Annotated in this window: 396 protein-coding genes, 2 tRNA genes and 3 riboswitches (1 of these 401 only partly in view); of the genes, 246 read left to right on the plus strand and 152 right to left on the minus strand. The window is 64.0% G+C overall.

The features are described 5' to 3' along the window. Positions 1-379: 379 nt before the first annotated feature. Together AC3G2C_RS06290 and glpK are read left to right on the plus strand one after the other, a co-directional pair. Positions 380-934 (plus strand): TIGR00645 family protein, encoded by a 555-nt coding sequence (locus AC3G2C_RS06290; RefSeq protein ID WP_488384269.1) that lies wholly within the window; start codon positions 380-382, stop codon positions 932-934. A gap of 91 nt (positions 935-1,025) precedes the next feature. Continuing rightward, positions 1,026-2,525, plus strand: coding sequence for a glycerol kinase GlpK (gene glpK / locus AC3G2C_RS06295; protein WP_488383776.1), 1,500 nt, complete (start codon positions 1,026-1,028; stop codon positions 2,523-2,525). A 55-nt stretch (positions 2,526-2,580) separates the two neighbouring features. Here the strand turns inward: glpK and AC3G2C_RS06300 are convergent, their stop codons facing one another. After that, entirely contained in the window at positions 2,581-3,516 is a 936-nt protein-coding gene (locus tag AC3G2C_RS06300; RefSeq protein ID WP_488383777.1) for a carbohydrate kinase family protein, read from the minus strand. 260 nt (positions 3,517-3,776) lie between these two features. On the opposite strand from AC3G2C_RS06300, the gene AC3G2C_RS06305 reads away from it, so the two are divergent. The 13 genes from AC3G2C_RS06305 to AC3G2C_RS06365 all read left to right on the plus strand — a co-directional run bounded on the left by AC3G2C_RS06305 (position 3,777) and on the right by AC3G2C_RS06365 (position 17,559). Next, on the plus strand, positions 3,777-4,823 hold the full coding sequence (locus AC3G2C_RS06305) for a rod shape-determining protein (protein ID WP_019463564.1): 1,047 nt from the start codon (positions 3,777-3,779) through the stop codon (positions 4,821-4,823). Positions 4,824-4,849: 26 nt separating this feature from the next. Beyond that, a complete protein-coding gene (mreC, locus tag AC3G2C_RS06310; RefSeq protein ID WP_488383778.1) occupies positions 4,850-5,866 on the plus strand; it encodes a rod shape-determining protein MreC in 1,017 nt (338 codons plus the stop codon). Next, on the plus strand, positions 5,863-6,351 hold the full coding sequence (gene mreD, locus AC3G2C_RS06315; protein WP_488383779.1) for a rod shape-determining protein MreD: 489 nt from the start codon (positions 5,863-5,865) through the stop codon (positions 6,349-6,351). The genes mreC and mreD overlap by 4 nt, the downstream gene beginning before the upstream one ends. A gap of 6 nt (positions 6,352-6,357) precedes the next feature. After that, a complete protein-coding gene (mrdA, locus tag AC3G2C_RS06320) occupies positions 6,358-8,388 on the plus strand; it encodes a penicillin-binding protein 2 (protein ID WP_488383780.1) in 2,031 nt (676 codons plus the stop codon). Beyond that, a complete protein-coding gene (gene rodA / locus AC3G2C_RS06325; RefSeq protein WP_488383781.1) occupies positions 8,385-9,503 on the plus strand; it encodes a rod shape-determining protein RodA in 1,119 nt (372 codons plus the stop codon). Before mrdA ends, rodA begins: the two co-directional genes overlap by 4 nt. Positions 9,504-9,592: 89 nt before the next feature. After that, positions 9,593-10,606: a lytic murein transglycosylase B gene (gene mltB, locus AC3G2C_RS06330; RefSeq protein WP_488383782.1), complete on the plus strand. Its 1,014-nt coding sequence runs from the start codon at positions 9,593-9,595 to the stop codon at positions 10,604-10,606. Further along, positions 10,603-11,538 carry a septal ring lytic transglycosylase RlpA family protein gene (locus AC3G2C_RS06335; protein ID WP_488383783.1) on the plus strand — a complete coding sequence of 312 codons (936 nt, stop codon included), beginning with the start codon at positions 10,603-10,605 and terminating at the stop codon, positions 11,536-11,538. The genes mltB and AC3G2C_RS06335 overlap by 4 nt, the downstream gene beginning before the upstream one ends. Positions 11,539-11,598: 60 nt before the next feature. Further along, positions 11,599-12,831 (plus strand): D-alanyl-D-alanine carboxypeptidase family protein, encoded by a 1,233-nt coding sequence (locus AC3G2C_RS06340; protein WP_488383784.1) that lies wholly within the window; start codon positions 11,599-11,601, stop codon positions 12,829-12,831. A 13-nt stretch (positions 12,832-12,844) separates the two neighbouring features. Beyond that, the gene (locus AC3G2C_RS06345) at positions 12,845-13,135 is read left to right on the plus strand and encodes a DUF493 family protein (protein ID WP_488383785.1); all 291 of its coding nucleotides are present in this window, start codon (positions 12,845-12,847) and stop codon (positions 13,133-13,135) included. A 115-nt stretch (positions 13,136-13,250) separates the two neighbouring features. Continuing rightward, positions 13,251-13,919, plus strand: a complete 669-nt coding sequence (gene lipB / locus AC3G2C_RS06350) for a lipoyl(octanoyl) transferase LipB (protein ID WP_488383786.1) — start codon at positions 13,251-13,253, stop codon at positions 13,917-13,919. Between the two features lie 10 nt (positions 13,920-13,929). Then, complete coding sequence (lipA, locus tag AC3G2C_RS06355) at positions 13,930-14,928, plus strand: lipoyl synthase (protein WP_488383787.1); 999 nt, start codon at positions 13,930-13,932, stop codon at positions 14,926-14,928. 26 nt (positions 14,929-14,954) lie between these two features. Beyond that, positions 14,955-17,204 (plus strand): carboxy terminal-processing peptidase, encoded by a 2,250-nt coding sequence (locus AC3G2C_RS06360; protein ID WP_488383788.1) that lies wholly within the window; start codon positions 14,955-14,957, stop codon positions 17,202-17,204. Positions 17,205-17,355: 151 nt separating this feature from the next. Further along, entirely contained in the window at positions 17,356-17,559 is a 204-nt protein-coding gene (locus AC3G2C_RS06365; protein WP_488383789.1) for a hypothetical protein, read from the plus strand. A 154-nt stretch (positions 17,560-17,713) separates the two neighbouring features. Here AC3G2C_RS06365 and AC3G2C_RS06370 read toward each other — a convergent pair whose 3' ends face one another. Next, the gene (locus AC3G2C_RS06370) at positions 17,714-19,456 is read right to left on the minus strand and encodes a M1 family metallopeptidase (RefSeq protein WP_488383790.1); all 1,743 of its coding nucleotides are present in this window, start codon (positions 19,454-19,456) and stop codon (positions 17,714-17,716) included. A gap of 166 nt (positions 19,457-19,622) precedes the next feature. On the opposite strand from AC3G2C_RS06370, the gene AC3G2C_RS06375 reads away from it, so the two are divergent. Next, on the plus strand, positions 19,623-20,228 hold the full coding sequence (locus AC3G2C_RS06375) for a DUF4126 domain-containing protein (RefSeq protein WP_488383791.1): 606 nt from the start codon (positions 19,623-19,625) through the stop codon (positions 20,226-20,228). A gap of 62 nt (positions 20,229-20,290) precedes the next feature. Here the strand turns inward: AC3G2C_RS06375 and AC3G2C_RS06380 are convergent, their stop codons facing one another. The 4 genes from AC3G2C_RS06380 to AC3G2C_RS06395 form a co-directional block, all read right to left on the minus strand. After that, complete coding sequence (locus AC3G2C_RS06380) at positions 20,291-21,670, minus strand: leucyl aminopeptidase family protein (RefSeq protein WP_488383792.1); 1,380 nt, start codon at positions 21,668-21,670, stop codon at positions 20,291-20,293. A 121-nt stretch (positions 21,671-21,791) separates the two neighbouring features. After that, positions 21,792-22,484, minus strand: coding sequence for an HAD family hydrolase (locus tag AC3G2C_RS06385; RefSeq protein WP_488383793.1), 693 nt, complete (start codon positions 22,482-22,484; stop codon positions 21,792-21,794). A 14-nt stretch (positions 22,485-22,498) separates the two neighbouring features. After that, a complete protein-coding gene (locus AC3G2C_RS06390; RefSeq protein ID WP_488383794.1) occupies positions 22,499-23,722 on the minus strand; it encodes a LysM peptidoglycan-binding domain-containing protein in 1,224 nt (407 codons plus the stop codon). Positions 23,723-23,971: 249 nt separating this feature from the next. After that, positions 23,972-25,342 carry a Do family serine endopeptidase gene (locus AC3G2C_RS06395; protein ID WP_488383795.1) on the minus strand — a complete coding sequence of 457 codons (1,371 nt, stop codon included), beginning with the start codon at positions 25,340-25,342 and terminating at the stop codon, positions 23,972-23,974. Between the two features lie 350 nt (positions 25,343-25,692). Here AC3G2C_RS06395 and AC3G2C_RS06400 point away from each other — a divergent pair, with 350 nt between their 5' ends. The 5 genes from AC3G2C_RS06400 to AC3G2C_RS06420 all read left to right on the plus strand — a co-directional run bounded on the left by AC3G2C_RS06400 (position 25,693) and on the right by AC3G2C_RS06420 (position 30,924). Then, the gene (locus AC3G2C_RS06400; protein WP_488383796.1) at positions 25,693-27,840 is read left to right on the plus strand and encodes an adenosylcobalamin-dependent ribonucleoside-diphosphate reductase; all 2,148 of its coding nucleotides are present in this window, start codon (positions 25,693-25,695) and stop codon (positions 27,838-27,840) included. A gap of 40 nt (positions 27,841-27,880) precedes the next feature. Then, on the plus strand, positions 27,881-28,555 hold the full coding sequence (locus AC3G2C_RS06405) for a histidine biosynthesis protein HisIE (RefSeq protein WP_488383797.1): 675 nt from the start codon (positions 27,881-27,883) through the stop codon (positions 28,553-28,555). A 240-nt stretch (positions 28,556-28,795) separates the two neighbouring features. Next, positions 28,796-29,527: a TSCPD domain-containing protein gene (locus AC3G2C_RS06410; protein WP_488383798.1), complete on the plus strand. Its 732-nt coding sequence runs from the start codon at positions 28,796-28,798 to the stop codon at positions 29,525-29,527. 122 nt (positions 29,528-29,649) lie between these two features. Further along, positions 29,650-30,117, plus strand: a complete 468-nt coding sequence (locus AC3G2C_RS06415) for a biosynthetic peptidoglycan transglycosylase (RefSeq protein ID WP_488383799.1) — start codon at positions 29,650-29,652, stop codon at positions 30,115-30,117. A 90-nt stretch (positions 30,118-30,207) separates the two neighbouring features. After that, a complete protein-coding gene (locus AC3G2C_RS06420) occupies positions 30,208-30,924 on the plus strand; it encodes a hypothetical protein (RefSeq protein WP_488383800.1) in 717 nt (238 codons plus the stop codon). Positions 30,925-30,988: 64 nt separating this feature from the next. Here the strand turns inward: AC3G2C_RS06420 and AC3G2C_RS06425 are convergent, their stop codons facing one another. After that, positions 30,989-31,990, minus strand: coding sequence for a restriction endonuclease (locus tag AC3G2C_RS06425; RefSeq protein ID WP_488383801.1), 1,002 nt, complete (start codon positions 31,988-31,990; stop codon positions 30,989-30,991). Between the two features lie 542 nt (positions 31,991-32,532). Between AC3G2C_RS06425 and AC3G2C_RS06430 the strand changes: the two genes are divergently transcribed. Beyond that, positions 32,533-33,063: a DUF6630 family protein gene (locus AC3G2C_RS06430; protein ID WP_488383802.1), complete on the plus strand. Its 531-nt coding sequence runs from the start codon at positions 32,533-32,535 to the stop codon at positions 33,061-33,063. A gap of 69 nt (positions 33,064-33,132) precedes the next feature. After that, on the plus strand, positions 33,133-33,621 hold the full coding sequence (locus AC3G2C_RS06435) for a hypothetical protein (protein WP_488383803.1): 489 nt from the start codon (positions 33,133-33,135) through the stop codon (positions 33,619-33,621). A 168-nt stretch (positions 33,622-33,789) separates the two neighbouring features. Here AC3G2C_RS06435 and AC3G2C_RS06440 read toward each other — a convergent pair whose 3' ends face one another. The 3 genes from AC3G2C_RS06440 to AC3G2C_RS06450 form a co-directional block, all read right to left on the minus strand. Continuing rightward, entirely contained in the window at positions 33,790-34,632 is an 843-nt protein-coding gene (locus AC3G2C_RS06440; RefSeq protein ID WP_488383804.1) for a restriction endonuclease, read from the minus strand. Positions 34,633-34,707: 75 nt separating this feature from the next. Beyond that, complete coding sequence (locus tag AC3G2C_RS06445) at positions 34,708-35,211, minus strand: DUF2938 domain-containing protein (RefSeq protein WP_488383805.1); 504 nt, start codon at positions 35,209-35,211, stop codon at positions 34,708-34,710. A 4-nt stretch (positions 35,212-35,215) separates the two neighbouring features. Beyond that, positions 35,216-36,043 (minus strand): class I SAM-dependent methyltransferase, encoded by an 828-nt coding sequence (locus AC3G2C_RS06450; protein ID WP_488383806.1) that lies wholly within the window; start codon positions 36,041-36,043, stop codon positions 35,216-35,218. Positions 36,044-36,112: 69 nt separating this feature from the next. Between AC3G2C_RS06450 and AC3G2C_RS06455 the strand changes: the two genes are divergently transcribed. Together AC3G2C_RS06455 and AC3G2C_RS06460 are read left to right on the plus strand one after the other, a co-directional pair. Beyond that, the gene (locus tag AC3G2C_RS06455; RefSeq protein WP_488383807.1) at positions 36,113-36,547 is read left to right on the plus strand and encodes a helix-turn-helix domain-containing protein; all 435 of its coding nucleotides are present in this window, start codon (positions 36,113-36,115) and stop codon (positions 36,545-36,547) included. A gap of 112 nt (positions 36,548-36,659) precedes the next feature. Continuing rightward, on the plus strand, positions 36,660-36,848 hold the full coding sequence (locus AC3G2C_RS06460) for a hypothetical protein (protein WP_488383808.1): 189 nt from the start codon (positions 36,660-36,662) through the stop codon (positions 36,846-36,848). Positions 36,849-37,252: 404 nt separating this feature from the next. Here AC3G2C_RS06460 and AC3G2C_RS06465 read toward each other — a convergent pair whose 3' ends face one another. Continuing rightward, positions 37,253-37,945 carry a hypothetical protein gene (locus AC3G2C_RS06465; RefSeq protein WP_488383809.1) on the minus strand — a complete coding sequence of 231 codons (693 nt, stop codon included), beginning with the start codon at positions 37,943-37,945 and terminating at the stop codon, positions 37,253-37,255. Between the two features lie 763 nt (positions 37,946-38,708). Here AC3G2C_RS06465 and AC3G2C_RS06470 point away from each other — a divergent pair. From AC3G2C_RS06470 to AC3G2C_RS06485, 4 genes are all read left to right on the plus strand, one after another. After that, complete coding sequence (locus AC3G2C_RS06470; protein WP_488383810.1) at positions 38,709-49,337, plus strand: ESPR-type extended signal peptide-containing protein; 10,629 nt, start codon at positions 38,709-38,711, stop codon at positions 49,335-49,337. Between the two features lie 74 nt (positions 49,338-49,411). Further along, complete coding sequence (locus AC3G2C_RS06475; RefSeq protein WP_488383811.1) at positions 49,412-51,346, plus strand: S8 family peptidase; 1,935 nt, start codon at positions 49,412-49,414, stop codon at positions 51,344-51,346. Positions 51,347-51,514: 168 nt separating this feature from the next. Continuing rightward, positions 51,515-52,297: a PhzF family phenazine biosynthesis protein gene (locus AC3G2C_RS06480; protein WP_488383812.1), complete on the plus strand. Its 783-nt coding sequence runs from the start codon at positions 51,515-51,517 to the stop codon at positions 52,295-52,297. Between the two features lie 328 nt (positions 52,298-52,625). After that, positions 52,626-53,396 (plus strand): ribosome small subunit-dependent GTPase A, encoded by a 771-nt coding sequence (locus AC3G2C_RS06485; RefSeq protein ID WP_488383813.1) that lies wholly within the window; start codon positions 52,626-52,628, stop codon positions 53,394-53,396. Here AC3G2C_RS06485 and AC3G2C_RS06490 read toward each other — a convergent pair whose 3' ends face one another. Together AC3G2C_RS06490 and AC3G2C_RS06495 are read right to left on the minus strand one after the other, a co-directional pair. Next, the gene (locus tag AC3G2C_RS06490; RefSeq protein WP_488383814.1) at positions 53,397-54,908 is read right to left on the minus strand and encodes a class I adenylate-forming enzyme family protein; all 1,512 of its coding nucleotides are present in this window, start codon (positions 54,906-54,908) and stop codon (positions 53,397-53,399) included. A 232-nt stretch (positions 54,909-55,140) separates the two neighbouring features. Continuing rightward, positions 55,141-55,968, minus strand: a complete 828-nt coding sequence (locus AC3G2C_RS06495) for an endonuclease/exonuclease/phosphatase family protein (protein WP_488384270.1) — start codon at positions 55,966-55,968, stop codon at positions 55,141-55,143. A gap of 208 nt (positions 55,969-56,176) precedes the next feature. On the opposite strand from AC3G2C_RS06495, the gene AC3G2C_RS06500 reads away from it, so the two are divergent. The 4 genes from AC3G2C_RS06500 to AC3G2C_RS06515 all read left to right on the plus strand — a co-directional run bounded on the left by AC3G2C_RS06500 (position 56,177) and on the right by AC3G2C_RS06515 (position 59,330). Beyond that, positions 56,177-56,716, plus strand: coding sequence for a GNAT family N-acetyltransferase (locus AC3G2C_RS06500; protein WP_488383815.1), 540 nt, complete (start codon positions 56,177-56,179; stop codon positions 56,714-56,716). Positions 56,717-56,745: 29 nt separating this feature from the next. Continuing rightward, positions 56,746-57,141 carry a GFA family protein gene (locus AC3G2C_RS06505; RefSeq protein ID WP_488383816.1) on the plus strand — a complete coding sequence of 132 codons (396 nt, stop codon included), beginning with the start codon at positions 56,746-56,748 and terminating at the stop codon, positions 57,139-57,141. Positions 57,142-57,309: 168 nt separating this feature from the next. Next, entirely contained in the window at positions 57,310-58,992 is a 1,683-nt protein-coding gene (locus AC3G2C_RS06510; RefSeq protein ID WP_488383817.1) for a methyl-accepting chemotaxis protein, read from the plus strand. 134 nt (positions 58,993-59,126) lie between these two features. Then, the gene (locus tag AC3G2C_RS06515; RefSeq protein ID WP_488383818.1) at positions 59,127-59,330 is read left to right on the plus strand and encodes a hypothetical protein; all 204 of its coding nucleotides are present in this window, start codon (positions 59,127-59,129) and stop codon (positions 59,328-59,330) included. A gap of 84 nt (positions 59,331-59,414) precedes the next feature. Here AC3G2C_RS06515 and AC3G2C_RS06520 read toward each other — a convergent pair whose 3' ends face one another. From AC3G2C_RS06520 to AC3G2C_RS06535, 4 genes are all read right to left on the minus strand, one after another. Beyond that, positions 59,415-60,185, minus strand: a complete 771-nt coding sequence (locus AC3G2C_RS06520; protein WP_488383819.1) for a hypothetical protein — start codon at positions 60,183-60,185, stop codon at positions 59,415-59,417. A gap of 251 nt (positions 60,186-60,436) precedes the next feature. Continuing rightward, entirely contained in the window at positions 60,437-61,648 is a 1,212-nt protein-coding gene (locus AC3G2C_RS06525) for a CHASE2 domain-containing protein (RefSeq protein WP_488383820.1), read from the minus strand. Between the two features lie 24 nt (positions 61,649-61,672). Beyond that, positions 61,673-63,346 (minus strand): FecR family protein, encoded by a 1,674-nt coding sequence (locus AC3G2C_RS06530; protein ID WP_488383821.1) that lies wholly within the window; start codon positions 63,344-63,346, stop codon positions 61,673-61,675. Positions 63,347-63,529: 183 nt separating this feature from the next. Next, a complete protein-coding gene (locus AC3G2C_RS06535) occupies positions 63,530-66,295 on the minus strand; it encodes an ATP-binding protein (protein ID WP_488383822.1) in 2,766 nt (921 codons plus the stop codon). Between the two features lie 199 nt (positions 66,296-66,494). On the opposite strand from AC3G2C_RS06535, the gene AC3G2C_RS06540 reads away from it, so the two are divergent. From AC3G2C_RS06540 to AC3G2C_RS06555, 4 genes are all read left to right on the plus strand, one after another. Beyond that, on the plus strand, positions 66,495-67,124 hold the full coding sequence (locus tag AC3G2C_RS06540) for a response regulator (protein WP_488383823.1): 630 nt from the start codon (positions 66,495-66,497) through the stop codon (positions 67,122-67,124). 415 nt (positions 67,125-67,539) lie between these two features. Further along, positions 67,540-67,800, plus strand: coding sequence for a GlsB/YeaQ/YmgE family stress response membrane protein (locus AC3G2C_RS06545; protein WP_488383824.1), 261 nt, complete (start codon positions 67,540-67,542; stop codon positions 67,798-67,800). 20 nt (positions 67,801-67,820) lie between these two features. After that, on the plus strand, positions 67,821-68,264 hold the full coding sequence (locus tag AC3G2C_RS06550) for an SRPBCC family protein (protein WP_488383825.1): 444 nt from the start codon (positions 67,821-67,823) through the stop codon (positions 68,262-68,264). 203 nt (positions 68,265-68,467) lie between these two features. Further along, positions 68,468-69,583, plus strand: coding sequence for a GGDEF domain-containing protein (locus tag AC3G2C_RS06555; RefSeq protein WP_488383826.1), 1,116 nt, complete (start codon positions 68,468-68,470; stop codon positions 69,581-69,583). 68 nt (positions 69,584-69,651) lie between these two features. Here AC3G2C_RS06555 and rho read toward each other — a convergent pair whose 3' ends face one another. Next, a complete protein-coding gene (rho, locus tag AC3G2C_RS06560; protein WP_488383827.1) occupies positions 69,652-71,433 on the minus strand; it encodes a transcription termination factor Rho in 1,782 nt (593 codons plus the stop codon). Between the two features lie 151 nt (positions 71,434-71,584). Further along, the gene (gene trxA / locus AC3G2C_RS06565) at positions 71,585-71,911 is read right to left on the minus strand and encodes a thioredoxin TrxA (protein ID WP_488383828.1); all 327 of its coding nucleotides are present in this window, start codon (positions 71,909-71,911) and stop codon (positions 71,585-71,587) included. Between the two features lie 453 nt (positions 71,912-72,364). Here trxA and rhlB point away from each other — a divergent pair, with 453 nt between their 5' ends. The 11 genes from rhlB to AC3G2C_RS06620 all read left to right on the plus strand — a co-directional run bounded on the left by rhlB (position 72,365) and on the right by AC3G2C_RS06620 (position 86,792). Beyond that, complete coding sequence (rhlB, locus tag AC3G2C_RS06570; protein WP_488383829.1) at positions 72,365-74,080, plus strand: ATP-dependent RNA helicase RhlB; 1,716 nt, start codon at positions 72,365-72,367, stop codon at positions 74,078-74,080. 122 nt (positions 74,081-74,202) lie between these two features. Beyond that, positions 74,203-74,880: a cell division ATP-binding protein FtsE gene (gene ftsE / locus AC3G2C_RS06575; RefSeq protein ID WP_488383830.1), complete on the plus strand. Its 678-nt coding sequence runs from the start codon at positions 74,203-74,205 to the stop codon at positions 74,878-74,880. Positions 74,881-74,900: 20 nt separating this feature from the next. Then, entirely contained in the window at positions 74,901-75,863 is a 963-nt protein-coding gene (gene ftsX, locus AC3G2C_RS06580) for a permease-like cell division protein FtsX (RefSeq protein WP_488384271.1), read from the plus strand. 134 nt (positions 75,864-75,997) lie between these two features. After that, positions 75,998-76,840: a response regulator gene (locus AC3G2C_RS06585; protein WP_488383831.1), complete on the plus strand. Its 843-nt coding sequence runs from the start codon at positions 75,998-76,000 to the stop codon at positions 76,838-76,840. After that, positions 76,837-77,538, plus strand: a complete 702-nt coding sequence (gene ung, locus AC3G2C_RS06590) for a uracil-DNA glycosylase (protein ID WP_488383832.1) — start codon at positions 76,837-76,839, stop codon at positions 77,536-77,538. The genes AC3G2C_RS06585 and ung overlap by 4 nt, the downstream gene beginning before the upstream one ends. 185 nt (positions 77,539-77,723) lie before the next feature. Continuing rightward, on the plus strand, positions 77,724-78,581 hold the full coding sequence (rpoH, locus tag AC3G2C_RS06595) for an RNA polymerase sigma factor RpoH (protein WP_488383833.1): 858 nt from the start codon (positions 77,724-77,726) through the stop codon (positions 78,579-78,581). A gap of 109 nt (positions 78,582-78,690) precedes the next feature. Next, entirely contained in the window at positions 78,691-79,383 is a 693-nt protein-coding gene (locus tag AC3G2C_RS06600; RefSeq protein ID WP_488383834.1) for a response regulator transcription factor, read from the plus strand. Next, on the plus strand, positions 79,380-80,813 hold the full coding sequence (locus AC3G2C_RS06605) for a sensor histidine kinase (RefSeq protein ID WP_488383835.1): 1,434 nt from the start codon (positions 79,380-79,382) through the stop codon (positions 80,811-80,813). The genes AC3G2C_RS06600 and AC3G2C_RS06605 overlap by 4 nt, the downstream gene beginning before the upstream one ends. 136 nt (positions 80,814-80,949) lie before the next feature. Continuing rightward, positions 80,950-84,153, plus strand: coding sequence for an efflux RND transporter permease subunit (locus tag AC3G2C_RS06610; protein ID WP_488383836.1), 3,204 nt, complete (start codon positions 80,950-80,952; stop codon positions 84,151-84,153). Beyond that, positions 84,146-85,342 (plus strand): efflux RND transporter periplasmic adaptor subunit, encoded by a 1,197-nt coding sequence (locus AC3G2C_RS06615; RefSeq protein WP_488383837.1) that lies wholly within the window; start codon positions 84,146-84,148, stop codon positions 85,340-85,342. Before AC3G2C_RS06610 ends, AC3G2C_RS06615 begins: the two co-directional genes overlap by 8 nt. Beyond that, on the plus strand, positions 85,329-86,792 hold the full coding sequence (locus tag AC3G2C_RS06620; RefSeq protein WP_488383838.1) for an efflux transporter outer membrane subunit: 1,464 nt from the start codon (positions 85,329-85,331) through the stop codon (positions 86,790-86,792). Before AC3G2C_RS06615 ends, AC3G2C_RS06620 begins: the two co-directional genes overlap by 14 nt. Positions 86,793-86,891: 99 nt before the next feature. On the opposite strand, the gene tal is transcribed toward AC3G2C_RS06620, so the two are convergent. The 4 genes from tal to AC3G2C_RS06640 form a co-directional block, all read right to left on the minus strand. After that, complete coding sequence (gene tal, locus AC3G2C_RS06625; RefSeq protein ID WP_488383839.1) at positions 86,892-87,881, minus strand: transaldolase; 990 nt, start codon at positions 87,879-87,881, stop codon at positions 86,892-86,894. After that, positions 87,871-89,181 carry an NAD(P)/FAD-dependent oxidoreductase gene (locus tag AC3G2C_RS06630; protein ID WP_488383840.1) on the minus strand — a complete coding sequence of 437 codons (1,311 nt, stop codon included), beginning with the start codon at positions 89,179-89,181 and terminating at the stop codon, positions 87,871-87,873. Before AC3G2C_RS06630 ends, tal begins: the two co-directional genes overlap by 11 nt. A 55-nt stretch (positions 89,182-89,236) precedes the next feature. Beyond that, positions 89,237-91,405 carry a primosomal protein N' gene (locus AC3G2C_RS06635; protein ID WP_488383841.1) on the minus strand — a complete coding sequence of 723 codons (2,169 nt, stop codon included), beginning with the start codon at positions 91,403-91,405 and terminating at the stop codon, positions 89,237-89,239. 473 nt (positions 91,406-91,878) lie between these two features. Next, positions 91,879-92,997 carry a DUF3667 domain-containing protein gene (locus AC3G2C_RS06640; RefSeq protein ID WP_488383842.1) on the minus strand — a complete coding sequence of 373 codons (1,119 nt, stop codon included), beginning with the start codon at positions 92,995-92,997 and terminating at the stop codon, positions 91,879-91,881. 127 nt (positions 92,998-93,124) lie between these two features. Between AC3G2C_RS06640 and AC3G2C_RS06645 the strand changes: the two genes are divergently transcribed. Both AC3G2C_RS06645 and sppA read left to right on the plus strand, forming a co-directional pair. After that, a complete protein-coding gene (locus AC3G2C_RS06645) occupies positions 93,125-94,492 on the plus strand; it encodes an MATE family efflux transporter (protein ID WP_488383843.1) in 1,368 nt (455 codons plus the stop codon). 107 nt (positions 94,493-94,599) lie between these two features. After that, positions 94,600-96,465, plus strand: coding sequence for a signal peptide peptidase SppA (gene sppA, locus AC3G2C_RS06650; RefSeq protein WP_488383844.1), 1,866 nt, complete (start codon positions 94,600-94,602; stop codon positions 96,463-96,465). Between the two features lie 64 nt (positions 96,466-96,529). Here sppA and AC3G2C_RS06655 read toward each other — a convergent pair whose 3' ends face one another. Both AC3G2C_RS06655 and AC3G2C_RS06660 read right to left on the minus strand, forming a co-directional pair. Then, positions 96,530-97,357, minus strand: a complete 828-nt coding sequence (locus tag AC3G2C_RS06655) for an ABC transporter ATP-binding protein (protein ID WP_488383845.1) — start codon at positions 97,355-97,357, stop codon at positions 96,530-96,532. A gap of 48 nt (positions 97,358-97,405) precedes the next feature. Beyond that, positions 97,406-97,624 (minus strand): hypothetical protein, encoded by a 219-nt coding sequence (locus tag AC3G2C_RS06660; protein ID WP_488383846.1) that lies wholly within the window; start codon positions 97,622-97,624, stop codon positions 97,406-97,408. Positions 97,625-97,724: 100 nt separating this feature from the next. Between AC3G2C_RS06660 and AC3G2C_RS06665 the strand changes: the two genes are divergently transcribed. After that, the gene (locus AC3G2C_RS06665; protein ID WP_488383847.1) at positions 97,725-98,507 is read left to right on the plus strand and encodes an SDR family oxidoreductase; all 783 of its coding nucleotides are present in this window, start codon (positions 97,725-97,727) and stop codon (positions 98,505-98,507) included. A 296-nt stretch (positions 98,508-98,803) separates the two neighbouring features. On the opposite strand, the gene AC3G2C_RS06670 is transcribed toward AC3G2C_RS06665, so the two are convergent. From AC3G2C_RS06670 to AC3G2C_RS06680, 3 genes are all read right to left on the minus strand, one after another. Beyond that, the gene (locus tag AC3G2C_RS06670; protein ID WP_488383848.1) at positions 98,804-99,019 is read right to left on the minus strand and encodes a hypothetical protein; all 216 of its coding nucleotides are present in this window, start codon (positions 99,017-99,019) and stop codon (positions 98,804-98,806) included. Positions 99,020-99,580: 561 nt separating this feature from the next. Then, positions 99,581-100,219, minus strand: a complete 639-nt coding sequence (locus tag AC3G2C_RS06675) for a DUF4124 domain-containing protein (RefSeq protein WP_488383849.1) — start codon at positions 100,217-100,219, stop codon at positions 99,581-99,583. A gap of 27 nt (positions 100,220-100,246) precedes the next feature. Then, positions 100,247-101,191 (minus strand): DegV family protein, encoded by a 945-nt coding sequence (locus AC3G2C_RS06680; RefSeq protein WP_488383850.1) that lies wholly within the window; start codon positions 101,189-101,191, stop codon positions 100,247-100,249. A gap of 582 nt (positions 101,192-101,773) precedes the next feature. On the opposite strand from AC3G2C_RS06680, the gene AC3G2C_RS06685 reads away from it, so the two are divergent. The 3 genes from AC3G2C_RS06685 (at position 101,774) to AC3G2C_RS06695 (ending at position 107,730) form a co-directional block, all read left to right on the plus strand. Continuing rightward, positions 101,774-102,565, plus strand: coding sequence for an AMP nucleosidase (locus tag AC3G2C_RS06685; protein WP_488383851.1), 792 nt, complete (start codon positions 101,774-101,776; stop codon positions 102,563-102,565). Between the two features lie 346 nt (positions 102,566-102,911). Beyond that, on the plus strand, positions 102,912-105,809 hold the full coding sequence (locus AC3G2C_RS06690) for a TonB-dependent receptor plug domain-containing protein (protein WP_488383852.1): 2,898 nt from the start codon (positions 102,912-102,914) through the stop codon (positions 105,807-105,809). An 85-nt stretch (positions 105,810-105,894) separates the two neighbouring features. Then, positions 105,895-107,730 (plus strand): tetratricopeptide repeat-containing sulfotransferase family protein, encoded by a 1,836-nt coding sequence (locus AC3G2C_RS06695; protein ID WP_488383853.1) that lies wholly within the window; start codon positions 105,895-105,897, stop codon positions 107,728-107,730. Positions 107,731-107,880: 150 nt separating this feature from the next. Here AC3G2C_RS06695 and AC3G2C_RS06700 read toward each other — a convergent pair whose 3' ends face one another. Then, complete coding sequence (locus AC3G2C_RS06700; RefSeq protein ID WP_488383854.1) at positions 107,881-109,440, minus strand: tetratricopeptide repeat-containing sulfotransferase family protein; 1,560 nt, start codon at positions 109,438-109,440, stop codon at positions 107,881-107,883. 56 nt (positions 109,441-109,496) lie between these two features. Beyond that, positions 109,497-111,077 (minus strand): sulfotransferase, encoded by a 1,581-nt coding sequence (locus tag AC3G2C_RS06705; protein WP_488383855.1) that lies wholly within the window; start codon positions 111,075-111,077, stop codon positions 109,497-109,499. 157 nt (positions 111,078-111,234) lie between these two features. Here AC3G2C_RS06705 and AC3G2C_RS06710 point away from each other — a divergent pair, with 157 nt between their 5' ends. Continuing rightward, on the plus strand, positions 111,235-112,560 hold the full coding sequence (locus AC3G2C_RS06710; protein WP_488383856.1) for an aspartyl/asparaginyl beta-hydroxylase domain-containing protein: 1,326 nt from the start codon (positions 111,235-111,237) through the stop codon (positions 112,558-112,560). A 13-nt stretch (positions 112,561-112,573) separates the two neighbouring features. On the opposite strand, the gene AC3G2C_RS06715 is transcribed toward AC3G2C_RS06710, so the two are convergent. Then, positions 112,574-113,497, minus strand: a complete 924-nt coding sequence (locus AC3G2C_RS06715; RefSeq protein ID WP_488383857.1) for a sulfotransferase family protein — start codon at positions 113,495-113,497, stop codon at positions 112,574-112,576. A gap of 190 nt (positions 113,498-113,687) precedes the next feature. Between AC3G2C_RS06715 and AC3G2C_RS06720 the strand changes: the two genes are divergently transcribed. Then, positions 113,688-114,650, plus strand: coding sequence for a quinone oxidoreductase family protein (locus tag AC3G2C_RS06720; protein ID WP_488383858.1), 963 nt, complete (start codon positions 113,688-113,690; stop codon positions 114,648-114,650). Positions 114,651-114,663: 13 nt separating this feature from the next. Here the strand turns inward: AC3G2C_RS06720 and AC3G2C_RS06725 are convergent, their stop codons facing one another. Genes AC3G2C_RS06725 through AC3G2C_RS06735 form a run of 3 tightly spaced genes read right to left on the minus strand, consistent with a single transcriptional unit; the run spans position 114,664 to position 116,407 of the window. Beyond that, positions 114,664-115,578, minus strand: coding sequence for an ion channel (locus AC3G2C_RS06725; RefSeq protein WP_488383859.1), 915 nt, complete (start codon positions 115,576-115,578; stop codon positions 114,664-114,666). Positions 115,579-115,634: 56 nt separating this feature from the next. Then, entirely contained in the window at positions 115,635-116,138 is a 504-nt protein-coding gene (locus tag AC3G2C_RS06730; RefSeq protein ID WP_488383860.1) for a YgjP-like metallopeptidase domain-containing protein, read from the minus strand. Then, positions 116,135-116,407 (minus strand): hypothetical protein, encoded by a 273-nt coding sequence (locus AC3G2C_RS06735; RefSeq protein WP_488383861.1) that lies wholly within the window; start codon positions 116,405-116,407, stop codon positions 116,135-116,137. The genes AC3G2C_RS06730 and AC3G2C_RS06735 overlap by 4 nt, the downstream gene beginning before the upstream one ends. A 73-nt stretch (positions 116,408-116,480) precedes the next feature. Here AC3G2C_RS06735 and AC3G2C_RS06740 point away from each other — a divergent pair, with 73 nt between their 5' ends. The 3 genes from AC3G2C_RS06740 (at position 116,481) to AC3G2C_RS06750 (ending at position 117,630) form a co-directional block, all read left to right on the plus strand. After that, positions 116,481-116,924, plus strand: a complete 444-nt coding sequence (locus AC3G2C_RS06740) for a PIN domain-containing protein (protein WP_488383862.1) — start codon at positions 116,481-116,483, stop codon at positions 116,922-116,924. 74 nt (positions 116,925-116,998) lie between these two features. Further along, a complete protein-coding gene (locus AC3G2C_RS06745; protein ID WP_488383863.1) occupies positions 116,999-117,415 on the plus strand; it encodes a hypothetical protein in 417 nt (138 codons plus the stop codon). 26 nt (positions 117,416-117,441) lie between these two features. Next, positions 117,442-117,630, plus strand: coding sequence for a CPXCG motif-containing cysteine-rich protein (locus tag AC3G2C_RS06750; RefSeq protein WP_488384272.1), 189 nt, complete (start codon positions 117,442-117,444; stop codon positions 117,628-117,630). Positions 117,631-117,669: 39 nt separating this feature from the next. On the opposite strand, the gene pncA is transcribed toward AC3G2C_RS06750, so the two are convergent. Further along, positions 117,670-118,368, minus strand: coding sequence for a bifunctional nicotinamidase/pyrazinamidase (pncA, locus tag AC3G2C_RS06755; protein ID WP_488383864.1), 699 nt, complete (start codon positions 118,366-118,368; stop codon positions 117,670-117,672). Between the two features lie 192 nt (positions 118,369-118,560). Here pncA and AC3G2C_RS06760 point away from each other — a divergent pair, with 192 nt between their 5' ends. Beyond that, a complete protein-coding gene (locus AC3G2C_RS06760) occupies positions 118,561-118,932 on the plus strand; it encodes a hypothetical protein (protein WP_488383865.1) in 372 nt (123 codons plus the stop codon). A gap of 63 nt (positions 118,933-118,995) precedes the next feature. Continuing rightward, positions 118,996-120,198: an MFS transporter gene (locus AC3G2C_RS06765; protein ID WP_488383866.1), complete on the plus strand. Its 1,203-nt coding sequence runs from the start codon at positions 118,996-118,998 to the stop codon at positions 120,196-120,198. Here the strand turns inward: AC3G2C_RS06765 and cls are convergent. Together cls and AC3G2C_RS06775 are read right to left on the minus strand one after the other, a co-directional pair. Next, the gene (cls, locus tag AC3G2C_RS06770) at positions 120,195-121,598 is read right to left on the minus strand and encodes a cardiolipin synthase (RefSeq protein WP_488383867.1); all 1,404 of its coding nucleotides are present in this window, start codon (positions 121,596-121,598) and stop codon (positions 120,195-120,197) included. The two genes, AC3G2C_RS06765 and cls, sit on opposite strands and share 4 nt — an antisense overlap. 76 nt (positions 121,599-121,674) lie before the next feature. Next, positions 121,675-122,604, minus strand: a complete 930-nt coding sequence (locus AC3G2C_RS06775; protein ID WP_488383868.1) for a LysR family transcriptional regulator — start codon at positions 122,602-122,604, stop codon at positions 121,675-121,677. A 99-nt stretch (positions 122,605-122,703) separates the two neighbouring features. Between AC3G2C_RS06775 and AC3G2C_RS06780 the strand changes: the two genes are divergently transcribed. After that, positions 122,704-123,954: an MFS transporter gene (locus tag AC3G2C_RS06780; protein WP_488383869.1), complete on the plus strand. Its 1,251-nt coding sequence runs from the start codon at positions 122,704-122,706 to the stop codon at positions 123,952-123,954. A gap of 77 nt (positions 123,955-124,031) precedes the next feature. After that, entirely contained in the window at positions 124,032-125,045 is a 1,014-nt protein-coding gene (locus AC3G2C_RS06785) for a zinc-binding alcohol dehydrogenase family protein (RefSeq protein ID WP_488383870.1), read from the plus strand. 82 nt (positions 125,046-125,127) lie between these two features. On the opposite strand, the gene AC3G2C_RS06790 is transcribed toward AC3G2C_RS06785, so the two are convergent. Together AC3G2C_RS06790 and AC3G2C_RS06795 are read right to left on the minus strand one after the other, a co-directional pair. Continuing rightward, the gene (locus tag AC3G2C_RS06790; RefSeq protein ID WP_488383871.1) at positions 125,128-126,495 is read right to left on the minus strand and encodes an FAD/NAD(P)-binding protein; all 1,368 of its coding nucleotides are present in this window, start codon (positions 126,493-126,495) and stop codon (positions 125,128-125,130) included. A 30-nt stretch (positions 126,496-126,525) separates the two neighbouring features. After that, entirely contained in the window at positions 126,526-127,104 is a 579-nt protein-coding gene (locus tag AC3G2C_RS06795) for a cysteine dioxygenase (RefSeq protein ID WP_488383872.1), read from the minus strand. A 215-nt stretch (positions 127,105-127,319) separates the two neighbouring features. On the opposite strand from AC3G2C_RS06795, the gene AC3G2C_RS06800 reads away from it, so the two are divergent. Beyond that, on the plus strand, positions 127,320-127,601 hold the full coding sequence (locus tag AC3G2C_RS06800) for a hypothetical protein (RefSeq protein WP_488383873.1): 282 nt from the start codon (positions 127,320-127,322) through the stop codon (positions 127,599-127,601). Positions 127,602-127,683: 82 nt separating this feature from the next. Here the strand turns inward: AC3G2C_RS06800 and AC3G2C_RS06805 are convergent, their stop codons facing one another. Beyond that, positions 127,684-128,343, minus strand: a complete 660-nt coding sequence (locus AC3G2C_RS06805; RefSeq protein WP_488383874.1) for an energy transducer TonB — start codon at positions 128,341-128,343, stop codon at positions 127,684-127,686. 173 nt (positions 128,344-128,516) lie between these two features. Continuing rightward, positions 128,517-129,344, minus strand: a complete 828-nt coding sequence (locus tag AC3G2C_RS06810) for a universal stress protein (protein ID WP_488383875.1) — start codon at positions 129,342-129,344, stop codon at positions 128,517-128,519. Positions 129,345-129,641: 297 nt separating this feature from the next. On the opposite strand from AC3G2C_RS06810, the gene AC3G2C_RS06815 reads away from it, so the two are divergent. From AC3G2C_RS06815 to AC3G2C_RS06825, 3 genes are all read left to right on the plus strand, one after another. Then, on the plus strand, positions 129,642-130,076 hold the full coding sequence (locus AC3G2C_RS06815) for a hypothetical protein (protein WP_488383876.1): 435 nt from the start codon (positions 129,642-129,644) through the stop codon (positions 130,074-130,076). 129 nt (positions 130,077-130,205) lie between these two features. Beyond that, a complete protein-coding gene (gene trhA, locus AC3G2C_RS06820) occupies positions 130,206-130,874 on the plus strand; it encodes a PAQR family membrane homeostasis protein TrhA (protein ID WP_488383877.1) in 669 nt (222 codons plus the stop codon). After that, positions 130,871-131,242 (plus strand): TfoX/Sxy family protein, encoded by a 372-nt coding sequence (locus AC3G2C_RS06825; protein WP_488383878.1) that lies wholly within the window; start codon positions 130,871-130,873, stop codon positions 131,240-131,242. Before trhA ends, AC3G2C_RS06825 begins: the two co-directional genes overlap by 4 nt. Before the next feature lie 33 nt (positions 131,243-131,275). Here AC3G2C_RS06825 and AC3G2C_RS06830 read toward each other — a convergent pair whose 3' ends face one another. Both AC3G2C_RS06830 and AC3G2C_RS06835 read right to left on the minus strand, forming a co-directional pair. After that, complete coding sequence (locus tag AC3G2C_RS06830; RefSeq protein WP_488383879.1) at positions 131,276-133,042, minus strand: DUF885 domain-containing protein; 1,767 nt, start codon at positions 133,040-133,042, stop codon at positions 131,276-131,278. A 148-nt stretch (positions 133,043-133,190) separates the two neighbouring features. Further along, the gene (locus tag AC3G2C_RS06835) at positions 133,191-133,673 is read right to left on the minus strand and encodes a DUF456 domain-containing protein (protein WP_488384273.1); all 483 of its coding nucleotides are present in this window, start codon (positions 133,671-133,673) and stop codon (positions 133,191-133,193) included. 187 nt (positions 133,674-133,860) lie between these two features. On the opposite strand from AC3G2C_RS06835, the gene AC3G2C_RS06840 reads away from it, so the two are divergent. Next, a complete protein-coding gene (locus tag AC3G2C_RS06840; protein ID WP_488384274.1) occupies positions 133,861-134,436 on the plus strand; it encodes an RIO1 family regulatory kinase/ATPase domain-containing protein in 576 nt (191 codons plus the stop codon). Positions 134,437-134,471: 35 nt separating this feature from the next. Here the strand turns inward: AC3G2C_RS06840 and AC3G2C_RS06845 are convergent, their stop codons facing one another. Then, the gene (locus tag AC3G2C_RS06845; protein ID WP_488383880.1) at positions 134,472-135,371 is read right to left on the minus strand and encodes a LysR family transcriptional regulator; all 900 of its coding nucleotides are present in this window, start codon (positions 135,369-135,371) and stop codon (positions 134,472-134,474) included. Between the two features lie 120 nt (positions 135,372-135,491). Here AC3G2C_RS06845 and AC3G2C_RS06850 point away from each other — a divergent pair, with 120 nt between their 5' ends. Beyond that, positions 135,492-136,094, plus strand: coding sequence for a short chain dehydrogenase (locus AC3G2C_RS06850; protein WP_488383881.1), 603 nt, complete (start codon positions 135,492-135,494; stop codon positions 136,092-136,094). Between the two features lie 43 nt (positions 136,095-136,137). Here AC3G2C_RS06850 and AC3G2C_RS06855 read toward each other — a convergent pair whose 3' ends face one another. The 3 genes from AC3G2C_RS06855 to AC3G2C_RS06865 form a co-directional block, all read right to left on the minus strand. Beyond that, positions 136,138-136,914, minus strand: a complete 777-nt coding sequence (locus AC3G2C_RS06855; RefSeq protein ID WP_488383882.1) for a ferredoxin--NADP reductase — start codon at positions 136,912-136,914, stop codon at positions 136,138-136,140. Between the two features lie 275 nt (positions 136,915-137,189). Next, positions 137,190-139,370, minus strand: coding sequence for a sensor domain-containing diguanylate cyclase (locus tag AC3G2C_RS06860; protein WP_488383883.1), 2,181 nt, complete (start codon positions 139,368-139,370; stop codon positions 137,190-137,192). A 224-nt stretch (positions 139,371-139,594) separates the two neighbouring features. Continuing rightward, positions 139,595-140,320, minus strand: coding sequence for a hypothetical protein (locus AC3G2C_RS06865; RefSeq protein WP_488383884.1), 726 nt, complete (start codon positions 140,318-140,320; stop codon positions 139,595-139,597). A gap of 788 nt (positions 140,321-141,108) precedes the next feature. On the opposite strand from AC3G2C_RS06865, the gene dusA reads away from it, so the two are divergent. From dusA to AC3G2C_RS06885, 4 genes are all read left to right on the plus strand, one after another. Further along, positions 141,109-142,089, plus strand: coding sequence for a tRNA dihydrouridine(20/20a) synthase DusA (gene dusA / locus AC3G2C_RS06870; protein WP_488383885.1), 981 nt, complete (start codon positions 141,109-141,111; stop codon positions 142,087-142,089). 97 nt (positions 142,090-142,186) lie between these two features. Further along, positions 142,187-142,504 carry a PepSY domain-containing protein gene (locus AC3G2C_RS06875; RefSeq protein ID WP_488383886.1) on the plus strand — a complete coding sequence of 106 codons (318 nt, stop codon included), beginning with the start codon at positions 142,187-142,189 and terminating at the stop codon, positions 142,502-142,504. Continuing rightward, positions 142,504-143,196 carry a response regulator transcription factor gene (locus AC3G2C_RS06880; RefSeq protein ID WP_488383887.1) on the plus strand — a complete coding sequence of 231 codons (693 nt, stop codon included), beginning with the start codon at positions 142,504-142,506 and terminating at the stop codon, positions 143,194-143,196. Before AC3G2C_RS06875 ends, AC3G2C_RS06880 begins: the two co-directional genes overlap by 1 nt. Positions 143,197-143,200: 4 nt before the next feature. Further along, on the plus strand, positions 143,201-144,580 hold the full coding sequence (locus AC3G2C_RS06885) for an ATP-binding protein (protein ID WP_488383888.1): 1,380 nt from the start codon (positions 143,201-143,203) through the stop codon (positions 144,578-144,580). 21 nt (positions 144,581-144,601) lie between these two features. Here AC3G2C_RS06885 and AC3G2C_RS06890 read toward each other — a convergent pair whose 3' ends face one another. Both AC3G2C_RS06890 and AC3G2C_RS06895 read right to left on the minus strand, forming a co-directional pair. Next, entirely contained in the window at positions 144,602-145,366 is a 765-nt protein-coding gene (locus tag AC3G2C_RS06890; protein ID WP_488383889.1) for a M90 family metallopeptidase, read from the minus strand. Positions 145,367-145,378: 12 nt separating this feature from the next. Then, positions 145,379-145,621 carry a hypothetical protein gene (locus tag AC3G2C_RS06895; RefSeq protein WP_488383890.1) on the minus strand — a complete coding sequence of 81 codons (243 nt, stop codon included), beginning with the start codon at positions 145,619-145,621 and terminating at the stop codon, positions 145,379-145,381. Positions 145,622-145,935: 314 nt separating this feature from the next. On the opposite strand from AC3G2C_RS06895, the gene AC3G2C_RS06900 reads away from it, so the two are divergent. The 9 genes from AC3G2C_RS06900 to AC3G2C_RS06940 all read left to right on the plus strand — a co-directional run bounded on the left by AC3G2C_RS06900 (position 145,936) and on the right by AC3G2C_RS06940 (position 152,705). Next, positions 145,936-146,907, plus strand: a complete 972-nt coding sequence (locus AC3G2C_RS06900) for a biotin--[acetyl-CoA-carboxylase] ligase (protein WP_488383891.1) — start codon at positions 145,936-145,938, stop codon at positions 146,905-146,907. Next, positions 146,904-147,662, plus strand: a complete 759-nt coding sequence (locus AC3G2C_RS06905; RefSeq protein WP_488383892.1) for a type III pantothenate kinase — start codon at positions 146,904-146,906, stop codon at positions 147,660-147,662. Before AC3G2C_RS06900 ends, AC3G2C_RS06905 begins: the two co-directional genes overlap by 4 nt. Before the next feature lie 36 nt (positions 147,663-147,698). Beyond that, positions 147,699-148,451 carry an SPOR domain-containing protein gene (locus AC3G2C_RS06910; RefSeq protein ID WP_488383893.1) on the plus strand — a complete coding sequence of 251 codons (753 nt, stop codon included), beginning with the start codon at positions 147,699-147,701 and terminating at the stop codon, positions 148,449-148,451. 51 nt (positions 148,452-148,502) lie between these two features. After that, positions 148,503-148,578 (plus strand) — tRNA-Thr (locus AC3G2C_RS06915). Positions 148,579-148,964: 386 nt separating this feature from the next. Continuing rightward, the gene (locus AC3G2C_RS06920; RefSeq protein WP_488383894.1) at positions 148,965-149,372 is read left to right on the plus strand and encodes a rhodanese-like domain-containing protein; all 408 of its coding nucleotides are present in this window, start codon (positions 148,965-148,967) and stop codon (positions 149,370-149,372) included. Positions 149,373-149,380: 8 nt separating this feature from the next. Then, the gene (gene rocF, locus AC3G2C_RS06925; RefSeq protein WP_488383895.1) at positions 149,381-150,295 is read left to right on the plus strand and encodes an arginase; all 915 of its coding nucleotides are present in this window, start codon (positions 149,381-149,383) and stop codon (positions 150,293-150,295) included. Between the two features lie 34 nt (positions 150,296-150,329). After that, a complete protein-coding gene (locus AC3G2C_RS06930) occupies positions 150,330-151,688 on the plus strand; it encodes a tryptophan--tRNA ligase (protein ID WP_488383896.1) in 1,359 nt (452 codons plus the stop codon). Between the two features lie 30 nt (positions 151,689-151,718). Beyond that, a complete protein-coding gene (locus tag AC3G2C_RS06935; RefSeq protein ID WP_488383897.1) occupies positions 151,719-152,045 on the plus strand; it encodes a hypothetical protein in 327 nt (108 codons plus the stop codon). A gap of 18 nt (positions 152,046-152,063) precedes the next feature. Next, positions 152,064-152,705, plus strand: a complete 642-nt coding sequence (locus AC3G2C_RS06940; RefSeq protein WP_488383898.1) for a DUF6348 family protein — start codon at positions 152,064-152,066, stop codon at positions 152,703-152,705. On the opposite strand, the gene AC3G2C_RS06945 is transcribed toward AC3G2C_RS06940, so the two are convergent. Further along, positions 152,699-154,417 carry a SulP family inorganic anion transporter gene (locus AC3G2C_RS06945; RefSeq protein ID WP_488383899.1) on the minus strand — a complete coding sequence of 573 codons (1,719 nt, stop codon included), beginning with the start codon at positions 154,415-154,417 and terminating at the stop codon, positions 152,699-152,701. The two genes, AC3G2C_RS06940 and AC3G2C_RS06945, sit on opposite strands and share 7 nt — an antisense overlap. Before the next feature lie 54 nt (positions 154,418-154,471). Then, entirely contained in the window at positions 154,472-154,855 is a 384-nt protein-coding gene (locus tag AC3G2C_RS06950; protein WP_488383900.1) for a VOC family protein, read from the minus strand. 182 nt (positions 154,856-155,037) lie between these two features. On the opposite strand from AC3G2C_RS06950, the gene AC3G2C_RS06955 reads away from it, so the two are divergent. Next, a complete protein-coding gene (locus AC3G2C_RS06955; protein ID WP_488383901.1) occupies positions 155,038-155,442 on the plus strand; it encodes a globin in 405 nt (134 codons plus the stop codon). Between the two features lie 592 nt (positions 155,443-156,034). Here the strand turns inward: AC3G2C_RS06955 and AC3G2C_RS06960 are convergent. From AC3G2C_RS06960 to pdhA, 3 genes are all read right to left on the minus strand, one after another. Further along, positions 156,035-157,423, minus strand: coding sequence for a dihydrolipoamide acetyltransferase family protein (locus AC3G2C_RS06960; protein WP_488383902.1), 1,389 nt, complete (start codon positions 157,421-157,423; stop codon positions 156,035-156,037). Between the two features lie 156 nt (positions 157,424-157,579). Then, entirely contained in the window at positions 157,580-158,560 is a 981-nt protein-coding gene (locus AC3G2C_RS06965; protein ID WP_488383903.1) for an alpha-ketoacid dehydrogenase subunit beta, read from the minus strand. A 3-nt stretch (positions 158,561-158,563) separates the two neighbouring features. Further along, on the minus strand, positions 158,564-159,649 hold the full coding sequence (gene pdhA / locus AC3G2C_RS06970) for a pyruvate dehydrogenase (acetyl-transferring) E1 component subunit alpha (RefSeq protein ID WP_488383904.1): 1,086 nt from the start codon (positions 159,647-159,649) through the stop codon (positions 158,564-158,566). A 205-nt stretch (positions 159,650-159,854) separates the two neighbouring features. On the opposite strand from pdhA, the gene AC3G2C_RS06975 reads away from it, so the two are divergent. Together AC3G2C_RS06975 and AC3G2C_RS06980 are read left to right on the plus strand one after the other, a co-directional pair. Beyond that, positions 159,855-160,709 carry a tryptophan 2,3-dioxygenase gene (locus tag AC3G2C_RS06975; RefSeq protein ID WP_488383905.1) on the plus strand — a complete coding sequence of 285 codons (855 nt, stop codon included), beginning with the start codon at positions 159,855-159,857 and terminating at the stop codon, positions 160,707-160,709. Between the two features lie 114 nt (positions 160,710-160,823). Next, a complete protein-coding gene (locus tag AC3G2C_RS06980; RefSeq protein WP_488383906.1) occupies positions 160,824-162,317 on the plus strand; it encodes a peptide MFS transporter in 1,494 nt (497 codons plus the stop codon). A 60-nt stretch (positions 162,318-162,377) separates the two neighbouring features. Here the strand turns inward: AC3G2C_RS06980 and AC3G2C_RS06985 are convergent, their stop codons facing one another. Next, positions 162,378-162,866, minus strand: a complete 489-nt coding sequence (locus tag AC3G2C_RS06985; RefSeq protein ID WP_488383907.1) for a MarR family winged helix-turn-helix transcriptional regulator — start codon at positions 162,864-162,866, stop codon at positions 162,378-162,380. A gap of 79 nt (positions 162,867-162,945) precedes the next feature. Between AC3G2C_RS06985 and hppD the strand changes: the two genes are divergently transcribed. After that, the gene (gene hppD / locus AC3G2C_RS06990; RefSeq protein ID WP_488383908.1) at positions 162,946-164,043 is read left to right on the plus strand and encodes a 4-hydroxyphenylpyruvate dioxygenase; all 1,098 of its coding nucleotides are present in this window, start codon (positions 162,946-162,948) and stop codon (positions 164,041-164,043) included. A 49-nt stretch (positions 164,044-164,092) separates the two neighbouring features. Here hppD and AC3G2C_RS06995 read toward each other — a convergent pair whose 3' ends face one another. Then, the gene (locus AC3G2C_RS06995; RefSeq protein WP_488383909.1) at positions 164,093-164,488 is read right to left on the minus strand and encodes a DUF5362 domain-containing protein; all 396 of its coding nucleotides are present in this window, start codon (positions 164,486-164,488) and stop codon (positions 164,093-164,095) included. 106 nt (positions 164,489-164,594) lie between these two features. On the opposite strand from AC3G2C_RS06995, the gene hmgA reads away from it, so the two are divergent. The 4 genes from hmgA (at position 164,595) to tpx (ending at position 169,030) form a co-directional block, all read left to right on the plus strand. Beyond that, on the plus strand, positions 164,595-165,893 hold the full coding sequence (hmgA, locus tag AC3G2C_RS07000; RefSeq protein WP_488383910.1) for a homogentisate 1,2-dioxygenase: 1,299 nt from the start codon (positions 164,595-164,597) through the stop codon (positions 165,891-165,893). 63 nt (positions 165,894-165,956) lie between these two features. After that, a complete protein-coding gene (locus AC3G2C_RS07005; protein ID WP_488383911.1) occupies positions 165,957-166,943 on the plus strand; it encodes a fumarylacetoacetate hydrolase family protein in 987 nt (328 codons plus the stop codon). Between the two features lie 113 nt (positions 166,944-167,056). Next, positions 167,057-168,454: an oxygen-independent coproporphyrinogen III oxidase gene (gene hemN / locus AC3G2C_RS07010; RefSeq protein ID WP_488383912.1), complete on the plus strand. Its 1,398-nt coding sequence runs from the start codon at positions 167,057-167,059 to the stop codon at positions 168,452-168,454. A 75-nt stretch (positions 168,455-168,529) separates the two neighbouring features. Next, a complete protein-coding gene (gene tpx / locus AC3G2C_RS07015) occupies positions 168,530-169,030 on the plus strand; it encodes a thiol peroxidase (RefSeq protein WP_488383913.1) in 501 nt (166 codons plus the stop codon). 230 nt (positions 169,031-169,260) lie between these two features. Here tpx and azu read toward each other — a convergent pair whose 3' ends face one another. Beyond that, on the minus strand, positions 169,261-169,710 hold the full coding sequence (azu, locus tag AC3G2C_RS07020; protein WP_488383914.1) for an azurin: 450 nt from the start codon (positions 169,708-169,710) through the stop codon (positions 169,261-169,263). Positions 169,711-169,896: 186 nt separating this feature from the next. Continuing rightward, on the minus strand, positions 169,897-170,910 hold the full coding sequence (gene gap, locus AC3G2C_RS07025) for a type I glyceraldehyde-3-phosphate dehydrogenase (RefSeq protein WP_488383915.1): 1,014 nt from the start codon (positions 170,908-170,910) through the stop codon (positions 169,897-169,899). A gap of 191 nt (positions 170,911-171,101) precedes the next feature. Between gap and AC3G2C_RS07030 the strand changes: the two genes are divergently transcribed. The 5 genes from AC3G2C_RS07030 to AC3G2C_RS07050 all read left to right on the plus strand — a co-directional run bounded on the left by AC3G2C_RS07030 (position 171,102) and on the right by AC3G2C_RS07050 (position 176,041). Beyond that, positions 171,102-171,572, plus strand: a complete 471-nt coding sequence (locus AC3G2C_RS07030; protein ID WP_488383916.1) for an OsmC family protein — start codon at positions 171,102-171,104, stop codon at positions 171,570-171,572. Positions 171,573-171,648: 76 nt separating this feature from the next. After that, positions 171,649-172,458 carry a S1/P1 nuclease gene (locus AC3G2C_RS07035; protein ID WP_488383917.1) on the plus strand — a complete coding sequence of 270 codons (810 nt, stop codon included), beginning with the start codon at positions 171,649-171,651 and terminating at the stop codon, positions 172,456-172,458. 405 nt (positions 172,459-172,863) lie between these two features. Continuing rightward, complete coding sequence (gene pyk, locus AC3G2C_RS07040) at positions 172,864-174,336, plus strand: pyruvate kinase (RefSeq protein WP_488383918.1); 1,473 nt, start codon at positions 172,864-172,866, stop codon at positions 174,334-174,336. Between the two features lie 80 nt (positions 174,337-174,416). Further along, positions 174,417-174,866 (plus strand): energy transducer TonB, encoded by a 450-nt coding sequence (locus tag AC3G2C_RS07045; RefSeq protein WP_488383919.1) that lies wholly within the window; start codon positions 174,417-174,419, stop codon positions 174,864-174,866. 167 nt (positions 174,867-175,033) lie between these two features. Next, positions 175,034-176,041 carry a class I fructose-bisphosphate aldolase gene (locus AC3G2C_RS07050; protein ID WP_488383920.1) on the plus strand — a complete coding sequence of 336 codons (1,008 nt, stop codon included), beginning with the start codon at positions 175,034-175,036 and terminating at the stop codon, positions 176,039-176,041. Between the two features lie 77 nt (positions 176,042-176,118). Here AC3G2C_RS07050 and AC3G2C_RS07055 read toward each other — a convergent pair whose 3' ends face one another. Further along, entirely contained in the window at positions 176,119-176,724 is a 606-nt protein-coding gene (locus tag AC3G2C_RS07055; protein ID WP_488383921.1) for an outer membrane beta-barrel protein, read from the minus strand. A gap of 267 nt (positions 176,725-176,991) precedes the next feature. On the opposite strand from AC3G2C_RS07055, the gene tkt reads away from it, so the two are divergent. After that, positions 176,992-178,995 carry a transketolase gene (gene tkt / locus AC3G2C_RS07060; RefSeq protein ID WP_488383922.1) on the plus strand — a complete coding sequence of 668 codons (2,004 nt, stop codon included), beginning with the start codon at positions 176,992-176,994 and terminating at the stop codon, positions 178,993-178,995. 211 nt (positions 178,996-179,206) lie between these two features. Beyond that, positions 179,207-180,223, plus strand: coding sequence for an alpha/beta hydrolase (locus AC3G2C_RS07065; protein WP_488383923.1), 1,017 nt, complete (start codon positions 179,207-179,209; stop codon positions 180,221-180,223). 48 nt (positions 180,224-180,271) lie between these two features. On the opposite strand, the gene AC3G2C_RS07070 is transcribed toward AC3G2C_RS07065, so the two are convergent. Genes AC3G2C_RS07070 through AC3G2C_RS07080 form a run of 3 tightly spaced genes read right to left on the minus strand, consistent with a single transcriptional unit; the run spans position 180,272 to position 183,014 of the window. Beyond that, positions 180,272-181,147: a LysR family transcriptional regulator gene (locus AC3G2C_RS07070; protein WP_488383924.1), complete on the minus strand. Its 876-nt coding sequence runs from the start codon at positions 181,145-181,147 to the stop codon at positions 180,272-180,274. 56 nt (positions 181,148-181,203) lie between these two features. After that, entirely contained in the window at positions 181,204-181,836 is a 633-nt protein-coding gene (locus AC3G2C_RS07075; protein ID WP_488383925.1) for an HAD hydrolase-like protein, read from the minus strand. Continuing rightward, positions 181,836-183,014 carry a phosphoglycerate kinase gene (locus tag AC3G2C_RS07080; protein WP_488383926.1) on the minus strand — a complete coding sequence of 393 codons (1,179 nt, stop codon included), beginning with the start codon at positions 183,012-183,014 and terminating at the stop codon, positions 181,836-181,838. Before AC3G2C_RS07080 ends, AC3G2C_RS07075 begins: the two co-directional genes overlap by 1 nt. Positions 183,015-183,150: 136 nt before the next feature. Between AC3G2C_RS07080 and maiA the strand changes: the two genes are divergently transcribed. Both maiA and AC3G2C_RS07090 read left to right on the plus strand, forming a co-directional pair. Continuing rightward, positions 183,151-183,816 carry a maleylacetoacetate isomerase gene (gene maiA, locus AC3G2C_RS07085; protein WP_488383927.1) on the plus strand — a complete coding sequence of 222 codons (666 nt, stop codon included), beginning with the start codon at positions 183,151-183,153 and terminating at the stop codon, positions 183,814-183,816. A gap of 7 nt (positions 183,817-183,823) precedes the next feature. After that, entirely contained in the window at positions 183,824-184,204 is a 381-nt protein-coding gene (locus tag AC3G2C_RS07090; RefSeq protein WP_488383928.1) for a hypothetical protein, read from the plus strand. A gap of 7 nt (positions 184,205-184,211) precedes the next feature. Here the strand turns inward: AC3G2C_RS07090 and AC3G2C_RS07095 are convergent, their stop codons facing one another. After that, positions 184,212-185,327: a PilT/PilU family type 4a pilus ATPase gene (locus AC3G2C_RS07095; protein WP_488383929.1), complete on the minus strand. Its 1,116-nt coding sequence runs from the start codon at positions 185,325-185,327 to the stop codon at positions 184,212-184,214. Between the two features lie 83 nt (positions 185,328-185,410). Between AC3G2C_RS07095 and AC3G2C_RS07100 the strand changes: the two genes are divergently transcribed. Both AC3G2C_RS07100 and AC3G2C_RS07105 read left to right on the plus strand, forming a co-directional pair. Further along, positions 185,411-185,998 carry a DUF4398 domain-containing protein gene (locus AC3G2C_RS07100; protein WP_488383930.1) on the plus strand — a complete coding sequence of 196 codons (588 nt, stop codon included), beginning with the start codon at positions 185,411-185,413 and terminating at the stop codon, positions 185,996-185,998. Continuing rightward, a complete protein-coding gene (locus tag AC3G2C_RS07105) occupies positions 185,995-186,606 on the plus strand; it encodes a hypothetical protein (RefSeq protein WP_488383931.1) in 612 nt (203 codons plus the stop codon). Before AC3G2C_RS07100 ends, AC3G2C_RS07105 begins: the two co-directional genes overlap by 4 nt. A gap of 25 nt (positions 186,607-186,631) precedes the next feature. Here AC3G2C_RS07105 and AC3G2C_RS07110 read toward each other — a convergent pair whose 3' ends face one another. Next, on the minus strand, positions 186,632-186,880 hold the full coding sequence (locus AC3G2C_RS07110; protein WP_488383932.1) for a hypothetical protein: 249 nt from the start codon (positions 186,878-186,880) through the stop codon (positions 186,632-186,634). 132 nt (positions 186,881-187,012) lie between these two features. Between AC3G2C_RS07110 and AC3G2C_RS07115 the strand changes: the two genes are divergently transcribed. The 3 genes from AC3G2C_RS07115 to glmS all read left to right on the plus strand — a co-directional run bounded on the left by AC3G2C_RS07115 (position 187,013) and on the right by glmS (position 190,733). Continuing rightward, entirely contained in the window at positions 187,013-187,240 is a 228-nt protein-coding gene (locus AC3G2C_RS07115) for an HP1242/YdcH family protein (protein ID WP_488383933.1), read from the plus strand. Between the two features lie 156 nt (positions 187,241-187,396). Next, on the plus strand, positions 187,397-188,767 hold the full coding sequence (locus tag AC3G2C_RS07120) for a pyridoxal-phosphate dependent enzyme (RefSeq protein ID WP_488383934.1): 1,371 nt from the start codon (positions 187,397-187,399) through the stop codon (positions 188,765-188,767). Between the two features lie 136 nt (positions 188,768-188,903). Continuing rightward, positions 188,904-190,733 carry a glutamine--fructose-6-phosphate transaminase (isomerizing) gene (glmS, locus tag AC3G2C_RS07125; protein WP_488383935.1) on the plus strand — a complete coding sequence of 610 codons (1,830 nt, stop codon included), beginning with the start codon at positions 188,904-188,906 and terminating at the stop codon, positions 190,731-190,733. 67 nt (positions 190,734-190,800) lie between these two features. Here glmS and AC3G2C_RS07130 read toward each other — a convergent pair whose 3' ends face one another. The 6 genes from AC3G2C_RS07130 to AC3G2C_RS07155 form a co-directional block, all read right to left on the minus strand. Next, a complete protein-coding gene (locus tag AC3G2C_RS07130; protein WP_488383936.1) occupies positions 190,801-192,213 on the minus strand; it encodes a mannose-1-phosphate guanylyltransferase/mannose-6-phosphate isomerase in 1,413 nt (470 codons plus the stop codon). A 5-nt stretch (positions 192,214-192,218) separates the two neighbouring features. Beyond that, positions 192,219-193,157, minus strand: coding sequence for a dTDP-4-dehydrorhamnose reductase (rfbD, locus tag AC3G2C_RS07135; RefSeq protein WP_488383937.1), 939 nt, complete (start codon positions 193,155-193,157; stop codon positions 192,219-192,221). After that, complete coding sequence (gene rfbC, locus AC3G2C_RS07140; protein WP_488383938.1) at positions 193,154-193,711, minus strand: dTDP-4-dehydrorhamnose 3,5-epimerase; 558 nt, start codon at positions 193,709-193,711, stop codon at positions 193,154-193,156. The genes rfbD and rfbC overlap by 4 nt, the downstream gene beginning before the upstream one ends. After that, the gene (gene rfbA, locus AC3G2C_RS07145; RefSeq protein ID WP_488383939.1) at positions 193,708-194,595 is read right to left on the minus strand and encodes a glucose-1-phosphate thymidylyltransferase RfbA; all 888 of its coding nucleotides are present in this window, start codon (positions 194,593-194,595) and stop codon (positions 193,708-193,710) included. The genes rfbC and rfbA overlap by 4 nt, the downstream gene beginning before the upstream one ends. Further along, entirely contained in the window at positions 194,592-195,662 is a 1,071-nt protein-coding gene (gene rfbB, locus AC3G2C_RS07150) for a dTDP-glucose 4,6-dehydratase (RefSeq protein WP_488383940.1), read from the minus strand. Before rfbB ends, rfbA begins: the two co-directional genes overlap by 4 nt. A 95-nt stretch (positions 195,663-195,757) precedes the next feature. Continuing rightward, positions 195,758-196,597 carry a sulfotransferase family 2 domain-containing protein gene (locus AC3G2C_RS07155; RefSeq protein ID WP_488383941.1) on the minus strand — a complete coding sequence of 280 codons (840 nt, stop codon included), beginning with the start codon at positions 196,595-196,597 and terminating at the stop codon, positions 195,758-195,760. 255 nt (positions 196,598-196,852) lie between these two features. Here AC3G2C_RS07155 and AC3G2C_RS07160 point away from each other — a divergent pair, with 255 nt between their 5' ends. From AC3G2C_RS07160 to AC3G2C_RS07225, 14 genes are all read left to right on the plus strand, one after another. Then, complete coding sequence (locus AC3G2C_RS07160) at positions 196,853-198,031, plus strand: trans-sulfuration enzyme family protein (protein ID WP_488383942.1); 1,179 nt, start codon at positions 196,853-196,855, stop codon at positions 198,029-198,031. An 85-nt stretch (positions 198,032-198,116) separates the two neighbouring features. Further along, positions 198,117-198,941: an ABC transporter permease gene (locus AC3G2C_RS07165; RefSeq protein WP_488383943.1), complete on the plus strand. Its 825-nt coding sequence runs from the start codon at positions 198,117-198,119 to the stop codon at positions 198,939-198,941. Then, positions 198,931-200,349 carry an ABC transporter ATP-binding protein gene (locus AC3G2C_RS07170; protein WP_488383944.1) on the plus strand — a complete coding sequence of 473 codons (1,419 nt, stop codon included), beginning with the start codon at positions 198,931-198,933 and terminating at the stop codon, positions 200,347-200,349. The genes AC3G2C_RS07165 and AC3G2C_RS07170 overlap by 11 nt, the downstream gene beginning before the upstream one ends. A gap of 3 nt (positions 200,350-200,352) precedes the next feature. Further along, complete coding sequence (locus AC3G2C_RS07175; protein WP_488383945.1) at positions 200,353-204,426, plus strand: methyltransferase domain-containing protein; 4,074 nt, start codon at positions 200,353-200,355, stop codon at positions 204,424-204,426. Positions 204,427-204,515: 89 nt separating this feature from the next. Further along, positions 204,516-205,451, plus strand: a complete 936-nt coding sequence (locus AC3G2C_RS07180) for a GHMP family kinase ATP-binding protein (RefSeq protein ID WP_488383946.1) — start codon at positions 204,516-204,518, stop codon at positions 205,449-205,451. Then, positions 205,436-206,035, plus strand: coding sequence for a D-sedoheptulose-7-phosphate isomerase (locus tag AC3G2C_RS07185; RefSeq protein WP_488383947.1), 600 nt, complete (start codon positions 205,436-205,438; stop codon positions 206,033-206,035). The genes AC3G2C_RS07180 and AC3G2C_RS07185 overlap by 16 nt, the downstream gene beginning before the upstream one ends. Continuing rightward, complete coding sequence (locus AC3G2C_RS07190; RefSeq protein ID WP_488383948.1) at positions 206,022-206,738, plus strand: nucleotidyltransferase family protein; 717 nt, start codon at positions 206,022-206,024, stop codon at positions 206,736-206,738. The genes AC3G2C_RS07185 and AC3G2C_RS07190 overlap by 14 nt, the downstream gene beginning before the upstream one ends. Continuing rightward, the gene (locus AC3G2C_RS07195) at positions 206,735-207,292 is read left to right on the plus strand and encodes a D-glycero-alpha-D-manno-heptose-1,7-bisphosphate 7-phosphatase (protein ID WP_488383949.1); all 558 of its coding nucleotides are present in this window, start codon (positions 206,735-206,737) and stop codon (positions 207,290-207,292) included. The genes AC3G2C_RS07190 and AC3G2C_RS07195 overlap by 4 nt, the downstream gene beginning before the upstream one ends. A gap of 114 nt (positions 207,293-207,406) precedes the next feature. After that, positions 207,407-208,948: a hypothetical protein gene (locus AC3G2C_RS07200; RefSeq protein WP_488383950.1), complete on the plus strand. Its 1,542-nt coding sequence runs from the start codon at positions 207,407-207,409 to the stop codon at positions 208,946-208,948. 192 nt (positions 208,949-209,140) lie between these two features. Then, on the plus strand, positions 209,141-210,250 hold the full coding sequence (locus AC3G2C_RS07205; RefSeq protein ID WP_488383951.1) for a DegT/DnrJ/EryC1/StrS family aminotransferase: 1,110 nt from the start codon (positions 209,141-209,143) through the stop codon (positions 210,248-210,250). Further along, positions 210,235-211,224 carry a glycosyltransferase family 2 protein gene (locus AC3G2C_RS07210; protein ID WP_488383952.1) on the plus strand — a complete coding sequence of 330 codons (990 nt, stop codon included), beginning with the start codon at positions 210,235-210,237 and terminating at the stop codon, positions 211,222-211,224. The genes AC3G2C_RS07205 and AC3G2C_RS07210 overlap by 16 nt, the downstream gene beginning before the upstream one ends. After that, positions 211,221-212,078 (plus strand): WxcM-like domain-containing protein, encoded by an 858-nt coding sequence (locus tag AC3G2C_RS07215; protein WP_488383953.1) that lies wholly within the window; start codon positions 211,221-211,223, stop codon positions 212,076-212,078. Before AC3G2C_RS07210 ends, AC3G2C_RS07215 begins: the two co-directional genes overlap by 4 nt. Before the next feature lie 46 nt (positions 212,079-212,124). Then, positions 212,125-212,904 carry an acyltransferase gene (locus AC3G2C_RS07220; protein ID WP_488383954.1) on the plus strand — a complete coding sequence of 260 codons (780 nt, stop codon included), beginning with the start codon at positions 212,125-212,127 and terminating at the stop codon, positions 212,902-212,904. A 57-nt stretch (positions 212,905-212,961) separates the two neighbouring features. Next, the gene (locus tag AC3G2C_RS07225; RefSeq protein ID WP_488383955.1) at positions 212,962-213,342 is read left to right on the plus strand and encodes a GtrA family protein; all 381 of its coding nucleotides are present in this window, start codon (positions 212,962-212,964) and stop codon (positions 213,340-213,342) included. 439 nt (positions 213,343-213,781) lie between these two features. On the opposite strand, the gene AC3G2C_RS07230 is transcribed toward AC3G2C_RS07225, so the two are convergent. The 7 genes from AC3G2C_RS07230 to AC3G2C_RS07260 all read right to left on the minus strand — a co-directional run bounded on the left by AC3G2C_RS07230 (position 213,782) and on the right by AC3G2C_RS07260 (position 222,490). Continuing rightward, positions 213,782-214,714: a class I SAM-dependent methyltransferase gene (locus AC3G2C_RS07230; protein ID WP_488383956.1), complete on the minus strand. Its 933-nt coding sequence runs from the start codon at positions 214,712-214,714 to the stop codon at positions 213,782-213,784. Between the two features lie 126 nt (positions 214,715-214,840). Then, a complete protein-coding gene (locus AC3G2C_RS07235; RefSeq protein ID WP_488383957.1) occupies positions 214,841-215,260 on the minus strand; it encodes a hypothetical protein in 420 nt (139 codons plus the stop codon). Between the two features lie 74 nt (positions 215,261-215,334). Further along, complete coding sequence (locus tag AC3G2C_RS07240) at positions 215,335-216,747, minus strand: sulfotransferase family protein (protein ID WP_488383958.1); 1,413 nt, start codon at positions 216,745-216,747, stop codon at positions 215,335-215,337. Positions 216,748-216,909: 162 nt separating this feature from the next. After that, entirely contained in the window at positions 216,910-217,854 is a 945-nt protein-coding gene (locus tag AC3G2C_RS07245; RefSeq protein ID WP_488383959.1) for an electron transfer flavoprotein subunit alpha/FixB family protein, read from the minus strand. 21 nt (positions 217,855-217,875) lie between these two features. Beyond that, positions 217,876-218,622: an electron transfer flavoprotein subunit beta/FixA family protein gene (locus tag AC3G2C_RS07250; RefSeq protein ID WP_488383960.1), complete on the minus strand. Its 747-nt coding sequence runs from the start codon at positions 218,620-218,622 to the stop codon at positions 217,876-217,878. A gap of 96 nt (positions 218,623-218,718) precedes the next feature. Next, positions 218,719-220,800: a glycosyltransferase gene (locus AC3G2C_RS07255; RefSeq protein WP_488383961.1), complete on the minus strand. Its 2,082-nt coding sequence runs from the start codon at positions 220,798-220,800 to the stop codon at positions 218,719-218,721. Positions 220,801-220,888: 88 nt separating this feature from the next. Further along, a complete protein-coding gene (locus tag AC3G2C_RS07260; protein WP_488383962.1) occupies positions 220,889-222,490 on the minus strand; it encodes an electron transfer flavoprotein-ubiquinone oxidoreductase in 1,602 nt (533 codons plus the stop codon). 191 nt (positions 222,491-222,681) lie between these two features. On the opposite strand from AC3G2C_RS07260, the gene AC3G2C_RS07265 reads away from it, so the two are divergent. Together AC3G2C_RS07265 and AC3G2C_RS07270 are read left to right on the plus strand one after the other, a co-directional pair. After that, positions 222,682-224,079, plus strand: a complete 1,398-nt coding sequence (locus tag AC3G2C_RS07265; RefSeq protein WP_488383963.1) for an amidase — start codon at positions 222,682-222,684, stop codon at positions 224,077-224,079. Between the two features lie 19 nt (positions 224,080-224,098). Next, complete coding sequence (locus AC3G2C_RS07270; protein ID WP_488383964.1) at positions 224,099-224,728, plus strand: alpha-ketoglutarate-dependent dioxygenase AlkB family protein; 630 nt, start codon at positions 224,099-224,101, stop codon at positions 224,726-224,728. A 6-nt stretch (positions 224,729-224,734) separates the two neighbouring features. Here the strand turns inward: AC3G2C_RS07270 and AC3G2C_RS07275 are convergent, their stop codons facing one another. The 4 genes from AC3G2C_RS07275 to AC3G2C_RS07290 are packed head-to-tail and all read right to left on the minus strand — an operon-like array spanning position 224,735 to position 228,255. Beyond that, on the minus strand, positions 224,735-225,361 hold the full coding sequence (locus AC3G2C_RS07275) for an ABC-type transport auxiliary lipoprotein family protein (protein ID WP_488383965.1): 627 nt from the start codon (positions 225,359-225,361) through the stop codon (positions 224,735-224,737). Further along, the gene (locus tag AC3G2C_RS07280; protein WP_488383966.1) at positions 225,358-226,296 is read right to left on the minus strand and encodes an MlaD family protein; all 939 of its coding nucleotides are present in this window, start codon (positions 226,294-226,296) and stop codon (positions 225,358-225,360) included. The genes AC3G2C_RS07275 and AC3G2C_RS07280 overlap by 4 nt, the downstream gene beginning before the upstream one ends. Position 226,297: 1 nt before the next feature. Next, a complete protein-coding gene (locus AC3G2C_RS07285) occupies positions 226,298-227,116 on the minus strand; it encodes an ABC transporter ATP-binding protein (RefSeq protein WP_488384275.1) in 819 nt (272 codons plus the stop codon). After that, the gene (locus tag AC3G2C_RS07290; protein WP_488383967.1) at positions 227,110-228,255 is read right to left on the minus strand and encodes an MlaE family ABC transporter permease; all 1,146 of its coding nucleotides are present in this window, start codon (positions 228,253-228,255) and stop codon (positions 227,110-227,112) included. The genes AC3G2C_RS07285 and AC3G2C_RS07290 overlap by 7 nt, the downstream gene beginning before the upstream one ends. A gap of 198 nt (positions 228,256-228,453) precedes the next feature. Here AC3G2C_RS07290 and cysD point away from each other — a divergent pair, with 198 nt between their 5' ends. From cysD to AC3G2C_RS07320, 6 genes are all read left to right on the plus strand, one after another. Continuing rightward, a complete protein-coding gene (cysD, locus tag AC3G2C_RS07295) occupies positions 228,454-229,356 on the plus strand; it encodes a sulfate adenylyltransferase subunit CysD (protein WP_488383968.1) in 903 nt (300 codons plus the stop codon). Beyond that, the gene (cysC, locus tag AC3G2C_RS07300) at positions 229,356-231,230 is read left to right on the plus strand and encodes an adenylyl-sulfate kinase (protein ID WP_488383969.1); all 1,875 of its coding nucleotides are present in this window, start codon (positions 229,356-229,358) and stop codon (positions 231,228-231,230) included. The genes cysD and cysC overlap by 1 nt, the downstream gene beginning before the upstream one ends. Positions 231,231-231,400: 170 nt before the next feature. Further along, on the plus strand, positions 231,401-232,501 hold the full coding sequence (gcvT, locus tag AC3G2C_RS07305; protein ID WP_488383970.1) for a glycine cleavage system aminomethyltransferase GcvT: 1,101 nt from the start codon (positions 231,401-231,403) through the stop codon (positions 232,499-232,501). A 100-nt stretch (positions 232,502-232,601) separates the two neighbouring features. After that, positions 232,602-232,997, plus strand: coding sequence for a glycine cleavage system protein GcvH (gene gcvH / locus AC3G2C_RS07310; protein WP_199100916.1), 396 nt, complete (start codon positions 232,602-232,604; stop codon positions 232,995-232,997). A 575-nt stretch (positions 232,998-233,572) separates the two neighbouring features. Beyond that, entirely contained in the window at positions 233,573-234,220 is a 648-nt protein-coding gene (gene metJ / locus AC3G2C_RS07315; protein ID WP_488383971.1) for a met regulon transcriptional regulator MetJ, read from the plus strand. 329 nt (positions 234,221-234,549) lie between these two features. After that, positions 234,550-235,584: an energy transducer TonB gene (locus AC3G2C_RS07320; protein ID WP_488383972.1), complete on the plus strand. Its 1,035-nt coding sequence runs from the start codon at positions 234,550-234,552 to the stop codon at positions 235,582-235,584. Positions 235,585-235,693: 109 nt separating this feature from the next. Here AC3G2C_RS07320 and AC3G2C_RS07325 read toward each other — a convergent pair whose 3' ends face one another. Continuing rightward, positions 235,694-237,016 (minus strand): serine hydrolase domain-containing protein, encoded by a 1,323-nt coding sequence (locus tag AC3G2C_RS07325; protein ID WP_488383973.1) that lies wholly within the window; start codon positions 237,014-237,016, stop codon positions 235,694-235,696. A gap of 314 nt (positions 237,017-237,330) precedes the next feature. Continuing rightward, positions 237,331-238,917 (minus strand): GMC family oxidoreductase, encoded by a 1,587-nt coding sequence (locus tag AC3G2C_RS07330; RefSeq protein ID WP_488383974.1) that lies wholly within the window; start codon positions 238,915-238,917, stop codon positions 237,331-237,333. Positions 238,918-239,012: 95 nt separating this feature from the next. Between AC3G2C_RS07330 and AC3G2C_RS07335 the strand changes: the two genes are divergently transcribed. Continuing rightward, a complete protein-coding gene (locus AC3G2C_RS07335) occupies positions 239,013-240,335 on the plus strand; it encodes an NTP/NDP exchange transporter (protein ID WP_488383975.1) in 1,323 nt (440 codons plus the stop codon). A gap of 1 nt (position 240,336) precedes the next feature. Here the strand turns inward: AC3G2C_RS07335 and AC3G2C_RS07340 are convergent, their stop codons facing one another. The 3 genes from AC3G2C_RS07340 to mtgA all read right to left on the minus strand — a co-directional run bounded on the left by AC3G2C_RS07340 (position 240,337) and on the right by mtgA (position 242,615). Continuing rightward, complete coding sequence (locus AC3G2C_RS07340; RefSeq protein WP_488383976.1) at positions 240,337-240,765, minus strand: CBS domain-containing protein; 429 nt, start codon at positions 240,763-240,765, stop codon at positions 240,337-240,339. 93 nt (positions 240,766-240,858) lie between these two features. Further along, on the minus strand, positions 240,859-241,812 hold the full coding sequence (locus AC3G2C_RS07345; protein ID WP_488383977.1) for a glycosyltransferase family 2 protein: 954 nt from the start codon (positions 241,810-241,812) through the stop codon (positions 240,859-240,861). A 65-nt stretch (positions 241,813-241,877) separates the two neighbouring features. Beyond that, positions 241,878-242,615: a monofunctional biosynthetic peptidoglycan transglycosylase gene (mtgA, locus tag AC3G2C_RS07350; RefSeq protein WP_488383978.1), complete on the minus strand. Its 738-nt coding sequence runs from the start codon at positions 242,613-242,615 to the stop codon at positions 241,878-241,880. 149 nt (positions 242,616-242,764) lie between these two features. On the opposite strand from mtgA, the gene hslO reads away from it, so the two are divergent. Then, positions 242,765-243,664 carry an Hsp33 family molecular chaperone HslO gene (gene hslO / locus AC3G2C_RS07355; RefSeq protein WP_488383979.1) on the plus strand — a complete coding sequence of 300 codons (900 nt, stop codon included), beginning with the start codon at positions 242,765-242,767 and terminating at the stop codon, positions 243,662-243,664. A 73-nt stretch (positions 243,665-243,737) separates the two neighbouring features. Here the strand turns inward: hslO and AC3G2C_RS07360 are convergent, their stop codons facing one another. Then, positions 243,738-246,638, minus strand: coding sequence for a bifunctional diguanylate cyclase/phosphodiesterase (locus tag AC3G2C_RS07360; protein WP_488383980.1), 2,901 nt, complete (start codon positions 246,636-246,638; stop codon positions 243,738-243,740). Positions 246,639-246,894: 256 nt separating this feature from the next. On the opposite strand from AC3G2C_RS07360, the gene AC3G2C_RS07365 reads away from it, so the two are divergent. Beyond that, positions 246,895-247,815 (plus strand): hypothetical protein, encoded by a 921-nt coding sequence (locus AC3G2C_RS07365; RefSeq protein ID WP_488383981.1) that lies wholly within the window; start codon positions 246,895-246,897, stop codon positions 247,813-247,815. 73 nt (positions 247,816-247,888) lie between these two features. Here AC3G2C_RS07365 and AC3G2C_RS07370 read toward each other — a convergent pair whose 3' ends face one another. The 5 genes from AC3G2C_RS07370 to AC3G2C_RS07390 form a co-directional block, all read right to left on the minus strand. Then, positions 247,889-248,791, minus strand: coding sequence for a DUF4097 family beta strand repeat-containing protein (locus AC3G2C_RS07370; RefSeq protein WP_488383982.1), 903 nt, complete (start codon positions 248,789-248,791; stop codon positions 247,889-247,891). A gap of 19 nt (positions 248,792-248,810) precedes the next feature. After that, a complete protein-coding gene (locus AC3G2C_RS07375; protein ID WP_488383983.1) occupies positions 248,811-249,254 on the minus strand; it encodes a hypothetical protein in 444 nt (147 codons plus the stop codon). Further along, a complete protein-coding gene (locus tag AC3G2C_RS07380; RefSeq protein ID WP_488383984.1) occupies positions 249,251-249,799 on the minus strand; it encodes an RNA polymerase sigma factor in 549 nt (182 codons plus the stop codon). The genes AC3G2C_RS07375 and AC3G2C_RS07380 overlap by 4 nt, the downstream gene beginning before the upstream one ends. A gap of 126 nt (positions 249,800-249,925) precedes the next feature. Further along, positions 249,926-251,707, minus strand: a complete 1,782-nt coding sequence (locus tag AC3G2C_RS07385; RefSeq protein WP_488383985.1) for a phosphoenolpyruvate carboxykinase (GTP) — start codon at positions 251,705-251,707, stop codon at positions 249,926-249,928. Between the two features lie 240 nt (positions 251,708-251,947). After that, positions 251,948-252,526 carry a TetR/AcrR family transcriptional regulator gene (locus tag AC3G2C_RS07390; RefSeq protein ID WP_488383986.1) on the minus strand — a complete coding sequence of 193 codons (579 nt, stop codon included), beginning with the start codon at positions 252,524-252,526 and terminating at the stop codon, positions 251,948-251,950. 125 nt (positions 252,527-252,651) lie between these two features. On the opposite strand from AC3G2C_RS07390, the gene AC3G2C_RS07395 reads away from it, so the two are divergent. The 3 genes from AC3G2C_RS07395 (at position 252,652) to AC3G2C_RS07405 (ending at position 256,644) form a co-directional block, all read left to right on the plus strand. After that, positions 252,652-253,542 (plus strand): alpha/beta fold hydrolase, encoded by an 891-nt coding sequence (locus AC3G2C_RS07395; RefSeq protein WP_488384276.1) that lies wholly within the window; start codon positions 252,652-252,654, stop codon positions 253,540-253,542. A gap of 43 nt (positions 253,543-253,585) precedes the next feature. Continuing rightward, positions 253,586-256,057 carry an acyl-CoA dehydrogenase gene (locus AC3G2C_RS07400; protein WP_488383987.1) on the plus strand — a complete coding sequence of 824 codons (2,472 nt, stop codon included), beginning with the start codon at positions 253,586-253,588 and terminating at the stop codon, positions 256,055-256,057. A 116-nt stretch (positions 256,058-256,173) separates the two neighbouring features. Then, complete coding sequence (locus tag AC3G2C_RS07405; protein WP_488383988.1) at positions 256,174-256,644, plus strand: hotdog fold domain-containing protein; 471 nt, start codon at positions 256,174-256,176, stop codon at positions 256,642-256,644. Between the two features lies 1 nt (position 256,645). On the opposite strand, the gene AC3G2C_RS07410 is transcribed toward AC3G2C_RS07405, so the two are convergent. From AC3G2C_RS07410 to AC3G2C_RS07445, 8 genes are all read right to left on the minus strand, one after another. Then, positions 256,646-257,641 carry a diguanylate cyclase domain-containing protein gene (locus AC3G2C_RS07410; protein ID WP_488383989.1) on the minus strand — a complete coding sequence of 332 codons (996 nt, stop codon included), beginning with the start codon at positions 257,639-257,641 and terminating at the stop codon, positions 256,646-256,648. Continuing rightward, positions 257,638-258,207, minus strand: coding sequence for a chemotaxis protein CheB (locus AC3G2C_RS07415; protein WP_488383990.1), 570 nt, complete (start codon positions 258,205-258,207; stop codon positions 257,638-257,640). Before AC3G2C_RS07415 ends, AC3G2C_RS07410 begins: the two co-directional genes overlap by 4 nt. Position 258,208: 1 nt before the next feature. Beyond that, positions 258,209-259,075: a CheR family methyltransferase gene (locus tag AC3G2C_RS07420; RefSeq protein WP_488383991.1), complete on the minus strand. Its 867-nt coding sequence runs from the start codon at positions 259,073-259,075 to the stop codon at positions 258,209-258,211. Beyond that, positions 259,072-262,722 (minus strand): response regulator, encoded by a 3,651-nt coding sequence (locus tag AC3G2C_RS07425; protein WP_488383992.1) that lies wholly within the window; start codon positions 262,720-262,722, stop codon positions 259,072-259,074. Before AC3G2C_RS07425 ends, AC3G2C_RS07420 begins: the two co-directional genes overlap by 4 nt. Positions 262,723-262,816: 94 nt before the next feature. After that, positions 262,817-263,737 carry a CPBP family intramembrane glutamic endopeptidase gene (locus tag AC3G2C_RS07430; RefSeq protein WP_488383993.1) on the minus strand — a complete coding sequence of 307 codons (921 nt, stop codon included), beginning with the start codon at positions 263,735-263,737 and terminating at the stop codon, positions 262,817-262,819. Positions 263,738-263,881: 144 nt separating this feature from the next. Further along, positions 263,882-265,483 (minus strand): peptide chain release factor 3, encoded by a 1,602-nt coding sequence (locus AC3G2C_RS07435; RefSeq protein WP_488383994.1) that lies wholly within the window; start codon positions 265,481-265,483, stop codon positions 263,882-263,884. Positions 265,484-265,600: 117 nt separating this feature from the next. Further along, positions 265,601-266,263 carry a M24 family metallopeptidase gene (locus tag AC3G2C_RS07440; protein WP_488383995.1) on the minus strand — a complete coding sequence of 221 codons (663 nt, stop codon included), beginning with the start codon at positions 266,261-266,263 and terminating at the stop codon, positions 265,601-265,603. Between the two features lie 46 nt (positions 266,264-266,309). Continuing rightward, the gene (locus tag AC3G2C_RS07445) at positions 266,310-266,666 is read right to left on the minus strand and encodes a DUF1304 domain-containing protein (protein WP_488383996.1); all 357 of its coding nucleotides are present in this window, start codon (positions 266,664-266,666) and stop codon (positions 266,310-266,312) included. 253 nt (positions 266,667-266,919) lie between these two features. Here AC3G2C_RS07445 and AC3G2C_RS07450 point away from each other — a divergent pair, with 253 nt between their 5' ends. From AC3G2C_RS07450 to AC3G2C_RS07465, 4 genes are all read left to right on the plus strand, one after another. Next, complete coding sequence (locus AC3G2C_RS07450) at positions 266,920-267,708, plus strand: hypothetical protein (protein WP_488383997.1); 789 nt, start codon at positions 266,920-266,922, stop codon at positions 267,706-267,708. A 126-nt stretch (positions 267,709-267,834) separates the two neighbouring features. Continuing rightward, positions 267,835-267,951: riboswitch (SAM riboswitch) on the plus strand. 85 nt (positions 267,952-268,036) lie between these two features. Next, positions 268,037-269,065 carry a homoserine O-succinyltransferase MetX gene (gene metX / locus AC3G2C_RS07455; protein WP_488383998.1) on the plus strand — a complete coding sequence of 343 codons (1,029 nt, stop codon included), beginning with the start codon at positions 268,037-268,039 and terminating at the stop codon, positions 269,063-269,065. 35 nt (positions 269,066-269,100) lie between these two features. Then, entirely contained in the window at positions 269,101-270,309 is a 1,209-nt protein-coding gene (metB, locus tag AC3G2C_RS07460) for a cystathionine gamma-synthase (RefSeq protein ID WP_488383999.1), read from the plus strand. After that, entirely contained in the window at positions 270,306-271,388 is a 1,083-nt protein-coding gene (locus tag AC3G2C_RS07465) for a homoserine dehydrogenase family protein (RefSeq protein ID WP_488384000.1), read from the plus strand. The genes metB and AC3G2C_RS07465 overlap by 4 nt, the downstream gene beginning before the upstream one ends. Positions 271,389-271,460: 72 nt before the next feature. Here AC3G2C_RS07465 and AC3G2C_RS07470 read toward each other — a convergent pair whose 3' ends face one another. The 3 genes from AC3G2C_RS07470 to AC3G2C_RS07480 all read right to left on the minus strand — a co-directional run bounded on the left by AC3G2C_RS07470 (position 271,461) and on the right by AC3G2C_RS07480 (position 277,071). Then, the gene (locus AC3G2C_RS07470) at positions 271,461-273,068 is read right to left on the minus strand and encodes an APC family permease (RefSeq protein ID WP_488384001.1); all 1,608 of its coding nucleotides are present in this window, start codon (positions 273,066-273,068) and stop codon (positions 271,461-271,463) included. A 296-nt stretch (positions 273,069-273,364) separates the two neighbouring features. Beyond that, the gene (locus AC3G2C_RS07475; RefSeq protein WP_488384002.1) at positions 273,365-274,747 is read right to left on the minus strand and encodes an L-serine ammonia-lyase; all 1,383 of its coding nucleotides are present in this window, start codon (positions 274,745-274,747) and stop codon (positions 273,365-273,367) included. Positions 274,748-274,899: 152 nt separating this feature from the next. After that, positions 274,900-277,071 carry a TonB-dependent siderophore receptor gene (locus AC3G2C_RS07480; protein WP_488384003.1) on the minus strand — a complete coding sequence of 724 codons (2,172 nt, stop codon included), beginning with the start codon at positions 277,069-277,071 and terminating at the stop codon, positions 274,900-274,902. A gap of 200 nt (positions 277,072-277,271) precedes the next feature. On the opposite strand from AC3G2C_RS07480, the gene AC3G2C_RS07485 reads away from it, so the two are divergent. Further along, positions 277,272-277,508, plus strand: coding sequence for a glutaredoxin family protein (locus AC3G2C_RS07485; protein WP_488384004.1), 237 nt, complete (start codon positions 277,272-277,274; stop codon positions 277,506-277,508). Positions 277,509-277,549: 41 nt separating this feature from the next. On the opposite strand, the gene AC3G2C_RS07490 is transcribed toward AC3G2C_RS07485, so the two are convergent. Genes AC3G2C_RS07490 through AC3G2C_RS07500 form a run of 3 tightly spaced genes read right to left on the minus strand, consistent with a single transcriptional unit; the run spans position 277,550 to position 279,323 of the window. After that, complete coding sequence (locus AC3G2C_RS07490; protein ID WP_488384005.1) at positions 277,550-278,128, minus strand: YceI family protein; 579 nt, start codon at positions 278,126-278,128, stop codon at positions 277,550-277,552. After that, positions 278,125-278,706 (minus strand): cytochrome b, encoded by a 582-nt coding sequence (locus tag AC3G2C_RS07495; protein WP_488384006.1) that lies wholly within the window; start codon positions 278,704-278,706, stop codon positions 278,125-278,127. The genes AC3G2C_RS07490 and AC3G2C_RS07495 overlap by 4 nt, the downstream gene beginning before the upstream one ends. Further along, a complete protein-coding gene (locus tag AC3G2C_RS07500; RefSeq protein ID WP_488384007.1) occupies positions 278,703-279,323 on the minus strand; it encodes a YceI family protein in 621 nt (206 codons plus the stop codon). Before AC3G2C_RS07500 ends, AC3G2C_RS07495 begins: the two co-directional genes overlap by 4 nt. Before the next feature lie 405 nt (positions 279,324-279,728). Here AC3G2C_RS07500 and AC3G2C_RS07505 point away from each other — a divergent pair, with 405 nt between their 5' ends. After that, positions 279,729-283,304, plus strand: a complete 3,576-nt coding sequence (locus AC3G2C_RS07505; RefSeq protein WP_488384008.1) for a hybrid sensor histidine kinase/response regulator — start codon at positions 279,729-279,731, stop codon at positions 283,302-283,304. 4 nt (positions 283,305-283,308) lie between these two features. Here the strand turns inward: AC3G2C_RS07505 and AC3G2C_RS07510 are convergent, their stop codons facing one another. Both AC3G2C_RS07510 and AC3G2C_RS07515 read right to left on the minus strand, forming a co-directional pair. Continuing rightward, on the minus strand, positions 283,309-283,731 hold the full coding sequence (locus tag AC3G2C_RS07510; RefSeq protein ID WP_488384009.1) for a DNA polymerase III subunit chi: 423 nt from the start codon (positions 283,729-283,731) through the stop codon (positions 283,309-283,311). Positions 283,732-283,810: 79 nt separating this feature from the next. Beyond that, on the minus strand, positions 283,811-285,301 hold the full coding sequence (locus AC3G2C_RS07515) for a leucyl aminopeptidase (RefSeq protein ID WP_488384010.1): 1,491 nt from the start codon (positions 285,299-285,301) through the stop codon (positions 283,811-283,813). 216 nt (positions 285,302-285,517) lie between these two features. Here AC3G2C_RS07515 and lptF point away from each other — a divergent pair, with 216 nt between their 5' ends. Next, entirely contained in the window at positions 285,518-286,615 is a 1,098-nt protein-coding gene (lptF, locus tag AC3G2C_RS07520) for an LPS export ABC transporter permease LptF (RefSeq protein WP_488384277.1), read from the plus strand. After that, positions 286,615-287,715: an LPS export ABC transporter permease LptG gene (lptG, locus tag AC3G2C_RS07525; RefSeq protein ID WP_488384011.1), complete on the plus strand. Its 1,101-nt coding sequence runs from the start codon at positions 286,615-286,617 to the stop codon at positions 287,713-287,715. Before lptF ends, lptG begins: the two co-directional genes overlap by 1 nt. Before the next feature lie 36 nt (positions 287,716-287,751). On the opposite strand, the gene AC3G2C_RS07530 is transcribed toward lptG, so the two are convergent. Then, positions 287,752-289,509 carry a glucan ABC transporter ATP-binding protein/ permease gene (locus AC3G2C_RS07530; protein WP_488384012.1) on the minus strand — a complete coding sequence of 586 codons (1,758 nt, stop codon included), beginning with the start codon at positions 289,507-289,509 and terminating at the stop codon, positions 287,752-287,754. A 142-nt stretch (positions 289,510-289,651) separates the two neighbouring features. Here AC3G2C_RS07530 and ltaE point away from each other — a divergent pair, with 142 nt between their 5' ends. After that, complete coding sequence (ltaE, locus tag AC3G2C_RS07535) at positions 289,652-290,665, plus strand: low-specificity L-threonine aldolase (RefSeq protein WP_488384013.1); 1,014 nt, start codon at positions 289,652-289,654, stop codon at positions 290,663-290,665. A gap of 247 nt (positions 290,666-290,912) precedes the next feature. Here ltaE and AC3G2C_RS07540 read toward each other — a convergent pair whose 3' ends face one another. The 4 genes from AC3G2C_RS07540 to AC3G2C_RS07555 all read right to left on the minus strand — a co-directional run bounded on the left by AC3G2C_RS07540 (position 290,913) and on the right by AC3G2C_RS07555 (position 293,979). Continuing rightward, positions 290,913-291,221, minus strand: coding sequence for a putative quinol monooxygenase (locus AC3G2C_RS07540; RefSeq protein ID WP_488384014.1), 309 nt, complete (start codon positions 291,219-291,221; stop codon positions 290,913-290,915). A gap of 37 nt (positions 291,222-291,258) precedes the next feature. Continuing rightward, the gene (locus tag AC3G2C_RS07545) at positions 291,259-292,071 is read right to left on the minus strand and encodes a helix-turn-helix domain-containing protein (RefSeq protein WP_488384015.1); all 813 of its coding nucleotides are present in this window, start codon (positions 292,069-292,071) and stop codon (positions 291,259-291,261) included. A gap of 10 nt (positions 292,072-292,081) precedes the next feature. Next, positions 292,082-293,335: a polyhydroxyalkanoate depolymerase gene (locus AC3G2C_RS07550; RefSeq protein ID WP_488384016.1), complete on the minus strand. Its 1,254-nt coding sequence runs from the start codon at positions 293,333-293,335 to the stop codon at positions 292,082-292,084. Positions 293,336-293,469: 134 nt separating this feature from the next. Beyond that, complete coding sequence (locus AC3G2C_RS07555) at positions 293,470-293,979, minus strand: RDD family protein (protein WP_488384017.1); 510 nt, start codon at positions 293,977-293,979, stop codon at positions 293,470-293,472. A 636-nt stretch (positions 293,980-294,615) separates the two neighbouring features. On the opposite strand from AC3G2C_RS07555, the gene AC3G2C_RS07560 reads away from it, so the two are divergent. Further along, positions 294,616-295,089: a hypothetical protein gene (locus tag AC3G2C_RS07560; RefSeq protein ID WP_488384018.1), complete on the plus strand. Its 474-nt coding sequence runs from the start codon at positions 294,616-294,618 to the stop codon at positions 295,087-295,089. 13 nt (positions 295,090-295,102) lie between these two features. Here AC3G2C_RS07560 and AC3G2C_RS07565 read toward each other — a convergent pair whose 3' ends face one another. Further along, a complete protein-coding gene (locus tag AC3G2C_RS07565) occupies positions 295,103-295,567 on the minus strand; it encodes a hypothetical protein (protein ID WP_488384019.1) in 465 nt (154 codons plus the stop codon). Between the two features lie 222 nt (positions 295,568-295,789). On the opposite strand from AC3G2C_RS07565, the gene xerD reads away from it, so the two are divergent. Together xerD and AC3G2C_RS07575 are read left to right on the plus strand one after the other, a co-directional pair. After that, positions 295,790-296,701 carry a site-specific tyrosine recombinase XerD gene (gene xerD, locus AC3G2C_RS07570; RefSeq protein WP_488384020.1) on the plus strand — a complete coding sequence of 304 codons (912 nt, stop codon included), beginning with the start codon at positions 295,790-295,792 and terminating at the stop codon, positions 296,699-296,701. Positions 296,702-296,813: 112 nt separating this feature from the next. Then, on the plus strand, positions 296,814-297,575 hold the full coding sequence (locus AC3G2C_RS07575; protein ID WP_488384021.1) for a disulfide isomerase DsbC N-terminal domain-containing protein: 762 nt from the start codon (positions 296,814-296,816) through the stop codon (positions 297,573-297,575). A 57-nt stretch (positions 297,576-297,632) separates the two neighbouring features. Here AC3G2C_RS07575 and AC3G2C_RS07580 read toward each other — a convergent pair whose 3' ends face one another. The 7 genes from AC3G2C_RS07580 to pgmB all read right to left on the minus strand — a co-directional run bounded on the left by AC3G2C_RS07580 (position 297,633) and on the right by pgmB (position 311,170). Beyond that, positions 297,633-299,042, minus strand: a complete 1,410-nt coding sequence (locus AC3G2C_RS07580; protein WP_488384022.1) for a sigma-54-dependent transcriptional regulator — start codon at positions 299,040-299,042, stop codon at positions 297,633-297,635. 78 nt (positions 299,043-299,120) lie between these two features. Then, on the minus strand, positions 299,121-300,176 hold the full coding sequence (locus AC3G2C_RS07585; RefSeq protein WP_488384023.1) for an alpha/beta hydrolase: 1,056 nt from the start codon (positions 300,174-300,176) through the stop codon (positions 299,121-299,123). Continuing rightward, positions 300,173-301,882 (minus strand): trehalase family glycosidase, encoded by a 1,710-nt coding sequence (locus AC3G2C_RS07590; protein WP_488384024.1) that lies wholly within the window; start codon positions 301,880-301,882, stop codon positions 300,173-300,175. Before AC3G2C_RS07590 ends, AC3G2C_RS07585 begins: the two co-directional genes overlap by 4 nt. Positions 301,883-301,891: 9 nt before the next feature. Next, complete coding sequence (locus AC3G2C_RS07595) at positions 301,892-304,177, minus strand: glycoside hydrolase family 65 protein (protein WP_488384025.1); 2,286 nt, start codon at positions 304,175-304,177, stop codon at positions 301,892-301,894. A gap of 34 nt (positions 304,178-304,211) precedes the next feature. Beyond that, complete coding sequence (locus tag AC3G2C_RS07600; RefSeq protein ID WP_488384026.1) at positions 304,212-305,477, minus strand: MFS transporter; 1,266 nt, start codon at positions 305,475-305,477, stop codon at positions 304,212-304,214. Positions 305,478-305,569: 92 nt separating this feature from the next. Continuing rightward, entirely contained in the window at positions 305,570-308,110 is a 2,541-nt protein-coding gene (locus tag AC3G2C_RS07605) for a TonB-dependent receptor (RefSeq protein ID WP_488384027.1), read from the minus strand. Positions 308,111-308,140: 30 nt separating this feature from the next. Next, positions 308,141-311,170, minus strand: coding sequence for a beta-phosphoglucomutase (gene pgmB, locus AC3G2C_RS07610; protein WP_488384028.1), 3,030 nt, complete (start codon positions 311,168-311,170; stop codon positions 308,141-308,143). A gap of 382 nt (positions 311,171-311,552) precedes the next feature. Here pgmB and AC3G2C_RS07615 point away from each other — a divergent pair, with 382 nt between their 5' ends. Further along, positions 311,553-312,566: a LacI family DNA-binding transcriptional regulator gene (locus AC3G2C_RS07615; RefSeq protein WP_488384029.1), complete on the plus strand. Its 1,014-nt coding sequence runs from the start codon at positions 311,553-311,555 to the stop codon at positions 312,564-312,566. A gap of 2 nt (positions 312,567-312,568) precedes the next feature. Here AC3G2C_RS07615 and AC3G2C_RS07620 read toward each other — a convergent pair whose 3' ends face one another. After that, entirely contained in the window at positions 312,569-314,206 is a 1,638-nt protein-coding gene (locus AC3G2C_RS07620) for a sensor histidine kinase (RefSeq protein WP_488384278.1), read from the minus strand. A 307-nt stretch (positions 314,207-314,513) separates the two neighbouring features. Between AC3G2C_RS07620 and sucC the strand changes: the two genes are divergently transcribed. Both sucC and sucD read left to right on the plus strand, forming a co-directional pair. After that, the gene (gene sucC, locus AC3G2C_RS07625) at positions 314,514-315,677 is read left to right on the plus strand and encodes an ADP-forming succinate--CoA ligase subunit beta (protein WP_019464615.1); all 1,164 of its coding nucleotides are present in this window, start codon (positions 314,514-314,516) and stop codon (positions 315,675-315,677) included. 14 nt (positions 315,678-315,691) lie between these two features. Further along, entirely contained in the window at positions 315,692-316,567 is an 876-nt protein-coding gene (gene sucD / locus AC3G2C_RS07630; RefSeq protein WP_109124142.1) for a succinate--CoA ligase subunit alpha, read from the plus strand. 155 nt (positions 316,568-316,722) lie between these two features. Here the strand turns inward: sucD and AC3G2C_RS07635 are convergent, their stop codons facing one another. Then, positions 316,723-317,274, minus strand: a complete 552-nt coding sequence (locus AC3G2C_RS07635) for a hypothetical protein (RefSeq protein ID WP_488384030.1) — start codon at positions 317,272-317,274, stop codon at positions 316,723-316,725. Positions 317,275-317,541: 267 nt separating this feature from the next. Next, complete coding sequence (locus AC3G2C_RS07640) at positions 317,542-318,438, minus strand: LysR family transcriptional regulator ArgP (protein WP_488384031.1); 897 nt, start codon at positions 318,436-318,438, stop codon at positions 317,542-317,544. A gap of 102 nt (positions 318,439-318,540) precedes the next feature. Here AC3G2C_RS07640 and AC3G2C_RS07645 point away from each other — a divergent pair, with 102 nt between their 5' ends. Both AC3G2C_RS07645 and AC3G2C_RS07650 read left to right on the plus strand, forming a co-directional pair. Further along, complete coding sequence (locus tag AC3G2C_RS07645) at positions 318,541-319,158, plus strand: LysE/ArgO family amino acid transporter (protein ID WP_488384032.1); 618 nt, start codon at positions 318,541-318,543, stop codon at positions 319,156-319,158. A 60-nt stretch (positions 319,159-319,218) separates the two neighbouring features. Next, positions 319,219-320,850, plus strand: coding sequence for an NAD+ synthase (locus AC3G2C_RS07650; RefSeq protein ID WP_488384033.1), 1,632 nt, complete (start codon positions 319,219-319,221; stop codon positions 320,848-320,850). A 111-nt stretch (positions 320,851-320,961) separates the two neighbouring features. Here the strand turns inward: AC3G2C_RS07650 and AC3G2C_RS07655 are convergent, their stop codons facing one another. Then, complete coding sequence (locus AC3G2C_RS07655) at positions 320,962-321,801, minus strand: outer membrane protein assembly factor BamD (RefSeq protein ID WP_488384034.1); 840 nt, start codon at positions 321,799-321,801, stop codon at positions 320,962-320,964. Positions 321,802-321,871: 70 nt separating this feature from the next. On the opposite strand from AC3G2C_RS07655, the gene rluD reads away from it, so the two are divergent. From rluD to AC3G2C_RS07675, 4 genes are all read left to right on the plus strand, one after another. Further along, on the plus strand, positions 321,872-322,849 hold the full coding sequence (rluD, locus tag AC3G2C_RS07660) for a 23S rRNA pseudouridine(1911/1915/1917) synthase RluD (RefSeq protein WP_488384035.1): 978 nt from the start codon (positions 321,872-321,874) through the stop codon (positions 322,847-322,849). Positions 322,850-323,010: 161 nt separating this feature from the next. After that, entirely contained in the window at positions 323,011-324,351 is a 1,341-nt protein-coding gene (locus tag AC3G2C_RS07665) for a hypothetical protein (protein WP_488384036.1), read from the plus strand. After that, positions 324,344-325,090 carry a peptidoglycan editing factor PgeF gene (pgeF, locus tag AC3G2C_RS07670; protein ID WP_488384037.1) on the plus strand — a complete coding sequence of 249 codons (747 nt, stop codon included), beginning with the start codon at positions 324,344-324,346 and terminating at the stop codon, positions 325,088-325,090. The genes AC3G2C_RS07665 and pgeF overlap by 8 nt, the downstream gene beginning before the upstream one ends. Before the next feature lie 136 nt (positions 325,091-325,226). Beyond that, on the plus strand, positions 325,227-325,757 hold the full coding sequence (locus AC3G2C_RS07675; protein WP_488384038.1) for a hypothetical protein: 531 nt from the start codon (positions 325,227-325,229) through the stop codon (positions 325,755-325,757). Between the two features lie 46 nt (positions 325,758-325,803). Here AC3G2C_RS07675 and otsA read toward each other — a convergent pair whose 3' ends face one another. The 3 genes from otsA to otsB are packed head-to-tail and all read right to left on the minus strand — an operon-like array spanning position 325,804 to position 329,781. After that, positions 325,804-327,195 carry an alpha,alpha-trehalose-phosphate synthase (UDP-forming) gene (gene otsA, locus AC3G2C_RS07680; protein WP_488384039.1) on the minus strand — a complete coding sequence of 464 codons (1,392 nt, stop codon included), beginning with the start codon at positions 327,193-327,195 and terminating at the stop codon, positions 325,804-325,806. Next, entirely contained in the window at positions 327,195-329,006 is a 1,812-nt protein-coding gene (locus tag AC3G2C_RS07685) for a glycoside hydrolase family 15 protein (RefSeq protein ID WP_488384040.1), read from the minus strand. Before AC3G2C_RS07685 ends, otsA begins: the two co-directional genes overlap by 1 nt. After that, complete coding sequence (otsB, locus tag AC3G2C_RS07690) at positions 328,978-329,781, minus strand: trehalose-phosphatase (protein WP_488384041.1); 804 nt, start codon at positions 329,779-329,781, stop codon at positions 328,978-328,980. The genes AC3G2C_RS07685 and otsB overlap by 29 nt, the downstream gene beginning before the upstream one ends. A 196-nt stretch (positions 329,782-329,977) precedes the next feature. Between otsB and clpB the strand changes: the two genes are divergently transcribed. From clpB to AC3G2C_RS07845, 31 genes are all read left to right on the plus strand, one after another. Continuing rightward, on the plus strand, positions 329,978-332,560 hold the full coding sequence (gene clpB, locus AC3G2C_RS07695; RefSeq protein WP_488384042.1) for an ATP-dependent chaperone ClpB: 2,583 nt from the start codon (positions 329,978-329,980) through the stop codon (positions 332,558-332,560). Between the two features lie 97 nt (positions 332,561-332,657). Next, a riboswitch (cobalamin riboswitch) is annotated at positions 332,658-332,897 on the plus strand. A 112-nt stretch (positions 332,898-333,009) separates the two neighbouring features. Next, on the plus strand, positions 333,010-334,857 hold the full coding sequence (gene btuB, locus AC3G2C_RS07700) for a TonB-dependent vitamin B12 receptor (protein ID WP_488384043.1): 1,848 nt from the start codon (positions 333,010-333,012) through the stop codon (positions 334,855-334,857). 62 nt (positions 334,858-334,919) lie between these two features. Then, positions 334,920-335,507: a hypothetical protein gene (locus tag AC3G2C_RS07705; RefSeq protein ID WP_488384044.1), complete on the plus strand. Its 588-nt coding sequence runs from the start codon at positions 334,920-334,922 to the stop codon at positions 335,505-335,507. After that, a complete protein-coding gene (gene cobO, locus AC3G2C_RS07710) occupies positions 335,504-336,133 on the plus strand; it encodes a cob(I)yrinic acid a,c-diamide adenosyltransferase (RefSeq protein WP_488384045.1) in 630 nt (209 codons plus the stop codon). Before AC3G2C_RS07705 ends, cobO begins: the two co-directional genes overlap by 4 nt. Positions 336,134-336,141: 8 nt before the next feature. Beyond that, positions 336,142-337,440, plus strand: coding sequence for a cobyrinic acid a,c-diamide synthase CobB (locus AC3G2C_RS07715; RefSeq protein WP_488384046.1), 1,299 nt, complete (start codon positions 336,142-336,144; stop codon positions 337,438-337,440). Further along, positions 337,437-338,363, plus strand: coding sequence for an adenosylcobinamide-phosphate synthase CbiB (cbiB, locus tag AC3G2C_RS07720; protein WP_488384047.1), 927 nt, complete (start codon positions 337,437-337,439; stop codon positions 338,361-338,363). Before AC3G2C_RS07715 ends, cbiB begins: the two co-directional genes overlap by 4 nt. Further along, complete coding sequence (gene cobD / locus AC3G2C_RS07725) at positions 338,356-339,354, plus strand: threonine-phosphate decarboxylase CobD (protein WP_488384048.1); 999 nt, start codon at positions 338,356-338,358, stop codon at positions 339,352-339,354. Before cbiB ends, cobD begins: the two co-directional genes overlap by 8 nt. After that, positions 339,351-340,829: a cobyric acid synthase gene (locus AC3G2C_RS07730; protein ID WP_488384049.1), complete on the plus strand. Its 1,479-nt coding sequence runs from the start codon at positions 339,351-339,353 to the stop codon at positions 340,827-340,829. The genes cobD and AC3G2C_RS07730 overlap by 4 nt, the downstream gene beginning before the upstream one ends. Next, positions 340,817-341,344 carry a bifunctional adenosylcobinamide kinase/adenosylcobinamide-phosphate guanylyltransferase gene (gene cobU / locus AC3G2C_RS07735; protein WP_488384050.1) on the plus strand — a complete coding sequence of 176 codons (528 nt, stop codon included), beginning with the start codon at positions 340,817-340,819 and terminating at the stop codon, positions 341,342-341,344. The genes AC3G2C_RS07730 and cobU overlap by 13 nt, the downstream gene beginning before the upstream one ends. Positions 341,345-341,356: 12 nt before the next feature. Then, positions 341,357-342,403, plus strand: coding sequence for a nicotinate-nucleotide--dimethylbenzimidazole phosphoribosyltransferase (cobT, locus tag AC3G2C_RS07740; RefSeq protein ID WP_488384051.1), 1,047 nt, complete (start codon positions 341,357-341,359; stop codon positions 342,401-342,403). Then, positions 342,400-342,978 (plus strand): histidine phosphatase family protein, encoded by a 579-nt coding sequence (locus AC3G2C_RS07745; protein ID WP_488384052.1) that lies wholly within the window; start codon positions 342,400-342,402, stop codon positions 342,976-342,978. The genes cobT and AC3G2C_RS07745 overlap by 4 nt, the downstream gene beginning before the upstream one ends. After that, positions 342,975-343,700 carry an adenosylcobinamide-GDP ribazoletransferase gene (locus tag AC3G2C_RS07750; RefSeq protein ID WP_488384279.1) on the plus strand — a complete coding sequence of 242 codons (726 nt, stop codon included), beginning with the start codon at positions 342,975-342,977 and terminating at the stop codon, positions 343,698-343,700. Before AC3G2C_RS07745 ends, AC3G2C_RS07750 begins: the two co-directional genes overlap by 4 nt. A gap of 126 nt (positions 343,701-343,826) precedes the next feature. Continuing rightward, the gene (locus AC3G2C_RS07755) at positions 343,827-344,120 is read left to right on the plus strand and encodes an FmdB family zinc ribbon protein (RefSeq protein WP_488384053.1); all 294 of its coding nucleotides are present in this window, start codon (positions 343,827-343,829) and stop codon (positions 344,118-344,120) included. A 125-nt stretch (positions 344,121-344,245) separates the two neighbouring features. After that, positions 344,246-344,812 carry a DUF3011 domain-containing protein gene (locus tag AC3G2C_RS07760; RefSeq protein WP_488384054.1) on the plus strand — a complete coding sequence of 189 codons (567 nt, stop codon included), beginning with the start codon at positions 344,246-344,248 and terminating at the stop codon, positions 344,810-344,812. Positions 344,813-344,941: 129 nt separating this feature from the next. Continuing rightward, positions 344,942-346,714: an aspartate--tRNA ligase gene (gene aspS, locus AC3G2C_RS07765; RefSeq protein ID WP_488384055.1), complete on the plus strand. Its 1,773-nt coding sequence runs from the start codon at positions 344,942-344,944 to the stop codon at positions 346,712-346,714. A gap of 157 nt (positions 346,715-346,871) precedes the next feature. Continuing rightward, complete coding sequence (locus AC3G2C_RS07770; RefSeq protein WP_488384056.1) at positions 346,872-347,510, plus strand: esterase/lipase family protein; 639 nt, start codon at positions 346,872-346,874, stop codon at positions 347,508-347,510. Between the two features lie 95 nt (positions 347,511-347,605). Beyond that, on the plus strand, positions 347,606-348,340 hold the full coding sequence (locus AC3G2C_RS07775) for a YebC/PmpR family DNA-binding transcriptional regulator (RefSeq protein ID WP_488384057.1): 735 nt from the start codon (positions 347,606-347,608) through the stop codon (positions 348,338-348,340). 39 nt (positions 348,341-348,379) lie between these two features. Beyond that, positions 348,380-348,898, plus strand: coding sequence for a crossover junction endodeoxyribonuclease RuvC (ruvC, locus tag AC3G2C_RS07780; RefSeq protein ID WP_488384058.1), 519 nt, complete (start codon positions 348,380-348,382; stop codon positions 348,896-348,898). After that, complete coding sequence (gene ruvA, locus AC3G2C_RS07785) at positions 348,898-349,497, plus strand: Holliday junction branch migration protein RuvA (protein ID WP_488384059.1); 600 nt, start codon at positions 348,898-348,900, stop codon at positions 349,495-349,497. The genes ruvC and ruvA overlap by 1 nt, the downstream gene beginning before the upstream one ends. A 3-nt stretch (positions 349,498-349,500) precedes the next feature. Next, on the plus strand, positions 349,501-351,402 hold the full coding sequence (locus AC3G2C_RS07790; protein WP_488384060.1) for a potassium transporter Kup: 1,902 nt from the start codon (positions 349,501-349,503) through the stop codon (positions 351,400-351,402). Positions 351,403-351,501: 99 nt separating this feature from the next. Next, a complete protein-coding gene (gene ruvB, locus AC3G2C_RS07795; protein ID WP_488384061.1) occupies positions 351,502-352,551 on the plus strand; it encodes a Holliday junction branch migration DNA helicase RuvB in 1,050 nt (349 codons plus the stop codon). Continuing rightward, positions 352,544-352,972, plus strand: coding sequence for a tol-pal system-associated acyl-CoA thioesterase (gene ybgC / locus AC3G2C_RS07800; RefSeq protein WP_488384062.1), 429 nt, complete (start codon positions 352,544-352,546; stop codon positions 352,970-352,972). Before ruvB ends, ybgC begins: the two co-directional genes overlap by 8 nt. A gap of 37 nt (positions 352,973-353,009) precedes the next feature. After that, positions 353,010-353,699 carry a protein TolQ gene (gene tolQ, locus AC3G2C_RS07805; RefSeq protein ID WP_488384063.1) on the plus strand — a complete coding sequence of 230 codons (690 nt, stop codon included), beginning with the start codon at positions 353,010-353,012 and terminating at the stop codon, positions 353,697-353,699. 3 nt (positions 353,700-353,702) lie between these two features. Then, a complete protein-coding gene (gene tolR, locus AC3G2C_RS07810; RefSeq protein WP_488384064.1) occupies positions 353,703-354,140 on the plus strand; it encodes a protein TolR in 438 nt (145 codons plus the stop codon). Beyond that, complete coding sequence (tolA, locus tag AC3G2C_RS07815) at positions 354,137-355,081, plus strand: cell envelope integrity protein TolA (protein WP_488384065.1); 945 nt, start codon at positions 354,137-354,139, stop codon at positions 355,079-355,081. The genes tolR and tolA overlap by 4 nt, the downstream gene beginning before the upstream one ends. Further along, positions 355,078-356,406, plus strand: coding sequence for a Tol-Pal system beta propeller repeat protein TolB (gene tolB, locus AC3G2C_RS07820; protein WP_488384066.1), 1,329 nt, complete (start codon positions 355,078-355,080; stop codon positions 356,404-356,406). Before tolA ends, tolB begins: the two co-directional genes overlap by 4 nt. 250 nt (positions 356,407-356,656) lie before the next feature. After that, positions 356,657-357,163: a peptidoglycan-associated lipoprotein Pal gene (gene pal / locus AC3G2C_RS07825; RefSeq protein ID WP_199100308.1), complete on the plus strand. Its 507-nt coding sequence runs from the start codon at positions 356,657-356,659 to the stop codon at positions 357,161-357,163. Between the two features lie 104 nt (positions 357,164-357,267). Next, complete coding sequence (gene ybgF / locus AC3G2C_RS07830; protein ID WP_488384067.1) at positions 357,268-358,074, plus strand: tol-pal system protein YbgF; 807 nt, start codon at positions 357,268-357,270, stop codon at positions 358,072-358,074. 10 nt (positions 358,075-358,084) lie between these two features. Next, complete coding sequence (queE, locus tag AC3G2C_RS07835) at positions 358,085-358,777, plus strand: 7-carboxy-7-deazaguanine synthase QueE (protein WP_488384068.1); 693 nt, start codon at positions 358,085-358,087, stop codon at positions 358,775-358,777. A 156-nt stretch (positions 358,778-358,933) separates the two neighbouring features. After that, a complete protein-coding gene (gene queC / locus AC3G2C_RS07840; RefSeq protein WP_488384069.1) occupies positions 358,934-359,623 on the plus strand; it encodes a 7-cyano-7-deazaguanine synthase QueC in 690 nt (229 codons plus the stop codon). A gap of 80 nt (positions 359,624-359,703) precedes the next feature. After that, a tRNA-Lys gene (locus tag AC3G2C_RS07845) sits at positions 359,704-359,779 on the plus strand. Positions 359,780-360,229: 450 nt separating this feature from the next. Here the strand turns inward: AC3G2C_RS07845 and AC3G2C_RS07850 are convergent. Together AC3G2C_RS07850 and AC3G2C_RS07855 are read right to left on the minus strand one after the other, a co-directional pair. After that, positions 360,230-360,382 carry a hypothetical protein gene (locus AC3G2C_RS07850; protein WP_488384070.1) on the minus strand — a complete coding sequence of 51 codons (153 nt, stop codon included), beginning with the start codon at positions 360,380-360,382 and terminating at the stop codon, positions 360,230-360,232. A 96-nt stretch (positions 360,383-360,478) separates the two neighbouring features. Continuing rightward, complete coding sequence (locus tag AC3G2C_RS07855; RefSeq protein ID WP_488384071.1) at positions 360,479-361,915, minus strand: sensor histidine kinase; 1,437 nt, start codon at positions 361,913-361,915, stop codon at positions 360,479-360,481. 446 nt (positions 361,916-362,361) lie between these two features. On the opposite strand from AC3G2C_RS07855, the gene AC3G2C_RS07860 reads away from it, so the two are divergent. Continuing rightward, on the plus strand, positions 362,362-362,883 hold the full coding sequence (locus tag AC3G2C_RS07860) for a DUF3617 domain-containing protein (protein ID WP_488384072.1): 522 nt from the start codon (positions 362,362-362,364) through the stop codon (positions 362,881-362,883). A 63-nt stretch (positions 362,884-362,946) separates the two neighbouring features. On the opposite strand, the gene phnD is transcribed toward AC3G2C_RS07860, so the two are convergent. Beyond that, positions 362,947-364,014: a phosphate/phosphite/phosphonate ABC transporter substrate-binding protein gene (gene phnD / locus AC3G2C_RS07865; protein WP_488384073.1), complete on the minus strand. Its 1,068-nt coding sequence runs from the start codon at positions 364,012-364,014 to the stop codon at positions 362,947-362,949. A 189-nt stretch (positions 364,015-364,203) separates the two neighbouring features. Next, positions 364,204-364,902, minus strand: coding sequence for a LuxR C-terminal-related transcriptional regulator (locus AC3G2C_RS07870; RefSeq protein ID WP_488384074.1), 699 nt, complete (start codon positions 364,900-364,902; stop codon positions 364,204-364,206). A gap of 256 nt (positions 364,903-365,158) precedes the next feature. On the opposite strand from AC3G2C_RS07870, the gene AC3G2C_RS07875 reads away from it, so the two are divergent. After that, the gene (locus AC3G2C_RS07875) at positions 365,159-367,006 is read left to right on the plus strand and encodes a type VI secretion protein IcmF/TssM N-terminal domain-containing protein (protein WP_488384075.1); all 1,848 of its coding nucleotides are present in this window, start codon (positions 365,159-365,161) and stop codon (positions 367,004-367,006) included. 21 nt (positions 367,007-367,027) lie between these two features. On the opposite strand, the gene AC3G2C_RS07880 is transcribed toward AC3G2C_RS07875, so the two are convergent. The 4 genes from AC3G2C_RS07880 to AC3G2C_RS07895 all read right to left on the minus strand — a co-directional run bounded on the left by AC3G2C_RS07880 (position 367,028) and on the right by AC3G2C_RS07895 (position 372,096). Beyond that, positions 367,028-368,872 carry an ATP-binding response regulator gene (locus tag AC3G2C_RS07880; RefSeq protein ID WP_488384076.1) on the minus strand — a complete coding sequence of 615 codons (1,845 nt, stop codon included), beginning with the start codon at positions 368,870-368,872 and terminating at the stop codon, positions 367,028-367,030. Between the two features lie 155 nt (positions 368,873-369,027). After that, complete coding sequence (locus AC3G2C_RS07885; protein ID WP_488384077.1) at positions 369,028-369,747, minus strand: TVP38/TMEM64 family protein; 720 nt, start codon at positions 369,745-369,747, stop codon at positions 369,028-369,030. Next, positions 369,744-370,301 (minus strand): nucleoside deaminase, encoded by a 558-nt coding sequence (locus tag AC3G2C_RS07890; RefSeq protein ID WP_488384078.1) that lies wholly within the window; start codon positions 370,299-370,301, stop codon positions 369,744-369,746. Before AC3G2C_RS07890 ends, AC3G2C_RS07885 begins: the two co-directional genes overlap by 4 nt. 25 nt (positions 370,302-370,326) lie before the next feature. Continuing rightward, a complete protein-coding gene (locus AC3G2C_RS07895) occupies positions 370,327-372,096 on the minus strand; it encodes a glutamine--tRNA ligase/YqeY domain fusion protein (protein WP_488384079.1) in 1,770 nt (589 codons plus the stop codon). Positions 372,097-372,573: 477 nt separating this feature from the next. Between AC3G2C_RS07895 and purL the strand changes: the two genes are divergently transcribed. From purL to AC3G2C_RS07915, 4 genes are all read left to right on the plus strand, one after another. Further along, positions 372,574-376,434, plus strand: a complete 3,861-nt coding sequence (gene purL, locus AC3G2C_RS07900; protein WP_488384080.1) for a phosphoribosylformylglycinamidine synthase — start codon at positions 372,574-372,576, stop codon at positions 376,432-376,434. A gap of 45 nt (positions 376,435-376,479) precedes the next feature. Then, a complete protein-coding gene (locus tag AC3G2C_RS07905; RefSeq protein WP_488384081.1) occupies positions 376,480-377,226 on the plus strand; it encodes a hypothetical protein in 747 nt (248 codons plus the stop codon). 81 nt (positions 377,227-377,307) lie between these two features. Next, positions 377,308-378,219: a glycosyltransferase family 2 protein gene (locus AC3G2C_RS07910; RefSeq protein WP_488384082.1), complete on the plus strand. Its 912-nt coding sequence runs from the start codon at positions 377,308-377,310 to the stop codon at positions 378,217-378,219. Continuing rightward, on the plus strand, positions 378,216-379,115 hold the full coding sequence (locus AC3G2C_RS07915) for a DMT family transporter (protein WP_488384083.1): 900 nt from the start codon (positions 378,216-378,218) through the stop codon (positions 379,113-379,115). Before AC3G2C_RS07910 ends, AC3G2C_RS07915 begins: the two co-directional genes overlap by 4 nt. Before the next feature lie 136 nt (positions 379,116-379,251). On the opposite strand, the gene AC3G2C_RS07920 is transcribed toward AC3G2C_RS07915, so the two are convergent. The 4 genes from AC3G2C_RS07920 to AC3G2C_RS07935 all read right to left on the minus strand — a co-directional run bounded on the left by AC3G2C_RS07920 (position 379,252) and on the right by AC3G2C_RS07935 (position 383,429). Further along, positions 379,252-379,767 (minus strand): DUF2127 domain-containing protein, encoded by a 516-nt coding sequence (locus AC3G2C_RS07920; RefSeq protein ID WP_488384084.1) that lies wholly within the window; start codon positions 379,765-379,767, stop codon positions 379,252-379,254. 313 nt (positions 379,768-380,080) lie between these two features. Beyond that, positions 380,081-380,647, minus strand: coding sequence for a hypothetical protein (locus AC3G2C_RS07925; RefSeq protein ID WP_488384085.1), 567 nt, complete (start codon positions 380,645-380,647; stop codon positions 380,081-380,083). Between the two features lie 500 nt (positions 380,648-381,147). Further along, on the minus strand, positions 381,148-381,342 hold the full coding sequence (locus AC3G2C_RS07930) for a YbdD/YjiX family protein (RefSeq protein WP_488384086.1): 195 nt from the start codon (positions 381,340-381,342) through the stop codon (positions 381,148-381,150). Positions 381,343-381,353: 11 nt separating this feature from the next. After that, the gene (locus AC3G2C_RS07935; protein ID WP_488384087.1) at positions 381,354-383,429 is read right to left on the minus strand and encodes a carbon starvation CstA family protein; all 2,076 of its coding nucleotides are present in this window, start codon (positions 383,427-383,429) and stop codon (positions 381,354-381,356) included. Between the two features lie 204 nt (positions 383,430-383,633). Between AC3G2C_RS07935 and def the strand changes: the two genes are divergently transcribed. The 14 genes from def (at position 383,634) to AC3G2C_RS08005 (ending at position 397,696) form a co-directional block, all read left to right on the plus strand. Then, positions 383,634-384,173 carry a peptide deformylase gene (gene def, locus AC3G2C_RS07940; RefSeq protein ID WP_488384088.1) on the plus strand — a complete coding sequence of 180 codons (540 nt, stop codon included), beginning with the start codon at positions 383,634-383,636 and terminating at the stop codon, positions 384,171-384,173. 204 nt (positions 384,174-384,377) lie between these two features. Continuing rightward, the gene (locus tag AC3G2C_RS07945; protein ID WP_488384280.1) at positions 384,378-386,348 is read left to right on the plus strand and encodes an OPT family oligopeptide transporter; all 1,971 of its coding nucleotides are present in this window, start codon (positions 384,378-384,380) and stop codon (positions 386,346-386,348) included. 258 nt (positions 386,349-386,606) lie between these two features. After that, positions 386,607-389,150, plus strand: coding sequence for a bifunctional lysylphosphatidylglycerol flippase/synthetase MprF (gene mprF, locus AC3G2C_RS07950; RefSeq protein WP_488384089.1), 2,544 nt, complete (start codon positions 386,607-386,609; stop codon positions 389,148-389,150). Further along, on the plus strand, positions 389,147-389,932 hold the full coding sequence (locus AC3G2C_RS07955; RefSeq protein ID WP_488384090.1) for an AcvB/VirJ family lysyl-phosphatidylglycerol hydrolase: 786 nt from the start codon (positions 389,147-389,149) through the stop codon (positions 389,930-389,932). The genes mprF and AC3G2C_RS07955 overlap by 4 nt, the downstream gene beginning before the upstream one ends. Before the next feature lie 37 nt (positions 389,933-389,969). Beyond that, positions 389,970-391,124: an acyltransferase family protein gene (locus tag AC3G2C_RS07960; RefSeq protein ID WP_488384091.1), complete on the plus strand. Its 1,155-nt coding sequence runs from the start codon at positions 389,970-389,972 to the stop codon at positions 391,122-391,124. Between the two features lie 186 nt (positions 391,125-391,310). Beyond that, positions 391,311-391,979 (plus strand): RNA polymerase sigma factor, encoded by a 669-nt coding sequence (locus AC3G2C_RS07965; RefSeq protein WP_488384092.1) that lies wholly within the window; start codon positions 391,311-391,313, stop codon positions 391,977-391,979. Then, a complete protein-coding gene (locus AC3G2C_RS07970) occupies positions 391,972-392,205 on the plus strand; it encodes a RebB family R body protein (protein WP_199099734.1) in 234 nt (77 codons plus the stop codon). The genes AC3G2C_RS07965 and AC3G2C_RS07970 overlap by 8 nt, the downstream gene beginning before the upstream one ends. Positions 392,206-392,459: 254 nt before the next feature. Then, positions 392,460-392,921: a hypothetical protein gene (locus tag AC3G2C_RS07975; protein WP_488384093.1), complete on the plus strand. Its 462-nt coding sequence runs from the start codon at positions 392,460-392,462 to the stop codon at positions 392,919-392,921. A 40-nt stretch (positions 392,922-392,961) separates the two neighbouring features. Further along, positions 392,962-395,097 (plus strand): hypothetical protein, encoded by a 2,136-nt coding sequence (locus tag AC3G2C_RS07980; RefSeq protein ID WP_488384094.1) that lies wholly within the window; start codon positions 392,962-392,964, stop codon positions 395,095-395,097. A 24-nt stretch (positions 395,098-395,121) separates the two neighbouring features. Further along, a complete protein-coding gene (locus tag AC3G2C_RS07985; RefSeq protein WP_488384095.1) occupies positions 395,122-395,349 on the plus strand; it encodes a hypothetical protein in 228 nt (75 codons plus the stop codon). A gap of 25 nt (positions 395,350-395,374) precedes the next feature. Further along, positions 395,375-395,869, plus strand: a complete 495-nt coding sequence (locus tag AC3G2C_RS07990) for a hypothetical protein (protein ID WP_488384096.1) — start codon at positions 395,375-395,377, stop codon at positions 395,867-395,869. Between the two features lie 71 nt (positions 395,870-395,940). After that, entirely contained in the window at positions 395,941-396,267 is a 327-nt protein-coding gene (locus AC3G2C_RS07995; RefSeq protein WP_488384097.1) for a RebB family R body protein, read from the plus strand. Positions 396,268-396,347: 80 nt separating this feature from the next. Beyond that, positions 396,348-396,662 (plus strand): RebB family R body protein, encoded by a 315-nt coding sequence (locus AC3G2C_RS08000; RefSeq protein WP_199099729.1) that lies wholly within the window; start codon positions 396,348-396,350, stop codon positions 396,660-396,662. 272 nt (positions 396,663-396,934) lie between these two features. Next, the gene (locus AC3G2C_RS08005) at positions 396,935-397,696 is read left to right on the plus strand and encodes a Crp/Fnr family transcriptional regulator (protein WP_488384098.1); all 762 of its coding nucleotides are present in this window, start codon (positions 396,935-396,937) and stop codon (positions 397,694-397,696) included. Between the two features lie 17 nt (positions 397,697-397,713). Here AC3G2C_RS08005 and pyrF read toward each other — a convergent pair whose 3' ends face one another. The 3 genes from pyrF to ettA form a co-directional block, all read right to left on the minus strand. Further along, a complete protein-coding gene (gene pyrF, locus AC3G2C_RS08010) occupies positions 397,714-398,526 on the minus strand; it encodes an orotidine-5'-phosphate decarboxylase (protein WP_488384099.1) in 813 nt (270 codons plus the stop codon). 44 nt (positions 398,527-398,570) lie between these two features. Next, on the minus strand, positions 398,571-399,140 hold the full coding sequence (locus tag AC3G2C_RS08015) for a hypothetical protein (RefSeq protein ID WP_488384100.1): 570 nt from the start codon (positions 399,138-399,140) through the stop codon (positions 398,571-398,573). Between the two features lie 61 nt (positions 399,141-399,201). Beyond that, complete coding sequence (gene ettA / locus AC3G2C_RS08020; RefSeq protein WP_019464029.1) at positions 399,202-400,863, minus strand: energy-dependent translational throttle protein EttA; 1,662 nt, start codon at positions 400,861-400,863, stop codon at positions 399,202-399,204. Positions 400,864-401,072: 209 nt separating this feature from the next. Between ettA and AC3G2C_RS08025 the strand changes: the two genes are divergently transcribed. Further along, positions 401,073-401,936: a DUF817 domain-containing protein gene (locus AC3G2C_RS08025; RefSeq protein WP_488384101.1), complete on the plus strand. Its 864-nt coding sequence runs from the start codon at positions 401,073-401,075 to the stop codon at positions 401,934-401,936. An 8-nt stretch (positions 401,937-401,944) separates the two neighbouring features. Here AC3G2C_RS08025 and AC3G2C_RS08030 read toward each other — a convergent pair whose 3' ends face one another. From AC3G2C_RS08030 to AC3G2C_RS08040, 3 genes are all read right to left on the minus strand, one after another. Next, positions 401,945-402,940, minus strand: a complete 996-nt coding sequence (locus AC3G2C_RS08030) for an aldo/keto reductase (RefSeq protein WP_488384102.1) — start codon at positions 402,938-402,940, stop codon at positions 401,945-401,947. A 226-nt stretch (positions 402,941-403,166) separates the two neighbouring features. After that, on the minus strand, positions 403,167-403,760 hold the full coding sequence (locus AC3G2C_RS08035; RefSeq protein ID WP_488384103.1) for a TetR/AcrR family transcriptional regulator: 594 nt from the start codon (positions 403,758-403,760) through the stop codon (positions 403,167-403,169). A 2-nt stretch (positions 403,761-403,762) separates the two neighbouring features. Beyond that, positions 403,763-404,842: an alpha/beta hydrolase family protein gene (locus tag AC3G2C_RS08040; protein WP_488384104.1), complete on the minus strand. Its 1,080-nt coding sequence runs from the start codon at positions 404,840-404,842 to the stop codon at positions 403,763-403,765. A gap of 137 nt (positions 404,843-404,979) precedes the next feature. Between AC3G2C_RS08040 and glyA the strand changes: the two genes are divergently transcribed. The 5 genes from glyA (at position 404,980) to AC3G2C_RS08065 (ending at position 409,964) form a co-directional block, all read left to right on the plus strand. Further along, positions 404,980-406,233 (plus strand): serine hydroxymethyltransferase, encoded by a 1,254-nt coding sequence (glyA, locus tag AC3G2C_RS08045; protein ID WP_488384105.1) that lies wholly within the window; start codon positions 404,980-404,982, stop codon positions 406,231-406,233. A 108-nt stretch (positions 406,234-406,341) separates the two neighbouring features. Beyond that, on the plus strand, positions 406,342-406,863 hold the full coding sequence (nrdR, locus tag AC3G2C_RS08050) for a transcriptional regulator NrdR (RefSeq protein ID WP_199099715.1): 522 nt from the start codon (positions 406,342-406,344) through the stop codon (positions 406,861-406,863). Positions 406,864-406,941: 78 nt separating this feature from the next. Further along, the gene (gene ribD / locus AC3G2C_RS08055) at positions 406,942-408,048 is read left to right on the plus strand and encodes a bifunctional diaminohydroxyphosphoribosylaminopyrimidine deaminase/5-amino-6-(5-phosphoribosylamino)uracil reductase RibD (RefSeq protein WP_488384106.1); all 1,107 of its coding nucleotides are present in this window, start codon (positions 406,942-406,944) and stop codon (positions 408,046-408,048) included. Between the two features lie 33 nt (positions 408,049-408,081). Further along, entirely contained in the window at positions 408,082-408,951 is an 870-nt protein-coding gene (locus AC3G2C_RS08060; RefSeq protein WP_488384107.1) for a phytanoyl-CoA dioxygenase family protein, read from the plus strand. After that, entirely contained in the window at positions 408,948-409,964 is a 1,017-nt protein-coding gene (locus tag AC3G2C_RS08065) for a Gfo/Idh/MocA family protein (protein WP_488384108.1), read from the plus strand. Before AC3G2C_RS08060 ends, AC3G2C_RS08065 begins: the two co-directional genes overlap by 4 nt. Before the next feature lie 44 nt (positions 409,965-410,008). Here the strand turns inward: AC3G2C_RS08065 and AC3G2C_RS08070 are convergent, their stop codons facing one another. After that, complete coding sequence (locus tag AC3G2C_RS08070) at positions 410,009-411,019, minus strand: zinc-dependent alcohol dehydrogenase family protein (protein ID WP_488384109.1); 1,011 nt, start codon at positions 411,017-411,019, stop codon at positions 410,009-410,011. A gap of 87 nt (positions 411,020-411,106) precedes the next feature. Between AC3G2C_RS08070 and AC3G2C_RS08075 the strand changes: the two genes are divergently transcribed. The 11 genes from AC3G2C_RS08075 (at position 411,107) to AC3G2C_RS08125 (ending at position 424,447) form a co-directional block, all read left to right on the plus strand. After that, entirely contained in the window at positions 411,107-412,018 is a 912-nt protein-coding gene (locus AC3G2C_RS08075) for a LysR family transcriptional regulator (protein WP_488384110.1), read from the plus strand. A 115-nt stretch (positions 412,019-412,133) separates the two neighbouring features. Beyond that, a riboswitch (FMN riboswitch) is annotated at positions 412,134-412,302 on the plus strand. A 133-nt stretch (positions 412,303-412,435) separates the two neighbouring features. Then, positions 412,436-413,077, plus strand: a complete 642-nt coding sequence (locus AC3G2C_RS08080) for a riboflavin synthase (RefSeq protein ID WP_488384111.1) — start codon at positions 412,436-412,438, stop codon at positions 413,075-413,077. A 117-nt stretch (positions 413,078-413,194) separates the two neighbouring features. Next, positions 413,195-414,286 (plus strand): bifunctional 3,4-dihydroxy-2-butanone-4-phosphate synthase/GTP cyclohydrolase II, encoded by a 1,092-nt coding sequence (gene ribBA / locus AC3G2C_RS08085; protein ID WP_488384112.1) that lies wholly within the window; start codon positions 413,195-413,197, stop codon positions 414,284-414,286. Between the two features lie 88 nt (positions 414,287-414,374). Continuing rightward, on the plus strand, positions 414,375-415,334 hold the full coding sequence (gene ldcA / locus AC3G2C_RS08090; protein WP_488384113.1) for a muramoyltetrapeptide carboxypeptidase: 960 nt from the start codon (positions 414,375-414,377) through the stop codon (positions 415,332-415,334). Between the two features lie 46 nt (positions 415,335-415,380). Then, positions 415,381-415,842, plus strand: coding sequence for a 6,7-dimethyl-8-ribityllumazine synthase (gene ribH, locus AC3G2C_RS08095; protein WP_488384114.1), 462 nt, complete (start codon positions 415,381-415,383; stop codon positions 415,840-415,842). Beyond that, a complete protein-coding gene (gene nusB / locus AC3G2C_RS08100; protein ID WP_488384115.1) occupies positions 415,842-416,288 on the plus strand; it encodes a transcription antitermination factor NusB in 447 nt (148 codons plus the stop codon). Before ribH ends, nusB begins: the two co-directional genes overlap by 1 nt. Continuing rightward, on the plus strand, positions 416,288-416,827 hold the full coding sequence (locus AC3G2C_RS08105; protein WP_488384116.1) for a GNAT family N-acetyltransferase: 540 nt from the start codon (positions 416,288-416,290) through the stop codon (positions 416,825-416,827). Before nusB ends, AC3G2C_RS08105 begins: the two co-directional genes overlap by 1 nt. A gap of 93 nt (positions 416,828-416,920) precedes the next feature. Next, entirely contained in the window at positions 416,921-417,901 is a 981-nt protein-coding gene (gene thiL / locus AC3G2C_RS08110; protein WP_488384117.1) for a thiamine-phosphate kinase, read from the plus strand. After that, positions 417,898-418,392, plus strand: a complete 495-nt coding sequence (locus tag AC3G2C_RS08115; protein WP_488384118.1) for a phosphatidylglycerophosphatase A family protein — start codon at positions 417,898-417,900, stop codon at positions 418,390-418,392. The genes thiL and AC3G2C_RS08115 overlap by 4 nt, the downstream gene beginning before the upstream one ends. A gap of 369 nt (positions 418,393-418,761) precedes the next feature. Then, positions 418,762-419,328, plus strand: coding sequence for a hypothetical protein (locus tag AC3G2C_RS08120; protein WP_488384119.1), 567 nt, complete (start codon positions 418,762-418,764; stop codon positions 419,326-419,328). A 1,189-nt stretch (positions 419,329-420,517) separates the two neighbouring features. Beyond that, positions 420,518-424,447 (plus strand): ESPR-type extended signal peptide-containing protein, encoded by a 3,930-nt coding sequence (locus tag AC3G2C_RS08125; RefSeq protein ID WP_488384120.1) that lies wholly within the window; start codon positions 420,518-420,520, stop codon positions 424,445-424,447. A gap of 165 nt (positions 424,448-424,612) precedes the next feature. Here AC3G2C_RS08125 and ahr read toward each other — a convergent pair whose 3' ends face one another. Beyond that, the gene (gene ahr / locus AC3G2C_RS08130) at positions 424,613-425,629 is read right to left on the minus strand and encodes an NADPH-dependent aldehyde reductase Ahr (protein ID WP_488384121.1); all 1,017 of its coding nucleotides are present in this window, start codon (positions 425,627-425,629) and stop codon (positions 424,613-424,615) included. A 151-nt stretch (positions 425,630-425,780) separates the two neighbouring features. On the opposite strand from ahr, the gene AC3G2C_RS08135 reads away from it, so the two are divergent. From AC3G2C_RS08135 to AC3G2C_RS08240, 22 genes are all read left to right on the plus strand, one after another. Next, entirely contained in the window at positions 425,781-426,749 is a 969-nt protein-coding gene (locus tag AC3G2C_RS08135; protein ID WP_488384122.1) for a potassium channel beta subunit family protein, read from the plus strand. A 137-nt stretch (positions 426,750-426,886) separates the two neighbouring features. Continuing rightward, complete coding sequence (gene bla / locus AC3G2C_RS08140) at positions 426,887-427,777, plus strand: subclass B3 metallo-beta-lactamase (RefSeq protein WP_488384123.1); 891 nt, start codon at positions 426,887-426,889, stop codon at positions 427,775-427,777. Positions 427,778-427,847: 70 nt separating this feature from the next. After that, the gene (hemP, locus tag AC3G2C_RS08145; protein WP_488384124.1) at positions 427,848-428,066 is read left to right on the plus strand and encodes a hemin uptake protein HemP; all 219 of its coding nucleotides are present in this window, start codon (positions 427,848-427,850) and stop codon (positions 428,064-428,066) included. A 175-nt stretch (positions 428,067-428,241) separates the two neighbouring features. Continuing rightward, on the plus strand, positions 428,242-428,820 hold the full coding sequence (locus AC3G2C_RS08150; protein ID WP_488384125.1) for a hypothetical protein: 579 nt from the start codon (positions 428,242-428,244) through the stop codon (positions 428,818-428,820). 193 nt (positions 428,821-429,013) lie between these two features. Further along, positions 429,014-430,285 (plus strand): efflux RND transporter periplasmic adaptor subunit, encoded by a 1,272-nt coding sequence (locus AC3G2C_RS08155; protein WP_488384126.1) that lies wholly within the window; start codon positions 429,014-429,016, stop codon positions 430,283-430,285. 21 nt (positions 430,286-430,306) lie between these two features. Beyond that, positions 430,307-431,029, plus strand: a complete 723-nt coding sequence (locus AC3G2C_RS08160) for an ABC transporter ATP-binding protein (protein WP_488384127.1) — start codon at positions 430,307-430,309, stop codon at positions 431,027-431,029. Positions 431,030-431,090: 61 nt separating this feature from the next. Beyond that, positions 431,091-432,404 (plus strand): ABC transporter permease, encoded by a 1,314-nt coding sequence (locus AC3G2C_RS08165; protein ID WP_488384128.1) that lies wholly within the window; start codon positions 431,091-431,093, stop codon positions 432,402-432,404. 10 nt (positions 432,405-432,414) lie between these two features. Next, complete coding sequence (locus tag AC3G2C_RS08170) at positions 432,415-433,647, plus strand: ABC transporter permease (protein WP_488384129.1); 1,233 nt, start codon at positions 432,415-432,417, stop codon at positions 433,645-433,647. A 77-nt stretch (positions 433,648-433,724) separates the two neighbouring features. Beyond that, on the plus strand, positions 433,725-435,038 hold the full coding sequence (locus AC3G2C_RS08175; RefSeq protein WP_488384281.1) for an ABC transporter permease: 1,314 nt from the start codon (positions 433,725-433,727) through the stop codon (positions 435,036-435,038). Between the two features lie 15 nt (positions 435,039-435,053). Continuing rightward, on the plus strand, positions 435,054-436,283 hold the full coding sequence (locus AC3G2C_RS08180; protein ID WP_488384130.1) for an ABC transporter permease: 1,230 nt from the start codon (positions 435,054-435,056) through the stop codon (positions 436,281-436,283). A gap of 31 nt (positions 436,284-436,314) precedes the next feature. After that, entirely contained in the window at positions 436,315-437,619 is a 1,305-nt protein-coding gene (locus AC3G2C_RS08185) for an ABC transporter permease (RefSeq protein WP_488384131.1), read from the plus strand. A 10-nt stretch (positions 437,620-437,629) separates the two neighbouring features. Beyond that, positions 437,630-438,853, plus strand: coding sequence for an ABC transporter permease (locus tag AC3G2C_RS08190; RefSeq protein WP_488384132.1), 1,224 nt, complete (start codon positions 437,630-437,632; stop codon positions 438,851-438,853). 88 nt (positions 438,854-438,941) lie between these two features. Continuing rightward, positions 438,942-440,264: an ABC transporter permease gene (locus AC3G2C_RS08195; protein ID WP_488384133.1), complete on the plus strand. Its 1,323-nt coding sequence runs from the start codon at positions 438,942-438,944 to the stop codon at positions 440,262-440,264. Positions 440,265-440,275: 11 nt separating this feature from the next. Then, positions 440,276-441,487 carry an ABC transporter permease gene (locus AC3G2C_RS08200; RefSeq protein WP_488384282.1) on the plus strand — a complete coding sequence of 404 codons (1,212 nt, stop codon included), beginning with the start codon at positions 440,276-440,278 and terminating at the stop codon, positions 441,485-441,487. Between the two features lie 94 nt (positions 441,488-441,581). Beyond that, a complete protein-coding gene (locus tag AC3G2C_RS08205) occupies positions 441,582-443,384 on the plus strand; it encodes a DUF885 domain-containing protein (protein ID WP_488384134.1) in 1,803 nt (600 codons plus the stop codon). 69 nt (positions 443,385-443,453) lie between these two features. Continuing rightward, positions 443,454-444,251: a Do family serine endopeptidase gene (locus AC3G2C_RS08210; RefSeq protein ID WP_488384135.1), complete on the plus strand. Its 798-nt coding sequence runs from the start codon at positions 443,454-443,456 to the stop codon at positions 444,249-444,251. A gap of 90 nt (positions 444,252-444,341) precedes the next feature. Further along, positions 444,342-445,679, plus strand: coding sequence for a sigma-54-dependent transcriptional regulator (locus tag AC3G2C_RS08215; RefSeq protein WP_488384136.1), 1,338 nt, complete (start codon positions 444,342-444,344; stop codon positions 445,677-445,679). A gap of 78 nt (positions 445,680-445,757) precedes the next feature. After that, positions 445,758-446,066 (plus strand): hypothetical protein, encoded by a 309-nt coding sequence (locus AC3G2C_RS08220; protein ID WP_488384137.1) that lies wholly within the window; start codon positions 445,758-445,760, stop codon positions 446,064-446,066. Positions 446,067-446,094: 28 nt separating this feature from the next. Continuing rightward, positions 446,095-447,477, plus strand: a complete 1,383-nt coding sequence (locus AC3G2C_RS08225) for a sensor histidine kinase (RefSeq protein WP_488384138.1) — start codon at positions 446,095-446,097, stop codon at positions 447,475-447,477. A 66-nt stretch (positions 447,478-447,543) separates the two neighbouring features. Continuing rightward, complete coding sequence (locus AC3G2C_RS08230) at positions 447,544-448,494, plus strand: SPFH domain-containing protein (protein ID WP_488384139.1); 951 nt, start codon at positions 447,544-447,546, stop codon at positions 448,492-448,494. Positions 448,495-448,506: 12 nt separating this feature from the next. Next, the gene (locus tag AC3G2C_RS08235) at positions 448,507-448,953 is read left to right on the plus strand and encodes an NfeD family protein (protein WP_488384140.1); all 447 of its coding nucleotides are present in this window, start codon (positions 448,507-448,509) and stop codon (positions 448,951-448,953) included. A 414-nt stretch (positions 448,954-449,367) separates the two neighbouring features. Next, positions 449,368-450,642 (plus strand): threonine/serine exporter family protein, encoded by a 1,275-nt coding sequence (locus tag AC3G2C_RS08240; protein ID WP_488384141.1) that lies wholly within the window; start codon positions 449,368-449,370, stop codon positions 450,640-450,642. A 236-nt stretch (positions 450,643-450,878) separates the two neighbouring features. Here the strand turns inward: AC3G2C_RS08240 and AC3G2C_RS08245 are convergent, their stop codons facing one another. From AC3G2C_RS08245 to AC3G2C_RS08255, 3 genes are all read right to left on the minus strand, one after another. Next, a complete protein-coding gene (locus AC3G2C_RS08245) occupies positions 450,879-451,205 on the minus strand; it encodes an H-NS histone family protein (RefSeq protein ID WP_488384142.1) in 327 nt (108 codons plus the stop codon). A 375-nt stretch (positions 451,206-451,580) separates the two neighbouring features. After that, positions 451,581-453,278 carry a proline--tRNA ligase gene (locus AC3G2C_RS08250; RefSeq protein WP_488384143.1) on the minus strand — a complete coding sequence of 566 codons (1,698 nt, stop codon included), beginning with the start codon at positions 453,276-453,278 and terminating at the stop codon, positions 451,581-451,583. Between the two features lie 295 nt (positions 453,279-453,573). Continuing rightward, positions 453,574-454,014 (minus strand): DUF4124 domain-containing protein, encoded by a 441-nt coding sequence (locus tag AC3G2C_RS08255; RefSeq protein WP_488384144.1) that lies wholly within the window; start codon positions 454,012-454,014, stop codon positions 453,574-453,576. A 109-nt stretch (positions 454,015-454,123) separates the two neighbouring features. Here AC3G2C_RS08255 and pssA point away from each other — a divergent pair, with 109 nt between their 5' ends. From pssA to rimI, 3 genes are read left to right on the plus strand one after another with little or no spacing between them, the layout of a single operon-like run. Continuing rightward, positions 454,124-454,897, plus strand: coding sequence for a CDP-diacylglycerol--serine O-phosphatidyltransferase (pssA, locus tag AC3G2C_RS08260; RefSeq protein ID WP_488384145.1), 774 nt, complete (start codon positions 454,124-454,126; stop codon positions 454,895-454,897). 1 nt (position 454,898) lies between these two features. Next, on the plus strand, positions 454,899-455,378 hold the full coding sequence (locus AC3G2C_RS08265) for a hypothetical protein (RefSeq protein WP_488384146.1): 480 nt from the start codon (positions 454,899-454,901) through the stop codon (positions 455,376-455,378). A 6-nt stretch (positions 455,379-455,384) separates the two neighbouring features. Beyond that, a complete protein-coding gene (gene rimI, locus AC3G2C_RS08270) occupies positions 455,385-455,864 on the plus strand; it encodes a ribosomal protein S18-alanine N-acetyltransferase (protein ID WP_488384147.1) in 480 nt (159 codons plus the stop codon). Positions 455,865-455,915: 51 nt separating this feature from the next. On the opposite strand, the gene AC3G2C_RS08275 is transcribed toward rimI, so the two are convergent. After that, a protein-coding gene (locus AC3G2C_RS08275; protein WP_488384148.1) for a valine--tRNA ligase crosses the window boundary here: on the minus strand, positions 455,916-458,472 show its 3' portion. Its footprint extends 251 nt past the window's final position; 2,557 of the gene's 2,808 nt are visible here — the last part of the coding sequence; its start codon lies beyond the right edge, outside the window; the stop codon is at positions 455,916-455,918.

Genomic DNA, 458,472 nt, shown 5'->3' on the forward strand with positions numbered 1-458,472 from the left:
GAAACGCAGCTGCGCCGATGGTAGTGTGAATCCTCATGCAAGAGTAGGTCACCGCCAGGGTCTTTATCCCTCAAACGCCTTCCCAATCGGGAAGGCGTTTGTCTTTGCGCGCTCCTAAAATGTTCGACGATCTCGACAATTGGCGCGCCGGTGGCGCGGAGGACCGCGACGAGCCTCAGCGGGGATTCGGCGGTGCGCCAATGCTCTTAGCGCCACGCGCGATACGAACCTATACGCGAGTCTGATTTCATCGCGACCGGGTTCCTGCTCTGACACGCACGGTGTGGGCTTTCCACGGCCTGAACGCCGCTTCGTCCGAGCACGTTCGATCACGCAAGAATTTGCGATCATGGGCGATTATTCGCCCGACATGACGCACATGACGACTCCATCCAAGGGCCGCCCGGGCCCACTCCCTTATCTGATTTTTTCTTCACGCTGGCTGCAGTTGCCGCTGTATCTCGGCTTGATCGTCGCTCAGGCGATTTATGTGGTGCAGTTTCTGCGTGAGCTATGGCATCTGGTCGACGCAACCTTGCTTGGTCACTTGGGCGATGGCGTCACCGCGGAGAGCGCGGAAACCACCATCATGCTCACAGTGCTTGGCCTGATTGATGTGGTGATGATCTCCAACCTGCTGGTAATGGTGATCGTGGGCGGTTACGAGACCTTCGTGTCCCGCTTGAGGCTGGAAGGGCACCCTGATCAGCCCGAATGGTTGTCGCATGTAAATGCCACGGTGCTGAAGGTCAAGTTGGCCATGGCCATCATCGGCATTTCGTCGATCCACCTGCTGGCCACCTTCATTAAGGCCGATACGCTTAGTTCACAGACGATCATGTGGCAAGTGGTGTTGCACTTGGCATTTGTGGTGTCGGCGATTGCCCTGGCGTACATCGATCGCATCATGCAACCACCTCAGGCTCACCATTGAATCTCAGCCTGCGTCGCGTCTGCGCGCGTCGCAGTAGGTCGATAGTTGTTGCTACGCTTGTCGCCCCTCCCCAAAGGCCGGAGCGTACGACGTGGAGCGGCGTTACATCCTTTCGCTGGACCAGGGCACCACCAGTTCCCGCGCGATCCTGTTCGACCACGCGGGCACCGTGGTGGGGACGGCGCAGCGGGAATTCGCGCAGATATTCCCTCAACCTGGTTGGGTGGAGCACAACCCGCGGGACATTCTCACCAGTGTTCTGGTGACCGTGACCGAGCTCCTGGCCAATACGCGCGTGGAACTGGCTGAGATCGCGGCCATCGGCATCACCAATCAACGTGAAACCACTGTGGTGTGGGATCGCGCAACCGGCGAGCCGATTCACAACGCGATCGTGTGGCAGTCGCGCCAAAGCGTGGAGATCTGCGAACAGCTCGCGCGCGACGGCCTGGATGGACTAGTCCGCGAACGCACGGGTTTGTTGATCGACGCCTATTTCTCGGCGACCAAGCTGCGTTGGATTCTCGATCACGTGGACGGCGCCCAGGCGCGGGCGGAGCGTGGCGACTTGTTGTTCGGCACGATCGACAGTTGGTTGATCTGGAATCTCAGCGGCGGGGCTGCACATGTCACGGACGTGAGCAATGCGGCGCGCACCTTGTTGTATGACATCCATCGTCGCCGGTGGGACGATGATCTCCTGCATGCGTTGCGTATTCCCCGAGCCATGCTGCCAGAGGTGCGCTCCAGCAGCGAAGTCTATGCCCACACGGCGCCGGCCCAGTTCTTCGGCGCGCGCATCCCCATTGCCGGTGCAGCGGGTGATCAGCAGGCCGCCTTGTTCGGTCAGGCGTGTTTTGAACCGGGCATGGCCAAGAACACCTACGGCACGGGTTGCTTCATGCTGATGCACACCGGTACGCAGGCTACGGTATCGAGCCACGGTCTGCTCACCACCATTGCCTGGCAGCTGGGTGACCGCGTGGACTATGCGCTGGAGGGCAGCATCTTTGTCGCGGGCTCGGTGATTCAATGGCTGCGCGATGGCTTGCGTATGCTCGGCAAGGCCAGCGATTCCCAGGCGTATGCAGAGCGCGTTGCATCCAGCGATGGCGTGTATATGGTGCCGGCGTTCGTCGGCCTCGGTGCACCGTATTGGCGCAGCGACGTTCGCGGTGCCGTTTTCGGGCTAAGCCGGGGCACCAGCAAGGAGCACTTTGTGCGCGCGGCATTGGAGTCGATGGCCTACCAGTCACGTGATGTATTGACTGCGATGGAGGCCGATGCGGGCATCACACTCACCGAGTTACGCGCGGATGGTGGTGCCATTGCCAACGATTTCATGGCGCAGTTCCAGAGCGACATGCTCGGCGTCCCGGTATTGCGTCCGCGTGTGCAGGAAACCACGGCGCTAGGGGCTGCGTACCTGGCGGGGCTTGCTGTGGGCTACTGGCGCGATCGCGGAGAAATCGCCGGCTTGTGGCAAATGGATCGTCGTTTTGCGCCGCAGATGCAGGAAGACGAGCGTGCGCGCTTGTATCGTGGCTGGCAGGACGCGGTGCATGCCACGATGGGCTTTCGCGTGACCTGAAACGGCAAGGCCCCGCTATCGGGGGCCTTGGTATTGCGTGTGTGTTCGATCAAGCTTAGTCGAGTGCGTAGCCGAATTGCTGCTGGAATTCGGCAGCGAACTGCGCGTAGTCGAAACGCTGGTTCTGCGTGCCCGGGTGCTCCACCTTCAGCGCGCCCATCAGCGACGCCATACGGCCGATGGTCGGCCAGTCCTTGCCTCCCATGATGCCGAAGATCAGGCCAGCACGATATGCGTCGCCGCAACCGGTGGGGTCGATGACCTGGCGTTCGCGTGCGGCGGGAATTTCATGCACGGTACCATCAGTGTGGATCAGCGACCCACGCGGGCCCTGCGTCACGATGTAAGCCTTCACGCGCGAGGCGATGTCTTGCGCGCTCCAGCCGGTGCGTTGCTGCAGCAACTGGGACTCGTAATCGTTGACGATGACATAGGTAGCCTTCTCGATCATCGAGCGGAACTCTGCGCCGTCGAACAACGGCATCGCCTGGCCCGGGTCGAAAATGAAGGGCACGCCGCGCGCGTGGAACTCGTCCACGTGCTGCAGCATGGCATCGCGACTGTCCGGTGCCACGATCGCAAAGCTGATCTCCGGAATGTCGCGCACGTGGTTTTCGTGTGCGCTGAGCATGGCGCCCGGATGGAAGGCTGTGATCTGGTTGTTGTCCAGGTCCGTGGTGATGAAGCACTGCGGCGTGAACTGGTCCTCGAACTCGCGCACGTAGTCCAGGCGGATGCCGCACTTTTCCATGTGCATGCGGTACGGACCGAAATCCTGGCCCACCGTGGCCACCGGCACCGGGTCGGCACCCAACAGCTTGAGGTTATAGGCGATATTGCCGGCGCAACCGCCGAATTCGCGGCGCATCCGCGGCACCAGGAACGACACGTTCAGGATGTGCACCTGATCGGGCAGGATGTGGTTCTTGAACTGGTCCTGGAACACCATGATGGTGTCGTAGGCGAGCGATCCGCAGATGACGGCAGACATGATGCGAGGATGTTCCCTGGCAGATGAACGGACAGGCCGGGTAACGGGCGGACCCGCCCGGCTCAAAGTTCCAGATCATACCTTTATTGGGCCCGGCTCGCGACTTTCTTGCGACCATGGAGGGCACAAGGATGATCCCAAAACACGCATATCATCGCGTAGGAAAAGGCTTTCTTAACGAGATTGTCCTTGCGATACGGGGGTTTACTGACTAGACTGGCGCGCTTACTTTTTAGCCACAGCCGGCGCGCGGCGGACCCATGTTCAAGAAGTTTCGCGGATTTTTCTCCAACGACATTTCAATCGACCTTGGCACGGCCAATACCCTCATTTACGTGCGGGGCCAGGGCATCGTCCTGAATGAACCGTCGGTGGTAGCGATCCGCCAGGATCGTGGCCCGGGTGGCCCGCGCGCAGTGGCCGCCGTCGGTAGCGACGCCAAGAAGATGCTGGGTCGCACGCCGGGCAATATCGCCACGGTGCGCCCGATGAAGGACGGCGTGATCGCCAACTTCTCCATGACCGAGGCCATGCTGCAGCACTTCATCAAGCAAGTGCACAAGTCGCGCATGTTGCGTCCCAGCCCGCGCGTGCTGGTGTGCGTGCCCTGCGGCTCGACCCAGGTAGAGCGTCGCGCCATCAAGGAATCGGCCGAAGGCGCCGGTGCCCGTGATGTGTTCCTGATCGAAGAGCCCATGGCCGCCGCGATCGGCGCCGGCATTCCGGTGCATGAGGCGCGCGGCTCGATGGTGCTGGATATCGGCGGCGGTACCTCCGAAGTGGCGGTGATCTCGCTGAACGGCATCGTCTACTCGCAGTCCGTGCGCGTGGGCGGCGACCGCTTCGACGAAGCCATCATCAACTACGTGCGCCGCAACCACGGCACGCTGATCGGCGAATCCACCGCCGAGCGCATCAAGCTTGAGATTGGCTGCGCCTTCCCGCAGACGGATGTGAAGGAGATCGAGATCTCCGGTCGCAACCTCGCCGAGGGTGTGCCGCGCATGTTCACCATCAACTCCAACGAAGTGCTTGAAGCGCTGCACGAGCCGTTGTCCGGCATCGTGGCAGCGGTCAAGTCGGCGCTGGAGCAGACTCCGCCGGAGCTGTGCTCCGACGTGGCCGAGCGCGGTATCGTGCTCACGGGCGGCGGCGCGCTGCTGCGTGACCTGGATCGCCTGATCTCCGAGGAAACCGGCCTGCATGTGCAGGTGGCCGATGAGCCGCTCACTTGCGTGGCGCGTGGCGGTGGCAAGGCGCTGGAGCTGATCGATCAGCACGGCAGCGACTTCTTCGCTCCGGAATAAGTCACGCGATCGGGGGCGGGTAAACCATGGCGCTTGCGCGCGAGGAGTCCTCGCCCCTGTTTGCCGGCACGGCTGCCGGTACGCTGCGTCTCATGCTGTATCTGGCGCTGGCCATGGTGCTGATGGTGCTCGACCATCGCAATGGCTGGATTTGGCGCCTGCGCTACACCACCTCCGTATTGGTCGAGCCGGTCTACCGGCTGGCTAGCTTGCCGGCCACCGGCATGCGCGCGATGAGCGTGGCCTTTGCTGACCGTAGCCGCCTCACCGAGCAGAACCAGCGCCTGCGCGAAGACCTGCTGCTGGCCAACGCCAAGCTCAACCGCATGGCGGCCGTGGCCGAACAGAACCAGCGCCTGAAAGAGCTGCTCGATACCCAGCACAGTCTGGAACTCAACGTGCAGCTCGCCCGCGTGATCGATGTGGACCTAGGCACCGCGCGTCACCGCATGATGCTCAATATGGGTGCCCGCGACGGCGTGAAGAGCGGCCAGGTGGTGATCGATGCGCACGGCGTGATGGGGCAGGTGGTGGAAGTAATGCCGCGCAGTTCGCTGGTCATGCTGGTTACTGACCCCGACCACGCTATTCCGGTGGTGATCGAACGCACCGGCTTGCGCACCGTGGCCTACGGTTCCCGCGATGGCGGCCTGCTCAGCCTGCCCAACATCTCCATGGCGGCCGACGTGCATCCCGGCGACAAGCTACTTACCTCCGGCCTGGGTGGCCGATTCCCGCCAGGTTTCCCGGTAGGCGAAATCGAGAGCGTGGAGCCTGCCGCCTCGGGCATGTTTCTTGAGGGGCGCGCGCGCCCTACCGCAGACCTTGATCGCAGCGAGGATGTGCTCTTGCTGCATGACCTAGCCGAGCCCGTTGGGCCGCCTGAGCCGGCATCCCCGGCCGGCCCACCAGCCGATCTCGCGACACCCGTGGTGCCGGCGCCATCGGCGAGCGGTGCGGCGCCTGCGCGTGCGAGCGCCGCCCCGGCGGCTTCCGCACCTTCCTCGCCGAACAGTGACGCTTCCGCGGTGCAGCAGCCATGAGCAAGCCGCGTATCAGCCTGCTCTGGTTCGTGGGCACCCTGGTGTTTGCCGTGCTGTCCATGCTGGTGCCACTGCCGGCGCCGCTGCAGCCGTTCAAGCCCTATTGGCCGGCTTTGTTCCTGCTGTACTGGGCGCTGGAGGCGGGCGACCAGCGCGTAAATCTGGGCCTGGCCTTCTGCATTGGCCTGTGCGCAGATCTGCTTGATGGCGTGCTGCTTGGCGAGCAGGCCATGCGCTTATGTGCGTTGGTGTTCATCGTGCTGCGCTTTCGCTCGCGCCTGCGCTTCTTTCCGATGTGGCAGCAGACCTTGGCAGTGCTCGCGCTACTGCTCAACGACCGCGTATTGCTGCTCATCGTGCGTACCTTTGCCGGCGAATCGCTGCCGCCGGCCAGCTGGTGGTTCTCGCCCTTCGTGGGCGCCGCGCTTTGGCCGTTCCTGTTCTTGCTGATGGACGACCTGCGCATGCGTTTGCGCATCCAATAAGCCGTCATGGCCCTCCACCGACGCTCGATCAAGGATTCCCGCGGCGAAAGCACGCTGTTTCGCATGCGCGCGCTGGTGGGTTTTGCCTTGATCCTGGTGGGCCTCAGCGCCCTAGTAGTGCGCTATAGCTATCTACAGGTACAGCGACACAACGAGTTCGCGTTGCGTTCGGAGAACAATCGCGTCAAGCCGCGCGCGATTCCGCCGGCACGCGGTCTGATCTTCGACCGCAATGGCGTGCTGCTGGCCGACAACGTGCCCGCGTTCCGCCTGGAAGTAGTGCCCGAGCAGGTGCCGGACATGAACGCACTGCTCGCCCAGATCCGTGACGTGGTGCCCCTGGGTGACGACGATATCGACGCCTTCAAGAAGCAGCTCAAGCAGAATCGTCGCTTCGATAGTGTGCCGCTCAAGCTGCGCCTCACCGAAGACGAGATCGCCCGCTTCGCCATCAATCGCTGGCGCTTCCCTGGCGTGGACGTGGTGCCTTACCTCACCCGGCGTTACCCGTTTGGGCCGCTGTTCGCGCATGTGGTGGGCTATGTGGGGCGCATCGACGCCGATGACCTTGGCCGGCTCGATGCCGACCGTTACAAGGGCACCAGCCATGTGGGTCGCAGTGGCCTGGAGCGCTCCTACGAAAACTTACTGCACGGCGAACCGGGTTACGAACTGGTGGAGGTGAATGCCGACGGTCGTACTCAGCGCGTGCTGGAGACGCACGCGCCCACGCCAGGCAAGAACCTGTATCTCAGCATCGACGTGCGCGTGCAAAAGGCCGCTACCGATGCATTCCAGGGGCGCCCCGGTTCCGCTGTGGCCATTGACCCGCGCAATGGCCAGGTCATGGCGATGGTCAGCGTGCCGAGCTACGACCCCAATCTGTTCGTCAACGGCATCAGCAAGGCCGATTACACCGCCTACACCACGGCGGAAGACAAGCCGTTGCTTAACCGTGCACTCAAGAGCGCTTACCCGCCAGGCTCCACCGTGAAGCCGTATCTGGCTTTGGGAGGTCTGGAGCTGGGTTTGCGCCGCCCGGAGGACACCGTTCTGTCCACCGGTGAGTTCTGCATACCGGGCCAGCAGCGCTGCTATCGCGACGACGAGCGCGGCGGCAACGGCGTGGTGAACATGGTGCGGGCGATCCAGCTCTCCACCAACACCTATTTCTACAAGCTCGCCTTGGACATGGGCATCGATCGTCTGTCGTCCTGGATGGGCAGTTTGGGCTTTGGCAAGAAGACGGGCATCGATCTCGAAGGCGAGGCCGTGGGCATCCTGCCGTCACGCGAATGGAAGGCCACGCGCAGCAAATACGGCTGGTTCCCCGGCGAAACGGTCATTGCCGGCATTGGCCAGGGCTATTGGAACGTGACCACGCTGCAGCTGGCGCATGTCACCGCCACCTTTGCCGGTCACGGCACACCGTATGCACCGCGACTGGTCATGGCGACGGCCGCGGTGAAGGAAAAGCCCGTGGCGCTGCCCAATCCACCCACCGGCCCTTCGGTGATCCGCAAGCCCAACGACTGGAACGTGGTGAATCAGGGCATGGAGGCCGTGGTTGCCGCCGGTACGGCCAAGACGATCTTCATCGGCTTCCCCTATCAGGTGGCTGGCAAGAGCGGTACGGCGGAGCGCTTCTCCCGCCGCACCAACGACTACGACACCAACAAGAACACCACTTATCTTGCGCAGCGCCACCGCGCCTGGTTCATTGGCTACACGCCCACCGAGGCGCCGCGTATCGCCGTGGCGGCCATGCTCGAAGCGGGCGCGTGGGGCGCGGCCGACGCGGGCCCCATCGTGCGCAAGATCATGGAGGCCTGGATTGCCTCGCAAGGCGGCGCTGTGCCAGCCCGAAACGTGCCGGAGACCAGTGTGCCCGGCGTGCCGACGGCGTCGCCAACGGAAGCATCGCCCCCGGAAGCGCAGCCCGAGGACGTCCCCGTGGCCACGCCGGCGGATCTTCCGGCAGGCGTTCCCTCCGAAAGCAGCAGTTCGCCGTCGCCCGACGACGGAGGCACCCCATGATCGACGCCCTTCAAGTGCGCCTGACCCAATTCCTGCGCCGCATGATGACGCGGCCGCGCATCGACCTGCCGCTCGCCTTCGGGTTGTTTGCTTTGGTGATCGTCGGTCTGATGACGCTCTACAGCGCCAGTGGCGGCAACATGGCGATGATCGGTGGCCAGGCCGCGCGCTTTGCCATGGGCGCAGGCCTGATGTTGCTGATCTCTCGCATCCCGCCCCAATTGCTGCGCGCCTGGACGCCCTGGCTCTACGCCGGCTGCGTCACGCTGCTGCTGGTCGTGGCGGCGGTGGGTGAGATCCGCAGCGGCTCCAAGCGTTGGCTCAATCTGGGCGTCATGTCGTTCCAGCCGTCGGAGCTGCTCAAGCTGGCCATGCCGATGATGGTGGCGTGGTACCTGCACCCGCGTCAGTTGCCGCCAAGCTGGAAGGACATCGTGGTGGTGGGCATCCTCATTGCCATTCCGGCTGGCTTGATCGCCGAACAGCCCGACCTGGGTACGGCCTTGCTGGTAGCCGCGGGCGGCGCCTTTGCGCTGTTCCTTTCGGGCATGCGCTGGTGGAAGATCGGCAGCTTGCTGGCCGCCGTGGGTGCACTGATTCCGGTGGCGTGGCACTTCCTGCACGATTACCAGCGCAATCGCGTGCTGACCCTGCTCGATCCGGAGTCCGACCCACTAGGTAACGGCTGGCACATCATCCAGTCGCAGATCGCCGTGGGTTCGGGTGGCTTGTTCGGCAAGGGCTGGCAGCATGGCACGCAATCCCGCCTGGATTTCCTGCCCGAACACACTACGGACTTTATTTTCGCCGTGTTCGCCGAAGAGTTTGGCCTGGTCGGCGTGATCGGCGTGATGCTGCTGTACGCCTTCATCATCGGGCGCTGCCTGTGGATCGCCATGGAGGCGCGCGATACGTACTCGCGCCTGCTGGCCGGCGCCATCGGCATGAGTTTCTTCGTCTACGTGTTCGTCAATGGCGGCATGGTGTCGGGCATGTTGCCGGTGGTGGGCGTACCGATGCCGCTGGTGAGTTACGGCGGCACCTCGGCCGTGTCGCTACTCACCGGTTTCGGCGTGCTCATGTCGATCTACGCACACCGCAAGATCCACGACTGATCCGGGCAAAAGACCTCCAAAATGGGCGGTTTATGCTCGCGCGCGTGCTAGGCTTGGGCTTGTAGCCGTTCCTGACAGTGAAGTCATTCATGCCCTCGATGCCCGCGTCGCTGCCGACTCGTCGTTTCGTTGCTGCGTTGAGCTTGATGCTCGCCGCCGTATGTTCCCCGCTCCTTGCGCAAACCCATCCGGGGCAGGAGCAATTGGTCCGTGAGGTGGCCAAGGACACCGGCAAGGATCCGCAGGCCGTCAGTGCCTTGCTCGACGGCGCCAAGAAGCAACAAAGCATCCTCGATGCGATCAGCCGGCCGGCCGAGGCCAAGCCCTGGAAGGATTACAGGCCGATCTTCCTCACGCCGCAGCGCATCAACGAAGGCATTGCCTTCTACCGCCAGCATCGAGCGCTCCTCGAACGCATCGGTCAGCAATACGGCGTGGCGCCTGAGTACATCGTGTCGATCATCGGCGTGGAGACCTATTACGGTCGCAACACCGGCAAGTACAAGGTGCTCGATGCGCTGGTGACGCTGGGGCTGTACTACCCGCCGCGCGCGACCTTTTTCCGGTCCGAGCTGAAGACCCTGCTTGAGCTTCCCGATAACCATCTGGCCGGTCCGGTGGATACGCTCACCGGCTCCTATGCCGGCGCGCAGGGCTGGGGCCAGTTCATGCCCTCCAGCATCCGCGACTACGCCGTGGATGCCGATGGCGATGGTCATATCGACTTGAAAAACTCACTGCCGGACATCTTCGCCAGCGTGGCCAATTACTTCGCCAAGCATGGTTGGCAGACCGGAGGCATGGTTGCCGCACCGGCGCGGGCCGACGGCGCGGCTCGCCCGATCAGCGTGAAGGACTCCAAGCCGCAGTGGGCGGTGGAGCAACTGGTTGCCTGGGGCTACGCGCCGGTGCAATCGATCAATCCGGGGCAGCCCACCAGCCTGCAATCGCTGGATGGCGCCGACGGCAAGGAATACTGGTTTACCTTCCAGAATTTCTACGTGATCACGACCTACAACCGTAGCCCGCTGTACGCCCTGGCGGTGCATCAGCTGGCTCAGGCCATCGCCGAAGGCGTGCGCACACCGGAAGCCACGCAATGACGTGGCGGCTGGCGCTGTCGCTTTTGCTGATCGCGCTGCTTGCCGGATGCAGCGGCAACAAGTCTCGTCCCTCCGCCAGTCATGGCGGTTCGGTGACGCGGGGAACGTCGTCGTCCTCATCGTCCTCTTCCAGCGGGCGCGGCAGCATTTACGACGACACCAGCCGCCCGCAGAGCAGCCGCTACCGCGACAACAGCGACAGCGTGCCCGACGGCCCTCCGCCCGATGTGAGCAAACTGCCCGAGCCAATCCCCAAGGTCGAGCCGCGCGCGCTGTACGGCAACAAATCACCCTATAGCGTGCTGGGGCAAACCTACAATGTGTTGCCCAGCCCGGCAGGTTATGTGGAGCGCGGCATTGCCTCGTTCTACGGCAACAAGTTCCACGGGTACAAAACCTCGAGCCTCGAGGAATACGACATGTACCAGTTCACCGCCGCGCACAAGACGCTGCCGCTGCCCAGTTATGCGCGCGTGACCAACTTGGAGAACGGCAAGAGCGTGATCGTGCGCATCAACGATCGCGGACCGTTCCACGATAACCGCCTGATCGATTTGTCCTTTGCTGCCGCGGTGAAAATCGGCGTATGGCCCAAGGGCACTGGCTTGGTGGAGGTGCGCGCCATCGATCCCAGCCAACCTTTGAACGCCCAGACCCTGCCGCCGCCTCCGCCGGCGCCCAAACCGGCCAGCCCGGGGCCAGGAATTTTCCTGCAGGTGGGCGCATTCTCAGACATCGGCAACGCCGAGCGCGTGGCCCAGCAGCTGCGTTCGGCCAATTTTGCGCCGGTACAGGTGGTGAATGCGCAAATCAACGGCCGCACTATCCGGCGCGTGCGCGTTGGCCCCCTGGCTAGCGTCGACCAGGCCGACGATGTCACCTCGCGTATCGAAGGTATGGGGCTGCCGCGGCCGCAGGTCGCGGTAGACTGAGTGATTGAAATGCGACGGCGTCTCACGCGCCGTCATACTGCTATTGGATTGAACCGAACGATGAATCTGATCCGCCGTACCCTGTCCACGCTCGCCGTCGCCGCCCTGGTCGCCGGTACCGCTTTCGCCCAGCAGACCCCGCCGCATCCCGCGCCGGTACCTCGTCCGGTCATGCCCGAGGCGCCGGTGCCGCCGCCGCCGGATGTGGATGGCAAGGCCTGGGTACTGATGGATTACGCCACCGGCCAGATCCTTGCCTCCAAGGAACCGGACACCCGTGTGGAGCCGGCCTCGATCACCAAGATCATGACCGACTACGTGGTTTCGGCCGAGGTGGCCAACGGCAAGATCAAGATGACCGACCCGGTCAACATCAGCGAAAACGCCTGGCGTGGCGGCGGTGCGGGCACGGATGGTTCCACCAGCTTCCTCAAGCTCAACAGCCAGGTGCCGCTGAAGGATCTGCTCTACGGCCTGATCATCCAGTCGGGTAACGATGCCGCCATTGCGTTGGCCGAACACACCGCCGGCTCCGAGCCAGCGTTCGCCAACCTCATGAATGCCTATGCCAAGCAGCTGGGCATGACCAACTCCAACTTCCAGAACGCGTCGGGCTACCCGATCGCCAACCACTACACCACGGCGCGCGACATCGCGATTCTTTCGCGCGCGCTGATCCATGATTTCCCGGAGGACTACGCCATCTCCGCGATCAAGGACTTCGAGTGGAATGGCATCAAGCAGCACAACCGCAACCTGCTGTTGTGGCGTGACCCGACCGTGGACGGCATCAAGACCGGTCACACCGCCGCCGCCGGTTACTGCCTGGCCGCCTCGGCCAAGCAGGGCGACTCGCGCATGATCGCCATCGTCATGGGCTCCACCAACGAGAAGAGCCGCGCCGATGCCGCGCTGGCGCTGATGAACTACGGTTTCCGCTTCTACGAAACTCACAAGCTCTACGACGCCAGCAAGCCGCTCGCCACGCCCAAGCTGTGGAAGGGCCAGAGCAACGAGCTGCCGCTGGGCGTGGCGGACAACGTGCTGGTGACCGTCAAGCGTGGCGATTACGACAAGCTCAAGGCCACCATGGATATTCCCGCCACCCTGATCGCCCCGTTCACCAAGGGCCAGCAGGTGGGTACGCTGCGCATTACCCTGGACGGCCAGCCGGTGCAGAATGTGCCGCTGATCGCCCTGGCCGATGCGCCTCAGGGTGGCTTCTTCACCCGTCTGTGGGACAGCATCATGCTGTGGTTCCACAGCGACAAGAAGCCCGACGCCGCCAAGTGATGGAGGAAGCGTGATGCAAGATATCGACACCATCCAGGCCCAGCAGGAGGGCCAGGGCTTCCAGTTTCCCGGCGAGTTCGAGATCACCGCCATGGGCAACGCCAGCGCGGACCTGAAAACCCGCGTGCCGCAGTTGCTGGAAGGCATTGGCGTGAAAGTGCTGCACGAGACGGTCAAGCACCGCCACTCGCGTGAAGGCAACTTCATCTCCGTCACCGTGAGTTTTCACTGTGACACGCGCGAGCAGTACGACATGGCCCACACGGTGCTGCGCGCCGATCCGGACATCCGTTACACGCTGTAAAGACCCTCCTGGCCCCGGCGGGCGCTGTCCCGCCCGGGCCCGTGGTGACTTCCAGCCCTTGCAAGGGCTGGCCCACGACCGCAGATAATCGGCTCCATCCCCAGGTTTTGCCCCCATGTCCCTGCCGCTCAAAGTCCGTCGCCTCGGTCGCCAGCCTTACGCCGCGACCTGGGAGGCCATGAGCCAATTCACCAACAACCGGGGCCCTGATACCCCCGACGAGCTCTGGCTGCTGGAACACGACCCCGTGTTCACCCTCGGCCAGGCCGGCAAGCCGGAGCATGTGCTGGCGCCGGGCGACATTCCGGTGGTGCAGGTGGATCGCGGCGGACAGGTCACCTACCACGGCCCCGGCCAGATCGTGGGTTACCCGCTGATCGACCTGCGTCGTGCTGGCGTGAGCGTGCGCGAGCTGGTCAACAAAATCGAGCAGGCCATCATCGACACCCTGGGGCACTGGAACATCGGCGCCGATCGCCTGGAGGGCGCTCCGGGCGTCTACGTGGCCGGCGCCAAGGTGGCGGCCCTGGGCCTGCGAGTGCGCCGAGGCTGCAGTTTCCATGGGCTGGCCTTCAACGTGGACATGGACCTGGAGCCATATCACCGCATCAATCCGTGCGGTTACAAGGGCTTGGCGGTCACGCAAGTGCTAGACTTAGGCGGCCCGTCGCGCCTGGCGGAGGTCGAAGACACCCTGGTGGAAGAGTTCTGCCGCCAATTCGGTTTCGACGCTGAGCCGGCCGCCCCCATACTCCCTGAACTACCCGCTCGCGTAGCGGTCTGAGTCTGCCTACATGAGCGATATGTCCACCTCCAAGGCCATCCCGATCAGCGTCGTCGCCGGCGCGCCCGAGAAGCAACTGGGCAACGACAAGATCGGCCTGAACCGTGCTGGCTTCGACGCCAGCGTGCCCACCTTGCGCAAGCCGAGCTGGATCCGCGTGCGACTGCCGCAGGGCAATGCCGTGCAGCAGCTCAAGTCGCGCCTGCGCGAGAACTCGCTGGTCACGGTGTGCGAGGAAGCCTCCTGCCCGAACATCCACGAGTGCTTCAGCAAGGGCACGGCCACGTTCATGATCCTGGGCGAGGTGTGCACCCGCCGCTGCTCGTTCTGCGACGTCGCGCACGGCCGCCCAGCCGCCCCCGATCCGCTGGAGCCGGCACGCCTGGCCGAGACCATCCGCGACATGCGCCTGCGCTACGTGGTGATCACCTCGGTGGACCGCGACGACCTGCGCGACGGCGGCGCTGAGCATTTCGCTGCCTGCATCCGCGCGGTGCGCCACGCCAGCCCGGACATCCGCATCGAGATCCTCACGCCCGACTTCCGCGGCAAGGGCCGTATGGAGCGCGCGCTGGAAGTGCTCAAGGATTTCCCGCCGGACGTGTTCAACCACAACCTGGAAACCGTGCCGCACCTGTACCGCGAAGTGCGTCCGGGCGCCGACTACCAGTGGTCGCTGGATCTGCTCAAGCGCTTCAAGGCGCAGCATCCCGAGGTGCCCACCAAGTCCGGCATCATGCTTGGCCTGGGTGAAACCATGGACCAGGTGCTGGAAACCATGCGCGACTTGCGCGCGCACGATGTGGACATGATCACCATCGGTCAGTACCTGCAGCCTACGCCGCATCATCACCCGGTGGTCCGCTACTGGACGCCGGAAGAGTTCGAATCCCTGCGCGAAGCGGGCGAGGCGATGGGTTTCCATCACGTCGCCTCCGGTCCGCTGGTTCGTTCTTCCTACCACGCTGACCTGCAGGCTCACGCCGCAGGTGTCACCGAGCACGCCTAACCGATCTGGCACGCCACCGAGACCCTATGAAACTGCGCCCCTCGCTTGCTCTACTGCTTGCTCTTGCCGTCACCGGCGTCGGTGTCCACGCGCAGTCCGCCGCCGATCTCGCCGGCGACAAGGCGCCGCGCAAGTTCTCCACGCTGCCGCTGACGCCCACCAACACGCAGGGGCAGGCCGCGCAGCTTTCCGCGCGCTTCCTCACCCGTTTCCACTACGACGCGCAGCCGCTCGACGATGCGATGTCGCAGAAGATCTACAAGGCGTACTTGGACAGCCTCGACGGTGAAAAGGTGTTCTTCACCCAGGCTGATCTCGCCAAGTTCGCCCCGCTGAAGACGCAATTCGACGATGCCATCTGGAACCAGGATCTCTCCGGTCCGTTCTCGATGTTCAACTTCTACGTCACTCGCGCCATCGATCGCATGAACTATGCGCGCGGCCTGCTCAAGCAGGGCTTCGACTTTAACACCAGCGAAACCTACAACTACGATCGCAAGAAGGCCGACTGGCCCAAGGATCAGGCCGAGCTGGATACGCTGTGGCGCCAGCGCACCATGAACGACTGGTTGCGCCTCAAGCTTGCCGGCAAGCCCGACGACGAGATCCGCAAGACGCTCGACAAGCGCTATGCCGGTTACATCGACCGCGTGAAGCAGCTCGATGGCGAAGATGCCTTCCAGACCTTCATGAACGCCTATGCCGAATCCACCGATCCGCACACCGATTACCTCGGCCCCCGTGCGGCGGAAAACTTCGACATCTCCATGAAGCTGTCGCTGGAAGGCATTGGCGCGGTGCTGCAGGCGCGTGACGAATACACCGCTATCCGCGAGATCGTGCCCGCCGGCCCGGCGGCCAAGTCCGGCAAGGTGCACGTGGGCGACCGCATCGTGGCCATCGGCGAAGGCGACAACGGCCCGATGGTCGACGTGATCGGCTGGCGCCTGGACGATGTGGTCAAACACATCCGCGGCAAGAAGAACACCACGGTGCGCCTTGAGATCCTCCCCGCCGACGCGGGCGTGGATGGCAAGCACGAGATCGTCTCCCTGGTGCGCCAGAAGGTGAGCATCGAAGAGCAGGCGGCCAAGAAGAAGATCATCGACATCAAGGATGCCGGCGTCACCCGCAAGATCGGCGTGATCGACCTGCCCAGCTTCTACTCCGACTTCGGTGCCCGTCGCGACGGCGACAAGAACTTCAAGAGCGCCACGCGCGACGTCGCCAAGCTGCTCGGCGAGCTCAAGGCCGCCGGCGTGGAAGGCGTGGTGATCGACCTGCGCAACAACGGCGGCGGCTCGTTGGCCGAAGCCAACGAACTCACCGGCCTGTTCATCGACCGTGGCCCGGTGGTGCAGGTGCGCGATGCGCGCGGCGAGATCCAGGTGCAGGGCGATGACGATCCGGGCATGTCCTGGAGCGGCCCGATGGCGGTGCTGGTGAATCGTGGTTCGGCGTCGGCCTCGGAGATCTTCGCGGCGGCTATCCAGGATTACGGCCGCGGCCTGATCGTGGGCCAGCCGACCTTCGGCAAGGGCACTGTGCAGAACTTGGTGGATCTGGATCGCTTCACCCGCAGCAACAGCGAGAAGCCGCAGTTCGGCGAGCTGAAGATGACCATCCAGGAATTCTTCCGCATCAACGGCGGCTCCACCCAGCTTAAGGGCGTCACCCCGGATATCCAGTATCCGAAGAATGGCGACGAGAAGGACTTCGGCGAATCCACCTACGACAATGCGCTGCCGTGGACGCAGATTCCGCCGGCCGACTACAAGCCGGTGGCCGACCTGAAGGCGTATCTGGGCCAGCTGCAGAGCAAGCACGACGCGCGCGTGGCCAATGCACCGGGCTGGAAGTTGATGCTCGATGAGCTGGCGCAGTACCGCAAGATGCGCGACAAGACCAGCATCTCGCTCAACTTCGCCCAGCGTCAGGCCGAGCGCAAGGAACAGGACGCCATCCAGGCCGACTTCCGTGCGCGCCACAAGGCCATCGACGGCGATGTGGACGGCGGCGACGACGTGGCGCTGGACGATGGCCTCAACGCCAACGAGCGCAGCCTCAAGAGCGAGCTCAAGCAGGAGAAGGACGCCAAGAAGGCGGCCGACCCGCAGCTCGACGAAACCGCGCACATCCTGTTCGACGCCGTGGGCCTGATCAAGGGCGACGCCAAGCTGGCGGCCGAAGTGCTGCCCTATGGCGGACGCTACTCCGGCACCGCCACCGCGGCGGCCACCACGGACAAGCCAACCCAGCCGGCCACGGCGCACTAAGCCGCAGTGCAAGCTCTCCAAGCCCGCACGTGCCTCAGGCGCGTGCGGGTTTTTTCATGCGCCTCCCACCACGGTCGGACGATTCCGATGGTTTCGCTACCGGCGCCGGCGCAAGCTGACTCCACGTGCTTACCTCAACGTGGAGATGGTCATGGGCATTCTCGATACCCTGGGTGAAGTCGCCGGCGCAGTGGCGGCGGTGGAAGGCGCGGAAAAGCTCGATCCCAACGCGTCGCTGCTAACCAAGGGTCTGGCTGCGGTCGCTGGTTTCAAGGGCGCGGGCGCACTGGAAGAGCTGGTGGGCAAGAAGGAAGGCGAGGGCGAAGCCCCGGACGCCTCCGAGCAGCAAAGCTGAGTTGAACGGGGCACCCCACGGGCAGTTCCTTGGCAGAGGACTGCTCGTGGCGCGGTGTGATCACTGACCTGTAGGAGCGCACCTTGTGCGCACTGCCCCCCAGCGATTCGCCCTCGCTGTTTGTTGCGCGCAGGGTGCGCCCCTACAGGAAGTGCTACTTGGCGGTCTTGGCCCGTTTTTCCGCTTGCTCCTTTCGCCACTGCTGGTACTCGGCGAAATGGGGCTGGTCGCGCAGCAGCTTGCTTCGTGGATCGACGAGCACCAGCGTGCCGGCAGGCGCCTCCACGCTGCCATTGCCGTCGCTCATTGGCAGCTGCACCAGCTGCGTGCCGACTTGTACCTCCACCGGCATCGGGAACGGCTTGTCGTGTGGCACCCGCCAACGCAGGCGCAGTGTGTTGCCATCCTGGCGCGTTTCCAGCGCGGGCAACGCCGACTCGTACAGGTACACATTGAAGAACCAACCCAGGTCGCGGCCGGTCACCTGCTTCACGATGTCGATGTAATCGCGCGTCGTGGCGTAGTGCGGCGTGAAGTTGCCGGGCTTGGGATCGGGGCGGCCGTACACCAGGCGGCGAATACTCTCGAAGAACGCCTGGTCGCCGATCAGCTGTCGCAGGCTGTGCAGCATCAGCGAGCACTTGTAGTAGATGTCGTTGCCCGGGCCATGCTTGGCGTCGTACACCTCATGCTCGAACTGGCTGCGACCCGCCACGATCGGGTAGGCGTTCTTCACCATCGAGCGCTCGTTCTGCAGCATCGAGAAATACGGCATGTCGCCATACAAGTACTGCCCGTACAGCGGCTGCATGTAGGTGCCGAAGCTCTCATGTATCCACATGTCGTCCCAATCGGCGTTGGTCACCTGGTTGCCGAACCACTCGTGGGCGAACTCGTGCTGCAACAGCCAGTCGAAGCCGTACTCGCTGCGCGGGTAGCCATTGCCGTAGGCGTTGATGGTCTGGTGCTCCATGCCCAGGTGCGGTGTTTCCACCACGCCCATCTTTTCATCGGCGAACGGGTAGGGGCCGATCTCCTGCTCGAAGAAGTCGAGCATGCGCGGGAATTCGCCGAACAGCTGCTTGGCCTGTGCCTCGTGGCCACGCAAGTACCACATCTGCATCGGAATCGTGTTGCCGTAGCGGCTGTGGTAGTCGCCCTTGAGCAGTTCGAACGGGCCGATGTTCAGCGAGATCGCATAGGTGGTGGGGTGCTTGGCGCGCCAGTGGTAGGTGTGCGTGTCGCCGTGTTCCTTGATGTCCACCAGCACGCCGTTGCCGGGCGCGGCCAGGGCCTTGGGCACGGTGATGTAGGTGTCCACCAGGTCCGGCTTGCCCTGCGGATGATCGATGCACGGCCAGAACAGATCGCAGCCTTCGCCTTCTACAGCGGTGGCGATCCACGGTTGGCCGTCTTCAGTGTGGCTCCAGACGAAGCCGCCGTCCCACGGCGCCTTTTGCGCCACGTGCGGCTTGCCGCCGTAGTGGATTTCGACCACCGCCTTGCCGCCCTTGGCGAGCGGCTTGGGCAGCGTGATGCGCAGGCGACCATCGGGATTACTCCACTGCGTGGCGTCCAGCGCCTTGCCATCCACGCTGAGGCGGCTGATGGCGAGGTTGTGGTCAAGGTCCAGCAAGAGCACGTCGGTCGCCTCGCGCGCGGCGAAGGTGAGCTTGGCGCTGGCATCCAGGCTTTGCTGTGCCGGGTTCACGCTGAAATGCAGTTCGGCGTGTTCGAAATGCAGGCGCTGCTGTTCGGCCGGCATCTGCCCGCCGGAACGCGTGGTCTGCTCGCTCAGCGGCGGCTGCGTCGGGACCTTGGCGTCCTCGGCATGCGCGAGGCTGCCGAGCGTGGCGCAGAGGGCAAGGGAAAGCAGGCGCAGGCGTGGCGTGGTCATCAAGCAGATCCGTGGCGTGGGCAAACCCACAGGATGACAGCCACAGGTCAGCCTGTGCATCGCCGAAAGTCATGGTTGGGGTCGCCGAGCGGGTCGCTTGTGGTCAAACGCGCCGCGCGCGCATGCTTGGCAGGGTGCGGTGCGCTCCCTGGTCGAGGAGGTGCGGATGGATACCTTGCAGAACCTGGCGCTGGCGGGCGGGCTGTCCTGGGCCAGCGGCTTTCGTCTCTACGCCACCGTGTTCATCGCCGGCCTGCTGGGCCGCCTGGGTTACGTGCACCTGCCCGATGGCCTGCAACTGCTCACCGACACCTGGGTACTCGTGGTGGCCGGCGTGCTGGCGCTGGGTGAATTCCTGGCCGACAAGGTGCCTGCGTTCGACAGCGTGTGGGATGCCGTGCACACCTTCATTCGCGTGCCGGCGGGCGCGCTGCTGGCCTGGGGCGTGTTTCGCGATGCGGGCGCCGGCACGCAATTCGCCGCCGCGTTGCTGGGCGGCGCGCTGGCTTCGGGCACGCACCTGGCGAAGACGGGCGGCCGTGCCCTGATCAACACCTCGCCCGAGCCTTTCAGCAATTGGGGCGCGAGTGCCGGCGAGGATATTTCCTGGCTGGGCGGCATGTATCTGATGTGGCAGCACCCGGCGGTGTTCCTGGTGCTGCTGGGGATCTTCGTGCTGTTCCTGCTGTGGCTGGTGCCGAAGATCGTGCGTGGCCTGCGTGCGCTGGCGCGCAGGCTGCGGGGTGCGGGCGCGCCCTCCGGGAGTACCTGAGGCGGCGTGAGCTGCGAGCGAAGCGTTCGTCATTCCGGCGCTGGCCGGAATGACGGTTGCGGTCAGCGCGCGTAGCGCTGCTGGAGGAAGGCAAAGAACGCGCGCAGACCCAGCGCCTCGCCGCCGCGCGGGCGGCCGGGGCGATCGGCGTCGTTCCAGGCGTAGGTGTCCAGGTGCAGCCACGGCGTGGACTCGGGCACGAAGCGCTCCAGGTACAGCGCGGCGGTGATGGCGCCGGCGTGGCGCGAGGCGCCCGAGTTGGCCATGTCCGCCAGGTAGCTTTCCAGCATCTTGCGGTAGGGGCGCCACAGCGGCAGGCGCCACAGCGGATCATTCACGGCACGACCGGCATCGAGCACGCGATCGGCCACGTCGTCGCGGTTAGCGAACAGCGCCGGCAGATCCGGGCCCAGCGCAATGCGCGCGGCGCCGGTGAGCGTGGCGAAGTCGATGATCAGCTCGGGCTGTTGCTCGCTGGCGTAGACCAGGGCATCACACAGCACCAGGCGGCCTTCGGCGTCGGTGTTGTCCACTTCCACGGTGATACCGGCGCGGGTGGTGATCACTTCGCCCGGACGCATGGCGGCGCCCGACACGGCGTTCTCCACCGCGGGAATGAGCAGCTGCAGGCGCACCGGCAGCTTGGCCTGCATGATCAGGCCGGCCAGTGCGATCGCGTGCGCGGCGCCGCCCATGTCCTTCTTCATCCAGCGCATGCCGTCGGCCGGCTTGAGATCCAGGCCGCCCGTGTCAAAGCACACGCCCTTGCCGACCACGGCAAGCTTAGGATCGCTGGCCTTGCCCCAGGTGAGTTCGATCAAGCGCGGCGAGCGATGGCTGGCGCGGCCCACGGCGTGGATGGTGGGGAAGTTCGCTTCGAGCAGATCGTCGCCGACCCATTCGCGCACCTTCGCCTTGTGGGTCTTGCCCAATTGCTTCACCGCATCGGCGAGCTGCTTGGGGCCCATGTCTTCGGTGGGCGTGTTCACCAGGTCGCGCACCAGGGTGGTGGCTTCCACCAGCGGAGCGAGTTGCGCGAAGTCGGCCGCGGGGATGGCCAGCTTGGCCGGCGCGCGGCGCGCCTTGCGATAACGGGTGAACTCATAGCCGCCCAGCGCCCAGCCGAGCGCGGCTTGCACGGTGTCCTTGAGCACACCCTCGTCGGCGAGGTGGTAAGTGGCTTCGGGTAGCGTGCGTGCGAGCGAACCGAGCGCGCCCAATGCATCGCTCGCATCCGCGCCCACCAGCACGCGCACCAGCTTGCCGCTTTCATCGGCCACCAATGCATGGGTGCCCGGTGCAGCTTCGAATCCGCTATCGGCCAGCCAGCGACGCTGCGCGGCGGTAAGGCGGCGCTTGGTGGCGGCAAAACGCGTGGTGTCGGTGGTTTCGATGGCGATGCTCTGGCGCTCGCCGGCTTTGCGTTCGATCAGGACAGACATGCAATTCCTTAGCGCGGCGCATGCAAAGGCCGCGATGCCATGGGGATAAGGCTAATGATGCGCGCTTTTGGCGTGCGGGGCGAGGTTGAGCGGTGGTGCCATCACGGCGCCGGTCGGGTGATTAGCCCAGTGCTTCCAGCCAATCCGCCAGCGCGGCCATGTCCCGCACATCCAGGTCGGGCGCCGAGCCCAGTGCTCCCGGCCAGGGATGGCCATGGCGATTGATCCATGCGGTGTGCAGGCCCGCATCACGTGCGCCCACCACATCCAGCTCAGGATCGTCGCCTACGTGGAGGATTTCTTCCGGCGCCACGCCCAAGCGTTCGGCAGCGGCGACGAAGATGCGTGCATCGGGCTTGGCCACGCCGGTGTCGCGCGCACACACGTGGTGCGTGAAATGTGCCTGGATGCCAATGCGCTCCAGGTCGGCGTTGCCATTGGTGAGGCTCACCACCGGCCAGCGTTCGGCAATGCGTTGAAGTGCAGGCAGGCTGTCGGGGTATAGCTCGACGCGGTTGCGCGCCGAGAAATAGATCTCCCACAGCGTTTCCAGCGGCACGTCGTCGATGCCGCAGTGGGCGAAGGCCCGCCGCATGGTGATGTGACGTTGCGTAGTGAAATCGTGGGCGAGGTCGGTGCGCTCGGCGGCGACCTCGGCGCGCAACGCGCGCATGGCGGGAATAGGCCATGCGCGCGCCACGTCGGGATAGTGCTGGCGCAGGTAGGCGTCCAGATCGTGGTCAGCACGCTCCAGGGCCGGCAGTACCGGCCACAGCGTGTCGTCCAGATCCAACGTCAGGGCGCGAATGCGCACGCTGCGCCCCGCGCTCAGTTGCCGCTGACCTGCAGCACCTGATCCAGCTTCAGGGTGTCGTTGGAAAGGTGATTCCAGCTCTTGAGCTGTGCCACGCTCACCGAGTACTTCTGCGCGATGCTGGAGAGCGTGTCGCCCTTGGTGACGGTGTGGGTCTTGGCGTCGGCAGCGTTGCGCGCTTCCATGGCCTGCTTGGCTTCCTGCGTGCGCTCGGAGGTCGGTGCCACGGCGGCGGCCGAAGCGTAGGTCGCGCCCGGTGCGGCTACCGGGGTCGGTGCCGGGGTCGGCTCCTCGACCGGCATCGGGATGTTGTTGGCGGCCAGCAGCTTGGCGCGACGCGCCTGGTCGTTCTCGGCCAACTGCGGTGCGTCGCTATACGGCACCAGCTGATGCTGGCGGGCCAGCGCCTTCACCTGGTCGGTGTGCAGGAACTCCATGAAGGCTTCGATCTGCGCGGCCTTCGGATTGTTGCGGTTGGTCACCAGGTAGAGCGGGGTGTAGAGCAGGTAGCTGCCGTCGGAGACGGTCGCCAGGCTCGGGTGCACGCCTTCCACATTGATCATGCGCACCTTGCTGTTGGTCGCCACGCCGGAGAGCGTGGTCACGCCCAGGGCGTTCGGGTCCAGCGTTACGGCCTCTTCGAGCTTGGCGGTGTTCACGTACAGGCGCGGCGCTGCCACCGGCTGATTGCCGCGACCGAAGATCAGGCGGCGCAGGCTGTACTCCACGCCGTCACCCGGGCTGGCCACGGCGTACAGGTTGATCGGGGCATCCTTGCCGCCCACATCGCGCCAGTTGGTGATCTTGCCGAAGTAGATGTCGTGCAGCTGCTTGGCGGTGAGGTTAGGCACGTTGTTGGACGGATGGGTGATCATCACCAGCGCGTCGAATGCTACCGGGGTAAACACCAGATCGCTCTCGGCGCCGCCCGCGCTGCCGCGCGCACTGCCGGCCACGTCGGCGAGGCCGCGCGACACAGCGTCCAGGCCCGAGGCCGTGTTGAACGGCTGCACGTCGATGCGGCCCTTGCCGCTCTTTTCCCATGCCTTGCTCACATCGTCGACCACGCCACGCGCAGTGGCGTAGTCGCCACGCCAGATCAGGGCGGGAGCTGCGGGCGCGGCAGACTTGGCGGGTGCCTTGGACTTGGTCGTGGTCTTGCCGGCGGCGATGGCGCCGCTGGCGGCGCACGCGCAGAACAGCGCGGCGATGAGGAGGCGGGAAATACGAAGTGACATGGCGGTGAGGAACCCCGAGTAATGATGATGGTGTTCACGAGCCGCCTGGTTCGGGCGCGCGTGCTAAACAGAAAACCGGTGTAACCCGGCTATTTCAGCCAGCTCAGCCACAAACATCAAGCGGATTCATGTGCTTGTGGGCCGCAAAACTGCGATGGCCCACGCGTTGTCGTCACCTTGTTCATCGCCGGTTAGCGAGTCTCAGCCGTCGCTGACCGTCGCAGCTCAACTGCGACGGTCGCGCGGTGCTCATCGCACGTCCACGTAACGCACGCCGTTATCGCCCGATACCACCAGCACGAGCTGGCGCGGATTCACACCCTTGAGCTGCTGCAAAGTGCGCAGGTCTGGCACGCGCAGGTTGCCGATGCCCACGAGAATGTCGCCGTTCTGCAGGCCAGCCAGCGCCGCACGGCTACCGCTGCGCACGCCGGAGATGCCCACGCCTGCGATGCCCTGGCCGCGCTGGCTTTGCGAAAGTTCGCTGAAGGTGACGCCCGCCAAGCGGGCATCCAAGCGGCCGCCATCGAGCGTGGCGAGCTTCTCGGGTGTGAGCTTGGCGCTCACCTCGCGGCTCGCACCGCCGCGTTGCACGGTGAGCTTTACGGTGCTGCCCAGCGGCAGCAGGCCTTCCGCGTTGCGCAGCTCCTGAGCGTTGCGCAGCGGCTTGCCGTCGATGGCGGTGATGACGTCGCCCACTTGGATATCGGCGTTCTCGGCGGCGGTGCCGGGGTTCACCCGCGTTACCACGGCGCCGCTGGTGTTCTTCAGCCCGAGCACCTGGGCGATGCGCGGGGTGATGTCCTGGGTTTCCACGCCAAGGTTGCCGCGATTGACCTTGCCGGTGGTCACCAACTGCTGCATCACCTCGGTGGCCAGGTTGGTGGGGATGGCAAAGCCAATACCCACGTTGCCGCCCGAGGGCGAGAAGATCATGGTGTTGATGCCCACCAGCTCGCCACGCAGGTTCACCAGTGCGCCGCCGGAGTTGCCGGGGTTGATCGAAGCATCGGTCTGAATGAAGTTCTGGTAGCCCGAGCCACCCAGGCCGTTGCGGCCCAGCGCCGACACGATGCCCGAGGTGACCGTTTGGCTCAGCCCGAATGGGTCGCCCACGGCCACCACGAAATCGCCCACGCGCAACTTGGCCGAGTCGGCGACCGGCAGCGCCTGCAAGCCCGTCGCCTGGATCTGCACCACCGCCACGTCGGTATCGGGGTCGGTGCCCACCAGTTTGCCCTTGAAATCGCGGCCGTCCTGCAACGACACCGTGATGTCGTCGGCGCCACCCACCACATGATTGTTGGTGAGGATGTACCCCTTGGCGGCATCCACGATCACGCCCGAACCCAGGCTCTGCTCCACGCGCTGGCGTGGCGAGCCGGACATGCCGAAGAACTGGCGGAAGATCGGATCGTCAAAGAACGGGTCGCGCACCTGCACCCGCGTCTTGGTGGAAATGTTCACCACCGCGGGCGTCACTTTCTCCAGCATCGGCGCCAGCGACGGCATGGGCTGGCCATCCACCGAGGGCGGCAACGCGGCGTGGCTGCTCAGCGGCGCGGCGGCGGCAAGGGCCAGGCACAAGGCGGCGGTTCGGTGGGCTAGGCGGGCAAACATGGAAGCTCCTTTTTCATGACAACTCGGGTCTGGTTCGACTGGGTTTTGCGCTGGCGGTTCCGTCGGCGAATCCTGACGAAATCACTTTACAACCTGACGCCCCGGGGGTAACGTTCACCTCCGTTCGCGACCACAACATCTTGTGTGAATGCGCCGGGCGCAAACCCAAGAGCTGGTGTCACGCGACATCTCTTAGGGGAGAGTTGTCGAAGGTCGGGCAGGGAACGTCCCACGGGGCGAAGGTGCGCTGGCTTCCAACTGCTGCGCTCCTGCCTGACGCGGGCGGCTAAGCCTTCAGAACAAGAAACCAACACGGGGCCGAGAGGCCATACCGGGAGGTCAGGAAGCCGATGAGCACCATGCGTGCACCAGTAGTAAATCGTGATATCGCAGCCATTCCGTTGCAGCCGGCGTCTTACGACATCTGGGATAAGAAATATCGCCTGAAAGCCAAGTCGGGCGACGCGGTCGACGGCAGCGTCGACGAAACCTACCAGCGCGTGGCCCGCGCCCTGTCCGAGGTGGAAGCCACCCCGGAACTGCGCGAGCACTGGTTCGAGCGCTTCCTGTGGGCCCTGCGCCGCGGAGCCATTCCCGCCGGCCGCATCACCTCCAACGCTGGCGCGCTGGAGCACAAGCCGGCCACCTCCACCATCAACTGCACCGTGTCCGGCACCATCCGCGACTCCATGGACGACATCCTGGAGAAGGTGCACGAGGCAGGCCTCACGTTGAAGGCCGGCTGCGGCATCGGCTATGAATTCTCCACGCTGCGCCCGCGCGGCGCGTACGTGTCCGGCGCCGGCGCCTATACCTCCGGCCCGCTGTCCTTCATGGATATCTACGACAAGATGTGCTTCACCGTCTCCTCCGCCGGCGGCCGCCGCGGTGCGCAGATGGGCACGTTCGACGTGAGCCATCCGGACGTGAAGGAATTCATTCGCGCCAAGCGCGAAGACGGTCGCCTGCGCCAGTTCAACCTGTCGCTGCTCATCACCGACGGCTTCATGCAGGCGGTGGAGCACGACCTGGACTGGCCGCTGGTGTTCCCGGTGCACGTCAAGGAACAGACCGAGATCGACCTCAACGACCCCAGCCTGGTCGTGTGGCGCGAGTGGCCCACCCACGAGAACTACGTGGAGCGGGAAGACGGCCTGGTGGCCTGCAAGATCTACGGCCACATTCGCGCCCGCCACCTGTGGGACATGATCATGGTCTCGACGTACGACTACGCCGAGCCCGGTTTCATCCTCATCGATAAGGTCAATGAGATGAACAACAACTGGTGGTGCGAGCACATCCGCGCCACCAACCCCTGCGGCGAGCAGCCGCTGCCGCCCTACGGCTCGTGCCTGCTCGGCTCGGTGAACCTCACCACCTTCGTGCGCGACCCGTTCGGCCCCAAGGCCCGCTTCGACTGGGACGAATACCGCGAAGTGGTGAAGATCTTCACCCGCATGCTCGACAACGTGGTGGAGATCAATGGCCTGCCACTGGAACAGCAGCGCCAGGAGATCCTCTCCAAGCGCCGTCACGGCATGGGCTTCCTGGGCCTGGGCAGCACGCTCACCATGCTCAAGCTGCGCTACGGCACGGCCGACGCGGTGGCCTTTACTGAAGACGTTTCCCGCGAAATGGCCGTGGCCGGCTGGGAGGTCGCCCTCGACCTCGCCAAGGAAAAGGGCCCCGCCCCGGTGCTCGCACGTGACTACACCGTCACCGGCGACATGCTGCGCAAGCGCCCGGAAATGGCCGCCGACGGCTACAAAGTCGGCGACACCATCCCCGGCCGCGTGCTGCACGCCAAGTACAGCCGCTACATGCAGCGCGTGGCCACCGTGGCGCCCAACCTGGTGGCGCAGCTTGCCGAAACCGGTGCCCGCTTCACCCACCACAGCTCCATCGCGCCCACCGGCACCATCTCGCTGTCCCTGGCCAACAACGCCAGCAACGGCATCGAGCCCAGCTTTGCGCACCACTATTCGCGCAACGTGATCCGCGAAGGCCGCAAGACCAAGGAGAAGGTGGAGGTCTATAGCTACGAGCTGCTGGCCTACCGCGCGCTGATCAACGCCGACGCTATGCCCTACAGCGAAGACCCCAAGGCCAAGCTGCCGGAATACTTCGTGGCTGCCGACGACATCACGCCCAAGGAGCACGTGGATATCCAGGCTGCCGCGCAGCTTTGGGTGGATTCCTCCATCTCCAAGACCGCCAACGTCCCCACCGACTACCCTTACGAAGACTTCAAGGACATCTACTTCTACGCCTACAAGCAGGGTTTGAAGGGATGCACCACCTTCCGTTTCAACCCCGCCGCCTTCCAGGGCGTGCTGGTCAAAGAGGCGGATCTGGAGAACACCCTCTACCGCTTCGAATTGGAAGACGGTAGCGTTGTGGAACTGAAAGGCAACGAAGAAGTGGAATACGACGGCGAAACCCATACCGCCGCCAATTTGTTCGATGCCTTGAAGGAAGGGTATTACGGAAAGTTTTAATATAGCCGCCGGTGCCTGATCATCAGGTGCCGGCTCGCTTGTGGAAACGGCACCGTGTACCTACAGGCAAGGCTCCATACAAGTTCCAAAATCCACGTCGGAGGGGATTACACGCATGTCCATTGATACCGAGTTTGATGTGAAAGAAGAAGCCGTGCAGGTCGTAGACGCGCCGGTCGAGGTTGCAGCCGTTGAAGTGCCGGCCGCTGCCGCGCCCAAGAAGGCCCGTGCCAAGAAGAAGTCGGCCCCGGCCAAGAAGGCTGCTCCGGCCAAGAAGGCGGCTGCCAAGAAGACTGCGAAAAAGGCTGCCAAAAAGGCCGCTGGCAAGAAGACCGTGAAGAAGGCTGCCGCCAAGAAGGCCGCCAAGAAGACGGTGAAGAAAGCCGCCGCCAAGAAGGTTGCCAAGAAGGCCGTGAAGAAGGCTGCCGCCAAGAAGGTCGCCAAGAAGGCCGTGAAGAAGGCAGCTGCCAAGAAGGTCGCCAAGAAGGTAGCGAAGAAGGTTGCCAAGAAGGCGGTCAAAAAGGTCGCCAAGAAGGCTGCAAAGAAGGTCAGCAGCAAAAAGACGGTCAAGAAGACCGCGGTAAAGAAGACGGCCAAGAAGGCCGCCGGTAAAAAGACCGCCGCCAAGGCGGTCAAGAGGTCCACTGCCAGCAAGAAGGCAGGCGTGAAGAAGGTCGCGCGCAAGCCGGCCAAGAAAGCCGCCCGCCGTAAGTAAGTTGTAGTCCGGTCCGGCCCGGCGCATTTCGCCGGGCCGGATCGTTTCCGCGACGCGCGCCGCCAAGGCGTCGCTACCAAATCCAAGAACCCCTTTGCGCCGCCATTCCTGCGCAAGCAGGAGTCCAACGCCTTAAGGCTCCACGACCCGGCCCAGCAACCACTCGGTTGTCGAAGAACCTCAAGCCGGGGCACCAGGTTCTGCTAGCGACCCCCAACCAGTCGAAAAGAAGTACATACCATGGCGATCAAGATCGAAAAGAAGATCAAGGGCTACAACGTCGTCAAGCCCGAAGACAAGGCCGCGTCAGCCGTCGCAGCCGCCCCGGTGGCCGCTCCCAAGGAAGCGCCCAAGGCGGAAGTCATCCAGATGCACGAGAGCCTGGAGCGTCCCGATACGCTCATCGGCTCCACCTTCAAGATCAAATCGCCGCTGTTCGAGCACGCGTTGTACGTGACCATCAACGACATCGTGCTCAACGCCGACACCCCGCATGAACAGCGCCGCCCCTTCGAGATCTTCATCAACTCGAAGAACATGGACCACTTCCAGTGGATCGTAGCGCTCACCCGCATCATCTCCGCCGTGTTCCGCAAGGGCGGCGACGTCACCTTCCTGGTGGAAGAAATGAAGGCCGTGTTCGACCCGCGCGGCGGCTACTTCAAGGCTGGCGGCATCTACATGCCCAGCATCGTCGCCGAGATCGGCGCGGTGATCGAACAGCACATGAAGACCATCGGCCTGATCCACGACCCGGAGATGGACGAATCCACCAAGCGCCTCATCGCCGAAAAGCGCGCCGCCTACGAGGCGGCCGCCAATGGCAAGAGCGCGACCACCGAAACCAAGGCCGAATCCACCAACGGCTTCCCGCCCGGCGCCACCCTCTGTGCCAAGTGCAACACCCAGGCACTCGTGCTGTTGGACGGCTGCCAGACTTGCTTGAATTGTGGGTATAGCAAGTGCGGGTAATCGAGGAATATCTCGTTTTAAAAGGGCGGCCTAGTGCCGCCCTTTTGCTTCTTAGTCCTTGGGCACAAGTCCGCCTAACGCTATACGGCCTGATTACTCAGTTTTTGGCAATTCCAGTTCGCATGATTGCCAGGGCCTGCCTAAGGAGAGAGTGGGGCGTTTTGCGGAGAAAGATTGAGCATCTGTCGGGCAGGCTTGAGAGGCGGCCGGAACTTCGAGCCCCTTTGTTAGCGGAGCTTCTTTTGATCTCTGGCGAGGACCATCGATTCTTTTACCACCCGGGCTTCGACGTTTTCGGCATCGTGCGTGCCATAACTAGGCGAGTTAGGCGGAAAGGAATTGAAGGCGCGAGTACCATTGAGCAGCAGTTAGTTCGAGTTTTGTGTCGACGGTATGAGCGCACGATTTCCCGCAAGATTCGAGAGGTGCTTTTGGCATCCTTGGTTGCATCTCATTTTAGTAAACGATCAATTCCGAAAATCTATCTGCATGTGAGCTACTTTGGGTGGTGCATGCATGGCTACAGTCAAGCAGACTCAAGGCTTTCGCTTGGTGGGGGCAGCGATCGTTGCTATTTGTGGCGGGCTTGATCGCGCGCCTCAAATATCCCGAGCCGCGCGCGTTCTCTGAAGATAGAAAGAGTAGGATCGATAATCGAGCTATGCATTTGGCTGGTCTCCATGAAGTACACCTTCGGATGGGTGTCTATGAGTCAAAATAAAATGCGGCCTTTTCATCTAGACAGTCCATTGGCTTCGTTAAGGGAGAGGCATCCAGATCCCACGACTCTAAAGGCCATAATTGCCGAGTCGACGCGTCACGTGCGTGAAATGTATGTTCGCCAGTGGTTGACTGAGGGGGAGCCTTATGTTTTTCGTGAGTGCCCCTGGCTCTTCGAAGAGGTGAGAGGGCTTCTGGCGAGCAAGTTACAGGTGCACCCAAAGGACTTCTCTCTCTTAGGTAGTGCGAGAACCGGGTTTTCGCTGGCTCCACGCAAATATGGCACGCCATTTTCGCCCCAGTCGGATTTGGATCTAGTTGCCGTATCCCCCATTTTGTTTCAACGGATCTCTGAGGAGTTTCATGCCTTCCGTGGAGATTTTCATTCAGGAAGAATTGCTCCAAAAAGTGATCGGCAGCGAGGACTATGGTGTGAGAATGTGAATTTTGGTGATAGAAATTTGCCGTTGGGCTTTTTTGATGCCAATAAACTACCAAGTCTTGATCAATATCCGGTGGCAAAGTCGATTAACCAGTTGATGTGGGTTCTTTGTCAGAAGCTTGATGCGACTGCGGATGCGCCAAAGCCAAAGAAGGCGTCACTGAGGATCTATAGCGACTGGAGTGCGCTGATTAACAGAGTCGCATTGAACTTGGAGAGCATCTCAAGCAAGTGAGGGTTCGGTCGCTAAAGAAGCGTCTTCCTTGGTTTCAACTTTCGCAGCCATCTTATCCGTCTGCTCAATTCGAAGCCGGCGTAGTCGCCTCCTGCGTGGTCTTCTCCAGGATCTTCATCGCTTCGCGATTGCGTTTCTCCCAGTCGCGCAGGTCCGCGTCGGACATCGGTGGGTCGGCTTTGTAGATCTTGGCTGCTGGCGGCGTGGCCGCTTTGACAGCTGGCGGCGTGGCGACGGGAAGTCTTGCAGGAGCAGCTGGCATGGCGGGGCTGCTCGTGCGCGTGGTGTCCACGTAGGGTGTCGCCGGGATGGGAGCGCCAAGCGCGGGCTTGGGCTGGGTGGGCAGCGCGAAGGCGATCACGAAGCAGGCCACGAGGCTTCCGGCGAAAAACAGCGGATTATCCAGTGGGCCGTCGGGCTCGTTTCTGGCCTGTATGTCCATGACCGTAGCGAGCAGTGCGTGGCCGTCGATCAACTCGATGGGCTTGTTACGTGCAAAGGCGATGGCGTCAGGGGTGCAACCGCAGAGCGCGATGATCTTCACAGCGTTGGCGCCTTCGTGATGCATGACGCCATACATCTCGCGTACCACCGGCACGCCCACCCGCTGCGATCGCCATTGCTTGCATTGCACGATGGTCTTCAGACCGTCTTTGCTTAGCACCACATCCTTGCCGCCGTCCGCGCCACCCAGGCCGGCTTCTTCCACCGTGTAGCCCTGGCGCCGAAACGCTTCGCCCACCAGCAGCTCGAAGCTTCGCCAGTCCATGCTGCGCAGGCTGTCCATGCCGGTCTGGGCGCCAAGCAGTCGCCGGCGATGGCGTCGCTTGAGGAAGGAGCGAAGTGCCGCCGCGCAGCAGGCGATAAGGAGGAACCACGCAAGCGGTGTACACATGCCTGTTGCAGTGGATTTGGCAAGACCGGAAAGGAACAAGTTGTCGCTTGTGCCCCATAACCAGCCGATGCCGAACTGAATGCCGACAAAGGCGATGAAGCCTAGCCCTAACGCCAATGGCCATGGCAGGAATGCCACAAGCTCAAGACCGCTCTCCTTGCGCTTCGCCATAACTCCCCCTGAGTCGCGATATATCCTGCGGCTTTGAGGATAACGGCCAGAACAGTGGGCCGAAAGTCGGAGCCGAGGCGAGGGGGCCTGTATTTGCCGAGGCGCCTTTGAGGCTGCTCGGTTGCAGTCAGGCTTTACGCAGCGTCTGGAAAAGGAAATGGGCGGCGCTTTCGCTGCCGCCCATCTGTCCACCCAGCCAGGGCTAGTGGTCTGGTGGTTGCTCCGCCAGCAGGGCGGTCGCTTGCTCCAAGAATCAGGCGAGTGATTCGGGAGCAGGGTCAGATTAAGCGAGCGATCGTTGGTTCTTCATCAGGGGAACCTTTAGAAGTCGTAAAATCTGACGACGGAGTAGAAAAAGTTTTCGGGAACCGAGTGCCCTGCAAGGTGCGAGAGTTGCACTGAGGCGTTACCGGTCGAAGCCGGGCCGCAGGGTGAGCGCGGATCGGGCAGGCGGAGGGATGGCGCGCGATGGCCTGGGGCGCTGGCGCCACCTTGCAGCACCTTCGAGTGACACAATAGCGCCTTCAGCCAGAGCCACGTCCATGCACTCATCCGACGACCATTTCGGTACCGAACATCACTTCGACGATGACGACAACTCCCTGGACGCCTATGTCTGGCAGCTACTGCTGCTGATCAACCCAGGCGACGACGATTCCGCCTTCCAGCAGTTCGCTGCCTACCGCGACGCGGTGGGTGACACGCCGGAGGACGAGGTGGATGTGGCCCAGGTGGTAGGGCAGGTGGCCGATTGGCGCGCGACTTTCCAGGTGGACGCGGAAGATACGCGCGCCCTGGTGCAAGCCATCGACGAGCTGGCGGCGCGCTGGAACCTGAGCATCGATTGGGGCGGCGATACGGACGACGACGAATTCCACGCCGACCGCGACGCCGCCGAGTTGCTTGGCGTGGCTTACGACAACCTCGCCCCGCACGGTTACACCCTGTGGCTGCGCGACACGGATGATGACCTCTGCGCCGGCTGGATGACCCTGAGCCGGGACGGCGAAGCCATGCGCGAGCTCGCGACCGAACTGGGCATGCATCTGCGCCTGGGTAGCGAGGCCGGTTGAGTCTGGGTGCGCGCCTCGCTCGCGCCACCGCGTCACCCTCCGCCTGCCCACATTGCCGATTGAACCTGCATGACCACCAAGCCTGCGTTTCCCCACACCGGCTTTCTCCTTTGGTTGGAGCAAGCCCTGGATACCTCGCCTAACAGCGCACCCTCTGCGCTATCGCCGGCGCTGGCCCGCTTGTTGCTGACGACCGATGCATCGCCGGCCTGGACGCTTGTGGCGGGCTTGCTGCCTGCGTTGCTGAAAGCGCGTGAGGCCACCCTGCAGGCTGCGCACGACACCACGGTGGCTGCTGACGAACTGCGCCGCTACCAGAAGTACGCCAAGCCAGGAAAACCCTCCGCCCATACCGTGCAACTACGCCAGCGACAGGCCGCCGCCCGCCAAGCCACTAACACCTCGCGCCAGGCATTGAATAAAGCCGCTTTGGCGTTTGTGCGTGAGGCTGGATTGCAGGTGCCAGAACGCGAGCCAATGGACGCTTTCATCATCCATTGGCTGGATGCCGAGGTCCCGCGGGATGCGGGCGACGTGCTGTGGAGCGCGGGCGGCTAAGCAGGCCTTTGCTTGCCGCTTGCTTAATGCGCATCCGGCCTTTGCCGGCATCAGTGTTTTGTGGGCTGTAGAGCGTACATCGGCTGTGACGCAGCCGAGCTACGTCCGCGCCGCGCCTATCGCCTGTAACAGTGCAGTGCTCTCTTTTAGTTGCCCGCCCCATGCGCCTTACGACGCACTGATGATGCGCGTGCCGCGACAACTCGGATAAGTGGCGCATCCCCAAAAGCGTGCCTGCGTGCGGCGATTCTTGCGGTGGACCATGGCGGCGCCGCACGTTGGGCAGGTTGGTGCGTTGGCGTCGATGGTGGGTTCCGCTCCAGAGGCGATGGCAGCGTGCGACATCTCCAGTTCGGGTGATGGGCTGGGTGCGGTTTGCACGGCGCGCACCATGGCAAGCAGGTCGTTGCCGGTGATCAATGCCATGGGCTTGTCGTGGGCGAAATGCCGCGCATCCGCGGTGTAGTCTCCGCAGGAAACGATAATGACGGCATCAGCGTGGTAATGCGCCAGCAAGCCGAACATTTCGCGCACGACGTTTACGGTGACCTGCCGTTTGCGCCATTGTTTGCATTGCACGAGCGCAAGACTACCGTTCTTGTGCAGCACCAGGTCGAATCCGCCATCGGCACCGCCCTGGCCCGTCTCCACCACGGTGTAGCCTTGCCGCCGAAAGGCCTCGCCAACCAGCAACTCGAACGCTTTCCAATCCATCGCGCGCAAGCTGTCCAAGCCGGTTTGTGTCTCCAGCAATCGTTGACGACGTTTTTGCCGGAGAAACGATATGAGCGCGGCGAACCAGCATGTCAGCATGGCCATCCAGGCAAAGGGATGAAATGAACCGTCGGCCGCCGCCTTGCCGAAAGCGGCAAGGTAGGGGTTGGGGTTGCTGCCAAACACCCAGCCAATGCCGTCATCGATGATTACGAACGCGACGACGCCGAAGATGACGCCGGCTGGCCAATGCATCGAAGCCAGCGTTTCGATACCGCTTTCCCTGCGCCTCGCCATACACCCTCCCTGAGCTGCGATTGGCCGAACCATATCGCGATCTGCTTGTGGGATGCATCGGCGCCAGCCTTGTCGCTATAGCAGGCTCCACAGGTAGCCGCTGAGATACATGCCCACGCCAAATGTTCCATGCGTAACCAGGCTATGCATCCGTGCCAACCACGGTCGCGGTGCGCGGCTGGCGGCCACGCCAGCTCCCATGGCGGGCTGCAAGACGAAGAACGGCAGCAGCACCGTACCCAAGCCCACGATCAAGGCGGGTAGGAGAGTGGGGTGGGTGGCCCAGCGTGTTCCGCATAGCGCGAGCAGCAGGGCAGCGAACGCGATGCCAATCAGATAGTGGGCGAGCCAGCCTAGCCCCCGCTCACCCGCTGCGGTGGGCGTGGCGCCTATGGGGTGATGGTGGAAGCGTCCACGTGGCAGGTAGATCAGCCAGCGACCTACCAATGCATAGTCCAACGGTGGCACGCCAAGCAGATGCTTGCGCAGCAGACTCCAGGCATCCATCACCAGCGTTGCGCCCACACCGACGAAGGTGGTCATAAGCAGCGCATGGCTTGCGTCACTCATCTGGTTCATGGGCTCAAGCCTGCGCGCATATCTGCCAACAGGCGGCGGTGTAGCGCACCTGGTCGCCATGCACAAAGGGATCGAAAGCCGGACGTACGGCCTCGATCACCCGCTGCCGCGTAGCGGCATCCACGTTGGGCATTGCCTGCCCCACCGGGCCCAAGCGCGTGAAGTATGGCACCAGCTCGCTTTCGGGAAAGTGGCACGGCACGTCGATAGGGTCGATGGCGATATGCCGCCAACCGCTCGCCTCCAGCAGATGGGCTACCCGTATTTTATCGCCAAAGGCGAATTGCCCCGGTGCACCCGGTTGGCGCGGCGGTAGCGGGGGTAGCAAAGGGGCGGCTGTGCGCTCGGCCAACGTCATGAAGGGGTTTTCCGCAGCGCTGCGCCAGGCCAGCAGGTGTAGTGCCGCACCGGGCCGACTGGCGCGGTGCAGGTTGGCAAAGGCTTGCACGGGGTCATCGAAGAACATCACACCGAAGCGAGACACGATCATGTCCACGCTGGCGGGCTCCAATGCATGACGTTGCGCATCGGCATGGATAAAGCGCGCGCGTGAATGCTCGCGCTCCGCACGGGCACGAGCCAGGGCAAGCATGGGCTCGGAAACATCCAGTCCAGTGGCGTCCCCTTGCGCGCCCAGTTCACGGGCAATCGCGAGCGTAGTGCTGCCCGTGCCGCAACCCACGTCCAGTACGTGGGTGGGTTGGCGGTGGCGTACGGCGTCAACCAGCAACGTTTCCAGCGGCTGGAACATGTCGTCCAGCATGGCTTGCGCGTCTACCCAGACGCGGCCGGAGTGGCCATTCCAGAGGTCGGTGTACGTTTGCGTTTGCACGGTGGTGACTCCCTTGCGCAGTGGCGAGGACTACACTCTGCCAATTCAACTGGACTTGAGGTCAAGCCCGTGAGCGAGCTCGATATTGCCCAGGTTGCGCAACAGTCGGGTGTGCCGGCCTCCACCCTGCGCTTCTATGAGGAAAAGGGGCTGATTGCCTCCATCGGCCGCGCCGGCCTGCGCCGCGTATTCGATGCCAGCGTACTGGAGCGCCTTGCCCTCATTGCGCTGGGTCGTGCCTCCGGCTTCACGCTGGATGACATCGCCGGCATGTTCTCCCCCAAAGGCGCTCCGCGTATCGATCGACAGCGCCTGCGAGAAAAGGCCGATGAGCTGGATCGCACCATCCAGCAGCTCACCGCCATGCGAGACGGTCTACGCCACGCGGCGGCTTGCCCCGCACCTAGCCATATGGAATGCCGTACCTTCCGCCGCATCGTAGGGCTCGCCAAGGCGGGGGCCTTTCACGAGCGCAAGCCACATGCCCCAAAACGGAAGGGTTAGTGGCGCCTGATGCAATGTCAGGGAGGTCTGGCGCCTGATTTCAGTGTTGTCCTATAGCTGGCCGGGTCGCCAGACGGACATCATGACGTGTCTTCGTCAGAGGCTTCTCACGATGGGTCCCGAGGTTCATTACCACATTGCCTGCGCTAACGATGGTCATTGGCACATCCTGCGTAACCATCACGTGATCACCACGGCGAAGGACTTGTTCGCCGCTGCCGACATTGCCACCGGCTTCGCCGAGCGAGAAGCAGAGCTTGGCCTGACGTCTGTAAAGGTGGTTTGGGCGCCCACTCACTGAATATCTGGCGATTGCGTCAGAGCGATTTATCGGTGAGGGAATTTACGGATGCGCTGATTTTCATCGCCATCCTAGCGAGCCCCAAAAACGGGGCAGGCGCTGGGAACTAGCGCCAGTCATGCCTTGAATGTAAATGCACGGAATGATCAGCCCTTCGGCTGTTGAAATGCACCTGCTGTTTCCGCAGGAATCACGTGCGAAATCTCGCTTGATCAAACCTTTCCTAAGGATGCTCTGAATTTGATCGTCATCCCAGCGAATGCTGGGATCCAGTGCCTGTCATTCTCTGAATGTAAAGGCACTGGATGACCAGCCCTTCGGCTGTTGAAAAGCCCCTCCTGCTCTTGCCCCCTTCTTGGGGTCCGCAGGAATGACGGGCAAGAAGTCGATTAATCAGACCTTCCCTAAGGTATCAGTGCTCGATCTTGCGCTGAGTCCTTCGACGGACCATTCGACGCCTGCTGCGTGGCTCGCCGCAACAGCGTGACATACGCCTGGGCACGAAACCGCACGCCCACGAGCAAAAGGCTGGATCCATACACGACCACCAGCACCATGCCCAGGACAAGCTCGATCCATGTGGGTTGGGGCGGCCAGTGCAGGTTCTTGAACTGCAAGTACAGCGCGGCAAGTACCGGTAGCGCGCCAAGCTTCTCCAAGCCGCCCGTCAGTAGTGGGTGTTTCTCCTTCAGCCGCTCCAGCCGGTCTTCGGCGTACTCCGCCATCTTTTCGAGCTGTTCCGCCGGGTATGCTCGTAGCCAGTCGATCAGCGCCTGGTGATGCACCATGTCGAAATCCAGTTGATCGGCGAACTCCCTCCGTTCTTTGGCAAACCCAGGTAGATGCCATGGACGCTCCGGGAGCATCGCGATGATGAGTGCGACGACCTCCACCAGAAGCATCACGCTCACATAGATCACGGCGACCGAAGTGGCTGGCAGCAGCTTGCCTCCGATCAGGCCGGCAAACCCCGCCCCGAACCCAATGAGGTAGCCCAGCCGCTGGCGCCGTCTGGGGGCTATGCGAATGCTTGAGTGCTCGGGCAGCGCGTCAATGCGCGCGTTCAAAGCTTGGAACGTCAGTGCCTCACTCTCCATGGCATCCCCCTGATTTGGCCCGCGCTCAGCATAAAAGTGGCGCTTGATTGCCGCCACAGGCCTCTGTGGTCGATGGCGTCATCCGCTGATTACCTCGTCACCAACGAGAGTATTTTCGAGGAGGGCTGGCAGGAGATGTCGGACTAAGGTTGTTGCCTAATCGGGATGTTTCCGATTGGCACAAGCTATTTGGCGACAGCCGCAGTCGGACTAGGGGCGGGCTTGTCTGTCAGCCTTGGCAAAGACGATGACAGAACATTCTGTAGATCGTATGGCATGGTCCAACACCGCGACGAATCACCCGCTGCACTTATCGATGTACGAATGCGTAGCGCTTCGTCCAAACCGCAATCAGCAAGTTCTCCGCTATGGCCAAGTTCATTGGCATTACAAGTTGCTATTTCGCGCCGACACGCACCCATTCCTAGGCGACTAGCTGCAGGAATTATATGTCGCACTAAAGCGCTCATGCCCTGCATGTTCTATCGATAAATCGTTGATCGTCAGGGCGAGAGCTTTCCTATGAAACCGAATGGCCCGGTGCGGTAATCCCTGCATTCGCCGCGTTGCACGCGATCTGGCAACGGCCAACTCTCTTTAGGTTGCTGAAGGGCCGTTCAGGCAATTCAGAGCGACGAAATGCTGAGGCACGGCGCGCGCCAAGCGACGTCCGTTTCGAAGCAACTTTTTGGGTGACGTACACCGAGGCCAGTACCTCGCGATCTGTGCGAGCACCCCAAGTCATCGCGATGGGGAGATTCGGGTGAACAAGATTTTCAGCAAGGTGTGGAACCGCTCGTTGCAGGTCCTGGTGGTGGCGTCAGAGTTTGCCAAGGCGCGTGGCAAAGGGGCCAGCCGCAAGCGCCAGCGAGCGGCATTGCTCGCAACAGGCCTATGCGCACTCACTGGTGTCGTATTTGCCAATGACGTCTCCCCGATAGCGATACAGGGGGCGACGAATGCATTGGCCACCCATGTGCAGAAGGGCGACGCGACGGGTATCGACGGGAAACAGATCCTTGCGAACATGCGCGATGGGGATGGCGCGAGCATTTCAAGCGTGCCGGAAGGCACGGGTGATGGCCTTGCCATCGGCGCGGATAGCCGGGCAGTGGATGCTAATGGTACGGCGTTTGGTTCCCACAGCTGGGCGACGGGCGAGCGTGCCACGGCGGTCGGTGGCAACAGTCAAGCCACGGGTGCAGATTCCACCGGGGTGGGATACGGCGCCTCGGCGACTGCCCCGAACGCCACCGCCTTGGGTGGTTGGTCCCATGCCACGGTCCGAAATGCCACGGCAGTGGGCAATGCCAGCTATGCCACGGCGAGAAACGCCACGGCGATCGGCGCGTCGGCTCATGCTTTGAGTGACTCTTCCACGGCGGTCGGTGTCGGCGCCGAGGTCGCTTCCCCGGCGGATCGGGGTACGGCGGTAGGCACAGGCGCCAAGGTCGAGGGTAAGAACGGCACGGCTCTGGGTAGCGATAGTGATGCCCAAGGCGAGGCATCGGTAGCTCTGGGCGCCAACAGCTATGCGCCGAGCGCTGGCGCCACCGCGCTTGGTAGCGGGACCTATGCCGGCAACATGGGTAGCACCGCGGTAGGAAGCGGGTCGTATGTGGCCGGTGAGTCAAGCTCGGCTGTTGGTGCCCGCAGCGCAGCCTTGGGTGATTCAGCCACGGCAATAGGCAGTGGCGCGCGAGCCGATTTCGACGGCAGTGTAGCCCTGGGGGCAGGCTCGCAAACTGATCGGGACAACAGGGTCTCCGTTGGCAATCGCCAGATTACGCACGTCGCCGACGGCCGAGAAGACTCCGACGCGGTGAACATGGCGCAGCTGAAAGCGGTCAATGGCAAGAACAATTATTTCCAGGCTGACGGCGCCAACGACGGCACCGATAGCGCGCGGGCGGCAGCGCACGACGCGGTGGCAGCAGGGCGCGGTTCGCACGCGTTTGCCAATGACAGCACGGCACTAGGGGCGTGGAGTGTTGCCGTGGGCGAGCAGAGCACCGCTGTGGGTCATAGAGCGGTGGCGCATGGCCATTTCAGCACGGCATCGGGCGCATTCAGTTTCGCTGGGGGTGCTTACAGCGCGGCGTATGGCACGGGAAGTGTTTCCAATGGGCTCGCAGGAACGGCGCTGGGCCCTGGTAGCCAAACCTGGGGAGACTACGCGACGGCAGTAGGTCCGTTGGCGTCTGCACGAGGCATGCGAGCAACGGCTGTTGGCGTGAGTAGTATCGCCAACAGCGAGGGTGCGGTAGCACTAGGTGAAGAGAGCCGCTCTGAGGGAGTCCGCAGCACGGCGCTGGGTTCTCGTTCTAGCGCAGTGGCGGATTTCAGCACGGGTGTCGGTGCCCACAGCTATGCGTATGGTGCCTACAGCACTGCCACTGGTTATGGCAGCTATGCCTCGGGTATTGGCAGCACTGCACTCGGCGCAACCGCTACTGCGCTCGACTACGGGGCGACGGCCGTTGGCCTCTATGCGCATGCTGAAGCGCTATCGAGTACGGCCCTGGGGTTCTCCTCGCGAGCGGTAAGCCCAAGCAGCGTTGCGCTGGGCGAACAGGCGACTGCCGAAGGCAATTACAGCAACGCGCTGGGTGCGCTCTCTTCGGCTAAGGGAGATTACAGCACCGCCATCGGATCACTTAGCAACGCGACGGGAAGTCGTGCTCAGGCGCTTGGCGTGGGTAGTGGCGCCAAGGGTAGCGACGCCGTTGCGCTCGGCAGCGGTGCACAAGCGCACGCGAACGGCACAGTAGCGTTGGGTGGTTACGCAGATCCCAGTGTGTTCGGTTCGCCGCGTCCTGCACAGGCCTGGGCAGTGAATTCGACCGTGATCGGTGCAGGCGCCTATACCGATGCAGGCGCCACCAGCGGCGTGGCGATCGGTCCCGCTACGGTCTATGGAAAGGAAGGCATTGCCATTGGCAAGTTCGCGCTCGCCACGGGTAGCCAGGCTGCGGCCATCGGCAGCGGCGCGCGCGCCTATGATGCAGGTAGTGTCGCACTTGGTGCGGGCTCAAAGACCGATCGCGCCAACAGCGTATCCGTTGGCAGTGCCGATATGGCTCGCCAGATTACGCATGTGGCCGCTGGTACGCAGGACACCGACGCAGTCAATGTCGAGCAGCTGCGGAGTACGGTCGACACCGCATCTGCTAAGACGCGTTACTTCCAGGCACAGGGTGTATCGACTGGCGATGACGATGCGCACGCCGAGGGTGCAAACAGCGCTGCGGTAGGTGCCGACGCCTATGCCGCCGGTGACCAAAGCACGGCGCTTGGCGCGGGCAGCAATGCCGGTGCGACCGAGTCGGTCGCCGTGGGCGCCAACAGCTACGCGCAGAGCAACTACGCCACGGCTGTCGGCGGTGGCAGCTACGCCATGGCCGAAGGCAGTACAGCGGTGGGTAATGGCGCCAGCGCCACGGGCGTGCGCGGCGTTGCACTTGGCTATGGCAGCTCTTCGAGCGGCCCGCAAGCACTCGCTTTGGGTGCCAATAGCGTTGCCGCGGGCAACAACGCTGTGGCCATAGGCGTCGAAAGTGTGGCTTCCAATGCCCACACCGCAGCCTTCGGCATTCGCGCGAATGCCGAGGGCCTCAACGCTGTGGCGATTGGCGCCAATGCCAGTGGCACGAAATCGTTCACCACGAGCCTTGGTGCCTTTAGTTCGGCCTCCAACGACTACGGCGTGGCCCTTGGCGCGAACGCGATCGCCAGTGGCATTCTTTCGACGAGTACGGGCACCTTGAGTAAGGCCTTGGGGCGAGAGAGTAGTGCGTTTGGCTATCTAAGCGCGGCGAAGGATTTCAGGGCAACCGCCATCGGTGCATCGAGTAGCGCAGATGTCTCGGGTACGGCTGTGGGCTACGGTAGTGTCGCCAACGTCAACTCGACCGCGGTTGGCCTTGGGTCGATGGCGGGCATCAACGTGTTCCAGAACGGCGCGCTGGTCGACGCGAAGCAGGGCACCGCGATCGGCTTGCAAGCGATGGCATTGGGGCATAACAGCACCGCACTAGGTATGCGCGCCATAACGCAGGCAAAGAATGCCACCGTGCTGGGCGGCGGAGCCACCACCACCGGGAGCGCGATAAATAGCGTCGCCTTGGGTGCCGATTCCGTAGCGGATCGCGCGGACACCGTGTCGGTGGGCACGGCAAAAGACCAGCGCCAGATCGTCAACGTAGCCAAGGGCACGCAAGCGACTGACGCGGTGAACCTGGCTCAGTTGCAAGACACCACGCGCTACTTCCAGGCCAAGGGTGCGAATGACGGCAGCGACGATGCGCATGCCGATGGCGCTGAAAGCGTAGCAAGCGGCGTGGATGCGTACGCATCGGCGGATCGCAGCGCGGCCATGGGTGCCCATAGCAATGCGGGCGGGGTCGAGTCAGTGGCGGTGGGTGCGAACAGCTACGCCCAGGGCGCCTACAGCATCGCCATGGGGGGCGGTAGTTTTGCGGCGGCAGAAGGTGCTACCGCCGTGGGCAATGGCTCCACCGCGATGGGCAAGAATGCCACCACGCTGGGCAATGCAAGCTATGCGGTCAACGACAACAGTACCGTCTTGGGAGCCATGAGCACGGCCCAAGGTGAACGCACTACTGTCGTCGGCGCGAATGCCTCCGTGAAGGGCAAGTACGCCACTAGCCTTGGCGAGGGCAGTACCGCCCAGGGCATGGCCGCCACCGCCGTCGGTGCATCAGCTTCGGCGCTGAATGTCTTGTCCACCGCTGTTGGTATGCGTGCTAAGGCCGACGGGCAGGGCGGGGTCGCCATTGGCGGAGACGCTCTATCGTCGGGCACCGGTGCCGTATCGGTTGGCAATACCAGCATCGCGTCGAAGTACGCCGTGGCTATGGGGATGCAGACGAACGCCAAGGGTCTGTCCACAGCGATCGGCATGCGGGCCAAGGCGGGCGCCGAAGGTACGGACGCACAGGGTCGGGCCTTTCTCTACAAGGGCGTGGCTATCGGTGCGATGTCGTCAGCCGTTGGCGATGGCAGCGTAGCGGTGGGCAACGAAGCCTGGGCGACGGAGAACGGCGCGACCGTAGTGGGCTACAACAGCTATGGCCAGTCCTTGAATGCGACCGTGCTTGGCAATAACGCATGGACCACCAAGGGCGCCGTCAACAGCGTTTCGTTGGGTGCAGGCTCGCTGGCCGATCGTGCCGATACGGTATCGGTGGGTGCGGCCAAGGAGTGGGTCGACGCGGCAGGCGTGAAGCATGCCGCGATCGATCGCCAGATAGCCAACGTGGCGAAGGGCACGGAAGCCAGCGATGCCGTGAACCTATCGCAGTTGGACGAAGTGGCGGCCAAGTCGGCAAGTGCACGTTACTTCAAGGCCAAGGGTGCCAACGACGGTAGCGATGATGCGCACGCCGATGGCCAGGAAAGCGTGGCGATCGGTGCGGATGCCTACGCGAGCGAGCAGAAGGCCGTAGCACTGGGCGCGCATAGCGGCGCGGGTGGTATCGAGGCCGCGGCCGTGGGTGCCAATAGCTACGCCAGCGGTGACTACAGCACGGCGGTTGGCGGCGGCAGCCTGGCGGAGGCCGTGGGCGCCACGGCGTTGGGTAATGGCGCCGCGGCCACGGGCAACTACAGCGTCGCTCAAGGCTATGGCAGCGCTGCCCAGGGCGTATCGTCGGTCGCGCTGGGCGAGCGCAGTCGCGCCAGCGATGAGGGCTATGGCACTGCAGTGGGCGGCCAAAGCCAAGCGGGTGGCATGTATGCCACCGCCGTGGGTTACAAGGCCAGCAGTCAGGGCGATGGCGGCACGGTGGCCATTGGTGCGCTGAGCGCCGCCAATGGCAAGGGCGCGATTGCAGTCGGCGGCGGCGCCACATCTGCCAAGCCGGGCGGTACGGTGGTTGGCGGCTTTGCCAATGCCGACGACTATGCCGGCACGGCAATTGGCTATGGCGCAACGGCGCGCGGGCGCAGCAGCAGCGTGCTGGGTAGTGGCGCCAATACCTTTGCCTGGTTCGCCACAGCGATCGGCGATGGCAGCATGGCCGTGGCTGAGGGCAGTGTGGCTCTCGGTGCGCGTGGCGACGCCGATGAGGTATCCGGGCGCAGCACTACCTCGGGCGGCTTGCGTAGCGTTGCGCTGGGTGCGGGCGCCGCGTCGTTCGGCAAGAACAGTGTGGCCTTGGGCGCCGGCGCCACCACCGGACTCGACTTGAGTTCGCAGGAAGAAGGAGAAGATGGCGTTGCCATCGGCCATCGCGCCCTGGCTGGACGTGACGGCGATAGCACCAGCATCGCCAAGCAGACCGTGGCGCTGGGTAGCGAAGCCTGGGCGACGGAGAACGGCGCCACGGCGGTGGGCTACAACAGCTACGCGCAGTCGGTGAATGCGACGGTGCTCGGCAATAACGCATGGACCACCAAGGAGGCCGTCAACAGCGTTTCGCTGGGTGCGGGTTCGCTGGCGGACCGTGCCAACACGGTATCCGTAGGTGCGGCGAAGGAGTGGACCGACCTGGCAGGCGTGAAGCACGCTGCAATAGATCGTCAGATCACCAACGTGGCGAAGGGCACGGAAGCTAGCGACGCCGTGAACCTATCGCAGTTGGACGAAGTGGCAGCCAAGTCGGCCAGCGCACGCTACTTCCAGGCCAAGGGTGCCAACGACGGTAGCGATGATGCGCACGCGGAAGGCGGCGAAAGTGTCGCCAGCGGTGCCGACGCGTATGCCGCTGGCAACCAGAGTATTGCGCTGGGAGCGCATAGCAATGCGCAGGGCGATCAGTCTGCCGCTCTGGGCGCCAATAGCTACGCAGAAGGGAGTTACAGCACTGCTGTTGGCGGTAACAGCTTCGCCAGGGGCAATGCGTCGACAGCAGTCGGCAATAGCGCCAGCGCCACTGGCGATTACAGCATGGCGAGTGGTTACGGTAGCGTGGCCGCCGGAAAGGCAGCCATTGCATCTGGTCTTCAGGCCAGAGCGTTGAGTGAGTCGGCGGTTGCGATAGGAACGAACAGCACCGTTGCTGAGAGCATCGGTGCCATCGCCGTCGGCGTGAACAGCTCGGTGACTCAAGGTCCGGGCGCTGTTTCCCTCGGTATGAACAGCAATGCGGCGGGAACCTGGAGTATGGCCTTGGGCGCCTATGCCAAGGCGAATCAATCCTGGACAACGGCCTTGGGACCAGGTGCTCAGGCAACAGCCTGGGGTGCTGTGGCGGTTGGCCAAGCGGCTGCCTCGGGTCATGAAACCGTTGCAATGGGCATGAGCGCCATCGCCAAGCAAGCCTATTCGGTGGCGTTGGGTACAGAGAGCGCGGCCACGGGCAACTACAGCACGGCGGTGGGTGGTGTAGGACGCCCGTTTGCGGGTGGTGCATCTGCGACGGGAGATGCGAGCACCGCCATTGGCGCAAGCGCCAAAGCCACCGCGAAGAATGCCGTGGCGCTCGGCGTAGCCGCAAAGGCCGGGCAGGATGGCTTGAGCCAAACGTCTGCGACGCAGACCACTGCAGTAGGCACGGACGCTTGGGCCACGGAGGATGGTGCCACCGTGGTGGGTTACAACAGCTACGCGCAGGCAGTGGATGCGACGGTGCTGGGTAATAATGCCTGGACAACCAAAACGGCCAAAAATAGCGTTGTGCTGGGTGCAGGCTCACTGGCCGATCGCGCTAACACGGTATCGGTGGGTGCGGCGTACGAGTGGACCGATGCGGCAGGCGTAAAGCACGCAGCGATAGATCGCCAAATCACCAACGTCGCTAGAGGTGCGCAGGATACCGACGCCGTCAACAAGTCCCAATTGGACGAGGTGGCGGCCATGTCGGCCAGTGCGCGCTACTTCCAGGCCAAGGGTGCCAACGATGGTAGTGATGATGCTCACGCGGAGGGCAGCGAAAGTGTCGCCAGCGGCGCAGACGCGTATGCCGCCGGCAACCAGAGTGTCGCGTTGGGGGCGCATAGCAGCGCGCAGGGCGAGCAATCGGTCGCATTGGGAGCGCAAAGCGACGCGCATGGCGACTACACCACAGCGCTAGGCGGCGGCAGTTTCGCTGCGGCCCCCGGTGCAACGGCCATCGGTAACGCCGCCAGCGCCACCGGCGCGTACAGCTCGGCCAGTGGCTACGGCAGTGTCGCGACGGGTCGAGCGGCGACCGCTTTGGGCAATCGCGTGGCCGCCCTTGGCGACTCCTCTGTGGCCATGGGTGACGGCAGTGTTGCGGGTGTCATTTACGGCACGGCGATTGGTGCCAATGCCCAAGCAATGGACTTTGCCAGTATCGCAATGGGCTGGAACAGCAGCGTGATCATGGGCAGCGGCGCGATCGCGATAGGCGCGTATAGCATGGCTGATGGCGCGTGGAGTGTTGCCGTGGGTGCCAATACCAAGGCAAGCAAGCCATGGACGGCGGCGTTCGGGCCGGGCGCTCAGGCTACGGCCTGGGGTGCGGTGGCCGTAGGCGCCGCTGCTGCGCGTGGCTGGGAATCCACGGCGTTGGGCTACGGCGCGATGGCTACGCAGGGCTATTCCGTGGCGTTGGGCGCGGAAAGCGTGGCTACAGGCAATTACAGCACCGCAGTGGGTGGCGTGGGCCGTTGGAATGATATTGGTGCGGCGGCCACGGGCGAGGAGAGTACGGCGGTTGGCGCGAGCGCCAAGGCGACGGCAACCAGTGGCGTCGCCATGGGTGTGAACGCGCTGGCGGGCAAGGATGCCTTCAGCCAGACCTCCGCTGACCAGACCACCGCCATCGGTACGGAAGCATGGGCGACGGAGGATGGTGCCACGGTTGTTGGCTACAACAGCTACGCGCAGGCGGTGAACTCGACGGTGATGGGTAACAACGCCCGGGCGACCAAGGCGGCGGTGAACAGCGTTGCGTTGGGTGCAGGTTCGCTGGCCGATCGAGCCAATACGGTGTCGGTGGGCGCGGCGCAGGAATGGACCGATGAACATGGCGTCAAGCATGCCGCGATCGCCCGCCAGATCACCAACGTAGCCAAGGGCGTCCATGCGACGGATGCGGTGAACCTGTCGCAGTTGAACGAGCTGGCTGCCAAGGCCGCGGGTAGCACGCGCTACTTCCAGGCCAGCGGTGCCAACGACGGTAGCGATGATGCTCACGCCGATGGTGCGGGAAGCGTGGCCAGTGGTGCCGATGCATATGCTGGCGGGGAGCAGAGCAGTGCCTTGGGCGCGCACAGTGCCGCGATGGGTGAGCAGGCCGTGGCCGTGGGTGCCAATAGCTTTGCAGAAGGCAACTACGGCACCGCAATAGGCGGGGGAAGCTTTGCGCAAGGCGAAGCCGCCACAGCGTTGGGCAATAGCTCCAATGCCACAGGCGACTACAGTCTGGCTAGCGGCTACGACAGCATTGCCGCTGGCAAGAACAGTGTGGCGGTAGGTGCCTCGGCGGCGGCGATGGGTCGGGAAAGTACCAGCGTCGGTGCCGCCAGCCAGGCCTTGGGTAGCGGCAGCTCGGCTTTCGGCAGTGGCGCATGGGCTAATGGCCAGAGTTCCACTGCTTTGGGTGCTGGCAGCACTGTGGATGACATGGCCTATCGCAGCGTAGCCGTAGGTGCTCGCAGCTACGCCAAGGGCATGCGATCGATTGCTGCGGGTTATGGCAGTACGGCAGCTGCGTGGGGTGTGGCCATGGGCTACAACAGCTACGCGGAATCCCAGTCGGTTGCTCTTGGCTATTCGGCCCACGCAGGCGCGGATATCTATGACGATAACGGCCTACTGGTGGGAACACGGCCGGGCATCGCGGTGGGCGATGAAGCCAGTTCTCTCGGTAAAAACAGCGCAGCAATCGGTCGCTACGCGACAGCACTGGCCGAGAACAGCGTATCGCTCGGTTACAACGCAACGGCTGGCAAGGACGCCGACAGCATCACTGGTGCATCCAACACGACTGCTCTTGGCAGTGATGCCTGGGCCACCGAGGATGGCGCTACTGTCGTGGGTTACAACAGCTACGCGCAAGCGGTAAACGCGAGCGTGTTGGGCAACAACGCCTGGACCACCAAGAATGCAGAGAACAGTGTAGCCTTGGGTGCAGGTTCGCTGGCCGATCGTGCCAACACGGTTTCGGTAGGCGCCGCGTATGAGTGGACCGACGCCGCAGGCGACACGCACGCGGCGATTGATCGCCAGATCACCAACGTGGCAGACGGCTCCGAAGACTCCGATGCCGTGACGGTTCGCCAGCTGAAGGCGGCCGGTTTGGTCGATGGTGGCGGCAGCACCATGGACGCCGTGGTGTATGACGGCGGCAGTCAACGTGGTGTCATTACCTTGGGCGGCTCGGCGGGTACGCGCATCACCAACGTGGCGGATGGCCGGATCGAAGCCGGCAGCCGCGATGCCATCAATGGTGGCCAGATCGCGGCCCTGCGCGGCGCACTGGAAAGCTCTATGGGTGTATTGGATGGCCGGGTGACTGCGCTGGAGGGCGCAGGCAGTGACCCGGTTGAAGTTACTCCCCCATTCGGCCCACAGGACTTGCCCTACATCGATGGCAATGCCATTGGCTCCTCGGACTTACGGGCTAACGCAGGCGACAGCGCGGGTGTGGCCGTGGGTTATGGCTCCAATGCGAGCGGCGAGAACGCCTCGGTGTTCGGCCAGAACGCGACAGCCCTGGGCCACTACGGCACGGCTGTCGGCAATGACAGTTATGCGGCCGGCCCCAAAGACACCGCCATCGGCGGCAACGCCAAGGTGCATGCCGATGGCAGCGTGGCGGTGGGTGCCAGCGCCACGATCAGCTCCGCGTTGGCTACCAACGCCGTAGCCATCGGTGCGGATGCGCAGGTGTCCGCGGCGTCGGCCACCGCGATTGGCCAAGGTGCCAGTGCCACCGCCACGGGCGCCGTGGCATTGGGCCAGGGCGCCGTGGCGGATCGTGCAAACACCGTGTCGGTGGGCTCGGCCACCGCACAGCGCCAGATCACCAACGTGGCGGCGGGCACGGCGACAACAGATGCCGCCAATGTGGGGCAGATCCAAGAGGCGTTGGTCACCGCCAAGTCGTATGCAGACACGGGCGACGCCAAAACCTTGAGCTCGGCCAATGCCTATACGGATGCGAAGCTGGCCAACTCGGTGAATCAGGCCGAGTTCAACATCTTCCGCAACCAGATCAACACTCGCGTCAATCGCGTGGGCGCCATGGGCGCAGCCCTGGCAGGCATGGCCGGCGCCATCGCTGGCGCACCCAGTACCGAACACCGCGTGAGTGCAGCAATGGGCGGTTACGGCGGTCAGGGTGCACTGGCCGTGGGTTACTCACATCGCTTGCCGGGCAACGGCAGCGTGTTGCTCGGTGGAACCGTCGCCGGTGGCGGCGAATCCAGCGGTACGGTCGGCGTCAGCTTCGGCTGGTGACGACACACGGCTCCCCGGCGGGTGCCGGGGAGCCACACATTCCCGTCGTACTTCATTCTCTGGGGAGATTCTTCATGGCTTCTACTCACCTGATCCGGCGCGCGGCGCTGGCGGTTTCGCTGTCTTTGGCTTGCGCGGGTGCGTTTGCCGCGGATAACGCACCGATCTTGCGCGACACGGTCAACGTGACGCCGGCGACCGAAGAGGTTGGCCGTTTCATCGTTACCTATCGCGAAGGCGCCGCGGAGCGGAATCAGCCCGCACTGGCGGTGCAAAGCGTCACCGCCGCATTGTCGCGCGGTGGCATCGCGCTCGCCGCCACCCGTTCACAGGCGGCACCCGTCACCTACCTGCGTAAGCTCAGTGTCGGTTCGGACGTGATTCGCACCAACCGCAAACTCAGCGTGGCCGAAGCCAACGCGCTGATGCAGCAACTGGCGGCCGATCCCGCTGTGGAAAGCGTGCAGCCGGATCGCCTGCGTCGCCCCACGTTGATGCCGCAAGATGCGGCTACGGCCGTAACCCCGGATGATCCGCTCTACGCCAGCTATCAGTGGCATCTGCGTGCCGGCGATGGTGCGATGGAAAAGATCGGCAACGACAGTACGGCCTACGCCAATCGCGGCGGCGCCAATGTGGCCAACGCGTGGGCACTGGCCGACGGTGCGGGTGTGGTGGTGGCGGTGCTCGATACGGGTATCACCCATCACTCGGACCTCGACCTTTCGCTCGCCGATGCGGGCTACGACTTCATCTCCGACGGTTACGTTTCCGGACGAGACAATGACGACCGCGTGCCCGGCGGCTGGGATACGGGCGACTGGACCACGGATGCGAAGTACACCGATCCCGTCAGCGGCTGCGTGCCCAGCTCGCAGGCGAGCGATTCGAGCTGGCATGGCACCCACGTCGCGGGCACCATTGCGGAGTTGACGGGGAACACCAAGGGCATGGCGGGTGCCGCTCATGGTGCCAGGGTGCTCCCGGTGCGCGTGCTGGGCCATTGCGGTGGTTATGACTCGGATATCGCCGATGCCATTACGTGGGCCTCAGGCGGTCACGTCAACGGCGTGCCGGACAATCAACATCCCGCACAAGTCATCAACATGAGCCTGGGTGGCAGTGGCTCGTGTTCGGCTAGCGACGTCTCCGGAAAGGCGATTGCTGGTGCGATCGCGCGTGGCACGGCGGTGGTCGTTTCCGCGGGTAACGCCGCCAAGGATGCTGCCAACTATTCCCCGGCCAGTTGCCCTGGCGTTATTTCGGTGGCCGCCAACGGCATCACCGGCAAACGCTCGTTCTTCTCGAACTACGGCAACAGCGTGACGTTGGCGGCACCAGGTGGTGGCGTCTACGCCAACGATGCCAGCAGCGGCAGTATCGTGAAGGCGGGCTTCGTGTGGTCCGCCATCAATATGGGCGCGCATGAGCCCGGGGATGAAAACTATGGCGGCATGGCGGGTACGTCCCAGGCCGCGCCGCACGTGGCCGGCACGCTGGCCATGGTGATTGGCGCTCGCAAAGCGGTGGAATTGCCTGCGCTGACTCCAGCACAGTTGACCAAGCTGCTGACGGATACCGCTCGCGCGTTCCCCGCCAAGCCGGACCAGACCATCGGTGCGGGTATCGTCGATGCGGAAGCTGCCGTGCTCAAGGCCATCGATACTACGCCGCCGCCGGCGGAACCCGTGGTGGACCTGAAGAATGGCATGCAAGTCACGCTGACCGCCAAGCAGGGCGACTCGACCTTGTACCGTATCAAGGTGCCTGCGGGGGCGCGCAGCCTCAGCATGCGTACCCTGGGTGGTTCGGGGGATGTCCAGCTGTTCGTCAAGACGGGCCAGGCGCCGGCGGCGGATGGCAGCGATGCCGCCTATAAGTCGGTTAAGCCGGGCAGCGCGCAGGCCGTTATGTCGAATGTGCCCGCCGCTGGCGATTGGTACATCCGCGTACGCGGCGCCACCGCCATCAACGGCGTGACGGTGCTGGCGAGCTTTACGACACCCTGATCGGTCGGCGCCCTGAAGCCGCCCGGCGCTGGCCTTTTACATGGCGTCGGGCGAGCAGGGTGCTGATCTTGCGATGCTCCGCACACGGCACCATCGTGACATGTCACGATGGTGCCGTTCTCTTTTTGGCCGTCCGGCCAACCGTCGCTCACCTTCGGAAGTCATGCCATGCCCGCCATGTTTCAACTCGATTCCTTCACCACGCGCCGCTTCAGTGGAAATCCCGCGGCAGTGGTGGTGTTCGATGCATTTCCCGCGGACGAGGTGATGCAGGCCATTGCCGCCGAGAACAACCTCGCGGAAACCGCGTTCTTCGTTGCGGATGGCGCGGACTATCAGTTGCGTTGGTTCACGCCGACGGTAGAGGTGCCGTTGTGTGGCCATGGCACGCTGGCATCCGCGGCGGTGGTGATGGAGCGCTTGGACCGTACCCGTGAACAGGTCACCTTCCACACCGCCAGTGGCCCGTTGCATGTCTTTCGACGCGGTGCGAGCTACGTGATGGATTTTCCCGTGCGGCACAGTGCGCCCGTGGCGATGCCAGCGGGGCTGCAGAAGGCGCTTGGTGCGGAGCCGGTGGCACTCTACGGCAACGCGTTCAACACCATGGCCGTATTGGACAGTGCCCAAACCGTGCGACGTCTGACACCCGATCTCGATGCCATCGCGCGCTGGGACAGCCCGGGCCTGATCGTTACGGCACCAGGCGATGAGGGCTATGACATCGTTAGTCGCTATTTCGCTCCCGCCAAGGGCATTCCCGAAGACCCAGTAACCGGGGGCGCACACTGCATGTTGACGCCGTACTGGGCCAAGCGGCTTGGCAAGCAGGAGCTGCATGCTTATCAGGCTTCGGCGCGCGGTGGTGAGATGCACTGTCGCTTGCGCGGCGATCGCGTGGAATTGGAAGGCTCGTGCGTGTTCTATCTGGAGGGCACGATCACGTTGTGAGATCAGGGGTGGCGTTGCACGTGGCCACCCCACGAAGGGGGCCATGTGCCGCATACATGCGCCAGCGTACTGCGTTACATGCGTCAGACCTAACGAAAATAAGTACTTGCAAGGCCCTTTGCGCATGGCTACTCTGCGCATCCCGTCAACCCAGCCACAAGGAGGAAATGAACCATGATTGTTGCAGCAGCCTCCGCCGGGTCGTCGCGTCTCTGATCGTTTCGCCAGCTCGCTTGCTGGCGCGCTGCATCCTTCCGCTTCGCACCCTGGCGTATCGCTCGGCCCCGTTTTGTGTGGCCGTCGTTTTTCAAGCTTCCAGGGCTACCCCATGTCTTACAGGATGTTTTCGCTGCATCAGCTCGGCTGGCGGCCAGAGCTTGCTGCTTCCTTGACGCTGGCCGATTTCGAGGCCGGCTACCCGGCGCGTGTCATTGCCGAACACGATGGTTTGTTGAGTGTGTACTCCTCACGTGGTTGCCACGCGCTCGCCTGGCCGGAAGGCGATGCGGTGCCCGGTGACTGGCTCTTGCTGGATCGCTCCCGTGACAAGGTCATGGCACGCCTGCCGCGACAGTCGCTGTACCACCACCCGTCGCACGATAGGCCTGCCGGTGTGACATCGGTCGCCAACATCGGCACTTTGTGTCTGGTGGCGAGCTGCGCGGCCGATTTGAATGACGAGGCACTCGCGCGCTGTGTCGCGCGTGCCAAGGAGGCGAATGTCACGCCGCTGTTGGTGCTGGTCAGCGAGACGATGCGTGTGGATGCGTCCGTGGCGATGGTCGTGGCGAGGCGCCGTTATCCGGGCGTGTCGGCAGTAAGTGTGGTTCTTGGTGATCAGAGGTCGTGCGGGCCGTTGCTGTCATGGATGAAGGAAGGTGGTGCTTTGTTCGTAGCCGCGTTACCTCACGATGAGGTCTCGATCCGTGGAGCACATTGGCTCGAAACGGCACTGACGAAGCCATGGGAACGCCCTCATCGCGTCATGTCCAGCCCGGCATGGACAGTTGTCGGCGGCAGCCACACCGATGACGTGGAAGCGAAAGCGGCAAGGCCAAACCGAGTGCCGAATCGCGAAACGATGCTCACCCATTCCTGATCACGCGCCTGGTCGTTGCCGCAGAAGAAACTTCTGCAGCTTTCCCGTGGGCGTACGTGGCAAGGCGTCGGTAAACACATAGCGGCGGGGAATTTTGTAGGCAGCCAGCTGGTCCCTGCAAAAGGTGCTCAGGGAGTCGCCATCGAGCGACGCACCTTGGCGCGTCACCACGTGGGCGACCACTGTCTCTCCCCACTCGGCATGAGGAACACCAATCACCGCAACCTCTGCCACGGCAGGGTAGGCGCTCAATACATCCTCCACCTCTTTCGAATACACGTTCTCGCCGCCGCAGATAATCATGTCCTTGCATCGGTCCACGATGAAAAGAAAGCCGTCGGCATCGACCCGCGCAATATCCCCTGTGCGAAACCAGCCGTCATCGGTGAAGGCCGCGGTGGTGGCATCCGGGTCGTTGAGGTAGTGAGACATGCGACTGCGCGTTGCGAGCCAGATTTCTCCCGTGTCGCCGGGTTGGGCATCGCCGCCATCGGCGCGGACCACGCGTATATCGGTGCCGGGCGTGCCATGGCGGCCGATCGATCCGGGCTTGCCGCGCAGCTCCTCGGGATACAGCACGGTGCCCGCAGGGCCCGCCTCCGTCATGCCATAGACCTGGTAGAACCCCTTGCCGCCATAAGCCCGTGCGAGGCGCTCAGCCTGCGCTGCGCCTATGGGTCCTCCACCATAGATCCAGGCGCGCACGCTGGATAAGTCGAACGAGGGAAAGGCGTCTAGCGTGTCGGGCGGAAGCGTGTAAGAGACCGGCGCACCGAAATACAGCGTAATGCGTTCGTTTTCGATGGTCTCTAGAAAGTGCAGCGGATGGTACTCGCGAAGCAGTACCACCGTGCCACTCATGTAGAGAGTCGCGCCAAACCAGTTGTTGAGGGGCGATGCGTGCCAGATCGGCATGGCAATGAGCGTGCGCTCGCTATGCGTGATGGAGAGACTCAACGCGGCCATGATGGCGGCCTGCGTAACGGCGCGATGCGTCAGCACGCAGCCTTTGGGATTTCCGGTGGTGCCGGATGTATAGAGCACCTGGGCAACGTCGTCGTCTGAAGGCATGGCGATGGCGATTTCATCGGCCGTTTCGCAAGCTGGATCGAAAGCAAGCGCACCGTCGACTTCGCCATTCGTCGACAGGCGCGCAGCACCATGTCGGACGCGGGACAGCACGGGAGCCAGGCTGGCATCGAAAAGCACGGCGGCGCAACCGCTATGCGCCAGGATAAAATCGACCTCGGGACCCTTCAGTTTGTGATTGATGGGAACAAAGACGGCGCCAAGCTGCCATGCACCCATCATCATGTCGATAAAGGCGGGGGTGTTCAGGCACATGGCAGCGATACGATCACCCGACTTTACGCCGAGTTCTTGCAGCACGTGGGCTGCACGTCGCGATCGCTCCCATGCGCTGGCATAGGTAATGCTCGCTCCGTTGTATCGCAGGAAAGTCTTATGCGGTGTGGCGCGCGCGGCGCGATGCAGTGCGTGCAAGAGTGTCATGGGAGGCCGTATGCCGTCGGTATCCGTTCGTGCGGCGCATAGGTTCGTCGAAGCGTTGTTCGACGATTATGTGCCGCTTTGAATGGACATTCTCGACGGTCCAGTCGCCCCTGGGCATCTGCCAAAGCCAGTTATCCGGTAGTCGCTGTATCTTCTTTGATGCATCCATTGACGAGCTTGAAAGTGAGACAAGCCCGACCCACAGGGATTTGCGGATGCCTCAACGCATCGTTCAATGACGATCGAGCGTTAGATCGGAGCGCACCGGAAAATGGTCGGACGGATAGCGACCATCCTGCTGCGTCGTGATGGTGGCGAAGGTTGTCGGCGTGAAGCCGCGCTCGAGGATAAAGTCGATGCGTTGATCGGGCTTTCCGGTGAAGCCGTGGAAGGTCTTTTCAGGGCCATCCACCGTGGGCGCCACGGCGCGTGTGTCCACCAGTGCTTTGGTCAGCAGTGCATAGGTGGGGCTGCTGGCGTCGGTATTGAGATCGCCCGTGAGGATAAACGGTGCATTCTTGGGTAGCTTGGCGAGGCGGGCCAGCATTTCCTTGGCGCCCTTTACGCGCGCGGGTTCGTCTTCTGAGCGGTAGGGCATGTGCGTGTTGTAGTAGTAGAAGCTGCGGCCCGTGGCTTTTACTGTGAACAACCCCCAGGTCACCATGCGCGGTAGCGGATGGCCCCAACTGATGCTGCCGGGCTGGTCCGGTGTATCCGACAACCAGAAGTTGCCAGATTCTTTCAGCTCCAACACGTCTTTGCGGTAGAACACGCCCATGTGTTCGTCGCTGTGCCCCCCACGGCGATCGATACCGAACCAGGTGTATTCGGGCAGCTTGGCGACAATGTAATCACCCTGTTCCTGATGCAGTTCCTGTGTGCCCATCAGATCAGGATGCTGCTCGCGAATGGTGCGAACCATCAGGTCGCGCCGCGCTTCCCAACGATTGGGACCATCGGACTCCACGGGCACGCGAACGTTGAAGCTCATTACACGCAGCGTCTGGGCAGACAGCGGCAGGCTGGTAGCTGCGCAAAGTGCGAGCAGGGCAACGTACATCCAGGGGCGAAGGTGGCGCACGGGAGGCTCCAGGAGCAGGGAAGGGCTCGACCGTAGCACGGCACCAAGGTCGTGCGACACCTGTACTGGTACGGGCACCCGGTCCCCGGTTGCTGTAAACCCGCGCGCTGGTCATGGATCATGCGCGGACCCACAATATGCGCTTGCCACTGATCACCCCGTACGTGCTTGGGGCACCGGAGTCTTTGTGAGCTTAGCGCTAACCATTCGAGATATCCGCGAAAGCGAGTTCGGTGCGCTCGGGGACCTGTTGGTGAAGGTCTACGCAGTCTTGGAAGGCTTCCCTTCGCCGCAAGAGCAGCCACGCTACTACGAGATGTTAGCCAATATTGGCGACTTCACGCGCAAGCCAAAGGCGCGTGTACTGGTGGCGGCACGAGAGAGTGGTGAGTTGCTGGGGGGCGTGGTGTATTTCGGCGACATGGCGCAGTACGGATCGGGTGGTAGCGCTACCTCGGTGACAGGCGCCTCGGGCATCCGTCTACTTGGCGTGTCGCCCCAGGCGCGTGGCGCGGGCGTTGGCAAGGCGCTCACGCAGGCCTGCATTGAGCTGGCGCGTCAGCAGGGGAACGCTCGTATGGTTCTGCACACCACGCAGGCCATGCGTCAGGCCTGGGGTATGTACGAGCGCATGGGTTTTCAACGCGACACGGCACTCGACTTCACGCAGGGTGCCTTGCCGGTGTTCGGTTTCAGTCTGCTGCTTGCTGATGGCGCGCCGCGCTGATTCGGCGACCTCTTACGCGGAGTTGCTCCATGCCTCAACACGTCGCCATCTGTAGTTGCCGCCAGCTCATGCTGCGTGCCACGGAAGACCCGCAACGCATATCCATATGCCATTGCCACGCGTGTCAGCGACGCACAGGCAGTGTGTTCGGGGTGCAGGCTCGCTTTCGTGAGGAAGCCGTGGTGGTGCGGGGCGATGCTACGGCTTATGTGCGCGAAGGCGACTCGGGTGGTAAGGCCACGTTCTATTTCTGTCCGCACTGCGGCGCTACGGTGTACTACCGGTTGGACCAAGCACCGGGAGTCATCGGCGTTCCGATTGGCGTGTTGGTGCGGCAAGGTTTGCCGGCGCCGTCGATCTCGGTATTCGAGGAATGCATGCACCCGTGGGTGCGTTTGCCCGAAGGGATCGAACACGTTTTCTGACTTGGCAGTGTGTTTTTCATCACGTTCTTGATGTGCTCTAGGTAACCGCGAGTCGGATGACAGTGAAAGCCGATAGGCGTGTAGGCGCAATATTTTGCGGGTCAAGCAGGGCCAGGCATCGCCGATACATCCTCTGGGGTGGGCAGCTCCATCAGAGGTGACATCACAATGCGTTTCTCCGTACGTTTGAAGATCTCCGGCGCCATGGCGATCGCCTTGGTGGTCGCGGTTGCTGTTGGAGTGGTCGGTCTGTTGGGTGTTCGAAGCACTTATCAAATGATCGACGACATGTATCGAAACAATGTGATGGCCATCGTCGCCGCAAGCGATGTTCGCGAGGCCCTTATCGATGAGCGCTTGGCCTTGAACCGCACGCTGATCGATCCTTCGCAGCACAATCTCACAGCACGCCTGGATGCCGATGAAAGTCGCCTCAATGAGGCATGGGGGCGCTATTACCCCGCCATGGTGTCCTCGGATGCCGAGCGCGCCGCAGCCGCCAAGTTCATCAACCTTCGCGAGGAATTGGTTAGGTTGGTGAAGCAAGAAGCGCAGTTGCTCGAGCAGGGCAAGATTGAAGATGCGCGTCGCATGCACGTCACCACGGTCTCCGAGCGTCTGGGGCAGGCGACTGCCGTTATCGATGAGATGATCGCGGCCAATGAGAAGCAGGCCGCACAAGCCGCGGAGGACGCGGCTCGTCGCTTCGGCGTCACCTGGAAGCTCGCGCTTGCTGTGCTGCTTGTTGGCGTGCTGATGCTATTGGTCGTGGCGGTCGTATTGACGCGGGCGATCATTCGACCGCTGACGCAAGCGCGCGGACTTGCCGGTGCGATTCAGCAAGGCAAACTCAACAATGGGACGGCGGTCACGGGCAACGATGAATTCACCGATACGCTGCGCTCGCTTGACGAGATGGATCGTCAGCTCACCAGTATCGTGACGCAGGTTCGCGATGTGGCCGAGCAAGTGACGGGAGCCGCGCGCGACCTTTCGCAGGGCAACGACGATCTTTCCCAGCGCACGCAGGAACAGGCGAGTTCGCTGGAGGAAACCGCTGCATCGATGGAAGAGCTGGCGGCCACCGTCAAGCAAAACTCGGAGGGCGCCAACCAGGCACGAGACATGGCGATGCGCATGCGCCAGCGTGCCGAAGAAGGGCGCGAGATCGCCGGTTCCGCCGTGGGCGCGATGCAGGCCATCACCGAAGCCAGCAAGGAAGTGGGCGAGATCGTGGGCATGATCGACGAGATCGCCTTCCAGACCAACCTGCTGGCGCTCAATGCTGCCGTGGAAGCCGCACGCGCTGGTGAGCAGGGGCGCGGGTTCGCAGTGGTGGCGACCGAGGTGCGTAACTTGGCCCAACGCAGCAGCGTGGCGGCCAAAAGCATCAAGACCCTGATTCAGGGCACCAGCGACAAGGTGGCCGAAGGCGCCGCCTTGGTGCAACGTACGGGCGGCGCGCTCAACGATATTGCCAGTGACGTGCGCGAGGTGAGCACCATCATCGATATTATTGCGGCGGCGTCCGAAGAGCAGTCGGCGGGCATCGGCCAGGTCAACAACGCAGTGGGAACGTTGGACGAGGTGACCCAGCAGAATGCTGCCCTGGTGGAAGAGGCCAGCGCCGCCAGCCGCAATACGCTGGATCTCTCGCAGGTGCTGATGAACCAAGTGGCTTACTTCACGGTGCAAGGTGAAGCCGGTGACGAGCCTCCCGCCGCCAGGACGGTGTCGGCCTTGCTGGAGCGCTCGGCGCGTGCGGAACCTGCCATGGCGGCACCGCAAACCTCTCGCCGGCGCCCCGAGCCGGCGACTGTGACGAATGGCGACGTCTGGACCGAGTTCTGACGTTCAGGGGCGGGCCATTCAACCCATGGGACGCTCATGCGTTCCATGGAGGCGTCCATAAGGGCGCGGTTCGAGCGAGAAGACTCATGCAGGCGAAAGAATTTGATCGATGGTCGAGGGTCCGGCAGCACGGAATGCTGCGTTTCGTGCTGCGTAGCGGTGTGCTGTTCTATGGCGTGCCGATGTTCCTCGTCATGACTTTCCTGATACCGCACCCGCGCCTCAGTACGACGCAATCGGCGGCGTTGTGGTTGCTGGCGGGCCTGGGTTACGGGCTGGCGACCTGGAAGGTGCAGGAGTACCGCTTCCGCAAGGTGAAAGTGCCGGTACGTTCGTAGAGGGGGCGGTGCGGCGACAAGCCTGATGATTTCGCCGCATATACGAAGGCCGCCATGGAGGCGGCCTTCGTCGTTTTCGATCGGCTATTTGCCGGCCTTGTAGGTCAGTTCGGCGCTGTAGCTGTCGACATGCGCGCTCTCGCTGAGCATGGCCTCATTGAGCGACTTGCGCATTGCTTGCGCGTCTGCCTTGCCATAAGCGCTCTCCACCATGGTCCATAGCGGCGTATCCGGATCCTTGCCGAGATCGGCCCAAGACTTGGCCGGCAACACCACGAGGAAATCAGGCGCGTCATCGCCCGCATCCATCACCTCGTGCACGATGTAGTGGTTGGGCCACTTGGCCTTTTGCGCTGCCTCGGCGATTTTCTTCAGCACGTCAACGAACGCCTCGTGTGGCTCATGGCCTGGCTTGAGCTTGAACACGATCACTTCGATCAACGGCCAGTTGCTGGCGGTATTGCCGGGGAAATAGCTCAGCTCGGGGTGCTGTTTCAGGAATGCGCTGGTTTCGCTTTTCAGGTGCGGATTGACGTTGGTGCGCAGTGCGGCGTCGCAAGCCTTGCCGGCTTCGCGCATCGCGTCGAATGCCGACCATGGCAGCGGATCGCTGGTGTAGGAGTACGAGTAGGTATCCCCGGTTTCGTGCACCCAGGCAGTCCAGGTGTATTTGAAGCCGTGCTGGCCAAGGCATTGGTTGAAGGCCTTGGTGCCGGCCTCGTACGCCTCCTGGTCGGCTGGCGCGACGGTATCGGTGTAGTCGCGGATCACGGTGGTTTTGTTGTCGGCGGCCTGTGCCGCGAGGGCGCAGGTGAGCGCCATGCTGGCGGCAAGCCACAACAGGGTGTGCTTCATGGGAATCTCCTCAGCGGTGCGCAATGGGTGACCGGCATGCGCAAGGGAGATTCCGCGCGATGTCGCCGACGTGCGAGGGCAAGGTCGACGGCAAGCTGTGATGGGCGCATGGCGCGTTCCGTTCCGGTCGTTTGGATGCCTGCGGCTTGTATCGACACGACGGGAGTCGTACCGAGTGGGCCAGTGCAAGTTGTCCGGGCGGTATCACCAATGTGACGGCAGCGTGCCGTCGTTGGAATAGACCAAACAGGCTAGGGATGGGCTGAGTCGGTGACGGTGTCCCCGGGCCACCCGTCGTTGGCGGTGCCCGGCGTGTGTTCGGCGCGTCGACGTTCGAACTGCCTGAGCGCGGCATGTGCGGCCAATCCCACGGCAAGCACTAACAAGCAGGCACCGGGTGGCCACCAGAGCGCGCCAAGGCGCAGCAGCAGCAGGCTGGTGAGGGGGCTGATCAGCAGCATTACAGGTGCCCACCGCCAATGACGCTGAAACCAGGCCCAACCATGCAGCAGGAGCGGAAGGGCAAGCAGCAGTCCGCCGATGCATAGCTGCGCGGGAAGGTTGAGCGGGGTGATCAGACGGCCACTTCGCAGCGACTCAAGAATGTTGGCCTGGTACTCGACGCCCGGCATGGGGGCGTTGATGCCCGAGGCCGCGGTGGCAAGTTGGTCGCCCAGGCCGGCGGCGGTGGCGCCCACCAATACCCAGCGTCCCTTGAGCAGGTTGTCGGGCACACGGCCCTGCAGCACATCGATGTAGGAAACCTGATTGAACGCCCCAGATGGGCTGGCGAAGCGGATCAGCACGTAGTTATCGCGCACCCACTGGTAGGGCGAGAGGTCTTCGCCGTGTGGTTGGCGCAGGCCGGGCAGCGCTTGCGCGCTGATGGGGTGGTCGCCCTGGAATAGGGCCAGCGCCAGTGCGGGCCATTGGGCCTGACCCAGGCCTGCTTTCAAGTAGACACCGCGCGCGATGCCGTCAGGGTCCTTGGATGCATCCACATGACCCAGCGCGGCGGTGCCTTGCGCAATCTCATTGGGCGGGAGCACTTCTTCGAGCACGCCGCCTTGCTCGGCCGCTTCGGCGAATACCGGCATAATCACGTGGCCGTTCTGATGGATGGCTTCGGCGTAGGCGCGATCGTTCTCCGGGTGGCCCACATCAGGTTCGGCCATGGTGACGTCCATGCCGATGCCGCGTACGCCGGCCTCGGTGAGTCGCTTCACGAGGCGCGCGTGCACGCTGCGTGGCCAGGGCCAGTTGCCCAGTTGGGCAAGGCTCTGCGGGTCGATTGCCACGATCACCACCTGGTCGCCAGTGGTGTAAGACCACGAACGCATGTGCGCGTCGTACAGCGCGCGATCCAGCGGTTGAGTCACGCCGCCAGCCAGGAGCAATACCAAGGCGGCAAAGCCCACCACCCACGCCAGGGCGCGTTGCAGCAGGGGCAGTGCCGTCGTCATTGGGTCAGTGTGGTCGCTTCGGCCTCAGAGCACCAGCCACAGCAGCACTACACCGCCGCCGGTAGCGGCCCAGCGGCAGGCCGTGCAGGGCACGCGGGTGCGCTGCACGGCGCTCCACGGACCGGCGTAGCCGTCGCTTTCGATGGTCTGCACGCGCGCATACCAGCGGCCAGAGGCAAGCTTGTGCAGGCTCAGTTCGGGTTTGTCCAGCGTATCGTCCACGCCGAGCTCACTGAAATCTGGCTTGCGCGACAACTGAATGTGATAACGCTGGCCCGGTTCACCGGCCGGCCAGCTCAGCACGAAGTCGCCGTGCTCGTGCTTAGGCTCGCCCGGTGGCGGCGCCGGCGGCTCAGGCACGAGCTCAAATGGCAGGGCGCTGGTATAGGGCCCGAGCTTGCCGTCCTTGTCGCGGCTGGCGATGCGCCAGTAGTAACGGCCATAAGGCAGTGCTTCGGGGGGGCGCGTCTTGTTGCCCGTAAGCTTGGCTTGGCTGGCGAGCGGATGGCTGAACTCCGGGTCGCTGGCCAGTTCCCATGCGTAGCTCGTTGCTTCTTCGCTCTCGGTCCAGCGGAAGCTTGGCCGGCTACCGCGCGCCTTGCTGTCGGGCTGCGGTTCGATGATCAGCGGCGGTTGCGGGTGTGCCGCCACGGTGAAGGTACAGGTGGCGTCGATGCCTTCCAGGCGATCGCTGTCGATGCCGCGCACGCGGAAGGCATGCGGGCCATCGGGCATGGCTGGCAGGCTTGCCTGCGGCTGGTCCACCACCTGATCGAGCAACAGCGCTTCAAAGCGCTCGGTGGGTGCGACCTGAATGCGGTAGTGGGTAGCGTGCTCCAGTGGTTTCCACTGGATGACCGCCGGCAACTGGCCGAGCGGCTGCTGGGGGCATGTCAGCGTCGGTGCCGGCAACAGTTCGGATGGCTGGCCGGGTGTGCTGCCGCTGGTGGCGACGCCGTGGCCACCATTGACCATCACGTGGCGTTTGTCGGTGCCCACGTCCACATGACCACCCACTACTTCGGTACGGGCGCTGCCGTCGGTGTCATCGGCCACCACGCGAAAGTGCGTGCCGCGCACGCTGGAAATGGTATTGGGCGTGGAAACGGTAAAGCGTGCCGCGCTGCCGTTGAGGGGCGTCACGTCGCTGTTCACACGGCCGCGCTTGAGGCGCAAGCGGGTATCGACCATGCCGGTGCGGCCATAGGCGCTCAGGCGATCGAGCGCCAATTCACTGTTGGCCTGCAGCAGCACGCGCGAACCATCGGCGAGCTCCAGGGTGAGGCTGGTGTCGGCCTGGGTGACAAGGGTGCTGCCATAGCCCACGGTCATACCGACCGTCACGGGCGCGCTCGCCTGGCCGCCGCCCTGCACCACAGCCTGGCCAATCACGGCCACCACGTGTGCGGGCGCCGGGCCCTGGCGCAGCCAGTCCACCGGAAAGCGCATGGTGGAGCCGGGCGGCAGGTGCAGCGGGTCGGCGACCTGGTTGTAGTCCTGCAGCTTCTGCCAAGGCACGCTTGGCTTGAGATAGCGCCCAGCCAGGTCCCACAGGTTGTCGCCTGGGCGAACCCGGTAGCTCCAGTCGGCGGGTGCAGCGGGGGCGGGCGGAGTAAAGCCGGTGGCAAAAGCGGCAAACAGCAGGGCAGTCAGCAAATGACGGTACGACTTGCCCGACCCGAAGGTCCGGTATGACATGTAAACCTCGACATTCCTGTACCCCCTTTTGCCACCGTCACCTCATCCATCGCTGGTAGCGGTATCCCTATCCCGTTCCCGGCGCGGCGACTGATGGCGAGGCCATTGTCGTGGACGGGGCGGAAAATGCCAACTAGATCACATGTCTAGGGGGCTCGATCTGGGTTTGGAGCCTGGGGCCGTTCAGCGCAGGTCGGCCAACCACCGCTCGAGCCGGTCGGCGAAGCCGGCGAGTTCGGGCAGGGTTTGCTCGGCCTGGGCCGGGTCGTGCAGGGCATCGAACAGGTATTGACCCTCCGCCAGCAGGGGCGGCTCGGCGAAAAGGGGTAGTACGCCGAGCAGGCGGTGCATGCATTGGGTGGCGGCGGGGAGATCCCGCCGCGCCGCATGCTGGCGTAGTTGTTCCAGGTCGGCCTCGCTGGCGTCGGCGAACAAGAGGCGGAGCTCTTCGGCCGCCTCGCCTTCTCGGTTCTCCGGAGCAGCAGGCGATAGCGCCGGTAGCCAATGGCTGAGTTTTTCGCTGAGCGCGGCCAATTGCAGCGGCTTGCTCAGTACATCGTCGATACCGGCCTGCGTGGCGCGCAAGGCTTCGCTGCTCAGCGCATTGGCGGTCATCAGCAGAATGGGTAGATGAGCGCCGCTGCCGGTGGCGGCCTCGCGCGAGCGCCAGGACTGCGCCAGTTCGTAACCACTCATCTGCGGCATGTTGCCGTCGGTGAGCAACAGGGCGTAGTCGCCACCAGAGAGAGCCTCCAGGGCGTCGTGCCCGTTGTCGACGATGTCGCAGCTCAGGCCCAGCAGGGCAAGTTGGCGAGCAATCAAGCGTTGGCTCACGGGGTGATCTTCCGCGACTAGCACGTAGCCACTCAGCGCTGGCAGGGAGAGCATGGCGTCCGCCTCGCTTGCGACGGTGGCTTCGCTGTCGTCCAGTTCGAGGGCGCGCAGGCAGGCGCGCAGCAAGGCCCGCCAGCGGAGCGGATGTGCCTCCAACGGTACGGTGCCGGTGGCGTTTGGGGTCATCACGGCGTCGATGACATACACCACATGCGACTCGATGCCAGCGGCGTTGTCGGGTGCATTCGCATCGACGAAAAGCAGGCTGGCTGCCATGCCGGGGCGCAGCGGCTGGCCCGGGGCGACGCATTCCACCGTGAGGCCGGCTGCGCGAAGCTGTGCCTCCAGGTCGGCCGCGGTCGACGTCGACGCGAGGCGCACGATGGCATGACGACCGTGCAAGGCGCTGGGTGCGTTGGCTTCTCGCGCTACTACGGGCAGTCGCACGTTCACCGACACGGTGGTTCCTACGCCCATTTCGCTGCTCAAGGAAATCTCGCCATCCATCAGCGTCACGAGTTGGCTGGAGATGGCCAGCCCCAAGCCCGTGCCGCCATAGCGGCGGCTGGTGGAGCTTTCCGCCTGCGCGAAAGGCTTGAACAGGGTGGCCTGTTTGTCCGCTGGAATGCCTATGCCGGTATCGGTGACGCTCAGGCTCAACTGCTGGTGCGTGCCGCTGTCGCCGGTGACCGTCAAGCGGACGGTGACGCTGCCACGCTCGGTGAACTTGATGGCATTGTTGAGCAGGTTGATCAGGATCTGGCGCAGCCGCATGCTGTCGCCGCGCCATTGCCCGGCCACATCGGCGCCAACCGATACCCGCAGAGCGATGCCTTTGTTGCGTGCCGTGGTGGCCATGGGGGCCACGGCCTGGTCGAGCCAGGCACGTACCTCGAAGGGTTGTGGATCCAGGCGAAGGTCGCCGGCTTCGAGCTTGGAGAAGTCCAAGATGTCGTTGAGGATCTGCAGCAATGCCGCGCCGGAATCCTCGACGGAGCGCAACAGTTCGCGCTGTTCCGCATCAAGGGGCGTGCGACCCAGCAGCTCCAGCATACCCAGCACGCCATTCATGGGCGTGCGGATTTCGTGGCTCATGTTCGCAAGGAAATCGGCCTTGGCCTTGGATGCACGTTCGGCGACGTCGCGCGCGGTGCGCAACGCTTCGTTCTGCCCGTGCTGTTCGGTGATGTCGATGAAATAGCCCAGCAAGCGCCAGCCGCCTGCGGTGATGGGCAAGGTGGCGACCGTGGCGCGGACCCAGCGCGGGCCGATTTGGCCAAAAGCGCGAAAATCCAGCGTGCGCAGCGCCGTGCCCTTGCCAGGCTCATCGAACAGGCGATCAAAGGCGAGCTGATCAGCCGGGTGGACTCGTTCGCGCAAGGCCTTCTGCTGGAAGTGCCCGGTGGTCTCGCGCAGCGCTTCCACATCGAGTTGAAACAGGGCGCGGGTATCGCCAGTGGCAAAGCGCAGCGCGAGCGGACCGGCGGCGTCGGCCTGCATGGCCAGTGCCACGATGGGCACGTGGCCGGCAATATCGGCCAGTTGTTGCTCGGTCTGGCGTGCGTCGCGCTCCGCATCGCGAAACTCGCTGATATCCAGCAAGGCGACGGTGTAGCCGCGCGGCTGTGTGCCGTCATGGAGCGCGCGTATCCACACCTGGGCGTCGCGCACCCTGCCATCGGGTGCGGTGACCCGCATTTCCTGCCGAAAGTCAGCGCCGTCCAGCACGCTCGACTTCGCCGCGGCGAAGGTTTGGCTGCGCAAGACATCACGGATGACTGTCTCCACCGCGGAGAGTGGCGCGCTGGCCCGATTGCGTCGTTTAACCTGCCCATCCAGGTCCAGCAGCAGCACTGGAAAAGGCAGTGCATCCAGTGTCCCTTGCTGCATCGCCTGTTGTGCTCGGCCTTGCTCGGCGAGTTGGCGGTTCTTGCGTAACTGAGCTTGTAGAAACCAGGCGAGCGCCAGGGCGGCGACGGCGGTAAGCATCAAAAGGCCGGTGATGGCCAGCGCCATGGGCGTGAGCGCGACCGCTTCGTTGTCGAACCATGGCCATGCAGCCAGCGCCAAGGCCCCCCGATGTTCGGTGCGGAGCGAGCATGAGAACGGTGGCATTAAGGTATCGATGCGCATCATGCGATGCCGCGCGTGGCGGGGCCTGGAGTCCGGTCATGGTGAAGTCCGGCGTTCATGCTACCTTTGCATTGCGCCGGTCACAAACACGATTTGTCTGTCAAGTGGGCAAGCAGTGATTCACGCGCAGGGCGTCAGCATATTTTGGCTGTAAGTAAGTGGCAGTCGTAGTGGGGGCGGTGTGCGGATCGTAATCTCCGATGATCATCCGGTAGTCCTGATGGGGCTGAAGGCCTCGTTGCGCGAGTACGGCCACGACCTTTCGGTCGTCGGCGAAGCCCGCAACGGGCAGATGCTGCTGGAGACGCTGGCGCATACACCGTGCGACCTGCTCATTACGGATTTCTCCATGCCGGCGGACCAGGAGGGTTACGACGGCCTCTCCTTGCTGCAGATGTTGCGCGACCGTTACCCGGACATGCCCATCCTGGTGCTGACCATGCTGCGCAATCCGGCGTTGGTGCAAACCATGATCGGTGTAGGCGTGCGCGGCGTGGTGGACAAAATGGCGATAGCGAAGGAGCTGGTGCTCGCCATCGACACGATACGCGCCGGTCGAAGCTATCTCAGCGAACGCATGCGCCGCCAGATTGCGGGCATGTACCCCAATGGCGACGAGCCCGTGGTATCGCGTCGCGAAGTCGAAGTGATCCGCCTGCTGGCGCAAGGCTTGACCGTATCGGAAATCGCGCGGCGATTGGAGCGCAGCGTGAAGACCATCAGCCAGCAGAAGCGCGATGCCATGCGCAAGCTCAACCTGGAAAGCGACAAGCAGCTCTACGACTACGCGCGGACCATTGGTTTGCTATGAGTTCGCAGGTCACCCGTGGGGCGGCCTGGTGACTTCGGTAGGAACATTCTGATTCCACTGTGGCGCAATAACCCGTCAAATGCACGCCAAGGCCGTGTGGGAAGCGGCGCAGCTTAGAACTGCGCACTTCATTGACCACATCAAGGTTTCCCGCATGACATGGATGGCATGTGTCGGCGAGTACGCTGGCGACAAACCGTTGTAACCCCTGATCGGTTTGTCGGGATTCAAGTCGACCTCCTGAAGTGCCATCCGCCGGCGTGCCGGCAGTAGCGGCAGGTGGATGGCAGTACGCGCCGGCAAGGCGCGCCGCCGCGCGATGCCGCGTCGGATTTTGCTTGGATGTCATAAGGGCGCAACGGCGAGGCATGCCTCGCCGTTGCGATCGACGATCGCAAACGGGAGAGGGCAATCCATGGCGGAGCACAGCCTACTGGTATGGCTGCTGATCGGCGCGCTGGCCGGTTGGCTCGCTGGCATGTTGGTGCGCGGCAGCGGTTACGGCGTGTTGATCGACGTCTTGATCGGCGTGCTCGGGGCGAGCCTGGGTGGTTGGTTGTCTCATCAACTGGGGTTGAGCGCCGGTAGCGGCTTCATCGCTTCCTTGCTGGTGGCCACGCTCGGCGCCGTGCTGCTGCTGGCGACCATGCGTGCGTTCCAGCAATTGATGCGCTGATCGGGCGTCGTCGTTGATTCATGACTCTGCGTTGCAGTCAGAGCAGCTTCATGCCGCGCCCACCGTCGCAGGTGTTCGCGGTGTTGGACGATTTGTCCGGCGCCCACCAGTGGCTGGAGAGCTGCATTCGCATGCAGAAATGCGCGCAAGGGGATAATGCTGTCGGTGATGGATTGCGCTGGTTCTATCAGGGGCGCTGGCGTCACGATGTCTTGCCCGGCCGTATCGTGGCACGGGACCCGGGCGAACGCTTGGCCTGCGAGTACGCCAGTCGCCATGCGCGCATCGGCATCGACTTTGTGCTTCGGCATCACGGCGAGGGCACCTACCTCACCCATACACTGCAATTCGCGCCCAATGGCTGGCTGGGTCATCTGGCGGCACCGTGGATGCGGCGCGCGTTGGCGCAGCGGTCTTCCGCCACTCTGGTAGCCCTGCGTCGCTGTCTGTTGATGCCCGGTTAGCGCAAGAGGCGCATCCCCTCAGTCGGATTTTTCCGATTCATCCGCGGCATCGTTGCGCGCAACATGTGCCTCGGTGGCCGATGCCTTGCGTGTTTTGCAATGGCATGGATCGCCTGGATGGTCTCCGGCGATCCGCGTATTCGCCGTTGGTTTGCCGATCCCGCTGCAGTGCGTGGACGCGCGCCGGGTTCGAGGAAACGGTCATGAAGCGTAATTTGCGAAAGTTGTGGCGCGGCCTGTCTCGGGCGCGAACCGTGGTGACCATGCCGCATGCGCGTCGCCATGTGCTCGTGCGGCAGCCTTGGCATGAGCATGAGCACACGGATGTTGTGCCGGTGTCATCGACTCGCGCGCGCTCCGTGGTTGCCGAACATGTCGCCTTGACTGCAGCTGATCTGAATCTGTTCTCCGGTCCGCTGGCAAAGGCCTTGCAGCATCTGTTCGACGCCATTCCTGTTGCGCTGGGTGTGTTCGATCGCGCGGGGGTGTACCTGGCGGCGAACAACCATTACGCCTCCATCCACGGACTCACGCCGCAGGCGCTGGTAGGCGGTTGCGTATCCGACTATTTGCCCGATTCAGATGCCCAGTTACGCGAGGATCTTGCGCGTTTCGACGGCGGAATCGACAGCATCGAGCGAGAGGTGGAGTGCCACGGTCGTTGTTACCTGCTCGCCTTGCAACCGGTACGCGACGGGCAGGGGTGGGTTCAGGGCGTGGCCTCGGTGCTCGTGGACATCACCATGCGAAAACGCGAAGAGGATGCGCTGGATCGGGCCCGACGCCATTGGCAGTTCCACGCCAGTCATGACCATCTCACCGGGTTGCCCAATCGCCGCCGCATCGACGAAGTATTGCTGGCGGAGGTTGGCCGTTGCGCACGCGCCGGCACGCCTTTGTCGGTGCTGATGTTGGATGTGGATTACTTCAAAAAGTACAACGACGCCGCCGGGCACCAGCGCGGCGACGAGTGCCTGCGCAGCATCGCCCTGCAATTGCAGGCGCGCATGCGTCGGCACGGCGACTTGGTGGGGCGATATGGTGGTGAGGAGTTCATCGCGATCCTGCCCGGCACGGACAGCGTAGGCGCGATGCAGGTGGCGCAAGGTGTGCTGGACGACGTGCGTGCCTTGGGCATCGAACACCCGGCCAGCCCGCATCGCCGCGTCACCATGAGTATCGGGGTGGCGACGCTGGAGGATAACGTGGGGCCTGCATCGCGTCGTTGCGACGTGTTACTGGGCTACGCCGACCGCGCGCTCTATGCAGCCAAAGCGGCCGGCCGCAATACGTTGCGCAAGCATCCGCCGCACCCTTGACCGGCGGTGTCCCATGAACGACCAAGGCCGCCCGGAGGCGGCCTTGGTGGTGTTCGAACAAAGCGCGATCAGCGCTTCATCGAATTGAAGAACTCGTCGTTGGACTTGGTGTTCTTCATTTTGTCGAGCATGAACTCCATGGCGGCCAGCTCGTCCATCGGATGCAGCAGCTTGCGCAGAATCCAGATCTTGGAGAGCAGATCCGGTTCGATCAACAGATCTTCGCGGCGGGTGCCGGAGCGGTTGATATCGATGGCCGGGTACACGCGCTTTTCGGAGATACGGCGGCTCAGGTGCACTTCCATGTTGCCGGTGCCCTTGAACTCTTCGTAGATCACCTCGTCCATCTTGCTGCCGGTGTCGGTCAGCGCGGTGGCGATGATGGTGAGGCTACCGCCTTCCTCCACGTTGCGCGCCGCGCCGAAGAAGCGCTTGGGACGCTGCAGCGCGTTGGCGTCGACACCACCGGTGAGCACCTTGCCAGAGCTCGGCACCACGGTGTTGTAGGCACGGGCCAAGCGGGTGATGGAGTCGAGCAGGATCACCACATCTTTCTTGTGCTCGACCAGGCGCTTGGCGCGCTCGATCACCATCTCGGCAACCTGCACGTGGCGCACGGCCGGCTCGTCGAAGGTGGAGGAGATCACTTCCGCGCGCACGGTACGGGCGATTTCCGTCACTTCTTCCGGGCGTTCGTCGATCAGCAACATGATCAGGTGAACGTCGGGGTGGTTGTACTGGATGGCCTGGGCGACGTTCTGCAGCATCATCGTCTTACCCGACTTCGGCTGCGACACGATCAGGCCACGCTGGCCGCGACCCACCGGCGCTACCAGGTCGAGGATGCGGCCGGTGATGTCTTCGGTGGAGCCGTTGCCGCGCTCGAGCTTGAACGCCTTGCGCGGGAACAGCGGCGTCAGGTTCTCGAACAGCATCTTGTTCTTCGACGCCTCCGGCGGATCGCCGTTGATGTCGTCGACCTTGAGCATAGCGAAGTAACGCTCGCCTTCCTTCGGGTGACGCACGCGTCCGGTGATGTAGTCGCCGGTGCGCAGGTTGAAGCGGCGGATCTGGCTGGGCGACACATAGATGTCGTCCGGGCCAGCCAGGTAGGACTCGTCGGCCGAGCGCAGGAAGCCGAAGCCGTCCTGCAGGATTTCCAGCACACCTTCGGCCCAGATGCCGCCGCCAGAGCGGGCGTGTGCCTTGAGGATGGAGAAGATCACGTCCTGCTTGCGGGCGCGAGCGACGCCTTCCTGGATGCCCAGCGATTCGGCGAATTCCAGCAACTGGATCGCGTTCTTGCGCTTGAGCTCGGTCAGGTTGATCAGGCGATCGTTGCTGCCGGCATCGGCGAACTCGTCGTCCACCGGCAGGCCGTTGTTATTGCGCGAATAGTTGCCGCCACCACCGCCGCCGCCTTGGCCGCGCTGTTGGTTGCGTTCGTGCCGGCGGCGTCGACCGCGACCGTCACGGTCGTTGCGATTGTTGAAGCCCTGGTTGCCATTACCACCCTGTGCAGACTGGCCGCCTTCGCGAGCCTCCTGCGGTGCGCGCTGGCCACCATCGCCTTGCGATGGCGCAGAGGATTCGGCGGCGGGCGCGGGTGCGGTGGACTCGGCCGGTGGGGCCGCACGTTCAGCACGCTCGGCACGCTCTGGGCGCTCGATCGGCGGAAGCGGTGGCATGTCTAGCTGGGCCTGCTTTTCCACCTTGCTTTCGGCAGCGGCGGCCGCAGCGGCGGCAGCGGCTGCGGAGGAGCGGCGTGGAGCGCGCGTGCGGGGTTCAGCCACAGGCTTCGCGTCGGCGCTCTTGGCGTCGTTGGTTTCTTTGCTTTCGATATCGGACACGGGCAAACCTCTGCGGGGCGCCGTTAGGTGACAGGAGGGAAGAAGTGCTGCGCGGACGGCGCGGGGGACAAGACTGTCCCGACGGACACTGGGAATCTAGCACCCGCTCCGCGGCGACGTAAAGCGCCGCGGATGGGGTCATTCAAAAAAGTTAGATGGCCTTGTCGATCATCTGGGCCAGCTGGCCCTTGCTGACGGCACCGATCTGGGTGGCCTCGACCTTGCCGTTCTTGAACACCATCAAGGTCGGGATGCCGCGCACGCCGTAGGTGCGGGGCGTCTTCTGGTTGTGGTCGATATTGATCTTGGCGATGCGCAGCTTGCCCTCGTATTGCTGGGCCAGCTCGTCCAGGATTGGGGCAATGGCCTTGCAGGGGCCACACCATTCAGCCCAGAAATCCAGCAGCACCGGGGTATCGGAATTGAGCACTTCCTGCTCAAAGGCGTCGTCGCTTACATGGGTAATCAGGTCGCTCACCGGGGTCTCCGAAGGTAGGCGGGATCAGGGTTTTACGACCACGCGCCCAGCATCGGCTACACTGGGGCGCCCATGAAGCGCGGGTCGTTCCTTTAGAAGAAGGCTGATGCCGTTGCGGCAGGCCTCCATTCCAGCGTAACTCGGGGCGCGATTCAAGCGATTCAAGGGCGGCCGTCGGTGGTTCCGTTGACATAGGTGAAAGGTTTTTTCTTTAGGAACAGGGCGTTAGTCGCCTCAGTCCTTTGACCTATGCCAGCGGAGCTGCCGGGAAATGTCGCTCCCTCCGGCGCCAGCCCGGGATACGTGCACGTCGGCACTCGCAATGCCCTATGAGATTGCGTCTGCCCCCACGTGCCGGTGCCGCGCCGACCATCCACCCGCTCCCGCGCGTCTTTAGCGCCGGCGAGCCGGGCGACCCATCGATGGTCGCCCGTTCGACGAATTCCCACTTCAATGTCCCAAACCGTACTCACCGATACTTTCTTCACCAACTTCGATCTCCACCCGCTGCTGCAAAAAGGCCTCGACGAGGCGGGCTTTACCCGCTGCACGCCGATCCAGGCGCTGACCCTGCCGGTCGCGCTCATCGGCCGTGACGTGGCGGGCCAGGCCCAGACCGGCACCGGCAAGACCTGCGCCTTCCTGGTGGCCATGATGAACCGCCTGCTCACCACGCCCGCCGTGGCCGAGCGCAAGGACAGCGACCCGCGCGCCCTGGTGATCGCCCCCACGCGCGAGCTGGCCATCCAGATCGAAAAGGACGCCAAGGCCATCGGCCGCTACACCGGTCTGCGCAGCGCGCTGATCTACGGCGGCGTCGATTACGACAAGCAGCGCCAGCAGCTCAAGGATGGTTGCGACATTATCATCGCCACGCCGGGCCGCCTGCTCGATTACTACAAGCAGCACGTGTTCAGCCTCGACGCCGTCGAAGTGATGGTGATCGACGAAGCCGATCGCATGTTCGACCTGGGCTTCATCAAGGACGTGCGCTTCATCTTCCGCCGCCTGCCGGCGCGCGAGCAGCGCCAGGTACTGCTGTTCTCCGCCACGCTGAGCCATCGCGTGCTGGAGCTGGCCTACGAGCACATGCACAACGCCGAGAAGCTTGAGGTGGAGACGGACAACGTCACCGCCGATCGCGTGCGTCAGGTCGTGTACTTCCCGGCCAAGGAAGAAAAAATGCCGCTGCTGCTCAACCTGCTTGAGCGTACCAGCCCCACCCGCAGCATCATCTTCGTCAACACCAAGGCCGCGGCCGAGAAGATCACTGATCGCCTCAAGCGCCAGGGCTACCGCGTGGGCGCGCTCTCGGGCGACGTGCCCCAGCTCAAGCGCCAGAAGTTGTTGCAGCGCTTCCAGGAAGGCCAGCTCGACATCTTGGTGTGCACCGACGTCGCTGCACGCGGCCTGCACATTCCGGCCGTGAGCCACGTGTTCAATTTCGACCTGCCGCAGGACGCCGAAGACTACGTGCATCGCATCGGCCGTACCGCACGTCTGGGCGCCGAGGGTGACGCCATCAGCTTCGCCTGCGACCTGTACGCGATGAGCCTGCCCGATATCGAGAGCTACATCGGCCAGCGCATTCCGGTGGCCACCATCGAGCAGGACATGCTGGTGATGCCCAAGCCGCGCGAGCAGGACGCCCAGTACATGGCCGACGTGGCTGCCGACAGCGCCGCCTTTGGCGACAAGGTCGAAAGCCGCGAGAAGAAAGAGGGTGGCCCCTCCCGTCGCCGTTCGGGCGGCCGCAGCGGCGATCGTCCGCAGGGTGACAAGCCGCGCGAGCCTCGTGAGGCTCGCAAGCCGCGTAGCCAAGCCAGCAGCGAGGTCGCCGCGCCCGTCGATGTCGTGGCGAATGGCGAAGGCGCGCCCGCTCAGGGCGAGGCCGGCGACGCTGCCACGCGCAAGCGTCGCCGCCGTCGCGGTGGTCGCAATCGTCGCCGTGAAGGCGAGGTGGCCGCTACCGGCAGCACGCCCAATGCCGCACCCGAGGGCAATCGCCCAGCACGTGGCGAGCGTCGCCCCGCGCATGAGCGCGGTGGCAACGAGCACGCGCGCCCGTCGCGGCATGTGGCTATTACCTCGGGCAAGGGGGCTGAGCCCGCCGCGCCCAAGAAGGAAGGCTTCTTCCGTCGCCTGAGCCGGTTCTTCACCGGTCGCTGAGTGCATCGTTAGCCTTAAAGGCTGTCGTGGGCTGAACCCCGGCAGCCTTATTGGGAAAGATGCCCCTGACCTTCCGGCGTGCATCCCTTATCCTTGTCGGCATCCGGGATCGGGGACACGCGGTGATCCGCTTCGACCAAGTCAGCAAACGCTATGAAGGTGGCCATGAGGCCTTGTCGCAACTTTCCTTCGAAGTGGCGGCGGGCGAGATGGCCTTTGTCACCGGCCACTCCGGCGCCGGCAAGAGCACCCTGCTCAAACTACTGGGCTTGATCGAGCGCCCGTCGCACGGTGTTGTCACGTTGGACGGGCAGAACCTGGCCAAGGTAAGTCGCGCGGGCATTCCCAAGCTGCGCCGTCGCGTGGGCATGGTGTTTCAGGATCACCGCCTGCTGATGGACCGCACCGTATTCGCCAACGTTGAACTGCCGTTGATGATCGGCGGCATGGCGCCTGCCGAGCGCGCCAAGCGTGTGCGCGCCGCGCTGGAAAAGGTGGGCCTGTTGGCCTACGAGCGCCAGTTGCCCGCCACACTCTCCGCCGGCGAACAACAGCGCGTGGGCATCGCCCGCGCCATCGTCGCCAAGCCAACGCTGCTGATTGCGGACGAACCGACCGGCAATCTCGATCCCACCTTGGCGGTGGAGATCATGAGCCTATTCGCCGAGTTTCAGGGCGTGGGCACCACGGTGTTGGTCGCCAGTCATGACTTGCCGCTGATCAAGCGCATGAAAAAGCGCGTGATCGTGCTCGACCACGGTCGCCTTGTCGCCGACGTGGCCGCCCAGGAGGTGCTGTGACTACCCAGCCCGAATTCCCGATGGAGAGCCCGCTGCTCTCCGACCAATCGCGCGGCATCCGCACGAAGGCCAGGCCGGTGGCGAGCTGGCGCGAGCACCACGGCTGGAGTGCTGCAGCCAGCCTGCGCCGCCTGATGTCGCGCCCCATTGGCACCTTGCTTACGGTAGCCGTCATGGCTATCGCGCTGGCCTTGCCGCTCACCTTCTATCTGCTGCTGGGCAACCTGCAGAAGATGGGCGAGGCGCTGGGTCAGAACCAGACCATCAGCGTATTTCTGCAGCCGGGCCAGAGCGCCGCCGCTGCCGATCTCGCCGCCAAACAGTTGCGCGAGCGCCCAGAAGTGGCTGCGGTAACGGTTAAGACGCCCGACCAGGGTATGGACGAGTTGGCCAAGATGCAGGGCTTCACCGGGGCCTTGCACGCGCTGGACGCCAACCCGTTGCCGTTCGTGCTCGAAGTGCTGCCCAAGCCGGATGCCAGCGCCGACGGTGTGGATCGCCTGGTGAGCGACATGCGGGACATGAAAGGTGTGGATCAGGTGCAGGACGCCGGCAGTTGGCGTCAGCGTCTGGAGGCCCTGCTCGGGGTAGGCCAGCGCGCGGTGCTGATTCTTGCCGGTCTGCTTGGCGTGGCCGTACTGCTGGTGGTCGGTAACACCGTGCGCGTGGACATCGCCAGCCGCAGCGAGGAAATCGGCGTGCTCATGTTGGTGGGTGCCAGCCGCGCATTCGTGCGTCGCCCCTATCTCTATGCCGGCATTTGGTATGGCCTCTTCAGTGGCGTGCTGGCCGCGGGTTTCGCTGTGCTGGTGGAGTTGGCGCTGGCCGACCCGGTAGCTCGCCTGGGCCAGGTGTATGCAGGCAAGCTGCATATCGACGTGCTGCCCGTGTGGCTGCTGGCGGCCGTGCCCGTCGCAGCGGCGGTGCTTGGCTGGTTGGGGGCGCGTCTGGTCAGCGCCTGGCAGTTACGCAAGGCGGCCTGAATCGTGCGGCGCCTCACGCCCTCGCTGGCTGGCTCATGCGAGGGTGACGGGGGCACATCGGCTTCAAGGCGCGGGGAGCTAGCGTCTATACAAGCGCCGTCAGGGATCGCCGGCCAATACGTGGAAAACAGGGGATGAGTGGAAGCTTCAGCAGTCGAGTGATCGGAACCGCGCCTCGGGTGCTGGTGGTGGATGGTTCCAAGGTGGTCCGCCAGCTCATCGCACGCGTTCTCAAGGGCGAGCTGCCCGAATCGGAAGTCGTAGGCGCCGGCACCGCCGCCGAAGCGCGCGAGTTGCTCGAAGGCGGCGCCTTCGACTTCATCACCATTGCCTTGCGCTTGCCTGACGCGGACGGCCTTGAGCTGGCCCGCCACGTGCGCGAGTCCGCCGCCCAGGCGTACGTGCCCATCGTGGTGGTATCCGGTGATGTGGACGATCGCCTGCATAACCGCACGCTCGGCGAACACGTCACTGACTACTTCGACAAGTCACTGGGCTTCCAGGCGTTGGCGGAGTTCATACGCGGCTACGTGCGCCCGCAGGACCACGCCGAAGGCGAAGTGCTCTATGTGGAGGACAGTCGCGTGGTCGCTCTCGCCACGCGTCGCATCCTGGAAAAGCATGGCCTGACTGTTCGCCACGTGATCAGCGCCGAAGACGCGCTGGCGCTGCTGGATACCGCACGTGACCAGGGGCGGGTGGGGGCGGACATCGTGCTCACCGATGTAAGCCTCAAGGGTGAGCTCACCGGTGGCGATCTGCTCGAACGCATCCGCCGCGATTACGGCTACGGCAAGGGTCGCTTGCCGGTGCTGGTGATGACCGGCGACGAGAACCCGGCCAACCAGGCCGCCCTGCTGCGCGCGGGCGCCAACGACCTGGTCGAGAAACCCATCGAGGAAAAGCTGTTGATGACCAAGCTCTTGTTCCAGCTGCGCGTATCGCAGCACCTGCGTGCGCACGACGAAGCCGCATGACCGACGATCGCATCAAACTGGAGCCCTCGTGGAAGGCGCGCATCGGCGATTACCTGGGGCGCCCTGACATGCGGGCGCTCGCCGATTTCCTTCGCGCCGAAAAGCAGGCCGGCAAAGTGATCTACCCACCGGGGCCGGAGATCTTCGCCGCCTTCGACCACACCCCGTTCGATGCCGTGCGCGTGGTGATCCTGGGTCAGGACCCTTACCACGGCCCGAATCAGGCGCACGGCCTGTGCTTCTCCGTGCGCCCCGGCGTGCCCACCCCGCCGTCGCTGCAGAACATCTTCAAGGAGATCCACCGCGACCTGGGTTTCCCCGCGCCGGACCATGGTTGCCTCACCCCCTGGGCCGATCGGGGCGTGCTGCTGCTCAACGCCGTGCTCACCGTGCAACAGGGGCTGGCCGCCTCCCACCAGGGCAAGGGCTGGGAAGGCTTTACCGACGCCGCCATCGACGCCCTGAATCGGGAGCGCGAGGGTCTGGTGTTCATGCTCTGGGGCTCCTACGCCCAGCGTAAGGGCCAGCTTATCGATGGCCGCCGGCATTGCGTTTTGCGCTCGGTGCACCCATCTCCTTTGTCGGCACACCGCGGTTTCATCGGTTGTGGGCACTTTTCGGCGGCCAACCAGTACCTGGAAAGCCGGGGGCTGGCGCCCATCGACTGGTCGCTGCCTCCGCGCGCCGAGCTCGGTTGAACAGGCCGTTCACGGGAGCTGAACCGCTGCCAGCTCATAGTGGCACTTCCCCTGGGGCGCTCGCTGGACGGGTGACTCAAATTCCTGTACTATTCAGTTCATCAAAGGCGCCGGAACTTGCTGGTGCCTTTAGCACTCTCACTATCCGAGTGCTAAGCTGATCCCCTATTCAGGAGGTTCCACACATGTCTCAAGCTTTGGTGACCGCCAACATGCCGGTGCCGAGTGTCGTCGGCAGTCTGGATGCCTATATCTCGGCGGTCCATCGGATTCCGGTGCTCAGCCAAGATGAGGAGCAGGCGCTGTCGCGCCGCTACAACGAAGATGCCGACCTGGCCTCCGCCCGCCAGTTGGTGATGTCGCACCTGCGTTTCGTGGTGCACGTGGCGCGCGGCTACAGCGGCTACGGCCTGCAGATGGCCGACCTGATCCAGGAAGGCAACATCGGCCTGATGAAGGCCGTCAAGCGCTTCGACCCCGACCAGGGCGTGCGTCTGGTGAGCTTCGCCGTGCACTGGATTCGTGCGGAAATGCACGAGTTCATCCTGCGCAACTGGCGCATCGTCAAGGTCGCCACGACCAAGGCGCAGCGCAAGCTGTTCTTCAACCTGCGCAAGAGCAAGAAGCGCCTGGGTTGGATGAATGCCGAGGAGGTGCGCACCGTCGCCCAGGATCTGGGCGTGCCGGAGGCCACCGTGCGCGAGATGGAATCGCGCCTGTCCGGTCGCGACATCGGCTTTGAAGCTCCGGCCGATGCGGACGAAGACGCCAAGCCGGCGCCGGAAGCCTTCCTGATCGACGAGGGTGCGGACCCGTACGAGAACGTGGCCGACGCCGACCAGGCCGACAACCAGCTCGATACCTTGTCGAGTGCGTTGGAGAAGCTGGACGAGCGTTCGCGCGACATCATCCAGCGCCGCTGGCTCAACGAAGAGAAGGCCACGCTGCAGGATCTGGCCGATGAGTACGGCGTCTCCGCCGAGCGCATCCGCCAGGTCGAGGCCAACGCGATGAAGAAGATGCGCAGCCTCTTCGCCGCCTGATTCATGCAAACGGCGTAAACTCCCAACGGCCCCTCACGGGGCCGTTTGGTTTTCTGCGGAACCAGGGCTGGCTCCGCTCCCTTGGACCGGACTTGCTGACGTTCCCGCCATGCCCCGAGTGTTGGTGATCGAAGACGACGAAACCACGGCGCGCGAGATCGTCGCCGAACTTAGCGTGCACAATCTGCAGGCCGAGTGGGTGGGCGATGGGCGCGAGGGGCTGGCCCAGGCGCTGCGCCACGACTACGACCTGATCACGCTGGATCGCATGCTGCCCGGCCTGGACGGCATCGACGTGGTCGCCGAGCTGCGCCGCGCCCAGGTGGATACGCCCGTGCTGATGATCAGTGCGCTCAGCGATGTCGACGAACGCGTGCGAGGTTTGCGTGCGGGTGGCGATGATTACCTCACCAAACCGTTCGCGCCCGACGAAATGGCCGCGCGCGCCGAAGTGCTGCTGCGCCGACGTCAGCCGCAGGCGGCGCAACGCCTGCGCGTGGCCGATCTGGAGCTGGATCTGGTCAGTCACGTCGCCTATCGCGCGGGCCAGCCATTGACCCTGCTGCCCACCGAATACCGCCTGCTGGAATTCCTCATGCGCAACAGCGGACAGGTGCTCACGCGCAGCATGATCTTCGAGACGGTGTGGGGCTTTCATTTCGACCCGGGCACCAACGTGATCGACGTGCATATCGCACGGCTGCGCCGCAAGATCGATGGAGCAGGGCAGGCCGCCTTGATCCATACGGTGCGCGGCACCGGTTACATGCTCTCGGTGCGTGATACGGCGGTGACCTCATGAACGCGCGTCCCAACGCCTGGCATTCGGCCATTTCGCGATTGATCCTGATCTACGGCTCGTTGTTCGCCTTCTGGGGTTTCGTGCTGGTGGGCGTGATCCAGTGGGAAACGACCCGTTACCTCAACACGGTCATTGACCAGATGCTGGTGCAGCGCATGCACTACATGGCGTCGACCGATCCCGAGCGCCTGCCTGCTACGGTGGATGCGGCGGCGGCCATCGATCCGCACGGCATCATGTCGGTTGGTTTGTTCGATCGCGATCACCAGCCGTTGGCCGGCAACATCGATCACTTGCCCAGCTCGCTGCCGCGAGATGGCCAGGTGCATTTGCTGCAGCATGGCTTGCCGCGTCCGGATCGCGACGCCGAGCGCGTGCGTGCGCGTGGCCTCGCCAACACGTTGCCCAATGGCGACATCCTGGTGATCGCCAAGGACACCAGCACCATCGATGGCATCGGTACGATCATCCGGCGTGCCCTGTTGTGGGGCGTGTCGCTCACCATCATTCCCGGTCTGCTGGGCGGGTTCCTGTTGCGGCGGGGCCCGGAGAAGCGTATTCGCGCGCTCCAGGAGGCCACCGACCCGATTCGCCAGGGCGATCTTTCCAAACGCCTGCCGGTAAGCCGGCGCGGTGACGAGCTCGACCAGTTGGCGGGCATCGTCAACACGATGCTGGGCGAGATCGAGCGCCTGATGAACGAGGTGAAGGGTGTGTGCGACAACATTGCGCACGACCTGCGCACGCCGCTCACGCGCTTGCGTGCTCGCCTGTATCGCACGCAGCAGCAACTGGAAGGCCAGCCCGAGGCGGGCTTGGTCGAGGCCTGTCTGGTCGACATCGACGCCGTCCTACAGCGTTTCCGCGCCTTGCTGCGCGTGTCGGAGCTGGAAGACCGTCATCGTGCGGCTTGCTTCGATGAGGTGGACGTGGGGCAGGTGCTGCGTCAGGTGCACGAGTTCTACGCACCCGTGGCGGAAGACCGCGGCCAGCCATTCGAGCTGGAGGTGCAGTCGCTGTCGCCCGTGCGCGCGGATGCGCACTTATTGTTCGAGGCGCTGGCGAACCTGGTGGGCAATGCGATCAAGTTCACGCCGCCCGGTGGCGCGGTGACGCTGCGAGCTGTCATGGACAAGCGCGGCCCGCGCGTGGACATCATCGACAGCGGACCCGGCATTCCTTCGGATGAGCGCGATGCGGTGACACGACGCTTCTACCGTGGCGATAACAGCCGCACCACGGCGGGTTCGGGTTTGGGCCTGAGCATCGTCAGTGCCATCGTTCGGATGCATGGCTATGCGCTGGATATCGGTGAGGCGGGCGGCAACGGCGCGCGTCTCACCCTGTACTGCTATGCGCTGGCTCCCGGCGAAAAGCCGGGAACCTGCCTGTCGCGCACCGTGCCGGAAGTCACGCCCGCCATCGTGTAAGCGTCTGATGAGGCGATGGTTGGCGATGCGTTGGCCGTAACATGAAAATATCTTCATGCGCACAAGTGATCTGTGCGCATCAGGCCCATGCGAAAATTTGTCGCGACGCATCATTTCGCGCACGGAAATCCCCCGCATGCTTGGCATCGTCCGGATCGCGCTCACGCGGCCCTATACCTTTGTTGTTTTCGCGCTGTTGATCCTTATCGCCGGCGTGATGTCGGCGATACGAACGCCGACCGACATATTCCCGGATATCAACATTCCGGTGATCGCCGTGTCCTGGCAGTTCACCGGCATGACGCCCGACCAAATGGCCGGACGCATGAACACGCCCTTCGAGCGCACGCTCACCACCACGGTCAACGACATCGAGCACATCGAGTCGGAATCAATCAACGGCATGGGCATCACCAAGATCTTCTTCCAGCCGGGCGTGAACATCGCCGTTGCCAACGCACAGGTGACAGCGATTGCGCAGACCCTGCTCAAGCAGATGCCGGCCGGTGCCACGCCGCCGCTGATCGTGAACTACAACGCCTCGACGGTGCCCATCCTGCAGCTGGCGCTGTCGGGCAAGGGTCTTTCCGAGCAGCAGTTGAGCGACCTTGGCCTGAATCAGCTGCGCCCGCAACTGGTGACCGTGCCGGGCGCGGCCATTCCGTATCCGTTCGGCGGCAAGACACGCCAGATTCAGTTCGACGTAGACCCGGCGGCGCTGCAGGCGCGCGGCCTCTCCGCGCAGGACGTCGCCAACGCGCTGGCCGCGCAGCAGCAGATCAGCCCGATCGGCACGCAGAAGATCGGCAAGTACGAATACGTGATGGAGCTGAACAACGCGGCCGTCCATCTGCAGGAGCTGGAAGACCTGCCGATCAAGAGCGTCAACGGCACTACCATCTACATTCGCGACGTGGCGCATGTGCGCGACGGCAACCCGCCGCAGACTAACGTGGTGCATGTGGATGGCGTGCGCTCGACGCTGCTGTCCGTGCTCAAGAACGGCTCCACCTCCACGCTGGCCATCGTGGCCGGCGTGCGTGAAAAGCTCGGTGGCTTGAAGGAAGCGCTGCCGGATGAGCTTTCGGTGACGCCCATCGGCGACCAGTCGCTGTTCGTACGCGCCTCCATCAATGGCGTGGTGCGCGAAGGCATCATCGCCGCTGCGCTCACCAGCTTGATGATCCTGTTGTTTCTGGGCAGCTGGCGCTCCACGCTGATCATCACCACCTCGATCCCGCTGGCGGTGCTGGGCTCGGTGTTCACGCTGTCGGCCATCGGCCAGACGCTCAACATCATGACGCTGGGCGGCCTGGCGCTGGCGGTGGGCATTCTGGTGGACGAAGCCACGGTGACCATCGAGAACATCAACTGGCACCTGGAGCAGGGCAAGGACGTGGTCACCGCCATCGTCGACGGCTCGGCCCAGATCGTGGTGCCGGCATTCGTGTCGTTGCTGTGCATCTGCATCGTGTTCGTGCCGATGTTTTTCCTGCCGGGCGTTGCGCGTTACCTGTTCGTGCCAATGGCCGAAGCGGTGATCTTCGCGATGATCTTCTCGTTCATCCTGTCGCGTACCTTGGTGCTGACCATGGCCAAGTACCTGTTGCACGCGCATCCAAAAACCGCGGACGAACACGGCCAGCACCTGCCGCTGCCGCCGCCGACCACCGCGCTGGGCCGCTTCCAGCGTGGCTTCGTGGATCGCTTTGAGCGCATTCGTGCCGGCTACAGCGGCTTGTTGGATCTGGCGCTGGCGCATCGCAAGGTGTTCGTGATCGGCTTCCTGGCTTTCGTGCTGCTGTCGTTCGCGTTGCTGCCGGGCCTGGGCAGCAACTTCTTCCCCGATGTGGATGGCGGCCAGATCCTGGTGCATGCCCGCGCGCCGGTGGGTACGCGCGTGGAAGTCACCGCCGCCGAATTTGCCGACATCGAAAAAGCGATTCGCGGAGTGATTCCGCCGCAGGACCTGGAAGCGATGGTGGACAACATCGGCCTGTACAGCAGCTCGATCAACACTATCTACAACAACACCGGCGAAATCGGCGAGCAGGACGGCGACATCCAGATCTCGCTGAAGGAAGGTCATCGCCCCAGCGCGGAGTACGTGCGCGTGCTCCGCGAAAAGCTGCCGCGTCTGTTCCCCGGTACGACGTTCTCGTTCCCGCCGGCGGACATCGTGAGCCAGATTCTCAACTTCGGTTCGCCCGCGCCGATCGATCTGCAGATCCGCGGTTTCCACCTGAGCCAGAACTTCAACTACGCCAACCTGCTGCTCAACAAGATCCGCAAGATCCCTGGCGTGGCGGATGCGCGCATCCAGCAGTCGCAAGCGGAGCCAGCGTTCCACATCAACGTGGACCGCACGCGCGCGCAGTTGCTTGGCCTGACCGAAGGCGACGTCACCAGCAGCCTGGTGGCTGACCTGTCGGGTACGGCGCAGGTGTCGCCCACGTTCTGGCTCAACCCCGACAACGGCGTGACCTATCCAATCTCGGCGCAGGTGCCGCAGTACCAGCTCGATTCGTTGGCTGCGCTCAACAATCTGCCGATCACCGCCAAGAGCGGCGGCAACGCACAGGTGCTGGGTGCGCTGGCGGACATCACGCGTTCGCACAGCAACATCGTGGTGAGCCAGTACAACATCCAGTCGATGGTGGAGATCTACGCCACCACGCAGGGGCGTGACCTGGGCGCGGTGGCCGCGGATATCCAGCAGCTGCTCAAGGACACCGCCTCGGCCAAGCCCAAGGGTGCCAATGTGGCGCTGCTGGGCCAGGTACAAACCATGAACGATGCCTACACCGGCCTGTTGCTGGGCCTGCTGGGTTCGGGCGTGCTGGTGTACCTGCTGATCGTGGTGAACTTCCAGTCGTGGAGCGATCCGTTTGTGATCATCACGGCATTGCCTGCCGCGCTGGCCGGCATCGTGTGGATGCTGTTCGTGACCCGCACCACCTTGTCGGTGCCGGCGCTGACCGGTGCGATCATGTGCATGGGTGTGGCGACCGCCAACTCGGTGCTGGTGGTGAGCTTCTGTCGCGAACGCCTGCAAGCCCATGGTGATGCCACGCTCGCCGCGCGCGAAGCCGGATTCGTGCGCTTCCGCCCGGTGCTGATGACCGCGCTGGCCATGATCATCGGCATGGTGCCGATGGCGCTTGGCCTGGGCGATGGCGGCGAACAGAACGCGCCGCTGGGTCGTGCGGTCATCGGTGGCCTGCTGTTTGCCACCACCGCCACGCTTATCTTCGTTCCCGTCGTTTTTTCCATCGTGCATGCGCGGCGTGGCCGCGCGTCTGATTCGGCCGTCACTGCCGGAGAGCCTGTCCATGTCTGAGCATCTCACCCCGCTTCCGGAGACGTCGCTGTCGCCGCGTCGCCTGCGTCTGGCCGCCGTCATTGGCGCCGTCCTGTTCGGTTCGATCGTGGTGATCGGCGTCGGCGTGCGTCTGTCCGACGCGCGCAGCCTGCGCCAGTGGACCGACGAGCAGGCCATTCCCTCGGTGGTCGTGTCGCATCCCGAAGCGCTCGACGGCAAGGCGCCGCTGGAGTTGCCGGCGCAGATGGATGCGTTCACCAACGCACCGATCTACGCGCGCACCAGCGGCTACCTCAAGTCCTGGAACAAGGACATCGGCGCCACGGTGAAGGCCGGCGACCTGCTCGCCATCATCGATACGCCGGATCTGGACCAGCAATTGCTGCAGGCCCAGGCCGATCTGGCCAGCGCGCGCGCCAATGCGGCTCTCGCGGCCACCACGGCCAAGCGCTGGCAGGTGTTGCGCTCGACCGACCCCGATTCGGTGTCGCAGCAGTCGGTGGACCAGTACAACGGTGACTACGCGGCCAAGCAGGCACAAGCCAATGCGGCGCAGGCCAATCTGGATCGCCTGAAGGCGCTCAAGTCGTATGCGCGCATCGTGGCACCGTTCGACGGTCGCCTGACAGCGCGCAACACCGACGTGGGTGCCTTGGTGACCGCCGACAGCAATGGCGCGCCGATGTTCGCCGTGGCCGATACCAGCAAGCTGCGCGTTTATGTGCGCGTGCCGCAGGTGTATGCGCCCAATATTCATCGCGGTGATGAAGCCACGCTCACCGTGCCCGAGTATCCGGGCAAGAGCTTCACCGCCAAGGTCGAAGCGGACGCGCGCTCGATCACGCCGACCTCCGGCACCACGCTGGTACAGCTGGTGGTGGACAACCCCGATGGCCGTCTGCTGCCCAGCAGCTATGCCAGCGTGCGCTTCAACCTCGCCGGCAATACCGAAGGCGTGCGCGTGCCGGCCGAAGCGCTGATCTTCGACGACAAGGGCCTGCGTGTGGCGACGCTGGACGCGGATGACCACGTGCAGTTCAAGACGGTGACCATTCGCCGTGACTACGGCAAGACCGTCGAACTGGGCTCGGGCCTGAGCAGCAGCGACCGCGTGATCGTGAACCCGCCCGATGGCCTGGCCAGCGGCGACCCGGTACGCATTGCCAAGAATCCGCAGCCGGCGGCGAAGTCCCATGAGAAAGCCTAAGACGCTCGCACTCATGATCGCCTCGACGCTGGCGCTGGGCGCCTGCTCGATGGCGCCCACGTACCAGACGCCGCAGGCGCCGGTGGCGCCGAGTTATCAGGATGCCGGCCCGTGGACCACGGCCGCGCCGGCCGACCAGTTGCCCCGCGAAGGCTGGTGGGCGCTGTACGGCGACGCACGCCTGGACGACCTGGAACAGCAGTTGCTGGCGCACAACGCGGATCTTGCCGCCGCGCTGGCGAGCTACCAGCAATCGCGCGATTACCTCGCGCAGGTGCGCGCCGATCTGTTTCCGCAGGTGTCGCTGGGTGCTGGTGCGCAACGCAACCGACAGTCGCTCAACGCACCGCTGCACGGCGCAACCTCACCGGAGTACTACAACCAGTATTCGCTTACCGGGCAGGCGACCTACGAGGTGGACCTGTGGGGCCGCGTGCACGACAACGTCGCGGCTGGGCGGGCGTCGGTGCAGGCGTCGGCGGCCGATCTGGCCTCGGTGCGCCTGAGCCTGGAAGCCTCGCTGGCCGACAGCTACCTCGTGCTGGTTGGGCTGGATCGCCAGATCGATCTGCTGCAGAAAAGCGTGGATGCCTACGAGCGCGCCCTGCAGCTCACCAAGACGTTGCAGGCGGGTGGTGCGGTATCCGGCCTGGATGTGGATCGTGCGCAGACGCAGCTGTCGTCCACGCGCTCGCAACTGTCGCAGACCAAGGCGCAGCGCGACATGCTGCAACACGCCATCGCCGTGCTGGTGGGGCAGCCGGCGTCGAGCTTTACGCTTGATGCCAAGACCGATCTGCCCAATCTACCGGTCATTCCGGTGGGGCTGCCCTCAACGCTGTTGCAGCGCCGCCCCGACATTGCCGCGGCCGAGCGACGCACCGCAGAAGCGAATGCGCAGATCGGCGTGGCGCGTTCGGCGTTCTTCCCCTCACTGACATTGAGCGCGGGTGGCGGCTTCTCCAGCGGTGCCTGGGGCAAGCTGCTCGATGCGCCCAGCGAGTTGTGGGCGGTGGGGCCGAGCCTGTTGATGAGCGTGTTTGACGGCGGCCGTCGCCGCGCGCAGGTGGCTTCGGCGCACGCCGCATTCGACGAGGCCAGCGGGCACTATCGCAGCACCGTGCTCACCGCGTTCCAGCAGGTGGAGGACAACCAGTCGCAATTGAAGAACTTCGGCGCCGCGCTGGTGGACCAGCAGGAAGCCACCGCCGCCGCGGATCGCACGCTCAAGCTCTCCATGGCGCTCTACAAGCAAGGCGCCAACAGCTATCTCGACGTGGTGACCGCGCAGGTCGCCTCGCTCGACGCGCACCTCACTTTGCTCGGCCTGCAGACCAATCAGCTGCGTGCCAGCGTGGGCTTGGTGCGTGCGCTGGGCGGCGGGTGGTCGAGCGACGACATCGCGCCCGCGCACCTGGCGCAGGAAGCTAAGGCACAGGGCATGAAGTAAAACGCCCCGGCGCGTGAGCGCCGAGGCGTGGTGGTGCGATGAACAACGAAGGCAACGATACGATCCCGGCTGCGGCCGGGATCGTCGTTTCCGCCGCGCTTACAGCTTGGCGGCGAGCAGCGTTTCCAGCTTGCGCTGGTCCACGGCGAACTTGCGAATGCCATCGGCCAGCTTGTCGGTGGCCATGGCGTCTTCGTTGTGGCCCCAGCGGAACGCGGCTTCGCTGATCGGCGCCACGCGTGCTTCGCGCGCGCCGTTGTCGCTGAGTGCGCGCGGCAGCGGCGAGGTGTCCTGCTCCAGCTTCTCCAGCAGGTCCGGGCTGATGGTGAGGCGATCGCAACCGGCCAGGGCCTGGATCTGGCCGATGTTGCGGAAGCTTGCGCCCATCACCACGGTGTCGAAGCCGTGCTGCTTGTACCAGGCGTAGATGCGACGCACCGACTTCACGCCCGGGTCTTCGTCCGGCGCGTAGCTCTTGGTGGCGGTGTTGGCTACATACCAGTCCATGATGCGGCCGACGAACGGCGAGATCAGGAACACGCCGGCTTCGGCGCAGGCCACGGCCTGCTCGAAGGAGAACAGCAGGGTCAGGTTGCACTGGATGCCACGCTTTTCCAGCAGCTCGGCGGCGCGGATGCCTTCCCAGGTGGAGGCCACCTTGATGAGGATGCGATCGCGCGACACGCCCGCCTGCTCATACAGCTCGACCAGGCGCTCGGCCTTGGCGATGGTGGCGCTGGTATCGAAGGACAGGCGCGCATCCACTTCCGTGGACACGCGGCCAGGCACCAGTTCGATGATCTTGCGGCCCACGGCCACGGCGAGGTGGTCGCTGGCATCCACCAACTGCTGTTCGCGCGAGGCGCTCCTGCCCTTGGCCCAGCTCACCGCCTCGTCGATCAGCGGCGCATAGGCGGGCAGCTCGGTCGCCTTGAGCAGCAGCGAGGGGTTGGTGGTGGCGTCCACCGGGCGATAGCGAGCAATCGCTTCGATGTCACCAGTGTCGGCGACCACGGTGGTGTATTGGCGGAGCTGTTCGAGTTGGGAAGACACGGCAATTTCCGGTAAGGCGAAAAGACTATTGTCCATGCTCGGCCTCCGGCGGCAAAGCGCTGGCGTTGGGGGCGTCGCTGCCGGTGACGATGCGGGCGTGGCGCTGGTAGGTCCAATAGGCCCAGGCCCAGTCCAGCATCACCACGAGACGGTTGCGAAAGCCGATGAGGAAAGCGATGTGGGCGATCAGCCAGACCCACCAGGCCAGCAGCCCCGACAGTTTGATCCGCCCGAACTGGGCCACGGCCGCCATGCGGCCGATGGTGGCAAGCGCGCCGTCGTCGCGGTAGCGGAACGGCGGCAGGCTTGCGCCGCGCCAACGCGCCTTGAGCAACAAGGCGACGTAGCGACCCATCTGCTTGGCCGCCGGGGCGACGCCAGGCACCGGCTTGCCATCGGCCTGGGTGACGCTGGCAAGGTCGCCGATGACGAAGACCTCCGGGTGCCCGGGCAGGCTCAGTTCGGGCGTCACCTGCACTCGCCCGGCGCGATCCACCGGGGCGCCCAGCAACTTGCCCAGTGGCGAGGCGGCCACGCCGGCGCCCCATAGCACGGTGCGCGCGGGGTAGGGCGTTTCACCCAGCGTGACGCCTTGCTCGCCAATGGCGGTGACTGGCGTGCCCAGGCGCACCTCCACGCCGAGTTTTTCCAGCTGATGGCGAGCCTTGTCGGACAGGCTGGGATCGAAGGCGGGCAACAGGCGCGGGCCGGCTTCCACCAACAGCACGTTCGCCTTGCGCGGGTCGGCGCGGCGGAACTCGCGTGGCAAAGTGTGGCGGGCGATTTCTGCCAACGTGCCGGCCAATTCCACGCCGGTGGCGCCGCCACCTACCACCACGAAGTTGAGCCAGGCCTGACGCTTGGCGGGATCGTCCTCGCGCTCGGCACGCTCGAAGGCGAGCAATACGCGGCGGCGGATGGTGAAGGCGTCGTCCAGCGTCTTCAGGCCCGGCGCATAGCGTGCCCATTCGTCATGGCCGAAGTAGGCGTGCGTGGCGCCGGTGGCGACCACCAGCACGTCGTAGTCGAGTTCGCCTTGCGCCAGTTGCACGCGTCGTTGGGCCAGGTCGAAGCCGAGGGCTTCGTCCATCAGCACGGTGGCATTGGTTTGCTTGCGCAGGATCTGTCGCAGCGGTGCGGCGATGGAGGGGGCCGAAAGGCCCGCTGTGGCCACCTGGTACAGCAGCGGCTGGAACAGGTGGTGGTTGCGGCGATCCACCACGGTAACGCGCACCGGCGAATCGGCGAGGCCGCGGGCGACGGCGAGGCCGCCGAAGCCGCCGCCGAGAATCACGACGTGGGGGAGTTGAGGCGATCGAGCGTGATGACTATCCATGGCTTACCTCGTTCGAATGAAAATCGTTGGAGGTGTCGTCATCGCCGCTGTCCCGTCAGTAAAGGTCGATGGGATCGACGTCGAGCGACCAGCGCACCCGGCGCGCCGTCGGCTGCGCTGCGAGTGTGCGATACCAGGGGCGCAGCGCCTGATGCAGCGCGCTGCGCGTACTGGCCTCGATTAGTAGTTGGCCGCGATGGCGCCCGGCGCGCAGCGGCATGGGGGCGGGCATCGGGCCGGCGATCTGCAAAGGCGCATCGGCGAGCGCCGCGCGTGCCTCGTGCAGAAACGCGTCCACGTGTTCGCGTTGATGCGCGTCGGCGCGCAGCAGTACCTGATGGCCGAAGGGCGGCAGTTCCACGCTGCGGCGTTCTTCCAGCAAGGTCTGCGCGGCGGCGCCGTAGCCCTGCGCCAGCAGCTGGCGCAGCAGCGGGTGTTCGGGGTGATGCGTTTGCAGCAGCACGCGGCCCGGCTTGGCCGCGCGCCCGGCGCGACCGGCTACCTGCACCACGAGTTGGGCGAGGCGTTCGCTCGCGCGGAAGTCCACGCTGTGCAGACCTTCGTCCACGCCTACGATGGCGACCAGGGTGAGGTTGGGCAGGTCGTGCCCCTTTGCGAGCATCTGTGTGCCGACGAGGATGGCGGGGCGATCCTGGTGCAGGCCTTCCAGCAGTTCCTCAAAGGCGTCGCGCCGGCGCGTGGTTTCGCGATCGATGCGCAACACCGGCACGTCAGGGAAATGGGCGGCCAGTGCCTCTTCCAGCCGCTCGGTGCCCTGGCCCTGCGGCTTGAGGTTGGGCGCGGCGCACGCGGGACATTCCTGCGGCACGCGCGCACGGTAATCGCAGTGATGGCAAATGAGCTGACGACGACCGGCATGCAAGGTCATCGGATGTTCGCAGCGCGGGCATTCGGCATGCCAGCCGCAGCTGTAGCAGAGCAATACGGGTGCATAGCCACGCCGGTTGCGAAACACCAGCACCTGTTCGCCCCGCGCCACGGTGTCGCCGACCGCGGCCAGCAAGGCTGGCGAGAGCCCGTGGTCGAGGCGTTGCGCGCGCATGTCCACGATCTGCACCTGTGGCGCGCGAATGGCGCCCGGGCGTGCACGCAGGTGCAGCGCGCGATAACGGCCGGCCTGCACATTGGCCAGCGTTTCCAGCGAGGGCGTGGCCGAGCCCAGCACCACGGGCACGCCCAGCGCGCGGCCGCGCAGCAGGGCGAGATCGCGGGCGTGGTAGCGAAAGCCCTCCTGCTGCTTGTATGCGCTGTCGTGTTCTTCATCCACCACGATCAGGCCGGCGTGCGGCAAGGGCGTGAACACCGCCGAACGCGTACCCAGGATGACCTTGGCCTCGCCGCTGCGCGCACGCAGCCACGCGCGTGCGCGATCGCCTTCGGCAAGATTGGAATGCAGCACTTGTACCGGTACGCCCAGGCGGTCACGCAGTCGACGCACCGTCTGCGGTGCCAGGCCGATTTCCGGCACCAGCAGCAGCGCCTGCTTGCCCTGGGCGATGACCTGTTCGATCAGCGCCAGGTACACCTCGGTCTTGCCGCTGCCGGTGACGCCGTCGAGCAGAAAGGGCTGGAAGCTGCCCAGCGCTTCGCTCATGACCTGCACGGCTTGCTGCTGTTCCTCGCTCAGCGCGGGGGCGTGGGTGATGGGCGCAGGGGCAGCCGCCTCCCGTTCGCAGCGGGCGATCAGGCCGGCCTCATCCAGGCGGCGCGCGGCGTCGCGCCAGCCCGGCAGTAATTCATGTAATAGCTCGGCCGTTTGCGGCCCGCGCGACAGCGCTTCCAGCAAGGCCCGGCTGCCGCCGCGCCGGCTCCCGGCCGCCAGCGCGCTGCGGCCGGCGTCGGTGAGCGACCAGGCTTCCTCGCGCGGGTCGGGCAGGGGGCGGTCTTCGCGCAGCGCCAGCGGCAGGGCGTTGGCATAGGCCTCGCCGGGGGCGCCGAGCCAGTAGTCGGCGGCACGGGCCAGGGTGGCCATCAGCTCGGCATCGAGCAGGGGCGCGTTGTCCAGCATACGCAGGGCGGCCTTGAGCCGGCCGTTGCCCACGGCGGTCTCCACCCCGGATTCCACCACCACGCCTACCGCCTTGCCCTTGCCGAACGGCACCAACACGCGACTGCCCGGCGGCGCCATGCCCTCGGGCGGCGGCAGGTAGTCGAACAGGGTCGGCAGAGGAACCGGAAGGGCGACGCGTAGGACGGCGGGCATGAAGACCTCGTGGCGGTCCAGTGTAACCGGCCCGCTGCGAACCGGGTCGATGGCCCCGGAACCCGCACATTCGGGGGCGAACGGTCTGGGTGCACAGGCTTGCGTGGGGTTGTTCCCCTGCCATTGAGAAACCGGGTCTAAGTGACTATCGGCAGGGGGCTTTTCAGGTTATCCACAGGAGTTGTGGATAAGTCTGTGGATGCCCCGTTGAGGGAGGCCCCCAGGGCGCATGAAAACGGCCCTGGGGACGCGCTGCGCAAGTTTTAACCAGGGTGAAATAGGCAATTAAATCAGCTACTTAAAAATTTTACTCGGCTGGTGTTCATACAATTGCCATAGGCATGGGTCTTGCCTTGACAGCCTCATGACGCTGTGCAAAACCCTCGGACGAACCCTGGAGCGCTCATCAAACCCAAGGGAAGTACGGGTTCTTTGTGTGCGCTGTGTCACAGAAGTGTGCCGATACGCGGTGCTCAGTGCGCCATGCCCAGCAGGACCGCCATGCCGAGCGCAATGCTCATCAACCACATGTAGCACCAGCCCACGAAAAGGTACTTCACCGTGGTCATGAACCATCCCTGCCGATAGACCCGCTTTTGCATCAGCAGCAGGTAGATCGGTATCCAAAGGCCCAGCGCCCAGAGAGCCACGAGAAGCGGCGTGCTCGTCCAGGCCGCGTGTGGAAGCAGCCAGCTACGCAGCATGCCCAGCAGCAGCCCTAGCAAGAGCACTAGGAACATGAAGGCGTGGCTGTGCAGCGCCACGATCAGGTGCTCCATGTACAGGCGGCGCTTGAACACGAACACCAGCTTGAGCAGCAGGGCGAACAGCGGCATCACGATGAACATGGTCTGCGGGAGCACCGCGAACACGCCCGTCATCACGCGTTCCTGCGCCTCTACGCTGGCCTCGCCGCCGGAGGAAAGCTCCTTCACGTTGCTGGCGGCATGCAACAGCGAGCGGTTGATGCGTTCGTTGATGCTGTCGGGCAGCCACCTCAGGTGGACCTGTCTGGACTCGCCATTCCAGCCGTCCACACTCGTGCTGGGAATCGGGAGCGCGCCCAACTGAGCGAGGCGGTGATTGGCGTGATCGCGTTCGGTGCTCAGCGACCGACGTTGGGCCTTGTGCCCATGCTCCTCGGCGCCGTTGCCCGTGGTGATTTCCTTGCGCTTTTCCTCGAAATGGTTGCGCACGGCGTCGGGGGTGAGGTCCTTGGCGAAGTCGCCAGTACCGGCGCTGGCTTCCACCGAGGCGTCGCTGAAATGCACGCCATCCATCGCCAGGTGGCATACGAAGAAGGCCAGCAGGCACAACACGAACATCAGGCGGAACGGCGCCACATAGCGCTGGCGGCGCCCGGAGAAGTATTCCAGGGTAAGGAAGCCTGGGCGATAGAACAGCGGCGGTAGCGTCTGGACGATGCGGCCGTCCACGTGCAGCACCATGTCCAAGGTGTCCTCCACCATGTGATGCATCGGGCGCAGCACGGTGTGGATGGACTGCCCGCACTCATGGCAGAACTCCCCTTGCATCGGTGCACTGCAGTTGGCGCAGTGCACGCCCTCGAACGACACCAAATCCTTCTTCATGCGTCCTCCCCCGAGTCGATCAGCCCGCGATCTTGGCATAAGCCGATGACGGAGGCAGCTACTGCGTGCCGGTTCGACCGGTGCCGTTGGCCCGCTCCTGTAGAATGTTGCGGACAGGAGTCCCCATATGTCGTATTTCCGCCCCGATCGCGCCAGGGTGGCGCACGAGGTCAGCGCCACGGTGCGCCTTGCCTTGCCTTTGATTGCCGCACAACTGGCTGCCGTGGGCCCCAACTTTGTCGATGCCGTGTTGGCCGGTCACTTGAGTGCTCACGTGCAGGCGGCGGTGACGACGGCCGTGAGCATCTGGGCCCTGGCCCTGGTAAGTGGTCTGGGCATGATGATGGCCGTGCCGCCGTCGGTGGCTCAACTGGACGGTGCGCAGCGCCGCCACGAAGTGGGCGCCGTGTTCGTGCAGGCACTGTGGCTGGCCTGGGCCATGGGGCTGGTGATGTGGTTCCTGGTGCGCCATGCCACGCCCATGCTCGACTGGATCGGTGTGGTGCCCACGTTGCGCACCGACGTGATGCACTTCCTGCACGCCATTAGTTGGGCCGCCCCGGCGCTGACCAGCTATTTCGCTTTGCGCGGGCTTTCCGAAGGCCTGTCGATGACGCGCCCGTCCATGTATTTCAGTTTCGGTGGCCTGCTGGTGCTGGCGCCGCTGGGCTACGTGCTGATGTACGGCAAGTTCGGTCTGCCGGCATTGGGTTCGCTGGGCAGCGGCATCGCCACGGCGATCGTGTTGTGGCTGGAGATGCTCGGCTTTGCGTGGTACGTGGCCAAGCATCCGGCCTATCGCGACCTGGGCCTGCGCGAGGGCCTGGCCTGGCCCAAGCCTCGCATGATCCTGGACCTGCTCAAGATCGGCGGCCCGATGGCAGTGACCTTGCTGGCCGAGGGTGGTTTGTTCGTGGCGGTGGCCCTGGTGATCGCGACCCTGGGCGAGACGGTGGTGGCTAGTCACCAGGTAGCGCTGAGCGTGGCCACGGTGGCTTTCATGATTCCGCTGGGCATGTCCATGGCCATTACCGTGCGTGTGGGCAACGCGGTGGGCCGCGGCGATGCGCGTGGCGTGCGATATGCCGGCTTCTGCGGCATCGCCTTGGCCCTGTGCATCCAAACGGTGTCGTCCTCCGTGATGCTGGGCATGCCGCACGTGCTGGCGCGCATGTATACGCATGACACCGCGGTGATCGCGCTGGCGGCGCAATTGATGCTGCTGGCGGGCCTGTTCCAGTTTTCCGATGGCATCCAGGTCACTTCCAACGGTGCCCTGCGCGGCCTCAAGGACACCCGGGTGCCGATGGTGATCACCCTGTTCGCCTACTGGGGCGTGGGCATGCCGGTGGGCTGGTGGCTGGCATTCCGCCATGGCATGGGTGCCCGTGGCATGTGGGTAGGCCTGATTGCCGGCCTCAGCATGGCAGCGCTGCTGTTGTTCACTCGTTTCTGGCGCAACGCCTTCGCCGAACGCTGGCGCAGGCACGTTTGAGGCGGCCCGGTTGAGGTGCTGCGCTGTCAGCGCACCCTGCCGTTTTGCCACATGACCTTCATCGTCCGACCGGCTACGCTGTGGTCGGCATCCAGAGGAAATTTCGCATGACGGACCGTCGCCCTAACGGTTTCTGGGCTTTTCTCCGCGTCCTCGGGCGTGGCATCAATGTGGTCAGGTTGGTCATCATCAACTTGGTCTTTTTCCTCTTGTTGTTCGTGTTGGGCCTGGTGTTCCTGGGCGGCTACTTCGGTAGTCGCGGCGATCGCCTGGTGCAGAACGACAGCGTGCTGGTGATCCAGCCCAAGGGCGCGCTGGTCGAGCAGTACAGCATCGACCCCATGCAGCGGGCATTGGCGGGTTTGGCGGGCAATGCACCCAAGCAGGTGCAGTTGCGCGACCTGGTGGCAGCCATCGACGCGGCGGCCAAGGACACCCGCATCACCCGCATCCTGCTTGAGCCGGGCGAGATGCAGGGCGGCGGTTTTGCCGCGCTGCGCGAAGTGGGTGCGGCGTTGGATCGCTTCCGCGCCGCCGGCAAGCCGGTCATTGTGTGGTCGGCCAGTTATGACCAGGGCCAGTACTACCTTGCCGCGCATGCCGACCGCATCCTGGTCGATCCGCTGGGTGGAGTGATGATCACGGGCCTAGCCAACTATCGCCTGTTCTATAAGGACCTCCTCGACAAGCTCGGGGTGGACGTGCATTTGTTCCGCGTGGGCCAGTTCAAGAGCGCGGCCGAGCCGTACATCCTCGACCACGCCTCGCCCGAAGCGAAGGAAGCGGACAGCTTCTGGATGGGCGGCCTGTGGGATACCTACATCAACGAGCTGGCTAAGCTGCGCAAGCTCGACCCGACCACCCTGCGTGGCGACATCGACAATCTGCCGGAGAAAATCGCCAGCGCACGCGGTGACCTGGGGCAGCTTTCGCTGGACCAGCACTTGGTCGACGGGTTGGCCACACCGGCCGAGCTCGAAGCGATGATGCGCAAGGAAGGCGTGCCCGCCGGCAAGAAAGGTGAAGGCTTCCGCCAGGTGTCGTTGCAGCATTACGTGAACACCTTGAGCGACCCGGGTGCTGGTTTTGATCCCGGTGTGGCCGTGGTGGTGGCCGAGGGTGAGATCTCCGGCGGCAAGCAGCCGCAGGGCACGGTGGGCGGCGATTCCACGGCGGCGCTGGTGCGTGCAGCGCGCGAAGACAAGCGCACCAAGGCGCTGGTGCTGCGCGTGAACTCGCCGGGCGGTGAGGTATATGCCGCCGAGCAGATTCGCCGCGAGGTGGCACTCACCCGCGAGGCCGGTATTCCAGTGATCGTGTCCATGGGTAACGTGGCGGCCAGCGGCGGCTACTGGATCTCCATGAACGCCGATCGCATCTATGCCGAGCCCAACACCATCACCGGCTCCATCGGCATCTTTGGCATGGTGCTCACCGTGCCGGGCACGCTGGACAAGCTGGGCGTGAAGAGTGACGGCGTGGGCACCAGCCCATTGGCCGGCGCCTTCGACATCACCCGTCCGCTCGATCCGCGCGTGGGTAGCGTGATCCAGGCGACCATCGACAAGGGCTACCACGATTTCGTGGGCCAGGTGGCCAAGGCACGCGGCAAGCCTTACGACGCCATCGATACCATCGCACAGGGGCGTGTGTGGACCGGTCAGCAGGCGCTGGATCGTGGCTTGGTGGATCAGCTGGGAGGCCTTGGCGAGGCGGTGGCGGAAGCGGCCAATCGCGCCAAGCTCGGCAAGACCTATCCGGTGCGCTATGTGGAGGAGCCCCTGGGTGGCTTCGAGCAGTTCCTGGTCGGCCTCAACGAGAGCGCCATGGTGCGGGTGGCGCAATCCTATGGCATGCACTTGCCGGCCTGGGTGGCGCAGATCGACAGCATGGCGCCGGAGCTGAAGCTGTTGCGCACGGCGCAGTCAGGTCGGCCGAACGTCTACGCTTATTGCTTCTGTTCGCCCCGCTGAGCGGTTGCCGTGATGCAAAAAGGCCCCGGTGATTGCCGGGGCCTTTTTGTTGGCGTCGCGAGGTTCAGCCGGCGATGGCGGCGTCGTAATAGTCGCCGTGACGTTGTACTTGCACCGGCAGGCCGAAGGTTTCGCTCAGCAGGGCATCGGTGAGCGCCTGGGCTTTGGGGCCTTGGTGCAGCAGGCGACCCTCACGCAGCAGCACGACCTGGCCGATCTCCGGCAGTATTTCCTCGATATGGTGAGTCACCAGCAGCAAGGTGGTGCCGCCCTGTGCGAGCCCGCGCAGGCTTTCCAGAAAGCGCCGGCGGCTGCCTATGTCCAGTCCGGCGCATGGCTCATCCAGCAGCAAGGCACGCGGGCGATGCACCAGTGCGCGTGCGATCAGCACGCGGCGCGCTTCGCCGGTGGATAGGCTGGCCATGGAGCGACCCAGCAGGTGCGTGGCACCTGCCTGGGCCAACGCGTCGTCCGCGTGACGGCGCATGGCGCCGGTAACGCGGTGATCCAACCCCAGGCGGCGTGCGGCGAAGAAGCTGGAGAGCACAGCTTCGGCGACCTCCAAGGTAGCGTCGCTGGTGCAGTCGTCCTGCAGTGAGGGCGATACGATGCCCAGCAGGCTGCGCAGCTCCGACACATGCCAGCGGTCGCGACCAAACACGCGGATGGACGCCTGACCATCGTTGCGTGCCAGCGGATACAGCTCACGCGTGATTAGCCGCACCAGCGTGGACTTGCCCGCACCATTGGCGCCGAGGATCGCAGTGTGCTCCCCGAGGCCGATGCGCAGCTTGAGGTGATCGAGGATCAAGCGATCTCCGCGCATCACGCTGGCGTCGTCGATCTCCAGCAGCGGGGTGACGGTATCGGAGTGAAGGATGGGCGAGTTCATGACGATGCAAGATGCCCGTTTAGACGTCCATTGGCAAAGGCAGACAAGTCACTGGTTGGCAGCCTCGACCTGCTCACGCTGCTTCTCGGCCTGTTGATTGACCACTTTCTGTACGTCGCGAGCGCGCTGTTCGTCCTTCTTCAGGTCATCCCAGGGCGTGGCCACGCGCGCGGTGCTGGCAGCGGCAGGCTGAGCGGCGGGAGCGGGCGCCTTGCCGGAGCAGGCAGTCAGCAGGCAGAGACACAGGAGCGGGGCAAGCCATTTCATGGTCGGTTCTCCGGCAGAGGGCACCAGTGTCCTGTGCCCTTCGGATAACGGCAAGCGGGACGCACTAGGCGTGGGCCCAGGCTGGCTCTAAGCTCGTGGCATGAACACGCGCATCGATGCCTGGCAGCTACAGGGCCATACCGCTTTGATCACCGGCGCCAGCAAGGGCATCGGTTACGCCGCCGCCCGCGAACTGGCGGGCCTGGGCGCCGACCTATTGCTGGTGGCGCGGGATGCCGATTACCTGGAGCAGGTGCGGGTGGAGTTGATGGACGACTTCCCCGGCATCGAAGTAATGGCCTTCGGTGCGGACCTGAGCGAGCAGGAAGAGCGCCTGGCGGTATTCGATTGGGTGGCGGACCTCGGCGCGCCCTTGTCGTTGCTGGTCAACAACGCGGGCGGCAATCGCCCCGCGCCCACGCTGGCCTATCAAGAGCACGAGTACCGCGCGATCTTCGAACAGAACTTGTTCTCGGCCTTCGAGATGTGCCGCCTGGCGCATCCGCAGCTGGTGCAGCACGCCCATGCGGCAATCGTGAACGTGGGTTCGGTATCTGGCATCACGCATGTGCGCACGGGGTCGCCCTACGGTATGAGCAAGGCTGCCCTGCACCAGCTCACCCGCAACCTCGCAGCGGAGTGGGCGGCCGATGGCATTCGCGTGAATGCGGTGGCGCCGTGGTACATCCGCACGCAACGCTCGGAGCCTGCGCTGGCCGACGAGGAATATCTGGACGAGGTGCTCGACCGCACGCCGTTGCGCCGCATCGGCGAGCCGGAGGAGGTTGCCGCCGCGATCGCCTTCCTGTGCCTGCCCGCGGCGAGCTACATCACCGGCCAGGTGCTTGGTGTGGATGGTGGGTTCCTCAACTACGGGTTTTGACGGTTCGCTCGTTGCTGATCGTGTTATGTCTGGTGTTGTCCCCGAACGCTTGCGTGCGGTTTTCCACAGCGACTGGGGAAACGTTGGTGGCAAGCCTGTGGAAAAGTGCGCAGACGCTTTGGCTGGCAAGCACTTGCATGGTTTTGCGCAAAAACTGAGCAGCCCTGCACGGCGCATCGCTAGCAGGCCGCGTCGATGGCGCGATTTGTCCACAGCGATTGGGGAAACGCTGGTGGCAAGCTTGTGGAAAAGTTCGAAGCGGCCTTATCGAGCAGCCACTTGCATGGCTTTGCGCACTATTTGATCAACGCAGGCAACAAACGTTGATTGGCGCGCTCGTGCCCGAATGTATCCATCGATCGCTGCGATCGCGCCGGGTTTTCCACAGCGATTGGGGAAACGTTGGTAGCAAGCTTGTGGAAAAGCGCCGCGTCGCCTTGCGCGACAAACGGTTGCATGGCTTTGCGCAAATACTGACCAACAGCGGCGTTGCGTTTGACCCACTGACGCAATCTTTTCCACAGCGACTGGGGAAACGCTGGTAGCAAGCCTGTGGAAAACCTCGAAGCGCCATTGCGTGGCAATGACTTGCAGGACCTTGCGCAAGATATGACCAGCGTTCGTTGCAACGGCACGAAGCAGCACGTCGCACTCCGCGTGCGTTTGTCCCCAGCGACTGGGGAAACGTTGGTGACAAGCCTGTGGAAAACTGCCAAAGCGCTTTGCGTGGCAGTTACTTGCATGACTTTGAGCAAGCTGTGACCAGCATTCGATGCAACGACGCTAAGCAGTACTTCGCACATTCCCCGCGCGGTTTTCCACAGCGATTGGGGAAACGTTGGTGGCAAGCCTGTGGAAAACTGCCAAGCGCCTTTGCGTGGCAGTCACTTGCATGACTTTGCGCAAGATATGACCAGCGTACGGTGCAACGACGCCGACCAGCACATGGGGCATTCTGCATGCGGTTTTCCACAGCGATTGGGGAAACGCTGGTGGCAAGCCTGTGGAAAACTGCCAAGCGACCTTGCATGGCAAACACTTGCATGACTTTGCGTAAAAAGTAGCCAGCGGCGTCAGCAGTGCCGCAGTTGCGCCAATAGATGCGCTTCACGATCCTCCAGCGGCGGACGATCGCTCTTGAAGGCGCGCTGCAACTTGGTGGCGTTCTCATCGTATGCATCGCGTAGCGCGCGGCAAGTTTCGCCATGGCTCAGTTGGCGGCACGCGTCCTGCACCCACACGTAGTGGTTGGCGATCAGGCCCGGTGTGATGCGTCCGCGGTTGAGCTCAGGTGCCGAGGCGCCGGGTCCATTCGGTGCCCCGTACACCGTAGATAGCGGCAGCGCCGAGGCACCCAAGATGCCGTAGGGCACCTGATAGGGCGGTGGGTTGCCGTTGTCGCTGAGGTATGGCTTGCCATCCGTAGCGCGAGTGCAGGCATACATCATCGGCAAGGGCTCTTCTGGCTGGCTGGGTGCGGCGGGTGTGGCGATCGACTGCGCAGGCACCGGCGAGGCCTCGACGGCCTCCGGCGGTGGTGGTGCGCTGGGCTGGGAGTCGTCCAACTGCAGGGTCTGCTGGCGCAGACCCTTGCCGCAGGGGTGATCCTGATACGTCACTCGGCCGTCGCCTGCCGTGCATTGGTAAGCCGTACCGGCGAATGCGGATGACGCCACGAGCCATAGCAGGAGCACGACACTCGCGCGAACCATGCGGATGCCTCCCAGGGCGGATGTTCGTTAGAACTCGGCGAGATGTTCCTCGGCTGCAAAACCCAGCGTCACCGCGCCCTCGCCGACATTGACCATGCCGGTAATGCTCATCGGGGCTTCCATGAGTTCCACCCCGCATTCCTCACAGGCGGCGCGCAAACCGGCATAGCCCGGCAACTTGTTCAAGTCGGACAGGTCGCCGCCGTAGCTCACGCATACGACCGGCACCAGCAAGCCCGCGTGGACGCGCTGCGCGGCGTAGTTGAACAGCGTTTCGGCGCCATGCTCGAAGCCGCGCACCTTGCCCACGGGGCCGGTTTCGCCGCGATAGCCGCGCAGCAGCGGCTTGATATCCAGCGCCGAGCCGAGCACCGCACTGAACAGGCCCACGCTGCGATCGCCTTTCTTCTTGGCACGCGCGCGCAGGTAGTACAAGTCACGCGGCAGCATGTAGCCATACGCATTATTGGCGATGTAGGTGAGACGTTCGCGGATGGCGGCTGGCGTTTCGCCCGACTCGATCAGCCGCGTGGCTTCGACGATCACCGGCGCCGAGCCGGCGAACAGACTGCGCGTGTCGATCACACGCATGAGGAAGGGGCCGCTGATGCCGTTCTTGTCGCGCACGGCGCGATAGTTCTTCAGCACCGCGAAGCTGGCCTTGATCACATGGTCGTTGATGGCGCTGCGGGTAGCGGTGATGGTGAGGCAGAACACGCAGTCCTGCTCCAGCACCAGCTTATCCAGGAACAACTGCTGCACTTCTTCGATGGAGCAGGGCTCGGTTTCGGCCGAGTGGCTGCGGCTGCCCAGGTTGCGATCCAGGAAACGCTGTTGCTCAGCCGGGTCGCGATTGTCGAGAAAGACCTCATCGTCGACGTGGATCGTGATCGGCATGATCGCGATGTTGTGCTTTTGCAGAAATGCCTGCGGTAGATCGCAGGCAGCGTCGATGGCCAATCCCATCCGCATCGTCTCACCCCCCAGTGAATGGCGCGGCCAACATAGCATGCGCCGTTGAGGCTGCCGACCCCTGCCGATGGGGGTTGGCATGCCGCCTGATCCTGCATCGCACAACGCTTGCCGAACCCAACGCGGGTATCGGCAGCAGGTGCCATCGCTTGATCGATGCGAGGCCTGCGTTGCTATCGCGACGCCGTGCAAACGTGGGAGTGGTACTTGGTTGATGCGACAGGTGGCGACCGCTATGTGGGCGGCGCCTCGCGCAGCAGGGCACTTGGCCCGTCGCCCCTTGCCGCCTTGGAGGCGTCGCCGCGTGGACGGCGTGTTTCGCGAGGCAAGTTTCAGGTGCAACCAATGCCGCGAGAAGCGGCATGCATATATATGTAGAGCACGTGCGGGCCGATAGGGCGCCACAGGACGATAACCCCATATGCGATCCGGCACCGCTGGGAGCGAGGTGGGACAGCCGACTAGGCGAAGCCGGCCCTACACCCGCTAAGATGCAGCGACAGATCTGGCATCTTGCCGGCGTGGCGTCGCCGGTAACGCACGCTGCATATCCCCATGCAGCGTTTCCCGCACGGGGTTTCAATGAAGGAAAAACAAGAAATCGTTGCCAACTGGCTGCCGCGTTACACCGGTACCCCGTTGGAACAGTTTGGCGAACACATCTTGCTGACCAACTTCGGTCACTACGTGGACCTGTTCGCGCAATGGCATGGGGTAGAAGTACAGGGCCGCGACCGGCCCATGCCCAACGCCACGGCCGATGGCATCACACTCATCAACTTCGGTATGGGCAGCCCCAACGCGGCCACCGTGATGGATTTGCTCAGCGCCATCCACCCCAAGGCCGCGCTATTCCTCGGCAAGTGCGGTGGCGTCAAAAAGAAGAACGCCATCGGCGATCTGGTGCTGCCGATCGCGGCGATCCGTGGCGAAGGCACCTCCAACGACTATCTGTTGCCGGAGGTGCCGGCACTACCCGCCTTCCAATTGCAGCGCGGCGTGTCCACCACCATTCGCGACCTCGGTTACGACTACTGGACCGGCACCGTGTACACCACCAACCGCCGCGTGTGGGAACACGACGAGCAATTCAAGGAATACCTGCGGCGCACCCGCTGCATGGCGGTGGATATGGAAACCGCCACCATCTTTGCAGCGGGCTTTGCCAACAAGATTCCGTGCGGAGCGCTACTACTGGTGTCGGATCAGCCCATGATTCCCGAGGGCGTTAAGACTGAGTTAAGCGATAAGAGCGTGACCACTCAATTTGTTGAACGCCACATCCGCATCGGCATCGAGGCCCTCAAGCTGGTGCGCCGCAATGGACGCAGCGTGAAACACCTGCGTTTCGAGGACGAGACGGGTCTGGACTGAACCCCAGTCAAATCAGGGGCCTGGCTGAAGATAAAAGGCTTCACCAGGCTGCCTTCACTGCGGCTTCACCGCATCCAAACGAAGGTCGTGGCGCTGCACCATGTGGAAGGCTGGCAGGCAGGGGGCGATTATTCCCCGGATATATCGCAAGAAAATACTAAACCTGTCATGGCGCAGTATTTTCTTGCTGTATAGATTTTATTGACTATCTGTAAGCAAAGCGTGATAAATGCGCAGCGCTGTAGACCAACGGTCTATCCCTAAAGTCTTTGGGTGACTCGGGCGCGGGTTTGAGGCGGGGAATTCTTTCAAACCCAGTCATAAATAAATAACGGGAGGGTGTCTCATGAAGTTCGGGGAAAATAAACTGTGTACGTCGGTTCGCCTGGCTCTGTCGCTGGGCATGCTCGCCGCGAGCGCCTACGGCACCGCAGCTTTCGCGCAGGATGCGCAGTCCAACGCTAACGCGACGCAAGATCAGCAGACTCAGAAGGCGAAGACCCTGGAGACGATTACCGTCACGGGTTCGCACATTCGCCGCGTAGACGTCGAGACGTCCAACCCGGTCGTCACCATCGACTCGGCCGCTATCAAGGCCACGGGCAAGCTCACGCTCGGTGACATCCTGCAGCAGCTGCCGGCCGTGACCGGCGGCAACGTCAACCCGCAGGTGAACAACGGCGGCGGCACTGGCGGCAGCACCATTGGTCTGCGCGGTCTGGGCTTCCAGCGCACGTTGATTCTCGTTGATGGCAAGCGCGTCATCAGCGCCGACGTCAACTCGATTCCCGCCGACATGATCGAGCGCGTCGAAGTGCTGACCGACGGTGCTTCGTCGGTGTACGGCTCCGACGCCATCGGCGGCGTCGTCAACTTCATCTTGAAGAAGAGCTACCAGGGCGCCACCTTCTCGGCGAACTTCGGCGAGTCGGATCACAACGACGGCGCCAGCCAGGGCTACACCTTCACGTTTGGCCAGACGTCCGACAAGGGCAGCATCATGGCCGGCGTGGACTACAACAAGACCGATGCGGTTCTTGCCAGCCAGCGCAAGTTCTCCAAGAACGCCATTTCGATCTCCGGTAGCTCGCAGAGCCCGATCCACACCTACATCGGTGGTTCGTCGTTCCCGGCCTATGGCCGCATCTCGCTGCCGGCCAATCTGGCTGCACAGTACGGTTGCAGCAGCGTTGCGCTGAACAAGGGCGCGTCGGGCACGAACGTCAACACCGACTACCACTGCTTCACCAACGCCGACAAGTACAACTATGCGACGGTCAACCTGATCCAGACCCCGCAGGAGCGCACGAGCTTCTTCGTCAACGGTAACTACAACCTGGGTGACCACGTCCAGGTCTATTTGAACGGTTATCACAACAAGACCAGCTCGAACTTCCAGTTGGCACCGGCGCTGTTCGGCTCGCTGTATGGCGCGGACATTCCCGCCGACAATCCGTACAACGTGTTCGGTCAGACCTATAAGGGCGGTGCAGGCGATTTCCGTCTGCGTCTGGTGTCGATCGGTCCCCGTATCACGGATTCGACGACCACCACCGACCAGATTGCCACCGGTTTCAAGGGTGACTTCACGGTCTTCGGCCAGAACTGGAACTGGGACGCCGGCTTCGACTACGGCCACTCCTCGACCACCACGATCACCCGCAACCTGCCGAACGTTGACAAGATCAACGCCGCGCTGACCTGCGGTACGGCGGCCAACCCGGTTAGCTCGGGCTGCACCCCGATCAACATCTTCAACCAGTACGATCCGACCACCGCCAAGTTCCTGCAGGACAGCGCGGTGCCGGGCATCAGCAACGCCTTCTCGATCCAGAAGATCTACGCGGTGGAAGCCAACGGCGGTCTGTTCGACCTGCCGGCCGGCACCGTCTCGGCCGGTGTGGGCGCCTCGTACCGCCGCGAGTACACCTCCAGCACGATCGATCCGCTGCTGACGATCGACCCGTCGACCGGCAACTGCACCCTGGGCAGCCAATGCTCCTCGCCGCTGTCGGGTTCGTACAACGTGAAGGAAGTCTACGCCGAGCTGTTCGTGCCGGTGCTCAAGGATCTTCCCTTCATCCAGTCGCTGAACGTCACCCTGGGTGACCGCTACTCCAAGTTCAGCACCTTCGGCAGCACCAACAACACCAAGATCGGCCTGGAATGGAAGCCGTTCGACGACCTGCTGCTCCGTGGCACCATGGCCGACGTGTTCCGCGCGCCGACCATCGCTGACGTCTACGGTTCGCCGGTCAGCGACGCGCCGAAGCTCAGCAGTGATCCCTGCGACCACATCACCGCGGCCAACCCGGCCTGCGTGAACGTGCCGACCAACGGTACCTTCGTGAACCAGGACGTGGCCCTGGGTCAGCAGATCAAGGCCGTGGCCTCGGGTTCGCAGTACGCCGGCTTCCCGCTCGGCCCGGAGAAGGGCAAGTCCTTCGACCTGGGTCTGGTGTACTCGCCGAGCTACCTGCCGGGTCTGTCGACGAGCGTCGACGTGTGGCACATCTACCTGAACGACACGATCTCCGCGATCGGTGCTCAGACGGTGCTGAACCTGTGCTACGCCGGTATCACGACCTATTGCCCGCTCATCACGCGTGACCAGACGGGCCAGATCGCCCAGATCCTGGAACCCACGGGTAACCTCGGCAACACGAACACGGCCGGTATCGACTTCTCGGCCCGTTATCGTCTGCCGCAGTTCTCGTTCGGCCAGTTCACCGTGGGCCTGGATGCGACGTACCTCAAGCGTTATGACCAGAACACCGCACCGGGCACGGCAGCCAACGTCACGTATCATGACGCGGGCCACTTTGCACCGTACGGTTCGGGTGCGGCGGCGACCTGCCCGAGTGGCGGTGGCGTCTGCTTGTTCCCGCGCTGGAAGGGTAATGGCTTCGTCAACTGGACGGCCGGCAACTGGGACGCTTCTTGGCGCATGCGCTACATCGGTCGCTTCCGCAACGGTTCGGCCAATCCGTCGAACGATACGTTCCCGGCGACCTCTGGCCTGAACGGCGTGATCTTCTACTATGGTGCGACCGTCTACAACGACGCCTCCATCGGGTACAACATTGCTCCGATCAACACCCGTGTGGACTTCGGCATCAACAACCTGTTCGACAAGCAGCCGCCCATGCTGTACGCGAACAACGTGCTCAATGCGAATACCGATCCGACCGACTTCGACCTGCAGGGCCGCTACTTCTGGGCTCGCGTGACGGTCAAGTTCTAAGCGATCGATTCAGTTCGTATCGACTAGTGGTAAAACAAACGAGCCGCGCGGATTTTCCGCGCGGCTCGTTCATTTTTGGTGTGTGATGACTATTTCGACCGACACCATCCTGGCGGCTCTGCGAGCCGGCCGGCTTTCCGATGTAGAGAGCCTTTGTCGTTCCCGACTGGCCAGCACGCCGGGCGACGAAGATGCCTTGGTTTTGCTAGGTATGGTGCTGCAGCAGGAAGAGCGCAACAGCGAGGCACTGGATGTTTTTGCCGAGCTGACACGGTTTCATGCCCACAATGGGCTGCACTGGGGCAATTACGGCACGTCGTTACGCTCGGCAGGCCGTATCGAAGAGGCACTGGCCGCCTATGAAACGTCGTTAAGCCTTGATCCGGACAATCCAGAGCAGCTGCTCAACCTTGGCATAGTGCAACTGGAGTTGCGCCAGTACGAGGCGGCTCGCATCACGCTATTGCGCGCCCATCACGTGGCCCCGGAATCGCCTGCGGCTCGCATTTATGCTGCCCGTGCCTGTTCGGTGTTTCGTGACTACCGGGCTGAGCAACTGATTCATCCCTGGCGCCGCTGGTTGCCGTTGGACGAGCCGCAGCAATTGGAGTTGGCTGATCTGCAGCTGCTTTTGGGCGACGCGAATGGCGCTGCTACAGTGCTCGAGGAATTGTTGTCGCGTTTCCCCGAATCGCAGCGGGCCATGCTGCTGCTGGCCGCAGTCTATGAGCGAATGAATCGACTCGATGACGCTGAACGCGTTCTCGATCTACTCGTCTCGCTGCCCAGCGCTTTGGATGAGATCGCCCATAACGAGATTGCCCATCAGCGCGCCAAATTGGCGCAGCGGCGGGGGCGATTGGCCGAAGCGCGCGAGGCGCTGGAGTCAGCGGGCCCTAGGCTGCCGGGCGACTACAGTCATTATTTCGCGCTGGCGGAGATATACGACAAGCTCGATGAGCGTGAGGATGCCATACGCACCTTCCATAAGGCGCACGCGCTTCAGGTGGAAGAGCTCATGGCGACGGAACCCTATCGGTTCGAGTCGGGCGCGCCCGTTCTGCCGGTGGCCGAAGGCACGGTGAGCGCCGAGGAATATCGGGGCTGGCCCGCACTGCAAGCGCCAGGCGAAGAACAGTCGCCGGTATTCATCGTTGGTTTCCCACGCTCGGGAACGACCCTGCTCGAGCAGATGCTGGATGCGCATCCCGCGTTGCAGTCGATGGATGAACGTCCCTTCTTCAACATCTTGAGCGATCAGTTGGATGACTACGGGCTTCGCGTGCCGCGCGATATCCCCAAGTTCGATCAAACGATATGCGATGAGCTGCGCAAGGGTTACTTGTCGCTGGTGTGCTCTAAGATCGAGCGGCGCTGGGATGCGCGTCTGGTCGACAAGAACCCGCTCAATATGCTGTGGCTGCCACTGATTTATCGGTTGTTTCCCAATGCCAAGTTCATCCTGGCATTGCGCCATCCTTGTGATGTCGTACTGAGCTGCTACATGCAGAATTTTCGCGCCAATGTGCTGGCGGCCGCATGCGCGGATATCGAGCGCTTGGCCACGGCCTATGTGACGGCGATGAATGCCTGGTTGCGTCATGTGGATGTGTTCAAGCCCAATGTACTCGTGTCGCGCTATGAGGACCTGGTGTCCAACACCGAGGAACAAACGCGCCGCATTGCCCAGTTCATCGGCCTGGAGGACCCTACGCCGATGCTTCACTTTGATCGTCATGCGCGAGAGAAGGGCTTTATCGCCACCCCGAGCTATACGCAGGTGATTCAGCCGGTGAACCGCAAGGCCATGAATCGCTGGCTGCGCTACCGTGAGGCTATGGCGCCGGCCTTGCCGATACTGCAGCCGATGCTTGCCCATTGGGGTTACGACGCTTCTATCCAGGAAGTCGCCGGCTCTTAGGGAAACTCTGATTTTGATCGTCATCCCAGCGAATGCTGGGATCCAGTGCCTGTAATTCTCTGAATGTAAAGGCACAGGATTCCTGCTTCCGCAGGAATGACGGACAAGAAGTCGATTAATCAGACCTTCCTTATCCCAGCCTGATGGCGATCAGTGTTCGCTGATCGCCATCAGTTCCGGCAGATAAGGCGCGTAATGGCGCCAACGGCCTACCGAGCGGGTATGGATGGCCTGCCGCGCTTGCCACAAGCTCGCCGTGGCGATCGACGGCGCGTCGGTGCGCTGGGCCAGCAAATCATGAGCAGGGAGCCCCAGCCAGTCGCTCACGTCGCTCAACACGCGAGCGGGTTCGCGGGTGAGTTCTTCGTAGGGCACGATGCGAACCGAGGACGGAAAGCGCTCGAGCCAATGGGCTTGCAAGCGCCGCGCTGATTGCAGTACGGCGGCTATGTCTCCCAGGTCGTAGGCAAAGTCCTGAACACCGCGCTGGAATGACTGGAGCCAAAGCGATAAAGCGTTGTCTCGCATGTCGCGTTGGCAAAACAAGAACCGCGCATGAGGAAACATCGCCAAGGCGATATCCACGTGCAGGAAGTTGAATGGTTGCTTGTCGATGAACCAGCGTGCATCGCTGTCGTCCTGACGCAGCTGGCACGCATAGGTACGCGCGGCATCTTGAAGCCCTTCGACGGTCAGTGCCGTATCGGCGAGCCGGGTCGCCAGCGGAGGCAATTGATTCAACTCGCCTCGAAGACAGACGTCTGGATGCCGCGAGAGTCGCTCGGCCAACAGGGTGGTGCCGGAGCGAGGCGCTCCCACGATGAATACAGGCGTCCAGTTAGCCGTTGCGGTATGAGGCACGGTCGTAGGCGCCCGGCGCTGAATGCGCGCATCGACGCTGCGTCGCCAAGCCTTGCGTGACCAGTGGCTGCCGGCTCGCGCCAAGGTATTGGCGCCGCCCAGGTAGTGGCTAGCCTTGGCATAGTCGCCAATATCGTCGTATGCCTTGCCAAGGGCGAAGAGTATGCCGCTGCGGGCATGGGCGCTGAGATCGCCTCGGGCAAGCAGCGCGTTGAATAGCCCAATATCCTCGTGTTGATCGCTTTCGTAGCGTTGCAGTTCGGCCAAGGCCAGCGGGCAATGCCACTCCAAGGCTTGGTCACTGTGCGCCAGGGCATAACGATGACGTTCACGGGCTCGCCCGTAGTCGCCTAACTGGGCGGCAAGCATGCCGTCCAATACATGTACGCGTGGGTCACTGCAACCAGCGGCAATCGGTGCTGCACACAGAGCGGCGGCGTCCGCCTGCCGCCCGACATCGCCCAATTCTTCCGCCGCGCGCAAAAGGTAATCCACGGGTACGTCGGGCGCGCCGAATGCGTTGCGGTAAGCGCCCGCGAGCGCGCGCATGCGTCCCTGTTGCCGTAGCAATCGCCCCCATAGGAAGGCGGCTGCTGCATGCTGTGGATAGCGTTCCAGGAGCCGTCTTAGGGTTTGCTCGGCCAATGCGGATTGCCCTAGTTCGATGAGCAATCCCGCATAAGCCAGTTGCAGAGCGCTCGCAGCCGGGTGCGCGTCGAGCGCGCGTTCGGCAACATGGCAGGCAGCTTGCCAGCGTCGTTGCAGTGCCAGCGCCTGGATCTCGGCGAGGCTGGCCATCACCGAAGCATTGGTCGAAAGTGGATCGTACGGGTCAGACAGCGAAGCCATGGGCACCATGGATCAGACGATGGGAAAGGTACGCATGGTCACCATGGCGCTCGACATCAGCCGCGCCATGCCGGCAAGCCTAGCGCCGAGCGTAGAGGGTCCAGCAAAGCGCCATAGTGGTCACTTCGCGCCGCATTGCGCTGCAAGGGCTGGCGCACTTGGCCAGCGCTCGGTGAGCGCACCTCGCGACGGTTTTCGTGGAAGTTCATGCAAGCTTCCTCGAAAGGTAGGTTGCAGAACGCCAGCAGGCGCCGGATGCTGGCTTCCGGGTCGTCCACGAGCGTTTCGTAGTCGTGCTCGTAGACTTGGTCGGGCGCTGTCGCCAGCCAATGGCGCTGAGTGCGATCAAAATCGCGCCAGAAGCTAGCCAGGTCCTCGAAGTCGCGTGTGTACTCGTTATTGTCCAGGCGCTGCCGATAGCAGCCAAAGCAAGTTTCCAGCGGGTCGCGCCGGCAGCTGATGATGCGTGCGCCGGGCAGCATGGCAAGGATGGCTCCCAGATAGATCCAGTTGCCGGGCAGCTTGTCGGTGAACACGGGGCGATGCTGTTGCCAATGACGGGTGCGCTCCAGGTACCGGCGCCCCAGACGCTCCCAATCGGCCGGGGTGGTATCGGCTACCCAGCGAGGGAATGGTTGTCCCCGGTGTCGCGATTCCTCCGCCAGCACCTGCGTGAGATCGGGCAGTTCGCCCGCGCCTTCTACCGCAGAGTGCGAGGCCAGGATCTGCTCCACCAGAGTGGAGCCGGAACGCGGCAGGCCGACGATAAAAATGACTTCCTTGCCCAACTGCGAGTCGGCGGCCTTAACCGGGTGTGCCGTAAAGGCTTCCACCACGGTGGACACACCGGCGGAGAATGCCTCCCGATTCCATTGTCGCCGGCGACGCGCGATGGCATTGGCCTGGGCCAGCGCATCGAGGGCGTCGGCATACTGCCCAAGGTCGTCGTAGGCTTTGGCTAGCGCGAAGCCGATGGCCATGAGGTCTTCATCGTTTGCACGGCGATCGCGCAGCGCGTCCTTCATCTGCGTTACATCGCTGCTGCCCAGTTTGAGGGTCTTGAGATCGGCCAGGCCCCACCAGGCCATGCCGGCCCAGGGTTGTTCCGCGATGATGCGGCGATACTCGTTGGCCGCCTCGTCGGACAACCCGCGCATGCGTAGCACGTCAGCGAGCAACGCGCGCGCCGCCATGTGGTTCGGTGCCAGTTTTACCGCTTTTTGCAGCGCAGCCGTCGCTTCTTCATTGCGGACGCTGCGCGTCAGCATAACGCCGAGGTTATACCAGGCGGCCGCCAAGCTGGGCTGTAGCTCGCTGGAGCGCCTCAGTGCTGCGATGGCTCCGTCGTAATCGCCGGCGTTGCCCAGGAGACTCCCAAGCGTGTTGAGATAGACCGGATCCTGGGGCCGCAGAGCCAGTGCATCTCGCATGGCGGCGATCGCGTCCTGGCTTTGGCCGCGCAGCCCATGGATACCGGCCTGCATCCGCAGTACCTCTGGGTGATTGGCGTGGGCGTGCACGACAGCTGAAAGGTGGCGCTCCGCCTCGTCGGCCCGTCCTGCGTCAAGAGCTTCGGCGGCGGCGGTGACCTGCTGGATGGCGGCTGAATCCAGTCCCTGCAAACGCGGATTGATCAAGTCTCTCGGCTCCGGCTAGCGTTATCACGACGTTGCGAGGTCGTGTGAAGGGCACATGCCCGCGATGCATCAAAACATGTCTATTATGCCGACACTACTCCTGCTCCATGCGCAGCGAGTGGCTCAGGGGATAACGGGGCGGGGGCTCAAAGAATCAATGAGTAGCGGGTTGAGTGGTGGTGCGGCAGCCTTGCGTGAGTTGGCGCTGGATGGCCTCAGTCGAGGCGATTTGCCGCTCGCGGAGCAATATTTTGCGCAGTTGCTTGAGTTACTGCCCCAGGATGCCGAAGCCTTGCAGTTCCTCGCGGGGCGTTATGTACAGCGTGGCGACGTGTTGCGAGGCATCGCGCTGCTGTTGCGGGCGGCCCAGGTGCGGCCGGAGGACCCGGAGATTCTGCATCAGCTGGGCGCGGCGCGGATGGCAGCTCACGACTGGCAAGGTGCCGCGGAAAGCTTGCGGCAATGCCTAGCGTTGGCGCCTCAGATGTTCGTGGCAAGACTGCGACTGGGTATCTCCCTGGAGCAATTGGGGGGCGCGCAGGCGGCCCTGCTGTCTTACTTTGGCGCGGTCAACGCGGCGCAGGGCATGGGTCGCTGGATGAGCGACGCCACCACGGCGCCGGGTTTGCGTGAGGCGGTGAAGCATGCCATTCGCACCATCGACGTGGGGCGGCGCACTACCTTCGATGCCGTACTGACACCGCTGCGTGAGCGATATGGGGCCAGTGAACTGGCTCGGGTGGAGCATTGCCTGGCCATCTATCTCGGTGAGCAGCCCGCGCCCTTGCCCGACGCAAGACAGAAGCCGAAGTTCCTCTACTTCCCTGGCGTGCCAAGCCAGCCGTTTTACCCAGTGGAGCGTTTCCCCTGGCAAGCAGAGCTGGAGGCCGCCACCGAGTTTGTGCGCGAGGAATTGCGGGCAGTGCTGGCGGAGGAAGGACGCCTGCTGCCATTTCTCGGAGAGCATTCGGCGGAAAACCTTAAGGAGCACCTGCGCTCGCAAGGCGGTCAGGAGGCTGCCTGGGACGCATTCTTCTTCTACCGGCACGGCGAGCGATTCGATGCGAACTGTGCCCGTGCGCCGCGCACGGCGGCCTTGCTCGATTCGTTGCCGCTGGTGCGCATTCGCGATCATGCGCCGGAAACGCTGTACTCGGTGCTCCGGCCGGGCACACATATCCTTCCACATCGCGGTGTTACCAACACGCGCCTGGTCACGCATCTGCCACTCATCGTGCCGGCGGATTGCGCCTTGAATGTGGGAGGCGAAATCCACGAGTGGAAGGAAGGTCGTTGCGTGAGCTTCGACGACACCTTCGAGCACGAAGCCTGGAATCGCAGCAGCGAAACCCGTGTGGTGATGATTCTGGATAGCTGGAACCCCGACCTTACCGAGGTGGAGCGGTTGGCGGTGACCGACCTGGTCGAAGCCATTGGCGATTTCAACCGCGCCAGCGAGGTACCGGTGCCAGGCATGACGTGATCGCGCTGATGCGTTAGCGGGCCAGGGCGGGTGCCTCACGGGCGACGCGCTGGCGCGATGCGTAACGTGCCGGCTGTGGGTCGAAGCAGCGGTTGCGCAGTTCGTCATAAGGGGCGAGGTGTTCGGCGAGCCAGCGCTGCACCCGGGGGCCGAACACGCTATCGACCTTTTGTTCGGATGGGCGCACCTGGCCTTGCACGGCGGCCAATTTCCATGGTTCGCGCTCCAGGTTGGCAATGGTTCGCTGGCAGGCGCCTTGGAGTGGCACGTCCTGCGACAGCCCGAGAAAGGTGCACAGCCGAGCCCATTCGTTGTCTGGACGCCGCACCAGGTCCTCATGGAACACGATGTAGTGGTTGGGCCGCCCGACGTGCTGACCATGGATGGCCATGGCGCGATTCCAGCGTCGGGCCCAGTGCACCGTGCCCCCACCGAAGGCCTGGTCGTTCTCGTAGCGGAGATAGGCATCGGCGATAGAGGCCAGCACATCCGTGCCTTCGCGCACCACGTGTACAAAGCGTGCGCCGGGTACTTGCGCTTCGATCTCGGGGATGTAGAGCAGATGGTTGGGCGTCTTTTCCAGCCACATATCGCATCCCGCTGCCGAAGCCGACCAATCAAGCAATCGGACGAAGCGGTCAGCAATGCCGGCTCGCAGCCAGGGCAAGTGGAGGCGCTGCTCCCCTTGGGCGGGCAATTGCCGTTGCAGGCCAAGGTAAAGCTCGCGTACTCGCCTGCGGTTGATGCCCAGCCGGTGATGCCATTTGCGTGGATCGCGCTTGGCGCCTGCATCGCCCCAGCGCCTGTCCAGTTCACCGTGCAGGTGCTCGAAGAAGGCCGTTTCGGGCAGGGTGTAAACATTCGGGTGGCGCGCCAGCAGCGCCTGCACGATGGTGGTGCCGGAGCGTGGACATCCCACGACAAAGGTGCGCCGCATGGCGAATCTCCCTGTTCAGAGGGTCAAGGAATCCGACCCAATGGCGTGAGTAACGCGCGTATTTTCGTCAGGTTGACGAAAGGTGTCAGTTTTGTGAAAGGTTTTCTCCGCAGGAGATCACGTTCTCGACAGCCGGGCACGCCGCGCCCACACTGGCGGGCCCGCCGTCCAGCTTCGCCAGGAACTTCGCATGCATGCCTTGACCTTCGATAAGTTCGGCCAGGCCGATGTCCTGCGCTGGACCGAGCGGCCCGATCCGGTGCCCGGCCCGGGCCAGCTGCTTGTGCGCATGCAGAGCGTGGGGCTGAACTTCGCCGACGTTTACCGCCGCAATGGCAATTACCACCTCACCGGCGAGGCGCCCTGGGTGCTGGGCTATGAAGGCGCGGGCGTGGTGGCGTGGGCGCCCCCCGGGGAAACGCAGTTTCCAGTGGGCGCCCGGGTAGGGTTTGCCGATATGCCGCACGCCAATGCCGAGCTGGTCGCGGTGGACCGGGAGCGGTTGATCCCGTTGCCCGACGATATCGACGCGGACACGGCCGCAGCTCTGCTTTTGCAGGGCCTCACGGCGCAATATCTGGTCAGCGACAGCTTCCTGGTGCGGCCTGACGATGTCGCCGTGGTGCATGCCGCAGCCGGCGGTGTGGGCCTGCTGCTGGTGCAGATGCTGAAGGCGCTGGGCGCGGTGGTGCTTGGCGTGGCGTCGAGCGAGGCGCGACGAGACGCTGTGATCGCTGCGGGCGCCGATGTGGCTGTGGGCTATGACGATTGGGTGCAGGCCAGCCTGGCCTTGAGTGGTGGTCACGGCGTGGATGTGGTGTACGACTCGGTGGGGCGCACGCTGGCCGACAGCTTGCGGGTGGCGCGCATCGGCGGCACCGTCGTGTTCTACGGCATGGCTGCCGGCGATCCCGCGCCAGTCGATCCGCGCCTGCTGATGGATCGCTCGCTCACCCTCACCGGCGGCGACTTGTGGAACGTGCTCACCAGCGCCGAGGTGCGCCGTCAGCGCGCCGCATCTCTGTTCGAACAAGTGCGCCAGGCAAAGCTCAAGCCACGCATTGCCGCCCGATTCCCGCTGCGTGAGGGCGCCCAGGCGCATCGGTTCCTGGAGAGCCGCCAGGCGATCGGCAAGGTGCTGCTCACGTTGTGAGTCGAACGTTGGATCAGACGTTCATGTCGTCGTCGGATTCATCCACCGGCACCACATCGTGAAACACGCTGTAATCGATATGGGCGAGGCCTTGTTCGTCGTCGTGCACAAGATCCACGTAGCGATGGTTCCACCGCCAGTCGCGATAGCTCCATTGGTGGCGTGCCTGCATGGTCTGCGCGGTAGTTTCGTCCACGCCTTCGATCGATAGCACCAGCGAGGCTTCGGCGGCGGCGAGGGCTTCGGGGCTCATGCCGAACAGCGGGCTGTGCTCGTCGATCACGTGCATCAGGCTCCAGCTGAGCATGAACACCGGGTGGCGGTCGCGCATCAATTTCACGTCGTGGATGCGTCGCAGGCGAAAGCCCTCCGGCGATGCCTCGCGCAACAACAGATGCAGTTCGGCAGAGGCCTGGGCGATCACGTTTTGTCGTGCATTGGCTGCGCGTATCATCAACGTGGGCTGGCCATGGATGCGGCGAATCACCGGGTGCTCGGCAAACAGAATCTTCGCGCGCGGCCGGGAAAAGCGCGCAAACACCAAGCCGGTCACCAGCGCGATGCTCAGCATGCCGGTGAAAATTTCCAATGTCGCCACCACGTGGGCGTACAGCGTCTGTGGGTGCATGTCGCCATAGCCCACCGTTGCCAGCGTCTCCACGCTGAAGAAGAACGCGCCGCTGAAGTTGTCCGGATACTTGTTGGCGATGGCGTGATCGCCCAGTTGGTACAGCGTGCCGAATACCGTGTTGAGCAACAGGAACACCGCAGCGGCCAGGCCGAAGAAGGTCGGCCAGCGGATGGTGAGCGCAAAGTGGTAGATGTCGTCCCATACGCGGCGCATCAAGCCATGGCTGATGTATGGGCGGCCACTGATGGTGATGGTGTGGGTGCGACGTTGGAACAGCAGGGGCAGCTTGCGAGGCATGGGGTGGACCGTTCCGGCGAAGGTGCGGTGCCATTCTATCGCGTCGGTCGTTGCCGCTACGCGCCCCGCATGCTCTGGTCGCGCCAGGTGAGGTAGAGCCGCAGGTCGAACTCCTGCTGGTGGTAGTCCGGCTGCATGTACTCGCACAACTGGTAGAACGCCTTGTTGTGCTCCGCTTCCTTCAGGTGCGCCAGTTCGTGCACCACGATCATCTGCAGGAACTCCGGGGCGGCTTCGCGGAACAGCGAGGCGATGCGTATTTCCTTGCGTGCCTTGAGGCGGTTGCCGTGCACATGGGAAATGGCGCTATGCATGCCCAGCGCGCGGTTGATCACGTCCAGCTTGCTGTCGTACCACACGCGGTCAATGCCGGGCGCGTTACGCAGGTGCTCCTGGCGCAGGGCATTCGTATAGGCGTAGAGCGCTTTGTCGCTCTGCACCTGGTGCCGATCGGGATGCCGCTTGGCGAGGTAGTCGCCAAGCTCCTCGCGCTCGATCATGCGGCGCACCTTGTCCAGCAGCGCTGGCGGATAGCCGCCGAGGTACTTCCAATGGTTCATTCCGTCGCCGGTTCGTCGTGGAAGCCGGTGTAATCGTCGGGGAACACCGGTGTGCCGTCGCCCTCCAGCGTGAGCACGGCGGCCAGCGCCTCATCGGCGGCTTGTTCGGCCTGCTCGCGCTGACGGAAGCTACGGTTCTCGCACACGGCGTAATACACCGGATACCCATGGCGAGCGGTGGGCGTCACCACCAGGCAGGCGGTAAAGCGCGAGCCTTCGGCCACCACGGTGGCGCGGGCGGTGTAGTCGTCGAAGTGGCGTTCGGTCATGGGGAATATCCAGGCGTGGGGCGTCCATTGTAGCCGCGCGCGGCATGGGGCCGGCTGTGTCACCATGCGCGCCATGTCAGCTCTGCCGCCCCGCCTTGTCCTCGATACGAATGTTGCCCTCGACGTGTTCGTGTTCCGTGATGCTGCCAGCGCGCACATTCGCGCCGCGATGGAGGCCGGGGACGTGTCAGTGGTAGTGGACGAGCCGTGCCGTAGCGAGTGGGTTGCAGTCCTTGCATACCCCGCCCTGGGGCTGAGCCAGGCGCAGCGAGACGATGCGCAGAGCGCTTTCGACCGCCAAGTGGTGCAGCTCGGGCCATCGGTATTGCCAGCGGGGGTGAAACTGCCGCGTTGCATGGACCCTGATGACCAGAAGTTCCTCGAGCTAGCGCTGGCGGCGCAGGCGCAATGGCTGCTGAGCAAGGACAAGGCCGTGTTGCAGCTGGCGCGACGCACGGCGCGCGAAGGCTGGTTCCAGATTTTGCCGCCGTCGGCATGGTGTTGGCCGCTGGTGTGAAGCCGGCTTCACGCAGGCTTGATTGCGTGCTGGCGATGCTCCGGCCTCTGCCTTCGACGTAACGGATGATCGCCATGAAGACTTTGCAGGCCTCGATGTGGATGCTGCTCGCCGCCGCCACGCTAGCCGGCTGCGGCACCGCCAACACCCACGACACGGCGATCCGCGACGCCGTCGCCAACCGCGTGTTCCTGTATCAGACGCCAGGCAGCGGCGATGCGAGCTTGCAGGTGGTACGCGCCAACGGCTACTTCGGTGGTGGCTGCTCCAGCCAGATCCTGATCGACGATCAGTTCGCGGCGCAGCTGGAAATTGGTGAACAGTCCACGTTCTACCTTCCCAGCGGCACGCACACGGTCACGCTGAAAAACTCCGGTGCCTGTCGCAAGCCCGGCAACCAGGCGCAGCTCAGCGCAACCCTGGGCTCAGGCGAAACCGCCTTGGTGGAAGTAAACAAGTTTGGCTCGACGCTTTCCCTGGCCAAACGCTGATCGACGCGTGGCATGCCTCTGTGGATATGATGGAACCGCGCCTTATCCATTGCCCCTACTGTGGCGAGCCGATCGACATTTTCATCGACGGCTCGGCGGGGAGTCAGCGTTACATCGAGGATTGCCAGGTCTGCTGCCGCCCCATCGACATCGCGGTCAGCGTGGATGCCGATGGCGACTGGCAGGTGCACGTAAGCACGGAGAATGATGGCTGACGCGCTCCCGCAGGTGCGCGTCTAGCGCGTAAGCGTGATTCAGAGACGTGCCTGGACGCTCTTGCGCAGGGCGGCTGCGGACTGAGGCGCGAGCGCGAGGTCGAGCGAATCGATCACGGCTACGCCGAGCTGATCGAAGCGAAAGCGCGTGGGAATGTCGCTTTCCGGCGTGACTGGCCGGGTAAGGTCCCACAACACGTGCGTGCGATAGCCCAGGTCCACCGCATCCTGCGCAGTCCACAGCACGCACACGTCACGCGCCAGGCCACACAGGTAGATCTCGTCCACGCCGCGCTCCCGCAGCCATTCGGCTAGCCCCGTGGCAGGGCGGCGACCGTCCGGGCCATGGTTCTCACGAAAGCCGCTATAGGAATCCACGCGAGGGTCGTCGCCCTTGCGAATGATCGTATCGGCCAGCCGCCAGTCGATGGCAGGATGCAACGCGGCGCCCGGTGTACCTTGCACGCAATGGTCGGGCCACAGGGTTTGCGCATGGCCATAGAGCGGGATGCGGTCGAACGGTGCGCGTCCCGGATGCGAGCTGGCAAAGGAAACGTGGCCGGCGGGGTGCCAGTCCTGCGTGGCCACCACATGGGCGAATAGCCGCTGACGCAGTAAACGATCGATACCGGGCACGATGGCATCGCCTTCGTGGCAGGCCAGCGTGCCTCCAGGCATAAAGTCTGGCTGCACATCGACCAGGATCAGGGCAGCGCGAGGGCTGATGGAGAGGCTCATGGGCGCGTCAGGGTTCGTGGCGGGCGACATTCGCAAAGTTTAGTGGGCCGGCCGCTTACGGCGATGTGATGGGTTCGACGGGCGGGCCATGCACGATGCCTGCGGTTCAGGCTGGCGCGGGCGTCGCATGCACGCGCGGGGCCATCGCCGGCGGGCATAATGTCCGTCAGCGATAACAAAAAGGAACAGGGCATGCCTTACGACCAATCGTGGATGGGCTATGGGCTCATCGGCGCGCTGGAGGCCGGCGCCATTGCCGTGGCGGCGGGGTTGGTGGCGTTCGGTATCATCCGCTGGCTGGGTCGCTCGCAGGGTTGGAGTGTCGGCGTGGAGGTGAGCTGGGCTTTCGTGGCGGGAGCGCTGCTGGCAGGCGGCAACGACTTGTGGAACCTGTTCTATTTCAATTACGGCCGGTTGCAGTCGCTGCAACTGTTACAGGCGCGATTGGCCGAAGTGCATGACCCGGACAACATCGGTCTGCGGGTGTTGTTCGCGTTCATTGGTGCCGGTTTGGGCGTCTATCTGGGTTGGTGGTTGCTGGCGCATCGCCGCCGTCGCTCCTGATGCTCGTGGTCTCTCCGATGGCCGCATCGTCGTCGGCGTATCTGTTCTCTCGAAGTCGTATCCATGAATCCTTCTGTTGAAGCCGGCGCCACCGGGTTTCCGTTGACGCTGCGCATTGTCCAGATCGTGTGTTTCACGTTTCTGGCCTATCTGGTGATCGGCATGCAGTTGGCGGTGCTTCCGCCCTTTGTGCATGGCGAGCTGGGGTTTGGTGCCGTGCTCGCGGGCTTGGTGATCAGCACACAGTATGTGGCGACCTTGCTGAGTCGCGGCTTTGCCGGTCGCACCTCCGATACCGCAGGACCGAAGCGCACCGCCTTGATCGGCATCGTGGCCTGCGGAGCGAGTGGTCTGTTGATGTTCGGTGCCTCCTTCTTGCGCGACTGGCCCGTCAGCGCGCTGGGAGTCATGTTGCTGGCGCGCCTGGCGCTTGGCATGGGCGAGAGTTGCGTGGCGACGGGTTGCATCATGTGGGGCATTGGCCGAGTCGGCGAGCAGCACACCGCCAAGGTTATTTCCTGGAACGGCATCGCCACTTACGGCGCGCTCGCGGCCGGTGCGCCGCTGGGCGTGTGCCTGGTTGCCCTGGGTGGTTTCCGCATGATCGGACTATCCGCGATCGTGCTGATGGTGGCGGCATGGGCACTGGCGTGGTCGCGCCCTGCCGTGTTGGCGCAGGCGGGGGAGCGCTTGCCCATGCGCCATGTGTTCGGTCGTGTGGCGCCGTACGGCATGGGTCTAGCGTTGGGGTCGGTGGGCTTCGGCGTGATCGCCACCTTTGTCACTCTGTACTACGCCAGCGAAGGTTGGAGCGGCGCCGCGCCTACGCTGAGCCTGTTCGGTGTGTGCTTCGTTGGCGTGCGTTTGCTATTGGGTTGGACCATCGCTTATTTCGGTGGTTATCGCGTGGCCATGGTCTCGCTGCTGGTGGAATGCGCAGGGCTGGTGGTTTTGGCGGGCGCGGACCACATGGTAGTCGCCATGCTCGGCGCGGCATTGAGCGGCATCGGCTTTTCGCTGATCTTCCCGGCATTGGGCGTCGTGGCGGTGGAACGCGTGAGCGGCAGTAACCGAGGCGCTGCGCTGGCGGCCTACTCGGTGTTCATCGATGTTGCGCTCGGCGTCACAGGGCCGCTCGGCGGCTGGATCGCATCCGCAGCACGCTACGGGCCGATGTTCTTGGTGGCTGCGGCCTTCTCGTTGGCGGCCTCGTTGCTGACCGCTGTGTTGTATGCCGGCTATGGGCGCGCTACGCGCGGAGCCTAGAGCACGGGATCGAACAGCCGCGCCACATGCATAGCGAGGCGTCGCAGATAGGGGGCGCGCAGGTACTCCGCTTCGGTGAGTTCGTGCGCGTGGAAGAAATCCTCTTCCAGCATGGCCTCTACCTGGCTGGCGAAATCGCGATCCACGTTGAGCGCGCCGATCTCGAAGTTGAGGCGAAACGAGCGGTTGTCCAGGTTCATGCTGCCTACGCCGGCCGTATCGTCGTCTACCAGCAGCACCTTTTGATGAGTAAAGCCGGGCTGGTAGCGAAACATGCGGATGCCGGCGCGCACGGCATCGTGTGCATACAGCGTGGAGGCGAGAAATACCGTGTGGTGATCGGGCCGCGCGGGAATGAGTACGCGTACGTCCACGCCACGGAACACCGCCAATCGCAAGGCCGACATGACCGCCTGATCGGGCACGAAATAAGGTGTCGTGATCCAAAGTCGATGCCGTGCGGCGTGGATGGCTGCGACGAAAAACAGGGAACAACTTTCCTGGCGATCGGCGGGGCCGGTGGCAACGATCAGCGTATGCGCGCTGCCTGTGCCCGCATTCGGGTGGCACAGGGGTGGCAACGCGCCGGTGACCCAATGCCAGTCCTCGGCGAAGCTGCGCTGGAGGTCGGCCACAGCCGGCCCTTCGATCTCCAGGTGCGTATCGCGCCAGGGTGACAGCGGCGGCTTTAATCCCAGGTATTCGTCACCCACATTGAGCCCGCCGACGAAACCGCGCACGCCATCCACCACCACGACTTTCCGGTGATTGCGAAAGTTGAGCTGGAACCGGTTGCTGCGCCGGTGCGTGGCGAAGGGGTGGATGTGCACGCCGGCGTTGCGCAGCGTATCCACGTATTCGCCCGGCAAGGCATGACTGCCGATGCCGTCGTACAGCACGCATACGTCCACGCCGGCGCGTACGCGTTCGAGCAACACTTGCTTGAGGCGTCGCCCCAGCGCGTCGTCGTGAATGATGAAGAATTGCACCAGCACGCAATGCTGTGCTTGGCCGATGGCTTCGAGGATGGCGTGAAAGGTCTCCTCGCCATTCACCAGCAGGCGCAGCCGCTGGCCCTCATGGAACTGCGCGCCAAGCATGCGCGCTACTTCGCCATAGCGCGCGCAGGCTTCGCGGGCGGCCGGCCCTGCGGGGAGTTGCACGTTGGCGAGTGCCTGCATCTGTTCGCGCCGCAGGCGGTGCAGGTCGATATAGCCATGGAAATGGCTGCGGCCCAGATACAGATAGGGCACCAGCGTGAGGTAGGGGAGGAACACCAAGCCTAGCGCCCAGGCGAAGGCACCTTGCGGCGTGCGCGTGTTCATCACCGCGTGCATGGCGGCGAGTACGCCGGCCGCGTGCATCGCCAACACCAGCAGGCCCAGCAGTGTGGTCAGCATAGGCCTGTTCTATCGAGGCGTTGGCATGGTGCCTGCGGATGCATCGACGAGATCTCCAGGTAGTGAGGAGCGTGACTCAGCGCATGGCGCGGCGAACGGTATCGAGCACATCGCGCTCGCGTGCCTGCAATGCCTGTTGCAGATGATCCACGAATGCGCGAATGCGTGCAGGCAAGTAGCAGCGACTGGGATAGATCGCGTAGATATGCGCCTCGGGGAGTATGACATCGCCCAACACGGGCACCAGCCGCCCGGCGCGCACGTCCTCGGCGATGTCCCAGGCCGATTTGAAGGCCAGCCCATGACCGGCCACCGCCAGGGCGCGCATGAGATCGCCGTTGTCGCAGGTGATGGCGGCGTCCACGCGCAAAGTGCGTGGACCTTCGGGTGTCTGGAGTATCCAGGGCAGGATGCCGTGGCCCGGCCGGTGCAGCATCAGGCAATCGTGCTGTTCCAGGTCTTCCACGCGCGTGGGTGTGCCGCGGCGGGCCAGGTACGCGGGCGAAGCGCACAGTACGCGGAAGTTGTTGGTGAGCAGGCGAGACACCAGTCGCGAGTCGGTCATGGTGCCGCCGCGGATGGCGACGTCCACGCCGTGCTCGAACAAGTCGAGCATGGCGTCGGAGTTGGTGAGGCGCAGCTTGAGTTGGGGATGCTGCGCGGCAAAGTCGGCGGCGATGGGGCCGATGTACTGGCGGCCCATGTCCACCGCGGCGGACACGTGCAACTGGCCGCGCACCTCCAACTGGCCCAGCCCGACGGCCGCGTTGGCGTCGTCCACGTCGGCGATGATGGCCTGGCAGCGCTCGTAGTAGATGGTGCCTTCGTCAGTGAGCACCAAGCGGCGCGAGCTGCGCTGGAGCAGGCGCACGCCCAGGGCTTGCTCCAGGCGGTTCAGGCGCTTGCTGGCGGCGGCCGGGGACAAGCCCAGCTCGCGTCCGGCCGCCGAAAGGCTGCCCTGGCTGACCGCGCGCACGAATAGCCGCATGTCTTCGAAGTCGACCATCTTCAACTTTTTGGAAAAGATGCCTCTCTAGTTTGCTCAATTCCGGTGGGTGTGGACAAGGTGCAGAGTAATGCGCCTCCCCCTTTCCGGACCTTCCCCATGCATTCCCCGTCCCCCCAGGAAGGCGACCTGGGGCTTGCCGCGACCGAGCAAGCTGCCCCAGGCCCGACCTCTCGACTGGCCCTGCTGGCCCTGTCGGTGGCCGCTTTCGCCATTGGTACCACTGAGTTTGTGATCATGGGCCTGCTGCCCGAAGTGGCGCAGGACCTTCACGTGAGCATTCCGTCGGCGGGCCTGCTGGTGTCCGGCTACGCCCTGGGCGTGGCGGCCGGTGCGCCGGTGCTGGCGGCGCTCACAGCGCGCATGGAGCGCCGCAACGCCTTGCTCCTGCTGCTGGGCCTGTTCATCCTGGGCAACGCCCTCTGTGCCGTGGCGCCGAACTACGGCGTGCTCATGCTGGCACGTGTGGTGGCGGCGTTCTGTCATGGTTCGTTCTTCGGCATTGGCGCCGTGGTCGCCTCGCACATCGTGCCGCGCGGGCAGGGTGCCCGTGCTATCGCGCTCATGTTCACCGGCCTCACCCTCGCCAATGTGCTGGGCGTGCCGTTCGGTACGTTCCTCGGCCAGTGGGCCGGCTGGCGCTCGACCTTTGGCGCGGTGACCGTGCTGGGCGTGCTGGCGGCCATTGCGGTGTGGCGCCTGGTGCCAGCGTTGCCTGGCTTACCGTCACCGAATATGCGTCGTGAGCTGGGCGTGCTGCGCCAGCCGCAGGTGCTACTGGCACTGGCAATGACGGTGCTGGGCTTCGGCGGGGTGTTCACCGTGTTCACCTATATCGCGCCCATCCTGCAGCAAGTGTCGGGCGTGAGCGTGGGCGCCACCGGCTGGGTGCTGATCCTGTTCGGTGCGGGCACCACCATTGGCAACATGCTGGGTGGCCGCCTTGCCGATTGGCGCCTGATGCCGTCGCTGACCGGCGTGCTGGTGGTGTTGTCGCTGATCATGTTCGCGTTTGCATGGACCATGCACAGCACCATCGGCGCCATCGTCACCGTGTTCGTATGGGGCATCGCCGCCTTCGCCACGGTGCCGCCACTGCAGATGCGCGTGGTGCAGCAGGCGAGCGAAGGGCCACATCTTGCCTCCACGCTCAACATCGCCGCCTTCAACCTCGGCAACGCGATGGGTGCGTTCATCGGCGGCGCCATGATCGACTTGGGCCAGGGCCTGCCTTCGGTGAGCGTGGCCGGTGGCGTGGTGGCCGTGCTGGGCCTGCTGGTCACCGTGTGGAGCGCCGCGCTGGATCGTCGTCGCGGCGACACGCCAGCGGCATGTGCGGTTGGCGCCTGATCATTGACTGACTTTTTCACCACTTTCCCGGGCGCACACTGCGCGTCCGGGTTCCTCTTTTTGCTCAGGAGCGTTGCATGAAAGCCGTTGCCTATCGACACATCCTCCCCATCACCGACCCCGACAGCCTGCTCGACGTGGCCCTGCCGACGCCGGTGGCGCAAGGGCGCGATCTGCTGGTGAAGGTGGAGGCGGTATCGGTGAATCCGGTGGATACCAAGGTGCGCAAGCGCGTCGACCCGCAAGGTGCCGACAAGGTGCTGGGGTGGGACGCGGCGGGCACCGTGGTGGCCGTGGGCGCGGACGTGAGCCTGTTCAAGCCGGGCGACCAGGTGTTCTATGCCGGTGCCATCGATCGGGCCGGCAGCAACAGCGAGTTTCAGTTGGTGGATGAGCGCATCGTAGGGCGCAAGCCGTCCACACTCGATGCCGCGCAAGCGGCAGCGATGCCGCTCACCAGCATCACTGCCTGGGAGTTGCTGTTCGATCGTCTTGGGGTGCCGCGTGGCGACAGCGTTCGTGGTGGCGTGTTGCTCGTGGTGGGCGGTGCGGGCGGCGTGGGCTCGATGGCGATCCAATTGGCGCGCAAGCTCACCAACCTCATGGTGATCGGTACAGCCTCACGCGCGGACAGTCGCGCCTGGGTGAGCGAGATGGGAGCGCATCACGTGGTGGATCATCACGGCGATCTGGTCGCCGCCGTCAAGGCGGTGGCACCGCAGGGCGTGGACTATGCACTCAGCCTCACGCACACCGACCAGCATTTCGCCAGCCTCGCCGAGTTGCTCAAGCCGCAGGGCAAGCTGGGCTTGATCGATGACCCGGCAACGCCACCGGATATCCGCTTGCTCAAGGCGAAAAGCCAGTCCCTGCATTGGGAATCGATGTTCACGCGCTCGCTGTTCCACACCGAGGACATGCAGGCCCAACATCGCTTGCTCAACGAAGTGGCGGACTTGGTCGATGCCGGCGTATTGCGCACCACGATGCGCGAGAATCTCGGCAGCATCAACGCGACGAACGTGCGTCGCGCCCATGCGCAACTGGAGAGTGCCAGCACCATCGGCAAGCTGGTGTTGAGTGGCTTCTGAGTGAAGGGTGCGCTGAATCCATCGGCGCATTTTGTATGCATGAACACGCCGCGCATGCCTGGCATGCGCGGCGTGACAGCGGTTACTCGCCTAGCAGGCGGTCGGTGAGCTGGCGTGCCTGTTGACGGATTTCCGGCATCGCGGTGGATTCCCACAATACGCCGCGCAGCAAGGTGCCGATGGCGTAGAAGTGCTGCCAGGTGTGGCCATCGTGTTGCAGGCGGCCCTCGGCCGTACCCACGCAGCCCAGGCCCAGCGGATCGGGCGTGATATGCCCGTTGGTGGCGAGCTGGCGCACCAGCGCGTGCTGCGTGCGGCGCACATCGGTGTTGAGGCCTACGGTCTGGATCACCACGTCGGCGTCCAGTGAGTCGAATGCCTCGCCATGCGCGCGGCGCACTTGCAGGCGCAGCTTGTCGCCGGCCAAGTCGGCCGTTTGCAGACGGCCGCAACGGCGATGCAGGCGGCCTTCGCCTTCCAGTGTCTGCAGGGCCGTCATCACTTGCGGTGCCATGCGGTGACGCACGCGTTCCCAGGCCCAGCGTGCGTGACGCAGAAAGCGGGCGCGCTCTTCTTTCGGCAGCAGTGCCCACAGCGAGGGCGTATGCGGACGCAGGCTGTCGATCACCGTGCGCCAGTCGGTGGCGTGGGTGGCGGCTTCCCGCATCAGGCGGAACCAGCGGCGGATCTCCGGCGCCTCACGCATCGCTTCTACCAGGTCGCCACCGTCATCGGCTGGCGCGGAGGTGGCTTCCAGGTGCGGTTCGGGCAGCAGGCCGTGCCGCGAAATGGCTTCGAAGGTGGCGTTGGGCCACAGCGTCGCCAATTCGAGCAACACATCCACCGCGGTGAGGCCCAGGCCGATCAACACGACCTTGAGCGGACGATCATCTGGTTTGGCGTTGGCGAGGAAACTCCATGGCTCGGTCACGTAATGGCCGCTTGCCAGCGCTGCTTCGCTCACGCCGCTCAGCGGCTGGGGCGGCAGCGAGCCAATGGCCAGCACGGCGGCATCCACGCGGGTGTTCTCTTCACCGTGAATGACGGTGACGCCGTTGTGTTCGGGCACGATCGCATCGGCGCCGAATGGCAGCACGCGCACATCGTGGCCATCGGCGCGCGCACGTTCCAATGCGCGGGCCACTTCCGCCTCGAGATAGTCGCCATAGAGGCGACGCGGCAGAAAATCGGTGCCGGCAATCGTGTGGTCGCCACGCTGGGCGAAATCGAGAAAGCCGCGCGGCTTGCCGGCGAACATGCTCATGGACGCGGCGCGTACGTTGAGTAAGTGACGGTCCGAGCGCGTGCCGTAGGCGACACCGCGCGCCGGCGTACCGCCGCCGGTATACCAGTCAATGTGCAGCGGCTGCGGTGGCTGGCGTTCCAGCAACTCGCTCAACAGCGCTGCCGCAGCCGCGCCGCCGCCGATGATGGCGACTCTTCGATACATGCCCTTCCTTCAAAAGTGTTTCGGTTTGGCTCAAGCGTACAGGGAGCCGGAAATCCGGCTGCGTTGTTCCCTGGCGAGCCACTGGCCGGCCTTCTCGGCCTCTTCATAAGTGAAGTACTGTGCCAGATCGCCCCCGTATACGTGAAGCGTCAAGGCCGCTTCATGCCGCGAAAGGTTGCGGCAACGGTGGGCATAGCGGTCATCGGCATCGAACCAGGTGGCATCGCCCGGGCCTAGCCAGTCGCGTCCCACTTCGCGCAACGAACCGTTCTGGGGCTCACGATCCCACGATTGCACTTCCAGGGCGCCATGCAGGGCCAATTCCAGGCCCCACAGGCCACCATGGTCGTGGATGGGCGTGGCGTGGTTCGCGGGCCAGGCCATGATCAGCACGCTGACCGCCGGCTTGCCGCGGCGGGCTATCAGCCAGCGTTCGAAACCCTTCTCGCGAGTGCGCAATTTGTTCAGGCTTTCGTTCAGTACTTGCCTGTTCTGATGCACTTGGCGGCCCAGCGCTCTTGCCATCGAGGCCAGATCCGGGTGCGCACCTACACCGTAGTCAAACGCGATATCACGCAGCGCCTTGAGGTGTTGCATGTGTTTGGCCATGCGATGTTACTCGACGGGAACCGTGCCGCAGTGGAACATGCGTATCGTTAAAGTCCCGTAACACTCCAGGGGCGCGACGCGGGCAATACCTATGACTTTCGCGACATGCGCAGCACTCGTCAAAAGCGCAGCATGCTCATCGACTAGGCCTTGAAATACGCACGGGTCGCCTGCATGACCGTCGAGGTGCGGTATGGGCCAAAAGGAGGGTCGTCATGATCGCTTTCAGCGTGCTCCTGATGTTGTTCTTGGGCCTGTGGCTGGTGCTGGCGGTGATCGGCGCGGCCTTCAAGCTCACCTTTGTGCTGGTCGGTGGCCTGTTTCATCTCATCGGCGCCGCGCTCGGCCTGTTGTTTGGCGGATTGGCCCTGTTGATCGTGGCGCCCATCGTGGCGTTGGCGGTGTTGCCATTCTGCCTGCCGGTGATTTTCCTGATGGCGATCGTGTGGGCGATTGCGCGTGCGTCGCGCCGACCCGCACCCACCGTTACAACCTGACACCAGAGTTGCCGTGGAATGGCCCGGCCTGGCAGGCAATGCAGGCCGGGCTTTCCTTTTTAGGGCAGGCGAGCGTGCGCGCTTACAGTTGATTGAGATCGAACGTTACCGGCACGCGTGCCCATGCACGTACCTTGTGGCCTGCCACCGTGGCGGGTTCGAAGCTCCATCCCTGCAACACTTGTTCGCGCGCGCTGCGATCGAGCAGTGCGTAGCCGCTGCTTTGTTCCACCGATACTTCTTGTGGCTTGCCGTTCTCATCGACTAATACCTTGAGGATCACCGTGCCCTGCATGCGTGTGCGCAGGGCCTGCGAGGGGTACTTCAGCGGCACGGCACGATAGGCGAGCGAAGCCTCTACCGGTGCGGTGTCGATGGATGGTGCAGGGGTGGCGGGCGCCACTGTGGGTACGCTGGGCGGCGCGGCGATGTTGCCTTCGGTGGTGGGTGGGGCGACTGGCACGGCGGGTGGCGCCGGCGGGACATGCGTGCGCGGCAATGCACGCGGTTGCTGAATGGGTTTGAGGTCCAGCGGCGGCGGTTCAGGCACCTTGGGTGGCGGCGTGAGGAAACGGATTTCGGTGGCGGTGAGCTGGCGCACCTGTTCCACCAGTTGCGGCGCCATCGGGCGAAGCACCGCGACCAGCGCCACCAAGTTCACCGCGATGGCGGCACTCATGGCGGCGATGCGTGTGGTGTCGGGGTGGGCATGACGACGTACAGCCAGGCTTGCGGACGACATAGGCGACCTCCTGACGAATCGATGTTGGGTTGTTGCCCGGCACGCCGCGTGGGGACGCGGTGGGGATCGTGCCGGGTCGATTCCAGCCTAGGATGACCAAAAGGACTTGCGCAACTGGCCGTATGGAAGGCTATTCTTAGCGGAGTGCCTGCCAGGTTCGAAAACCGGGTTTTTCAGTGCGCCACCAGCATCGGTACATCGCCGTGCATGAACAGGTGGCGGGTGGTGCCGCCGAGCACCATTTGCGCCAGTCGTGAGCGGCTCCAGGCGCCCATCACGATGAGGTCCGAATTCGACTGATGTGCTGCATCCAGCATTGCTGCGCCGGCAACATGAGTGGGGCCGGTGTCAAGCAACTCGATCTGAGATTGCACACCGTGCCGTTGCAGCCAGTCGGCAAGGCCCGGCGGTGGCAGCACGGGCAGCAGGTCCGCATTCATTTCGCTGCCGTCGAGGATGCGCACGCTTTGTGCCTTCTGCAGCAGCGGTAGCGCAGCGGCCAAGGCCAGGGCTGATTCGCGGCTACCGTTCCAGCCCACCAGAACACGCTCGCCCAGGCTCTTCACTGGCGCCAGATCGGGCACCACCAGCACGGGCCTGCCGCTGCCGAACACGCAACGCGACACAGAGCCAAAGCCCACCGGTGCATCGCTGCGCTGCTGGCTGCGTTCCATCACCAGCAGGTCGTAGCCGGAGGCGGCCTGGCTGAGCGTCTGTACCGTATCGCCTTGGCTCACTCGCCACGCGCCGGTCAGGCCATGGGCGGCGAGCAGTTCTCGCCAGGCGCCATCATGGCCTTGGGCTTCGGCGACGCGGCGCTGGGTTTCCTCCAGTTGTACGGGCACGGCTTCGGGCAGGCTGAAGGCCGTGGCGGGCAGGTCGGCGACGTAGAGCGCGTCCAGCCGTGCGCCCAGGCGATGCGCCAAGGCCAGCGCGGCACGCGGCGCGGGGGCATTCAACTCCAGGTGGTCCAGATGCAACAGCAAATCGATGGCGGGCATCGCGCGGTTCTCCCGGGTCCTTAGGTTCCTGGCCCCAGCTTAGTTCGATCCGCCGGGCAGGGTGTAGCCCGCGACGTCGCAGCGTGATGTGGCGGCAAAAAAAGCCCCGCACAGGGAGGCGGGGCAGCAAGGCCGGGCATCGGGGGAGAGAGAGGGGATACCCGGTTGTTGCATTCTGTGCCGGCCGTGCTTGCCACGGTGTACAGCCCGGGTGAAGGATGTATTCACGCGCCAGATGGCCCGCGATGGGCAGAATCGCCAGCCCCTGGGCGCGCCGATCATCCGAGGAGAAGCGACATGGCAACGTGGAAAAACATGAGTGCGCTGGCGCTGGTACTGGCCGCGTGGATGGCCTCCGCGCCGGCGCGTGCCGGCGACATCGAGTGCAAGATGAATTTCCGTCTTTCCGGCTGGTCGGTGTTCTACCAGACAGCTACCGGCAGCGGCACCGTTCATTGCAGCAACGGGCAGAGCATGGGGGTGCACATCCGCGTGAAGGGTGGCGGGCTCACCTTCGGCAAGAGCCAGATCGACAATGGCGTGGGCAAGTTCTCCGGGGTTAGCAGCATCAGCGAGATCAAGGGTCACTATGCCGATGCGGGCGTGCACGCCGGTGCGGCCAAGTCGGCGGGCGCTCGGGTGATGACCAAGGGCAACGTATCCCTGGCGCTCAGCGGTACCGGCAAGGGCTGGGACCTGGGCGTGGCCTTCGGCGCCTTTATCATCGAGTAATCGCCATTTTGGGGCTTTCCGGGCGCGTCGGGCGTTTCATACGCCTGACGTGCTTGCAATCGATGGCCGGCCCGCTAAGGTGGCACGATCCGTACGCCCCAGTACGCAGTGCTTCCCAAGGAACATCCCATGTCTGCCTCCACCAGCGCGGTGCTGCCGCGTTACGCCTATGGCGATGAACTGGCCAGCAGCGTCATCCACGGTATCGGCATCCTGCTCAGCATCGCTGGCCTGGCCATTCTGGTGGCCTTCTCGGCGCTTTACGCGGATGCGCGCGCGGTGGTGGCGAGCGCGGTGTTCGGCACCACGCTGATCCTTTGCTACACGGCGTCCACGCTTTACCACTCCATTCCGGGTGCGTCGGCCAAGCAGGTGCTGCGCACGCTCGATCACATCGCCATTTTCCTGCTGATCGCCGGCACCTATACGCCGTTCACCCTGGTGGCCTTGCCGGGGGTGTGGGGCTGGAGCCTGTTCGGCACCGTGTGGGCGCTGGCCATCATGGGCATCGCACTGGAGTTGGGCCTGCTCAAGAAGTACCGCAAGCTGGCCGTGCTGATGTACGTGGGCATGGGCTGGGTGGGCGTGATCGCGTTCAAGCCGTTGCTGCAACACCTGCAGACGGGCGGCATGGTGTTGCTGCTGGCCGGCGGCGTGGCCTACACGCTGGGCGTGCCGTTCTACCTGTGGCGCAAGCTGCCGTATCACCATTCGGTGTGGCATTTCTTCGTGCTGGCCGGCAGCGTGCTGCACTATCTGGCCGTTCTGCTCTACGTGATTCCCGACGCACCGGTGTGAACCCCGCGCTCGTCGCGTTGCGCCGTGACCTGGAGGAGGCCGCCACGCACCTGGGGCGGCCGCATGACCTGCGCTTCCACCCCATGTTCGGTGGGCTCATGGCGTATTTCGACGAAAGGCCCTGTGCGTGGCTTTCTGAGCAAGGGCTGGCGTTGAAGCTGGAGGCTGCCGATCAGGAGGCCTTGCTCGCGTTGCCGGGTGCGGTGCGCTTTCGCCATCGTGAGCAGGCTGCCCCCAGTCGTGGCTATGTGATCGTGCCGCCCTCGCTGTGCGAAGACCCGGCCGCGCTGGCCTCGTGGTTGCTGCGCAGCGCCAGCGTGCCGCATGCACCAAAACGAAAGCCGCGCCCAAAGGCGCGGCCTCGTTGAGCGGAGCGGGGTGCGACCACCCCGCCCGATGGATCACTTCTTCTGCTGTGACGGAATGAACTGCGTGCGCACCGCCTCGGCAAGCTGTTCCGGCGGCAGCAGACCCTGGCCGATCACGAAGTCATTGAAGGCCTGACGGTTGAAGTCCTTGCCCAGTGCCAGCTCGGTGTTCAGGCGCGTCTGCTGCAGGCGCATATAGCCGTAGAAGTACGCGGTGGCCTGGCCTGGGCTGTTGAAGGTGTAGCGATCGAGTTCCTGCTGGGTCATCGCTTCGGACAGGCCGACATCGTTGCGCAGTACATCGTGCGCCCGCTCCTTGGTGATCAGGCCCAGGTTGAGCATGGGGTCAAGGTAAGCGCGTGCCGCGCGCTGCAGGCGAGCCTGCAGGGCCACGAACTGGCCGGCAGGCGGCTCGTACGGCAGCATCTCCGACTCAGCGTACAGGGCCCAGCCTTCCACGTTCACGCTGTTGAAGGCGAACAGACTGCGCGCCAGCGATACGCCACGCTCCACCATAGCCGCGAACTGCAGCTCATGGCCCGGGCGGCCTTCGTGGGCGGTGAGCGTCCAGGCGGCGGCCTTATAGGTGAAGTCATCGTACGAGTCGGACTTGCCGCCGCTGGGGTTGCCCATGGTCAGCACGAAGGTGCCCTGTTCGCCGTGATTGTTGATGAAGGGCGGCGGGTCCATGTGCGGCGCGGGCACGGCGGCGGTTTCCGCCTCCGAGGCCAGGCGCATCTGCATCTTGCGCTGAGGCAGGGTGATGATGTGCTCACGGCGGATGGTGTCTTCGATCTTGCCGATGATCTCGTGGTACCAGGGCACCACATCGTCCTTGCCGAGCTGGTCCTTCTTCAGCGCCTTGAGCACGTCGCGGTAATCGGTGGCCTGGATGTTTTCGGCCTTGGCCACCACCGGCGCCATCATCTGCATCATGGAGCGCAGCTCGACGAACTCCAGCTGCGCCTGCTTGATCAGGTCTTCCGGCGAAATGTCGATGCCCACCTGCTTGAGGTTATAGGCGTACATCGGCTCGGGCAGGCGGAAATCGGTGCGTGCGCGCGGCACGATGGTGCTGCGCACCCAGGTGTCGTAGTCCTTGAGCTGGCTGTCGAGCGCATCGAGCGCGGCCTTGCCTTCGGCGTTGTCCAGCTTGTACTTGGTGAACAGCTGGCGGATGCCCTGCGCATAGCGCTGGGTGTTGGAGAGCTTCTGCTCTACCTCGCCCTTGTAGGGGCCGATCAGGTCCTTTTCGCCCAGGCGTGCGGTGGTCTGCGCTTTGGCCAGTTCGGTGATGGGCGTGCAGCCCGGGGCCTTGCCCACGTAGCATTCCAGACGCTTGAGCGCGGCGGGGCGGCGCTTGGCGTCCACGTCGTCCTTGAGCAGGGCGAACTCGCCGCCGAAGATCAGCTGGCCCACGTCCTGGTACGGCAGCATGTACTTGTGCGTGAGGTCGATGCCTTCGATCTGCTGGTCGGCGGCCTTGATGAGGATCTGCAGATCCTCGCGGACATTGGTGTCCTTTTCGGTGGCGAGCATCTTTTCCAGCTTGGCCTTGGCGTCCACCAGAGCCGCGCGCGATCGTGCATCCACGTCGGGCTTGAGGTCGGCGACCTTGTCGTCAAAACCGGGCAGGCCGATCTGCGAGGCGAACTCCGGGCTGAAGCGCGAGAGCACGTCGAGCATCACCTTGGCATCGGCGTTGCTGCGCTCGATCCAGGTTGGCGTTTTGGTGTCGGCATGGGCGGCGCCGGCAGTCACCAGCGAGATCGCCAGGGCAAGGGCGAGGCGTTTGGACATGGGTAGGTTCCCCGGTGGATGGAATCCCGAGCCTATCGGGCCGACGCTGTGGTGCGCCATGTGCCGAAGGTCGCGGCAGCGCGCCCGGCCTTTTTCACACTCCAAAGACGCGGCGTGCCGGGGCCGCGCGGGGCGCGTCAGTGTGTCGCTAGGCGACCAGCCAGGCGAAGGCGAACAGCCCGATCATCATGAAGGACAGCACCAGCTTCACCAGCGTGCCTAACAGCAGGCCCAGCCAGGTCGCCGCGCCCACATGGGCCGAGCGCAGCACGCTGGTGCCGGAGGCCAGCTCGCCCAGCACCGCGCCCAGAAACGGCCCCAGCAGCAGCCCGGCGATCCCGAAGAACATGCCCACCAGGGTGCCGATCGCGGCGCCCCATAGCGCCAGCTTGCTGGCACCCACGCGCTTGGCACCAAGCGCGGCGGCGACAAAATCCACGATGACGCCCAACGTGGCCACGGCGCCGATCACCAGCAGCCACCAAGGGCCCAGGTGGCGGTAGTGGTCGACCGCCGCGGCCAGCCAGATGCCGCCGAAGATCATGGGAATGCCCGGCAGCGCCGGCAGGATATTGCCGGCCATGCCCGCCACCATCAGCACGCCGGCGAGCACGTAGAGGGCGATATCCATCATGGGCATGGGTGGGACTCCTGGTTGGCGCGCACGGGCAGGCGCCGGATCGGTGACAATAGCCGTCTTGTGGCACGCCGGCGAGTGGACGTCGGCCCTGTTTGCCGGATGGCCCGTGACCCGCGACACCTTGCTCAAGGCCGATGAACTCGGCCGCATCGAAATCACTGAACGCGACGGCGTGCGCATGATTCGGCGCGATATCGGCGCTGCGCGCTGGTGGGCGCGCGCATTTGCGCGACGGGCGGCTGCGCGCGAGGCCCGTGCGCTGGCCAAGCTTGCCGGGGTGGATGGCGTGCCCGCGCTGCTGGGCTGGAATGGGCAGGAGCTGCTACGCAGTTACATCGGCGGTGCGCCCATGCAACAGGCTCAACCGCGCGACCGCGCCTATTACCGCCAGGCGCTGCGCCTGCTGGCGGTGCTGCATCGACGCGGCATCGTGCACAACGATCTGGCCAAGGAACCCAACTGGCTGGTGCGCAGCGATGGCACGCCCGCGCTGGTGGATTTCCAGATCGCCTGGACGCGCGGCAAACGCGGTGCGTTGTTCCGCCTGTTGGCGCGCGAGGATCTGCGCCACCTGCTCAAGCACAAGCGCACCTATTGCGCCGAAGCACTAAGCGCGCGGCAACTCGCCATCCTCAACACGCCCGCGCCGCATTCGCGCCTGTGGCGGGCGACCGGCAAGCGGCTTTACAAGCTCATCGCGCGGCGCATCTTCGGTTACTGGGACAACGAAGGGCAGGGCCGCGTGCGCGATTGAGCACGTGGCGCCGCGTTGATTCGGTCAGCGCAGCGCTAGGCCTGATCTGCCCCGAAACGCTCCAGCAGAAACGCGATCATGCTGCGCAGCTTGGCGGTGGGGCGGCGATCCTGCGCGTAGAGCAAATGCATGGGCGTGGCCGGTGGCGCCCAGCCGGGTAATACGTGCACGAGTCGCCCGGCTTGAAGATCGTCGGTGAGCAACACCTCCGGTTGCAGCACGATGCCCGCGTCGTGTAGCGCGGCGATGCGCAGGGCATCGCCGTGATCGGCGGCGAGTCGACCGTGCACTGGCACATCGCACGCTTCGCCCTGCGGGCCGAGCAAGCGCCATTGATCGCGGCGGCGCCAATTGGACAGGCCCAGGCAGGCATGCGTGCTGAGCTGGTCCGGGTGCGCAGGCATTCCGTGCCGTGCCAGGTACGCCGGCGAGGCGGCGAGCAGCATGCGATATGGCAGCAGCGGGCGCGCCACCAGTTGCGGATCGTCGATGGCGCCGATGCGGATGCCTACCTCGAACCCTTCGCCGACCAGGTCGATCACGCGGTTATCCAGCACCAGGTCGACGCTGACCTCCGGGTAGCGCGCCAGATACTCGGTGAGCGCGGGCGTCAATCGTCGGCTGCCGAAACTCATGGGGGCGGTGAGGCGCAGGCGGCCGCGTGGCGTGGCCTGCAACTCCGAGGCGCTGGCCTCGGCCAGCTCCACATCGGCCAGCACCTGCTTGCAGCGCTCGTAGTAGAGCCGGCCCACCTCGGTGAGCTGCTGGCGGCGGGTGGTGCGATGAAGCAGGCGGGCGCCCAGGCGCTCCTCGATGGCGCGGATGTGCTTGCCAGCCATGGTGGCCGACACGCCCGCGGCCTCGGCCGCGGCGCTGAAGCTGCCGCTTTCCACCACGCGCACGAACATCGCCATGCTGGCCAGGGTGTCCATCATTCAAAACCCATGGTTTCTAATGATGGTCATCATGGCATGTTTATCTCCCGTGGGTTGCGGGAAGACACTGGCCCGACTGGGCGGCCCCACCGGGCCGTCACTTACTCGAGGCAATGAACCATGCGAATTCTGCTCGTCGGTGCCAGCGGCACCGTAGGCCAAGCCGTGGCGGCCGAACTGGCGCCGCATCACGAACTGATCCGCGCTGGGCGCAACTCCGGCGATCTGCGCGTGGACCTGACGGACCCCGCCAGCGTGGAGCAGATGTACGCACAGGCCGGCCCGCTGGATGCGGTGGTGACCACCGCCGGTCACGTGCATTTCGGCGAACTCGCCGACACCACGCCCGCGCAGTTCATGAGCGGCCTGGAAGACAAGCTGATGGGCCAGGTAAATGTCGTGCTGGCCGGCATTCGTCGCCTGCGCGATGGCGGCTCCTTCACCCTCACCAGCGGCATCACCGCGGAGGAACCCATTCGCCTGGGCGCCAACGCCACCACGGTGAATGCAGCCATCGAAGGTTTCGTGCGCGCCGCCGCCACCGAGTTGCCGCGCGGCCTGCGCATCAACGCCATCAGCGCCACGCTGCTGACCGAATCGCTGGAGGCGTATGGCCCGTATTTCCCGGGCTTTGAAGCGGCGCCGGGCGCGCGCGTGGCGCTGGCCTATCGGCGCAGCGTGGAAGGCGTCGGCAGTGGACGCGTGTACAAGGTGTGGCAGTAACCCGGCATGACGACGGCCACGCAGGGCGTGGCCGTCGCGGCGATCACTTTTCGACGAAGGCGCGTTCGATCACGTAGTCACCCGGTTCGCGCGTGCGCGGCGATACCTGAAAGCCACGGGCATCCAGCAGCGCGCAGGTGTCGTCCAGCATCGACGGGCTGCCGCACATCATCACGCGATCCATCGCCGGGTCCAGCGGCGGCAGGCCGGTGGCCTCGCTCATCGCGCCATCCACGATGGCGTCGGTGATGCGGCCGCAGTTGTGGAACGACTCGCGCGTAACCGTGGGGTAGTAGATGAGCTTTTCGCGCACCAGTTCGCCCAGGTATTCGTGCTGCGGCAGCTCGTTTTCCAGGTAATCGCGATAGGCCAGGTCGTTGATGTTGCGCACGCCATGGGCCAGCACGATCTTTTCGTAGCGCTCGTAGGTTTCCGGGTCGCGCACCAGGCTCATGAAGGGCGCGAGGCCCGTGCCGGTGCCCAGCAGGTACAGGTGCTTGCCGGGCTTGAGGTCGTTGAGCACCAGCGTGCCGGTGGGCTTGCGGCTGACGATGAGCGGGTCGCCAGGCTTGAGGTGCTGCAGGCGCGAGGTGAGCGGGCCGTTGGGCACCTTGATGCTGAAGAACTCCAGGTGTTCCTCGTAGTTCGCGCTCGCGATGGAGTAAGCGCGCATCAACGGGCGCCCGTCCACCTCCAGGCCGATCATCACGAACTGGCCGCTGTCGAAGCGGAAGCCAGGATCGCGCGTCGCGCGGAAGCTGAAGAGACTGTCGTTCCAGTGGTGCACGTCGATCACGTGCTCCGTCGCCAATGCCACCATTGCCGGTTACCGTTGCAAGAAATGAGAATGCTGCTGGCAGGACACCGGCGTGATACGGCCGGTGCCGGGACTCGTGTGGGGAAGGCGAAAATCCGCTGCGCCTGACGAGTGCTGCCTTGGGTGCAGCGCATGGCACGCATTATGCCATCGACCCGCCATGGTATGCCTGCCCCCTTTGATCCTGGCGCCGCGCGGCGCCTTGATTCCTCCAGTGTGGCCGTGCCACGCAACGTTGGCTCTGCCCGGGGCCAGGCGGTTGCGGCATCCCGCCGCACTCAGCGGCCGTGGTAGCCGCGTTCGCGCCGCACTTGGTAGAGCTGGTCGTCGGCGCTGGCCAGGGCCGCATCGAGTGTGGCCTGGCCGGTGCGCATGGCATAACCCACGGTAAAGCGGATGGGCGCCTGCTCGCGCGCGGCGTCCAGGCGCTGCACGATGGTCATGGTGTCCTGCTCGCCGGTATGCGGCAGCAGCACCAGGAACTCGTCACCGCCGCTGCGTATCACGATGTCGTCGGGCCGTACGTTCGCGGCCAGGAACTGGCCCATCGCCACCAATACCTCGTCGCCACGCTGATGGCCGTAGGTGTCGTTGACGACCTTGAAGCCTTCCAGGTCGATGGCGATGCAGCCCCAGGACTCGTTGTCGCGCAGGCCGCTGGCGATCTGCCCGAGGTACCGCCGGTTGTACAAGCCGGTCAGCGAGTCGCGCACGCTCCATTCGCGCAACTGGCTTTCGTGCCGTATCCGCTCGGTGACGTCCTGGGCGTGGCCGAGGATGTAAGGTTCCCCGCCTTCGGTATCGAGCGTGTTGTGGTACTGCCAGGTGAGCAGGCGACCATCCTTGGCCACGACCTGCAACAGGCCCCGCGCGACGCCGTTCTGGGTTACGCGACGCAGGTAGTCGTCGAAGGAGGGCCGCATTGCCTCCGGCATGAAATCCTTGAGCGAGCGGCCCAGCAGTTCGCCCATGCTGTAGTTGAGCAGCTCAGCCGCCGCGGGGTTCACCGAAAGCAAGGTGCCGTTGAGGTCATGCGTGCAGATCAACCCAAGGCTTTCCTCGAACAGCTTGCGGAAGCGACGTTCGCTGCGCTGCAACCCCTCGATGGCCTGCTTGCGTGCAGTGACGTCCTGAATCGCACCAACCAACCAGCGAGGCTTGCCGTGCAGGTATTCCACCGCACCCATCGCGCGCACCCAGATCGAGCGGCCCTTCGCGGTGATCATGGGTAGCTCCAGATCCCAACCGGTGCCATCCGCCGTGCCCTTGGCCACCGCCTGCTCCATCACCTGGCGCGCCTCGGGTGCGTAGAACGCAATGGCTTCGGATAGTTGTGGTTTGTAGCCGGGCGCCAGGTCGTGGATCACGCAGGTCTGGTCCGACCAGGTGAGCTCCTGGGTTTCCAGATCCACCTGCCAGCCGCCCACGCCAGCAACGCGGCCGGCACGATCGAGAAACGCTTCGCTTTCGTGCAAGCGACGTTCCATCTGCTTGCGCTCGGACACATCCACCAGGGTGCCGTACATCCACTGCGCACCACCGTCGGTGCTGGGGTTGATCAGGCGGCCGCGTAACAGCCCCCACACCCAGTGGCCGTCCTTGTGGCGCATGCGCACCTCGCACTCGAACAGCGCGCGCTGGCCCAGCAGATGTTCCAGCAGGCGTTCTTCCGCCAGGGCGACATCCTCGGGATGGGTGAGCTTGCGCTGGGCGTTCGGCAGCGGGTGCAACAGGTTGTCGTGCTGGTAGCGCAGCGAGTTGGCGGAGAGCAGGTCCAGGTCTTCCTCGGCATAGCCGAGCACCGCTGCCCATTGTTCGTTGAAGCGCATCTCGCCGGTCTGGATGTTCCATTCCCAGGTGCCCGCCTGCGCGGCATCGAGAATGCTCGCCAGACGGCTGCGATCTTCCGACAGCAACCGATGCAGCAGGGCTTCGCGATGCAGCGCGTCGCTGCGCTCCAGCGCGGCCTTGCGCTGCTCCAGCGCCTCCGCCGCGGCGCGTGCCAGTTCGGTGAGGATCGCAGCTTGCGTTGGCGAGAGTTGGTGCGGCTCATGGTCGATCACGCACAGCGCACCCATGCGCATGCCATCACTCAGGGTGACCGGTGCGCCAGCGTAAAAGCGGATGTGCGGTGCGCCGGTCACCAGCGGGTTGTCCGCAAAGCGAGGGTCCTCCCGCGCATCCGGCACCACGAACAGGCGGTCGTCGAGGATGGTGTAGGCGCAGAACGCAACATCGCGCGGGGTTTCCTGAACGTGCTCAAGGCCAGTATTGGCCTTGAACCACTGGCGTTTGTCGTCGACCAGGGTGAGCAGGGCGATCGGTGCACCGGTCAGCAGTGACGCGGCACGCGTGAGCGCGTCGAACAACGGTTCGGCCGCCGAATCCAGCACGCCGAGTGCCTTGAGGCGCTCCAGGCGTTGAGCTTCGTTAGGGGCGCGCGGCGCGGGGGATGCCATACAGATTCCAGCCATCCTCAGTGGGCGGGGTCTCGGTACCAGAGGGGTAACGAGGGTTTCCATAGTAGAACGCATGCTCGATCGCCCATGCGACGCGTCTCACGCGCCGCTCAATCCACGTGGCGACGTACCACGCAGTGGCGATGAACGTATATCGACCCGAATGTGAACAATTTGAGCAGCCGCAATAAACCCGTCTGCCGCCATGCGCCATGGCGTCAGGGTCAATGCAGGGGAACTTCCAGGATGGCCTTGAGGGTCCACGCGTCGCTGGCGGCATTCAGGCCATGGCCGATGCCAACATTGAAGGGGAGCGGGCCCTCGGTGACATCCAGAGCGGCGAATAATTGCTGATTCTGATGGCGCGGTGGGTCGAAATTTCCTACTGAGCCGAAGTCATCGTAGTACTCCAGGCCCAGCGCCGTATGCGGTGCCACCGTGCGAGCGATCTTCAGGCCGGGGTTGAAATCGGGGCGATTGCTCACGTAGCGCGAACGGTAGGTTTCGTCGATTACCGGGTTGAACGCGATCAGCCACAACGGGCTGCGGTAGCCCACGATGGGGCGAAACTCCACCGCCGGCCGGCCCTGTTCGAAGCGCGTATTCACCGCCGACACTTCCACGTTGAGCCCGTAGAACAGCCCTGCGCCACCCTCGGCGGGGCGGTGGGGAATCCATTTCAGGCGTGCGCGAGGGCCCGGAAAATACGAACTGCCCGCGCCGGTATGCACCAAGGGCAGGTAAAGGCCCGCCTCCAGCGTATCGGTCAGCCCGTAGGACCACTCCATGGTAGTGCGAAAGCCGTGGTTCGGCGGAATTTCTCCAGGCCACAGCGGCGTGGCGCGCCCATCCAGCGTGGTATTGAGGTGCAACTCCAACCCCCATTGCCCACGCGTGTTGATGCTGTCGTCGTAGACCTGAATTTCGTCAGTGAGATCGGCACGGGCCATCCCCGCACCTGCTGACAGACCGAGTACGGCCATCCAGACGGCCAGGCGAAGTAGATGGTGCAATCGCGATAGTGATGGCATCGAAAACGTACGGGCACATTCTGACGAGGGGCGTAAAGCCTAGCGCTGGCAAGTAAGGCGGAAGGTGTTGCGACCTATTCGCATTTGTCCGCCGATACTCGCAAAAGTGGTTGTGCGGCGGAGCGCTCGAAGATGGCCCTTTACGCTCAATCATCGTTGCAATGGCTGCTGATTGCGGCGTGCCTAACGCGCAGGTTGTCATGGGGGCGCGATAACGCCGTTGTTGGCCTTGGAACAACCAACCACGTCGTGCTGCGATCCAAGATCGAATCGTCAGCTCAATACGCTCCACTGTTGCGCGTGAGCTGAAACACGACGTCATGGGCGGAGGCTGGAGAGCGCTGACCATGGTGATGCTGCTTGCACTGTCTGCATCTTGGAGAGTGCATAAAGCATCTCACTGGATCTGCCAACGCTAGCGCCGTATTGGCTTTCGCGAATTGTCTGACGTTCGCGCATTTCCTTTGATCGCGTTCTGTGTGACCGGCCTATGAGTGGCAGTCCGCCCGACCTTCTTCGCGTTCAACCGCCCAGCCCTACTGTCCCAAGGAGGGTGGGCAAGCACTCAGATACGCCTTTGTTCGTCGAGCGGGCGGGTGATATCTGCGGAGCGGCGGCCCCTAAAGGGGCGCTGCCAACGCGCATTTTCTTCCTGTGGCAGTGGGGAGTTGCGGGTGGCACGTCGTTGAGCCATTACAATATTCGCCATGGACCACCTTAATCCCCACGATTTCCGGCTTACCGTTGCGCCCATGATGGATTGGACGGATCGCCACTGCCGGTATTTCCACCGGTTGTTGTCGCCGCACGCCCGTCTGTACACCGAAATGGTGACCAGTGCGGCGCTGGTGCGCGGCAAGCAGTTGCGCCTGCTCGAACACAGCCAGCAGGAGCATCCGGTGGCTTTGCAGCTGGGTGGCAGCGAGCCGGCCGAACTGGCCCAGGCGGCACGTTTCGGCGCCGAGGCGGGTTACGACGAAATCAATCTCAACGTGGGGTGCCCATCCGATCGCGTGCAATCCGGCCGCTTCGGCGCCTGCCTGATGCGTGAGCCGGCCCTGGTGGGTGACTGCGTCAAGGCCATGCGTGATGCGGTGGATGTGCCGGTGACGGTGAAGTGCCGTATCGGGGTGGACGACCAAGACGAGTACGCAGATCTGCAGCATTTCACCGAAACCATGCTCGACGCGGGCGTGGAGCTGCTGGTGGTGCACGCACGCAAGGCATGGCTGCAAGGCCTGAGCCCCAAGGAAAACCGCGAAATCCCGCCGCTGGATTACGAGCGCGTGTATCGCCTCAAGCGGGAGTTTCCCGAGCTGCTGGTGGTGATCAATGGCGGGATCACCACGGTGGAGCAGGTGCAGTCGCACCTGGCACAGGTGGATGGCGTGATGCTGGGCCGTGCGGCCTACCACGACCCTTATGTGCTGGCCCGCCTGGAGTCGGCGCTGTACGGCGAGCCGTTGCCCGCCCGCGAGGACGTGCTGCAGCGCATGCGGCCCTACATCGAGGCCGAGCTGGCGCGCGGCACCGCGCTCAAGCACATCAGCCGCCATCTGCTGGGCCTTTACCAGGGTGAGCCGGGTGCTCGAGGCTTTCGCCGCCGGCTCAGCGAGGGTGCGCACCTGCCGGGCGCGGGCTGGTCTCTCATTGAGCAGGCGATGGCGCCGGCGCGGGTGGCGGCGTGACGCCGCACGTTTATCCGGTCAATATTCAGCCCCGGTTTCATAGTCTGAACGACGATGGCATTCCTGGCCCGCCGGATATCGGGTTTTGTTTAACAAAATGAAAACAATTAGCTGCACCCTTGCCTTGCTGAGTCTGTTGGCCCTGGCCGTGCCGGCCTTTGCGGGCCAGCAGGTCGAGCCCGCCATGTCGCTGGAGCAGGCCGTGGCGCAGGTACAGCACGAGACGGGCGGCAAGGTGTTGTCGGCCAGTACCGTGCGCCGTGGGCGCAGTTCGTTCGAGCACCGCGTGAAAGTGCTGACCCCGACGGGTCACGTGCGCGTGGTGACGGTAACCACCGATGCCGGCAAGCCGGCTTCCAACGATTCGACCAAGAACCCGTCCAGTGACGGCGAGAGCAACAAGGAGAAACACTGATGCGCATCCTTTTGGTTGAGGACGAGGCTCCGCTGCGCGAAACCCTCGCTGCGCGCCTGAAGCGCGACGGCTTTGCCGTCGATGCGGCCCAGGACGGCGAGGAGGGCATGTACCTTGGGCGCGAAGTGCCGTTCGATCTGGCCATCATCGACCTGGGCCTGCCCAAGATGTCGGGCATGGACCTGATCAAGTCGCTGCGCGAGGCCGGCCAGCGTTATCCCATCCTTATCCTCACCGCCCGTGGCGGCTGGCAGGACAAGGTGGAGGGACTCAAGCACGGCGCCGACGACTACCTGGTCAAGCCCTTTCACGTGGAAGAACTGCTGGCGCGTATCAACGCGCTGGTTCGTCGCGCCAGTGGCTGGTCCAAGCCGGTGCTGGCCTGCGGCCCGATCAAGCTGGACACCACCGCGCAGACTGTCACGGTGGAAGGTAAGCCGGTGGATCTCACCAGCTACGAGTACAAGGTGCTCGAATACCTGATGCTGCACGCGGGCGAGCTGGTCTCCAAGGCCGACCTCACCGAGCACATCTACCAGCAGGATTTCGACCGCGATTCGAACGTGCTGGAAGTGTTCATTGGTCGCCTGCGCCGAAAGCTGGACCCGGAAGGCAACCTCAAGCCCATCGAGACGGTACGTGGACGCGGATACCGCTTTGCCATCCCTCGCAGCGAATCCGACGACGAGTGATCCGTTGCCGCCGCGCCGCCCCTCTTCGCTGGCGGCGCGCGCGGCGCTGGCCACTGGCTTCGTGCTGGCCGCCTTCCTCGGCGTGGTCGGGCTTACGCTCAGCCGCACCGCGGCCGACAGCGCGCTGAAGGGCCTGCAGGATCGCTTGCAGAATTTCGTCGTGGCTTACCTTGCCGGCACCGAAGTAGGTCGCTCCGGCAAAGTGCTGCTGCCCGATACGCCGCCCGACCCGAGCTTCTCGCGGCCGGGCTCGGGCCTGTACGCGGTCGCCATTGGCGACAACGGCTTCAAGTGGGAGTCGCCCTCGGCCATCGGGCGCGACTTTGGCTTCCTGCATCCGCTGGAACCCGGCGAAGGCCACTTCGTGGGCCCGGTCGATACGCGCATGGGGCGTCTGTACTACTACACGTATGGCGTCGCGCTCGACACCGCCGAGAAAAAATCGGTGCGCCTCACCTTCATGGTGGCGCAGACCGAAGACCAGCTCGCCGACAAGAATGCCGTATACCGGCGCAGCCTTATTTTCTGGCTGGCGTCGCTGGGCGTCATGCTGATCCTCCTGCAGTTGTTGTTGTTGCGTTGGAGTCTCACGCCGTTGCGCAAGGTGGCCAGCGAAATGTCCATCGTGGAGCGCGGTGAGCGCGAACACCTGGGCGATCAATATCCGGCCGAGCTAACCGGCCTTACCGAGCGCATCAACGCGTTCATCGACAACGAGCGTGAGCAACGTGTGCGCACGCGCAACACGCTGGCGGATCTCGCCCACAGCCTCAAGACGCCGCTGGCGGTGATCCGATCGAGCCTCGAAACGGTCACCGGCGAATCGCAGTTGCGCGATCAGGTGCTGGAACAGGTGCGCAAGATGGACGAACTGGTGGCCTACCAGTTGGCGCGGGCGGCTACCTCGGGTCGTCAAACCTTTGCGGCCACCGCCATTCCCATTGCCGGTCATGCGGAAGACTTGGTGCAGAGCCTGGAAAAGGTCTACGCCGCCAAGAACGTGCTGTGCGAGTTCGATATCGACGACAACGCGGCTTTCTACGGCGAGCAGGGCGACCTGCTGGAGTTGATGGGCAACCTGCTGGAGAACGCGTTCAAATGGGCGCGTCATCGCGTGTTGCTGGTGGTGAAGATGCGCCCCGTGGCGGGTCGGCAGCGCCCGGGCTTGTGGTTGAGCGTGGAAGATGATGGCCCGGGTATCGACGACGACAAGATCGAAAGCGTGCTGCAGCGAGGCGTGCGCGGCGACGAGCGCGTGCAGGGCCACGGCATCGGCTTGTCCATCGTGCAGGACATCATCCGCGCCTATGGTGGCGAGCTGGTAGTGGATCGTTCGCCGGAGTTCAACGGCGCGCGCTTCAGCGTGAAACTGCCACCGAACTGATTGCGGGGCGGCAGTGGATCACTACGGCGCGGGCGAGGGGCCGTAATAAGCGCCAAGCAGCTCGGCCACTGCCGCATCGGCCCGGCGCAGCACCGAAGGCTGCGACCAATGCAGCTCACTTACCACCGCGAAGAACTCGTCGGCGCTTTCCGCGGCATAGGGGTCGATAAGAGTGTCACGACCGCGAGCCACGTCGTTGGACAAATGATCGAACGCGCGCTGGAACGCCACGATCCATTGTCGGCGTGACATCGATGGCGGTAACACCGGCACGCCATCGGGCGGGCCATCGAGCATGTCCAGTTTGTGGGCAATTTCGTGGATGACCACGTTGAAGCCGTCCCACGGCTGCTCCAGATCCAACTGCACGTCGGCCAATGAGAGCACCAGTGGCCCGCGCTCCCAGGCTTCGCCGATGAGCACGTCTTCGCTTTCAGTGATCACCCCGCTGCGTTCGTCGTGGTGGCTGCGACGCACCTTGAACTCGCCCGGATACACCAGCACATCGCTCCACCCGCGCAAGGCCTTGGGGCCGTGTCGCAATACGGGCAGGCAGGCCTGCAAGGCGATCAGTACACGCAGCTCGTCGGTCAGCTCGGCGTTGGCCAGCGCGTGAAAGCGCTTGCGGGCCAAGAACACGCCCGCCAGCCGGCGCAGCTCGTTCTGTCGCGCAAGGTCCAGGCGCTGCGCCAAGGGACAAGCAGCCAGCGCTTTGCGCCAGGGCGCTTCAGCGAGTGGGGGAGGCGAGACATAGGCGCCAATGCGCCGCCACCAGGAGGTCGGCACAGGCCTGATCGGTTACTGGAGGGAACCCGGCAACAGCGACTGCCAGCCCAGTGTGGCGCGGCTCTTGCGCTGCGGCGTGGACTGGGTCCCGGTAGGGCAGTTTTCGCTATTGGACGAGGAGGAACTGGAGGGGGCGACGTTCTCGCGGGACAGGCCCAGCGCATCGCCGCCGCTGCCGCCACCACCGGCGCCTTCGTGGCTGCTGGTGCTGTCCAGGTGCTGCATGGCGCCCATATCCTGGCTGTCAGCGTCCATGGCCGATGCAGCATCAACGCTGCCGACGCCAAGTGCACAGACAATCAAGAACTTCCCGACGCGCATGGCGGCTCAACCCCTTGATCCGCAATCCAAGGGCCGGATGCTGGCAGAAAGTTCCGGCTGATGCCAGTGCCGCCTCCGGGGTGCTTTTGGTGCGGGCGAGTCCCATAAGTCATGGCATGCAAGGGGACAGCACCGCTGCGGGGCGCCATGGCCGCACGCTAGAATCGTGGGATGCCTTGTCCCTTCGCTATGCCCGCCATCCCTTGCGCCGGCTGCCTGTGCACCCGCACCCGCCGAGGCCTGCCCTGATGCAGGCCCAGGACTTGCTGACGGTATTGGCCGAAGGGGGCACCGTGTCCGGCACCCAGCTCGCCGAGCGCGCCGGCGTCACCCGGGCCGCCATCTGGAAACAGATCGAAGCCCTGCGCACGCGCGGCGTGCCGGTGGAGTCACGCGGCACCGCCGGCTACCGCTTGCCCTGGCCGATCCAGTTGCTGGCCGAGCCGGTCATTCGTGCCCATCTGCATGCGCCCGTGGCGCAGCGCCTGGGCATGCTGGAGGTGCACTGGGAGGTCGACTCGACCTCCAGTGAGATCCAGCGCCGTGCCGCCACCCTGCCGGACCTGAGCTTCGTGCTGGCGGAAACGCAGAGCGCCGGCCGTGGTCGCCGTGGCCGTGCCTGGCTCTCGCCGCCTGGCCTGAACGTGTACCTCTCCTGCCTCAAGCGTTTCGACGGCGGCTTTGCCGCGCTATCGGGCCTGTCGCTGGCGGTGGGCGTGATCGTGATGCGTGCACTGCAGGCGTTGGGGCTGTCCGGCGCCGGGCTCAAATGGCCCAACGACGTACTCAGCGAACAGGGCAAGCTCGCCGGCATCCTGGTGGAGCTGGCGGGCGAGTATCAGGGGCCGTGCGCGGCCATCATCGGCGTGGGCATCAATGTGCGCCTAACGGCCGCCTTGCAGGAGCAGGCCGGCCAGCCGGTCAACGACCTGGCCACCCTCGCTGGCGGTGATGCGCCAGATCGAAATCGCGTAGCGGCTGCGCTCATCGAAGCGCTGGCGCAGGGCCTGGCCCAGTTCGAGCGCGAAGGCTTTGCGCCGTTCGCCGCCGAATATGCGAACCATGACTTGCTGCTCGGCGAGCCGCTGCGCCTCAGTGGCGCGCTGGGCGAACTGGAGGGCACGGGCGCGGGCGTCGATGCGCGCGGTGCACTGCAGGTGCAAACCGCCGACGGCCTGCGCGCCATCGACAGCGCGGATGTCACGGTGCGACGCGCATGAGGTTGCTGCTGGATCTGGGCAATACCCGGCTCAAATGGGCACTGCGCGACGGCGACGGCTGGCACGCGCAAGGCGCCGTGAGTTGGAGCGAAGACGTGGCGCTGGCGCTGCATCACGCCTGGCGTGAACACTCCGCGCCAACCGCAGCCTTTGGCGCCTCCGTGGTGGATGGCGAACGCGAAGCCTTGGTGTCCGCTGTGGTGCAGGCCCGCTTTGCGCAGCCCACCACTTGGCTGCGTACGCCGGCAGAAGCCTGCGGCGTGCACAACGCCTACGCCGAGCCTGGCCGGCTCGGCGTGGATCGCTTCCTCGCCATGGTGGCCGCATATGACGAAGGGCTCGCACCCTGCGTGTTGGCTGGCGCCGGCACGGCGCTCACCTTGGATGCACTGGCCGCCGATGGGCGCCACCTGGGTGGCCTGATCGCCCCCGGTCCGCAGCTAATGCAGCAAGCCTTGCTTGGCGCCACTGCGCGCGTGCTGGTCGATCGCCCGGGCGATGTGCTGGAGGTGGCGGACAACACGCCCGACGCCGTGGTGTCCGGTTGCTGGCAAGCCGCCGCCGCATTGATCGAGCGTTTTGTTGCGCACCAGTCGCCCGCGCTGGGTGGCGCACCTCAGCTGGTACTCGGTGGCGGCGATGCGGAGGCGTTGCGCCCCTTGCTGGCTGTGCCCGCGCGCATCAGTGCGGATAGTGTTTTGCGTGGTCTGGCCGTGTGGTCGGATGCACATTTCCCCGTAGCACCGGCTCTCTAGAATGCCGGTTCGTGTCGTTTGCCTGACGGATCGACGATGTTTCTGCGCCTGCTGTTCGTATTGTTGATTGCCCTGAATATCGCGGTGGGCGCCTGGCTGGTGCTGGGTCAGGATGACGTGCACGGACGCAGCGCGGCCGATCCGGGGGTGCCCACCTTGCATCTGCTTTCCGAGCGTCCGGCGGCTTCGGCTTCCGTGGCGCCGGATGAACCCGCTAGCGCGTCCACCGCCGCTCCCGCCGTGGCTGCGGCAGCTTCCACGCCTGCCCCTGCCCCTGCCGTGCCCGTGAATGACGAGGCGCCGACCCCGCCCGCGGCACCACCGCCGCCGCGCCAGACCAGCTACACCTGCCTTGCGTTGGGCCCCTTTGCCACGCCGGTGGACATGCGCAACGCGCGCAGCGCGCTCGCCAACTACACGGCGCGCATCCGTTCGCGCCAAGAGCAAACTACCCAAACCTCCGGCTGGTGGGTTTACCTGCCCGGCGGCGGCAGCCGAGACAAGGCGCTGGAGCTGGGTCGCCGCCTGGCCGCCGCCAACGTGGGTGAGTACTTCATCGTCAGCTCCGGCCAGCAGTCCAACACCGTCTCCCTGGGCCTGTTCAAGGACCCGGCCAACGCCCGCCGCCGTCGCGACCAAGTGGTGGCCGCCGGGTTCCCCGCGCAGATGACAGAGCGCACCGAGAGCGTGCCCGAGTACTGGTTGGATGTGGTGATGGCCGACAACGGCCGCAACGAATGGCGTAACCGTGTGCGCGGCGTCGGCTCGCACAGCACCGGCTGTTTCTAAGCCCATTCTTTGGCACGCCACCCGACTGGCCTGTTAGACTGCACCCCCTTCGCCGGTATAGCTCAGTTGGTAGAGCAACTGATTTGTAATCAGTAGGTCGCGGGTTCGACTCCTGCTGCCGGCACCAGAAAGCCGAGAAGCCTGCGCAGATGAATGCTGCGCAGGCTTTTTTGTTGGACCGTTTCCGTGGGGGAATGGCGGCGACTCTGGTCGCGTGCATGCGCTGGCATGTAAGTCGGGTCTTCTGTATCACCTCCCGTGGCACACCTTCCCGTGAGCCATGCGTGCGCGAGCAGGGCGTACTTTTTGCCTCGATGGTCGAAGACGCCAGTCTTGGCTCTCGCCAGCGCCATGCACCACACGACGCCGCACCGGCTTCTCGCGCACGTTGGCTAACATGGCCGACCACTGCGGCGACATGCCGCCTTAGATGCATTCCGGCGCCTTGGGTTAAGCTTGATGTTTCACCGCCGCGCCATCCGCAGGGTTGGCGACAGCTTTAAAGGATTCCCTATGCGCCGCGCCTTATTGGCTCTTCTGATCCTGTTGGCCGCCGCTGAGACGCTGGCGGCGGATGCGCCGCTCAGCGCCGACCAGTTGATCCAGCGCCAGCGAGCCGACCAGGCGCCGCTGCTGCTGGACGTGCGCCATGCGGACGAATACCGCGACGGGCATATCGCCGGCGCCCTGAATATCCCAGTGGAACAGTTGGCCAGCCGGGCCGGGGTGCTGGGGGTGACGCCGGACCGTGAAATCGTGGTGTACTGCGTGTCTGGGCGGCGTGCCGCGCGGGCGCAGCAGACCTTGGAGTCGCTGGGCTACCGCCATGTGCGCCTGCTCGACGGCAGCCTCAACGCCTGGCGAGAACAACAGTTGCCACTGGTGCACGAAGGCGCTGCCGCCCCCGGTTCCACTCAATAACAGGTTTTATGGTCAACAAGGCAATTTCCCTGATTGGTGTCCCCACCGATATCGGCGCCGGCCATCGTGGCGCCTCCATGGGCCCGGAAGCCCTGCGTGTGGCGAACCTGGGCGCCCGGCTCGCCAAGCGCGGCCTGGAGGTGGTGGATCGCGGCAACCTGCATGGCCCGCTGAATCCTTGGCAGCCGCCTCACGATGGCTACCGTCACCTGCCCGAAGTGGTGGCCTGGAACCAGTCCGTGCACGAGGCCGTGTACGCCGAACTGGCGCAGGGGCGCCTGCCGATCATGCTGGGTGGCGATCACTGCCTGGCCATCGGTTCGATCAGTGCGGTGGCGCGTCATTGCCGTGAGCAGGGCAAGCAACTGCGCGTGCTCTGGCTGGATGCGCACGCCGATTTCAACACCGCCCAGGTGACGCCCTCGGGCAACATCCACGGCATGCCGGTGGCCTGCCTGTGCGGCAACGGCCCCGAGGCGCTGGTGGAATTGGGCGGGCATGTGCCGGCCACCACGCCAGACGTCTATCGCCAGATCGGCATCCGCTCGGTGGATGAGGAAGAAAAGCGCCTCGTGCGCGAGGCGCATGTGAGCATCTTCGACATGCGCCATATCGACGAATCGGGCATGAAGCGCACGATGGAAGAAGCCCTCGCGGGTGTGGACGACAACACGCACCTGCACGTTAGCTTCGACGTGGATTTCCTCGACCCGAGCATCGCGCCGGGCGTCGGCACCACGGTCCGCGGCGGCCCGAACTATCGCGAGGCGCAGTTGTGCATGGAAATGATCGCCGACACCGGCCGCATCGGCTCGCTCGACATCGTCGAACTCAACCCCGCCTTCGACAAGAAGAACCAGACCGCGCGCCTTGCCGTGGATCTGGTCGAATCGCTGTTCGGCAAATCCACGCTGATTCGCTGAGCATCACCTTTACCCACGGAAAGAAACCTGCGACATGAAGACCCGCGTACTCACCGGCATCACCACCACTGGCACCCCGCACCTTGGCAATTACGTGGGCGCGATTCGCCCGGCGGTGGCGGCGAGCTGGCGGGACGATGTCGATGCGTTCTACTTCATGGCCGACTACCACGCGCTGATCAAGAGCGATGACCCGGCCCGCATCGAGCGTTCGCGACTGGAAATCGCCGCGACGTGGCTGGCCGCTGGCCTCGATCCGCAAAAGGTCACCTTCTACCGCCAGTCGGATATCCCCGAGATTCCCGAACTCACCTGGTTCCTCACCTGCGTCACCGCCAAGGGCCTGCTCAACCGCGCGCATGCGTACAAAGCGGCCGTGGACAAGAACACTGAGGCGGGTGAAGACCCCGATGCCGGTGTCACCGCGGGCCTTTACATGTACCCCGTGCTGATGGCGGCGGACATTCTCGCCTTCAACGCCAACAAGGTGCCGGTGGGGCGTGACCAGATCCAGCACATCGAGATGGCGCGAGACATCGCGCAGCGCTTCAACCACATCTACGGCCGCGAGTTCTTCGCGCTGCCAGAGGTGGTGATCGAAGAGCAGGTCGCCACGTTGCCGGGCCTGGATGGTCGCAAGATGTCCAAGAGCTACGACAACACCATCCCGCTGTTCGCGGGCGGGCAGAAGCATCTGCGCGAAACCATCATGCGCATCGTCACCGACTCGCGCTTGCCGGGCGAAGCGAAAGACCCGGACAGCTCCTCGCTGTTCACCATTTTTCGCGCCTTCGCCAGCGAGGCCGAATCGAGCGCATTCCGCCAGGCGCTGGTGGACGGCATCGGCTGGGGCGAGGCCAAGCAGGTGTTGTTCGAGCGCATCGAAGCTGACGTAGCCCCCATGCGTGAAAGCTACGACGCATTGATGGCGCGCCCGGCGGTGATCGAGGAGATCCTGCAGGAAGGTGCCAAGAAGGCACGCGCCATCGCTGCGCCCAAGGTGGCCGAGCTGCGCGATGCCATCGGCCTGCGTTCGGGCGTGGCGATCGCGCCGCAGGCCGCCGCCAAGGCCGCACCCAAGAGCGACAAGCCGCCACGTTTCGCCAGCTTCCGCGATGGCGACGGCAGCTTCCGTTTCCGCCTGTTCTCGGGCGACGGCGAGGAGTTGCTGCTGTCGCGCGCGTTCGCCGATCCCAAGGCGGCCGGCGTGCTGCAAAAGCGCATCAAGCAACTCGGCGCCAGTGCGGTGCTAGCGGTGGAGTCGCTGTCATTGGCGCTGGACCTGGATGGCGAACACGTGGCCGTGACGCCCAGCTACAGTGACGAAGCTGCGCGCGACGCGGCACTTGCAAGGCTGCGTGCCGCGCTGGATCAGTTGGCCGCGCAGGAATAAACACGGCGATCTCACGGAGCGACTGCCACCATGCGTTACCTCGCGATCCTCTTGCTGGCGCCCTGGCTTTTTGTGCTGGGGTGGGCGTTCTGGGCCTATCCCAAGAGCCTGCCGCGCACGCGCGTACGCCGCATGTTTGACGTGGGTGCGCTGTTGCTGGCCGCCTTTGCGGCGGTGCAGTGTTCGGTGGCCGCGTTCGACACGGCCACCGTACCGACGACGGGGCAGTTCGGCCCCGCCAGCGGCGCGATCTGGCAGCAGGTGCTGCCCGCGCTGTACGGCTATGGCGCCTGCGTGATCGTGCTGCTGCTGGCGCTGCTGGTGCGTCAGCTGCTATGGCGTCCGCATTCGCATTGATAACTAGGTAGACCCGCCATGCAAGACACTGCGCTGCAGAAGTACCTGCTCAAGTTGTTCGAACGCCATGACGTGGAGCTGGAACCCGACGAGGAATGGCTGATGACGGACGGCGATTTCCCCGCCGTGCGCGCCAGCTGGTACGACGGCACCGCCAATGAACCCGGTCGCCTCGATATCGACATCGTGCTCAGCGAAGATCGCCACATCGAAGAGAGCTTCGCAGGACAGGGTAAGGGCGAGGCGGGTTGCCGCGAGGCACTCGACGCGTTCGAGCGCAGCGTCTTCCATGTGGCGCTCGCTGCTTGCTGGTACGTCACCGATGATCGGCGCATGCGCCTGGAAAGTTGGGACTTGGGCGTGCGTACGTGGGACGTTTTCGTGGGCCCCACTCAGGCGAGCCGCGGCGATGTCGACGCGCCCGCCGAGTTGCTGGCGACCCTGCGCGACGCCTTGCAGAACGAAGCCTTGAGCGGGGAGCTGCACTGGGTGCGCCTCTTCTATCGTCGCGACGAGCAAGGCACGGTGAGTGCCGAGGCACGTCTGGACAATGCGCCGTGGCCGGCTGGTGACAAACTACTTGCCGCGCTGCCATGGCCGTCCATCGACGGCGGCTACACCGTGCGCAGTTTCGTGGCGCTGGATATCCGCGACTACTGAGTCGCGGCATCTGCCTTCGCATGCGGCGGCACGTCGCCATGCGCTTGCCGAAACGCGTGAACAGTGGCCTGTCGCGAAGGGAAATACAGGATGCCGGTGTGCTCGGGCGGCAAGCCCGCGCTGGTCATGCGCTTGATTAACTGCGCGGTGCGGCCGGCGATCACCAATTGAATGCCTTGCTGCTGCAAGGCGCGCCGCAGTTCGTCGATCACCAGGAAGCCGGTGATGTCGTTCTTGGTCATTGAGATGGCGTCGATCACCACCCAATAGGGGTGTTGCTGTTGGGCAAGGCGCATCACGCGGCGACGAAAATAGTCCGCGTTGAAGAAGGTGAGCGGCGATTCGAAGCGATAGATCAGCAGGCCTGCGATGGCATGGGCCTCGGGGTAGTGCGCCAGTTCGTAGAAACCATCTTGTCCGTCGATCACGCCGAACTCCTGTTCGGCAGGTCGTGCGACCTGCCGCAGGAAAGAGAGCAAGGCAAGCGTGACGGCCAGCAAGATGCCGGACATCACCCCGAACAACACCACGCCGATCACCGTGACCCATGCGATAACGTGTTCGCTGCGGCTGAAACGGCGCAATTCGCGCAAGCCACCCAGATCGACCAGGCTGGCCGCAGCAGCGAGCAGAATCGCGCTGAGCGCCGCGTGCGGCATCATCGCCAGCGCGCCGGTGAAGCCCACGGTAACCATCAATATAGCCAGCGCCGCCACCACCGACACCAGCCGGCTCTTGCCACCGCTGGCGTCATTGACGACGGTGCGCGAACTGGAGCCGCTGACCGCAAAGCCTTGGCAGGAGGCACTCGCCAGGTGTGCCAGACCCAGCGCGAGAAACTCTTGGTTGCCATCCACGTGGTAGCCGTTCTTGGCGGCAAAGCTGCGGCTGGTAAGCATGCCGCTGCTGAAGGTGATGAGCGTAAGCGCGCCCGCTGCGGGTACCAACGTGCCGAACAATTCGTGCGGCAGCGAGGGGGCCACAAAGCGCGGCCAGCCTGTGGGCAGCGCACCGACCATCGCGACGCCGCGATCGCCCAGGTGAAACATCCATGCGGCCAGCGTGGCACCCGCCAGCGCGATGAGCGACGCCGGCGCGCGCGGCAGCAGGAACTTCACGGCAAAGAACACCACCAGCGTACCGGCGGACAGCAGCGCCGTGGGCAGGTGTATCTGGCCGAGCTGGCGCGCAAGTGAACCGAGCTGATTGATGGTGTCGGGGCCTTGCAAGGTGATCCCCAGCACCTTGCCCGACTGGCTCACCAGAATAGTCACCGCCACGCCATTGAGCAGGCCAACCAGAATGGGGCGCGAGAGAAAATCCGCGAGAAAGCCAAGGTGAAAACGGCTGGCCATTACGCACATCACGCCGGTGAGCAGGGTCAGCGCCATGGCATACGCCTGATAGGTATCCGTACCCGGCGTGGCGAGCGGCATCAGTGTGGCGGCCAGCATGGCGCAGGTGGCAGCGTCCGGCCCGACGATGAGTTGGCGCGAGGAGCCGAACAAGGCGTAGACGATCAACGGCAGGATGCTGCTGTACAAACCCACCACGGGGCTGAAGCCGGCGAGCTGCGCGTAGGCAATGCTCACCGGTAGCGCTACGGCAGCCACCGAAAGACCGGCTTGGAGGTCGGCACGCAGCCACTCGGGCCGATAAGCCAGCAGTTCGGTCAGCCCCGGCATCCACCGGTGGATCAGCGAGCGGGCCATCGTGATCCTATGAGTGGGATGGGCGAAACGTGGCAGCGCATCATGGGGCGGTGCTCATTCCCAGTGATTGAGGTGCGGGCCGAAATGCTCTCGCTGTGCGCGCACCACACAAAAGCGATGCCCGCTGGGTGCCTGCATGACCCACCAGCGATCACGCACATGCGCGACGCGGGTGGCGCCTAGCTTCTCCAGTCGCTCTACTTCGGCCTCCAGATTGTCGGTTTCGATATCCAAGTGCACACGATTTTCGTGTTCCACGCGTTGCAGAAGGATGATCGGCTCGTCGTCGGCGGTGGCGAGTTCGGCGTAGCGTCCGTCGCCGTCCTGATCGAGGGTGACGATGGATTTGCCCAGGGCGCGGCTCCAGAACGTGGCGGCCTCGCCGAGGTCGTCGGTGCGACAGTCGATGACGATGGTGCTCAAGCGGCTGTGGTGCATAGTGACTCCCCGAGGGTTTGTGCGTGCCGTTCGTATAGCCGCGCGTCGGTCGAGGCGCCGTCAACTGCGATGTATACGCGATAGATCGCTTCGTTGCGACCTTGTGCCTCTACGGGGCATGTCACGTGCGTGATAGTTTCGCCGCCGCGCATGGACAACGAATGTCCGTGCAGGAGTTGAGCATGAGCGATAACTACGACGATTTGCAGACCAGCTACGGACGCTGTCTGCGCAAGGGCAGCTTCATTGCCCGCTTCTATGAAATTTTCATGGCCAGTCACCCCGACATTCCGGCCATGTTTGCGCACACCGATATGGGGGCGCAGTACCTGGCGCTTCGTCGGGGCATCAGTGTGGCGATATCGCACGCCAGCGGCAGTGCCTTGAGCCGACGCACCATGCTGGAGATGGCGAAGGTGCATGGTCGCGGCGGTCGCGCTCCGGTACCGCCGGCGCTTTATGCGCATTGGTCCGACAGCCTGTTGCGCGCCATCGCCGAACACGACAGCGAATACTCCTTTGCGTTGGAGCAGCGCTGGCGCAAGGCGCTCGATCACACCACGTCGTACTTCGCAGCGCAGTACTGACTGGCGGGACGCGCTGCACCATCGCAAACCAGGGTGCCACCGCACGCTGATCAACGGCAACGGCAACGGCAACGGCAACGGCAACGGCAACGGTAAGGGTCAGGCCACCCTGGCAGTCAGGAACATCGGTGGCCCGATGCGCCAACGGTCATCACTCGCATCTGGATGGCTTGCGTGAGCGCGGATCTGCGCAGGCGCTTCTGCCTGGCCAATGACAAACAGTTGGCACCGTCGCTGCGCGTGGATTCCCTGCGTAGTTGAAATGCGCGCAGCAGCGTATCCCTGGCGGCGCTGGGCTACGACTGGAATGGCAGTTTCACCACAGGCAACTGGGGCGCCTACTGGAAGCTGGGTATGGGCCTCATCAGTACGCTAAGCAAGTCGGTGTCGCTTCGCGGCGGCGTCGAGTACCAGATCGATTCGGGCAAGGCCGGCGTGCAAGGCTGGTCGGCCAACCTGGGTTTGGGCTGGTTGTTCCAAGGGGTGTGCCGACGGAGCGATGGCAGCGCGACGTCGGTATCTCTTCAGGCAACAAGAAGAAGGGGCGCCTTGGGGGCGCCCCTTCTTCTTGAGTGGTGAAACTGAACGCGGCTTAGTTCGGCAGCGCCATATCGTCCAGCATGGCCTTGAGGAAGCGGGCCGCTTCGCCGCCCGTGCAGGCGCGGTGGTCGAAGGTGAGCGACAGCGGCATGCGACGGTGCACTTCGATACCGCCGATGACCGCCACCACGTCGTGGCTGAGCTTGCCGGCGCCGATGATGGCGACGGTCGGCGGCACGACCACCGGGGTGGCGTAGCGACCGGCGAACATGCCGAAGTTGGACAGGCTGATGGTGTAGCCCGACAGCTCCGACGCGGGGATGGAGCGGTCTTCCACCGTGGTGCGCAGGCGCTTGATGGCGGCACGGATGCCCGCGCCGTCCAGCACGTCCGCGTTGCGCAGCGCCGGCACGAACAGGCCGTCTTCTGTGTCCACGGCGATGCCGATGTCCACGTGCTGGTGCAGGGTACGGGTGAGGTTCTTGCCGTCGAACCAGGCGTTGAGCGCCGGCACGGTCTTGCAGGCCACCACGATGGCGCGCACGAGGCGGGCGGTGATGTCCTGCTTGCCGATCCAGGCGTGCAGGTCGGCGTCGTCCACGAGGGTGGTGGGCACCACGTTGGCGTGGGCTTCGGCCATCACGCGCGCCATGTTGCGACGCACACCCTTGAGCTGCTCCGGCTGGCCGCTGGCCTGCACGCTCGGCGGCGCGGTGCGCACCGGCTTGCCGGCCAGGGAAACGGGGGTGCGCGTGGGGGCCGGGCCCGGCTCGGGCAGTTCCGGTGCCAGGTGGCGACCGGCGGAGGCGGGCACGCTGCGTGCCGGCGCGGCGCCGAGGGCGGCGCTACCGTTGGCGGCAGCGTTCTTCACGTCCTGCAGGGTGACCACGCCGTCGGCGCCGGTGGGCGTTACGCGGCTGAGGTCGATCTTGAGCTTCTTGGCGAGCGCGCGCACGGCCGGCACGGCCTTCACGCCGCCCACGCTGCTGGCCTGCTCCACGTGCACGGTGTTGCCGCTGATCATGGCGCCGACCACGGTGCCTTCGTCTTCACGATCGGCCTTGGGGCTTTCCACTTCGCCGCCTTCGTCGGAGGCGACCACGCGGTGGGCGTCATCGGCCGCTGGGCTGCCCACGCTCTTCTTGGGGCCGTGGTGGTGGCCGGTGGCTTCGGCTTCGGCGCGCTGCTTGGCGTTCGGATCGGGTTCGAAATCGGCCAGCGAGGCGCCGGTTTCGATGATGTCGCCCGGGGCGCCGTAAAGCTTCTTCACGGTGCCGGTGTAGGGCGAGGGCACATCGACCACGGCCTTGGCGGTTTCCATCGAGCACAGCGGTGCGTCGAGCTTGATGTAGTCACCTTCCTTGACGTGCCACTCGACGATGGTGGCGTCGGGAAGGCCTTCGCCGAGGTCGGGCAGATAGAAAGTCTTGATGTCGGCCATGGGGATGATTCCGAAAGTGGCTGAAATTTTGCGATGAAAGAGTAGGGGATGGGGAGCGGAGAAGCGGGAACAGTGAAAAGCGGCGACGTGCATGTTGGCCGCGCCATGCTTTTTCTATGCCCTATTCGCCAATCCCCATGCCCGGGCGAGCGAGCGTCAGCTCACCGCCAACGTGCGCTTGGCAGCTTCCACCACGCGCTCGGTGCTCGGCAGGTACTTCATTTCCAGGCGGAACAGCGGAATGTGCGTATCGAAGCCGGTGACGCGCTCGACCGGCGCGAGCAGGTCGAACAGGCATTCCTCGGCCACGCGCGCGGCGATTTCCGCACCGAAGCCGGCGGTCTTGGGGGCTTCGTGCACGATCACGCAGCGGCCAGTCTTCTGCACCGATTCGGCGATGGTGTCGAAATCCAGCGGGGTGAGCGTGGCCACGTCGATCACTTCGGCGCTGATGCCGTCGGCGGCAAGCGCATCGGCGGCTTCCAGTGCTTCCTTCACCTGGGCGCCCCAGGTGACGATGGTGACGTCGGTGCCATCGCGCAGCACGAAGCACACGTCCAGAGGCAGCGCTTCGCCGTCATCGGGCACTTCTTCCTTGTACTGGCGGTAGATGCGCTTGGGCTCGAAGAACATCACCGGATCCGGATCGCGGATGGCGGCGAGCAGCAGGCCGTAAGCACGCGCGGGCGAGGAGGGCATGACCACGCGCAGGCCCGGGATGTTGGTGAACAGGTGCTCGTTAGCCTCGGAGTGATGCTCCGGTGCACGAATGCCGCCGCCCCACGGGGCGCGCCACACGGCCGGCACGGTGATGCGGCCGCGCGTGCGGTTACGCAGGCGGGCGGCGTGGCAGGCGATCTGCTCCATCATCGGGTAGATGAAGCCTTCGAACTGCGCTTCGGCCACCGGCTTCATGCCCTGCGCGGCCATGCCCACGGTGACGCCGGCAATGGTGGTTTCGTCCAGCGGCGTGTCGAGCACGCGCAGCTCGCCGAACTTTTCCTGCAGGCCCTGGGTGGCGCGGAACACGCCGCCGTTGACGCCAACGTCTTCGCCCAGCACGACCACGCTCGGGTCGTGCGCCATCTCATAAGCGAGCGCCTGGGTGACGGCTTCAATAAGAGTGATCTGTGCCATGACTTAGTGGGCCTTCTTGTCGAGCTGGATAGCGAGATCGCGCTGCTTGGCGAGATCGGCGGGGACTTCGGCGAAGGTGTAGTCGAACATCGCCGTGACCGGCTGGGTCTTGGTCTCGAGGTAGGCATTCACCTCGTTGTCCATCCACTCGTCGCACTCGGCTTTCCAGGCTTCTTCCTTGGCGTCATCCCACACGCCCTTGGCCACCAGCCAGTTGCGCAGGCGCTTCATCGGCTCCTTGGCCCAGGCGTCCTTCACTTCCTGCTCGCCGCGGTAGCGACGGGCGTCGTCGGCGGTGGTGTGGTCGCTCAAGCGGTAGGTCACCAGCTCCAGCACGGCGCCGCCTTCGCCATTGCGTGCGCGGTCCAGGGCATCGCCCATGGCTTTGCGCACGGCGATGATGTCGTTGCCATCCACCTGGATGCAGTACAGGCCGGCCGCGATGCCCTTCTGGGCAAGCGTCGGTGCGCCGGACTGGATCTTGCGCGGCACCGAAATGGCCCACTGGTTGTTCACGATCACCGCCACCATCGGCAGGTTCTGCGCGCCGGCGATGTTGATGGCGCCGTAGAAGTCGCCCTTGGACGAGCCACCGTCACCGATGGTGCACACGGCCACGCGCTTCTCGTTGCGGATCTTGAAGGCCAGCGCGGAGCCGGCGGCGTGCAGGCACTGCGTGGCAATCGGCACCGACCAGGCAAAGTCGTGGCGTGCCGGTTCCTTCTGGTAGTCGTTGCCGCGCTCGTCGCCGCCCCAGTACATGTACACCTCGCGCGGCTGCACGCCGCGATAGAGCTGCGCGCCGTATTCGCGATAGCTCGGTGCGAACACGTCCTCGGGCTTCATGGCGCTGCCGATACCCACGTGGGCGGCCTCATGGCCCAGGCAGCTGGCGTAGGTGCCGAGCTTACCCGTGCGTTGGAGGGCGACTGACTTGGCATCGAAGACGCGGGTTGACATCATCAGTTTGTAGAGCTCGACCATATGGTCGAGATCCTTGGCAAACTCAGGCAGGTCATCCCGAACCTGATTGCCTTCGGCATCGAGATACTGCAGGTATTCGATTTCAAACTTGGCGGCGATGGACACGACTCGCTCCCGGAGTGAGTAATTGAGGTAATGGGGTGCTGGGAGGCGTCGGCCCATCCAGTGGGGCCAGGCACGCGTAAAGCCCTGAGCAAGACCGCATTTGATAACAGGGCGGCATGTTGCGCCGCAAGGTACAGCGCAGCATGCGGCGCGGTACGGGCGGGCCTGCGAGAGCGGTTACCATGGCGCTTCCCCCGCTAGCAGAATGGCTATGACCGAGAACCAGCGCGACCTTGAGGCCGGTATCGAACTCGACCTGAATGGGCGACTGACCTATGGCGGCTACCTGCGGCTGGACACGCTGCTCTCGTCGCAGCGCCCGCTCAGCGATCCACCGCATCACGACGAAATGTTGTTCATCGTGCAGCACCAGGTGGCGGAGTTGTGGATGAAGCTGATCATCCATGAGCTGAAGGCCGCGCTGGCGCACCTGCGCCGGGACGACCTGGACCCTTGTCTGAAGATTCTCGCGCGGGTGAAACAGGTGCAGCGCCAGCTGTTCGAGCAGTGGGCGGTGCTGGAAACGCTCACCCCGTCCGAGTACCTGGAGTTTCGCTCGGTGCTGGGCTCTTCTTCGGGGTTTCAGTCGCTGCAGTACCGGCAGATCGAATTCCTGCTGGGCAACAAGAATGCCCAGATGCTGCAGGTGTTTGCGTATGATCCGGCCGCGCAGGCTTCGTTGCGCGAGGTGCTGGAGGCCCCGAGCCTGTACGACGAATTCCTGTGCTACCTGGCGCGCCGCGGGCACGCGGTGCCGACCGCGCTGACCGGGCGCGATTGGTCGCAGCCCTATCAAAGGCATGCGGAATTGTTGCCGGTGTTCAAGCGCATTTACGAAGACCGCGCGACGTTCTGGCCCGAGTACCACATGTGCGAGCAGTTGGTGGATATCGAAGGGAGTTTCCAGCTCTGGCGTTTCCGCCACATGAAAACCGTGGAGCGCATCATCGGACACCGGCGAGGCACGGGCGGTTCCTCCGGGGTGGCCTTCCTCAAGAAGGCGTTGGACTTGGAGTTCTTTCCGGAGCTGCTGGACGTACGCACCGAATTGGGCACTTGACGGCGGCCTGTGCTGCGGCGCATTTGACGCCGGGCGGGGTAGCGGTTACATGTTTGAGTCCGCAAGAATTTTCGATTGGCACGCAAGTGCCGAACCTGTAGCCAAGGGGAGCGCATGAGCGACACCACCACCACCGCCGCGGCGGTACCCGACTATCCGCAGACCATGGGGCATCCGCGCCCGCTGTGGATGCTTTTCATGACCGAATTCTGGGAACGCTTTGCGTTCTACGGCATCCGCTGGGCGCTGGTGCTGTACATCGTGTCCCAGTTCTTCGGCGGCGACGCCGCTGGTGAACAGCCGGCCGGTCGTACCTACGGCGCCTACCTGGCACTGGTCTATGCGGCGGCCATCTTCGGCGGCTACATCGCCGATCGCGTGCTGGGTTACCAGCGCTCCATCCTGCTGGGTGCGTTGGTAATGGCCGCGGGCCTGTTCGCCATCGCCATCCCCGAAAAGCACATCTTCGAGATGGGCCTGGCCACCATCATTGTGGGCAACGGCCTGTTCAAGCCCAATATCTCCACCATGGTGGGCAAGCTCTACGGGGTGAGCGACACCCGGCGGGACAGCGGCTTCACGATTTTCTACATGGGCATCAACCTGGGCGCGATGATTTCGCCGGTGCTCACCGAATGGCTGGCCAAGGCCGTGTTCGGCAGCAACAGCATGCCCAGCTACAAGTACGTGTTCTTCGCCTCGGGCGTGGGCATGCTGATCAGCCTGTTCTGGTTCTGGGTGGGCCGCCGCGGCCTCAAGGACGTGGGTCTGCCGCCCAAGGGCGGCGAAAGCCCGATGCGCGTGGTGTACGTGCTGGTGGGCATGTTGGCGGCCATTCCGCTGGTGTTCTCGCTGCTGGCAGCCGGCGCAGGCCTGTTGCAGTGGGTGCTGACCATCCTGTTCCTGGCCCTGGCCGCGCTGCTGCTGGTGGAGGGTTTCCGAGAGGGCAAGGTGCAGCGCGACCGCGTGATCGCCATGCTGATCATCTTTGCGTTCAACGTGCTGTTCTGGATGTTCTTCGAGCAGGCCGGCAGTTCCTTCACCTTCCTGGCCGACAAGATCGTCAATCGCCAGTTCGGTGGGTTTGAATTCCCCACCGCGTGGTTCCAGTCGGTTAACTCCATCGCCATCATCGCCCTGGCGCCGATCATTGCCTGGATCTGGGTGGCGATGAAGAGCCGCAACCCGTCCATCCCCCGCAAGTTCGGCCTGGGCCTGATCTTCAACGGTCTGGCCTTCCTGCTGCTGATGTTCGCGCTCTCCAGTCTGGTGAGCGAGCAGGGCAAAATTCCGTTCTGGACGCTGTTTATGGTCTACGTCATCCAGTCGGTGGGCGAGCTGTGCCTGTCGCCGATCGGCTTGTCGATGGTGACCAAGCTGGCTCCGTTGCGCCTGGTGGGCTTCGGCATGGGCGGCTGGTTCCTCTCCACCGGCATCGGCAACAACCTGTCGGGCATCTTTGCCGGCCACGTGAGTGGCGAGAGCGGCATGACGGTGCAGTCCGCGCTGTCGGGCTACACCTTCGGCTTCTGGTCGCTGATGGGGGCGGGCGCGTTGCTGTTCCTGATCGCGCCGCTGATCAACAAGCTGATGCACGGCGTGAAGTAAGCCTCCGCCAGGCATCGCTCAGCAAAACGGGGGCCTCGGCCCCCGTTTTCTTTGGCAGCGTCAGGGCTGCTGAATCGGTTGCAGTTTGTCCAGGATGCGGGCCAGCCAGGTGCGCTCCTCGTCGTCCAGCTTGGCCAGCAGTTCGCGTTCGTGGGCGCGGGCCATCGGCGCCACCACTTCGTGCACCGCCCAACCGGTTTCGCTCAGGCCCAACACCGAGCGGCGCTTGTCGCCATCGTGGGTGGCGCGGGTAACCCAGCCGGCCTCTACCAGCTTGGCCAGGGCGCGGCTTACTGCCACCTTGTCCATCAGCGTCCGCTCGGCCACCTCGCGCGCCGACAGCCCATCGAAGCGCGCCAGCACCGCCATCACGCGCCACTCCGTCATGCTCAGGTCGAACCGGCGCTGATAATCGTCGGCAATGGCCTGGCTGACCGCGTTGGAGAGGATGGACAGCCGGTAGGGCAGGAAATGCTCCAGCTCCAGCGGCGCGTGGTCGGGGTGGTGTTCATCGGGCACTGTTGCGACGCTCCTTGCAAATGGTTTCATGTGTAACTATAACGTTGGAATGATGAGGATGGTCGCACGCTTGGTGTGGCCATTGAGAACGGTCCACCAGGAGCTACCCATGAGCGCGCAGCCCAATCTTGGCATGCAGGTCACCACCTTCGAAAACCCCATGGGCATCAACGGCTTTGAGTTCGTTGAGTTTGCCGCTCCGGCCGGTCGCGGCCAGGAGCTGCATCGCCTGTTCCAGAGCATGGGCTTCACCGCCGTGCTCAAGCACAAGAGCCGCCCCATTACCGTGTACCGCCAGGGTGGGGTGAACTTGCTGATCAACGAAGATCCGGATTCCTACGCCGCCCAGTTTGCCCAAGCTCACGGCCCGTGCGCAGCCGGCTTTGCCATTCGCTTTGAGAAGGCGGCCGACGACGTGCGCAACACAGTGCTCGGCAACGGCGGCGAAGCGGTGAGCGAATTGGCCGAGCGCAGCAAGGCAGTGAATGCGCCGGCCGTGAAGGGTATTGGCGATTGCACGCTGTACCTGGTGGATCGCTACGGCGACAAGGGCGACATCTACGCCAGCGACTACGCGCCGATTCCGGGTGTCGACCAGCACCCGAAGGGTTTTGGCCTCACCTTCATCGACCACCTCACGCATAACCTCTACTTCGGCAACATGCAGAAGTGGTCCGATTACTACGAGCGGCTGTTCAACTTCCGCGAGATCCGCTACTTCGACATCAAGGGCGCCAAGACTGGCCTGGTGTCCAAGGCGATGACCGCGCCGGACGGCATTGTGCGCATTCCGCTCAATGAATCGAGCGATCCCAAGTCGCAGATCAACGAATACCTCGACGCTTACCACGGCGAAGGCATCCAGCACATTGCGCTGTTCACCGACAACATTTACGACACGGTGGAAGCCATGCGCGCGCAGGGCGTGGAGTTCCTCGACACGCCCGATACCTATTTCGACGTGATCGACCTGCGCATTCCCAATCATGGCGAAGACGTGCCGCGCCTGGCCAAGAACAAGATCCTGATCGACGCCGACCCGGAGACCAAGCAGCGCAAACTGCTGCAGATCTTCACCCAGAACAACATCGGCCCGATCTTTTTCGAGATCATCCAGCGCAAGGGCAACGAAGGTTTCGGCGAAGGCAACTTCCAGGCGCTGTTCGAGTCGATCGAGCGCGACCAGATGAAGCGCGGCGTGCTGTAAAGAACTGTCAGCGAAGGTCGCTACGGCGACCTTCGCTGCAACAGGGCATTTAGTGCGGGAAACCACCGTTTTTGAGCATGGTGGCGAACATCGCACCAAAGAAGCTGATGTACAGCACCGTGATCACGATGCCGACGATGTAAAGCACGCCCTGGATGACAAAGTAAGTGCGTAGCCTGGCCAATGCTTCCTTGAGGCCTTCGGCGTCGCCGCTGAGCTGGGCACGCTCGATGGCGGAGGCCGATTGCATCAGCAGCACGCCGATCCAGATCGGCAGCCAGGCGACAATGATGCCGACGAGCGTAAGCGCGGTGATGGCGCCCTGGATGATGAACATGACGCCGACGAACTTCATCCACCCCTTGCCCGAGGCAAGCGGCTGGCTGAGGTCTTTCACGGAAGGTGCGGCAGTGGCTTGGCCCAGCGAGGAGTACGAGTCGGTCATGAACAATCCTTGGTGGTCATTGCAGTAAACGAATGACGCCTCATCCTTTGGTATCGAGGCGGACCCATGGTCGTGAAAAAGAGTATCCGGATTGCGGGGAGTCTTCATGTCAACGAGCAAGCAGCAGTACCTGACCGGCTTCGCCAACGAATTCGCCACCGAGGCGATGCCCGGCGTGCTGCCCGAGGGGCAGAACTCGCCGCAGCAGGCGGCCCATGGCCTGTACGCCGAGCAGATCTCCGGTACCGCCTTTACCGCGCCGCGCCATAGCAACCGGCGCAGCTGGCTTTACCGCATCCGCCCGGCGGCCATGCACCAGCCTTTCCAGGCCATGCCGGAAGGGCGTTTCCACAACCGCTTCAACGAGGTGCCGGCCAACCCCAACCAGTTGCGCTGGGACCCGCTGCCACTCCCCAGCGCCCCCACCGATTTTGTCGATGGCCTGGTCACCATGGCCGGCAACGGCGGCCCCGGCGAGCAGTCGGGTGTGGGCATTCACCTGTATGCGGCCAATCGCTCCATGCAGGGGCGCTACTTCTACAACGCCGATGGCGAACTGCTGATCGTGCCGCAGCTGGGGCGCCTCAAGCTGGCGACCGAGTTCGGCGTGATCGAGCTGGAGCCGCTGGAAGTGGCGGTGATCCCGCGCGGCGTGCGCTTTCGCGTGGAACTGCTGGACGAGCAGGCCCGCGGCTACGTGGCCGAAAACTTCGGCGCGTTGCTGCGACTGCCTGACCTGGGCCCGATCGGTAGCAATGGCCTGGCCAACCCGCGCGATTTCCTCACGCCGGTGGCAGCCTATGAGGACGTGGAGGGTTCGTTCGAACTCATCGCCAAGTTCCAGGGCGGGCTGTGGCGCGCGGCCATCGGCCATTCGCCGCTGGATGTGGTGGGCTGGCACGGCAATTACGCGCCGTACAAGTACGACCTGCGCCGCTTCAACACCATCGGCTCGATCAGCTACGACCATCCGGACCCGAGCATTTTCCTGGTGCTGCACTCGCCCAGCGACGCGCCGGGCGTAAGCAACATGGATTTCGTGATCTTCCCGCCCCGCTGGCTGGTCGCGCAGCACACCTTCCGTCCGCCGTGGTTCCACCGCAACATCGCCAGCGAGTTCATGGGCCTGATCACCGGCGCCTATGACGCCAAGGCCGAGGGCTTCGTGCCTGGTGGCGCTTCGTTGCACAATTGCATGAGCGGCCACGGGCCGGATGCGGCGACCTACGAGAAGGCCTCCACCCGCGATCTGTCCCAGCCGGACGTGATCACGGGCACCATGGCTTTCATGTTCGAGACGCGTCGGGTGATCCACCCCACCAAGCAGGCGCTGGAAACACCGCAGCTGCAGGGCAACTATTACGAATGCTGGCAGGGCATCGCCAAGCATTTCACGGGCAAGTAAGCGGCACGCCGCTATCCACGTATGACACAGGCTGGCGCCCGCGCGCCGCTGACGGAGCAAAGTATGAAACTGGGTTCATTGAAGGAAGGCGGTCGCGACGGCACCCTCATCGTGGTCAGCCGCGATCTGGGCAAGGCGGTCAAGGCCACCGGCATCGCCCCCACGCTGCAGGCGGCGCTGGACGATTGGTCCAACGTGGCGCCGCGCCTCAACGCGCTGTCCGACGAGCTCAACGCCGGCACGGCCGCGGGCGCCTTCGCGCTGGACATGAGTGCGCTGGCGGCACCGCTGCCGCGCGCCTATGAGTTCGTGGATGGGAGTGCCTACCTGCCGCACGTGGAGCGCGTGCGTCGCGCCCGCGGCGCCGAGGTGCCCGAATCGTTCTATGTGGACCCGCTGATGTACCAGGCCACCAGCGCCGGGTTCCTGGGGCCGCGCGATCCGGTGGTGGTGCCCAGCGAAGACTACGGCATCGACCTGGAAGCGGAAGTGGTGGTGATCACCGACGACGTGCCGATGGCGGTGACGCCAGCACAGGCGGCAAGCCACATCCAGCTGGTGGGCCTGGTGAACGACGTGTCGCTGCGTGGCCTGATTCCCGCCGAGCTTGCCAAGGGCTTCGGCTTCCTGCAGTCCAAGCCGCGCTCGGCCTTGTCGCCCGTGTTCGTGACGCCTGACGAACTGGGCGACACCTGGCAGGACGACAAGCTGCACCTGCCCATGCGCACCTGGCTCAACGGCAAGTGGTTCGGTGAAGCGGAATGCGGCGTGGACATGCAGTTCAATTTCGCCCAGCTGGTGGCGCATGCCGCCAAGACGCGCCCGCTCACTGCCGGCACCATCGTCGGCTCGGGCACCATCGCCAACGAGGACACGGGCAAGGGCGCATCCTGCCTGGCCGAGCAGCGCACGGTGGAAACCCTGCGCGATGGCCAGCCGAGCACGCCGTTCATGAAGTTCGGCGACAGCTTGCGCATCGACGTGACCGATGCGCAGGGCGCGTCGATTTTCGGCGCCATCGAGCAGGCGATCGTACCGCTCAAGCGTTGAGTCTCGCGTCTGGGTGAATCAGCGACCGGCTTCGGCCGGTCGTTGCGTTTTTGTCGCAGTGAATTGACCGGCGTCAGCATGGCGGGTGGGGGCGCGGCGGGATACTCACGCGCATGCGCACGCCAAACCTCGTTCCCGAGTTCGACCCCGCCCTCATCGCCCGTTACGACGTAGCCGGGCCCCGTTACACCAGTTACCCCACGGCGCCGCAGTTCCATACCGGCTTCGACGAAGTGGCGCTGCGCGAGGTCATCGCCGGCTCCAACATGGACGACACGCCGCGGCCGCTGTCGCTGTACCTACATGTGCCGTTCTGCTTCAGCCCGTGCTTCTATTGCGGTTGCACGCGCATCATCACGCGCGATCGCCGCAAGGCCGACGATTATCTGGATTACCTGGAACGCGAAGTCGCCCTGATCGGCCCATTGTTCGATCGCGACCGTCCGCTGCGCCAGTTGCACCTGGGTGGCGGCACGCCGAATTTCCTCGATGCCGGGCAGATGACGCGACTGGTCAACGCACTTTCGCGCCACTTTGACTATCGACGCGACGGCGAGCGCGAGTACGGCATCGAGATCGATCCGCGCTACGCCGACGCTGACTACGTACGCACGCTGGGTGCGCTGGGCTTCAATCGCATCTCGGTAGGCATCCAGGATTTCGACCCGGCCGTGCAGCAGGCCGTCAATCGCATCCAGAGTGTCGCGCAGACGCGCGAGGTGCTCACGGCGGCGCGGGAGGCGGGCTTTGGTTCGGCCAGCGTGGATCTCATCTATGGCTTGCCGCGACAGACGCTCGATGGCTTCGAGCGCACGCTGGAGGAAGTGATAGCGTTGGCACCCGATCGCGTGGCCGTTTACGGCTATGCGCACCTGCCCAATCTGTTCAAGGCGCAACGCCAGATCGAAAGCGGCGACCTGCCCGATGCCTCCACCCGGCTGGCCTTGTTCGGCGCCGCTTTCCGCGCGCTGGGCGAGGCGGGTTATGTCTACGTGGGCATGGATCACTTTGCGCGTGCCGACGACGAGTTGGTGAAGGCGCAGCAGGCCGGCACCTTGCAACGCAATTTCCAGGGCTATTCCACGCACGGCGATTGCGACATCGTTGGGCTGGGCGTGAGCGCCATCAGCCGCATCGGGCGCAGCTACAGCCAGAATGCGCGCGACATCATGGGGTACCAGGCCGCGCTGGACGCCGGCCGCCTGCCGGTGGCACGGGGCATGCGCCTCAGCCACGACGACGTGATACGCCGGGCCTTGATCGGCGAGCTGATGTGCCATGGCGAACTGGACATGCACGGTTTTGGCCTTCGGCACCAACTGGATTTCGCCAACACCTTCGCCAGTGAGCTGGCGCGCTTGGCAGTGCACGCGGAGGATGGCCTGGTAGAGATGGACGCGCGCATGATCCGCGTAACGCCGCGCGGGCGGCTGCTGCTGCGCAACGTGGCCATGTGCTTTGATGCCTATCTGGCGCATGAAACGCCGGCGCGGTATTCGCGCACCATTTGAGGGCGGTCGGGCAGGGCGTCGTCAGCGTGGGTAGTGGCGTGTTCTACTAATGGGCCCCATCCAACGAGGTGTCCCATGTCCCAGGTTACGCTCAAGGGCCAGCCGGTCCAGGTCGACGGTCATTTCCCCGCCAAGGGCGAGCACGCGCCCGCCTTGTCGCTGGTCGGCAAGGATTTGGCCGATGTCACGCTCGGCAACTTTGCCGGCAAGCGCAAGGTGCTCAACATTTTCCCCAGCGTCGATACGCCGACCTGCGCTACGTCGGTGCGCCGCTTCAACGAAAAGGCCAGCCAGCTCGACAACGCCGTGGTGCTGTGCATTTCCGCCGACCTGCCGTTTGCGCAGGCGCGCTTTTGCGGCGCCGAGGGCCTGAGCAATGTGGTCACGCTGTCCACCCTGCGCGGCCATGACTTCCTGAAGAACTACGGTGTCGCGATCGCCTCCGGTCCGCTGGCGGGTCTGGCCGCGCGCGCGGTGGTGGTGCTGGATGCCAACGACCAGGTCGTCTACAGCGAAATGGTCGGCGAGATCGCGCACGAGCCCAACTACGACGCCGCGCTCGCCGCGCTGGCTTGAGTCGCTGCTCGTTAGTCGATAAAAAGGCCGGATCGCTCCGGCCTTTTTTTATGGGGCGTAGGTCGGTTCGCAAGCGGATGCGAGCGATGGCCAGAACGACGGGAGTTCATGCGTTGCGCACTGTCAGTGCATTACCCTGTTTTAGCGACGCCCCGCGTTATGGATGCCGTGGCATGGCACCGCTCATCGCTGAAGCGCGTCGCGTCTTCTCCCCTCCAAGATTGGGCGACTTACTTGCCGAGCGTTAGCGTGCCTTTCATCAACGAAGCATGCCCAGGGAAGGTGCAGAAGTAGGCATAGCTTTCGCCGGCCTTGAGCTTGGCGACGGGCACCACCACCGTATCCGACTCGCCACCGCCGATCAGCTTGGTGTGTGCGATCACGCGGGTGTCGTCGGGCTTGATGTAATCCTGTGCGGGGCCAGCCTTCATGCCATCGGCGAGGATGCCAGCCTCATCGCTGGCGTGGCCCAGTACCCAGTTGTGGCCCATCGAGGCCTTGGGCAGCTTGCCGGTGTGCTTGAGCGTTACGCTGAACTGCTTGCAGGTCTTGGGTACCTCGATGCTCTTTTGGTTGTACTGCATCGCATCGTTGCCCTCGATGGTGGCGGAGCAGTCGGCGGCCCACAGGGGCATGGCGCAGCAGCCGAGCAGGGCGAGGGCGAACATCTGGCGGATCATCGGGGCGCTCCATCGTGATAGGTGAGTGCGCGAACGATGAGGGCGGGGCTGTCGTGCCGGACTGATCTGGATCAAGCGGGCGGACTCTTTCCGCGTGGGCGCGACGGTGTGTCGCAGAGGCATGGCGGCGGCAACAAAAAAAGCCGGGCATGTGCCCGGCTTTTTTCTTGCGCAAAAGCGCAACGCTTACTTGGCAGCCATCAGGGCGATGGTCATGTCCAGCATGCGGTTGGAGAAGCCCCACTCGTTGTCGTACCACGACAGCACCTTCACCAGGGTGCCTTCCATGACGCGCGTCTGCGTGGCGTCATAGGTGGACGAGGCCGGGTTGTGGTTGAAGTCGATCGACACCAGCGGCTGCGTGTTGACGGCGAGGATGCCCTTGAGCGCGCCGTTGGCAGCTTCGTTGATCACCGCGTCGATTTCTTCCTTGCTGGTCGGGCGAGCGGCGTCGAAGGTCAGGTCGACCACCGACACGTTGATGGTCGGCACGCGCATGGCGAAACCGTCCAGCTTGCCGTTGAGCTCCGGCAGCACCAGGCCCACCGCGGCGGCGGCGCCGGTCTTGGTCGGGATCTGGCTCATCGTGGCCGAACGGGCGCGACGCAGGTCCGAGTGATAGACGTCGGTCAGCACCTGGTCGTTGGTGTAGGCATGGATGGTGGTCATCAGGCCACGCTGGATGCCGATCTTCTCGTGCAGCACCTTGGCCAGCGGCGCCAGGCAGTTGGTGGTGCACGATGCGTTGGAGATCACTTCCAGCTTGGAGGTGAGCTTGTCGTGGTTCACGCCGTAGACGAAGGTGCCGTCCACGTCCTTGTCGCCCGGTGCCGAGATGATCACCTTCTTGGCGCCGGCGGCAATGTGCGCGCTGGCCTTGGCCTTGGAGGTGAAGAGGCCGGTGCATTCCAGCACCACGTCCACGCCCAGGGCGCCCCACGGCAGCTTCGACGGGTCACGTTCGGCGCACACCTTGATGCGGTCGCCGTTGACGATCAGGTCGCCGCCTTCCACCGACACGGTGCCCGGGAATTTACCGTGGGCGGTGTCGTACTGGGTCAGGTGGGCGTTGGTCTCGGCGTTGCCGAGGTCATTGATCGCAACGATCTGGATTTCGTTGGTGCGACCGGCTTCGTACAGTGCACGAAGAATGTTGCGGCCGATGCGACCGTAACCGTTGATGGCGACCTTGATGGCCATGGGACAGCGTCCTCCTGGATGAGGTGACGAAAGGGGCGGCTGTGGGACCGCCGTAAAACCGTCATTTTAGCCTGAACCGGGCCATCGGCTCACCTTGCGTAAGGCGTTACCCGCATGGGGCTGTTCAGGGAGGCGCGGACGCGTTCAAATCGGCGTTTTCGGGCCCCAAGGCCCTTGCCAAGGAACGTGCCGTGAGCGATGCAGAGCAGACCGTTGAAATCAGCCTGGAAGAGGTGGCCGACTACGAGTTCAAGGTGCGCTTCGATGGCACCGCCATCCCCGACCTGACCACCGACGAAACCCCGCCGCTGGGGCAGAACGCCGGCCCCAACCCGTCACGCTTGATGGCAGCGGCTGTGGCCAACTGCCTGAGCGCCAGCCTGCTGTTCGCTCTGCGCAAGTACAAGAACACGCCCGGGCCGCTCGGCGCCAAGGCCAAAGCCACGCTAACGCGCAATGAGACGGGCCGCTGGCGCATCACTCATATCGGGGTGGATCTGCAACTGGCCGACAAGGCTGAGCTGCTTCAGCACTTGGATCGCGTGCTGGCCCAGTTCGAGGATTTCTGCATCGTGACGCAGAGCGTGCGCCATGGCATTGCCGTGGATGTGCGCGTGAGCGACGGCGATGGCCAGTCGCTGACGGTGCCCAACGTCGGCTGAGTCGTGCCACTGGCGGCAAGCTGTCACCAAGCTGTGGCAGACTCGCCGGTTTGACTGCATAGAGAAGTGCCGCGCCATGTCTGTATCGCGCCGTTGTGCCGCCGTCGTTTTTCTTGGGTTCGCCCTGGTTCCCGCCGTGCATGCGTGGGGAGGGTTGGGTCACAGCATCGTGGCCGACCTGGCGCAGCGTCACCTGAGCCCGGCGGCCGAGGCCGAAGTGGAGCGCCTGCTCGCGCCCGAGCACACCAAGTCGCTGGCCGACATTGCCAGCTGGCCGGATGAGATTCGCAACGACCCGGCGCAGGATGCACTGTGGAAGCAGACGCGCGCGCTGCACTATGTGGACTTCACCGCGGGCGACTGCAATTACACGCCGCCGCGCGACTGCAAGGACGGCCAGTGCGTGGTCGAGGGCATCGATCATTACGTCAAGGTGCTGGGCGACAAGTCCCAGCCGGATGCGGCGCGCCTGGAGGCGCTGAAGTTCGTGGTGCATTTCATCGGCGATGAGCACCAGCCGCTCCACGGCGGCTCGCGCGATGACAAGGGCGGCAATGCCTACCAGGTGCAATTCAACGGCAAGGGCACCAACCTACACAGCGTGTGGGATTCGGGGCTGCTCAAGACGCGCGGCCTGGAATGGAAGGCGTATGCCGATGAGCTGGAGTCGCGCGGCACGGTGACTCTGCCGCCGCCCATCGCTCCGTTCGACAACGCCTATGCGCAGTGGGCGGAAGAGTCCTGCCAGATCTCGCGCGACATCTATCCCGACGGTCACAAGATCGACCAGGCCTACGTGGACCATGAGCTGCCGGTTGCCGAGCTGCGCCTGCGCGAGGCCGGTCGTCGCCTGGCTGAGGTGCTCAACCTCACGCTGGCGCGCTGACGCTCGCGTTCAAGCGCGTGACGAAAGGCGATCCACGGCGACGTGGGTCGCCTTTTCTTTTGGACGGCCGTATCCATTCGGTGACGCATTTGATGCAGTGCGTCATGTCGTGAGGAAGCCCTCAGAACCTGTTCGTGGCTGCCTGGTGAGGGTTTCACTAACGCCTGGTGGCTGGTGTCGGAGTGGATCGTATTTTGGTGGTCGATGACACCAGTCCATCGCCATACCAGCGCGCGAACAACAGACCAGTGCATGTCACCGAACCGCATATGTGTGTCTATGCGTAATACCAGTGCTTGTGCTGGTGCCCAGGCCAGAAGCAGTCCAGTTTCAGAGGCTGGATCGAGGCAAAAAAACTGTTCCAAACCCTCTGGCGCGATCGTTCAGTTCTGCTAGTTTGGAACTATGACTACCGAGAATCCGTTGCGCCGCACCAAAATTGTTGCCACCCTCGGCCCCGCCACTGACGTGCCGGGCATGCTCGAGAAAATCATCGCCGAAGGCGTGGATGTGGTTCGCTTGAACCTATCGCACGGCCAGCCCGACGATCACCGTGCACGCGCCCTCGCCGTGCGTGATGTGGCCGTCAAGCTGGGGCGTGAGGTGGGTGTACTCGCTGACCTGCAAGGTCCGAAGATTCGCGTAGAGCGTTTCGCCAATGGTCCCGTGGAGCTTCGTGTGGGCGATAGCTTCGTGTTGGACTGCAGCCCCGGCGCACCGCTGGGCGACGCCTCCCGCGTGGGTGTGAGCTATTACGGCTTGCCCAACGACGTGGTGGCTGGCGACGTGCTGTTGCTCGATGACGGCCTGGTAGCGTTGACGGTCGAGGCCGTGGTTGGCGCTGAGGTGCGGTGCCGCGTGTTGATCGGTGGTCGCCTATCCGACCGCAAGGGTCTGAACCGGCAAGGTGGTGGTCTCTCCGTGTCGGCGCTCTCGGACAAGGACCGCGCCGACATCAAGCTTGCCGCGGAAATTGGCGCAGACTTCCTGGCGGTGTCCTTCGTTCGTTCGGCGGCCGACATGAACGAGGCTCGCCGCCTGCTGGAAGAGGCCGGCGGCAAAGCCTCGCTGGTGGCCAAGATCGAACGCGCCGACGCCATTCCGGTGTTGGGTGAAATCATCGATGCCTCCGACGTGGTGATGGTGGCGCGCGGCGACCTGGGCGTGGAGATCGGCGATGCCGAGCTGCCGGGCCTGCAGAAGAAGATCATCCGCGAGTCGGTGCAGCGCAATCGCGCCGTGATCACCGCTACGCAGATGCTGCAATCGATGGTGCGCTCGCCCATTCCGACTCGCGCGGAAGTGATGGACGTAGCCAACGCCGTGATCGATGGCACCGACGCCGTGATGTTGTCGGAGGAGTCGGCTGCCGGCGCGCATCCGGACAAGGCTGTGGCGGCGCTGCGCCGCATCTGCCTGGGCGCCGAACGCCAGTTCGAGCCCAAGGAAGACGCCAACGCCTCTGGCCATCACCTGGACCGCACCGACCAGGCCATTGCTCTTGCGGCCATGTTGCTGGCCAGCCAGTTGGGCGTGCGTGCCATCGTGGCGCTCACCGAATCGGGCGCCACGGCGCAGTGGTTGTCGCGTTACCGCAGTGCGGTGCCCATCTACGCACTGTCGCCATTTGACGATGCGCGCCGACGCATGTCGGTCTTCCGTGACGTGCATGCGGTGAAGTTCACCCACATGTCGCAAACCACGGCCGGTTCGGCCCGCGATGCCGTGCGCCAGTTGTTCGAGCAGGGCACGCTGGCGGAAGGCGACCGCGTGGTGCTGACCCATGGCGATCATATCGGCCAGGGCGGGGGCACCAATACGCTCAAGCTACTGTCGGTGGGCGCGCAAGGTGTGGTGGAGTGTCTGCGCGATCTGTAAGCGTGGAGTTGACGTCGGCCGGGTCTCCCTTGGGGCTAGAATCCGGCCGACATCCCCATCCATGCGCAGGAGGTAGTTTCATGAACATGAAGTCGCGACGCGGTATCCAGGCCCTATGGCTGGCCTTGGCCACCATCGCCAGTGCACCGCTGCTGGCCCAATCCCAGGCGCGCATGGTGGGCCCCGAACACATCCAGGCCTACTGGATCATGCTCAACACCAAGGTGGATGCCGATGTTCCCAACAGCGGCCGTAACATGGACAAGCCTGGCTGCGTAGCGGTCAGTTACTTGATCGGTTCGGATGGCGTGCCGCAGGGTGTGACCGTGCGCAAGGTGGTGCCGCAGAGCGACCTGGATGCCGTGGCCAAGAGCGTGGTGGGCAATTTCCGTTATGGTCCGGCCCTGAAGAATGCTACCCACGAGCCGGTGTCCACCTATTTCATCGTACCGTTCAACCTGCCGGCCGACGCGGCCCAGAGGCAGTCCATCATCAACGCCTGCAAGCTACCCGGTTACGACCAGGCTTGAGGCTGGCCGGCGTCTCGCGCGGGGCGCCAGCCCCCAGATAGTGCCGTTCAGGGCCCCTCCGGACCCTGCGCGGCCTTATGGCCTATAATCGCCGCCTTTGAGTCTACCCCGCCCCCTGGGCGGCATTACCTTGTGCGGCCCACACCGCCTAAGTATCCGGAGTTGTCATGAGCATCGAAGATCTCGAAAGCGTCGCACTCGCGATGGTCGCGCCCGGCAAGGGCATCATCGCCATCGACGAATCGACCAACACCATCAAGAAGCGTTTCGAGGCCGTTGGCATCGAGAACACCGAAGAGAACCGCCGCGCCTACCGTGAGCTGCTGCTCACCGCGCCGGGCCTCAACGAGCACATCTCCGGCGCGATCCTGTACGACGAAACCATTCGTCAGTCGACCAAGGACGGCGTGCCGTTCACCCAAGTGATGAAGAAGAACGGCATCATCCCGGGCATCAAGGTCGACAAGGGTCCGGTGCCGCTGGCTGGTTTTCCGGGCGACGTGGTCACCGAAGGTCTCGACGGCCTGCGTGAGCGCCTGCAGGAATACGCCAAGCTGGGTGCCCAGTTCGCCAAGTGGCGCGCGGTGATCAACATCTCCGAAGACAACCCGTCCTCCACTGCCATCGAAGCCAACTGCCACGCGCTGGCCCGCTATGGTGCGCTGTGCCAGGAAGCCGGCCTTGTGCCGATGGTCGAGCCGGAAGTGATCATGGACGGCGACCACAGCATCGAAGTCAGCTACGAAGTGCACGAAGCCGTGCTGCGTAGCCTGTTCAACGCGCTGTACGAGCAGAACGTGATGCTGGAAGGCACCATCCTGAAGGTCAGCATGGTCATCCCGGGCAAGGATGCGGACGAGCAGGCCGAAGTCGATGAAGTGGCCGAGGCGACCGTGCGCGTGCTCAAGACCACCGTGCCGGCGACCCTGCCGGGCATCGTGTTCCTCTCGGGCGGCCAGACCGACGAGCAGTCCACCGCGCACCTCAATGCCATGAACCGCATGGGTCCGCACCCGTGGCCGCTGAGCTTCTCCTACGGTCGCGCCATGCAGCAGGCCGCGCTCAAGCTGTGGGCCAAGGACATGAAGGCGAACTACGCCGACGCCCAGAAGACCGTGCTGGCGCGCGCCAAGGACAACGGCCTGGCTGCGCTGGGTCAGTGGAACGCTAAGTAAGCTGCGTTTTCACTTGAGCTGTAAAGAAAACGGGCGCCTTGCGGCGCCCGTTTTTTGTTGCCCGGTTCCCGAGACGATCAGAAGCGGTATTCCGCGCTGACGCTGTACAGGTCGGTCGGCAGGTGGATGTTCTTGCTGCTGTCGGTGCCCTGGTAGTAGTCGTAGTTCAGACCCAGGCTCCACTTCGGGGTGATGTTGTAGCCCACGCCCGCACCAGCGTAGTACTGGGTGCTGTTGAAGCGGACGAATTCCGGGTTGAACTTGTCGTTGGTCAGGCCCTGGCCCTTGGCAAAGAAGGCACCGCCACGCACTTCACCGTACCAGCTGGGACTGAAGTTGTAGCGCAGGTCGAGGCCGGCGGTCGCGCCCTGCAGCTTGGACTGCGAGTTGTTGCCGCTGTAGTTCTGGGTGTACAGACCGCGCGCATCCGGGCGGCCCAGGTAGACATAACCCACTTCGGCGCCGAGCGAGGTCTCGGGGTTGATCGCAAAGCGATAGCCACCCTTCACGCCGCCAGCGAAATCGCCGTTGTCATAGGGACCCTTCTGCACATGGCCGTAACCGGCATTGGCACCGACGTACCAGCCCTGCTGGGCGGTCTGGTTGGCGTCCTGCGCGAAAGCAGCGGGGACGGCCATAACACCAGCGGTGGCAAGGGCAATAGCAAGAATGGACTTCTTCATGGGGTATTCCTCTTCGTCTTATTGGGTCAGACCGGGATGCCGGGGGTTCGGTCATCGTCGGCCCGAGCACTGCTCGTGACGGTGCTGACTGTTAGATGGGGAGACCCGGGAAGAGTTTCAATACTCGTTAGTCCATTATTAAGGCTTGGTTAATCCTTCACATGTGTCCTATCGGATGCCAGCATGGGGGAGGCGGCAGGGGACAGGGGACAGGGGATCGGCGACAATAACGGTTTTTATCGCCGCCTTTCCCGGAGACCTCCCCAGATGACCACCCGCCGCGAACTCGCCAACGCCGTGCGCGCCCTTGCCATGGACGCCGTGGAACAGGCCAACTCCGGCCACCCGGGCATGCCCATGGGCATGGCGGACATTGCCGAAGTGCTGTGGAACGACTTCCTGAGGCACAACCCGACCAACCCCAAGTGGTTCAACCGCGATCGTTTCGTGCTGTCCAATGGCCACGGCTCGATGCTGCAGTACGCGCTGCTGCACCTGACCGGCTACGACCTGCCGATGGACCAGCTGAAGAAGTTCCGCCAGTTGCACTCCAAGACCGCCGGCCATCCGGAAGCCAGCGAAACCCCAGGCGTGGAAACCACCACGGGTCCGCTGGGCCAGGGTCTGGCTAATGCGGTGGGTTTTGCACTGGCGGAGAAGGTGCTGGCCGATCACTTCAATCGCCCCGGCCACGCCGTGGTCGACCATCACACCTATGTGTTCCTGGGCGATGGTTGCCTGATGGAAGGCATCTCGCACGAAGTCGCCTCGCTGGCCGGCACCTGGAAGCTCGGCAAGCTGGTGGCGCTGTATGACGACAACGGCATCTCCATCGACGGCGAGGTGCATGGCTGGTTCACCGACAACACGCCGGAGCGCTTTGAGTCGTACGGCTGGAAGGTGATCCGCGGCGTGGACGGCCACGATGCGGAGGCCATCAAGAAGGCCATCGCCGAGGCGACCAGCCAGGCCGAACAGCCCACGCTGATCTGCTGCCGCACCATCATCGGCTTCGGCGCACCGCACAAGCAGGGCAAGGAAGAGAGCCACGGCGCCGCGCTGGGCAAGGCCGAAGTCGCCGCCACGCGCGATGCGCTGGACTGGCGTTGCGCCCCGTTCGAGATTCCAGCCGAGATCTATGCCGGTTGGGATCACAAGAAGGTCGGCGCCGAGCGCGAGGCCGCCTGGCACGACGCAGTGGCCAAGTACACCGCCGCCTTCCCGGAACTGGCCGCCGAGTTCAACCGTCGTGTCGCGGGTGAACTGCCGGCCGACTGGGCCGCCAAGTCGCAGGCGTACGTGGAAAAGATGCAGGCCGACGGCCCGGAAGTGGCCTCCCGCAAGGCCTCGCAGATGGCTATCGAAGCCTTCGCGCCACTGCTGCCAGAATTGATCGGCGGCTCGGCCGACCTGGCCGGCTCCAACCTCACCAAGTGGAAGGGCAGCGTGGACGCCGGCAACGGCCACGAGGCCAACGGCAACTACCTGTACTACGGCGTGCGCGAGTTCGGCATGAGCGCCATCGCCAATGGCCTGGCGCTGCACGGCGGTTTCATTCCGTACGACGCCACCTTCCTGGTGTTCTCCGACTACGCGCGCAATGCGGTACGCATGAGCGCGCTGATTCCGGCGCACGCCATCCACGTGTACACCCACGACTCGATCGGCCTGGGCGAAGACGGCCCGACCCACCAGCCGGTGGAGCACCTGGCCTCGCTGCGCTACATCCCGAACAATCAGGTGTGGCGCCCGTGCGACGCGGTGGAAACCGCCGTGTCCTGGAAGCTGGCCGTCGAGCGCAAGGGCAACCCGGCGTGCCTGGTGTTCTCGCGTCAGAACCTCAAGCACCAGCAGCGCAGCGCACAGCAGGTGGCGGACATCGCGCGTGGTGGCTACGTGCTGTCCGATCCGCAGGACACCAAGTTCAAGGCCATCCTGATCGCCACCGGCTCCGAAGTGGAGTTGGCGATGGAAGCGGCCCGCACGCTGGCGCAGCAGGGCGTGCCGGTGCGCGTGGTGTCCATGCCGTGCACCGAGCTGTTCGATGCGCAGCCGGTGGAGTATCGCGAAGCGATCCTGCCGGGCTGGTGCCGCGCGCGCGTGGCGGTGGAAGCGGCCACGGCGGATTTCTGGCGTAAGTACGTGGGCCTGGATGGTGAGGTGGTCGGCATGACCACCTTCGGTGCCTCCGCCCCGGCCGGCAAGCTGTTCGAGCAGTTCGGCTTTACCGTGCCGCACGTGGTGGATGCGGTGAAGCGTGTGATCGGCTGATCTCGTCGCTCGCTTGAAGTCTGGGAAAAGCCGCGGCCAGCCGCGGCTTTTCTTTTTAACCTGCTGTTTAAAAGCGTTTTTCCGCTGTTGCGCATAAGCTAACAGCTGTTGAGAAATCGGAAATTCCGTAGGTGAGCGTGGGTTCCTAGAGTGCGCACCAATCCCGGAGCAAGAGTCGCTTTGGGTGCCCACTCATTCCAAGGAATTCGCCATGAACACGCTCAAGACCGTTATTGCCGTTGCCGCCATCGCCTTTGCCGCACAGGCCAGCGCGGGGCAACTGGAACCCTCGACCCAGGCCTTTGTGAATGCGCTTGCCGCCAAGGGTGGCCAGCCGATCTATAAGCTGCCGGTGCCCCAGGCTCGCCAGGTGCTGGAGGATGCACAGTCGGGCGACGTGGCGAAATTGCCAGTGGACAAGCAGGAGCTCACCTTCAGCGATGCCAAGGCTGGGCAGGTGTCGATCACCATCATTCGCCCCCGTGGTGTCACCGGCGAGTTGCCGGCGGTGCTGTACATCCACGGTGCCGGCTGGGTGCTGGGCAGCGAAAACACCCATGACCGTTTGGTACGCCAACTGGCGACCGGTTCGCGCGCTGCCGTGGTCTTCGTGAACTATTCGCGCGCACCGGAAGCCAAATTTCCTGTGCAGGACGAACAGGCATATGCCGCCGCCGAGTGGATCGTTGCGCACGGCAAGGAACATGGCATCGACGGCAGCAACGTGGCCATTGCCGGCGACAGCGTTGGCGGCAACATGACGGCGGCGGTGACGCTGATGAGCAAGCAGCGCGGCGGCCCCAAGTTCGTCTACCAGGTGCTGTTCTACCCTGTGACCGACGCCAACTTCGACAACGGCTCGTATCGTCAATTCGCCCATGGCCCGTGGCTGACGCTGCCGGCGATGAAGTGGTTCTGGAATGCGTACGTGCCCAACGAGGCCGAGCGCAAGAACCCCTTGGTCACGCCGCTGAATGCATCGCTGGAGCAGCTGAAGGGATTGCCGCCGGCCCTGGTGATTACTGATGAAAACGACGTGCTGCGCGATGAAGGCGAGGCCTATGCCCACAAGCTGATGGATGCAGGTGTCGACGTCACGGCGACGCGTTACCTGGGCACCATCCACGATTTCGTGATGCTCGATGCGCTGGCGGATACGCCGGCGGCGAAGGCGGCCGTGGATCAGGCGAACGCCAAGCTGCACGCCGCCCTGTATCCCGCAAAGTAACCACGAATCGCCAATACGGCTCGATGACGGCGCCCCATCGGGGCGCCGTCAGTTCCAGTTCCAGTCGGCGGCGAACGACGCGAACTCGGCGGCAGCGGCGTTGAGCGGTTTGTCTGCCGCGTAAACCAGGCTTACTTCCCGCTCGATTGCGTGATCGCTGAAAGGGCGCAATTGAATGCCGGGCATCAAGGGTGAGTATTCGGGCACGAAGGAAATGCCGAAGCCACCAGCGACCATGGTCTGGATCCAGTCCTCGCGTTCGCTGCGAAAAGCAATGGGCAGCTCCATGCCGAGCTGACGCACTTCGTTGAGCCAGTAGCCCTGGTACTCGCAGCTTTCGCGAAAGAGATGCGGTTCCTTCGACGCCTCGGCGAGCGGAATGCTCTCACGCTCGTTGAACGGGTGCCCCACTGGCACTGCGATGCGAAACGGCTCCCGATACAGCAGTTGCGTGGTGAAGCGCGCATCCGTCTGCTCGGGAAAGGCCATCACGGCAAGGTCCAGCGAACCATTGAGCAGCTGCGCGGTGAGGTCGTCCACGCCTTCGTCGGCCAGCTGGATCTGGCTTTGCGGATGGCGCAGGCGGAACTCGCCAAGAAAACCGAGGAATCGCGCAGGGCCGATGGTGCACATCACACCGATGCGCACCGGGGCCGCATCGGCATGCAGAAACTGCTTTCCGGCGGCGCGTGCCGCCGCCATGCCGTTGGCGATCTGCTCCAGGTGCGGGCGCATGAGGGTGCCGAACGAGGTGACTTGCACGCCATGTGTATCGCGCGCGAACAGCGGCGCGCCCAGCTCGTCTTCCAGCTTGCGCAGACCGCGCGACAGGGCCGGCGTGGTCACGAAGCATTGCGCGGCGGCGCGCGTGAAGTTCAGGTGGCGATAGACTGCCAGGGCATAGCGAATCTCGTGGGCTTCCATGGCGGGTACCTGGCGCGGATGCCCGATTGTAGCGGCGGATGCCGCTACAACCTGTATCAGGCAACGAGCAGCGCGCCCAGTTGCTCGGGCGTGGTGGCAAGCGCATGCGCACCGGCCTTTTCCAGCTCCTCGCGGCTGCCAAAGCCCCACAGCACGCCGATGCCGCGGACCTGGTTCGCCACAGCGCCATCGATGTCGAAATGACGATCGCCGATCATCACCGCGCGCTCGCGCGGCGCGCCGAAATCGGCGAGCGCGGCGGCGATCATGCTGGCCTTCTCGCTATGCGGGCTGGACGGATCGGGCCCGTACAGTCGGCTAAAGGCCTGGCCGAAGGGCAACTGCTCGATGATCGGGCGGGCGTGGCGCTCTGGCTTGCTGGTGAGCACGGCCAATTCATGACCAGCCGCCTTGAGTTGGCCGATCATGGTTTCGATGCCCGGGTACACCGAGTGCTCGCGCCAGCCGGTCACGTGGAAACGCTCGTGATACAGCTCAACCGCCTGCTCGATGCGATCGTGGTCGTGGTCCAGCAGCGGCGCAAAGCTGTGGCGCAGCGGTGGGCCGATCCAGTGGCGCATCTCGGTGGGGTGTTCCACGCCGAGCTGCGTCAGCGCATGGCGGACGCAGCCCAAGATGCCGATCTCCGAGTCGATCAGGGTGCCATCAAGGTCGAACAGGCAAAGCATTACTTGCCCGCTCGCGCCTTGAGGGCCGCCACGGCCGGGAGCTCCTTGCCTTCCAGGAATTCGAGGAAGGCACCACCGCCGGTGGAGATGTACGAAACATCCTTTTCGATGCCGTACTTGTCCACCGCGGCCAGGGTGTCGCCGCCACCAGCGATGGAGAACGCCGGCGAGGCGGCCACCGCGCGGGCCAGCGTTTCGGTGCCATGGCCGAAGGCGTCGAATTCGAACACGCCCACGGGGCCGTTCCACACCACGGTACCGGCCTTGGCGATCATCTCGGCGTAGCGGCGGGCGGTTGCGGGGCCGATGTCCAGGATCAGCTCGCCGTCCTTGACCTCATCCACCGCCTTGACCGTGGCGGGGGCGTGCGCGGAGAACTCCGGTGCGACCACCACGTCCACCGGCACCGGCACGTCGGCGTCGCGACGCTTGGCTTCGGCGATCACCTTCTTGGCGGCCGGGATGAGGTCCGGCTCGTACAGCGAGTTGCCGACCGAGTAGCCCATGGCAGCAATGAAGGTGTTGGCGATGCCGCCGCCCACGATGAGCTGATCCACCTTGCCGATCAGGTTCTCCAGCAGGGTGAGCTTGGTGGACACCTTGGAGCCGGCCACGATGGCTAGCAGCGGGCGGGCGGGGCTTTCCAGGGCCTTGCCCAGGGCGTCCAACTCGGCCGACAGCAGGGGGCCAGCGGCGGCAATCGGCGCGAACTTGATCACGCCATGGGTGGATGCCTGGGCGCGATGCGCGGTGCCGAAGGCGTCCATGACGAAGATGTCGCACAGCGCGGCGTACTTCTTGGAAAGCGCCTCGTCGTCCTTGCCTTCGCCCACGTTCATGCGGCAGTTCTCCAGCACGACGACCTCGCCATCGGCCACGTCGACGCCGCCGAGATAGTCAGCCACCAGGCGCACCGGCTGGCCCAGCTTGTCGCTCAGCCACTTGGCGACGGGCGCCAGCGAGGATTCGGCGTCGAACTGGCCTTCCTTCGGACGCCCCAGGTGCGACAACACCATGACCTTGGCGCCAGCGTCGCGCGCCGCCTTGAGCGTGGGCAGGGCCGCTTCCAGGCGCTGGGTGGAGGTGATGTGCCCGTTCTCGATCGGCACGTTCAGGTCTTCGCGGATCAGCACGCGCTTGCCGCGCAGATCAAGATCGCTCATGCGGGTGACGGACACGGTGCAACTCCTAGCTTGGGATTCGTGGAAGGGCGCCTTGCGGCGCGAACCCGTTATTGTCCCGCCCGGTCGGCAGCGATGCAAACCGCATGGCAGGTATCCTAGGCCGTTGCTATTTCCCCACGAGGACACGGCCATGGGCCAGGATCGGGTGTTGTACGGCTACTGGCGCTCCAGCGCCGCCTATCGCGTGCGCATTGCGCTGAACCTCAAGGGCCTGTCCTATGAGTCGCGTCCGGTGCACCTGGTAAACAACGGCGGTGAGCAGCACGCGCCCGAGTTCCAGGCGCTTAACCCGCAGGAGCTGGTGCCCTGTCTGGTGGAGAACGGACGGGTGTTGACCCAGTCCATGGCCATCATGGAGTACCTCGAAGACACCCACCCCGCGCCAGCCCTGCTGCCCGCCGACCCGGCCGGCCGTGCGCGGGTGCGTGCGCTGGCTCAGCTCGTAGCCTGCGACGTGCATCCGTTGGGCAATCTGCGGGTGTTGCAGTACCTCAGTACGCAGTTCGGCCTGGACGATGCCGCCAAGGGCGTGTGGTCGCGCCATTGGATCGGCGAGGGTCTGCGCGCGCTGGAGACCATGCTGGCTGGGCATGTGGACACCGGGCGCTTCTGCCATGGCGATGCGCCGACGCTGGCCGATGCCTGCCTGGTGCCACAGGTCTACAACGCCATCCGCTGGAAGCTGCCACTGGACGACTTTCCCACCATTCACCGCATTCACCAGGCGTGCGAGGCGCTGGAAGCCTTCCAGCGAGCCGCGCCGGAAGCGCAGGCCGACGCGCCCGCAACGGCCTGACTCTGGCATGGCAAGCGCATGGAAGCTGCCATGGCGTTGGCAAAAGGGTCGCCAGGGCACGGGATACGACAAGCTGCTGCTCGGCGGCCTGCTCTGGCCTATCCCATGTGACTGCTATCTGCTGCGATTTCCGCCGGGGACGGCCGTGCCCGCCCATACCGACCAGGTGGCACAGGGGCGGCACTACCGATTGAACATCATCCTGCGTCCTGCACGGCGGGGTGGGGAGTTCGTGTGCCAGCGGCCGATCCACGCCAGTCGGCGCATCAAGCTGTTCCGGCCCGATGTGGAAGAGCACAGCGTGACCCGCATCGAGGAGGGCACCCGCTGGGTGCTGAGCATCGGCTGGGTACGGGGCGCGCGGAGCAGTACACGCCCCGCCGCCTGACGCGTACTTAGAAGCCCAGGCCGTAAGGGTCGTTGCCGACCAGTTCGTTGTTTTCCGCGTTGCCGCCCTCGGTGAGGCGCACCTTGAGCGCCAGGCCGTCGCGGGAATCGGCCTTGTTGAGCGCTTCGTCCAGCTCCACGCGGCCTTCCTTGTACAGCCGGTACAGCGACTGGTCGAAGGTCTGCATGCCTTCCTGCAGGCTGCGGTCCATCGCTTCCTTGATGTCGTGCACCTGGCCGCGGCGGATCATGTCGCGGATCAGCGGCGTGTTGAGCAGCACCTCCACCGCCGGCAGGCGGCGCCCGTCCTTGCCCACCACCAGGCGCTGGCTGATCACCGCGCGCAGGTTGAGCGCCAGGTTCATCAGCACATTCTTGTGGGCCGATTCCGGGAAGAAGTTCAGGATGCGCTCCAACGTCTGGTCGGCGTTGTTCGAGTGCAGGGTGGCCAGACACAAATGGCCGGTTTCGGAGAAGGCAATGGCCGCCTCCATGGTGTCGGTGTCGCGGATCTCGCCAATCATGATCACGTCGGGCGCCTCGCGCATCGCGTTGCGCAGGGCTTCGTGATAGCTGTGCGTGTCCAGGCCCACTTCGCGCTGGTTGACGATCGACTTCTTGTGGCGATGCAGGTACTCGATCGGGTCCTCGATGGTGAGGATGTGGCCCGAAGAGTTCTGGTTGCGGTGATCGATCATCGCCGCCAGCGTGGTGGACTTGCCCGAACCGGTGGCGCCGACCACCAGGATCAGCCCGCGCGGTTCCATGATCAGCTCGCGGAAGATGCTGGGCAGCTGCAGCTGGTCGATGCTGGGAATTTCGCTCTTGATGGCACGGATGACCATGCCCACTTCGCCGCGCTGCTTGAACACGTTGATGCGGAAGCGCCCGGCCTCCTTCACCGCCAGGGCCATGTTCAGCTCCAGGTCGCGCTCGAACTGCGGTACCTGGCCCTCATCCATCAGCGAATAGGCGATCTTCTTGACCATGCCGCTCGGCAGGCCGGTGTTCCCCAGCGGGTAGAGTTTGCCCTCGACCTTGATGTTCACAGGGGCGCCCGTCGTCAGGAACATATCCGACGCGCCCTTGTCAACCATTAGCTTGAGGAAATAACCGATGTCCACTCGAATCCCCTAATTCCGTGCGCATTGCTAAAGTCGATTATGCCCGCCCACAATACGCTGCGACACTCCGAGAGGACTGAGTGATGGTGCACATCTTTACCCCACTGTCGGGCCGCCAAGCTGGCCTGCGCACGGTGGTTACAACCCTGACGCTGGCGATGACGCTGGCTTTGGCCGGCTGCGCCTCCACGCCGCCGCCGGACGGGCCCATGAATCAGGCGCAGATGCAACTGCGCGCGGCCCGTGATGCCGACGCGGCCGATTACGCCCCGGTGGACCTGGGCTTTGCCCAGAACAAGTTCATGCAGGCCCAGAACGCCATGGCCAACCGCAAGTACGACGACGCGGCCCTGCTGGCGGACGAGGCTCGCGCCGATGCCGAGCTCGCCCGCGCCAAGGCGCGCCTGGCGTCCGCGCGTGCACAGATCCAGAGCAAGACCGCTGCCAACCAGCAGTTGCGCGAGCAGATCGACCAGGCCCTGGCCACCGAGCAGCAGTCCCAGACGCAGGACAGCAGCCTGCCGGCCCAGCAGCCGACGAACGACATGCCTGCGCCGCCATCGTCGTCGCTCAACGAAGCCATCCCGCAGGGGCAGGGCTTCCAAACCATTCCGCAGAACAACGACCAGACCGTTCCCCAGTCGCACAATGACCAGGGAGGCAGCCCATGAAATCCGTAACCCTTCGCATTGCCGCCCTTTGCTTGGCCGTAGCCGCCGCCGGTGCCGTCCACGCCAAGGACGACATGGACGTGGCTCGTCTCACCAACAGCCTGGATCAGCTCTCCAGTGATCCGTCCCTGGGTGCATACGCGCAGGCTGAACAAGCGCGTGCCCGTGATGCCGTGAATCAGCTCGCCCAGGCGCGCTCTCGTGACCGCGCCCACGCGCTGTACATCGCCGAGCGTCGTGTGGATCTGGCCCGTGCCACGGCCCAGCTCCAGCAGGCTCAATTGCAGATCGGCAAGCTCGACCGCGAACACGACCAGATCCAACTGGATGGCAGCCGGCGCGAGGCCGAGCAGGCCCGTCGCGAGCTGGAACGTCAGCGCCTGCAGTACCAGATGGCGCAGGAGGAGTCCGCCCGCCAATTGGCAGCCGGCGCCGAAGCCGCCGCCCAGGCACAGGCCGAGGCCGATCAGGCCAAGAAGGTGGCTGCGGCACAGGCCAAGGTGGCCAATGCGGCCAAGAAGCAGGCGGATCTTGCTGCACAGGCGGCGCGCGCCCTGCGTGCCCAGATGCAGGACACCAACAGCGATACCAAGGACCAGGGCAAGTAGGCCGCCCGACGCCGCGCTGTGATCATCACCAAAGGCCGCCCCGCTTCTTGGGTGGCCTTTGTTTTTGGTGCGCATGAGCTACGGGCGAGCGGCCTTGTTTGATTTGCGCTACCGCGCCGTTGGTATCGACTAAAATACTGTTTTGGCAGGCTTTTCCATGACAGCCTTGAGATTTCTCATAGGCCTTCCGTGACGCTTGCATGACCACTTCCGGGGGAGTAGGGTCAAATTCCCAGGGGGCAACTTCGCCGCCTGGGTCACTGACCTGAATCATGCGCGCATCCCTCCCTTACATCGATGTCCATGGTCCGCTTGCGCGGCATGGATCGCGGGTGCGTGCCTGCGATTTGGCGTCCGCGTGTGCCCTTCCCAGGTGCACGCCGTTCTCTCCAGAGGAGGTTGAATCATGTTCGAAAACCAGCAGCGTGATGATGTCGAAGCTTTGATGAAGGCCGACGCGGAGTTTCGTCGGCTCTACCAGCACCATCAGGAGCTCGACAGCAAGGTGCACGACGCCGAAATTGGCGTGCTTCCCATCGATGACATGACCCTTTCGGGCATGAAGAAGGAGAAGCTCCACGCCAAGGAGCGACTCCAGCGCATGTGGGATAGCCGAGCGCATCACATCAACTGAATCTGCGAGGTTTCGCATGATCGCGGCCCCGGCACCTCCCGCCCAGGGAAGGTTTCCGGGGCCGCCGCTTTTCCGGTAGGCGTCAGCGTGGCTCGGGTATCATCCTTGTCCAATCTTGCGGCTAGCGCCCGCGGGAGCCCACAGCAAGGAGTCCCCATGACGGTCCACCAGAGTGTCCTCGAACTGATCGGACGTACCCCGATGGTACGCGCGCAGCGTCTGGACGTTGGACCGTGTGAGTTGTTCCTCAAGCTGGAAAGTGCCAACCCCGGCGGCTCCATCAAAGATCGTATCGGCCTCTCGATGATCGAAGGCGCCGAGCGTGCCGGCAAGATTCGCCCGGGCGACACGCTGGTGGAAGGTACTGCCGGCAACACCGGCCTGGGCCTGGCCCTGGTGGCACAGCAGAAAGGCTACCGCCTGATCCTGGTGGTGCCGGACAAGATGAGCCGGGAGAAGATCTTCAACCTCAAGGCGATGGGCGCCGAAGTGGTGTTGACCCGTTCGGACGTGGCCAAGGGTCACCCGGAGTACTACCAGGACATGGCCGAGCGCATCGCGCGCGAAACCCCGGGCGCGTACTTCATCAACCAGTTCGGCAACCCCGACAACCCGGCGGCGCACATTGCCACCACCGGCCCGGAGATCCTCGAGCAGCTCGATGGCAAGGTAGACGCCATCGTGGTGGGCTGCGGTTCGTCGGGCACCTTGAGCGGCTTGTCCAAATTCTTCGCCGAGCACTCGCCCAACACGGATTTCGTGCTGGCTGACCCGGTGGGTTCGATCCTCGCGCAGTACATCAACGAGGGCACGCTCTCCACCAAGTCCGGCAGCTGGATGGTGGAAGGCATTGGCGAGGATTTCCTGCCCAGCATCAGCGACTTCACCCGGGTGAAGAAGGCGTATGCGGTTCCCGACAAGGAGAGCTTCCTGGCCGCGCGCGAGCTGCTGGCGAAGGAAGGCATCCTGGGTGGCTCGTCCACCGGCACCCTACTGGCGGCAGCGCTGCGCTACTGCCGCGAACAGACCACGCCCAAGCGGGTGGTGACGCTGGTGTGCGACACGGGCAACAAGTACCTGTCGAAGATGTACAACGACTACTGGATGCTCGACAACGGCTTCATCGAGCGCGAACAACATGGCGACCTGCGCGATCTGCTGCTGCGCCCGTTTGCCCAGCGCGACACGGTGGTGGTGGGTCCTGGCGAACTGCTGATGACCGCCTATACGCGCATGAAGCTGTACGACGTGTCCCAGCTGCCGGTGATGGACGGCAATCGCCTGGTCGGCATCCTGGATGAATCGGACGTGCTGCTGCATGTGCATGCCGACGAAACCCGGTTCCGCGATTCGGTGTCTACGGCCATGATCACCAACCTGCAGATGCTGGACGTGCGCTCGCCCATTCAGTCGCTGCTGCCTGTCTTTGAGCGTGGACATGTGGCGATCGTGGTGGATGGCGAGCAGTTCCTCGGCCTGATCACCCGCATCGACCTGCTGAATTATCTACGTCGCAAGGTGCATTGATCCGGGCTTGCCCGGCACCCAGGATGGACCATCAGCTTGCCCGTCGATGGTCATGAAAGTTTGTTGAAATAGGGCGCCGACAAAGTCGTCGTTTGCGGCGCATGCAGTCGCGCCTGTTTCTTAAGGAGTAACACCCATGTGTGGAATCGTTGCCGCTGCCGCTCAACGTGATGTGGCGCCCCTGCTGATCGCAGGCCTCAAAGCGCTCGAATACCGCGGCTACGACTCGGCCGGTCTCGCCGTGCTCGATCATGGTGCCATTCACCGCGTTCGCGCCAAGGGCAAAGTGCGCGAGATGGAATCGCTCTATCTGGCTCATCCATTCCCGGGTGGTACCGGTATTGCGCACACGCGTTGGGCCACTCACGGCGTACCAAACGAAGCGAATGCACATCCGCATGTGGCTGGCAGTGTCGCACTGGTGCACAACGGCATCATCGAGAACTACGCCAGCCTGCGCGCGGACCTGCAGGCGCGAGGCCACGTATTCACTTCCGAAACCGACACCGAAGTTATGGCTGCGCTCATCAATGAGCACGTGGAATCGGGCCTGGGCCTGCGCGAGGCGGTGCTCGCCACTGTGCGCGAGCTGGAAGGTGCGTATGCCATTGCCGTGGTCAGCCAAAAGGAACCAGGTCGGGTCGTCGGCGCGCGCCATGGTGCGCCGCTGCTGGTGGGCGTGGGCATTGGCGAACACTTCCTGGGTTCGGATGCGCAGGCGCTGATCCAGGTCACCAACAAGATCATCTACCTCGAAGAAGACGACGTGGTGGAGATCACACGCGACGGCGTAACCATCTACGGCATCGACGGCCAGCGCGTGGAGCGCGCCACGCACGAGAGCGAACTTTCGGCCGACGCCGTGGAGCGTGGTGAGTATCGTCACTACATGCAGAAGGAAATCTTCGAGCAGCCCAACGCTGTTGCGGCCACGCTCGAAGCGCGCATTGGTCCGCATGGCGTGCTGCCCAACATCTTTGGCGTGGATGGCGATGAACTGCTCTCGCGCGTGCGCGGCATCCACATCATTGCCTGCGGCACTAGCTATCACGCTGGCATGGTGGCCAAGTACTGGATAGAGGAGTACGCACGCCTGCCGGTGTCGGTGGAAGTGGCGAGTGAATATCGTTATCGCGAAGCGGTGGTGCCGGATGGCACGCTGTTCGTCGCGATCTCGCAGTCCGGTGAAACCGCCGACACCCTCGCAGCAATGCGCGAGTCGCGTCGTCGTGGTTATCTGGGCACGCTGGCGATCTGCAACGTGCCGGAATCCTCCGTGGTACGAGAGTCCGACCTCAAGCTGATGACGCGCGCGGGTCCGGAAATCGGCGTGGCATCCACCAAGGCATTTACCACCCAGCTCACCGCGCTGGCGCTGCTGACCCTGCACCTGGCGCAGCAGCGCGGGCTGGATCACGCGCGCTATGTGGATCTGTGCGCGCAATTGCAGCACCTGCCCCGGGCGATCGAGGGCGCGCTCAAGCTCGAACCGCAGGTGATTGAACTGGCCGCGCACCTGATCCATCGCCAGCACGCCCTGTTCCTTGGCCGCGGCGCGCACTATCCCGTCGCGTTGGAGGGTTCGCTCAAGCTCAAGGAAATCTCGTACATCCATGCAGAGGCCTATCCGGCCGGCGAGCTCAAGCATGGCCCATTGGCGCTGGTGGACGAGGACATGCCGGTGATCGCCGTGGCACCGAGCGGCCCGCTGCTGGACAAGCTCAAGTCCAACCTGCAGGAAGTGCGCGCACGCGGCGGCGAGCTGTTGGTGTTTGCCGATGGCGAGGCCTGCCTGGAAGGCAACAACGCCCGCGGTGTCACCCTGCGCATCGACGGCGGCGGTGACTTCATTGCTCCCGCCGTGTTCACTGTGCCATTGCAGCTGTTGGCATATCACGTCGCCGTGCTGCGCGGCACTGATGTGGATCAACCGCGCAATTTGGCGAAGTCGGTGACGGTGGAATAGCAGCGTCTTATCCCACAAAAAAGGCCGCGCAGTTGCGCGGCCTTTTTTGTGGGACCATTGACAAGCCTCAGGAACGTCCATAGACGTCTTCGAGGCGAACAATGTCATCTTCACCCAAGTAGCTCCCGGATTGCACCTCAATGATTTCAAGGGGCACTTTGCCGGGGTTGCGCAGTCGATGAACGCTGCCCAAGGGAATGTAGGTGCTCTGGTTTTCACCGAGCAGGAACACGCGATCGTCACAAGTGACCTCAGCGGTTCCCGACACCACGATCCAATGCTCGGCACGGTGATGGTGTTTTTGTAGACTCAATGACGCGCCTGGCTTGACTATGATGCGCTTGACCTGAAAACGCTCCCCCGATTCCAGTGAGTCGTAGCTGCCCCATGGGCGGCGTACCACGCGGTGGAAAGAGTGCTCGGTGCGACCGGCTGCCTTAAGTTGCTCAACCACCAGCTTCACGTCCTGGGCGGCATCCCGGTGCGCCACCAAGGTTGCATCCGGCGTGGTTACCACGATCAGATTCTCTACCCCAACGGTAGCGAGTAGGTGACGTTCATGGGAGCGTAGAAGCGAGTGAGTGGTATTTACAGCAATCGTGTCGCCTTCACGAATGTTGCCATCTGCATCGCGAGCTCCCGCCAGCCATAGAGCGGACCATGATCCAATGTCGCTCCAAGCGCAAGCCACGGGAATTACTGCGGCCCTCTGGGTCTTTTCCATGACCGCGTAATCGATCGAATCCTCAGGCACCTTGGCAAAGGCGTCGGAGGAGATCCGAACAAAATCGAGATCGGTGGTAGCGGCTGCATGTGCCGCTTTTACTGCCTGCAACATGCCTGGCGCGTGAGATGCCAGCTCTTCAAGGTACCGGCTCGCCTTGAACAGGAACATCCCCGAGTTCCAGTCGTAGCAGCCTTCCTTCAAGTACGATTGTGCGGTTTCCAGTGCCGGCTTCTCGACGAACTTGGCCACGCGAAATGCATTGCCATCTAGAGCTTCGCCGCGCCGGATATAGCCAAAGCCCGTTTCCGGGCGATCAGGGCGGATGCCGAAAGTCACCAGCCATCCCTCCTGCGCAGCGGGCATGGCCTTTTCCACGGCTGCCTGGAAGCTTTGCGTATCGCCAATCAGGTGGTCAGCCGGCAACACCAGCAAGACGGCATCCGGGCTTTTCTGTACGGCGCGTAGGGCGCCCAGCGCAATGGCGGGTGCGGTGTTGCGAGGTAGTGGTTCCAGGATGATCGTGGCATCACGAATGCCCGACTCCAGCAACTGCTCAGCCGCCAGGAAGCGGTGATCGTCGCTGGCAACTACAATCGGCGCTGCCACATCCGGCAGCAGTTGGGTGCGCGCGACAGTCTGCTGGAATAATGTTCCCTGTCCCATCAGTGAGAGGAATTGCTTAGGCAGGTTCTTGCGCGACACGGGCCAAAGCCGCGTGCCGCTGCCACCACTGAGGATCAGGGGAGTCAACATATCGGTTACACCGGATGGGATTGAGCCAGAGAGTCCAGTACGTGTTCCAGGCCATCCTTCCAGTTCGGAAGCGTCATGCCAACACTGGCCTGGAATCCATAATTGTCTAGCACGGAGTAGGCCGGGCGCTTGGCGGGCGTTGGGAACTCAGCGGTACTGATGGCGTGCACCGTAGGTTGGCGGGCGATCAGCCCCCGCGCCTGCGCACCTGCGAAGATCGCTTGGGCGAAGCCGTGCCAAGTTGTTTGGCCGCTGGCGACCAGGTGATGAGTGCCCAGTAGCGCGGGCTGGAGTTTGCTCGGCGTGGCTTGCCAACGGTCAAGCGCAGCCAGCGTACCTGCGACGATTAGATCCGTACTGGTGGGGGCTCCGATCTGGTCCGCCACTACGCGCAATTCATCACGCTCAGCGCCTAGTCGTAACATGGTCCGCAGAAAATTCTGGCCATGCGCGGCGTAGACCCAGGCTGTGCGGAAATTGAGGTACGAAGCACCGCTTGCGGCCAGGGCTTGCTCACCGGCCAGTTTGCTGCGTCCATAAGCTCCAAGCGGAGCGGTGGGCGCATCGACGGCATAGGGCGTATTGGCCTGGCCATCAAACACATAGTCGGTCGAATAGTGCACTACCAGAGCGTGGTGGTCGTGTGCCCAGCGAGCGATCTCGCGTACCGCAACTGCATTGACCATGTGGGCCAGGGATTCCTCTTGTTCGGCCCTGTCGACGGCGGTGTAGGCGGCGGCATTGATGATTACGTCTGGCTGCAACGTCGCGAGTAGACGCAGCAGTCCCACTGGGTCGGCGAGGTCGCCTGTTTCGCCCTTCCCGCCCTCAATGAGCTGGCCATCTCGGCACGCAGCATAAAGGGTGTAGTTGCGCGACAGACTTCCCTGCTGGAGGAAAGTTCGACCCAGCTGACCATTGCTTCCGAGCAGCAGGACCTTCACGGGGTCCATTCCGGCAAGCGATGGAGCGGGACGTCCTTCAGCAGCGGGGCCTTGTTGTCCTTGTCCGACAGCAACGGCGCACTCAGCGGCCAATCGATACCCAGATCGGGATCATTCCAGCGAAGTCCGGCATCTGCTTCGCGGTCATAGAGCGCGGTGCACTGGTAGGTGAACGTCGCAAAATCGGAAAGAACGCAGAAACCGTGGGCAAAGCCCTCCGGTATCCAGAAATGCCGGTGATTTTCCGCGGTGAGCATTACCCCGGCCCACTGGCCAAACGTGGGCGAGCCACGGCGGATGTCAAGGGCAACGTCAAACACTTCGCCTTCAAGGACGCTGACCAGCTTGCCCTGGGGGTTTGGCCACTGATAGTGCAATCCGCGCAATACACCGCGGGCAGAACGCGAGACGTTTGACTGCACGAACTCCGCGCCGATGCCGGCCTCTTCAAAACGTGCCTTGTTGTAGCTCTCGTAGAAAAAGCCGCGCGCATCGCCAAAGGCCTGGGGTTCAATGACCAGGGCGCCCGGCAGCACGGTTTCTAAAACTTTCATCGAACGTGACCCTGCGCGACTAGGTTCTGCAAATACTGACCGTAGCCGGTCTTGGCCAAAGGAGCGGCTGCGCGCAGTACCTGCTCCGCGTCTATCCAGCCGTTGATGTAGGCGATCTCTTCAGGGCAGCAAACCTTCAGTCCCTGTCGATTCTCGATCGTCTCAATGTAGTTGCCCGCTTCCATCAGCGATTCGTGTGTGCCGGTATCCAGCCATGCAAATCCGCGACCCAATTGTTCAAGGTGAAGTGAGCCGTCCTGCAGATAGCACGCATTGAGGTCGGTGATCTCCAGCTCACCACGCGGCGAAGGCTTGAGGTCCGCTGCAAAATCGCAGGCCCGATTGTCATAGAAGTACAGTCCCGTTACCGCATAGTGCGATTTTGGCTGAGCAGGCTTTTCCTCAAGGCCAATGACGCGACCCTCCGCGTCGAACTCCGCCACGCCGTAGCGCTCAGGGTCGCGCACCCAATACCCAAAGACAGTGGCGCCAGTTTCCCGCGTGGCCGCGCGTTTAAGGCGTTCTGTGAGTCCTACGCCATAAAAGATGTTGTCGCCAAGTACGAGGCAACTCGGATCGTTACCAACGAACTCACGGCCGATGATGAACGCCTGAGCCAGGCCATCCGGGGAGGGTTGCACCGCGTACTGGATGTCGATGCCCCACTGCGACCCGTCGCCAAGCAGGCGCTGGAACAAGGCCTGCTCGTGTGGCGTGTTGATCATGAGGATCTGCCGTACCCCCGCTAACATCAAGGTGGCGAGCGGGTAGTACACCATCGGCTTGTCGTAAACAGGCAGCAGTTGCTTGCTTACGGCCTGGGTAATGGGGTACAGGCGAGTGCCGGAACCTCCGGCGAGGATGATGCCCTTCTGCGTGCTCATGAACCAAGGCGCTCCATGCGATAGCTGCCATCCAAGACGCGCTGAACCCATGCCTGGTTGGCCAGGAACCAGTTGACCGTCTGCGCAATGCCCGTTTCGAACGTTTGCGAGGGCGACCAGCCAAGCTCACCCTGCAGCTTGCTTGCGTCGATGGCATAGCGGCGATCGTGGCCGGGGCGGTCTTTAACGTAGGTGATAAGGGACTCGCGCGCGCGACCGTCGGCCAGTGGCTGATGTTGATCCAGCAGGGCGCAGATGGTCTTCACCACGGTGATGTTTTCACGCTCGGCGTTTCCGCCAACGTTATAGGTCTCGCCAACCCGTCCTGCGGCCAGCACGCGGGCGATGGCACTGCAATGATCGCCGACGAAAAGCCAGTCGCGAATATTCAGGCCGTCGCCGTACACGGGAAGCGGCTCGCCTGCCAAGGCCTTTTGGATGATCAGCGGAATGAGCTTCTCGGGGAACTGGAATGGACCGTAGTTGTTCGAGCAGTTGGTGGTCAGCGTCGGCAAACCATAAGTATGATGGAATGCGCGCACCAGATGGTCCGACGCTGCCTTGGATGCGGAGTACGGGGAGTTGGGCGCGTATGCCGTTTCCTCCGTGAATTTGCCTTCGGCACCAAGGGAGCCGTAGACCTCGTCGGTCGAGACGTGCAGGAATCGAAAAGCCTGCGCGTCGGCCTGGTCCAGCGAACGCCAGTAGTCACGGGCGCACTCGAGCAATCCAAGCGTGCCCACGACGTTGGTCTCAACGAAGGCGGCCGGACCGTCAATGGAGCGGTCCACGTGGGATTCCGCCGCGAAATTCACGATGGCTTGGGGCTTGTGGGCCTCAAGCAACTGGCTTACCAGTTCGCGGTCGCCAATATCGCCCTGGACGAATACATGGTTGGGATTGTCACGCACAGAGCTGAGCGTATCGAGGTTGCCCGCGTAGGTCAGTTTGTCGAGATTGATGACCTTGTTGCCCTCAGCCAGCGCCTGTAAGACAAAATTGGCGCCGATAAAACCTGCGCCGCCCGTCACCAGTAGCGTCGAGAATCCAGGGTGAGTGCTAGCCATGAAATGCATCCATTAAGTTCAAGGTCCGAAGGGATGTGGCGGAGAACCGGCACACATTCAGTCAATGATGCCTGTACTTAAGGCTGCATACCAAGTTATGCCCCACCGAAGCGGCTGTTTGGGCGACTGCCGGGTTCGGTTTTTGGGGGGGGGGGCGGGGAGTGCCGTAAAGGGGACTCTGCGGCATCAAGTAGCGCACATGCATGCTTGTATAGGGCCAAATCGAGTGCATTTGCTGCCATAAATCGCCGCTGAAGGGCCGGCCCTAGCATCTCGCCAAGTTGTCGCAGCCGATCGTCAATCGGTGTGGGCTTAACTTCGGAGGCGTTCTCTCGGTTGTGCCAGAGCTGAAGCTCGGGGAGCAGCGGCGCATAGCGCGCCTGGTAAGCATCAACGGAGCGTTCGAATTGCTCTACCACGCCAGCCATGCCCCATTGGTCAAGTAGCCGGCAGGCTTGGCGCAGGTCGTTTTCCTGGGCGCGTGCTTCCAGAATGTGCCCGCAACGCCAGGAGGCATCGGAGAGATGCACCACTTGGTAGTCGCGAATCACAATGCTGCCCGGCTCTTCCTTCAATACCCAATGGATGTAACCCGGAAAGCCGAGATCCTGGGCGACCTTGGAAAACGGCTGGCTAGGGTCATTGCGCGTGAATTGGTAGACGGAGTAAGCGCGAAGCAAGGGGTGCCGGATGAATACTATGGGCAGACAGTTTGCGTGAGGTAGCGGGGGGCGGGCCAGGTGGCTGGAAATAGCTCGCAAATGAGGGGCTTGGGAAATAAAGCGGGCCAATTGGTCCGATGTTTGTACGTCGTGCGCGTGCGTTCCCTCATAGGGGCTCCAGCGGTCCCCAAAGCTCCGCTTGAGGCTGGCATCGACGCTCGTGCCGGCATTTTTGAAGATGTGGTAATGGATGAGAATAGGGGATTGAGTCATTGCGACAGTTTAAGGAAAGGCTTCACGATAGAGAGTGAAACGTTTCATGTGTCGCGGCGTTGGCATGGAAGTAATTTTCAAACGATCGTTTGAAGATTGGTGTGTTTATCTGTGCCTCAACCGTTGATCCAGTGTGTCGAGTGCGCCTTGCGCACACTGCCGGGTGTAGCTGAATGGAGGCGGCGAAAGGTTCGGCTGAGCCCGCGATGCCGGGTAAGATATCGGTTTAACTCAGCCGGACGGGGCGTGGTACATATGGCCAAATCTAAGAAGAGTGGCAGTGGACTGCCCAAACTTGGGCTTGGGACCTTGGCTATTCATGCCGGTCAGCAGCCTGATCCTTCGACCGGGGCGATCATGACCCCAATTTATGCTACGTCGACCTACGTGCAAGAGAGTCCTGGCAAGCACAAAGGATTTGAGTACTCTCGCACCCAGAATCCCACCCGCATGGCCTATGAGCGATGTGTTGCTGCCCTGGAAGGTGGTGAGGCCGGATTTGCCTTCGGCTCCGGTTTGGCAGCCGCAGCCACTGTGCTAGACCTGCTCGATTCTGGAAGCCACGTCATTGCCATGGACGATCTCTATGGTGGCAGCTATCGGCTTTTCGAGAGGGTGCGACGTCGATCGGCAGGGCTGGATTTCACATTCGTTGACCTTAATGACGTTGCGGCCCTAAAGGCAGCCTTGCGCCCTAATACGCGGATGATTTGGGCCGAAACCCCGACCAATCCGATGCTTAAGCTCGTGGACCTGGCAAGGGTCGCCGAATTTGCAAAGAAGCATGGCTTAATTTTGGTAGTGGACAATACGTTCTGCTCGCCGATCATTCAGCGCCCCTTCGAGAGCGGTGCGGATTTGGTATTGCATTCAGCTACCAAATACCTCAACGGTCATTCGGACATGGTGGGAGGAATTGTTGTGGCGCGGGCCAAGGAGCTCGCAGAGCAGATGGCGTTTTTGCAGAACTCCGTCGGAGCGGTCGCCGGTCCGTTCGATGCGTTCCTCGCTATGCGCGGCCTGAAGACCTTGCACTTACGCATGAAGGCACATTGTGAGAATGCCATGATCCTTGCGCAGTGGCTGGAGGGGCATCCTGCGGTGGAACGAGTCATCTATCCTGGCCTCAAGAGTCACCCTCAACATGCGCTGGCGCGGCGTCAGATGGAAGGTTTTGGCGGCATTATCAGCGTCGAGGTGAAGGGTGGCTTACGCAAAGCAAGGCGAGCGCTTGAGCGCTGCGAATTGTTCGCGCTGGCCGAATCGCTTGGTGGTGTGGAGAGCCTCATCGAACACCCCGCAATCATGACGCACGCATCAGTGCCTCTGGCGAATCGCAAGAAGCTAGGTATCAGTGATTCGCTTATCCGACTCTCTGTTGGTGTCGAGAACGTTGATGACCTGCGTAATGAGCTGGCGAACGCGCTCAGCTGAAATGTCCCTGGGAAAAGGGTTGACTGGCGGGTGCTACGCGGCGCCCGTCGAATTCCATTCAGTATATTGACGCCATTGGAAGCGCATGAATTCGATGTACCGACTGATTGATCCAGTCTCGCCATATAAGGCGCTCGCTCGCCACTATCATCTCATTGTGCAAATGGCGCGTCGTGACGTAATTGGGCGGTACCGTGGCTCGTACATAGGACTGCTCTGGTCGTTCTTCAACCCCTTGCTCATGCTTGGAGTCTATACGTTTGTTTTCGGTTACGTATTCAAGTCTCGCTGGGCAGGCCAGAACGGTGGTCAGTTTGAATTTGCTGTGGTGCTGTTTGCGGGCCTCAACATCAATACATTCTTTCAGGAGTGCGCTACGCGCGCGCCGACGCTGATCATAGAAAACCGAAATTTTGTAAAGAAAATCGTGTTTCCCCTCGAAACCCTTTCATGGAGCACGATGGGGTCGGCGTTGTTTCATCTGTTGATATCGACGATCGTGCTGCTGGCTTTTGGACTAGTCGTGCGAGGCACGTTGCCTTGGACAGCTATCTACTTTCCACTAGTGGTAGCTGCGTTCCTGCCATACATCGCGGGGCTGATCTGGTTGCTTTCGTCGTTGGGTGTATTCCTGCGTGATCTAAAGCACGCCATTGGCATCATTACGGTAATGATGATGTTTCTTGCGCCAATTTTTTATGCCAAAGAAATGATTCCAGAGCCATACCGGCCTTTGTTGTATCTGAATCCACTTACGGTGATTGTCGAGGCATCGCGAGATGTCTTGATCTGGGGGCGCGCTCCCGATTGGAGCATGTTGGCCATCTACACCGTCGCAGCCTGCTTCTTCGCCTGGCTGTCATTTGCTTGGTTTGAGCGCACACGTAAGGGTTTTGCCGATGTCCTCTGAAGAACTCACGATCTCGGTGGCGTCTTTGGGAAAGAAATACGACATCTACGCCCAACCTTCCGATCGGCTCAAACAGATGATCTTTCCCCGCATGGGGCGCCTGGTGGGAAAGCACCATCTAAAGTACCACCGCGAATTCTGGGCGCTACGTGATGTCAGTTTCAGCGTCCGCCGAGGCGAAACCGTTGGCATCATTGGTCGCAACGGCTCAGGCAAGTCAACGCTTTTGCAGATGATCTGCGGCACGCTTCATCCTACTGAGGGAGAGGTGCGGACCTTTGGTCGTATAGCTGCTCTCTTGGAGCTTGGGGCTGGATTCAATCCAGAATTCACGGGCGAAGAGAACGTCTATTTGAGCGGACTGCTGTATGGCATTTCCGAGGTCGAGTTGCGCAAGCGATTTGACTCCATCTTGGCATTCGCGGATATCGGGGACTTCATCAAGCAGCCTGTCAAGACCTATTCAAGCGGTATGTACGTACGATTGGCGTTCTCTATTGCCGCCCATGTGGACGCTGATACCTTAGTAATCGACGAAGCACTAAGCGTTGGTGATATCCGGTTTACCCAAAAGTGCATGCGTTTCCTTCGAGATTTTCAGAAGCGCGGAACGCTGTTGTTCGTTAGTCACGATACCGGCGCAGTTACCAATCTCTGCGACCGTGCAGTGTGGCTTGACCGTGGTGAGTTGGTCATGGACGGGGTGACGCGTGATGTGGTCGAGGCATATCTAGCGGCGCAGCATGCCGCGGATCGCGCCGCAGCTGGTCATGCGGTGGCGGTTAACCTTGCGAAGGTTGTGCAGCAGGCATCGAGCCAGGTTGTTAGCGCTGGAAATGCCAGCGAGCTGCTTAAGGTCGACGACGTCGTTGACGGCCGCCATGCTGCCTTATCTGCAGGCGGTGCGCGTAACCGAGTGGAGGTGTTCGAGTTCGATCCAGAGCAGATGGGGGCCGCGTTCGGCGCAGGAGCGGCTGAGATCGTGAATGTAGGACTTCAGGATAGCGAAGGACGGGATGCTCAGCTCGTGCTGGGTGGTGATGTCGTCCGTTTGTCGATCGAGGCGAACGTATTTAAGCGTCTTGATGGCCCGATTCTTGGTTTTTATGTCAAGGATCGCCTTGGTCAGCGTCTGTTTGGTGACAATACCTATCTATCGACGATCAACGCACCAATTTCCTCTGACGCCAACGAGCGACTTCGAGCGGATTTCCGCTTTCGGATGCCTATTCTCCCAACGGGCGACTACACCGTAGATGTGGCACTGGCCAGTGGCTCGCAAGACGATCATACGCAACAGCATTGGATTCATGATGCGCTGACATTCCGAGCAAGCGAAAGCACGATGCGGCATGGTCTCGTCGGTATTCCCATGCTCTCCGTTGAATTGAAGCGTTTGGAGGGCTAAGGCATGGAATTTACAGGCGAGCGCTTTATTCCGACGGAGTCCGGAGAGATCCGACACGAGCACTTGCATCGATATGCATGGTGCAGAAGTTTGGCAGCGGGGAAGTCCGTGCTGGATATAGCGTGTGGCGAAGGCTACGGCAGCGCCATGCTTGCGGAAAGCGCGGCGACCGTGGTGGGTGTGGATATCTCGCAGGAAGCAGTTGAGCACGCCAAGCGCGCATATGCGGGCACCGCAAATCTCCGATATCTGGTTGGCAGCGCTGCAGCCATACCGCTACCGGACGAAAGTGTGGACCTCGTGGTCTCCTTCGAGACAATCGAGCATCACGATCAACACGTAGAAATGATTTCCGAGATTCGGCGCGTGCTTCGTCCGCATGGGGTGCTGGTCATCTCATCGCCAAATCGACCGGTTTATTCGGATAAATCGGGTCATCACAACGAATTTCATGTTAAGGAGCTCGACTTTGGCGAGCTCGACGACCTGCTTCGCGAGCGGTTTGAGAAGGTGCGTTACTACGGCCAGCGATTGGCTGTTGGATCTGCTGTCGCCCCTGTTGCTGAGGACGATGCTCGAGGCGTCGTTCAAGCATTCACGGATCTCGGCGAACAGGTTGTTGAGCGCTCCGTACGCTTGTTTGATCCCGTGTACTTCATTGCTATTGCGACTGGTGCCGACACTGATTTGCCCAATCTGCCGCCATCAGTGTTCTTTTCCGAGGTAGAGGACCTCTACAACCATCACCATGATATTGCCCAATGGGCAAAGCGAATCGATGCCCAGCTTTCTGCGACAAGAGAAAAATATGGGCGGCTCGTTCAGGAGCATGAGGGCATTGCCCAGTGGGCAACCGGCCTAGATCGTCAACTGGAAGAGCTGCGAGCTACTCACGATGCACTATTGGCGCATCTCGCCAAGCTTGCTTCCCGCTCGTCTGTTGACGATGTTCAAGCTGGTCAATTGGCGGATAGCGTTACGGAACTTTCCGCCGTTGCGGCGAGGATACAGGAGGATGCTGGCCGGCTACGTGACGTCGAGGCGCAGTTGTTCGCTGCTGATCAACGTCTCGACGAGCTGCTGGCAGCGAAGCAAGCGTTGAGCAATTGGTCCGCACAGATCATTCGGGCGGATGGCGAGGTGGACGCCGGCATCCTCAGAGCGGGGGAGCAGATTGCGCCGGAAGTGGCGCACCTCGTCGATACCCTAACTGCAAAACTGGCGGGTGTGAGGAGGGAGTTGTCTGGCGCCCAGGCGATGATCGAGCTCGTGTCGACAGAAAGGGGGCAGTGGGAGCACCAGGCTCATGCCATTCAGCGCGAACTAGCCTCAGTTGTTGATCGCTTTTCAGCGATTAGCACTTCTTACGAAGAGGCCAATAGCCGAAGCATTGAAGCATCGCAAAAACTTGCTGATCTGGAAGTGCGTTACGCTCGGGCTGACAGGGAGCTCACCATATCTCGCGTCCAGCTTAGAGATATGGATATGGAATTGCTCGAGCGCGAGAATAGGTTAAATCTTGCGCATACTCAGATTCAGGCTACACTGAAAACGGTTTCCGAGTTGGAACAGGGACGCAAGGACGTGGAAAATTGGGCAAAGGAGCTCGAGCGTAAGCTCGACCGCTTAGGGGTGAATTTGCTTGGGCAGGCCTACCTTAGTGACAGCACCGATAAGAACGCCAGCCTAATCGAACGGCATGATACGCTGATAGATGAAATTGCGCAGTTTCGGCGGGAGAACCTCTCGCTTCGGGACCACCTCGCGGGCCTGGAGGAGCGCGCTAATGCTCAGCGCGTCATGCTTGACAAGCTGGAATTGTCAGAAAGTCAGTCGCGCGAACGTGCATTGGTTCTCGCGGAAGAATTGCGTCGGTATCGTGTCGAGAACCAGGCGCTCACTTCATCCCGTTCTTGGAAAATCACCAAACCCTTGAGATTTGCGGCGCGTTTTTTGCGTGGCGACTGGTCGGGTGTGGTCGACTCCCTTAGGCGCGCGCCACTGGCGCGGTCCAGGATCATGGCTCCTGCGCGTAAGCTCGCGCGTAAGCATATCTCTAACTCTGAAGCGATACCGCGCCTGCCCGCTCAAGAGCCGGCTTCGCAAATGGGGAATGCTGCGCCGCATTCAATGATCGAGGGAATTGAATTTCCGGAGTTCGCTCATCCCCAGGTCACTATCATTATTCCCACGTATGGTCGCCTCGATTACACCGCTGCGTGCCTACGGTCAATCATGGAAAACGCACCAGCTTGCGAATTTGAAGTGCTGGTGATGGAGGATGCCTCCGGCGACGAGGACATCCACCTCCTGCGCCATGTTCCCGGGTTGCGATATGAAGTAAACCCGCAAAATCTCGGGTTCATCCGCTCATGCAATCGAGCGGCAACACTTGGTCGCGGCGAATTTGTCTACTTCCTGAACAACGATACTCGCGTAACTCGGGGATGGCTGGACGCGATGTTTGACGTGTTTGAGCGCTTTGAAGACTGCGGCATGGTCGGTTCAAAGCTCGTCTATCCGGATGGCCGGCTCCAAGAGGCGGGCGGGATCATTTGGAGCGATGCTTCAGGATGGAACTTCGGTCGGCTTGGTAATCCAGAGGAGCCGCGCTTCAATTACGTGCGCGAAACGGATTATTGCTCAGGTGCGTCACTGCTCATTAGGGCCAGCTTGTTTGAGAAGCTTGGTCGCTTTGATGAGCTTTACGCGCCAGCCTACTGCGAAGACTCAGATCTCGCATTCAAGGTCCGAGCGAATGGGCTAAAGGTTTACTACACACCGTTTTCAACGGTGATTCACTATGAAGGCATTTCGCACGGGACCGATGAAACTTCCGGTATCAAGGCATATCAAGTAGAGAACCAGAAGAAGTTCGTTGAGCGCTGGCGTGAGGTGCTGGAGAAAGAACACTACTCAAATGCGCAGAACGTATTTCGTGCGAGAGAGCGTTCGCGCAATAAGCCAGTGGTTCTTGTCGTGGATCACTACGTTCCTCAGCCCGATCGCGATGCGGGCTCGCGGACTATGTTGCAGTTCATTCGCCAATTGTGTGCGCTTGGATGTTCAGTAAAATTCTGGCCCGAGAATCTCTGGCGTGACACCACCTACGCCCCTGCACTGCAGGCAATGGGCGTCGAGGTCATCTACGGACCCGAGTGGGTGGATGGTTTCGCGCGTTACCTGCAAGAGGCGGACGGTAACATTGATCGAGTGCTGCTGAGTCGTCCTCATATTTCCATTCAATTCATCGAGGCCATTAAGACCTTTGCGCCGCGCGCACGTATTGCGTACTACGGGCATGATCTGCATTTTGCTCGGTTACAACAGCGCTTCGACGTAACGGGCGATCCTAAGTGCCTGCAAGAGGCGGCTGAGATCGAGGAGATTGAGCGCTCCCTGTGGCGACAAAGTGACGTTGTGCTCTACCCGTCCATGGAAGAGGTAGATGTGGTCCGGGCGCTTGAGCCCAGTGTCAATGGTCGTGCAGTTCAAGCGTACTGCTACGACGACTTTGGCGGATCTGGTCGGCCGCCGGAAGAGCGCTCCGATATCTTGTTCGTGGCGGGGTTTGGACATCCGCCCAATGAAGACGCTGCCATCTGGCTTGCAGAATCGATTTTCCCGAAGGTTCTGGAGCTTGTGCCTGATGCGCGCCTGTATCTCGTTGGCTCGAATCCCACCGCTCGCGTCGAGGCGCTTGCGCGCGGGCGAGTCGTTGTTACAGGTTTTGTTGAAGATTCCGTACTGTTCGATTTCTACAGCAAATGTCGCGTGGCTGTTGTGCCACTTCGCTATGGCGCAGGTATTAAGTCTAAGGTTGTAGAGGCGCTGCAGCAGGGGCTTCCGTTGGTAACCACTTCTGTAGGGGCGCAAGGGCTCATCGACCTTGCGCGTGTGGCGCGCGTGGCTGATCAGGAAGATGCCATCGCTGCAGCTTTGGTCGAGCTGCTCACAATTGAAGACACTTGGTACTCGTTGGCGACCGCCGGGGTTCGCTATGCTGAGTCCCACTTTTCTGCGCGTACCATGCGCGAGGCATTGGCTGAAGTGTTTGAAATAGAGTACACCCCATGATCGTACGATCCCGCGCGCCGTTGCGCCTAGGGCTCGCCGGAGGCGGCACGGACGTGTCCCCTTATTGCGACGTCTATGGTGGACACGTCATGAACGTGACTATCGATAAGCATGCTTTTGCGATAATTTCCGACTCCTCTGATGGCAGCCGAGAGTTCTCCGCCATTGATGTTGGCGTGTCTGAGGTCTATGCCCAGAACGAGGTGGTGCCTTGTGATGGCCCATTACAGTTGCTGAAGGGCGTTTACGCTCGAGTCTGCAGAGAATTTCTCGGGGGCGAGCCTCGTCCCCTGAAAGTTCAAACATTTTCCGACGCACCACCAGGTTCAGGTCTGGGCTCGTCATCAACCATGGTTGTTGCACTAGTTCAGGCTTTTGCAGAGTACTTCATGTTGCCGCTGGGTGAATATGAGGTCGCGCACCTTGCCTATGACATTGAACGAAAGGAATTGAAGCTGGCCGGCGGCAAGCAGGATCAGTATGCAGCCGCATTTGGTGGCTTCAATTTTATGGAGTTCTACGGTGACGACCGAGTAATCGTTAACCCATTGCGGGTCAAAGACTGGGTATGGTCGGAGCTCGAGGCTTCTCTCGTCCTCTACTTTACGGGCGTCTCAAGGGCGTCGGCGGACATCATCGATCAGCAGTCGCGTAATGTCGTGCAAGGCAAGCAGAGCTCGATTGATGCCATGCATAGCCTTAAGCAAGAGGCTGTGCAGATGAAGGAGTGTGTTCTGCGCGGTGATTTGTCCGGCTTAGCGCGCACTCTTCAAGCGGGCTGGGAGGCGAAAAAGAATATGGCTGCCTCCATTAGCAATCCATTGATCGAAGAGGTTGAGCGTCTGGCTTTCGCAAATGGCGCCCATGCAGCCAAGGTTTCGGGGGCTGGTGGTGGCGGCTTCATGATGTTTATGTGCAGTCCGGATAAGCGAATTGGCTTGACCCGGGCCTTGGCTGCTCAGGGCGGCCGCCTTTTGGATTTTCACTTTACGCAACAAGGAGCGACCTCATGGCGAATTTCGTAAAGGCCATGCTGGATGCCGAGTTCAGCAAGTCCATTCAGTTGCTCACCGCTATGTCGAAGGACGAGGTGATGCACCAGCAGGTTGAACAGGCGTTGCAGATATCTGTGGAGGCGCTAAGGAACGGGTGCAAGATTCTTTTTGCCGGCAATGGTGGTAGCGCGGCGGACGCTCAGCATTGGGCTGGTGAGCTGGTGAGCCGGTTCTACTTTGATCGCCCGGGCATCCCTGCTATCGCGCTTACTACGGATACCAGCATCCTTACGGCAATCGGCAATGACTATGGGTATGACTATGTCTTTGCCCGTCAGGTCGAAGCGTTGGGTCAACAGGGTGACGTGTTCTTCGCTATTTCCACGTCAGGCAATTCGAAGAATATCGTGCGCGCGATTGAATCGGCTCGCTCGAAGGGCCTGAGGGTGGTTGGCTTTACGGGGCAAAGCGGCGGTGCGATGGCGCAGCTGTGCGATATCTGTTTCTGTGTCCCGTCGTCTGAGACACCGCGGATACAGGAAGGACACGAGGTGCTCGGCCATCTGCTTTGCGGCCTGATCGAGGAAGAAATTTTCGGCTATGCCAAGAACTGAAGAAGCCATCATCCTGGCGGGAGGATTGGGGACCCGGCTCCGCAGCATCGTGAAGGACGTGCCCAAGCCACTTGCACCGGTCGCGGGTCGACCGTTCCTCACCTATGTGTTGGATCTACTGGCCGCACAAGGGGTGGGCAGGGCCGTATTAGCCACTGGCTTCATGGCTGATACGATTGAAAAGACCCTTGGCAAGGCGTGGGGCAGCATGGAGCTGGCCTACTCGCAGGAGGACGTGCCGCTTGGGACAGGTGGGGCGATCGCGAAGGCGGTTGGCTCACTGACGGGCGGCGCCTGTTTTGTACTTAACGGCGATACGTACCTCGACTTGGATTACGCGGCATTTGACGCGCGCGCTGCCGATCTCAATGACGGAATCTGCATGGCACTAGCAGATGTTCCAGACGTCAGCAGGTACGGTGCCGTGTTGGTTGCCGGCGAGCGAGTGACTGGCTTCTCGGAAAAAGGTGGTGTCGGCCCGGGGTTTATCAACGCGGGCGTTTATCGTCTCAGTTCAGATCTACTGCAAAGTCTGCCGACGAACAGCGCCTTCTCCTTCGAGCAGGTTGTGCTGGTGCCACAAGCCCAGGCCGGGGGGGTATCGGCCTTCCGCCATACGAGCCGTTTCATTGATATTGGCGTGCCTGAAGATTTCGAACTTGCCCAGCGGCTGTTCGCCGCTTCGGCACTTGGAGTCCCATGATTTTTCAGGGGGGGTGCTATCTTTCGGAGCAGGAACGCACCAGCATCGTTACCAGGAAGCGCAAAGCGTTGTTTCTGGATAGGGATGGCGTGATCAATGTAGATCACGGATACGTACATAGGCCGGAAGACACCGAGTGGCTACCTAATATTTTTGGCTTTTGCCGGCTTGCCCTGGCCCGTGGTTACGCCCTCGTTGTCGTTACGAATCAGGCTGGGATTGCCCGCGGGTATTACTCCGAACTGGAGTTCCTGCGTTACACCCGTTGGGTACACGAGCAGTTCGCGAGGCAGGGTATTCGGTTGGCGGCAACTTACTATTGCCCGCATCACCCGGTTGCCGGTATCGGCGGTTATGGCATCGAATGCAATTGCCGAAAGCCAAAACCCGGAATGATCTTGTCTGCAGCGGCCGATCTTGGTCTGGATCTCTCCGAAAGCATTTTGGTTGGTGATATGCCAACGGATCTGGCGGCTGCAGCCGCCGCCGGGGTAACCAGTTATTACTTGATCGGCGATGCAATGAGCCGGCCGGACGACGTTCTCCGGCTTTAAATTAGTGCTATTGAGAGCGTCCTTGACGCGCGAAGATGCGTGGCTCGCAGATGAAGGCCGGGGTATCGGGCCGGCCCTGCATGCTTAAAAAAATGAAGTCGTAAGGGGAGTGCAATGCAAGCATCAGGAGAGTCAATGCTTTTGCGGCCTGAAATAAGCGAGAGGACACGTGCCGGTGGAGGTCGGCGTGGGCCTTTTACCTTGATTGACGCTCGATGGGATCGTGTCGTCGGCTTCATCATGTTCGTGAATGCTCTTATTTTCTCGATCTTCGTTGCTTGCCCTGTCTTGCGGGACGATGGCTGGTACACGCTGGACGTCTTTATCCGGAAGTACTTCAACAAGACGTTGACCTTGTCCGATTTCTTCGCGAAGAGAGGAGCATTCGACCACGCGATGCCATTGCAGCGGCTCATTGAAGTTGCGCAATACCGATATTTTGGCGGTGATTACTGGATCATGTCATTGATTGGCATGCTCGCAGCTGGCCTGAGCGTCGTTTTTCTGGCGTGGCTGGTTCGTCGAGAGCGCACGCCCGGGGGTAATAGTTGGAGGGCTAGCCTCGTGGTTTCCGCTGTTGCTTGTATCTATCTTTCCATCAACAGTCGATGGATCTTCGATTGGCCATTGGTGACCATTGAATATGCGATATTCCTGGTAGTATTTGTGTTCTTTTACTCCGTATGGCGAGCCATAACAGAATCCAGATACTTTGCGCTGATAATCTCGGCCATCTTGCTAGGGGTCATTGCTGATGACACCAGTTTAATCGCTGGCTTTTCGTCCATATTGATCATCTTGCTGCACGCTTGGCACGACAAGCAATGGATCAAGGCGTTCAAGGTGAGCGCGGTTATCGCAGGCTGCTTTGGCGCGACCTTGGCGTTGTACGCGATTTTTTTCACCATGCCGATCGAGGCGCAATCTGCGGGCAAGCTCGGCCAGCTCTGGCACCAGCTCGTTTCCGACGGAGGTTGGTACAAGGTTGTCTACATACCTCTTTGTTCCTCCGTTATCTACCCCGACTATTTGCCGCGTCTCTTTGGTGAGAGAAGTGCCTTCATGGGGGGGGCTATTACTGTAGTACTGGTGATTGCCCATCTCCTTTTCTGGTGGAAGCAGTTCACGCGGTCGGCGACTATGCTCACCATGTTTGCGGCGCAGTTGATGGTGTTCTTCTACGGCTTGGTTGCAGGTCTTGTTTATACTCGAGTTTTGAGTTTCGACCTGGATTACCTTCTCCAACCAAGATACGTTTTGCTTTATCAGTTCAATATCGTTGCACTGCTATTGATGTTTGCAGCCTCGTTCAAGGTGGCGCCAAGCACTCGATGGTCAGCCATGGCTGCCAAGGGTGGTGTACTTGCGATGCTTGCCATTATCGCGGTGCAGGTCCCGCTGAGTTATTACTCCTGGTCCGCCGTTCGGTTCGTGTCGGCGTCCTATCAGGCAGCAACGATCGGCCTTGGTCGGCTGTACAGGGACCCAAATACCCAGTTGCCCGTTTGTTCCGGCATAACGGCGATTTGCAGTCGTTCGCCTGAGCAGAGAAAAGAGCTTTTGGATCTGTTGCACGATAATAATGCCAACATATTTTCGGATGGCTTCAGGTCGTTCCATCGGCTCTATCTGGAGTCGGGTGAATTGGAAAAATGAGATGTCAATTCGTTTGTTTGGTGCATTGGGTTGGCTGGTGCGCCACTGCAGGTTAGCGGGGCTTCATATCCTTTAAGCCTGCCTCTTAAGTAACCTCGAGGGTGCTCTGGGAGGGGAAGGTGGTTCCCGTGTAATATTGCAGAGGAAAAGGCGGCTTATCGCCTCATCATTAAGATCAAGGACATGACCTGTATGGCAGTCGGCATCATCCCCGTGAACTCCCTGCTGCGACACACGCAGCCTCTTCAGCAGACGCTCTCCGCGGCAGCGACGGCCATTATTGAAAGCGGCTATTTCGTGCTGGGGCCGGCGGTGAAGGCGTTCGAAGAGGCGTTTGCTGAATATTGCGGCGCGGAGCATTGCATTGGTGTGGCCAATGGCACGGATGCGCTTGAGCTGTCACTCAAGGCGGTCCATGTCGGTTCCGGGGATGTTGTCGTGGTGGTAGCAAATGCCGCCATGTACGGAACCTCCGCGGTGCTTGCGTGTGGCGCGGAACCGCTTTTCGTGGACGTGACCCTGGGCGAGTCGACGATTGATCCGACACATTTTGCGGAGCTCATATCCAAGCACGGCAACGTCAAAGCCGTCATTGTTACGCATCTCTATGGCCGGCTTGCGCAGATCGGGGAGATTGTGCGCCTAGCGAAGGAGAAGGGGATCGCGGTGGTCGAGGATTGCGCGCAGGCTCATGGGGCGCGTCTCTCGACGGGTGCGCGTGCTGGCGCCATCGGTGACGTCGCCAGCTTCAGCTTCTATCCGACGAAGAACCTCGGAGCCCTTGGAGACGGTGGCGCGGTGGTTACAAGGAGCGAGGAGATCGCCAACCGCGTCCGTCAACTGCGACAGTACGGTTGGACCGAGAAGTACACGAATGGCCTGGTTGGTGGCCGTAACAGTCGTCTGGACGAAATCCAGGCAGCGATGCTTAGCGTAATGCTTCCGCATTTGGATGAATGGAACGCGCGTCGGCGCCATATCGCCAATCGCTATTCAAGCGAAATCAAGCATTCTGATATCAGGGTACCGGCTATGGGGGGCGATGAATATGTTGCACACCTATATGTCGTTCATACCGGGCGCCGCCAGGAGCTTCGGGAACACCTGGGGAGGAGTGGTATTCAAACTGAGATCCATTATCCCCGGGCAGATCACAAGCAGCCTTGTCATGGTGGTCGTTTTGAGGGCGTATCTTTGCCAGTTACCGAGCAGTTGGCCGATCAGACCTTGACATTTCCTTGCTTCCCCGAGCTTCTCGATGAAGAAGTTCAGCGCGTGATTGACGCATGCAATCGCTTCTGAAAACGAAGTTCTCTTTGATCGTCCCCGTTTACAAGAACGAGGGGTCCATTGCCGACCTGGTGAAGGCGATCGAAGCGTTGTACGTGTCGCTTGACTCAGCGTTGGAGGCAATCTTTGTCGTCGACGGTAGTCCAGATGCTAGCTATGCGCGACTGGCTGACAGCTTGCCGCATGCTGGGTTCCCTTCGAGGTTGATTGCCCTGTCACGCAACTTCGGGTCCTTCTCGGCAATCCGGGAGGGACTTCGTCATGTTCGGGGAGACTACGCGGCTGTCATGGCAGCCGATCTTCAGGAGCCGCCTTCGTTGGTCGAAAAGGCGTTTAGGGCTCTGGAGAAAGGAGATGTGGACGTTGTCTTTGGCGTTCGCGAATCCCGTAATGATCCTTGGGGTACCAAGCTCGCCGCGGGCCTGTTTTGGGGTTTCTATCGACGCTTCATACAGCGGGATGTTCCCCAGGGCGGCGTTGACATATTCGCAGTGAATCGCTGCTTTCTTGATCGTCTGCTGGCTTTTCAGGAGACGAATACAAGTCTTCTTGGTTTGCTTTTCTGGATGGGTGGCCGACGCGCATTTGTTACCTATAGCCGCCTAGAGCGCCAGCACGGCAAAAGTGCCTGGACTTTCCGAAAGAAGTTCAATTATCTCTTGGATAGCACATTTGCTTTCACCGATGCGCCAATCAGAATGCTCTTGGGCGTAGGGATCGCAGGCATGATGGTGGCCATCGCGCTCGGCGTGTTGGTATTCATCGCCAAACTTGCATCGGAGCTTGTTGTTCCAGGCTATGCCGGAACCATGCTGGCGATTCTCTTCTTTGGCGGTCTTAATGCCTTTGGTCTCGGTTTGGTTGGCAATTATGCTTGGCGTGCCTATGAGAATACCAAGGGGCGCCCACTGAGCATTGCCATTCTCGATAACGAATTTCCCGGTCGGCAATTGAGCAGCGATCGAAGTAAGGACGTTGATGTATGAGTATGCTAAAACCGAGCATCTCCCCTGACGCTACTGTTGGCGAGGGTTGTGAGTTTGCGCCAGGCGCAGTGATCGGTGCCAATGTGCTCCTGGGTGATGGCGTCCGTATCGGAACTGGGTCGATTGTCCTCGGGCCATGTGTCATTGGTAACAGAGTGACGGTCGCAGCCGGATGTGTGATCGATCCGGGTGTACACCCCGAGGCAAAACTCACCCTTGAGGATGACGTGCGACTTCAGTCGGGCGTAACGGTGGTGGGGGACGTCGTTGTATCGAAGGGGGCGCTCCTGCAGGCGGGAACAGCCGTACAACGTAGCATTCCGCCTCATGCCGTGGTGGCAGGAAATCCTGCGCAGATCATTGGCTACTCGCTATCAGGCGATGTCGATCAGGCGGTGGTCTCGTATAGTGGCGCCGAGCGTAAGGTGGTGGTTAGGGAAAGTGGGGTTCGAGGGGTAACCTATCACCAGTTGCCAAAGATCCTGGACCTACGCGGAAACCTCACGGTGGGTGAATTCGGTCGATCCATTCCATTCGAACCCAAGCGTTACTTCATGATTTTCGGCGTGCCCAACGCCGAGATACGTGGCGAGCACGCGCATCGGACCTGTAAACAGTTCCTGATATGCGCGAAAGGCAGCTGTCACGTCGTTGCGGATGACGGCAGACATCGCGAAGAGTTTGTACTTGAAGATTCGTCCGTTGGCTTGTATCTGCCGGCGATGACTTGGGGAATCCAGTACAAGTATTCGAGTGATGCAGTCCTGCTCGTGTTTGCCTCGGAGTTCTACGACAGCCACGAATACATCCGCGATTACGATGAGTTCCTGCAGCTAGCTACGGCACGCGCGTGAATTCGTTGAATTTGAGCTCGTGTTGCAAAAGAAGGATGCTTAGATAATGCGTAACTTTGAAGGTATTCATCCTACGGCTTTGATTGGTGACAATGTCCAGATTGGTGCTGATGTCATCATCGGGCCCAGGGCAATTGTCTACGACAATGTCACCATTGGCGAAGGTACGCGCATTGGTGCTGATTGCATTCTTGGCGAACCTCAAAATTCAATTTACGCCAGCCCCGATACGTACGTTAATCCTACGCTTTCCATTGGCAGGCAGGCGGTTATTCGTTCGGGGACGATCATCTACGCGGGAACGAAGATTGGTGATCACTTTGAATGTGGTCATCGTGTAACCATTCGCGAAGAGGCCCAGATTGGCCACCATGTGCGGATTGGAACGCTCTCAGACATCCAGGGCCATTGCAGCATTGGCAACTATGTCCGCTTTCATAGCAATGTGCATATTGGGCACAAGAGCGTGGTCAAGGATTACGTATGGATTTTCCCGTACGTCGTACTTACCAATGATCCGCACCCCCCGTCGAGCACGCTTGTTGGCGTTACCGTTGAGGAGTTTGCCGTTATCGCAACCATGACTGTGGTGCTGCCAGGCGTCACGGTGGGTCGAGATGCGCTGGTTGGTGCCTCGACGTTGGTGCGTTCGGACGTGGCCAGCGAGGCGGTGGTTGTTGGAAACCCCGGCAAGCAGGTTGCGAGCGTGCGAGATATCAAATCGAAATTTGATGGAAGCAATGTGTACCCATGGCGTGAGTCCTTTGATCGCGGCATGCCATGGGAGGGAATAGGTTATGCCGCGTGGCTCGAAAATCGCGAGTGACCGCTACGGCTAAGGGCCAATTAGGTGGAGTATAAGAGGCAGGCTGGCTCGGTTTTGGTGCGACAGGCTCTTCGCTTTGTTGTTAGCGGAGCCTTCAATACCGGCGTGACATTCGTGATGTATTGGGTGCTGTTGCTTTTTGTCAGCTACCAGGTGGCGTATGCGATCAGCTTCGTTATCGGTATTGCGCTGAGCTATGCACTGAATACTCGCTTCGTCTTCAAAGCGCGCCACTCGTGGGTAAAGCTCGCGCTGTTTCCCGTTATATATGCATGTACCTATATCGCCGGGGCATTAGTGTTGAAGCTGGCGGTCGGGCATTTGAATGTTGACCAGCGGCTGGGGCCGCTGGTCGCAGTGTGCGTTACCTTGCCGCTATCCTTTTTCCTGAGTCGCCTAGTGTTGGTGGAGCGAACTAGGCGAGACTCCCTTGGCTAGCTCGACGGCGGGGTACTCAAGAAATACTTAGGATGTTGACCCGTATTGAGCATGGCAAGGAGTTCGAGCTGGTGTTGCTCGCCCTCCTTTGTGCGTAGGGCGCGCCCGATGTCGTATCGGCATTCTTTGGTGCGAATGTGTGCAACGGCGGGAGAGCTTTTGCGTCCCTCTCGGTAAGCAAGGCCGGACCAAGAGCTAACCACTTTCTTCGGAAAGAAGCAGCTCTTGATTCCTCCATTTACTGAAAATAGCCCTTGATTGCATCTGCATTGGAAATGCCGGGTCATGGACCACCCTTATGTATTCCTGTGTGAGAAGGAGTTCCGCACAGGGGGCGAGGGCTCGTAAAGACGGGCAAAACGCTACTGCGGGCTATGGGGAGTCGACAAGGGCAATCGGAAAAGGCCAGCTCACGGGTAACCGGGATTAATCTCGGGAATCATTTCTGGCTTACGCTTTGCGACATCGCCTGCAGCGTCGCATTTAGGCTCATGGCCCACCGGGCTCGTTGATCGGACTCGTACTGATAGTAGTAGGAGCGCGCCGACTCAAACGCCGCCAGATAGAGCAGCCCTGATTCTTCCAAGAGCTGTTTGTTGAACGGCAGAGGGCTGTAGAACCGATCGGTGGTGAACGTTTCCACCTCATTGATTGGCTCGAACTCGGCAAGAAAGGCGAAGGACTTGCCCGGTAGATCGACCAGTCGAAAGCCATACTGCCCGAATATATTCCGTAGGCCTTTGATGCCGTAGGAGATGACGTGGCCGCGCCGCCGCGGGTCCAGGTAGCCTGGATCTTCGTTCCGCACATAAGGGGGCATGCCTGTGTTGAAGAGCCAGGCGGAGCCTGGTTCGCTGACTTTGGACAGGCCTTTGACAAGGCCGCCCAGCATGTGAGGCGTCAGATGCTCGATAACCTCGATGCATACGCCGGCGTCGAACTTTCCCGGCAGGGAGCCCACATCACCCACGACATAATTCGGGTGCTTACTATGCTCGTTTGGAGGAAAGAGCTCTACGGCGTGGAAGGTATTTGGCCGCGCCGGGAACGTGTGAGCCAACTGATCGAGCAAGAATCCAGGCCCGGCGCCAACATCCAGGAATCGATGAACATCGCGCCTCGTGTATAGGACGACCTCGCCAGCGCGGACTAGACCGTCCGCCACCGAACGCTGGCGCGCGGACTCCACCTCTTCATCCCAATATTCATGGTCGTAGCTACGAGGTGACTCCCCGTTGTCCATCGCAGCGAGCACGACCGGATCGATAAAGAGCGACTCGCAACTTGAACAGGCGTAGTAGTTGAATCCGTCAATTTCCCGAAAAAACGTCCCGCTATGGGCGCTTTGGCAAACCGGACAAGCACTGGCCATGCAGTTTGTCTCCAGGAGAACGAGGTCACCCGTAAAGGGCGGCCAAAAGGACATCTCGGCAGACTTACCAAACTTCTCTTGAGTTCTTGCGAAGGCGGACGTTACGTCACGGTTAGGCCTCGGTGCTCAGTTACACCGCGGGCCACCGACGATGGTCTCGCCTAGCGAGCTTCCATCCTGCTTGTTTTTCAGCGAAAAATGGGTGCCTGGGCGTGTCCAGGGGCCGGTCTTCGTTTCGCCTGCTGCACCTCCAGCCGAAAAGAGCTTCATGGATGATGCGTTGGCGCCCACCCAGATCTCGGTACTGTCGGTGGCTACCTTGGCTTTGCTGGCATTCCACTGGACGGTCGCCTCAACGCCCTTGTCGCAGTTTTGCAGAGTCGCCGGAGTCACGGATATGACAGAACTAGAAGACGCAGGAATGGACACGAGTGCCTTGGCTTGTTGCGGCGCAGCTTCCGTTTTAGGGGCTGGGACGGACTCATCCTGGCAAGCGGTCAACATGACGAGGAAAGGGGCAACGAATAAGGCACGCTTGAACAACATCAGCTATCTCCGTATGCGAATGTCTTGGAGGGGCGCTGGCTTTGCGGGCTGTAGCCCAAGCCAAAAGGCACAGTCTATCGCGTCACGGAAGAAATGCCCGCACCGAAGTCAATGTCCTGGAGCTGTGCTTCACAGGGGGAAATGCCCAATTCCTCGGGCGCGGGCAGCTGGATAAAGACGTTGACGCTGGGAGTCGTTTCCTCATAAACGAGGCTCCGAAGTGACAACTCGAGCCTTCCCGGCACGGAAGTCATGAAAGTAGGCACGTTGGCGGTCACCAGCTTGCCGTTCGCATGTACTGCAGTGGGAAGGGTGACGCCACCCAGTACAACCTCGGTATCCCAGGGAGCATCCTGAGTGCTGACCCATAGTGCGCTCGAGCCGTCCTCTTGCGTATTGAAGCTCACGCCTGCCGCGATCTCCTGAGGCCCCCAGTCCAGCAAGGTCAACGGTGTCTGAAGTCGCTTCAGCTTGCAATGGAGAGCGGCCTGCTCGGCTTCCAGATCAAGGACGCGCTCTTCCAGTGCAACATTGGCGCGGGACAGCCGCTCGTTGGTGGTGGGGAGCAGGCTTTCCTTGTACTCCTGCAGGAGTCGTCGAAGCTCGCGTCGTGCCGCCGCTGTATTGCCGTCGATGGCACCACGACCATCCAGCAGTCGCTGATAGAGCGTGTAAGCCTCCCGGGTCCATGGTTTTTCAGAGCCGATGTTCGCTTCCACGCTGCAGTCTCCCGCGGTGGCATAGCGCGAGCTGTTGATCTTGTTCTTCAACGGCATCAAGCAATCATCGCTGTACTTCTCGCCGATGAATTGCAGGCAGCGCGACAACGCCTCCTGGGGGGCGGCGACAAGATCCTCATGGAGGAGCCGCATGACCCGGGAAGGGCCCAGCGCCTGTTCGGTTAACGCGCAGGCGTGCGCCAGGCGTGTCCATGTTTCATAGGCATCCTTCTCGGCGTAGTCATGGCTGCCCATGGTGGAGAAGTGCATGAGCGACGTCGCCACGCTGCGGGGATTGCGCAGAATATGGATGAAGCGTGCTTGCGGAAACAGGCGCAATAGCGGCAGCACGTAATGGGAGTTTTCGGGCGTGCCGTCGATCCAGCGACGCTTGGGTTGCCACCAGCCGCGATGCAGCTTGATATTGGGCGAGATGCGGTCGCGATTCTTCAGGGCCGTCTCATAGCTGCGCTTGGCTATGCGTTTCCTGGCCTCAAGCACCATGGCATGGCAGGCGCCGCCAAAGTGATTGCGAAAGTGCCGGCGCGTGAAACTGGCGGAACCAAGGAACGAACGCTCGCCCTGGCATGCACCAATTTCGTAAAGGTACTCGACGTCGACGGCGAGCTTGTAAAGGAAGTGCGTTTCTTCAAGCGGAAAGATATTGGGGTGCTGGCCCAGCGCCCAGGTCAGGGCACTGGTTGCCGACCGGTACGATCCGATGACAAAAATCGGCCGAGGCTCGCCCGGCCGCCTGAAGTTCCACATGTTTCCCCCGGTACTGCTTGTCGCAATAGGCGCCTTGACGCCCGCTGCGGTACCTACCGCCGGGTGTCAAGGCGCCTGTCGATAACCTGACTTATTGCAGAATGATGGCAGTGACACCGGGGGGTGGCAAGTTCCTGCGCAGCAAAATCCAGACGTGGTTGGTCAGCCCAGCGCTTGCTCGATTTCGGGGATCAGCTTGAACAGGTCGCCGACCAGGCCGATGTCCGCCACTTCAAAGATAGGGGCCTCGCCGTCTTTGTTGATCGCGACAATGGTGCCGGCGTCCTTGATGCCCGTGAGGTGCTGGATAGCGCCGGAAATACCGAAGGCCATGTACAGCTCGGGAGCAATGATCTTGCCGGTCTGTCCGACCTGCATTTCGTTGGAGACATAGCCCGCATCGACGGCGGCGCGGGAGGCGCCGACGGCCGCGCCGATCTTGTCGGCAAGCTTGTAGATGACCTCGAAGTTTTCCTTGGAGCCGACGCCGCGGCCGCCGGAGACCACCTTGCTGGCGCTCTGCAGGTCGGGGCGGTCGCTCTTGCCCTGCTGCAGTTCAACGAAGCGGGTGTGGCTGGGCAGGCTGACTTCGGCCGAAACCGCTTCCACGGGAGCGTTGGCGGCGCCGTTGCCGGCGGCAGGCCAGGAGGCCGTGCGGATGGTTGCGACCACCGCATGGTTGGGGTTGGCCTCGACCGTGATGATGGCATTGCCTGCGTAGATGGGGCGCTTGAAGGCGTGCGGACCTTCCACCGTCATGACATCGCTGACCTGCGATGCGCCCAGCAGGGCCGCCACGCGTGGGGCGACGTCCTTGCCGAAGGTGGTGGAGGGGAAGAATACGTGGGAGTAGCCCGCGGCCACCTTGGTGATTTGAGGGGCAAGCACCGCCGCCAAGGCGTGTGCATTCTCAGCGCGGGCAACGGTGAGTACGCGGGTGACGCCGTCGATCTTGGCGGCCTCGGCAGCCATGGCGTCCACGTTGTCAGCGAGCACCAAGACATCAATGGCCTCACCCTTGACGGCGACGGCGGCACTGATGGCGCGCGCAGTGGAGGGGTTCAGCTTGCCGTTGAGGTGTTCGGCGATAACCAGAATCTTGCTCATGTCTATCTCCTGGCGACCTGCTTAGAGCAGGCCCTTCTGCTTGAGCGCCGCGACCAGTTCGGCCGCATCCTTCACCATCACGCCCTTGCTGCGCTTGGCCGGCGCGGCGTAATGCGTGGTCTTGAGATGGTCATGGCTGTCCACGCCCAGCGAAGCAAATTCAATGGTGTCGATGGGCTTGGACTTGGCCTTCATGATGTCGGGCAGCTTGATGAAGCGCGGCTCGTTAAGGCGCAGGTCGGTGGTGATGACGGCGGGCAGTTCCGCTTCGATCACTTCCAGGCCGGCGTCGACTTCGCGGGTTACCTTGGCCTTGCCGTTGTCGATCTCGACCTTGCTGGCAAAGGTGGCCTGGGGGCGATCCCACAGGGCGGCCAGCATCTGGCCGGTCTGATTGGCGTCGTCGTCGATGGCCTGCTTGCCCAGAATGACCAACTGGGGCTCTTCCTTCTCGACCAGCTTGAGAAAGGTGCGCGCGGCGGTAAGCGGCTGCACTTCGTCGGTAGTGACCACATGAATGGCGCGGTTGGCTCCCATCGCCAGACCGTTGCGTAAGTGAGCGGTGAGGTCGGCCGGGCCGATACCTACCACTACCACTTCAGTGGCGACACCCTTTTCACGCAAGCGCAGGGCTTCTTCCAGGGCGATATCGTCGAACGGGTTCGCCGACAGCTTCACGCCGTCGGTCACCACGCCAGTGCCATCGGGCTTGACCTGAATGCGGACGTTATAATCCACCACACGCTTGTAGCCGACAAGAATCTTCATCTGCGAGTCCTTAGTACGGTGGCTGCCGGCCCGGCAGCCTAAAAGGTTCATTGTACCCGTCGGCAAACGGTCGTTTGAAGTGCCGGCCGGGAGGTGTCAGGCCAAGGCGGCTTCCAGGCTGGCGCGGGCAATGGCAGGGGCGAAGTGGTGGCGAATGTTGAGCAGGCTGGCCTCGGAAAGGCGCAACCACAGGGCCGGGTCGTCGTACAGGCGCAGTACGGCGGCCACGAAGCTATCAGTATCATCAGCGATGAGAACGTTCCGCTCATCCTCCAGGAACATGCCCTCAGCGGCGATACGGGTTGCCACAACCGGCAGGCCGTGACTCATGGCCGTGTTCACCTTGCCCTTGACGCCTGCGCCATAACGAAGCGGGGCCAGGGCGATACGGCTTGTGTCCATCCAGTGGTCGATGTCCTCCACCCGGCCGTGCGCGATGACGCCATGGCCATGCAGCGCTTGCCTGGTGCTTTCGGGCATCTGGCCAATGAGGTGCAGCTCGATGTCAGGGCGATGCGCGCGTATTTTCGGAAAAATCTCCGACGTAAGCCATTCCACGGCATCCACATTGGGCGGATGGCCGAAGCCGCCGACGAACACCAGGCCATGGCGTGCATCAAAGGGATTCTTGCGCCCATGCACTTCGTGCATGTTGGGCAACAACATGACGTTGGCGCCTGGAACCTCTTGCCTGAGCAGCTCAAGTTCTACCGTGCTGACGACAAAAGTGGCATGGCATTCGCGGATGATGGAGAGCTCCCGTTCCCGGGAGGCTGCTGCACGTCGGGCAAGCGCCGGGTTGTTGGTATGTTCGGCCGCGCGACGCTCGCGCAGGAAATGCACGTCCACCGTGTCGAACAACAATCTGGCGCGAGGTGCTAGCCGCTTGATCAAGGGGAGGTTGGGGGCCGCCACGTAGTGCCTGCAAAGAAGCACGGCATCCAGGCTCTTGCCTTCGTCTTTAAGCCAAGTGGCGAGTGAGCTAATGGCCGGTTTGCACAGTACATGGACGCCAATGGCACCCAGTGTGCGCAGATCGGCTGCGCTGGCCTGCGCATTGTCCGCCATGAACGTCACGCGCCAGCCCATCGCGCGAAACAGCTTCATGATGTTGTAAAGCTGAAGCGAGCCTGCATCGCGGCGAGGGTCGGGCGTAAGCGCGTCCATGATGAACACATGTCGCTGGCCATGATGGATAGCTTGAGCCACGGCGGTGCGGGGGGCTGGCTGGCGTGCCAGCGCGTCGCTCCACTTGTCCACGAACTTTGCGCGATTGATGCTCTGGTATTGCTTGACGCCAGCGGTAAGGTCGGTGCCTGAGCTAATGCCCTCGCAATGCACGACCACGCTAGCGGCTTCGTAGATGACACGGCGCCCGCGCGCTCGCACGGCAAAAGCAAGATCCATGTCTTCGCAGTAAGCGGGGGTATAGCGAGTGTCAAAGCCACCAACCTCACCGAACAGGGCAGCCTCGATCAACAACGCGGCACCGGAAACGTAGTCGACGTCGCGTCGATACGAGTAGCGAGGATCGTCTCGTTTCTCGAATCGCCCGACATTCCAGGCCTCGCCATCGGAATAGACCAGTGCGCCCGCTTCTTGGAGTCGACCGTCCGGATACACCAGCTGGCTACCCACGATGCCGCAGCGTGGCTCCTCAAGGTAGGTATGCAAGAGTTGGTCGAGCCACCCCGGGGTGACCTGCGTGTCGTTGTTGAGGAATAGCAGGTATGGAGCTCGCGCGAGTGCAGCACCTGCATTGCAACTGCCAATAAAGCCGAGATTCTGGCTGTTGGAGTGCACGCGCAAACCTTGCACCTGCCGCAGTGCGGCCAGTGTGTCATCGGGAGAGGCATCGTCAACGACGATGATTTCGATAGGCGCCTGTACGCCGTGGTGGGCGATGGAGCGTAGACAGGCCAAGGTCCAGGCGATCTTGCCATGCACCGGAATGATCACGGTTACCTGAGGCACGTCACTATGCGGAACGGTAAACGGTCCCCGGGGTTGGTCGAGCGGTTCCAGCGCCAGGGACAGGTCTTGCTCAGGGCGATGGCGAAACTCCTGCAGCACTCGGGAAAGCGTGCCGCTAAATCCGCGTTGCGCAAGGCTGCCGGTAACGCGCTGCATAAGATAGTTCAGGCGTTTGATCCGCCAAGACAACGTGCTGAGAGACATGCTTACCTCGTTGGACTGCAGTGCCAAGGCCGGTTGCCTGTGGCCGGCCTTGGCGCGCGCCTGGTCGTCTGGACAGGCGCGTTGGGTATTACAAGTTCTGGTAGTTCGGCCCCGAACCGCCTTCCGGCGTCACCCAGTTGATGATCTGGTACGGGTCCTTGATGTCGCACGTCTTGCAGTGCACGCAATTGGCGGCGTTGATCTGCAGGCGCTTGCCGGCTTCGTCATTGACGATTTCGTAGACACCCGCCGGGCAGAAGCGCGTGCATGGGTTGCCGTACTCGGTGGCGCACTGGGTGACGCACACGTTGGTGTCGGCCACGTGCAGGTGGATCGGCTGGTCTTCGTCGTGCTCGGTGGCGGCGAAGTACACGCCGGCCAGCCGATCGCGCGGTGGCAATTCGCGCTGCACGTAATCGCGCTTGGGTTCTTCCTGCTGGCCGAGCTTGTGCAGCATGGTGTAGTCGGCCTTGTTTTTGAGCGTCCACGGGGAAGCGCCGCCCACGGCGGTTTCCCATGCGGCGTTCAACATGCCGAACCACAGACCCTTCTTGAAGGCGGGCTTGATGTTGCGCACCTTCTTCAGCTCGGTCATGACGTCCGAGCCGCGCAGCTTGGCGTCGAAACCGGCCGGGTTGAGGTCGTTGGCGGCCAGGTGTTCGGCCGCCAGCATGCCGCTCTTGATCGCCTGGTGGGTGCCCTTGATCTTGGGCACGTTGAGCAGGCCGGCGGTGTCGCCGATCAGCAGGGCGCCAGGCATCTCCAGCTTGGGCAGCGACTGGTAGCCGCCCGTGACGATGGCACGCGCGCCCGCCGAAAGAATGGTGCCGCCATCGAGCAGCGCCTTGACCGAGGGGTGGTTTTTCCACTGCTGGAAGGCTTCCCACGGCTGATAGTTGGGATCGGTGTAGTCCAGGCCGCTGACATAGCCGAGCGCGATGCGGTCCTTGTCCAGGTGATAAAGGAAGCTGCCGCCGTAGGTGTGGTTGTCCGCCGGCCAACCGAAGCTGTGCACGATCTTGCCGGGCTGCGCGCGGCCGGCCGGCACCTGCCACAGCTCCTTGATGCCGATGGAGTAACCCTGCGGGTCGCTGTCCTTGTCCAGCGCAAAGCGCTTGATCAGCTGCTTGGTAAGGCTGCCACGCGCGCCTTCGGCCAGCACGGTGACCTTGGCCTTGATGTCGATGCCCTGGGTATAGCTGGGCTTGTGCGAGCCGTCCTTCGCCACGCCCATGTCGCCGATGCGCACGCCGGCGACCGAACCGTCCTCGTTGAAGACATTATCGGCGGCGGCAAAACCCGGGAACACGTCCACGCCCAGGGCCTCGGCCTGGGGTGCCATCCAGGCGCACATGGCGCCAAGGGACACGATCAGGTTGCCGTGGTTGTTCATGCCCGGGGGCACCGGCAGCTTGCGGGCGCCCGTCTTGCTCAACAGCCAGAACTCATCCTCGGTGGCGGGCACGCATATCGGCGGTGGATTGTCGCGCCAGCCAGGCAGCAGGGCGTCCAGCGGCTGCGGCTCGATCACCGCGCCAGAGAGGATCTGCGCACCGATGGTGGAGGCCTTCTCGATCACGCACACGCTCACGTCCGGCTTGAGCTGCTTGAGGCGGATGGCAAAGGAAAGCCCCGCGGGGCCGGCTCCCACGACGACGACGTCGTATTCCATTGTTTCGCGGTCGCTCATGGCGGGCTCCGTCTGGGTGTGGCGTCACGATACCGTTCCTGTACGTATGGAACGGACAAACCGGCATTGTCCGGGTTCGGCGTGCGCCGGGCAACGGACCGACCCTGTGGCGTGGCTACCGGATGGTGCTTCCTTGCAAAGCTTTCATCTATGGTGTCGATAATCCCCACCGTGAGCCCAGGGAAGACACCATGAACCAGCAGCCCCCGATCCGTGACCTCGACATGCGCCGGGCCACGATGTGCCAGCTTTTGCATTGGCTGGCGGTAGAACGGGTGCAGCCGCAGGCCCTTGCCGCGGTCTACCAGGAGGCCATCGAGCGGCTGAACCCAGAGCTAAACGCCTATGTGAGCATCAGCTCGTCCTTGCTGCAGGAGCAGGCACTGGCGGCGCAGCATCGACGCCGCGACGGGGTGATCGGCCGGCTCGATGGTCTGCCGATCGCCCTGAAGGATAATTTCGACATCGCCGGCTGGCCCACCAGTGCCGGCCTTGGCGGGCGTCGCTCGCCGGTCAGCGAGGACGCGCATGTGGTGTCGCGCCTGCGTGCCTCGGGCGCGGTGCTCATTGGCAAGACCAATATGGACGAGGGTGCGCTGGGCGCTACCACCAACAACCCGCATCATGGCCCCACTCACAACCCGCATCGCCACGGCTATACCGCCGGCGGCTCGTCGGGTGGTGCAGCTGCGGCGGTGGCGGCGGGGTTGGCCGTGGCGGCCGTGGGTTCGGACAGCCTGGGCTCCATCCGCATACCGGCCAGCTACTGTGGCGTGTATGCGCTCAAACCCACGCACGGCGAAATCTCCGCGCGCGGCCTGGTGCCGGCGGCGCGGCGCCTGGATACGGTGGGCCTGCTGGCGCGCAGTGCCGATGATCTGACGGTATTGCTGCAGGTGCTGGCCGGCTACGACGCCGACGATCCGCGCTCGCGTCGCCGTCGGGTGGCTTTGTCGCCGCCGGATTGGGAGCCGGGCCGCCTGCGTGCGGGGTTCCTCCCCGATCTCGCCGCCGTAGGTGTACAGCCGGAGGTCATTGCCGCTTTCGAGGCGGCGTTGGCCAAGTGGCCGCATGAATTGGGCGAAAGGCGTACGGTGGATTTCTCCGACTGGGATTTTGGCCGCACGCGTCGTGCCGGTTTGTTGCTGATGGAGGCGGAGATGCTCGGCACCTTCGCCGACGACTTGGCGAGCACCGATGGCCGCGTGTCCGAGCACTTCCGGCGCCTGCTGGGCTATGCCGCCGGCAAGAGCGCGGCCGACTACGCATGCGCCGATCGCGTGCTCGACGCGGCCACCCTGAAGATGCGTCGCCTGTTTGCGCAGATCGACGTGCTGGTGCTGCCCACCACGCCGCAGGGCGCGTTCCCGCTCGATGGCCCGGTGCCCGACTCGCAGGCCGACCTCACCAGCTTCGCCAGTCTCGCCGGCTGCCCTGCGGTGAGTATCCCGATGGGCTACCTCCCCAATGGCCTACCCATCGGCCTGCAGCTGGTGGGCGCGCGCGGCTCGGATCTGCGCCTACTGGAGCTGGCGTCGGTATGTGCCGCTACCTTGGATGTAGAGCCGGGGTTTCCGGCCATCGTGTGATGGATGGGGTGGTGGTTCGATGAGTTTGTTTGACCAAGGTGTGTCGCCGGGCTGGCAGGCGTTGGATCTGCCCGGTGCCGAGCTTGCGTTGTGGCCACATTGGCTGGCGGCGGTCGAGGCTGATGGTCTGCTTGCCGGCCTGCTGGCGTCCATTCCCTGGGAAACCCATCGCATCCGCATTTTCGGACGCGAGGTAGATTCGCCGCGCCTGAGTTGCTGGATCGGCGATGCCGATGCGGTCTACGAATACTCGCGCACCCGCTTTGAGCCCCACCCGTGGAGCCCCTTGCTGGCGGACTTGCGTGATCGCGCGGCGCACGCCTGCGGCACGCGCTTCAACAGCGTGCTGGCGAACCTGTATCGGGATGGGCGCGACTCCATGGGCTGGCACAGCGATGACGAGCCGGAGCTGGGCGAGCGCCCGGTGATCGCGTCGCTGAGCCTGGGTGCGGAGCGTCGCTTTCGCCTGCGTCCTCGCCAGGGTGAAGGCCGGCGCGAGGCGCGTGCGATCGTGCTGGAGCACGGCAGCTTGCTGCGCATGGCAGGTGATACGCAGCGGCGCTACCAGCACGACCTGCCCAAGGCGCATGCCACCGTCGGTGCGCGACTCAACCTCACTTTTCGTTATGTGGACGCGTCCAGGCGCTGAACCGACTCAATGGCCCAGGGCCGGATGAGCCTGCAAAGGCTGTTGCATGGTCCAGGTGACCAGTTGGTTGGCGAGGGCGTCGCTGGCCTGGCCAAAAGCCGCAACGACCTGCGGTACCGCCTTGCCGTTGACCGGCTGGCTGATGTCGAAGCGGCGCGTGGCGACGATGCGCAAACCGTTGTTCTGCACCAGTCGCGCGTCCAGGCGGATGACCACCACGGGCTGGCCATCCTCATATACCGATTGGAAGGCACGCAGGTCGCCGGACAACGAGTAATCGGCCTGCAGGCTGTCGTCATCGCTGCTGAGGGCACCGATGCGGCCATCGTCGCGGAACGCATCGACCAGGCGATTGCGCAGCAGGGTCGTGGCCGAGTCGCTCCAGCGTGCGCCCTGGTACACGCTCACCACGTCGCCTTGCGGAAACACCGCGATGCGCGAGCTGTCGATCATGCGCTCGGCCTGCGGCGTCGTGACACGCAGCGACCAGGCTACAACGGGCGCCTGCGCATGGGGCAGCGGCGTGGCGGGCAAGCGATAGATATTCGGTGACTCGGCCTTCGGTAGTACGGAGCATGCGCAGAGCATGAGCATGGCGATGCCGAGCGACAACGTGCGGGTCATCCGCTTCATGGCACAAACTCCTTGCTGCGATCGCGGCCGAGCAGATAGCCGGCCGGGTTTTCGTCGATGCGACGCGAGATGCCGCGCAGCGAGCCAGCGGCGTCGCGCAGCTCGCGCACAGCGGGGCCCAGTTCGCTGAAGCCCTGCATGCCGCCGTTGATGGCGGCGCGATTGTCGTTGACCAACTGGTCGATGTTGGCCGTGACGCGCTCCATCGAGGCCAGCGCATTCTTGGCGCTGTCCAGCGTGGCGCGTGCCTGGTTGTCGACCAGGCCATTGGTGTTCTGCACCAGGCGCTGGGTTTCGGCCAGGGTGTCGTTGGCCTGTTTGCTGGCCTGCGCGAGCTGGCGCAGCAGGTCGCGGATGTCCTCGCGCTGGTCGGCGATGGCGCCGGTGGCCTTGTCCAGGTGATCCAGCGTGCGGCCGATGCGGTCCATGTTTTCCGGTGACAGCAGAGCGCTGGCGCGGGCGACCACATCATTGATGTTCACCATCAGGTCTTCGCCATTGGCCAGGATGCGGCTGAGCGGCGAGCGGTCGGCCACGATCACCGGCAGCGTGCCGCCCTTGCCGGTCAATGGCGGGCTTTGCGGCGAGCCGCCGCTGAGCTGGATGATGGCCAGGCCGGTCACGCCGGTCAGGGCCAGCTTGGCGTGCGTATCCTGTCGCACCGGCGTATCGCCGCCGAGGCGGATGCGCGCGATGACCTTGCTGGGGTCGTTGAGGTCCAGCCTCAGCTGGGTCACGTCGCCGACCTTGATGCCGTTGTATTGCACGGCGCTGCCCTGCGAGAGGCCGGTGACGGACTCGTTGAAGATCACCTCGTAATAGGCGAACTGCCGGTCCGAGCTGGATTTGGCCAGCCACAGCGCGAACAACAGCGCGGCCGACACCACGATCACCGTGAACAGGCCAATCAGCACATGATGGGCTCGGGTTTCCATGTCACTTCACCTCGGGGGACGATTCGCGCTCGTGCGCCTCTTCGGCGGCGCGGCCGCGCGGGCCGTGGAAATATGCCTGCACCCACGGGTCGCTGTTCTGGGCCACCTCGTCGAGCGGGCCGACCACCAGCACTTTCTTCTGCGAGAGCACGGCCACGCGATCGCAGATGGTGTAGAGCGTGTCCAGGTCGTGGGTGACCAGGAACACGGTGAGGCCCAGTGCATCGCGCAGGGTAAGGATGAGCTGGTCGAACGCCGCCGCGCTGATCGGGTCGAGGCCGGCGGTGGGTTCGTCCAGGAACAGGATTTCCGGGTCCAGCGACAGTGCACGCGCCAGCGCGGCACGCTTGACCATGCCGCCGGAAAGCTCGGAGGGGTATTTGGTTTCCGCGTTTACGGGCAATCCGGCGAGCGCCAGTTTCACGCCGCCCAGCTGCTGGGCTTCTGGCCGCGACAGCCCGATGTGCTCGATCAGCGGCATGGCGACGTTCTCCACGATATTGAGCGAGGAGAACAGCGCGCCGTTCTGAAAAAGCACCCCAAAGCGGCGCTCCACCCGCGAGCGCTGTTCGGGGGCCAGGCTGAGCAGGTCTTGCCCAAACACGTGCACCTGGCCCGAGGTGGGGCGCCGCAAGCCGACGATGCTGCGCAACAGCACGGATTTGCCGGTGCCCGAGCCGCCGACCACGCCGAGGATCTCGCCGCGGCGTACGTCCAGGTCGAGGTGTTCGTGCACCGTCTGCGTGCCAAAGCGGTTCACCAGGTTGCGCACCTGGATCACGTTGTCCGGCGTGGCGGGTTTGAGCGCGGCGTTCACCAGCCCATCTCCATGTAGAACAGCGCGGCCAGGGCGTCGAGCAGGATCACCACGAAGATCGACTGCACCACGCTGGACGTGGTGTGCTCGCCCACCGATTCGGCGCTGCCGGTGACCTTGAAGCCTTCCAGGCAACCGATCACCGCGATCAGAAAGGCGAACACGGGCGCCTTGGCAATGCCCACCAGAAAGTGGCGCACGCCGATGTCCGACTTGACCAGGTTCACGAACATCACCGGTGGGATGTCCAGCACCAGCGCACAGACCAATCCGCCGCCGACCAGGCCAGCGATCATCGCCAGGAAGGTGAGCATGGGCAGTGAGGCCAGCATGGCCAGCACGCGTGGCAGCACCAGCAGTTCCATTGGGTCCAGGCCCAGGGCGCGGATGGCGTCGATTTCCTCGTTGGCCTTCATCGAGCCGATTTGCGCGGTAAAGGCACTCGCGGTGCGGCCGGCCATCAGGATGGCGGTGAGCAGCACGCCGAACTCGCGCAGGAACGAAAAGGCGACCAGATCCACCGTATAGATGGTGGCGCCAAAGTCGGCCAGCACGGTGGAGCCGAGAAAGGCCACCACGGCGCCCACCATAAAGGTGAGCAGCACCACGATGGGCACGGCGTCCAGGCCGGTTTCTTCCACGTGCGCCACTAGCGAGGTAAGGCGCCAGCGGCGTGGCCGCCAGAAGCTACGTGCCAGCGTTTCCAGCGTCAGGCCAATGAAGCCCAGTAGGCGCAATTGCTGATGATAAATATTGACCATGGCCGCGCCGATGCGGGCCAGTACATCGGTGATGGCGTTGCCGCGCCGCGGCCGGCGTGGCTCCTGATAGCCGGCCATGGCCGTGCCCACCGTTTGCAACAGGGCACGCTGCGCTGCGGGCAGATGCGGGTCGGTTTGGGCCAGCCCGGCCAGGCGTTCGCTGCCGAGCAGGCCGGCCAGGAGTGAGGCGCCGGCGGTATCCAGGGCGCCCAGGCCGGCCATATCCACGCTGACCTGTTCGGCCAGCGGCGCCTTGATGGTGGCGACGCTGCGCTCCAGGGCAGCGTAGTGCGGCAGGGTCCAATCACCGGCAACGCGCAGGCACGGCGGCGTGGACGTGGCATCGAGTTGTGCGCTTCCTGTCGCCGTCGATGTGCTCATAAGGACAGATCTTAGGGGCTGGGAGCAGTCTCGCCTATGGCCGGTGACGAAATGATGGTGGCTGTCGGCGATAGGAAAGTTCGCGCGTTTTCCCTGATTCCGAACCCGGGGCGCTGTCTGATCCGAGGTTTTCCGTTAGATTTGACCGAATATGGCCCCGACCTTGCGGGGCCCACGCCAGAGGCTGGTCACGCAACAATGTCTCCCTTGCCCCATCTGGACGCGCTCGAAGCCGAGAGCATCCACATTTTCCGCGAGACGGCGGCTGCTTTCGAGCGCCCCGTGATGCTCTATTCGATCGGCAAGGACTCCTCCGTCCTGCTGCATCTGCTGCGCAAGGCCTTCTACCCGGCGCGTCCACCCATGCCGCTGTTGCACGTGGATACCACCTGGAAGTTCCGCGAGATGATCGCCTTCCGTGATCAGGTGGCGGCGGCCGGTGACGTGGATGTGCTGGTGCACATCAATGAGGACGGTGTGCGCCAGGGTATCTCGCCGCTGACCCATGGTTCGGCGGTGCACACTGACGTGATGAAGACCCAGGCCCTCAAACAGGCGCTGGACAAGTACGGCTTTGATGCTGCCATCGGCGGCGCGCGCCGCGACGAAGAAAAGTCCCGTGCCAAGGAGCGCGTGTTCTCCTTCCGCAATGCCCAGCATCGCTGGGACCCCAAGCACCAGCGCCCGGAGCTATGGCACACCTACAACACGCGCATCCACAAGGGTGAGAGCGTGCGAGTGTTCCCGCTTTCCAACTGGACCGAGATGGACGTGTGGCACTACATCCGCCGCGAGCGTATTGATGTGGTGCCGCTGTACTTCGCCAAACCCCGTCCGGTGGTGGCGCGGGACGGCGCCCTGATCATGGTGGACGACGAGCGTTTCACCCTGCGCGAGGGTGAGCAGGTGCAGGTACAGCAGGTGCGCTTCCGCACGCTGGGCTGTTACCCCCTGACCGGCGCAGTAGCTTCCACGGCCGATACGCTGGACAAGATCATTGAAGAGATGACCGCCTCTCGCAGTTCCGAACGCCAGGGGCGAGTGATCGACCATGACAGTTCGGCGTCGATGGAGCGCAAGAAGCAGGAGGGTTATTTCTGATGGCGACGACCGATATCCGCGCCGCCCGCGAACAGGCCCCGCTGCTGCGCTTCATCACCTGTGGCTCCGTCGATGATGGCAAGAGCACGTTGTTGGGCCGCCTGCTGTATGACACTGGCATGGTCCCGGACGACCAACTCGCCGCGCTGGCGCGCGACAGCCGCACCCTGCATGCCGACGCGCCCGAGGTTCTGGATTTCTCCCTGCTCACCGACGGCCTGGATGCCGAGCGCCAGCAGGGTATTACCATCGACGTGGCCTACCGCTATTTCCACACGCCGCGCCGCAGCTTCATCGTGGCCGATTGCCCAGGGCACGAGCAGTACACCCGCAACATGGCGACGGGCGCCTCCAACGCCGAGCTGGCAGTGGTCCTGGTGGACGCGCGCAAGGGTCTGCTGCCGCAAACTCGTCGCCACTCCTACATCTGTGCCCTGATGGGCATTCGTCAGGTCGTGCTGGCGATTAACAAGATGGATCTGGTGGATCTGCGCGAAGACATCTTTGCTGCCATCGCGCACGAATATCGCGAGCTCGCCGGGCAATTGGGCATCGACACCGTTCACGTGTTGCCGGTAGTGGCCCCCCATGGCGACAACGTGGGCCAGCGTTCGTCGCGCATGCCCTGGTATCAGGGCCCGAGTTTGCTGGAACTGCTGGAGGCAGCGGAGCCGGCCGTAACACGTTCCAGTCGGTTCCGCATGCCCGTGCAGTGGGTGAACCGACCGGATGCCTCCTTCCGTGGCTACGCCGGCAGCATCTGCGATGGGCAGATCGGTGTGGGCGACGAAGTGGTCGTGCAGCCCTCGATGCAGCGAGCGCGTATCGAGCGCATTGTCACCGCGGGTGGCGACCTGTCACGTGCCGTGGGGGGCCAGGCGGTGACCCTCACGCTGGATAGGGAGGTCGACGCCAGTCGTGGCGACCTCATTGCCGAGGCGGCTCATCCGGCGCCGGTAGCTGACCAGTTCGCCGCCCATGTGCTGTGGATGGGCGATGAGCCGCTGCTGCCGAATCGGGCCTACTGGCTCAAAGTGGGCAGCCGTACGGTGAATGCTCGAGTCACTTCCATCAAGCACAAGGTGGACGTAAACACCCAGGCGGAGCTGGCAGCGCGTCGACTGGAGCTCAACGAAGTCGGCTACTGCAACCTCGACCTCGATCATGCCATTCCATTCGAGAGCTACGCGGATAGCCGCACCCTGGGCGGCTTCATCCTGATCGATCGCCAGACCAACGCCACCGTGGCCTGCGGCATGCTCGACTTCGCCCTGCGCCGTGCGGCCAATGTGCATTGGCAGCACACCGACCTGAACAAGGACGTGCGCGGTGCCAGCAAGGGGCAGCAGCCTCGCTGCCTGTGGTTCACCGGTCTCTCCGGCGCCGGCAAATCCACCATCGCCAATCTGGTGGAGCGACGCCTGCACGCGCAGGGATTCCATACCTATATGTTGGACGGCGACAACCTGCGACATGGCCTGAACAAGGATCTGGGGTTCACTCCCGAGGCGCGCGTGGAAAACGTTCGACGCGTGGCGGAGGTGGCCAACTTGATGGTGGATGCTGGCCTGATCGTGCTGGTCTGCGTCATTTCGCCCTATCAAAGTGAGCGACGGTTTGCGCGGAGCTTGTTCGACGACGGCGAGTTCCTTGAGGTCTTCGTGGACACGTCGCTTGCCGAGTGCGAGCGCCGCGATCCCAAGGGGCTCTACCGCAAGGCGCGAGCAGGCGAAATTTTCAACTTCACGGGCATCGACTCCCCGTACGAGGCGCCCGAGCAGCCCGAGCTGCACCTCCACACCGCCGACCTTCGTCCCGAGCAACTGGCCGAACAGGTGGTGGAGCAACTGCTGGCCTCGTTCGGTACGCACTGAGGTTGCTTCCGTGCCGCACGCCGATGCATGTCGGCGTCGCAGTGCGGTGGGGATGCTGCACTGCAAGAGCTTGATCCGATACGCCTCCGCACGGCGTGCTGAGTTGTGCGTGGCTTGGAATGTGCGCACGCGCCCGGCGATAATGTCGCTTTCCCCAGAGCTCGACTGTGATGACCGAGAAGACCGTACTCAATGACACCCATCGCGCGCTTGGCGCCCGCATGGTCGATTTCGGTGGCTGGGACATGCCGATCAACTACGGCTCGCAGATCGAGGAACACCATGTCGTGCGCCGTGACGCCGGCATGTTCGACGTGTCGCACATGACGGTGATGGACCTGCATGGCCCGCGTACGCGCGAGTTCCTGCGCCACTTGCTGGCCAACAGCGTCGACAAGCTCAAGGTTCAGGGCAAGGCGCTGTACTCGTGCATGCTCAATGAGCAGGGCGGGGTGATCGACGACCTGATCGTGTATTTCCTGGGCGAGGAATTCTTCCGTCTGGTGGTCAACGCCGTCACCCGCGCCAAGGACCTGGCGTGGATCGAAGCCCAGGCCAAGGCCTTCGACGTGCAGGTCAAGGAGCGCCCGGACTTCGCCATGATCGCCGTGCAGGGCCCCAACGCCCGCGCCAAGGTGATCGGCTTGCTGGCCGACGTGGACCACGAGCGCATCGGGAAGCTGGGTAAGTTCGCCGCTGCCGCCGCGCAGGGGCCGCACGGCATGCCGCTGTTCGTGGCGCGCACCGGTTACACCGGTGAGGATGGCTTCGAGATCGTCGTGCCGCAGGAGCACGCCGTGGCGCTGTGGCAGGCGCTGGTCGAGGCCGGCGTGGCGCCGGCTGGCCTGGGTGCGCGCGACACGCTGCGCCTGGAAGCGGGCATGAACCTCTACGGTCAGGACATGGACGAAACCGTCTCGCCGTGGGAGGCCAACCTGGGTTGGACCATCGCGCTGGACGAAGGCCGCGACTTCATCGGTCGCAAGGCACTCGAAGCGCAGAAGGCCGCCGGTGTGAAGCGCGTGATGGTCGGCCTGGTGCTGGACGAGAAGGGCGTGCTGCGCCATGGCCAGAAGGTGCTTACGTCCCAGGGCGAGGGTGAAATCCTCTCTGGCAGCTTTGCACCCACGCTCAACAAGGCGGTGGCGTTTGCGCGTATTCCGGCGGGCGACGCGGGCGACGTGCGCGTGGATATCCGCGGTCGCGAAGTGCCGGTGCGCCTGGTGAAGTATCCGTTCGTGCGCGACGGCCAGCCCTGCGAGGGCATCTGATTTCCCGGCTGCGTCACGTGCGCAGCCCGTGTTGCCATCCGGGTGAAGCGGCTAGAATTGTCGCTCCACCCATGACCCACATCAAAGACTGGATCCGATCATGAGCGAGATTCCCGGCGATCTGAAATTCCTCAAGTCCCACGAGTGGGCCCGCGTCGAAGACGATGGCCTCGTTCGCGTGGGCATTTCCGACCATGCCCAGGGCCAACTGGGCGACCTGGTGTACGTGGAACTGCCGGAGATCGGCGCCAGCGTGCAGGCCGGCCACGGCGTGGCCGTGGTCGAGTCGGTCAAGGCTGCCTCGGACATCTACAGCCCCGTTTCGGGTGAGATCGTGGCGGTGAACGAGCTGCTCAACGACAAGCCGGAAACCATCAACGAAGATGCCTTCGGCGAAGGCTGGATCTTCCTGGTGCGCGCCAGCGATCGCGCTGAACTCAACGAACTGCTCGACGCCGACGCCTACGCCGAACTGGTCGAGAACGAAGACCACTAAGCCTCTGCGCTCGACGCTTCACACGACGCCGGCCGCCCACGCGGCCGGCGTCTTTTTGGAAGTTTTCCATCCACGGTCTGTGCCCCTTTTGGGGTGTCCGGAAGGGTGTGATCGACAGCCATGGAGCGATGCGTCGAACGTCGATCATCCCCTGGATGGATGTCCAGGCGGATATCCGGCAATGTGCTGATCGAGTGTCCTGATGAGCCTCCAAGAGGTCGTTCGGGTCGTTTGAGGTCCGCCAGGGGCCAGGTCGCCGTGACCACCCCGCCGGGTAATTCAGTAGCGTTCTGTTCATCCCGGAAGGCGGGTCAAATGGCTCGCGCTGCGTGAGATAAATGCGCAAGTTCGTGTGCGCGGCACGCGTGCGCGACTTTCGTCATGAATGTTAGAAAATGCCTTGTTTTATGCGGTTTTCTTTAAATAGATGATTATCTAGGTGCATTATCGGATGGCGGTATGGACGTCCAATCGATAATGCCTAGAAACCCTCCCAAGGCCTTGTCTGGCGGGGGTTTGGACCCTCCTGGGGGTAGATGAAACGAATTGATTTCGTAGCTAAAATCAATTGACAGTTGAAATCTTCAGGAATAGCTTTCGCATCGGAGTACGGAGAAACGGGTGCCATGGCAACATCGAAATACATCCAGCCTTATGTCGAGCATGGAGAAAAGGCCGGCGCAGTTCGCAAGATCACGGTCTCGATTCCATTGCACGTCCTAAGGCCTCTTTCTGACGAACGCACCCGTCGTCAGGTGAACAATCTTCGGCACGCCACCAACAGCGACCTGCTGGTGGAGGCGTTCCTACATGCTTTTACTGGGCAACCACTGCCAACTGATGAGGAGCTGAGACGAACTATGGCCACTGCCAAGAAAGCCGCTGCAAAGAAGCCGGCCGCCAAGAAGGCGACCAAGAAGACCGCCGTGAAGAAGGCCGCCGCCAAGAAGCCGGTAGCCCGTAAGCCGGCCGCCAAGAAGGCTGCCGCCAAGAAGGTCGCCAAGAAGGTCGCCAAGAAGGTCGCCAAGAAGGCTGTTGCTAAGAAGCGCCCTGCCGCTGCCAAGAAGGCTTCGGTCAAGAAGGTGGCGACCAAGAAGGTTGCCAAGAAGGCTGCCAAGCGCACCGTGAAGAAGGCTGCGGCCGCCAAGGTGGTGAAGGCCACCAAGGCTGCCAAGACCGTTAAGGCCCCCAAGGCCAAGGCCGCCAAGGCCGCGAAGAAGTAATTCTTCTAATAACAAGCAATACGACTTTTCTCCCCGCGGTGCCCAGCGCGGGGAGAGTCATTCGAAAGAGCGATTCGTCCCGGCCTTGCCGGGACGCTTCGTTTCAGGGGTACGAAAATTTCCTAGCGCGAACCTCCTGGCGTGGAGCGCTTGCCGTTCGCCATGCGAGCATGGCGCGGGCTTCCCCTGATGCCACGTGAGAATTGCCGTGGTGCTGCATTACGGTTACCTTTCACACATCCGCGCCGCGGCGAACCTGGGGAGGTTTGCCGCTCCTGGATCCACAGGGGGAAAAAGCGCGGGTATCTGATGACACTCAGCGAGAGACCATGGATACCCGATACGTTAGTCATGCGCGTCGTTATGCGCGCGGGGCCGTGCAGCCTTCGGCCATTGCCATTCTTGTCGTCGTCGTCGTACTGGCGGTGGCAGCCTGGTTCCTGATCATCAAGCCGCACCAGGATCTCGTTGACCAAGAGGTGGGTGCGCACCCATCCACGCCGGTGACGTCAGCCAAGGCAGCGGCCGCCGCCCCGGTGAACGTGGCCGCCATGAGCACGAACCAGCTGTTGTCGGAAGCGCGCCGCGCCATGAACGAGCAGCGCTTGCTGGCGCCCGCCGGCAACAATGCATTCGAGTTCTACCTCAAGGTGCTGGAGAAGCAGCCAGGCAACCAGGTGGCGGCCGACGCGCTGCGCGAGACCTTCCCGGTGGGTGCCAGCCTGGCCGAGCAAGCCATCAACCAGCGTGACTTCAACGACGCGCAGCGCCAGATCGACCTGCTGGCCAAGGCTGACCCGGCGAACTACACGTTGACCATTCTGCGATCCAAGCTCGATGCACAGCGAAAGCTGCAGGATCGCGAGCAACAACTGGCCTCCGACAAGGAGAAGCAGGCGCAGCTGGCTGCGCAGAAGGCCGCGGAAAAGGCCGAGTCCGATCGCCAGGCTGCCGAGGCGCAGCAGCGTACGCTGGCCGAACAGCAGAAGGCGGCGCAGCAGCGAGTCGCGCAGCAGCAGAGCGAGGCCAGCCGTCCGGCTCAGCCGCAGGCGGCTACCACGCCCGTTGCCTCGAGTGACAGCGCGGCCGGTGGTACGCATGGTGCGGTGTTGGTGCGTAACGTCAATCCGCGCTACCCCACCACGGCGGTGCGCGCCAACCAGGAGGGCTGGGTGGAGGTGAGCTTCACCATCACGCCGGAGGGCAATGTGGACGACGTGAAGGTGATCGATGCCGAACCGCGTCACGTGTTCGACCGCGCCGCCGTGGAAGCGGTGAGCCGTTGGAAGTACCAGCCGGCGACGCAGAACGGCGCGCCAGTGGCCTCTCAGGACAAGCGCCGCATCGTGTTCAAGCTCAACTGACCGGCGCGGGCGTCGCTCGCGTCTCTCACCCTGCTGTCACAAAAGCGCCGCATGTCTCATGCGGCGCCTTTTTATGTGGATGCTGGTTGCCTGGACGCTGCCGTGGCTCTCAGCGTTTGTTGCCGTGGGTGCCAGTGGCCGTCTTGGTCTTGTTGCGGGTCTTGGTCTTGACCGCGGGGGCCGGCTTGGCGGGGGCGTCGCTCTCGATGCCGGCCCAATCTTCGTGAGGCAGGCCGAGCAAGCTATCCAGCAGCATCGGCATCAGGCCAGAGGGAACCGGGCCGGACGAGTTCCACATGGTGACGACGCCAACGCGATACTTGGGCAGGAAGCCGATCATGGTGCGATAACCCTCCACCGCGCCGGCATGGAAGATCAGGGTTTCGCCGCCGTAATCGAACACGCGCCAGCCCAGCGCGTAATACGCGTCGGTGACGCGTGCGCGGCGCCAGGGTGTGGAGCGCTCCTCGGCGGGCGTGGCGATCTCGGGTGTATGCAGGGTGTCCAACAACTGCGGCGGCAGCACGTCGGGGCGGCCGCCCATCTGCGCCACCAACCACTGCTCCATGTCGCGCAGGCTGGCGTTGACGCCCGCCGCCGGAGCGACCCGGTAGTAGGCCTCCTTCGGCTCGAACGGCACCCAGCCGTCGCGATTGGGGCGGTGTGGACGCGCCCAGCTCTTGCTTGCCTCCAGACCCTCGCGACCGTAGCTGGCGCTCTTCATGCCGAGCGGAAAGAAAATGTTCTTGTCGACCTGGCGCGTAAAGAAATCGCCGGTTTGCGCATAGACCACATCGCCGATCAGGCTGAAGGCGATGTTCTGGTAACCGTAGCACTGGCCCACATCGCAGGTGAGGCTGACCTCGTCCAGTCGTCGCGCCAACTCCTCGTAGGAAATATTTTCCTCGAGCATGTTGTCGTAGGTGTTCTTGGGCAGGCCAAGGCGCTGACCAAGAATGTCGCGCACGGTGGCCTGTTCGGCCGCACCGTCGCTCTTGAGCCGGAAGAACGGCAGCACGGAAACCAGGCGGGTATCCCAGTTGAGCTTGCCGTCCGCCACCAGAACGCCGGTAAGCGCGGAGGCGAACGCCTTCGATAGCGAAGCAAGGCGAAACACGGTGTCGGGCGTCACGGGCTCGCGCGTGGTCGCGTTGGCATAGCCTATGGTGTCTTCGAACACCACTTTGTCGCCCATCACCACGGCCGTGGCTAGGCCCGCGACGGCGTTGCGCTGATCCAGGCGATCCAGCCACGACCGGTAAGAGGTCAGTGTGTCCTTCATGCGTGCTTCGGGTAGCGGCTGGGCCGCAGCACTGGCGCTGGGGGCGTCGACAGCCGGGGTAAGTGGTGCATCGCTTGTGCGTGCGAGCGCTGGCGCACTGGAGGTGCCCAGCATCACGGCGATGGCACAGGAAATGGTACGTATCCTCATACTGCTCGGACGCGTTGAGGGCGCAGAGGCGCCGGTGAATCCAGTCCGGTCCGCAAACCGGTGTCGGCAAGCGGGGCGCGGCCCCGCATGAGGGGCCGAGATTAACTCAGCCTGGGCGTAAATTTCCGTTCTTGCGCCGCCTGTCGCTAGGGATGCTCTGATTTTGATCGTCATCCCAGCGAACGCTAAAAGGGGCGAGAGCTGGGATCCAGCGCCTATGAATCGTTGAACGTAAAGACACTGGATTCCTGCTCTTGCCCCCTTTTTAGGGTTCGCAGGAATGACGAACAACATGTCGCTCCATCAGACCTTCCCTAGATGGGCATGGCCTGGCCCAGTATCAGCGCGCTGGCTCGCTCGGCCATCATGATCACCGGCGCGTTGGTATTGCCGCTGGGCAGACTGGGCATGGCTGAGGCATCCACCACGCGTAGGCCTTCGATACCGCGCAGGCGCAATTCGCTGTCTAGGGGCGCATCGGCACCTTTGCCCATGCGGCAGGTGCCGACCGGGTGGTAAATGGTTTCCGCCTTGCGCCGGATGAAATCGGCGTACTCGGCATCGCTGTGGAGCGCGCGCTCGGGAAATACGTGCGCGCCACGGTACGACGCAAAGGCTGACTGGGAGAGGATGTCCCTGGCCAGTCGCGCGCCTTCGATCATATGGGCGAGGTCCTGTCCTTCCGCATCGCTCAGATAATTGGCGTGAATGAGCGGATAAGCCGCCGGATCGCTCGAGCGCAGGCGCAGCCAGCCTCGGCTGCGTGGATGCAGATAGCAGGCGTGCACGGTGTAGCCATAGCCAGGCAGGCGATGGCGCCCGTGGTCGTCCAGCAGCGCGGGCACAAAATGGAATTGCAGGTCGCAGCGTTCGTCCGAGGCGAGACGGCTGCGCACGAAGCCGCCGGCCTCGGCCACATTGGAACTCCCCGGGCCGTCGCGATGGCGCAGAAAGCGCCAGCCGGCCGCCAGTTCGTTGAGATGGTCGTAGGTCACCTTCTGCAGACTGCTGTCCAGCGTGCAGATATCCAGATGATCCTGCAGGTTGGCTCCGATTTCGGGTTGATCGATCACAACCGGGATGCCAAGGTTTCGCAGATGTTCGGCCGGTCCCATACCGGACAGCATCAGCAATTGGGGCGTGTTGATGGCGCCGCCGCAGAGAATCACCTCGCCCGCTTCCAGCAACGCCTCCTCGCCGTGGAGCCGCACGCCAATCGCGCGTCCGTTTTGCACCTCCACTCGCGCAACCAGCGCGCCGGTGCGTACATGCAGATTCGGTCGCTCGCGCGCGGGTTTGAGGTAGGCCACGGCCGTGGAGCAGCGCTGGCCATTCCGTTGGGTCACCTGATAGAGGCCAAAGCCTTCCTGCATTTCGCCATTGAAGTCCGGATTGCGACGGAAGCCTGCGCTGGTTGCACCGTCCACGAACGCATCGGAGAGCACGTTGTGGTAGCGCAGATCGCTAACGCCCAAGGGGCCACCGGTGCTGTGCAGTTCGCTGGCGCCGCGACTGTTGTCCTCGCTGTGCAAAAACCAGGGCAGTACCTGCAGCCAGGACCAGCGGTCGTCGCCTGTGGCGTCCGCCCAGCGCGCGTAGTCGCCTGGCACGCCACGGATGTAGCACATGGCGTTGATGGCGCTGGAGCCGCCCAGGGTCTTACCGCGCGGCCACCAGAGGCGGCGTCCCCCTAGTTGGGGCTCGGGCTCGGTGGTGTAACCCCAATTGATGCGACGGTTATTGGCGAGCCGCGCGATGCCGGCGGGCATATGGATCAGCGGATTCCAGTCCGAAGGGCCGGCTTCCAGCAGCAGCACCCGTTTGCCAGCGTGCGCGCTCAGACGATTGGCGAGTACGCAGCCGGCCGAGCCAGCGCCGACGATGATGTAGTCGTATTGCAAGCAAGCCCCCTGACAATGCCGTAAGCCAATACTGGCTTAGGGCGATGGTACTTGCCTGCATGCTAGTCTGTTGTGGACCCACGCTGGAAATGCCGGTGAACTCCTCCCCAACCGCTGCGGCGAAAGAAGGCCCGGCCTCTCTCTTGTCGGCCCTGGCCTTCTTCTTCGTGATGACGGCCTACTACATCGTTCGGCCCGTGCGCGACCAGCTCAGTGGTGCCGTCGGCTCGCAATCCCTGCCGCTGTTCTACGCCAGCACGTTTGGCGTGATGCTGCTATTGACGCCCGCTTTCGGCGCGCTGGTATCGCGTTTTCCGCGCAGGCGCCTATTGACTTGGTGCTACAGCTTTTTCATTGCCTGCCTGATGGCATTCGTGCCGGCCTTCCTGGCTCAGGAGCGCATTGGCGCACGGGAGTTGGGCGTGGTGTTCTTTGTCTGGGTCAGCGTCTTCAACCTGTTCGTGGTGTCGCTGTTCTGGAGCTTCATGGCGGACATTTTCCAGAGCATGCAGGCGCGGAGAGTGTTTCCGCTGATTGCTCTGGGCGGCATGGCCGGCGCCATCTTCGGCCCTCTGGTGACCAAGCTGTTGGTTCAGATGATCGGCGTGGCTGCCTTGCTTGTAGTGTCCGCCGCCGCATTGGGCATGGCGCTTGGCGTGCTGCTGCTGCTTTCTGCGCGGCATGACTGCAGGGGAGTGCTGCGCAGCGAGGAAGTGATCGGCGGCTCCCTGTGGGCGGGCATCAAGGAGTTGTGGACGCGCCCCTTCCTGCGATACATGGCGATCCTGATGGTGCTGGGTGATGGCATTGGCACCTTGGCCTACGCCTTGATGGCGGATTACACCAAGCTGCACTTTCCGGACAAGATCGCACGCACGTCCTTCTACAACGATATGGACCTGGCGACCAATGTGCTGGGTGTGGTGCTACAGCTGACCGTTACGCGCTGGCTGCTGGTGCGCAAGGGCGCCGTCTGGGGCCTGGTCGTGCCCTCGCTGGTCAATCTGGCTTTGTTGCTGCTGGTGATGTGGCAAGGCATCAGCAACGTGAGCCTGTTCGGGTTCGTGGTGCCGATGCTGGCGGTCATGATGGTGGGCTCGCGTGGTTTTGCCTATGGCATGACCAAGCCGTCCACCGATGCGCTGTATACACGGGTGCCGCGCGAAACGCGCTACAAGGGCAAGAACTTCGTGGAGACGGCCATATGGCGCTTCGGTGACCTGGTGGTCACCAGCGGTGTGAACGTGCTTGGCCAGTTCGGCGTGGCCGTGGGCGGCATGGCGGCGATCGGAGCCGGCGTGTCCACGCTGGCCACCTGGGTGGCTACTCGGGCCGGTCGCTCGCCCGACCTGCTGCCTGAGCAGCAGGACGAGCCCACGCGGCCGGACAAGGCGCGTACGGCCGAGGCGCAGTCGTAACTCAGCTAGTGATGTAGCGCTGCAGTTGTTCGATCTGCTCGGCCTGGGCGTCGATCACTTCCTTCACCAGGTCGCCGATGGAAATCACGCCGATCACACGGTCGCCGCTGACCACTGGCAAATGACGAATGCGGCTATCGGTACACAGGCGCATACAATCGAACACGTCCGTGTCGGGCCCGACGGTCAGCGGCGGGCTGCTCATGATCTCTGAGACGGCGGTCTGCGCTGAGGAGCGGCCCTGCAGAATGACCTTGCGCGCGTAGTCGCGTTCGGAAACGATGCCTACGAGCCGTTCGCCGCGCATCACCAGCAGGGCACCCACACGGTGCTCGGCCATGTGCTTAATCGCTTCGAGTACGGGCGCGTCCGGTGCGATGCTGAAGATGTCGCTGCCCTTGCTTTCCAGCAAATGCTTGACTTGGCGCATACTTGAACCTCCCACGCGGTCGCGGATGGGCCGCATGCCATCAGTCTAGCGCCGCCGCGAGCGACGGGTGTTGGGCCGGCGTGAAACTCCGGCTCAGCGGAAGCCGTCGTAAGGTTGAGTGCGCGCCTTGCGCTGTTCTTCGATGAAGTACAGCGGGCGCTGCTTGCTCTCGGCGTAGTTGCGGCCCAGGTACTCGCCAATCACGCCCAGCGCCAGCAACTGCACGCCGCCCATGAACAGGATCACCACCATCAGCGAGGGGTAGCCATGGACCGGGTCGCCGAACAGTGCAGCCTTGCCGAACACCCATAGGCCATAGAGAAACGCCAGCAGGGAGGAAAAGACACCGACCCAGGTCGCCAGGCGCAGCGGGGCGGTGGAAAACGACGTAAAACCCTCGATCGCCAACTGCAACAAGCGCCAGTAGTTCCATTTGGTGTTGCCGGCCTGGCGGGGTTCGCGCAGATAGTAGACGGCCGTCTGACGATAGCCGATCCAGGTGAAAAGGCCCTTCATGAAGCGCTGTCGCTCGCGTAGCTCTTTTAGTGCCGTCAAAGCACGGCGTGACAGCAGGCGGAAATCGCCCGTGTCGCGGGGTACGCGGGTGTCCGAAAGGCGCTCCATGCTGCGATAAAACAGCGCTGCTGTGAGGCGTTTGAAGCCGCTCTCGCCGGCCCGCGCGGTACGCGTGGCATAGACCACATCAAAACCGCCTTGCCATTGCTCCACCAAGGCGGGAATCAGCTCCGGCGGGTCCTGCAGGTCGGCATCGATCACCACAGCCGCGTCGGCGTCGACATGGTCCAGGCCGGCCGTGAGTGCGGCCTCTTTGCCGAAGTTGCGCGATAGCTTGAGACCGCCAGTACGTGCGTCGCGTGCTGCGAGTTCCTCGATCAAAGCCCAGGTGCGATCGCTGCTACCGTCATCCACGTAAAGAACATCGCATGGCATCGGCAGCTCATCGAGCGTGCGCCCTAGGCGTGTATGGAACTGCTCCAGCACGGCGGCTTCGTTGTATGCGGGCACGACGACGGTCAGGCGCGGCATGGCGGGTGCTCGAAGGTTCGGGTGAAGGCCGGCATGCTAGTGGAACGTCTCGGCGGCGGCGAGCGTCAGTCTCGCCGCGGTGCACGGTGCGCGTCGGCCTGCAGATAACCGGGTCCACCCAGTTGCTCCATCTGGCGCTGGATCCAACTGGCACGGCTCATCACGTAGCCGCTGGGGCGATCCACCCGGAGTCGTCGGGGGTTGGGCAGCACGGCGGCCAGGCGGGCCGCCTGCGCGGGCGCTAACCGCGACGGTGCCTGCTGGAAGAACGCGTCGCTGGCCGCGCCCACGCCATAGATGCCATCACCTAGCTCGGCGATGTTCATATAGACCTCGAGGATGCGCTGCTTGGGCCACAGCGCCTCGATCAGCACGGTGAAGTACGCCTCCAGCCCCTTGCGGACAAAGCTTCGCCCGTTCCACAGAAAGAGGTTCTTGGCGGTTTGCTGGCTGATCGTGCTGGCACCCCGCAAGCGGCGGCCATCGTCGGCGGCGTCCATAGCGTCCTGGATGGCATCGAAGTCGAAGCCGTGGTGAAACGGGAATTTCTGGTCCTCGCCGGCGACCATCGCTAGCGGCACATAGGGCGAGACCTGATTCCAGGGCACCCAGCGCTGGCGCAGGCGGAAATCCCGCTCCCCGTGCAGAAGGGCGCCCACGCGTCGTTCCATCATCACGGCCGAGGTCCATGGCGGTACAAACCGCAGTACCAATACAGCCAGTACCGTGACGCTCAACCAGCACGCCAGGGCCAGGGCCAGCAGTCGTAACAGGCGAAGAGGCAGCGAGCGGGTTCGGGTCATAGCGGTGCGTGGACGGGCGACGCGGCAGTATAAGTGGCCGCAAGACCATCACCAGCCGGGGCGACCCTGGCCGAGGGCGTCTGTTCATGCGTTGTGTCCGAGGCTGGCCGTCCCCATATGGTTTGGATTGCTCTTGAGAGGTCCGATCCGTGGAAACCGTGCTTGTCGAAGATGTGCTGCACCGCTTCATGCTTGAGCGCGCCGGCGTGCGCGGCGTGCTGGTTCGGCTTGGGCCGGCCTGGCGCGAAGTCGCCGGTCGTTCGGCCTACCCGGGGGCGTTGCGCTCCGTACTGGGTGAGACCCTGGCCGCGTGTGCCTTGTTGACCGGCAACATCAAGCTGGAAGGCTCCCTGTCGGTGGAGCTCAAGAGCGCCGGCGCCCTGCGCCTGCTGTTCGCCGAGTGCACCGAACAGGGGCGTCTGCGAGGGTTGGCGCGTTGGAGCGATCCACTTCCGGAGGCCTTGGACCTGGCGGCGCTGCCCAACGCCATCATGGCCATCACCATTGGTCATGCCGAACGCGGTCAACGCTATCAAGGCTTGGTGGACCTGCAGCACCCCACTGTGGCGGCCGCGCTCGAGAACTACTTCAGCCAGTCCGAGCAGCTGCCTGCGCGCATTGTGTTGGCGGCCGACGGCGAGCACGCGGTCGGGCTGATGTTGCAGAAGTTGCCGAGCGAAGGTGGCTATGACGCCGTGGAGGACGAGGATGCCTGGACCCGCATCCAGCACCTCACCGCCACGCTCGGCCATGAGGAATTGCTGTCCACGCCGCCGGAGCAGCTGCTGTATCGCCTGTATCACGAAGAGTCGGTGCGTCTGTTCGAACCCCGTCCGTTGGCCTTTGGCTGCAGCTGCACGCGCGAGCGCGTGGAAACAGTGCTGCGCTCGCTCGGCCGCGAGGAAGTGGAAGCCGCGCTGGAAGCGCGCGACGGCGAGATCGAGGTGATCTGCGAGTTCTGTGCTCAGCGCTACACGTTCGATCGCATCGACGCTGAGCATCTGCTCAGCGTGAGCCCGGGAGCCAACGCGCCCAGCACCGCGCAATAAGCGCAGGCGCTTGATGCAAAAAAAGGGCCGGCTTCAAGCCGGCCCTTTTTCATGGCCTAGCCATACGCGCGTGTCAGGGGAGGGCGAAGTGGTGCTCTCGTTGCAGCCACACCTCGGCCATCTTGGGCGTAGCGAACAGGAAGCCCTGGCCATAGCGGCAACCGATGCGTAGCAGTGCCTCGCGCTGCTCCTCGTCTTCGATACCCTCGGCAATGACTTGCATCTGCAGCGAGTTGGCAAGCGCCTGGATCGCGCGTACCACCGCGGCACTGTGCCCCCCTTCACGCGTGAGCTCCACAATGAAGGACCGGTCGATCTTCAGCGTCTCGATGGGGTACTGGTGCAGGTAGCTGAGCGATGAGTAGCCGGTGCCGAAATCGTCCAGCGCGATGCTGACGCCATGCGAGCGCAGGTTGTCGAGCATGCGCTTGACCTGGATGGCGTTCTCCAACAGGGCACGTTCGGTCACTTCCACGCGCAGGCAGCGCGGCGGCACATTGTGGGACTGGATGAGATCCAGTAAGCGCTTGTCCAGGTCCGGTGAGCGGAAGTGCCGGCCAGACACATTGATGCTGACAAAGCCATCACTGCCGGCCAGCGCCTCGGTCTGGGCGCACACCTGATCGAAGATCTGCCAGTCGATGCTTTCGGCGCAACCGCTCTCCTCGGCCACGGCAAGGAAATCCGCGGGCGTCAACAAGCCGCGGTCGGGGTGGCGCCAGCGCAGCAACGCTTCGTAGCCTACGGTTCGGCCCGTCTGCAAAGCCACGATGGGCTGGTAGAACGGCACGAACTCGTTACGGCTCAGGGCGCGGCGCAGGTCACCCTCCATCTCCAACAGCGACAGCGCCTCACGGCGCAGGCGATCGTCGAATACCGCGGCGCGGTGGCGGCCCTCGTCCTTGGCGCGATACATCGCCGCATCGGCGTCGCGCAGCAATTCCTCGGGCCGCTGATAGTGCGGGCTAGGCAGGGCGATGCCGATGGAGGCCGAGGTGAAGATCTCCTTCGCGCCCAGGCGGAACGGCGTCTGCAGCTCGTCGATGATGCGCTCGGCGATGAGCAGCGCCATCTTGGGGTCGGTAATGCCTTCGGCGAGCACGGCGAACTCGTCGCCGCCAAGGCGAGCCACGACGTCGCGCGTCTTCAGGCAGGCGCGGATGCGGCCGCCGACCTGGAACAACAGATCGTCGCCCACCAGGTGACCAACCGAGTCGTTGATTACCTTGAAGCGATCCAAGTCGATGAACAACACCGCGAACAGCTCTTGCGTATCGCCGTGATAGCGCTGCAATGCCTGCTCCAGACGCTGCAACAACAGCGTGCGGTTCGGCAGGCCGGTGAGCGAGTCGTGCAGGGTTTCGTACTTGAGCCGGCGCTCCACGCGCTCGCGCTCGGCGATCTGCTCTCGCAGGTCGCGGTTGGCCAGCGCCAGCGCGCGCGTGCGTTCGGTGACGCGACGCTCCAGCGTGGCATAGGCTTGCTTGAGCGATTCGGTGGTGTGCTTTCGTTGCAGCGCGTTGGCGACGTGGTAGCCCACGAAGGTGAGCAGCTCCTGGTCGCGCACATCGTAAGTGTGCTCTGGCGAATAGCTCTGCACCGCCAGCACACCCATGGCGCGATCGCCCCAGATCAGGGGCACGCCCAGCCAGCACACCGAGCGCGATCCGCGATGGGTCAATTCGCCTTCGCGCTCCAACCTATCGAATTCGTCTGGGTTGGCCAGCAACGGCTTGGCGTGGCGAAGTACGTATTCGGTGACGCCACGGCCGTGGGCGCGAGGCAGGCGCACCGTGTCGAACTCATCTACGGAATAGGGAAAACTGAGGGTTTTCTGCTCTTCGTCCAGCAGTGCGATATAGAAATTACGCGCATAGAGCAGCCCGCCAATCACACGGTGAACGGCGGCATAGAAGTTGTCCAGGCTTTCCGAGGCATTGGCCAGTTCGGCGATACGGAATAGCGCCGCCTGCAGGCGCTCTCCGCGTTGGCGCTGCAGCACTTGTTGGCGCAGCACACGATTGGCCTCGCGCAGCGCGGCGGTGCGGCTGGATACACGGCGCTCCAATTCCTCGTGCGCCTCGCGCCGCTCCAGCGCGGTCTGCACGTGCTTGGCGACGTAGCTGAGCAATTCGCGGTCGTGCTGCGTGTAGTGAGTGTCTTCCCGATAGCTCTGCATCACGATGCCGCCGACCACACGGCCATCGCGCAGCAACGGCACGCCCAGCCAGTGCTCGCACACCGGCCCCAGCAAAACGAAGCGTCCCTTGAACTGCTCGGTGAGCTCGGCCACCGAGCCCATGATGGGCTGGCCGCTCTGCAGGAGATTCCAAGTCAGGCTGTGACGCATTTCCTGCAGCGGCACGGCCTGATCCGGAGCGGGCGGATCCTTGTCCATGGTGTCCACGTAATACGGAAAGCGCACCGTATCGGTGGCCGCGTCGTACAACGCGATATAGAAATTCTCCGCGTACATGAGGCTGCCGAGGATGGCATGCAGCGAATGCATCATCTCGGTCATGTTGTGCTCGGCGCCTGCCTGGTCGGCGATGGCGTAGAGCGCGCGCTGCAAACGTTCCGCTAGCGCCAGACGAGAAATGGCCTCGTACAGGCGGGAGGTTTCGGCCAACTGCCGCAGGCGCGCGGCAGCGAGGCGACCAAGCCAGGCCAGTTGTTCCTGAGGGGCATCCGGTGTGGCGTCGGCAGGCAACTCCAGTACCAGCGAGCGCAGACCCTGGGGATCTTCGGCCAAATCCAGGTGGCGCGCCGCGCTGCCCTCGGGCATCGGGTCGCCGAGCAGGCGCCAGTGCAGGCGGCCCGGGACGCCCAGCTCGCCCAGCACCGCCTCGCAGATCTCCAGCACGCTGGCGGCATCCGTCGCGCGAAACAATCGTTCCACAGCGGCATGCATGGCCGAGACGCTGCCGTCTACGGACCATTGGGCCGGCGTGTTGCTGGTAAAAGCGGAGGTCATCGGTCGCAGCGGATCCGTGCGTGGTCGACAAAGCGGACTATATAGCGCCTCCATTCAGCTTTGTCGCTGGGTATGCCGTATGGGGAACCCTTACCGCTCAAAATTGTCAAAAAACCGTGATTTCGAGCCAAGTACTACACCTATTTTGAGACCTGGGCAGGTGTTAGTAAAAAGTAAAACTGTGGTAGCCTATAACCCATCGTCTCTGGGAGGGGGCGACCCGTTCCGTTCACTGGTCCGAGAGGGCTGCGCGTCCATGCGTCGTTGGTTGCTGTCATTGCCATTGCTGTTCATGCCGTTCGTAGCGGCAGGGCAGGTTGCGGGCAGCGATTCGTACGATGTAGCGAATCGTCTGTTGATGCAGAAACCGGATCAGGTGGCGCAAGTGGGTCCTGGTGTGGCTGTGCCTCTGTGGCGTGGCGCCGATGGCCGCTGGCTCGCTCTGCAGGCACGTGCGGATTCGCTGGCGAGTGCTCAGCGCGCCGATGCTCCTCTCCAGTTCCGTGTCGTGGATGCGGCCACGGTGTTGTCCACCGATGTGCAATACGGCCTGGGGCCGAATCTGCAGGCCCATGTGGGTGTCAGCGAGCGCAACTGGGCCAATAACCAGGCGCCGCGCGTGATCGGTAGCGAAGTGGGTGCCACTTACAGTGCGGGCCGCTACAGCCTGGGCCTGAGCGTGGGTGCAGACACCACGCCTGGCAATAACGCCACCCTGCCTCGCCTGTTGCCGGGTGCCACGCCTGGCGTCAATGGCTTGTCCGGGTTCGACAGCAGCACTCAGCTCAACGCGCATGGCCGTTTGGCCCTGGACAGCAAGAGCGGCATCGATCTGGGTGCCAGCGTTGGCCGCGTGCGCTTGTTGCCCGGCAACCTGCTGGGTATCAGTACGTTGGACCAGAAAGCACTGAGCTTTGGCGTGGACCGCGGTCCTCTGAGTGGCGCCATCATCGGCCGCACCATGCAGCCGGAAGCCGGTGTGCCGGGCGCGGGTTACAACCCCGACCGCCGCTGGAGCAGCATCGACCTGGGCGTTACTTGGCGCTTGCCCTGGCAGGGTCAATTGAGTATCGGCGCGCAGAACGTGTGGTCTTCGGGCAATGGCCTGAACACGCCGGCCGGCCCGGAGCCAGATCAGTCGCGTACCCCGTACGTGCAGTACCACCAGGATCTCTAAGCGCACTTTCATCGAGCGCTGCCAACAAAAACGCCGGGCTAAGCCCGGCGTTTTTTGCATCTAGCATTGGCGGTCAGTCCTGGCGTCGTACGCGCAGGTCGCCACTGAAGGTTTCGATGTTGACCTTGCCGTTGCCACCGCCCACGGTGGTGCGCAGCTCGCTGCCGGGGCCATGTTCCACCTTGGAGACGGTGCCGAAATCGCTGCGCAGATCACCGCTGAAGGTGCTTGCGTGAATGACGGCCGAGGTGCTGGAGGGAAACTGCACCTGCACATCACCGCTCATGCTATCCACGTCGAAGGTGCCGCCGTTGGCAAGTCCGCCGTTGAGCTGCACGTCGCCAGACACGGTGCTGAGATTGAGCTTGCGCCATGGACCGCCACCAGCGCGGATGCGGCCCGATACCGTTTGAAGCTCTGCCTCGTTGCCAACGTTGGGAGCGAGTATGTCTCCGCTGACCGTTTGCAGATTAACGCGCTCGGCGCTGCCGGCGAGCTCCAGGCTGCCGCTCACGCTTTCCAGCTCCGCCAGGGGCGTGCGCACGTTGACGCGCGCCTTGCCGCTCACTGTGTTGGCTTTGATCTTGCCGCCTTCCAGGCCATCGATGCTCAAGCCCGCGCTGACCACGTCCACGCTGAGCGAGGCGCCCTTGGGTACGCGCACGTCCAACGAAGTGGCGCCCATGGAGTTCTCGCTGCCCCAATTGAACCAACCGGACTTGCCCTGCGACTGCACCTTGATGGTGAGGTCGTTGTTGTTGCCGTCGATGGTGAGCGGCCGGGCACCATCGCCAAGCCGGCCTGTGACCTGCACCTGGTTGCGGTCCCAGGCGGTTACGTTCACTTCGCCTTTGACGTTGCTGATGCTCACGCGCACGTTGGGCGCGGCATCGTGGTTGAGGTTGATGGGCGTATCGGCCAGGGCCTGGCCGATCGACAGGCAGAGCAGGGCGGGAAGGATGATGGCGGTTTTCATGGTGAAGGCTCCGCTGGACTCAACCAGCCTGATGTTCCATCTGACGCAATTGCGATTGTTGCTTCTGCGTGCGGTACAGCAAGCGCTGCAGCGCCGGAGAATCGGGTGCCTGTTGCATGGCTTGGCGCAGCTCCATGCTGGCGGCGTCCAGTTCCACGGCGGCGCCGGCAAGGCGCGGATCGTTCGGCCGCCAGCGCGTATCCACGGCGTGCGCATCGGCCATGCCTAGCTGCAGCGGTCGATCGCGCAGATGCACGGCGAGGCTGCCGGCGAACAGCGATAGCCCGGCGAAGCTCGCGGCCAGCAACCAGCCCTGGACGTGCTGCGTACGGTTGCGGCGGGTGACTGGCGCGGTGGCGGCCGGGCCGTCCAGCGACGCCTCGATGGCGGACCAAAGGTCGCGTCGTGGCGACACCGGTTCGCGCAGGGCGCGGGTCTGGCGGAGCCATTCGAATTCGTTCATGAGCGTTCTCCCAATACCTTGCGCAGCAGGCCGCGGGCGCGATGCAGCTGCGCCTTGGACGAACCTACCGCCATGCCGAGTTCGGCACCGATTTCTTCGTGTCGCCAGCCTTCGATGTCGTGCAGCACGAGTACAGCCCGCGCGCGCGGCGGCAGTTTGCCGATCGCACGTTCCAGTTCTTCGCGCTCGGCGGCGCAGAATGGCGTGTCGCCGCGATCGGGTATGTCGTCCTCGTCCATCGTGCTGACGGGGTCGGCGCCGCGTGATCGGATATCCATCAGGGCGACGTTGACGGCGAGGCGATACAGCCAGGTGCCAAAGGCGCTGTCGCCGCGAAAGCCGTCGAGCTTCTGCCAGGCGCGCACGAAAGCGTCCTGGGTGAGGTCTTCGGCGCGGGCGTGGTCGAAGCCAGCGAGGCGATACACTGCGCCGTAGACGCGATCCACATGCAGCCGGTAAAGGCGCTGGAATGCCATGCGATCACCGGCCGCGGCGGCGCGAACGTCGTCCGTGTCCGGATGGTCCGCGGCGGGCGCAGGCGGCATGGTCTTTCCGTTGGCGGGGCAGGCGGCGATCATCTTGCCAGCTTGGATGCGCCCGCGTGCGGCAAGGTTTAGATGACCGCGCAATACACCCACCGGCCACGAGGTGGCCGGTGGGTTGGGCGTTGCTCAGGAGGCGAGGGCGGCGCGAGGCGCTTCGTCGGCCTCGTCCAGCGCCCTGGCGACGCGCTGTTGCTCGTCGTGAAGCTGCTGCGGCATGCGTGCGCCGAAGCTGCGCAGGTACTCGCCGATGGCGGCCAGTTCGGCCTGCCAGCCGGCCTGGTCAACATGCAGCAAGGTGGCCACGGTCTTGGCATCGAGCGCCAGATCGTCGAGCTTGAGCTCACCCTGTGCCGGCAGCGTGCCGATGGGAGTGTCCACGCCGGTGACCTGGTTTTCCACGCGCTGGATCATCCACTCCAGCACGCGCAGGTTGTCGCCGAAACCCGGCCACAGGAAGCGACCGTCGTCGCCCTTGCGGAACCAGTTCACGTGGAAGATCTTCGGCAGCTTGGCGCCCGGCTGGTCGAACGACAGCCAATGGCGGAAGTAGTCGCCGTAGTGGTAGCCGGCGAACGGCTTCATGGCCATCGAGTCGCGACGCAGCACGCCGACGGCGCCGGTGGCGGCCGCGGTGGTCTCCGAGCCCATCGCCGCGCCCACCAGCACGCCGTGCGCCCAGTCCTTGGCCTCGAACACCAGCGGCACCAGCGACGGCCGGCGGCCGCCGAACACGATGGCGCTGAGCGGTACGCCCTGGGCGTCTTCCGCGTGTGCCGACCAGGTAGGGCACTGCTTGGCGCTTACGGTGAAACGCGAGTTGGGGTGCGCGGCCGGGCCGTTGGCGGGGTCGTACGGACGCCCCTGCCAGTCGGTGACCGGCGTGCCCGGCAAGCCTTCCCACCAGGGCTGGTTATCGGCGGTGACGGCGACGTTGGTGAAGATGGTGTCGCGCGCGATGGTGGAGAGCGCATTGGGGTTGGTGCCGTCGCTGGTGCCCGGCGCCACGCCGAAGTAGCCGGCCTCCGGGTTGATGGCGTAAAGGCGGCCGTCGGCGCCGGGGCGCATCCAGCAGATGTCGTCGCCCACGGTCCACACCTTCCAGCCGTCCCGGCGATAGCCTTCCGGCGGAATCAGCATCGCCAGGTTGGTCTTGCCACAGGCCGACGGGAACGCGGCAGCGATGTAGTGCGTGTCGCCCTTAGGGGTCTCGATGCCCACAATGAGCATGTGCTCGGCCAGCCAGCCTTCGGACTTGGCCTGGTAGCTGGCGATGCGCAGCGCGTGGCACTTCTTGCCGAGCAGCGCGTTGCCGCCGTAGCCGGAGCCATACGACTTGATGGTCAGCTCTTCAGGGAAATGCATGATGAAGCGGCGCTCGGGGTCGAGCTCGCCGGTGGAATGCAGGCCCTTTACGAAGCTGCCTTCGCGCTCGATACGCGCCTGCGCGGCGGCGCCCATGCGCGTCATCGTGCGCATGTTGATCACCACGTAGGGGCTATCGGTGATCTCCACGCCGCAGCGGGCCAGCGGCGAGTCGATAGGGCCCATGCAGTACGGAATGACGTACATGGTGCGGCCTTCCATGCAGCCTTCGAACAGCGCATCCATCTTCGCGTGCGCGTCGGCGGGTGCCATCCAGTGGTTGTTCGGGCCGGCGTCTTCCTCATCCTTGGTGCAGACGAACGTGAGGTGTTCCACGCGGGCCACGTCGGATGGGCTCGAGCGGTGCAGGTAGCAGCCCGGATGGGTCTGCTGGTTGAGTTCGATCAGGTCGCCGGTCTGCAGCATCTGCTGCACCAGCGTCTGGTATTCGGCGTCCGAGCCGTCGCACCAATGGATCTGGGCAGGGCGGGTCAATGCCGCTACCTCATCCACCCAGCGCTGCAGTGCCTCCAGCTTGCTCGACATCACGTTCCTCACAATGGTCTTAGGCCAAAAAAGAACAGAAACGCTAACTTACGGCGACTGGCATGGCAAGTAGGGGTGCAGCAAAATGGTAACTGGGCGCACCATAAATCGTCGACTACACCGCCGCTTAGAACGTTGATTGCAGACCACTTGGGGAGGTGGACTACCAGTGGTCAGCGCATAAAAAAACGCCGCCCGAAGGCGGCGTTCTGGCATGGCTTAATGCTGCCTCGGCTGTGCTCAAGCAGGCGTGAGCGTACGGATCATGTGCTCCACGTAAGCGTCAAACTCGTCGTGACTGATGCGCGGCAGGCCTAGTGTGAAGTTGAGCTGCAGGAAGCCCACATACGCCGCATAGGTGAGGCGCGCCCGGTTGAGCGCTTCCTCGGCGGGCAGGCCCGCTTCGCGATAGATGTTGGTGAGGAACTCCATGCGACGCTGCGAGACGCGCGCCATCACCGGCACCACCTGCGGATGGTCCAGCGCCTTGAGCAGGGCGGCGTATACGCGGTGCGGGGCCAATTCGTGCGCCACGCGGCGGAACAGTTCCGGCAGGCGTGCGCGCGGGTCGGGCATGGCTTCGATCTGCGAGATCACCTCGCGTTCACCGTACTGTTCCCAACGCTCAAGCGCGGCTTGCAGCAAGGCTTCGCGTGTACGGAAGTGCCAATAGAAGCTGCCCTTGGTTACGCCAAGCTGGCGGGCGAGGGCTTCCACGGCAAGCGCGCCGACGCCTTGGTCGGCAATCAGCTTGAGTGCGGCATCTTCCCAGTCTTCGGCGGAGAGACGGGTGCGTTCGGGTTTAGCGCTGACATTCATAGTGGCATGGTAGCCCTAGACGGCCGCTTTGCAATCGGCGTTCCCGCAAGTCGTTGAATTGGCGCGGGGTGCCTACCTTGCAATGCGTATTGACGGAGGGGAAAAGCGCCCACATACTCATGCGTATGGTACCCCATCCCCAAACCGAAAAGATCGTGGAGTCCGTGTCCGCCGCCGATGGCGTGGCATTGGCGGTGGAAGTGCGCAACCCGACCGGGTCGCCAACGCTGCTGTTCGCCCATGGTTTTGGCCAGGCCAGAGGCGCGTGGCGTGGCAGCGCCGCGGCCCTGGCAGCCAGTGGTTGCCGCTGCGTCACCTTCGACAGCCGCGGTCATGGCGAGAGCGCCCGCGTGCCGGGTGGCGATTACCACATGGAACAGTTCGTGGGCGATCTGCGCTTGCTGGCCCATCGTGAGCTGAGCAAGCCGATTCTGGTGGGCGCCTCGATGGGCGGCTTGCTGGGCCTGGTGCTGGCTGGCGAGGTCGATCCGGAGGCATTCCGCGCGCTGGTGCTGGTGGATATCACCCCGCGCTGGGAAACCGCCGGCGTGGAACGCATCCTCGCCTTCATGCAGGCGCATCCCGATGGCTTCGACAGTTATGCGCATGCCGCCGAGGAAATAGCCAAGTACCTGCCGCACCGCGCCGAACGCAAATCCGAAGACCAGCTTCGCCCGCTGCTGCGCGAAGGCCGCGATGGGCGACTGCGCTGGCACTGGGACCCGGCCCTGCTGGGTGGCCTGGTCAGCGAGAGCGAGCGCTACCAGCCCCGCTTGATGGCCGCGGCCGCCAAGGTGCGCGTGCCCGTGCTGCTGCTTTCCGGTGGTCGCAGCGACGTGGTTTCACGCGACAACGTGGAGGAGTTCATGCGCCTGGTGCCGCATGCACGCCACGTGGAGCTGCCGCGCGCTACCCATATGGTGGCGGGCGACGCCAACGATGCATTCACCCGTGAGATCGCAGGCTTTGTCGGCGAGCTCGCGACCCCTGGTCGCCGTGACGCGGCTACCGCATGAAGTGTTCGAACCGACAAGTCGTCATCGTAACGAGGTGTAAGTGATGTCCGTGATCCTGACCCTGCTGGCGGCGCTCATCGCCACCGGCGCCTGTGCCTACCACCGCGCTAGTCTGCGCACGTGGGCCATCGCCACGGTGATCACCACCGTCGTGGTCGGTCTGCTCGCCGGTGCGCCGTGGACCACCTTCATCCTGCTGGTGATCGAACTGGCCGTTGCCGTGCCGCTGCTGATGGACGGTTTCCGTCGCAAGCAGATCAGCGCGCCGCTGCTGAAGATGTTCGCCAAGGTCACGCCCAAGCTCTCTGAAACCGAGCAGACCGCGCTGGAAGCGGGCACGGTCGGCTTCGAGGGCGAGCTGTTCTCCGGCAAGCCGGACTGGCATGAGCTGCTCAAGCAGCCCAAGCCGGTGCTGAGCGTGGAGGAGCAGGCCTTCATGGACGGCCCGGTGGAAGAACTCTGCGGCATGATCGACGACTGGCAGATCACCCACGAACTGGCCGACCTGCCGCCGGAGGTCTGGGCCTTCGTCAAGAAGCACAAGTTCTTCGGCATGATCATTCCCAAGCAGTACGGCGGCCTGGGTTTCTCCGCGCTGGCGCACTCGGCGGTGCTGCAGAAGCTCGCCACCATGTCGGCCACTGTGGCCTCCACCGTGGCGGTGCCCAACTCCCTGGGCCCGGCGGAACTGCTCCTGCATTACGGCAGCGACGAGCAGAAGAACTACTACTTGCCGCGCCTGGCCGTGGGCGAGGAAATTCCCTGTTTCGCGCTCACCGGCCCGTATGCCGGTTCGGACGCCACCTCCATCACCGACTTCGGCGTGGTGTGCAAGCAGGTGGTCGATGGCGTGGAAACGCTGGGCATGAAGCTCACCTTCGACAAGCGCTACATCACGCTGGCGCCCATCGCCACCGTGGTGGGCCTGGCCTTCCGCCTGTATGACCCGGACAAGCTGCTGGGCGACAAGGAAGACCTGGGCATCACCCTGGCCCTGCTGCCGCGCAGCACGCCGGGCCTGGAAATCGGCCGTCGCCATTTCCCGCTGAACATCCCGTTCCAGAATGGTCCGCTGCACGGCAAGGACGTGTTCGTGCCGCTGTCGGTGCTGATCGGCGGCCCGCACATGGCCGGCCATGGCTGGCGCATGCTGGTGGAATGCCTGTCGGTGGGTCGTGCGATTTCGCTGCCCTCCAACGCCACCGGCGGCGTGCGCGCCGCCGTGGCCGGTACCGGTGCGTATGCGCGCATGCGCAAGCAGTTTGGCCTGTCCATTGCCCGCTTCGAGGGCGTGGAAGAGGCGCTGGCCCGCATCGGCGGCCTGACCTATGCCACGGCCGCGCTCTCGCGCGCCACGGCGGCGGCGGTGGATCGCGGCGAGAAGCCGGCGGTGCCGTCGGCCATCGCCAAGTACCACGCCACCGAGTGGGGCCGCACCATCGCCGGTGACGCGCTGGACGTGCACGGCGGCAAGGGTGTGCAGCTGGGTCCGAAGAACTACGCCGGCCGTGCGTGGCAGGGCGTGCCCATCGCCATCACAGTAGAAGGCGCGAACATCATGACGCGCAGCCTGATGATCTTCGGCCAGGGCGCCATCCGCTGCCATCCTTATGTGCTGAAGGAAATGCAGTCGCTGTCGATCGCCGATTACGGCGACCGCCTGAAGACCTTCGATCGCGCGCTGTTCGGCCACATCGGCTTCGGCATCTCCAACGCCGTGCGTTCGTTCACCCTGGGTATCACCGGTTCGCGCATCGGCGACACCGCCGGCGACGCGTACACCCGCCGCTACTACCGCAAGCTCAACCGCTACTCGGCGGCGCTTGCGCTGTGCGCGGATACCTTCATGGGCGTGCTCGGCGGCAAACTGAAGTTCAAGGAGAAGCTGTCCGCCCGTCTTGGCGACGTGCTCAGCTACCTGTACATCGCCAGCGCCATGCTCAAGCGCTATGAGGACACCGGGCGTCCGGAAGCGGATCGCCCGCTGCTGGCCTGGGCATTCCACGAGTGCATGTGGCGTACCCAGATGGCCCTGGATGGCGCCATCCGCAATTTCCCGGTGAAGCCGGTGTCCTGGCTACTGCGTGCGCTGGTGTTCCCGTTCGGTCGCCGCGAAGTGCCGCCGTCCGATCGCCTGGGTCGTCGCGTGGCCGCCATCATCACGGCGCCGGGCGAAGCTCGCGATCGCCTCACCGAGTGGGCGTACCTCACGCCGACCGCGAACAACACCATCGGCCGCATGAATGCCCTGCTGCCCGACGTGATTGCCGCCGAACCGGTGGAGCGCAAGTTCGGCAAGGCGCAGAAGACCGGCCAGTTCAAGTCGCACGACTACAACGGCCAGTTGGCCGAGGCACTGCAGGCTGGCGTGATCAACGCGTCCGAGTTCGAACTGCTCAAGCGTGTGCGCGATGGCGTGGCCGAGTTCATCGCCGTGGATGATTTCGATCCGTCGGAGCTGCGCGCCGCGGTAACCCGCGCCGACCGCAAGAAGAAGCTGGCCGACGCGGCTTAAGTACCTCCAGCGCCCTGGCCACGGCCAGGGCGCTGTCGTTTCGCCGTCGCGCGAAACATGTCCTTCAAACACATGCATGGGCGTCGCCATCGCGTCGCCCCCAAGGGAGGTTTGCCATGAGTCAGGCGCTGTCGCTCTATCGCAAGCTGGTTTCCCTGCCCGGCGGGCGCTGGCTCTACGGGCGGCTGATCTGTTTCAAGGCACCGTACTTCGCCACGATCCGGCCGCACTTCGTGGCGTTGGAGCCGGGGCGCTGCGCGGTCGACATTCTCGACCGCCGTCGTGTGCACAACCATATCGGCACGGTGCATGCCATTGCGCTGTGCAACGTGGCCGAGCTCACCGCCGGCATGATGACGGATGTGAGCATCCCGCCCAGCATGCGATGGATACCCAAAGGTATGACAGTGGAGTACCTCGCCAAGGCGGTAGGCACCATGCATGCCGAGGCGACGCCCGAGCGACCTGCGGTGGAATCGACCAGCGGCTACGAATGGCCGGCGTTGGTGAGCGTGCGCGACGGACAAGGGCAGGAGGTGTTTCGTGCCCGTATCCACATGTGGGTATCGCCACGCCGCGGCGGTTGACTCACTTGGCAAGCACGCAACGGTTCTTGCCCTCGGCCTTGGCCTGATACAGCGCGTGATCGGCGGCCTGGATCAACTCTTCGTCGCCCCCCATGCCGATGTGCCACACGGCGATGCCGATGCTGGCACTTACCTGGGCATGGAATGGACCATGTCGGCCCTCCAACGCATAGGGGGCGGCCAGCGCCGCGCATAGCTGCTGACAGCGCTGCATGAGAGAGGGGACGTCGCTGAGGTCTTCCGCGATGAGCGCGAACTCGTCGCCGCCTAGACGCGCCACGGTATCGTTTGCGCGTACATGACCGCTGAGCCGACCGGCGATGGCTTTGAGCAAAGCATCGCCAGCGGGATGGCCGTGGCTGTCGTTCACACCTTTGAAGCCGTCGATATCCAGCAAGGCGAGCGCGAAGTCCGCGCCATGGCGCGGGCTTCGCTGCATGGCGGTGAGCAGGCGATCATGGAACAACATGCGGTTGGGCAGCCCGGTCAGCATGTCGTGCGTGGCCTGGTGGCGAATCTGTGCCTCGATGCGCTTGCGTTCGGCGATCTCGTCGCTCAGCTGCTGGTTACGCTCGGACAGCGTATCCAGCGCAAAGCGAAGTTGCGCACGCGCCGCGTACAGATCAAGAAACACGCGCACCTTCGATTGCAGGATGACGTCGTTGATCGGCTTGGCGATGTAGTCCACCGCACCGAAGCGATAGCCTTTCAAGCGATTGATGTCATCGGCATAAGCGGCGGTGACGAAAATGATCGGCGTTTCGCGCATCTGCTCGGTTTCGCCCAGCAAAGACGCCACTTCGAAGCCATCCATGTCGGGCATGTTCACGTCGAGCAGGATCAACGCGAACTCGTGATCCAGGCACAGCGCCAGCGCTTCGTTGCCGCTGGCGGCTTCGAACAGTTGGGCGCCGCTGTCGGCCAGCAAGTGACGCATGGCGACCAGGTTGGCGGGCGTGTCGTCGACGACAAGAATCTTGGGTACGGCAGGCGTCATGGCAGGCACAATCGGTTGAGCAGCGGCGCGATAGCCGCCAGGGGAAGGCAATGGTCGGCGCCTGCGCGACGAAGCGCAGCCTCGGGCATGGCGGGGACTTCGGCATCGGCGGGGTCTTGCACGATCGCGCCGCCGCCATGGCGGCGAATCTGCCGAAGCCCCTCGGCGCCGTCGCTGTTGGCACCCGTGAGCACGATGCCCAGCAGACCGTCCCGATACGCTTCCGCCGCCGATTCGAATAGCACGTCGATGGAAGGGCGCGCAAAGTTCACCCGGGCGTCTACCGACAAGGCAAAGTGATGCGAGGGCTCGATCAGCAGGTGATAGCCGCTTGGTGCGACGTGGATCATGCCGGCACGCACCGGTGCGCGTTCATGCGCTTCGGCGACGGGTAGCGTGGCATGGTTGGCGAGCAACTCGCATAGCACGTCCACCGTGGCCGATCCCGTGTGGCAACACACGACGATGGCTTGTGGCAAGCGAGGGTCGAGGCCCGCAAACAGCGACTCCAGCGCGGCGAGCCCACCTGCGGAACAACCAATCGCGATGGCCTGCGGCGTGCGCATGTCAGTCCCGCGATACGCCGCGCGCGCCCAGGCGATAGATGCGCAGGGCGCCATCCACGGGTGTGAACTCGGTCGCCGATGGCGCGAAATCGAGACTTTCACGGGTGCCCAGACAGAGGAAGCCGCCGCGCACGAGGCTGTCGCGAAACAGCGCCAGAGTGCGGTCCTGCAGTGCGTCGGAGAAATAGATCAGCACGTTGCGACACAGCACCAGGTGCGCCTCGCAGAACACGTCGTCGGTGACCAGGTTGTGGTTGGCGAAGATCACGTTGCGGCGCAGGCGCTGGTCGAGCTTGATCAGTTCGTAGCGTGCGCTGTAGTAATCGGCCAGCGTATGGCTGCCGCCGGCGGCCAGGTAATTGCGCGACCACAGCTGCGCTTCCTTGGCGTGGTAGATACCTTCCTGGGCGTGGCGGAGCGCGGCTTCGCTGAAGTCGGTCGCATAGATCTGGGTGCGCTCGTACAGGCCGGCCTCTTCCAGCAGAATGGCGAGCGAATACACCTCCTGCCCGTAAGCGCAGCCGGCCTGCCAGATGTTGATCTGCGGATAGGACGCGAGCACCGGAAACACCTGCTCGCGCAGTGCGCGGAACACGTCCGGATCGCGGAACATCTCCGAGACGGGCACGGAAAGACCTTCCAGCACCACCGGCAGGAACCCCGGTTCGTGCAGCAGGCGATCGGTCAGGGCGGTAATGGTGCCGGTATGCTGTGCGTGGCTGAGCTGACGAACGCGCCGCTTCAACGATGCCGGCGCGTACTGGGTGAAGTCATAGCCGTGGCGCAGCTTGAGCGCGCGCACGAACAACGCGACCTCGATGTCCTCGAGTTCGGTGTCGTCGATGGGGGGCTCTTCGTCCACGCTCATCGATGCAGCCACACGCGCAGCATGGACGACAGCTTGTCGATGTCGATCGGCTTGGACAGGTAATCGTTGGCGCCGGCCTCCAGACATTTCTCGCGATCGCCGCGCATGGCCTTGGCGGTGAGCGCGATGATGGGCAGCTTGGCGAGACGGGGCTGGGCACGCACCTCGCGGATGGTGTCGTAGCCGTCCATCACCGGCATCATGATGTCCATCAGCACCACTTCGATGTCGTGCTGCTCGGCCAGCGTCTTGAGCGCCTTCTGGCCATCCTGCGCCATGGTGACGTTCATGCCCCAGCCGCGCAGCACCTTGGACAGGGCAAACAGGTTGCGCATGTCGTCGTCCACCAGCAGCACCTTGCGGTCACGCAGCTCGCCGCCGGCAGGGGCGGGCGCGGCCGCGGTGGAGGCCGCCGGCGTGATGGGGCGCCCGTCGCGAATGCTGTGCAGGAAGAGGCTCACCTCATCCATCAGGCGCTCGGGCGAGCGCGCGCCCTTGATCACGATGCTGTCGGTGTACTGGCGCAGTCGCAGGCTTTCTTCACGGCTCAGCTCGCGGCCCGAATAGACCACCACCGGCGGGATCTGCCCGGAGGCCGAGAGATGCTCAAGGAACTCCATGCCCGACATGCCGGGCAGGCCAAGATCGAGCACGATGCAGTCAAAGGTGGTGTCTGCCATGCGTTCCAGCGCGTCCTCGGCACTGCCGGCTTCGTCGATGGTGACGTCGTCGTGGCGCAGCAGGGTACGCAGTGCGGCGCGCGCGTCGGCGTCGTCATCCACGATCAGCAGATGGCGGGTGTGGCCTTCGGCAAAATGCAGCAGGCGTTCGAAGGCGGTGCCGATCGCCTCGCGGCTTACCGGCTTGGTGAGAAAACCCACCGCGCCAAGTTCGCGACCACGGCTGGCTTCGTCCACCGCGGAAATGAAATGCACCGGAATATGCCGGGTGGCATGGCTTTCCTTGAGTCGTTCGATGACGGTCCAGCCGTCCATGCCGGGCAGCATGACGTCGAGCAGGATGCCGGTGGGGCGGAAGCGCGAGGCCAGTTGCAGGCCCGATTCGCCATCGGCGGCGGCAAGTACGCGATAGCCCTTGCGATGCACCATGTCGGCCAGGATGCGTGCGAACACCGGGTCGTCCTCGATGATCAGGATCACCGTATCGTCGGCGCTGATGCTTTCGCGATCGTCCTCGATGGCATCCGGCAACAAGGCGCTGGTGAGCGCCGCGCGAGTGGTTGCGTGCTCACCGTTGGGACGCGGGCTGGGCGTGCTCTCGGGGGCGCCGGCGGCGCGCTCGGGCAGCAGCACGGTGAAGGTGCTGCCGTGACCCTCTTCGCTGTGGAGCTGGATGTCACCACCCAGCAGCTCGGCGATGCGCTTGGAGATGGTCAGGCCCAGGCCGGTGCCGCCGTACTGGCGGCTCGTGCTGGCATCGACTTGCTCGAACGCGGTGAAGATGCGCTGCAGCTTCTCGGCGGGGATGCCGATGCCGCTGTCGGTGACGGCAATGGCGATGACACTCTGGCCCTGCAGGGAGGCCGGCAGCACGTCTACCGGGCTGGGGCGCCCGATGCGCACGCTCACGCGGCCCTGATGCGTGAACTTGAAGGCGTTGCCGATCAGGTTATTGGCAACCTGTTCCAGCTTGGCCGCATCGGTGTAGAGCGAGTCGGGCAGGCCGGGCTCGATCTCGACGCGGAAGTCCAGCTGCTTTTCCTGCGCCACGTGGGCGAAGGTGCGGCGCAGCGTGCGCTCCAGGTCGGCCAGCGGGAACTCGCCCAGCAGCAGCTCCATCTTGCCGGCTTCGACCTTGGACAGGTCGAGGATGTCATTGATCAGGCGCAGCAGGTTGCTGCCCGAGTCATGGATGATGCGCGCGGATTCGATCTGCTCGCCATCCAGATTGCCTTCGCGATTCTCGGCCAGGCTGCGCGAGAGGATCAGCAGACTGTTGAGCGGCGTGCGCAGCTCATGCGACATGTTGGCGAGGAACTCGGACTTGTACTGGCTGGCGCGCGCGAGTTCTTCGGCCTTCTCGTGCGTTTCGCGCTGCAGGATCTCCAGCATGTGCTTTTGCTGGTTGAGCGTATCGGTCTTCTGGCGCAGCTCCTCGTTGGAGGCTTGCAGTTCTTCGGTCTGCACGCGCAGCTCTTCTTCCGAGGCGAGCAGGCGTTGCGATTGCTCTTGCAGCTCTTGTGTCTTGGCGTTGAGCTCTTCGTTGGTGGCCTGGAGATCCTGCTGCTGGCGGCGCAGGGCTTCTCCGGATGTGCGCAGTTCGTCGGCCTGCTGGCTGGTGCGCTGGAGCAGATCCTGCGTGCGCAGCGCGCGGCCGATGTTCTCCAGTGATAATGAGGCTATCGGCAGCAATTCGTCGAGAAGCTTTCGTTCCGATTCGGACAGATGCTGAAAGCTGGCCAGTTCCAGCACGCCAAGTAGCTTGTCACGCAGCAGCAATGGCAGCACGGTGACTGCGCGCGGTGTGGCTTCGCCTGTACCAGAATGAATGCGCACGTAGTCGTCGGGCACGTCTTGCAGCGTGATGGGTTTGCGCTCTATCGCGCATTGGCCCACCAGGCCCTCGCCCACGCCGTATTCGGTGCTCAGATGACGACGTTGCTGGTAGCCGTAGCTGCCGAGCAGATGGAGTTTGTTGGCCGACTCGTCATGGGCATAGAACACGCCCACGCCGCCGCCCAGCAAGGGCACCAACGTACTGGTGAGGCGCTCGGCGAATTCGCGCGGGGTGCCGACCGTCTGCAGTTCGCCGGCGATCTGCGATACGTTGGATTTCACCCAGGTTTGCGACGAGGTCTCGATCGCCATCTGCTTGAATACCTGCAGCGCACGGGCGATCTCGCCGATCTCGTCCCGGCGCTCCAACTCCCGGATGTCCACTGAGTGATCGTGGTCGGCCAGGCGCGTCATCAGGTCGGTCATGCGACGGATCGGGCGTGTAATGAGGCGGAAAGTCATCACGATCACCAGCCCACCGAACAGCACGCTGAGCAGCATGGTGGCCCAGGTGACAACACGCACCTCCATCACGTCGGCGCGCTGGGCGGCTTCGCGCTGGTCGAGCAGGGAGAGTTCAGTGCTGTCCATCTGTTGGATCAGGGCCAGCAGATCGGCCATTAGTACGGAGCGGTGATCCAAATAGCTCTGTTGGATATGTAGGCGTTGCTGAGCGGCGTCGGCCGGGTCAGCCGCCTTGATCGCCTCCATGGGTGCGATGCCATACTGCGTAGCCTCCGTTTTCCAAACTTTGCTCATCCGCTCCAACTGGTCCAGGCGGCCCTGTTGGAGCGGGTTGTCGGCGGTGAGTTGACGGACGGCGGCCAGATTCTGGTCCAGTTCGCGGTTGGCCTTGTCGAACGCGGCGAGGTCGGAGGATTGCTGGCTGAGCAGGTAGCCGCGTGCAGCGATCTGGCTATCCTGCAGTGACTCGACGACGTCATCGAGCTTGGCGCGCACCTCGTAGGTATGGCGCGACCAGTGCCAACTCTCGCTTTGGCGTCCCACGGATTGCAGCGTCACCACGCTGCATGCAACGAACAACACGACAAGCAGGCCGATCGCTATGAAGATCTTGCGCTGCATTGGCTGGTGCGCCAGCCAGGAATATCGAGATGAGGTAGAGGCCATGCGTGATCGTCGTTCGTTTAGGCCTGGGGCGTCCTGCCGGGCCGGGGCGGTGGCGGTCAGGGTATCCCCTGCCAAGGTGAAGGCGGTAGCAAGGTCAGGTGTGAGCTAAAGGTGCGTTACGACGCCAGCTCGGCGGCAGGATGCGCCCTTGGCGCAAGGCGATCACCAGCAGTAGCGCGCTGACCGCGGTGCAGATGATCAGGGCGACGACCGAGGCTTCCGCACCAAAGACGCCGCCGCTCAGCCAATCCGGGCCGCTGCGTTCGGAAACCAGCCAGCCATGGGCGGCCGTGCCGGAAACGGGGATGCCAAAAACTGTGCCTTGCATCACGTTCCAGGCGGCGTGGAGGCCAACGCAGGTCCACAGCGAGCGAGTGACCAAGTAGAGCAGGGCGAGCAGGATGCCCGCTTCGATGGCGATGGCCAGCGAGCTCCACATCGTGGCGCCGGGGTTGAAGATGTGCGCGGCGCCGAAGAACAGCGCGGAGATCGCCAGCGCCCACCAGGTGCCCAGGCCTTCTTCCACGATGCGGTAAAGCACGCCGCGCGTGATGATTTCTTCGCCGATGCCGGCGCCCAGGCCCGTGGTGAGCAAGGCCGGTACCCAGTTCACCTCGGGGTTGGTGCCGGTTACGTGGTAGCTGCCTGCCAGCCAGAGCACCAGCACCACGGCGCTGAAGATGGCCGCGCCCAGCAGCAGGCCCGGGAGGCCGCGGCGCGGCAGGTCGCGCCAGGCGAGTTCGCGTACGGGGCGGCGTTCCACGGCCTTCACCAGTACCAGGTAGGCGCCGATGGCGGGAATCAGCTGCATCAGCATGATGCCCAGCGCGCGCAGATTGGGCGAGCCGCCGGGGCTAAGCAGGCCGAGCGCGCCCACGCTGGCGGAGACGACCTTGAAGATCACGAAGTACAGCGCGGCGAAGAAGACGATGCGCGCCAGTGGCGAGAACACCATGCGCCGCTGCCATAGCGTGGCGTTGGGCGGAGTGACAAAAGCGACTTGTCCGGCTTCCATGTAAGGCATATCCCCTGATTGATGCGGGGAGGGTAGCAGCCCCATCGTCAGTGGCGACAGTCGGATGCCCGACTTTCTGTTTGGCAAAAATGAAAGGCCGCGCCGAAGACGATCGGCGCGGCCCCGTTTGTAGCGATAGATGGCTTACAGATCGACCGACGTGGCGTGCTCGCGCGTGGCGGAGAATCGCACGGCCGGCGAACGCTCCTGCGCCAGTTGCAGGTTCACGCGCGAGGGCGCCAGGTAGACCAGCTCGCCAGCGGCATCGACGGCCAGGTTGTTGGCGTTCTTCTCGCGGAACTCTTCCAGCTTCTTGGCGTCGTCGCAGTGCACCCAGCGCGCGGTGGCCACGGTCACCGACTCGAAGGTGGCGTCCACGCCGTACTCGTCCTTCAGGCGGTAGGCCACCACGTCGAACTGAAGCACGCCCACGGCGCCGAGGATCAGGTCGTTGCTCATCAGCGGACGGAAGAACTGCGTGGCGCCTTCCTCGGAAAGCTGGGCCAGGCCCTTCTGCAATGCCTTCATCTTCAGCGGATCGCGCAGGCGCGCGCGGCGGAACAGTTCCGGCGCGAAGTTGGGGATGCCGGTGAAGCTCACCATCTCGCCTTCGGTAAAGGTATCGCCGATGCCGATGGTGCCGTGGTTGTGCAGGCCGATCACGTCGCCGGGATAGGCGTTTTCCACGATTTCGCGATCGCTCGCCATGAAGGTGAGCGCGTTGGCAATGCGCACATCCTTGCCGGTGCGCGTCTGCATCATCCTCATGCCGGCGCTGTAGGTGCCCGAGCAGACGCGCATGAAGGCGATGCGGTCGCGGTGCGCCGGGTCCATGTTGGCCTGGATCTTGAACACGAAGCCGGTGAGGGCTTCTTCTTCCGGCTTCACTTCGCGTGTGAGCGTGGCGCGCGAGCGTGGCGAAGGTGCGTGCTCCACGAAGAAGTCCAGCAGCAGCTGCACGCCGAAGTTGTTCACCGCCGAGCCGAAGAACACCGGGGTGAGCTTGCCGGCCAGGTACTGCTCCACGTCGAACGGATGCGAGGCGCCCTGCACCAGCTCCAGTTCGTCACGCAGCTCGGCCAATGCCTCGGCGCCGATGGCCGCTTCCAGGCCCGGGGCGTCGAGGCCCTTGAAGATGGTGGAGTCCTGGCGCGTGAAGTTTTTGCCCTGCTCGAACAGATGCACCTCGTCCAGCAGCATGTGGTACACGCCCTTGAGGCGCTTGCCCATGCCGATGGGCCAGGTGAGCGGGGCACAGGCAATGCCCAGCACCGACTCCACTTCGTCCAGCAGCTCGATGGGCGAGCGGCCTTCGCGGTCGAGCTTGTTGATGAAGGTCATGATGGGCGTATCGCGCAGGCGACACACCTCCATCAGTTTGATGGTGCGTTCTTCCACACCTTTGGCGCAGTCGATCACCATCAGCGCGGAGTCGACGGCGGTGAGCACGCGATAGGTATCTTCGGAGAAGTCCGCGTGGCCCGGGGTGTCGAGCAGGTTGACGATGCGGCCCTCATAGGGGAACTGCATCACCGAGGAGGTGACCGAGATGCCGCGCTCCTTTTCCAGTGCCATCCAGTCGGAGGTGGCGTGGCGAGCCGCCTTGCGGCCCTTCACCGAGCCGGCCATCTGGATGGCGCCGCCGAACAGCAGCAGCTTTTCGGTGAGCGTGGTCTTGCCCGCGTCAGGGTGGCTGACGATGGCGAAGGTGCGGCGGCGGCGGGTTTCGGTGAGATGCGTGGACATGGCAGATTCTGGGCTCGCGAACCGGCCATTGTACCAAGGGCGGCGGCACCCCGTTCTGGTGGGGCTGGGCGGCTACGAACCGGGGCCGCGCCCGCTGGCGGGCTCGGCGCGGGCGCCTCAGCGGGTCAGCAGATCCTCGTAGAACGCGCCAAAGGGTTCGGTGGGGTGGGTGATCTGGATTTCCAGAATCCACAGCCCGCCGCTGGGGCGCTCGCCGAATTCGCCCAGGTCGCCGGCCTTGTGCACGGCATGCGGGAAGTCGCTGACGCGATGCCCCTTGATCTCATGGTGCAGGCGCCAGCCCATGGCCTGGGCCTGCTGCTGGGCGAAGGCGTAGAGGGCCTCGCCGCTCAGTCCCTGCTCGCGCCAGGCGGTGGCGACGCGCTCGTGCAGCCGGCGGGCCGCATCGGCACAGGCCTGCTTCTCGGGCGCGTGCCCGGTCACGAAGGTGTCGCCGACGTCGCCCTCATGGCCATCGAAAACCAGGCCCAGGTCGATGAAGTAGATGTCGTTTTCGCCCAGCCGTACGCCGGGCTCGGAGCGTTCGCGGTAGGTCTTGGTGGTGTTGGGGCCGATGCGGATGATCACCGGGTGCCACAACCGCTCCATGCCCAGCGCGGCGAACACCTCGGCCGCGGCCGCACGCGCCTCGTCCTCGCTGATGCCCGGGCGCATGCGCTGGCGGATGCCTTCAAGCGCCGCCCAACTGCGTTCGCGGGCGTACTGCATGAGGGCGGAGTCGAAACGGTCGCCGACCGCTTCCTGGGGGAGTGGCGTCATGGGTACGGAGTCTCAGGGAAGCCAGGGGATGGTACGCCCGGCCGGATCAGGCCAGGGCCATCAGGATAAGCCCGATCAGTGCCGGCAGGCCCTGGATCCACAGCACCTTGCGGGTGGCGGTAAAGCCACCGTAGATGCCGGCCACCAGCACGCAGCCCAGGAAGAACAGGCTGACATCGCGTCCGGCCGGGCCCAACCACAGGCTCCACAGCAGGCCGGCGGCCAGAAAGCCGTTGTACAGGCCCTGGTTGGCGGCCAGTACCTTGGATTGTTGTGCGAACTCCTCGCTCAGCCCAAAGGCGCGGCGGCCGGAGGGCCGGGTCCACAGGAACATCTCCAGCACCAGGAACCACAGGTGCAGCAGGGCGATCAGCAGGACGACGGCATGGGCGAGAAGAGACATGGGCGGCACGGTTGGCGATACAGGCGCGCAGTGTCGCAGCGACGCGGCGTGCATTCCAGCGCCATCCTTCGGGCTGGCGGGGCCGGGCGGAGATCGTGTGCGGGCTCTTACCACTTTCAGCCGATGGCTGGCGGCGTTGGCCCGGCGTACGGTCGTGGGGCTGGGTCCAGAAGGGACGCATGCCCGGGTGACAGCGATGTCCGCGGGGGAGGGCAGAGCCTGGCCTCACCTCATTCCGCGGGGAAACGTCGCCATGAAGACTTTACTGTGCGCGGGCCTGCTGGCCCTTGTGTGTCCGCTCAGTGCGCTGGCGCAAAGCGCCTTCGACGGCACCTGGAAGATCGACACCGGGCAGGTGCAGTTACCCAAGAAGCCCGACGTGATCGTGCTGCAGAACGGTCGCTATGAGTGCAAGACCTGTGCGCCGGCGATCGACATCAAGGCCGATGGGCAGGATCAAGCCGTCACGGGCCATCCGTACTTCGACAGCCTGTCCGTCCAGGTGGTGGACGAACACACGGTCAAGGAAACGCAGAAGAAGAACGGCAAGGTGGTCGGCACAGCCACCACCACCATCGCGCCCGACGGCAAGTCCGGCCATTTCGAATTCACCGACAGCAGCAACACCAACGCCGACCCGGTGACCGGCAAGGGCGACCTCAAGCAGGTGGCGAAGGGGCCGGCCGGTTCCCATGCGATCTCCGGCTCGTGGTTGACCACGGACCTCTCCAACTTCTCCGATAACGGCCTGCTCTTCACCTACAAGATGGCTGACGGGCAGCTCAGCATGACCACGCCCACCGGACAGTCCTATCAGGCCAGGACCGACGGCAGCGAGGCGCCCTACAAGGGTGATCCGGGTATCAGTAGCGTCACCGTCAAGCAGATGGGCAAGGACACCCTGGTGGAAACCGACAAGCGCAGCGGCAAGGTCATCGCCATCATCCATTCCACCGTGGCGGCCGACGGCAAGACCATGAAAGTGACTTTCGACGACAAGCTGCGCGGGCAGGCGGTCTCCTATGTGGCGGTGAAGCAGTAAACGATCGTTCAGTGCGCGCCGCAGGCCGCATGGCGGCGCGCTTTGAGCCAGGTAGGTCGATGCCTATACGCCTAGACGTTTAGACGTCTATTGACATGGCTATTCCGTAGCCGCTAGATTCTCCTCTACTCATCGAGACCGGCGGAGGGACAGGCCCTTTGAAGCCGGGGCAACCTGCGGAGCAGTTCCGCAACGGTGCCAATTCCTGCGGCGGCGCTTCCGGCGCCAGCCGCGAGATGAGGGCAAAACCACACCGCCGCGATCCCGCAGGCTGTGTATTGCTCTCATCTCCGGTCCGCAGGTCGATGCCGACCGGAGAAGAGCCACCATGTGCAGCCAGCCGCAAATCGTCCCGCCCGCCGTCACCGCCTCCCTAGCGGCGACCGGCGCCATGCGGCCGGACCTCACCACCCAGCGCAGCACCCGTCGACTTACCCTTGCCGCCAAGTACGGCAGCGCTCCGTGCGAAGTGGACGTGCGCTATCTCTGGTGCGGCGCGCCGGATGCGCCCACCGTAATCGTGCAGGGCGGCATCTCGGCCCATCGCGACGTGGTGGCCCTGGATGGCGAAAGCCCGGCTGGCTGGTGGCAGGACCAGGTCGGCGCCGGTCGCCCGGTGGATCTGGATCGCTACCGTGTGCTCTCCATCGACTGGCTCACCCCCGCCGACCTGGGCGATGCCTCGGCCGTCTCCAGCGAGGATCAGGCCGACGCTCTGGCTGCTCTGGTGGAAGCGCTCGGCATTGGCCGAGTACATGCCTTCGTCGGCTACTCCTACGGTGCGATGACCGGCCTGGCCTTTGCGGCGCGCCACCCTTACGCGCTGGGCCACCTGGTGCTGTTGGCTGGGGCGCATCGTCCGCATCCGCTGGCCACCGCGCAGCGCTCGGTGCAGCGCGGCATCGTGCGTCTGGGCCAGCAGAGCGGCCAGCCGGAGCAGGCGCTGGCGCTGGCACGCCAGCTCGCCATGACCACCTATCGCGGCAGCGAGGAATTCGCCCGCCGCTTCCAGGCGGCACCAGAGTTTCGCGATGGCCGCTTCCACTTTCCGGTGGAGGACTACCTGGAGCATGCCGGTCGCCGTTTCGTCGAGCGCTTCGACGTGGAGCGCTTCCTGGCCCTGTCCGAATCGATCGACCTGCACGACGTGACGCCCGAACAGGTCGCCGCGCCCGCCACCTTGATCGGCTTCCCCTCCGATCGCCTGGTGCCGCTGGCCGACCTGTGCGAGCTGCAGCGCCGCCTGTATGGCCCGGCCACGCTGGAAGTGGTCGAGTCGCCTTACGGCCACGACGCCGTTCTCAAGGAAACCGACCGCCTCGCGCCGCTGCTGCGCGACGCGCTGGCCGGTCGTTGAACCCTCTTTAGACGCCTTACGCACGGAGATCCACCATGAGCGACACCGCCGCCCCCTGTACCCCGCCTGGCCTGAACACCCGCGCCGTGCGCGCCGGCATCGAGTCGGATACCCAGCATGGTGCCGTGGTGCCGCCGCTGCATCTGTCCACCAACTACGCCTTCGATGGCCTGGGCGGCAAGCGCCAGTACGACTACTCGCGCAGCGGCAACCCCACGCGTGACCTGCTGGGCGAAGCGCTGGCCGAGCTGGAGCAGGGCGCGGGTGCGGTGGTGACGGCCAGCGGCATGGCGGCGGTGGCGTTGGCGCTGGAACTGGTGCCGGCCGGTTCGCTGGTGCTGGCGGCGCACGATTGCTACGGCGGCACTTGGCGCCTGCTCGATGCGTTGGCAAAGAAGGGGCGCTTCCAGGTCAAGTTCGTCGACCTCACCAACAGCCATGCACTGGCCGAAGGGCTCGCGCTCAAGCCGTCGCTGGTGTGGGTGGAAACGCCGTCGAATCCGCTGCTGCGCATTACCGACATTCGCCACGTGGCGCAGGCGGCGCATGCGGTGGGGGCGCTGGTGGTGGTGGACAACACCTTCCTTTCGCCGGCGCTGCAGCAGCCGCTGACCCTCGGCGCCGACGTGGTGGTGCATTCCACCACCAAGTACATCAACGGCCACAGCGACGTGGTAGGCGGCGCCGTGGTGGCACGCGAACCAGCTGTGGCCGAGCAGCTCAAGTGGTGGGGCAATTGCAACGGCCTCACTGGCGCGCCGTTCGACAGCTTCCTCACCTTGCGCGGCCTGCGCACGTTGAGCGTGCGCCTGCGTCAGCACCAGGAGAACGCCGTTCGCATCGTGGAGCGTCTGGACGGCCATGCGGCTGTGCGCAAGGTCTACTACCCCGGCCTGGAGAGCCACGCAGGCCACTCGCTGGCGGCGCGCCAGCAGGTGGGTTTCGGCGCCATGCTGAGTTTTGAGCTGGAGGGCGAGGTATCGCACATCGCCGCGTTCGTGGATGGCCTGCGTTATTTCTCGCTCGCCGAGTCGCTGGGTGGTGTGGAAAGCCTGGTGGCGCATCCGGCCTCCATGACGCACGCCTCGATGGCGCCGGAAGCGCGTCGCGCCGCCGGCATTTTCGACAGCCTGCTACGTCTCTCAGTGGGCATCGAAGATGGCGACGACCTGCTGCGCGATCTGGACGCCGCGTTGGCACGCGCCGAAGCCGTGTCGCTGGCCAAACGTCGGGTGAGCGCATGAGTGCGTTACTAGCGCAGTCCGCAGCGGTAAAGCCGGAGGCCACTTCCATCGCCATGGTGTTGCTGGGCACGGGCGTGGTCGGTGGCGCCTTCCTCAAGTTGCTCAACACGCCGGCGGCGTCTTCCATTCGACTGGTCGGCGCGGCGAACTCGCGTCGCCAGCAGGTTCAGGCGGAGCAATTGGCGGATCGCGGCCTGCGCGACAAACTCAAGAATCAGGGCGATGTACGCAACGATGCCGCGCTGCTTTCGGCGCTGGATACGCATGCGTCGGCGGTGAAGGTGATTGTGGATGCCACCGCCAGCGGCGAGCTTGCGGCGCGACACGCCGACTGGTTGGCGCGTGGCTACCACGTGGTCACCGCGAACAAATCGCTGGCCGGCGGCGAGCTGCCCGGCTGGCGCAGCCTGCAGGCAGCGTTGGCGCAAGGTGGTCGCTATGGCGACTCGGCCACCGTGGGCGCAGGCCTCCCGGTGATCTCCACGCTGCGCCGGCTGCGTCATTGCGGCGATGCGCTGCTGACGCTGGAGGGCGTGTTCTCCGGTTCGCTCTCCTACCTGTTCAACCAGTACGACGGCAGCCAGCCGTTCTCCGCGCTGCTGCGCCGTGCGCGTGAGCTGGGCTACACCGAGCCCGATCCGCGTGCGGATCTCTCCGGCCAGGACGTCGCGCGTAAGCTGCTCATCCTCGCCCGCTGCGCCGGCTTTGCGCTGCGCCCGGATGAGGTGGAAGTGGAGAGCTTGGTGCCCGAGAGCCTGCGCGGAGTGGATGTGGAAACCTTCCTCGCTCGACTGGAGGAACTCGACGAACCGCTGTCCCGCCGCCATGCCGAAGCGCAGGCGCGCGGTGGCGCGCTGCGGTTCCTGGCGCGCCTCAACCAGCGTGGCCGTGCACGCGTGGGATTGGTGGAAGTACCCGCCAACCATCCGGCCACGCGCCTCTATGGCACCGACAACCAGTTCGCCTTAAGCACCACGCGCTACAACACGCAGCCGCTGGTGATCCAGGGGCCGGGCGCCGGACCCGAGGTCACGGCGCAGGCCTTGCTGGGCGACGTGCTCTCGCTCGTCGTGCATTGATCCAGCCGCCCTGAGGCAACAAAAAAAAGCGCGGCTTTCGCCGCGCTTTTTTCTTTGCGTAACGCCGAGCGATCAGTCGTGCGTGTGCGGATTGGCTTCCGCCTCGATCACTGCGGGCGTGCGCCAGCCGGACTTCACGCCCCACAGGTAAAACGCCAGGCCGATCACGGCGACAACCACCAGGTCGATGCCATAAGGCAGGTAGTTCATGCCGTGGAACTTATCGCTGCCAGCCCAGGAAACGGCGGCGATGGTGGGCAGATAGAACACCATCCACCAAGCACCCTTGAGCTGCTTGCCGAAATCCTTCCAGCCCGACTTGGCCTGGTAGTACAGGTACACCGGCAGGGCCACCACCATCAGCAGGATGATCTCGCCGGTGAGCGGCCAGGTGGCCCAGTACAGCAGTTCCGTTGCCATGATGAACGCCACGCCGGCCAGCACCGGCAGGCCCTTGATGCGCAGCGGGCGGTGCATGTTCGGCGCGGTGCGGCGCAGCGTCATCGCGCTCACCGGGCCCGTCAGGTAGGAAATGATGGTGGCCACCGAGATGACCGCCGCCAGCGTGCCCCAGCCACGGAAGAAGAACAGGAACAGGAACGACACCACCAGGTTGAACCACATGGCCGGGCGCGGCACGCCCCACTTGGGCTGAATGCTGCCCAGGATCTTGGGCATGGTGCCGTTGCGCTCCATGCCGTAGATCATGCGGGCGGTGGTGGCGGTGTAGGTGATGCCGGTGCCGCTGGGGCTGACGAAGGCATCCAGGTACAGCAGCATCGCCAGCCAGTGCAGGTTGACGACAATCGCCAGCTGGGCAAACGGCGAGCTGAAATCGATGCCATGCCAGCCGGCCTTGGCCAGCAGGTCCGGCGGCACAGCGCCCAGGTAGGCCACCTGCAGGATCACGTACACCACGGTCGCCAGCAGAATCGAACCGATCACCGCGAACGGAATGCTCTTGCCCGGGTTGCGCGCTTCGCCCGCCAGGTTCACCGGGCTCTGGAAGCCGTTGAAGCTGAAGACGATGCCGGCCGTGGCCACGGCCGTGAGCACGGCGGCAAAGTCGATGGCGTGCGTATCGCCATGGATACCCACCGAGAAGTTCTCGGTGTGGAAACCGCTGGCGATCAGCGCCACGCCCGTCGCGGCCGGCACCACCAGCTTGAACACCGTGATGGCGGTGTTGGAGCGGGCGAACAGCTTCACGCTCCAGAAGTTGAGCAGGAAGTAGATGATGACCAACACCGCGGCAATGGCCAGGCCCGGTGGCGTTAGCTCGCCGTGTCCGCCTGGCGCGTGGATGTACAGGTCTTGCGCCCACTGCCACTTCCAGCCGGCCATGTATTGCACCGAGGCTTCCGCTTCCACGGGAATCACCGAGACGATGGCGATCCAGTTGGCCCAGGCGCCGATGAAGCCCACCAGCGAGCCGTGCGAGTAATGGCTATAGCGCACCATGCCGCCCGATTCCGGGAACATGGCACCTAGTTCGGCGTAGGTGAGCGCAATGCTCATGATGATGACGGCGCCGAGCACCCAGGCCCAGACGGCGCCAGGACCGGCCAGGCCCGCGGCTTTCCAGGCACCGAACAGCCAGCCGGAGCCGATGATCGAGCCCAGGCCGGTAAGCATGAGGGCGAAGGGGCCGACATCGCGGCGGATGGGAGATTGAGACATGCAGGTCCCCAGGGTCAGTGAAACAACGAGCCGCCACCCGGGCGACACAAGGCCCGGATAATGACAGACCGGTCAAGGCGCTGTCAGCCCGCCGGGAGTCATGGCACAAGTCAGTCCACGACGCCCAGATGGTTGAATTGGCTCTGGAAAGTAGGCTATCCAGCGTGTAGTCCAACGCCGCCGCGGCCCCCGGGGCGAACCCGCCCCCTTCCGCGTCGTGCCGGTGGCGCATCCGGCGCGGGCCGGTTGCGCGTAAGCGTTTTAGGGGCCTCGCCGGGTGGGGCGGAGCCCTTTGATCAGCATTCGATCACGTTGACGGCTAGGCCGCCACGCGAGGTTTCCTTGTACTTGTCCTTCATGTCGCGGCCGGTGTCGCGCATGGTGGCGATCACCTTGTCCAGCGACACGCGGTGCTTGCCATCGCTCTTGAGCGCCATGCGGCTGGCATTGATGGCCTTGACCGAGGCCATGGCGTTGCGCTCGATGCAGGGGATCTGCACCAGGCCGCCGATGGGGTCGCAGGTCAGGCCCAGGTTGTGCTCCATGCCGATCTCGGCGGCGTTCTCCACCTGCAGCACGTTGCCGCCCAGCGCGGCGGTGAGGCCGCCGGCGGCCATGGAGCAGGCCACGCCCACTTCACCCTGGCAGCCCACTTCGGCGCCGGAGATGGAGGCGTTCTCCTTATAGAGAATGCCGATGGCGCCGGCGGTGAGCATGAAATCGATGATGCCGGCTTCGTCCGACTTGGGGCAGAAGCGGTAGTAGTAATGCAGCACCGCGGGCACGATGCCGGCCGCACCGTTGGTCGGCGCCGTCACCACGCGGCCACCGGCGGCGTTTTCTTCGTTGACGGCGAGCGCGTAGAGATTCACCCAGTCCAGGATGGTGAGCGGGTCTTTCAGCGCTGCTTCCGGCTGGGCGCGCAGGTCCTCGGCCATCTGCGGTGCGCGGCGCGTGACCTTCAGGCCGCCCGGCAGCACGCCCGGCGAGCGCAGGCCGCGGTTGACGCAATCCTGCATGGCCTTCCAGATGGTGAGCAGGCCGGCGCGCGTGTCTTCCTCGCTGCGCCATACCTTTTCGTTTTCCATCATCAGCTGGGCGATGGTGAGGTTGTGCTTCTGGCACAGCTCCAGCAATTCGTCGCCGGTGGAGAACGCGTAAGGCAGTTCGGTGGTGTCGGCGACGATGCGGTCTTCGGCCGCTTCGTCGTGATTCACCACGAAACCGCCGCCCACCGAGTAGTAGTCGCGCGTGGCCAGCTCGTGGCCTTCGGCGTCATAGGCTGAAAAGCGCATGCCGTTGGTGTGGAACGGCAGCTTCTGGCGCTTGTTGAACACCAGGTCGCGCTTTTCCTCGAACTCGATCTCGTGCTTGCCCAGCACATGCAGACGATGCGTGGTACGGATGCGTTCTAGCGTTTCGGGAATATGGTCGGGGTCGACCGTATCCGGATGCGCGCCTTCGAAGCCCAGCAGCACGGCCTTGTCGGTGCCGTGGCCTCGGCCGGTCATGGCGAGCGAGCCGTACAGCTCAGCGCGCACGCGCGTCACACGATCGAGCACGCCTTTCTCTTCCAGCCAGCGCTCAGCAAACCGTGCGGCGGCGCGCATCGGGCCAACGGTGTGCGAGGAAGACGGGCCGATGCCGATCTTGAACAGGTCGAATACGCTGACAGCCATGGAAACACGCAGAGTGGGCGGGGACAGCCGCCTATTCTACGCAGCGGGCGCGGCAATGGTTGCCGCGCCGCAGCGATCCGTTCGGTGCGCAGGCGTATGGAGCGGCGCGCGCGCCATGCCGCCTGCCGCGCGATACGTGGCGATCGGCCGCCTCAAAACGTGTAACGCACGTTCACCATGTAGCTGCGCGGCGCCGAATAGAAGCCCTGCGCCCAGTACAGGCTGGTGATGTACTTGCGGTTGGTCACGTTGTCGATATTGAAGGTGGTGCTCCAGTGCTGGCCGATGTCGTAGCCAGCCATCAGGCCCACCACCGCATAGGACGCCTGGCGGGTGACGATTTCGCTGCCATCGCTGGCCACCGCGCCCTGGTCACGGTAGATGCGATCCTGCCAGCGCAGCGTGCCGCCCACCTTCAAACCCGGCACCGCGTCGAATCGATAACTGGTGGCGAGGCGAAACATGCGGCGCGGCACATAGGTGCGCACGTTATGGCCATCCGGATCGACCAGGCCAAGCTGGGTGTAGCCGCCGCTCAATTGCCAGTGGTCGGTGAGCTGACCGCTCACGTCGAACTCGTAACCCTTGGCGGTGGCGTTGATGCCGCTGTAGTAATCCTGATTGGTGGCCATGTTGTGGCCGGCGTATTCGGCCAGGCCATCCTGGCGCGAGCGGAACAGCGCGAAGGAGGCATTGAGTCGGCCGTCGTACCACTCGCCCTTCACGCCGGCTTCCAGGTTGGCGCCCGTCACCGGGTCGAGCACCTTGTTGTTCACGTCGGTTTGCGTCTGCGGGTTGAACAGCTTGGCGTAGCTCACGTACAGCGAGTAGTTCTTCGTCAGGTCGTACACCGCGCCGACGAATGGCGTGGTCTGAGTCTTGGCGTAGTTGCTGGGTACGCCGTAGTTGGCGCCGTACTGCTCGATGTGCACCAGGCTGGCGCCGGTGATCAGCGTGAGCGGATCGGCCAGGCTCCAGCGCGCGGTGGCGTAGAGCGTCTTGCGCTGGATGTGGAAATCGCCGTGGCCGTAGGACGCGTCGAACGGCGGCTCGGGGTAGTCGCCGGTCCAGTCGTTGAGCGATGGAAGCGGCGTGCCGATGCCCTGGCCATAGCTCGAGAGCTGGTGCACGTCATCCTTGGCCCAGTTGGCGCCCAGCACCAGTTCGTGGCGGCGGCCGCCCAGCTGAAACGGGCCCGTCGCGTACAGGTCGGCCACGTACTGCTTCTCGGTACTCGCATAGGCGGAGGGGTAGGCGTAAAGGCCCAGCCCGGTCTGCGCGTCAGGGGTGCCATAGACGTAGAACAGGTTGCTGTTCTCGGCGATGCGGCGGTAGTTGAGTGCGCCCTTGAGCTTCCAGTCGCCACCCAGCTCCTGGGTGAGTTCGACGAAGCTGCGCGTATCGGCCACGTTCCAGCGCGACCAGTCGGCGGAGGTGCTGGTGTCGCGGCGGTAGTCGGTGGGCGTGCCGTCCGTGTTGTACAGCGGCAGCGCGCCCCACATGCCGCCGTGGGTCTTGTTCTTCTGGTAGGTCACGCCCGCGGTAAGCAGGGTGCTGCTGCCCAGGTCGGCCTCCACGATGCCGCCCAGCACCTGCTTGCGCAGGTTGTAGCGGTCCAGGTAGCTGTCGGTGTCCTGCCCGGCGGCAATGAAACGACCGCGCACACTGTGCGACGCGTTCAACGGCCCAGAGAGATCCACATCCAGGCGGCGATTGTCCCAACTGCCCAGCGTGACGCCCACGCTGCCCTGATAGTCAGCGGTGGGGCGCTTGCGCACGAAGTTGATGGTGGCTGACGGGTTACCGGTGAACGAAAGCAGGCCATTGGCGCCGCGCAATACTTCCACGCGCTCGTACAGTGCGGTGTCCAGGTCGCCCTCTTGCTGGCCGTTGGCGAAGGGCAGGCCGATGCCGTCGACCAGGAAATTGGTGACGTCGAAGCCGCGCGCGCTGTAGTAAGTACGGTCGGTTTCCACGCGCTCGACGTTCACGCCAGTGGTGTTGTCCAGCACGGCGTTGATGTTGTTGAGGCCAAAGTCGTCCATCTGCTGGCGCGTCACCACGCTCACCGACTGGGGCGTTTCGCGCAGCGAGAGCGGCAGGCGCGTGGCGCCGTCCGTGGCGCGGGTGGTGTAGGAGTCGCCGTCGCCCACCACGGTGGCGGTGGTCTGCACGCCTTCCAGGTTCTTCACCTGTTTGGTGGTGGTGTCGGCCGGCGGCTGGTCTTCCGCATGCAGGGCGGGCATGGCCAGCGCCAGGCACAGGGCGGCGGTGAGGTGACGGAGGGCGGGGCGCGGTTGCGCGCACGCGGCAGCATTCGGCATCGAGGGGAGCCTTGATTCGGTCGACAGGTAGGAGTTGGCGGCCGCGTGGAGCGCGGCCCGGGCCATGGCGGCGGCGTGCCCGATTAATAAATGATAGTTATTATCATTTGCATTGACCAGTCCCCGGGCGGGGCGGAATGTCGCGGCCGCCTGCCGCCGCGCTCGCCGGCGGGCCGGGCGTCCGGTATCGTCGCGCGGCCATGTCCCTGCGATTCGTGCTCTACCAACGCGACTACTGCCACCTGTGCGACCAGGCGCTGGCCGTCATGGCGCAGGCGCGCGCGCCGGATTTCGACAGCCAATGGGTCGATGACGATGCCGCGCTGGAGGCGCGCTACGGCACCCGCGTGCCGGTGTTGCGTGACGGCCTGGATGGGCGCGAACTGGACTGGCCGTTCGACGCCGATGCCGTGCGCTGCTTTATCGCTGGACATTAGGCGCGCCACGCCTTGCACGTGGCGCGCCCGTCGTGCCGCGCTTACTTGGCGCTGAGCACCAGGTGTGCGTTGACCTTCACGTCGGCGCCGATCACCGAGGTATCGGCGTACTCACCGCCGCCCACGCCGAAGTCCAGGCGCTTGACCGTGCCGCTCACATCGAGCGTGGCGCCGGTGCCCTGCGGCTTGAAGGTCACGTTGAGGCTCACCGGTTTGCTGACCCCGCGCAGGGTCAGCGTGCCGTCGGCCACCACCTGTGCACCGTTCTGGCGAAAGCCGGTGGTGACGAAATGGGCCTTGGGAAACTTGGCGACGTTGAAGAAGTCCGCGCCGGGCAGGGCGGAGTCGCGGTCGTTGTCACCGGTCTTTGCGCTGGACAGGTCCACGTCCACATCGAACTTGGAGGTGGCGAGCTTGGTGGCGTCGTAGCTGATCGCGGCCGTCCACTTGGTGAAGCTGCCCTCGAAGGCCTGGCCCTGGAAGCTGCTGGTAAAGCCCAGCTTGCTGCCGGCGGGTTGCACGGTGTAGTCGGCGGCGCTGGCAAAGCCCGGCAGGGCCAGGGCGAGCAGCAGCGGGGCCAGAACGCGGGGTTTGAACAGCGTGGAAGCGGGGGTTTTCATGTGCGATCTCCTTGGGAGCTGGCATCGGCGCGCAGGCGGCTGAAGGGGAGCATGCGGCGCAGGGTGTTGTCGCGATCGATCAGGTGATGCTTGAGCGCGCCGCCCACGTGCAGTACCAGCACCACCACCAGAATCCAGAACAGTTTCTCGTGGATGCTGTGGGCGAGGTGGCGCATGTCCGGGTTGGCGGCGGCGATCGCGGGCAGGTTGAACAGCTTGAAGAATTGCAGCGGCTTGCCGGCGACGGAGTTGAACCACCAGCCGCTCAGCGGCAATGCCACGATGAAGAGATAGAGCAGGCCATGCACCGCATGCGCCGCCAGTTGTTGCCAGCGCGGTGCCGGGTCTTCCGCGGGGCGCTTGTCGCCGGCGCGCCACAGCAGGCGCAGCAGGAACAGCGCCAGCACGGTCAGGCCAATGGATTTGTGCAGGGCCAGCCAGTTGATCTTCTGCATGGGCGAACTGGCCAGGTCCATCGCCAGGCCGAACACGCCGTTGCCGAGAATCAGCAAGGCCGTGGTCCAGTGGAAGAATTTGGCGACCGAGCCCCATTGGCGGTCGTGGCTGCGCAAGCTCATGGATGCTCCTCGTGCGTTTGAGCGTGATTGTCCTGGATCGCCTCCAGCTCCAGCCAAAGGCTGACGTTGTGGCCGATCGCGTTGGGGTTGGCGGTGATGCCGAAATCGTCGCGCTGCAGTTGGGTGTTGGCGGAGAAGCCCACCACCGTATGCAGCCCGTAGATCGTCGCACCCAGCCGGTTGAAGGTGAATGACAAAGTCACGGGCCGGGTGACACCGCGCAGCGTCAAGTTGCCATGGAGCACGCCATGCGTGTTATCGGTGCGCTCCACCGACGTGCTGACAAAGTGAGCCAGGCGCGCGCCTGGGGCGTCGAGAAAGGCGGGTTTGAGCACGGCCTCGTTCCAGGCAGCATCGCCCATGTCCAGGCTGGTCAGGTCGATGTCCAGCTCGGTCGCCGAATGGCTCCAATCGTCCGGGTCGAAGCGCAGCCAGCCCTGAGCGATGTGCAGGCGGCCAAACGGGCGTGAAAAGCCGTTGTGGTCGATGCTGAAAACGATCTGGCTATGCGTCGTGTCATAGCGAAACAGTTGCGGGGCCGCCCATGCCGACCAGGGCGTCAGCCAGGTGCACACCAGCGCGAGAAGCCATGGGTTGAAGGAGTGTGGACGCGGCATGTCGCAAGCATGGAGGATCGCCCGTGGCCGCGCCAGCCGCCCGATAGGAACGCATTGTTTCCATCGCGAGCCCTCGGCTGGCCTCGATCTGCCAAGCGCAGTCGCCACCGGCGTGGCCCGCTCGGGGTCAGTAGCCCCTTGGCGAGGACGGCCCGCTATTCGTAGGGGCGGGGCATTGGAGGGTGTGAACGTAGCTTGGGTCGTCAACCGCCGTGACGCAGGCGATGGGATACGTCCGGATGTCCACGCTGATCATCAGCATGAGCACCGCCGTAACAATCTGTGGTGCTTGCGCGCGTTCTGGCATCATCCTCCCCTTGGGGGAGGCCTCGCATGGCCGGGCCTGCCGTTTTTTGGGGCGACCGGCGGGAACGTGGCTTTCGAGGCGTCCTTGGGGGGGAGAACATGCTGCCGTCCTTGCTGCTCAGCGTCTTCCTGTTCACCAGCATGCCGGTACCGGCGGGCGCGGTGGCGGGGCCGGTGGCAGTGTCAGCGCCAGCTCCTACGGCGGCCCTGCCCACGCCCCAGTTCCGGCGCTATGGCACGGCCGAAGGACTGCCTAGCAGCAGCGTTTACACCGTGGTACAGGCGCCCGATGGCGCTATGTGGTTCGGCACCAAGGGCGGCATCGCCCGTTACGACGGCGTGGGCTTCAAGGTGTTGCGTCATGTGGTGGGCGAGTCGCAGTCGCTGTTCAACAATGGCATTTCCGCATTGATGTTTGATCAGGGCGGCAACCTGTGGGCAGCCGGCCTGGAGGCGGGCCTCAACCGCTACGACGAACGCTCCAACACGTTTCAGCACTGGGCTCACAGCCCCAACGACCCCACGAGCCTGCGCAGCGACAAAGTGTGGTCCGTGGCGCAAACGCCCGATGGCGTGTTGTGGGTAGGTACGGCGTTAGGCCTGGACCGCATGCGGCCCGATGGGCGCGGGTTCGATCACGTGGATATCAGCAGCCCCGCCACGGGCCCCGTAGGTACCGTGGGGGCCTTGTTTGTGGATGCCCAGGGCCAGCTGTGGATTGGTGGTGAGAGCGCCATTTATCGCCGCGACGTGAAGGGTGGGATTCATCAGATCACGCCGGAAATGCCCGAACAGCCGCTGGATGCCTGGCGCATCGAGGGTGAGGGCGACCAGGTTCGTGTGGCTTCTTCACATGGTTTGTTCCAGATCGGCAGCGACGATGTGGCGCGGCAGCTCGGTGCAGGGGAGTTGCCCGAAACCAACATCTTGAGCAGCGCGCGCGATCGCGCCGGGCGCTTGTGGGTGGGTACGCAGCATGGCTTGTACCTGCAGGACGGCGCGGGGCGGCCCATCCAGGCTGTCACCGATCAGCCCTTGCTGTATGGCAACCTGCCCGGTACGTGGGTATGGCACATCCAGCCTGACAGTGAAGGCGGCTTGTGGGTCGCCTTGCTCGACGGCGGTGTTGGTTATCTGGCACCGGGCTGGAGCAGCGTAAGCCGGTTCACCCACGTGCCCGACGATGACCGCAGCCTGCGCGACTCGATGGCTTCCGCCGTGGCCCGAGGCGGCAACAACACAATCTGGGTGGGCGAGCGGCGTGGCCGCGTGGACCGCCTCAAGCCATCCACCGGCGAGGTGGAGCATGTGTTGTCGGGCTTGCGTGGCGACGTGGTTGGCATGACTGAGGATCGCGAGCAACGCCTCTGGATCACCGTGCAGGGCGCGTTGTACCGCTATCAGCAAGGCAAGCTCGACCTTGTGCGGGCCCTCGATCAGGGTATGAAGCATCCGCTGGAAGTGGAGCTGGGGCCGGACGGCAAGCTGTACGCGCGCACCTTTGGCGAAGGCTTGTTCCGGGTAGACCAGGACAGCCTCAGCGTGACCCCTGTGCCCTTCGTGTCGGCGCACGAGCGCGCCCGTTGGGGCAGCCAGATCACGCTCAGGAATGGCACGTTCTGGTACGCCAGCGACGGCGGCATGATGCGCCTGACGCGTGACTATTCGGCATTCGAACCCGTACCCGGCGTTGCAAACGATCGCGCGGTGGATGCTTTCGACTTTGCCGACGATGGACTGTGGATGGCACGCCCGGACGGGCTGGAGCACTACCACTACCAAGGCGATGCGCTGGCGTTGGATCGGAAGATCGATGCGGCTCACGGCTGGCCGTCCATCAACGTGGTCGATCTGGCCGTGGATCAGCGTCGACGCGTGTGGGTGTTCGGTCGCGACGGCCTGTGGCGCTTCGATCCGCGCAATGGGCGTTTCCACGAAATGGGTTTGCAGGACGGCCTGAGCAATGGCGAATTCCTGCGCGGCTACAGCCGCATGGCGGACGGCACCATCTATGCACCCACCCTGGGTGGCGTGATCGGTTTCAACCCCAATCGCATCGACGTTACCGTGAAGCCGCCGGATGTGGCGATCACCCGCATCAGCGTGCTGCGCCACGGTGTGAAGCGTGAGATGCCCATGCCGGCCTCGGGCGAACTGTACCTGGGCTGGAAGGATCGCAGCCTCAACGTCGAGGCGCGGGTGTTCTCCTATGTAGACCCCGCTGCCAATCGCTACCGCTTTCGTCTGCAAGGCGTGGACAGCGGCTGGATCGATACCGGTAGCCGTGGTGAGCGCGACTTCGCTGGTCTGGGGACAGGTGACTTCACGTTGGATGTCATGGCCGCAGGCGCCGATGGTGTCTGGGCACACTTGCCGAAGCCGTTGCATATTCATGTACAGGCGCCGCCGTGGGCACGCTGGTGGGCTTGGTGCGTCTACGTGGTGCTCGTTGCGTTGCTTGTATGGCTGGTGTTGCAGGCGTGGCGCCGGCGCCTGGCCCAGCGACATCAAATCCAATTGGCGGAACAGCGCAGTCGCCTCGCTGAGCAGGCGAGCGCGGCCAAGACGCAGTTCCTCGCTACGCTGAGCCATGAAATCCGCACGCCCATGACTGGCGTGATGGGCATGGCGGAGTTGCTCTTGAGCACGCCGCTCAGCAACACCCAACGCGAATACGCGCAGGCCATGCAGCGCTCAGGCAGCATGCTGTTGAAACTGCTCAACGACGCGCTGGATCTGGCGCGTATCGAGGCCGGCAAGCTCGAACTGGAATGTGCACCGTTCGACCCCACTGGGCTGGTCAACGAAGTCGCCCAACTGGAACTCGGGCAGGCCCATGCCAAGGGCTTGCGCTTCCACGTGGAGATGCCGAGCGAGTTGCCTCACCGCATGATCGGCGACGCATTGCGCATCAAGCAGGTGCTGCTGAACCTGGCCAACAACGCGCTGAAATTCACGGAGCGGGGCAGTGTCACGCTGCGCGTGCGGCGCACCGACGACGGCCTGTGCTTCAGCATCGTCGATACCGGCCCCGGCATTCCTGAGGCGAGCCAGGCACGCTTGTTCCAGCGCTTCGAGCAGATCACCGGGCCGCAGCGACGCGCCGGCAGCGGATTGGGCCTGGCGATTTGCCGCGAGTTGGTCGCCATGATGGGCGGCAGTATCGAGGTGGAGTCGAAGGTGGCCTGTGGCAGCACCTTCCATGTCTGTTTGCCCCTCGCTGTGGCGCAGGAACCCGTTGTGCCGGTATTGGCAGACGATGAGCACGAGTTGCGCGAACGGTTGGACGTGCTGCTAGTGGAAGACGACGCCATTGTGGCGGCGGTGATCCGCGGCTTGCTTGAGCGCGTGGGCCATCGCGTGCGCTACGCGAGCAACGGCTTGGCCGCCTTGGCCGAACTGGCCCATGCGCCTTGCGATGTGACCTTGCTGGATCTTGATCTGCCAGGGATCGATGGCTTTCAGATCGCGCGGCTGATCCGCCAGCGCGAGGAGCCCGGGCGTCGCATGCCCATCGTGGCGATTACCGCTCGCTCGGGTGGCGACGAGGAGACTCGTGCACGAGAGGCGGGTATGGATGGCTTTCTGCGCAAGCCGCTCTCGGGTGAGCAGTTGATGGATGCGATCTACGCGCAGTTGGTGCGTGCGGCGGAGTCGATGGAAGGCGCTCTTTAGGCGCTTACATATCGAACTTGTTGACTTCGAGGCCGCGGCGCTTGTACTCGGTCCAGCGCGTGCGCGAGCCCTCGCGCTCTGCCGGGTCGGCGGCCACCACCTCAAGCACGCGGTCATAGCGACCAGGTGCGCAGTCTTCGCGCAGGTTGATCAGCAGCGGTCGGTCGAGCGTGTCCACGCCCGGGGGCACGATCAGCACGGCGGTGTGCTGGTCGTCGTCGTCACCGGCGAGCTGATGCGTGATGAAGCCATCGGGGTCGAACTCCCACAGCAATTCGTCGATGGCTTCGGCCTGAGCGAAATCGCGCGCCAGGATCAGCGTGGGCTGTTGCGCAGCGAATGCGCGCTTGGCCAGCTCGCATACCAGCAGCAGGGGCTGTTCGCGGAAACGCGGCTTGTCGATCAAATAGAAATCGGCGCGAGGCATGGCTTGGCAGGCAATGGGAGTGGGGAAGGGGCTGGGAATGGCGAGACCTTGCCATTCCCAACCAACGACGCTCGATCCCTTAGTGGGCCGAGCGATCGATCAGCCACTGCACCAGCAGCGGCACGGGGCGGCCGGTGGCCAGGCCCTTACGGCCTTCGTCCCACGCGGTGCCGGCGATATCCAGGTGCGCCCAGCGCTGGCCTTCGGTGAAGCGTGCGAGGAAGCAGCCGGCCGTGATGGCGCCAGCGTTCTTGCCGCCGATGTTGGCGACATCGGCGAAGCCCGATTCCAGCTGCACCTGGTAGTCGTCCCACAGTGGCAGGCGCCATGCGCGATCCAGCGTGGTTTCGCCAGCGGCGACCAGCTCGGCGGCGAGGTCGTCATGCTTGCTCATCAGGCCGCTGGCGTGCTTGCCCAGCGCGATCACGCAAGCGCCGGTGAGCGTGGCGGCGTCGATCAGCACCTTTGGCTGGAAGGTCTGCGCGGTGTAGGTGAGTGCATCGCACAGAATCAGGCGGCCTTCGGCATCGGTGTTGAGCACTTCGATGGTTAGGCCGGAGAGGCTGGTGAGCACGTCGCTCGGGCGGTAGCTGTCGCCATCGGGCATGTTTTCCACGGCCGGCACCACGCACACCAGGTTCACCGGCAGGCCCAGCTTGACCGTGGCGACGAAGCTGCCGAGCACGCCGGCGGCGCCGCCCATGTCGAACTTCATCTCTTCCATGCCCGGGCCGGGCTTGAGGCTGATGCCGCCGGTGTCGAAGGTGATGCCCTTGCCGACGAAGGCATACGGCTTGTCACCCTCGTTGCCGCCCTTGTATTCGAGTACCACCAGCTTGGGCTTGTTCGACGAGCCGCGGCCCACGGCCAGAAGCGAGCCGAAGCCCAGTTCACCCATCTTCTCGTGGTCGAGCACGTTGCAGCTCACCTTGCTATGCGCAGCGGCGAACAGCTCGGCTTGCTGGGCGATGTAGGCGGGGTTGCAGATGTTCGGCGGCAGGTTGGCCAGCTCGCGTGCAAAGCGCACGCCTTCGGCGATGGCGGCGGCCTGTGCAAGGCCGGCCTGGGCCTCGTCGCCAGCGGCGAAGGCAATGGCGGTCAGCTCCGGCTGGGCGGCCTTTTCGCGCGGCTTGAAGGTGGCGGTGTAGCGGTAGGCGGCGTGGTCGGCGGCCAGGGCCGCGGTGCGTACGCGCCAGGCGGCGTCATGGCCCGGCACGTCCACTTCGGTGAGGTAGGAGACGGCGCTGTCGATCGGCAGGCGACCCAGGGCGCGGGCGGCTTCGCCATTCACCTTTTGGTAGCGTGCACCATCGAAGCCCTTCTGCGTTCCCAGTCCCATGACCAACACGCGCTTGGCTGCGATGCCCTCGGGGGCAAACAGCACGGCGCTGCTGCCAGCCTTGCCGGTGATGTCCCCGCTCTCGACCTGGCGCTTGATGGCGCCGTTCGCGGCGGTGTCCACGCGGGCGGCGGCGCTGGTGAATACGCCGTTCTCATAAACGCCGACCACCACGCAGGGGGTCTGGACGGTTTCGGGAGCGGCGGAGCCAAGGCTGAACTGGAGAGTCATGAAGATGTCCTGCGGAAAGGTCCGGTACGGCCCGGACAGGCTAGACTTGGGGTTTGCCGGTCCTGGAAAGGGGCGGCACGGAGCCCTTCATCTTATCGCATGTCGAGAATCTGTCCCCATGAGCCGGATGAGAGCACGTACACTAGGCGGTCTTTTCCCGCGCCGGACGGGTTCCGGGCAGGCGGGCCATTGCGTGCGTGAGGGCCGGTTCTGAGCATCCTCGATCGATATTTCCTGCGTGAGCTGGCGCAAACCATTGCCGCCACGGCCATCGTGCTGCTGGCCATCATGGCCGGCACCTCGTTCGCGCATGTGTTGCAGCAAGTGGCCAACGGCAGTTTTCCGGCCAGCGTGATGTTCCAGGTGCTGGGCCTGAACATGCTGGACGGCCTCACCACCTTGCTCCCGCTGTCGGCCTTCCTCGGCGTGTTGCTGGGCCTGGGCCGTATGTATCGCGAAAGCGAGATGCACGTGCTGGCCTCTTCGGGCATGGGCGCGGCGGGCTTGCTGCGGCCTATGGCCATCCTTGGCGCGAGCGTGGCGATCCTGGTCGGCCTGGTGTCGATGTGGCTGGGCCCGTGGGCGGCGCGCACGTCCGACCAGCTGGTGGCCGAGGCCAACCGCTCGGTCATTGCCGCCGGCCTGGACGCCGGCCGCTTCACCGAGCTGCCGGGCAAGGGAGGGATCATCTTCGTGGATGCGCTGAGCCGCGACGGCAGCACGCTCGGCAACACGTTCATTGCCACCGAGCGCACCGGCAAGGACAACGTGCCGCATATCAAGCTCGTGACCGGCAAGCATGGCCAGCTGTATCAGGAAACCGATGGCAATGGCCGCTTCCTGGCCTTGTGGAACGGCTTTCAGTACGACGTTCCGCTGGGCGCGGACAACTGGCGCAAGATGCAATACGAGCGCAACGACGCCTCGCTGACCAGTATTCAGTCGGATGACGACAGCGAAGATCCGGCGCACTCGCTCACCACCCTGGCATTGCTGCGCGTGGACAACCCCGATGCGCGCGCGGAATTCGCCTGGCGCACCATCGCACCGGCCATGTCGCTGGTGCTGTTGGCGCTGGCCTTGCCGCTGTCGCGTCAGAGTCCGCGTGAGCCGCGTTTTGGCCGCCTGTTGCTCGCGGTGCTCACCTTCTACCTGTACTACCTGCTGCTGGCGCTGTGCCGTGGCCAGATCATCAAGGGGCACTGGCACCATTCGGCGCCCATGTGGGGAGTGACGCTGATCGTGTTCGGCATTGCCGCCTGGATGTTCCGTAGCCAATACACCGAGCGCAAGCCGCGCAAGGCGGGTGCCTGATGGCTACCTTGCGCATTCGTCGCGTCGACTGGCTGGTCGGCACCACGGTGCTGGCCTCCATGCTCATGGTGTGGCTGGTGATCACCGGCCTCGATGCCGTGGTGCAGTTCCTGCGCCAGCTCGGCAACGTGGGCAAGAACGGCTACACGGTGACCAGCGCCATCGTGTACGTGCTGGTCACCTTCCCGCGCCGCCTGTATGAAATGTTCGGCAACGCCGCGCTCATCGGCGGTCTGCTGGGCCTGGGTGGTCTGGCGGCCACCAACGAGATCACGGCGCTGCGCGCGTGCGGCCTGTCCAAGCTGCGCATTGCCGCCTCGGCGGTGGGCGTGGTGGCCATCCTCATCGTGGGTGTGGTGATCCTCGGCGAAACCGCGGCTCCGTGGGGCGACCAGAAGGCCCAGGCGATGCAGCTGCGCCTGAAGTCCAACAACGTGGGCCTGGGCGGTGCATCGGGCCTGTGGGCGCGCGATGGCGAACGCATCATCAACGCCAAGGGTTGGACCGCCTTGCGCACCGGCACGCACAGCACCGTGCAGTTGCACGACGTGCGCGTGTTCACGCTCACGCCCGACGGTCAGGTGGCCCGCTTTGACTGGGCCAAGACCGCCGAGCACGACGGCCGCCAGTGGGTAATGGACCAGGTGCGCTCCACCACGCTGGACGACAAGGGCACGCATACCACCACCGCCGCGAGCCAGCGTTGGGATTCCAAGCTCAATCCGCAGGTGCTGGAGCAGTCGGTGATCCAGCCGCAGTACCTGCCCATGCGCGACCTGCGCCGTAACATTAACTATCTCGAACAGAACGGGCAGAACCCGGGTGTGTACGCCACCGCGTTCTGGGCGCGCGCGCTTTATCCGCTCAATGTGCTGGTGCTCGTGCTCTGCGCCATGCCGTTCTCCTTCGGCACGCTGCGTTCGGGCGGCCTGGGCAAGCGCATGTTCATCGGCATGCTGCTGGCCATCGGTTGGTACTTCCTGCAGAAGGCGATGGTGAACTTCGGTACCGTCTATGGCGTGCCGCCGTTGATGGCCAACCTGTTGCCGGCGGTGATCCTGGCGATTGCCGCCTGGCTGTACTTCCGCAAGCACGGTTAGTGTTTGGACAGGGGCGCCGAAGGCGCCCCTGTTTTTTCATGCCTCGCTGTCGTCGCTTTCGGCGTCGGCCACGAACTGACCATCTTCAGCCAAGCGTGCGAACAACCCGCCCTGGCGCACCAGTTCATCGAAACGCCCTTGCTCGACAAGGCGACCCTGATCCAGCACCAGGATCAGGTCGGCGTTACGTACGGTGGACAGGCGATGGGCGATCACGAACGTGGTGCGCCCCTGGGTGAGTCGGTCCAGTGCACGCTGGATGCGTGCTTCGGTAGCGTTGTCCAGCGCGCTGGTGGCTTCGTCAAGAATGAGGATCGGCGCATCCTTGAGCATGGCGCGCGCAATGGCCAAGCGCTGGCGCTCGCCGCCGGAGAGCGAGCGACCGCGTTCGGCCACCATGGTGGCGAGGCCTTCCGGTTTGCGCGCGATAAAGGTGGCCGCCTCGGCGGCGGCCACGGCCTGCTCGATATCATCCAGATTCGCGTCGGGCTTGCCCACGCGCAAGTTATCTAGGATGGAGCGGTAGAACATGCCCGGCTCCTGAAACACCACGCCAATGTTCTGGCGTAGCGATTCCAGCGTGACATCGCGCACGTCGTGGCCGTCGATGGTCACGCGTCCCGCGCTGGGATCGTAGGCGCGATAGAGCAGGCTGAGCGCCGTGCTCTTGCCGGCGCCGGTGGGCCCCACCAGCGCTATCGTGCTGCCGGGTGTCGCGCGAAAGCTCAGGTCGTGCAGCGCCGGTTGCACCGGGTCGTAGCCAAAGCTCACCCGGTCGAACACCACCTCGCCCTGCACGCGGGAAAGCACCAGCGCGCCGGGGCGGTCTTCGATCTCCGGTCGCCGATCCAGCACGGCGAAGAAGTCACGCAACGACTGCGACTGGAAGAACATGCTCGAAATGAACGTGGCGAATTGCTCCAGGCGCCCGATTAGCAGCATGGAGAAGCCCACGAAGCTCACGATGCCACCCACGCTGATTTCGCCGCGCCCGTGCAGCGACGCGCCCAACGCGAAGATCGCCACGATGGTGAGCGTGCTGGCGGCGCGATTGAGCACCGAGAGAATGGCCCAGCCGCGCAACACGGGATATTGCGCGTCCAGTACGCGCCCCATCATGTCGCGCAGCGCACGTGATTCCGCCGCCAGGCGCGTAAAGCTCTGCACCACGGTGACATTGCCGAACACGTCGCCGGCGCGTGTGGCGATCTCGTGGTGCAGTTCTTCCACCTCGCCCTGTGCCTTGTGCGTGCGCTGCACAGCGACGGCGTTGAATATCGAAAAGCACAGCAGCAAGCCGATCATCAGCAAGGCCAGCTTCCAGTTCAGCCACAGCGCGACCGGCACCATCACCAGGATGGAGAGCAAGGTCGCCAGGTGCTCGCGGAAAAAGCTCAGCCACAGGCCGAACAGGTTGCTCACGCCGTTGTTCATGATGCGGCCGAGCCGCCCGGTGTGGTACTCGCCGTGGAAAGCCTGGGGAAGGGCGGCGGCGTGTTCGAAAAACAACGCGATGGCGGCCAGTCGGCGCCGATGCGCCAGCCGATCCGCATGCAGCGATACCCACACGTTGGCCACCACGCCGAAGAATCCGACGGCCGCCCATAGCCCTATATAGCGCGGGGCGTGGCCCTCGCCCTGGGCGGTGAGCGCATCGACCACCTTGCCGAACAGCATCGGTTCCAGAAAGAACACGCCCGCCAGGGCCAGGTTGGCCAGCGCCAGCGTGATGGCCAGGCGCCGCTCCGGTGCGAGCAGCCCGATGACGCGCAGATACAGGCGCAGGAACGACATGCCGCGAGCCCCCGTGACCCTTGGCCGTCCAGGCGGCCACCCGGTTCACAGGCTAGCCGATGGCGGCGACGCCGTCAGCGGCTTGCGGGGCGCTCGTGGAGCAAGCAAGCTGCATGCTTGCCCTTCTCCCCCGAGTATCCCCGTGGACACCATCGACCTGCGCAGTGACACCGTGACCCGCCCCACGCCCGCCATGCGTGCCGCCATGCTCGATGCGCCGGTGGGCGATGACGTGTATGGCGAAGACCCCAGCGTCAACGCGTTCCAGCAACGGTTGGCCGATGAGCTGGGCTTCGAGGCGGGCTTGTTCGTACCTACCGGCACGCAGTCCAACCTGCTGGCCTTGATGGCGCATTGCGAGCGCGGCGACGAGTATCTGGTAGGCGCCGACGCGCATACCTACAAGTTCGAAGGCGGTGGCGCGGCGGTGCTCGGCTCGATCCAGCCGCAACCGATTCCGCACGATGCCGATGGCACGCTGCCGCTCGACAAGCTGGCGGCGGCGATCAAGCCGGTGGACCCGCACTTCGCGCGCACGCGCCTGCTGGCGCTGGAGAACACTTGGCACGGTCGGGTGCTGCCCGTGGACTACCTGCGCGCCGCGCAAGGTTTCGCGCGCGATCGTGGGCTGGGGTTCCATCTGGACGGTGCACGCCTGTTCAACGCCGCGGTGGCGAGCAAGGTGCCGGCGCGCGAGATCGCCGGCTTGTTCGATAGCGTCTCGGTGTGTTTCTCCAAAGGCCTGGGCGCGCCGGTGGGTTCGGTGCTGGTGGGCTCGGCCGCCTTGATCGACAAGGCCCGCCGCTGGCGCAAGGTGGCCGGTGGCGGCTGGCGCCAGGCCGGCATGCTGGCGGCTGCCGCGCAGTACGCGCTGGAGCATCACGTGGCGCGCCTGGCGGATGACCATGCACGCGCCGTTGCGCTGGCCGCGGGCCTCGGTGAAATTCCGGGCGTAAACCTGCTGGGCCACTTCACCAACATGGTGTTCATCGACGTGCCGGCCGAACGCCTGCGGGATCTGGACACCCATCTGCGCGCGGCCGGCGTACGCATCAGCATCGGTTATCTACCCACGCTGCGCTTGGTGACGCACCTGGACGTGGATGATGCCGGTGTCGCGCGGGTGATCGAGGCGTTCCGCCGCTTCTTTGCCTGAGCGCCAGGGACGCGATGTTTTTGATCGTCATCCCAGCGAATGCTGGGATCCAGCGTCTGTAAATGCTGGAACGTAAAGAGACTGGATGAGCAGCCCTTCGGCTGTTGAAAGACACCTCCTGCTCTTATCCACGTTCTGGGGGTGCAGGAATGACGAACAACATGTCGCTCAATCCGACGTTCCCTAGGTCACGACCGGCGCGCAACGCTGCGGGCCGGCCCGCGTCACGCGCCGATCGTGGACATGCTCAGGCTTCCACCGTGCGCGTCAGCGCGTAGAGTTCGGCATAGCCGTCGAGCGCGGGCGGTGCCTGCAGCAACGCGTCGAAGCGCGCGATCAGGGCCCGCACATAAGGCGAGGCCATGTGTGTCTGCCATGCCTCGCGGTCACGGTAGTGCTCACTCACCTGGAAACGCGTGGGATCGTCCAGGTGCTGGCGCACGCTGTAGGCCACGGCGCCGGATTCGCGTTCGGTCAGTGCGGCCACATGCAGCAAGCCTTCACGCAAGGCGGCCGCAGTGTGAGGGTGGGCATGCAGGTTGGCGACGAAAATCATGGGGCGTACTCCGTGGTGGGGAGTGCGCAGCTTGGCTTCATGCCGGCCAGGGTGCATTGTAGAAATGCGCATGGCTGCGACCGGCCGCGCGCCATGCGCCCGGCGTAAAGCCAGTGAGTTCGCGACATTCCCGCACCTGTTGCGCCTGGTCGTAGTAGCCCGCATCGAGCAAGCGGGTGAGCGGTGCGTCATGCTGGTCCAGCAGCAGCGCACGCAATGAGCGGCGCAGGCGTGCCAGGCGCCGAAAACGCGCAGGCGCCACGCCGGTGGCACGAAGAAAGCGGTATTCCAGCTGCCGCCGCCCAAGGCCGACCTGGCCGGCGAGGGCTTCGATGCGAAGGGCCGACGATTGCAGCAGGGTGATCGCTTGTTCGACACGCGGATCGAGCAAGGCAGGGCGCAGCCGCGACAGGAAGAACGCATCCAGTGCGGTGGCCTGCGCATCCATGCATGTCAGCTCGGCCAGCTGCGCATGCAGTGTTTCGACGGCGGTGCCCCAGAGCGATGACGCATCATGGGGATGATCGATCAAGTCCGTGGCCGCCACTGGCAGCAAGGGTTCGAACGCGCCGGCGCGAAAGCGCACCGCGACGAAATCCAGCGCACCATTGGCGTGCAGCTTCCACGGCTGTCCGCGCACGCTTGCGATATGCGCGGTGGGCAGGGCGGCGCCAAAATCCAGATGCTTGAACGGTGCGGCCCGATGGAAGAACAGCTCCATGCCACCAGGGCCCGGCATGATCGGCAGCAAGGGCATGGCATCGTCGCATGCGTGCCAACGCCAGTAGCGATCGATATGGCGGCGAAGTGCCGGCGCGGGACGGCGGTACTCGACCTGCACGTCCCTCATGGAGGCCGCTTCAGGCTTCGCGGCGATCGAAGCGACGGATGAACTCGCGTACCTGCGGGTACACCGTTTCGCGCCAGCGGCGACCGCTGAAGATGCCGTAATGGCCCGCGCCTTCCACCACGCGGTGGGCGCGACGCTTGGCCGGGATGCCCTTGCACAGATCATGCGCGGCCTCGGTCTGGCCCAGGCCGGCGATGTCGTCCAGTTCACCTTCCACCGTGAGCAGCGCGGTGGCGGTGATCGCCTCCGGGCGCACACGCTGACCGGCCACATCCCACAGGCCGCGCGGCAGCAGAAACTGCTGGAACACGGTGGCGATGGTGTCCAGGTAGTACTCCGCCGGCATGTCGAGCACCGCGTTGTATTCGTCGTAGAACTTGCGATGCGCTTCGGCGTCGTCCTCGTCGCCGCGCAGCAGGTTCTCGTAGAAATCCCAGTGCGAGTTCAGGTGACGGCCCGGGTTCATGGCGATGAAGCCCGCATGCTGCAGGAAGCCCGGGTAAACCTCGCGACCGCTGCCGGGGTAGTTCGGCGGCACTGTGTGGATCACATTGCCCTTGAACCAGCTCAACGGTTGCGTGATGGCCAGGTTGTTGACGCCGGTGGGGTTGCTGCGCGGCTCGATCGGGCCGCCCATCATGGTCATGCTGAGCGGCGTGGGCTCGCCGCGCGCGGCCAAGAGCGACACCGCCGCCAGCACCGGCACGGTAGGTTGGCACACGGAGATTACGTGCAGCTTGTCCGCACCGATGAAGCGGATGAATTCCTCGATATACGCCACGTAGTCATCGAGATGGAACGGGCCGGCGCTGGTCGGCACCATGCGCGCATCCACCCAATCGGTGATGTACACCTTGTGGTCGTGCAGCAGGGTGCGCACGGTGTCGCGCAGCAACGTGGCGTGGTGGCCGGAGAGCGGCGCCACCACCAGCACGACCGGGTCGCTCTTGAGCTTTTCGATGGTGTCCGGGTCATCGCTGAAGCGCTTGAAGCGCTTGAGCTGGCAGAACGGCTTGTCCAGCACCACGCGCTCGATCACGGCGATTTCCTGGCCGTGCGCGGTGACCTGCGGCAGATTGAACGCGGGCTTTTCGTATTCCTTGCCCAAACGGTGCAGCAGCTCGTAGCCAGCAGCCAAGCGCGGCGCACCGGGCAGGTGCGAGAGCGGGCTGGTGAGGTCGCTGAACATCTTGGCGCTGGCTTCGGCGTAATGGCTGAGCGGGCCAAGGAAGGCGCGCTGCCATTCGTGGATCTGATAAAGCATGCGGCGGAACCGGACACATCGAGAAGGCGCCATCTTACCCGAACTGGCCGGGGCGTGCTGCGCTGCCGCAATGGCCCAGGGCATTTTGAATCAGTTGCTTAGGTGGAGTGGTCTGGTCCGCTAGTGGTCTGCTTTCAGGGCTGCCAGTGCAGCTCGGTGCCGGCGACGCGGTCGTGCAGGGCGCGCCGGCGTGGATCCAGCGCAGCCACGCCAAACCACACGATCCAGGCCACCCCCACCGCCCACAGCGCGCCACGGGCACCCAGCCAGGGAGCCAGCGCCAACAAGACCAGTGGAGCGGCGGCCACGACCAGTCGCACGATAGCCTGCGACGCCGACAATGGGCCGCCCTCGCTTCGGGTCAGGCGAATACGCCAGGGACGCATGCCCAGCGTCTGTCCGCCACGCAACCAGGAGGTGAGGAAGTACGCCGACACCACCACACCTTGCAGAGGCTGGTACCACCAGGCGATGTGCGCGTGACCATCATCGGTGACCACCGTGCCGCCCGTGAGTCGCTGGCACAGGTAGCCCACCACCATCACGATCGCCAGCACCGCCAGCAGGTCGTAAAGCAGGGCGGCAAGGCGGCGCCACAGCGGGCAGGCCGGTGAAGCGGGCAAGGCGTGCGACGTCGTCACCATCAAGTTCCCCTTAAGGCTTGCACGCGAGGAGGCCGGCGGCGAGCATCGCGTCCATGCAGGATGAAACCCCAAGTATCACCGAAGCAGACCGCCGCAGCATCGATGTCAGGAAGTTGTCCTATCGGGGTACTCATTCCCGCGAACGTGGTGATCGGGTCTGGCGATCTGGCCACCAGGTACGGCCAGCGCCATGGGAAGCGTCAACGTGGGGCGCAGACTGCACTGCAAACCTTTCACACACGAGATGGCGTGACCCTTGGCTCGCAGGGCGCGGGATCGCGTGATGACCCGTCCTTGGGCCGTCAAGAAGCAATGCGTGTTCTTGCGGAAGGTTGAGCAGCGCAGTGTCTTATCGGGCTTTCTTTGGTCGATGTTCAATGGGCAGGTTTCCTCATCGACAAAAGCACTGACGTGCATGATGCAAATGCGTTGAGCTCGCCCAGGGCGCGCGCTTGCAAACGGTGCATCGGCGCGTGCAAAGAGAACCCCTACGCCAAGCGCATTACTCCGCTTACGAACTTGGATCGTGGCAGTTTTTAATGGGCGCGATGTTGCGACCGTGTTCACTGATCTGGTGACGTAGTCGCAGACGATTGGATAGCGCCATGTGGGCGCCCAAGGAAGAGGATGTCTCCAATGAGCGTTCGACTAGCTGCTCTGGCTGTAGTCATCACATTCGCCATCTGGGTCGATGCATGCGTGGCTCAGGCGACCAAGCCACTCTTGAGCGATGGCCGTGTGGCGACCATCGAGCCAAGCAATGGCAACGACAGCACTGCTGCGCCCTTGACCACGGGAGGGGCTTGCACGACGTATTCGAACGGCAGTCAGGTGACAGGGACGCTGGTGGCGCAAGACGCCATCATCTTGGCGTCTTGGAACACGTTGTGTACGAGCGTCGTCGCTGTTTCGATGTCCAGCGTCTTTGGCAGGTATCAGGTCCAGATCTGGCAACAGGGCAGTTGGAGTGCCATTTTTGACAGCGATGCTCAGGGCGCATCGGCTTATCTTCCTAACCTACCGCCTGGGTCATACCGGATCGTGGGTTACAACCCGCAAATGACGGCAAGCTCCAAGTACACACTGACCTACAATCGACCGCTCTCCTGAGGCGATGGTGCCGTCAAGCCGTCACGTCAATGCCGATGCTCGGTGTGATGGCACGGATGAAATCCGATAGTTTGCTCGTGGTTCTCTCTACCTCGAGATAACTCGCCGTTGCATGGTTGAAGAACGAAAACGACTTCAAGGGTTGTAGTGAAGCCTGCTTGTTTTGAAATATCTGCAGCGCATTGATGGGGGTGTCTCCGTCAACCTGTTGAACAATCATCATGGCTGCGGAAATTCCTGATATCTGCCCTTCGAAGTAAAGGGTGCTCGCTAACCTGGCCAGGTCGCGCGGCTTGATCTGGGTCAGGTCGACTCCCTTCAATGCGTCCTTGACCGTGTCGGAGGCCGATGCCAGTGCATCGTTCGTCGAACTGTTTTCGATAGGATTGTCAACGTAGCCGTTGTAGTTCGACCAACGCTGTTGCAACGCAGCGCCGTTCGACTGGGGAGCTGGCGTTCTCTGTGGGGTGATTTGCACGGCCATTCTCCTTGCCACGACGCGCGCAGGCGCGTGCCTGGATATCCCGCAGGATCAAGTGATCCCTACCATCAGGCTATCGACGTCGTAATTTCTTGCTTTAGGCTCCGAATGTCCGTCGGCGGCTGTAAGTCATTGACCGGTATTATGTAGGTGCATCCGCGAGCCGTTGTTTCGCGCCAGGGGTTGAAAGTGCCCGGCCAGCGCGGCGAGCATCGCCCCATGCACGATGAAATCCCCAAAATCACCGAAGCCGACCGCCGCAGCATCGACGCCTTTGTCGAGCGTGTGTGGTCCGAGGATGGATTGTCCGACCGCACCCTGGATGCGTACCGGCGTGACCTGGAGGGCTTGGCGCGCTGGTTGGCCGCTTGCGGGTTGAGCCTGCGCGCGGCGCAGCGTGAGCATCTTTCCGCTTACCACGGCTGCCAGCCGGTGGCGGTGCGGTCGCTGGCGCGGCGGCAGTCGGCGTTTCGGCGCTACTACGCGTTCGTGGCGCGAGACGAGCCGGGTTTTGACGATCCGACCTTGCTGATCGAGCGCCCCAAGACGCCGCGCAGCCTGCCGAAGGCGCTGGCAGAGCGCGAGATCGAGGGCTTGCTCGATGCGCCGGACGTCACCAGCACCTTGGGTCTGCGCGACCGTGCGATGTTGGAGTTGATGTATGCCTCGGGCTTGCGTGTATCCGAATTGGTGGAGTTGCCCATGGCGTCGCTTAACTTGCGCCAGGGCGTGGTGCGGGTGACCGGCAAGGGCGGCAAGGATCGTCTGGTGCCGATCGGCGAGGTGGCGGCCGAGCGCATCGAGGCTTACCTGGCGCAGGCGCGGCCCGTGCTCGCCAAGGGGCGCCAGCCGGCGGCGTTGTTCCTCAGCAATCGCGGCGAAGGCATGACCCGGCAGATGTTCTGGACGCTGGTGAAGCGCTACGCGGCAGGGGTGGGCATCGTGTCCAAGCGGATTTCGCCGCATGTGCTGCGGCACTCCTTCGCCACGCATTTGCTCAATCACGGCGCCGACCTTCGTGCCCTGCAGATGCTGCTGGGCCACAGCGCGCTCAGCACTACCCAGATCTACACCCTGGTGGCCAAGGAAGGGCTCAAGCGCCTGCACGCGCAGCACCATCCGCGCGGGTGATCGGCCTGCATGGTTCCGCCGCATGTCCGGCGGAACCGTTCAGTCGGCTGTGCGAGAATCGAGGCTCCTGTGCGCTTTCTTCCCCGGAGAGCGCGTTTCCAAGAGGTTTCCGATGTCCAAGAAATGGTTGCTGGCGCTGGGCTTCAGCGTGTTCGCCCTCAACGCCTGTGCCGCGCCGGACGACGCCGCCACCGGGCCGGAGAGTGTGGTGCGCAAGGCGGTGCAGTCGTTGGCGCCCAAGGTCAGTGTCGATTCCATTCGCCCCGCGCCGATGCCCGGTTACTACCAGGTGATCGCATCGGGCCAGCTCGTGTATGTGAGTGCCGATGGCAAGTACATGATGAATGGCGATTTGATCGACGTGGCGAACAAGCGCAACGTCAACGACGAGGCATGGGCCGATTTCCGCAAGGTGGAGCTGGCCAAGCTGCCCGAGTCGGACCGCATCGTGTTTGCGCCGCCCAATCCGCGCTATCGCGTGACCGTCTTCACCGATGTCACCTGCGGCTATTGCCGTGCGCTGCATGAGCACGTGGCGGACTTCAACAAAGCGGGCATTGCCCTGGAGTACGTGGCCTGGCCGCGCGAGGGCGTGACCAGCCCCGCGGGTCGCACGACCGATACGTACAACGAGATGGTGTCGGTGTGGTGCGCGGCCGATCGCAAGGCGGCGTTTACCTTGGCCAAGAAGGGCAAGACGCCCAAGTCCGCCAGTTGCGCCAACCCGGTGAAGCAGGAGTTCGAGCTGGGCGTGAAACTGGGCGTGAACGGTACGCCCGCCATCATCGCCGAGGACGGCACCATGCTCGGTGGCTACATGACGCCCGAGCAATTGCTGGACCTGCTGCAAAAGAACAAGAAAAAGGGCGGCTGATCCAGCCACCCTGGGTGTTCAACGAAAAGGCCGGACTCACGTCCGGCCTTTTTTTTATCAGTCGATGCCGAGTTTCTTGAGCTTGTAGCGCAACGCGCGGAAGGTGATGCCGAGCTTTTTGGCCGCCGCTGTCTTGTTGTAGCGGGATTCTTCCAGCGCCTTGATGATGGCGGTGCGCTCGAGGTTGCTGATGTAGTCGTCCAAGCCGCCGTCGGCGCTGGGTGGCGCCATGGTCGGCACCGGTGCGGAAGCCGGTGGCATGCCGGGCGTGCCTGCCATGGCCGGGGCGGCTTCGGCGGCGCGTGGCATGCGCTGGGGCAGCATGAGGTCGCTCACGTCGATCTGGTCGCCCTCGCACATGGCCATGGCACGTTCGAGGATGTTCTCCAGTTCGCGCACGTTGCCCGGAAAATCGTAAGACTCCAGTGCTTGCTGCGCGGCTGGCAGCAGCCGCCCGGGGGCACCCCCGCTCTTGGTTGCCAGTTGGCGCAGCACAAAGTTGGCCAGCAGCGGTACATCACCGCGACGCTCGCGCAACGGCGGCACGCGCAACTCGATTACGTTGATGCGATAGAACAAGTCCTGGCGGAACTGGCCTTGTTCGACCAGTGCGGCGAGATTCTTGTGGGTGGCCGAGAGGATGCGTACATCCACCGGTACTTCTTCGCGGGCGCCGATGGGGCGCACGGCCTTTTCCTGGATCGCACGCAGCAGTTTTACCTGCATGTGCAGCGGAAGCTCGGCCACTTCGTCGAGGAACAGCGTGCCGCCATGGGCGGCCTGGAACAGGCCTTCCTTGTCGCCCACCGCGCCAGTGAAGCTGCCCTTGCGGTGGCCAAAGAACTCGCTTTCCATCAGTTCGGAGGGAATGGCGCCGCAGTTCACCGGCACGAACGGGCCGGTAGCACGCGGGCCCTGCTCGTGGATGAGGCGGGCCACGAGTTCCTTGCCCACGCCCGATTCACCGGCGATATATACCGGCGCCTGGTTGCGAGCGAGCTTGGTGATGGTGGAGCGCACCTGCTGCATGGCCGGCGAATCGCCGATCAGGCGCTCCTGGCCGTCCGGCTTGGCGGCACCTTGGCCGCTGCGCTTCTCTTCGGCCAGGCGCAGCGCGGTGCGTACGAGGCGGCGCAGCATCTGGATGTCGACGGGCTTGGACACGAAGTCGAAGGCACCGGCCTTGAGCGCGCCAACGGCCGCGTCGACATTGCCGTAGGCGGTGATCATCGCCACGGGGGTGTCGGGGTGCTCGGCCGCGATCAGCTCGACGATCTCATGGCCGGTTCCGTCGGGAAGGCGCATGTCGGTGAAGCACAAGTCGTAGTGCCGTTCGGCGAGCGCGCGACGTGCCTCGGACACGGTACCCACCGCATCGACCAGCAAATCCATGCGGCCGAGCGTGATGGTAAGGAGTTCGCGGATGTCGCGTTCGTCGTCAATGACCAGAACGGTCTGTTGGCTCATGTCGTCACGATGGGCAAGGGTCTCCGCTAGGATAGCTGCCCGGTCAGCAAGGGGCAAAGTCCGAAAGCACCCGATGGCTCAAGGGTGCCCCAGGTGGCGGTCGAAGAATTTGACGATAACTTCATACGCCGCCTGCGATTCCGGCAGTTCTGGGTCGGAGAAAAACGAATGCCACATGCCCTCCCACACGTGCAATTCGGTGGTCGCCCCGGCCTGGTTTAGCAAGGCGTGGCTGCGCAATACCGAACTCAGGGCCATGTCTCGCGTGCCGCTGATCAGTAGCGTGGGGGGGAATTTGGCCAACAGGCTGGGCGAAAGTCCGGGGAAAACCAGCGGGTCGCTGGTGCTGGCGCCCTTGAAGTAGGGCAATTGCTCCAGCTTTAGCGGCTGCTCGGGTGCCGGCGCACCATTCAACAGCGGAGCAACGTAGGCCGAATCGCCCTCCATGTTCACCAGGGAGCCGCAGAAGGTGCCGATGGCGCCCGGTACGGGCAGCTTGTGCTCGATGAGGCGAGCCACGGCTTCGCCGGTGAGTACGCCGCCGGCGGAGCAGCCATAGATGCCAATGTTGGCGGGTTTGTAGCGCTTGAGCAGCGCGCGGTAGACCGCCTCCACGTCTTCGCTGGCGGCCGGAAATACGTGCTCCGGACCCTGGCGGTAATCCACCGAGATCACCTGGATGCGCCCAAGGTGGGCGATAGGGATGGATTCGACCAGTCCGCCGCTGTGCGCGCCCCACAGGAAGGCGCCGCCATGCAGGTTGATCAGTACGCGCTCGCGGTTGCGCGGTGCGACGCCTTCGGCCGGTTCCACCACATCCACCCCGACGCCGGCGATGGTGTCGTGGTGGGTCTTTACCGGGTAGCGCTTGGCCATGCGGGCGGCGCGGTCGCTATTGAGGCGATCATAGAAGGCGCGGCTCTGCTCGATGGGCGCTGTGATGGGCGGCGCCTTGGCACCGGCATCGAGCATTTGCGGAAAGAAGCGGGCTGCCTCCGGTGATGCAAGCGCGGAGTAAGGCAGTGTGGCGGCGGGTGCGTGAATGGTGCCGTTGGGTTCCACGCCCGACGCGGCGTTCTGAGCCGCGGCAACACCGCCCATGATCAACAGCGCAGAGGCAAGCACGCGGATCATGGCTGGTGCCCCTTGGCGGCGGGTGCCGCCTTGCCCGTTGCGTCCACCAGCGCCTGCATCTTCAGGTAGACGCCATTGGTCCAGCCAAAGCCGACCACGTTCTCGGTATAGCCCGCGCTGACTTTGACGTCGGCGTTGCCCAGTACCATGTTGTATTTCTCGCGGATGGTGCCGTCGTCGGCCAAGCCCTGATCCACGGTGCCCATGAACTTGCGCGCGATGCGTTGTGCGTCATCGTGGAAGCCGTAGGCCTCCAGCCCCGACACGGCCAACCAGTTGGTCGGCGCCCAGCCGAACGGCTCGCCCCACTGCACCCCGGCCGCGCGGTTGTCCATGCTCAGGCCACCCTTGCGCTCGAATAGAGGCAGTGTCTTGCGCACAGCGTCGGCTTGCGCTGGCGACGCCGCGCCTGCCCACAAGGGATAGAAGGTGGTGACGTAGGGGTAGGGCGAGGGTTTGCGGGCCACGGTGTCGTAGTCGCGATACATGCCGTCCTTGGGCTGCCACAGATACTTGTTCATGGCGGCTTTGCGTGCTTCGGCGGCCTTGGCCCAGCGTTCGGCCTCACCAGCGTGGCCCAGCTGCAAGGCGAAGTCGTGCAGGTCGCGTTCGTAGCGGTAGAGCAGGCTGTTGAGGCTCACGTCGGCATAGTGATGGGTGGAGCCGCCGAAGGGGCCGTAGTGCGCGTTCGTATCGAAGCCCGACTCACGCATGGCGCGGTCGCCTCGATAGTAATCCGCGCTCAGGCGATAGCCGTCGAGCCAGGCGCCGGCGCAGACCTTGGAGGCTCGCACGTCGCAGCTTGTGGTCTTCAGTGCAGCGGCCTCAGTGTCGTTGGGGTGTTCGGCGCCCTTGATGAGGTATCCAGGGTCGTCCTTCGGGTGTGCCCGCAGCCAGCGAATCACGCCCACGTAATAGGCGCTGTCGCGCGCTTCCAGCACCGGGCCGTCGCCAAGGTCGAAATAGCGCGCCAAACCGGTGTCGCCCGCACGATGTTCGGGGCGCGTCCAGATGCCGTAGTTGCGCACAGCCAAGGGGTAGGCTTGGGCCAGCCATGCTCGGCGCGCTTCGGCATCGGGGAAGCTGTGCGGATCGTCGAGCACCGCTGTCATCATGGCGGTGAGGAATGGCGGCTGCGAGCGGCTGAGGTAGTAGGTGCGGTTGGCGTTGAGTACGCCGCCGTAGTGCTCTACCTCGAACAGCGCGTTGTCCACCATATCCTTCGCCAGCGCGGTGCGATTGTCGGCCACCAGACCCAGCACGATGAAGTAGCTGTCCCAACCGTACATTTCGTTGAAGAAGCCGCCAGGCACCACATAGGGGTGAGGCAGGTAGAGCAGACCTTGCTGCGCAAGGGTCGTAGCGTCGATATCGCCCAGTCGTTCCACCTTGCGCGGCAAGGGCCGCACCTCGACGCCGCAGCGTTTGCCGATGTCGGCCTGGGCAGCAGGCAGCTGGAAATCCGCGGGCAGGTAAAGCACCGGATGATTGGCGACCTTGCTGTCGCTGAGCGCGGCGCAGTCGTCCATCGAGCGGGTGAGCGTGCTCCACGCGTGATCGATATAAGCGCGGGTTTTGCTCGCATCGGGCGTGGCGGCGTGCGACGCGATCGTCACGCCGCAGGCAAGGGCCAAGGCCAACGCGTGCCACACGAGGCGCTTGGGTTGCGCGGATGAGCGAGAAGGCTTGGAAAGCATGGGGGACATGGCGGCTCCCTAGTTCGTCGGGGAAGGTGCGCGTGGGTCGGCGGGCTGGCGGCGCAATTGCACCTTGCCACCGGCGTCGCGTTCGAGGGTGATATCCAGGCGCTGGCCACGCAGCGAGACGCCGCGCAAGGTCATGGCGCGCCAATGCGGCGGCAACATCGGTGCATAGGCTTCCATCAGACCTTGCTCCTGCAGGCGCAAACCCGTGAAACCATACAGCAGGTTCTGCAGAAAGCCGCCGCTGGCCGTGGTGAAGTAACCCGTGTTGTTACCGGCGGTTTCGGTGCGCACATTGAAGGGCGGCTTGAGCACGTTGGCGTGCAGGTTGCGTTCGAACCAATCGGCGGCGGCGGCCGTGTCACCCGCCGTGGAGGCCGCAATGGACAACGGCGTGAAGCCCATGCTGTTGGGGTCTTTGCTGGAGCCTTCGATAGGCGCGATGGCGTAGGCATAGTTGCGCTGTCGTACGGACGGCGTCATCGGTACATCCAGCGAAGGAAGGCTGAGCATAGGCAAGGAGCTGCCACCCCACGAGTCGATATCGTGCGGCACGGATGCATCGAAATCCAGGTGGTGGCCGTTCTTGGTGTCGAAGGGAATCACCAGGCCAACCGCCACCTTGCGCCATTGCGGGTCGGCGGCTTCGCCCAGCGTTTGCGCGGCTTTCTCGGCGATCTGCAGCGCCTTGCGTGCGGAGAGGTTGGTAAAGGTGTCGTTGGGCACATCGTTGTAATCCTCATCGACCGAGGCGACGTGCTCGATGGCGTATTGGTCGGTACCGGCCACGGGCGTGGCACGGCTGACCCAGAACTCCGCGACGGCGCGAATCACCGGCCAGCCATGCGCGGCCAACCAGGTGCGGTCCTGCGTGGCGAGGTAGTACTGCCATTGCGCGATGGCGATATCGGCATTCACATGGATCTCGCGCTCGTCCAGCAATTGCGCCGAGCGCGGTGTTTGCGAGCTGCCGTTGTCGGCATCGGCCTCCCAGGGATACATCGCGCCGCGCAGGCCGCGCTCGCGGGCGCGTTGTTCGGCGGCGGGCAGACCATGGCTACGGAATGTCACCAGTGACCTGGCGCGCTCCGGGTGCAGGAGCAGCAGGGCGGGAAACACCCAGGTGTCGCTGTCCCAAAACACGTGCCCGGTATAGCCGGGCGTCATGCCGCAGGCGCCGATGGGCCACCGCGTGTCTGGCGTGGCGTTGGTCAGCAAGTAATAGAGATCGGAGTGGACGATCTGTTGGGCCTTGGCATCGCCATCGATCACGATGTCCGAGCGCCACAGTGCATGCCACGCAACGCGATGCGCCTGCAGCAACGTGTCGAAGCCCTGGCGGCGTGCCTCGGTGGCGAGTGCGAGATTCGCCCGTGCATCGCCACCCCAGCCGTCGCGCGAGACGGCGACGGTCTTGGTGAAGGTGTAGTGCTGGCCCTTACGTACCGCTACGCGCAGCTCAAGCGAGAGCTTGTAGTCGCTGCGATGGAGCTTGACCTCGCGCGGGGTGAGTCCGGCAGGCAGGCCGACAGCGACCGCCTGTGCCATACGTGGGCCATGGGCGGCCTGTCCGTCCAACCATAGGGTGAGGTTGCGCGTGTCGCCGTCCGCAGCGGTGACGAGCGTGTCGCCGGCGTACCACACGGGTGCGCGATCCGGCTGGTTGGGCGGCACAGCCTGAAGCTTCATCTGATGGGCGCCCAATGCTTCCATCAATGCCGGGCCGTCGAGCTTGCCCATGGCGAAGCGTGGCTGATGCGGCGCCCATAGGTCGAGTGGAAACGACAACCACACCTCGCCGTCGAAATCGGGTGTCAGCGTCAACCGCGTGGCGGCGAGATGCGGCGACGCCTGGCTCACCAGGCTGGTCAGCTCGATCTGCGTGCTTTTACGCCCATCCACGTAGCGATAGCGCGTGTCCAGCGTGCCTTCGTACATATCCAGCACTTGCCGGTAGTCGCCAAAGCGCGTGGGAGACAGATCGACCTGGTTGAGCCAGAACTGCCCGGCGTGCGAGGGGCCGGTGCTGTAGTCGATCGCGCTCCAGCCCGGCACAGCCGCAGGGCGAGATACGTCGCCGGGTGTGTAGTCCATAAGGCCGGCGACGAAGCCCGGGTTGCCCTCGGTACCGCGCGGGCCGGTGTAGGTGGAGACAAAGCCATTACCGAGCTGGCCCGGAAAGTAGCTGGCCCAGTCCGCTGCGGTGGCGGTGAGTTGGAAGCTGGCATCACCCGCATGCGCCAGCGCCATGCAAAGACCGGAAAATAGAACGGCAAGGCAGCGGCGAGGCAGACGCATGACGACTCCGGTGAAGCGGACGGGGCGGCTATTCCTACTCGGCAGGCACGGCGACGGCGGTTGGCTCGCCCGCACCTATGCGGTCGGTTTCGCGCTTGAAGAAGAAAAGCGTCACCAGCACCAGACTCATCGGCACCAGCGAAAAATAGAACGCGTGGATGCCACCGAAGCTGGAGAACACCAGCGCCGTGATACGTGAGCCCAGCGTGCCGCCGAGCGCCGAGAAGATCACGATCAGGCCGGTCATGGCAGCGTGGGACGGCTTGGGTAGCGAGCTCAGCGCGACCGAGTTGATCACCGGATAGATGGGCGCCATCAGCAAGCCAATCAACGGGATCAGATAGGCCGCCAGTGGCGCATTGAACCAACCCACGTCCGGTGTGACCTGCGCTTCTTGCGCGAGCGGAAGCACCAGCAGAATAAGCACGCCCATGCCAAGCACGCACAGGTTGAGCAGCACGTGCCACGGCACGCGTCGAAGTAGCTGGCCGGCCAGGATACGGCCCAGAGCGGTGGCGCCCGCCAGGATGCTCGCCATCTGGATGCTCATGGCGTTGGGCAGGTGGAGGATCTCGTTGTTGAACGTCGGCAGCCAGGTGCTGAAGCTCTGCTCGATCAACACATAGAGGAATGCCGAGAGCAGAAATACGTATACCAGCGTGCGCATGAGCAGGCGATACATCTGGCGGAACGCATCGCCCATCGAGGCGATGCTCTTGCCGTGCGCGGCTGTTTCGTCGAGCTGGGCCCCCCAAAGCAGCGACACGGTGCCAAAGCAAAGCACCGCCAGCACCCAGTACACATTGAACCAGGAAGGATTGGCAGGGTTAGCGTGATCGATGAAGGCGCTGAAGAGCCAGCCGCTGGCGAGTACGCCGAGCATGAACAGGCCTTCGATGGTGTTGGTGAGTCGGCCGTGCTCTGCTTTGCTATTGGTGAGCAGGCCGATGGAGGAATACACGGCCACCTTGGCCAGGGCGAAGGACACGCCCACGCAGGTGAACAACAATTCGGTGGTGTGGAAGCTGGGATACAGCGGCATCAGCATGCAGGCGCCGCCGACCACGACGAGCGAAAGCATCATCGCGCGGCGATAGCCAATGCGCGGAAGAAATGAGGCCACCAGGAACGAGGTGATGGCGATTGGCAGGTCCTTGAACAACTCCAGCAGGCTGGCCTGCGGCTTGTCGACGCCAAACGTATGGATGGACTGCAGGATCACCGTGCCCACGCTGTTGAGCAGGATCGCGAAGACCATGTAAATCGTCACCAGGGCAACGATCATGCGGTACCGGTTCATCCCCACCTCGCGTAGCGTCTTTCAAAAAGGTTCCGGGCCGCCGCGCTACGGGCGGCCCGGAACAATCGAGGGAAGTGCCTCTGGTTACAACATCAGAACTTGTACTTGACCTGGAAATTCACCTCGCGGCCTTCCAGCGGGCGGGCGAGAATCACGCCACCTGCACCGGCTGCCGAACCGAAGATGCGCGAGTTGCTTTCGGTCAGGCCAAGCTGGTTGGTCATGTTCGTGCCCTGCAGACGCAGCTCCCACGTTTTCTGGATGTCGGCGACGATACCGAAATCCAGCGTGTAGTAGTGGCCGAGCTGTTGCAGACCCGTCTGATCCTGCGTATGCGGACCCACGCGGGTGTAGGTCACAAAGGCCATCACGTCACCCCACGAGAACGGCAGGGTGTAGCTGGGCGTGAACATGTAGCGGAACTTGGGCTGACGCTGCAGCTGCACGCCGTTGATATAGGCGCAACCGTTGCCTGCCACCTGGTTCACGTACGGGATACAGGCGGAGTAGTGCGTGTAGTGGCCATCCAGGTAGTTGGCGACCAACTGCAGCTTGAGGTTCTCCACCGGCGTCACCGCGCCGATCATGTTGACGCCCTTGGAGTCCGAGCCGTACAGCAGCGGTGAACCCACCGGCACACCTTCGCCGTTGGTCGGCTGATACGGCAGGCCGCTAAACTGGCGATGGTAGGCGCTGATGTCCGCGTAGACGTACTTGTTCTGGAACTTGTAGCCCACTTCGAAATTCTGGACCTTCTGCAGCGGCGGCGTGTTGCCGGTGGTGTTGCCACGCAGCGCGTTGTCAAAGTCGCCGAAGTGCGCACCCTTGTTGGCACGGGCATACACCGACATGTTGTCGGCCAGCTCGTAGTTCACGCCCACCGTCCAGGAGGTATGCGTCTTGTTGTAGTTGGTGGTAGCAAAGGTGCCGTTGCACACGGGCACTTCGTTGTCATACAGCGTGTAATTGTTGCCATCCAGGTTCTGGTTGGTCAGATTGCACACGTGCAGCGTGGAGTCCTGGTTCTCGACGCGTGCGGAGGCGTCGATCAACCAGCGGTCGATGCGCCACGAGTCGGAAAGGTAGAACGCCTTGTTGGTCGAACTACCGTTCTCGGCGATGTTGTAGGCGCCGTAATCGAGCAGACCCTGGTAATCGGTGAGCTGGTAGGTATGGCCATCGGTGCCGACGTAGCTGACCTTGATCGGACGCGCGTTGGGCGTATTCGTCATCAGCATCTGGTTGCCCAGGTTCCACTTGTCGTCGTCGGTGTAGTGGGCCAGGTAGACGCCCGCGGTCAGCGTGTTGCCGTCGAACAGCTCCTTGCTGAGGCGGAAGTCGTTGTTGATGTTCTTCAGGCGCTTGTTGATGTACCACCAGCCCTGGTGAATCACGCTCTGGTTGGGGTCGACCGCGCCGCCACCGTTAACGTAGGTCGCCGTGGCCGAGCCCGGCGGCAGCTTGAAGCCACCGAAATCGGTGCCGAGGTTGTACAGCTCGTCGTTGAGGCTGGCCGGATTGGTGCCCGAGAACAGGGCGTTCGTATCAGCCGTGCCGCCGTTGATCAGGAACTTGTCCGAGAGGCTCCAGCCGTCACCCAGGTCATAGTCGAAGTTGAAGCCGAAGAAGCTGAACTTGGCGCCACGACCGTTGGCAAGGTTCGCGCTGGTGCCGCCACCGGGATAGCCCGGCAGGTTCACATGCTGGATGTCCTTGCTGTAGTAGGTGTCGGTGAGCGGGTCGAAGCCGGGGTAGGCGCTGAAGTTGTCGCTGCCGCGCTGGATCAACGGAATCGGCGTGATGAACTGGTTGCGGTCATTGAGCTGGCGGGCGTAGAACACCAGCGTGCCGTTATCCATGTCGTGCGATAGGGTGGCGGTGAACTGGCCGCCCTTGTCGGCGGAGTAGCCCGGGCTGCGCACGCCGTCGGAGTCGCGGTAGAAGCCGCCGATGCTGCCGTACCACTTGTCGGCAACCTTAAAGCCGAGGAAGGCATCCGTGCGCCACAGACCTTCGCTGCCGTAGGTGACGCCCACGCTGCCGCTGGGTACGTCGGTACCCTGCTTGAGGATGAAGTTGGCGGTGGCGCCCATCTGGCCATCGCCGTACACGACGGACGGGCCGCCCTGCAGAATTTCGGCGCGCTCGACCGTGTCATCCAGACGGAAGATCGAGGTGGTTTCGAAGAACGACAGTGTCGGCATGCCGTACAGCGGCGAGCCCATCAGCTGCGTGGTGAAGAAGGGCGCATCGCCGCCGCCCGGGAAGCCGGCGATTTCGATGTTGGCGCCCGTCTGGCCGCCGGTGGATTCCGGCCACAGACCCGGGGAGACCTTCAGCAGGTCGGCCGTGCTCTTGGGGTTGGCCATCTTGATGTCAGCGGCGCTGACGCTCACCACCGAGTAGCTGGCGTCGATCTTCTTGATGCCGCCGGCCGCCGACGTGCCGGTAACCACCACCTGATCGAGCGTCTTGGCCGACTTCTGGTCGGATGCCTGGCCATTGGCCGGTACCGCGCTTTGCGCCGGAGCCTGCGCGTTGCTGTTGGCGTCCTGCGCGTGTGCCGTGCCGGTCGCGAGCGCTGCGGCAATTGCCACCGCCAGCCATTGTCGTGTGAAGTGCTGCTTGTTCATGGATGCCTCCCCGCCCGAAATATGGGCCACTTAAGTGTTGGAATGCGACGCTTCGGCGCGCACGGCCGTTGCGTTGTCTTGGTTTTCTACGTAGTCCCTGATGCGGAACGCGGTCAGGTCGGGCAGCACGAGATGGGCCTCCCCTAAGGCCTCGTGGTGGCCGATACCGATGGCGACCATGCCCGCAGCATGGATGCTGGCGATGCCTGCAGCGGCGTCCTCGACACCCAGGCAAGCGGCCGGCGCGACGTTCAAACCCGCCGCGGCAGCCAGAAAGATTTCCGGATCCGGTTTGGAGCGCTCGATCAACGAGGCATCCACGATGTAATCGAACAGCGAGGCGATGCCCAGGCGTTCGAGCAGCAGCGCCGCATTGCGGCTGGCCGAGGCCAGGCCCACGCGTAGACCGGCCGCACGCACCGACTCCACCGCGGCGCGTGCGCCGGGCAGCAACTGATCGGGGCCGAAGCGCTCGATCTGTTCGCGGTAGTAACCGTTCTTGCGCTCGCTGAGCGCTTCTTTTTCCGCTTCCGAATAGTGTGTCGATGCGCGTTCGAGCAGGATATCGAGCGAGCCGCGGCGATCCACGCCCTTCATGCGTTCGGCGGTGGCCTCGTCGAATGGCGCGCCGATTTCCTGCGCCAGGCGCTCCCACGCCGCGCGATGGACCACGGCGGTGTCGGCGATGACGCCATCGAGATCGAAGATCACGGCTTGCAGCGGTGTCTGCACGCGATGCGGCAGCGTGAGACTTTCGCCCTTACGCAGCTCGACGGGCTGACCGGCATGGCGCAAGCGCAGCGTGTCGCCGCTGCGCAAGTGGTATTCCACGCCATCGGCTCGCACCGTCACGCGCAACTGAGCGCCCTGCCAATGCACGCCGAAGCGATAGCTGCGCCAGGCAGCGGGCAGGCGCGGCGCAAGCGTGAGTTCGCCCGCATGCACGCGCACGCCGCCGTAACCCCAGCCCAGGCCAAGCCAACTGCCAGCCATGGCGGCCATATGCACGCCGTGTGCGGCGTTGCCATGCAAGTCATCCAGATCCACTCGCAGGCTGTCCTGGAAGTAACGCCAGGCTTTGTCCATGGCGCCGACTTCAGCCGCCAGCACGCCGAAGGTGGAGGCGGAAAGCGTGGAGTCGTGCGCGGTGACGCCTTCGTAGTAGTCGAAGTTGCGACGCTTGGCGGCCTGGCTCACATCCTCACCGGCAAGTACCAGCGAAAGCACGGTGTCTGCCTGCTTGCACACCTGGTGGCGGTAGATGGTGAGCGGATGCAGCTCGAGCAGCAGCGGGCGCTTGCTTTCGCCAGCGGGGCGGGGCGGCAGGCGCGGCTTGTCGAGGAAGGTGTCGTCCTGCGGGAAGACACCGAGTTCGTCGTCTTCGCGAAGATACATGGCCTCGGCGGCACGCTGCCACTGAAGAATTTCAAACGGCTCCAGGCCAACGCGACGCGCCAGCTGTGTGTATGCCTCCGGCGCGCTGTCGGCCATCCAGCGTGCCACGTCGGCGGCGTGACGCAGGTGACGCTGGGCCATGCGGTTGGTGTAATGGTTGTTGTCCACCAACGCGGTGTATTCGTCCGGCCCGGTTACGCCGTGGATGCAGAAGGCACCTTGGCGGCGCGGATTGAAATGGCCGATGTCCAGCCAGATGCGCGCCATTTCGAACAGCATTTCCGCGCCGTATTCGCGCAGGAACGCGGTGTCGCCGCTGGCGTCCACGTAGTGGCGGATCGCCCAGGCCACAGCGGCGTTGATGTGGTATTGCGCCGAGCCACTGGGGAAGTAGGCCGAGCACTCGTCACCGCTGATGGTGCGCCAGGCGTAGAGTGCGCCGCGCGCATGGTTCATCTCGCGGGCGTGGGAACGGGCGCGCTCCAGCGTGCGGTAGCGGTAAGTGAGCATGCTGCGCGCCAGTTCCGGCGCCAGCGTGACCACGGTGGGCAGCATGAAGGCTTCGGTGTCCCAGAAGTAGTGGCCTTCGTAGCCCTCGCCGGTGAGACCCTTGGCGGCGGTGCTGCCGCTGCCATCACGACTGCTGGATTGGAACACGTGGAACAGGTTGAAGCGTAGCGCCTGCTCCGTGCGCGCATCACCTTCGATGGACAGATCCGCGCGATCCCACAGGCGGGCATAGGCGTCGGACTGGCGTGCGCACAGCGCCGCATAGCCAGCGGCCTGTGCCTGGGCAAGGCATTCACTGGCGCGTGCAAGCAAGGAGGCATCGCTTTCCTCGCTATGCGGTGCGCACCACGCATAGGCGACATACTTTTCGAGCGTTACCGCCTGGCCGGGTGCAATCGCGCCTTCGTATACCTGCAGCACGCCGTGCTGGGCCAGGTTGGCGAGACGGAAGGAGAGGCTGTTATTCAGCACCGCGTGTTGCTGCATGCAGGCGACGCGGATGTCGCTGTGCGCGGTCTGCTGCAGCACGAAGGCGTGCGCCTCGTCGGCGGCGCTGTCGCGCGTGCCGAAGCCGCCATCCAGGCGGGTGCCGATGCGTGGGTCGTCGCCCTGCTCGGTGGCGTGGCGAGCGGTGGAGATGGACGACTCCAGCGTGATGGGGCCGGTGTAATCCACCGAGCGCACGCTGTAACGAATGGCCAACAGGCCGGGGTGCTCCAGGCTGGCGATGCGTTCGGCTTCGATCAGCAGGGTGGCGCCTTCCGGCGAGCGCCAGCGCAACTGGCGGCGGTAGCTGCCGTTGCGAAGGTCGAGCAAGCGTTCGAAGTGCTGCCACTCGCCTTCGCGCAGGCGAACCGGCGTGTCGCCCAGGCGCAGGTGTATGCGGGTGCCATCGGCAACGGGGATGCGCGTGTCGGTGTGCGCGGCGAAGCCGGGAAAGCGCTCGTGGTACTCGATCGGGGTACGTTCCCAGGCGTGGGCCAGAAAGCTGCCATGGCTGGGGCTGTCGTCTTCCTCCAGGCCCCCGCGCACGCCCAGATCGCCATTGGCCACGGCGAACAGGCTCTCGTCCTGGGCAAAGGCGGCGGGATCGGTACGGTGGCTGGTCACCAGCCAGGGGTCACAGGGTGCGCCCTGCGCCGACGCCACAGCCATGGCCGTTTCTTGATGCTCCAACACCCTCTCCCCGCGACGCTATCGTGGCAATGCTCGCGAGATCCTGCGCCGGGCGCGGTCCGCGATGGTTATTGGGCGCGGAGCTTGGCAGTAATTGATATCGATATCAAGTTATCGATATCAATTGTTGTAATGCAACATAGTTGCGATTGTTATCGATATCATTAATCGTATGCCCGAGGCCGGCGCAGCGCAGGATTTTGATGCATTAGCATCGCTGCGCCGTGGAGAATGGTCTGCTTCGTGCTTCCTTGCGACGTTGGACGCATGACGCGTAAACCGGGACACTGTGGTCCGTTGCCACGGTAGGCCGTTGTGCTGAGGTGCCGCACAATCCATCACAAGACATTGGGGCCAGGTCTTGAGTCGTCTCCACAAGAAGCCGCAAGGCGCCACGCCGACTGCCAGCTTGACCATGGCTGATCTGGCGCGAGTCGCCGGTGTATCCAAGATCACGATTTCGCGGGCATTGAGCGATAGCCCGCTGGTCAACAAGGAGACGCGCGAGCGCCTGCAGGCGTTGGCGCATCAGCTCGGTTACAAACTCAACGTGAGCGCGCGCAACCTGCGCCTGCGCCGCAGTCATACGGTGGCGGTGATCGTGGAGATGAAGCCCTCCAACGACCGCACCATGCTCGACCCCTATCCGCTGGTGTTGTTGGGCGGCATCTCCCAGGAGCTCACCGCCAACGGTTACAGCGTGTTGCTGACCACCCGCCAGGGTGCCTCCGCCGCCGCGGTGCAGGCGGCTGATGGCCTGATTCTGTTGGGCCAGGGTTCGCGCCAGGACGCCGTGCGGCGTTTCGACAAGCTAGGCCTGCCCATGGTGGTGTGGGGCGCTCCGGGCGAGCGCGACGAGCACATCGTGGTGGGTAGCGACAACCGCCAGGGCGGCAGCGTGGTGGCCGAGCATTTCATCAACCAGGGACGGCGCAACCCGGTGTTCGTGGGTAATCCCAACCACCCGGAAATCTTTGAGCGGCTCAATGGTTTCGTCGACGCGCTGGCGGCGCATGGGGTAAAGCCCCTGCTGATCCGTCGCGACGAGTTCACCCTGGCCTCGGGCATGGATGCGATGCACTCGTTGGTCGAGCGCGCGGTGCCGTTCGATGCCGTTTTCGCTTGCAGCGACTTGCTGGCGATGGGTGCCATTCGTGCGCTGAACGAGATGGGGCGAGCGGTGCCCAAGGACGTGGCGGTCGTGGGTTACGACGACATGCCGTTGGCGGCCAGTTTCCTTCCCCCGCTGAGTTCCGTGCGCCAGGACTGGCAAGAGGGTGGCACCTTGCTGGCTCGCAAGGTGCTGGCGTTGATCAATGACGAGCCGGCCCAGTCGGAAACGCTGCCGGTCGAGCTGATGGTGCGCGCTACCTGAAGTCAGCCAGCAGCGGCAGCCGCGTCACCGCTGGCACGACCCGCACGGGCGGGCGTGAGCACCAGGCGGAAGCAGCTGCCGCCGCCCGCCACGCGCACGTATTCCAGCGACGCCTGGTTCGCCTCACTCATCTGGCGGGCCAGATACAGGCCCAGACCCGTGCCGTATTCGTGGGTGGTGTAGAACGGCTCGAAGATCTGGGCGGCCACCTTGGGCGCGATGCCGGGACCGCGATCGATCACTTCCAGAATGGGCACACCGTGTTCGCCGTGGCGGGCCACCACCATCACGCGGGCGGGCTCGCCGGGCATACGGCCGTAGCGCAAGGCGTTCTGCACCAGATTCCAAACCACTTGTTGCAACTGCTGCGGATCGGCTACCGCCGCCACCGGTGTACTGGCCTGGATCACCCGCAGCGAATCCTCGCCCAGGTCGTTGCCCTGGCGGTACTCGTCCACGAATTCGCTGGCCCACTGACCCAGGTCCAGTGTTTCCGGGCGCGAGCGCTCACGGCGGGATAGCTGCAGGATGTTCTCGATGATCTCGTTCAGGCGCACACAGTGGTTGTTGATGATCTCCACCATGCGCTGGTCGCCGGAGGGCAGGTCCTTGGATTCGGCAAGCAATTGGGCGGAGTAGCGGATAGCTGCCAGCGGGTTGCGGATCTCATGGGCGATGGAGGCGGACAGGCGGCCAAGCGAACTGAGGGTGAGCTCCTCGGCGCGGCGCGAGACCAGCGAGGTGTCATCCAGGAAAATCAGCACGTGCGAGTCGTCGTTGGGCGCCAGTCGGCTGAAGCGGGGCACCACCTCGGGCACGCCGTCTGCCAACTGGGTGGCTGACTCGTCCAGCTTGCCCGACGTCATCCAGTGATACAGGCGTCGGGATAGCTCGGGCGCCACGCGGCCCAGGTCGCGCTGGTCAGCGGCAGGGTTGCCCAGCAGCATCCAGGCCGACTCGTTCATCTGGTGGATGCGGTTGGCGTCGTCTACCAGCAGCACGCCGGTTTTCATGCGGCGGATGATCAGTTCGTTGACCTGGGCCAGGTTGGCCAGGTCAACGCCGCGCTGCTCGGCCAGCGCCTCGCTGGCGCGAATCTGCCGGCTGAGCACGTAGCACAGCACGGTAATGGCGAAATAAGCCAGGCCGAACAGGCTCGATTCCAGCAGCTCCCGGTCCATGCCGGCCTGGCCGTGCTGCATCTCGAACACGGCATGACCGATCACCCCCAGCGTGGCCAGGGCCGCGAAGAAGCAGGAAAGCCGTAGCGGCAAAATCAGCGCACCGGCGGCCAGGTTTACCGCCAGCATCATGGCGATGCCGATGCGCGCATCGTGCATGGTGGCGATCGCCAGCACCGCCGCGATGATGTCCACCACCAGGGCGCCCGAGACCGTCCAACGGATTCGGGGCGCGAAACGGCGAGTCAGCGATAGCAGGCCCAGTGCGAACAGCAGGAACACCACCGCCATGCCCCGGGCCAACCCCACGTCGGTGAGCTTGGGCCAGCCCAGCGCATTGGGGCTGAGCGCCAATCCCACGTAGACCAGGGCCTGGGCCAGGCGGAAGCAGTTGAGGAAGAGAAGCTCGTGGCGCGCGACCTCGGGGGTCGGGCGGGCGTTGGGGTACGCAGGCTGCATGGTGCTGGACACGCGGCGGGGCTCTCTCGGTTGGGCCGGCGGACGGTCCAGCCCAGTATAGACGGGCGATTCCCGGAAGGTAGGGGGCCTGGGTCGGGCTGCCGGGCGGGCCGGGGCGGAACCGCCCCTTTCCATCGGGGGCCGCTTCCGCGAAAATAGTTGGCCGTATTGCGCGGTTTTCGTCATGTCGACAGGCAGGCGGCGGCGCACTGCATCCGGCAGCGCTTGTACCGCCGTCGTTCCCCTGACCGCCCGGGCCCCACAGCCCGACGCGGCCGCCCTGTTTCCCCGTACTCTCGAGGTATCCATGAATTTCCACGAGTACCAGGCCAAAGAATTGTTCGCGAAGTACGGCATCGCCGTGCCTCCGGGCAAGGTCGCCAACTCTCCCGATGCCGCTGTCGACGCCGCCAAGCACCTTGGTGGTTCGCAGTGGATGGTCAAGGCACAGATCCACGCAGGTGGCCGCGGTAAGGCCGGCGGCGTCAAGTTCTGCAAGAGCCTCGACGATGTGCGTGCTGCCGCCAAGGGCATGCTGGGCACCAACATGGAAACCTACCAGTCCGCCGGCCGTGCGCTGCCGGTGAACCTGGTGCTGGTGACGGACGCCACCAACATCGCCAAGGAACTGTATCTGTCGATCCTGACGGATCGCGATTCCAAGTCGATCTCGTTCATTGCCTCCAAGCACGGCGGCGTGGACATCGAGCAGGTCGCCAAGGACACCCCGGAAGACATCCACACCATCGTGGTGGACTTCGTGGAAGGCCTGCAGCCGTACCAGTGCCGCCAGCTCGGCTTCGCCATGGACCTGAACGCCAAGCAGGTCGGCCAGCTGACCAAGATCATGCTGGGCCTGTACAAGCTGTTCAACGAGAAGGACCTGTCCCTGGTTGAGCTGAACCCGCTCGCCATCCTCGAAGACGGCAACCTCGCCGCCCTCGACGGCAAGGTCAACTCCGACGACAACGCCGAGTTCCGTCACCCGGACCTGGCCGCCATGCGCGACCTGACCCAGGAAGACCAGGCCGAAGCGGCTGCCGTGCAGCACAACCTCAACTACGTGACGATGGACGGCTCCATCGGCTGCATGGTCAACGGCGCAGGCCTGGCCATGGCCACCATGGACGTGATCCAGCTGGCAGGCGGCGAGCCGGCAAACTTCCTTGACGTCGGCGGCGGCGCCACCAAGGAGCGCGTGACCGAGGCGTTCAAGCTCATCCTCTCCTCCGACAAGGTGAAGGCCATCCTGGTCAACATCTTCGGCGGCATCGTGCGTTGCGACCTGATCGCCGAAGGCATTATCGCGGCCGTGAAGGAAGTGGGTCTGAAGATCCCCGTCGTGGTGCGTCTGCAGGGCACCAATGTGGAGCTGGGCCGCGAACTGCTGGCCAACTCCGGCCTGGCGATCACGCCGGCTGACGATCTCAACGATGCGGCGCAGAAAGCCGTGGCTGCGGCCAAGGCCTGAGGAGCAATAGAACCATGAGCGTTCTCGTCAATAAGAACACCAAGGTCCTCGTGCAGGGCTTCACCGGCCAGCAGGGCACCTTCCACGCGCAGCAGGCGCTGGACTACGGCACCAAGGTCGTCGGCGGCGTGACCCCGGGCAAGGGCGGCACCGAGCACATCGGTCTGCCGGTCTTCAACTCGGTGGCCGAAGCCGTCGATGAAACCGGCGCCGATGCATCCGTCATCTTCGTGCCGCCGCCGTTCGCGGCTGACTCGATCCTCGAAGCGATCGACGCCGGCATCAAGGTCATCGTGGCCATCACCGAAGGCATCCCGGTGCTGGACATGCTGCGCGTGAAGAACGTGCTGGCACAGCATCCGGAAACCGTGCTGATCGGGCCGAACTGCCCCGGCATCATCACCCCGGGCGAGTGCAAGATCGGCATCATGCCGGGTCACATCCACATGCCGGGCAAGGTCGGCATCGTCTCGCGCTCCGGCACGCTGACGTACGAATCGGTGTTCCAGACCACCAACGAAGGCCTGGGCCAGTCCACGGTCATCGGCATCGGCGGCGACCCGATCAACGGCCTGAGCTTCATCGACTGCCTGAAGATGTTCCAGGACGATCCGCAGACCGAAGGCATCATCATGGTCGGCGAAATCGGCGGCAGCGCTGAAGAAGACGCCGCCGAGTTCATCGGCGAGTACGTCACCAAGCCGGTGGTGTCCTTCATCGCCGGTGCGTCGGCCCCTCCGGGCAAGCGCATGGGCCATGCCGGCGCCATCATCTCGGGCGGAAAGGGCACGGCGGCAGCCAAGTTCGCTGCGCTGGAGAAGGCGGGCGTCACCACCGTGAAGTCCCCGGCCGACCTCGGCAAGACCCTCGCCGGTCTGATGAAGAAGTAATCGAGTCGATACGATCGATAGAGAAAGGGCCGCAGCGATGCGGCCCTTTTTTTGTTCTATCGCTCCGCTCCAGTCGCTTTGACATGAGTTTCGAGGCGCTCATGACGGCATCAAATGCGAAGTTGCACGACATAGGTGTTTGGCTATCTCGTAAATCAGACGTCCATATCGTCGACAATGGTGCGGGGCACGAAATGCCAGTCGCCCATTTCGTGATCATAGAGCGCTAGCTGATCCCAGTCTTCGTTTGCGGCCTCGGATCGATGGATTCGTTGAATGGCACCGGTGACGATCTGGTTTTGTTTTCGTGGGTCAAGTTGCAGGAAGTGACGTGTGGCTTCCGCGTGTGCGAAGAGGCCGGCATGTTCGTGTGACAACTCGTGCGCTCGCAGGATGTGTTCATCTACCGAGAGTTCAATCGGTGAGGGCGACGATGAGGGGATCCATTGGCTTTGCAGGAACGCATAGCTGGCGATGCCGCCGAGGGGGCGTTCAATAAGACCATTGCGCGTGGCGGTCCAGCCAATCTGGATGGCTAGCTTGAGCTGGTTCTCGTGATCCCGAACAAAGACGGAAGGGTCGAACTCATGCGCACAAATGGCGTGGTAGATGCGGCCTGGCTCGGACATCAGCGTCGCATCGATCATGGCGTTGAGGGGCGATAGGTACGCGGTGATCGCTTTCCCTTCTTCCGTGTGTTCGCACATCACCGATACCCAGTGGGGATGCCCAGGGCGCGGACTGTGACGCACCGCCAGATACAAGTTGGGCGTCGGAAGAAATAAGGGCGACGGTGGTCGCGCGCTGGAATGGGAGGTGGTCAAGGTAGCGACGTTTCACGTTTAGGGACGTGTGAAGCCTGCCTCCAAACCATGAGGGGGCGTCAATATCGCAGGGGCGCGTTGCGTACTTGGCCTGCTTGAAGGCGAGCTGTGCGCCGACATGGCAAGTGAATAACTGTCGCGCTCGAGCGATCAGGTGGGCCTCAGCCCCGCCCGCGCTGCACTAACCAGTGAATTGGTCACCAACGTCAATGTCGCCGAGCGAATGGCCCAGTGTTGCCAGTAGAGCGGTACATCCAGCCAGCGATTGGGCGCGATGGGTTGAAGTGCGTGATGGGCAAATGCCTCCTCCACCATCGACTCCGGCGCCATGGCCCAGCCCAAGCCAAGGGCGGCACCTTCCACGAAGGCCGTCGACGAGGGCAGGTAGTGCATCGGTGGCGTGACACGGGCACGGGTCACGCTGTGGATAAAGCGCCACTGCAGGGCGTCTTTTCGGTTGAACACCAACATGGGTGCTCGTGCGAGCGTGGCGGCGTCGACCCCGCGCGGAAAGTGTTGGGCCACGAACGCCGGCGTGGCCACCGGGTAATAGCGCATGATGCCGAGCTTCTTCACGCTGCATCCCTGCACGGCTTGCGCTTCGGCGGTGACGGCACCGAGCACGGAGCCGTCGCGGAGCAGGTCGGTGGTGTGATCCTGATCGTCCACGCGCACGTCGAACAGCAGGCGGTGTTCCTGGTGCAACGGCGCCAGGGCGGGCAGGAACCAGGTGGCGAGCGAGTCCGCGTTCACGGCTACCGCGATGGAGTCAGGACTTTCCTCGTTGCCCGCCACATGGAACTCCGCCAGCGTCTCCGCTTCAAGGCGGCGCATCTGCTGCACGCTGCGCAATAGGCGTTCACCGGCGGCGGTGGCGCGGCAAGGCGTGCGGCGCAGGATAAGTACCTGGCCCAGGCGATCTTCCAGGGCCTTGATGCGCTGGGAGATGGCCGATGGCGTCAGTGACAGGCGCTGCGCGGCGCCATCGAAACTGCCTTCGTCGAGCACCGCCGCAAAAGCGGTCAACTGAGGATTGAGCAGGCTCATGGCTGGACCTCACATTAGTAAAGCTAATTCTACGTAAGAATATTTAGTTTTACTGAAATGCAGAGGCGCGGCACAGTAGATGTCTTTTCGAGGGCTTTCATCATGTTTTCTTCGGCTTACCTGGCCGGGCTCGGCGCAGGGGCCGGCCTGATTATTGCTATCGGCGCGCAAAACGCCTTTGTGCTGCGGCAAGGGCTGCAGCGTCGTCATGTGGGCGCTGTGGTGCTGGTATGCATCGTGGCGGATATCAGCCTGATCCTGCTCGGCGTGGCGGGCATGGGGTTGGCGGTCAAGGAGCATCCGGGCTTGCTGGAATGGCTGCGCTTTGCGGGCGCGGCATTCCTTACCGCGTACGGCATGCTGGCTTTGCGGCGAGCCTGGCAAGGTGAAAGCGGGTTGCAGGTGGATGGCGAGGCTACTGCGAGCCGTCGGCGCGTGATGCTGACGTGCCTGGCCTTCACCTTGCTCAATCCCCACGTCTATCTGGATACGGTCGTGCTGCTGGGCAGCCTGTCCACGCATTACGAGGGTGACGGGCGCTGGGCATTCGCTGGCGGTGCAAGCACGGCGAGTGTGTTGTGGTTCCTGGCGCTGGGTTACGGCGCGCGGCTGTTGCTGCCGGTGTTCCGCAGCCCCTTGGCCTGGCGCGTGTTCGATGTGGCGGTGGCGCTGTTCATGCTTACGCTGGCCACGTTGCTGGTGCTGCAGCCGATGGGCTGAAGCGTGGGCCAAGGGTGCTCGGTTATCATAGAGCGCTTCCCCGATGACGGATGGTCCGGCATGCCCTCGCTACGTTTCGCCCTTGCGCAGTTCGATTTTCCGGTCGGCGCGGTCGCCGCCAACGCGGCACATGTGGGTGATCTGATCGCGCAAGCACGAGAGGGCGGGGCATCCCTGGTGGCGTTCCCGGAGCTCACGCTGAGCGGCTACCCGCCGGAGGATTTGCTGCTGCGTCCCAGTTTCCTCGCGGCCTGTCAGTGCGAGCTCAATGCATTGGCAGGTGCCACCAATGGCGTGGCTGCCGTGGTTGGGCATCCGCATAGCGAGGGCGAGGTCTACAACGCCGCCAGCCTGCTGCGCGGCGGCTCCATCGAATGGACGACACATAAGCAGGCCCTGCCCAATTACGGCGTCTTCGACGACAAGCGCTATTTCCGCCCCGGCCGCGACAGTGCGGTGGCGACGATCGACGGCGTGCGGGTGGGGGTGGTGATCTGCGAAGACATCTGGCAGCCCGAGCCGGCCGCCAAGGCAGCTGCCGCCGGCGCGGAGTTGATCCTGGTGATCAATGCCTCGCCCTGGGACGACGCCAAGCAGGCGGAGCGCGAGCAAGTGCTGGCCGCACGCGCGCGCGAAACCGGTTGCGCCATCGCCTATGTGAACACGGTGGGCGGTCAAGACGAGGTGGTCTACGACGGTGGCTCCCTGCTGGTGAATGCCGATGGCACCCTGGTGGCACGCGCCCCCAGCTTCGTCGACGTCTTGTTGTGGGCCGAATTCGATAGCGACACGCGGACGTTGCGCGCGGACGGCTGGCCGACCGTGGCTGACGATTCGCTGGAAGCGACGTTGTACGGCGCCCTGGTGCGCGGCATTCGCGATTACATCGAGAAGAATGGTTTCCCGGGGGTGCTGCTTGGCCTTTCCGGTGGCATCGATTCCGCGTTGACCTTGGCGCTGGCCGTGGACGCGCTGGGTGCCGAGCGCGTTACCGCCGTGATGATGCCCACGCGTTACACCTCGCAACTCTCGCTGGATGGCGCTCGCGCCCAGGCGGAGCAGTTGGGCGTGGACTACCACGTGATCGACATCGAACCGATGGTCGATGCATTCCTTGGCGCGCTGGCGCCAGCCTTTGCTGGCAAGCCTGCCGATACTACCGAGGAGAACCTGCAGTCACGTACGCGCGGCGTCACCTTGATGGCGCTGTCCAACAAGCACGGCCGCCTGCTGCTTGCCACCGGCAACAAGAGCGAGATGGCCGTGGGTTACGCCACGTTGTACGGCGACATGTGTGGCGCGTACGCGCCCTTGAAGGACGTCTACAAGACCGTGGTGTACCGGTTGTCGCGCTGGCGCAATGCCCACGCCTCGCGACTGGGTGGTGGCGAAGCCATTCCTTCGGCAGTGATCGATCGACCACCTTCGGCCGAGTTGCGCGACAACCAGACCGACCAGGATTCGCTGCCAGCTTACGACGAGTTGGACGCGATCCTGGCCCGATTCATCGAGGGCGAGCAGTCGCAAGCCGAGATCGCCGCCCAGGGATTCCATGCGGACACCGTGCGTCGCGTGGTGCGCCTGGTGCTGCTCAACGAGTTCAAGCGCCGCCAGTCCGCGCCGGGGCCGCGCGTTACCACGCGTGCGTTCGGGCGTGAGCGGCGCTACCCGATCACTTCCGGCTGGAAATAGCCTAGAGGTTCAAGGGGCTGGAGGAATATCCCGCTAGCTCGATGCATAAAAAAGGCCGGCAAGCTCGCGCTGCCGGCCTTCTTCATGCCCGCCTGGAGGCGGACTGTTCGATCAGTGGTGACCCGAGAACGGAATCATCTTGCGGATCATGGACGGCGAGTGCGGCCACTTCGGATCCTTCAGGTACGGGTGATCAGGGTAGTTCAAGGCCAGTACCTGTCGGGTCTGGTCAGCCAGGTTCTTCTCGTCCATACCCAGGTAGCTGCGGGTAAGAATGGCCAGGGCGTCACCCGTCTGCGGGGCCTGCTGGTAGTGCTCGATCACGTACTGGGCGCGGTCGGCCGAGGCCACATAGGCCTTGTTGCGCAGGTAGAACTCCGCCACGTTGATTTCGAACTGGGCCAAGAGGTTGCGCAGGTAGATCATGCGCTGGCGGGCGTCGGCCGTATAAGCGCTGTCCGGGAAGCGGCGCGACAGCTCGGAGAAGTCGTCGAACGACTTGAGGTTGAAGCCCTGGTCACGACGGGTTTCCGGCTCGCCGGACTGCAGGAAGCGCTCCATGGCGCCGCCGGTACGATCAAAATTGATCAGACCGCGCAGGTAATAGGCATAATCCACATGCTTGTGGGTCGGATACGTCTTGATGAAGCGGTTGACCGTGGAGTAAGCGTCGTCCGGCTGGTTGTCCTTGTACTGCGAGTAGGCCAGATCAAGCTGGGCCTGTTCGTTGTACTGACCGGACGGGAAGCGAGCGATCAGGCGCTGGTAGGCCTTGGTCGCCGCCGAATAGTCGGCATGCTGGAGCGAGTCCTGGGCTTTGGCGTAGAGCTTGTCCACCGGCAGGGTATCGTTGGTGTCCTTCTTGTGGCCAAACATCGAGCAGGCGCTCATCGAAATGGCGATGGCGAGCACGACAAAGACTTTGAAAGCCGGCAGCTTGGTTACGCGCATGAGAAAGGGTTCAGATGTTTGATCGAAAAGGGATGATAGCCGAAACCGTTGGTTGCCCGGGCAGATGGTCATGACGAGGATCCACCACGAAGCCACAGTGCCCCTGTCTGCCGCCGGTCGGAGATTCGACCAGGCGTTGGCCGAGATGTTCCCGGATTACTCCCGCTCGCGCCTCACGGCCTGGATCAAGGCCGGCGCGATCACCCTGGATGGCGCGCTGGCGCCGCCTCGCCAGTTGCTGCGCGGGGGGGAAAAGGTGTTGCTGCAAGCGGAGTTGGAGACCGAGGTCGAGCTGGCGCCGGAGGCCATCGCGCTGGATATCGTCTACGAAGATGAACATCTGCTGGTGCTGAACAAGCCGGCCGGGCTGGTCGTGCACCCCGGTGCAGGCAACAGTGCCGGCACCGTGCTGAACGCCCTGCTGCACCACGATCCGGCCCTGGCCCAACTGCCACGCGGGGGCATCGTGCACCGCCTGGACAAGGACACCTCGGGCCTGATGGTGGTAGCCAAGAGCCTGCCGGCCCATACGGCGCTGGTGGACATGCTGTCCCGCCACGATGTGGAGCGCCAGTACGAGGCAGTGGTTATGGGCACCCTGGTGGCTGGCGGCACGGTGGACGCCCCCATCGGGCGACACATGGGCGACCGCCTGCGCCAGGCAGTGCGCGACGAGGAGGATGGCAAGCACGCCGTTACCCACTACCGCCTGCGCGAGCGTTTCCGGGCGCATAGCCTGATCCAGTGCAGCCTGGAAACCGGCCGCACCCACCAGATCCGCGTGCACATGGCCCATATCGGCCACCAACTGGTCGGCGACCCGCTGTACGGCGGTGGCCTGAAGTTGCCCAAGGGCGCCAGCGCCGAGCTGGTGGCGGCCCTGCGCGGCTTCCGCCGGCAGGCGCTGCATGCCGAGCGATTGGCGTTCGAGCACCCGGTAACGCACGAACCGCTGTCCTTCAGTGCGGAGCGGCCGGCCGATCAGCAGGCGCTAATCGATGCCCTGCGCGAAGATGCCGCCCACGCCGAGCCGGACGACTGGTCTTGAGCATCGGCTTCCGGCCCTGTGCGATCCGGCAGTGGCTCCGGATTTGCGCTTGCGATGTACCCGGCAGTCCGTCGGGAGGCTGCTGGGTAAACTGACCCGATTGATCCATTTAAGGCGGGAGATGGACTGTGCAGGGAAGGACACGAAACAGGGCGAGGTACTTGCAGTGCCTCTGCCTGCTGCTGATTCTGGTGATCGGGATGGCGCTGCGGCTAGGTACGGCGGAGCGTACGGAAGTAGACCATCCGGTTCGTAACGATGCTCGCGAATACGTGGCTTATGCCTGGAACTCAAAATATGAGGGCGTGTATTCGCAAGGCATGGCGTCGATCCTGGAGCAAGCCAACGTACCGCTTGTTCCCGACGCTTTCCGCCCGCCGGGCTATCCCATGTATCTGCGGATGTTTCTGCGCGGTCAGCTGGACACAGGGTTTGTAGCGCGAGCAACGTACACCCAGGCGTGGATCGCCGGACTGACCCTGCTCTGCTCGACATTGTTAGCCATGGCTCTGCTTGGCGCCTGGCCGGGGCTTGTGCTGGGTGCACTGGTGGCCCTGAGTCCGCACCTGAATGTCTACGTGGCCTACCTGCTCAGCGAAACTTCCTTCTGCGCCGCGCTAATGATGGCGCTGGTGTTTGGTGCCGCCTGCGCGTTCGTCGAAACATCGCGTTGGCGTATCGTGCTTGCCTTGGTTTCGGGTCTTTCGTTCGGCATCGCCTGCCTGATCAGGCCAACACTCAACCCATGGGTGCCCGTATTGCTGCTACTGCTGTTGTTGCCGGCGGTGCGTCGCTTTTGGCGTGACATCGCCGCACTCTCCCTTGGCTTCGCGCTGGCCATGTCGCCCTGGTGGGCGCGCAACGAAATCACCCTGCATCAGATGAGTAGCCCGCAATTGATGCTGTTGAACGTACAGCAGGGCAGCTATATCGATTTGATGTACGACGAGCGTCCAGATACCTACGGTTCGGCGAATACATTCGATCCAGATTCCGCAAAGGCGGCGTCCAGCTGGCCCAACCTGATAGAGAGTCTGCGATCCAAATTTGCCACCCATCCATTCGCCATGCTGCGTTGGTACTTGTTCGGCAAGATTTTTTGCTTCTTCTCCTGGTCCTCGCCGGAGGGTTGGGGGGATATCTATGCTTACCCTGTTCTCAGCTCCCCCTGGTTAAACGATCCCCGCTACATGGTGATCGCCTCGTTGATGTCCAGTCTGCATGCACCTTTGATGGTTTTCGGCGTGCTGGGCACGTTGCTGGCGTTTCTGCCGGCAACGCGTCGATTGTTTGGCGCATCGCGCGCCGACGCGTTACGACTACTCGCCTTGCTGCATTTGTTCGCCGTGGGGGTACACATGGTTACTCAGCCCTTTGCGCGCTATAGCGTGCCTTTCCGGCCCGTTAGCTTTTTGCTGGCAATCTTCGCCCTGGTGTGGATGTATAGACGCTACAGTGAGCATCGCGCCATGAAGATGCAGGTGTCGGTATCCCATGCCTGACGGCTGGCTCCTCCCCGATTGGCCCGCACCATCGTGCGTTCGAGCAGCCGTAAGCACACGGCTGCTCCCTGGGCATTCCAAGCCTCCGTACCAGCACTTCAACCTCGGCGTGAACAGTGGAGATGCGCTGGAGGCGGTGCGTGCCAACCGGGCGATGGTGAAGGACATGCTGAGCCTGCCGCGTACGCCTCATTGGTTGCATCAGGTGCATGGCGTTGATGTCGTGGATGTGGATGCGGGACAGCAGGACGAGTCGCCGCGTGCCGATGCCTCGGTAACCACGCGCATCGGCGAGCCCTTGGCCATCCTTACGGCCGATTGCCTGCCGGTGCTGTTCTGCACGCGCGATGGCGGCGCTGTAGCGGCGGCCCATGCAGGTTGGCGTGGGTTGCAGGCGGGCGTGCTGGAGGCGGCGCTTCACGCGTTGCTGGCGGCGCCAAGCCAGGTGCTGGCTTGGCTGGGACCGTGCATCGGTGCGTCAAGCTATGAGGTTGGCGAAGAAGTGAGAGACGCCTTTCTGACGACGGACCCTGCAGCTGTTGCCTGCTTTCAGGCCACCCGCCCGGGGCACTGGTTGTGCGACCTGGCCGGGCTGGCGCGTCGGCGCCTGCGGGCGGCGGGGGTGATGGACGTTTATGGCGGCGGTTTCGACACGCGCACCGACACGCGGTTCTATTCCTATCGCAGGGATGCGGCCCACAGTGGGCGATTTGTAAGCCTGATCTGGTTGGCTGGCTAGGCGATTGCCCCGGACTCAGGTGAATGAAAGTTGACGCCTAGCTGACGCTGGCGCAAATTATTGCGCAGGCATCGCGTAAGGACGTGTCCTGAGGGGCGGTGCCCATCCCCCATCAGTCGCATTCCAAGGAGGTCGCATGAAACGCCGTATTGTCGTTTTGCTTGCCGGCGCACTGTCGGCGCTAGCCGGCTCGGCCGTGGCTTCCAGTGGCTCGCTCACAGAGTTCCGACCCAAGGTGTTGCCGGTGCTGGTGCAGGTCAGTGCCGCGGGCAAGGTAACGTCCGCCTCTCCGGCCTATCCGCTCGACAGGCGATTCAGTCGCCTGTTGGACCAGAGCCTTGCTCAGATGATCACCCAGCCCGCGCACGAAGGTGGCCGCGCGGTCTCCAGCCAGTTCGTGATCAACCTGGCGCTCGATGTGGAGCCAAGGCAGCAAGGGGACTACGACGCCCGCTTCGTCTATGTGTCGACTCAGCCGGTGCCGTTGGGTGTCTGGCATTGGGTGCATACCGACGGCTACCAGTTGGCATTGGCCGGGCCGAACAATCATCGCTTCAACGTTGAACGCCAGCACGTCGGTCCGCCGGAAAATCGCCTGCCTATCGGGAATTCGGTGGAACGTACGCCTGCCAGCTCGTCGGCGTCGGGCAATAAGCAGGGGCGCTAAGGGCTTATCGCCGATCCCGTTTGGGCCACGGGGTCGGCGTCGCCGCTCAAGCCTCGGCCAGTCGCGCCAGAAACGCGTTGCGCCACGCGGTAACATCCTGCTTCTCCAGTATGTCCATCATGCGCCGCCACCGTTGGCGGCGCTCCTGCAACGGCATGGTGAGCGCGCGCTCCAGTGCCTCGGCTACTTCCTCTGTGTCAGCCGGGTTCACCAGCAATGCATCTGTCAGCTCCTGCGCCGCGCCGGCAAAACGCGATAGCACCAGCACACCCGGGTCCGCTGGATCCTGGCTGGCGACGTATTCCTTGGCCACCAGATTCATGCCATCGCGCAAGGGCGTCACCAGGCCCACGCGCGCCGCGCGGTAGTAACCGCTAAGCAAACTGTGGGGGAAGGAACTGTTGACGTAGCGGATGGGTACCCAGTCTGGCGCGGCATACAGGCCGTTGATGTGGCCTGCACTGCGTTCCAGCTCCCTACGGATCTGGCGGTATTCGGGCACGCCGCCGCGCGAAGGCGGGGCAATTTGCAGAAAGCTCACTTTGCGATGCAGTTCGGGCGAGCGTTCCAGCAAGCGTGCATACGCGTGAAATCGCTCCGGCAAACCCTTGGAATAGTCGAGTCGATCCACGCCAATAATCAGCGCGCGGCCTTCCAGGCTCTGTCGCAGGTCATGGATTTCCTCGTGCTCGTCGGCATGACTGGCGATTTCGACTACCTGATGCGTGTCGATGCCGATGGGGAATGTCTCCGCGCGAAATTCGCGTCCGGCGGGCGTGCGCAGATGACCGTCAGGGGTCATGGTGGCGCCCACTTCATGCAGGAAATACTCCTCCAGCGCGCGTCGGTCACGCGCCGTGTGCAGGCCTACCAAATCGTAGCTGGACAAGGTTTCAAGCAACGCCTGATGGCGAGGCAGCGCAATCAGCAAACCGGCCGCCGGTAACGGGGTGTGTAGAAAGAATCCAATGCGATTACGCAAGCCTTGCTCGCGTAGCATGGCAGCCAGCGGAATCAGGTGATAGTCGTTCACCCATACCACGTCTCGCGGGCCAATCAGCGGTAGCAACTTCTCGGCGAAAAGGTGGTTGACGCGCAGGTAGCCCGCCAGGTGCTTTCGATCGTAGTCGACCAGATCAGGCCGGTAGTGTAGCAGCGGCCATAGCGTACGATTGGCAAAGCCATCGTAGAAGTCGTCGTGATCGGCACGCACCAGATCCATAGTGGCGTATTCCACGACGCCATCGCGCCGGTGATGCAGACGCGCGGGTGAGTGGCGGGCGATCTTGCCGCTCCAGCCGAACCACAGGCCGCCGCGCTCCTGCAGCGCGGCGCGCATGGCGGAGGCGAGCCCGCCCGTGGCGGTCTGGTCAGGTAAGGCCACGCGGTTGGATACCACCACCAGCCGTTGTGGGACGCCAGCGCGTCCATCATGCATCACAGTGCGTCCTCCCAGCGCCGCGACAGGCGCATGGCCGCCTGGATCAGGCCGACCATCGAATAGGTTTGCGGAAAATTACCCCAGTGCTCGCCATTGGCGGGGGCAATGTCTTCCGAGAGCAGGCCCAACGGGTTCCGTTGCGCCAACATGTGCTCGAACATCACGCGCGCACGCTCGATGCGACCGGTGGCGGCAAGCGCATCGATGTACCAGAACGTGCAGATGTTGAAGCTGGTTTCCGGTGCACCGAAGTCGTCGGGTGCGATGTAACGGAATAGGTAATCGCCGCGGCCAAGCGCATTGCCGATGGCATCTACGGTGGCGATAAAGCGGGGATCCATCGCTTCGATAAAGCCGATATCCGCCAACAGCAGCAAGCTGGCATCCAGGTGCTCGCCGTCATAAGCGTCCACGAAAGTGCCCAGTTGCTCGTTCCATGCTCGCGCTTGAATGCGCGCGTGCAGCGCCACCGCCTCGCCGTGCCAATAGCGGGCGCGTTCGTCCAACCCCATCTCAGTGGCGATGTGGGCCAGTCGGTCGCACGCGGCCCAGCACATGGCGGCGGAGTACGTATGCACCGCCGCGCGGCCTCGGAACTCCCACAGTCCGGCATCCGGTTCCTCGGCCATACGTAGCGCCATGGTGCCCATGCGTTCCAAGCGGTGGAAACCGATCGCATCGCCGGGGTGTTCAAGTCGCCGGTCGAAAAACATCTGGGCTGAGGCAAGCACCACTGAGCCGTACACATCGTTCTGGCGCTGGCGATAGGCATCGTTGCCCACGCGCACCGGGCCCATGCCGCGATAGCCTCGCAAATGCTCGATCTGTGTTTCGGTGAGCTCATGCTCAAAGGTGATGCCGAACACGGGGCCCACTTCACGCTCGCCATCGGCGGCGACCAAGTTGAAAACGTAGCGGATGTACTCCTCCATGCTGCGCGTGGCGCCGAGCCGATTGAGCGCGCGCACGGTGAAGGCGGCGTCGCGCAACCAGCAATAGCGGTAGTCCCAATTGCGTGCCGTGCCGGCGGCTTCGGGAATGGAGGTGGTAAGTGCTGCCACAATCGCACCGGTCGCCTCGTACTGGCACAGCTTCAGGGTGATCGCGGCGCGAATCACCGCCTCCTGCCACTCGTAGGGCACCGACAGGTTGCGCACCCATTCGCGCCAGTAATCGAGCGTTCGCTCAAGGGTGTGATGTATGAAGTCGGCAGGGCTGTCGGTGAGCGTTTCGTCTGGGCCAAACACAAAGTGCGCCGGTCGTTCCAGGATGAATGGCAGGCCGCGCTCGATCATCACCGAGGCCACATCGCTGGTCAGCCGTTGCACCACGTCGCTGAGCAAGTAGCGAATATGGTTGCTGCCCGAGGTGGTCTGCGGGGCATGGGCGCCGTACCCGCATAGCGGACGAAGCAGCACGCGGATACGCGGCGCGCCGCCCAGGGGGCGCACGCGTCGGGCGATCAGTATCGGGTGATAAAAGCGGCCTCGGGAACGAAAGCGCGGCGCGTAGTCGACGATTTCCACGCCGGCGCCCTGGCGATCGTACAGGCGGGTTACCAGCACGGCCGTGTTGGGCAGATAGTGCTGTTCGGCGCGCTCGAAATCTTCGAGCTGGATGGTCCAGTCGCCGCCGTCCTGGCGGGGCGACAGCAGCCGGCAGAAGCTGGCATCGCTGTCGAAACGGGGCAGGCAGCCCCATACGATGCGTCCTTGACCATCGATCAGGGCGGCAACGCTACCGTTACCGATGACACCCAGGGCCAGGCTGGCCTGGATCTCAGGCGTTTCCTCCAGGGGAGTGGGCATGCGAGAGGGCTCCATGCTTGAGCGCGTACAGGACGCGGAACAGCCAGGCGCGCGCAGCGGCGGGCTCGGGCAGCGAATACGTGGCCAGGCTGGGTTCGCGCGTTCCCACGCGCACGCTCAGGCCATGCTCCAGGTTGGCGGCGGCGAAACCGTGTTCGTCCGTCAGGTCGTCGCCCACGTACACCGGCACGCGTCCGCAGAACGGTCGGTTGGCCAGCAGGCCCTCCACCGCCTTGCCCTTGTCCATGCCCTCCGGCTTGAGTTCGATCACCAGGTTGCCCATCTGCATTTCGTAGCCTTGCAGGCGAGGCAGCAGTAGTTCCACATGCTCGCGCAATGCATCGAAGCGGTCGGGCGCGGTGCGGCAGTGCAGGGCGACGGCCATGCCTTTGTCTTCCATTGAAACGCCTGGCAGCGCGGTGGCGATGCGCTCGGCCAGATCGCGCACCTGGCTGCGCCGGGCGGTGCCGATGTGCACGCCGCGGTAGCGTCCGTCCGGGCCGCGCAGCTCCAGACCGTGCAGCCCAGCCATGGCCCAGGGTGGGTGGCAGAACAGGTCGTCCAGGTCATCCAGGCTGCGCCCGCTCACCAGGGCCAGCGCGCCATCAAGCGTGCCGTACAAGTCGTCCAGCAGGTCGCGCAGGCGCGTATCCACGCTGACCTGGTCGGGGTGGTCGGCAAAGTCGAGCAGGGTGCCGTCCACATCAAGGAACAGCGCCCAACGATCATCCACGCCAGGCAGGGGCGGAGCCGGAAGGGGCGGGTGAGCGGACATGGCGGAAGCGGGGGCAGGCGATAACACGGTTGGCAGCCTATCAAGGCAAATGTGAAGGCGATCTATGGACGACGTACACGGCTGAAAAAGGGCTAACCGCGGCAGGATGACGCGCTTGAATCGCGCGCTGGCGTCCGCATCTCGACGGGCAGTGGCGGCGGGGCCGCCAATTCAATGTGACGAGGGGGAACGACCCATGCGGATGGACAAACTCACGTCGCGCTTCCAGCAAGCGCTGGCCGATGCGCAATCGATCGCCGTCGGGCGCGACAACAACATGCTCGAGCCCGTGCATGTGATGGCCGCCTTGCTCGATCAGCAAGGCGGATCGACCGCGCCGTTGCTCACGCAGGCACAAGTGAACGTGCCCGCGCTGCGCCAGCGCATCAACGAAAGCATCGAGCGCCTGCCGCGCGTCAGCGGGCAGGAAGGCAACGTGCACGTGGGCAATGAGCTCACGCGCCTGCTCAACCTGACCGACAAGCTCGCGCAGCAGCGCGGCGACCAGTTCATCGCCAGCGAACTGTTCGTGCTGGCCGCGCTGGAGGACAAAGGCGAGCTGGGCTCGGCGCTCAAGGCCGCCGGCGCAACCAAGGCGAACCTCGACGCCGCCATCGAGAAGCTGCGCGGTGGCGAAAAGGTGCAGAGCGAGAACGCCGAAGACCAGCGCCAGGCGCTGGAAAAATATTGCGTGGATCTCACCTCGCGCGCCGAGTCGGGCAAGCTCGATCCGGTGATCGGACGCGACGAGGAAATTCGCCGCACCATCCAGGTGCTGCAGCGTCGCACCAAGAACAACCCGGTGCTGATCGGCGAGCCCGGCGTGGGTAAGACCGCCATCGTGGAAGGGCTGGCCCAGCGCATCGTCAAGGGCGAGGTGCCCGAAGGCCTGCGCGATCGGCGCGTGCTGGCGCTGGACATGGGCGCGCTGATTGCCGGCGCCAAGTTCCGCGGTGAATTCGAGGAGCGCCTGAAGGCCGTGCTCAACGATCTGGCCAAGAGCGAAGGCCAGATCATCCTGTTCATCGACGAACTGCATACCATGGTCGGCGCCGGCAAGGCCGATGGCGCCATGGACGCAGGCAACATGCTCAAGCCGGCGCTGGCGCGCGGCGAGCTGCATTGCATCGGCGCGACCACGCTCGATGAATACCGCAAGTACATCGAGAAAGATGCCGCGCTGGAGCGCCGCTTCCAGAAGGTGTACGTGGGCGAGCCCAGCGTGGAAGACACCATCGCGATCCTGCGCGGCCTCAAGGAGCGCTACGCGGTGCATCACGGTGTGGAAATCACCGACCCCGCCATCGTGGCGGCGGCCACCTTGTCCAATCGCTACATTCCCGACCGCCAGCTGCCCGACAAGGCCATCGACCTGATGGACGAGGCCGCCTCGCGCATCCGCATGGAGATCGACTCCAAGCCGGAAGAGCTCGATCGTCTGGAGCGTCGCCTGATCCAGCTGAAGATTCAGCGCGAGATGCTGAAGAAGGAAACGGATGAGGCCTCCAAGAAGCGCCTGGCCGACCTGGATGCCGATATCGAGAAGCTGGAGCGGGAGTTCTCCGACCTCAACGAGATCTGGAAGTCCGAAAAGGCCGCGCTGCAGGGCGCGACCAAGGTGAAGGAGCAGATCGAAGCCGCGCGTCTTGAGCTGGAGGCCGCTCAGCGGCGTCAGGATTACGCCAAGATGAGCGAGATCCAGTACGGCAAGTTGCCCGAGCTGGAGAAGCAGCTCGAAGCGGCGCAGGCGGCCGAAAAGCAGGACTTCAAGCTCGTGCAGGATCGCGTGACCGAAGAGGAAATCGCCGAGGTCGTGTCGCGCTGGACCGGTATCCCGGTCAACAAGATGCTGGAAGGCGAGCGCGACAAGCTGCTGCACATGGAAGAGGCGCTGCACAAGCGCGTGGTGGGCCAGGACGAGGCCGTGCGCGCGGTGTCCGACGCGATCCGTCGCGCCCGTGCAGGCCTTTCCGATCCCAATCGCCCGTACGGCTCGTTCCTGTTCCTTGGCCCCACCGGCGTGGGCAAGACCGAGCTGTGCAAGGCGCTGGCCGAGTTCATGTTCGATACCCAGGATGCGATGGTGCGCATCGACATGAGCGAGTTCATGGAGAAGCATTCCGTGAGCCGCCTGATCGGCGCCCCCCCGGGCTATGTGGGTTACGAAGAGGGCGGCTACCTGACCGAAGCCGTGCGCCGCCGGCCGTACAGCGTGATCCTGCTGGATGAGGTGGAGAAGGCGCATCCGGACGTGTTCAACATCCTGCTGCAGGTGCTCGACGATGGTCGACTCACCGACGGCCAGGGCCGCACGGTGGATTTCCGCAACACCGTCATCGTGATGACCTCCAACCTGGGGTCGCAGATGATCCAGGAGCACGCCGGCGACAGCGAGGCCGACTACATGCAGATGAAGGCCGCGGTGCTGGGTGTGGTGCAGGCGCACTTCCGGCCGGAGTTCATCAATCGACTCGATGAGCTGGTGGTGTTCCGCCCGCTGGAGAAAAAGCAGATTCGCGCCATTGCCAAGATCCAGCTGGCCTATCTGGAAAAGCGCCTGGCCGAGCGTCAGCTCAAGATGGAGATCAGCGACAAGGCGTTGGACCTGCTGGGCAACGTGGGCTTCGATCCGGTGTATGGCGCACGCCCGCTCAAGCGGGCCATCCAGCAGCAGCTGGAGAATCCGTTGGCCAAGGAGATCCTGGAAGGTCGCTTTACCGCCGGCAGCACCGTGGCGGTGGATGCGGAGCACGGCCACCTGAGCTTCAGAAAGCAATAAGCCAGGCCACATCGTGCGGCGTTTGGACGCCCGTCCTGTGGAAGCAGGGCGGGCGTCTTGCGTTGGGGGCGCGCCCCCGGGGGCGACAAGCTCTGTTACCATCCCCGCCGCCTGAGGTGACCACCGCACTATGCCGGTGGTTGAAACGGGAATCCGGTGCGGCGCGTAAGCGCCTAGTCCGGAGCTGCCCCCGCAACGGTAGGCGAACGGCGATCCCTGGCGATCGCCGGAACGGCAAGCAAGCCACTGTGCCACGCAGGCATGGGAAGGCGTCGTTCCGACGGACATGATGTCCGCGTTCGTGAGCCCGGAGACCGGCCTCGAGGTACGACCAGACAGGCGGTGGGCCATGTCATGGATGCCGTACCTCGTGCGGCCGCCACGTCTCCTTCCGCCTGCCTGTTACCCCGACTCACCCGCGCGGGCAGGCGCGGTCCAGGAGCAATGTTTTGGCCATCCAGGTTCCCTTTGTACGCCGCGCCGTGCTGGCGGCGGCGTTGTTGTCCGTGTTCTCTCCCGCGTTCGCCGATGGCGCCACCGATCTGGACGGCGTGGTGGTCACCGCCACGCGCACCGCACAGACGCAGGATCAGACCCTTTCGGCGGTTACCGTGATCGAGCGCGCCGATATCGAACGACTGCAGCCGGCATCACTGGCCGACCTGCTGCGCGGCACGCCCGGCCTGCAACTGGCCAACAACGGCGGCCCCGGCAAGAGCACCAGCGTATTCCTGCGCGGCACCGAGGCCGATCACGTGCTGGTATTGGTGGACGGCATCAAGATCGGTTCGGCCACCCTGGGCAGCGCTTCGCTGCAGGACATCCCGGTGGAGCAGATCGAGCGCATCGAGATCGTGCGCGGCCCGTTTTCCAGCCTCTACGGCTCGGAGGCGATCGGTGGCGTGATTCAGATCTTTACGCGACGCCCCGAAGGCACCTTTGTGCCGAGCTTCATGCTGGGCGTTGGCAGCTACAGCCACCTCACCGGTTCGGCCGGCCTGGCCGGCAAGGTCGGCAACGGCTGGTATGCGCTGGAGGCATCGCATGACCAGACGCACGGCATCAACGCGTGCCGCATGGGGGCGCTGGAGGCGAGGGCGGGCTGCTTTGCCGACCAGCCGGACAAGGACGGCTACCGCAACAATGCCCTAACCCTGCAGAGCGGCTACCGCTTCGACGATCAGTGGGATGCCGACGCACGCGCCTTCCGCAGCGAAGGTCACAACGGGTACGACGGCAGCTACTCCGATTATGCCGAGAACGCCACGCAGGTGGTGGGTGGCCGCGTGCATTACCGCCCCAGCCAGGCCCTCACGCTGACCTTGAGCCTGGGCACCAGCGGCGACTTCAGCAAGGACTACCTGCACGGCATCTACAAGGATCGCTTCGATACGCATCGTGACCTCGGCTCGTTGCAGGCGGATGCTGCGCTGTGGGGCGGCGTGCTCACCGACGGTTTCGATTGGCAGCGCGATGCGGTGGACAGCTCCACCGCGTACGCCCTGGACAGCCGCATCAATCGCGGCCTGTTCGCGCAGTGGCAACAGAGCTTTGGCCGACAGTCGCTGCAGGCCAGCGTGCGCCGTGACGACAACAGTCAGTTCGGCGGCAAGAACACCGGCAGTTTGCTGTGGGGCTGGGACTTCACCCAAGGCCTGCGCCTGACCGCCAGCTACGGCAGCGCCTTCAAGGCGCCGACCTTCAACGAGCTGTATTACCCCGGCTATGGCAATCCCAGGTTGGGGCCGGAAACCTCGCGCAATCTCGAAGTGGGTCTGCGTGGCAGCTACGGCTGGGGTTATTGGTCGCTCAATGCCTTCCGCAACAACGTCAGCAACCTCATTACCTATGACGCATCCACCGGTTTGCCAGGAAATGTGGAGGAGGCGCGCATTCGCGGTGCCGAAGCCGTCGTCAGTGGCCAGTGGGCCGGGTGGCACCTCACGGGTACCGCCACCTGGCTGGACCCGCGCGACGAATCGGTCGGCTACCACGGCAACCTGCTGCCGCGCCGGGCGCGCCAGTCCGGACGCGTGGACGCGGACCGGAGCTTTGGTGATTTCAGCATCGGCGGCACCTGGTACGCAGCGGGGCGCCGCTATGACGACCTGGCCAACCGGCATGAACTGGGTGGCTACGCCACGACGGATCTGCGCGTGGCCTATGCGCTCACCCGCGAGTTCAAGGTGCAGTTGGCGCTCAATAACGCCTTTGCCAAGAACTATGAGACTGCCTGGTACTACAACCAGCCGGGTCGCAATGTCATGTTGACCCTGCGCTATCAGCCGGCGCAGTAACGCGCATGCGACGGCGGGGCCGGTTGGCCGGTCCCGCCCGATTTTCCTCGTGGAGTAACGATATGAAGATGCCCCAAGGTTCCCGTCTTGTCGCATGGACGCTCGCGTTGGCGCTGGCGATGGCGGTGACGCGCTTCAAGCATGTTGGCGATGCGCTGCACCTTCCCGATGCATCGATGGCCGTGTTCTTTCTCGGTGGCTTGTACGTGCGCAGGCATGTTGTTTTCGTCGCGATGGTGCTGCTCGCCGTGGCATTGGACTGGGCATCGATTCGATACGCCGGGGTCAGCGATTTCTGCGTAACACCGGCCTACGCCTTTCTGCCGCTGGCTTATGCGGCCCTGTGGTATGCCGGTCGAGGTTACGCACCGCGTCTCAACGCGCGGCCGCTCACCTTGCTCGGTGCCTTTGCGGTGGCGCTGGTGGCCGCCAGCGCGTCGTTCGTCGTATCCAACGGCGCGTTCTATTGGCTGGGCGGCCGCTACGCCGAGCCCAACATGAGTCAGTATCTGGCTCGACTGTGGCAATGGGGCCCGCTGTTCGTTCGTACCACGCTGGGTTACGTCGCCGTGGCGCTGGTGGCGCATGCTGCTGTTGCCCGGCTCGTGTCGCAAGGGACGTCATCCACGGGGGAAGGAGCAAAGGCATGAGTGATACCGAGCAGGGCGCGGCGGAAGGCGCCGCCGAGCAGCGCCATCGCGAGCGCATGCAGCGCAAGAAGGCCTTGGTGGACCGCAAGATCGCCCGCGCCACCATCGAGCGTGGCGTACTGGTGGTGAACACCGGCAACGGCAAGGGCAAGAGTTCCTCGGGCTTTGGCATGCTGGCCCGCTCACTCGGGCATGGTTTTCACTGCGGCGTGGTGCAGTTCATCAAGGGCAGCTTTTCCACGGGCGAGGAGGCCTTCTTTCGACACTTTCCCGAGGAACTGGACTATCACGTGATGGGCGAGGGTTACACCTGGGAAACCCAGGACAAGGCCCGCGACATCGCCGCAGCGACAGCCGCCTGGCAGGTGGCCTGCGCCATGCTGGCCGATCCGTCCTACGATTTCGTCTTGCTGGATGAACTCAACATCGCCCTGGTGAAGGGCTATCTGGATGTGGCGCAGGTATGCCAGGCGCTGACCGCGCGGCCGCCGGAGCAACATGTGGTGGTCACGGGTCGCGGGGCGCCTGACGAGTTGCTGGCCGTTGCCGATACCGTGACGGAGATGCGCCTGGTCAAGCACGCCTTTCAGGCCGGTATCCGCGCACAGAAGGGCATTGAACTGTAGGTGGCTGCATGAGTGCACATACGCGCGCTTGTTCCGCGCTGCTGATCTCGGCGCCTGCGTCGGGGCAGGGCAAGACATCCGTCACGGCCGCGCTGGCCCGTTGGCATACGCGCCAGGGTCGGCGTGTCCGTGTGTTCAAGACCGGTCCGGACTTTCTTGACCCCATGGTGCTGGAGCGCGCCAGCGGTGCGCCTGTCTATCAGCTGGACCTGTGGATGAACGGCGAGGACGACGTGCGGGCACGCCTGCACGCTGCCGCGGGCGAGGCCGATCTGTTGCTGGTGGAAGGCGTGATGGGCCTGTTCGATGGTGGCCTGTCGAGCGCGGACCTCGCGCAGCGCCTGGGCTTGCCGGTGCTCGCGGTGATCGACGGTTCGGCCATGGCGCAGACGTTTGGCGCCGTGGCGTTGGGGCTGGCGCGCTATCGCGAGGGCCTTCATGTGTATGGCGTGGCGGCCAATCGTGTGGGCAGTGCCTATCACGCTCAATTGCTGGCCGAGAGCGTGCCTTCGCCCTTGCAGTGGCTGGGCGCGTTGCCGCGCGATGCCTCGCTGGCTTTGCCGGAGCGACATCTGGGGCTCGTAGCCGCGACGGAGCTGGAGGACATCGATGCGCGCCTGGATGCGTTGGCCGATGCGTGGTCCATGCATGCCTCGACGGCGATGCCGACACCCGTATCGTTCGATGCCGTGGCGCCCGTGCCGGTGCCGTCGTGGTTGCGTGGACAGCGCATCGCCGTGGCACGTGATGCGGCGTTCTGTTTTCTCTATGCGGCCAATCTCGATCTGTTGCGAGCCGCGGGTGCGGAGTTGTGCTTCTTCTCACCGCTGGCCGGTGACCCGCTGCCTGCGTGCGACGCGGTGTGGCTGCCGGGCGGCTACCCCGAACTGCACCTGAGCACGCTGGCCGCCAGGCAGGACCTGCGGCAAGCGCTGCACACGCATGTCGCCGCCGGCAAGCCCATGCTGGCCGAATGCGGTGGATTGCTCTACGCACTGGAAACGCTTGCGCCCGTGGATGGCGAGCCCGTGCCGATGGCCGGCTTGCTGCGTGGCTCGGCTCGCATGCAATCGCGCTTGGGTGGGCTGGGCATGCAATCGGTGCAATTGCCCGAGGGCAGTTTGCGCGGACACACGTTTCACTACGCCGCAGCGGAGGTGCACGAAGCGCCGCTGGCGCAGGCCGCCAATCCGGACGGCGGTCCAAGTCGTGAAGCGGTGTATCGACGTGGACGTTTCACCGCCAGCTTCGTGCACTTCTATTTTCCTTCCGCTCCCGAGGCCGCGTTGCGCCTGTTCCTGCCATGAGTGTTGCATTGGCCGCCTTCGCCGCCGTGTTGCTCGACGCCTGCTGGGGCGAGCCACGCATCGCGCATCCGCTCGTCGCCTTTGGTCGCTGGGCGCGCGTGGTGGAGACACGAGCGTATGCGTCGCGTCGTCTGGCGGGAGCGCTGGCATGGGGTGTGGCGGTGCTGCCGTGGGTGGCGCTTGCGGCATGGCTGTCCGCATGGCTGCGCGCCATGTCACCGTGGTGGGCCACCGCATGGGAGGTGGGCGCGCTCTATCTCGCCCTAGGGCACCGCAGCCTGTCCGAGCACGCCATGCCGGTGGCGCGCGCCTTGCGGCAGGGCGATCTTGCGGCCGCGCGTGCGGCCGTGGCGCGCATGGTCAGCCGCGATGCCGGGCTGCTGGATGAAAGCCAGGTAGCTGCCGGCGCTACCGAGTCGGTCCTTGAGAACGGCAATGACGCGGTGTTCGGTGCGCTGTTCTGGTTCGTGCTGTTCGGCGCGCCGGGTGCTGTGCTCTATCGGCTCGCCAACACACTGGATGCCATGTGGGGTTATCGCACCGAACGCTACGCGCATTTTGGCTGGGCTGCGGCGCGCATCGACGATGTATTGAACTACGTGCCGGCGCGACTCACCGCCATGAGCTATCTGCTGCTGGGCGATGCGAGTGGCGCTTGGCGTTGCTGGCGCACCCAGGCCGCTGCGTGGGATAGCCCCAGCGCGGGGCCCGTGATGGCGGCCGGCGCGGGAGCGCTGCATATCAGGCTGGGTGGGCCAGCCCCTTATGAGGGACGCTGGGAGTCGCGGCCCGCGCTGGGTGAGGGTGCGCCTGCGGATGCGCGAAGCATTGAACGCGCACTGGCGCTGGTTCGTCGGTCGGTGACGCTGTGGCTGCTGGTGTTGGCTGCATGCGCATTGTTGAGGGGAGGAGCACATGCTTGAGCATGGTGGACGTCTGCGGCGTGCCGCGCGCGAGTACGGTCTGGCGCTGGAACACTGGATCGACCTTTCCACGGGCATCAGCCCTCACGCCTGGCCTGTGCCGGCCATACCGGCGAGCGCTTGGCACCGCCTGCCCGAGGACGACGATGCGTTGATCCCGGCCGCGCTGGATTACTACGGTGCGCCGCATGTGCTGCCCATCGCCGGGTCACAAGCCGCCTTGCAGCAATTACCTCTTTTGCGTGAACGCGCGCGGGTGGGCGTGATCGCGCCAGGTTATGCAGAGCACGCTCGGGCGTGGCGTGACGCGGGGCATTGGGTGGAAACCCTGCCGGCCATGGAATTGCTGACGCGCGTGGGGAATTTCGATGTGATCGTACTGATCCATCCCAACAACCCCGGGGGCGAACGTTTCACGCGGCAAGAGCTGTTGGCTTGCCATGCCGCGCTGGCCGCTCGGGGCGGCTGGTTGGTGGTGGATGAGGCTTTCATGGACGCCACGCCTGGCGAAAGTTTGTGCCCACTGTCGGGGCGTGAGGGCTTGATCGTGCTGCGTTCGGTGGGCAAGTTCTTCGGCCTGGCAGGTGCGCGCGTGGGCTTTGCATGCGCCAGCGTCGGTCTGCTCGGCGCGTTGCGCGAGGCCTTGGGACCGTGGACGTTGAGTGGGCCCGCACGTTACGCGGTGCAGCGCGCGCTCGTCGATGTGACATGGCAGGCTCAGGCGCGCGAATGGCTGCATGCACACAGTGCGCGCCTCGCCAGCTTGTTGAGCGGACACGGTTTGGCGCCTGCCGCGGGCTGCGCCTTCTTCCAGTGGTGCTGCGACGATCGAGCGCCCGCATGGCACCGGGCCCTGGCCAAGCAGGGCATCCTGACGCGTTTGTTCGATACGCCACGCAGCTTGCGGTTCGGCATACCTGGTGATGAAAGCGCCTGGCAGCGATTGGAAGCGGCACTGATGTCGCTGCATGGCACGGAGCGTGTTTCGTGAGTGCGCGCGTGCTGATGGTGCAAGGTTGCACCTCCGATGCAGGCAAGAGCACCTTGGTAGCTGCGTTGTGCCGATGGCTGCATCGGCAAGGTTGCTCAGTTGCGCCGTTCAAACCGCAGAACATGGCGCTCAATGCCGCCGTGACTGTGGATGGCGGCGAGATCGGTCGGGCACAAGCGGTGCAGGCGCAGGCCGCTGGCGTGCCACCGCACACCGATTTCAACCCGATTCTGCTCAAGCCCCAGACCGATGTGGGGGCGCAGGTGATCGTGCACGGGCACGCCGTTGCCAGCATGAACGCATGCGACTACCACGATTACAAACGCATCGCGATGGAAGCAGTGCTGGCATCGCACGATCGACTGGTTAGTGCTTACCAAACTGTGGTGGTCGAAGGGGCCGGCAGCCCGGCCGAGATCAACCTGCGCGATCGCGATATCGCCAACATGGGCTACGCCGAGGCCGTGGATTGCCCCGTGTTGCTGGTGGCCGACATCGACCGTGGCGGCGTGTTTGCGCACCTGGTTGGCACTTTGGCGCTGTTGTCGGAAAGCGAGCGTGCGCGCGTGGTTGGCTTCGTCGTCAATCGATTCCGGGGCGATCTGGCTCTTTTGCGGCCGGGGCTGGATTGGCTGGAGCGTGAGACCGGCAAGCCGGTGCTCGGTGTGTTGCCCTATCTGCATGGCCTGCAACTCGAAGCCGAAGATGCCCTGCCGCGCGAGGCGCCACGAAAGGAAAGTGCCCGTTTGCGCGCGGTCGCACCGGCGCTGCCTCGCATCAGCAATCACAACGATTTCGATGCGCTTCGCGCACACCCCGAGGTGGATTTCCGCTTTGTGGGCCCCGGCGAGGCGCCGCCGCCGTGCGATCTCATGGTGCTGCCCGGCTCCAAGTCGACACGAGCCGATCTGGCATGGTTGCGTACCCATGGATGGGACCAGGCGATGGCGCGGCACCTGCGCTATGGCGGCAAGGTGATCGGTATCTGCGGTGGCTTCCAGATGCTGGGCCGCTTCGTGCATGATCGCCAGGGCATCGAGGGTGAGCCGGGCTCGAGCGACGGACTGGGTTGGCTGGCATTGGAGACCACGCTGGAGGCGCGCAAGCAATTGCGCCGCGTGGAAGGGAAGTTGGTCCTGGGAGGGGCGCGCGTGAGCGGCTACGAAATCCATTGCGGCGTGAGCCGGGGCGAGGCGCTTGCACGGTCATCGTGCCTGTTGGACGGCGGTGCCGTCGACGGTGCGCTTTCGGACGACGGGCAAATTCTCGGCACCTATCTGCACGGTCTGTTCGATGAGCCCGAGGCGCTCGCGGCGGTGCTCGCGTGGGCAGGTTTGGACGGGGCTGCACCGCTGGACATGCAAGCGTTGCGCGAAACGAGCATCGAGCGACTGGCCGACGCCGTGGAAACGCATCTGGACACCGCCGCGCTGCGCCACCTGCTGCTGGATGGAGGCCATCCATGCGTTGCCTGATACTCGGTGGGGCGCGCTCGGGAAAGAGTGCGCTGGCCGAACGCCTGGCTCACGAATCCGGCCACCCGGTCACCTACATCGCCACTGCGCAGGCGCACGACGCGGAGATGGCCGCGCGCATCGCCCACCATCGTGCGGGCCGCCCGTCGTATTGGGAATGCGTGGAAGAGCCGCTCGCTTTGGCGGAGGCATTGCACGCGCATGCCCGGCCTGGACATTGCGTGTTGGTCGATTGCCTCACCCTGTGGCTGAGCAACTTGCTGGGGGCTGGTGACGACGCGCGCTTCGAACACGAACGCGATGCCTTGCTGACTGCGTTGCCGACACTGACCGGACAAGTGCTGCTGGTGAGCAACGAGGTGGGCCTCGGTGTTGTGCCGTTAGGCGAACTCACGCGGCGCTTCGTCGACGAAGCCGGGCGCCTGCATCAGGCGTTGGCTGTGCACTGCGAACGCGTGTTGTTCGTGGCCGCCGGCTTGCCGCTCACACTCAAGAACGAATCGAAACATCCCTGAGGGAAGCACTACATGAGCCATGACTGGCTGCGGGAACCGTGTTTTTCCATCCATGAAGAGAGCAGGGAGCGCGCGCGTGAACATCAGGGGCAATTGACCAAGCCGCCGGGCTCGCTGGGCACGCTGGAGACCCTCGCCATTCGACTGGCTGGTATGCAGCACAAGCCGTTGCCCTCGGCGCAGCAGGTGTGGATCAGCGTGTTCGCCGGCGATCATGGCGTGGCGGCCGAAGGCGTGTCCGCGTTTCCGCAGGTGGTCACCGGGGAAATGGTGCGCAACTTCGCCAACGGTGGCGCCGCCATCAGTGTATTGGCGCGCACGCTGGGTGCCATGCTGGAAGTGGTGAACCTGGGTACCGTGAACGACCCGGGTGAATTGCCACATGTGCGGCGCGCCATCATCGCTCCGCAAACCCATAATTTCTGCGAACGGCCGGCCATGGATCGCGCACAGCTGGAGGCCGCCCTGCGTGCAGGCGCACACAGCGCCGAAGCGGCCTTCGATGCGGGCGCGCAATTGTTCGTCGGCGGCGAGATGGGCATTGCCAACACCACCTCGGCGGCAGCGCTGGCTTGCGGACTGCTGCGCGAGTCGCCCTATGCGCTGGCTGGCGCGGGCACGGGCCTGGACGCCGCCGGCATCGAACGCAAGGCCGCGGTGATTGAACGCGCGCTAACGCGCTACCCCAACGACGACGATGCCCTGGCATGGCTGGCGCGCGTCGGCGGTTTCGAGATCGCGGCTTTGTGCGGCGCTTACATCGTCGCTGCACAGCGCGGTGTGCCTGTGCTGATCGATGGTTTCATCACCACGGCAGCGGCGCTGGCGGCAGTGCGCATCAACCCAGGGTGCCGCGCGTGGATGTTCTTTGCGCACCGCTCGCGTGAACGCGGGCACGCACGTTTGCTGGCCGCCCTGGATGCCGATCCGTTGTTGGATCTCGGCTTGCGCCTGGGCGAAGGCAGTGGCGCGGCAAGCGCCGTGCCGTTGATGCGATTGGCGTGCGAATTGCACGCACGCATGGCGACGTTTGCGCAGGCGGGAGTGTCCGCCGCATGAGCGAGCGTCAAGTGAGCATTGACCTGCTGCGACACGGCGATACCGGCGAACGCAGCTATCGCGGCCAACTGGACGATAGCCTCAGCCCCCTGGGATGGACCCAGTTGCGGGCTGCCATCTTTGGGCGTGCTTGGGAGCGCGTGGTGACCTCGCCGCTGCGGCGTTGCGCCGAATTCGCGCATGAGCTGGCTACGGCGCGGCGCATACCCATACGTGTGGACAAGCGCCTGGCCGAGTATCACTTCGGTGACTGGCAAGGCGTACCCATCGAGCGGATCGCGGACGAACAGGGCGACATGCTGGCTCGCTTCTGGGCCGACCCGGTTCATTGGCCGCCACCCGGCGGTGAGCCGTTCGCGGCGTTTCGTCGACGCTTGTGCGATGCGCTGGACGACGTAGCGGTCGAGGCGCAGTCGCACCGGGTACTGGTGGTTACCCATGGCGGCGCGATCCGCCTATTGCGATGCGAGGCCGAGCGCAGGGATTTCGGTGAGATGGCCAACATCGACGTGCCGCACGCCTCGCTGCACCCGCTCAATTGGACCCGGTCCGATACGGGGCTGGTTCGGGCCTGATGCGCAGTCTGCTTGCCGCCATCGGGTTTCTCACCCGGATCCCGGTGCCCGCACGGGTTTTCGATTCGAGCGTGGGGCCAACGTCGCCATTGCCGTGGTATCCGCTCGTCGGCCTGCTGCTCGGGGGCCTGTTGTACGGTCTGGGGTGGTTGATCGCGCCGCTGCCGCCGCTGCTGGCAGCCGCGCTCGTGTTGGTGGCCTGGGTGCTCCTTACCGGCGGCTTGCACCTGGATGGGCTGGCCGACAGTGCCGACGCATGGGTTGGTGGCTTGGGCGACCGCGAACGCACGCTCAGCATCATGAAAGATCCGCGCAGTGGCCCCGCCGGTGTCGCGGCGGTGATGTTGCTGCTATTGCTGAAGTTCGCCGCGCTGGCGAGCCTTGCCCCGCCTACCCCCGCGTTGTGGCTGGCGCCCCTGCTTGGGCGTTCCGCGCTCACGGCGGCCTTTATGGTGACTCCGTATGTGCGTCCTGGCGGCATCGGTAGCGCGCTGGCCGGCACGTCGCGATGGGCCTGCGGTGCGAGTTTGTTGTTGGTCGGAGCGTTGGCGGCATGGATGGGCGCTTGGGGTCTGCGTGCCGGCCTGGCATCGCTGGTGGTGTTTTTACTCTGGCGTGCGGCCTGCATGCACCGGCTGGGCGGCATGACCGGCGACACCTGCGGTGCGCTGGCGGAACTGGTCGAGGCGGCGGTACTCGTGGTGCTGGCCGCGCACGCCTGACCGAGGCCGCCGGACGGAGCGCCCAGATCGTTGAAATTGGCGCCCTTGCCTCGATAATGGAGAGCTGCCGACCTCCTGCGTAGCCATTCGCGATCACTCGGGGCGGCACTGATCTGCGGAGCACCCATGCCTATCTATGAATTCGAATGCAGCAGTTGCGGACATCGCTTCGACCGCCTGCAGAAGCTGTCCGACCCCGATCCGACCGTTTGCCCTGCCTGTGACGTGGCGGAGGTCAAACGCCGCCTGAGTGCGCCGGGCTTCCGCCTGGCCGGCAGCGGCTGGTACGAAACCGACTTCAAGAAGGACGGCGACAAGAAGCGCAACCTGGCCGGGGATGCGGGGTCGACTTCCAGCACGCCTTCCAGCACGCCTTCCACGTCCACGACTTCCTCCTCGGGTACAGGCAGCGAGAGCTGAGTGCATCGGGCAGCCTGAATGCCGGGTAGCCGGCATGCAGGTTTCTACGAAGCTGTCGCAAGATATTCAAACGCCGTTGAGCCTGCACTCGCTAGCGTGTCGCACCGACAGACAGGAGCGCTCACATGATGCGGAACGGAACAGGGTGGTTGGGCGTGGTGGCCGGTGTGCTCATCGGCCTGATGGGTACTTCGGCGCCGGCGGCGCACGCGCAGGGCCGCGATGTGATCCGCTGCGGCAGCGACGACGGGCGCTTCAGCCGGTGCCAGGTGCCCTGGCGCGATGCCGAATTGATCAGACAGGAATCCAACAGCCCGTGCGTACGCGGCCAGTCCTGGGGCGTGGATCGCGGTGGCCTGTGGGTAGACCGTGGTTGCCGTGGCCAGTTCGTGGAAATGGGGCGTGGCGGCGGCTGGAATGGAGGTCGCGGCGACGACGACGGTCGCTGGCAGGGTGGCGGTGGATGGCGCCCGGGCCCGGACTGGGATCGTGAAATCCGCTTCCAGTGCGAGAGCGGCGACAAACGCTACCAGTTCTGCCAGGTGGACGTGGGTGGACGCGGTCGAGTGCGCTTGCTCCGTCAGCTTTCCGGCTCCCCCTGTGAGGAGGGCTACAGCTGGGGCTGGAACCGGGCTGGCGTATGGGTGGACCGCGGCTGCCGAGGGCTCTTCTCGGTGGATCGCCGCTGGTAATCCGGGCCTTCCGAACGCCGCGTCGCCCCTCCGGGCGCGCGGCGTCGCCCGCCGGCCAGCGCGCCGGTGTTAACATTCGCAGTCTTGTCCACGCATCTCGCCGCCCAGGCGGCCCGGAGTTCCAAGCGCATGCGCACGCATTACTGCGGCCTCATCGATGAGGCACTGGTCGGTCAGACCGTCACCCTTTGCGGCTGGGTCAACACCCTCCGCCTGCAGAGCCACGTGGCCTTCGTCGACCTGCGTGATCATGAGGGCATCGCCCAGGTGGTGGTGGAGCGCGAGAACGCCGAGGCGTTCGCCGTGGCCGGCGAGATCGGCAACGAATACTGCCTGCGCGTCACCGGCACCATCCGCAAGCGCCTGTCGGTGAACGACAAGCTGCGCACCGGCACGGTGGAGCTGCTGGCCGACAAGGTCGAGATTCTCAACGCCGCCAAGGATCTGCCCTTCGCGCTGCACGAGAACCCCAACGAGGACATGCGGATGACCTACCGCTACCTCGACCTGCGTCGCCCCGAGATGCAGCGCATGATGCGCACGCGCATCAAGCTGGTGCAGGCGCTGCGCCGTTACCTCGACGCGCGCGGCTTCCAGGACATCGAAACGCCCATCCTCACCAAGGCCACGCCCGAAGGCGCGCGCGACTACCTCGTGCCCAGCCGCGTGCATCCGGGCCAGTTCTACGCGCTGCCGCAGTCGCCGCAGCTGTTCAAGCAGATCCTGATGATGGCCGGCTTCGATCGCTACTATCAGATCGCCCGCTGCTTCCGCGATGAAGACCTTCGCGCCGATCGCCAGCCTGAGTTCACGCAGCTCGACCTTGAGTTCGCCTTTGTCGAAGAAAAGGACGTGCAGGACTTCGTGGAGGAACTCATCCGCCACGTGTTCAAGGAAGTGCAGAACGTCGAGCTGGACGCCAGCTTCCCGCGCATGACCTGGGCCGAAGCCATGCGTCGCTTTGGCTCGGACAAGCCGGACCTGCGCATCGCGCTGGAGCTGGTGGACATCGCCGAAGCGGTCAAGCACGTCGAATTCAAGGTATTCGCCGAGCCGGCCAACGACGCCGGTGGCCGCGTGGCCGCGCTGCGCGTGCCGGGCGGCGCCACGCTGACCCGCAAGGAAATCGATCTGCTCACCGAGTTCGTGGGCAAGTACGGTGCCAAGGGCCTGGCCTGGCTGCGCGTGGATGACCTGGCTAAGGGTCGCGAGGGCATCAACTCGCCCGTGGCCAAGTTCCTCGACGATCAGGCGCTGGAAGGTGTGCTCAAGGCCACCGGCGCCCAGAGCGGCGACATGGTGTTCTTTGGCGCGGGCAAATGGAAGGTGGTCACCGACTTCATGGGCGCGCTGCGCTTGAAGGTGGGCAAGGATCGCGGCCTGGTCGAAAACAGCTGGAAGCCGCTGTGGGTCACCGACTTCCCGATGTTCGAATACGACGAGGAGGAGCAGCGCTTCGTGGCGCTGCACCACCCATTCACCGCGCCCAAGGTGGACGACATCGCCGATTTGCGTGCCAATGCCGCCAATGCGGTCAGTCGTGGCTACGACATGGTGCTCAACGGCAACGAGATTGGGGGCGGCTCCATCCGTATCCACCGCCCGGACATGCAGAGCACCGTATTCGACCTGCTGGGCATTACCCCGGACGAGGCCGAGCTCAAGTTCGGCTTCCTGCTCAAGGCGCTGAAGTTCGGCGCGCCGCCGCACGGTGGCCTGGCCTTCGGCATCGACCGCATCGCGGCGCTGATGGCGGGCACCGAGTCCATTCGCGATGTGATCGCCTTCCCCAAGACCACCAGCGCCCAGGACCTTATGACCGACGCCCCGTCGGTGGTGTCCGAGCCGCAGCTCAAGGAGCTGCATGTGCGCGTGGCCGCGGCGGAAAAGGCCCAGGGCTAAGAGGCTTTGTTGGCGACTCTGGCGCGGACGGCGCCCAGATCGTGAACAGGCGGCGCAGCCGATGGTGCGGTTTTTGTGACCGGCCGGTTTGTTCCTGGGGAACCAACCGGCCTATCTTGACCGTCCAATGGCTGACTTTCCCCACGCCGAGCCCCGCATGACCGACCACATCATTTTGCTGCATGGCCTGTGGATGCGCGGTTTTGCGCTGCTCATGCTGCATCGGCGAATGATGGAAGCGGGCTTTCGCGTGCACCGCTTCGATTACATGAGCGTGGCGGCCACCCAGGAGAGCATCCTGGAGCGGCTGGCAGCGCGCATGCGTGTGTTGGGCGATGAAGCAGGCCAGGTGCATCTGGTGGGGCATAGCCTGGGCGGACTACTGGCGTTGGAAGCCTGCATGGACCAAATCGATCTGCCGCCCGGGCGTATCGTTTGCCTGGGCTCTCCCTTGAAGGGCAGCGCCGCGGCGCGCCGCTTTGCCGGCATCGGCCGTGGTGGCGAAGTGTTGTTGGGACACAACCGCGCCTTGCTCGAATACGGATTCGAGCGCTGGGACGGCCCGCGCCAGGTTGGCGTGGTGGCCGGCCGCTTGCCGTTGGGCCTGGGCGCCGTACTGGGCCAGTTCGACGGCGACCACGATGGCACCGTCACCGTGGACGAAACCCACCTGCCAGGCATCGCCGACCACTGTGTGGTCGAGACCAATCACACTGGCCTGCTGTTCTCGCAGGATGCCTCGCGACAGGTCACCGAATTCCTCCAGCATGGCCATTTCGGGCACGTCCCGACCTGAGTACGGGCACCGTTTGACGGGGTGGCTTGCCTGCCCGCAGCCGCGAAAGGATAGAATTCGCGTTCTGTTCGTTCACCAGCATTGCAGGAAGTGCCATGGGTAGAGGCCCGTCCATCGAAGGTCGCAAGAACGCCGAAGACGCCAAGCGCGCCAAGGTGTTCACCAAGCTGATCCGCGAAATCACTGTCGCCACGCGCGCCGGCGTGCCCGACCCCGGGCTCAATCCGCGCCTGCGTTCGGCCGTGGACAAGGCCCTGTCAGCCAACATGCCCAAGGACACCATCGAGCGCGCCATCAAGCGCGGCTCGGGCGCCGATGGCGGCGCGGCGATGGAAGAACTGCGCTACGAGGGCTACGGCCCGGGCGGCGTCGCGCTGATCATCGACTGCTTCACCGACAACCCCACCCGCACCGTGGCTGATGTGCGTCACGCGCTGACCAAGCATGGCGGCAACCTGGGCACCTCTGGCTCAGTGGCTTTCCAGTTTGCCCGCGTGGGCGAGCTGGTATTCCCCACCGGCGGCGACGAAGCGGCCGAGGAAAAGGTGCTGGAAGCCGCACTGGAAGCCGGCGCCGATGACGTGGTGAACGAAAACGGCGAAAGCACCGTCGTGTGCGCGCCGGAGAACTTCGAGGCCGTGCAGCATGCACTGGCCGCCGCAGGTCTCAACGCGCAGCATGCCGGCGTAGGCATGCGCCCGGCCAATCGCGTGCCGGTGCCCGCCGAGGCACTGGAGTCGCTGCAGGATCTGCTGGAAAAGCTCGACGCGCTCGACGACGTCAGCGAGGTCTCGCACAACGCGCTGCTGCCGGCCGAGGCCGCCGGCTAAGTTCGCGCGGCCGTATCGGCCCGTGACGATGCTTCGTCCATGACTCGCATCATCGGCATCGATCCGGGCAGCCAGCGCACCGGTGTCGGCATCATCGATGTCGACGCCCGTGGCAAGCTGTCCCACGTTTTCCATGGCGCGCTGGCGGTAGCCGGCGAGGCCACCTTTCCCCTGCGCTTGAAACGCATCTTTGACGAGCTGTGTGCCATCATCATCGAGCATCGGCCGGATGAGTGTGGCGTGGAGCGCGTGTTCATGGCGCGCAATGCCGACTCGGCGTTGAAGCTGGGGCAGGCGAGGGGCGCCGCGATCTGTGCGGTTGTCAGTCAGGGGATCGCGGTGCACGAGTACGCGGCGACGGAAGTCAAACAGTCGGTGGTCGGCAGCGGCCGCGGTGACAAGACCCAGGTACAACACATGATCGGTGTCCTGCTCGGACTCAAGGGGCCCTTGCAGGCCGACGCGGCAGATGCGCTCGCCATTGCCGTCACCCATGCGCATACCCGCGCCAGCCTGGCGCGCGTGGGTATTCCGCGCACGGCCTGGAGGCGTCGCTGATGATCGGTCGTCTTCGCGGCACGCTCGTTTCCAAGCAGCCGCCGTGGCTGATGGTGGAAGTAGGCGGTGTGGGTTACGAACTCGAAGCCCCGATGTCCACCATCTATGACCTACCTGCCACCGGCAAGGAAGTCACCCTGCTCACCCACTATGCGGTGAAGGAAGACAGCGTGGCGCTGTACGGCTTTCTGCACGAGGCCGAGCGCACGCTGTTCCGTAATCTGCAGAAGGTCAGTGGCATCGGCGCCAAGATTGCGCTGGCCGTGCTATCGGGCGTGTCCACCAACGATTTTGCGCGACTGGTGCAGGCCGCTGACGTGGTCGCACTCACCAAGATCCCCGGCATCGGCAAGAAAACGGCCGAGCGCATGGTGGTGGAGCTGCGCGATCGCGTGGACGGCCTGGCCGTGAGCTTGCCGGGCGCAGGCAACCAGCCCAATGCCGCGCCGCTCGATCCGGCTGGCGAAGCCACCGTGGCGCTGCAGCAACTGGGCTACAAGCCGGCGGAGGTCACCCGTCTGGTGCAAAAGGTCGCCGCCGAAGGTGATACGGCCGAATCGATCATCCGCAAGGCGCTGCGCGCCGCATTAGGGAACTGACACGTGACTCCGGATTCCAGCCACGGCCTCTCCGACGCCGACGCCAAGAAACGCCTGGCCGCCCTCGCACTCGGCGCCATTGGCGTGGTGTACGGCGACATCGGCACGAGCCCGCTGTATACCTTGCAGACCACGCTCAGCCATGACGGCATGAAGCCCACGCCAGAGAGTATTTTCGGTGTGCTCTCGCTGATCTTCTGGGCGCAGATCATCGTGGTGTCGCTCAAGTACGTGGTGTTCATCATGCGCGCCGACAACAAAGGTGAGGGCGGCATCATGGCGCTGCTCGCGCTGGCCCTGCGCAGCGTGCGCGGCGATGCGCGTCAGCGCTGGCTGCTGGCCATCATCGGTATCTTTGGCGCTGCGCTGTTCTATGGCGACGGTGTGATCACGCCGGCCATTTCAGTGCTCTCGGCCGTGGAAGGCGTAAAGGTCGCTGCGCCAAATCTGGAGCACTGGGTGGTGCCGATTACTGCCGTCATCCTGTTCCTGCTGTTCACCCTTCAACGCCACGGCACCGAGCGCGTGGGCAAGCTGTTCGGGCCGGTGATGGTGGTGTGGTTCATCGTCATCGCGCTGCTCGGCGCGCGCATGGTGCTACACAATCCGCATGTCCTGTTGGCGCTGAACCCGATGTACGGCGTGAAGTTCTTCTTTACCCATGGCATGCAGGCCTTCATCGCGCTGGGTGGCGTGGTGCTGGCGCTGACCGGCGCCGAGGCGCTGTACGCGGACATGGGGCATTTCGGCAAGCGTCCGATTCGCCTCGCCTGGTTCAGCTTCGTGCTGCCGGCACTGGTGCTGAACTATTTTGGCCAGGGTGCGTTGCTACTCGACCATCCGGAAGCCATCGACAGTCCGTTCTTCAAGCTCATTCCCGAGCCGCTGCTATATCCGATGATCGGTCTGGCCACCGTGGCTACCGTCATCGCTTCGCAGGCGGTGATCTCCGGTGCCTTCTCGATGACGCGCGAAGCCATGTCGCTGGGTTACTCCATGCGCATGCCCGTGGTGCATACCTCGCGCGAGATGTCGGGCCAGATCTTCGTGCCGTGGGTCAACAATTTCCTGTTGGTGATGGTGCTAATGGCGGTGTTGGGCTTCCGCAGCTCGGACAACCTGAGCGCGGCCTACGGTATCGCCGTGACCGGCACCATGACGATCACCACCATCCTCGCCTTGATCGTGGCACGTCGCCAATGGGGTTGGAGCCGTCTCGCGGTTATCGCGGCGGGCCTGTTCCTACTGACCATCGACCTGTCGTTCCTGGGCGCCAACCTGATCAAGATCGAATACGGCGGCTGGTTCCCGCTGGTGCTGGGCGTGGGCGTGTTCATCGTGATGACCACCTGGCGTCGTGGCCGCGAGCTGGTGGTGCGCGAGATCAAGCAGTCCGGCCTGGCGCTGGAGCCCTTCATCGAAAACATCGCCGAGCATCCGCCGCTGCGCGTGCCGGGTACGGCGGTGTTCCTCACCGCAAACCAGCATGCGGTGCCCCATGCATTGCTGCACAACCTCAAGCACAACAAGGTGCTGCATGAGCGCAACGTGCTGCTGACGGTGGAAATGCTGGAAACGCCGACCGCCGACGCCAGCGAACGCATCGACATCACCGAGATGGGCGGTAATTTCTACGGCTTGGCGCTGCGCTTCGGTTTCGCGGAGGACCCCAACATCCCCATGGCCCTGTCCAAGTGCTCCAAGTCCGGCTTGCCGTTCGACATGATGGATACGACGTTCTTCTTGTCGCGCGAAACCATCATTGCCGACGCCAAGCGGCCAGGTATGGCGCTGTGGCGCGATAAGCTGTTCGCCTTCATGGCCCGCAATGCGTTGCCGGCCACGGCGTTTTTCCAGATCCCCGGCAATCGTCTGATCGAGCTGGGTGCCCAAGTCGAAATCTGACTCTGAAGGGCGCCGCAAGGCGCCCTTTCTGCACGCGGATGGCCGTATGGGTGGGGATTTTTAAAGCCGGCGTCATCCGGGTCTGCCATAATTTGGCCCATGACCGAACACCGCATCGTGACCGCCGCAGCCCATATGGACGACGAGGCCCTGGAGGCTTCCATCCGTCCCAAGCGGCTGGCCGAATACCTGGGCCAGCAGGCGGTGCGCGAGCAGCTCTCCATTTACATCGAGGCGGCCAAGAAGCGTGGCGGTGCGCTCGATCACGTGCTGATCTTCGGGCCGCCGGGCCTGGGCAAGACCACTCTTAGCCATGTCATCGCCAACGAGCTTGGCGTGAACGTGCGCTCCACCTCTGGCCCGGTGCTGGAGCGGGCTGGGGATCTGGCTGCCTTGCTGACCAACCTCGAACCGCACGACGTATTGTTCGTGGACGAGATCCATCGTCTTTCGCCCGTGGTGGAAGAAGTGCTCTACCCGGCGATGGAAGACTTCCAGATCGACATCATGATCGGCGAAGGCCCCGCCGCCCGCTCGATCAAGCTGGACCTGCCGCCGTTCACCCTGATCGGTGCCACCACGCGCGCCGGCCTGCTCACCGCGCCGCTGCGCGACCGCTTCGGCATCGTGCAGCGTCTGGAGTTCTATACGCCCGACGAGCTCACGGCCATCGTGCGGCGCTCGGCGCGCATCCTGGGCATTGCCTGCGAACCGGAAGGGGCGCAGGAAATCGCCCGTCGCGCCCGTGGCACGCCGCGTATCGCCAATCGCCTGCTGCGCCGCGTGCGCGATTACGCCGAAGTGCGCGCCGGCGGCGAGATCACCCGCGAGGCCGCGCGTGCCGCCATGGACATGCTCAAGGTGGACGCCGAGGGCTTCGACGAGCTCGATCGCCGCCTGCTGGGCACCATCATCGAGAACTTCGACGGCGGTCCGGTGGGCGTGGAATCCCTGGCCGCCGCGCTCAGCGAGGATCGGGGCACCCTGGAAGACGTGGTCGAGCCCTACCTGATCCAGCAGGGTTTCCTGGTGCGTACCGCCCGGGGCCGCATGGCCAGCGCCAAGGCCTGGCGCCACCTGGGCCTGACCCCGCCGCAGCGCCAGCCCGCCCCTGCCGACCTCTTTACAGCCGATAACGCCGATGTCTGAGCTCTCGCAAGGCCCCGCCACCGAGCCGTTCCAGTGGCCGGTGCGCGTCTATTGGGAAGATACCGACGCTGGCGGGGTGGTCTACCACGCCAGCTACCTGCGTTTCATGGAACGGGCCCGCAGCGAGTGGCTGCGGGCCATGGGCATCAGCCAGTCCAGCTACAAGGAAACCACCGGGCTGGCCTTCCTGGTCCGGGAAATGCAGATCGATTTCCTCAAGGCGGCCCTGCTGGATGATGAACTGTCCGTAAGCGTGGAAGTCAAAGAACGGCGCGCAGCCAGTATCCTTTTCGCCCAGACGATCCGCCGGGCGGACGGCGCGGAGCTGATTCGCGCGAAGGTGCGCGTGGCGTGCGTCGATGTCCGCCGCATGCGTCCGGTGCAGATTCCGGCCGATTTCATCCCCGGCCTTTCCCCCTAATTCAATATCAGTACGTGCGCTGGAGAACCTTCGAGCAATGAACGGTGGAGTGAACATTTTCAAGCTGATCGCGGATGCGAGCATCCTGGTGCAGTTCGTGATGCTGGTGCTGCTGGTGCTCTCGTTCCTCTCCTGGGTGATCATCATTCGCAAGGTCTCCCAGTTGAAGGCCGCGATGGAAGAGGCCGAGAACTTCGAGGAGCGTTTCTGGTCCGGCGCCGACCTTGCCCAGCTGTTCCGCGAGGTGAGCAACCGCAACGGCGACAACGGCGGCATGGAGAACGTGTTCGAGTCGGGCTTCCGTGAATTCGTCCGCCAGCGCCAGCGCCGCGTGCATGACATGCGCATCGTCATCGAAGGTTCCGAGCGCGCCATGCGCGTGGCCGGCACCCGCGAGATCGGTCGCCTGGAGCGCAACCTGGAGTTCCTCGCCAACGTGGGCTCGATCAGTCCGTACGTTGGCCTGTTCGGCACCGTCATCGGCATCATGGGCGCCTTCCAGGGCCTGGGCGAAATGAAGGACGTGACCATCGCCGTGGTCGCTCCGCACATTTCCGAAGCGCTGATCGCCACGGCCATGGGCCTGTTCGCCGCCATCCCGGCGGTGTGGGCGTACAACCGTTTCGCCAACAAGGTCGAGCGCGTGGCGTCCCGCTACGAGGTGTTCCAGGAGGAGTTCTCCTCCGTCCTGCAGCGCCAGATCCAGTCCGACGAGGCGGGGCACTGATCCATGCGTAGCTCAGCGCGCCACAAGCGCTTCAAGCTCAAATCGGAGATCAACGTCGTTCCCTACATCGACGTGATGCTGGTGCTGCTGATCATCTTCATGGTCACCGCGCCCATGATCAACAAGAACGTCGACATCAACCTGCCGCAGGCCAACGCCAAGTCGTTGCAGGACAAGAAGGACCCAGTGATCGTGGTGGTCGACCAGCACGGCCAGCTGTTCCTGACCCTGGGCACGGACAAGCGCCAGCCGGTGGACGTGGACACCATGAAGACCAAGGTCGGCGCCTTCGTAAAGGCCAACCCGGACGTGAGCGTGCTTGTGGCCGGCGACCGTGATGGCAAGTACGACGGTGTCTACCAGGTGCTGGCCGATCTGCAGCAGGCCGGCGTCTCCAAGGTCGGCCTGATGAGCGCGCCGGAGTCGAGCAACAAGAAATGAGGGCCGACTCCCCCAAGGGTACGTCCAAGGCTGTCGTACTCTCCGCCATTCTTCACTTGGGCATCGTGGGCTTTCTGGCCCTCGCGGTGATTCCGTGCTCGTTCTACGAGAGCATGTTCGAGACGCTGCACTTGCCGGCGAGCTGGAACCCGATCACCTGCGCCAAGCCGATCCAGTTAGCGGGTGAGGTGATCGAGGCCACTCTGGTTGGCCCCACCGGCGCGCCGCCGCCGAAGGCCGCCCCGGCCAAGCCGACCCCGGCCACCGTGCCGCCGCCACCGAGCGTGCCGCCGCCGCCCTCGGTGGAAACACCCAAGATCAAGACCCTGCCGCCTCCGCCGGAACACCCGGACGTCAAGGATCAGGAGAAGGTAGTGGCCGACGCGGCCCAGAAGGCCGAAGACGCCAAGCGCGAGCAGGAAGAGAAGCAGAAGCAGCGCGCGGCCGAGTTGGACGCCCAGGCGGCCAAGCACAAGCTGGAAGAACAGAAGAAGGTCGACGAGCTGTTCGCCAAGATGGATGCGGCCGACAAGTCGGTCAAACAGGCTCAAAGCAAGGCCAATCAGGCCAAGCAACAGATGCAGGACCTGCAGAACGCCAAGGACGACGGCATGGAGAACGTGCCGCGGGCCAACCAGCGCCAGACCGGCCAGAACGGTCCGGATGCCGGCTTGCTGGCCCAGTATTTGGCGGCGATTCAGAACGCGGTCACGCAGAATTGGCTTCGCCCGGATAACATGCCGAACACGCCGTGCATCGTGCATATCGTGCAGCTGCCGGGCGGCGACGTGATGAGTGCCAAGGTCGACTCCAGCTGTCCGTACGACGAAGCCGGCAAACGCTCCATCGAAAACGCCGTGTTGCGCGCCCAACCGTTGCCCTACAAGGGCTTCGAGAGCGTGTTCCAGCGCCAAATTGATTTCACCTTCAGGCCGCAGTGATGGATCCCATGCGCAAACTGAGCTCTAGCCTCTCCCTCGTTCTGCTTTTTGTGGTCGCGCTGTTTGCCGGCCCGGTAGCAGCCCAGTCGCTCAACGTGGACATCGTCGGCGGCCTGAAAACGGCCACCCCGATCGCCGTGGTGCCATTTGCTCAGGCCGGCGGCGCACCGCTGCCGACCGACCTGGCCGACGTGATCCGCAACGACTTCAATCGCTCGGGCAAATTCCGCTCGCTGGCCAAGAGTGAAATCGTCGAGAACCCGTCCAAGGGCTCGGATATCAATTTCGCCACCTGGCGCCTGCTCAAGCAGGACTACATCACCGTCGGCCGCGTCAGCGACGCCGGTGGCGGCATGCTGCGCGTGGAATACGAGCTGTGGGACGTCAACAAGCAGCAGAGCCTGCTCGCCCAGGCGTACACCGCCCCGGCCGGCGACCTGCGCGGCGTGGCCCACCAGATCGCCGATGCCATCTACGAAAAAATCACCGGCGTACGCGGCGCGTTCTGGACCCGCATCGCCTATATCACCGCGGTGGGCCTGGGTAACAACACCACCTACTCGCTGATCGTGGCCGATTCGGATGGCTACAACCCGCAGGTCGTGGCTCGCTCGCGTGAGTCGTTGCTGTCGCCGTCGTGGTCACCGGATGGTCGCAAGATCGCCTATGTGTCCTTCGAGAGCGGCAACTCGGCCATCTACGTGCAGGACATCACCACCGGTTCGCGTCAGCTGATTTCGGCCCGCGCCAAGGGCATCAATGGTGCGCCGAACTGGTCGCCGGACGGCAGCAAGCTCGCCCTGGCCCTGTCCTATCAGGGCAACCCCGAGATCTACGTGATGGACGTGGCCTCCCGCCAGGAGACCCGCCTGACCAACAACCTGGCCATCGACACCGAGCCGCGTTGGACCCCGGACGGCCAGAGCATCATCTTCACCTCCGATCGCTCCGGTCGCCCGCAGCTCTACCAGATGCCGGCCAGTGGCGGTTCGGCTGAGCGCATCACGTTCCAGGGCCAGTTCAACGCCAACGCCTCGATCAGCTATGACGGCAAGCAGATCGCGATGGTGCAGGGCAACGGGAACGTGTATCGTATTGCTATTATGGATCGCAGTCTGGGTGGGCAGGTGCGCTTCATCTCGCCGGGTCCGATCGACGAAACCCCGAGTTTCGCGCCCAACGCGAGCATGCTGCTGTATGCCGCCTCCGAAGGCCGCCGTGGCGTGCTGTACGCCGTGTCGGCCGACGGCCTGGTGCGGCAGCGTCTGGTGCTCGCCGATGGCGACGTCCGCGAGCCGGCCTGGGGTCCTTATCGTCAGCGTTAAACAGTTGATGTCGTGGGGCGAAAGCGTCACGACGACGTGACCCGGGCGTGAAGCCTCCAACGACACGCTGGGTCAAACCGCTTGCTGGCTGCGGCAATCCGTCGCGGTCGGTGGGCCAGGCGGTTGCGAGACAGCGCACCGTCGGCAGCAAAATGTCAAAATAACAGCCGGTTCACCGGCGAACACTGTCCCGAAACCGCAATCATTTATTGACTGTCGGAACTCAAACCTGTTTGAAGGAACGTCCACCATGAATAAGACCGTTCGCGTCGCCCTGGTCGCCCTGCTCTGCGTTGGCGCGGCCGCATGCTCGAAGAAGCAGGAAGTCAAGCCGCAGCCGGCTCCGGAGCAGACCCCGGTGACCACCGCTCCGGCGACCTCCAACAAGTACACCCCGGCTGATCTCGACACCGACGCTTGCCTGCGTCAGCGCGTCGTGTACTTCGACTTCGACAAGGATGAAATCAAGCCGGAGTTCCAGCAGATCATGGCGTGCCACGCCAAGTACCTGCAGGATCGCCCGATGGCGCAGATCCGCCTGGAAGGCAATGCTGACGAGCGCGGCACCCGCGAGTACAACCTCGGCCTCGGCGAGCGCCGCGGCAACGCCGTGTCCAGCGCCCTGCAGTCGAACGGCGGCTCGGCCAGCCAGATCAACGTGATCTCGTACGGCAAGGAAAAGCCGGTGTGCCGTGAGCACAACGAAGACTGCTGGAGCAAGAACCGTCGCGTCGAGATCGTCTACACGGCGAAGTAATGAAGAAGCAACTGGCTAACAGCTTTACAGCCAGGATGAGCATGGCGGGCGCGTTCGCGTCCGCCATGCTTTTTGCTGTCCCGGCACTGGCACAGGATTCCCGCTTGAGCTTGGCCGACCGCGTATCGCGGCTGGAGCAGCAAGCGCAGAACCAGAATCAAGGCGGCACCACCCTGGTGAACCAGGTGCAGGGGCTGCAGTCGCAGTTGCAGCAGATGCAGGGGCAGATCGAAGAGCTCCAGCATCAGTTGCAGGAGGCGAACGACAAGAACAAGGCGCAGTACGTGGATCTCGATTCGCGCCTGGGCCGCCTCGAAGGCGGCGCCGGTGCTGCAGCGGGCAATCCAGCTAATGCGGCCAACAACGGCAACAATGCCGGCAATGCCACTCAGCCTCAGGCTGGCGCGGCCCCGGCTGCCGCACAGCCGGCGGCGGATGCGGGCAAGGCAAGCAAGGCCACTGCAGGCGTCGCGGCGAACGCGGCTGCTGCCGGCAAGGGTGCTGCGGCACCGGCCAATGCGGCAGGTGCGCAGGCGGCCTACGACGAAGCCTTCAAGTCGTTGCGCGCGGGCGATTACGTCACCGCGTCGCGCGGTTTCCGTAGCTTCATCCAGCAGTACCCGGACAGTCCGCTGCTGCCCAACGCCTACTACTGGCTGGGCGAGTCGTACTACGTCACCATGAACTACCCGGTGGCGCAGGAGGCGTTCCAGCGCCTGCTCAGTCAGTTCCCGCAGAGCGAAAAGGCACCCGACGCCATGCTCAAGCTGGGCTACACGCAGCTCGAACAGAAGCAGACTGACGCCGGCAAGGCGACGTTGAAGAGCGTTACCACCAAGTATCCGGGTTCCAAGGCTGCCAGTCTCGCCCAGGAACGCCTGCGCCGCCTGCAGTTGCAGCCGGCCAACTGAGGTTCGTGTGGTGAGTAGCAGCGACTCCAACGTGGCAACCGCCACGTCGGCCACGACGCAGACCGAGCGGCTGCGCATCACCGAGATCTTCCATTCGATCCAGGGCGAGGCCGACGCTATCGGTTGGCGCACGGTGTTCGTGCGCCTCACGGGTTGCCCGTTGCGCTGCGCGTGGTGCGATACGGAGTATTCGTTCTACGGCGGTGACTGGCGTGCCATCGACGACATCGTGGCTGAAGTGGCCTCGCATGGCGCGCGGCATGTCTGCGTAACCGGCGGTGAGCCACTGGCGCAGAAGCGCTGTTTGATCCTGCTGCAGCGCCTGTGCGATGCAGGACATGACGTGTCGCTGGAAACCTCCGGCGCGCTCGATGTGTCGCAGGTGGACCCGCGTGTGCGCAAGGTCATGGACCTGAAGGCGCCCGATTCGGGCGAGGTCAAGCGCAACCTTTGGTCGAACATCGACCACCTGTTGCCGCATGACCAAGTGAAGATCGTCATCGCCAGTCGCGCGGATTACGAATGGGCGCGCGAGGTGGTGGCCGAGCACCGGCTCATGGATCGTTGCATGGTGCTGTTCTCGCCTGTGCATGGCGCGGTGAAGCCGCGCGAGCTGGCCGAGTGGATCATCGCCGACAAGCTCGACGTGCGTTTCCAGTTGCAGCTGCACAAGCTGCTGTGGAACGACGAGCCCGGACACTGATATTCCGGTAGCGGATGACGTCGTGGCGGTGCCGTACGCGCCGTTTCGGCTGGCAACGCAATGCATCTGCGCCACGCTTACCGCGCATCGGCCTGTCTTGCCGTTGGCGCTTTATCGGCCGGATCACCGGCTTGAAACGAAGGAGTGCAACATCCCATGTCTGAATCGTCTCCCCGCAAGGCCGTCGTGCTGGTTTCCGGCGGCATGGACTCGGCTGTCACCATCGCCATTGCGCGTGAGCAGGGCTATCAGGTGCATGCATTGAGCGTGGCCTATGGCCAGCGCCACAGCGCGGAGCTGGAGGCTTCCGAGCGTGTGTCGCGCCTGCTTGGCGCGGTGGAGCACAAGACGGTGCAGGTCGATCTGCGCGCGATCGGTGGTTCCGCACTGACGGCGGATATCGATGTGCCGCTCGACCAGGACAGCGGCGAGCAGGGCATTCCGGTGACCTACGTGCCCGCGCGCAACACCATCATGCTGTCCATTGCGCTCGGCTGGGCCGAAGTGTTGGGTTCCAGCGACATCTGGTGTGGCGTCAACGCGGTGGACTACTCGGGGTATCCCGACTGCCGTCCGGCCTTCATCGAGGCCTTCGAGACGCTCGCCAATGTGGCGACCAAGGCGGGCGTGGAGGGCGCGGGCATTCGTATCCACGCGCCGCTGATGCGCATGAGCAAGGCGGATATCGCGCGCGAAGGGCAGCGCCTGAACGTGGATTTCGCCGAGACGGTGAGCTGTTATCAGGCCGATGCGCAGGGGCGTGCTTGTGGTCATTGCGACGCCTGCCGCCTGCGTTTGGAGGGGTTCAAGGCTGCCGGCCTGCCGGATCCGACCCGCTACGTGTGAACCGAAGGAGGCCCGACTCAAGCCTTTAGCTTGTGCCGGGGGCCTCTAGCCCATAAAATTGCGGGCTCGCTTTTGAAGATGGGCCGTTAGCTCAGTCGGTAGAGCAGTAGACTTTTAATCTATTGGTCGATGGTTCGAATCCATCACGGCCCACCATCAAAGCACAACCCGCCTCGTCGCGGGTTTCTTTTTGCCTTGAGTTCGGGCATTGGAAACAAAAGAGCCCTCCAGAGGAGGGCTCGCATTAACGCGTAAGGGATGCTCTGATTTTGATCGTCATCCCAGCGAACGCTGGAAGCGCATTTCAACAGCCGAAGGGCTGGTCATCCAGTGCCTTGCCTGTAAATCTTTGAACGTAAGGGCGCTGGATTCCTGCTTCCGCAGGAATGACGAACAAAAGTCGATTAATCAGACCTTCCTAAGGGAAACTCTGATTTTGATCGTCATCCCAGCGAGAGCTGGAAGCGCATTTCAACAGCCGAAGGGCTGGTCATCCAGTGCCTTAAATCGCTGAATGTAAAGGCACTGGATTCCTGCTTCCGCAGGAATGACGGACAAAAAGTCGATTAATCAGACCTTCCTAAGGGCGCATTGACCGATAGGCGCTTACGGGCCGGGGTCATCCATCAGCGGTCGCTTGTCGTGCGTGGGGTGTGCGGGGCGTCGCCACCGCAAGAGACTGCCGTCGATGCTGGTGAGGCTGGCAAGGCGCAACACCGTGGCTACGGCCGCGCCATTGGCGAGAATGTGGAACAGCATGGACTCCCCTCGAAGCTGATCCGCAAGATATTGCTATCAACGGCGGATGTTCGCAAGTCCATGTGTTGCGAAGCTTTTTTCTTTCGTCAGGCTGTCTCAGCCCGCCTGCCGCCAGGCGGGTGAGGGGTGTTTGCGCTGTGCAGGATGGCGCTCCATCACCGGCAGGCGAGGCAGGTCAAACCAGAACGTGCTGCCGTGGCCGGGTTCGGAGCGAAGGCCGATGCGGGTGCCCAGCAGGCGCGCGAGACGCTCGGCGATGGCCAGGCCCAGGCCATAGCCATTGCGCCGCTCGCTTTCACCGGCCTGCAACTGCACGAATTCCTCGAAGATTCGCTGCTGGTGGATGATGGCGATACCGGGGCCGTTATCGCGCACTTCGATGCGGATCGCCTGGCCGCGGCGGCGCGCGGCGATCATCACGCGGCCATGTGGCGCATTGCTGATGGCATTGCTCGCCAACTGATAGAGCAGGCTGGCGGCGATGTCGGCGTCGCCGTGCAACTGATGATGACTGCCGCGCCACACCAAGGTGACATGGTTGCGGGCGGCTTCGTGGTTGAGCGAAGTGCGATCGCGCATGAAGAGCTCGGCGGCGGTGAAGCCCGCAGGCTTTACCGCGATGACGCCGGCGTCCAGTCGCGAAATCTCCAGTAGTGCGTCGAGCAGGCGGGTCATCGCGCCGATGCTGGTGCGCATTTGTCGGAACAGCGTCTGGCGTTCCTCCTCCGTACCGTTGTCGATGCCGGCGGCGAACAGTTCCAGTGCTTGCAGCGGCTGGCGGAAATGGTGGCTGACCAGGGCGATGAACTGCGACTTGCTGCGCGTCGCCGCCTGGCTCTGGCGCAGGCGGTCGAGTGCCTCCATCGCATTGTCGTGTTGCCGTGCGCTCCAGTCGCGGCGCTGCTCTTCCTGCAACTCGGACAGGCGTGCAAGGGTGAGCTGGATGTCATGGATCTCGGCACTTGCCGGGGCCAGATCGAATGCGGGATGACGGCCATTGACCAGTTCGTGCAGCGCGTCACCTATCTGCGCCATAGGCGCAAGCACACGATGGCGCAACGTGACGCGCGCGAGCCACGCCAGCACCAGCACACCCAGCGCGCAGAGGCCACCCAATAGCCAAACCATCCCTTGTGCGCGGCGCAGCGGCGTGGAGTCGATCTGCATGCTGAACCAGGAGGCGCCGTCTGAGCGCGTTTGCACATCCTTCCGATAGGTGAGGCCCGCACGCGGCGGAATGCCTCCACTACTCCAGAAACTGCCGTCCCTTCGATGCAACTCGATGCGCTGGAGTTGATCGTCTCGCCCTTCGCGCAGTGCTTGATCCAGGGTGGCCTGAGGAGACGCGGTGAGGTCATCTCCAAGTTGGCCGGCCAAGTGCTCCATGCGCAGTGCCATGGCGGTATCGGTACGTTCACCAAGGATATGCGTCTGCTGCACGCACAACGCCAGGATCAGCGCGAGCGCCGCCAACGTACTGGGCAGCACGACGTCGACGAGCAGGCGGGGGAGCAAGTGTGGGCGTGCTTCCATGCGTCACACCCTCCCGGATCGTCGCCCAGGCGCCATACCAGCATGCGCTGTTATGGAAGACCGTGAGCCGGACATGGCGAGCGTCAACTGCATCGTGATGGACCCGCTACTGAGTAACGATGGGCGTAAACCGTGGGGCTCGCCCACCCCCGGAGCCGCCCTGGTTCGCACTCTAATAAAACCGCTGTAGGGCGACGATAGCCCAGTTCGTCTAGCGCGAGCCGCCATAGTGCGAATGGCCTAGTTCTTTTTGGTCAGGCCAGTACGCAGGTTCACCTGGCCGTCCGTTAGGCGCTTCGTTCGATGGCCGGAACACCCATGCAACGCAGCTATGCGGAGATGGCGAACTGGCTCTTGAGGTGGCGCAGACGCAGTGCCGTGACGCCGGGGCGTTTTGGCGTTACCTTGCACGCCGCGAGACCCCATCGGGTCAAATGGAGATTGTCATGTCCGTACGTAGCCGTGTGTTGCTTGCCGTTTCCCTGCTGTGCGTTGCTGGCGCTGCGGCGGCCGTGGACCTTCCAGCCAATATGCCCAAGCGCAAGGCAGGTCTGTGGGAGATGCAGACCTCCGGCATGGGCGGTCAAGCGCAATCCACCAAGCTTTGCCTGGACGCTGCCACGGATCAGGACATGTACAAGATGGGCGCGCAGATGAGCGGCCAGATGTGCAGCAAGTTCAACGTCAATGTGCAGGGCAGTACTGTTGTGGCCGACGCGGTGTGCAACATTCAGGCACCGAGCGGCGCGATGAACATCACCAGCCACAGCGAAACCCGCTTCGAGGGTGACACCGCCTATCACACGGACACCAAGATCAAGTACGACCCGGCGTTGATGGGGCACAGCGAGATGGCGGTGACCAGCACGGGTCGCTGGGTGGGCCAGTGTGCGGCAGGTCAGAAGCCGGGCGACATGGTGATGCCCAATGGCGCCACCATGAACATCAAGGATATGCAGGCGCATTGATTGCCTTGCGCATGACGCCGCGGCGCATGGCGGCGCATGCTAGGCGGGCATCGTGAATAGGCTCTACGGTGTGTTCGGCGCCATCAGCCGGCGCACCAGGGCTTCGTGCTCGGTGTCGATCTTGTGCAGGCGCGTTTGCATGGCGGCGTCGCTCACCCATTGGGCGCTGTAGGCGCGCCGCCGGTCCAGGTTGAATTCGATATCGGCAAACGGCACCAGTGCTTCGTTGCCGGCGGGTGCGAAACCGCTGATGTCATGGATGAGTTGCAGCTTGGCGTGTTCGGCCACGGCGTTCTTGCCCTTGCCGTACGAGGTGAGCGCGTTGGCGACTTGCTGACGCAAATCCGCGGGCAGGTCGGTGCGGATCACCACCACGGCATGAGGAATCATGCTGGAGGTCCATAGCACGCGCAGACGACCGTATTGGTCGGGAAAACGCTGCGCAAAACGCTCCAGGTCGGCCGTGTTGTTGGTAGCCACGTCCACTTCGTTGTTGGCCACGGCGAGCGCATTGTTCTGGTGATTGTCGACGCTCACGCTGGCGAAGAACGTGTCCGAATCCAGGCGGCGATTGGCGAATAACTGGGTCTCCGGTACCAGGTAACCGGACACCGAAAGCACCTCACCCCGCGCGTAGTGCAGCCGGCCCGGTTGGCGGAACAGATCGTCGACGCTATGCAGGGGCGAGTCCCTGGCTACCAGCAGCACGGAATAGTACCCGCGCGAGCCATTGGTGCGAGTGAGCTGGGCGATGACCTGCATGCGGTCGTGCAGCACGGCGTCCAGCGCCAACCGCCCGGACACAAAAGCAAAATCCACGCGCTCCTCGGCCATGGCTTCCCCGAGCCCTTCGTAAGTGCTCACCGAGAGGCTGTGGATGGGCAGGTGCAGGGTCTTGCTGAGGTCTTCCAGCATGGGGCGCCACGCTTCCAGCGATTCGGACGGGCCGCCAATGGGCAAAATGCCGAAGGTGAGCGAGCGAATATGGCTGGCGCCATTGTCAGGCGGATCGGCCAGCGCCGATGGAGCTAGCGCGACCGCGCAAGTAAACACCGTCCATCGAAGCAGGGCGCGCACCTGCGGGCCGAGGTATCGGCGCAGCACCTTGGCGCTGTCCCACTTGGGCGACACGGTACCTCCCACCGTTGGTGACGCAGCCTTGGGCGCTTGTCCGTCCGGAAAGGCCGCTGTCGCAGCATACGTGGTGGTTGTCAGTGACAGGTGAAGGTGGGCGCTGCGGGTCGACTGGCTGCGCTGCCACGACCGAGGCTCCCATCGACGGGCGGTCGATAGGGCGCAGGCCCGCCCGAGTACAGGCTCCTAGAGGCCGCTGATGCGACGCGAGGCGACTACCGCTTCCACGCGGTTGCGAACGTTGAGCGCGCGGAAGATGGCCGCGAGGTGGATTTTGACAGTGCCTTCACTGATGCCCAGGTCGCGCGCGATCAGCTTGTTGGGCTTGCCTTGGGACAGCAAGCGCAGCACGTCGATCTGGCGCTCGGTAAGCAGCTTGCGCAGGCGCTCCTCCAGCGAATCGGCTGCTACAGCCGGCGGCGCTTGAGTCAGCGGCGCGCTGGGTGCGGTGCTGGCCGTGCTGGTGGCGGCACCGTCGGCACGCTCCTGCAACAGCAGGGGCGGCACGTAGACGCCACCGGACAGCACCAGACGCACCGCCGAGAGCATCACATCGGGCGAATACGCCTTGGGGATGAAGCCTTGCACGCCCATGGCGAGCAGACCCTTCATGAGGCCCGGGTCTTCCGAGCCGGATAGCACTATCACCGGCACCTGCGGCAGACGCTCGATGACTTCAGTGAGATGGTCGTTGCCATGTACGCCGGGCATCGCCAGGTCGATCAAGGCGAGCGCGAACGAGCTCGCGTCGGGCGCATGAATCGCCTCGCGTAACTCGGCCATATCCATGGCCATGACAAATTGGGTATCGGGGCCCAGCTCACTCAGCTTGAGCTTGACCCCTTCGACGATCAGCCTGTGGTCGTCTGCGATCAGTATGCGCATGTCGTTCCCCATGGCGTCATGCGGCGATCCGGTAGCTGCATCCACGCTGGTGCAACATAGCCCCTGCCTGTCTTCGCGGCAACCGGGTAGCGCCTACGAATGGTCTAGCCACAAGGAGATATGGCCGGCCCCCCGGGCCCTTATGAGAATTGGCAACGCACTAGGGGGATTTGCCTATGGGTCCATTGTTCCGGGCCAGATCATGGCCTGTCAGGCCACGCCAGGGAAATGGCACCGACAACACGCAGGCATTGCCTTGAACTGGATACCGGAAGTGGATGTCGCCCGCAGCCTGCCCAGCGGGCGCCTGGACGAGGAGTTGCAGAGACGGCGCGCAGGCGCAACGCTTGAGGGCATGCGACTGCTGGAGTGCTTTGCGCCCTTGTTCTCGTACGGCCTGTTTCTGGACGAACAGGTCGATTCTTTCGCGCGCCCTGAATCGGTGGCAGACGCTCACGCGCATGCCCGCCAATTGGTGGAGCTGGCGCGTCAGGCAGCGCTGACCACCGGCAAGCCGCAAGCCCAGATCGAGATGGCCGCTTTCGCCGCCGTCGCCTGGTTCGATGAAATGATGGCGCGCCACGAGGGCGGCCGTGACCCCGCCGAGAGCCTGCAACTCAGCCTGTTTCGCACCAGCAGCGCCGCCACCGAATTCTTTGATCACCTGGCCAGCTTGGGCAGCGAAACGGAGGCGGTGCGCGAGGTCTACGCCATGGCCTTGCTGCTCGGGTTCACCGGTCAGTACTACTACGAGCAGGGTGACAGCGGCGAACTGGGGCGCATCAAAGCCTTGCATTGCCGGCCCAGCGTAACGGCCGATGCCGTGTTGCAGACCCTGCAGCGTGAACCGATCACGCCGCAGCCCTATCAAGTGCCCAGCACCCCGGTGTCGCCGCTGCAGGTGCCTTGGGTCAGCCGCCGCACCGCCCCGCTGGTGGCCTGTGTGTTGGTGGTGCTGGTGTTGGTGGCCTTTGTGGGGCCGGCCTTTAGCCTGTCCATTCCGGCGCAGGTGTGGTCGTGGGCCGGAGTGGCGGTCGCCGTCGCGGGCGCATTCGCCTGGCTGGGCGCGTTGGGGTGGCATCATCTGGTGCTGCGCCGCGCGCATACGCGTGTGGCTGAGCATCCCGATGCCGGTTATGGCATCGGCGATATGTGGACTGTGCTGGCTGACGCCTTGCGGCACGCCCGCGGCGCATTGCTGCATCCGTTCCGTCGTCGTGGTGAATGGCGGCGCATGTCCCGCCACCCTTGGTTGCTGTTTGCTGGCGACAGTGCAGGCCAGGTACGCAACCTGCTGCAGGCGGCTGCCAAGGCGCCGCACGCGCGAGCGTTGGCAGGCGATGACGCGGCGCGTCCCTGGCATTGGTGGCTGTATCGCGCAGTGGTTGCGGTGGAGCCGGGCGGTAGCCTGGTTCGTGCCCCGGAGCCGCCGCGCGCGCCGGATTCTCCGTGGCGACGCGCCCTGGCGCTGCTGGCGCGCGAGCGCCGCAAGCTGCCCTTGGATGGCATTGTGGTGTGCGTGGGTGCCGATCGCCTGCTCGAGCCCATTCCCGCGCACGAATCACCGGCACAACGTCTGTACGACATGGTGGACGAGGCCGTGCAGACCCTGCATCTGCAGTTGCCTCTCTATGTGGTGGTAACGGGCTTGGAGTCCTTGCCTGGATATGGCGCGTTCCGGCAGACCTTGCCGGCGGCCGCGTTGCGCCGCGCACTGGGATGGCGCGTAGCGCCCTCGCGCCTGGATAGCGCGGCGGGCGGGCGGCTGCCCGTGTTGGTCGGCGGCACCATGGAGCGCCTGCGCGTGGTGGCCACGGCGGCGCTGGCGGAGCGGCGCGATCCGCATGGCCGGCGCCAGGCGTTCGAATTCCTTTGGTCGCTTTATGGGCTGCAGGATGGCCTGGAGTTGTTCCTGTCGCAGCTGCTGAGCGGACCCTCCATCGCGGGGCGTCGTCTGCATTGGTGTGGTACGTACTTCACCGCAGGGCCACAGAATGAAGCGCCGGGCGGCGATTTCGTGGAGGATCTGTTTCAGCGATTCCTTCCCGGTGACTGGCCGCTGGCGAGGCGCGTGGCTGACACCGATAACGCGGAAAAGAACTAGGCGCCTGCGCTATTCGGCGTTTCAGGCGGCTGCGCGAATCGAGTTCCAGGCCGTCATCATGGCTTCGCGCAATTGTTCGGGCGACACCGGCTTGTAAAGCACCGGGATCTTGGCCGCCATGATTTCACGCAAGCGATCGCTACGTGTTTCGCCGGTGATCAGTAGACGCGAGAAGGGCTGGTAGCCATCGCGCTGGTAGTGTTCGTCCAGTGCGGCAAGCACATCCAGGCCGCTTTCGCCGTCGCGCAGGCGCAGGTCGGAGATGACCAGGTCGGGTGGCATCGCCCATTCCTCGGTCGCCAGCAAGGCTTGCGCGCGATCTTCGGCCACCGCTACATCGCAACCCCAGCTGCGTAGCAGATAGCGGATGCCGGAGAGGATGGCCGGTTCGTCATCGATCACCAGCACGCGCATGCCCGAAACATCCATGGGTGTTTCGTCCAGCGCATGGGGCAGCTGTTGCGGCGGAACGTTGGGCAGGTGGAAGCTGAAGACGCTGCCGCGACCGGGCGTGGATTTGAGTTGCACTTGGGTATCGAGCAATTCCGCCAGGCGCTGCACGGTAGCCAGGCCAAGGCCCAGTCCGCGACGCGGGCCGGTATCGCGCTCGCCGCCGCTGTGGCACTCCACACGATAGAACTCATCGAACACGCGCGCCTGGTGTTCCGGTGCGATGCCGCTGCCGGTGTCCCACACATCCACGCGCACGGTGTCGTCGTTCCGTCGCCGCGCTACCACCAATACGCCGCCTTGCTGGGTGTAACGCAGGGCGTTGCTGACCAGGTTGTTGAGGATGCGTGCCAGCATGGTGCGGTCACTGCGCACCCACAGGTCGGTCGCGCGCATGATCAGGCGCAGCCCGTGCTGCTCGGCGATCATGCGGAAATTGCGGCTGACTTCTTCGAACACGAGGTCCAGCGGAAATTCGGTGATCTCGATCTGCATGGCGCCGGTTTCCAGGCGCGACAAGTCAAGCAGTTCGCTGAACAGATGATCCAGCGCTTCCACGCACTCCTGGATGTGGGCGATGCGATCCAGTCGTACCGGGTCGCGCTCGTCCACGGCCAGCGAGGACGAGAACAGCGTGAGCGCATACAGCGGCTGACGCAGGTCGTGCGAGGCGGCGGCGAGAAAACGTGCTTTGGCTACGCTGGCGGCTTCCAGCGCGGCGTTCTTGCGGGCCAACTCCACCGTGGCCTGTTCGATCTCGCGCTCCATGCTGCGTTGCACGTCGAACAGTGCGGAGGCAGCGCTATTGAAGCCGCGTTGTAGTTCGCCAATCTCGTTTTCGTCGGTGACCTGCACCTCGACGTGGCGATCGCCGCGCCCCAGTTGATGTACCGCAGACACCAGCCGACGCAGGGGCGCGCTGATCCAGCGGGCGGCTTGCCAGGCGATGACCGCGGCCACGAGTAGGCTGATGCCCAGGGCGATCAGGGCGTGTTGCAGGCTTGCGCGCTGCGCGGCAATGGCGTCGCTCAGGCTCACGTCGACCAGCACCGAGCCCAGCACGGGGTGGTCCGAGCGATCGGTGTCGATCACGTCATGGGTCACCGTGAGCGTTTCACTGCCGCTGGTACCACTGCGACCGAGGTCGTCGGCGAGGATCTCGCCATCGGCGGCGCGAATCTGCACGCGCGCCACATGCGGCAATTCGCCGATGGATTCGGCGATGCGCACCAGCTCCTTGCGCTGCATATCGCGAAGGGGGGCGGCGGAGACCGTGGCGGCCTGGCTGGCAATGGCGTCCGCGGTGTTCTGCGCCATACCGAGCAGGCTGCCGAACTGGTGCTGGGTCAGCATGGTGACCAGGAGGGTGGCGGTGACCAGCGTGGGCACGAGCGCGACCAGCGCCAATCGCTGCATCAGCGATGTGCGCCGCCACCATCGCACCGCTCGGGAGTTCGCCCCTGCGCCCATTTGGCCGTGACCCTGTCCGACGCTCCCAGCGCCAGTGGGTGCCAGCCTAGCGCGATTCATCGGGCGAGGTCAGTCATCCCATTGGCCGAGGGCGCATGCCTTCAGTGAGGTGGGTGTTTGCCCTGGCGATACTTGCGCAGGAGGCGCTCGGCCAGTGGCGCGAGGGCGGCCATCACCAGCACGGCGCACAGCGGCATCCAAACGCCACGCTGCAACAGCAAGCCCGCTCCGATGTGGCCCTGACTCTGCGCCAATGCATCCCCCAGGCCCGAACCGATGGAGGTTTCGAAGAAGGTGGTCACGGTTCCACCCAGCCAGGTGGCGCCCAGGAACAGCCACAGCTGACAGCGCAGCCAGGCCAAGCCCACCGTGACCAGCCCGAACGGCGCCACCGGCACAAAGCGCAAGAACATGGTGTAGGCCAGCGGGTGACGCTCGAAGCCGTGATGCAGCTTTTCGACGATGGCCGGCGGGTGTTTGCTGCCTGCGCCGAACGCGTAGCGACTGGCCAGGAACAGGATCAGCGTGCCCAGCATCAGCCCGATGGACGAGTAGAGCGTGCCTTCCAGCACGCCGAAGGCGAAACCACCGGCCATGATCACCACCACCGCGCCCGGGATGCCGGTGGCCATGGCCAACGTCAGCAGACCGATATAGGCCACCCGGCTCAGCCAGGGCGCGTCCGCGATGTTCTGGCGCAACTGCGTCTGATGCAGCACGAGCTGCTCAGGGTGCAGGCGATCCAGCACGCCTGAGCTGAACAGCACGATGCCTGCGATGACCAGCAGGATCAGTGGCAGCGCGGCGCGCAGGCGGCTCAATAGTGCTGTCCGCTCTGGCCGTACGCGGCCAGCACGCCACGGGCCTGTTCGCGCAGGATGTCGCGGCGCACGGCGATGCCGCGACGTTCGAGTTCACCGACCCAATCGGCCGGCAACGGGCCCTCGTCGAACTCGGTCAGCTCCTCCACGTCTTCGGCGCGTGCGCCGATCAGCAGCTCGTCCACGCCCGCCCACACGGTGGCGCCGTAGCACTGGCAGCACGGCTGCGCGCTGGTGGCCAGGGTGTAGCGACCGCCGCCTTCATTGATGCGGAAAGCCGCAAGGCGCTGCTGGGCGGCCATGTAGGCCATCATTTCCGCATGCGCCACGGAACAGGTTTGCGGAACCACACGGTTCACGCCTACCGAGATCACGCGGCCTTCCTCGTTGAACACGGCCGCGCCGAACGGGCCGCCATGACCCTGTTCGATGTTGTGGCGCGAGAGTTCGATGGCGAGGCCAACGCGCGCCTCGTCGGTGGTGTACAGCTTGCTCATGTCCACCACGTCGCCGATCCACGGCGGCAGGGTCAGGTGAATCTGCAGACGCAGCATCCCTATCTCCTTATGGTTGCCAGCGTCAGCCAGCCTGCTTGGCCCAGGCATCACGCAGGGTGACGGTGCGGTTGAACACCGGTGCATCGGGCGTGTGGTCGATGCGATCGGCCACGAAGTAGCCCAGGCGTTCGAACTGGAAGCGCTGCTCCGGCTCGGCACTGGCCGCCGCCGGCTCCAGCCAGGCGTGCACCACGCGCTTGGCATCGGGGTTGATGTGCTCGATCCAGCTCTTGCCATCGCTTTCGTCGTCGGGGGCGGGCACGTTGAACAGACGATCGTATACGCGCACTTCCGTCGACACGCCGTGCTTGGCGCTCACCCAGTGGATGGTGCCCTTCACCTTGCGGTCGGCACCCGGCATGCCCTGGCGCGATTCCAGGTCCAGCGTGCAGCGCAGTTCGGTCACGTTGCCGTCGGCATCCTTGAGGATCTCCTCGCACTTGACGATGCCCACGCCGCGCAGGCGCACCTCGCCCTCGGGCTTCAAGCGATGGAAGCCCTTCGGCGGCACTTCGGCGAAGTCTTCGCGCTCGATCCACAGCTCGCGCGAAAACGGCACGTGGCGCGTGCCGAAGCTCTCGTCCTTCGGATGGTTGGAGAAGGTGAGCTGTTCCTCGTGTCCTTCGGGCAGGTTAGTGATGACCAGCTTGAGCGGATCGAGCACGGCCATGCGGCGCGGCGCGATGGCATCGAGGTCCTCGCGCACGCAGTTTTCCAGGATCGAGTAATCGATGATGCTGTTCTGCTTGCTCACGCCCAGGCGTTCGATCAGCAGGCGCAGGCCGCCGGGCGTGAAGCCGCGACGACGCAGGCCGCGCAGGGTGTTCATGCGCGGATCGTCCCAGCCGTCCACCAGGTTCTCGTTCACCAACTGGGCGAGCTTGCGCTTGCTGGTGATGGAGAACGACAGGTTCAGGCGCGAGAATTCGATCTGGCGAGGCTTGGCGGGCTCGGTATGGAAGCCGCCCTCGCGCAGGTGCTGCCAGAGTTCGGGATGGTTCACCAGGTCCACCTTGTCGACGAACCAGTCGTACAGCGGGCGGTGATCCTCGAACTCCAGCGTGCACAGCGAGTGCGTGATGCCTTCCAGCGCATCGGACAAGCAGTGCGCGTAGTCGTACATCGGGTAGATCGGCCACGCGTCACCGGTGTTCTGGTGGGCGATCTTGCGGATGCGATAGATGGCCGGGTCACGCATGTTCATGTTGCCCGAGGCCATGTCGATCTTCGCGCGCAGCGTCTTGGCGCCGTCGGCGAATTCGCCCTCGCGCATGCGACGGAACAGGTCGAGGTTGTCCTCCACGCTGCGGTCGCGGAACGGCGAGTTGCGGCCCGGCTCGGTGAGGGTGCCGCGATAGGCCCGCATCTCTTCCGGGTTCAGGTCGTCCACGTAGGCCAGGCCGTCCTTGATCAGCTTGACGGCCGCGTCGTAGAACACCTCGAAATAGTCCGAGGCATGGCGCAGGTCGTGCCACTCGTAGCCCAGCCAGCGCACGTCGTCCTTGATGCCCTCGACGAACTCGGGGTCTTCCTTGCCGGGGTTGGTGTCGTCCAGGCGCAGGTTGCACCAGCCGGTGAACTCGCGGGCAATGCCGAAGTTCAGGCAGATGGCCTTGGCGTGGCCGATGTGCAGATAGCCGTTGGGCTCGGGCGGGAAACGCGTGCGGATGGCGTGGTGCTTACCGCTGGCGAGGTCGTCGCGGATGATCTGGCGAATGAAGTCGCGTTGGCCCTCGGCCTGCGGTGCGGCGGGCGGGACGATGGTTTCAACACTGGCTTTTTCGGTGGACATCGGAACGGGACGCTCGTGCGCGGTGGACGGAAACGACCAAGTTTACCCGTTCCTAGGTGGGGTTGTTTCGTCGGATTTCAGGGGGCGGCGGGCCCTTGCCGAAGCTCGCGACATCGGCCTGCGACTTCGCTCCGGGCGCAAGGCGTGCAGGTGTGATGGGCGCAGGCTGGTCGGACTCCTTTGCCCATCACCCCTGTGGCTGCGCGGGTCGATGGCTTTGGCGGTCCTTGGCTTGGCCGGCTGCGTCCCCAACGGCAGCCGCATTGGGTGGCCTAAGGAGGCGAGGCATTGTCTTTAGGAGGCCATGGATGGCGATACACCGCCATTGGGTTGCCATGGTGCGTAAAAACAACCACTTGCCGATGGTTGAGGCCGGCGGGCGTCGTCGGCGGCCGCGCAACGTGAGATGCTGCGTCGCCGCAGTCTGCTCCCGCCTTGGGGTACAATAGGCGTTTTCGCATAGCTCCCGTTCCCCGCATGATCGCACTCGACGGGCAGAGCGCCCTCTCGCCTTTTCGCCTCGAACGACTGAACGCCCGCCTGGATGCCATTCACCGTGGCACCCGCGTACTGGCCTCGTGGTTCGTCTATTTCATCGACGCCGCCCGCATGCCGGAAGGCGAACAGCGCACCCGCCTGCTGGAAGTGCTGGAGGCCAAGGACGCCGGGCCCGAGCCTGCCTCGCTGTGGGTCGTGCCGCGCCTGGGCACCATTTCGCCATGGTCGAGCAAGGCCACCGACATCCTGCACGGCGCCGGCTTCGACGTGCGTCGCGTGGAGCGCGGCATTGCCTGGCAGGTGGCCGCGCTGCCGTCGGCGGAGTCACCGGAATACCAGGCCGTGCTTGGCGTGTTGCACGACGCGATGACGCAGTCCGTGCTTACCAGCCTCGATGGCGCGCAAGGCCTGTTCCTGGCCGGCGAGCCAGGTCCGCTGGTGCATATCGCCCTGGGCAATGACGCCAAGGGCGCGCTGGACAAGGCCAACAAGGAGCTGGGCCTGGCTCTGGCGGACGACGAGATCGAGTACCTGGCGGCGCGCTATGCCGAACTGGGTCGCGACCCGAGCGACGCCGAACTCTTCATGTTCGCCCAGGCCAACTCCGAGCATTGCCGCCACAAGGTGTTCAACGCCAGTTGGACGCTCGATGGCGAGGCTCAGGAAAAGAGCCTCTTCGGCATGATCAAGAACACCCACCAGCATTCGCCTGCGCATACGCTGTCCGCCTACAAGGACAACGCGGCGGTGATCGAGGGTTACGAGGGCAATCGCTTTTTCGCCGACGAAGACGGCGTGTGGCGTGCGCACCCCGAGCGCGTCGAGTACGCGATCAAGGTGGAAACGCACAACCATCCCACCGCCATCGCACCGTGGCCGGGTGCGGCCACCGGTGCCGGCGGCGAGATCCGCGACGAGGGCGCCACGGGTCGTGGCGCCAAGCCCAAGGCCGGCCTCACCGGCTTCTCGGTGTCGGACTTGCGCATTCCGGGCAAGCCGCGTCCCTGGGAGGTGGAGCGTCCGCTGCCGCCGCACATGGCCACGGCGTTCGAGATCATGCGCGATGGCCCGCTGGGCGCCGCCGCGTTCAACAATGAATTCGGTCGTCCGGCACTGGGCGGCTACCTCCGTACCTACGAGCACGAAACCGGCGAAGCCGGCGTTCGTCGCGGCTACGACAAGCCCATCATGATCGCCGGCGGCTTGGCCAACATCCGTGCGGGCCACGTGCAGAAGCGTTACGTGCAGCCGGGCAACAAGGTCATCGTGCTGGGTGGCCCGGCCATGCTGATCGGCCTGGGCGGCGGTGCCGCCTCGTCGGTGGCGTCGGGCACTTCCAGCCAGGAGCTGGATTTCGCCTCCGTGCAGCGCGACAACGCTGAGATGGAGCGCCGCTGCCAGCAGGTGATCGACAGCTGCTGGGCGCGTGGCGACAACAACCCCATCGTGAGCGTGCATGACGTGGGCGCGGGCGGTTTGTCCAACGCCATCCCCGAACTGCTCAACGACGCCGACGTCGGTGGCCGCATCGACCTGTCGCGCGTGCCGTGCGATGACCCGTCGCTGTCGCCCATGCAGATCTGGAGCAACGAGTCGCAGGAACGCTACGTGCTGGCGATCGGCGCGGACGACCTCGCCGAATTCGAAGCCTATTGCGCCCGCGAGCGTTGCCCGTATGCGGTGGTGGGCGAAGCCACGGCCGAGCGTCACCTCACCGTGCACGATCCGCGCACCGACACCAACGTGATCGACCTGCCGATGGACGTGCTGTTCGGCAAGGCGCCGCGCATGCATCGCGACGCCACGCACGTGAAGCCGCGCGTGGACCTGGTGCCCGACCTTGCCGGCATCAGCATGGACGAAGCCCTGCTTCGCGTGCTGCGCCTGCCCACCGTGGGCAGCAAGAGCTTCCTCATCACCATCGGCGATCGCACCGTGGGTGGCCTCAATGCGCGCGATCCCATGGTGGGTCCGTGGCAGGTGCCGGTGGCCGACTGCGCCGTCACCATCACCGACTTCGACGGTTACACCGGCGAAGCCATGGCGATGGCCGAGCGCGCCCCGGTGGCGCTGCTCAACAGCGCCGATGCCGCGCGCCTCGCCGTGGGCGAAGCCATCACCAATCTGGCCGCCGCGCCCATCGCCTCGCTGGGTGAAGTGCGCCTGTCGGCCAACTGGATGGCTGCGGTGAACTTCCCCGGTGAAGACGCCGCCCTGTTCGACGCGGTAAAGGCCGTGGGCATGGAACTGTGCCCGGAGCTGGATATCTCCATCCCGGTGGGCAAGGACTCGTTGTCCATGCAGACCGTCTGGAAGGATGGCGATACCGTGCAGCGCACCGTGTCGCCGGTGTCGCTGGTCATCACCGGTTTTGCCCGCGTCACCGACGTGCGTCGCACGCTCACCCCGCAGCTGCGCCTGGATCACGGCGATTCGGAACTGTGGCTGCTCGACCTGGGTGCCTGTCGCGATCGCCTCGGCGGTTCCGCGCTGACCCAGGTGTTCAATCGCGGTGGCGGCGTGCCGCCGGACCTCGACGATGCCAAGCGCCTGAAGTCGCTGTTCAACCTAGTGCAGGAGGCCAATGCCAGCGGCCTTCTGTTGGCTTATCACGACCGTTCCGACGGCGGCGTCATCGTTACCTTGCTGGAAATGGCCTTCGCCGGTCGTTGCGGGCTGGAAATCCATCTCGATGGTTGGGCGGAAGCCACGCTGCGCGCGCTCTTCAACGAAGAGCTGGGCGCGGTGGTGCAGGTTGCCACGGCGAACCGCGAAGCCTTCGAGGCCCTGCTGGTCAAGCACGAACTCACCGGCATGGCGTACCGCATCGGTCGTCCCAAGGAAAAGCTCGGCATCAAGCTGTTCCATAACGGCGACACGCTGTTCAAGTGGAACTGGCGCACGCTGTTCGAGGCCTGGAACGAAACCAGCTACGCCATGCAGCGCCTGCGCGACAACCCGGTTGCCGCCGACGCCGAAAACGAGTGGCGCCTGGACGACGCCGATCCGGGCATCAGCCCCAAGCTCAGCTTCGATCCGGCGGAAGACATTGCCGCGCCTTACATCGCCAAGGGCGCCAGGCCGCGCGTGGCCGTGCTGCGCGAGCAGGGCGTGAATGGCCAGGTCGAAATGGCGGCGGCGTTTACCCGCGCCGGCTTCGAAGCGGTGGACGTGCACATGTCCGACCTCGCCAGCGGCCGCATCAAGCTGGCGGATTTCCGTGGCCTGGCCGCATGCGGCGGTTTCTCCTACGGCGACGTGCTGGGTGCGGGCCGTGGTTGGGCGACGTCCATCCTCTACAACGATTACCTGCGCGCTGAATTCAGCGCCTTCTTCGCCGACGCCTCGCGCTTTGCGCTGGGCGTGTGTAACGGTTGCCAGATGATGAGCCAGCTCAAGGACATCATTCCGGGCGCGCAGCACTGGCCGAAGTTCCTGCGCAACGCGTCCGAGCAGTACGAAGCGCGCGTGGCCACGCTGGAGGTGCTCGAATCGCCGAGTATCTTCTTCAAGGGCATGGCCGGTTCGCGCATCCCGGTGGCGGTGGCGCACGGCGAAGGCCGCGTGAGCTTCCCGTACAGCTGCAGCCCGTCCAAGGCGGGTGCGGCCGCGCGTTACGTGGACAACCGTGGCAAGCCGACCGAAGACTACCCGCTGAACCCGAACGGTTCGCCGGGCGGCCAGGCCGGCTTCACCGCCGCCGATGGCCGCGTGACCATCATGATGCCGCACCCCGAGCGCGTGTTCCGTAGCGTGCAGATGAGCTGGCATCCAGAGAAGTGGGGCGAGGATTCGCCGTGGATGCGCATGTTCCGCAACGCCCGGGTCTGGTGCGGCTGATGCGCGTGGACCACGCGGGGTCCGTGTCTGAGGCGCGGACCTAGCGTGGTCTCCGAACTCTCTCGCTGGGGTGCGCGCATGCTGCCGGCGATGGCGTGGACCGGCTTGCTCGGGCTCTTGCCTTGGTGGGCCGGGGCGCCGGTGTTGGTAGCCCTGGTGTTGGGCGCGGTGTATTTCGATAAACGCTCGGCTTTGCGCGCCGAATTATGCCGACGCGGTTTGCGTTGGGGCCTGCCCGGCGTGCTGTTCGCCGTGCAGCGTGCGCTGGGTGGCGACCTGATTGCGTGGGGCGCCGCGTTGCTGGGGGCCTTGGTGGGTTTCTCCCTCGTGGTGCTGCTCGAATCGCTGCTTGATCGTCGCGTACGTCGCGCGCCAGCCGAGGCGGTGACGCCGGAATGGCGCGAGCTGGCGTTGGCGCCCATCGGGCCGGCTGCTCACATCATCGAGCTTGCCCCGGTCGAATGGCGCGAGGTATTCGGCACGTTCCATGACCCCCAAGGCCAGCCCGTTCGCTACGAATCGCTGGGCGAGGGGAGCGGGCGTTACGTGTTTGCTCAGGGGTATGCGATCGAACAGGCCAGTGCGCGATGTTGTTTTGGCCCCACTGGGCGTTGGTTTGCGGCCAGCTTGCCTGAAGGGCAGGGCGACATCCTGTGGGATCGGCAGGGCAATCGCCTGCATCGTCTAGCAGGTTGGGTGCTCTATGGTTGGGAGGGCGAGCAACCCTGGCTGACCCAAGGTGACGATGGCGCGCCAGCGCCACTGCACGAGGTACTCGGCGCTGGGCGCTGACGGTGTTGTGCCCCACATGAAGGTGTCTATCAGCCTTCTTTCACGTTTTGCATATCCAGGTCCTCGCGCATACTTGTCATCGTGAATACGGAAGCTGCTCCCTCTTTGTCTTCGGTGCTGCCGGTCAGCGTGATTGTCGTTGCTGCCGACAGTGGCCCTACGTTGCGTGACTGTGTGCGTCGCGTGCTGGCCTGCGATACGCCGTTGGAAATGATCCTGGTGGACAATGCCTCGACCGATGGCATTCCCCAGGCGATCGCTCGCGCCTACGAAAGCGATCCGCGCCTTACCGTGATGTACAACCGCGCCAATCTCGGTTTCGGTCCGGCGGTCAATCGCGGCGCGGCCAAGGCGCAAGGCAAGTCGTTGCTGGTACTCAATCCCGATTGTCTGATCGATAACGAGATTCTGCAGCGCCTGCTGGGCATGCTGGCGGCGCATCCGCGCGCCGGCGTGATCGGGGCCGTGGTGTGCGACGAGCAGGGCGTGGCCGATCCAGCCTCCTACCGTCGCGACCCACTGCTGCGGCGCGCGCTCAATACCATGCTCGGACGCGCCGGCGAGGGCGTGAACGTGGAGGGGCCGATTCCCGCCGCGCTGGTCGATGCCGAGGCGGTATCCGGTGCGCTGATGCTCATGCCGCATCGCGTGTTCGATTACCTGACGGGGTTCGACGAAGCGTACTTCTTGCACTGCGAAGATCTGGACCTTTGCCGTCGCGTGCGCAACGCCGGCTATCGCGTCTTGCTAGCTGGCGACGTGCGCGTGCTGCACGGCAAGGGAAGCTCTAGCCGGCACCGCCCGGTGTTCGTGAGCTGGCACAAGCATCGCGGCATGTGGCGCTGGTTCCGCACGTTCGATCCGGCGGCAGCCAAGCCCTGGGTGGCGGGCGTGGTGTGGCTGGGCTTGTGGGCTCATTTCACAATGCAGATTCCCGGCCAGTGGCTCCGCCTGCTCAAGCGCAAGCTATCGTCGCCGAAGCAGGCCGCATGAGTCAGGCAACGTCGCGGGCCAGCGCCCTGGCAACCTTCGGTCTGGTGGCGGTAACCGCCGTTTGGGGTTCCACGTTCTTCCTCATCAAGGACCTGGTGGCGCGCATGCCGGTGGCCGATTTTCTGGCCATCCGTTTCGCTGTCGCGGCTGTGGCCATGGTGCTGCTTTTCCATCGCCCGCTGCTGCGCTTGAGTGGTCGCGAATGGGGCCAGGGTGTAGCGCTGGGCGCCGTGTACGGCGTCGCGCAACTGTTGCAGACCACGGGGCTAGAGCACACCTCGGCCAGCATCAGCGGATTCGCGACGGGCATGTATGTGGTTTTCACACCGTTGCTTGGCACCGTGCTATTGCGCCAACGCATGCCCTCCGTGACCTGGATTGCCGTTTTGCTCTCGGTGGGCGGATTGGCCCTGTTGGCGTTGCACGGCTTGAGCATCAGCTACGGCGTTTGGCTGACGCTGGCGTCGGCGGCGCTGTACGGCCTGCATATCGTCGGCCTGGGCGCTTGGTCGCGCCCTGGGAGCGCGTTTGCGCTTTCCACGGTGCAGATGCTGATGATCGCCGCCATTTGCCTGTTGGCGACCTTGCCCAAGGGGCCAACATTGCCGCCCGATCGTGGCGCATGGCTCGCCGTGATCTACATGGCGTTGGCTGCGGGAGCGGGAGCCATGCTCATGCAGACCTGGGCGCAAGCGCACTTGCCAGCCACCCGCGCGGCCATCGTGATGACGCTGGAGCCGGTGTTCGCAGCGGGCTTCGCCGTGGCTTTCGGCAACGAAGCGCTGACCTGGCGCATGCTGGGTGGTGGCGCGTTGATTCTGGCCGCGATGTATCTGGTGGAACTGGCGCCACGCAGTTCGGCGCTGAAGGCCGAAGGCTTGCACCACGAGGTGTAGCTGAGCCGACGAGGTTGCGAACCGCGAGGCCAGCCCCCTTGTCCGTTCGTCGCCTCAGCGGCGCAACCCTTTGGGCCGGCACGGGCTACGCGGAGATCTGAATACCTCTTGGGCGATAGCGAGTGCAGCCTTGGGGCTAGTGTCGTGTGCTAGCCGTCTTCTTCGGGCGAGGCTGCATGGCGATGCGTACCAGGTACACCACGATGGCCACGTTCGCCACCAGCGCACCCAGCTTCAACCAGGCGAACTTGTGCACGGTCTCGTACAGCTCGAGCGGAATGAGCGAGCCCGTCGCGATGACCGTGAACCATTCTGCCCAATGCTTGCGTAGCCACAGGCCCGTGCCCTCGGTGGCGAAGATCGCCGCATACGCCAACGCCACCAACCCGATGGCTACGAACTTGCTCGGCCCCATCTCCTGCAGCAGGCCCACGAGACGCCAGCGGAGCCCATTGCTGTCGGTGAGCGAGAGGTGCTCCAGCCAATGCACCAGCTTTTCGAAATTCTGCTCACGGTCGAGGTGGAACGCGAAGGCTGCCACAAGGATCAGGCACACCGTCTTTACCGCCTTATAGATGGCGATGATGCGCAGGCCCAGACTGTGCTGCGCTTCGATCTCGGAGGTGGGCTGGCTGAGATGGTGTTCGCTCATGGGGAAACGTGCGGGGAGGGGAGGTGCAAAGTCACCTGCGTGATGATGAAGGGAACGCCATCGAAAGCCTAGTGCTGCCGCGATGGGCCAATCGCGCGCCTTCCAGTTAAGGGCACTGCGCCCGTTTGGCACCGGTACCGCGTTGTTGTCAGCCCGCGAAGGAAATCACCGGGATGATCGGAGCTTGCGTTGATCGGAAGTGGCGGGCCAGGGCGTCATGGACGCCTGACCATGAGTAGTGGAGTAGGCAGACGCCGGAATGATGCTACCTACTGGGGCTTTCGGCGCGTATCGAGCGAAGCTCTCCATTCGCCTACCACCCCGCCCGATCGCCTTGGCCGAGTTTGTCGCTCGCCACCCGTTCGATCAGCGTGGGCCAATCAGGATGGTGTCCTGCGTTGAGCGAGCCCCATATCCATGCGGGGCGCTCTGGGTGGGATATATCGATGACGACGACGGCATAGCGGGTCGCGATACCGCCTATTTCGTAGTGGATGACGCATCGGTCCTTGGACGCGCCGGCGACGACGAGTCGGCGGTGCGGGAGTGTTCCATCGGTAGAGCGAACGTCGGTCGACTGATAGTGCGTGCGCGGATTGGCAAGCGAGAAACTGGGTTCTCTCGTCAGGCTGGCAAAGGCCTTCTTGCATGCCTGTGGAAGATCAGCGGTGTCGTGTATCGGCAACAAACGCGCCGAAAGCAGTCGTGCACGTTCCTCTTGCGTCCATTGGGGCGGTGCCGATGGCTGGCCCTGGGGCACACGTTCTTGATCGCGTGTTGTCATACGCATCGCTGACCAGTTTGCGGGCAACGACGCGAACAAGCTGGCACCCGTCAGAGCGGCCAAGATGAACATCGCTTTTCTATGAGATGTCTTCATGGATATCCAACGTCGTGGGTTGAAGCCTGTCGAGACTTTTTAGCCGATACGCATTTGGTCTCGCCCTCAAAGGGCGGTGTGCTCAGCCAGTGCCGAGTCGCTGCTTGAAGCCAGGTTGACGGATGCCGCCGACCGAGGATTGCCCTGACCACTTGTAGCGTCATCCAGATCATCGCGCGGTGCGATGCCTGCGCTCCCAGATTGAATCGGCCAAGTGAAGGTGCGCTTGAGATGCGTGGCAGTGGTTGAACCGACTACGGGTAGGTAGGTCTTTGCCGTCCACGCATATTGGATGTCGCGCAGAAAGGTCGACGGGCTGCCATTGGCTGTCCTCGACGCGGCGGGCACGCGTGGGCTCTTGCTCTTGGATGTGCGCACGCCCGGATGTGCCGTGGACTAGCTGAGTGGCGTTACGTCGATGCGCTTTTCCCGCGCGCGGGTGGGGCGAATGAAGGGTCATGCCCATGCGGGCATGACCCTTTGGCAAGGTTAGCGATAGATCAACAGCAGCGGCCGCCGGTGCCCTTGTAACGGGCGATCTGTCGCTCGCGGAAGAACTCCTTGTAGCTGGGCACCGGGCGCTCCGGGTGGTGGTCGCGCAGGTGCTTCACATACACGTCGTAATCCGGAATGCCGCAGCAGAGGCGGGCGGTTTGCACCGCCCACTTGCGAATAGCTTGCAGGGTCGCTTTCATGATCGACCTCCTCAACGACTGGGTACGCTCCCCAGTGCGACGTACGGCTCTTCCTGGGCCGTGGGGTGATTGGTGCGCCAGGCCTTGATGATCGCCCGGATGGCGAAGCCGGCCATGGTCAGCACCAGTAGCATGAAGATGCCCGTCAGCGCGGCATCCACATAGTTGTTGGTAACGATGCGCTGCATCTCCTCCGCGGTCTTGGCCGGCGCCAGTAGCTTGCCGTCCGCAGCGGCGGCGGCGTACTTGTTGGCGGCGGCGGTGAAGCTGATCGGGCCGCTCAGCTTTTCCCAGCCGGCGGTGAGCGTGCACACCACGAGCCAGATCGCCGGAATGCCCGGCACCAGCACATAGCGCTCACGCTTGAGCTTCACGGTCACCACCGTGGCCAGCATCAGCGCCACGGCAGCGAGCATCTGATTCGCGATACCGAATAGTGGCCACAGCGTGTTAATGCCGCCCAATGGGTCGACTGCGCCTTGATAGAGGAAATAGCCCCACAGGCTGACGCAGATGGCGGTGGCCAGCAGGTTGCCCGTCCACGATTCGGTGTGTTGCAGCGGCTTGTGGATGAGGCCGGCGATCTCCTGAATCATGAAGCGGCCCACGCGGGTGCCGGCATCCACTGTGGTCAGGATGAACAGCGCTTCGAACAAGATCGCATAGTGATACCAGAAGGCCATCATGCCTTCGCCCGGGATGATGCCGTGCAGCAGTTGGGCCATGCCCACCGCCAGCGTCGGCGCGCCACCGGCGCGACTGAGAATGCTCGATTCACCGATGTTCTTGGCAGTGTTGAGCAATTCATCCGGCGTCACCACAAAGCCCCATTGGCTGATGGTGGTGGCCGCTTGCTGGGCAGTGGTGCCAATCAAGGCGCCCGGCGAATTCATCGCAAAGTACACGCCCGGATGCAGCGAGGCGGCGGCGATCAAGGCCATGATGGCGACGAAGGCCTCCATCAGCATGCCGCCGTAGCCCACCATGCGCGCCTCGCCTTCGCTGGCGAGCAGCTTGGGCGTGGTGCCCGAGGCGATGATGGAGTGCCAGCCCGACACCGCGCCGCAGGCAATGGTGATGAACAGGAACGGGAACAGGTTGCCCTGGAACACCGGGCCGGTGCCATCGATGAACTTGGTTACGGCCGGCATCTGCAACGTCGGCGCGGCCAGCATGATGGCCAGCGCCAGCAGCAGGATGGTGCCGATCTTGAGGAAGGTGCTCAGGTAATCGCGCGGCGCCAGCAGCAGCCACACCGGCAGCACGGAGGCGCAAAAGCCGTAACCGATCAGCAGCCAGGCGAGTGCCTTGGCGTCGAAGTCGAACAGGGCCGACAGCGCGGGCGAGGCAGCCACGTGCGCACCGAACCAGATCGAGGCCAGCAACAGCACCAGGCCGACGATGGACACTTCCAGGATCTTGCCCGGGCGCAGGTAGCGCAGATAGATGCCCATCAGCAGCGCAATCGGAATGGTGGCTGCGACGGTGAAGGTGCCCCATGGGCTATGCGTAAGCGCCTTCACCACCACCAGCGCGAGCACCGCCAGCACGATCATCATGAGCACGAGCACGCCGAACATGGCGACCACGCCCGCGGTGGCGCCCAGTTCGTCGCGCAGCATGTTGCCCAGCGAGCGGCCGTCGCGGCGTACCGACAAGCCCAGGATCATGAAGTCCTGCACGGCACCGGCGAACACCACGCCGAAGAGAATCCATAGCGTGCCCGGCAAATAGCCCATCTGCGCGGCGAGCACCGGGCCTACCAGGGGGCCGGCGCCGGCAATGGCGGCGAAATGGTGGCCAAACACCACCCACTTGTCGGTGGGTACGTAGTCCAGGCCGTCGTTGCGCAGTACCGCCGGGGTGGCCCGACTGGGGTCCAGGCGCAGGACCTTGTCGTTGATGAACTTGCTATAGAAGCGATAGCCGATGACGAACACCGAGACGGCGGCCGCTACCAGCCAGATGGCGTTGATCGGTTCGCCGCGGCGCAGGGCGACGACGCCCAGGCACCATGCGCCCACGATGGCGATGGCCGCCCAGAGGATTTTCCCTGCCGGGCTAGGTTTGACGACGACGGTGGACATGCGCGTTGGCTCCTGGACAGACCTACCAAAGGGTCGTCCCGGCGGTTCCGGGGGTCAATGCCATTATTCCCGTTCTTACGTTAGCCATTGGTCGAATATGCTCGATCGGGCCAATGGGGCCCGGTATTGTCCGGGCGGGTACACTCCCACGTCTCGCCAGGGTGGCTTGGCGACAGCTAAGTGTACGAAACGTGAGGGTTTTTCATGATTCGCGAGATTCTGAAGATGGGCGATCCCCGCTTGCTGCGGGTGGCGCCCCCCGTACCCGATGCCATGATCGGCAGCGGCGAGTTGGATGCGTTGATCGCCGACATGTTCGACACCATGCACGCCGCCGGCGGCGTGGGGCTGGCCGCGCCTCAGATCGGCGTGGACCTGCAACTGGTGATCTTTGGTTTCGATCGCTCCGAGCGCTATCCAGATGCACCAGCGGTGCCCCACACGATCCTGCTCAATCCGGTGATCACGCCCTTGTCGCAGGACATGGAGGAGGGCTGGGAAGGCTGCCTGTCCGTGCCGGGGCTGCGTGGGGCGGTGAATCGCTACACGCTGATCCGCTACCAGGGCGTGGACCCCAAAGGCGAGCGCATCGACCGCACGGCCGAAGGGTTCCACGCCCGCGTCGTGCAGCACGAGTGCGACCACCTGATCGGTCGCCTGTACCCTTCGCGCATCACCGACTTCAGCAAGTTCGGCTATACCGAGGTGCTGTTTCCGGGCATGGACCCCGGCGCCGACGAATAGGCCCCGTTTTGGCGGGCGCGCGGGGCAAGCCTGCCGGGCTACTCACGAATGGCCACCGGCTGCAACCCGTTGCGTCCGCGCACGAATCCCGCAACCCTACGCGCTGGCCTGCCGCCCGGTGGGCCGTTCTGGCCGGAAACACCCAGGGGAGACCACCAACATGACCGGAAAGCACTCGTGAGCGGCAATCATCCCGGCGCCGACATGCGCAAAGAGCTGACCGTTCGCGGTCTCATTCTCGGCGTGGTCATCACGGTGGTGTTCACCGCGGCCAACGTCTTCTTCGGCCTCAAGGCTGGCCTCACCTTCGCCACCTCGATCCCCGCCGCGGTGATCTCGATGGCGCTGCTGCGCAGCTTCAAGGATTCCACCATCCAGGAAAACAACGTAGTGCAGACCATCGCTTCGGCGGCGGGCACGTTGTCGTCCATCATCTTCGTACTGCCGGGCATGATCATGATCGGCTGGTGGACCGGGTTTCCGTTCTGGACCTCCTTCGCCGTGTGCGCGCTGGGCGGCATCCTGGGCGTGATGTATTCCATCCCGCTGCGCCGTGCGCTGGTGACCAACTCCGACCTGCCGTATCCGGAAGGCCTGGCCTGTGCCGAAGTGCTCAAGGTAGGTAGCGGTGACGAGGCCAGCGCCGGCAGCGTGGAAGAGGGCAAGGCGGGTCTGCTGGCAGTGCTGTGGGGTTCGATCGTGTCGGCGGTGTTCGCCGTGGTGGTCGCCACCCAGGTATTCGCCAGCGACGTGGTGTCCTATTTCCGCGTGGGCAACAAGGGCGCGGTCAGCGGCTTCGATTTCAACCTGTCCTTTGCATTGTTCGCCATTGGCCACTTGGTGGGCCTGTCGGTGGGCGTCGCCATGCTGATCGGTGCGTTCATCGGTTGGGGCTGGGGCGTGCCGCATTACTCGCTGCTGGGCGACATGAGCGCTTCGGTGGCGGATCTGGCCCAGGGCACCTGGAGCCATAAGGTTCGCTTCGTTGGTGCGGGCGCCATCGGTGTATCCGCCATCTGGACGCTGGCCAAGCTGGTCAAGCCGGTGATCAGCGGCTTGACCAGCGCCATGGCCGCGGCGCGCGTGCGCAAGGCCGGTAACGCGGACAGCCTGCCGCGCACCGAGCGCGACATCCCGATCGGCATCGTTGGCCTGATTACGCTGGCCTGCTTTGTGCCCATAGCCTGGTTGCTCGGTTACTTCGGTACCACGGCCGGCTTGGGTGATCACGTGACTGTGCTGGCCATCGGCGGCGTGGCCTTCGTGGTGTTGATGGGCTTCTTTGTGTCCACCGTCTGCGGCTATATGGCGGGCCTGATCGGCTCGTCCAACAGTCCGCTGTCGGGTGTGGGCATCCTGGTGGTGATCGCGGCCGCGCTGCTGCTGGTGGCCTTCGTGAAGCCTTATGTGGGCCCGGAGGCCGGCAAGGCGCTGGTGGCGTTTGCGCTGTTCATCACCTCGGTGGTGTTCACCGTGGCCGCCATCGCCAACAACAACCTGCAAGATCTCAAGACCGGCCAGCTGGTCGACGCCACGCCGTGGCGCCAGCAGGTGGCGCTGGTGATCGGTGTGGTGGCGGGCGCCGCGGTGATTCCGCCGGTGCTGGACTTGCTGAACCATGCCTACGGCTTCGCGGGCGTGGCGGGCGCGGGCCCGCACGCGCTGCCCGCTCCGCAGGCCGGCCTGATCTCGGCGCTGGCGCAGGGCGTGATCACCAACAATATCGACTGGAGCCTGATCGTCACCGGCATCTGGATCGGTGTGGCGATCATCGTGGTGGACGAAGTGCTCCGCCGCACCACCAAGCACTTGAGCCTGCCGCCGCTGGCGGTGGGCCTGGGCATCTACCTGCCGACCGTCAGCACGCTGATGGTGGTGGTGGGCTCGATCGTGGGTTGGTACTTCGACCGTCGCGCGGATCGCTCGGCCAAGCCGGAGAGCACCAAGCAGCTGGGCGTGCTGCTCGCTTCGGGCCTGATCGTGGGCGAGAGCGTGATCGGCGTGGTCATCGCCTTCATTGTTGGCTTTTCGGGCAAGGCGGCCCCGCTGGCACTGGTGGGCGAAAGCTTCGCGGGTGCAGCGCAGTGGATCGGTGGTGCCGCGTTTGCGGCTATCGTGTTCGTGATGTACCGCTGGGTGGCCAAGATGGCCAAGGGCCTTGGTGCCAAGTCCTGAGCCTCGGCACCTGATCACGATCTACGCGTGGCCCGCGCAGATCGTGAACAGGCCTCAGGGTCGCGGCTGCCTGAAGCGGCCGCGACCAAATGTCATCCCCACATGCCACGATCGCACAGGAAAGCATCCTGACCGGCTATCCTAGAAGGTCGCAGCAAGGGTCTGCGCGTTGGATGAAGCGGAGGCGGTAATCGCGTGGTGGAGCAGACAGGGGCGGAGGTCCCGCCAACCGGAGAGATGCTGGCTCGGCCAGGCCTGATGGCCCGGCTGCGGCGCCTCGCTGGGCCTGTGCTGTCGGTCGCCATGCTCTGCCTGGCGCTGTGGGCGCTGCACCACTTCGCCAGCGAGGTGAGCTATCGCGAGGTGGCGCGCTACGTTCATGGCCTGGAGAACTACCGTATCGCCTTGGCCGTGCTGCTCACCGCCGGCAGTTACGGGGTGATGATCCTGTATGACTGGTTCGGCCTGGCCTATATCGGCAAACGCTTGCCAGGCGCGCAGGTTAGCCTGATTTCCTTCATCAGTTACGCCTTTAGCAACGCGCTGGGCATGGCGCTGCTCATCTCCGGCTCCATCCGCTATCGCTTCTACATGCAGGCTGGCCTCACCACCGCCGAAGTGGCGAAAGTGGTGGTGTACTGCACGCTCAGCTTTTGGTTGGGGCTGTGTGCGCTCACCGGCGTGACGTTATTGCTGGTGCCGGTGCCGCCGACCTTGCCGTTGGCCGCGTGGCGATTGCCGATCGCCTGCGTGCTTACCTTGATTCCCTTGCTTTGGCTGGTGGGCAATCGCCTGATGCGGCGTCCGCTGCGCGTATGGCGCTGGCGTTTGAGCCTGCCCTCCACGCTCACGGCGGCGCGCCAGATTCTGGTGGGCGCCATCGACTGGGGCTTGGCCGCCTACGTGCTGTACCTGTTGATGCCCAACCAGGTCGATACCGGCTTTGGGCATTTCCTCGCCATCTTCGTGTTGGCGCAGATCGCTGGCTTGATCAGCCACGTGCCTGGCGGCCTGGGCATCTTCGAGGCGGTGATGCTGGCCGGCTTCGGCGCGGAAGGGAACCAGGGTCTGGAGGCACCGATCCTGGGTGCACTCGCGGCCTATCGCCTGATCTACTACTTTCTGCCGCTGTTCGCGGCCACCCTGGTAGTGCTGGTGCGCGAGGCACGCGGCATTCGTCGCAAGGCGCTGCTGGCGCCATGGTTCACCAACCTGCTACCGCCGTTCTTCGCGGGTCTCACCCTGGTGTCCGGTGCGGTGCTGCTGTTCTCCGGCGCCACCTCCGCGCTGCCTTCGCGCATGGCGATCCTGCGCGACGTGCTGCCGCTGGCGGTGCTGGAAGTCTCGCACTTCCTCTCCAGTGTGGTCGGCATGATGCTGCTGATCCTTGCGCGCGGCCTGCAGCGACGCCTGGATGCAGCCTATGTGCTCACCCTGGTGCTGCTGGTGCTTGGTGCGGTGCTGTCGCTGCTCAAGGGCATCGACTACGAAGAAGCCACGCTGCTGGCGCTGCTCGCCCTGGCGCTGGCACCGGCGCATCAGCTGTTTTACCGCCGTGCCTCACTCTTCAGTGCCAGCTTTTCGTGGGGCTGGATCATCGCCATCGTGGCGGTGCTGGTATGCGCCGGCTGGCTGGTCGGCTTCAGTTACAAGCACGTGGAATACAGCAGCAACCTGTGGTGGGAGTTCAGCTTCTATCACGGCGGTGCGCCGCGCGCCTTGCGCGCCCTGGTGGGTGCGGCGTCGGCGGGCTTGTTGTTTGCGCTGGCCAACCTGATCCGCCCGGCGCGTCCCAACCTGCAGATGCCGGGTGAGGGTGACCTGCAGCGAGCCTTGCCGCTGATCAAGCAATACTCCTCCGCCCAGGCGCACCTTGCGCTGATGGGCGACAAGACCTTGTTGTTCGACAACGACGACAAGGCCTTCATCATGTACGACGTGGAAGGGCGCAGCTGGGTGGCCATGGGCGACCCGGTGGGCCAGGACGAAGACGCCCGCCGCGAACTGGTGTGGAGCTTCCGCGACCTGTGCGAGCGCGCCGGTGGCTGGCCACTGTTCTACCAGGTGCGCCCGGAAGACCTGGACCTGTACCTCGAAGTGGGCATGAACCTGATCAAGATCGGCGAAGAAGCTCGCGTGCCGCTCGCCGAGTTCAACCTGGACGGCAAATCCAAGAAGGTCTTGCGCAACACCATCAACAAGCTCACCCGCGAAGGTTTCCGCTTGGAAATCGTGCAGGCCGACGCGGTCGCTGGCCTGCTGCCGCGGCTCAAGACCATTTCCGATGCATGGATGCGCGAGAAGGGCGTGCGCGAGAAGGGGTTCTCGCTGGGCACCTTCGAGCCGCGCTACCTGGAGCGCACATCGATGGCGCTGGTGTGGAAGGGCGATGAACTGGTGGCGTTCGCCAACCTGTTCCTCACCGACAGCAAGGACGAGGCCTCGCTGGACCTGATGCGCCACCTGCCGGACAGCACCTCGGGCATCATGGATTTCCTGTTCGTGGAACTCATGCAGTGGGCCAAGGCCGAGGGTTACCAGTGGTTCAACCTGGGCATGGCACCGTTCTCCGGCTTGCAGAATCGCCGTAGCGCACCGCTGTGGAGCCGCCTGGGTGCGCTCCTGTTCGGTCGCGGCGAGCGCTTCTACAACTTCCGCGGGCTGCACAAGTACAAGGACAAGTTCGATCCGGTGTGGGAGCCGCGCTACCTCGCGGTGCCCAACGGCATTGCCTTGCCGCTGGTGTTCGCCAACGTGGCAAGCCTCATTTCGGGTGGTCTTTCGGGCATGGTGCGCCGTTGAAACGTTTCTTCAAATGGTTCGGTCTGGTGTTGCTGGCGGTCGCGGTGGTCGGGCTGCTGGTGTGGCGTCCGTGGCATCACGCCAGCCTGGACGAGTCGATCGTGATGGTGCCCGCCGTGCCGGGCGCCACCGTGCTGCCGGGCCGCGAGGACGTGGTGGCGGTGTTCTATTCCGGCGATGGCGGCTGGCGCGACCTTGACCAGTCGCTCGGCAAGATCATCGCCTCGCACGGTATCCCGGTGATGGGCGTGAGCCTGTTGCAGTACTACTGGCGCGGAAGTTCCGCCGAGGAATCGGCCGCCGACCTGGATGCCTTGATCGCGCGCACCGTGGCGCAGGGCGACAAGAAGCGCATCTGGCTGATCGGCTTCTCCTTCGGCGCCGACGTGCTGCCCTCCATCGTGGGCAAGCTCAGCCCCGAGGGGCGCGCGCGCATCGCGCAGATCGTGCTGCTCTCGCCCAGCAAGGACGTGAACTTCGAAATCGAGATGGAAGGCTATATCTCTGCGCGCGAAGGCCCGTTCAAGACCTACACGCAGAACTTCTTCCAGTGGCTCAATCCGGTGAAGCATTACGATGCCATGCCGCCGCTGGAGGCGCTGAATAACCAGCCGCCGGTGGTGTGCTATTACGGCATCAAGGACAAGGACGACACCATCTGCGCTGATCCAGCGCTCCCCAAGTGGGTCAAGGTCTATGAAAAGACCGGCGACCATCACTTCGACTACAACTACGAAGGCCTCGCCCAGCAGATGATCCACGATCTGCCGGCGGCCCATTGATCCAACAGCAAGCACATCCGCTCCAGAGAAGGACCTCATGCAGCATCACGTACACGCAGCACCCGCCAACGGTCGTAACGCGGGCATCGATCTGCTGCGCGGCTTGTCCATCCTGCTGGTGGTGCTGCATCACTTGGGGCTGCGCCTGCCCTTGAAGAAGACCGAGCTGGCCGACGTGTTGCCCACGCGCCTGCTTGGTGCGCTGAACTGGAACGGCTACGAGGCCGTGTTCGTGTTCTTCGTGATTTCCGGCTTCCTGATCACCAGCAACACGCTGCGCCGCGATGGCACACTTGCCCGGATCGACCTGCGCGCTTTCTACGCGCGCCGCTTCTCGCGCATCGCGCCCTGCCTGCTGGCGCTGGTGGGCGTGCTCAGCGTATTCCATTTGATGGGCGTGCCCGACTATGTGATTTCGCGCGAGGGGCAATCGCTGCCGCGTGCCATCGTTGCGGCGCTGGGGTTTCATCTCAACTGGTACGAAGGTGCAACGGGTTACCTGCCGGGCAGTTGGGACGTGCTGTGGTCGCTCTCCATCGAAGAAGTGTTCTACCTCGGCTTTCCGCTGGCGTGCCTATTGCTGCGTCGGCCGGCCCCGCTGGCGTTGGCCTTGTTGGTGCTTGCCGCTAGTTTGCCGTGGACACTCGCAGCGATCGTAGACAACGAAATCTGGAAGGAAAAGGCCTACCTGCCGGGTATGGCTGGTATCGCCATGGGTGTGCTGGGCGCCTTAGCCTCAAACTATTGGCGCGCGCCGCGCTGGGCGGTGGAGATGCTGCGCTGGGTTGGTGCGGCGGGACTGTTCACTGTGTTCATCGCCATGCACTGGCTGTGGCCGTTGCTGCAGGATGGCGTGATGCTCATGCTGACCTTCTCGGCCGTGTGCGTGTTGATCGCCTGCGACCAGCGACCATCCACGCGCTCCTGGAAGGGGTTGGGCTGGCTGCATCGCTGGGGCCAACTGAGCTACGAGATCTACCTCACGCACATGTTCGCGGTATTTGCCGTGGTGAGAATCTACAAAGCCTTCGGTAGCGATATCGCACAAGGCTATCTGTGGTATTTGCCAGCGCTGCCATTGTGTTGGTTGCTCGGAGCAGCGGTCGAGCGCTGGATTTCCTCGCCAGCGGAACGTCGGCTTCGGAGGCGCTGGCTCGCCCCGGACGCACGAGCCTCTGTCGCGATGGCGTGAAGAAACGCTCAGTGCATGTCGTGTGCGGCCGTATGTATTTGCGAACTCTGACCCATCGCGTAGTTGCGCGATTGCACATTCCTCGCTGACGCCACAGAAAAATCCGTAGCCCTGTCACGCAGGGAACAGCGGGCTTTGCTCTGCGCATGGAGACTCGCGCCTTCCCAGTGAAAGGAGCGCGCGGCGATGGATTGCAGGGTTGGCAACGGCATCGACGACAAGTTCGAGCAGGCTTGGCGCGCGCATCTGCCTATGCTGCACCGGCGAGCTCGGAGGCTCGCGGGCGGTCATCCTGATCGGGCCGAGGAACTGCTGGCGGCCACTGCCCTCAAGGCGCTGCAATTCACGCGGCATCGACCTCATTTCATGGAACACCCCAAGGGATTTCTCTTTGTGGTGCTACGCCATGTCTTCGTCGATGGTTTGCGTCGGAGCACGCGTGAAGAACAGGTGTTCGACGACACGGTCGATGTCCATGCGTTGACCGTTGCCCCTGAGCAAAGCTGTGCGCCATCGGCTATGCAGCGGCTTGAGGTGGCGCAGCAGATAGCCTGTGTGGAAGCGGCGCTGCGCATGATGACCCCTGCACAGCGGCGGCTCTTTGCATTCCGCTTTATCGAGGATCTTCCCTATCCACAGATCGCCGAGCGCCTGGGCATCAATCAGCCCTTGTTGCGCAAGCGCGTGCAGCTAATTCGCGATCGCTTGCGCGCAGAGATCGGCAAGGACAGCACGCCTCGTGCGACGTCGTGCGCATCGGCTTTCACAGAACGCCACGCGCGTCGTTATGAAAGGAACAGTGCTTCGCGCTGCGACCTGCAAACGTCGTCAACCAAAGGAACCGACCATGGCTGACCCTCAAGTCAATGCCCAGATCACCGATGCCATCACGCAGACCAATGTGAAAGTGGTGGCCGAGGCGCCGGCGCAGGCTATCGCCGCGCTGTATCAGGTTGCCAGTCATTCGGCCGGCCTTTCATTGCAGAACGCGGTACACAGTCAGCAGGCGCTCAATCAAATCTCCAATGCCGTGGTGTCGCGAGCGGTCGCCATGATCATGTCGATTGCCGATAAGCCGTAGGCGTGATGGCGGGCTGCGGATCGGCTTGGGCATAGGAGAGGGGGATCGACATGGCCTTCTGGTCTAAATGGATGACAGGCAACCGGACGCCGCGCGCGGCGTCGGAAGACGAGGACGGAGGAAACGCCAGCGGGGCGGCACCCGCCGCGGCGCCGAGTCCAGCACCCGCGCCAGCACCGACACCGGCACCTGCGCCAGGCCCTGCGCCGGCGCCTGTGCCGCCCGTGCCGCCGCCGTCGAACGTGCGTCAATTGATGACGGAGCGGATGCTCGAACAGAACCCGACGCCGCCGGCAACGGACGCGCTCAAGCCGGCGATCGTTCAAGCGGTGCAGTTGAGCAATGCCGAAACGGCGAGCTATGCACCGTCCCAGATCGCCATTGGGCCCGACATGATGATCAGTCAGGCCTCCGGTCTCGTGGCGCAAGCGGCTGCGAACTATTTCGATGGTGTTAGCAAGCTCGTGTTGGCAAGTCAGAGCGTGTTGCTCAAGCAGATGACCCAGGCGTTGGCCGAGCAGAATCTGAAACAGGCCGGTGAAGACGCTTTGGGCATCGTGGCTACGGATTTGCTGATGGGCGCGGCGGCGGCCGTCGCCGCCGCCGCCGGAGCCATGGAGGCGGAGTCGGCGAGCTTTGCCATCGACCGTATCGACCAGAGCATCGCCAAGTACAGCAGCGTGCTCAACGCAAGCAAGACACCGTCGGGCAGTTGATATCACCGCGCCCGGTACCCCGATATAGCGAGGACATGACATGGCCTTTTTCAAGCTCTCCGCACCTGTCCGCCTGTACCAGTATCCGTTCGATTATCACAGCCATCTGGGCGGCATCTTGCCGGTGCGAAGCAATGATGGGCTGTCCCTCGTCGGGTGGCTGCATCGCAAAAAGCCCAATGACGTGGATGACGGTGAATTTCGTCTGTTCGATCAGGCGCTTCAGTTCATGCAGCAATCCAACCCGTTTGCGCTACTGGCGGCCAAGAAGGAGGTCGCCGCTTACGAGCGCGCCGAGTGCGCAGCGGAGAACGTCTATATCGCGGCTGTGTTGATCGCCCAGCATTTTCGTCCCGGCGAGGGCATCGACGAGCTTGCGGTAACCGACGTACGCCTATACGCGATCTGTCAGCAGTTGATCAAGGACGCCAGGGTAAAGGCGGGCGAGGCGTGGCAATGGACGCTTGAGCTCATGCGCTATTTCAACGAGAAAATCTATTCCAGCAACAAGTACACGCCCTTCGACGATGCTTACAAAACGCGTTCGAGCATGGTCGATCGCATACATGCGGTACCCAACGACGGCGAGGAAGACTATGTCGCCTGGATAGACGCAACGCTGGAGTACCTCTACCAGCAGGGAATTCGGCACATACAGATCCCTGCGGGACGGGATGACATTCCCACGTTGGATGCGCGCATGGCCGTGTTCAATACGCGCCCTGTCGTGCAGTATCGCGCGCTCATTCATACCCCGGCCGCCTACGTGAGCGCGGAAGCGTTCAATGATGATCTTGCAAAGATCAAGGCGCTGCTTTCCAAGGACAACCTTACCTGGACGATCGGCCTCGACGTATTGGGTGTTGAGAATCGCGTTGCCGACTACGCCACGCTTCTCAAGTTTCTGCAGGACAACCGACAGAGCTTTGCGGATATCCTGGAGAAGAAAGAGTCCAACCGCATCATCGTGCATATCCACAACGGTGAGGGGGCGAGTGCGTCGGGCGATCATCGATCGCTCATCGGCTACTACATGGCCTATGGCGAACGGTCACCCGAATCGGGCTTCTACAGCGCACTTGCCTCGTACATCGCGCAATGCGCGCGCACTGCCGCCGAGCGAAAGAAAACCAATGGCGCCAAAGCGGGCGACTCCCTGGGGCATCTGTTCGATGAGCTCTTTACGAGCAACTCGCTGACCTATCGCGGGTGCCAGCTACGGCGCTTTGATATCAACAGCGAGCACAGTCGCGCGCTGGCCGCGTACAACGGAAAGCGTAGCGTCATGGCGCTGGCGGAAACGCTGGACTCGCCCGCCGGCCATGGCGGCACAAAGACCTATTACACGGCGCTCACCGACGAGGAATCGCCTTATGCGTTCCGTCTCGGTCACGCGTATTACTACCGGAATTACACCGCGGGCAAGTTTCCGTCGCTGGCGTTTGATACCAACCTCGGCAGCAACGCCATCACCGGAGCGGGTGGACTGTTCGCCACAGGCGAGTCTTATCGCATCAACAAGGGCTTTCGGCACCTGGACGGGTATATCGATACGGATGTGCTGGCAGCGGCATCCACCGCGGTGGCGTATATGTCCAGCGACTCACTGACCGAACAGCAGATTGGCCTCTTTGTCACCACCAGCCAGAAGCCGGGTGACATGCAGATCGTGCTCGCGGCCCCCGATACCCAGCAGGAGATCCGCAAGCAGTTAAAGGCGGTGCTCGGCGATTCGCTCAAGGTCCGGATTCACCTGGACCTCTACTACACCTTTTTCGCCAATCTGGTGACCAACATCGTGGGTGACTCGACCCAGCAGGCGACGCGATACCAGGCGCTGACGCGGGTGTTCACCCTTTTCTGCAACTGGCGGTCGTACCTGCTGGGCGCGGATGGGCAGGGTGTGGAGCACAGCGACATCCAGGACGAGTTCCTGCGCATGGTGATTCTTCTGACCTACAACCTGTTGCCTACTGGCAAAGAACATCTCCTCGAAGACACGATGGATCAGTTGCAGAAGCTGCTTTTGCTGATTGCTTCGGTGTACTGGCAGTCGACGGTGGCGACCACGGCCGGCCTCACGACGCCCATGAAGCGCAGCATCGAGTCGCTGGAGGGCTTCAAGTCGCCAGCATCGGTCGTGACCATTCGACGCGGAAAAGCACAGGGTGCCTGATGTTCGGGGCCGGGAGAACAGCGCATGTCCACGCACACGAGTGATGAACTGGTCGAGCAGATGTATTACACCTCTGCCCCCGTTACGGCGGCGGAGCCAGCGCAATCTCCGGGCGCGACGCCAAGCGCGCACGCCGGTGGTCGCCCCAAGCACGGTGCGCGTGCTGGCGAGCCGGGCTCGACGGGTAAGCGTCATCGGGATCTTCGCCTGCTGCTCGCCGTAGCGCGCTTGCTTGCCGAACGGAATCGCTGAGGGCGCGCCCTCCCGGAGAATGCTCATGACCGGTATTGATCAGGACAAGCTGGACGGCCTGCGCGAGCTCATCAAGTTGTTGCTCGCGTTGATGCGGGCCGAGCGGCCCAGGGTGGTCTATTCGTATCCGCCCTTCATGCCGCAGCCGCAACCGACGCCGCCCATGCCGCCGGGGCCGCTTCAGCCTGGTTCGGGGGAGGGTGGCATGAACCTGGTGCGTGCTGCTGAGATCGTGGAGCGTGGTGGCGCGCGCGCTCAGGAAGCGATTCGGCACGGTACGGAGGCCGCTCGCACAGCGCTACTGCAGTTGGCCGAGCAACGTGACATCGAGCAGCAAGCGGTGGAGCAGGTCATTGAAGCGGTGACCGCGCTCAAGGCGTTGCAGCATAGGCATCGTCATCAAGGAGAGCCCGCATCGAGCAGTGATGCCGAGCCTCAAGGCAGCGCCTCGCCATCGACGCATGCACGTCAAGCTGCATCGCCGTCGGGGCAGGCCGCCGGTAAACGACACAAGGGTTGATTCACGCGCGCTTGCCGTGAACGTTTCATTTTCATGTACGGGAACGCCGTACCCACCAGAGGAGCAACGAGATGCCTATCCCCCTTTCGGTCAACTCACAGATCACCGATGCCGTGACGCAATCCAACGTCAAGGTCATCGCTGAAGGCCCTGCCATCGCCATGGGCTCGATCTTCCAGACCATGGCCCACTCCACCGGCGTGCTGTACGAGAACGCAGTGTCGTCGGCACAGCAACAGAACACCATGTCGCAAGCCGCGACCAACCAGGGCGTGATGCAGATCTACAGCCTCGACACCACGGCCACCGCAGCGGCGACCGAAAAGGTGGCGCAGGGCGGCGTGGCCGACAACCTCACCAGCTTGTTGAGCGTGATGAACGCCTTCAGCAACCAGTGATGTCTCGACGCACGTTGAGTGCGCGCGCCGTCACTTGAAACTTTCCGCGGCATTGCCGCTTCATTGGATGGAGTTGAATCATGACTGTGAACAGCCAGATTACCGACGCCGTTACCCAGGCCAACGTGAAGGTCGTCGCGGAAGCGCCGGCCATGGCCATGGGCTCGATCTACCAGACCATGGCCCATTCGACGGGTATTCTGTTCGAGAATGCCGTGGCGGCTCAGCAGCAGCAGAATTCGCTGTCGCAGGCCGCAGCCAACCAGGGCGTCATGCAGATCTACAGCCTGGATACCACCGCCACGGGTGCTGCCAGCGAAAAGGTGGCGCAGGGCGGCGTGGCCGACAACCTGACCAGTCTGTTGAGCGTGCTCAACGCATTCCGCAGCAGCTGAGCCGATCGCCGGGCGGAGCCGGACGGGCGAGCCCTGTCCGGACCGCCAACAGGGCGAGGCCTGCTCGATTTCTTTGCGGGGAGGGCGCGGGCGAACGCATGAGCGATCACGTTCCCGTTATCCGCGGATAGGCAGGTTAGGAGAACAAGACTCCTGGTTTGGCGGACGGGAAAAGGAGTCCCGTCGGCGGGCCGGGCACAAGCGTTCGACATTCGGGGCGGCGCGGCCTGCATCAGGGCGATGAAGCGCGCTTGCCTTCAGGGGGCCCACACATGGAACTGGCAACGCGGCGTGCGTCGCGCACGGCTGTGCGCGGCGGCCGTTCGACAGTCGTGGATGCGGAAAGCCGACGCGCGTGGCTCGCGCAATCGGAGCTGTTCGCGGGAATGCCTTCGGCGGTGCTGGACGACCTGGCCGAGCGTTCCAATGTGCGTCATCTCGATAGCGGCGAACTGATATTCCGCAAGAACGATGCCGCCGACTTCGCCGCGTTGGTGGTCGAGGGCGTGGTGTACGCGATCCTTTATGGCCCCGACGGGCGCGAACTGATTGTGGACATGGCGGGGGCGGGGCAGGGCATTGGCGAGGCAGCCCTGCTGGGTGCGAGTTGCCATCATTTCACTGCGGTGGCCGCGGGCATGGCGACCGTGCTGCTGCTGCGGCGAGTGCACCTGGCGGGTTTGTTGACCGAGCCGCAATTTCTCAATCGTGTATTGATTCTGCTGGCCGGCCGCGTGAGTCGCACGGCGAAGGCGCTGGAGACCATGTGTCTGTACAGCCTGGAATCGCGTCTGGCGCGTTATCTGCTGGACGCGGTGGAGCGCGGCGATCGCGAACGCGGCGAGGCGCAGATACAGCTACCGCCGACGCAGGGCATTCTGGCTTCCATGCTCAACGCGAGCCGGCCCAAGTTGAACGCGCTGCTGCAAGAGTGGCAGCGCACCGGGCTGATCAATCGTGAGCGCAACGTGCTTTACGTACGCGATTTCGAACGGCTCCGGCGCAAGGCATGTGCGCCTGTGCGCCGGCTCTAGCGTGCTCGCAGGCGCGTTCAGCGGAAGCGATTGATGGCGTCGCGCAGGTCGATGGCGGCGCTTCGCGCGGCCTGCGCGAAATCTTCGCCGTTGCCGGCGTAGAGGATGGCGCGCGAAGAGGAGATCATCAGGCCAGTGCCATGGACGCTGCGGCCGTATTTGAGTACGGCATCCACGTCGCCGCCCTGGGCGCCGATGCCGGGCACCAACAGCGGCATGTCGCCGACGATGGCGCGCACCTTACCCAGTTCTTCCGGCCACGTGGCGCCGGTAACCAGCGCACAGTTGCCGTTGGCGTTCCAGTCGCGCGCGATGGTTTCGGCCACGCGGAGATACAGCGGCACGCCGCCGCAATCGAGTGCCTGGAAGTCTGCGCCGCCCGGGTTGGAGGTACGGCACAGCAGGATCACGCCCTTGTCGGCGCGCTCAAGGAAAGGCTGCGCGGAGTCGCGACCCATGTACGGATTGAGCGTTACCGCGTCGGCCTGGTAACGGTCGAAGGCTTCGGTGACGTAGTGCTGCGCGGTGCTGCCGATGTCGCCGCGCTTGGCGTCGAGAATGACCGGCACGCCGGGATGCTTGGCGTGGATGTGCGCGATCAGGCGCTCCAGTGCTTCATCCGCGCGCAGCGCGGCGAAGTGGGCGATCTGCGGCTTGTACGTGCACACCACGTCGGCGGTGGCATCGACGATGTCGCGGCAGAACTCGAAGACGGCATCCGCGCGGCCTTTCAGGTGCGCCGGGAACTTGGCCGGCTCCGGGTCGAGGCCGACACAGACGAGGGAGTTGTTGCGGGCCCAGGCGGCCTGTAGCTGCTGCATGAAAGACATCGTGGACTCCAACAAGTAAGTGAGGTGCTGCGGGCTGTGGCGCGTCAGCTGGCGAGGCGGGGCGTTTCCGCTTTCGCTTTGACCGAGCGCAGCAGGCGTTGCCGTATCCATCCGCTGGCGGGACGAATCAGCAACCAATAAGGGGTAAACAGGGCGCGGCTGATGCCATCGGGGCAATACACCTGCGTCGTGGTTTCCAGGCGAGTCGAGCCGTCCGCCTCGGGGCGGCACGTAAAGACAAGCAGCAGCTTGGCGATGCCTGCCCGGTCGAATGCGCAGAAGTGGTCGGCGTCGCGGAGCGGCTCCAGCCCGAAGTCGGGGCGCCAGAAGCGGCCAACGAGGCCATAAGCGACGTGCTCGTCGCCCTGGCGGCCCAATCGCGTGAAATCGTGCAGGCCGAACATGGGGCGCTGAGTTAGATCGCTGCTTGCGCCAAGACGGGCGGCCAGGCGGCCGGGGGCCTCGCGCAGGCGCATCAACGTGCGGAAAACGGGATCATCCGAGCCAGTCAGGCTTTCCACCGCATTGAGCACATGGTGCGGCGACGCCTGCATCGACAGTCCGTGGCATTCCGCGAACTGGTGCCGGGGCAGGTAGCGTTGGCTTGGGTCCATGGCACGTGACTCCACTCGCCGGGAAAACCCGCTGCCCTGGGGCAGCGGGTCACCATGGGTATTACGCCAGCTTCTTGTACTTCACGCGGTGCGGCTTGGCGGCTTCGTCGCCGAGACGACGCTTCTTGTCCGCTTCGTACTCGTTGTAGTTGCCGGGGAAGAACTCCACGTGCGAGTCGCCTTCGAACGCGATGATGTGCGTGGCGATGCGATCGAGGAACCAGCGGTCATGCGAGATGACCACGGCGCAGCCCGGGAACTCCAGCAGCGCGTCTTCCAGGGCGCGCAGGGTTTCCACGTCCAGGTCGTTCGACGGTTCGTCGAGCAGCAGCACGTTGCCGCCCTGCAACAGGGTCTTGGCCATGTGCAGGCGTCCGCGCTCACCACCGGAGAGTTGGCCGACGATCTTCTGCTGGTCGGTGCCCTTGAAGTTGAAGCGGCCGATGTAGGCGCGCGACTGGATCTCGAAGTTGCCGATGGTGAGGATGTCCGAACCGCCGGACACTTCCTGCCACACGTTGTTCTTCGGATCGAGCGCATCACGCGACTGGTCGACGTAGGCGAGCTTGACCGTGTGGCCCAGCTTCACCTCGCCGGAGTCCGGCTGTTCCTTGCCCATGATCATTTTCATGAACGTGGATTTACCGGCGCCGTTCGGGCCGATCACGCCGACGATGGCGCCCGGCGGGATCTTGAACGACAGGTCTTCGATCAGCACGCGGTCGCCGAACGCCTTGTTGACGTTCTTGAACTCGATCACTTCCTGGCCCAGGCGCTCGCCCGGCGGAATGAAGATTTCATTGGTTTCGTTGCGGCGCTGGTACTCGACCGAGTTCAGCTCCTCGAAGCGGTTGAGACGCGCCTTGCCCTTGGACTGACGGCCCTTGGCCGCGGAGCGCACCCACTCCAGTTCCTTCTCGATCGCCTTCTGACGCGACTTTTCCTGCGAGGCTTCCTGCTTGAGGCGGGCGTCCTTCTGCTCCAGCCACTCGGTGTAGTTGCCCTTCCACGGAATGCCGCGGCCGCGATCGAGCTCGAGGATCCACTCGGCGGCGTTGTCGAGGAAGTAGCGATCATGGGTGACCGCCACCACGGTGCCCGGGTAGTTCTGCAGGAACTGCTCCAGCCAATCCACCGACTCGGCGTCCAAGTGGTTGGTGGGCTCGTCCAGCAGCAGCATGTCCGGCTTGGACAGCAGCAGGCGGCACAGCGCCACGCGGCGCTTTTCACCACCGGACAGCGGGCCGATCTTGGCGTCCCACGGCGGCAGGCGCAGTGCGTCGGCGGCCACTTCCAGCTGGCGCTCCAGCGCGTGGGCGTCGTTCACGGCCAGCACGTTTTCCAGTTCCTGCTGCTCGGCGGCCAGCTTGTCGAAATCGGCGCCTTCCTCGGCGTAGGCGGCGTAGACCTCTTCCAGGCGCTTCTGGGCGTCCAGAATGACCGACACGCCTTCTTCGACCGATTCGCGGACGGTCTTCTCCGGATCCAGCTGCGGTTCCTGTGCCAGGTAACCGACCTTGATGCCCGGCTGCGGACGGGCTTCACCCTGGAAGTCCTTGTCGACGCCGGCCATGATGCGCAGCACCGTGGACTTGCCCGCGCCGTTCACGCCCAGCAGGCCGATCTTGGCGCCGGGGAAGAAGCTCAGGGAGATGTCCTTGATGATATGGCGCTTCGGGGGAACGATCTTGCTGACCCCGTTCATGGTGTAGATGTACTGCATGGAGCCTCCGGCGGCGGGCACCGCGCCGGCCCCGGAAGGGCTGGGAGGTGCTTCAGAGTGGGTGTAAACCACTCATTATAGCGGGTTTAGGGTCACTCCCGGTGACGCCGGCCACGAGTCGGCGAGCGCGCGGTCATGGAAGCGCCCGATGTGGGCTGCGCGATGCCATGGCGTGCGTCCAGGCTGGTCTTTTCTTCGCCTGAGACGCCATGACGTTCCCGTCCGCCGCAAGCACGCGCCAACCGCGCAACCCCCTCATCTGGCTGGACCGCCGTGCGGCGGACTGGGCGTTTTCCCGTGGCCGCCTGGCCGTGGTGGCGCACGAGCTGGTGTGTTTTGGCATCAAGCAGGCCAGCGCCTGCCTGTTCGGTGGCTGCCTGCTGGCCTTGCTGCTATTGACCGGGGCGATCTACCCGGCCGATGCGTGGCTGACTCGGTACGACTTTCTCACGTTGGCGGCACTGGCGATCCAGGTGCTGTTGCTGGCGTTGGGGCTGGAGACGCGGGAGGAGGCGAGGGTGATCCTGTGCTTCCACGTGGTCGGCACCGCCATGGAGGTGTTCAAGACCGCAATGGGCTCCTGGGAGTATCCAGAACCATCGGTATTGCGCATCGGTGGCGTGCCGCTGTTCACAGGATTCATGTATGCCGCCGTGGGTAGTTATATCGCCCGTGCCTGGCGGCTGTTCGATTTTCGCTTTGTGCGTCATCCGCCGCTGGTCGCCACGCTATGGCTGGCCGGGGCGATCTACCTCAACTTTTTCACCCATCACTATCTGCCCGACCTGCGCTGGTTGTTGTTCGTCGCGCTGGCGGTGCTGTTCGGGCGAACCTGGGTGTTGTTTCGCATACGGGAGCACCATCGACGCATGCCCTTGTTGCTGGGCTTCGTGCTGGTGGCGTTGTTCATCTGGCTGGCTGAGAACGTGGGAACGTTCACAGCAGCCTGGCGCTACCCCAATCAGCGCCACGGTTGGACCGTGGTGCCGTTGAGCAAGATGGGCGCTTGGCTGCTACTGATGGTGATCAGTTACGTGCTGGTGTCGGTGGTGGCGCGACGCCGACGCCTGTAATTAGCCGATCACCGCTCACTGTCGAGCGATGCCATACCTTGGTTGTTGTAGCGTTCGCCCGCCGCTACGCCGGGCGGAAAGGTGTGCTCCAGCGCGGCCAGCTCATCCGGCGACAACACCACATCGAGCGCGCCCAGCGCTTCGCGCAGGCGTTCGCGCGTGCGTGCGCCCACCAGCGGCACGATGTCCTCGCCGCGTGCCAGTACCCAGGCGATGGCGAGCTGCGCCACGCTGCAACCCTTGCGTTGCGCAAGCTGCTCCAAGGTCTCCACCAAGGACAGGTTGTGCGCCAGGTTGTCGCCCTGGAAGCGTGGGCTGTGCGTGCGGAAGTCGCGCGCTTCGGTGTGACGATCCGGCGCCCAGTGGCCGCTGATCAGGCCGCGCGACAGCACGCCATAAGCCGTAATGCCCATGCCGAGTTCGCGACACGTCGGCAGGATGCGCTCTTCGATGCCGCGCGTGATCAGCGCGTATTCGATCTGCAGGTCCGCCACCGGGTGCACGGCGTGTGCGCGGCGGATGGTGTCCGGCCCTACTTCCGACAAGCCCAGATGGCGCACGTAGCCCGCCTTGATCAGGTCGGCGATGGCACCGACGGTGTCTTCGATCGGCACGTTCGGGTCCAGTCGGGCCGGGCGGTAGATGTCGATGTAGTCGGTGCGCAGGCGTTGCAGGGTGTAGGCCAGCGCAGTCTTCACCGCGGCGGGGCGGGCGTCGTAGCCGAGCCAATCGCCGCCAGGGCCACGTTGGGCGCCGAACTTTACGCTGAGCTGGTAGCTGTCGCGCGCCCGGCCCGCCAGCGCTTCGCCGATCAGCATTTCGTTGTGGCCCATGCCGTAGAAATCGCCGGTGTCGAGCAGCGTGATGCCGGCATCGAGCGCGGCATGGAGGGTGGCGATGCTTTCGCCACGGTCGGCGGCGCCATACATGCCGGACATGCCCATGCAGCCGAGGCCGAGGGCGGAAACGCGAGGGCCGTGCTTACCGAGGGTGCGTTGTTGCATGAGGGGCACTCCGTGGGGAGTCCCCTATGGTGCGCCAATGCGATGCGTGGTCAAGGCTTGGGGCTTGTTCACGATCTGTACGTGGCCCGCTCCGGGAGCGGCTTGCGCGCAGATCAAGGAAGAGGGAGGGCGTGTACGTCCGTACACAACCGAGTGATGACGTGGAGCTGCGGGCAAGTCGCCCCCGCCCGAAAGGGGTGGGCTACGCACAGGTCGTGAACACGCTCTAAGGGCGGGCGGAATCCAATATCGCGCTGACCGTTCGTGTGTGCAGCGCTGCTGCGTCGAAACCCTCCGGCAACATACCGGCGATCTCCAGCATCACCGCGCCATGCAGGGCTGCCCAGATCTGATGGCCGATGATGGCCGGGTCGCCCGCGACCGTGCCTTCGGCGATCATCACTTCCACATGCGCGGCGACCGTGCGCCACATGCGCTGGTGAGCCTCGCGGTAGGCCGGATCGTCCCGGTTGATTTCGGGATACTCGAACATCAGCCGGTAGGTGGCTGTATTGGAGCGGGCGAATGCGATGTAGGCGTCGCGCACCGCGCGCGAGCGCTGGCGGCCGTCGCCGGGTGACTCCAGGGCGTGCTCCAGCGCCTCGGAGAAGCGGTGCAGGCCGCGTATGCGTACAGCGGTGACGATCTCGTCTTTGTTCTCGAAATAGCGATACGGCGTCATGGTGCCGCAGCCCAGTTCGGTGGCCAGGCGCCGCATGGTGACGGCGCCTGGCCCTTCATCCACGTAAAGCCGCGCGGCGGCCTCGCAAAGGCGCTCGCGAAATGCTTCGGTGTCTTGCTCGCTCAACGCTTTGGGCATGTTTAGTGCGTTTTCACGTGCAGGCTTTTGCGGAAAAACGCCAAGGCGTCGGCATTGATCTGCGCGTGTACCTTGGCGCGGTCGACACCGGCCGGGTCGGTGCACATCGGGGCGATTTCCTTGGCGAGCGCCGGCGAGCAAGGCGGCAGGAATACCCAGTGATCAGCCTTGGGCACCGACTTCACCGCCACCAACGAGTGGATCAGCGGCTGAATGTGCTGCGCGTTTTCCGCAGGGATCAGCACGCGATCGTTCTGCCCGTAGTAGAGGTACACGGGAATGTGCACGCGATCGAAGCCATGCTCGTCGAAGATCATGCTGAGGGGCGCCATGGCGAAAATGGCTTTTACGCGCGGGTCGGTGGTATCGCCGTAACGACCCAGCTCTCCCTGCATGTCGTTGAGTACCTGCTCGGGCGTCTTGCCTTGGCGTGCGGCATCGGCGCGGAATTCGGCAGCCTTGCCGCAAACGTCCTTGTCGTCGGGGTAGCGGTCGCAAAAGCGAATGAAGCGCTCGAACCGCGGCTGCGCGCCCGCCACCATCAGGCTGGTGTAGCCGCCTGCGGAGAAACCCGCCACGCCAATGCGGCTGGCATCGATCAGCGACTTCCAGCGCGGGTCGTCCAGCAGCGTAGTGATAGTGGATTTCACTTGAATCGGGCGGCCGGCCAGCACCTCGATGTGGCCCACGCCACTGGTGTCGCGGAAGTAATCCTTGGGGTGGTTGAGCGTGGCGACCACGAAACCGTGGCTCGCAAGGTAGGTGGCCAGGTCGTGATGACCCAGGTCGCTGCCACCGTTGCCGTGCGAAATCACTACAAGCGGCTTGGCGCCGGGGAGCGGGGTGGCGTCGGGGAGGGCAGCGACGTCATACGGGCCAATGGCCGTGGTGCCGTGGACGGGCTGGCTGGTCGGGTAGAACACATAGCCATCGGTGGTGCCGCCGTTGACCGGGTCGGGGATGCGAATGTCGGCGACACCCACGCCGGTAGCGTCGCTGGCGTGGGCCAGCAAAGGGGCAAGCAGCAGCAAAGCGCATAGCCCGAGCGCGCGGCACCAGGGCTGGAAGGGCTTGGTGATCATGAACGGCGTCCGATTTGTCGAGTACGTTGTACCGTACGTTGTACATAATGTGACTGCAAGTGCCAGCGGTGGCCCCCATACCACATGACAGCTACAATTTCCCGTTCTTACCCTGCATGCCACCCCACGAGGTCAGGATGTTCCCGAAGCACGACACGATCGCCGGTTACGACAATGAACTGGCCCAGGCCATGGCCGACGAAGCCCGTCGCCAGGAAGACCACGTCGAGCTGATTGCTTCGGAGAACTACGCCAGCCCGCGCGTAATGGAAGCGCAGGGCAGCGTGCTCACCAACAAGTACGCCGAGGGTTACCCGGGCAAGCGTTACTACGGCGGCTGCGAATTCGTGGACATTGCCGAAAAGCTCGCCATCGATCGTCTCAAGCAGCTGTTCGGCGCCACCTACGCCAACGTGCAGCCGCATTCGGGCTCGCAGGCCAACCAGGCGGTGTACCTGGCCCTGTTGAACCCGGGCGACACCATTCTGGGCATGAGCCTGGCCCACGGCGGCCACCTCACCCATGGCGCCAAGGTCAACGTGTCGGGCAAGCTGTTCAACGCCATCCAGTACGGCGTGAATGAGCAGGGCCTGGTCGATTACGACGAAGTCGAGCGCCTGGCCGTCGAGCACAAGCCCAAGATGATCGTCGCCGGTTTCAGCGCCTACTCGCAGGTGATGGACTGGGCGCGCTTCCGCGCCATTGCCGACAAGATCGGCGCCTACCTGTTCGTGGACATGGCGCACGTGGCCGGTCTGGTTGCCGCGGGCGTGTACCCCAATCCGCTGCCGCATGCGCATGTGGTCACCTCCACCACGCACAAGACCCTGCGCGGCCCGCGCGGCGGCATCATCGTGGCGAAGGATGCCGGCGAAGAGATCGAGAAGAAGCTGCAGTCCATCGTGTTCCCGGGCATCCAGGGCGGCCCCCTGATGCACGTGATCGCCGCCAAGGCGGTGGCTTTCAAGGAAGCGCTGGAGCCGGCCTTCAAGACCTACCAGGAACAGGTGGTCAAGAACGCCAAGGCCATGGCCAAGACCTTCATCGAACGCGGCTACAAGATCGTCTCCGGCGGCACCGAGAACCACCTGATGCTGGTGGATCTGATCGGCCGCGACGTGACCGGTAAGGACGCGGAAGAGGCGCTGGGCAAGGCGCACATCACGGTCAACAAGAACGCCGTGCCGAACGACCCTCGCAAGCCCTTCGTTACCTCGGGCCTGCGCGTTGGCACGCCGGCGGTCACCACGCGTGGCTACCTGGAAGCGGACGTGGTGGAACTGACCCACTGGATCTGCGATGTGCTGGACGCGCCGAACGATGATGCCGTGCTCGCCAAGGTGCGAGCCGCTGTCACCGCGCAGTGCCACAAGTTCCCGGTGTATGGCTGAAGAGCAGGGAATCGGGAATAGGGCGTCGGGAGGCGTGAACACCCGACGCATGCGGCGCGTTGTGGCTGTGCTATTCCCTATGCCCCCTTCTTCCGATTCCGCACACTGATGCATTGCCCGTTCTGCCAGCACGAAGACACCCGCGTGATCGACTCGCGCCTTGCCGAGGACGGCGCCACCGTGCGTCGTCGTCGCGAGTGCCCCAAGTGCGGCGAGCGCTTCAACACGTTCGAAACCGCCGAGTTGAAGCTGCCGACCATCGTAAAGAGCGGTGAGCGGCGGGAGTCGTTCGATGAGCACAAGCTGCGCGTGAGCTTCGAGCGCGCATTGCAGAAGCGCCCCGTATCCACGCTTGCGGTGGATGCGGCGGTGCGCGAAATCGTCAACGACCTGCGTCGCTGCGGCGAGCGCGAGGTACCTTCGCGCCAGCTCGGCGAGCTGGTGATGCGCGAGCTGAAGAAGCTCGACCAGGTGGCCTACGTGCGTTTCGCCTCGGTTTACCGCAAGTTCGAAGACGTGCAGGCGTTCCGCGAGGAAATCGAGAAACTCGAACGCGACCTGCCGGAACTGGAAGCCCTTCAGCTTTCCCTGCTGGGCGAGAGCGTCGCCCGCCGCAAGAAGTCCCAGTAAGCGCTCTCCCGCAGGGGAGGGCCGCGACCTCGTTGCATCGCCTACACTGATGCCAACGCATCAGCCAGTGATCCGGGCATGACCCAGAGCTTTTCCGCCATCGACCACGCCCATATGGCGCATGCCCTGCGCCTGGCCGAGCGTGGCCTGTACACCACCCATCCCAACCCGCGTGTCGGATGCGTGATCGCGCGCGGTGAACACGTGGTGGGCACCGGCTTTCACCCGCGTGCCGGCGAGCCGCATGCCGAAGTGTTCGCACTGCGCGAGGCAGGCGAGCATGCGCGTGGCGCCACCGCGTTCGTGACGCTGGAGCCGTGCGCCCATCATGGCCGCACGCCGCCGTGCGCGGATGCCCTCATTGCTGCTGGCGTGGCACGCGTGGTGATCGCCGCCGAAGATCCGTTTCCGCAGGTGGATGGCCGCGGCATCGGCAAGCTGCGCGAGGCTGGCGTGGCGGTGGACACCGGTTTGTTGCGCGATGCCGCACGCGAGCTCAACCTGGGCTTTTTCAGCCGCGTCGAACGGGGGCGTCCATGGGTGCGCGTGAAGCTGGCCATGAGCCTGGATGGCCGCACCGCGTTGGCCAATGGCGAATCGAAATGGATCACCGGCGAGGCGGCGCGCGCGGACGTGCAGCGTTGGCGCGCGCGCAGCGCGGCCATCCTTACCGGCTCGGGCACGGTGCTGGCGGACAACCCGCGACTCAACGTACGCCTGCCTGAGGGCGAAGCGTTCACGCCTCCCGTGCGCGTGCTGCTGGACAGCCGGCTGCGTACACCGTCGGATAGCCACGTGCTCGACGGCACCGTGCCCACGCTGGTGCTGCACGCACCGCACGCGCAGCCGCAGGATCCGCGTTTCCAGGCGGTGGAATTGTGCAGCGTGGCTGAGCAGGGCGGGGCCTTGGACCTGCACGCCGTCATGGCTGAACTGGCCCGGCGCCATATCGGCGAGGTGCATGTGGAGGCCGGCCCCGGCCTGTGTGGCGCGCTGTTTGCCGCCGGCCTGGTGGACGAATTGTTGATCTACATGGCACCGCTGTTGCTCGGCGATAGCGCGCGACCGCTGCTGACCCTGCCGGCGCTCTCTGACATGGGGGACCGCTGGCGCCTGCGCACGGTCGACCGACGTGTCTTGGGCGAAGATATTCGCCTGTTGTTTCGGCCGACGGCGCAGGCATGACGTCGCGGCGTTTGACTCTTATGGACATCTCGCATGAATCCCTCGCATAGCTCTCCGCCGCTGGTTCTCACCGAGGCCGAACGCGCCCAGTTCGTGGAGCAGGGCTACCTGGTGCGCCGCATCCTGGACGATGCCGCCATCGCCCGTTATGTCGCCGCGGTGGAGGCCGATCGACACGCGCGCGGTGATGCGCAGCGCATGAGCAACCTGCAGTTCCTGCAGCCGGCCAAGGCGATACGCGACGTGCAGGACGTGATCTGCAACGCCGACATCCTGGCGATCTGCCGCGACCTGCTGGGCGAGGGCATCATCATCGACGGCGCTTCGCTGTTCTATGCGGAAGCCGGCGTGGACTATCGCCAGGGTTGGCATCGCGATGTGTTGCAGGTGCCCGACGATCAGGTGGACCCCGCCTGGTTCAGCGACACCTATCACTACAACTACGTGCAGATGAACCTGCCGCTTACCGTCGATGGTTGTCTGTGGCTGGTGCCCGGCAGCCATCGGCGCGCGCTCAACGCACAGGAGCGCGCGATCTTCGGCGACACCGAGAAGATGGCGCCCGTGGATGCGCCCGAGCTGGCCGAAGGCGTGCAGTTGGTACTGCAGCCCGGCGAGGCCGTGTTCTACAACAACTACACGGTGCATCGAGGCTACGGCGGCGTGCTGGCCGACCGGCGCATCACCATTCACCTGGGTTTCCATGCTTCGCAGTACGCGCCGACGTGTCATTTCGGCGTGCTCGACCACACCGAGTACACCCTGGAGTACCTGGCGTCGCTGGAGCCGTCCGTCCGCGAGGCCCTGCGCGCGCACCTGGTGGAGCGCGCGCGGCATCCGGAAGTGAACGTGTTCCACGCCTACCACCAGCAGTTCCTGAAAAAGGAGTTCAAGACCTCATGACGACGGCAGCGATACGCTGGGGCATCATCGGTTGCGGCAACGTCACCGAAGTGAAGAGCGGGCCGGGCTTCAGCAAGACGCCCAATTCCGCGCTGGTGGCCGTGATGCGCCGCGATGGCGAGAAGGCACGTGATTATGCCGAGCGACACGGCGTGCCGCGCTGGTACGACGATGCGGCCAAGTTGATCGCCGACCCGGAGGTCAACGCGGTCTACGTGGCCACGCCGCCTTCCACGCACAAGCAGTACGCGCTGATGAGCATTGCCGCGGGCAAGCCGGTGTACGTGGAAAAGCCCATGGCGCTGGATCATGCCGAGTGCGAGGAGATCATCCGCGCCGGACGCGCGGCCAAGGTGCCGGTGTTCGTGGCCTATTACCGCCGTGCGCTGCCGCGCTTCGCCAAGGTGCGCGAACTCATTTTTGGCCAGCGTGCGATCGGTGCGCCGCGCATCGTCAATGTGGTGCTGCATGAGCCGCACCATCCGCGCTACCACGACCCGAAGAACCTGCCCTGGCACGTGCAAGCGGACGTGTCCGGCGGCGGCGTCTTCATGGATATCGGTTGCCATACGCTGGATATCCTCGATTGGCTGTTCGGCCCCATCGTTTCGGCGAGCGGGCAGGCCAGCAACCAGTTGGGCGCGTATCCGGTGGAAGACAGCGTGGCCATGTCCTTCGCCTTCGGCAACGGCATGCTCGGCACGGGGCTGTGGAATTTCGGCAGCTATGCGTACCACGACGACATCACCGTGGTCGGTGAGCAGGGGCGCATCAGCTTCGCCACCTTTGGCGATGGCCCCATTCGCGTCGAAACCGCCGCGGGTGCGCATGAGTACAAGGTGGCCAATCCGCTGCATATCCAGCAGCCGTTGATCGAGACCATCGTGGCCGAACTCACCGGACACGCGGGCGCGTGCCCGTCGTCGGCGGACAGTGGCGCACGCACCAGTTGGGTAATCGATCAGGTGCTGCGCGACTTTCGTCGTCAGAGCGGCCAGTCGATAGGCCAATAACCGCGGCGCCACGCGCCCGCGCAAGGCGGGCGCGTGGCGTGGGTTCAGCGGGCGAAGTCGATCACGATCTTGCCGAAGTGCTGCGCCGAGGCGAGCAGGGCAAACGCGTCGGGCAGCTCGTTGAAGCCGAACACGCGGTCGACCACCGGCTGCAGCTTGCCTTGCTCGATGGCGGCGACCATTCGCTCGTGCTGCTCCAGTGGGGCGACCGAGAGCCCCTGCAGGCGGATGCGCTTGAGCAGTGCCTGGGTGAGCGTGATGCTGGCTTCGTTGCCGCCCATGAAGCCAACCAGGCCGATAAAACCATGCATGGCCGCCGCCTCCATCGATTGCGGCAAGGTCGCCGCGCCCACGGTTTCGATGACCACGTTGGCGCCCACGCCATCGGTGGCGTCGCGCACCAGGGCGCCCCATTGCGGATGCTGGCGATAGTTGATGCCTACGTCCGCGCCCAGTGCGCGGGCGCGTTCGAGCTTGTCGTCGCTGGAGGAAAGCACGATGGCCTTGGCGCCACGCTGCTTGGCGAACTGAAGTGCGAACAGTGAGACACCGCCGGTACCCAGGATCAGCACCGATTGCCCGCTGGTGAGCTGGGCCAGGTCCAGCGCCTGCCATGCCGTGAGGGCGGCGATGGGCAGGGTCGATGCGGACAGGGCATCGAGGTGGCGCGGTGCGTGCGCCAGCGCGTAGGCATCGAAGCAGGCGTACTCGCGCATCACGCCGTGATCGGGGCCGCCCGGTTCGGCGCCCGTCCATTCCGGGCGCATGGCGCCGGCGATCCAGCGTGACTTGTACAAGGTGGTCACCCGGTCGCCCGGCGCGAAGCGGTGCACGCCCTCGCCAATGGCCACCACCGTGCCGGCGCCGTCAGAGACCGGCACGATCGGCAGATCCACACCACGATACAGCTGACCCTGGGCCAGCAGCAGGTCGCGGTAATTGAGCGAGGCAGCCTCCAGTTTCACCAGTACCTGGCCCGGGCCGGGCGTGGGGGCGGGCAGGTCGACTTGTTCCAGATGATTCAGACCAAAAGCGCTGAGCTGATAGGCACGCATGGCGTTGCTCCGTGGGGAATGGCGACATGCTGGGCGCTGGCTTAGGAAATGATAATCTCCAGCCACCGCACTTCATTTGTTCGCTCAATGAATCAATCGTTCGAGCTGACCCCGGCACGCGTTCGAGAGCTGCGCGCCTTTGCCACGGCCGCGCGCCGGCTCAACTTTTCGTTGGCCGCGAAAGACGTGGGCTGCACTCCCTCCGTGCTGAGCCGGCGCATTGCCGCGCTCGAAGACGCCGTGGGTACGCGCCTGTTCCTGCGCACCACGCGACGGGTCACGCTCACCGCGCGCGGCGAGCAGCTGCTGGCTCATTGCGAGCGACTGGAAACGGTGATGACGTCGCTGGCGGCCGACCTGCGCCCGCGCGATGGCGAACCGGCGGGGCGACTGTGCGTGCATCTGCCCCGTTCCTACGGCCGCGACCGCATCGCGCCGCTGCTCGCCCAGTTCATGCGGCAATACCCGGAGATCCGGCTGGACACCAGTTACGACGACGCCTATGTGGACATGGTGGCCGCCAAGGTGGATCTGGCCGTGCGCGCCGGACGTTTGGCCGACGCGCAGCTGGTGGCGCGGCGCGTGGGCACCATGCGGCGCTACCTGTGTGCCTCGCCGTCCTATTTGGCCCAGGCGCCCGCGCTCAATGATCCGGCGGACCTCAAGGCGCACCGCTGTCTTGCCTTCAGTGGCCTGCGCACCGGCACGCTTTGGCAGTTCTCGCAGCAGCGGCGCCGGCGTTCCGTGCGCATCGACCCGGTGATGACCAGCAACGATTCGCTGGCCGTGCGCGATGCGCTGCTGGCCGGCGTGGGCATCGGCATCCAGGGCGACTACATGAGTGACGCCATGGTGGCGCAGTGCCGGCTGGTCGAGGTGTTGCCGGCATGGCAACTGGCCAGTTCCCCCATCCACTTGGTGTGGTTGCCCGGTGCTGACCGGGCGCCCGCGCTGCGCCTGCTGATCGACTATCTGGCCGCCGCGCTGGCCGGCGAATGAGCCGGTTTGGGCGCGCGGCGGCGACACGGCGTGCAGCCTGGTGAACAACCCGTGTCCGGGCACCGCGCCGGATGATGCTAAACTTGCGGGGTCGGTTCGCCGGCATTCATTACAACGACGTCTTCAGGGCGGGGTGCGATTCCCCACCGGCGGTAGGCGCCTTCGGGCGCGAGCCCGCGAGCGCTTCCGGTCCGCCGGAAGGTCAGCAGATCCGGTCCGATGCCGGAGCCGACGGTTGGCAGCCAGCGATGGCCGCCAGAAAGTCCGGATGAGAGAAGACGGTACGGTGCGCGCCTTCGCCGGTGCGCGCCTGCCTGACGCCTTGGGGCGTTTTTCGCATGTTTCATGGCGCGGGAAACGTTTCATGTCCAAGCTTCGTCACAACCTGTTCGCCGCCTTCCCGTCGGAGGTGCGCTGATGTTCACCGGCATCATTCAGACCGTGGGCCGCATCGCGCGGCTGGAGCCACGCGGCGGCGACGTGCGCCTGCACGTGGATACGGCCGGCCTCGACCTGGCCGACGTGCAGCTGGGCGACAGCATCGCCGTCTCCGGCGTGTGCCTGACGGCGGTGACCCTGGAGTCGCGCGGCTTCAGCGCCGACGTATCCAACGAAACGCTGTCGCTCACCACGCTGGGCAAGCTCAAGGCGGGCGACCCGGTGAACCTGGAGAAGGCCTTGCGCCTGGCCGATCGTTTGGGCGGCCATCTGGTGTCGGGCCATGTGGATGGCGTGGGCAAGGTGGTGTCGGTAACGCCCGATGGCCGCTCGCAGCGCTGGGTGTTCGAGGTGCCGGCCAATCTCTCGCGCTATATCGCCGCCAAGGGTTCCATCTGCATCGACGGCACCAGCCTCACCGTGAACGAGGTGAACGGCCATCGCTTTGGCGTGAACCTCATTCCGCATACCGTCGAACACACGGCCTTCCATGCGCGTCGCGCCGGCGATGCGGTGAACATCGAAGTGGATGTGGTGGCGCGCTATATCGAGCGGCTCATCGGTAGCGGTGGCGCGCCCAAGCTCGACGAAGGCTTCCTCAAGCAGCACGGCTTTGCGTAGCGCTTGTCGTCCCAGCGCAGGCTGGGACCCAGCGTCTTCCACCTACACCACAGCGCTGAAGCCCGGCTTGTCGCCGGGCTGACGGCAACGACGAAACGCGATCGGAACGAACAACCCATGAGCTTCAACACCATCCCCGAAATCCTCGAAGACATCCGCGCCGGCCGCATGGTCGTGATTCTCGACGACGAAGATCGCGAAAACGAAGGCGACCTGATCATGGCCGCGCAGATGGTGCGCCCGGAGGACATCAATTTCATGGTGCGCGAGGCGCGCGGCCTGGTGTGCCTCACGCTGACCGAACAGCGCACGCGCCAGCTCGGCCTGCGTCCGATGGTGGTGGACAACACCTCGCCGTACCAGACCAATTTCACTGTCTCCATCGAGGCGGCGGAAGGCGTCACCACCGGCATTTCCGCGCACGATCGCGCGCGCACCATCCAGGTGGCGGTCAAGTCCGATGCCAGGCCGCAGGATCTCTCCCAGCCGGGGCACATCTTTCCGCTCACCGCGCAGGCCGGTGGCGTGCTCACCCGCGCCGGCCATACCGAAGCGGGTTGCGACCTCGCGTCGCTGGCGGGACTGGAACCGTCCGCCGTGCTCATCGAGATCCTGCACGAGGACGGCTCGATGGCGCGCCGCCCTGAGCTCGAAGTGTTTGCCAAAAAGCATGGCCTGAAGATCGGCACCATCGCCGACCTCATCCGCTACCGCCTGGAAACCGAGAAGACGGTGCAGCGCGTGTACGAGGAGGACGTGCAGACCGAGTTTGGCCCGTTCCGCCTGGTGGCCTATCGCGACGCCATTCACCACGGCCTGCATTTCGCCTTGCTGCGCGGCACGGTTCACGACGGTGAACCGGTGTTCACCCGCGTGCATGTGCGCAACACGCTGTCGGACGTGCTGCACCTGCAGCGCGATGACCTGGGGCTTACCGTCACCTCGGCGCTGCGTCGCATTTCCGATGAAGGTCGTGGCGCCTTGCTGGTGTTGTCCGGCGAAGACACGGCCGATGCGCTGCTGCGTCGCCTCAATCGCCAGCCGTCCGCGCAGGCGCCGGAAGAGGCCCAGCAGCAGGAGTGGCGACAGCTTGGCCTGGGCGCGCAGATCCTGGCGGACCTGGGCATTCGCCAGCTGCGCGTGCTGGGTACGCCGCGCAAGATGGTGGGCCTGGGTGGCTTTGGCCTGGAAGTGGTCGAATACGTGTGAGCAAGCGCCGGGCATGGGCCGGTCGTTGCCCTGTCCGCGCCATGCGTGATCCGCATACTGCCAGCCCACTCCCGCGCAGAAGCCGCCCATGACCCGCATCCGCCTGATCGCACCCTCCGGTTACCCGCACGACCACGACGCCATGGCGCGCGGCGTCGCCCGCCTGCGTGCCGCGGGTTGCACGGTGGATGGCACCGACGTGCTGGACCGGCAGGAAGACCGCTTCGCCGGCAGCGACGCCGAACGCGTGGCGGACCTCAACCGCCTCGCCATCGCGCCGACCCTGCCCGACATCGCCCTGGCGGTACGCGGTGGCTACGGCGCCACGCGGCTGCTGGAACATCTGCACTACGGCGCCTTGCGCGAGCGCCTGGCGGGCAGCCACACGCTGCTGGTAGGGCACAGCGACTTCACGGCCATCCAGCTGGCGCTCTACGCCAAGAGCGGCCTGGTGACGTTCGGTGGGCCGATGCTGGGGCCGGATTTCGGCGCGCCGGTGCTCAATCAACTCATGTGGGAGCACTTCTGGCGCGCCGTCGGCGAGCCGGAGAGCACCGCCCGCTGGACCACGCCCTCGCCGCTGGAGCTGAAGGTGGAAGGGCCGCTGTGGGGCGGCAACCTCGCCATGCTGTGCAGCCTGCTCGGTACGCCGTACTTCCCCCGTATCGACGGCGGCATCCTGTTCGTGGAGGACGTGGGCGAGCCCCCGTTCCGCATCGAGCGGCTGCTTTACCAGCTTCATCTGGCCGGCGTGCTGGATCGCCAGCGGGCGCTGGTGCTGGGCCATTTCACTCAGTGCCGTCCGCATGCCTATGACAACGGCTACGACGTGGACGCGGCGCTGGCGCGCATCCACGAGGTGGCCCGCATCCCGGTAGTGGCTGGGATGCCGTTCGGGCACGAGGCCGACAAGTTCACCCTGCCGTTCGGCGCGCACGCCCAACTGAGCGTGACCGGCGGCCAGGCCAGCCTGCATTTCAGTGGCCATCCGCACCTCGCCGGGTCGCTGCCTCGGCCCGATCCGGGCACGCTGCCCCAAATCCCGTAAAATAGTCCGCCCCCCGGGGCGGCAGCCCCTCAGGAAACGCATACCCATGAAGATCATCGAAGGCGATTTCTCCACGCCCAAAGGCCGTTTTGCCATCGTCGCCGGCCGTTTCAACGGTTTCGTCGTCGAGCCCCTGGTGGCCGGCGCCCGCGACACCCTGGTGCGCCACGGCGTGAAAGACGACGCCATCGAGCTGGTGCGCGTGCCCGGCGCCTGGGAAATCGCCCTGGCCGCGCACAAGCTGGCCAACTCCGGCAAGTACGTGGCGGTGATCGCCCTGGGCGCGGTGATCCGCGGCTCCACCCCGCACTTCGACTACGTGGCCGGCGAATGCGCCAAGGGTCTGGCGCAGGCGGCGAATGCCTCCGGCGTGCCGGTGGCCTTTGGCGTGCTCACCACCGATACCATCGAGCAGGCCATCGAGCGCTCCGGCACCAAGGCCGGCAACAAGGGCGCCGACGCGGCGCTGGCCGCGCTGGAAATGGTCAACCTGTACGGAAAGCTCTGATGAACCAGCGTCCCGAAGGCATCGACCTGGCCGCGCGTTCGCGCGCCCGCCGCCGCGCGTTGCAGGCACTGTATGCGTGGCAGCTCAGCGGCAGTCACATGCATGCCGTCATCGAGCAGTTCCGCCACGAGCAAGACATGGAAGTGGCCGACCAGGAGTACTTCGAAGATCTGCTGCGCGGCGTGGAGCGCCACGTCGAAGCCATCGACGACAGCCTCAAGCCGTACGTGGACCGCGACGTGGGCCAGATCGACCCGATCGAGCGTGCGGCGCTGCGCATTGCTGCCTACGAGCTGAAGTACCGCCCGGACGTGCCTTACCGCGTGATCATCAACGAGGCCATCGAGGTCACCAAGCGCTTTGGCGCCGACCATGGCCATAGCTACGTCAACGGCGTGCTCGACAAGCTGGCCAGTACCCTGCGCAGCACCGAGAAGCGCGGCTGATGGACGGCGGCGTGGCGCAGCTCACGGCGGTACCGGTGCTGGAAACCGCCCGCCTGAGGCTGCGCGCACATCGCGCCGACGACTACGCGGGCTGCGTGGCGATCTGGTCCGATCCGGACGTCACGCGCTACATCGGCGGTCGCGCGTTTACCGCCGAAGAAGTGTGGCGGCGCCTGCTGCAATACGCCGGGATGTGGGCGCTGGTCGGCTACGGTTTCTGGGCGGTGGAGGAGAAAGCCTCCGGCCGCTACATCGGCGATATCGGCTTTGCCGATCTCAAGCGCGACCTGCAACCCTCGCTGGAGGGGATGCTGGAGTTCGGCTGGGTGTTGTCTCCCGCAGCCCACGGCAGGGGATACGCCTCCGAGGCCGTCGCTGCCGCGATGGCGTGGGCCGCCGAGCAACACCCCGAGCTGCCGGCGGTGTGCATCATTTCCCCCGAAAACCTGCCGTCCATCCGCGTGGCCGAAAAGGCCGGCTTCGAGCGCTGGCAGGAAACCACCTATCACGGCAGCCCCACGCTGGTGTTTCGCCGTTGAGCCTGTGGCGTCGTCCGGCGCGCCCTCCGGTCACCCAAGGCGAGCCGTGCTGACAGCAGGGCAATCGAGAACAGCTGCGAGAGGACGCACGCCGTGGAATTCCAACTGATCGACCGCATTCGCGAGCGCACCGCGCAAGGCCGTGAAGACGTGCACCTGGGCATCGGCGACGACGCCGCTCTGGTGATGCCGCCGGCGGGGCAGGAGATCGCCATCGCCATCGACACCCTGGTGGAAGGCGTGCACTTTCCGCAGGGCACCGACCCGGCCGACATCGGCTGGAAGTCGCTGGCGGTGAATCTCTCCGACCTGGCCGCCATGGGCGCCAGCCCGGCTTGGGCGCTGCTGGCGCTTACGCTGCCCAAGCAGTCCCGCGAACACGTGCAGGCCTTCATTGACGGCTTTGCCGATGGGTTCGCCCAACTTGCTCAACCACATCGATTGGCGCTGGTCGGGGGTGACACCACGCGTGGCGCGCTTACGGTCAGCGTGGCAGTCCACGGCTTCGTGCCGATGGGCAAGGCACTCACCCGCGCCGGCGCGCGCGCTGGCGACGTGGTGCTGGTCACCGGCACCTTGGGCGACGCGGCGGCCGGCCTCGCGCTCTGGCAGCGCGGCACCCGCGTGGATGAAGAGTCGGGGCGAGCCGCCTACCTGATGGAACGCCTGCACCGCCCCACGCCACGCCTAGCGGCCGGTCTGGCTCTGCGCGAGCGCGCTTCCGCCTGCATCGACATCTCCGATGGCCTGCTGGCAGACCTGGGCCACATCGCCCACGCCAGCGGTCTGGCAGCGGAAATCGACGTGCCCTTGCTGCCGCTGTCGCCCATGCTGCTAGGCAGCTTCGACGACATCGCGGCCATGGAGTTCGCCCTCGCCGGTGGCGATGACTACGAACTGTGCTTCACCGTGCCGCCTGCCTTGGTGGCTCAAGTGCAAAGCGACCTGGCTCGCCTGGGCTGCGGCGCCACGCGCATCGGTCGCATGGTCGAAGGCAGTGGCGTGCGCGTACGCAACGCGCAGGGCGAATGGCTGGAAACCGGCCGCCAAGGCTGGGACCATTTCGCACCATGACCGACAAGAAAACACTTTCCATCGAACAGCGCCGCCAATTGCTCGCCACACCGGCTGGCTGGCTGGCCTGCGGTTTCGGCTCGGGTCTGGCGCCGGTGGCCCAAGGCACGTTTGGCTCGCTGGCCGCCGTTGTTCCGTGGTTTGCCCTGCGCACGCTGCCCCTTCAGCTTTACGTGTTCGCGCTCGCGGTGGCCTTTGCCGTGGGTGTGTGGGCCTGCGGTGTCGCCGGCCGCGCGGTGGGCGTGGACGATCACCGCAGCATCGTGTGGGACGAGTTCGTCGGCTTGTGGATCGCCCTGATCCCGGCCCTGTTCGCCCCCTGGTGGGCGGTGGCCGCCGGATTCGCCCTGTTTCGCCTCTTCGATGTCTGGAAGCCCTGGCCCATTCGCTGGCTGGATCGCCACCTCAAGGGTGGTATGGGCGTGATGGTGGATGACGTCGTGGCGGGCGTGTTCGCCGCCGTGGTGCTGGGGCTGCTGCTTCGCTGGTGATGGCGCTTCACCGGCGCGGGGCGCATTTGGACGTCCGTTGAAGGGCGTCCCGTCATGCGGCCGTCACGGGCCGGGATTCCAATAGCCGGTTCGGTCTGCCACAGCCTGGCCGTCCGAACTCGGGCACTGCGCACAATTCCTATATCCAGGACAGATCGTTGGTGGCATCGTCAGCCACGGCCGGATCCTGTCAGGGGGTGTACGGGGTGGCCTGAGGCACTCGCCCGCCCGTCCCGCATAACGTCCTGCGCAGGAAGTCGTCGTCGCGCCACGCGCGACCAGGCCCGGTTCGATCGCGGCCACTGACCGTGTACGCGAGACGACGGCCGGCCCATAGGGGATGACGCTGTTGTCTTTCAGGGGGTGCTTATGCGCGGACTTCTTCGCATTGCGTGTCTGATGGCTTGCCTGCTCTGCCTGCCGTGGTCCATCGCCGCGGCGGCGCCGGGAGCGTGCCGGCTGATCGATCCATCCACCTGCGCCAACGCCAATGAACTGGTGCGCTCCAACGGGTTCGTGCAAGCGTTGGGGCACTTCACCATCGACGGCAAGGCCAGCTACTTCAAATCCAACCGCTCACTGACCGAGCAGGCCATGACCAGTCTTGGCGGATCGTCCGATGGCGTGGTCAACCTGCCGGACAAGCGCTTCCTGTTCGTGGGTTGTCCGTCTCGCGACTGTCGCGGCAACGGCGCCGCCATCATTCTCAACGAGTACGGCCAGATCGAAGCGCTGGCGTTCTCGAGCTTCCATTGCAACGACATCTGCGATGAAGCAAGGCATCTGGACTTCTATGTCCGTAAGGACAACCAGGACGAAGCGCTGCTCGCAACCCTCAAGTCCTGGGGCACCAGCGAAAAGCTCCACAACGCGTTGCTCAACCCCGACGCGGACGATGGCATCGACGCGCGTATGGACGTTCATGTGATTCCTTGAGGTGGCGGGGGCCGTCATGGTGCTGTGCGGACGGATCTTCCCGTCCGCCGAGCGCGGGCGTGGCCGGTCGGCCAAGTCGGCAGGCCAATATCCAGTTCTGACGTTCCCCGTATCTGCCGATATGGAGCGAGTGGCGCGGGGGTCTGCTCGTCGTCAAAAAGGGAGTGGATGCTTCCACGTGCCGGCGCGCGCGCACCGTCGGAGCTTACTGACGAATTGGAGTTGCTGTGTGAGCCGGGTGGAGCGTGCGGAAGGAAATCCAGCGCATTCAATCGGAGGCACCAGGTCTGCATTGGGATTCTGCCCTTGACAGCCTGGCGGTCGGATCCGCTCAGATGCGCATGACCTGGCAAATGACATTTCCCATGTCGGTACCGATAGGGTCGAAACTCCGAATGCTTGACGTGACCTTCCCGCATTCTCTGACTCGGTATCGCCACGCACTAACGGAAGCCGCGGCGTTCAGGGATTGGCAACTCGCCAGCATCGATGGTCGAGCGCGCATTTTCTGACGGTGGCGCAAAGAAACGATGAGCGTCGCTAGGCGCTGACTGACATCGATGGCCGCTCGCGCTTCTTCGATCACTCGCGGGTGTGATCCATGGCCGCCTTTCGCCGGCGCTGGCGCATGGCGAAACGATCACCTTGGCTAGGCCAGCTACGGGCGCGCGTTTCGGTGGCTGGTTTTTCGCCCTCAGCTGTAAGAGCGCAACACCTACATCTTATGCAGGTTACAGGCCGATCATTTAGCGTCGATTGTGGCGTGACGTGCTGTCGCGCATGTCTGATGTCGAGTGCAAGGCAATTGAGAAGCAGCGCACATGTTGCTGCAATTTTGTAAGTTTGCGACCTTGCGATTAGTAGTCTGCTGCTTTGATCTAGTGGATGTTGACCTACGGCAGTGAAGACATTGGTGTGTTCATCATCAGTGATATTCGCTCGCACGTTAAGGGTTGCGCCCTCTGCGCCGCCCCCGATCCCATTCTTATCCTTGTGAAGTACCCGTGATGCGCTTTGGGTACGGCTTGGTCATTTTCGATGCATCGACGCTTTTGGTGCTCGCCCTGACCTCCCCAGTCGTCAAGCTTCCTTAATCGCAAGTTTCGCCAACAGCGCGCGAGGAATCGCGCGGCGGGCCAGTTTGCGCTAGCGGCCACGCCTACACATACAAATTTTGGAGAATCAAGTAATGAACAAGACATATCGGGTCATTTGGAGCGCTGCGCTGAGCAAGTGGGTCGTGGCTTCGGAGTTGGCGACCAGCAAGGGCAAGAGCAAGACGCGCCAGGTGGCGCAGGGTGTAGCTTGCGCGATGGGTTTCGGCCTGACTATGTTTGCGAGTTCCGCTAACGCTGGTTATGTCGGCTTCTTGGATCCAATCGTCAAAGCATATGCAGTTGGGCTGGGAGACACTGGCGTGGGTGATGGTGCTAACGCCGATTGGGGCTGCGACCAACAGAGTGCTGCCGTCAACTCAGACTATGCGTCGGCACTTGGTTACAATGCGAGCGCGCTTGGCAAGGGTTCGACAGCTCTTGGTGCAGGCGCCGCTGCGGGTCTCGGTGGACTTTGCGGCCCCAGTATTGCCGCTACCGCTGTAGGTGCGGGGGCGCAGGCGCTGGCAATTAACGCAACTGCCCTTGGTAATAATTCTGTTGCACGTGGCGGTAGTAGCACGGCAATTGGTCAGGATGCTTCAGTGACCGCCGCCAGGGGCGTCGCGTTAGGTCAAGGCACAAGAGTTTCAGCGGCGGACTCCGTTGCGCTGGGTCAGGGATCGGTGGCCGATCGTACTAAGACCGTATCCATCGGAGCGGCCGGACTTGATCGCCAGCTCGTGCATGTTGCGATTGGAACGCAAGATACTGACGCTGTGAACGTAAGCCAGTTGAAGGCGAGTGGTTTGATCGACCCCAACGGTAATGCACTCGCGGCAGTGGTTTATGACGATGCAAACAAGACCAGTGTCACGCTGAACAGCGGCGGTGGCCCGGTAGCGTTGAAGAATGTGGCAAACGGCGTTAACCCTGCTGACGCCGTAAATATGGCTCAGTTGAACGAAACCAATGAGCTGATCGCCAATCTTCCGCTTGGCCTGGTGCAGCAGGCGGCTGCGGGCAGCAACCTGACGGTAGGCGCAGCGACCGACGGCGCGGCGGTGGACTTTGCCGACCAGAATGGCAAGGCTCGCACGTTGGCGAACGTGGAGGCCGGCGTGAATGCCAACGATGCCGTGAATGTCAGCCAGCTGAAGGATGCTGGTCTGATCGACAGCAACGGTAACTCGTTTGCCGCGGTGGTCTATGACGACGCGACCAAGCAGCGCGTCACCTTGGGTAACGCAGGTGCGCCGGTGGTGCTGGACAACGTGGCGGCTGGTTCGCTCGCCTCGGGTAGCCTTGAGGCCGTGAATGGTAGCCAGTTGAATGCTGCGGCGCAGAGCGTGGCTGATGCATTGGGCGGCGGTGCAACGTTCAATGCGTCGACCGGCACGGTGACGAAGCCGACCTACGTGCTGACCGACGTCAATGGTTCGCTTATCTATAACAATGTCGGTGACGCGCTGGACAACCTTGATGGTCGCGTGCTGGGTAACACCACCAACATCACCAACCTGACCAATGATCTGAAGCAGGGCAAGATCGGCCTGGTGCAGCAGGCGGCTGCGGGCAGCAACTTGACGGTAGGCGCAGCGACCGACGGTGTGGCGGTGGACTTTGCCGACAAGAATGGCAAGACCCGCACGTTGGCGAACGTTACGGCTGGCGTTCAAGCCAATGACGCCGTGAACGTGAGCCAGCTGACCACGGCTGCGCAGAGCGTGGCCAAGGCACTGGGCGGCAATGCAACGTTCGATGCATCGACTGGCACGGTGACGGCGCCGACCTACGTGTTGACCGACGTCCAAGGCTCGCACATCTATAACAATGTCGGTGACGCGCTGGATGACCTTGATGGCCGCGTGCTGGGCAACTCCACCAACATCACCAACCTGACCAATGATCTGAACCAGGGCAAGATCGGCCTGGTGCAGCAGGCGGCTGCGGGCAGCAACCTGACGGTAGGCGCAGCGACCGACGGTGTGTCGGTGGACTTTGCCGACCAGAATGGCAAGACCCGCACGCTGGCGAACGTGACGGCTGGCGTTGATGCCAATGACGCCGTGAACGTGAGCCAGCTGACCACGGCAGGGCAGAGCGTGGCCGATGCACTGGGTGGCGGTGCGTCGTTCGACGCGTCGACGGGCACGGTGACAGCGCCGTCGTACGAGTTGAAGGACGAGTCCGGTAACGCCGAAACGTTCAACAACGTGGGCGACGCCCTGTCGCAGATCGATGGCCGCGTGGCGAACAACACCACCAACATCTCCAACCTGACCAATCAGCTGAATCAGGGCCAGATCGGTCTGGTGCAGCAGGCGGCAGCCGGTGAGAACCTCACCGTGGGCAAGGATACCGACGGTGAGGCGGTGGACTTTGCCGACAAGAGCGGCAGCACCCGCACGCTGAAGAACGTGACCGCCGGCGTGGATGACAACGATGCAGTGAACGTGAGCCAGCTGACCACGGCAGGTCAGAGCGTGGCCGATGCACTGGGTGGCGGTGCAACGTTCGATGCGTCGACGGGCACGGTGACAGCGCCGTCGTACGAGTTGAAGGACGAGTCCGGTAATGCCGAAACGTTCAACAACGTGGGCGTCGCCCTGTCGCAGATCGATGGCCGCGTGGCGAACAACACCACCAACATCTCCAACCTGACCAATCAGCTGAATCAGGGCCAGATCGGTCTGGTGCAGCAGGCCGCTCCGGGTCAGAACCTCACAGTGGGCGCGGCAACCGATGGTGTGGCCGTGGACTTTGCCGATGTGAACGGTGACACCCGCACGCTGAAGAACGTGACTGCCGGTGTGGAAGACACCGACGCCGTGAACGTGAGCCAGCTGAAGGATGCCGGCCTGATCGACAGCAACGGCAACGCGCTGGCCGCAGTGACCTACGACCAGAACGCCGATGGCTCGCCGAACCTCGGTAGCATTACGCTGGGCAAGGGCGGTGCGCCGGTGTCGCTGAAGAACGTGGCCGACGGCATCGACGACAACGACGCCGTGAACGTGAAGCAGCTCAAGGGAGTGGGCCTGATCGACAACAATGGCAACCTGATGGACGCCGTGGTGTACGACCCGGGCATGAACCGTGGTCAGGTGACCCTGGGTGGTGTGGGCGCGCCGGCACCGGTGGTGCTGACGAATGTGCAGGACGGCCAGAACCACTACGACGCCGTGAACTTCGGCCAGTTGTCGGGCCTGCGCGGCGAGCTGATGGGCCACATCACCAACATCGATAGCCGCGTCACCATCCTGGAAGAAGGCGGAGTCGGTATCCCGCAGCCGCTGGACTTCCTGGCAGGTAACGCTGGCCCGTCCGTCAACAATGCGGCGAACGCGGGTGAGACCGCGGGTGTGGCCTTGGGCTACAACTCCGTTGCGGCAGGCGATAATGCTTCCGCGCTGGGTCACCACGCCGAGGCCATGGGTACATTTGGTCTGGCCGCCGGTAACGACTCCCATGCGGGTGGCGACAACGGCACCGCACTGGGTGGCAAGGCCGAGGCATTCTCCAATGGCGGCACCGCCGTCGGCGCCAACAGCACGGTGACGGTGGAAGCCACCAACGCGGTGGCCCTGGGTGCCGGCTCGGTGGCCAATCAGGCCAACAGCGTGTCGGTGGGTGCAGCGGGTGCCGAGCGCACCGTCACCAATGTGGCGGCCGGCGTGAATGCGACCGATGCGGTGAACGTGTCCCAGCTCAACGCGATGAGCGACTGGGCACAGAACTACACCGACCAGGCGTTCAACGCGCTGTCGCGCAGCATCAACAAGACCCAGCGTCGCGCGTCGGCTGGCACGGCTTCGGCCATCGCCATGGCGAACATGCCGCAGGCCTACCAGCCGAACATGAACACGGTGTCGGCAGGTGTTGGTACGTTCAACGGCCAGAACGCCATCTCCGTTGGCATGACGGGCATCACGGAGAACGGTCGCTGGATCCTGCGCGCAGGCCTCACGGCTAACAGCCAGGGTGACAAGGGTGCCGGCATGGGCGCCGCCTACGCCTGGTAAGCAGTACGCTCCAATTGCCGTTTCTCGGCAAAGCCGAACCCTTCGGGGTTCGGCTTTTTTTCATGCGATTTAGGGAAGGTCTGATTAATCGACCTCTTGTCCGTCATTCCTGCTCCTGCCCCTTTTTTGGGGTTCGCCGGGATGACGATCAAAATCAGCGTTTCCTTAGTTCGCGTGGGCGTCCAGCACGATGCGATAGCGTGCCTTGCCGTCGGCAAGGTGCTTCAAGGCCTCGTTGACTCGGCTCATGGGAAACATTTCCACTTGCGGGCGAATATCGTGACGGGCGGCGAAATCGAGCATGGTGGCGATATCCACCGGCGAGCCGGTGGGCGAGCCCGACACTTCGCGCTGCGCTCCGATCAGTGAAAAGGCGGGCACCGGAATCGGCTCCAGCACGGCACCCACCACATGCATGCGGCCGCGAGGCGCGAGCGTGCCGATAAAGGCGTTCCAGTTGAGCGGCACGTTCACTGTGACGAGCAACAAGTCGAACGTGCCCGCAACCGCAGCAATGGCATCGGCGTCTTGGCTGGACACGACATGATGCGCGCCGAAGCTGCGCGCCTCGTCCGCCTTGGCAGCGGTGGAGGTGAAGGCGGTTACCTCGCAGCCCCAGGCCTTGGCGAACTTGATGGCCATATGGCCCAGCCCACCAATGCCCACTACACCCACGCGCGCGCTGGGGCTGATGTCGTAGACCAGGAAGGGTTCCAATACGGTAATGCCGCCGCACAGCAGCGGTCCGGCACTGGGCAGGTGCAGACGCTCGGGCAGCGGAACGGCCCAGGCCCAATGGGCGCGCACTTTGTCGGCGAATCCGCCGTGGTGTCCACCAATGGTCGGCGTGGCGCTGGCACACAGATTCTGGTGACCGGACAAGCATTGGCGGCAATGCATGCAGCTTTCCGCTGTCCAGCCGATGCCCACCTTTTGCCCCACCTTCAAACCCTTGGCCTGCGGGCCTAGGGCGGTGACGCGCCCAATCACTTCATGGCCCGGCACGAACGGAAAGCGGGACATGCCCCATTCGTTGTGGATCATGGACAGGTCGGAGTGGCAGATGCCGCAATAGTCCACGGCCACCTCCACCTCCTCGGCACCCAACGGCCCCAGGTCGAACTCCGTGTGAACCAGCGGTTGACCCGCCTGTTGTACGGCCCAGCCCTTGATGGTCGACATGACATGACTCCAGCGATTGGTATAAGGGAAAAAACCACAGCATAGTCGAGTCGCCGTGCGCCTTTCGTGTATGGGCGAGCCTGTCGTTGGCATGGACGCGCGGGGCGGCTCTTGGCATGCTGATCCATCCCTTTTCCCCGGAGTGCTCCCCATGCAGTATCGACGTCTTGGCAAATCCGGCTTGCAGCTTTCCGCGCTCTCGTTCGGCGCGTGGGTTACCTTTGGGCGGCAAGTGGGGCGTTCGTTGGCGCGCGACCTGCTCGCCATGGCGCACGATCACGGCATCAACTTTTTCGACAACGCCGAAACCTACAACCACGGTGTGGCCGAAACCTTGATGGGCGACGTGCTGGCCGACCTGCGTTTTCCGCGCGACAGCTATTGCGTGTCGAGCAAGGTGTTCTTTGGCGCGGTGGATAACCCGCTGCCGACCCAGCGCGGCCTGTCGCGCAAGCATGTGATCGAAGCCTGTCACCAGGCACTGCAGCGACTGCGCGTGGAGCACCTCGATTTGTACTTCTGCCATCGCCCCGATCCGGATACGCCCATCGAGGAAACGGTGGCCGCCATGGACACATTGGTGCGTCAAGGCAAGGTGCTCTACTGGGGCACCAGCGAGTGGCCGGCGGAGGCCATCATCGAGGCGCATCGCGTGGCGCGCGAGAACCACATGTTCGCGCCGGTGATGGAGCAGCCGCAGTACAACCTGTTGCATCGCGAGCGCGTGGAAACCGAGTACGCGCCGCTGTACGCCAACTACGGCATGGGCACCACCATCTGGTCGCCGCTGGCGTCCGGATTGCTTACCGGCAAGTACAACGATGGGGTGCCGGGCGATGCGCGCCTTGCGCAGCCAGGTTATGAGTGGCTGCGCGAAGCCATCCTGGAGCAGGGCGGCGAGCGCATCGACAAGGTGCGGCGACTGGCGCCGATCGCGGCCGACCTTGGCGTCTCACAGGCGCAGTTGGCGCTCGCGTGGTGCCTGGTCAATCCGCACGTATCCACGGTCATGCTCGGCGCGAGCAAGCTGGAGCAGCTCGAACACAATCTCGCAGCGTTGGACTTGCTGCCGCGCCTGGACACTACGGTGCTCGCTCGCATCGAGGCGGCGGTGGCCTGACCCGTCGTGCCGGCAGCGCCCGCGTGCTGCCCGCGTTTGCCGGCATTTCGCCCTTTGCTTGCCGCCGTACGCGCGCGCGGCGGCCACATGCTGCCGCGTCGCCTGGATTCAGGTCACCACACAGGGAGTTTGTTCGCATGAAGGTCTTCGTTCGTCGCGCATGTTTGATCGGCTTGGCCGCATTCGCGGCCTCCGCCGCACAGGCCGAGTCACCCGATTGGAGTGCGCCGCAGAAACCCTTCCACGTCTATGGCAATACCTACTACGTGGGCACCACGGGCCTCAGCGCCATCCTGATCAAAACTTCCAGCGGGCTGGTGCTGATCGACGGCACGCTGGAAGGAAACAAGGCGCAAATCGAGGCGAACATCCAGCACCTGGGCTTTCGCGTGAGCGATATCCGGCTCATCCTCAACTCGCACGCGCACTTCGATCACGCGGGTGCGATCGCCGCCTTGGCTCACGACAGCGGCGCCAAGGTCGTGGCGAGTGTTGCCGGCGCGCGTGCCTTGTCCTTGGGTGGCAAGGACAAGGCCGATCCGCAGTTCGGCGAAGCGAGCCCATTTACCCCGGTGCCGTCCGTGCAAACCATCGCCGACGGCGGTGTGTTGCAGCAGGGCGACGTGGCGCTCACCGCGCATTACACGCCAGGTCATACGCCCGGCAGCACCACCTGGACCTGGGAATCGTGCGAAGCCAGTCGATGCGTGCACATGGTGTATGCCGACAGCCTGGGAGCCTTCGCCGCCGATGGCTTCCAATTCAGCGACCCGGCGCATCCGGAGCGTGTTGCGGATTACCAGCGCGGCATAGCCACCATCGCAACCTTGCCGTGCGACATCCTGATGAGCCCGCACCCGGACCAGGCTCAGCTGCTGGAACGCATCGCCAAGCGCGACGCCGGCGTGAAGCCGAACCCGCTGATCGACAGTAACGCTTGCCGAGCATATGCCGCCGCCGGAGAGGCCAAGCTCAAGGCACGCCTTGCCAAGGAACAAGCCGCGCGGGGTGCTGCCAAGGGGCCTTGATCGGCATGGTTGACACTTAAATGAGAATTATTATCATCTAAGTGTCACCCGACGACAGCGGAGCATCCCGATGACCACCACGGTTCTGCCTCTTACCCCCGGCGCGGACGCGTTGGCGCGCCCGTTCCGGCTGCTCAGCCTGAAGAAGCTGCCGGATCTCGCCGGCGAAACCCGCCGCATCACCAGCGAGCTGTTGCTCAAGGGCGGCCGCGAACTGGTGATCCAGCACCAGGGCAACGAGTACCGCCTGCGGCTCACCCGCAACGACAAGCTCATCCTCACCAAATAACCCGCTCCCCCGATGGAGCTTCATGGGGCAGGGACGCCCAATTCTCGCGGCGACGACTTGATCGCCGCGCCATCCATCAGGCCTATCGCCACGCGGTTCCCGTGGAACGCCAGCCGGGTCGACTCGCAGCCCCCGCTCACGCCGTCGGCGTGCCAGGGGTTTAAGGAGACAGACGATGTTCGGTTGGCTCGCCCACGCGCTGGCCGCGGCACGTGCCACGGCACCCGTAAGCGAAAGCGGCATCACCCGCTGCAGCGTGGCCATGCACGGCGACGAACTGGCCGCCTGCCTGCCATTGCTCGGCAGCGTGCTGTGCCTGCCGGCGCAGCGCGCGATAGGCGACGAATGCGCCACGTCGGCGGGCTGGCTGGTGGCGCGGCGCGAACTGGCGCCCTTGCTGCACACGCGCGAACTGCTGGTGTCGAGCATGATTGGCGCGGACGGCCCGCGCGAATGGATCGATGCACGCGATGCCAACGGTGCGCCGTGCGCACGCTTGTATCTTTTGCCCGACACCGACTACCTGGCCTGGGATGCCTTGTTGGCGCGCGCCCGTCATCTGCCGGCCGCACCGCTGAGCGCGCAGCGCCTGGGGTATCAGGTGACGCAGGCGGAATTGGTTTACTTCCACGTGCGCCGCCTGGGCGCGCTGCATCTGCTGGACAGCACCGGCGCCGGTGCCGTTTCAAGGCTGGGGCGGGGCATTGCCCATGACGTGGCACGGGCGGCTTCGGTGGCGTTGGCCGGCAGCTGAGCGTGGCCTGCCTGCGGGCTCGTCCGCGGACGCTTGTCCGCTTGTCCGTCCGGGTGTCCGCGGACAACCCACGCTCGGCACGGCGTCGCCGCAACTGCATGAAAAATAGCGAATAAACATTCATCGAAGGGTTGGCACGCGGTTTGCTGATACAGGGTCAGGGGCCGCACTGTCCGCGGCCAGGGACCCGTCGATGATTCGAGATACCTCCGCCCAAGACCGTCTGGTCGAGGTCAAGCCCAACCGCAAGCGTCGCACCGTGTGGATCGGTGTCGGCGTGGCCGTGCTGGCCTTGATCGCCCTGTTCGGGCCGCGCATTGGCCGCCTGTTCTCGGCGGATGCCTCCGTGAGCAGCTCGCGACTCGCCTTCGCCACCGTGCAGCGTGGTCCTTTCGTGCGCGACATCGCCGCCGAAGGCAAGGTCGTGGCCGCCGTCAGCCCGACCCTCTACGCCACCTACGGCGGCGCGGTCACCCTCAAGGTGCATGCCGGCGACGCGGTGAAGAAGGGCCAGGTGCTGGCCGTCATCGCCAGCCCCGAACTCACCAACAAGCTTGCGCAGGAACAGAGCGCCGCCGACGCCATGCAAGTGGACTACCTGCGCGCGCAGATCGACGCGCGCAAGAAGCGCGGCGAACTGCAGAAGGCCTACGACGACGCGCAGATCGACACGCAAAGTGCCGAGCGCGATCTCACCCGTTACCAGAAGGCCTTCACCCAGGGCGCCGTGCCGAGCATGAACGTAGACAAGGCCAAGGACGCGCTGGACAAGGCCAAGAACACCTTGGTGCACGCCAAGGCCGATCTGGGCACGGACAACGACAGCCTGAACTTCGACATCCAGTCCAAGAAGCTCGCCCACGATCGCCAGCTGCTGCTGGTGAAAGACCTGGAGCGCCAGGTCGACGACCTCAACGTGAAGTCGCCGGTGGATGGCCAGGTCGGTCAGCTCTTCATTGCCGAGCGCGCCACTGTCGCCAAGGACGCCCAACTGCTCAGCGTGATCGACCTCTCCGCGCTGGAAGTGGAAATGAAGGTGCCGGAAAGCTTCGCCCGCGACCTTGGCATCGGCATGTCCGGCGAAATCAGCGGCAACGGCGCCACCTGGAAGGGCCTGGTCAGCGCGATCTCGCCGGAAGTCGTCAACGGCGAAGTGGCCGCCCGCCTGCGCTTCGAAGGCGAAACGCCCAAGCAGCTGCGCCAGAACCAGCGCCTGTCCGTGCGCATCCTGCTCGACAAGCGCGACAACGTACTCACGGTGCAGCGCGGCTCCTTTGTCGACGAATCCGGCGGCAGCTATGCCTACATCGTGCACGACGGCGTCGCGGAGAAGCACACCATCCGCGTGGGTGCCAGCAGCATCGACAAGGTGGAGATCCTCGACGGCCTGAAGGAAGGCGACAACATCGTGATCTCCGGTACCGACAGCTTCAAGGGCGCGCAGCGCGTCGCCATCAGCAACTAACCACCACTGAAGGACACAACCATGCTCAAGATGACCCATCTGTCCAAGGTCTACCGCACCGAAGTGGTGGAGACCTATGCGCTGCGCGACTTCAACATCAACGTCAACGAAGGCGAGTTCGTCGCCGTCACCGGCCCCTCCGGCTCGGGCAAGACCACCTTCCTCACCATCGCCGGCCTGCTGGAAACCTTCACGGGTGGCCAGTACCACCTCGATGGGGTGGAGGTCAGCAACCTCAACGACAACGAGCGCTCGCGCATCCGCAACGAGAAGATTGGCTTCATCTTCCAGGCGTTCAACCTGATCCCCGACCTCAACGTGTTCGACAACGTGGAAGTGCCCCTGCGCTATCGCGGCATGAAGGCCGCCGAGCGCAAGGAGCGCATCATGCACTCGCTCGAACGCGTCGGTCTGGCCTCGCGCGCCAAGCACTATCCGGCCGAACTCTCCGGCGGCCAGCAGCAGCGCGTGGCCATTGCCCGCGCGCTGGCCGGTACCCCGCGCCTGCTGCTGGCGGACGAACCCACCGGCAACCTGGACACCCAGATGGCCCGCGGCGTGATGGAGCTGCTGGAGGAGATCCATCGCGAGGGCGCCACCATCGTCATGGTCACGCATGACCCGGAACTGGCCGCACGCGCCCAGCGCAACGTGCACATCATCGACGGCCAGGTGGTGGATCTGGCGGAAGACCCGCGCTTCCACCACAGCGTCCAGGCCGCACGCGCCAACTCGCCGGCCTGAGTGGCTGACCTTACCGGCGGCCCATCGGGGCCGCCGGCCCGACCTTCATGAGCGGACGCCCATGTTTGCCTACTACTTCCAGCTTGGTCTGCGCAGTCTCCGCAAGAACCCGTTACTGACCGCCCTGATGGTGCTGGCGATCGGTTGCGGTGTCGCCGCTTCGATGACGACCTATTCGGTGTTCCGCGCGACGTCCAACAACCCCATCCCACAAAAGTCCTCGCAGCTCTACGTGCCGCAGATCGACAACTGGGGGCCGGAATCGTCCAAGGACAACAAGGGTGAGCCGCCCAACGCGATGACTTACACCGACGCCATCAACCTGATGCGCGACAAACGGGCAACGCGCCAGACCGCGTTGTATCCGACGGCCATGTCCATCGTGCCCGCCGACCCGGCCATGTTGCCGTTCCGCGAAACCAGCTACGGCTGGTACGCCGATGCGTTCGAGATGTTCGACATTCCGTTCCTCTATGGGCACGGGTGGACAGCGGGCGAAGACGATTCGCACGCCGCCGTGGCGGTGATCGGCAAGGCGCTCAACGAAAAGCTGTTCAATGGCGGCAACAGCGTAGGCAAGAACATCAACCTCAACGGTCGCGACTACCGCATCGTCGGCGTGGCCGACAAGTGGAATCCCGAGCCGGTGTTCTACGACGTCACCAACACCAACGGATTCGACGATCCCATCGAAGTGTTCATCCCCTTCACGCGTGCCGTGGAGTTGAAGACGCCGACCAACGGCAACAACAACTGCAACCACGATGCAGGCAACGGTTGGGATGCGTGGATTCGCTCCGAATGCGTGTGGCTGGGCTTCTGGGCCGAATTGCCGACCAAGGCCGAAGCCGATGCCTATCGCCAGTACCTCAATGGCTACTCGGCCGAGCAGCAGCGCGCAGGCCGCTTCCGTTGGGCGCCCAATACCCGGCTGCGCAACGTAGTGGAATGGCTGGATTATCAGAAGGTCGTGCCGCAGGAGGCAAAGGTCTCGCTGATGGTTTCGCTGGGCTTCCTGTTGATCTGCCTGGTGAACACCGTGGGTCTGTTGCTGGCCAAGTTCATGCGCCGCTCCTCGGAGATCGGTGTGCGCCGCGCGCTGGGTGCCACGCGCAAGGAAATCTACATTCAGTTCCTGATCGAAGCGGCGGCCATTGGTCTGGCCGGTGGTGTGGTGGGCCTGCTGCTCACGGGTCTGGGCGTCATGGGCGTGTCGCTGGTGTTCGAGCCGGACATCGCCAAGCTCGCCACGCTCGACGTGTCGCTGGTGCTGCTGACCATGCTGCTGGCCATCCTGGCGACGGTGCTGGCGGCCTTCTATCCCACGTGGCGTGCTGCGCAGGTGCAGCCGGCGTGGCAGCTCAAGTCCAACTGAGGGGACGACCATGATGCAGATCAAGCCCATCCTCGCCGCCCTCAAGCGACACAAGGCAGGCACCATCCTGATTGCCATGCAGATCGCGCTGACCCTGGCGATCGTGTGCAACGCGCTTTTCATCATCAGTCAACGCCTGGAGCGCATCCAGCGGCCGACCGGCATGGTGGAAACCGACCTGATGGCGATCCAGACGCGTTTCGTCGGCCTCGACGAGAACAAGGCGGCGCCGCTCATCAAGGCAGATCTACAGGCCTTGCGTCAGATTCCCGGAGTGCAGGACGCCGTATCCCTCAACTCCTATCCGCTGCGCGGCGGCGGCTGGTCGACGGGCGTGCGCACCGACGTGGATGCGAGGGAATCCAAGGCGCACACCACGCAGTATTTCGGCGACGAACACACGTTGCCCACCATGAGCCTTCACCTCATCGAAGGGCGAAACTTCCGCGCGGACGAGATCATCGAAGCCGATCCGCAGGCGGTGCCCGATCCTGCGGCGATCATCGTGAGCAAGGCGCTGGCCGACAAGATGTATCCCGATGGCCACGCGCTGGGCAAACAGGTCTATATCGGTGACTCCAAGAAGCCCAGCACCATCATCGGCATCGTGGAACGCCTGCAAGTGCCGTGGAACGGTTCATGGTCCGATTCGTTCTACGAGAACGCGTTGATCCAGCCGGTGCAGTTGACCAGTTCGTTCACCAACTACCTGATCCGCGCCAAGCCCGGTCAGCTGAGCGACGTGTTGAAGGCTGCGCCCGCGGTATTGATCAAGACCAACCGCATGCGCGTGATCCCCAACGAACGCGGCGTGCGCAGCTTCGCCCAGGTGCGTGAATATGCGTACAAGGGCGATCGCGGCATGGCGATCCTGATGGGCGTGGTGTGCCTGGTGCTGCTGGGCATCACCGCGGCCGGCATCGTCGGCCTCACCAGCTTCTGGGTCGGTCAGCGCCGCAAGCAGATCGGCGTGCGCCGCGCACTGGGCGCCACCCAGCACGACATCCTGAGCTACTTCCTTACGGAGAATCTGCTCATCGGTGCGGCCGGCGTGGTGATCGGTGCCTTGCTAGCCATCGCGATGAACCTGTGGCTGGTGACGCAGTATGAAATGGCGCGCCTTTCGTTGCCTTACGTGTTGGCCGGTGTCGTAGCCCTGCTGCTCCTGGGGCAAGGCGCCACGCTCGCACCGGCCATGCGCGCCTCGCGCGTGCCGCCGGTGGAGGCAACGCGTTCGGTGTAGGGCACGGCCATCGTCAACCGACGAAGAGCATGTTTGAAGCGTAGTCCGCCAAGCGAAACGAGGTATTCATGAGCGGCATGTTTGTCCACAACCTGCGACTTGGCGCATTCAGCCTGCGGCGCAATCCGCTGCTGACGGCGCTGATGATCATGTCGATCGGGTTTGGTGTGGCGGCCTCGATGGTCACTTTTGCGGTGTTCCGTGCGGTGTCGGGCGATCCGATACCGCAAAAATCATCGCAGTTGTTCGTACCGCAGATCGACAATCGTGGTCCGCAGTACAACCGCAACGGCGAACCGCCCGATGCGCTCAACTACACCGATGCCATGGCGCTCATGCGCGCGCGGAAAGCAGCCCACCAGACGCTGCTGTTCCAGGTTGGCTTGTCGGTGATGCCGCAGGACGCCCACAAGATGCCGTTCAAAGGTCTGGGCTACGCCACCTTCAGCGACTTCTTCACCATGTTCGACGTGCCATTCCAGTACGGCGGTGGCTGGAGCGAGGATCAGGACGATGCACGCGAGCCAGTGGCCGTGATCAGCCGCGCGCTCAACCAGAAAATGTTCGGCGGCGAAAATAGCGTGGGGCGCAGCATCACCTTGGATGATCGGCAGTACCGCATTGTCGGCGTTACCGAAAACTGGGACCCCAAGCCGCGCTTCTTCGACATGTTCAGCGGCAACGCCTATGCCACGCCGTCGCAGATCTATATTCCGTTCAATCACGCCATCGAGCAGAAGATCGACACCTACGGCAACAACAACTGCGGCAGTGACGGCAAACGCGGTGAGAACTGGGATAGCTGGCTGCACGGCGAGTGCGTGTGGATCAGCGCCTGGGTACAACTGGACACACCCGAGCAAGTGCAGGCCTATCGGCAGTACCTGAATGGCTACGCGCAGGAGCAACGACAGGCTGGCCGTTTCAACTGGGCGCCCAACAACCGCCTGCGCAATGTGCACGAATGGCTCGACCACGAGCACGCCGTGCCGCCGGAGAGCCGCATTTCGCTGTCGCTGGCCTTGGGCTTTCTGGTGATCTGCCTGGTCAATACCGTCGGCCTGTTGCTGGCCAAGTTCATGCGCCGCGCGCCGGAGATCGGCGTGCGTCGCGCCCTCGGCGCGTCTCGGGCGGACATCTATCACCAGTTCCTTGCCGAAGCGGCGATGGTCGGTTTAGCGGGCGGTGTGCTCGGTCTGGTGTTGACGGGCTTCGGCATGCTCGGCGTGGGGCTGGTGTTCGAACCGCAGATTGCCAAGCTGGCGCACCTGGATGTGTCGCTGGTGGCGTTGACGTTGTTGCTGGCCGTGCTATCGGCGGTGCTGGCGGCTTTCTATCCCACCTGGCGGGCGGCGCAAGTGCAGCCGGCCTGGCAGTTGAAATCCAACTAAGGCGAGGTGCGAACCGTGCAGATCAAGCCGATTCTTGCCGCGCTACGCCGTCACAAGGCCGGCACCGTGTTGATCGCGATGCAGATCGCGCTCACGTTGGCCATCGTGTGCAATGCCTTGTTCATCATTCAGCAGCGGCTGGCTCACCTGTCCGAGCCTTCGGGCCTGGATGAGCCCAACATCTTCGTGATCCAGAACGAGTGGGTGGGCAACCCGAATGCAGAGCAGGCCGATGCACGCATACGCGAAGACCTGCAGGTACTTCGCGAGCTGCCGGGCGTACGGGATGTAACGCCGAGCAACTCCTATCCCTTGCGCGGCGGTGGCTGGGATGACGCCGTGAAGCTCAAGCCCGACCAGTTGCAAGACAGCTCCGGTGCGACGATCTACTTCGGCGATGAGCACTTCCTGGACACGCTAGGCCTCAAGCTGGTGGCGGGGCGCAATTTCCGCGCCGAGGAAATCACCGCCATGAACATGCGCGATCGCCTGGGTCCGCCCGTGGTGATGATTACCCGCACGCTGGCTGAAAAGCTGTTCCCCGGCGAGGGCGCGGTCGGCAAGACGATCTACCTGATCGGCGGCCCGGCCACTGTGGTGGGCGTGGTGGACTTGTTGCAGGCGCAGAGTGTGGATCGCTGGGCCTCTGGCTTCGCCTATCGCTCGGTGATCGTGCCGCGCCGCCTGGCGATCTCCCTGGGCGCGTTCTATATCGTACGCACCCAGCCCGGCCAGCTAGATACCGTCATGCGCGCCGCGCCCAAAGCGCTGGTGGCGCATAACCCGCGCCGCATCATCGACGATGCGGAGGGTGTGATGAGCTTCGCCGAGGTGCGGTCACACGCCTACGAGCGCGACCGAGGCATGGCCATCCTGATGGGGGTGATCTGCGTGGCGCTGCTGGCCATTACGGCTGCGGGCATCGTTGGCCTCACCAGTTTCTGGGTCGGCCAACGGCGCAAACAGATCGGCGTGCGTCGCGCCCTGGGTGCCACGCGCGGAGACATCCTGCAGTACTTCCTTACCGAGAACCTGCTCATCAGCAGCGGCGGCGTGTTGCTTGGCACGGTGCTGGCGGTGGCGATCAACCTGTGGATGGTGACGCGGTTCGAAATGCATCGCCTGTCATTGCTCTACCTGCTGGGCGGCGTGGTGATCTTGTTGTTGCTCGGCCAAGGCGCGGTGCTTGCACCGGCGCTTCGTGCATCGCGTGTGCCGCCCGTGGAAGCGACGCGCTCGGTGTGAGCTTGCGGAACGTTGGATAGGAGGGGACTCCATGTTCGGTTACTACCTTGATCTTGCGATGCGCAGCCTGAAGCGCAACAAGATGCTCACGGCGCTGATGGTGCTGGCCATCGCGCTGGGCATCGGCGCGAGCATGACCACGCTGACGGTGCTGCATGTGTTGTCGGGCGACCCCTTGCCGGGTGCGAGCGGCAGCTTGTTCTATCCGCAGTTGGAACCGCGCGACAAGGATGGCTATGAGCCGGGCATGGAGCCGCCGCGTCAGGTCACCTGGATCGACGGCATGAACCTGCTCAAGGCCAAGCGCGGCGATCGCCAGGCCTTGATGACGGGTGGCGCGGTGCCGGTGCAGCCAGCGCAATCGGGTATGGATCCGTTCTATAGCGATGCACGCTATACCACCAGCGACTTCTTCCCCATGTTCCAGGTGCCGTTTCTTTACGGCCACGCATGGAGCACCAATGAGGACGACAGCAAGGCGCGCGTGGTGGTGATCAGCCGCACTCTCAACGACAAGTTGTTCGGTGGCAAGGACAGCACGGGCCAGACCTTGCGCATCAAGGACGCGGCGTTCCAGGTGATCGGCGTACTGGACGCGTGGCGGCCCAATCCGCACTTCTATGACGTCAACATGGGCAACTATTCCAACGCCGAAGACGTGTTCGTGCCGCTTAGCACCTCGCGCGACATGCTGTTCGATCACAACGGATCCACCGATTGCTGGGGTACGGGCGGTGGCGATAACGATCACGCCGAGATACAGCCTTGCGTGTGGCTGCAGTTCTGGGTGCAGTTGGACAGTGCGACCAAGGTTGCCGCGTACAAGGAGTACCTGGAGCACTACTCGCAGGAGCAGAAGGCGCTGGGCCGCTTCGAGCGCCCGGTGAACGTGCGTTTGCCTGGCCTGATGGAATGGCTGGATATCAACAAGGTCGTGCCGGGCGATGTGAAATTGCAGACCTGGCTTGCGCTGGGCTTCTTGTTGGTGTGTCTGGTCAATACGGTCGGCCTGATGCTCGCCAAGTTTCTGCGCCGCGCCGGTGAGCTGGGTGTGCGTCGGGCACTGGGTGCCTCCAAGCGCGAGGTCTTCACGCAGCTGTTGATCGAGTCGGGGGTGATCGGTCTGGCCGGCGGCATCGGCGGGCTGCTGCTTGCGTTCCTCGGCTTGTGGCTGGTGCGGCTACAGCCGTCCTCGTACGCCTCGCTGGCGCACCTGGATCTGTCGATGCTGATGACTACCTTCCTGCTGGCGGTGGGCGCCAGCCTGCTGGCCGGGCTGTTGCCGGCCTGGCGTGCCTGTCAGGTGGCGCCGGCGTTGCAATTGAAGAGCCAGTGAGGACAAGCGCATGGATATCCTGCCCATTCTCTCCACCCTGCGTCGCCACAAGATCACGGCCTTCCTGGTGATCATCGAGATCGCGTTGACCTGCGCCATCATCTGCAACGCGGTGTTCATCATCAATCAACGCATCGAACGCATGAACATGCAGAGCGGTGTGGACGAACATCGGCTGATGTACATCGAGCTAGCCGACATCGGCGCCGCCAAGGACGAAAAGGCGCGCACACTCGAAGATCTTTCGGCGCTTCGCCAGATCTCCGGTGTGGAGCAGGTTGCGTCGATCAACCAGATTCCGTTCGGCAATTCGTCGTCCAACAGCGGCATTAAGCTCGATCTCAAGCAGCGGCTCTCCACGCTCAACGCCACCATGTACTCGGGCGAGAACCTGGTGAAGGCGTTTGGCGCCCAGTTGATCGAAGGGCGCGACCTGCTGCCGGACGAGTTCATGGATTTTGACCAGGTGGTGCGTGCCGCCGCGGCCAAGGACGCCAAGCAGATTCCCCACGTTGTGGTCATCACACAGAAAATGGCGCAACGGTTGTGGCCTGGGCAGTCCGCCCTTGGCAAGCAGTTCTACATCTCCGAGTACCCGCTGACCGTTGTCGGTGTGGTGAAGGAGCTGGTGCGACCGTCCATCTGGGACGACTCTGCCAAGAGCTACAGCATGATCATGCCCATGCGCGAGTCGAGCGGGCGCTACGCCATCCTCACCCACTCGGCGGGCGACCGCGAGCGCGTGCTGGCCGCCGCGTTGGCCAAGCTCAAGGAAATCAACCCACGCCGGGTGGTATTGAAGAAAGCCACGTTTGACGACATGCGGCACGACTTTTTCCAGAACGATCGCGCCATGGCTGGGCTGTTGGCGGGCGTATGCGTGGCGCTGCTGATCGTCACCGCGCTGGGCATCGTGGGTTTGGGCAGTTTCTGGGTGGCGCAGCGTCGCCGGCAGATCGGCGTGCGCCGCGCGCTGGGTGCCACGCGCAAGAACATCCTGCACTACTTCCAGACCGAGAACTTTCTGCTGGCGACCATTGGCATCGTGCTGGGCATGGTGATGGCTTATGGCATCAACCTGCTGCTGATGGTGCATTACGAGTTGCCGCGCATGCCGGCGATCTACTTCCCGGTGGGTGCGGTGCTGTTGTGGATCATCGGCCAGCTGGCCGTGCTGGGTCCGGCGATGCGCGCGGCGGCGGTGCCGCCGGTGGTGGCTACGCGATCGGTGTGAGTGGGAGCGCCGCGCGCCCGAGCGGGGCGCGGCGCCGAGCAAGTCGGCCCGACAAAGCGGGCAGGGGACTATCGACAAGGAGTAGGGGATGCTCGGGTATTACCTGGATCTGGCCATGCGCAGCTTGAAGCGCAACAAGATGCTTACGGGGTTGATGGTGCTGGCCATCGCCGTGGGTATCGGCGCCAGTATGACCACACTGACCGTGATGCATCTGCTGTCGGGTGACCCGCTGCCCGGCCGCAGCCAACACCTTTACTACGCGCAGGTGGACCCGCTACCCACCCACAAGGACGATGCCGAGCCAATGGACATGCTCGACTACCAGTCCGCCATGGACTTGTGGAGCGCGCGTCGCGCCGATCGTCAGACCCTCGTGGTGGAGAGCCCCGTCAAGCTGAGCCAGCCCGAGGCCGGCACGCCACCGGTGATGACTACGCTGCTCTCTGTTACTCCGGATTTCTTTTCCATGTTCGACGTGCCGTTTCGGTATGGCGCCCCGTGGAACGAGGCGGACGAAAGCGCCAGGGCGCGCGTGGCGGTGATTTCGGACGACCTCAACCAGAAGCTCTTTGCCGGCGCCAACAGCGTGGGTCGCACGCTGCGGCTGCGCAACAGCGATGTGCGTATTGTCGGCGTGCTCAAGCCATGGCGCCCGTCGCCTCAGTTCTACAGCGTGCGCGGCGGCCGTTTTGCCAACGGCGATACGGCAGACTTCTACGGTAAGCCCGAGGATGTGATCACGCCCTTTGCCTCCGGCCTGGAGATCAACGACGGCAACTTCCAGCAGTTCACCTGCTGGCACCTTCCCGAGCGGCAGGGCCATCTACAGAACTCGCCGTGTGTCTGGCTGGGCCTGTGGGTACAGCTGAACGATCCGGCCAAGGTCGCCGGCTATCGTCGCTTTCTGGCCGACTACGCGGCGCAGCAGATGGCCTTGGGTCGCTTTACGCACGCGGGCAATACCCGTCTTCGCAGCCTGATGGAATGGCTGGATTTCAACGGCGTGGTGCCCAGCGACGTGCGCCTGCAAACCTGGCTGGCGCTGGCCTTTCTGTTGGTGTGCCTGTTCAACACCGTGGGCTTGCTGTTAGCTAAGTTCCTGCGGCGCAGTGGCGAGATCAGTGTGCGCCGCGCGTTGGGCGCCAGTCGTCGTGACGTGTTCGCGCAATGCCTGGTGGAAGCGGGCACCATCGGCCTGATTGGCGGCGTGTTTGGCTGGCTGCTTACGCTGGTGGGCTTGTGGCTCATACGCCAGCAGCCGGTGGCGTATGCGGACCTGGCCCATCTGGATGTGCGCATGTTTCTGGTGACCTTTGCCGCCGCCCTGGGCAGCAGCTTGCTCGCCGGCGTGCTGCCTGCACTGCGCGCCTGCCGCGTGGCGCCGGCCCTGCAACTGAAAACGCTATGAAAAGGATGATCATGCAGATGGCTCCGGTTCTCGCCGCGCTGCGTCGCCATCGGTTGGCGGCCATGCTGATTGCCATGGAAATTGCCTTGGCGTGTGCAGTGCTATGCAACGCATGCTTTCTGGTCGCCGAGCGACTCGCCTTGATGCGCATCGACAGCGGCGTGGATGAGTCGTCACTGGCCCTGATTCACGTGGATTGCGACCAGTGCAATGGCAGCGACGTGAACGCACGCCTTTCCAGCGCCTTGCGCGCCGTACCCGGCGTGCAGTCGGTGGCGGCCGTGAATGCCGTACCGTTCTCCGACCGTGCGGGTGATAACGGCATCACCCTGGATCGCGAACATTACGTCGCCGTGCCGCACTTCTACCTGGGTGGTCCAGGCGCCGCCGAAACGCTGGGTCTGCGCTTGGTGGCAGGGCGCACATTCGCGCCGGAGGATTACCGTCGCTCCGATATCTGGCTGGCCCCCGATTCGTCCGTGTGGATTACCCGCGCGTTCGCCGAACGCCTGTGGCCGGGCGAGAATCCGCTGGGCAAGGAGTTCTGGTCGGACAAGTTCCACTTCACGGTGGTGGGCGTGATGGAGCATTTGGCGCGACCGGACCCGGGTGGTCGCCGTGGCGCCGGCGCAGGGGAGTACTCGGTGTTTGCGCCGATTGAGCCGGGTGGTCAGGTGTTGACCGGCGTATTTGCCGTGCGCGCCGCACCGGCGGACCTTCCCCGCGTGCTGCGCGAGGCGCGCGCCGCCGCGCAAAAGGCCGTGCCGGAGGGCGTACTGAATCTGGATCAGAGCCGCCTGGTCAGCGATTTGCGCCACCGCTATTTCCAGCAGGCCCGTGTGATGGCAGGCATGCTCACCGGGGTCATCGTCGCCTTGTTGCTGGTGACGGCCCTTGGCATCGTTGGCCTCGCGAGCTTTTGGGTGCAGCAGCGGCGCAAACAGATCGGCGTGCGCCGTGCCATCGGCGCCACGCGGCGGGACATCCTGCATTATTTCCAGACCGAGAATTTCCTCATCGTTACTGCTGGCATCGTGTTCGGCATGGTGCTGGCATTCGGGCTCAATATCGCGCTGATGCGCATTTACGAACTGCCCAGGTTGCCGCTCTATTACCTGCCGATAGGGGCGGTGTTGCTGTGGGGTATCGGCCAGCTTGCGGTGTTGGGTCCGGCTTTGCGCGCGGCATCGGTGCCGCCGGTGGTGGCCACACGGTCCGTGTAGGTTCCGTGACAGCCTTGGCGTGCGCTCTGGCACGGGTGGGCGCCCCGTTTCCAGGTCAGAATAGGGGGTACTTTCAATCGGGAGGGGTGGTTTTATGAAGATTGGACCGCGGATGATCTTGGCGGGCGTGCTCGCGTCGGTAGCCCTGGTGGCTCCGCTGCACGCGGCGACGGCGGATGTGCCTTCGCGCGTGAAGGCGCTCAACGACCTGCTCGCCGAGCAGTGGCAGTACTCGCTGGAGACATCGCCAGAATTTGCGACCATCCTGGGCGATCTTCGCTACAACGACCGCTGGAGCGACGCCTCGCTGGCGCACCAACAGGTCGATTACGCCAAGGCCAAGGAATTCCTCAAGCGCTTCCAGGCCATCGACACCACCGGCTTCTCCGAAGAGGACAAGCTCAACCAGCAGCTGATGGTTCGTCAGCTGCAGGATGGCATCAAGGCCCACGACCTCAAGCTGGACGAAATGCCGCTCGATCAGATGAGCGGCGTGCATTTGCGCCTGGCAGGCTTCGTCAGCTCCATTCCGTTCGAAAACACCAAGGAATACGACGACTACCTGGCTCGCCTCAAGGCCATGCCCACGCTGCTCGACCAGATCACCGATGTGGCTCGCCAGGGCATGAAGGACGGCATGATGCCGCCCAAGTATCTGCTGGAAAAAGTGGTGGTGCAGATCGACAGCATCGCCAAGCCGGCGGGCATGGACAACGTCTTCGCCGAGCCGCTCAAGCATTTCCCCAAGACGGTGTCGGCGGCCGATCAGAAGCGCCTGCACGATGCCATCCTGGCCGCCATCGACCAGCACGTGCGTCCGGCGTACAGCAAGCTCGGCGCCTTTGTCGCCAAGGACTACGCCCCGCACGGCCGTACCCAGCCGGGCGTGTGGCAATTGCCCAATGGTGATGCGATCTATCGTTTCCAGGTGGAGCAGATGACCACCACCAAGGAAACGCCCGAGCAGATTCACCAGATCGGCCTGTCCGAGGTGAAGCGCATCGAAGACGAGATGACGACCATCGCCAAGTCGCAGGGCTTTAAGGACTTGGCCAGCTTCCGCGAGTCGCTCAAGACCAACCCCAAGACCCACGCCACCTCGCGCGAGGACATCTTGAACCGCTACCGCGGCTACATCGCCGGCATGCAGCCGGAGCTGCCCAAGCTGTTCGGCCTGCTGCCCAAGACCAAGGTGGAAGTGGTGCCGGTGGAAGCTTTCCGCGAGAAGGAAGCGGCGGCCGCCGAATACCAGCAGGGCACGCCGGATGGTTCGCGTCCCGGCAAGGTGTTCGTCAATACCGGTGACTTCGCCAACCGCAGCGTGCTCACCATCGAGTCCACCGCCTACCATGAGGGCGTGCCGGGCCATCACATGCAGATTTCGATCGCGCAGACACTGCCGGGCCTGCCGCCGTTCCGCCAGCAGGCCGGCTACAACGCCTATGTGGAAGGCTGGGCGCTGTATGCGGAGCGCCTGGGCAAGGAAATCGGCTTCTACAAGGACCCTCTCTCCGACTACGGCCGTCTCTCCGACGAACTGCTGCGTGCCGATCGCCTCGTGCTCGACACCGGCGTGCACTACAAGCACTGGACGCGCCAGCAGATGGTGGACTTCTTCCACCAGCATTCCAGCGAGGACGAGCCGGATGTGCAGGCCGAAACCGATCGCTACATCACCTGGCCGGGCCAGGCGCTGGCGTACAAGACCGGTCAGCTGAAGATCCTGGAACTGCGCGAGCGCGCCAAGAAGGCGCTGGGTGACAAGTTCGACATCCGTTCCTTCCACGACGAGATCCTCGGCGGCGGCGCGCTGCCGCTGGACGTGCTGGAAGCGCGCGTGGATGCCTGGATTGCCGACGTGAAGTCCGGCAAGGCGCCGGTGCATCCCAAGGGCTGAGTAGAGCCTTGAGGCGCGCGTCGCGATAAACGACGCGCGCCGACATTTCGCTGAAGGGAGACTGCCTGCATGTCATCCGTTTTCGCGCGCCTGGTGCTGGGTGCTGCGCTATGCCTGCCTGTCGCCGGCGCATGGGCCGCCAGCGGCTTCGTGTGGCAGTCCGAGGACAGCCTGCGCTGGCATGGCGATGGGCAGTATCTGCATCTGGCCACCGACAAGCGTGGCGGCATCGACGTGCTCGACCTCACCCCGCAGGCCCTGTGGGGCCTGCACAAGGGCGATGTGATCCTCGCCGCCGATGGCCAACCACTGAAGAACGTCGCCGACCTGTTCACCCGATTGCGCGCCCATGACGACTCGCCGCTGCCCCTGCGGGTGCAGCGCGATGGCGCCGAACAAATGGTGGCCCTGGTCACTACCGCGCGCAGTCAGTTGCTGCATGACGCAGCGCCCGCACCGGCGTCACCCGGCGCACCCACGACCGATACCGGCAACCATGCCAGCGGTTTCGCATGGCGTTCGGAGAACACCTTGCGTTGGCACAGTCAGGGGCAATCGCTGCACCTGTCCACGGCCAAGCAGGGCGGTGTCACGGTGGTCTCGCTGAGCCCGGCGGACCTGTGGGGGCTGCATCAGGGGGATGTGATCCTGAGTGCTGCCGGGCAGCCGGTGAACAACGTGGATGAGCTATTCGCCCAGTTGCGTGCGCATGGCGATGAGCCACTGCCGCTCATGTTGCAGCGCAACGGCCAAGAGCAGACCCTGCCGTTGGCAACCCAGGCCCGGGCCGGGCTGATCCATGATGCGCCACCCCCTCCGCCCCCGCCACCGCCCCCTCCGCCACCATCACCGGGCTCCAGCGGCTGAGGCCGCCCAAACCGAATTCGCCCCAACAGGCAAATTGATGGCAACCTTTTGGCGTGGAGATGCATCCACGTCTACATGTGCAAGCGACGAATGCGAACTGTACTGATCATCGATGACAACCCCGCTGTGGGCGAAGCGCTGTCCCTGGCGCTTTCGCTGCATGACATCCGCCCGCTGATCGCGCTGACGCCCGAGCAGGGCCTGGCGCAGCTGGAAAGCGAACGGATCGATGTGGTGATCCAGGACATGAACTTCACCGCCGACACCACCTCGGGTGAGGAAGGCATTGCTCTGTTCCGTGCCATTCGCCAGCGTCATACCGACCTGCCGGTGATCCTGCTCACCGCGTGGACCCACCTTGAAACCGCGGTGGAGCTGGTCAAGGCGGGTGCCGCCGACTATCTCGCCAAGCCGTGGGACGACGCCAAGCTCATGGCCACGGTGGAGAACCTGCTGGAGCTCTCCGAATCCACGCGCGAGGTCAATCGCGCCCGTACCGAACGCCGTAAACGCCGTGAGGATCTGCAGCGCCGTTACGAGCTGGACGGGCTGGTGTTCGCCTCCGAGGCGATGGCGCGCACGCTGGAGCTGGCTTGCCAGGTGGCCCGCTCGGAAGTGCCCGTGCTCATCACCGGGCCAAACGGCGCCGGCAAAGAGCGCATCGCGGCTATCGTCCACGCCAACTCCGCCGTCAAGCGCGGCCAGTTCATCGCGGTCAACTGCGGTGCGCTGCCGGGCGAGCTGATCGAGGCGGAATTGTTCGGTGCCGAAGCCGGCGCCTATACCGGCGCCAACAAGGCACGGGAGGGCCGCTTTGAACTGGCCGATGGCGGCACGCTGTTCCTGGATGAGATCGGCAACCTGCCGCTATCCGGCCAGGTCAAACTGCTGCGCGTGTTGGAAACCGGCCAGTTCGAGCGACTGGGCTCCGGCCGCACCCGTCATGTAAAGGTACGCGTGCTCAGCGCCACCAATGCGGACCTCAAGGGCATGATCCGCGCCGGCACGTTCCGCGAAGATCTTTATTACCGCCTCAACGTGATTGAGGTGAACCTGCCACCGCTCTCCGATCGCGTGGACGATATCCTGCCGCTGGCCGAGCACTTCCTCGATGGCCGTGCGGAACTCACCGACGCCGCGCGCGAAAGCTTGTTGGTCTATCCGTGGCCGGGCAACGTGCGCGAGTTGAAAAACGCCATCGAACGCGCGGCTCTGCTCAGCAGCGACGGACGCATCACGCCCGAGCAGCTCAACCTGCCGCAAGTGGCGCCCTCGGTGGTGCGCAACCTGGACGAACCCAGTCGCGAATCGGTGGAAGCCGCGCTGGAAAAGGCCGGCGGCGTCGTCAGCCGCGCGGCCACGGCGCTGGGCCTGTCGCGCCAGGCGCTGTACCGGCGCATGGAGCGCTATGGCCTGGCTCAGGCCTGAGTGACCATGGCCGCGCCCGCCCGATTGCCGCGCCCGTGCAGGGCGAGGATGATGGGCGGGCTGCGGCAGGAGTCCACCATGCGCTATCGCTCATTGTTGCTTTTCGCCAGCCTGTTCTGCGCCGAGGCTTCGGCGCAGAACGTGTCGCCGCCATCGCCAAGCGATCGGTGGAGCGCACTGACACCTGCGTCCGCATCGAGCAGCCATGCCGCCTATCGCAACGCGCTCAGCCAGGCGGAAGGCGACGCCCAGCACTTCAACTTCAACGACCAGCCGCCCAAGGACATCGCGCCGCCCGACCAATCGCCGGTGCGCGTGATCATCAACAACGGGCGCGGCCCGCACGTCAATTGCATACCCATGGGAGTAGCCGGCGCGTGTCACTGAACCGGTGGTGGACGGGGGGAACCCGCTGATGTGGCGCGGCTTCAGTTCGCTGGAAGCGCGCATGGTGCTGTTGCTGGGCTTCGCGGGGCTCTCCGGCGCCTTGATCTATGCCGGTGTCACCCAGTGGCCATTGCCGCAACTGCTGCAATGGATGCGGCATGATCTGAGCCTCGACGTTGGGGCGCCAGCGCGATTTGGCTTGTATGGCGGCATCGCCATCTCCGCGGCGCTGCTGCTGCCGCTGGCGTTTTGGCTGGGGCATCGCGTGATGGCGCCGGTCACCCGGTTGCTGCGCGCGCTGGAAGGTGCGGTGGCGAGCTATCGCGATGGCGATTTCAGCTTCTCCATTGCCGCCACGCGCCGCGACGAGCTGGGCGAGCTGATCCGCATGCATAACGCGTTGGGGCAGACCCTGCGCGAGCAACGCCAGAACCTGGCTCAGCGCGAGCTGCTGCTGGATACCGTGGTGCAGAACACGCCCGTGGCCTTGGTGCTCACTGACAGTAGCGGGCGCGTCACCTACGCCAACATTGCCGCGCGCCATTTGTTCAACGAAGGGCGCACGCTGCAAGGCCTGAGCTTCATCGACCTGATCGCCGATGCGCCCGAACCGTTGCGCCGCGCAGTGGAGAGTGGCGAAGACGCTTTGCTCACCGTGGAAATGGAAGGCAGCGAGGAAACCTTCCACCTCTCCCAGCGCAGTTTCCGCCTGCAGGGCAGGCCGCATCGCCTGCAATTGTTCCGCCGCATGACGCGCGAACTGTCACGCCAGGAAGTCGCCACCTGGAAGCGTGTGATCCGAGTCATCAGCCACGAGCTCAACAATTCGCTGGCGCCCATTTCCTCGCTGGCCCACTCAGGTGCCGAACTGGCGCGTCGCGGTGACACCACGCGCTTGCCTGGCGTGTTCGCCACCATTGGCGAGCGCGCACGGCACCTGCACAACTTCATCGCCGGCTACGCCAACTTCGCCAAGCTGCCGGCGCCGCAACCGGTAGCCATCGCGTGGAAACCCTTCCTGGATAGCCTGGCCTTGCATTGCAAGTTCGAGCTGCGCGGCAACCTACCCGAGCAGCCGGGCTGGTTCGACGCCGGCCAGATCGAACAGGTGCTGATCAACCTGATCAAGAACGCCCACGAATCGGGCAGCGCAGAAGATGGTGTATCGCTGTCGCTGGCCATGGTGGGGCGCGACGTGCGCATCGAAGTGGCCGACCGCGGCCCCGGCATGAGCGAAACCGTGCTGGCGCAGGCGCTGTTGCCGTTCTATTCCACCAAACGCTCGGGCACCGGGCTCGGCCTGGCGCTGGCGCGCGAGATCGTGGAGGCGCATGGCGGCCGCATCTCGCTCGCCAACCGTGAAGACGGCGGGTTGCGTGTCAGCCTTCTATTGCCGTTGAGCGCGCGATAAGCCGCTGCACCGATCCATGGCGGCTCTCCTATACTCCGGGCATTGATCATGGATAGGAGCTGGGCAATGGGACAGATGTTTGCGTTGGTGTTCGTCGTGGTGGCAGTGATCGTCATTGCCAAATTGGTACGCATCGTGCCGCAGGGTTACGAGTGGACCGTGGAACGCTTCGGCCGCTACACCCGCACGCTCACGCCCGGCCTGCATTTCCTGGTGCCGTTCATCTACAGCATCGGGCGCAAGATGAACATGATGGAGCAGGTGCTGGACGTGCCCTCGCAGGACGTCATCACCAAGGACAACGCCGTCGTGCGCGTCGATGGCGTGGTGTTCTACCAGGTGCTGGATGCCGCCAAGGCCGCCTATGAAGTGGCGAACCTGGAGCAGGCCGCACTGGCGTTGGTGATGACCAACATCCGTACCGTGCTCGGCTCGATGGACCTGGACGAATCGCTCAGCCAGCGCGATGCCATCAATGCCAAGCTGCTGAACGTAGTGGACGAGGCGACCCACCCATGGGGCGTCAAGGTCAACCGCATCGAGATCAAGGACATCGCACCGCCGCGTGACCTGGTCGATTCGATGGCGCGCCAGATGAAAGCCGAGCGCGAAAAGCGCGCCAACATCCTCGAAGCCGAGGGCTTCCGCCAGGCGGCCGTGCTCAAAGCCGATGGTGAAAAGCAGTCCGCCATTCTCGAAGCCGAAGGCAAGAAGGAAGCCGCCTTCCGCGAAGCCGAGGCGCGCATCCGTCTGGCCGAAGCCGAAGCGCAGGCCACCAAGATGGTGTCCGAGGCCATCGCCAACGGTAACGTGAATGCGCTCAATTACTTCGTCGCCAACAAGTACGTCGAGGCGCTGAAGGAAATGGCGCACTCGCCCAACCAGAAGACCTTGCTGCTACCCATCGAAGCCACTGGCATTCTCGGTTCGCTGGCCGGCATCGCCGAATTGGCCAAGGACGCCGTGAGCCAGCAACAGGCCACGCCCGCTCGCCGCACGCCACCCTCGATGAGCTAAGCGGAGCGCACCATGCAAGAACTCGCCCTGCATTACTGGTGGTGGATCCTGGCGCTGCTGCTGATCGCGCTGGAGGTGATCCTGCCCGGCTATTTCATGTTGTGGATCGGTATCGCCGCCGGCGCTACCGGCTTGGTCGTGCTCGTGATGCCTGGCCTTTCCATCATGGCGCAGGCGCTGGTGTTCGTGGTCTTCGCCTTTCTTTCCTGCGCTGCCTACTGGTATGGCCTGCGTCCTCGCCTGGTACGCGATGAGCCGGGCGATACCCGCCTCAACCGTCGCGGCGATCAGCAGATCGGCCAGCGCTATGTGCTGGTCGAGCCGATCGTGCATGGGCGGGGTAAGGCAAAGGTGGGCGATGGTTTGTGGTTGGTGAGTGGGCCGGATTTGCCGGCTGGGGCGATGGTGGAGGTCGTGGGGGTGGATGGGACCATGCTGCTGGTGCGGGCGGTGCAGTAGGGCGCGTCATCGCGGTTGCTGTCCGGTCAACAGCCGAAGGGCCGGTCACCTAGTGACTTGGCCATTCGTTTTAGCGCGACGGCGATCTGGCTCGCCTGCCGCGGGCTTCCGCGGGCAGGCAGGAGGTCGGAAGCCCGTCGTTCCGCGTGGAGCCCCTTCGGTCGCCGGCGAGACAAGTCGCGGCAACACCGCACAAGTGCGAAAGTCATGGGGTGACCAGCCCCCTGGGCTGTTGCAAAGCGCTGCCAGCCTTCGATGAGTCGACGCTGTAGGAGGGTGCGAAAACAGGCGCGGCGCCCTCATCCAGACATCCGCCGCTGACAATAGCCATCCAAATCAGTTCTACTACCGTCAACGCCCATCGCTCCTGTAACGCCACGCCATGAATGCCTTTTCCCTGCGAGCGCCCACGCGATGACGCGTCCGGTCGTCGTCACGCCGCTGGCGCTTGCGCCGCTCAATACGCGCATCGCCTTTCTGCTGGAGCTGGCGCGCCGCCTGCACCAGTACGGCACCGCTGCGCCGCGTTTGGAAGGGGCCATCGCCGGGTCGGCGCATCGGCTGGGTTTGCAGGCGGATGTATGGTCGAGCCCCACGGCCATCATCATTTCCTTCAGCGACCTCACCCAGGGCGAGGAGGAAGTGGCGCAAGTGACGCAGGTGATGCGTCTGGCGCCGGGCGACGTGAACTTGGCGCGCCTGTGTGAGGCCGATGCCATTGCCGACAAGGTGATTGCGGGTGACCTGGAGTTGCGCGAGGGCTTTCGTCTGTTGCGCGATCTGGGCCGCCCGGATACCCGTCGTGCCCAGGCTGGCGTGATCGCGAGCTACGGATTGGCGGCGGCCAGCGTGGTGGCGCTGCTGCTGCATAGCTCCTGGGCGGATTTGATCACGGCCGCACTGATTGGACTGATCATCGGCACCATTACCGTGCTGTCGGCTACGCGGCCGCGCCTGGCGGTGGCGAGCGAGGCCATCAGTGCGCTGGTGGCTACGTTGATCGCCATTTTGGTCAGTCAGTTCCTGGTGCCGCTGGCGCTCAAGTCGGTGATCCTCGCGGGGTTGATCGTATTGATGCCCGGCATGGCGCTCACTACGGCGGTGCGCGAGATCTCCAGCCAGCATCTGGTGGCGGGCGTGGCGCGCATGGGCGGGGCGATTGCCACCTTGATCAAGCTCACGTTCGGCACGGTGGTGGCGACCCAGCTTTGCCACGCGGTGGGCATCGATGGTCGTGACTACGCGTTGCCGCCGTTGCCAGCCTGGGCCGACTATCCGGCGCTACTGGCGGGCGCTTTTGCCTTTGCCATTTCGTTCCGCGCTGCGCGCCGCGACTGGCTGGTAGTGATGGCGGCGGTGGTGCTGGGTTATCTGGCCACGCGTTGGGGCGGCGCCCTGGCCGGCAAGTTGCCGTCCGCACCGTTCGGTGTGTTCCTCGGTGGCTTGATGTTGAGCAGCCTGGCCAATCTCTATGCGCGTTTTGCGCATCGCCCGGGCGCGATTATTCGGGAACCCGGCATTATTTTGTTGGTGCCCGGTAGTGTCGGTTTTCGCAGCGTTTCCTATTTGCTGGAACGCGACACGAGCTTGGGCATGGATAGCAGCATGTTGCTGATGACGCTGCTTATTGCCCTGGTGGCGGGCTTGCTGTTTGGCGATTTGATTGTCGCGCCCCGACGATCGCTCTAAGCATGCTCTGATTAAGCGACTTCTTGTCCGTCATTCCTGCGGAAGCAGGAGTCCAGTGCCTTTACGCTCAGGCGCTTACAGGCGCTGGATGACCAGCCCTTCGGCTGTTGAAAGGCGCTTCCAGCCTTCGCTGGGATGACGATCAAATTCAGAGCATCCCTAAGCATTATCGAATCCATAAAAAAACGCCGGCCCGGGGCCGGCGTTTTTTATGGGACGCAAGAAGATGCCGGCCGTTAGATGGCCAAATCCTTTTCCTTCTTGCCGGCCTTGAGTGCATCGTTGAACCAACGCGGACGCTTGCCGCGGCCCGACCAGGTCTGTTCCGGGTTGGCGGGGTTACGGTACTTGGGGGCGACCGTGCCACCGCTGCGGCGGGGCTTGGCGGCGCGGGCATGGCCAAAGATATCTTCGAACGTGTAGCCCTCGGCCTTGATCAGCGCGTGGATCTTCTCGCGCAGCTTGCCGACCTTTTCCTTGCGCAGCTCTTGCTGGCGAACTTGGGCCTTGTTGATCAGGTCATTGAGCTGATTGTGATTGAGATTCTTGATATCCACTGCCATAAGTAACTCCCGGGACTAATTAGGTTACTTGTAATGAGCGTGTCGAGGTGGGGTGCTCATTAGAGTTTTTCGATTGTGGTGGAATTACGTGATTAATGCAAAGCGTAATGGAGTTAAGGGCGCTTTGATATTTCATCGTCATTCCAGCCTTCGCTGGGATGACGATCAAAATCAGGGCATCCTCAAATGGCGGTCAATCGGGCGCGCATTAGCAAGCGTTTGATTAAATGGCATTCCTCTCGTCATGCCTGCTTTCTAGGCATGGAGATTAAGAATCGGGCCGCCCACATGGGAATACCGGGCACGCATAAAGTGCGACGCCGAAAAAGAAAACGGCCGCTTTCGCGGCCGTTTTCCTTGGATGGCGTGAGTACCTTAGCCAAGCAGGCCGAACAGTTCGTCCTGGGTAATGGCACGGGCTTCGGCCTCGTGGCGGGCACGGTATTCCAGGGTGCCGGCGGCCAGGCCGCGCTCGCTGATGACCACGCGATGCGGAATGCCGATCAGCTCCATGTCCGCGAACATGGCGCCGGGGCGCAGGCCGCGGTCGTCCAGCACGGTTTCCACGCCGCGGGCGTTGAGTTCGGCGTACAGGGTTTCGGCGGCCTGGGCGATTTCCGGCGTGTTCTTGGGGTTGATCACGCACACGGCCACGCGCCAGGGGGCCATCGGCTCCGGCCAGATGATGCCGGCGTCGTCATGGCGCTGCTCGATGGCGGCGGCCACGATGCGGCTGACGCCGACGCCATAGCAACCCATCAGCATGACCTGAGCCTTGCCGTTCTCGTCGAGCACGGTGGCCTTGAGCGCTTCGGCGTACTTCTTGCCAAGCTGGAACACGTGGCCCACTTCGATGCCGCGCGCCATGCGCAGGGTGCCCTGGCCATCGGGGGAGGGATCGCCCTCGACGACCTTGCGGATGTCTTCCACGCGGGTGACGCGGGCGTCGCGATCCCAGTTGGCGCCGGTGTAGTGCGTGCCGTCCTGGTTGCCGCCGCAGACGAAGTCAGCCAACGCGGCGGCACTGCGGTCCACGATCACCGGGATCTCGGCGGGCAGGCCGGCCGGGCCGATAAAGCCGGGGCGGGTGCCGGTGACGGCGAGGATTTCCTCTTCGCTGGCAAGCACCGACTCGCCCGGCATTTCGGCGAGCTTGCCGGCCTTCACTTCGTTGACCTCGTGGTCGCCACGCACGCACAGGGCCACCAGGCCCTCGCTGCCGCGTACCAGGATGGTCTTGATGCACTGCGCCGGGGTGACCTTGAGGAAGGCGGCCACGTCGTCGATGGTCTTTTGCGTAGGCGTATCCACGCGGGCCAGTGCGGCCGCCGGCGCCGGACGCTCGGTGGTGGGCGCCAGCGCCTCCGCCTTTTCGATGTTGGCGGCGTAGTCGGAGCCGTCGGAAAACACCAGCGCGTCTTCGCCGGAGTCGGCCAGCACCTGGAACTCATGGCTGGCGTTGCCGCCGATGGCGCCGGTGTCGGCCTGCACGGCGCGGAAGGTCAGGCCCAGGCGGGTGAAGATGCGTGCGTATGCCTGGTACATGGCGTCGTAGGTCTGTTGCAGCGAATCCTGGGTGAGGTGGAAGGAGTAAGCGTCCTTCATCAGGAACTCGCGCGCGCGCATCACGCCGAAGCGCGGGCGAATCTCGTCGCGGAACTTGGTCTGGATCTGGTAGAAGTTGACCGGCAGCTGCTTGTAGCTCTTGAGCTCGTTGCGCGCGAAGTCGGTGACCACTTCTTCCGCGGTGGGGGCGTAGCAGAACTCCTGCTCCTTGCGGTCCTTGATCTTCAGCAGCTGGCCGCCGAACTTCTCCCAGCGACCGGTTTCCTCCCACAGCTCCTTGGGCTGGATGGTCGGCATCAGCGTTTCGATGGCGCCGGCGCGGTCCATTTCCTCGCGCACGACCTTTTCCACCTTGCGCAACACGCGCAGGCCCAGCGGCGACCAGGTGTACAGGCCGGCGGCGAGCTTGCGGATCATGCCGGTACGCAACATCAGCCGATGGCTGGCGATTTCGGCGTCGGCGGGGACTTCCTTGACGGTGGCCAGGTGGAATTGGCTAAGGCGCATGCGTACGGATCCGGCGGAGAAAGAGGCCGATTATAGCGATCCGCGGTGCGGGGATTGGCGCCACCCGGCAATGAGAGCCTGTTCGCGATCTCCGCCTAGCCAGTCGGGCCACGCGGAGATGGTGAGCAGGCTCTAAGGATGCTCTGATTTTGATCGTCATCCCAGCGAATGCTGGGATCCAGTGCCTGTAAATCTTTGAACGTAAAGGCGCTGGATTCCTGCTTCCGCAGGAATGACGAACCAAAAGTCGATTAATCAGACCTTCCCTAAAGCCTGGCGGCGCCCTGGATCGGGCTCAGTTACCCGAGCAGTACTGCTTGTACTGGGCCTCTCCGGCGGCCTGCTGCTGCTGGCGTTGGTTGGCGTCCATCACCTTCTGCTGGCCTTCCTGCTCCATCACCACCGGGCCGCTGCTCTTGAGCGTATCCAGGTTGCCCTTGAGCGCCGCGCAGAACTTGGCGCGGTTCTCCGGCGTATCGGTCATGGGCTGCTGCGAGGCCGAGGCGCCCTGGGCGGGCTTGTCGGAGGCGGCGGTGGTATCGCTGCCGTGGCCACCAGCGCCCGCGTCCACAGGCTCCGCCGTACCCACGGTGGTCACTTTCTTGTACTTGGTGCCCTGCGGCGGCGGGGAGTCGGAGTAGTGCACGGTGCCGTTGGCGTCGGTCCACTTGTAGGCCTGGGCCATGGCCAAGGGGACGATGAGCAACAGCGCGGTGGCGATCAACAGGCGGCGCATGGGGCGCTCTCCAGGGCTTGAGATTTAGTAGGCATTTGTTAACACCCCCTCCGGCCGGACTCAAGCGGAGGATGGTTTACACTGCGCGTATTCCGTCACGGATCGATTCATGAGCGACAGTACACCCGCCCGACCGCCGCGCCATCGGGGCATTTACCTGCTCCCGAACCTGTTTACCACCGGCGCCATGTTCGCGGGTTTTTACGCCATCGTGGCCAGCATTGGCGGCGATTTCAGCTCGGCGGCCATTGCGGTGTTCGTGGCCGCGCTGCTGGATGGCATGGACGGTCGCGTGGCGCGCCTGACCAATACGCAGAGCGAATTTGGCGTGCAGTACGACTCCCTCTCCGACCTGGTGAGTTTTGGCCTGGCCCCGTCGCTGGTGATGTACAACTGGTCGCTCGCCTCTCTCAAGGATTACGGCCCCACCTGGGGCAAGATCGGCTGGGCAGCGGCCTTTATCTACGCGGCCTGTGCCGCTCTGCGCCTGGCACGCTTCAACACCCAGGTGGGCGTGGTCGACAAGCGCTATTTCCAGGGGCTGGCCAGCCCGGCGGCGGCGGCGGTGTGCATGTCCTTCGTGTGGAGCATGGACAAGTTCGACGTGTCCGGTCAGGACGTGTGCTTTTTCGTGCCTTTCATGGCGGTGATCGTGGGCCTGCTGATGGTCAGCCGCTTCCGTTACTACAGCTTCAAGTCGCTGCCGGTGGGCGATGGCCGCGTACCGTTCCTGTGGATCATCCTGGCCGTGCTGGTGCTGGTGCCGTTCTTCGTGGACCCGCCGCGCGTGTTGTTCGCGGTGTTCACGCTGTACCTGTTGTCCGGGCCGGTGATGACCCTGTGGGGTCGCGCCACGCGTCGTCGTCGCCGAGGAGCGGCCTGACATGACTGCCGTTGCTTCCGCCGCGCATCGCGAGCGCCTGCTGCGCGCCCTGGGCATGACGCCCTGGGTACGTCGCAGCGTGTCGTCCAGCGCGAACGACGCAATGCCCGAATGGGCGATGGATACCGTGCCTGCGCTCGCTGGCGATTGCGTGGTGGTGCTGCCGGCAGGTTGCGCGCCGCGTGAGCTGGATCTGCTGGGCCGCGCCTTGCTCAGTTGCGGCCCGCTGGTGGCGCGTGCGCCGCGCATCGAGGTGGCGGGTGGCGAATTGCCCTCCGCGCCGGAGGCGCGTGCGTATCTGGTGCTGGGCGAGGCGCAGGCTCGCGCGTTGGGCCGCGTGTTGCCGGCGGCGACGCTCGCCAGTGCGCACATCGTGCTGGCCGACGAGCCGGCGAGCGTGCTCGCTTCCGGCGCGAGCAAACGCCGCTTGTGGAACGCGCTGCGCAATCTGCGCCGTGCATTGACGTCATCTCCGGAGTAGCCGCGCATGGTGGCCGTTGCTCGTCCACACGCCGAAATCCGCGCGATGCATCGCGAAGACGTGCCCACCGTGGCCGCGATGGAAGCGGCGTCGTACGAGTTTCCCTGGACGCCGGGCATCTTCACCGACTGCCTGAAGGCGGGCCACCCGTGCTGGGTCATGTGGGTCGAGGGCGAAGTCGCCGGCTATGGCGTGCTCTCCGTGGCCGCGGGCGAAGCGCACGTGCTCAACGTGTGCATTGGGCCTGCGCATCGCGGCCTGGGCCTGGGCCGATTGCTGCTGCGCCGATTGCTGGATATCGCCCGTTGGAATGGCGCCTCGCGCGTATTCCTGGAAGTACGCCCCTCCAACCCGGTGGCGCAGAGCCTTTACGTATCGATGGGCTTTGAGGAAATCGGCCGTCGACCGAAGTACTACCCCGCACGCGATGGTCGCGAAGACGCCATTGTGATGGCGCGCGACCTGGTCGATCGCGTGGAGTCATAAAAAAAGGGCGCGCCTATCGGCACGCCCCTTTTTGTCCATGGCTGGGCTTGATCAGCCCAGCTTCTGCGATTGCTCGCGCAGCGCGTTGAGCTGGATGCCCCAGTCGGTGATGCGTTGGCGCTCCTGCGCGACCACTTCCGCCGGTGCATTGGCGACGAAGTTGGCGTTGCCCAGCTTGCCCTCGCACTTTTTGATCTCGCTTTCGATGCGGGCGATCTCCTTGGCGAGGCGCGCCTTCTCGGCGCCCAAGTCGATCAGACCGGCGAGCGGAATCAGCACGCGCATGGCACCCACCACGGCGGCGGCCGCCGCGGGTTCGTCCGCACCGGCTTCGATCCACTGCGGGGCTTCCACACGGGCGAGGAAGCTGATCTGCGCAGCGAACTTGGCGGCGCGTGCGCGATCGGTGGCGTCGCCATCGGCGAGCAGCAGCGGAATCGTCTTGCCCGGCGCGATGTTCATTTCCGCGCGGATGCGACGGATGCCGCTCAGCACGGCCTTGAACCATTCGATTTCGGCGGTGGCGGCATCGTCGGCGACGATCTCGCTGGCGTTCGGCCACGGGCGCTCCAGCAGGAACTTGGCGTCGATGTGCAGCTTGGGCGCCACCGACTGCCAGATCTCCTCGCTGATGAACGGCACGATGGGGTGCAGCGCGCGCAGGATGGTTTCCAGCACCACCAGCAAGGTGTGGCGGGTGGAGGCTGCGGCGGCCGCGTCGTCGCCGTTCAAGGCCGGCTTGGACAACTCCAGGAACCAGTCGCAGAACTCGTTCCAGGTGAACTCGTAAAGCTCCTGCGCGAGCAGGTCGAAGCGGTAGCTGGCGAAGTGCTGCTCCACATCGGTGAGCGTTTGCTTGAGGCGCGTGAGAATCCAGCGCTCGGCTTCCGTCACCGGGCCGTTGGCCGGCGCGGCGAGTTCGCTCTCGGGCAGGTTCATCAGCACGAAGCGCGCGGCGTTCCACAGCTTGTTGCAGAACGCCTTGTAGCCTTCGGCACGCTTGATGTCGAAGTTGATGGTGCGGCTGTAGCTGGCGAGCGCGGCAAAGGTGAAACGCAGCGCGTCGGTGCCGATGGCGGGAATGCCCGTGGGGTAATCCTTGCGGATGCGCTTTTCCACCTTCTCGCGCACCTGCGGAATTAGCAGCGACTTGGTGGACTTGGCAACCAGCGGCTCCAACTCGATGCCGTCGATCAAGTCGAGCGGGTCGAGCGTGTTGCCCTTGGACTTGGACATCTTCTGGCCTTCCGCATCACGCACGATGGCGTTGATGTAGACATGCCGGAACGGCACGCGGCCGGTGAAGTACTTGGTCGCCATCACCATGCGGGCGACCCAGAAGAAGATGATGTCAAAGCCCGTGACCAGCACGGCGCTGGGCAGGAACACGTTGTCGGTGTCCCAGTTGGCGACCACGTTGCCGTGCTCGTCCTTCACCGGGCCATCCAACGGCCAGCCCAGGGTGGAGAACGGCCACAAGGCGGAGCTGAACCAGGTGTCGAGTACGTCCTCGTCCTGGCGCAGCGCGCCCACCGGCGGGGTGGTGGCGTGCGCACGCGCGTCGGCTTCGTCCTCGCCCACAAAGATGTTGCCGGCCTCGTCGTACCACGCCGGAATGCGATGGCCCCACCACAGCTGACGGCTGATGCACCAGTCCTGGATGTTGTCGAGCCACTGCGTGTACGTGGTGCTCCAGTTTTCGGGCACGAATTTGATTTCGCCGCCGCGCACGGCGTCGAGTGCCGGCTCGGTGATTTCCTTGCGACCCTTGTCGCTGGTGAGGTCGAGGAACCACTGGTCGGTGAGCATGGGCTCGATCACGGCGTCCGAACGCTGGCTCACCGGCACCTGCAGCTTGTGCGGCTTGGTTTCCACCAGCAGGCCTTCGGCTTCCAGGTCGGCCAGTACGCGCTTGCGTGCTTCGAAACGATCCAGGCCCTGGTACTTGGCCGGCGCGTTCTCGTTGACCCTGGCGTCGAGCGTGAAGATGTTTATCGGCGCCAGGTTGTGGCGCTGGCCGATGGCGTAGTCGTTGAAGTCGTGCGCCGGCGTGATCTTGACGAAGCCGGTGCCGAATTCGCGGTCCACGTAATCGTCGGCGATTACCGGAATCTCGCGGCCGGTCAGCGGCAGGCGCAGCATCTGGCCGATCAGGCGCGCATGGCGCTCGTCTTCGGGGTGCACGGCCACGGCCACGTCGCCCAGCATGGTTTCCGGACGCGTGGTGGCGACCACGACGCTGTCCTTGCCATCGACGGTGAAGTAGCGGATGGACCACAGGTGGCCGTCACGCTCGACGTTGTTCACTTCCAGATCCGACACGGCGGTGCCCAGCGCCGGGTCCCAGTTCACCAGGCGGTTGCCGCGATAAATCAGGCCGGCGCGGAACCAGTCCACGAACACTTTGCGCACGGCGGCCGAGAGGCCCGGGTCCATGGTGAAGCGTTCGCGCGACCAGTCGGCGGCCACGCCCAGGCGGCGCATCTGGTTGGTGATGGTGGAGCCGGATTCTTCCTTCCACTGCCACACGCGCTCGATGAACGCCTCGCGACCCAGGTCGTGGCGCGTCTTGTTCTCCACCGCGAGCTGGTTCTCCACGATTTTCTGC

The organism is Frateuria sp. sgz306004 (genome assembly GCF_057750885.1).

Excerpts from the sequence above, each read along its gene's own strand:
- AC3G2C_RS06940 (WP_488383898.1), top strand. The coding sequence starts at position 152,064 with ATGCAAGACACTGCGCTGCAGAAGTACCTGCTCAAGTTGTTCGAACGC.
- AC3G2C_RS06635 (WP_488383841.1), bottom strand. The coding sequence starts at position 91,405 with ATGCCCGCCGTCCTACGCGTCGCCCTTCCGGTTCCTCTGCCGACCCTG.
- AC3G2C_RS07585 (WP_488384023.1), bottom strand. The coding sequence starts at position 300,176 with ATGATCCGCGTGCTTGCCTCTGCGCTGTTGATCATGGGCGGTGTTGCC.
- AC3G2C_RS06785 (WP_488383870.1), top strand. The coding sequence starts at position 124,032 with ATGAAAGCCGTTGCCTATCGACACATCCTCCCCATCACCGACCCCGAC.
- AC3G2C_RS07965 (WP_488384092.1), top strand. The coding sequence starts at position 391,311 with ATGGATTGCAGGGTTGGCAACGGCATCGACGACAAGTTCGAGCAGGCT.
- AC3G2C_RS06370 (WP_488383790.1), bottom strand. The coding sequence starts at position 19,456 with ATGACCACGCCACGCCTGCGCCTGCTTTCCCTTGCCCTCTGCGCCACG.
- AC3G2C_RS07640 (WP_488384031.1), bottom strand. The coding sequence starts at position 318,438 with ATGAGCCTGCTCAATCCTCAGTTGACCGCTTTTGCGGCGGTGCTCGAC.
- AC3G2C_RS07400 (WP_488383987.1), top strand. The coding sequence starts at position 253,586 with ATGTCCGTGATCCTGACCCTGCTGGCGGCGCTCATCGCCACCGGCGCC.
- AC3G2C_RS08215 (WP_488384136.1), top strand. The coding sequence starts at position 444,342 with ATGCGAACTGTACTGATCATCGATGACAACCCCGCTGTGGGCGAAGCG.
- AC3G2C_RS06445 (WP_488383805.1), bottom strand. The coding sequence starts at position 35,211 with ATGAACCAGATGAGTGACGCAAGCCATGCGCTGCTTATGACCACCTTC.
- AC3G2C_RS06860 (WP_488383883.1), bottom strand. The coding sequence starts at position 139,370 with ATGGCATCCCCCGCGCCGCGCGCCCCTAACGAAGCTCAACGCCTGGAG.
- AC3G2C_RS07005 (WP_488383911.1), top strand. The coding sequence starts at position 165,957 with ATGAAACTGGGTTCATTGAAGGAAGGCGGTCGCGACGGCACCCTCATC.
- tkt (WP_488383922.1), top strand. The coding sequence starts at position 176,992 with ATGACCACCCGCCGCGAACTCGCCAACGCCGTGCGCGCCCTTGCCATG.
- AC3G2C_RS06465 (WP_488383809.1), bottom strand. The coding sequence starts at position 37,945 with ATGGAGAGTGAGGCACTGACGTTCCAAGCTTTGAACGCGCGCATTGAC.
- mrdA (WP_488383780.1), top strand. The coding sequence starts at position 6,358 with ATGGCCCTCCACCGACGCTCGATCAAGGATTCCCGCGGCGAAAGCACG.
- AC3G2C_RS06685 (WP_488383851.1), top strand. The coding sequence starts at position 101,774 with ATGAAGGAAAAACAAGAAATCGTTGCCAACTGGCTGCCGCGTTACACC.
- cobD (WP_488384048.1), top strand. The coding sequence starts at position 338,356 with ATGCTTGAGCATGGTGGACGTCTGCGGCGTGCCGCGCGCGAGTACGGT.
- AC3G2C_RS07990 (WP_488384096.1), top strand. The coding sequence starts at position 395,375 with ATGACCGGTATTGATCAGGACAAGCTGGACGGCCTGCGCGAGCTCATC.
- hmgA (WP_488383910.1), top strand. The coding sequence starts at position 164,595 with ATGTCAACGAGCAAGCAGCAGTACCTGACCGGCTTCGCCAACGAATTC.
- AC3G2C_RS07870 (WP_488384074.1), bottom strand. The coding sequence starts at position 364,902 with ATGCGCATACTGATCGCAGACGACCACAGGCTGATCGTCGAAGGGGTC.
- AC3G2C_RS07185 (WP_488383947.1), top strand. The coding sequence starts at position 205,436 with ATGGCGAATTTCGTAAAGGCCATGCTGGATGCCGAGTTCAGCAAGTCC.
- AC3G2C_RS07645 (WP_488384032.1), top strand. The coding sequence starts at position 318,541 with ATGTTTTCTTCGGCTTACCTGGCCGGGCTCGGCGCAGGGGCCGGCCTG.
- AC3G2C_RS07200 (WP_488383950.1), top strand. The coding sequence starts at position 207,407 with ATGCAAGCATCAGGAGAGTCAATGCTTTTGCGGCCTGAAATAAGCGAG.
- AC3G2C_RS07915 (WP_488384083.1), top strand. The coding sequence starts at position 378,216 with ATGAGTCAGGCAACGTCGCGGGCCAGCGCCCTGGCAACCTTCGGTCTG.
- AC3G2C_RS08190 (WP_488384132.1), top strand. The coding sequence starts at position 437,630 with ATGGATATCCTGCCCATTCTCTCCACCCTGCGTCGCCACAAGATCACG.
- AC3G2C_RS07045 (WP_488383919.1), top strand. The coding sequence starts at position 174,417 with ATGAACATGAAGTCGCGACGCGGTATCCAGGCCCTATGGCTGGCCTTG.
- ahr (WP_488384121.1), bottom strand. The coding sequence starts at position 425,629 with ATGTCGACCATCAAGGGCTGGGCCGTACAACAGGCGGGTCAACCGCTG.
- AC3G2C_RS08080 (WP_488384111.1), top strand. The coding sequence starts at position 412,436 with ATGTTCACCGGCATCATTCAGACCGTGGGCCGCATCGCGCGGCTGGAG.
- AC3G2C_RS07500 (WP_488384007.1), bottom strand. The coding sequence starts at position 279,323 with ATGCCGCGTCCACACTCCTTCAACCCATGGCTTCTCGCGCTGGTGTGC.
- AC3G2C_RS06815 (WP_488383876.1), top strand. The coding sequence starts at position 129,642 with ATGGCAACGTGGAAAAACATGAGTGCGCTGGCGCTGGTACTGGCCGCG.
- rimI (WP_488384147.1), top strand. The coding sequence starts at position 455,385 with ATGGTGGCCGTTGCTCGTCCACACGCCGAAATCCGCGCGATGCATCGC.
- queC (WP_488384069.1), top strand. The coding sequence starts at position 358,934 with ATGTCTGAATCGTCTCCCCGCAAGGCCGTCGTGCTGGTTTCCGGCGGC.
- AC3G2C_RS06985 (WP_488383907.1), bottom strand. The coding sequence starts at position 162,866 with ATGAAACCATTTGCAAGGAGCGTCGCAACAGTGCCCGATGAACACCAC.
- AC3G2C_RS08240 (WP_488384141.1), top strand. The coding sequence starts at position 449,368 with ATGACGCGTCCGGTCGTCGTCACGCCGCTGGCGCTTGCGCCGCTCAAT.
- AC3G2C_RS07215 (WP_488383953.1), top strand. The coding sequence starts at position 211,221 with ATGAGTATGCTAAAACCGAGCATCTCCCCTGACGCTACTGTTGGCGAG.
- AC3G2C_RS07205 (WP_488383951.1), top strand. The coding sequence starts at position 209,141 with ATGGCAGTCGGCATCATCCCCGTGAACTCCCTGCTGCGACACACGCAG.
- AC3G2C_RS06765 (WP_488383866.1), top strand. The coding sequence starts at position 118,996 with ATGAATCCTTCTGTTGAAGCCGGCGCCACCGGGTTTCCGTTGACGCTG.
- AC3G2C_RS07290 (WP_488383967.1), bottom strand. The coding sequence starts at position 228,255 with ATGAGCACATCGACGGCGACAGGAAGCGCACAACTCGATGCCACGTCC.
- AC3G2C_RS07505 (WP_488384008.1), top strand. The coding sequence starts at position 279,729 with ATGCTGCCGTCCTTGCTGCTCAGCGTCTTCCTGTTCACCAGCATGCCG.
- AC3G2C_RS06830 (WP_488383879.1), bottom strand. The coding sequence starts at position 133,042 with ATGTCCAAACGCCTCGCCCTTGCCCTGGCGATCTCGCTGGTGACTGCC.
- AC3G2C_RS07485 (WP_488384004.1), top strand. The coding sequence starts at position 277,272 with ATGTCCCTGCGATTCGTGCTCTACCAACGCGACTACTGCCACCTGTGC.
- ybgC (WP_488384062.1), top strand. The coding sequence starts at position 352,544 with ATGTCTGAGCTCTCGCAAGGCCCCGCCACCGAGCCGTTCCAGTGGCCG.
- AC3G2C_RS06545 (WP_488383824.1), top strand. The coding sequence starts at position 67,540 with ATGGCGGAGCACAGCCTACTGGTATGGCTGCTGATCGGCGCGCTGGCC.
- AC3G2C_RS07115 (WP_488383933.1), top strand. The coding sequence starts at position 187,013 with ATGTTCGAAAACCAGCAGCGTGATGATGTCGAAGCTTTGATGAAGGCC.
- AC3G2C_RS07175 (WP_488383945.1), top strand. The coding sequence starts at position 200,353 with ATGGAATTTACAGGCGAGCGCTTTATTCCGACGGAGTCCGGAGAGATC.
- AC3G2C_RS08115 (WP_488384118.1), top strand. The coding sequence starts at position 417,898 with ATGACCGACAAGAAAACACTTTCCATCGAACAGCGCCGCCAATTGCTC.
- AC3G2C_RS07070 (WP_488383924.1), bottom strand. The coding sequence starts at position 181,147 with ATGGAAGCCCACGAGATTCGCTATGCCCTGGCAGTCTATCGCCACCTG.
- xerD (WP_488384020.1), top strand. The coding sequence starts at position 295,790 with ATGCACGATGAAATCCCCAAAATCACCGAAGCCGACCGCCGCAGCATC.
- AC3G2C_RS07260 (WP_488383962.1), bottom strand. The coding sequence starts at position 222,490 with ATGAGCGACCGCGAAACAATGGAATACGACGTCGTCGTCGTGGGAGCC.
- AC3G2C_RS08065 (WP_488384108.1), top strand. The coding sequence starts at position 408,948 with ATGACGACGGCAGCGATACGCTGGGGCATCATCGGTTGCGGCAACGTC.
- AC3G2C_RS07065 (WP_488383923.1), top strand. The coding sequence starts at position 179,207 with ATGAACACGCTCAAGACCGTTATTGCCGTTGCCGCCATCGCCTTTGCC.
- AC3G2C_RS08210 (WP_488384135.1), top strand. The coding sequence starts at position 443,454 with ATGTCATCCGTTTTCGCGCGCCTGGTGCTGGGTGCTGCGCTATGCCTG.
- AC3G2C_RS07980 (WP_488384094.1), top strand. The coding sequence starts at position 392,962 with ATGGCCTTTTTCAAGCTCTCCGCACCTGTCCGCCTGTACCAGTATCCG.
- AC3G2C_RS07880 (WP_488384076.1), bottom strand. The coding sequence starts at position 368,872 with ATGCAGCGATTGGCGCTGGTCGCGCTCGTGCCCACGCTGGTCACCGCC.
- rfbB (WP_488383940.1), bottom strand. The coding sequence starts at position 195,662 with ATGGCTAGCACTCACCCTGGATTCTCGACGCTACTGGTGACGGGCGGC.
- AC3G2C_RS08245 (WP_488384142.1), bottom strand. The coding sequence starts at position 451,205 with ATGGCAGTGGATATCAAGAATCTCAATCACAATCAGCTCAATGACCTG.
- trhA (WP_488383877.1), top strand. The coding sequence starts at position 130,206 with ATGTCTGCCTCCACCAGCGCGGTGCTGCCGCGTTACGCCTATGGCGAT.
- tolQ (WP_488384063.1), top strand. The coding sequence starts at position 353,010 with ATGAACGGTGGAGTGAACATTTTCAAGCTGATCGCGGATGCGAGCATC.
- AC3G2C_RS06400 (WP_488383796.1), top strand. The coding sequence starts at position 25,693 with ATGAGCACCATGCGTGCACCAGTAGTAAATCGTGATATCGCAGCCATT.
- AC3G2C_RS07860 (WP_488384072.1), top strand. The coding sequence starts at position 362,362 with ATGTCCGTACGTAGCCGTGTGTTGCTTGCCGTTTCCCTGCTGTGCGTT.
- AC3G2C_RS07475 (WP_488384002.1), bottom strand. The coding sequence starts at position 274,747 with ATGGCTGTCAGCGTATTCGACCTGTTCAAGATCGGCATCGGCCCGTCT.
- AC3G2C_RS06920 (WP_488383894.1), top strand. The coding sequence starts at position 148,965 with ATGCGCCGCGCCTTATTGGCTCTTCTGATCCTGTTGGCCGCCGCTGAG.
- AC3G2C_RS07855 (WP_488384071.1), bottom strand. The coding sequence starts at position 361,915 with ATGGAAGCACGCCCACACTTGCTCCCCCGCCTGCTCGTCGACGTCGTG.
- otsA (WP_488384039.1), bottom strand. The coding sequence starts at position 327,195 with ATGCATGATGGACGCGCTGGCGTCCCACAACGGCTGGTGGTGGTATCC.
- AC3G2C_RS07895 (WP_488384079.1), bottom strand. The coding sequence starts at position 372,096 with ATGTCCACCGAAAAAGCCAGTGTTGAAACCATCGTCCCGCCCGCCGCA.
- hemN (WP_488383912.1), top strand. The coding sequence starts at position 167,057 with ATGCGCACGCCAAACCTCGTTCCCGAGTTCGACCCCGCCCTCATCGCC.
- AC3G2C_RS06645 (WP_488383843.1), top strand. The coding sequence starts at position 93,125 with ATGTCGTATTTCCGCCCCGATCGCGCCAGGGTGGCGCACGAGGTCAGC.
- AC3G2C_RS06695 (WP_488383853.1), top strand. The coding sequence starts at position 105,895 with ATGACTATTTCGACCGACACCATCCTGGCGGCTCTGCGAGCCGGCCGG.
- AC3G2C_RS06735 (WP_488383861.1), bottom strand. The coding sequence starts at position 116,407 with ATGACCGAACGCCACTTCGACGACTACACCGCCCGCGCCACCGTGGTG.
- tpx (WP_488383913.1), top strand. The coding sequence starts at position 168,530 with ATGTCCCAGGTTACGCTCAAGGGCCAGCCGGTCCAGGTCGACGGTCAT.
- AC3G2C_RS06715 (WP_488383857.1), bottom strand. The coding sequence starts at position 113,497 with ATGCGGCGCACCTTTGTCGTGGGATGTCCACGCTCCGGCACCACCATC.
- cysC (WP_488383969.1), top strand. The coding sequence starts at position 229,356 with ATGGCGACGACCGATATCCGCGCCGCCCGCGAACAGGCCCCGCTGCTG.
- AC3G2C_RS06615 (WP_488383837.1), top strand. The coding sequence starts at position 84,146 with ATGTCTGAGCATCTCACCCCGCTTCCGGAGACGTCGCTGTCGCCGCGT.
- otsB (WP_488384041.1), bottom strand. The coding sequence starts at position 329,781 with ATGTCCGCTCACCCGCCCCTTCCGGCTCCGCCCCTGCCTGGCGTGGAT.
- AC3G2C_RS06690 (WP_488383852.1), top strand. The coding sequence starts at position 102,912 with ATGAAGTTCGGGGAAAATAAACTGTGTACGTCGGTTCGCCTGGCTCTG.
- AC3G2C_RS06835 (WP_488384273.1), bottom strand. The coding sequence starts at position 133,673 with ATGGATATCGCCCTCTACGTGCTCGCCGGCGTGCTGATGGTGGCGGGC.
- azu (WP_488383914.1), bottom strand. The coding sequence starts at position 169,710 with ATGATCCGCCAGATGTTCGCCCTCGCCCTGCTCGGCTGCTGCGCCATG.
- hppD (WP_488383908.1), top strand. The coding sequence starts at position 162,946 with ATGAGCGCGCAGCCCAATCTTGGCATGCAGGTCACCACCTTCGAAAAC.
- AC3G2C_RS06395 (WP_488383795.1), bottom strand. The coding sequence starts at position 25,342 with ATGTTTGCCCGCCTAGCCCACCGAACCGCCGCCTTGTGCCTGGCCCTT.
- AC3G2C_RS07345 (WP_488383977.1), bottom strand. The coding sequence starts at position 241,812 with ATGCCGCGCCTGACCGTCGTCGTGCCCGCATACAACGAAGCCGCCGTG.
- AC3G2C_RS06375 (WP_488383791.1), top strand. The coding sequence starts at position 19,623 with ATGGATACCTTGCAGAACCTGGCGCTGGCGGGCGGGCTGTCCTGGGCC.
- AC3G2C_RS07320 (WP_488383972.1), top strand. The coding sequence starts at position 234,550 with ATGGATACCCGATACGTTAGTCATGCGCGTCGTTATGCGCGCGGGGCC.
- ruvA (WP_488384059.1), top strand. The coding sequence starts at position 348,898 with ATGATCGGTCGTCTTCGCGGCACGCTCGTTTCCAAGCAGCCGCCGTGG.
- sucD (WP_109124142.1), top strand. The coding sequence starts at position 315,692 with ATGAGCGTTCTCGTCAATAAGAACACCAAGGTCCTCGTGCAGGGCTTC.
- AC3G2C_RS07100 (WP_488383930.1), top strand. The coding sequence starts at position 185,411 with ATGGTGCACATCTTTACCCCACTGTCGGGCCGCCAAGCTGGCCTGCGC.
- AC3G2C_RS06495 (WP_488384270.1), bottom strand. The coding sequence starts at position 55,968 with ATGTACGTTGCCCTGCTCGCACTTTGCGCAGCTACCAGCCTGCCGCTG.
- AC3G2C_RS07375 (WP_488383983.1), bottom strand. The coding sequence starts at position 249,254 with ATGAACGAATTCGAATGGCTCCGCCAGACCCGCGCCCTGCGCGAACCG.
- AC3G2C_RS07425 (WP_488383992.1), bottom strand. The coding sequence starts at position 262,722 with ATGGCCTCTACCTCATCTCGATATTCCTGGCTGGCGCACCAGCCAATG.
- AC3G2C_RS06640 (WP_488383842.1), bottom strand. The coding sequence starts at position 92,997 with ATGAAGAAGGATTTGGTGTCGTTCGAGGGCGTGCACTGCGCCAACTGC.
- cysD (WP_488383968.1), top strand. The coding sequence starts at position 228,454 with ATGTCTCCCTTGCCCCATCTGGACGCGCTCGAAGCCGAGAGCATCCAC.
- AC3G2C_RS07960 (WP_488384091.1), top strand. The coding sequence starts at position 389,970 with ATGCAGCATCACGTACACGCAGCACCCGCCAACGGTCGTAACGCGGGC.
- AC3G2C_RS07275 (WP_488383965.1), bottom strand. The coding sequence starts at position 225,361 with ATGAAGCGGATGACCCGCACGTTGTCGCTCGGCATCGCCATGCTCATG.
- AC3G2C_RS07090 (WP_488383928.1), top strand. The coding sequence starts at position 183,824 with ATGGCAAGCGCATGGAAGCTGCCATGGCGTTGGCAAAAGGGTCGCCAG.
- AC3G2C_RS06510 (WP_488383817.1), top strand. The coding sequence starts at position 57,310 with ATGCGTTTCTCCGTACGTTTGAAGATCTCCGGCGCCATGGCGATCGCC.
- AC3G2C_RS07580 (WP_488384022.1), bottom strand. The coding sequence starts at position 299,042 with ATGAGCCAACAGACCGTTCTGGTCATTGACGACGAACGCGACATCCGC.
- AC3G2C_RS06415 (WP_488383799.1), top strand. The coding sequence starts at position 29,650 with ATGATTGCCAGGGCCTGCCTAAGGAGAGAGTGGGGCGTTTTGCGGAGA.
- AC3G2C_RS08125 (WP_488384120.1), top strand. The coding sequence starts at position 420,518 with ATGAACAAGACATATCGGGTCATTTGGAGCGCTGCGCTGAGCAAGTGG.
- AC3G2C_RS07440 (WP_488383995.1), bottom strand. The coding sequence starts at position 266,263 with ATGACGCCACTCCCCCAGGAAGCGGTCGGCGACCGTTTCGACTCCGCC.
- AC3G2C_RS08265 (WP_488384146.1), top strand. The coding sequence starts at position 454,899 with ATGACTGCCGTTGCTTCCGCCGCGCATCGCGAGCGCCTGCTGCGCGCC.
- AC3G2C_RS07270 (WP_488383964.1), top strand. The coding sequence starts at position 224,099 with ATGAGTTTGTTTGACCAAGGTGTGTCGCCGGGCTGGCAGGCGTTGGAT.
- maiA (WP_488383927.1), top strand. The coding sequence starts at position 183,151 with ATGGGCCAGGATCGGGTGTTGTACGGCTACTGGCGCTCCAGCGCCGCC.
- AC3G2C_RS06840 (WP_488384274.1), top strand. The coding sequence starts at position 133,861 with ATGATTCGGCGCGATATCGGCGCTGCGCGCTGGTGGGCGCGCGCATTT.
- AC3G2C_RS07130 (WP_488383936.1), bottom strand. The coding sequence starts at position 192,213 with ATGTTGACTCCCCTGATCCTCAGTGGTGGCAGCGGCACGCGGCTTTGG.
- mtgA (WP_488383978.1), bottom strand. The coding sequence starts at position 242,615 with ATGACCCGAACCCGCTCGCTGCCTCTTCGCCTGTTACGACTGCTGGCC.
- AC3G2C_RS06995 (WP_488383909.1), bottom strand. The coding sequence starts at position 164,488 with ATGACCGACTCGTACTCCTCGCTGGGCCAAGCCACTGCCGCACCTTCC.
- AC3G2C_RS08165 (WP_488384128.1), top strand. The coding sequence starts at position 431,091 with ATGTTTGCCTACTACTTCCAGCTTGGTCTGCGCAGTCTCCGCAAGAAC.
- AC3G2C_RS07530 (WP_488384012.1), bottom strand. The coding sequence starts at position 289,509 with ATGTCGTTCCTGCGCCTGTATCTGCGCGTCATCGGGCTGCTCGCACCG.
- AC3G2C_RS06425 (WP_488383801.1), bottom strand. The coding sequence starts at position 31,990 with ATGGCGAAGCGCAAGGAGAGCGGTCTTGAGCTTGTGGCATTCCTGCCA.
- AC3G2C_RS08150 (WP_488384125.1), top strand. The coding sequence starts at position 428,242 with ATGTTCGGTTGGCTCGCCCACGCGCTGGCCGCGGCACGTGCCACGGCA.
- AC3G2C_RS06945 (WP_488383899.1), bottom strand. The coding sequence starts at position 154,417 with ATGGCCCGCTCGCTGATCCACCGGTGGATGCCGGGGCTGACCGAACTG.
- pgmB (WP_488384028.1), bottom strand. The coding sequence starts at position 311,170 with ATGGCTGTGGCGTCGGCGCAGGGCGCACCCTGTGACCCCTGGCTGGTG.
- AC3G2C_RS06390 (WP_488383794.1), bottom strand. The coding sequence starts at position 23,722 with ATGTCACTTCGTATTTCCCGCCTCCTCATCGCCGCGCTGTTCTGCGCG.
- AC3G2C_RS06365 (WP_488383789.1), top strand. The coding sequence starts at position 17,356 with ATGGGCATTCTCGATACCCTGGGTGAAGTCGCCGGCGCAGTGGCGGCG.
- AC3G2C_RS07945 (WP_488384280.1), top strand. The coding sequence starts at position 384,378 with ATGCGCAAAGAGCTGACCGTTCGCGGTCTCATTCTCGGCGTGGTCATC.
- AC3G2C_RS06910 (WP_488383893.1), top strand. The coding sequence starts at position 147,699 with ATGTTTCTGCGCCTGCTGTTCGTATTGTTGATTGCCCTGAATATCGCG.
- cbiB (WP_488384047.1), top strand. The coding sequence starts at position 337,437 with ATGAGTGTTGCATTGGCCGCCTTCGCCGCCGTGTTGCTCGACGCCTGC.
- AC3G2C_RS07920 (WP_488384084.1), bottom strand. The coding sequence starts at position 379,767 with ATGAGCGAACACCATCTCAGCCAGCCCACCTCCGAGATCGAAGCGCAG.
- AC3G2C_RS08000 (WP_199099729.1), top strand. The coding sequence starts at position 396,348 with ATGACTGTGAACAGCCAGATTACCGACGCCGTTACCCAGGCCAACGTG.
- AC3G2C_RS06950 (WP_488383900.1), bottom strand. The coding sequence starts at position 154,855 with ATGCACCACAGCCGCTTGAGCACCATCGTCATCGACTGTCGCACCGAC.
- AC3G2C_RS07325 (WP_488383973.1), bottom strand. The coding sequence starts at position 237,016 with ATGAGGATACGTACCATTTCCTGTGCCATCGCCGTGATGCTGGGCACC.
- AC3G2C_RS06345 (WP_488383785.1), top strand. The coding sequence starts at position 12,845 with ATGCAAGATATCGACACCATCCAGGCCCAGCAGGAGGGCCAGGGCTTC.
- ruvC (WP_488384058.1), top strand. The coding sequence starts at position 348,380 with ATGACTCGCATCATCGGCATCGATCCGGGCAGCCAGCGCACCGGTGTC.
- clpB (WP_488384042.1), top strand. The coding sequence starts at position 329,978 with ATGCGGATGGACAAACTCACGTCGCGCTTCCAGCAAGCGCTGGCCGAT.
- AC3G2C_RS07280 (WP_488383966.1), bottom strand. The coding sequence starts at position 226,296 with ATGGAAACCCGAGCCCATCATGTGCTGATTGGCCTGTTCACGGTGATC.
- ribBA (WP_488384112.1), top strand. The coding sequence starts at position 413,195 with ATGAGCTTCAACACCATCCCCGAAATCCTCGAAGACATCCGCGCCGGC.
- AC3G2C_RS07395 (WP_488384276.1), top strand. The coding sequence starts at position 252,652 with ATGGTACCCCATCCCCAAACCGAAAAGATCGTGGAGTCCGTGTCCGCC.
- AC3G2C_RS06605 (WP_488383835.1), top strand. The coding sequence starts at position 79,380 with ATGAACGCGCGTCCCAACGCCTGGCATTCGGCCATTTCGCGATTGATC.
- rodA (WP_488383781.1), top strand. The coding sequence starts at position 8,385 with ATGATCGACGCCCTTCAAGTGCGCCTGACCCAATTCCTGCGCCGCATG.
- gap (WP_488383915.1), bottom strand. The coding sequence starts at position 170,910 with ATGGCCATCAAGGTCGCCATCAACGGTTACGGTCGCATCGGCCGCAAC.
- rfbC (WP_488383938.1), bottom strand. The coding sequence starts at position 193,711 with ATGAAAGTTTTAGAAACCGTGCTGCCGGGCGCCCTGGTCATTGAACCC.
- AC3G2C_RS07190 (WP_488383948.1), top strand. The coding sequence starts at position 206,022 with ATGCCAAGAACTGAAGAAGCCATCATCCTGGCGGGAGGATTGGGGACC.
- AC3G2C_RS07970 (WP_199099734.1), top strand. The coding sequence starts at position 391,972 with ATGGCTGACCCTCAAGTCAATGCCCAGATCACCGATGCCATCACGCAG.
- ruvB (WP_488384061.1), top strand. The coding sequence starts at position 351,502 with ATGACCGAACACCGCATCGTGACCGCCGCAGCCCATATGGACGACGAG.
- tolR (WP_488384064.1), top strand. The coding sequence starts at position 353,703 with ATGCGTAGCTCAGCGCGCCACAAGCGCTTCAAGCTCAAATCGGAGATC.
- AC3G2C_RS07370 (WP_488383982.1), bottom strand. The coding sequence starts at position 248,791 with ATGAAAACCGCCATCATCCTTCCCGCCCTGCTCTGCCTGTCGATCGGC.
- glmS (WP_488383935.1), top strand. The coding sequence starts at position 188,904 with ATGTGTGGAATCGTTGCCGCTGCCGCTCAACGTGATGTGGCGCCCCTG.
- AC3G2C_RS07110 (WP_488383932.1), bottom strand. The coding sequence starts at position 186,880 with ATGATTCAGGTCAGTGACCCAGGCGGCGAAGTTGCCCCCTGGGAATTT.
- AC3G2C_RS07770 (WP_488384056.1), top strand. The coding sequence starts at position 346,872 with ATGACCGACCACATCATTTTGCTGCATGGCCTGTGGATGCGCGGTTTT.
- AC3G2C_RS06525 (WP_488383820.1), bottom strand. The coding sequence starts at position 61,648 with ATGACGACGGCACTGCCCCTGCTGCAACGCGCCCTGGCGTGGGTGGTG.
- pncA (WP_488383864.1), bottom strand. The coding sequence starts at position 118,368 with ATGAGCCTCTCCATCAGCCCTCGCGCTGCCCTGATCCTGGTCGATGTG.
- gcvH (WP_199100916.1), top strand. The coding sequence starts at position 232,602 with ATGAGCGAGATTCCCGGCGATCTGAAATTCCTCAAGTCCCACGAGTGG.
- pyrF (WP_488384099.1), bottom strand. The coding sequence starts at position 398,526 with ATGTCTTTCATGCAGCAGCTACAGGCCGCCTGGGCCCGCAACAACTCC.
- AC3G2C_RS08155 (WP_488384126.1), top strand. The coding sequence starts at position 429,014 with ATGATTCGAGATACCTCCGCCCAAGACCGTCTGGTCGAGGTCAAGCCC.
- AC3G2C_RS07255 (WP_488383961.1), bottom strand. The coding sequence starts at position 220,800 with ATGTCTCTCAGCACGTTGTCTTGGCGGATCAAACGCCTGAACTATCTT.
- AC3G2C_RS06935 (WP_488383897.1), top strand. The coding sequence starts at position 151,719 with ATGCGTTACCTCGCGATCCTCTTGCTGGCGCCCTGGCTTTTTGTGCTG.
- AC3G2C_RS06505 (WP_488383816.1), top strand. The coding sequence starts at position 56,746 with ATGCCTCAACACGTCGCCATCTGTAGTTGCCGCCAGCTCATGCTGCGT.
- ftsX (WP_488384271.1), top strand. The coding sequence starts at position 74,901 with ATGGAGAGCCCGCTGCTCTCCGACCAATCGCGCGGCATCCGCACGAAG.
- sucC (WP_019464615.1), top strand. The coding sequence starts at position 314,514 with ATGAATTTCCACGAGTACCAGGCCAAAGAATTGTTCGCGAAGTACGGC.
- AC3G2C_RS08205 (WP_488384134.1), top strand. The coding sequence starts at position 441,582 with ATGAAGATTGGACCGCGGATGATCTTGGCGGGCGTGCTCGCGTCGGTA.
- AC3G2C_RS07430 (WP_488383993.1), bottom strand. The coding sequence starts at position 263,737 with ATGGAAGCCGGACAAGTCGCTTTTGTCACTCCGCCCAACGCCACGCTA.
- AC3G2C_RS06795 (WP_488383872.1), bottom strand. The coding sequence starts at position 127,104 with ATGGCCAAACACATGCAACACCTCAAGGCGCTGCGTGATATCGCGTTT.
- AC3G2C_RS07995 (WP_488384097.1), top strand. The coding sequence starts at position 395,941 with ATGCCTATCCCCCTTTCGGTCAACTCACAGATCACCGATGCCGTGACG.
- AC3G2C_RS06480 (WP_488383812.1), top strand. The coding sequence starts at position 51,515 with ATGCCCGCCATGTTTCAACTCGATTCCTTCACCACGCGCCGCTTCAGT.
- AC3G2C_RS07685 (WP_488384040.1), bottom strand. The coding sequence starts at position 329,006 with ATGCCCACTCCCCTGGAGGAAACGCCTGAGATCCAGGCCAGCCTGGCC.
- pyk (WP_488383918.1), top strand. The coding sequence starts at position 172,864 with ATGACTACCGAGAATCCGTTGCGCCGCACCAAAATTGTTGCCACCCTC.
- AC3G2C_RS06975 (WP_488383905.1), top strand. The coding sequence starts at position 159,855 with ATGGCTATGACCGAGAACCAGCGCGACCTTGAGGCCGGTATCGAACTC.
- AC3G2C_RS06790 (WP_488383871.1), bottom strand. The coding sequence starts at position 126,495 with ATGTATCGAAGAGTCGCCATCATCGGCGGCGGCGCGGCTGCGGCAGCG.
- lptG (WP_488384011.1), top strand. The coding sequence starts at position 286,615 with ATGGCTACCTTGCGCATTCGTCGCGTCGACTGGCTGGTCGGCACCACG.
- AC3G2C_RS06340 (WP_488383784.1), top strand. The coding sequence starts at position 11,599 with ATGAATCTGATCCGCCGTACCCTGTCCACGCTCGCCGTCGCCGCCCTG.
- AC3G2C_RS06845 (WP_488383880.1), bottom strand. The coding sequence starts at position 135,371 with ATGATGGACACCCTGGCCAGCATGGCGATGTTCGTGCGCGTGGTGGAA.
- AC3G2C_RS06610 (WP_488383836.1), top strand. The coding sequence starts at position 80,950 with ATGCTTGGCATCGTCCGGATCGCGCTCACGCGGCCCTATACCTTTGTT.
- AC3G2C_RS08035 (WP_488384103.1), bottom strand. The coding sequence starts at position 403,760 with ATGCCCAAAGCGTTGAGCGAGCAAGACACCGAAGCATTTCGCGAGCGC.
- AC3G2C_RS07120 (WP_488383934.1), top strand. The coding sequence starts at position 187,397 with ATGACGGTCCACCAGAGTGTCCTCGAACTGATCGGACGTACCCCGATG.
- AC3G2C_RS07560 (WP_488384018.1), top strand. The coding sequence starts at position 294,616 with ATGAGCGTTCGACTAGCTGCTCTGGCTGTAGTCATCACATTCGCCATC.
- AC3G2C_RS07605 (WP_488384027.1), bottom strand. The coding sequence starts at position 308,110 with ATGAACAAGCAGCACTTCACACGACAATGGCTGGCGGTGGCAATTGCC.
- AC3G2C_RS06750 (WP_488384272.1), top strand. The coding sequence starts at position 117,442 with ATGATGGAACCGCGCCTTATCCATTGCCCCTACTGTGGCGAGCCGATC.
- AC3G2C_RS08175 (WP_488384281.1), top strand. The coding sequence starts at position 433,725 with ATGTTTGTCCACAACCTGCGACTTGGCGCATTCAGCCTGCGGCGCAAT.
- AC3G2C_RS06760 (WP_488383865.1), top strand. The coding sequence starts at position 118,561 with ATGCCTTACGACCAATCGTGGATGGGCTATGGGCTCATCGGCGCGCTG.
- AC3G2C_RS06805 (WP_488383874.1), bottom strand. The coding sequence starts at position 128,343 with ATGTCGTCCGCAAGCCTGGCTGTACGTCGTCATGCCCACCCCGACACC.
- metB (WP_488383999.1), top strand. The coding sequence starts at position 269,101 with ATGAGCGACACCGCCGCCCCCTGTACCCCGCCTGGCCTGAACACCCGC.
- AC3G2C_RS06550 (WP_488383825.1), top strand. The coding sequence starts at position 67,821 with ATGACTCTGCGTTGCAGTCAGAGCAGCTTCATGCCGCGCCCACCGTCG.
- AC3G2C_RS06630 (WP_488383840.1), bottom strand. The coding sequence starts at position 89,181 with ATGGATAGTCATCACGCTCGATCGCCTCAACTCCCCCACGTCGTGATT.
- AC3G2C_RS08230 (WP_488384139.1), top strand. The coding sequence starts at position 447,544 with ATGGGACAGATGTTTGCGTTGGTGTTCGTCGTGGTGGCAGTGATCGTC.
- AC3G2C_RS06490 (WP_488383814.1), bottom strand. The coding sequence starts at position 54,908 with ATGACACTCTTGCACGCACTGCATCGCGCCGCGCGCGCCACACCGCAT.
- lipB (WP_488383786.1), top strand. The coding sequence starts at position 13,251 with ATGTCCCTGCCGCTCAAAGTCCGTCGCCTCGGTCGCCAGCCTTACGCC.
- AC3G2C_RS07590 (WP_488384024.1), bottom strand. The coding sequence starts at position 301,882 with ATGTCCCCCATGCTTTCCAAGCCTTCTCGCTCATCCGCGCAACCCAAG.
- pgeF (WP_488384037.1), top strand. The coding sequence starts at position 324,344 with ATGCCTGACGGCTGGCTCCTCCCCGATTGGCCCGCACCATCGTGCGTT.
- AC3G2C_RS07365 (WP_488383981.1), top strand. The coding sequence starts at position 246,895 with ATGCGTCGTTGGTTGCTGTCATTGCCATTGCTGTTCATGCCGTTCGTA.
- cobO (WP_488384045.1), top strand. The coding sequence starts at position 335,504 with ATGAGTGATACCGAGCAGGGCGCGGCGGAAGGCGCCGCCGAGCAGCGC.
- AC3G2C_RS06900 (WP_488383891.1), top strand. The coding sequence starts at position 145,936 with ATGCAGGCCCAGGACTTGCTGACGGTATTGGCCGAAGGGGGCACCGTG.
- AC3G2C_RS06380 (WP_488383792.1), bottom strand. The coding sequence starts at position 21,670 with ATGTCTGTCCTGATCGAACGCAAAGCCGGCGAGCGCCAGAGCATCGCC.
- AC3G2C_RS06740 (WP_488383862.1), top strand. The coding sequence starts at position 116,481 with ATGTCAGCTCTGCCGCCCCGCCTTGTCCTCGATACGAATGTTGCCCTC.
- AC3G2C_RS08225 (WP_488384138.1), top strand. The coding sequence starts at position 446,095 with ATGTGGCGCGGCTTCAGTTCGCTGGAAGCGCGCATGGTGCTGTTGCTG.
- AC3G2C_RS07490 (WP_488384005.1), bottom strand. The coding sequence starts at position 278,128 with ATGAAAACCCCCGCTTCCACGCTGTTCAAACCCCGCGTTCTGGCCCCG.
- AC3G2C_RS06710 (WP_488383856.1), top strand. The coding sequence starts at position 111,235 with ATGAGTAGCGGGTTGAGTGGTGGTGCGGCAGCCTTGCGTGAGTTGGCG.
- cobU (WP_488384050.1), top strand. The coding sequence starts at position 340,817 with ATGCGTTGCCTGATACTCGGTGGGGCGCGCTCGGGAAAGAGTGCGCTG.
- AC3G2C_RS08220 (WP_488384137.1), top strand. The coding sequence starts at position 445,758 with ATGCGCTATCGCTCATTGTTGCTTTTCGCCAGCCTGTTCTGCGCCGAG.
- AC3G2C_RS07470 (WP_488384001.1), bottom strand. The coding sequence starts at position 273,068 with ATGTCTCAATCTCCCATCCGCCGCGATGTCGGCCCCTTCGCCCTCATG.
- rluD (WP_488384035.1), top strand. The coding sequence starts at position 321,872 with ATGACGAGGATCCACCACGAAGCCACAGTGCCCCTGTCTGCCGCCGGT.
- nusB (WP_488384115.1), top strand. The coding sequence starts at position 415,842 with ATGAACCAGCGTCCCGAAGGCATCGACCTGGCCGCGCGTTCGCGCGCC.
- AC3G2C_RS06775 (WP_488383868.1), bottom strand. The coding sequence starts at position 122,604 with ATGGTCGACTTCGAAGACATGCGGCTATTCGTGCGCGCGGTCAGCCAG.
- AC3G2C_RS08120 (WP_488384119.1), top strand. The coding sequence starts at position 418,762 with ATGCGCGGACTTCTTCGCATTGCGTGTCTGATGGCTTGCCTGCTCTGC.
- AC3G2C_RS07595 (WP_488384025.1), bottom strand. The coding sequence starts at position 304,177 with ATGCGTCTGCCTCGCCGCTGCCTTGCCGTTCTATTTTCCGGTCTTTGC.
- AC3G2C_RS06675 (WP_488383849.1), bottom strand. The coding sequence starts at position 100,219 with ATGGTTCGCGCGAGTGTCGTGCTCCTGCTATGGCTCGTGGCGTCATCC.
- ldcA (WP_488384113.1), top strand. The coding sequence starts at position 414,375 with ATGACCCGCATCCGCCTGATCGCACCCTCCGGTTACCCGCACGACCAC.
- AC3G2C_RS08160 (WP_488384127.1), top strand. The coding sequence starts at position 430,307 with ATGCTCAAGATGACCCATCTGTCCAAGGTCTACCGCACCGAAGTGGTG.
- AC3G2C_RS07180 (WP_488383946.1), top strand. The coding sequence starts at position 204,516 with ATGAACGTGACTATCGATAAGCATGCTTTTGCGATAATTTCCGACTCC.
- AC3G2C_RS07245 (WP_488383959.1), bottom strand. The coding sequence starts at position 217,854 with ATGAGCAAGATTCTGGTTATCGCCGAACACCTCAACGGCAAGCTGAAC.
- AC3G2C_RS06300 (WP_488383777.1), bottom strand. The coding sequence starts at position 3,516 with ATGTCTGCCGTCATCTGCGGATCGCTCGCCTACGACACCATCATGGTG.
- pssA (WP_488384145.1), top strand. The coding sequence starts at position 454,124 with ATGAGCGACAGTACACCCGCCCGACCGCCGCGCCATCGGGGCATTTAC.
- cobT (WP_488384051.1), top strand. The coding sequence starts at position 341,357 with ATGAGCCATGACTGGCTGCGGGAACCGTGTTTTTCCATCCATGAAGAG.
- AC3G2C_RS06880 (WP_488383887.1), top strand. The coding sequence starts at position 142,504 with ATGCGCATCCTTTTGGTTGAGGACGAGGCTCCGCTGCGCGAAACCCTC.
- AC3G2C_RS06960 (WP_488383902.1), bottom strand. The coding sequence starts at position 157,423 with ATGGCCGACATCAAGACTTTCTATCTGCCCGACCTCGGCGAAGGCCTT.
- AC3G2C_RS07385 (WP_488383985.1), bottom strand. The coding sequence starts at position 251,707 with ATGTCGAGCAAGCTGGAGGCACTGCAGCGCTGGGTGGATGAGGTAGCG.
- rpoH (WP_488383833.1), top strand. The coding sequence starts at position 77,724 with ATGTCTCAAGCTTTGGTGACCGCCAACATGCCGGTGCCGAGTGTCGTC.
- AC3G2C_RS07760 (WP_488384054.1), top strand. The coding sequence starts at position 344,246 with ATGATGCGGAACGGAACAGGGTGGTTGGGCGTGGTGGCCGGTGTGCTC.
- AC3G2C_RS07050 (WP_488383920.1), top strand. The coding sequence starts at position 175,034 with ATGAGCATCGAAGATCTCGAAAGCGTCGCACTCGCGATGGTCGCGCCC.
- AC3G2C_RS07105 (WP_488383931.1), top strand. The coding sequence starts at position 185,995 with ATGAAATCCGTAACCCTTCGCATTGCCGCCCTTTGCTTGGCCGTAGCC.
- AC3G2C_RS07420 (WP_488383991.1), bottom strand. The coding sequence starts at position 259,075 with ATGAGCGTGGACGAAGAGCCCCCCATCGACGACACCGAACTCGAGGAC.
- dusA (WP_488383885.1), top strand. The coding sequence starts at position 141,109 with ATGGACCACCTTAATCCCCACGATTTCCGGCTTACCGTTGCGCCCATG.
- AC3G2C_RS06460 (WP_488383808.1), top strand. The coding sequence starts at position 36,660 with ATGGGTCCCGAGGTTCATTACCACATTGCCTGCGCTAACGATGGTCAT.
- AC3G2C_RS06655 (WP_488383845.1), bottom strand. The coding sequence starts at position 97,357 with ATGAACTCGCCCATCCTTCACTCCGATACCGTCACCCCGCTGCTGGAG.
- AC3G2C_RS07445 (WP_488383996.1), bottom strand. The coding sequence starts at position 266,666 with ATGTCTCTTCTCGCCCATGCCGTCGTCCTGCTGATCGCCCTGCTGCAC.
- AC3G2C_RS06335 (WP_488383783.1), top strand. The coding sequence starts at position 10,603 with ATGACGTGGCGGCTGGCGCTGTCGCTTTTGCTGATCGCGCTGCTTGCC.
- AC3G2C_RS06930 (WP_488383896.1), top strand. The coding sequence starts at position 150,330 with ATGAAGACCCGCGTACTCACCGGCATCACCACCACTGGCACCCCGCAC.
- AC3G2C_RS07435 (WP_488383994.1), bottom strand. The coding sequence starts at position 265,483 with ATGTCCACGCATCTCACCGAAACCCGCCGCCGCCGCACCTTCGCCATC.
- AC3G2C_RS06360 (WP_488383788.1), top strand. The coding sequence starts at position 14,955 with ATGAAACTGCGCCCCTCGCTTGCTCTACTGCTTGCTCTTGCCGTCACC.
- AC3G2C_RS08005 (WP_488384098.1), top strand. The coding sequence starts at position 396,935 with ATGGAACTGGCAACGCGGCGTGCGTCGCGCACGGCTGTGCGCGGCGGC.
- aspS (WP_488384055.1), top strand. The coding sequence starts at position 344,942 with ATGCGCACGCATTACTGCGGCCTCATCGATGAGGCACTGGTCGGTCAG.
- ribD (WP_488384106.1), top strand. The coding sequence starts at position 406,942 with ATGACCCAGAGCTTTTCCGCCATCGACCACGCCCATATGGCGCATGCC.
- AC3G2C_RS06520 (WP_488383819.1), bottom strand. The coding sequence starts at position 60,185 with ATGAAGCACACCCTGTTGTGGCTTGCCGCCAGCATGGCGCTCACCTGC.
- AC3G2C_RS07410 (WP_488383989.1), bottom strand. The coding sequence starts at position 257,641 with ATGACGCCTGCCGTACCCAAGATTCTTGTCGTCGACGACACGCCCGCC.
- AC3G2C_RS06850 (WP_488383881.1), top strand. The coding sequence starts at position 135,492 with ATGCGAATTCTGCTCGTCGGTGCCAGCGGCACCGTAGGCCAAGCCGTG.
- AC3G2C_RS06745 (WP_488383863.1), top strand. The coding sequence starts at position 116,999 with ATGAAGACTTTGCAGGCCTCGATGTGGATGCTGCTCGCCGCCGCCACG.
- AC3G2C_RS06810 (WP_488383875.1), bottom strand. The coding sequence starts at position 129,344 with ATGCCCGCCATCGATTTGCTGTTGCATCTGGACCACCTGGAGTTGAAT.
- rocF (WP_488383895.1), top strand. The coding sequence starts at position 149,381 with ATGGTCAACAAGGCAATTTCCCTGATTGGTGTCCCCACCGATATCGGC.
- AC3G2C_RS08200 (WP_488384282.1), top strand. The coding sequence starts at position 440,276 with ATGCAGATGGCTCCGGTTCTCGCCGCGCTGCGTCGCCATCGGTTGGCG.
- AC3G2C_RS07480 (WP_488384003.1), bottom strand. The coding sequence starts at position 277,071 with ATGCCGAATGCTGCCGCGTGCGCGCAACCGCGCCCCGCCCTCCGTCAC.
- AC3G2C_RS06955 (WP_488383901.1), top strand. The coding sequence starts at position 155,038 with ATGAGCGATAACTACGACGATTTGCAGACCAGCTACGGACGCTGTCTG.
- AC3G2C_RS08255 (WP_488384144.1), bottom strand. The coding sequence starts at position 454,014 with ATGCGCCGCCTGTTGATCGCCACCGCGCTGTTGCTCATCGTCCCCTTG.
- AC3G2C_RS06290 (WP_488384269.1), top strand. The coding sequence starts at position 380 with ATGACGACTCCATCCAAGGGCCGCCCGGGCCCACTCCCTTATCTGATT.
- gcvT (WP_488383970.1), top strand. The coding sequence starts at position 231,401 with ATGACCGAGAAGACCGTACTCAATGACACCCATCGCGCGCTTGGCGCC.
- AC3G2C_RS07745 (WP_488384052.1), top strand. The coding sequence starts at position 342,400 with ATGAGCGAGCGTCAAGTGAGCATTGACCTGCTGCGACACGGCGATACC.
- metX (WP_488383998.1), top strand. The coding sequence starts at position 268,037 with ATGTGCAGCCAGCCGCAAATCGTCCCGCCCGCCGTCACCGCCTCCCTA.
- AC3G2C_RS07170 (WP_488383944.1), top strand. The coding sequence starts at position 198,931 with ATGTCCTCTGAAGAACTCACGATCTCGGTGGCGTCTTTGGGAAAGAAA.
- pal (WP_199100308.1), top strand. The coding sequence starts at position 356,657 with ATGAATAAGACCGTTCGCGTCGCCCTGGTCGCCCTGCTCTGCGTTGGC.
- AC3G2C_RS06800 (WP_488383873.1), top strand. The coding sequence starts at position 127,320 with ATGATCGCTTTCAGCGTGCTCCTGATGTTGTTCTTGGGCCTGTGGCTG.
- AC3G2C_RS08105 (WP_488384116.1), top strand. The coding sequence starts at position 416,288 with ATGGACGGCGGCGTGGCGCAGCTCACGGCGGTACCGGTGCTGGAAACC.
- AC3G2C_RS07550 (WP_488384016.1), bottom strand. The coding sequence starts at position 293,335 with ATGCTTTATCAGATCCACGAATGGCAGCGCGCCTTCCTTGGCCCGCTC.
- AC3G2C_RS07775 (WP_488384057.1), top strand. The coding sequence starts at position 347,606 with ATGGGTAGAGGCCCGTCCATCGAAGGTCGCAAGAACGCCGAAGACGCC.
- AC3G2C_RS07155 (WP_488383941.1), bottom strand. The coding sequence starts at position 196,597 with ATGACTCAATCCCCTATTCTCATCCATTACCACATCTTCAAAAATGCC.
- AC3G2C_RS06485 (WP_488383813.1), top strand. The coding sequence starts at position 52,626 with ATGTCTTACAGGATGTTTTCGCTGCATCAGCTCGGCTGGCGGCCAGAG.
- lipA (WP_488383787.1), top strand. The coding sequence starts at position 13,930 with ATGAGCGATATGTCCACCTCCAAGGCCATCCCGATCAGCGTCGTCGCC.
- def (WP_488384088.1), top strand. The coding sequence starts at position 383,634 with ATGATTCGCGAGATTCTGAAGATGGGCGATCCCCGCTTGCTGCGGGTG.
- AC3G2C_RS08070 (WP_488384109.1), bottom strand. The coding sequence starts at position 411,019 with ATGCGTGCCTATCAGCTCAGCGCTTTTGGTCTGAATCATCTGGAACAA.
- AC3G2C_RS06530 (WP_488383821.1), bottom strand. The coding sequence starts at position 63,346 with ATGTCATACCGGACCTTCGGGTCGGGCAAGTCGTACCGTCATTTGCTG.
- AC3G2C_RS06725 (WP_488383859.1), bottom strand. The coding sequence starts at position 115,578 with ATGCCTCGCAAGCTGCCCCTGCTGTTCCAACGTCGCACCCACACCATC.
- AC3G2C_RS07555 (WP_488384017.1), bottom strand. The coding sequence starts at position 293,979 with ATGGTGACGACGTCGCACGCCTTGCCCGCTTCACCGGCCTGCCCGCTG.
- AC3G2C_RS06855 (WP_488383882.1), bottom strand. The coding sequence starts at position 136,914 with ATGGTGGCATTGGCGACGGAGCACGTGATCGACGTGCACCACTGGAAC.
- AC3G2C_RS08185 (WP_488384131.1), top strand. The coding sequence starts at position 436,315 with ATGTTCGGTTACTACCTTGATCTTGCGATGCGCAGCCTGAAGCGCAAC.
- cls (WP_488383867.1), bottom strand. The coding sequence starts at position 121,598 with ATGCTGACCACACTGCTGGGCCTGCTGGTGTTGGCGATGCACGCGGCC.
- AC3G2C_RS06620 (WP_488383838.1), top strand. The coding sequence starts at position 85,329 with ATGAGAAAGCCTAAGACGCTCGCACTCATGATCGCCTCGACGCTGGCG.
- AC3G2C_RS08250 (WP_488384143.1), bottom strand. The coding sequence starts at position 453,278 with ATGCGCCTTAGCCAATTCCACCTGGCCACCGTCAAGGAAGTCCCCGCC.
- AC3G2C_RS07495 (WP_488384006.1), bottom strand. The coding sequence starts at position 278,706 with ATGAGCTTGCGCAGCCACGACCGCCAATGGGGCTCGGTCGCCAAATTC.
- rfbA (WP_488383939.1), bottom strand. The coding sequence starts at position 194,595 with ATGAGCACGCAGAAGGGCATCATCCTCGCCGGAGGTTCCGGCACTCGC.
- AC3G2C_RS07545 (WP_488384015.1), bottom strand. The coding sequence starts at position 292,071 with ATGAGGGACGTGCAGGTCGAGTACCGCCGTCCCGCGCCGGCACTTCGC.
- AC3G2C_RS07705 (WP_488384044.1), top strand. The coding sequence starts at position 334,920 with ATGAAGATGCCCCAAGGTTCCCGTCTTGTCGCATGGACGCTCGCGTTG.
- AC3G2C_RS06440 (WP_488383804.1), bottom strand. The coding sequence starts at position 34,632 with ATGGCGAGGCGCAGGGAAAGCGGTATCGAAACGCTGGCTTCGATGCAT.
- AC3G2C_RS06865 (WP_488383884.1), bottom strand. The coding sequence starts at position 140,320 with ATGGCCCGTGCCGATCTCACTGACGAAATTCAGGTCTACGACGACAGC.
- AC3G2C_RS07380 (WP_488383984.1), bottom strand. The coding sequence starts at position 249,799 with ATGCCGCCTGCGCCCGCCGCGGACCATCCGGACACGGACGACGTTCGC.
- AC3G2C_RS08195 (WP_488384133.1), top strand. The coding sequence starts at position 438,942 with ATGCTCGGGTATTACCTGGATCTGGCCATGCGCAGCTTGAAGCGCAAC.
- AC3G2C_RS07250 (WP_488383960.1), bottom strand. The coding sequence starts at position 218,622 with ATGAAGATTCTTGTCGGCTACAAGCGTGTGGTGGATTATAACGTCCGC.
- AC3G2C_RS06535 (WP_488383822.1), bottom strand. The coding sequence starts at position 66,295 with ATGCCACCGTTCTCATGCTCGCTCCGCACCGAACATCGGGGGGCCTTG.
- AC3G2C_RS06410 (WP_488383798.1), top strand. The coding sequence starts at position 28,796 with ATGGCGATCAAGATCGAAAAGAAGATCAAGGGCTACAACGTCGTCAAG.
- AC3G2C_RS06730 (WP_488383860.1), bottom strand. The coding sequence starts at position 116,138 with ATGAACCATTGGAAGTACCTCGGCGGCTATCCGCCAGCGCTGCTGGAC.
- AC3G2C_RS08040 (WP_488384104.1), bottom strand. The coding sequence starts at position 404,842 with ATGATCACCAAGCCCTTCCAGCCCTGGTGCCGCGCGCTCGGGCTATGC.
- AC3G2C_RS07620 (WP_488384278.1), bottom strand. The coding sequence starts at position 314,206 with ATGCAGCCTGCGTACCCCAACGCCCGCCCGACCCCCGAGGTCGCGCGC.
- mreD (WP_488383779.1), top strand. The coding sequence starts at position 5,863 with ATGAGCAAGCCGCGTATCAGCCTGCTCTGGTTCGTGGGCACCCTGGTG.
- tal (WP_488383839.1), bottom strand. The coding sequence starts at position 87,881 with ATGGACAATAGTCTTTTCGCCTTACCGGAAATTGCCGTGTCTTCCCAA.
- AC3G2C_RS06720 (WP_488383858.1), top strand. The coding sequence starts at position 113,688 with ATGCATGCCTTGACCTTCGATAAGTTCGGCCAGGCCGATGTCCTGCGC.
- AC3G2C_RS06555 (WP_488383826.1), top strand. The coding sequence starts at position 68,468 with ATGAAGCGTAATTTGCGAAAGTTGTGGCGCGGCCTGTCTCGGGCGCGA.
- AC3G2C_RS06420 (WP_488383800.1), top strand. The coding sequence starts at position 30,208 with ATGAAGTACACCTTCGGATGGGTGTCTATGAGTCAAAATAAAATGCGG.
- AC3G2C_RS07600 (WP_488384026.1), bottom strand. The coding sequence starts at position 305,477 with ATGAACCGGTACCGCATGATCGTTGCCCTGGTGACGATTTACATGGTC.
- AC3G2C_RS06430 (WP_488383802.1), top strand. The coding sequence starts at position 32,533 with ATGCACTCATCCGACGACCATTTCGGTACCGAACATCACTTCGACGAT.
- AC3G2C_RS07360 (WP_488383980.1), bottom strand. The coding sequence starts at position 246,638 with ATGACCTCCGCTTTTACCAGCAACACGCCGGCCCAATGGTCCGTAGAC.
- AC3G2C_RS07220 (WP_488383954.1), top strand. The coding sequence starts at position 212,125 with ATGCGTAACTTTGAAGGTATTCATCCTACGGCTTTGATTGGTGACAAT.
- AC3G2C_RS06665 (WP_488383847.1), top strand. The coding sequence starts at position 97,725 with ATGAACACGCGCATCGATGCCTGGCAGCTACAGGGCCATACCGCTTTG.
- AC3G2C_RS06305 (WP_019463564.1), top strand. The coding sequence starts at position 3,777 with ATGTTCAAGAAGTTTCGCGGATTTTTCTCCAACGACATTTCAATCGAC.
- AC3G2C_RS07195 (WP_488383949.1), top strand. The coding sequence starts at position 206,735 with ATGATTTTTCAGGGGGGGTGCTATCTTTCGGAGCAGGAACGCACCAGC.
- AC3G2C_RS06875 (WP_488383886.1), top strand. The coding sequence starts at position 142,187 with ATGAAAACAATTAGCTGCACCCTTGCCTTGCTGAGTCTGTTGGCCCTG.
- tolA (WP_488384065.1), top strand. The coding sequence starts at position 354,137 with ATGAGGGCCGACTCCCCCAAGGGTACGTCCAAGGCTGTCGTACTCTCC.
- AC3G2C_RS07575 (WP_488384021.1), top strand. The coding sequence starts at position 296,814 with ATGTCCAAGAAATGGTTGCTGGCGCTGGGCTTCAGCGTGTTCGCCCTC.
- AC3G2C_RS07230 (WP_488383956.1), bottom strand. The coding sequence starts at position 214,714 with ATGGCCAGTGCTTGTCCGGTTTGCCAAAGCGCCCATAGCGGGACGTTT.
- AC3G2C_RS07935 (WP_488384087.1), bottom strand. The coding sequence starts at position 383,429 with ATGTCCACCGTCGTCGTCAAACCTAGCCCGGCAGGGAAAATCCTCTGG.
- AC3G2C_RS06515 (WP_488383818.1), top strand. The coding sequence starts at position 59,127 with ATGCTGCGTTTCGTGCTGCGTAGCGGTGTGCTGTTCTATGGCGTGCCG.
- sppA (WP_488383844.1), top strand. The coding sequence starts at position 94,600 with ATGACGGACCGTCGCCCTAACGGTTTCTGGGCTTTTCTCCGCGTCCTC.
- AC3G2C_RS07540 (WP_488384014.1), bottom strand. The coding sequence starts at position 291,221 with ATGATTTTCGTCGCCAACCTGCATGCCCACCCTCACACTGCGGCCGCC.
- AC3G2C_RS07075 (WP_488383925.1), bottom strand. The coding sequence starts at position 181,836 with ATGCTTTGCCTGTTCGACCTTGATGGCACCCTGATCGACTCGGAGATC.
- AC3G2C_RS07405 (WP_488383988.1), top strand. The coding sequence starts at position 256,174 with ATGAGTCAGGCGCTGTCGCTCTATCGCAAGCTGGTTTCCCTGCCCGGC.
- AC3G2C_RS07510 (WP_488384009.1), bottom strand. The coding sequence starts at position 283,731 with ATGCCTCGCGCCGATTTCTATTTGATCGACAAGCCGCGTTTCCGCGAA.
- AC3G2C_RS07850 (WP_488384070.1), bottom strand. The coding sequence starts at position 360,382 with ATGCTGTTCCACATTCTCGCCAATGGCGCGGCCGTAGCCACGGTGTTG.
- mreC (WP_488383778.1), top strand. The coding sequence starts at position 4,850 with ATGGCGCTTGCGCGCGAGGAGTCCTCGCCCCTGTTTGCCGGCACGGCT.
- AC3G2C_RS06435 (WP_488383803.1), top strand. The coding sequence starts at position 33,133 with ATGACCACCAAGCCTGCGTTTCCCCACACCGGCTTTCTCCTTTGGTTG.
- AC3G2C_RS07655 (WP_488384034.1), bottom strand. The coding sequence starts at position 321,801 with ATGCGCGTAACCAAGCTGCCGGCTTTCAAAGTCTTTGTCGTGCTCGCC.
- AC3G2C_RS07265 (WP_488383963.1), top strand. The coding sequence starts at position 222,682 with ATGAACCAGCAGCCCCCGATCCGTGACCTCGACATGCGCCGGGCCACG.
- AC3G2C_RS07450 (WP_488383997.1), top strand. The coding sequence starts at position 266,920 with ATGAAGACTTTACTGTGCGCGGGCCTGCTGGCCCTTGTGTGTCCGCTC.
- AC3G2C_RS08170 (WP_488384129.1), top strand. The coding sequence starts at position 432,415 with ATGATGCAGATCAAGCCCATCCTCGCCGCCCTCAAGCGACACAAGGCA.
- AC3G2C_RS08135 (WP_488384122.1), top strand. The coding sequence starts at position 425,781 with ATGCAGTATCGACGTCTTGGCAAATCCGGCTTGCAGCTTTCCGCGCTC.
- AC3G2C_RS07985 (WP_488384095.1), top strand. The coding sequence starts at position 395,122 with ATGTCCACGCACACGAGTGATGAACTGGTCGAGCAGATGTATTACACC.
- AC3G2C_RS07465 (WP_488384000.1), top strand. The coding sequence starts at position 270,306 with ATGAGTGCGTTACTAGCGCAGTCCGCAGCGGTAAAGCCGGAGGCCACT.
- purL (WP_488384080.1), top strand. The coding sequence starts at position 372,574 with ATGATCGCACTCGACGGGCAGAGCGCCCTCTCGCCTTTTCGCCTCGAA.
- ung (WP_488383832.1), top strand. The coding sequence starts at position 76,837 with ATGACCGACGATCGCATCAAACTGGAGCCCTCGTGGAAGGCGCGCATC.
- AC3G2C_RS07055 (WP_488383921.1), bottom strand. The coding sequence starts at position 176,724 with ATGAAGAAGTCCATTCTTGCTATTGCCCTTGCCACCGCTGGTGTTATG.
- AC3G2C_RS08235 (WP_488384140.1), top strand. The coding sequence starts at position 448,507 with ATGCAAGAACTCGCCCTGCATTACTGGTGGTGGATCCTGGCGCTGCTG.
- mprF (WP_488384089.1), top strand. The coding sequence starts at position 386,607 with ATGGCCCGGCTGCGGCGCCTCGCTGGGCCTGTGCTGTCGGTCGCCATG.
- AC3G2C_RS07925 (WP_488384085.1), bottom strand. The coding sequence starts at position 380,647 with ATGAAGACATCTCATAGAAAAGCGATGTTCATCTTGGCCGCTCTGACG.
- AC3G2C_RS08015 (WP_488384100.1), bottom strand. The coding sequence starts at position 399,140 with ATGGACCCAAGCCAACGCTACCTGCCCCGGCACCAGTTCGCGGAATGC.
- mltB (WP_488383782.1), top strand. The coding sequence starts at position 9,593 with ATGCCCTCGATGCCCGCGTCGCTGCCGACTCGTCGTTTCGTTGCTGCG.
- AC3G2C_RS06475 (WP_488383811.1), top strand. The coding sequence starts at position 49,412 with ATGGCTTCTACTCACCTGATCCGGCGCGCGGCGCTGGCGGTTTCGCTG.
- bla (WP_488384123.1), top strand. The coding sequence starts at position 426,887 with ATGAAGGTCTTCGTTCGTCGCGCATGTTTGATCGGCTTGGCCGCATTC.
- ettA (WP_019464029.1), bottom strand. The coding sequence starts at position 400,863 with ATGCAGTACATCTACACCATGAACGGGGTCAGCAAGATCGTTCCCCCG.
- AC3G2C_RS07635 (WP_488384030.1), bottom strand. The coding sequence starts at position 317,274 with ATGTGCGAACACACGGAAGAAGGGAAAGCGATCACCGCGTACCTATCG.
- AC3G2C_RS07340 (WP_488383976.1), bottom strand. The coding sequence starts at position 240,765 with ATGCGCCAAGTCAAGCATTTGCTGGAAAGCAAGGGCAGCGACATCTTC.
- AC3G2C_RS06965 (WP_488383903.1), bottom strand. The coding sequence starts at position 158,560 with ATGGCACAGATCACTCTTATTGAAGCCGTCACCCAGGCGCTCGCTTAT.
- rhlB (WP_488383829.1), top strand. The coding sequence starts at position 72,365 with ATGTCCCAAACCGTACTCACCGATACTTTCTTCACCAACTTCGATCTC.
- hemP (WP_488384124.1), top strand. The coding sequence starts at position 427,848 with ATGACCACCACGGTTCTGCCTCTTACCCCCGGCGCGGACGCGTTGGCG.
- AC3G2C_RS07160 (WP_488383942.1), top strand. The coding sequence starts at position 196,853 with ATGGCCAAATCTAAGAAGAGTGGCAGTGGACTGCCCAAACTTGGGCTT.
- AC3G2C_RS07975 (WP_488384093.1), top strand. The coding sequence starts at position 392,460 with ATGACGGAGCGGATGCTCGAACAGAACCCGACGCCGCCGGCAACGGAC.
- AC3G2C_RS07390 (WP_488383986.1), bottom strand. The coding sequence starts at position 252,526 with ATGAATGTCAGCGCTAAACCCGAACGCACCCGTCTCTCCGCCGAAGAC.
- glyA (WP_488384105.1), top strand. The coding sequence starts at position 404,980 with ATGTTCCCGAAGCACGACACGATCGCCGGTTACGACAATGAACTGGCC.
- AC3G2C_RS08030 (WP_488384102.1), bottom strand. The coding sequence starts at position 402,940 with ATGCAACAACGCACCCTCGGTAAGCACGGCCCTCGCGTTTCCGCCCTC.
- AC3G2C_RS07930 (WP_488384086.1), bottom strand. The coding sequence starts at position 381,342 with ATGAAAGCGACCCTGCAAGCTATTCGCAAGTGGGCGGTGCAAACCGCC.
- AC3G2C_RS07515 (WP_488384010.1), bottom strand. The coding sequence starts at position 285,301 with ATGACTCTCCAGTTCAGCCTTGGCTCCGCCGCTCCCGAAACCGTCCAG.
- AC3G2C_RS07235 (WP_488383957.1), bottom strand. The coding sequence starts at position 215,260 with ATGTTGTTCAAGCGTGCCTTATTCGTTGCCCCTTTCCTCGTCATGTTG.
- AC3G2C_RS06680 (WP_488383850.1), bottom strand. The coding sequence starts at position 101,191 with ATGCGGATGGGATTGGCCATCGACGCTGCCTGCGATCTACCGCAGGCA.
- AC3G2C_RS08025 (WP_488384101.1), top strand. The coding sequence starts at position 401,073 with ATGACGTTCCCGTCCGCCGCAAGCACGCGCCAACCGCGCAACCCCCTC.
- AC3G2C_RS07675 (WP_488384038.1), top strand. The coding sequence starts at position 325,227 with ATGAAACGCCGTATTGTCGTTTTGCTTGCCGGCGCACTGTCGGCGCTA.
- AC3G2C_RS07165 (WP_488383943.1), top strand. The coding sequence starts at position 198,117 with ATGAATTCGATGTACCGACTGATTGATCCAGTCTCGCCATATAAGGCG.
- AC3G2C_RS06600 (WP_488383834.1), top strand. The coding sequence starts at position 78,691 with ATGCCCCGAGTGTTGGTGATCGAAGACGACGAAACCACGGCGCGCGAG.
- AC3G2C_RS06895 (WP_488383890.1), bottom strand. The coding sequence starts at position 145,621 with ATGGACGCTGACAGCCAGGATATGGGCGCCATGCAGCACCTGGACAGC.
- AC3G2C_RS07715 (WP_488384046.1), top strand. The coding sequence starts at position 336,142 with ATGAGTGCACATACGCGCGCTTGTTCCGCGCTGCTGATCTCGGCGCCT.
- AC3G2C_RS06660 (WP_488383846.1), bottom strand. The coding sequence starts at position 97,624 with ATGAAATGGCTTGCCCCGCTCCTGTGTCTCTGCCTGCTGACTGCCTGC.
- AC3G2C_RS06905 (WP_488383892.1), top strand. The coding sequence starts at position 146,904 with ATGAGGTTGCTGCTGGATCTGGGCAATACCCGGCTCAAATGGGCACTG.
- ribH (WP_488384114.1), top strand. The coding sequence starts at position 415,381 with ATGAAGATCATCGAAGGCGATTTCTCCACGCCCAAAGGCCGTTTTGCC.
- AC3G2C_RS08075 (WP_488384110.1), top strand. The coding sequence starts at position 411,107 with ATGAATCAATCGTTCGAGCTGACCCCGGCACGCGTTCGAGAGCTGCGC.
- AC3G2C_RS07650 (WP_488384033.1), top strand. The coding sequence starts at position 319,219 with ATGCCCTCGCTACGTTTCGCCCTTGCGCAGTTCGATTTTCCGGTCGGC.
- AC3G2C_RS07890 (WP_488384078.1), bottom strand. The coding sequence starts at position 370,301 with ATGCTGCGTCTGCAGATTCACCTGACCCTGCCGCCGTGGATCGGCGAC.
- AC3G2C_RS06585 (WP_488383831.1), top strand. The coding sequence starts at position 75,998 with ATGAGTGGAAGCTTCAGCAGTCGAGTGATCGGAACCGCGCCTCGGGTG.
- AC3G2C_RS06780 (WP_488383869.1), top strand. The coding sequence starts at position 122,704 with ATGCATTCCCCGTCCCCCCAGGAAGGCGACCTGGGGCTTGCCGCGACC.
- AC3G2C_RS07035 (WP_488383917.1), top strand. The coding sequence starts at position 171,649 with ATGTCTGTATCGCGCCGTTGTGCCGCCGTCGTTTTTCTTGGGTTCGCC.
- AC3G2C_RS07240 (WP_488383958.1), bottom strand. The coding sequence starts at position 216,747 with ATGTGGAACTTCAGGCGGCCGGGCGAGCCTCGGCCGATTTTTGTCATC.
- AC3G2C_RS07755 (WP_488384053.1), top strand. The coding sequence starts at position 343,827 with ATGCCTATCTATGAATTCGAATGCAGCAGTTGCGGACATCGCTTCGAC.
- AC3G2C_RS07415 (WP_488383990.1), bottom strand. The coding sequence starts at position 258,207 with ATGCGCACGCCGCAGGCCATCGCGATTGGTTGTTCCGCAGGTGGGCTC.
- nrdR (WP_199099715.1), top strand. The coding sequence starts at position 406,342 with ATGCATTGCCCGTTCTGCCAGCACGAAGACACCCGCGTGATCGACTCG.
- AC3G2C_RS08060 (WP_488384107.1), top strand. The coding sequence starts at position 408,082 with ATGAATCCCTCGCATAGCTCTCCGCCGCTGGTTCTCACCGAGGCCGAA.
- AC3G2C_RS06980 (WP_488383906.1), top strand. The coding sequence starts at position 160,824 with ATGAGCGACACCACCACCACCGCCGCGGCGGTACCCGACTATCCGCAG.
- AC3G2C_RS06700 (WP_488383854.1), bottom strand. The coding sequence starts at position 109,440 with ATGGCTTCGCTGTCTGACCCGTACGATCCACTTTCGACCAATGCTTCG.
- AC3G2C_RS07210 (WP_488383952.1), top strand. The coding sequence starts at position 210,235 with ATGCAATCGCTTCTGAAAACGAAGTTCTCTTTGATCGTCCCCGTTTAC.